This is a genomic window from Pedobacter aquatilis, assembly GCF_032678405.1.
GTDB lineage: Bacteria > Bacteroidota > Bacteroidia > Sphingobacteriales > Sphingobacteriaceae > Pedobacter > Pedobacter aquatilis_A.
On the sequence record NZ_JAVTSJ010000004.1, the window covers coordinates 57,672 to 519,044 of the forward strand.

At 41.0% G+C, this 461,373-nt stretch carries 378 protein-coding genes, 4 tRNA genes and 2 pseudogenes (2 of these 384 running past the window's edge); 227 read left to right on the plus strand and 157 right to left on the minus strand.

Annotated elements, in window-relative coordinates; all coding sequences use genetic code 11:
• The 4 genes in view from R2R71_RS11840 to R2R71_RS11855 are tightly spaced (at most 12 nt apart) and all read left to right on the plus strand, a layout consistent with a single transcriptional unit that may run on beyond the window.
• Window positions 1-768, plus strand: the 3' portion of a protein-coding gene (locus R2R71_RS11840) for a c-type cytochrome (RefSeq protein WP_316831480.1). The gene continues 273 nt to the left of window position 1, outside the view; only the last 768 of its 1,041 coding nucleotides appear in the window; its start codon lies off the left edge, out of view; the stop codon is at window positions 766-768.
• A 6-nt stretch (window positions 769-774) separates the two neighbouring features.
• Window positions 775-1,242 (plus strand): DsrE family protein, encoded by a 468-nt coding sequence (locus tag R2R71_RS11845; RefSeq protein WP_316831481.1) that lies wholly within the window; start codon window positions 775-777, stop codon window positions 1,240-1,242.
• Window positions 1,243-1,251: 9 nt separating this feature from the next.
• Window positions 1,252-2,163 carry a substrate-binding domain-containing protein gene (locus tag R2R71_RS11850; protein ID WP_316831482.1) on the plus strand — a complete coding sequence of 304 codons (912 nt, stop codon included), beginning with the start codon at window positions 1,252-1,254 and terminating at the stop codon, window positions 2,161-2,163.
• Window positions 2,164-2,175: 12 nt separating this feature from the next.
• Window positions 2,176-3,066, plus strand: a complete 891-nt coding sequence (locus R2R71_RS11855; protein ID WP_316831483.1) for a LysR family transcriptional regulator — start codon at window positions 2,176-2,178, stop codon at window positions 3,064-3,066.
• Window positions 3,067-3,234: 168 nt separating this feature from the next.
• On the opposite strand, the gene R2R71_RS11860 is transcribed toward R2R71_RS11855, so the two are convergent.
• From R2R71_RS11860 to R2R71_RS11870, 3 genes are all read right to left on the minus strand, one after another.
• Window positions 3,235-3,729, minus strand: coding sequence for a hypothetical protein (locus tag R2R71_RS11860; RefSeq protein WP_316831484.1), 495 nt, complete (start codon window positions 3,727-3,729; stop codon window positions 3,235-3,237).
• Window positions 3,730-3,749: 20 nt separating this feature from the next.
• A complete protein-coding gene (locus R2R71_RS11865; protein WP_316831485.1) occupies window positions 3,750-4,166 on the minus strand; it encodes an OsmC family peroxiredoxin in 417 nt (138 codons plus the stop codon).
• 83 nt (window positions 4,167-4,249) lie between these two features.
• Window positions 4,250-5,104, minus strand: a complete 855-nt coding sequence (locus R2R71_RS11870) for an AraC family transcriptional regulator (RefSeq protein ID WP_316831486.1) — start codon at window positions 5,102-5,104, stop codon at window positions 4,250-4,252.
• 201 nt (window positions 5,105-5,305) lie between these two features.
• Here R2R71_RS11870 and R2R71_RS11875 point away from each other — a divergent pair, with 201 nt between their 5' ends.
• On the plus strand, window positions 5,306-6,277 hold the full coding sequence (locus R2R71_RS11875; protein ID WP_316831487.1) for an aldo/keto reductase: 972 nt from the start codon (window positions 5,306-5,308) through the stop codon (window positions 6,275-6,277).
• Between the two features lie 74 nt (window positions 6,278-6,351).
• The gene (locus R2R71_RS11880; RefSeq protein WP_316831488.1) at window positions 6,352-7,161 is read left to right on the plus strand and encodes an AraC family transcriptional regulator; all 810 of its coding nucleotides are present in this window, start codon (window positions 6,352-6,354) and stop codon (window positions 7,159-7,161) included.
• Here the strand turns inward: R2R71_RS11880 and R2R71_RS11885 are convergent.
• Window positions 7,158-7,523, minus strand: a complete 366-nt coding sequence (locus R2R71_RS11885; protein ID WP_316831489.1) for a helix-turn-helix domain-containing protein — start codon at window positions 7,521-7,523, stop codon at window positions 7,158-7,160. The two genes, R2R71_RS11880 and R2R71_RS11885, sit on opposite strands and share 4 nt — an antisense overlap.
• Window positions 7,524-7,613: 90 nt before the next feature.
• Between R2R71_RS11885 and R2R71_RS11890 the strand changes: the two genes are divergently transcribed.
• The 4 genes from R2R71_RS11890 to R2R71_RS11905 all read left to right on the plus strand — a co-directional run bounded on the left by R2R71_RS11890 (window position 7,614) and on the right by R2R71_RS11905 (window position 9,972).
• On the plus strand, window positions 7,614-8,093 hold the full coding sequence (locus R2R71_RS11890) for a cupin domain-containing protein (RefSeq protein WP_316831490.1): 480 nt from the start codon (window positions 7,614-7,616) through the stop codon (window positions 8,091-8,093).
• 110 nt (window positions 8,094-8,203) lie between these two features.
• Complete coding sequence (locus R2R71_RS11895; RefSeq protein WP_316831491.1) at window positions 8,204-8,497, plus strand: hypothetical protein; 294 nt, start codon at window positions 8,204-8,206, stop codon at window positions 8,495-8,497.
• Between the two features lie 91 nt (window positions 8,498-8,588).
• Window positions 8,589-9,452, plus strand: coding sequence for a hypothetical protein (locus R2R71_RS11900; RefSeq protein ID WP_316831492.1), 864 nt, complete (start codon window positions 8,589-8,591; stop codon window positions 9,450-9,452).
• A gap of 208 nt (window positions 9,453-9,660) precedes the next feature.
• Complete coding sequence (locus tag R2R71_RS11905) at window positions 9,661-9,972, plus strand: hypothetical protein (RefSeq protein WP_316831493.1); 312 nt, start codon at window positions 9,661-9,663, stop codon at window positions 9,970-9,972.
• A gap of 60 nt (window positions 9,973-10,032) precedes the next feature.
• On the opposite strand, the gene R2R71_RS11910 is transcribed toward R2R71_RS11905, so the two are convergent.
• Window positions 10,033-11,172, minus strand: a complete 1,140-nt coding sequence (locus R2R71_RS11910; protein WP_316831494.1) for a hypothetical protein — start codon at window positions 11,170-11,172, stop codon at window positions 10,033-10,035.
• Window positions 11,173-11,617: 445 nt separating this feature from the next.
• Here R2R71_RS11910 and R2R71_RS11915 point away from each other — a divergent pair, with 445 nt between their 5' ends.
• From R2R71_RS11915 to R2R71_RS11930, 4 genes are all read left to right on the plus strand, one after another.
• On the plus strand, window positions 11,618-14,926 hold the full coding sequence (locus R2R71_RS11915; RefSeq protein ID WP_316831495.1) for a TonB-dependent receptor: 3,309 nt from the start codon (window positions 11,618-11,620) through the stop codon (window positions 14,924-14,926).
• Between the two features lie 24 nt (window positions 14,927-14,950).
• The gene (locus tag R2R71_RS11920) at window positions 14,951-16,726 is read left to right on the plus strand and encodes a RagB/SusD family nutrient uptake outer membrane protein (RefSeq protein ID WP_316831496.1); all 1,776 of its coding nucleotides are present in this window, start codon (window positions 14,951-14,953) and stop codon (window positions 16,724-16,726) included.
• A gap of 27 nt (window positions 16,727-16,753) precedes the next feature.
• Window positions 16,754-17,593 carry an endonuclease/exonuclease/phosphatase family protein gene (locus R2R71_RS11925; protein ID WP_316831497.1) on the plus strand — a complete coding sequence of 280 codons (840 nt, stop codon included), beginning with the start codon at window positions 16,754-16,756 and terminating at the stop codon, window positions 17,591-17,593.
• Window positions 17,594-17,735: 142 nt separating this feature from the next.
• Window positions 17,736-17,966: a hypothetical protein gene (locus tag R2R71_RS11930; protein ID WP_316831498.1), complete on the plus strand. Its 231-nt coding sequence runs from the start codon at window positions 17,736-17,738 to the stop codon at window positions 17,964-17,966.
• A gap of 125 nt (window positions 17,967-18,091) precedes the next feature.
• On the opposite strand, the gene R2R71_RS11935 is transcribed toward R2R71_RS11930, so the two are convergent.
• Window positions 18,092-19,459, minus strand: a complete 1,368-nt coding sequence (locus R2R71_RS11935; RefSeq protein WP_316831499.1) for a S41 family peptidase — start codon at window positions 19,457-19,459, stop codon at window positions 18,092-18,094.
• Between the two features lie 138 nt (window positions 19,460-19,597).
• Entirely contained in the window at window positions 19,598-20,638 is a 1,041-nt protein-coding gene (locus R2R71_RS11940) for a basic secretory protein-like protein (RefSeq protein ID WP_316831500.1), read from the minus strand.
• A 144-nt stretch (window positions 20,639-20,782) separates the two neighbouring features.
• On the opposite strand from R2R71_RS11940, the gene R2R71_RS11945 reads away from it, so the two are divergent.
• On the plus strand, window positions 20,783-21,142 hold the full coding sequence (locus R2R71_RS11945) for a nuclear transport factor 2 family protein (RefSeq protein ID WP_316831501.1): 360 nt from the start codon (window positions 20,783-20,785) through the stop codon (window positions 21,140-21,142).
• An 83-nt stretch (window positions 21,143-21,225) separates the two neighbouring features.
• On the opposite strand, the gene R2R71_RS11950 is transcribed toward R2R71_RS11945, so the two are convergent.
• Complete coding sequence (locus R2R71_RS11950; protein WP_316831502.1) at window positions 21,226-22,668, minus strand: fimbrillin family protein; 1,443 nt, start codon at window positions 22,666-22,668, stop codon at window positions 21,226-21,228.
• A 27-nt stretch (window positions 22,669-22,695) separates the two neighbouring features.
• On the minus strand, window positions 22,696-24,345 hold the full coding sequence (locus tag R2R71_RS11955) for a fimbrillin family protein (RefSeq protein WP_316831503.1): 1,650 nt from the start codon (window positions 24,343-24,345) through the stop codon (window positions 22,696-22,698).
• 484 nt (window positions 24,346-24,829) lie between these two features.
• Here R2R71_RS11955 and R2R71_RS11960 point away from each other — a divergent pair, with 484 nt between their 5' ends.
• Complete coding sequence (locus tag R2R71_RS11960; RefSeq protein ID WP_316831504.1) at window positions 24,830-25,972, plus strand: clostripain-related cysteine peptidase; 1,143 nt, start codon at window positions 24,830-24,832, stop codon at window positions 25,970-25,972.
• A 17-nt stretch (window positions 25,973-25,989) separates the two neighbouring features.
• Here R2R71_RS11960 and R2R71_RS11965 read toward each other — a convergent pair whose 3' ends face one another.
• Together R2R71_RS11965 and R2R71_RS11970 are read right to left on the minus strand one after the other, a co-directional pair.
• Window positions 25,990-26,718: an esterase family protein gene (locus R2R71_RS11965; RefSeq protein ID WP_316831505.1), complete on the minus strand. Its 729-nt coding sequence runs from the start codon at window positions 26,716-26,718 to the stop codon at window positions 25,990-25,992.
• Between the two features lie 60 nt (window positions 26,719-26,778).
• Window positions 26,779-27,366: a GDSL-type esterase/lipase family protein gene (locus R2R71_RS11970; protein ID WP_316831506.1), complete on the minus strand. Its 588-nt coding sequence runs from the start codon at window positions 27,364-27,366 to the stop codon at window positions 26,779-26,781.
• A gap of 257 nt (window positions 27,367-27,623) precedes the next feature.
• Here R2R71_RS11970 and R2R71_RS11975 point away from each other — a divergent pair, with 257 nt between their 5' ends.
• Window positions 27,624-29,465 (plus strand): alkaline phosphatase, encoded by a 1,842-nt coding sequence (locus R2R71_RS11975; protein WP_316831507.1) that lies wholly within the window; start codon window positions 27,624-27,626, stop codon window positions 29,463-29,465.
• Between the two features lie 15 nt (window positions 29,466-29,480).
• Complete coding sequence (locus tag R2R71_RS11980) at window positions 29,481-30,383, plus strand: metallophosphoesterase (RefSeq protein ID WP_316831508.1); 903 nt, start codon at window positions 29,481-29,483, stop codon at window positions 30,381-30,383.
• Window positions 30,384-30,453: 70 nt separating this feature from the next.
• On the opposite strand, the gene R2R71_RS11985 is transcribed toward R2R71_RS11980, so the two are convergent.
• On the minus strand, window positions 30,454-31,134 hold the full coding sequence (locus tag R2R71_RS11985; protein ID WP_316831509.1) for a phosphatase PAP2 family protein: 681 nt from the start codon (window positions 31,132-31,134) through the stop codon (window positions 30,454-30,456).
• Between the two features lie 338 nt (window positions 31,135-31,472).
• Here R2R71_RS11985 and R2R71_RS11990 point away from each other — a divergent pair, with 338 nt between their 5' ends.
• The 5 genes from R2R71_RS11990 to R2R71_RS12010 all read left to right on the plus strand — a co-directional run bounded on the left by R2R71_RS11990 (window position 31,473) and on the right by R2R71_RS12010 (window position 38,727).
• Entirely contained in the window at window positions 31,473-31,988 is a 516-nt protein-coding gene (locus tag R2R71_RS11990) for a hypothetical protein (protein ID WP_316831510.1), read from the plus strand.
• An 84-nt stretch (window positions 31,989-32,072) separates the two neighbouring features.
• Window positions 32,073-32,795: a Type 1 glutamine amidotransferase-like domain-containing protein gene (locus R2R71_RS11995; protein ID WP_316831511.1), complete on the plus strand. Its 723-nt coding sequence runs from the start codon at window positions 32,073-32,075 to the stop codon at window positions 32,793-32,795.
• A 272-nt stretch (window positions 32,796-33,067) separates the two neighbouring features.
• The gene (locus tag R2R71_RS12000) at window positions 33,068-34,399 is read left to right on the plus strand and encodes a histidine-type phosphatase (RefSeq protein WP_316831512.1); all 1,332 of its coding nucleotides are present in this window, start codon (window positions 33,068-33,070) and stop codon (window positions 34,397-34,399) included.
• Between the two features lie 118 nt (window positions 34,400-34,517).
• Entirely contained in the window at window positions 34,518-37,334 is a 2,817-nt protein-coding gene (locus R2R71_RS12005) for a TonB-dependent receptor (protein ID WP_316831513.1), read from the plus strand.
• Between the two features lie 4 nt (window positions 37,335-37,338).
• A complete protein-coding gene (locus R2R71_RS12010; RefSeq protein ID WP_316831514.1) occupies window positions 37,339-38,727 on the plus strand; it encodes a hypothetical protein in 1,389 nt (462 codons plus the stop codon).
• 112 nt (window positions 38,728-38,839) lie between these two features.
• Here R2R71_RS12010 and R2R71_RS12015 read toward each other — a convergent pair whose 3' ends face one another.
• On the minus strand, window positions 38,840-39,253 hold the full coding sequence (locus tag R2R71_RS12015; protein WP_316831515.1) for an EamA family transporter: 414 nt from the start codon (window positions 39,251-39,253) through the stop codon (window positions 38,840-38,842).
• A gap of 241 nt (window positions 39,254-39,494) precedes the next feature.
• On the opposite strand from R2R71_RS12015, the gene R2R71_RS12020 reads away from it, so the two are divergent.
• The 9 genes from R2R71_RS12020 to R2R71_RS12060 all read left to right on the plus strand — a co-directional run bounded on the left by R2R71_RS12020 (window position 39,495) and on the right by R2R71_RS12060 (window position 51,250).
• Window positions 39,495-40,172, plus strand: a complete 678-nt coding sequence (locus tag R2R71_RS12020; protein ID WP_316831516.1) for a response regulator transcription factor — start codon at window positions 39,495-39,497, stop codon at window positions 40,170-40,172.
• Window positions 40,169-41,425 (plus strand): HAMP domain-containing sensor histidine kinase, encoded by a 1,257-nt coding sequence (locus R2R71_RS12025; protein WP_316831517.1) that lies wholly within the window; start codon window positions 40,169-40,171, stop codon window positions 41,423-41,425. Before R2R71_RS12020 ends, R2R71_RS12025 begins: the two co-directional genes overlap by 4 nt.
• 55 nt (window positions 41,426-41,480) lie before the next feature.
• Complete coding sequence (locus tag R2R71_RS12030; RefSeq protein ID WP_316831518.1) at window positions 41,481-41,888, plus strand: hypothetical protein; 408 nt, start codon at window positions 41,481-41,483, stop codon at window positions 41,886-41,888.
• Window positions 41,889-41,891: 3 nt separating this feature from the next.
• The gene (locus R2R71_RS12035; RefSeq protein ID WP_316831519.1) at window positions 41,892-42,683 is read left to right on the plus strand and encodes a phosphatase PAP2 family protein; all 792 of its coding nucleotides are present in this window, start codon (window positions 41,892-41,894) and stop codon (window positions 42,681-42,683) included.
• A gap of 17 nt (window positions 42,684-42,700) precedes the next feature.
• Entirely contained in the window at window positions 42,701-43,942 is a 1,242-nt protein-coding gene (locus R2R71_RS12040) for a TolC family protein (protein ID WP_316831520.1), read from the plus strand.
• A complete protein-coding gene (locus R2R71_RS12045; RefSeq protein ID WP_316831521.1) occupies window positions 43,942-44,871 on the plus strand; it encodes an HlyD family efflux transporter periplasmic adaptor subunit in 930 nt (309 codons plus the stop codon). The genes R2R71_RS12040 and R2R71_RS12045 overlap by 1 nt, the downstream gene beginning before the upstream one ends.
• 2 nt (window positions 44,872-44,873) lie before the next feature.
• The gene (locus R2R71_RS12050; RefSeq protein ID WP_316831522.1) at window positions 44,874-47,894 is read left to right on the plus strand and encodes an efflux RND transporter permease subunit; all 3,021 of its coding nucleotides are present in this window, start codon (window positions 44,874-44,876) and stop codon (window positions 47,892-47,894) included.
• 98 nt (window positions 47,895-47,992) lie between these two features.
• Window positions 47,993-49,627 carry an ABC-F family ATP-binding cassette domain-containing protein gene (locus R2R71_RS12055; RefSeq protein ID WP_316831523.1) on the plus strand — a complete coding sequence of 545 codons (1,635 nt, stop codon included), beginning with the start codon at window positions 47,993-47,995 and terminating at the stop codon, window positions 49,625-49,627.
• A gap of 135 nt (window positions 49,628-49,762) precedes the next feature.
• Window positions 49,763-51,250 (plus strand): ATP-binding protein, encoded by a 1,488-nt coding sequence (locus R2R71_RS12060; protein ID WP_316831524.1) that lies wholly within the window; start codon window positions 49,763-49,765, stop codon window positions 51,248-51,250.
• Window position 51,251: 1 nt separating this feature from the next.
• On the opposite strand, the gene R2R71_RS12065 is transcribed toward R2R71_RS12060, so the two are convergent.
• From R2R71_RS12065 to R2R71_RS12080, 4 genes are all read right to left on the minus strand, one after another.
• Window positions 51,252-52,550 (minus strand): MFS transporter, encoded by a 1,299-nt coding sequence (locus tag R2R71_RS12065; RefSeq protein ID WP_316831525.1) that lies wholly within the window; start codon window positions 52,548-52,550, stop codon window positions 51,252-51,254.
• A 209-nt stretch (window positions 52,551-52,759) separates the two neighbouring features.
• Window positions 52,760-52,945 (minus strand): hypothetical protein, encoded by a 186-nt coding sequence (locus tag R2R71_RS12070; RefSeq protein WP_316831526.1) that lies wholly within the window; start codon window positions 52,943-52,945, stop codon window positions 52,760-52,762.
• A gap of 74 nt (window positions 52,946-53,019) precedes the next feature.
• Window positions 53,020-53,090, minus strand: a tRNA-Cys gene (locus tag R2R71_RS12075).
• Between the two features lie 102 nt (window positions 53,091-53,192).
• The gene (locus tag R2R71_RS12080; RefSeq protein WP_316831527.1) at window positions 53,193-54,191 is read right to left on the minus strand and encodes a LacI family DNA-binding transcriptional regulator; all 999 of its coding nucleotides are present in this window, start codon (window positions 54,189-54,191) and stop codon (window positions 53,193-53,195) included.
• A 240-nt stretch (window positions 54,192-54,431) separates the two neighbouring features.
• Between R2R71_RS12080 and R2R71_RS12085 the strand changes: the two genes are divergently transcribed.
• The 7 genes from R2R71_RS12085 to R2R71_RS12115 all read left to right on the plus strand — a co-directional run bounded on the left by R2R71_RS12085 (window position 54,432) and on the right by R2R71_RS12115 (window position 66,447).
• Window positions 54,432-56,189, plus strand: coding sequence for an alpha-glucosidase (locus R2R71_RS12085; RefSeq protein ID WP_316831528.1), 1,758 nt, complete (start codon window positions 54,432-54,434; stop codon window positions 56,187-56,189).
• 6 nt (window positions 56,190-56,195) lie between these two features.
• Window positions 56,196-57,545, plus strand: coding sequence for an MFS transporter (locus R2R71_RS12090; RefSeq protein ID WP_316831529.1), 1,350 nt, complete (start codon window positions 56,196-56,198; stop codon window positions 57,543-57,545).
• Window positions 57,545-58,726: a glycoside hydrolase 100 family protein gene (locus tag R2R71_RS12095; RefSeq protein ID WP_316831530.1), complete on the plus strand. Its 1,182-nt coding sequence runs from the start codon at window positions 57,545-57,547 to the stop codon at window positions 58,724-58,726. The genes R2R71_RS12090 and R2R71_RS12095 overlap by 1 nt, the downstream gene beginning before the upstream one ends.
• A 5-nt stretch (window positions 58,727-58,731) precedes the next feature.
• The gene (locus R2R71_RS12100; protein WP_316831531.1) at window positions 58,732-59,637 is read left to right on the plus strand and encodes a carbohydrate kinase family protein; all 906 of its coding nucleotides are present in this window, start codon (window positions 58,732-58,734) and stop codon (window positions 59,635-59,637) included.
• Between the two features lie 114 nt (window positions 59,638-59,751).
• Window positions 59,752-62,775: a SusC/RagA family TonB-linked outer membrane protein gene (locus R2R71_RS12105; RefSeq protein ID WP_316831532.1), complete on the plus strand. Its 3,024-nt coding sequence runs from the start codon at window positions 59,752-59,754 to the stop codon at window positions 62,773-62,775.
• Between the two features lie 17 nt (window positions 62,776-62,792).
• Window positions 62,793-64,301: a RagB/SusD family nutrient uptake outer membrane protein gene (locus R2R71_RS12110; protein WP_316831533.1), complete on the plus strand. Its 1,509-nt coding sequence runs from the start codon at window positions 62,793-62,795 to the stop codon at window positions 64,299-64,301.
• Between the two features lie 109 nt (window positions 64,302-64,410).
• Window positions 64,411-66,447 carry a glycoside hydrolase family 65 protein gene (locus R2R71_RS12115; RefSeq protein ID WP_316831534.1) on the plus strand — a complete coding sequence of 679 codons (2,037 nt, stop codon included), beginning with the start codon at window positions 64,411-64,413 and terminating at the stop codon, window positions 66,445-66,447.
• A gap of 81 nt (window positions 66,448-66,528) precedes the next feature.
• Here R2R71_RS12115 and treF read toward each other — a convergent pair whose 3' ends face one another.
• A complete protein-coding gene (gene treF, locus R2R71_RS12120; protein WP_316831535.1) occupies window positions 66,529-68,136 on the minus strand; it encodes an alpha,alpha-trehalase TreF in 1,608 nt (535 codons plus the stop codon).
• A gap of 207 nt (window positions 68,137-68,343) precedes the next feature.
• Between treF and R2R71_RS12125 the strand changes: the two genes are divergently transcribed.
• The 33 genes from R2R71_RS12125 (at window position 68,344) to R2R71_RS12285 (ending at window position 117,566) form a co-directional block, all read left to right on the plus strand.
• Window positions 68,344-69,759 (plus strand): alpha-L-fucosidase, encoded by a 1,416-nt coding sequence (locus R2R71_RS12125; RefSeq protein WP_316831536.1) that lies wholly within the window; start codon window positions 68,344-68,346, stop codon window positions 69,757-69,759.
• A 166-nt stretch (window positions 69,760-69,925) separates the two neighbouring features.
• Window positions 69,926-70,114: a cold-shock protein gene (locus R2R71_RS12130; protein ID WP_316831537.1), complete on the plus strand. Its 189-nt coding sequence runs from the start codon at window positions 69,926-69,928 to the stop codon at window positions 70,112-70,114.
• A 226-nt stretch (window positions 70,115-70,340) separates the two neighbouring features.
• The gene (locus tag R2R71_RS12135) at window positions 70,341-71,216 is read left to right on the plus strand and encodes a GAF domain-containing protein (protein ID WP_316831538.1); all 876 of its coding nucleotides are present in this window, start codon (window positions 70,341-70,343) and stop codon (window positions 71,214-71,216) included.
• Window positions 71,217-71,564 carry an ATP-binding protein gene (locus R2R71_RS12140; protein WP_316831855.1) on the plus strand — a complete coding sequence of 116 codons (348 nt, stop codon included), beginning with the start codon at window positions 71,217-71,219 and terminating at the stop codon, window positions 71,562-71,564.
• A gap of 324 nt (window positions 71,565-71,888) precedes the next feature.
• On the plus strand, window positions 71,889-74,717 hold the full coding sequence (locus R2R71_RS12145; protein WP_316831539.1) for a SusC/RagA family TonB-linked outer membrane protein: 2,829 nt from the start codon (window positions 71,889-71,891) through the stop codon (window positions 74,715-74,717).
• 11 nt (window positions 74,718-74,728) lie between these two features.
• Window positions 74,729-76,417 carry a RagB/SusD family nutrient uptake outer membrane protein gene (locus R2R71_RS12150; RefSeq protein ID WP_316831540.1) on the plus strand — a complete coding sequence of 563 codons (1,689 nt, stop codon included), beginning with the start codon at window positions 74,729-74,731 and terminating at the stop codon, window positions 76,415-76,417.
• 62 nt (window positions 76,418-76,479) lie between these two features.
• Window positions 76,480-79,587, plus strand: coding sequence for a TonB-dependent receptor (locus tag R2R71_RS12155; RefSeq protein WP_316831541.1), 3,108 nt, complete (start codon window positions 76,480-76,482; stop codon window positions 79,585-79,587).
• A 9-nt stretch (window positions 79,588-79,596) separates the two neighbouring features.
• Window positions 79,597-81,336 (plus strand): RagB/SusD family nutrient uptake outer membrane protein, encoded by a 1,740-nt coding sequence (locus R2R71_RS12160; RefSeq protein ID WP_316831542.1) that lies wholly within the window; start codon window positions 79,597-79,599, stop codon window positions 81,334-81,336.
• 69 nt (window positions 81,337-81,405) lie between these two features.
• Complete coding sequence (locus R2R71_RS12165) at window positions 81,406-82,338, plus strand: DUF4886 domain-containing protein (protein WP_316831543.1); 933 nt, start codon at window positions 81,406-81,408, stop codon at window positions 82,336-82,338.
• A 126-nt stretch (window positions 82,339-82,464) separates the two neighbouring features.
• Window positions 82,465-83,499 carry a LacI family DNA-binding transcriptional regulator gene (locus R2R71_RS12170; RefSeq protein WP_316831544.1) on the plus strand — a complete coding sequence of 345 codons (1,035 nt, stop codon included), beginning with the start codon at window positions 82,465-82,467 and terminating at the stop codon, window positions 83,497-83,499.
• Window positions 83,500-83,651: 152 nt separating this feature from the next.
• Window positions 83,652-85,943, plus strand: a complete 2,292-nt coding sequence (locus tag R2R71_RS12175; RefSeq protein WP_316831545.1) for an FAD-dependent oxidoreductase — start codon at window positions 83,652-83,654, stop codon at window positions 85,941-85,943.
• Window positions 85,944-85,949: 6 nt separating this feature from the next.
• A complete protein-coding gene (locus tag R2R71_RS12180) occupies window positions 85,950-87,632 on the plus strand; it encodes a sodium:solute symporter family protein (protein WP_316831546.1) in 1,683 nt (560 codons plus the stop codon).
• Window positions 87,632-89,059: a sialate O-acetylesterase gene (locus R2R71_RS12185; RefSeq protein ID WP_316831547.1), complete on the plus strand. Its 1,428-nt coding sequence runs from the start codon at window positions 87,632-87,634 to the stop codon at window positions 89,057-89,059. Before R2R71_RS12180 ends, R2R71_RS12185 begins: the two co-directional genes overlap by 1 nt.
• A gap of 238 nt (window positions 89,060-89,297) precedes the next feature.
• Window positions 89,298-90,407 carry an alginate lyase family protein gene (locus R2R71_RS12190; protein WP_316831548.1) on the plus strand — a complete coding sequence of 370 codons (1,110 nt, stop codon included), beginning with the start codon at window positions 89,298-89,300 and terminating at the stop codon, window positions 90,405-90,407.
• A gap of 10 nt (window positions 90,408-90,417) precedes the next feature.
• The gene (locus R2R71_RS12195) at window positions 90,418-91,287 is read left to right on the plus strand and encodes a glycoside hydrolase family 16 protein (RefSeq protein ID WP_316831549.1); all 870 of its coding nucleotides are present in this window, start codon (window positions 90,418-90,420) and stop codon (window positions 91,285-91,287) included.
• A 19-nt stretch (window positions 91,288-91,306) separates the two neighbouring features.
• Entirely contained in the window at window positions 91,307-93,490 is a 2,184-nt protein-coding gene (locus tag R2R71_RS12200) for an alpha-galactosidase (protein ID WP_316831550.1), read from the plus strand.
• A gap of 128 nt (window positions 93,491-93,618) precedes the next feature.
• A complete protein-coding gene (locus tag R2R71_RS12205) occupies window positions 93,619-94,644 on the plus strand; it encodes a glycoside hydrolase family 88 protein (protein WP_316831551.1) in 1,026 nt (341 codons plus the stop codon).
• Between the two features lie 180 nt (window positions 94,645-94,824).
• Entirely contained in the window at window positions 94,825-95,070 is a 246-nt protein-coding gene (locus R2R71_RS12210; RefSeq protein WP_316831552.1) for a hypothetical protein, read from the plus strand.
• 113 nt (window positions 95,071-95,183) lie between these two features.
• Window positions 95,184-96,056, plus strand: coding sequence for a sugar phosphate isomerase/epimerase family protein (locus R2R71_RS12215; RefSeq protein ID WP_316831553.1), 873 nt, complete (start codon window positions 95,184-95,186; stop codon window positions 96,054-96,056).
• Between the two features lie 108 nt (window positions 96,057-96,164).
• A complete protein-coding gene (locus R2R71_RS12220) occupies window positions 96,165-98,837 on the plus strand; it encodes an alpha-L-rhamnosidase (protein ID WP_316831554.1) in 2,673 nt (890 codons plus the stop codon).
• A 128-nt stretch (window positions 98,838-98,965) separates the two neighbouring features.
• Window positions 98,966-99,589, plus strand: a complete 624-nt coding sequence (locus R2R71_RS12225) for an RNA polymerase sigma factor (RefSeq protein WP_316831555.1) — start codon at window positions 98,966-98,968, stop codon at window positions 99,587-99,589.
• 69 nt (window positions 99,590-99,658) lie between these two features.
• Complete coding sequence (locus R2R71_RS12230; protein ID WP_316831556.1) at window positions 99,659-100,678, plus strand: FecR family protein; 1,020 nt, start codon at window positions 99,659-99,661, stop codon at window positions 100,676-100,678.
• Window positions 100,679-100,755: 77 nt separating this feature from the next.
• Window positions 100,756-104,172 (plus strand): SusC/RagA family TonB-linked outer membrane protein, encoded by a 3,417-nt coding sequence (locus tag R2R71_RS12235; RefSeq protein WP_316831557.1) that lies wholly within the window; start codon window positions 100,756-100,758, stop codon window positions 104,170-104,172.
• Window positions 104,173-104,188: 16 nt separating this feature from the next.
• A complete protein-coding gene (locus R2R71_RS12240; protein ID WP_316831558.1) occupies window positions 104,189-105,712 on the plus strand; it encodes a SusD/RagB family nutrient-binding outer membrane lipoprotein in 1,524 nt (507 codons plus the stop codon).
• A 63-nt stretch (window positions 105,713-105,775) separates the two neighbouring features.
• On the plus strand, window positions 105,776-107,410 hold the full coding sequence (locus R2R71_RS12245; protein WP_316831559.1) for an alpha-L-fucosidase: 1,635 nt from the start codon (window positions 105,776-105,778) through the stop codon (window positions 107,408-107,410).
• 18 nt (window positions 107,411-107,428) lie between these two features.
• On the plus strand, window positions 107,429-109,720 hold the full coding sequence (locus R2R71_RS12250; protein WP_316831560.1) for a family 20 glycosylhydrolase: 2,292 nt from the start codon (window positions 107,429-107,431) through the stop codon (window positions 109,718-109,720).
• The gene (locus R2R71_RS12255; protein ID WP_316831561.1) at window positions 109,721-111,037 is read left to right on the plus strand and encodes a gluconate:H+ symporter; all 1,317 of its coding nucleotides are present in this window, start codon (window positions 109,721-109,723) and stop codon (window positions 111,035-111,037) included.
• Window positions 111,038-111,054: 17 nt separating this feature from the next.
• The gene (locus R2R71_RS12260) at window positions 111,055-111,525 is read left to right on the plus strand and encodes a RidA family protein (protein ID WP_316831562.1); all 471 of its coding nucleotides are present in this window, start codon (window positions 111,055-111,057) and stop codon (window positions 111,523-111,525) included.
• Between the two features lie 5 nt (window positions 111,526-111,530).
• On the plus strand, window positions 111,531-112,643 hold the full coding sequence (locus R2R71_RS12265) for a D-TA family PLP-dependent enzyme (protein ID WP_316831563.1): 1,113 nt from the start codon (window positions 111,531-111,533) through the stop codon (window positions 112,641-112,643).
• A 9-nt stretch (window positions 112,644-112,652) separates the two neighbouring features.
• A complete protein-coding gene (locus R2R71_RS12270; RefSeq protein ID WP_316831564.1) occupies window positions 112,653-113,723 on the plus strand; it encodes a dipeptidase in 1,071 nt (356 codons plus the stop codon).
• A 9-nt stretch (window positions 113,724-113,732) separates the two neighbouring features.
• Window positions 113,733-116,105 carry a glycoside hydrolase family 3 N-terminal domain-containing protein gene (locus R2R71_RS12275; protein WP_316831565.1) on the plus strand — a complete coding sequence of 791 codons (2,373 nt, stop codon included), beginning with the start codon at window positions 113,733-113,735 and terminating at the stop codon, window positions 116,103-116,105.
• Between the two features lie 316 nt (window positions 116,106-116,421).
• Entirely contained in the window at window positions 116,422-117,192 is a 771-nt protein-coding gene (gene xth / locus R2R71_RS12280; protein WP_316831856.1) for an exodeoxyribonuclease III, read from the plus strand.
• Between the two features lie 92 nt (window positions 117,193-117,284).
• A complete protein-coding gene (locus R2R71_RS12285; protein WP_316831566.1) occupies window positions 117,285-117,566 on the plus strand; it encodes a hypothetical protein in 282 nt (93 codons plus the stop codon).
• A 200-nt stretch (window positions 117,567-117,766) separates the two neighbouring features.
• Here R2R71_RS12285 and R2R71_RS12290 read toward each other — a convergent pair whose 3' ends face one another.
• Both R2R71_RS12290 and R2R71_RS12295 read right to left on the minus strand, forming a co-directional pair.
• A complete protein-coding gene (locus R2R71_RS12290) occupies window positions 117,767-118,069 on the minus strand; it encodes an RNA-binding protein (RefSeq protein WP_316831567.1) in 303 nt (100 codons plus the stop codon).
• A 179-nt stretch (window positions 118,070-118,248) separates the two neighbouring features.
• Window positions 118,249-118,665, minus strand: a complete 417-nt coding sequence (locus tag R2R71_RS12295; protein ID WP_316831568.1) for a c-type cytochrome — start codon at window positions 118,663-118,665, stop codon at window positions 118,249-118,251.
• Window positions 118,666-118,862: 197 nt separating this feature from the next.
• Between R2R71_RS12295 and R2R71_RS12300 the strand changes: the two genes are divergently transcribed.
• From R2R71_RS12300 to R2R71_RS12325, 6 genes are all read left to right on the plus strand, one after another.
• Entirely contained in the window at window positions 118,863-119,735 is an 873-nt protein-coding gene (locus tag R2R71_RS12300; protein ID WP_316831569.1) for an OmpA family protein, read from the plus strand.
• Window positions 119,736-119,843: 108 nt separating this feature from the next.
• Window positions 119,844-120,626 carry a DUF4350 domain-containing protein gene (locus R2R71_RS12305; protein ID WP_316831570.1) on the plus strand — a complete coding sequence of 261 codons (783 nt, stop codon included), beginning with the start codon at window positions 119,844-119,846 and terminating at the stop codon, window positions 120,624-120,626.
• A gap of 424 nt (window positions 120,627-121,050) precedes the next feature.
• On the plus strand, window positions 121,051-121,617 hold the full coding sequence (locus R2R71_RS12310) for a UbiX family flavin prenyltransferase (RefSeq protein WP_316831571.1): 567 nt from the start codon (window positions 121,051-121,053) through the stop codon (window positions 121,615-121,617).
• Window positions 121,618-121,730: 113 nt separating this feature from the next.
• Window positions 121,731-123,059: a tRNA (N(6)-L-threonylcarbamoyladenosine(37)-C(2))-methylthiotransferase MtaB gene (mtaB, locus tag R2R71_RS12315; protein ID WP_316831572.1), complete on the plus strand. Its 1,329-nt coding sequence runs from the start codon at window positions 121,731-121,733 to the stop codon at window positions 123,057-123,059.
• Between the two features lie 74 nt (window positions 123,060-123,133).
• Complete coding sequence (locus R2R71_RS12320) at window positions 123,134-124,282, plus strand: prolipoprotein diacylglyceryl transferase (RefSeq protein WP_316831573.1); 1,149 nt, start codon at window positions 123,134-123,136, stop codon at window positions 124,280-124,282.
• A 57-nt stretch (window positions 124,283-124,339) separates the two neighbouring features.
• Entirely contained in the window at window positions 124,340-125,131 is a 792-nt protein-coding gene (locus tag R2R71_RS12325) for an inositol monophosphatase family protein (protein WP_316831574.1), read from the plus strand.
• Window positions 125,132-125,211: 80 nt separating this feature from the next.
• Here R2R71_RS12325 and R2R71_RS12330 read toward each other — a convergent pair whose 3' ends face one another.
• The 5 genes from R2R71_RS12330 to R2R71_RS12350 form a co-directional block, all read right to left on the minus strand.
• A complete protein-coding gene (locus R2R71_RS12330) occupies window positions 125,212-125,763 on the minus strand; it encodes a NifU family protein (RefSeq protein ID WP_316831575.1) in 552 nt (183 codons plus the stop codon).
• 87 nt (window positions 125,764-125,850) lie between these two features.
• The gene (gene purB, locus R2R71_RS12335) at window positions 125,851-127,197 is read right to left on the minus strand and encodes an adenylosuccinate lyase (RefSeq protein ID WP_316831576.1); all 1,347 of its coding nucleotides are present in this window, start codon (window positions 127,195-127,197) and stop codon (window positions 125,851-125,853) included.
• Between the two features lie 136 nt (window positions 127,198-127,333).
• Window positions 127,334-127,528, minus strand: a complete 195-nt coding sequence (locus tag R2R71_RS12340) for a hypothetical protein (RefSeq protein WP_316831577.1) — start codon at window positions 127,526-127,528, stop codon at window positions 127,334-127,336.
• A 138-nt stretch (window positions 127,529-127,666) separates the two neighbouring features.
• Entirely contained in the window at window positions 127,667-127,885 is a 219-nt protein-coding gene (locus R2R71_RS12345; RefSeq protein ID WP_316831578.1) for a hypothetical protein, read from the minus strand.
• A gap of 133 nt (window positions 127,886-128,018) precedes the next feature.
• Complete coding sequence (locus tag R2R71_RS12350) at window positions 128,019-128,237, minus strand: hypothetical protein (RefSeq protein ID WP_316831579.1); 219 nt, start codon at window positions 128,235-128,237, stop codon at window positions 128,019-128,021.
• Window positions 128,238-128,444: 207 nt separating this feature from the next.
• Here R2R71_RS12350 and R2R71_RS12355 point away from each other — a divergent pair, with 207 nt between their 5' ends.
• The 4 genes from R2R71_RS12355 to R2R71_RS12370 all read left to right on the plus strand — a co-directional run bounded on the left by R2R71_RS12355 (window position 128,445) and on the right by R2R71_RS12370 (window position 131,313).
• Complete coding sequence (locus tag R2R71_RS12355) at window positions 128,445-129,011, plus strand: sigma-70 family RNA polymerase sigma factor (RefSeq protein WP_316831580.1); 567 nt, start codon at window positions 128,445-128,447, stop codon at window positions 129,009-129,011.
• Between the two features lie 8 nt (window positions 129,012-129,019).
• Window positions 129,020-130,114 (plus strand): serine protease, encoded by a 1,095-nt coding sequence (locus R2R71_RS12360; protein WP_316831581.1) that lies wholly within the window; start codon window positions 129,020-129,022, stop codon window positions 130,112-130,114.
• 163 nt (window positions 130,115-130,277) lie between these two features.
• A complete protein-coding gene (locus tag R2R71_RS12365) occupies window positions 130,278-130,913 on the plus strand; it encodes a peroxiredoxin (RefSeq protein WP_316831582.1) in 636 nt (211 codons plus the stop codon).
• Between the two features lie 202 nt (window positions 130,914-131,115).
• Window positions 131,116-131,313, plus strand: a complete 198-nt coding sequence (locus tag R2R71_RS12370; RefSeq protein WP_316831583.1) for a cold-shock protein — start codon at window positions 131,116-131,118, stop codon at window positions 131,311-131,313.
• 63 nt (window positions 131,314-131,376) lie between these two features.
• Here R2R71_RS12370 and R2R71_RS12375 read toward each other — a convergent pair whose 3' ends face one another.
• Genes R2R71_RS12375 through R2R71_RS12390 form a run of 4 tightly spaced genes read right to left on the minus strand, consistent with a single transcriptional unit; the run spans window position 131,377 to window position 135,049 of the window.
• Window positions 131,377-132,561: a THUMP-like domain-containing protein gene (locus tag R2R71_RS12375; RefSeq protein ID WP_316831584.1), complete on the minus strand. Its 1,185-nt coding sequence runs from the start codon at window positions 132,559-132,561 to the stop codon at window positions 131,377-131,379.
• A 41-nt stretch (window positions 132,562-132,602) separates the two neighbouring features.
• Window positions 132,603-133,868, minus strand: a complete 1,266-nt coding sequence (locus tag R2R71_RS12380; RefSeq protein ID WP_316831585.1) for an aspartate kinase — start codon at window positions 133,866-133,868, stop codon at window positions 132,603-132,605.
• Between the two features lie 3 nt (window positions 133,869-133,871).
• Window positions 133,872-134,339, minus strand: a complete 468-nt coding sequence (locus R2R71_RS12385) for a GNAT family N-acetyltransferase (RefSeq protein WP_316831586.1) — start codon at window positions 134,337-134,339, stop codon at window positions 133,872-133,874.
• 8 nt (window positions 134,340-134,347) lie between these two features.
• Entirely contained in the window at window positions 134,348-135,049 is a 702-nt protein-coding gene (locus tag R2R71_RS12390; RefSeq protein ID WP_316831587.1) for a YggS family pyridoxal phosphate-dependent enzyme, read from the minus strand.
• Between the two features lie 72 nt (window positions 135,050-135,121).
• Here R2R71_RS12390 and R2R71_RS12395 point away from each other — a divergent pair, with 72 nt between their 5' ends.
• The 5 genes from R2R71_RS12395 (at window position 135,122) to R2R71_RS12415 (ending at window position 140,772) form a co-directional block, all read left to right on the plus strand.
• Window positions 135,122-135,502 carry a DUF4296 domain-containing protein gene (locus R2R71_RS12395; protein WP_316831588.1) on the plus strand — a complete coding sequence of 127 codons (381 nt, stop codon included), beginning with the start codon at window positions 135,122-135,124 and terminating at the stop codon, window positions 135,500-135,502.
• A gap of 3 nt (window positions 135,503-135,505) precedes the next feature.
• Window positions 135,506-137,884, plus strand: a complete 2,379-nt coding sequence (locus R2R71_RS12400) for an endonuclease MutS2 (RefSeq protein WP_316831589.1) — start codon at window positions 135,506-135,508, stop codon at window positions 137,882-137,884.
• A 67-nt stretch (window positions 137,885-137,951) separates the two neighbouring features.
• Entirely contained in the window at window positions 137,952-139,037 is a 1,086-nt protein-coding gene (locus R2R71_RS12405; RefSeq protein WP_316831590.1) for a PQQ-dependent sugar dehydrogenase, read from the plus strand.
• Window positions 139,038-139,346: 309 nt separating this feature from the next.
• Window positions 139,347-140,060, plus strand: a complete 714-nt coding sequence (locus R2R71_RS12410; protein ID WP_316831591.1) for a CoA transferase subunit A — start codon at window positions 139,347-139,349, stop codon at window positions 140,058-140,060.
• A 49-nt stretch (window positions 140,061-140,109) separates the two neighbouring features.
• The gene (locus R2R71_RS12415) at window positions 140,110-140,772 is read left to right on the plus strand and encodes a CoA transferase subunit B (protein WP_316831592.1); all 663 of its coding nucleotides are present in this window, start codon (window positions 140,110-140,112) and stop codon (window positions 140,770-140,772) included.
• A gap of 32 nt (window positions 140,773-140,804) precedes the next feature.
• Here the strand turns inward: R2R71_RS12415 and R2R71_RS12420 are convergent, their stop codons facing one another.
• Window positions 140,805-141,446 carry a uridine kinase gene (locus R2R71_RS12420; protein WP_316831857.1) on the minus strand — a complete coding sequence of 214 codons (642 nt, stop codon included), beginning with the start codon at window positions 141,444-141,446 and terminating at the stop codon, window positions 140,805-140,807.
• Window positions 141,439-142,956 (minus strand): LysM peptidoglycan-binding domain-containing protein, encoded by a 1,518-nt coding sequence (locus R2R71_RS12425; RefSeq protein ID WP_316831593.1) that lies wholly within the window; start codon window positions 142,954-142,956, stop codon window positions 141,439-141,441. The genes R2R71_RS12420 and R2R71_RS12425 overlap by 8 nt, the downstream gene beginning before the upstream one ends.
• Window positions 142,957-143,237: 281 nt before the next feature.
• On the opposite strand from R2R71_RS12425, the gene R2R71_RS12430 reads away from it, so the two are divergent.
• The 3 genes from R2R71_RS12430 (at window position 143,238) to R2R71_RS12440 (ending at window position 148,114) form a co-directional block, all read left to right on the plus strand.
• The gene (locus R2R71_RS12430) at window positions 143,238-143,717 is read left to right on the plus strand and encodes a DNA starvation/stationary phase protection protein (protein WP_316831594.1); all 480 of its coding nucleotides are present in this window, start codon (window positions 143,238-143,240) and stop codon (window positions 143,715-143,717) included.
• Window positions 143,718-143,814: 97 nt separating this feature from the next.
• The gene (locus R2R71_RS12435; RefSeq protein WP_316831595.1) at window positions 143,815-145,650 is read left to right on the plus strand and encodes a UbiD family decarboxylase; all 1,836 of its coding nucleotides are present in this window, start codon (window positions 143,815-143,817) and stop codon (window positions 145,648-145,650) included.
• Window positions 145,651-145,702: 52 nt separating this feature from the next.
• Window positions 145,703-148,114 (plus strand): hypothetical protein, encoded by a 2,412-nt coding sequence (locus tag R2R71_RS12440; protein WP_316831596.1) that lies wholly within the window; start codon window positions 145,703-145,705, stop codon window positions 148,112-148,114.
• A 50-nt stretch (window positions 148,115-148,164) separates the two neighbouring features.
• Here the strand turns inward: R2R71_RS12440 and R2R71_RS12445 are convergent, their stop codons facing one another.
• Window positions 148,165-149,682, minus strand: a complete 1,518-nt coding sequence (locus tag R2R71_RS12445) for a hypothetical protein (RefSeq protein WP_316831597.1) — start codon at window positions 149,680-149,682, stop codon at window positions 148,165-148,167.
• 25 nt (window positions 149,683-149,707) lie between these two features.
• Window positions 149,708-150,709, minus strand: coding sequence for a hypothetical protein (locus R2R71_RS12450; RefSeq protein WP_316831598.1), 1,002 nt, complete (start codon window positions 150,707-150,709; stop codon window positions 149,708-149,710).
• A gap of 183 nt (window positions 150,710-150,892) precedes the next feature.
• Between R2R71_RS12450 and proS the strand changes: the two genes are divergently transcribed.
• The 5 genes from proS (at window position 150,893) to R2R71_RS12475 (ending at window position 156,211) form a co-directional block, all read left to right on the plus strand.
• Entirely contained in the window at window positions 150,893-152,365 is a 1,473-nt protein-coding gene (gene proS / locus R2R71_RS12455; RefSeq protein ID WP_316831599.1) for a proline--tRNA ligase, read from the plus strand.
• Between the two features lie 107 nt (window positions 152,366-152,472).
• Entirely contained in the window at window positions 152,473-153,612 is a 1,140-nt protein-coding gene (locus tag R2R71_RS12460; protein WP_316831600.1) for a cystathionine gamma-synthase, read from the plus strand.
• 76 nt (window positions 153,613-153,688) lie between these two features.
• Window positions 153,689-154,540 carry a TIGR02757 family protein gene (locus R2R71_RS12465; RefSeq protein WP_316831601.1) on the plus strand — a complete coding sequence of 284 codons (852 nt, stop codon included), beginning with the start codon at window positions 153,689-153,691 and terminating at the stop codon, window positions 154,538-154,540.
• A gap of 114 nt (window positions 154,541-154,654) precedes the next feature.
• Window positions 154,655-155,269 (plus strand): Crp/Fnr family transcriptional regulator, encoded by a 615-nt coding sequence (locus R2R71_RS12470; protein WP_316831602.1) that lies wholly within the window; start codon window positions 154,655-154,657, stop codon window positions 155,267-155,269.
• Between the two features lie 294 nt (window positions 155,270-155,563).
• A complete protein-coding gene (locus R2R71_RS12475) occupies window positions 155,564-156,211 on the plus strand; it encodes a response regulator transcription factor (RefSeq protein WP_316831603.1) in 648 nt (215 codons plus the stop codon).
• Window positions 156,212-156,260: 49 nt separating this feature from the next.
• On the opposite strand, the gene R2R71_RS12480 is transcribed toward R2R71_RS12475, so the two are convergent.
• Window positions 156,261-156,434, minus strand: coding sequence for a hypothetical protein (locus R2R71_RS12480; RefSeq protein ID WP_316831604.1), 174 nt, complete (start codon window positions 156,432-156,434; stop codon window positions 156,261-156,263).
• A 170-nt stretch (window positions 156,435-156,604) separates the two neighbouring features.
• Here R2R71_RS12480 and dinB point away from each other — a divergent pair, with 170 nt between their 5' ends.
• The 3 genes from dinB (at window position 156,605) to R2R71_RS12495 (ending at window position 161,745) form a co-directional block, all read left to right on the plus strand.
• A complete protein-coding gene (dinB, locus tag R2R71_RS12485; protein WP_316831605.1) occupies window positions 156,605-157,891 on the plus strand; it encodes a DNA polymerase IV in 1,287 nt (428 codons plus the stop codon).
• A 1-nt stretch (window position 157,892) separates the two neighbouring features.
• Window positions 157,893-160,904: a DNA polymerase III subunit alpha gene (gene dnaE, locus R2R71_RS12490; RefSeq protein ID WP_316831606.1), complete on the plus strand. Its 3,012-nt coding sequence runs from the start codon at window positions 157,893-157,895 to the stop codon at window positions 160,902-160,904.
• 331 nt (window positions 160,905-161,235) lie between these two features.
• On the plus strand, window positions 161,236-161,745 hold the full coding sequence (locus R2R71_RS12495; protein ID WP_316831607.1) for a YdeI/OmpD-associated family protein: 510 nt from the start codon (window positions 161,236-161,238) through the stop codon (window positions 161,743-161,745).
• Here R2R71_RS12495 and R2R71_RS12500 read toward each other — a convergent pair whose 3' ends face one another.
• The 8 genes from R2R71_RS12500 to R2R71_RS12535 all read right to left on the minus strand — a co-directional run bounded on the left by R2R71_RS12500 (window position 161,746) and on the right by R2R71_RS12535 (window position 169,816).
• Window positions 161,746-162,474 carry a polyprenol monophosphomannose synthase gene (locus R2R71_RS12500; RefSeq protein WP_316831608.1) on the minus strand — a complete coding sequence of 243 codons (729 nt, stop codon included), beginning with the start codon at window positions 162,472-162,474 and terminating at the stop codon, window positions 161,746-161,748.
• A 117-nt stretch (window positions 162,475-162,591) separates the two neighbouring features.
• On the minus strand, window positions 162,592-164,073 hold the full coding sequence (locus R2R71_RS12505; protein WP_316831609.1) for a peptide MFS transporter: 1,482 nt from the start codon (window positions 164,071-164,073) through the stop codon (window positions 162,592-162,594).
• 65 nt (window positions 164,074-164,138) lie between these two features.
• On the minus strand, window positions 164,139-165,734 hold the full coding sequence (locus R2R71_RS12510; protein WP_316831610.1) for a peptide MFS transporter: 1,596 nt from the start codon (window positions 165,732-165,734) through the stop codon (window positions 164,139-164,141).
• 146 nt (window positions 165,735-165,880) lie between these two features.
• Window positions 165,881-166,777: a hypothetical protein gene (locus R2R71_RS12515; protein WP_316831611.1), complete on the minus strand. Its 897-nt coding sequence runs from the start codon at window positions 166,775-166,777 to the stop codon at window positions 165,881-165,883.
• 9 nt (window positions 166,778-166,786) lie between these two features.
• The gene (locus tag R2R71_RS12520; protein ID WP_316831612.1) at window positions 166,787-167,962 is read right to left on the minus strand and encodes an acetyl-CoA C-acyltransferase; all 1,176 of its coding nucleotides are present in this window, start codon (window positions 167,960-167,962) and stop codon (window positions 166,787-166,789) included.
• Window positions 167,963-168,262: 300 nt separating this feature from the next.
• Complete coding sequence (locus tag R2R71_RS12525; protein ID WP_316831613.1) at window positions 168,263-168,430, minus strand: Arc family DNA binding domain-containing protein; 168 nt, start codon at window positions 168,428-168,430, stop codon at window positions 168,263-168,265.
• A gap of 3 nt (window positions 168,431-168,433) precedes the next feature.
• Window positions 168,434-168,955: a hypothetical protein gene (locus tag R2R71_RS12530; RefSeq protein WP_316831614.1), complete on the minus strand. Its 522-nt coding sequence runs from the start codon at window positions 168,953-168,955 to the stop codon at window positions 168,434-168,436.
• Window positions 168,956-168,958: 3 nt separating this feature from the next.
• The gene (locus R2R71_RS12535; protein WP_316831615.1) at window positions 168,959-169,816 is read right to left on the minus strand and encodes an SPFH domain-containing protein; all 858 of its coding nucleotides are present in this window, start codon (window positions 169,814-169,816) and stop codon (window positions 168,959-168,961) included.
• A gap of 189 nt (window positions 169,817-170,005) precedes the next feature.
• Between R2R71_RS12535 and R2R71_RS12540 the strand changes: the two genes are divergently transcribed.
• The 8 genes from R2R71_RS12540 (at window position 170,006) to R2R71_RS12575 (ending at window position 175,928) form a co-directional block, all read left to right on the plus strand.
• Window positions 170,006-172,012, plus strand: coding sequence for an HDIG domain-containing metalloprotein (locus R2R71_RS12540; protein WP_316831858.1), 2,007 nt, complete (start codon window positions 170,006-170,008; stop codon window positions 172,010-172,012).
• A gap of 79 nt (window positions 172,013-172,091) precedes the next feature.
• A tRNA-Ser gene (locus R2R71_RS12545) sits at window positions 172,092-172,178 on the plus strand.
• Between the two features lie 87 nt (window positions 172,179-172,265).
• Window positions 172,266-172,339: transfer RNA gene (locus tag R2R71_RS12550), tRNA-Pro, on the plus strand.
• 50 nt (window positions 172,340-172,389) lie between these two features.
• Window positions 172,390-172,463 (plus strand) — tRNA-Pro (locus tag R2R71_RS12555).
• A gap of 266 nt (window positions 172,464-172,729) precedes the next feature.
• A complete protein-coding gene (locus R2R71_RS12560) occupies window positions 172,730-173,977 on the plus strand; it encodes a site-specific integrase (protein WP_316831616.1) in 1,248 nt (415 codons plus the stop codon).
• 424 nt (window positions 173,978-174,401) lie between these two features.
• Window positions 174,402-174,617 (plus strand): helix-turn-helix transcriptional regulator, encoded by a 216-nt coding sequence (locus tag R2R71_RS12565; RefSeq protein ID WP_316831617.1) that lies wholly within the window; start codon window positions 174,402-174,404, stop codon window positions 174,615-174,617.
• The gene (locus R2R71_RS12570; protein ID WP_316831618.1) at window positions 174,614-174,946 is read left to right on the plus strand and encodes a HipA N-terminal domain-containing protein; all 333 of its coding nucleotides are present in this window, start codon (window positions 174,614-174,616) and stop codon (window positions 174,944-174,946) included. The genes R2R71_RS12565 and R2R71_RS12570 overlap by 4 nt, the downstream gene beginning before the upstream one ends.
• Complete coding sequence (locus R2R71_RS12575) at window positions 174,936-175,928, plus strand: HipA domain-containing protein (protein WP_316831619.1); 993 nt, start codon at window positions 174,936-174,938, stop codon at window positions 175,926-175,928. The genes R2R71_RS12570 and R2R71_RS12575 overlap by 11 nt, the downstream gene beginning before the upstream one ends.
• 246 nt (window positions 175,929-176,174) lie before the next feature.
• Here the strand turns inward: R2R71_RS12575 and R2R71_RS12580 are convergent, their stop codons facing one another.
• On the minus strand, window positions 176,175-176,438 hold the full coding sequence (locus R2R71_RS12580) for a hypothetical protein (RefSeq protein WP_316831620.1): 264 nt from the start codon (window positions 176,436-176,438) through the stop codon (window positions 176,175-176,177).
• Between the two features lie 492 nt (window positions 176,439-176,930).
• Here R2R71_RS12580 and R2R71_RS12585 point away from each other — a divergent pair, with 492 nt between their 5' ends.
• Complete coding sequence (locus tag R2R71_RS12585; protein WP_316831621.1) at window positions 176,931-177,254, plus strand: hypothetical protein; 324 nt, start codon at window positions 176,931-176,933, stop codon at window positions 177,252-177,254.
• A gap of 39 nt (window positions 177,255-177,293) precedes the next feature.
• Here the strand turns inward: R2R71_RS12585 and R2R71_RS12590 are convergent, their stop codons facing one another.
• Window positions 177,294-177,998, minus strand: a complete 705-nt coding sequence (locus R2R71_RS12590; protein ID WP_316831622.1) for a FadR/GntR family transcriptional regulator — start codon at window positions 177,996-177,998, stop codon at window positions 177,294-177,296.
• Window positions 177,999-178,178: 180 nt separating this feature from the next.
• Here R2R71_RS12590 and R2R71_RS12595 point away from each other — a divergent pair, with 180 nt between their 5' ends.
• The 9 genes from R2R71_RS12595 to R2R71_RS12635 all read left to right on the plus strand — a co-directional run bounded on the left by R2R71_RS12595 (window position 178,179) and on the right by R2R71_RS12635 (window position 193,249).
• Complete coding sequence (locus R2R71_RS12595) at window positions 178,179-181,454, plus strand: TonB-dependent receptor (protein WP_316831623.1); 3,276 nt, start codon at window positions 178,179-178,181, stop codon at window positions 181,452-181,454.
• A 17-nt stretch (window positions 181,455-181,471) separates the two neighbouring features.
• Window positions 181,472-183,013: a SusD family outer membrane lipoprotein NanU gene (nanU, locus tag R2R71_RS12600; protein WP_316831624.1), complete on the plus strand. Its 1,542-nt coding sequence runs from the start codon at window positions 181,472-181,474 to the stop codon at window positions 183,011-183,013.
• 65 nt (window positions 183,014-183,078) lie between these two features.
• Complete coding sequence (locus R2R71_RS12605) at window positions 183,079-184,005, plus strand: dihydrodipicolinate synthase family protein (RefSeq protein WP_316831625.1); 927 nt, start codon at window positions 183,079-183,081, stop codon at window positions 184,003-184,005.
• Between the two features lie 52 nt (window positions 184,006-184,057).
• Window positions 184,058-185,218, plus strand: coding sequence for a kelch repeat-containing protein (locus R2R71_RS12610; protein WP_316831626.1), 1,161 nt, complete (start codon window positions 184,058-184,060; stop codon window positions 185,216-185,218).
• Window positions 185,205-186,446, plus strand: a complete 1,242-nt coding sequence (locus R2R71_RS12615) for an MFS transporter (protein WP_316831627.1) — start codon at window positions 185,205-185,207, stop codon at window positions 186,444-186,446. Before R2R71_RS12610 ends, R2R71_RS12615 begins: the two co-directional genes overlap by 14 nt.
• Window positions 186,427-188,001 (plus strand): exo-alpha-sialidase, encoded by a 1,575-nt coding sequence (locus tag R2R71_RS12620; RefSeq protein WP_316831628.1) that lies wholly within the window; start codon window positions 186,427-186,429, stop codon window positions 187,999-188,001. Before R2R71_RS12615 ends, R2R71_RS12620 begins: the two co-directional genes overlap by 20 nt.
• Window positions 188,002-188,008: 7 nt before the next feature.
• Window positions 188,009-190,084: a GDSL-type esterase/lipase family protein gene (locus tag R2R71_RS12625; RefSeq protein ID WP_316831629.1), complete on the plus strand. Its 2,076-nt coding sequence runs from the start codon at window positions 188,009-188,011 to the stop codon at window positions 190,082-190,084.
• Between the two features lies 1 nt (window position 190,085).
• Window positions 190,086-191,267, plus strand: a complete 1,182-nt coding sequence (locus R2R71_RS12630; RefSeq protein WP_316831630.1) for an AGE family epimerase/isomerase — start codon at window positions 190,086-190,088, stop codon at window positions 191,265-191,267.
• Window positions 191,268-191,272: 5 nt separating this feature from the next.
• Complete coding sequence (locus R2R71_RS12635) at window positions 191,273-193,249, plus strand: beta-N-acetylhexosaminidase (protein WP_316831631.1); 1,977 nt, start codon at window positions 191,273-191,275, stop codon at window positions 193,247-193,249.
• Between the two features lie 1,196 nt (window positions 193,250-194,445).
• Here the strand turns inward: R2R71_RS12635 and R2R71_RS12640 are convergent.
• Complete coding sequence (locus R2R71_RS12640; protein WP_316831632.1) at window positions 194,446-195,246, minus strand: CHASE3 domain-containing protein; 801 nt, start codon at window positions 195,244-195,246, stop codon at window positions 194,446-194,448.
• 244 nt (window positions 195,247-195,490) lie between these two features.
• Between R2R71_RS12640 and R2R71_RS12645 the strand changes: the two genes are divergently transcribed.
• The 3 genes from R2R71_RS12645 to R2R71_RS12655 all read left to right on the plus strand — a co-directional run bounded on the left by R2R71_RS12645 (window position 195,491) and on the right by R2R71_RS12655 (window position 198,625).
• Complete coding sequence (locus R2R71_RS12645) at window positions 195,491-196,063, plus strand: class I SAM-dependent methyltransferase (protein ID WP_316831633.1); 573 nt, start codon at window positions 195,491-195,493, stop codon at window positions 196,061-196,063.
• Window positions 196,064-196,138: 75 nt separating this feature from the next.
• A complete protein-coding gene (locus R2R71_RS12650) occupies window positions 196,139-196,840 on the plus strand; it encodes a Crp/Fnr family transcriptional regulator (protein ID WP_316831634.1) in 702 nt (233 codons plus the stop codon).
• Window positions 196,841-198,094: 1,254 nt separating this feature from the next.
• Entirely contained in the window at window positions 198,095-198,625 is a 531-nt protein-coding gene (locus tag R2R71_RS12655; RefSeq protein ID WP_316831635.1) for a hypothetical protein, read from the plus strand.
• A gap of 984 nt (window positions 198,626-199,609) precedes the next feature.
• Here the strand turns inward: R2R71_RS12655 and R2R71_RS12660 are convergent.
• The 4 genes from R2R71_RS12660 to R2R71_RS12675 form a co-directional block, all read right to left on the minus strand.
• The gene (locus tag R2R71_RS12660; protein ID WP_316831636.1) at window positions 199,610-199,804 is read right to left on the minus strand and encodes a hypothetical protein; all 195 of its coding nucleotides are present in this window, start codon (window positions 199,802-199,804) and stop codon (window positions 199,610-199,612) included.
• A gap of 281 nt (window positions 199,805-200,085) precedes the next feature.
• Window positions 200,086-200,286: a YtxH domain-containing protein gene (locus tag R2R71_RS12665; protein ID WP_316831637.1), complete on the minus strand. Its 201-nt coding sequence runs from the start codon at window positions 200,284-200,286 to the stop codon at window positions 200,086-200,088.
• 508 nt (window positions 200,287-200,794) lie between these two features.
• Entirely contained in the window at window positions 200,795-202,573 is a 1,779-nt protein-coding gene (locus tag R2R71_RS12670) for an ATP-binding protein (RefSeq protein WP_316831638.1), read from the minus strand.
• Between the two features lie 352 nt (window positions 202,574-202,925).
• Window positions 202,926-203,270, minus strand: coding sequence for a hypothetical protein (locus R2R71_RS12675; RefSeq protein ID WP_316831639.1), 345 nt, complete (start codon window positions 203,268-203,270; stop codon window positions 202,926-202,928).
• 425 nt (window positions 203,271-203,695) lie between these two features.
• Here R2R71_RS12675 and R2R71_RS12680 point away from each other — a divergent pair, with 425 nt between their 5' ends.
• From R2R71_RS12680 to R2R71_RS12725, 12 genes and pseudogenes are all read left to right on the plus strand, one after another.
• Complete coding sequence (locus tag R2R71_RS12680; RefSeq protein ID WP_316831640.1) at window positions 203,696-204,520, plus strand: PAS domain S-box protein; 825 nt, start codon at window positions 203,696-203,698, stop codon at window positions 204,518-204,520.
• A 24-nt stretch (window positions 204,521-204,544) separates the two neighbouring features.
• On the plus strand, window positions 204,545-204,910 hold the full coding sequence (locus R2R71_RS12685) for a response regulator (RefSeq protein WP_316831641.1): 366 nt from the start codon (window positions 204,545-204,547) through the stop codon (window positions 204,908-204,910).
• 13 nt (window positions 204,911-204,923) lie between these two features.
• Window positions 204,924-205,451: a DUF892 family protein gene (locus tag R2R71_RS12690; RefSeq protein ID WP_316831642.1), complete on the plus strand. Its 528-nt coding sequence runs from the start codon at window positions 204,924-204,926 to the stop codon at window positions 205,449-205,451.
• Between the two features lie 268 nt (window positions 205,452-205,719).
• Window positions 205,720-205,875, plus strand: a complete 156-nt coding sequence (locus R2R71_RS12695) for a lmo0937 family membrane protein (protein ID WP_316831643.1) — start codon at window positions 205,720-205,722, stop codon at window positions 205,873-205,875.
• 912 nt (window positions 205,876-206,787) lie between these two features.
• On the plus strand, window positions 206,788-207,207 hold the full coding sequence (locus R2R71_RS12700; protein ID WP_316831644.1) for a PleD family two-component system response regulator: 420 nt from the start codon (window positions 206,788-206,790) through the stop codon (window positions 207,205-207,207).
• A gap of 64 nt (window positions 207,208-207,271) precedes the next feature.
• On the plus strand, window positions 207,272-207,622 hold the full coding sequence (locus tag R2R71_RS12705; protein WP_316831645.1) for a response regulator transcription factor: 351 nt from the start codon (window positions 207,272-207,274) through the stop codon (window positions 207,620-207,622).
• 1,163 nt (window positions 207,623-208,785) lie between these two features.
• A pseudogene (locus R2R71_RS21175) lies at window positions 208,786-208,920 on the plus strand (low affinity iron permease family protein); the annotation flags it as partial.
• 655 nt (window positions 208,921-209,575) lie between these two features.
• Window positions 209,576-210,718, plus strand: a complete 1,143-nt coding sequence (locus R2R71_RS12710; RefSeq protein ID WP_316831646.1) for an aspartyl protease family protein — start codon at window positions 209,576-209,578, stop codon at window positions 210,716-210,718.
• A gap of 866 nt (window positions 210,719-211,584) precedes the next feature.
• Window positions 211,585-211,728, plus strand: a complete 144-nt coding sequence (locus R2R71_RS21180; RefSeq protein WP_410478230.1) for a hypothetical protein — start codon at window positions 211,585-211,587, stop codon at window positions 211,726-211,728.
• Between the two features lie 1,373 nt (window positions 211,729-213,101).
• Window positions 213,102-214,838, plus strand: coding sequence for a thiamine pyrophosphate-dependent enzyme (locus tag R2R71_RS12715; RefSeq protein WP_316831647.1), 1,737 nt, complete (start codon window positions 213,102-213,104; stop codon window positions 214,836-214,838).
• A 767-nt stretch (window positions 214,839-215,605) separates the two neighbouring features.
• Entirely contained in the window at window positions 215,606-216,895 is a 1,290-nt protein-coding gene (locus R2R71_RS12720; protein WP_316829402.1) for an OmpA family protein, read from the plus strand.
• 440 nt (window positions 216,896-217,335) lie between these two features.
• On the plus strand, window positions 217,336-217,728 hold the full coding sequence (locus R2R71_RS12725) for a PleD family two-component system response regulator (protein WP_316831648.1): 393 nt from the start codon (window positions 217,336-217,338) through the stop codon (window positions 217,726-217,728).
• A gap of 239 nt (window positions 217,729-217,967) precedes the next feature.
• Here R2R71_RS12725 and R2R71_RS12730 read toward each other — a convergent pair whose 3' ends face one another.
• Window positions 217,968-219,908: an ATP-binding protein gene (locus R2R71_RS12730; RefSeq protein ID WP_316831649.1), complete on the minus strand. Its 1,941-nt coding sequence runs from the start codon at window positions 219,906-219,908 to the stop codon at window positions 217,968-217,970.
• Between the two features lie 674 nt (window positions 219,909-220,582).
• Here R2R71_RS12730 and R2R71_RS12735 point away from each other — a divergent pair.
• The 3 genes from R2R71_RS12735 (at window position 220,583) to R2R71_RS12745 (ending at window position 225,086) form a co-directional block, all read left to right on the plus strand.
• A complete protein-coding gene (locus R2R71_RS12735) occupies window positions 220,583-220,822 on the plus strand; it encodes a hypothetical protein (RefSeq protein ID WP_316831650.1) in 240 nt (79 codons plus the stop codon).
• Window positions 220,823-222,011: 1,189 nt separating this feature from the next.
• Window positions 222,012-223,547, plus strand: coding sequence for a DEAD/DEAH box helicase (locus R2R71_RS12740; RefSeq protein WP_316831651.1), 1,536 nt, complete (start codon window positions 222,012-222,014; stop codon window positions 223,545-223,547).
• Between the two features lie 717 nt (window positions 223,548-224,264).
• Window positions 224,265-225,086, plus strand: coding sequence for a glycosyltransferase family 2 protein (locus R2R71_RS12745; protein WP_316831652.1), 822 nt, complete (start codon window positions 224,265-224,267; stop codon window positions 225,084-225,086).
• Here the strand turns inward: R2R71_RS12745 and R2R71_RS12750 are convergent.
• Window positions 225,072-226,082, minus strand: coding sequence for a glycosyltransferase (locus R2R71_RS12750; RefSeq protein ID WP_316831653.1), 1,011 nt, complete (start codon window positions 226,080-226,082; stop codon window positions 225,072-225,074). The genes R2R71_RS12745 and R2R71_RS12750 overlap by 15 nt on opposite strands.
• 46 nt (window positions 226,083-226,128) lie before the next feature.
• Window positions 226,129-227,208 carry a glycosyltransferase gene (locus tag R2R71_RS12755; RefSeq protein ID WP_316831654.1) on the minus strand — a complete coding sequence of 360 codons (1,080 nt, stop codon included), beginning with the start codon at window positions 227,206-227,208 and terminating at the stop codon, window positions 226,129-226,131.
• Window positions 227,209-228,122: 914 nt separating this feature from the next.
• On the opposite strand from R2R71_RS12755, the gene R2R71_RS12760 reads away from it, so the two are divergent.
• Window positions 228,123-228,953 carry a transporter gene (locus R2R71_RS12760; protein WP_316831655.1) on the plus strand — a complete coding sequence of 277 codons (831 nt, stop codon included), beginning with the start codon at window positions 228,123-228,125 and terminating at the stop codon, window positions 228,951-228,953.
• A 787-nt stretch (window positions 228,954-229,740) separates the two neighbouring features.
• On the opposite strand, the gene R2R71_RS12765 is transcribed toward R2R71_RS12760, so the two are convergent.
• Window positions 229,741-230,154 (minus strand): LytR/AlgR family response regulator transcription factor, encoded by a 414-nt coding sequence (locus R2R71_RS12765; protein WP_316831656.1) that lies wholly within the window; start codon window positions 230,152-230,154, stop codon window positions 229,741-229,743.
• 1,188 nt (window positions 230,155-231,342) lie between these two features.
• On the opposite strand from R2R71_RS12765, the gene R2R71_RS12770 reads away from it, so the two are divergent.
• Together R2R71_RS12770 and R2R71_RS12775 are read left to right on the plus strand one after the other, a co-directional pair.
• Window positions 231,343-232,443, plus strand: a complete 1,101-nt coding sequence (locus R2R71_RS12770; RefSeq protein WP_316831657.1) for a S41 family peptidase — start codon at window positions 231,343-231,345, stop codon at window positions 232,441-232,443.
• Between the two features lie 318 nt (window positions 232,444-232,761).
• A complete protein-coding gene (locus R2R71_RS12775) occupies window positions 232,762-233,952 on the plus strand; it encodes a DUF2252 family protein (protein ID WP_316831658.1) in 1,191 nt (396 codons plus the stop codon).
• A gap of 1,043 nt (window positions 233,953-234,995) precedes the next feature.
• On the opposite strand, the gene R2R71_RS12780 is transcribed toward R2R71_RS12775, so the two are convergent.
• On the minus strand, window positions 234,996-235,172 hold the full coding sequence (locus tag R2R71_RS12780) for a DUF6496 domain-containing protein (protein WP_316831659.1): 177 nt from the start codon (window positions 235,170-235,172) through the stop codon (window positions 234,996-234,998).
• 483 nt (window positions 235,173-235,655) lie between these two features.
• Here R2R71_RS12780 and R2R71_RS12785 point away from each other — a divergent pair, with 483 nt between their 5' ends.
• The 7 genes from R2R71_RS12785 to R2R71_RS12815 all read left to right on the plus strand — a co-directional run bounded on the left by R2R71_RS12785 (window position 235,656) and on the right by R2R71_RS12815 (window position 258,187).
• A complete protein-coding gene (locus R2R71_RS12785; protein ID WP_316831660.1) occupies window positions 235,656-236,093 on the plus strand; it encodes a DUF1810 domain-containing protein in 438 nt (145 codons plus the stop codon).
• 970 nt (window positions 236,094-237,063) lie between these two features.
• Window positions 237,064-238,269, plus strand: a complete 1,206-nt coding sequence (locus R2R71_RS12790; RefSeq protein ID WP_316831661.1) for a helix-turn-helix domain-containing protein — start codon at window positions 237,064-237,066, stop codon at window positions 238,267-238,269.
• Between the two features lie 181 nt (window positions 238,270-238,450).
• Window positions 238,451-253,141: a gliding motility-associated C-terminal domain-containing protein gene (locus tag R2R71_RS12795; protein ID WP_316831662.1), complete on the plus strand. Its 14,691-nt coding sequence runs from the start codon at window positions 238,451-238,453 to the stop codon at window positions 253,139-253,141.
• Between the two features lie 47 nt (window positions 253,142-253,188).
• Window positions 253,189-254,160, plus strand: a complete 972-nt coding sequence (locus R2R71_RS12800; protein ID WP_316831663.1) for a type IX secretion system membrane protein PorP/SprF — start codon at window positions 253,189-253,191, stop codon at window positions 254,158-254,160.
• A gap of 23 nt (window positions 254,161-254,183) precedes the next feature.
• On the plus strand, window positions 254,184-255,989 hold the full coding sequence (locus R2R71_RS12805; protein ID WP_316831664.1) for an OmpA family protein: 1,806 nt from the start codon (window positions 254,184-254,186) through the stop codon (window positions 255,987-255,989).
• Between the two features lie 12 nt (window positions 255,990-256,001).
• On the plus strand, window positions 256,002-257,234 hold the full coding sequence (locus R2R71_RS12810; protein ID WP_316831665.1) for an NUMOD1 domain-containing DNA-binding protein: 1,233 nt from the start codon (window positions 256,002-256,004) through the stop codon (window positions 257,232-257,234).
• Between the two features lie 584 nt (window positions 257,235-257,818).
• The gene (locus tag R2R71_RS12815) at window positions 257,819-258,187 is read left to right on the plus strand and encodes a response regulator transcription factor (RefSeq protein WP_316831666.1); all 369 of its coding nucleotides are present in this window, start codon (window positions 257,819-257,821) and stop codon (window positions 258,185-258,187) included.
• A gap of 456 nt (window positions 258,188-258,643) precedes the next feature.
• Here R2R71_RS12815 and R2R71_RS12820 read toward each other — a convergent pair whose 3' ends face one another.
• Window positions 258,644-258,835 carry a hypothetical protein gene (locus R2R71_RS12820; protein ID WP_316831667.1) on the minus strand — a complete coding sequence of 64 codons (192 nt, stop codon included), beginning with the start codon at window positions 258,833-258,835 and terminating at the stop codon, window positions 258,644-258,646.
• A gap of 477 nt (window positions 258,836-259,312) precedes the next feature.
• Between R2R71_RS12820 and R2R71_RS12825 the strand changes: the two genes are divergently transcribed.
• Window positions 259,313-259,780: a PA2169 family four-helix-bundle protein gene (locus R2R71_RS12825; protein ID WP_316831668.1), complete on the plus strand. Its 468-nt coding sequence runs from the start codon at window positions 259,313-259,315 to the stop codon at window positions 259,778-259,780.
• 239 nt (window positions 259,781-260,019) lie between these two features.
• Here R2R71_RS12825 and R2R71_RS12830 read toward each other — a convergent pair whose 3' ends face one another.
• The 3 genes from R2R71_RS12830 to R2R71_RS12840 all read right to left on the minus strand — a co-directional run bounded on the left by R2R71_RS12830 (window position 260,020) and on the right by R2R71_RS12840 (window position 261,905).
• Complete coding sequence (locus tag R2R71_RS12830) at window positions 260,020-260,457, minus strand: two-component system response regulator (protein WP_316831669.1); 438 nt, start codon at window positions 260,455-260,457, stop codon at window positions 260,020-260,022.
• A 48-nt stretch (window positions 260,458-260,505) separates the two neighbouring features.
• Window positions 260,506-261,132: a PAS domain-containing protein gene (locus tag R2R71_RS12835; RefSeq protein ID WP_316831670.1), complete on the minus strand. Its 627-nt coding sequence runs from the start codon at window positions 261,130-261,132 to the stop codon at window positions 260,506-260,508.
• Between the two features lie 71 nt (window positions 261,133-261,203).
• Window positions 261,204-261,905 carry a YetF domain-containing protein gene (locus tag R2R71_RS12840; protein WP_316831671.1) on the minus strand — a complete coding sequence of 234 codons (702 nt, stop codon included), beginning with the start codon at window positions 261,903-261,905 and terminating at the stop codon, window positions 261,204-261,206.
• A 246-nt stretch (window positions 261,906-262,151) separates the two neighbouring features.
• Here R2R71_RS12840 and R2R71_RS12845 point away from each other — a divergent pair, with 246 nt between their 5' ends.
• Window positions 262,152-263,636, plus strand: coding sequence for an alpha-amylase (locus tag R2R71_RS12845; RefSeq protein WP_316831672.1), 1,485 nt, complete (start codon window positions 262,152-262,154; stop codon window positions 263,634-263,636).
• A gap of 386 nt (window positions 263,637-264,022) precedes the next feature.
• Here the strand turns inward: R2R71_RS12845 and R2R71_RS12850 are convergent, their stop codons facing one another.
• From R2R71_RS12850 to R2R71_RS12870, 5 genes are all read right to left on the minus strand, one after another.
• A complete protein-coding gene (locus R2R71_RS12850) occupies window positions 264,023-264,508 on the minus strand; it encodes a hypothetical protein (protein WP_316831673.1) in 486 nt (161 codons plus the stop codon).
• A 183-nt stretch (window positions 264,509-264,691) separates the two neighbouring features.
• Entirely contained in the window at window positions 264,692-264,847 is a 156-nt protein-coding gene (locus R2R71_RS12855) for a hypothetical protein (RefSeq protein ID WP_316831674.1), read from the minus strand.
• Window positions 264,848-265,199: 352 nt separating this feature from the next.
• Window positions 265,200-265,454 (minus strand): hypothetical protein, encoded by a 255-nt coding sequence (locus R2R71_RS12860; RefSeq protein WP_316831675.1) that lies wholly within the window; start codon window positions 265,452-265,454, stop codon window positions 265,200-265,202.
• Between the two features lie 781 nt (window positions 265,455-266,235).
• The gene (locus tag R2R71_RS12865; RefSeq protein WP_316831676.1) at window positions 266,236-266,484 is read right to left on the minus strand and encodes a hypothetical protein; all 249 of its coding nucleotides are present in this window, start codon (window positions 266,482-266,484) and stop codon (window positions 266,236-266,238) included.
• A 177-nt stretch (window positions 266,485-266,661) separates the two neighbouring features.
• The gene (locus tag R2R71_RS12870) at window positions 266,662-267,006 is read right to left on the minus strand and encodes a hypothetical protein (protein WP_316831677.1); all 345 of its coding nucleotides are present in this window, start codon (window positions 267,004-267,006) and stop codon (window positions 266,662-266,664) included.
• A gap of 413 nt (window positions 267,007-267,419) precedes the next feature.
• Here R2R71_RS12870 and R2R71_RS12875 point away from each other — a divergent pair, with 413 nt between their 5' ends.
• On the plus strand, window positions 267,420-268,973 hold the full coding sequence (locus R2R71_RS12875; protein ID WP_316831678.1) for an ATP-binding protein: 1,554 nt from the start codon (window positions 267,420-267,422) through the stop codon (window positions 268,971-268,973).
• On the plus strand, window positions 268,960-269,328 hold the full coding sequence (locus R2R71_RS12880; protein WP_316831679.1) for a response regulator: 369 nt from the start codon (window positions 268,960-268,962) through the stop codon (window positions 269,326-269,328). Before R2R71_RS12875 ends, R2R71_RS12880 begins: the two co-directional genes overlap by 14 nt.
• 332 nt (window positions 269,329-269,660) lie before the next feature.
• Here the strand turns inward: R2R71_RS12880 and R2R71_RS12885 are convergent, their stop codons facing one another.
• Window positions 269,661-270,353: a DUF421 domain-containing protein gene (locus R2R71_RS12885; protein ID WP_316831680.1), complete on the minus strand. Its 693-nt coding sequence runs from the start codon at window positions 270,351-270,353 to the stop codon at window positions 269,661-269,663.
• 696 nt (window positions 270,354-271,049) lie between these two features.
• Here R2R71_RS12885 and R2R71_RS12890 point away from each other — a divergent pair.
• Together R2R71_RS12890 and R2R71_RS12895 are read left to right on the plus strand one after the other, a co-directional pair.
• Entirely contained in the window at window positions 271,050-271,430 is a 381-nt protein-coding gene (locus R2R71_RS12890) for a response regulator (RefSeq protein ID WP_316831681.1), read from the plus strand.
• Between the two features lie 1,011 nt (window positions 271,431-272,441).
• Complete coding sequence (locus R2R71_RS12895) at window positions 272,442-273,533, plus strand: PAS domain-containing sensor histidine kinase (protein ID WP_316831682.1); 1,092 nt, start codon at window positions 272,442-272,444, stop codon at window positions 273,531-273,533.
• Between the two features lie 31 nt (window positions 273,534-273,564).
• On the opposite strand, the gene R2R71_RS12900 is transcribed toward R2R71_RS12895, so the two are convergent.
• Window positions 273,565-274,659 (minus strand): AI-2E family transporter, encoded by a 1,095-nt coding sequence (locus tag R2R71_RS12900; protein ID WP_316831683.1) that lies wholly within the window; start codon window positions 274,657-274,659, stop codon window positions 273,565-273,567.
• 732 nt (window positions 274,660-275,391) lie between these two features.
• A complete protein-coding gene (locus R2R71_RS12905) occupies window positions 275,392-275,793 on the minus strand; it encodes a PleD family two-component system response regulator (RefSeq protein WP_316831684.1) in 402 nt (133 codons plus the stop codon).
• Between the two features lie 1,999 nt (window positions 275,794-277,792).
• Between R2R71_RS12905 and R2R71_RS12910 the strand changes: the two genes are divergently transcribed.
• Both R2R71_RS12910 and R2R71_RS12915 read left to right on the plus strand, forming a co-directional pair.
• Window positions 277,793-278,161, plus strand: a complete 369-nt coding sequence (locus R2R71_RS12910) for a hypothetical protein (RefSeq protein ID WP_316831685.1) — start codon at window positions 277,793-277,795, stop codon at window positions 278,159-278,161.
• Window positions 278,145-279,341 carry a YihY/virulence factor BrkB family protein gene (locus tag R2R71_RS12915; protein WP_316831686.1) on the plus strand — a complete coding sequence of 399 codons (1,197 nt, stop codon included), beginning with the start codon at window positions 278,145-278,147 and terminating at the stop codon, window positions 279,339-279,341. Before R2R71_RS12910 ends, R2R71_RS12915 begins: the two co-directional genes overlap by 17 nt.
• 64 nt (window positions 279,342-279,405) lie before the next feature.
• Here R2R71_RS12915 and R2R71_RS12920 read toward each other — a convergent pair whose 3' ends face one another.
• Window positions 279,406-279,543, minus strand: coding sequence for a hypothetical protein (locus R2R71_RS12920; RefSeq protein WP_316831687.1), 138 nt, complete (start codon window positions 279,541-279,543; stop codon window positions 279,406-279,408).
• A gap of 252 nt (window positions 279,544-279,795) precedes the next feature.
• Between R2R71_RS12920 and R2R71_RS12925 the strand changes: the two genes are divergently transcribed.
• Window positions 279,796-279,921, plus strand: a complete 126-nt coding sequence (locus R2R71_RS12925) for a hypothetical protein (protein WP_316831688.1) — start codon at window positions 279,796-279,798, stop codon at window positions 279,919-279,921.
• A gap of 1,009 nt (window positions 279,922-280,930) precedes the next feature.
• On the opposite strand, the gene R2R71_RS12930 is transcribed toward R2R71_RS12925, so the two are convergent.
• Together R2R71_RS12930 and R2R71_RS12935 are read right to left on the minus strand one after the other, a co-directional pair.
• Entirely contained in the window at window positions 280,931-282,013 is a 1,083-nt protein-coding gene (locus R2R71_RS12930; protein ID WP_316831689.1) for an AI-2E family transporter, read from the minus strand.
• Between the two features lie 700 nt (window positions 282,014-282,713).
• On the minus strand, window positions 282,714-283,244 hold the full coding sequence (locus tag R2R71_RS12935; protein ID WP_316831690.1) for an RNA polymerase sigma factor: 531 nt from the start codon (window positions 283,242-283,244) through the stop codon (window positions 282,714-282,716).
• Window positions 283,245-283,935: 691 nt separating this feature from the next.
• Between R2R71_RS12935 and R2R71_RS12940 the strand changes: the two genes are divergently transcribed.
• The 5 genes from R2R71_RS12940 (at window position 283,936) to R2R71_RS12960 (ending at window position 287,512) form a co-directional block, all read left to right on the plus strand.
• A complete protein-coding gene (locus tag R2R71_RS12940; protein WP_316831691.1) occupies window positions 283,936-284,835 on the plus strand; it encodes an SDR family oxidoreductase in 900 nt (299 codons plus the stop codon).
• A 666-nt stretch (window positions 284,836-285,501) separates the two neighbouring features.
• The gene (locus R2R71_RS12945; protein WP_316831692.1) at window positions 285,502-285,732 is read left to right on the plus strand and encodes a hypothetical protein; all 231 of its coding nucleotides are present in this window, start codon (window positions 285,502-285,504) and stop codon (window positions 285,730-285,732) included.
• Between the two features lie 288 nt (window positions 285,733-286,020).
• Window positions 286,021-286,263, plus strand: coding sequence for a hypothetical protein (locus R2R71_RS12950; protein ID WP_316831693.1), 243 nt, complete (start codon window positions 286,021-286,023; stop codon window positions 286,261-286,263).
• Between the two features lie 540 nt (window positions 286,264-286,803).
• Window positions 286,804-287,028 (plus strand): hypothetical protein, encoded by a 225-nt coding sequence (locus R2R71_RS12955; RefSeq protein ID WP_316831694.1) that lies wholly within the window; start codon window positions 286,804-286,806, stop codon window positions 287,026-287,028.
• On the plus strand, window positions 287,003-287,512 hold the full coding sequence (locus R2R71_RS12960) for a hypothetical protein (protein WP_316831695.1): 510 nt from the start codon (window positions 287,003-287,005) through the stop codon (window positions 287,510-287,512). The genes R2R71_RS12955 and R2R71_RS12960 overlap by 26 nt, the downstream gene beginning before the upstream one ends.
• A 265-nt stretch (window positions 287,513-287,777) precedes the next feature.
• Here the strand turns inward: R2R71_RS12960 and R2R71_RS12965 are convergent, their stop codons facing one another.
• Window positions 287,778-288,341, minus strand: coding sequence for a GDSL-type esterase/lipase family protein (locus R2R71_RS12965; RefSeq protein ID WP_316831696.1), 564 nt, complete (start codon window positions 288,339-288,341; stop codon window positions 287,778-287,780).
• Between the two features lie 98 nt (window positions 288,342-288,439).
• Here R2R71_RS12965 and R2R71_RS12970 point away from each other — a divergent pair, with 98 nt between their 5' ends.
• Both R2R71_RS12970 and R2R71_RS12975 read left to right on the plus strand, forming a co-directional pair.
• Window positions 288,440-288,637: a hypothetical protein gene (locus R2R71_RS12970; protein ID WP_316831697.1), complete on the plus strand. Its 198-nt coding sequence runs from the start codon at window positions 288,440-288,442 to the stop codon at window positions 288,635-288,637.
• A gap of 36 nt (window positions 288,638-288,673) precedes the next feature.
• The gene (locus R2R71_RS12975; protein ID WP_316831698.1) at window positions 288,674-289,444 is read left to right on the plus strand and encodes a glucose 1-dehydrogenase; all 771 of its coding nucleotides are present in this window, start codon (window positions 288,674-288,676) and stop codon (window positions 289,442-289,444) included.
• Between the two features lie 60 nt (window positions 289,445-289,504).
• Here the strand turns inward: R2R71_RS12975 and R2R71_RS12980 are convergent, their stop codons facing one another.
• Window positions 289,505-291,334: a glycoside hydrolase family 15 protein gene (locus R2R71_RS12980; protein ID WP_316831699.1), complete on the minus strand. Its 1,830-nt coding sequence runs from the start codon at window positions 291,332-291,334 to the stop codon at window positions 289,505-289,507.
• Window positions 291,335-291,624: 290 nt separating this feature from the next.
• On the opposite strand from R2R71_RS12980, the gene R2R71_RS12985 reads away from it, so the two are divergent.
• The 3 genes from R2R71_RS12985 (at window position 291,625) to R2R71_RS12995 (ending at window position 293,882) form a co-directional block, all read left to right on the plus strand.
• The gene (locus tag R2R71_RS12985; protein ID WP_316831700.1) at window positions 291,625-292,563 is read left to right on the plus strand and encodes an ATP-binding protein; all 939 of its coding nucleotides are present in this window, start codon (window positions 291,625-291,627) and stop codon (window positions 292,561-292,563) included.
• A 74-nt stretch (window positions 292,564-292,637) separates the two neighbouring features.
• Window positions 292,638-292,883 carry a DUF3253 domain-containing protein gene (locus R2R71_RS12990; RefSeq protein WP_316831701.1) on the plus strand — a complete coding sequence of 82 codons (246 nt, stop codon included), beginning with the start codon at window positions 292,638-292,640 and terminating at the stop codon, window positions 292,881-292,883.
• A 411-nt stretch (window positions 292,884-293,294) separates the two neighbouring features.
• Window positions 293,295-293,882: a DUF4142 domain-containing protein gene (locus R2R71_RS12995; protein ID WP_316831702.1), complete on the plus strand. Its 588-nt coding sequence runs from the start codon at window positions 293,295-293,297 to the stop codon at window positions 293,880-293,882.
• Between the two features lie 44 nt (window positions 293,883-293,926).
• Here R2R71_RS12995 and R2R71_RS13000 read toward each other — a convergent pair whose 3' ends face one another.
• The gene (locus tag R2R71_RS13000) at window positions 293,927-294,856 is read right to left on the minus strand and encodes an NADP-dependent oxidoreductase (protein WP_316831703.1); all 930 of its coding nucleotides are present in this window, start codon (window positions 294,854-294,856) and stop codon (window positions 293,927-293,929) included.
• A 257-nt stretch (window positions 294,857-295,113) separates the two neighbouring features.
• Between R2R71_RS13000 and R2R71_RS13005 the strand changes: the two genes are divergently transcribed.
• Window positions 295,114-295,572: a PA2169 family four-helix-bundle protein gene (locus R2R71_RS13005; RefSeq protein ID WP_316831704.1), complete on the plus strand. Its 459-nt coding sequence runs from the start codon at window positions 295,114-295,116 to the stop codon at window positions 295,570-295,572.
• 85 nt (window positions 295,573-295,657) lie between these two features.
• On the plus strand, window positions 295,658-295,918 hold the full coding sequence (locus R2R71_RS13010) for a DUF3606 domain-containing protein (RefSeq protein WP_316831705.1): 261 nt from the start codon (window positions 295,658-295,660) through the stop codon (window positions 295,916-295,918).
• 50 nt (window positions 295,919-295,968) lie between these two features.
• Here the strand turns inward: R2R71_RS13010 and R2R71_RS13015 are convergent, their stop codons facing one another.
• Complete coding sequence (locus R2R71_RS13015; RefSeq protein ID WP_316831706.1) at window positions 295,969-296,160, minus strand: hypothetical protein; 192 nt, start codon at window positions 296,158-296,160, stop codon at window positions 295,969-295,971.
• A 220-nt stretch (window positions 296,161-296,380) separates the two neighbouring features.
• Between R2R71_RS13015 and R2R71_RS13020 the strand changes: the two genes are divergently transcribed.
• The 4 genes from R2R71_RS13020 (at window position 296,381) to R2R71_RS13035 (ending at window position 299,857) form a co-directional block, all read left to right on the plus strand.
• Window positions 296,381-296,809, plus strand: coding sequence for a LexA family protein (locus R2R71_RS13020; RefSeq protein ID WP_316831707.1), 429 nt, complete (start codon window positions 296,381-296,383; stop codon window positions 296,807-296,809).
• Window positions 296,793-298,037 (plus strand): Y-family DNA polymerase, encoded by a 1,245-nt coding sequence (locus tag R2R71_RS13025; protein WP_316831708.1) that lies wholly within the window; start codon window positions 296,793-296,795, stop codon window positions 298,035-298,037. The genes R2R71_RS13020 and R2R71_RS13025 overlap by 17 nt, the downstream gene beginning before the upstream one ends.
• 114 nt (window positions 298,038-298,151) lie before the next feature.
• On the plus strand, window positions 298,152-298,826 hold the full coding sequence (locus R2R71_RS13030; protein ID WP_316831709.1) for an SOS response-associated peptidase: 675 nt from the start codon (window positions 298,152-298,154) through the stop codon (window positions 298,824-298,826).
• A gap of 437 nt (window positions 298,827-299,263) precedes the next feature.
• Window positions 299,264-299,857 (plus strand): RNA polymerase sigma factor, encoded by a 594-nt coding sequence (locus R2R71_RS13035; RefSeq protein WP_316831710.1) that lies wholly within the window; start codon window positions 299,264-299,266, stop codon window positions 299,855-299,857.
• Between the two features lie 89 nt (window positions 299,858-299,946).
• Here R2R71_RS13035 and R2R71_RS13040 read toward each other — a convergent pair whose 3' ends face one another.
• The 4 genes from R2R71_RS13040 to R2R71_RS13055 form a co-directional block, all read right to left on the minus strand.
• The gene (locus tag R2R71_RS13040; RefSeq protein WP_316831711.1) at window positions 299,947-300,228 is read right to left on the minus strand and encodes a hypothetical protein; all 282 of its coding nucleotides are present in this window, start codon (window positions 300,226-300,228) and stop codon (window positions 299,947-299,949) included.
• On the minus strand, window positions 300,225-300,728 hold the full coding sequence (locus R2R71_RS13045) for a hypothetical protein (RefSeq protein WP_316831712.1): 504 nt from the start codon (window positions 300,726-300,728) through the stop codon (window positions 300,225-300,227). The genes R2R71_RS13040 and R2R71_RS13045 overlap by 4 nt, the downstream gene beginning before the upstream one ends.
• Window positions 300,729-300,937: 209 nt before the next feature.
• On the minus strand, window positions 300,938-301,126 hold the full coding sequence (locus R2R71_RS13050; protein WP_316831713.1) for a hypothetical protein: 189 nt from the start codon (window positions 301,124-301,126) through the stop codon (window positions 300,938-300,940).
• Window positions 301,127-302,082: 956 nt separating this feature from the next.
• Window positions 302,083-302,358: a hypothetical protein gene (locus R2R71_RS13055; RefSeq protein ID WP_316831714.1), complete on the minus strand. Its 276-nt coding sequence runs from the start codon at window positions 302,356-302,358 to the stop codon at window positions 302,083-302,085.
• A gap of 168 nt (window positions 302,359-302,526) precedes the next feature.
• Here R2R71_RS13055 and R2R71_RS13060 point away from each other — a divergent pair, with 168 nt between their 5' ends.
• On the plus strand, window positions 302,527-302,874 hold the full coding sequence (locus R2R71_RS13060; RefSeq protein ID WP_316831715.1) for a hypothetical protein: 348 nt from the start codon (window positions 302,527-302,529) through the stop codon (window positions 302,872-302,874).
• Window position 302,875: 1 nt separating this feature from the next.
• Here R2R71_RS13060 and R2R71_RS13065 read toward each other — a convergent pair whose 3' ends face one another.
• The 9 genes from R2R71_RS13065 to R2R71_RS13105 all read right to left on the minus strand — a co-directional run bounded on the left by R2R71_RS13065 (window position 302,876) and on the right by R2R71_RS13105 (window position 306,908).
• On the minus strand, window positions 302,876-303,073 hold the full coding sequence (locus R2R71_RS13065) for a hypothetical protein (RefSeq protein WP_316831716.1): 198 nt from the start codon (window positions 303,071-303,073) through the stop codon (window positions 302,876-302,878).
• Between the two features lie 261 nt (window positions 303,074-303,334).
• Window positions 303,335-303,604 (minus strand): hypothetical protein, encoded by a 270-nt coding sequence (locus R2R71_RS13070; RefSeq protein ID WP_316831717.1) that lies wholly within the window; start codon window positions 303,602-303,604, stop codon window positions 303,335-303,337.
• A 129-nt stretch (window positions 303,605-303,733) separates the two neighbouring features.
• Window positions 303,734-304,240 (minus strand): sigma-70 family RNA polymerase sigma factor, encoded by a 507-nt coding sequence (locus tag R2R71_RS13075; RefSeq protein WP_316831718.1) that lies wholly within the window; start codon window positions 304,238-304,240, stop codon window positions 303,734-303,736.
• Between the two features lie 148 nt (window positions 304,241-304,388).
• The gene (locus R2R71_RS13080; RefSeq protein ID WP_316831719.1) at window positions 304,389-304,613 is read right to left on the minus strand and encodes a hypothetical protein; all 225 of its coding nucleotides are present in this window, start codon (window positions 304,611-304,613) and stop codon (window positions 304,389-304,391) included.
• Between the two features lie 60 nt (window positions 304,614-304,673).
• The gene (locus tag R2R71_RS13085) at window positions 304,674-305,267 is read right to left on the minus strand and encodes a ferritin-like domain-containing protein (RefSeq protein ID WP_316831720.1); all 594 of its coding nucleotides are present in this window, start codon (window positions 305,265-305,267) and stop codon (window positions 304,674-304,676) included.
• 148 nt (window positions 305,268-305,415) lie between these two features.
• A complete protein-coding gene (locus R2R71_RS13090) occupies window positions 305,416-305,691 on the minus strand; it encodes a hypothetical protein (RefSeq protein WP_316831721.1) in 276 nt (91 codons plus the stop codon).
• Between the two features lie 62 nt (window positions 305,692-305,753).
• Entirely contained in the window at window positions 305,754-306,194 is a 441-nt protein-coding gene (locus R2R71_RS13095) for a hypothetical protein (RefSeq protein WP_316831722.1), read from the minus strand.
• 13 nt (window positions 306,195-306,207) lie between these two features.
• Window positions 306,208-306,354, minus strand: a complete 147-nt coding sequence (locus tag R2R71_RS13100; RefSeq protein WP_316831723.1) for a hypothetical protein — start codon at window positions 306,352-306,354, stop codon at window positions 306,208-306,210.
• A gap of 194 nt (window positions 306,355-306,548) precedes the next feature.
• Window positions 306,549-306,908 (minus strand): response regulator transcription factor, encoded by a 360-nt coding sequence (locus R2R71_RS13105; RefSeq protein ID WP_316831724.1) that lies wholly within the window; start codon window positions 306,906-306,908, stop codon window positions 306,549-306,551.
• Window positions 306,909-307,046: 138 nt separating this feature from the next.
• On the opposite strand from R2R71_RS13105, the gene R2R71_RS13110 reads away from it, so the two are divergent.
• Both R2R71_RS13110 and R2R71_RS13115 read left to right on the plus strand, forming a co-directional pair.
• Window positions 307,047-307,649 carry a hypothetical protein gene (locus R2R71_RS13110; RefSeq protein WP_316831725.1) on the plus strand — a complete coding sequence of 201 codons (603 nt, stop codon included), beginning with the start codon at window positions 307,047-307,049 and terminating at the stop codon, window positions 307,647-307,649.
• A 96-nt stretch (window positions 307,650-307,745) separates the two neighbouring features.
• Window positions 307,746-308,510 carry an alpha/beta hydrolase gene (locus tag R2R71_RS13115; RefSeq protein ID WP_316831726.1) on the plus strand — a complete coding sequence of 255 codons (765 nt, stop codon included), beginning with the start codon at window positions 307,746-307,748 and terminating at the stop codon, window positions 308,508-308,510.
• A gap of 33 nt (window positions 308,511-308,543) precedes the next feature.
• On the opposite strand, the gene treY is transcribed toward R2R71_RS13115, so the two are convergent.
• From treY to R2R71_RS13130, 3 genes are read right to left on the minus strand one after another with little or no spacing between them, the layout of a single operon-like run.
• Window positions 308,544-312,593, minus strand: a complete 4,050-nt coding sequence (gene treY, locus R2R71_RS13120; RefSeq protein ID WP_316831727.1) for a malto-oligosyltrehalose synthase — start codon at window positions 312,591-312,593, stop codon at window positions 308,544-308,546.
• Between the two features lie 3 nt (window positions 312,594-312,596).
• Window positions 312,597-314,450 (minus strand): malto-oligosyltrehalose trehalohydrolase, encoded by a 1,854-nt coding sequence (gene treZ / locus R2R71_RS13125; protein ID WP_316831728.1) that lies wholly within the window; start codon window positions 314,448-314,450, stop codon window positions 312,597-312,599.
• Window positions 314,451-314,498: 48 nt separating this feature from the next.
• Window positions 314,499-315,350 carry an SDR family oxidoreductase gene (locus R2R71_RS13130; RefSeq protein WP_316831729.1) on the minus strand — a complete coding sequence of 284 codons (852 nt, stop codon included), beginning with the start codon at window positions 315,348-315,350 and terminating at the stop codon, window positions 314,499-314,501.
• A 239-nt stretch (window positions 315,351-315,589) separates the two neighbouring features.
• Between R2R71_RS13130 and R2R71_RS13135 the strand changes: the two genes are divergently transcribed.
• Window positions 315,590-316,315 (plus strand): DUF421 domain-containing protein, encoded by a 726-nt coding sequence (locus tag R2R71_RS13135; protein WP_316831730.1) that lies wholly within the window; start codon window positions 315,590-315,592, stop codon window positions 316,313-316,315.
• 4 nt (window positions 316,316-316,319) lie between these two features.
• Here the strand turns inward: R2R71_RS13135 and R2R71_RS13140 are convergent, their stop codons facing one another.
• Complete coding sequence (locus R2R71_RS13140) at window positions 316,320-316,592, minus strand: hypothetical protein (RefSeq protein ID WP_316831731.1); 273 nt, start codon at window positions 316,590-316,592, stop codon at window positions 316,320-316,322.
• Window positions 316,593-316,781: 189 nt separating this feature from the next.
• On the opposite strand from R2R71_RS13140, the gene R2R71_RS13145 reads away from it, so the two are divergent.
• The gene (locus R2R71_RS13145) at window positions 316,782-317,648 is read left to right on the plus strand and encodes a PAS domain-containing protein (RefSeq protein WP_316831732.1); all 867 of its coding nucleotides are present in this window, start codon (window positions 316,782-316,784) and stop codon (window positions 317,646-317,648) included.
• Between the two features lie 34 nt (window positions 317,649-317,682).
• A complete protein-coding gene (locus tag R2R71_RS13150) occupies window positions 317,683-318,411 on the plus strand; it encodes a DUF72 domain-containing protein (protein WP_316831859.1) in 729 nt (242 codons plus the stop codon).
• Window positions 318,412-318,437: 26 nt separating this feature from the next.
• Here the strand turns inward: R2R71_RS13150 and R2R71_RS13155 are convergent, their stop codons facing one another.
• Window positions 318,438-319,106: a hypothetical protein gene (locus tag R2R71_RS13155; RefSeq protein WP_316831733.1), complete on the minus strand. Its 669-nt coding sequence runs from the start codon at window positions 319,104-319,106 to the stop codon at window positions 318,438-318,440.
• Window positions 319,107-319,317: 211 nt separating this feature from the next.
• On the opposite strand from R2R71_RS13155, the gene R2R71_RS13160 reads away from it, so the two are divergent.
• On the plus strand, window positions 319,318-322,290 hold the full coding sequence (locus R2R71_RS13160) for an ATP-binding protein (RefSeq protein ID WP_316831734.1): 2,973 nt from the start codon (window positions 319,318-319,320) through the stop codon (window positions 322,288-322,290).
• 17 nt (window positions 322,291-322,307) lie between these two features.
• Here R2R71_RS13160 and R2R71_RS13165 read toward each other — a convergent pair whose 3' ends face one another.
• The 5 genes from R2R71_RS13165 to R2R71_RS13185 all read right to left on the minus strand — a co-directional run bounded on the left by R2R71_RS13165 (window position 322,308) and on the right by R2R71_RS13185 (window position 325,251).
• Entirely contained in the window at window positions 322,308-322,805 is a 498-nt protein-coding gene (locus tag R2R71_RS13165) for a DUF6908 domain-containing protein (RefSeq protein WP_316831735.1), read from the minus strand.
• A 159-nt stretch (window positions 322,806-322,964) separates the two neighbouring features.
• Window positions 322,965-323,336: a hypothetical protein gene (locus R2R71_RS13170; RefSeq protein WP_316831736.1), complete on the minus strand. Its 372-nt coding sequence runs from the start codon at window positions 323,334-323,336 to the stop codon at window positions 322,965-322,967.
• Complete coding sequence (locus R2R71_RS13175; protein ID WP_316831737.1) at window positions 323,333-323,767, minus strand: DUF6908 domain-containing protein; 435 nt, start codon at window positions 323,765-323,767, stop codon at window positions 323,333-323,335. Before R2R71_RS13175 ends, R2R71_RS13170 begins: the two co-directional genes overlap by 4 nt.
• Window positions 323,768-323,808: 41 nt before the next feature.
• On the minus strand, window positions 323,809-324,294 hold the full coding sequence (locus R2R71_RS13180; RefSeq protein ID WP_316831738.1) for a J domain-containing protein: 486 nt from the start codon (window positions 324,292-324,294) through the stop codon (window positions 323,809-323,811).
• A gap of 369 nt (window positions 324,295-324,663) precedes the next feature.
• Window positions 324,664-325,251 (minus strand): UPF0758 domain-containing protein, encoded by a 588-nt coding sequence (locus R2R71_RS13185; RefSeq protein ID WP_316831739.1) that lies wholly within the window; start codon window positions 325,249-325,251, stop codon window positions 324,664-324,666.
• Window positions 325,252-325,406: 155 nt separating this feature from the next.
• Between R2R71_RS13185 and R2R71_RS13190 the strand changes: the two genes are divergently transcribed.
• Both R2R71_RS13190 and R2R71_RS13195 read left to right on the plus strand, forming a co-directional pair.
• The gene (locus R2R71_RS13190; RefSeq protein ID WP_316831740.1) at window positions 325,407-325,811 is read left to right on the plus strand and encodes a hypothetical protein; all 405 of its coding nucleotides are present in this window, start codon (window positions 325,407-325,409) and stop codon (window positions 325,809-325,811) included.
• Window positions 325,812-325,952: 141 nt separating this feature from the next.
• Window positions 325,953-327,343: pseudogene (locus R2R71_RS13195) on the plus strand (DASH family cryptochrome).
• 834 nt (window positions 327,344-328,177) lie between these two features.
• On the opposite strand, the gene R2R71_RS13200 reads toward R2R71_RS13195, so the two are convergent.
• Window positions 328,178-332,065: a TIM-barrel domain-containing protein gene (locus R2R71_RS13200; protein ID WP_316831741.1), complete on the minus strand. Its 3,888-nt coding sequence runs from the start codon at window positions 332,063-332,065 to the stop codon at window positions 328,178-328,180.
• A gap of 462 nt (window positions 332,066-332,527) precedes the next feature.
• On the opposite strand from R2R71_RS13200, the gene R2R71_RS13205 reads away from it, so the two are divergent.
• Window positions 332,528-335,002: a glycoside hydrolase family 2 TIM barrel-domain containing protein gene (locus R2R71_RS13205; protein ID WP_316831742.1), complete on the plus strand. Its 2,475-nt coding sequence runs from the start codon at window positions 332,528-332,530 to the stop codon at window positions 335,000-335,002.
• Window positions 335,003-335,022: 20 nt separating this feature from the next.
• Here R2R71_RS13205 and R2R71_RS13210 read toward each other — a convergent pair whose 3' ends face one another.
• The 12 genes from R2R71_RS13210 to fucP form a co-directional block, all read right to left on the minus strand.
• Window positions 335,023-336,498 carry a gluconokinase gene (locus tag R2R71_RS13210; protein ID WP_316831743.1) on the minus strand — a complete coding sequence of 492 codons (1,476 nt, stop codon included), beginning with the start codon at window positions 336,496-336,498 and terminating at the stop codon, window positions 335,023-335,025.
• Complete coding sequence (locus tag R2R71_RS13215; protein ID WP_316831744.1) at window positions 336,483-337,505, minus strand: NAD(P)-dependent oxidoreductase; 1,023 nt, start codon at window positions 337,503-337,505, stop codon at window positions 336,483-336,485. The genes R2R71_RS13210 and R2R71_RS13215 overlap by 16 nt, the downstream gene beginning before the upstream one ends.
• A 979-nt stretch (window positions 337,506-338,484) precedes the next feature.
• Entirely contained in the window at window positions 338,485-340,746 is a 2,262-nt protein-coding gene (locus tag R2R71_RS13220; protein WP_316831745.1) for a glycosyl hydrolase family 95 catalytic domain-containing protein, read from the minus strand.
• A 26-nt stretch (window positions 340,747-340,772) separates the two neighbouring features.
• The gene (locus R2R71_RS13225; protein WP_316831746.1) at window positions 340,773-342,560 is read right to left on the minus strand and encodes an alpha-L-fucosidase; all 1,788 of its coding nucleotides are present in this window, start codon (window positions 342,558-342,560) and stop codon (window positions 340,773-340,775) included.
• 158 nt (window positions 342,561-342,718) lie between these two features.
• Window positions 342,719-344,179: an alpha-L-fucosidase gene (locus R2R71_RS13230; protein ID WP_316831747.1), complete on the minus strand. Its 1,461-nt coding sequence runs from the start codon at window positions 344,177-344,179 to the stop codon at window positions 342,719-342,721.
• Between the two features lie 82 nt (window positions 344,180-344,261).
• Window positions 344,262-345,800 carry a RagB/SusD family nutrient uptake outer membrane protein gene (locus tag R2R71_RS13235; RefSeq protein WP_316831748.1) on the minus strand — a complete coding sequence of 513 codons (1,539 nt, stop codon included), beginning with the start codon at window positions 345,798-345,800 and terminating at the stop codon, window positions 344,262-344,264.
• A 12-nt stretch (window positions 345,801-345,812) separates the two neighbouring features.
• Window positions 345,813-348,941 (minus strand): TonB-dependent receptor, encoded by a 3,129-nt coding sequence (locus R2R71_RS13240; RefSeq protein ID WP_316831749.1) that lies wholly within the window; start codon window positions 348,939-348,941, stop codon window positions 345,813-345,815.
• Window positions 348,942-349,110: 169 nt separating this feature from the next.
• Window positions 349,111-349,983 (minus strand): AraC family transcriptional regulator, encoded by an 873-nt coding sequence (locus R2R71_RS13245; protein ID WP_316831750.1) that lies wholly within the window; start codon window positions 349,981-349,983, stop codon window positions 349,111-349,113.
• 308 nt (window positions 349,984-350,291) lie between these two features.
• Window positions 350,292-354,446, minus strand: a complete 4,155-nt coding sequence (locus tag R2R71_RS13250) for a two-component regulator propeller domain-containing protein (RefSeq protein WP_316831751.1) — start codon at window positions 354,444-354,446, stop codon at window positions 350,292-350,294.
• A 133-nt stretch (window positions 354,447-354,579) separates the two neighbouring features.
• Window positions 354,580-355,359, minus strand: a complete 780-nt coding sequence (locus tag R2R71_RS13255; protein WP_316831752.1) for an SDR family oxidoreductase — start codon at window positions 355,357-355,359, stop codon at window positions 354,580-354,582.
• Window positions 355,360-355,392: 33 nt separating this feature from the next.
• On the minus strand, window positions 355,393-357,033 hold the full coding sequence (locus R2R71_RS13260; protein ID WP_316831753.1) for an altronate dehydratase family protein: 1,641 nt from the start codon (window positions 357,031-357,033) through the stop codon (window positions 355,393-355,395).
• A complete protein-coding gene (fucP, locus tag R2R71_RS13265) occupies window positions 357,030-358,319 on the minus strand; it encodes an L-fucose:H+ symporter permease (protein ID WP_316831754.1) in 1,290 nt (429 codons plus the stop codon). Before fucP ends, R2R71_RS13260 begins: the two co-directional genes overlap by 4 nt.
• 1,141 nt (window positions 358,320-359,460) lie before the next feature.
• On the opposite strand from fucP, the gene R2R71_RS13270 reads away from it, so the two are divergent.
• On the plus strand, window positions 359,461-360,606 hold the full coding sequence (locus R2R71_RS13270; protein WP_316831755.1) for an alpha-hydroxy acid oxidase: 1,146 nt from the start codon (window positions 359,461-359,463) through the stop codon (window positions 360,604-360,606).
• A gap of 323 nt (window positions 360,607-360,929) precedes the next feature.
• On the opposite strand, the gene R2R71_RS13275 is transcribed toward R2R71_RS13270, so the two are convergent.
• Complete coding sequence (locus R2R71_RS13275; RefSeq protein WP_316831756.1) at window positions 360,930-364,973, minus strand: two-component regulator propeller domain-containing protein; 4,044 nt, start codon at window positions 364,971-364,973, stop codon at window positions 360,930-360,932.
• Window positions 364,974-365,304: 331 nt separating this feature from the next.
• Here R2R71_RS13275 and R2R71_RS13280 point away from each other — a divergent pair, with 331 nt between their 5' ends.
• From R2R71_RS13280 to R2R71_RS13330, 11 genes are all read left to right on the plus strand, one after another.
• A complete protein-coding gene (locus R2R71_RS13280; RefSeq protein WP_316831757.1) occupies window positions 365,305-365,784 on the plus strand; it encodes a CHRD domain-containing protein in 480 nt (159 codons plus the stop codon).
• Between the two features lie 15 nt (window positions 365,785-365,799).
• A complete protein-coding gene (locus R2R71_RS13285) occupies window positions 365,800-368,640 on the plus strand; it encodes a SusC/RagA family TonB-linked outer membrane protein (protein ID WP_316831758.1) in 2,841 nt (946 codons plus the stop codon).
• Between the two features lie 10 nt (window positions 368,641-368,650).
• Window positions 368,651-370,402 carry a RagB/SusD family nutrient uptake outer membrane protein gene (locus R2R71_RS13290; protein ID WP_316831759.1) on the plus strand — a complete coding sequence of 584 codons (1,752 nt, stop codon included), beginning with the start codon at window positions 368,651-368,653 and terminating at the stop codon, window positions 370,400-370,402.
• A gap of 17 nt (window positions 370,403-370,419) precedes the next feature.
• Window positions 370,420-373,545, plus strand: a complete 3,126-nt coding sequence (locus R2R71_RS13295) for a TonB-dependent receptor (RefSeq protein ID WP_316831760.1) — start codon at window positions 370,420-370,422, stop codon at window positions 373,543-373,545.
• A gap of 17 nt (window positions 373,546-373,562) precedes the next feature.
• Window positions 373,563-375,359 (plus strand): RagB/SusD family nutrient uptake outer membrane protein, encoded by a 1,797-nt coding sequence (locus R2R71_RS13300; RefSeq protein WP_316831761.1) that lies wholly within the window; start codon window positions 373,563-373,565, stop codon window positions 375,357-375,359.
• A gap of 166 nt (window positions 375,360-375,525) precedes the next feature.
• Entirely contained in the window at window positions 375,526-377,019 is a 1,494-nt protein-coding gene (locus R2R71_RS13305; protein ID WP_316831762.1) for an alpha-L-fucosidase, read from the plus strand.
• Window positions 377,020-377,263: 244 nt separating this feature from the next.
• A complete protein-coding gene (locus tag R2R71_RS13310; RefSeq protein WP_316831763.1) occupies window positions 377,264-378,445 on the plus strand; it encodes a glycoside hydrolase family 88 protein in 1,182 nt (393 codons plus the stop codon).
• 2 nt (window positions 378,446-378,447) lie between these two features.
• Window positions 378,448-379,713, plus strand: a complete 1,266-nt coding sequence (locus R2R71_RS13315) for a DUF2264 domain-containing protein (RefSeq protein ID WP_316831764.1) — start codon at window positions 378,448-378,450, stop codon at window positions 379,711-379,713.
• A 187-nt stretch (window positions 379,714-379,900) separates the two neighbouring features.
• On the plus strand, window positions 379,901-381,289 hold the full coding sequence (locus R2R71_RS13320) for an alpha-L-fucosidase (protein WP_316831765.1): 1,389 nt from the start codon (window positions 379,901-379,903) through the stop codon (window positions 381,287-381,289).
• Entirely contained in the window at window positions 381,289-382,893 is a 1,605-nt protein-coding gene (locus R2R71_RS13325; RefSeq protein WP_316831766.1) for a beta-N-acetylhexosaminidase, read from the plus strand. The genes R2R71_RS13320 and R2R71_RS13325 overlap by 1 nt, the downstream gene beginning before the upstream one ends.
• 198 nt (window positions 382,894-383,091) lie before the next feature.
• Window positions 383,092-383,382, plus strand: a complete 291-nt coding sequence (locus R2R71_RS13330) for a hypothetical protein (RefSeq protein WP_316831767.1) — start codon at window positions 383,092-383,094, stop codon at window positions 383,380-383,382.
• 319 nt (window positions 383,383-383,701) lie between these two features.
• Here R2R71_RS13330 and R2R71_RS13335 read toward each other — a convergent pair whose 3' ends face one another.
• Window positions 383,702-385,132: an SDR family oxidoreductase gene (locus R2R71_RS13335; protein ID WP_316831768.1), complete on the minus strand. Its 1,431-nt coding sequence runs from the start codon at window positions 385,130-385,132 to the stop codon at window positions 383,702-383,704.
• Between the two features lie 44 nt (window positions 385,133-385,176).
• Here R2R71_RS13335 and R2R71_RS13340 point away from each other — a divergent pair, with 44 nt between their 5' ends.
• Complete coding sequence (locus tag R2R71_RS13340) at window positions 385,177-385,341, plus strand: DUF2256 domain-containing protein (protein WP_316831769.1); 165 nt, start codon at window positions 385,177-385,179, stop codon at window positions 385,339-385,341.
• Here the strand turns inward: R2R71_RS13340 and R2R71_RS13345 are convergent.
• Genes R2R71_RS13345 through R2R71_RS13355 form a run of 3 tightly spaced genes read right to left on the minus strand, consistent with a single transcriptional unit; the run spans window position 385,334 to window position 390,809 of the window.
• Window positions 385,334-388,564, minus strand: a complete 3,231-nt coding sequence (locus tag R2R71_RS13345) for an error-prone DNA polymerase (protein ID WP_316831770.1) — start codon at window positions 388,562-388,564, stop codon at window positions 385,334-385,336. The two genes, R2R71_RS13340 and R2R71_RS13345, sit on opposite strands and share 8 nt — an antisense overlap.
• 5 nt (window positions 388,565-388,569) lie before the next feature.
• Window positions 388,570-390,072: a DNA polymerase Y family protein gene (locus R2R71_RS13350; RefSeq protein ID WP_316831771.1), complete on the minus strand. Its 1,503-nt coding sequence runs from the start codon at window positions 390,070-390,072 to the stop codon at window positions 388,570-388,572.
• Window positions 390,072-390,809 (minus strand): Error-prone repair protein ImuA, encoded by a 738-nt coding sequence (locus R2R71_RS13355; protein ID WP_316831772.1) that lies wholly within the window; start codon window positions 390,807-390,809, stop codon window positions 390,072-390,074. The genes R2R71_RS13350 and R2R71_RS13355 overlap by 1 nt, the downstream gene beginning before the upstream one ends.
• Before the next feature lie 185 nt (window positions 390,810-390,994).
• On the opposite strand from R2R71_RS13355, the gene R2R71_RS13360 reads away from it, so the two are divergent.
• A complete protein-coding gene (locus R2R71_RS13360) occupies window positions 390,995-391,291 on the plus strand; it encodes a hypothetical protein (RefSeq protein WP_316831773.1) in 297 nt (98 codons plus the stop codon).
• A gap of 225 nt (window positions 391,292-391,516) precedes the next feature.
• Here the strand turns inward: R2R71_RS13360 and R2R71_RS13365 are convergent, their stop codons facing one another.
• From R2R71_RS13365 to R2R71_RS13380, 4 genes are all read right to left on the minus strand, one after another.
• Window positions 391,517-392,224 (minus strand): RibD family protein, encoded by a 708-nt coding sequence (locus R2R71_RS13365; protein WP_316831774.1) that lies wholly within the window; start codon window positions 392,222-392,224, stop codon window positions 391,517-391,519.
• 79 nt (window positions 392,225-392,303) lie between these two features.
• A complete protein-coding gene (locus R2R71_RS13370; protein WP_316831775.1) occupies window positions 392,304-394,073 on the minus strand; it encodes a mechanosensitive ion channel domain-containing protein in 1,770 nt (589 codons plus the stop codon).
• Window positions 394,074-394,088: 15 nt separating this feature from the next.
• Window positions 394,089-394,364, minus strand: coding sequence for a hypothetical protein (locus R2R71_RS13375; protein WP_316831776.1), 276 nt, complete (start codon window positions 394,362-394,364; stop codon window positions 394,089-394,091).
• A 126-nt stretch (window positions 394,365-394,490) separates the two neighbouring features.
• On the minus strand, window positions 394,491-394,961 hold the full coding sequence (locus R2R71_RS13380) for a response regulator transcription factor (protein ID WP_316831777.1): 471 nt from the start codon (window positions 394,959-394,961) through the stop codon (window positions 394,491-394,493).
• 48 nt (window positions 394,962-395,009) lie between these two features.
• Between R2R71_RS13380 and R2R71_RS13385 the strand changes: the two genes are divergently transcribed.
• Both R2R71_RS13385 and ligD read left to right on the plus strand, forming a co-directional pair.
• Window positions 395,010-395,168, plus strand: a complete 159-nt coding sequence (locus R2R71_RS13385; RefSeq protein ID WP_316831778.1) for a DUF3606 domain-containing protein — start codon at window positions 395,010-395,012, stop codon at window positions 395,166-395,168.
• A 33-nt stretch (window positions 395,169-395,201) separates the two neighbouring features.
• The gene (ligD, locus tag R2R71_RS13390; RefSeq protein WP_316831779.1) at window positions 395,202-398,090 is read left to right on the plus strand and encodes a DNA ligase D; all 2,889 of its coding nucleotides are present in this window, start codon (window positions 395,202-395,204) and stop codon (window positions 398,088-398,090) included.
• Window positions 398,091-398,181: 91 nt separating this feature from the next.
• Here the strand turns inward: ligD and infC are convergent, their stop codons facing one another.
• Window positions 398,182-398,751 (minus strand): translation initiation factor IF-3, encoded by a 570-nt coding sequence (infC, locus tag R2R71_RS13395; protein WP_316831780.1) that lies wholly within the window; start codon window positions 398,749-398,751, stop codon window positions 398,182-398,184.
• Window positions 398,752-398,923: 172 nt separating this feature from the next.
• A complete protein-coding gene (locus R2R71_RS13400) occupies window positions 398,924-399,334 on the minus strand; it encodes a response regulator transcription factor (protein ID WP_316831781.1) in 411 nt (136 codons plus the stop codon).
• Window positions 399,335-399,532: 198 nt separating this feature from the next.
• Between R2R71_RS13400 and R2R71_RS13405 the strand changes: the two genes are divergently transcribed.
• The 5 genes from R2R71_RS13405 to R2R71_RS13425 are packed head-to-tail and all read left to right on the plus strand — an operon-like array spanning window position 399,533 to window position 401,704.
• Window positions 399,533-400,135 carry a hypothetical protein gene (locus tag R2R71_RS13405; protein WP_316831782.1) on the plus strand — a complete coding sequence of 201 codons (603 nt, stop codon included), beginning with the start codon at window positions 399,533-399,535 and terminating at the stop codon, window positions 400,133-400,135.
• Window positions 400,136-400,145: 10 nt separating this feature from the next.
• Complete coding sequence (locus R2R71_RS13410; protein WP_316831783.1) at window positions 400,146-400,406, plus strand: DUF3606 domain-containing protein; 261 nt, start codon at window positions 400,146-400,148, stop codon at window positions 400,404-400,406.
• Window positions 400,407-400,408: 2 nt separating this feature from the next.
• On the plus strand, window positions 400,409-401,185 hold the full coding sequence (locus R2R71_RS13415; protein WP_316831784.1) for a DNA-formamidopyrimidine glycosylase family protein: 777 nt from the start codon (window positions 400,409-400,411) through the stop codon (window positions 401,183-401,185).
• A 12-nt stretch (window positions 401,186-401,197) separates the two neighbouring features.
• Window positions 401,198-401,422: a hypothetical protein gene (locus R2R71_RS13420; protein ID WP_316831785.1), complete on the plus strand. Its 225-nt coding sequence runs from the start codon at window positions 401,198-401,200 to the stop codon at window positions 401,420-401,422.
• A gap of 12 nt (window positions 401,423-401,434) precedes the next feature.
• Window positions 401,435-401,704, plus strand: coding sequence for a SemiSWEET transporter (locus tag R2R71_RS13425; protein WP_316831786.1), 270 nt, complete (start codon window positions 401,435-401,437; stop codon window positions 401,702-401,704).
• Window positions 401,705-401,785: 81 nt separating this feature from the next.
• Here R2R71_RS13425 and R2R71_RS13430 read toward each other — a convergent pair whose 3' ends face one another.
• The gene (locus tag R2R71_RS13430) at window positions 401,786-402,457 is read right to left on the minus strand and encodes a type 1 glutamine amidotransferase domain-containing protein (protein ID WP_316831787.1); all 672 of its coding nucleotides are present in this window, start codon (window positions 402,455-402,457) and stop codon (window positions 401,786-401,788) included.
• A gap of 11 nt (window positions 402,458-402,468) precedes the next feature.
• The gene (locus R2R71_RS13435; RefSeq protein WP_316831788.1) at window positions 402,469-402,651 is read right to left on the minus strand and encodes a hypothetical protein; all 183 of its coding nucleotides are present in this window, start codon (window positions 402,649-402,651) and stop codon (window positions 402,469-402,471) included.
• A gap of 136 nt (window positions 402,652-402,787) precedes the next feature.
• Here R2R71_RS13435 and R2R71_RS13440 point away from each other — a divergent pair, with 136 nt between their 5' ends.
• The 4 genes from R2R71_RS13440 to R2R71_RS13455 all read left to right on the plus strand — a co-directional run bounded on the left by R2R71_RS13440 (window position 402,788) and on the right by R2R71_RS13455 (window position 406,735).
• Window positions 402,788-403,417: an alpha-ketoglutarate-dependent dioxygenase AlkB gene (locus R2R71_RS13440; RefSeq protein WP_316831789.1), complete on the plus strand. Its 630-nt coding sequence runs from the start codon at window positions 402,788-402,790 to the stop codon at window positions 403,415-403,417.
• A 61-nt stretch (window positions 403,418-403,478) separates the two neighbouring features.
• A complete protein-coding gene (locus R2R71_RS13445; RefSeq protein ID WP_316831790.1) occupies window positions 403,479-403,715 on the plus strand; it encodes a hypothetical protein in 237 nt (78 codons plus the stop codon).
• A gap of 261 nt (window positions 403,716-403,976) precedes the next feature.
• Window positions 403,977-404,531, plus strand: coding sequence for a ferritin-like domain-containing protein (locus tag R2R71_RS13450; protein ID WP_316831791.1), 555 nt, complete (start codon window positions 403,977-403,979; stop codon window positions 404,529-404,531).
• A gap of 11 nt (window positions 404,532-404,542) precedes the next feature.
• Window positions 404,543-406,735, plus strand: coding sequence for a catalase (locus tag R2R71_RS13455; protein ID WP_316831792.1), 2,193 nt, complete (start codon window positions 404,543-404,545; stop codon window positions 406,733-406,735).
• A gap of 81 nt (window positions 406,736-406,816) precedes the next feature.
• Here R2R71_RS13455 and R2R71_RS13460 read toward each other — a convergent pair whose 3' ends face one another.
• Both R2R71_RS13460 and R2R71_RS13465 read right to left on the minus strand, forming a co-directional pair.
• Window positions 406,817-407,293 carry an ankyrin repeat domain-containing protein gene (locus tag R2R71_RS13460; protein ID WP_316831793.1) on the minus strand — a complete coding sequence of 159 codons (477 nt, stop codon included), beginning with the start codon at window positions 407,291-407,293 and terminating at the stop codon, window positions 406,817-406,819.
• A gap of 224 nt (window positions 407,294-407,517) precedes the next feature.
• The gene (locus tag R2R71_RS13465) at window positions 407,518-407,649 is read right to left on the minus strand and encodes a hypothetical protein (RefSeq protein ID WP_316831794.1); all 132 of its coding nucleotides are present in this window, start codon (window positions 407,647-407,649) and stop codon (window positions 407,518-407,520) included.
• Window positions 407,650-408,041: 392 nt separating this feature from the next.
• Between R2R71_RS13465 and R2R71_RS13470 the strand changes: the two genes are divergently transcribed.
• Window positions 408,042-408,227: a hypothetical protein gene (locus tag R2R71_RS13470; RefSeq protein ID WP_316831795.1), complete on the plus strand. Its 186-nt coding sequence runs from the start codon at window positions 408,042-408,044 to the stop codon at window positions 408,225-408,227.
• A 73-nt stretch (window positions 408,228-408,300) separates the two neighbouring features.
• Window positions 408,301-409,458, plus strand: coding sequence for a zinc-dependent alcohol dehydrogenase (locus R2R71_RS13475; protein WP_316831796.1), 1,158 nt, complete (start codon window positions 408,301-408,303; stop codon window positions 409,456-409,458).
• 57 nt (window positions 409,459-409,515) lie between these two features.
• On the opposite strand, the gene R2R71_RS13480 is transcribed toward R2R71_RS13475, so the two are convergent.
• The 7 genes from R2R71_RS13480 to R2R71_RS13510 form a co-directional block, all read right to left on the minus strand.
• On the minus strand, window positions 409,516-409,791 hold the full coding sequence (locus tag R2R71_RS13480) for a hypothetical protein (RefSeq protein WP_316831797.1): 276 nt from the start codon (window positions 409,789-409,791) through the stop codon (window positions 409,516-409,518).
• Window positions 409,792-410,027: 236 nt separating this feature from the next.
• Window positions 410,028-410,249, minus strand: coding sequence for a hypothetical protein (locus R2R71_RS13485; RefSeq protein ID WP_316831798.1), 222 nt, complete (start codon window positions 410,247-410,249; stop codon window positions 410,028-410,030).
• Between the two features lie 287 nt (window positions 410,250-410,536).
• Window positions 410,537-411,337, minus strand: a complete 801-nt coding sequence (locus R2R71_RS13490; protein ID WP_316831799.1) for an SDR family oxidoreductase — start codon at window positions 411,335-411,337, stop codon at window positions 410,537-410,539.
• Between the two features lie 64 nt (window positions 411,338-411,401).
• Window positions 411,402-412,376: a gluconolaconase gene (locus tag R2R71_RS13495; RefSeq protein ID WP_316831800.1), complete on the minus strand. Its 975-nt coding sequence runs from the start codon at window positions 412,374-412,376 to the stop codon at window positions 411,402-411,404.
• Between the two features lie 2 nt (window positions 412,377-412,378).
• Window positions 412,379-413,575 carry a PQQ-dependent sugar dehydrogenase gene (locus R2R71_RS13500; RefSeq protein ID WP_316831801.1) on the minus strand — a complete coding sequence of 399 codons (1,197 nt, stop codon included), beginning with the start codon at window positions 413,573-413,575 and terminating at the stop codon, window positions 412,379-412,381.
• A 252-nt stretch (window positions 413,576-413,827) separates the two neighbouring features.
• The gene (locus R2R71_RS13505) at window positions 413,828-414,337 is read right to left on the minus strand and encodes a sigma-70 family RNA polymerase sigma factor (protein ID WP_316831802.1); all 510 of its coding nucleotides are present in this window, start codon (window positions 414,335-414,337) and stop codon (window positions 413,828-413,830) included.
• 109 nt (window positions 414,338-414,446) lie between these two features.
• A complete protein-coding gene (locus tag R2R71_RS13510) occupies window positions 414,447-414,971 on the minus strand; it encodes a hypothetical protein (protein WP_316831803.1) in 525 nt (174 codons plus the stop codon).
• A 382-nt stretch (window positions 414,972-415,353) separates the two neighbouring features.
• On the opposite strand from R2R71_RS13510, the gene R2R71_RS13515 reads away from it, so the two are divergent.
• The gene (locus R2R71_RS13515; RefSeq protein ID WP_316831804.1) at window positions 415,354-415,764 is read left to right on the plus strand and encodes a LytR/AlgR family response regulator transcription factor; all 411 of its coding nucleotides are present in this window, start codon (window positions 415,354-415,356) and stop codon (window positions 415,762-415,764) included.
• Between the two features lie 13 nt (window positions 415,765-415,777).
• On the plus strand, window positions 415,778-417,583 hold the full coding sequence (locus R2R71_RS13520) for an ABC transporter ATP-binding protein (RefSeq protein ID WP_316831805.1): 1,806 nt from the start codon (window positions 415,778-415,780) through the stop codon (window positions 417,581-417,583).
• 44 nt (window positions 417,584-417,627) lie between these two features.
• Here R2R71_RS13520 and R2R71_RS13525 read toward each other — a convergent pair whose 3' ends face one another.
• Window positions 417,628-418,026 (minus strand): hypothetical protein, encoded by a 399-nt coding sequence (locus R2R71_RS13525; RefSeq protein ID WP_316831806.1) that lies wholly within the window; start codon window positions 418,024-418,026, stop codon window positions 417,628-417,630.
• A 281-nt stretch (window positions 418,027-418,307) separates the two neighbouring features.
• On the opposite strand from R2R71_RS13525, the gene R2R71_RS13530 reads away from it, so the two are divergent.
• The gene (locus R2R71_RS13530) at window positions 418,308-418,661 is read left to right on the plus strand and encodes a virulence RhuM family protein (protein ID WP_316831807.1); all 354 of its coding nucleotides are present in this window, start codon (window positions 418,308-418,310) and stop codon (window positions 418,659-418,661) included.
• The gene (locus R2R71_RS13535) at window positions 418,643-418,987 is read left to right on the plus strand and encodes a hypothetical protein (RefSeq protein WP_316831808.1); all 345 of its coding nucleotides are present in this window, start codon (window positions 418,643-418,645) and stop codon (window positions 418,985-418,987) included. The genes R2R71_RS13530 and R2R71_RS13535 overlap by 19 nt, the downstream gene beginning before the upstream one ends.
• A 279-nt stretch (window positions 418,988-419,266) precedes the next feature.
• On the opposite strand, the gene R2R71_RS13540 is transcribed toward R2R71_RS13535, so the two are convergent.
• Together R2R71_RS13540 and R2R71_RS13545 are read right to left on the minus strand one after the other, a co-directional pair.
• A complete protein-coding gene (locus tag R2R71_RS13540; RefSeq protein WP_316831809.1) occupies window positions 419,267-420,751 on the minus strand; it encodes an alpha/beta hydrolase-fold protein in 1,485 nt (494 codons plus the stop codon).
• A gap of 68 nt (window positions 420,752-420,819) precedes the next feature.
• Window positions 420,820-421,671: a helix-turn-helix domain-containing protein gene (locus R2R71_RS13545; protein ID WP_316831810.1), complete on the minus strand. Its 852-nt coding sequence runs from the start codon at window positions 421,669-421,671 to the stop codon at window positions 420,820-420,822.
• 379 nt (window positions 421,672-422,050) lie between these two features.
• Here R2R71_RS13545 and R2R71_RS13550 point away from each other — a divergent pair, with 379 nt between their 5' ends.
• The 4 genes from R2R71_RS13550 to R2R71_RS13565 all read left to right on the plus strand — a co-directional run bounded on the left by R2R71_RS13550 (window position 422,051) and on the right by R2R71_RS13565 (window position 424,795).
• Window positions 422,051-422,404: a hypothetical protein gene (locus R2R71_RS13550; RefSeq protein ID WP_316831811.1), complete on the plus strand. Its 354-nt coding sequence runs from the start codon at window positions 422,051-422,053 to the stop codon at window positions 422,402-422,404.
• A gap of 403 nt (window positions 422,405-422,807) precedes the next feature.
• The gene (locus R2R71_RS13555; protein WP_316831812.1) at window positions 422,808-423,275 is read left to right on the plus strand and encodes an Lrp/AsnC family transcriptional regulator; all 468 of its coding nucleotides are present in this window, start codon (window positions 422,808-422,810) and stop codon (window positions 423,273-423,275) included.
• A 196-nt stretch (window positions 423,276-423,471) separates the two neighbouring features.
• Entirely contained in the window at window positions 423,472-424,017 is a 546-nt protein-coding gene (locus tag R2R71_RS13560) for a hypothetical protein (protein ID WP_316831813.1), read from the plus strand.
• A gap of 184 nt (window positions 424,018-424,201) precedes the next feature.
• On the plus strand, window positions 424,202-424,795 hold the full coding sequence (locus tag R2R71_RS13565; RefSeq protein WP_316831814.1) for a GNAT family N-acetyltransferase: 594 nt from the start codon (window positions 424,202-424,204) through the stop codon (window positions 424,793-424,795).
• 115 nt (window positions 424,796-424,910) lie between these two features.
• On the opposite strand, the gene R2R71_RS13570 is transcribed toward R2R71_RS13565, so the two are convergent.
• Window positions 424,911-425,351, minus strand: coding sequence for a hypothetical protein (locus R2R71_RS13570; protein ID WP_316831815.1), 441 nt, complete (start codon window positions 425,349-425,351; stop codon window positions 424,911-424,913).
• 57 nt (window positions 425,352-425,408) lie between these two features.
• Entirely contained in the window at window positions 425,409-425,678 is a 270-nt protein-coding gene (locus R2R71_RS13575) for a hypothetical protein (protein WP_316831816.1), read from the minus strand.
• A 605-nt stretch (window positions 425,679-426,283) separates the two neighbouring features.
• Between R2R71_RS13575 and R2R71_RS13580 the strand changes: the two genes are divergently transcribed.
• From R2R71_RS13580 to R2R71_RS13590, 3 genes are all read left to right on the plus strand, one after another.
• A complete protein-coding gene (locus tag R2R71_RS13580; protein ID WP_316831817.1) occupies window positions 426,284-426,898 on the plus strand; it encodes an AbiEi antitoxin N-terminal domain-containing protein in 615 nt (204 codons plus the stop codon).
• On the plus strand, window positions 426,882-427,901 hold the full coding sequence (locus R2R71_RS13585) for a nucleotidyl transferase AbiEii/AbiGii toxin family protein (protein WP_316831818.1): 1,020 nt from the start codon (window positions 426,882-426,884) through the stop codon (window positions 427,899-427,901). The genes R2R71_RS13580 and R2R71_RS13585 overlap by 17 nt, the downstream gene beginning before the upstream one ends.
• Before the next feature lie 119 nt (window positions 427,902-428,020).
• Window positions 428,021-428,650, plus strand: a complete 630-nt coding sequence (locus tag R2R71_RS13590; RefSeq protein WP_316831819.1) for an SLATT domain-containing protein — start codon at window positions 428,021-428,023, stop codon at window positions 428,648-428,650.
• An 80-nt stretch (window positions 428,651-428,730) separates the two neighbouring features.
• Here the strand turns inward: R2R71_RS13590 and R2R71_RS13595 are convergent, their stop codons facing one another.
• The 4 genes from R2R71_RS13595 to R2R71_RS13610 all read right to left on the minus strand — a co-directional run bounded on the left by R2R71_RS13595 (window position 428,731) and on the right by R2R71_RS13610 (window position 433,154).
• On the minus strand, window positions 428,731-428,943 hold the full coding sequence (locus R2R71_RS13595; protein WP_316831820.1) for a hypothetical protein: 213 nt from the start codon (window positions 428,941-428,943) through the stop codon (window positions 428,731-428,733).
• A 240-nt stretch (window positions 428,944-429,183) separates the two neighbouring features.
• The gene (locus R2R71_RS13600; RefSeq protein WP_316831821.1) at window positions 429,184-430,104 is read right to left on the minus strand and encodes a hypothetical protein; all 921 of its coding nucleotides are present in this window, start codon (window positions 430,102-430,104) and stop codon (window positions 429,184-429,186) included.
• 241 nt (window positions 430,105-430,345) lie between these two features.
• Window positions 430,346-432,766 (minus strand): UvrD-helicase domain-containing protein, encoded by a 2,421-nt coding sequence (locus tag R2R71_RS13605; RefSeq protein WP_316831822.1) that lies wholly within the window; start codon window positions 432,764-432,766, stop codon window positions 430,346-430,348.
• A 208-nt stretch (window positions 432,767-432,974) separates the two neighbouring features.
• On the minus strand, window positions 432,975-433,154 hold the full coding sequence (locus R2R71_RS13610; protein ID WP_316831823.1) for a histone H1: 180 nt from the start codon (window positions 433,152-433,154) through the stop codon (window positions 432,975-432,977).
• 662 nt (window positions 433,155-433,816) lie between these two features.
• On the opposite strand from R2R71_RS13610, the gene R2R71_RS13615 reads away from it, so the two are divergent.
• A complete protein-coding gene (locus tag R2R71_RS13615) occupies window positions 433,817-434,656 on the plus strand; it encodes a PRC-barrel domain-containing protein (RefSeq protein WP_316831824.1) in 840 nt (279 codons plus the stop codon).
• Between the two features lie 28 nt (window positions 434,657-434,684).
• Window positions 434,685-436,400: an FAD/NAD(P)-binding protein gene (locus R2R71_RS13620; protein ID WP_316831825.1), complete on the plus strand. Its 1,716-nt coding sequence runs from the start codon at window positions 434,685-434,687 to the stop codon at window positions 436,398-436,400.
• A 658-nt stretch (window positions 436,401-437,058) separates the two neighbouring features.
• Here R2R71_RS13620 and R2R71_RS13625 read toward each other — a convergent pair.
• The 16 genes from R2R71_RS13625 to R2R71_RS13700 form a co-directional block, all read right to left on the minus strand.
• Window positions 437,059-437,289, minus strand: a complete 231-nt coding sequence (locus R2R71_RS13625) for a hypothetical protein (protein WP_316831826.1) — start codon at window positions 437,287-437,289, stop codon at window positions 437,059-437,061.
• A gap of 90 nt (window positions 437,290-437,379) precedes the next feature.
• Complete coding sequence (locus R2R71_RS13630) at window positions 437,380-437,592, minus strand: hypothetical protein (RefSeq protein ID WP_316831827.1); 213 nt, start codon at window positions 437,590-437,592, stop codon at window positions 437,380-437,382.
• An 836-nt stretch (window positions 437,593-438,428) separates the two neighbouring features.
• Window positions 438,429-440,063, minus strand: a complete 1,635-nt coding sequence (locus R2R71_RS13635) for a hypothetical protein (RefSeq protein WP_316831828.1) — start codon at window positions 440,061-440,063, stop codon at window positions 438,429-438,431.
• 8 nt (window positions 440,064-440,071) lie between these two features.
• Window positions 440,072-441,178, minus strand: coding sequence for a conjugative transposon protein TraM (gene traM, locus R2R71_RS13640; protein WP_316831829.1), 1,107 nt, complete (start codon window positions 441,176-441,178; stop codon window positions 440,072-440,074).
• 29 nt (window positions 441,179-441,207) lie between these two features.
• Complete coding sequence (locus R2R71_RS13645; protein WP_316831830.1) at window positions 441,208-441,402, minus strand: hypothetical protein; 195 nt, start codon at window positions 441,400-441,402, stop codon at window positions 441,208-441,210.
• A gap of 20 nt (window positions 441,403-441,422) precedes the next feature.
• A complete protein-coding gene (gene traK, locus R2R71_RS13650; RefSeq protein ID WP_316831831.1) occupies window positions 441,423-442,046 on the minus strand; it encodes a conjugative transposon protein TraK in 624 nt (207 codons plus the stop codon).
• 9 nt (window positions 442,047-442,055) lie between these two features.
• Window positions 442,056-442,478: a DNA N-6-adenine-methyltransferase gene (locus tag R2R71_RS13655; protein ID WP_316831832.1), complete on the minus strand. Its 423-nt coding sequence runs from the start codon at window positions 442,476-442,478 to the stop codon at window positions 442,056-442,058.
• Between the two features lie 3 nt (window positions 442,479-442,481).
• Window positions 442,482-443,663: a conjugative transposon protein TraJ gene (gene traJ / locus R2R71_RS13660; protein WP_316831833.1), complete on the minus strand. Its 1,182-nt coding sequence runs from the start codon at window positions 443,661-443,663 to the stop codon at window positions 442,482-442,484.
• Window positions 443,664-443,672: 9 nt separating this feature from the next.
• Window positions 443,673-444,329, minus strand: coding sequence for a TerB family tellurite resistance protein (locus tag R2R71_RS13665; protein WP_316831834.1), 657 nt, complete (start codon window positions 444,327-444,329; stop codon window positions 443,673-443,675).
• Entirely contained in the window at window positions 444,316-444,972 is a 657-nt protein-coding gene (locus R2R71_RS13670; RefSeq protein WP_316831835.1) for a hypothetical protein, read from the minus strand. The genes R2R71_RS13665 and R2R71_RS13670 overlap by 14 nt, the downstream gene beginning before the upstream one ends.
• Entirely contained in the window at window positions 444,959-445,651 is a 693-nt protein-coding gene (locus R2R71_RS13675; RefSeq protein WP_316831836.1) for a conjugal transfer protein TraI, read from the minus strand. The genes R2R71_RS13670 and R2R71_RS13675 overlap by 14 nt, the downstream gene beginning before the upstream one ends.
• A gap of 17 nt (window positions 445,652-445,668) precedes the next feature.
• Window positions 445,669-446,088, minus strand: a complete 420-nt coding sequence (locus tag R2R71_RS13680) for a hypothetical protein (RefSeq protein ID WP_316831837.1) — start codon at window positions 446,086-446,088, stop codon at window positions 445,669-445,671.
• A 35-nt stretch (window positions 446,089-446,123) separates the two neighbouring features.
• Window positions 446,124-448,601, minus strand: a complete 2,478-nt coding sequence (locus R2R71_RS13685) for a TraG family conjugative transposon ATPase (RefSeq protein ID WP_316831838.1) — start codon at window positions 448,599-448,601, stop codon at window positions 446,124-446,126.
• Window positions 448,598-449,065, minus strand: a complete 468-nt coding sequence (locus tag R2R71_RS13690; protein WP_316831839.1) for a DUF4133 domain-containing protein — start codon at window positions 449,063-449,065, stop codon at window positions 448,598-448,600. Before R2R71_RS13690 ends, R2R71_RS13685 begins: the two co-directional genes overlap by 4 nt.
• Entirely contained in the window at window positions 448,962-449,294 is a 333-nt protein-coding gene (locus R2R71_RS13695; RefSeq protein ID WP_316831840.1) for a DUF4134 domain-containing protein, read from the minus strand. Before R2R71_RS13695 ends, R2R71_RS13690 begins: the two co-directional genes overlap by 104 nt.
• A gap of 64 nt (window positions 449,295-449,358) precedes the next feature.
• Window positions 449,359-449,826, minus strand: coding sequence for a hypothetical protein (locus R2R71_RS13700; RefSeq protein WP_316831841.1), 468 nt, complete (start codon window positions 449,824-449,826; stop codon window positions 449,359-449,361).
• A gap of 472 nt (window positions 449,827-450,298) precedes the next feature.
• Here R2R71_RS13700 and R2R71_RS13705 point away from each other — a divergent pair, with 472 nt between their 5' ends.
• From R2R71_RS13705 to R2R71_RS13740, 8 genes are all read left to right on the plus strand, one after another.
• A complete protein-coding gene (locus R2R71_RS13705) occupies window positions 450,299-450,862 on the plus strand; it encodes a toll/interleukin-1 receptor domain-containing protein (protein ID WP_316831842.1) in 564 nt (187 codons plus the stop codon).
• 3 nt (window positions 450,863-450,865) lie between these two features.
• Entirely contained in the window at window positions 450,866-451,450 is a 585-nt protein-coding gene (locus R2R71_RS13710; protein WP_316831843.1) for a TIR domain-containing protein, read from the plus strand.
• Between the two features lies 1 nt (window position 451,451).
• Window positions 451,452-452,690 carry a tetratricopeptide repeat-containing protein gene (locus R2R71_RS13715; protein ID WP_316831844.1) on the plus strand — a complete coding sequence of 413 codons (1,239 nt, stop codon included), beginning with the start codon at window positions 451,452-451,454 and terminating at the stop codon, window positions 452,688-452,690.
• 116 nt (window positions 452,691-452,806) lie between these two features.
• Window positions 452,807-453,712, plus strand: a complete 906-nt coding sequence (locus R2R71_RS13720) for a hypothetical protein (protein WP_316831845.1) — start codon at window positions 452,807-452,809, stop codon at window positions 453,710-453,712.
• A gap of 154 nt (window positions 453,713-453,866) precedes the next feature.
• On the plus strand, window positions 453,867-457,565 hold the full coding sequence (locus tag R2R71_RS13725) for a leucine-rich repeat domain-containing protein (RefSeq protein ID WP_316831846.1): 3,699 nt from the start codon (window positions 453,867-453,869) through the stop codon (window positions 457,563-457,565).
• Between the two features lie 167 nt (window positions 457,566-457,732).
• Entirely contained in the window at window positions 457,733-459,847 is a 2,115-nt protein-coding gene (locus R2R71_RS13730; RefSeq protein ID WP_316831847.1) for a toll/interleukin-1 receptor domain-containing protein, read from the plus strand.
• Between the two features lie 149 nt (window positions 459,848-459,996).
• Window positions 459,997-460,395 (plus strand): TIR domain-containing protein, encoded by a 399-nt coding sequence (locus R2R71_RS13735; protein ID WP_316831848.1) that lies wholly within the window; start codon window positions 459,997-459,999, stop codon window positions 460,393-460,395.
• Between the two features lie 14 nt (window positions 460,396-460,409).
• The gene (locus tag R2R71_RS13740) at window positions 460,410-460,901 is read left to right on the plus strand and encodes a TIR domain-containing protein (RefSeq protein ID WP_316831849.1); all 492 of its coding nucleotides are present in this window, start codon (window positions 460,410-460,412) and stop codon (window positions 460,899-460,901) included.
• A gap of 12 nt (window positions 460,902-460,913) precedes the next feature.
• Here the strand turns inward: R2R71_RS13740 and R2R71_RS13745 are convergent, their stop codons facing one another.
• Window positions 460,914-461,373 carry the 3' portion of a hypothetical protein gene (locus R2R71_RS13745; protein WP_316831850.1) on the minus strand. Its footprint extends 50 nt past the window's final position, so only the last 460 of its 510 coding nucleotides appear in the window; the start codon falls outside the window, past its right edge; the stop codon is at window positions 460,914-460,916.

Consider the following 461,373-nt stretch of genomic DNA (forward strand, 5'->3'; position numbering starts at 1 on the left):
ACATCCAAATACTTAGGCCCTGAAGGTATAGTTGGCCGACTCACAAATGGAATGAATTGCCAGAATTGCCATCTTGAAGCCGGAACCAAAGTTTTTGGAAATAATTATTCAGCGGTTTATAGTACTTATCCCAAGTTCAGAGCCAGGTCAGGTACCAAAGAAACCATCGTTAAGCGTATTTCTGACTGCTTTGAACGTAGTTTAAATGGCTCGGCACCCGATAGTAACAGCAAGGAAATGAAAGCTATGATTGCTTACATGAAATTCCTGGGTACAGGTACAGGAAAAGGTACTACCCCAAAAGGAGCTGGTATTGAAAAATTAACTTATCTGGATAGGGCAGCAAATCCAAAAAATGGAGCACTTCTTTATCAGGGTAAATGTAGTTCATGCCATGGCAATACAGGAGCCGGGATCATGGATGCCAGTAATCAAAGTTTTGTTTATCCGCCACTTTGGGGCGAAAAGAGTTACAATGATGCTGCAGGTTTATACCGGATTTCGAATTTCGCAGGTTATGTAAAAAGTAATATGCCTTTTGGCGCATCGTCTGAAAAACCCTTGCTAACGGATGAAGAAGCCTGGGATATCGCAGCCTTCGTAAATTCACAACCCCGACCGCATAAAGACCAACATGCCGACTGGACAGACATTTCAAAGAAACCCATCGATTTTCCTTTTGGACCTTACAGCGATCAGTTTAGTGAAGTTCAGCATAAGTATGGACCTTTTAATCCGATTAAAGAAATGCATAAAAACACAAAATAAATAACAATGAAAATGATTAACCTTAAAACAACAGTAGCAATCATTGCCATGCTTTTTAGCCTCAATTTAGCTGCTCAGGAAAAAACAACAGCACCTAGTGTTTTCCATGGTGCCCAAACAAAAAACAAATCTTACAAAGCCGTATATCAGCTAAATACTGATGAAGATAAAAAGATTGTGGCTACCTTAAAAAACATCAGCAATGCATTGGAAGACCCACGATTAAAGGGAAAACTTCAGGTAGAACTTGTTGTGCACGGAGGAGGTGTTGTGGCTTTTAAAAAAGATTCACCTTACACCACCCAATTACTGGAACTTCAAAAGAAAGGCGTCATTCTCGCACAATGTGAAAATACACTTCGTGAGCGCAATATACCAAAGACTGACTTACTCGATTTTATTTCTTTCGTACCCAGTGGCAACGGTGAACTGATTATTCGCCAGGATGAAGGCTGGGCAATTATTCATCCTTAAAAGTTTATCATGAAAAAGAGATATTATTTGGTACTACCACTTTTAGCAGCAATGTTTAATGTGCAGGCACAAGAACAGCGCTTCGATCCGCCCTGGAACAAACCCTTTAACGATGGTCTCAATTTTACCATAAAAGGAATCGACAATGTTCCTGATCTATATGGAGATATTACGGATCCTCAGCTCGTTATATTTTTTGCGGGTAATCAGTTTATGGTGATAGATGACTTGCTGGCTGAATTTAAACTGGCTTATCCACAATATACCAGGGTATTTGCCGAAACTTTGCCTCCGGGAATCCTTGCCCGTCAGATTAAAAGTGGTTCTATAACCATTGGCAATATGAGGATTTCGAATGCACCGGATATTTATACCGCCGGTAAATCGAAAATTGTTGAAAATGCGGCCTGGTTTTCCAGAACAGAAGCTTATGCAAAAAATAAGTTAGCCATTATGGTGCAGAAAGGTAATCCACAGAAAATTACAGGCCTGAAAGATTTAGGCAGGAATGAAATTATCGTTTCCATGCCAAATCCGGAATGGGAGGGGATTGGTAAACGGATTGAAGAAGCATATGTGAAGGCCGGAGGTGAATCGTTGAAAATGAAAATTATGGAAGATAAAGTTAAAGACAAGTCAACTTATCTTACACAAATACACCACAGGCAAACCCCGATGAGGATTTTATATGAACAGGCGCAGGCTGGACCAGTCTGGTATTCTGAAGCATTTTATCAGCAGATGATTGGAAATCCGATTGAAATGGTGGAAATTCCTGATGGCGAAAATATCGAAGCTACCTATGTGGCTGGCCAGATGAAAAATGCGCCACATCAGAAAGCGGCAAAAGATTTTATGGACTTCATGCAAAGCGAAAAGGCCAAAAAGATTTATCGTAAATTTGGATTTACTACCGACTAAGCCTTACTTCAGATGTTTGATTTTAGATTGAAAGTTTTTTATGTCGTTGCCCGGCGGCTGAATTTTACCAAAGCTGCTGAAGAACTTTTTATCAGCCAACCGGCAGTGAGTAAGCACATCAGGGAAATTGAAGCGCATTACCATACACGTCTTTTCGAAAGAAACGGAACTAAAATTAAGTTAAGTATTGCTGGTACGGTACTGCTTGAATCGGTTGCAAAGTTAATGGACGTACATGGCAAGATGGATGCTGATATGGCTTCGCTGACCAACAAACTAGTTGGGAGTTTAAGAATTGGTGCAAGTAATACCATTTCCAGTTATGTGTTACCAAAATACCTTGCAGCTTTTAAGCAAAACTTTCCTGAGGTAGAGATAAACCTGATTTCAGGAAACACCGAAACCATAGAGAACCTGCTGCTCGAAAATAAAATTGATGTGGGTTTGGTTGAGGGTCAGTCGAAAAGGCAACACATTGTATATCAGCCATGGTGTAAAGATGAACTTGTTTTATGTACTGCAAATGGTAAACTAAGAAACAGGGAGCTGGCTTTATCCGTTGCTGAACTCAAAACTATTCCCATGGTACTACGAGAGCCTGGCTCGGGTTCGCTGGAGGTGATCGATGCTGCTTTAAAGCATGTTAATATTAATCCCGGCGATTTGCAGCGTGAAATCACCCTCGAAAGTACAGAAGCCATTAAGTCTTATTTGCTCGAATCAGAAAGCCATGCTTTTTTATCCGTTCATGCTATTCTTAAAGAACTTAAATGTGGAGATCTGAAAATTGTTGATGTAGATGGGCTGGACATCAGGCGATTTTTTTATTTCATTACCCATAAAACAGAAACAAATAATTTGATTAAAGCTTTTCTAAAATCTATTTTGGCAAAAACATCTTAACTGCATTCGTTATTTATTTTAGATTTTAATAATTGGAAGATCTATTTTACTTTTTCCAGTATCAGCTAAACCCTTAAAGTAATCCATTAATTTTGTTCAGGAATTTCTTTAATAAAAAAATCCTTACCACATCGGAGTAAGGATTTTTTTTTACTTATTGCCTTAAGTTTACTTGTTTATAAAGCCGTTTATCTTCTTTTGTTTTAAAAACTGAAGAACAGTACCAGCAATAAATAAAATCAGCAGTAGCAATAAGGTTTTAGCAATAATCGGGTCATTTGGCCCTGTAGCCAAGGGCTTTGCGAGTGGTACACGCGTAAAGGTTTCATTTATCGTTGGTACCCACGAAAGGAAAAAACTAAAAGATAAAAAGAAATTCTCGATATAACGGTTACGGTTATTTCCTTGCTTTTTACGGTGAAGAAAGTTAGCTACAACCACTAATATTAAAATAAATACCGAGAATACATGCCCTGGATTAAATCCGCCGTGTTTTGAAATGCCCAATGCTGTTAGTGCAGTAACAATAGTGCTGTAAAGGTATATTTTGCCTGATAATTCGGCCAGATTAATTTTGCTATACCTGATATACGATACAATAGCTGCAACAATGGCAATAACCCCAATAAAGGTATGAAAGATACCCAGCGTTGATAGTCCCATAAATTAAGGTTGTTTAAAGGTTAAGAAATTAAATGTGCTTCTGAGCTAATTTTGATGTTTAATACCTTTGATATTAAACAATTCTTTTCTGCATTTTTCGTAACGGCTTCAAATTCGTCGGTATTGATACCATCTACAGAACCGGTAATTTGAAGATGAACTGCAGTAATTGATAATCCTTCCATTTGAACGGTCGCTTCAGTAGTTAATGCAATGGGGTTTAATCCTTTTTCAGTTAATGCGGCACTAACGGCCATGGTAAAGCATCCTGCATGGGCCGCTGCTAACAATTCTTCAGGATTTGTACCTGTTTCTTCACCGGTAAAACGGGTTTTAAAACTATAATTGGCATGGTTTAAAATTCCACTTGGGGTATTTAATTCGCCTTTACCCTCTTTAAGGTTTCCAGTCCAGTGTGCTTTCGCTGTGCGTTTCATATTTTCTTTTTTTAATGTACTGTCGTTATTGACGATACAAAGATTGTAGAGAAAATAGAAAGGCTTTTTGCGAATCAGTTCAATTATTTGGCAATTTGGTTCAGTCTGAATTGGCTTGGACTTATTCCGTATTTATCGTGGAAACTTCGGGTAAAATTAGCCAAATCATTAAAACCGCATTCAAATGCAATATCGCTTATTCTTTTATTTGAAACAGTTAGCAGGTCGGTAGCCTTTTCAAGTCGCTGCGTTTTGATGTAATTGGCTGGGGTATCATCATAGTGTTTTGCAAATTCACGTTTAAAAGAGGATAAACTGAGGTTACAATAATCTGCAAGTTCATTTAAGGTCAAGACAGAAAAAAGATTGGCTTCTATAATTTGCCTGAAAGAATAGATAGCAGGTGAAAATAATTGAGATAATATCATTTGAAGGGCTTCTGCATTTTTGGTTTGGGAAAGTAAAATGATGATTTCCTTTAATTTCAAAATGAGAATATCCTCGTTAACCAGCATTGGATTTTCAAAATAGAATAAAAGCCCTTCAATGTATTTCTGTATTAAGAAGTCGTTACTGATGCGTTCACTGGTTTTATTGGAAACTGCATTTTTAGGTTTTTGCAATAGTGTGGGCATTTCCCGATCATAGATTTTCTTTAAAATATCAGGGTGGAAATGAACAATTACCAGTTTATTTTCTTGGGCAGAGTGAATGCTACGCATATTATTACCCACATTTCTACAATTGAGCAAAACCGATTCTTTGTTTGCAATATTCAGAGGCTTATCATCTATTTTATACTGCATTTCATTCTCCAGCATGTAATGGAAACAAGCATTGTCGGCAGCTGGCATCTCAAAAGTGAAAGGTGGTTTTAAAACAAGTACTTCCAGTAGTGTCTTACCAAACAGTGTATAGCTTTCGTGATCGCTTATCATGATTTTCAGGGTTGTTCAAATATAACTCATTTGGTATTTTATTATGAAAGTCTTTTAAATCATTACATTTCTTAGGTCATTATGAATTTGCCTTAGCCTGATAAACAATGAGCCGTACAGGCAAATAATTTGAGCTTTCTGGAACATCTTTAACCGCACAAAACATTGAGATTTGTGTTATTAGATTTAAACAGAATTACAATGGAAAATATCACAAAAATAAATTTAGGTAAAAATGGCCCCTTGGTTTCAAAACTGGGCTTAGGTTGCATGCGCATGTCTTCGGTATGGGGAAGTGCGGCCCGCGATGAAGCAGAAAGTATAGCAACAATTAACGCTGCATTGGATAATGGCATTAACTTTTTAAATACTGGTGATTTCTACGGCGCTGGCCATAACGAATTGCTGGTTGGAAAAGCTGTAAAGGGAAGAAGAGACGATGCTTTTATTAGTGTAAAATTTGGTGCTATCTTCCACAATGGGCAGTGGCTTGGTCTGGATTTACGGCCAATGGCTATCAAAAACTTTATTAACTACTCACTGGTGCGTTTGGGAATCGAAACAATAGACCTTTACCAGCCTTGCCGTATGGATAACAGTGTTCCGGTTGAAGATATTATTGGTACTGTGGCCGACCTGATCAAAGAGGGCAAAGTACGTCATCTGGGTGTTTCAGAAATCACAGCCGACCAGCTCCGTAAAGCAAATAGCGTTTATCCTGTATCAGCATTAGAAATAGGCTATTCATTAGCTGATCGTCAGATTGAGAATGACTTGTTGCCTACAGCTGAAGCGCTTGGAATTAGTGTGGTAGCTTTTGCCAATACTGCCGAAGGTTTACTAACAGGTAATTTAAAAGCACCACTTGCACCTGATAATCACCTGAATCATTTCTCTCGTTTTCAGGGTGATAACCTGATAAAAAACCTTGAAACGGTAGAAGTGTTAAAAAAAGTAGCTAGTGAAAGAGGGGTTACGCCTACTCAAATTGCCATTGCATGGGTAAATACACAAGGTAAACACATCATGCCATTAGTCAGTATGAGCAGTCGTTCACGTTTACCTGAAAATATTGCGGCAATGAATATTGAGCTAAGTGCAGCAGAATTAGAAACTTTAAATACTGCTTTTGCACCAGGTGCAATTTTAGGGGGTACCTATCTTCAGCGTTAAAAGTGCCGGGGCTTTACAAGCCCCAAATCTTGCTATTGTAGGCAAGCAATCGTGCTTTTTTATATATTTAAACTATGATCAATCCCACAGAAATTCTTCCTGAATTTATCTTCTATTCCTACTATGCAAAGCAACGAAAGGATAAGGTAGCTTTCCTTGAACACAATACGCTTGTGTTACAGGTTTCGGGGCGTTTTACCATTGAAACCGCAAGTGAAAAGGTGTCGATGGAAAAGAATGAAATGCTATTGATCAGGAAGAATCAGCTGGCCACCTTAACAAAAGCGCCTCTGGAGGAAGGTACTTATCAAACCATTATCATCTGTTTGCAGAATGATTTGCTTAGGCAAATTGCTTTGGAAGAAAAAATAGTTATCGACCAGAAATACAGTGGTACTAACAATATTCATATTCCAGCGAATGATTTCCTGCAGGGATTTTTTCAATCGATAAAACCGTATGTGAGTCATCCCGACGAAAAAATTACTAAAGCAGTAGGTTTATTGAAGGTTAAGGAAGCAGTACAATTGCTGTTATATATGAAACCCGAGCTTCGCGAATTCTTATTTGATTTTTCTGAACCCCATAAAATGGACCTGGAGAAATTCATGATCAGTAATTTTCATTATAACATCCCTGTTGAGAAATTTGCCCGCTTAACGGGTAGGAGCCTTGCCAGCTTTAAACGCGATTTTCAGAAGACTTTTAATATGGCTCCAAGACAATGGCTGCAGGATAAACGCCTGAATGAAGCAAGACACCTGATCGAACATAGAAACAGTAAGCCATCAGCTATTTACCTCGACCTTGGTTTCGAAAGCCTTTCTCATTTCTCTAATGCCTTCAGGAAAAAGTTTGGTAAAACACCTACAGCTTTAAGCTAAGCTAAAGTTTTGATTACTTCGCGATGTGTTTTGCCCCAGTTTACAAGTGTTTTAATTACCGGGATGGTGCTTTCACCATGTTGCGAAATGCTATATCCTTTTTTTAAAGGATAATCAGGTGATGGAATTTTGCAAATCAGGTGGTTATGTACTAAGTCAGTTAGCTCTTTTGCCAGCATTTTATCCGATATTCCAGGAATGCCATCAGCGATTTTTCTGAAATGATTAAACTCATCTTTCCGGTTAAAAAGATATTGCATAATAGGTAGTTTCCATTTGCCACTTAGCGTATCAAAACTATCCCTAAGGCTTAATAATTCTTTGATGCATTGCGGATAATTTATATTCTGATTTTCTGCCATAAATAATTTTAAAGGGCTAACCTTTGAGTTAGTAATTTCAAATATATGTAAATGCTTCCCGTAATTTGTTTTCGATTAAAAATATAGTTTATGTTTAAAAAAATACCAAGAGTAGTAATTACTGGCGAACAAAATGGACAATCGAAAATAATTTCTGACGGACAGGCAAAGAATGTTGTTGAACACATACCAGGGTTGGTTATTTCAGATGTATGGGCAACGACTGAAATGCCGGCAAGCTTAACACAAATGCCTGAAATTGAAAATACGGCATTTCCAAACACTCCTGAAAACGGAACCTATTTTAGATATGTTTCCATTCCTCCCGACAATACACTCCAAGTTGAAGGCAATAGAACCGGGAAACGCCATCCCTTATTTCACCAAACCGATACACTGGATTATATAATTATCGCTTCCGGAGAAATATACCTGGTTCTTGACGATTCGGAAACATTGCTTAAGGCTGGCGATATAGTGATTCAACGAGGTACGGGGCATGCCTGGAGCAATCGGTCTGATGTTCCATGTATTCAGCTTGCTGTGTTAATAGATGCCTCAAAAATATAATTAAATTTCACATCATTAATAACAGTTTGATAATGTTAATTTAACTGGCAGGAAAAAAACAAGTTGCAATATTACAGCGTTTAAGTTGATGAACAATAAAGCCTAGTAGTATGGATGATATTAATGTTCAGTCCCGGGAACAAATAAACTTCGAATTTAGCCGCTTTCGGCTGCCACAGTACGTAAATGAATTTCGTCCTGCTGTTTACCTAATCAATAAGGTGTATTATGCAGTACTCGGAACAGATCTGCAAACGGGTATCTGCGGAACAGGAGAAACGCCGGAAGATGCGTTGATAAGCTGGAATGATAACTTGCTGGCAGGATTAAGAAACCCTGATTTAAGCAACCCATCCATGCATTTTGTACTTGATACCATGAAAGCTTTACGTCAGGAGATTTAACAAGCAGCAGAATTAATAGGGTAGTTTGTATATTTTTTTACCATTGGTATGGAATGCATAAGTGTTGTGCATCATTACTTAAAATGCAAAGGTGAAAGACATACAATTGATTTTAACTAACCCTTGTTTAGAACAGTGGGAGAATATGGCAGCAACAGGTGCCGGACGTTACTGCGATCGCTGCGAAAAAAATATTGTTGATCTTACCGACAAATCAGATGCAGAACTAATCCAATTCTTTAAAAGAAAGAAAGATAATGTTTGCGGACGTTTACTTTCAAGCCAGCTTAATCGAAAATTAATAGTGCCACCTGCAAAAAAGAACTGGCATTGGTTAATGCCGCTTGCCATTGGCGCTATTGCGATTACGCCAGTACAGGCACAGCAGTTAAAACCGGTGGTTGTAAATAATTCTTCACCAGATAAATTAGCCCCACAAGATGAATTTAAATTGCCTGAATTAAATCAGAAAATTACTGTTCATGTTGTCGACAGTTTGACTGGTAAGCCTTTAAGCGGTGTTCGCTTAAGACAGAAAAATTTTCAGAACGTACTGGCTGTTTCGGATAGTAGCGGGAAAATGGAGATTATCCTGCAGGATGTAAATAATGCCGTTCCTTTTGTCTTAGATCTAAACGGACAATCAGTAGCAGAACTTTTTTTAAAGGATAACATGGTAATTAAGGTTAAGCAGCCGGTGGTTATCAGGCTTGGAGGCGTAGTTGCTGGGACAAGGATCAATGTACCGTTGTATGTTGTTTCTTCGGGGAAAAAAAGCTGTGAAATAGCGCCTTCGCGAATGGATGACTTTAATCCGGCGTGGATAGAAAAACTGGAAGTTTTAACCAATGCAAAGGCAACTGCTTTATATGGTGCAAAAGGAGCTAATGGCGTTATCCTCATCCAGATTAAAAAAGAGTATGCCAGGAAGTTTAATTTCTCTGGAAAGAAATAGTTTGTTAACCGTGCAATAAATTGTTTTACATAAAATTATATCGGCCTAAGTCTTTAGTAAACTCAAAAAATCACCTTTTTACAGGATTGACCAGCCTCATCAGCTCTACTATTTTTATCATAAGAAATAATGTAAAAAATCCTGGTTCTAAGTACAACTACTAAACTGAAAAACCAGGATGCTGTAAGTTTCATTAAAAACAAATCTTATGAAAAAAGTATTATTTATCCTTTTCCTAACCATTGGAACAGCAGGGATGACAAAAGCACAGGTTTTGAGCAAACTCAATGAAAAAGCAAAAACAGCCTTAGGAAACTCAGTCGACCGCTCGACTGATAAAGTAGTAGACAAAACTGTAAGTAAAACGGCCGATAATGTTACAGATAAAGTTTTAAATAAAGCAGGTGAGAAATTGAATAATCTGTTCAAAAGGAAAAATAAGAAACATGCTGATACTATTCCGGTAAACGTACCAGATTCGAATAAAACAGCAACTATTTCTACCCGAAATAACGAATAATAAAGAAAAGAGGACATAAGCCCTAAAGCATATTTGTCCTCTTTTTTATCTGATTTATTTTTAATTTACCAATATAAACGGTTCAGTTGCCTCGCCGGTCCATCGATATTGATGAATTGTTGTACTTTGAACGCCAGCTTTTGTTTTTTTATCGTGCGAAATATAAAAACGGCCATTACCAATAGGGCAAAGCCCTGTTGCACCCCATTTAAAGTGCCAGCCGTTTATACCTGATGAAGTATCGCGAAGGCCTGCATTGAGCAATGCCAGTGTTTGTACTTTGATACTTTCGTTACCAAAGGAAATCGAAGACGTGCCAGGTTTTTTCTTCATGTCGATAACAAACAAATCATAGTTTGGATATTGTGGTTTTGCTCCTTTATAAACAGCGGCAAATAAATTTCCGCTTGTTTCATCATAAGCCAGGTTTTGTATGCCGTAGCGTGTATTCCCCGTTTTAACAAAGTATTTGCCTGCGGGTTTTTTAGGGCCTGATTGATGCAGATTACCTTGAGTTAAAACTCTCGCGTATTTTTGCCAGTTGCCTGTGTCATATTTCAAAATAACCTGATTGTCATTATCATTACGATTAACATCTCCATAAATACCATAAGCAATGTAAAGAAACTTTTTGCTGTTAACCGGGGCTCCAGCAGCCGGGGCGAATGCAATGCCATCTATACCTGAACAGGCAAAGCGGTGTAGTATTTCGGTATTTTCAGTTTTTAAAATTGCATTATAATCGTTAACAGCTTCTTTAATAAATACAGTAGTTAACAGATCTGATTCATCGGCCTGCATATCAGGTTTTGTTATTTTTGATGCATCGAAAATGGCTATATAGAAACCGTCCTCACCAGGATTCTGAATTCCAAGCTCTTTCTTTATTCCTTTGCCAATTGCATCATTTTTATATTCAAGCGAGGCATAAATATCCCCTTTTTCATTAATGTCTATATCACCCAGGTGGCCGATAAAACCTGTAACACTGCCAAGTAATTTGCCTGATAAATCTGTTTTTACCAGCTTATTGGTAAAAGAAAAATAAGTGAAACCTTTTGTTCGGTCAATTGCGATACCCTGAACATGAAAATTACCTTGTTCGCCCGAATAAATTGAATCAGGAAGCTTAAGTTCCTGGCAGAAACTATTGCCAATCACTGCGAATAACAGAAACACAACTGAAATCAATTTTCTCATCTTTTTAAGCGGTAAAATGTCTCAGGCAAAGATGAACCTGTTTCGGGTTAAATACAAATTTTACCCATTAAGTTTTAGTGATGAAATTAAAGAAATCTATTGTTTTTAAGCTTGTTGTAATTTCTTAAAAAATATTTAACGGGAACTTAACAGCTTTGCGAAACCAGTAATCCTTTGTCTTGAAAAAATCTCTTTAATTATTAGCATTGTACATGCCATCAGCTTAAGTTAAAATGCAAATTATTACTTCTTAAGTTCGATAAATGTCTTGAAAAGCAGGATAAAATTAAGGTGATATGCTTAAAATAGTTCTTTTTCCATACAACTTCAAAGGTTAAAATAAGTTAATGATAGGTTTATATCCGGACGATAGTTTTGCGCCAATTCTAGGGAACCTACAGAATAGACTAAAACGGTTTAATACCCATAACTAATTATTTAACTGATGAAAAAAACTTTACTGCTCATGCGGAAGTATACACTTTTTAGTGTGGTGACCATGCTTCCGATGGCTTTGCTCAGCAGCCCTGCAATGGCAGGCGTTGAACCGATGGACTTGTCCATTACATCCCACAAACAAGAACAGGGTACTATTACCGGAAAGGTGGTTGATGAAAAAGGAGAAACACTTCCAGGCGCAAGCATTGTGGTGCGTGAATTGAATAAAGTAACGCAAACCAATCCAGATGGTACATTTAAAATAAGTGTGCCGGCCGGAACATATACCATTCAGGTAAGTTTCATTTCTTACACTACAGTTACTTTGGGGAAAGTTGTAGTAAAATCTGCAGACAATACACCATTGAATATCACATTAAAAGGCGAAACAGGAAGCTTAAATGAAGTACTTGTAGTTGGTTATGGAACACAGAAAAGAGAAAATGCTACCGGGGCTGTAGACCAGATAAGTGCGAAAAACCTGGAAAACAGGCCGGTTACTAATCTTACGCAAGGTTTACAAGGTTTAATACCAAACTTAAATCTGAAAATGATGGATGGTAAACCAACACAATCTCCAAGTTATAATGTTCGGGGTACAACTTCAATCGGGCAGGGAGGAAGTGCACTAATTTTAATCGATGGTTTTGAGGGAGACCCAAGTCTTTTAAACCCAAACGATGTTGAAAGCGTTACCGTACTGAAAGATGCCGCTTCGGCTGCTATTTATGGTGCCAGAGGGGTTTTTGGTGTGGTTTTAATCACAACTAAAAAAGCTGAAAAAGGCCGTACGAGTATCAATTTTTCAACTAATTATGCGATTAAAAGTCCACTGCAGGTTCCTGATTTCGTAACGGATGGATATACCTGGGCAAAAATGTTTGCTGAAGCTTTTGTAAATGGTGATGGAGCTTTTCCTCAGAATGCCAATAAAACACAGAAATTTTCGCAAGCTTATCTCGATGAGTTCAAAAGAAGAGCAGAATCCGGACAACCCTACAACCAGATTGAGGTAAATCCGACAACTGGTGAGTACACTTATTACGGAAGTACAGACTACTACGCCGAATTGTATAAGAAAAATACAGCAGCAACTGAAAACAACCTTTCTGTTAGTGGTGGCGGCGAAAAAGCTTCATTCCTGGTATCGGGTCGCTTTTTGAACCAGGATGGTTTATTTAAGTATAACAGCGACGATTACGACATGAAAAATATTCGTGCAAGAGGTTCGGTGCAGGTATATCCATGGTTAACCATCGAGAACAACGCCGATTACTCTGTTATGAATTACCACAACCCGATTAATGTTGGCGAGGGCGGTGGAATCTGGCGTAACATTGCTGATGAAGGTAAACCAACTATGCCAATATTCAACCCTGATGGCTCGCTTACTTTTGCTGCAGCATATACTGTTGGTGATTTTATTTATGGGAAAAACGGCATCGATACCCGCCGTCAGGTTTTTAGAAATATCACTGGGCTTAGAACCAATTTCTTCAATAATAAATTCAGGGTAAATGCCGATTTCACTTTCCGTAATACTAATAATAATATTGAGCAGAAAAGAGTGCAAGTGCCCTACAGTAACAGCCGGGGCGTTACCGCGTTTGTGGGTACAACTACGAACGATCTTTTGTTCGACCAACGTGAAACGCAATACCTGGCAACCAATATTTACGCCGAGTACGAAAACAGGTTTGGTACTGACCATTACCTTAAAGCCATGGCTGGTTATAACTATGAACAATCTACATATAACCGTATAGCTGTACAGCGAAACGGGATTATTTTTGAGGATGCTACAGATTTAAACCTTGCCTTGGGACAGTCAATTGCTACTGGTGGAGGTTATGAGCAGTGGGCTATACTTGGTGGTTTCTCCAGGTTAAACTATACTTTTAAAGGCCGTTACCTCCTTGAAGTAAATGCCAGATATGATGGTTCATCAAAATTTCCTGCCAGTCAGCGTTATGGTTTTTTCCCTTCAGTTTCTGCCGGATGGAGAATTAATAAGGAAGCATTCTGGAGTGTTTCTGATAAGCTTATCTCTGATTTAAAACTACGTGCTTCTTATGGTTCGCTTGGAAATGGTAACATCGCATCATATGCCTTTCAGGAAATTTTTAATATCAGCCAGTCGGGAGTGATCTTAAACGGTGTAAGACCGCAAACTACACGTATTCCGGCAGTTTTACCTGATGGACTTACCTGGGAAACCTCAACTACAAGCAACCTTGGTCTTGATTTAACAATGTTTTCGGGTCGATTAACATTTGCCGGCGATGCTTATATCCGTAAAACAACTGACATGTTTACCTTTGGATTAACACCTCCTGCTGTATTCGGTGCCGATGTGCCAAAAGGTAACTATGCAGATTTAACAACCAGGGGATGGGAAGTTTCAGTAGCCTGGAATGATAAAATTGGCGCTTCTGATAAACCTTTTCGCTACAATGTAAGATTAACACTTGCCGACAATAAAACTAAAATAGATAAGTATAACAATCCGGATAAATTGTTGAGCGACTACTATGAAGGACAGACCTTGGGCGAAATCTGGGGTTATGAAACTGAAGGTTTTTTTATAGATGATGCTGATATCGCTTCACATGCTAAGCAAGATCCGCAGATGCGTGCTTCACCTACGGGAAAGTGGTTTCCAGGAGATATCAAGTTAAGAGACCTTAATGGTGATGGCTTTATCAACGTGGGTGAAAATAAAGTGGGTAAATCCGGCGACAGAAGAATTATTGGTAATTCTGCACCAAGATACCTTTACGGCATAAACCTTGGCGCCGATTGGCATAATTTCTCTTTCTCTGTTTTCTTTCAGGGAGTGGGTAAACAACAATGGTATCCGAGTACTGAAACAGAGATGTTCTGGGGCCAGTATAATCGCCCTTACAACAATATCCCAACCTTTCATTTAGGTAATATGTGGACACCAGACAACACCGATGCTTATTTCCCAAGAACAATGTCGAGGGCAGCATCAAGCAATACCAACCGTACGTTAGGCGTGGCACAAACACGTTATCTGCAAAATGTAGCTTATATCAGGATGAAAAACCTTCAGATTGGTTACACTTTGCCTGGAAAATGGATAAACAAGGTAGGTCTTCGCAGTGCGAAAGTATTCTTCTCAGGAGAAAACCTGTTTACCTATTCACCGATGTATAAAATCGTTAAACATACCATCGATGTTGAAAATGCAGTGCCTTCCGATCAGGATTTAAATGCAGGAAGTACAAATGGAGATGGTTACAACTATCCTTTAATGAAAAGTTATTCTTTAGGCTTAAACATTGGTTTTTAGAATACCAGGAAAAAAAACATGAAGATGAAAAAACAATATTTATACTTTTTACTTGCCTGCCTGGCTTTGGCAGCCTGTAAAAAACTGGATCAGAAACCACAATCTACAGCAACAAAAGAAGCCGTTTTTGGTACTGAGAACGGATTAAAGCTGTACACCAACTCATTTTATGGTATGGATTTTCTTCCGAAAAACTCTACCAGTCAGGATGCCATGTCTGATTATCTTGCTGTGAAGTCAGTACCTGATTTTGTTCGTGAGGGTGGTTTCGCTGCTAACAATAGCTCGGGATGGACCTGGAGAGACTTAAGAAACATTAACTATTTTATAGAAAACTGTAAAGATCCCGCAGTGCCTGCATCAGTGCGTAACAACTATCTTGGTATAGCCCGTTATTTCCGGGCTTATTTCTACATGGAAAAAGTGAAACGTTTTGGCGATGTGCCATGGATAGGAAAACCACTTGATATTGATGACCCCGCATTAAATGCAGGGAGAGATAAAAGAGAGCTGGTAATGGATTCAGTGTTGGCTGATATTAATTTTGCCTGTGCAAATATTGCAAGTACCAACGATGCAAGCCGTACAACCGTTACAAAATGGGTAGCTTATGCCTATAAATCGAGGATATGTCTTTTCGAAGGAACATTTCGTAAATACCATACCGAATTGAAGCTGGCATCAACGGCAAACAAATGGCTGGAAGATGCAGCTGCGGCGGCCGACGAAATAATTAAAAAAGGTGGATATACACTAAATACTGCTGGTGGTGCCGGTGTTTCTTATCGTCAGGTATTTACAAGCAATACACCAGTAGCGAGCGAAGTATTGCAATCAGCTGTGGCAGATTTAAATCTTGGTGTATTGAATGAAGCTAACTGGTGGTGGACGAGCGGTACTTACGGAGCAAAGGCCAGCTTTACCCGCACTTTTATTAACACTTATCTCAAACTTGATGGTACACCTTATACAAACGATCCGGCATACCGTACCATGTTGTTTAAAGATGAGGTTAAAAACAGAGATTTAAGGCTAAAACAAACTATTCGTCTGGGCGATTACAAGCGTATCACCAGTGGTCAGCAGGTTCCGGCTCCTCCTGTTTTCTCGTATACTTTTACAGGTTATCAGCCTATTAAATGGACGTTAGACGACACTTACTATGATGCTGGTGCTTTAAATACGAATGCAGTTTCTTTATTCAGATATGCCGAAGTATTACTTAATTATGCCGAAGCAAAAGCTGAACTGGGGACGTTAACAGATGCAGATTGGACCTTAACGGTTGGCGCATTACGCTCAAGAGCAGGTATTACAGGTGGATTAACAACTAAGCCTGTTACGGCTGACCCTTACCTGGTTGCCAACTACTTTCCTGGTATCAGCGATGCAACCTTGCTCGAAATCAGAAGAGAACGTGGTATCGAGTTAAGTCTTGAAGGCTTACGTTTTGCCGATCTACTTCGCTGGAAACGCGGTACATTGATGGAACAGGAATGGAATGGTTTTTACGTACCAACCTTAAATACCCCAATGGATCTGAATGAGGATGGAATTCTGGATGTTGCTTTCTATCAGGGTACACGCCCATCGCCTGCGGTTGCCGGAGTTACCTACGTTGATGTTTCTGCTACTGTTGGTGCTGCGGTTAACTCACAGCTACTTAGAAACGGAAGTTCAGGTGAACTTACCTGGATGAAGGAAATTCCTCGTAAATGGAACGAGAGAAATTATTACTATCCGATTCCTTTGGCCGATCTTCAACGAAATCCTAATCTAAAACAAAACAATGGCTGGTAAGCTATAATACCCTTTTAAATAAGAAGTATGAAAGTAAAGATATTTTTAATTACAGCTGCGTTTGCTTTAAGTATAACAGCACTAAAAGCACAGGAGATTACCATCGGTACCTTTAATATTAGGTACGATAATCCTGCCGATAGCGGGAACCTTTGGGTTAACCGTGCACCGATTGTTGCAAACTTAGTCCGTTTTCATGGTTTCGATATTCTCGGTGTTCAGGAAGGTTTAAAGAATCAACTAGATGATATCAATGGCGCTTTACCCGAATATGCAAGGTACGGTAAAGGCCGCGATGACGGAAAAGATGCCGGAGAACATTCTGCAATTTTTTACAGAAAAGACAGGTTTAAGCTATTGAAGAGCGGCGATTTCTGGTTGTCAGAAACACCTGATGTTCCTGGTAAAGGATGGGATGTTACCTGTTGTAACCGCATATGCTCATGGGTTTATCTGGAAGATTTAAAAACGAAAAAGCAGTTCTTCGCTTTTAATGTTCATTATGATCATCAGGGAATGATTGCCCGCAGGGAAAGCAGCAAGCTTATTTTGAAAAAGATAAATGAAATTGCCGGAACCAAACCTGTTTTGCTAACGGGAGACTTTAACGGTGGCAGAGATAGTGAATGGTACAAAAGCATAGCAAACTCAAATGTATTGGCTGATGTTAACACAAAAGTTAAGTTCCCATATGCCAATAATGGTTCTTCAAATGGATTCAGGACACCACGTGGACAAGGTGTTATCGACCATATATTCATGAGCAGCCAGTTTACTGCAAGTAAATGGGGGATTTTAACCGATACTTACTTTGGTAAATTTCCTTCCGATCATTTCCCAGTGCTGGCAGAAGTTTCTTTAAAGTAATTTTTAACCTACCTACGAATATTAAAACCTTCCCATGTAAAAAGGGGAAGGTTTTTTGTTATCCACAATTCTTGAAAACTTAACCTGTAGGTGCTTTTTAGTTAAGATTACCCCTGCATTTTTGCAGCATAAAACTTACTATATGCAACAAAACAATACTGAGGTTAACAAAGACCTGCAAGCCTTTATTTTAAAGTTTGAGCCGGCCAAATTCAAGCTACTGCCAAAGGGAATCGAAATCAGGGGAATTAATGATTTACACAGTAGTATCCTTGAGGCTAAGGCCATTATAGAAAAAATGGGTTTACGCCTTACCATTAACCATAATGCGGAAATGCTTTCTTATCGCGGTTTTGAAGTAAATAAATGCTGAACAAAGCCTTAACAGGAACTTTATACCAGCTTTATATAGTATCCTTATTTTTGAACCGGTAGAAATTCAATTCATTAATTTAGTGTTCAGTAAGAAAGGCCATTGCGAAGCGATGGCCTTTTTATTTAGTTGATGTTTTTTAATAAATACTCCATAACAGGATCTGTTTTTTCTATTTTAGCCTTTAACGTTGTTTTTATCAATATATCCGGCTTAACGGTTTGGCTTTTTTGATCATTACAATCTACCCCCAGATCAAATGTTGTTGTAGTTTGAATACTAAGTTTACTGTTTGGTAATGCTATACGCAGAACTTCTCCAAAATCGTTGGTGTTTTCACCGGTAGGTTCACCAATTATGATTGCCATTTTATATTGCTTTACACCATCAGCAAGCATATTTGCACTTGAAAAAGTTAATGGCCCGGTAATGAGATAGACTTTCCCCGAAAAAAGTAAGCTGTTATTAATAAATAACGGTGTATGAGCCCCACAATTACGTCTGTCGATAACTGTTCCGTTGGCTTCTTTAAGATAGGTATTACTGGTGTCGCCTTGAGCCGTTAAATAGTCTTTGTAACGTTGGCTAACCCGCCAATACCTGCCAGCTGAAAGTGAATATGGATTGGTATTGAAATAACTGATTAACAAATCGGCGATTTGCGAGTTGCCACCCAGGTTCTTTCTGAGGTCGATTGCTACAGCTTTAAGTTTTTTTGTTTTCACGAGGTTAAAACATGAATCAAAAAAAGTGGTGTACCTATTTAAATCAGATTCCATGGTGTTAAGTATGAGGTGACCAACTTTTCCATCCTTGATCTCGAAACTATATTTATTGTTTGCAACCTGTGGTAATGCCTTTGAAAGTGATTCTTTAAGGGTAATCCCATAGGGGATTGTTTTATTTTCCGTTTGGCCCCTGTACTCATATTTAATATCAAAAGGTGGTTTCACATTTGCCAGATAGAGGTAATTTCCCAGCAAACCACAAGTCATTTCCAATCTGAAAGATTGGTTTTTATCCACTCGTCCCAGCAAATCAAGAAAGAAATTTTTCAAACGAACACCATTTACGGAAATGATTTTGGCACCAGCAGGAATTTCAGATGTAGTTGGTTGAATGGGTAGGTAGATGTCGAGCTTTTCATCAGTTGTGAGCTCAAAAGGGAAATAAATTTTCTTCTGAAAATCCTCTTTAAAAGCCTGCTGAACAATTGATGGCGAAGTGTGTCCATCTTTTATTTCAGCTGTTAAGCGGTTCATCAATAGAACGAAAGATTTCAGTGATACTGAATCTGGTAATGAAGATTTAAGCTTATCGGTAAAATCCAGATAAGCATCTTTACTGATATAAAGGTAAGGGTTGTAATGTACCTCAGATAGTACCTGGTTATAATAGTCGATATCTGCAATGGCTTGTGCTTTGCTGATTTGCTGCGCCCTGGTTTCTAAAAATGTTAGGGAGATGACTACAATGAAAGATAATTTCTTCATAACTTATTTTGTTATAAAGATGCCGGTTTGGAGGTAAAGGTTGCATCCCGTAAAAATTAATAAACCTTTTAACCGGAATTTGCTTACCTGTTAATGAGAAACAGGTAAGCAAATAATTTTTGAAGAAAAGAAGATAAGTTAAATCCTTTCTTTTCCGCTGTATTTTAAAGCTAATTCAGGGTTTTTGGCATATTCATCCCAAAGCGCATCAAGCGTTTTGCCTGATAATTTTACCCATGTATCCTGATTATAAGTGTGGTTTCTCAACTCTTTATCAATATCGATAATCATTCCTGGTTTCACCTTTTGGTCAATCCACTCAAAGAAACGGGCAGTTACGCGATAGCTGTTTTCATATTTCTTTTCGTTAGTTTTTTCTGTAAAGGCCGGAAGCATCCATTTCGAGCCGATGTTATCGACACCATAACGATAGCGGATAAAATCTGCAATACCTTCAGTAAGCCAAACGGGGCCCGAACCATAACCATATCCCTGTACCAGGTGCATACCTTCGTGCGTAACAATATCAATGTCCGTTGGATGTGCATCCATATACTTGGTGCTGAACAAAATGCGGTTTCCGCTGGCTTCTGCAACACCTTTATAAGCTGTGTCGGTAACAAATACAACTTCGTGAGTGGTTTTATCATTAAAAGTACTTACCAATACCGGGAAAACCTTGAAGTAAGTTTCAATAAGTTCTTTCTTGATGGTTGGATTAAAGGCGGAGTTTTTGTTAATAAATACCAGCTGATAACCATTGTTTTTTATGGTATCAACTGATGACCAGTTTTGATGCAATGCCTGTTCAAGGTTCCATTGAAATTTTTCCTGGTTCTTTTTCTTTTTAATCCAGTTGCTGTTCACAACAATTTCTCCGGGAATGGCTTTAATATTAAATTTCGATATGGTATCAATTACCCGCATGGTTACTTCTCTTTTGGTGCGATAACCATCGGCCGAAGCAAAACCAGGATAGGTAGCCCTAAATGCGGCATTTATCTGTGCAGTATCTAAGGTTACTTTCGTGTTATTTGTAATGGTAATGCTATAGGGGCGGGGTTCATTACGTCTGCGCTGAGGCTGCTGACCTGAAAGTGTGGTTGCAGGTGTAGTTTGTGCAAATGCTGAAACCGCAAGCAGCATAAAAAAACCGAGGTTAGAAATTTTTTTAAGCATAGGATAATTATTTTGGCTAAAAATAACTTAACTAAAACGATTTTCCTGTAAAATATAAGCTACACATTAGCTAACAAGTTGCAACACGCTTTTGCAAACTATTTTGATACTGGCATGTTATACATCCGGTCAAAATGAAAACAAATGTCAGATAAAAATAAAACCATCCTGAAAAAGGGAAATGCAGCCATACTTGCAGGCAATTACGATGGATTTCTGGAATTCTGTACGGAGGATACCTTATGGGAATTCGTTGGTGAACAAACACTTCAGGGTAAACAGGCCGTAAGCGAATACATGAAAGAAGTTTACCTGGAAGCCCCTAAGTTTACCGTAGATAACATGGTTGAGGAAGGAGATTATTTAACTGTAATTGGTGAAATTGCCTTAAAACAAATGGATGGTAAATGGTTGGCGTATGATTATTGTGATGTGTGGCGTTTTGAAGGTGATAAAATAGCATCGCTTCGCGGTTTTGTTATTGCGAAAATGCCAGCTAAATAGGCATTGTATACATTATGAGTATAAATGCAAAAAGCATGTTCCATAAAGAACATGCTTTTCTGTTAACAAGAGAGAAAGATAAACTATTTTATACCAGTGATGATAACGTTATCTAAACGTACACCATAATTATTGGTCGCGGTTTGTCCGTAGAACTCAATTGTGTTATCAGCAAGCGGTGTTAAGTCGCCGATTTCTAATGTGAAGAATTTGTTCTGGTCTGCACCTGTAATTACTTTGCTGCTTACGTTAACATCAACACCATTAACTTTAACTTTAATTACGTTTAAATCAGTTGTATTTGCTGCACCCGTAATGTTCGAAGCTAAATCGTATTTGATTTTAAATTTAGTATAACCTGATAATTTAATGCCACCAATTTTGATTGAAGATTCTTTTGTTGCAGGCAACCAAACGTGTGCGTTTGTTCCATCACCATAGCTTGAAATTGTTCTTAGATCTGCATTTCCAGAAGCATCGCTGAAAGTTAAGGTCTTGTTATCGTAGTTGGTGTAGGTAGCAATTTTTGGTTTAGTAGAAGGAATGGTTCCTGTACCAAAAGTTTCTGTTAACACAACTTCCTCAACACCAGTTGGCGGCGTTACCACATCTTTATCCTGATCTACTGTATAAGAACCAGAAGGAACGGTATTCCAGTTGGTAATTACAGCGGTTAAAGCTACAGCTACAGGCTCGTTAGCTGGTGTGTTTTTTAACTCAACTTCGTAAGTGTATTTTTTACCTTGTTCAAATTTAGAATTTGCAGGTAATGTTAATTTAAATTTTCCGGCTGCAAGTGTAAAAGTAACTACTTTTCCGGTTGCATCAGCAGTAGGAACTACAATTGCCTCAGCTAATACTGAACCTGTTTTGGCAGTCGTTTTAGCAGGAATATCAACTACCTGGTTAGCACCTGATAAAGTACCTGTAGCTAAATCGAAATTCGCTTTTGTATTTAATCCGGCCAAGGCTACGGTTAAACCGTTAAGGTCAGCTACACCTGTACCATTTTTAACAGTAAATTCTACTTTTGAAAGCTGGTGCGAGAAAACAAGGTTTGCATTAGGGCTGGTTTTGCTTAAACCAGTAGCATTGTTTGCATACAATAAATCGATTGCGCTCTGACTGTTCTGGTTCGTTACATCTACAGTATAAATATTACCTGCATTAGCTTGTTTGTAAGGATAGTAGGCTACAAAATCTACTGCACTGCCATCAGCAGGATAATAGATAGTCTGATCAGTAGTAGCTGGTTTAAATTCACCATCACCACTTGTATTGTAGTTTTTGTTTGAAGCTAATGCATTGGTTAAACCAGTTCCGGTTTTCATGAATACACCAATAGCATCATTTGTTTCCCAGGTATCGTTAAATGCCTTAGTTTTAATTTGTCCGTTAATGCTCGAAGAAAATTTCACAGCATTAACCTCAGGATTAGAAGTTCCCGGATTTTGTTCTTTCTTGCAAGAACTGCTTAATACGAACAGTGAGATAGCTGTTGCGAATAAAATGTTTTGATTTTTCATTTCGTTAAATCGTTTTTCGGTTTATAATTATTTCCAGATGGTACTGTCGATGGTTTGTTTTACTGCATTGTTAAGTTTAGGGAAGAAAGTGTACCCTGTTTCTTTTTCAAGGTCACTCACAGTTACCCTGTAAGTATTGTAGTTATTTCCAGATGGAATGATTTGGTTATCGATTCTGAAGCCGATGGTGTAGTAAGTGTCACCTTTTTTCATGGCTAATGCCTTATAGTAATATTTAGGAATAGCCGAGCCTTTTGAGTAAGTAATGTTCTGATCGGTAGCGGTTTTAATTGCTGCACCCGTAATTACATATAATGTATCACTTTGTGCAGTCCATGTTCTTACCTGCTGCTCTAAATTGTTCCAGATTCCCTGGTTCATTGAAGAAACCTGAGCGGTCATGTTCGAGTAGTAAAAAGTAGTGGCATTTAATTCTCTTGTTGCTGTTCTGTCGCCACTTGGGATCTGGTGACCACGGTCGTAACCACCACCGAAAGAACTGCTTAAGTCAACCTGCGACGACTGAGCGATTTTTGGATCAAATGCCCAAGCATCTGTACGACCAGAACTGCCAATATAAGATGCATGCAATGGATAAGCTACCCAATAAGCCATTTTATACTTTTTATCGTAAAGCATTGAGTAGTTTCTAACATTTGTTCTTCCAGGGAAATCATGAGAAACAAATACCGTATTTTCGTCAGTTGTAATTAAAGGCATTTCCATGTAACCAGATAATGTTGGCGGTGTAGTAGTAACTGTTTCCTGTTCAAGGCTGTAAGAACCTGAAGGAACATCATTCCAGTTGGTAATGGTTGCTTTAATTGCGGTTGCAATTCCAGGTGTAGTAGTACCTTCGCCTTTTAACTCAACTTCGTAAGTATATTTTTTACCTGATTCGAATTTGCTTCCTGCAGGCAATGTCCAGGTATATGTTTTAGTTCCGATAGAGAAGATAACTTTAGTCCCGGTTTCATCTGTTGTTGGGATTAAGATGGCTTCAGCAACGGTTAAACTATTTTTAATACTTGTTTTTGCAACAACGTTTGCAACTTGTGTCTGGCCGCTTAAAGTACCTGTAGCCAAATCGAAACTGGCTAAAGATTTTACACCAGAAACATTAACACCAAGACCATTTAAATCGGTAACGCCAGTACCGGCTTTAACGGTTATTTCTACTTTAGATAACTGGTGTGTAAAGATTAAATTAGCGTTTGTATTGGTTTTGCTCAAACCGTTTGCATTATTCGCATACAATAAATCGATAGCACTTTGAGTGGTCTGGTTGTTTACATCAACTGCATAAGTATTGTTTACTAAGCTTTGTTTAAATGGGTAATATGCAATGAAATCTACTGATGAACCGTTTTCAGGATAGTAAATAGTTTGCTCGGTAGCTGATGCTTTAAATTGTCCATCGCCTGTAGTAGTGTAAGATTTATTTGAAGCAGATGTATTGGCTAAGCCAGTTCCGGTTTTCATGAAAACACCGATTGCATCGTTAGCATCCCAGCTGTTATCGGCTGCTTTGGTTTTAATTTGCCCATTAATTGCCGATGAAAACTGTACGGCTGTACGGATTTCGTTCGGGGTTTCCGGTGCCTTGTCTTTCCGGCAAGCTGTGCCCAAAAATGCAAGCATAGTGAGGCTAATGATTTGTAGATTTTTAATTTTCATACTGATATATTATTTGATTTTTTGCGGGATGTTAAAACATAAAAAGTGTGCAATTCGGCGCTTTAAATGCCTAATTTGTTCTACATAATTTTGTTTAACGGAGCGTTAGAAAATGAATTAGTTAAATATTTCTACAAAGAAAGGCCTAAAAAATGCGCTCTGAATTAATAGAATGAGAAGCTTATGTTAACATTTGGCCTTAAAAAAAATAAAAAATAAAATGTGCTTAACAACAGTTTTCGTATCATTACGCACGAGCTAAAAACCAGTATTCTTTAAATGGACACTTGGAAGATTTTTACTGAATGATAATCAGGTTTTTAAAAAATGAGTTTGTACGGCGAGGTTGATGTACAACTCCTTTAATAAATTAAATCAGTGTTAATTTATTCTTTAATGTTAACTGATTTTCGATTTTGGTACCTGATAGGCCTTTTTATACAGGGTAGTAATTTATCTATTTTTGTCGTCTAAAATTTAAGCGATGAATCCAGCTAAAAGCTATCTCTTCAAAACTATACTGTTGTTATTTGTGATGTCATTTGGTTTATCCTGCAAAAAGGAAAATGATATTGTTCCTGTAAAAACACCAGTGAAGAAAGTGGTACTTGTACTCATGGAAGCCAATAACGATCTGAGATACGATGCGGTGAACAGTATTAATATGATGGAAAAAGGTGCAAAAGACATAGATGGTACATTACTGGTTTACATTAAAACCAGCAGCGTACGTTCATACTTGCTTAAAATTAAATATGATGCCGACGAAAATAAAATTGTAAGTGATACGGTTAAGACTTTTGAAAACAGTCCTTCATCTGACGCTGAATTTCTTAAAGATGTAATTCATTATGCACAAACTGAATATCCTGCAGAAAGTTACGGACTTATTCTCTGGTCGCACGCTACATCCTGGGCACCGGCGAGTACGGGTATAAAAACAAAATCGTTTGGCCGTGATACGGGAAAGGAAATTGATGTTATCGATTTAAAGAATGCACTACCCGATAACCTGGAATTTCTAATTTTCGATGCCTGCTCAATGGGTGGGGTCGAGGTTTTATATGAATTTAGAAACAAAGCAAAGTATATCATTGCTTCTCCCGCCGAAACATTGTCTGAAAGTTTTCCTTACCAAAATATTACACCATTACTATTTCAGGGTTCGGAAGCATTGCAGGCTATTGCCCTCGGATACTACACTTATTATAATTCTTATACTGATGACAGGCAATCGGCTACGGTAGTATTGGTAAAAACAAGTGAACTCCAGGCCTTGGCTACAGAAATGAAATCACTAATGGCTAAATACAAAAAGTATGGCGATAAACTGATTAGTGATGGTGTACATCGCCTTGATTTTACAGCAGGTTTTCCGGTAGCCAATTATGACTTCGGTGATTTCCTGGACCACAACTTTAATAAGCCCGATTTAATGGCTGTTAATTTTCAGCTCAGTAAAACAATTATTTACAAAGCCGCTACCGATAAATTTCTAGGCCAGCCCATAACTAAATTCTCAGGGCTAACCTGTTATATTCCATATGCCAATGATAGCAACTTAACTTACTACAGTAAACTACAGTGGTATGTAGCGAGTGGTTTTAATGTGCCATTTACAAAATAAGCAAACCTATTGGCTAATCAGATATAGAGTGGTGCCATTTTACGCCAGTATCGTGGCCTGTGGGCATCATTGTCCCAGGTGTAAAAATGATTTGCTACCCCTTTTTCCCAAAGTAAGTGGCTTAATGTTTTGTTGCTGTTAAGGAAAGGATCAGTTTCGCCAACGGCCAGGATAATTTCCATTTTTTTTATCTCCGAAATCAGATCATCATCATTCAGGTTAGAAAGATATTGTTCAGGCATGTTGAAATAAACCTGTTCATCGCGAAAGCCGTTAAGTAAATCCGTAAAGGGTTCTGATGCATTTGTTAAATCGTACCTGCCACTTATGCCTACGGTTTTTTTAAAAAGATTAGGATGTTTCAGCGCAAGGTTAACAGCATGGTAAGCGCCCATGCTAAAACCTGCGGTTTCCATCCAATCTGTTTTACTTTTTCCCCGCATAAGCGGAAGGACTTCCTGAAGCAGGTATTGCTCGTATTGTAGGTGGCGTTGAATTCGTACCGATGGAAAAACATCCTGGTTATAAAAACTTTCGTTATCTAAACTATCAACACAAAAAAGTTGTAATTCTCCTTTGTTTATTGGTTCAGCTAGCGAAGCAATGATTCCCCAGTTTTCATAATCAAAGAACCTGGCCATTCTTGTCGGAAACAATAGCACCGCTCGTCCACCATGGCCAAATATTAACAGCTCCATGTCGCGGTTAAGGTGCTTGCTGAACCATTTATGGTATTCCCTTTTCATGCTTTTACTTTGCGGAAATTAGTTTTAGCATGTTATTGAAATATTAATAAATCGTAATGATTACCGTATTTTTTCGAGGATTACATTTCTCCATAAATCATATCCGGTATTGCTGAGGTGAAGGCCGTCGTGGTCGTAATATTCACGGTTCGGATTGCCCGATTTATCGAGCATTTCCTTAAAAATGTTTATGAATTTCCAGTTCGAATTACGTTTTATAATTTCATTTTCAATCAGGTTGTTGGTGTATTTAAACTGATCAGCGAGGTGCCATCGGGAGAGACTCGGCTTCAACGATACAAAGTAGCAAGGTATGATCCCGAATCTTTGCCTTACATTAGCCATTAACTGTAAAAAGAAGATAAATATTTCTTCCGGATTCCGTCCATCGCCTAAGTCATTATCACCTGCGTAAAAAATAAAAGCCGTTGGGTTATAATCAACCATAATTCTGTCGAAAAACCAAACACATGCGGCAAGTGTTGCACCTCCAAAGCCAAGGTTAATAACCTTTTGGTCAGGAAAATCTTCCTCGAGTGTTTTCCACAAACGGATGGAAGAGCTTCCATAAAAGAGCGTAGTATGCCCTTGTCTTTTCCATTGTTCTATCTTTTCGAGTTGTTTTACTTCCTGTTCGTACCAGTACATTTTTAGTAGATATATTTATCAATAATAATAAAAACACAACAATATTAAAGTTAATGAATGCCTAATGGTTTAAGTTTAACAAACACTTAACACAGGCTTTGCTTTTTCTTTTTGTACAAAATTTCCGATATTAATTCTTGTGTGCTAAGTATCACCTGTTTTATCAGGAAATACTTTTTTAGTAGTGTTTTTGCCGATTGTTAATATTAAGACAACATTGCTTGTTTAGTTTTGAAAAAATCTATAAAAAACGACAAATGAAATTTTTTCTTTCAGCCATTTTAGCCAGTACATTAATGCTTTCTGTTGCTGAAGCGCAGGTAGCCACAGTAAATCGTGGGCACAGCCATAACGACTATCATCAGGATATTTCATTACTCAAGGCTTATTATGCAGGAATGGGCTCTATAGAGGCTGATGTTTTTCTAAAAGATGGCGAGTTATATGTAGCCCACGAAACTTCGGAAATTAAGACTGGAAGAACACTATCAAAGTTGTATTTATCGCCTTTGGCAGCATTATATAAAGAAAACGGAAACAAGGCTTTTAAAAATAATAATCAAAAGCTGCAGCTTGTGGTTGACATTAAAGAAGACCATGTAAACGTGCTGAATAAGCTCCTTTCCGAACTAAAGGTTTATGGCAATATATTCGATGAAAGCACTAACCCTGATGCAATTAAAATTGTAATCAGCGGAAACATGCCTTCGCCTGATAATTTTAAAAACTGGCCGTCCTTTATCTATTTTGATGGCCGCCCGGGAGTTAACTACACGCCGGAAGCCTTGAGTCATGTAGCGATGATTAGTCAGGATATTAAGAAATATACAGTTTGGAATGGAAAAGGTGTTCCAACGCCAACTGATTATGAAAAGCTAAAAAAGGTGATTACTGATGCCCATGCGCAAGGGAAACCTTTTCGCTTTTGGGGTACTGTTGATAACCAGAATACCTGGATTGTATTAAGCAGGTTAGGAGCCGATTGGTTAAATACCGATCATCCGGAGCAGCTCGCCGATTTTTACGCCCATCAGCAAAAGTTAACTTATACCAATCCAAATGCATATCCTGTTTATACACCTGATTATCGTGTAGACGGCCAGCATAAAAAAGTTAAACGTGTAATTTTACTCATTGGCGATGGTATGGGACTTGCTCAGATACATGCCGGATTGATTGCCAATCACGGTGATTTAAATATTAGCAGGATAAAGAACATTGGTTTTTCGCAAACTGCGGCTGCCAATTCTGATAACACCGATTCTGCTGCTGGCGCTACAGCCATGGCTACTGGTAAGAAGACGAATAATCGTTACATTGGTATGGATGCTAACCAGAAAAAGTTAACCAATCTTATTGACACACTTGATGGTTTCGGAATTAAAAGTGGGATTATCAGTGTTGGCGATATTACTGATGCTACACCTGCTGCCTTTTATGCGCATCAGCCCGAACGAAGCATGAACAATGAAATTGCAGCCGATTTGTTAACCGCTAAAGCAACAGTTTTAGTTGGGTCTAATCAAAATGCTTTTTTAAATAATAAGGACACAGCTTTGCCCGAGAAGTTAACTAAATACGGTTTTAACATCAGTAAAAGTTTTTCTGATTTTTCAAAGCAAAGTTCAGGAAAGCAGCTTGTACTTTTGCCTAATGAAGATACAAAGCCTGTAATTAAAGGTAGAGGGGATATTTTAAAACAATCGCTTTTGAAAACCATTGATTTATTAAGTAAGAATGGCAAGGGCTTTTTCATTATGGCCGAAGGTGCACAAATTGATCATGGCGGCCACGCTAATGATTTACCGGTTGTAGTAACAGAAATGCTTGATTTTGATAAAACTATAGAAGCAGCGTTGCGCTTTGCCGATCAGGATGGCCAAACACTTGTAATTATTACTGCTGACCATGAAACCGGTGGATTAACCTTATTAGATGCTGATACGAAAAACGGAAAAATTACAGGCCATTTCAGTACCGACGATCATACAAACATTATGGTTCCTGTTTTTGCATATGGACCACAATCAGAAATGTTCAGGGGTACATACCCTAACAACGAAATTTTCAATAAAATACTCAAGGTACTGGCCAATTAAGATTTAAAATATCAAATGGAAAGAAGGACATTAATTAAAAGTTTAGGCGGCTTAATGCTATTGCCTGCGGTGAATTTAGGGTTCAGCAATAACGATAAAAAACCTGTTTTACGTTTTGCTCATATTACGGATGTGCACCTGAAAAATGATTTAGGGGCACCTGCCAAATTTGTAAAATGCCTTCATCATGTTCAGGAGCAATCTCCTAAGGTAGATTTAATCCTAAATGGAGGTGATGTGGTTTTCGATATGAATAAGGAAAATATAAGTACTATCGATGCACAATGGAAACTTCAGCAGGATACCATGAAAAATGAGTGTAGTTTGCCAACTTTTTATGCTTTGGGAAATCACGATATCTGGTGGAACGAAAACAGTAAAGGCGATACATTTTACGGTAAAAAGTATGCGATGGGTAAGCTGAAGCTTGCCAAGCCTTATTACAGTTTTACTAAAAACGGATGGAAATTTATCGTGCTTGATAGTACCCATCTCGATATTGATAATACCTGGTACATTGGCAAGCTTGGCGATGAGCAATTTAACTGGCTTGAAACTGAACTTAAAACAACTGACCCCAAAATGCCTGTGCTTGTAATGACGCATATCCCGATTTTAACAGCACTTTTAATGATTGAGGATAATATTGTAAACAAGTGGACCATGTTGGGAGGTGATATGCACACCGACACTGCTAAAATTATTAACCTCTTTTATCAATATCCAAATGTAAAACTGGCTTTAAGCGGCCATCTTCACATGCGTGATAAAGTAGTTTACAATAATGTTACTTATTTATGCAATGGTGCTGTTTCAGGTGCCTGGTGGAACGGCAATCGCCGCGAAACAGCGCCAGGTTACGGTTTGATTGATTTGTATGCTGATGGTACTTTTGAAGAGAGGTATGTAAACTATTAGTAACTGTGCTCCTGGTAACGTTAAACAAATAGAATGCTTGTCTTCCCAGAAGACAAGTAATAAAAAAAGGTTATGCTAATTTACTTACGGTTTCAGCTTGCTTCAATTTTCTGAAACGTTTCGTGGCTTTGAGCGACCTGAAAAGTTTCAGACTATATACCTGATAGTAGCTAAGTGCTGCACAAGCAACACCCAAAACAGCACCAGCCAGTACATCAATTGGGAAATGTTGTGCCAGGTAAATTCTGGAATAACCAACCAATATAGCCAGCAAAAGACATGGAACTGAAATTTTATTCTTTTTAAAAACCAATACCAATACAGTTGACAGTGCAAATGCAGAAGTTGTATGGCCCGAAGGAAAGGAATGGAAATCATGGAGCTTAACCCCTGGTACATAACTTGAATAAGCTATATTAAGTTGTTCAAGCAATAATCTGGGCCTCGGCATATTAAAAAAACTTTTTGCAACTTGTGCAATAATACCAGATGAGGTATAAGCTAATAACAGGGTAATGGCTTTTTTCTTTTTCTTAAAGATAAAAAGCACTATAGCAAAAAATATGCAGAGAAGCCCGTCACCAAGATTAGTGATCAAGCTGAAGAAAATATCAAGAAACGATGAATGATAATGGTTTAATATCAGAAAACCTTCAGGCTTAGTGTATATTAATAAAAATGCTAAAGCTAAAATTATAAATGTAGCCAAAGCACTAAAATAAAACGGTAAACGCCTGATTCTTTTAATCATCTGTTTTTTATTCAAAGCTAAGTTTACGAGTTAATCATAAAGTTAATTTATCGTCATTAAATTGTCATGCAGGTGGTGTTGTCCAGAATAACATGTTGCCTAAAATAATGGCGTATTTAACCAATAATTAACTTTTAGTTTATATAACCGAATTAGCTTTGCGCCATAAATATTTGGTTAGTATTTATAAGGTTTAGTTAGTTGATAAGACGGGGTTATAGCGGATGCTATAACCCCGTTATTTTTTATAGATAAAGTGAATTTTCTTAACTAAAACTTAATATAACAGCTGTAGCGAAGTTCCATTACTTCATCGTTTTGACTATAAAACTGAAATCATGAATAAAACAATTAACCTAATTTTATCATTTTTATTGCTGTTTTGCTTTTCCGCGTGTAAGAAATCCGAAGCTGAGGCCGATTTGGTAGATGGAACTAACCTTACTGAGTGCCCTATAAGTGGAAGCTGTAATTTTTTATTTGCTAATAATTCTGGAATGAGTGAAAATAATTTATTGCTAAGCAAAGGCCAATACCGCGTGTTCTGGGCACAAACCAGTTTAAACGGAACCTCTACAGCACTTTATATGATGGCACCAATGAATGGTGACCGTTTTACGATGGATAAAACCGATATTCTTGAAGGTAGGGTTAAATATTTTTCGAGCTGTGTATCCTGTTTTGCTATCAATATGGTTTTGGTTGATGGAACAATTAAAGGGCAAAAAGTAAAACAGCAGGCTGGTCTTCCTGAAAAATGGCTGGTAGAATCAGATGTTGTACTGGCGGCTTCTGAGAATCTTTCTTACCGCGTGCCCTTGCATTTTAAACAATACTATTTACCTGCAAATTAATATTTATGAATGTGGCGCAAATAGCCATCAAATTTGACTTATTAGCACACTTCAGGTTAACCGCTTATTGTTGAGCTTTGCTTAATGAAACTTTTACTAACCTCCAACGGCATAACTAATCCAAGTCTTTATCAGGCGCTTGTAGCATTACTGGGTAAACCCATTGAAGAATCAACAGCGCTCTTTATTCCAACAGCAATTTATCCTTTTGCAGGAGGGGGTATTTACGCTATGCAGGCAATAAATGGACGACCAAATGCCCCTTTAACGCAATTGGGCTGGAAATCACTAGGGATTTTAGAACTTAGTGTGTTGTCAAGTATCAGGCAGGATATTTGGGTAAAAGCCCTCAAGGAAACCGATGTATTATTGGTTTGGGGAGGTGATCCTCTATTCCTTGCCTACTGGTTTAAAATGTCAGGTGTGGCAGATTTAATGCCTTCATTAGCAGATAAGATGGTATACGTTGGGGTAAGCGCAGGGAGTATTGCCGCAAGTAGTATTTTTGGAGAAACCTATTCAGAACCCAGTGCAGGTGTTAATTATGCAACAACATCCAAAACATTGGTTTTCGGAACAGCGCAAAGGATTTTTTGTACAGCCGAAGGTTTAGGACTTGCCGAATTTGCAATCATTCCGCACTATGAAAACCCGGAGCATCAGGATGCCTCAAAATCGAATGCCGCTATATGGGCAGCGCAGCTATCGTTGCCTGTTTACGCTATTGATGATGAAACAGGGATTAAGGTTTCGAATGGTGAAATTGAAGTCGTTTCTGAAGGGCAATGGAAACTATTCAATGCCTGAAACCAATTAGGAAATTATATATAATCTAAAAACCCGTTTCCTGTAAGAATTACAGTTCTCCATGTACTGACGGTTTTTAAAGATTATAAAGTTTTAACAATGTATTATTTCTGTAAATGCCTTTGGAAGCTTAAAAAAGGGGAATCCAACCGATGAAGTTTGGTAAATCTAAAACCATTAAATGTTAAGTTTTACAGGTTCTTCAAAAAGCCTTGCAGCTATTAACATTAAATTAATATCAATTCCTTTATTTTGGGCTTTTTAAACTCTTTATGAAAAAAATTATTCTTTGCCTGCTTGTAACGGCAAGTGCATTTACAGGTTTTGCACAAGATATTTCCCTAGGAACGAAAACGCTTTATACCCCCCTGCAAAAAAGTTTTACGGCTGTTCCAGCAGGTTATACACCTGTTTACATCAATTATGTTGGCCGACATGGTGCCAGGCACCTTACCAAAGATGTAAATGTTTCCTCTGCCTATCAATTGGTAAAAAAAGCGGATAGTTTAAATCAGCTTTCTGCCAAGGGAAAAGATTTAAAAATAAAATTAGCCAACCTGCAAAAAGAAGAAAACGGGCATGTGGCTTCGATTTCAAAATCGGGTGAGGCCGAATTAAAAGGAATAGCGACGAGAATGTATAATGCGCAGAAAATAGTTTTTGCCGGGGAAAAGCCGTCTGTTTTGGTAGCCACCACAAAAAAAGGTCGCACAAAAGAAAGCGCCGAAGCTTTTATTGATGGAATGAAAGCAGTAAAGGCTGATTTTGCTGATGTAAAATACAACTATGCAGACGATGACCATTTGCGTTTTTACGATTTTTCAGGCACCTACGATAAATTTAAAGAAGAAGGTAACTGGACATCCGCCTACGAAATTTTAGCAAAGGATTATGATTTAAAGAAAATGGCAGGTGAGTTTACTTCAATTTTCTTTAATCCGTCTTTAGTTTCAGGCCTAACAGTGCAACAGAAAGTAGATTTTTTAGAGGATATTTATGGCTTTTACACTATTCTGGACGCTGTTAAAGCCGAGCAAAAGGCAGTTGGCTTAACAGCAGCTGATCTTGATTTTAAGCAATACTTTAATCAAAGTCAGTTGAAAGCTTTGAGTGTTTTAGGCGATGCCGAAGACTTTCTGAAAAAGGGGCCAGGTTTAGATAATAATGGTATTCAGGTTCGAATTGCTGCGCCGCTTTTAGCTGATTTTATCAGTACAACCGATGAATATATTGCCAATAAAAAACTGGCCGCAAATCTTCGTTTCTCTCATGCAGAAACAATTGCGCCATTTGCCGCTTTGATGGATATTAAAGGTGCTTCTGAAGCTGTTAAGGATATCCGATCTTTTCAGCAATCTTGGAAAGCGGATAAAGTAATTCCGTTTAGTGCCAATATCCAATGGATTTTGTATAAAAATAAATCGGGTAATTACCTGGTGAAATTCCTTTTAAACGAAAAAGAAGTGGCGGTTAAAGGACTTTCAAATAAAATGTTTCCATACTACAGCTGGAAATCAGTCCGAGAATTGTATTTGAGAAAGCTTAAATCACTTGGTTTAAACCTGGATTCAGACATGAACGAATATTTAATAAAGGTTAAATAATTAGTTTAAAATCCTGTTTTGGTTAACTGAATAAAAATAAAAAGTTAACACAAGCTTAATACGATTGGGTGTTTAGCTTAAAATTCGGATGGTTCTTTTGCGGTAAATTAATCCGTAAATGAATAAACTTTTACTCACACTCTTCAGTGTATTTTTTTCGCTAATAGCTTTCGGTCAATCTGGAACCGTAAAGGGAGTTATTGTTGATAAAAGCAGCAAAGAAACGCTTATTGGCGCTACAGTAATCCTAAAAAATGAAAAGAAAACTTTCAAGGTATCGGTAAGTACCGGTCTTGATGGTAGTTATATTTTCAGAAATGTTCCCTCAGGAAAATATGAGGTTGAAGCAAAATTTGTTGCCTATAAAGATGAGGATAAAGATTTCGAACTTAAATCAGGCGAAACCAAAATCATTAACCTGCAGATAGAAAGTAAATCGAATGATTTGGCTGAAGTTAAAATTTCAGGAAAATCTGACGAGGGCAGCGATTACAAATCAAGATCAATAGAAAGAAAATCTGATCAGGTTTTAAATGCAGTTTCAGCAAGAGCAATTGAAATTTCTCCTGATTTAACCATTGCTAACGTAACGCAACGTGTGTCGGGTGTTTCTATCGAGAGGAGTAATAATGGGGAAGGGCAATATGCCATTATCCGTGGTATGGATAAGCGTTACAACTATACTTTAGTTAACGGTGTAAAAATTCCAAGTCCGGATAACAAAAACCGTTATGTACCATTAGATATTTTTCCGGCTGATATTGTAGACCGGATGGAGGTTTATAAATCCTTAACACCAGCCCTGGAAGGTGATGCGATTGGTGGAGGAATTAACCTGGTACTAAAAGACGCACCAGATCGCTTAACTGTTAGGGCTAATGCTGCTGTAGGTATGGCTGGTACTTTTTTCGATCAGGATTATACGAAATTCGATCACTCGGCAAGTAGTAAAAGCTCACCAAGAATCGCTAATGGAAATAACTACAGTGCAACAATAGCCGATTTTCCAAATAATGCTTTTAATTATACTACAAAGAAAGCTCCTGTTTCTACTATTTTTGGTTTAAGCATTGGTGGCCGATCGGCTGATAAAAAATTCGGTGCTTTGGCAGCAATTAGCTACCAAAATACGTACAAAGGAACAAATACGATTTTCTACGATACCGATGTTGACAGATCAACAAATGAGCCTGCTTTAAAAAGCGTTCAGAACAGGACTTATAGCATACAACAAGAGCGTACCGGTATTCATACCAAATTCGATTATAAGTTTAACAAACACAATAAGATAGACTTATTCGCTTCGTATATGAATCTTGCTCAAAACCAGTATCGTTTTCAAAGTGATACAACTTTAAACTTAGGACGTGTTGGTGCAGGAACAGGTCGTGTAAGTAATACCTATAGAAGTAGCCGTGTGGTACAGAAAATTTTTAGTACAAATTTGCATGGCGAACACGAACTTGGCGATCATTTTGAAATGAACTGGTCGTTACTGTACGCAAAAGCTACTGCAAACGAGCCAGACAGAGCTTCCTTAAATATTGTTACCGGTAGAACCGCAGTATTAGATGCCAATGGTAATAAGATTGGCTCTACACAAAATCCGGCATTGTTTAATTCTACAGGTGCTGCACAATCGCATGTATGGGCTAAAAATGCCGATGAAGATAAAACTGCTTACCTGAACTTCATTTATAAACCAAAAATATTCGATACAAAAGTAGAATTCAGCGTAGGTGGTATGTATCGTGATAAGACGCGTAGCAGCAATTACGACGACTATTCTTTAAAACTATCAGGAAGTACCACACAGGTTTATGATGGCAACATCAACAACAATACATTTATGGTGCAAACTGTAGGTGGTTCGCCTAACGATCCTTTAAATTACGATTTTAAAGAGAAAATCGCCGCAGGTTATGCTCAGTTTAAATTTACCATCGGGAAATTACAAACTTTAGGAGGTGTGCGTTATGAAAATACCGATCAAAGCTGGGTAACTGCCGCTAATATTAACCAAACAGTTGGTGCAGTTGGTTCTAAAACCTATGCCGATTTATTGCCTAGTTTAAACTTTAAATATGCGCTTGGCGATAAACAAAACTTACGTTTGTCGTATTATTCAGCTATTAGCAGACCAGGTTTCTATGAACTTATTCCGCACACCGGTGGCGATCCGGATGCAGACTACCAGGAACTCGGTAACCCTAATCTAAAGCGGATCACATCTGATAACTACGATTTAAGGTATGAATTCTTCCCTAAACAATTAGATCAGTTATTGGTAGGTGTTTTCTACAAAAACATTAAAAACCCAATCGAGTATGCTTTGGTAAACCAGGCTACAAGTGTTTTTTACACTGCGGCGAACTTTGGTAATGCAACCAATTATGGTTTCGAAATGGATTTTACCAAATACATCAGCAAATTTGGTTTCAGAGCCAACTATACTTTTACCGATTCTAAAATCACGACAACGAAAACGGTGCTTTACCGCGACGCAGCAACCACTTCACTTACGCAACGTAATGAAGAACAAACGCGTCCGCTACAAGGACAATCGAAACACATTGGAAACTTATCTTTATTGTTTAAAGATCAATCATCAGGTATCGATGCACAGTTAGCTGCCGTTTATACCGGGCCAAGAATTTATACGGTTTCTCCATACTTAGATAACGATATCTGGCAAAAAGGAACGATCACGTTAGACCTTTCTGCAGAAAAAAGAATTAATAAGCGTTTCTCAGTTTATATAAAGATTAACAACTTATTAAATACGCCTTCTGAACTTGAAATCAGAAGACCTTATCAGGTTACTACTGCAACAGCAAATCAGGACGTTGCCGATCAAACCGTAGGTCAGAATGTCTTTATCCGTAAAGATGAATACAAACAGTTTTACTTATTAGGATTACGCTATAAATTATAGAATCATGAAAAATCTACTAAAAGCAGTATCATTCCTTGGTGTTTTGATTACCTTGTCATCATGCCACAAAGAAGAAGTTCTTACTCTATCGGTACCTGTAATTCAGTCAGGTTCACTGATCACCTCTGAAAACCTTCCGGGTGGAAGTATCAAAGGCACAATGCAAAGTGGAAAAACATACTACTTTGATAAAGATATCACCGTAAATGATGGCGATACACTTTTGATGCAGAGTGGTGTTACATTAATTGCCGTAGGCGATGGAACAAAAGACAAAGCGCCACAAATTAGTGTTCATGGAACTTTTATCAGTTTAGGAACAAAAGAAAAACCTAATTACATCACAGTTCAAAATGCGGCAACGTATCGTACAGAAGCTGCAGCTGCTAAATATGATAATGTTTTTAAAGGTTTCTGGGGCGGTATTGTTGCAACACCGGCTCCTGTTACGGCGGCTAAACCGAATCCAAAAGGTGGTGACTTAATTATTAAATGGACACACATCGAATTTCCGGGCGCTGCCTCTTATGGTAATGATGCAGCAATTTATAAGGATGGTGATGCCCGTTATGGAATCTATTTTGCAAACATCGAGAAAGATTTTATCCTTGAAGATAGCTGGATTTTCGGCACAACAGATGATGGTATTAGAACTGTAGGCGGTAAAATTTCTATTATGCGCAACACTTTCGAACTTTGTGGTAAAGCTGGTGGTGAGTGTTTTAATATGAAAAGCGGTACCGTTGGCGATTTAGCTTATAATATGTTAATTGGTTCGGCTACAAATGCACTCAAAGCCTCAAATTCAGGAGGTACAACTGTACAGTGCAACGTCAATATGTATAACAATACCATGGTTAACTGTGGTTTCCGTCAGACTAAAACTGGTCGTGGAGGCTCAATTAATTATGAGCAAGGTGCAAGAGGTCTGATTTATAATAACCTGATTGCAAACTGCCGTTTTGGTTTAAGGATGACAACTGATGCCGACTTAACAAATATTACTTACAACAATCAGTATTATTACGGAAGTACAGCTACCATTCTGGGGCAGTTTTTAGCGAGCGATGGTGTTGCGAAGGCACAAACTGCTGATGTAAAAAGTGCAACTGCGAAAGATAAAAACCCTCAGTTTTTCAGCTACAATTTAGAGCAATATGATTATGCTGCTAATCCGGGGCCGATTACGGCAGCCTTAATGCCTGCTTACATTACAACGGTAGGTACTTCAAACTTTGGTATTCAGGCTACTTCACCTGCACATAACAAAGCGAAAACAGATTTTACTCCATTGGCTGTTGTAAAAACTACCGGTAATTTCGGTGCTACTATTAGTGCTCCTGGAAGCGATATTGGTGCTTATCAGACTGATGGCAGTGGAAACCAACATTAATTGAATAAGAAAAAATAAGAAAGGCCTGATTGTAAAATCAGGCCTTTTTCTTTATTACTGTATCTTAAAGGCATTAATTAGTTTTCTTATCGCAAGAAACTGTTCAATTTAACTACAACAAAATCACGATACTTCCGCCAACTATCATTAATCCTCCAATAAGCGTTTTAGCATCTAAAGGTTCTTTTAAAATTAAAAAAGCGAGACCCATGGCAATGGCCACACTTAGTTTATCAATAGGAGCAACTTTCGAAACATTACCGGTTTCCAGTGCTTTGAAGTAGAATATCCATGATAAACCTGTTGCCACACCCGATAAGGCCAGAAAGATAAGGTTATTCTTTGTCAGGGTTTTCATCTGTGTAATTTCGCCAGTGGCGAGCACAATACCCCATGCAATAAACAGGATCACGATCGTTCTTATCGCTGTGGCTAGGTTTCCGCTTACACCTTTAATGCCAATTTTAGCCAGAATGGCTGTTGCTGCAGCAAAAAATGCCGAAAGAATTGCATAAAATTTCCACATGGTGATACCGTTTTTGTAACAGGATAAAGTTAAACGCTAATTCTGTGGGAATGTTAAAGAAGTAAGCGCTTGTTGTTTAAACAGAACTAAAGCAATTCAGTTTTCAACGAACAAAGGTTTAACTTCAATTTTGCCACAGATTTGAGTAGTAATTTTGCAAAAACTAGTAATAAGTCAATCAAAATATACTCACTCTTTTTTAGTGCATATTAAAATTTGATTTTTCTATCTTTATTAACCCATGAAAATACTTATAATTGAAGATGAGTTAGCCTTACTCGAAAGTATGCTCGAATACTTTAAAGGGGAGGGGAATATTTGCGAATCTGCCTCAGATTATCATACTGCCAGTGAAAAAATCAGCCTTTATGAGTATGATTGTATTTTGCTCGATTTAGGTTTACCTGGCGGCGATGGATTGAGCCTGCTAAGCCAGTTAAAAGCATTGAAAAAAAGTGAGGGGGTTTTAATTATCTCTGCAAGACATTCGTTAGATGATAAACTGGCCGGATTAGATCTCGGTGCCGACGATTACCTTGTAAAACCTTTTCATCTTTCTGAACTTAAAGCCCGTGTAACCGCTATTGTGCGCAGAAAGAAGTTTAACGGAGAAAACATTATTACCTTTAACGAATTGATGATCGATGTTGCAGCCATGCAGGTAAATGTAAATGGTAATAAGCTCGTTTTAACTAAAAAAGAGTTCGATTTACTGGTGTATTTTCTGGCCAATAAAAACAAAGTAGTTTCAAAAAATGCGATGGCAGAACATCTTTGGGGCGATGAAATGGATATGTCTGATGATTTTGATTTCATTTATACACATGTAAAAAACCTTCGTAAAAAACTGGTAGAAGCAGGTATGAACGATTATTTGCGCTCTGTTTACGGAATAGGTTATAAGTTTGGTACTGTATGAGGCTTTCTGCTAATTATAACCGGGTAAACATTTTAACCTCACTGGTTATGCTGCTGATTACCGGAGTAATCTATTACCTTTTTATACATTCTATTTTAACCGATAAGCTTGATAAAGATTTAGAAGTTGAAGAAGATGAAATTCGCCAGTATACCGCCACTTACCATCGTTTACCTTTACCGGCAAGTTTTATTGATCAGCAGATTTCCTACAAGGAGATTACGCCAGCTACAAGCAGGAGAGAATTCGAATACACTACTTATTTTAACCCAAAAGAGAAAGAAGAAGAGCCAGGAAGAAGTTTGTTTACCTGGGTTAAACTTGGCAATAAAACATTTGAAGTTACCATTACAAAATCGAGGGTCGAATCCGAAGATTTAGTCAGGGTAATTTTAATTATTACAACAGCCATTACTATTCTCTTGTTATTGATACTTGTTATTATAAACAGGTTTTTGTTAAACAGGTTATGGCGGCCTTTTTATACCACACTTAATGGGATGAAGGCTTTTGAAGTTACATCAACCGAGAAAATTAAAGAAGAACCAACGGAAATAGATGAGTTTATCGAATTAAGTGCTTCGGTTAACACCATGGCCGATAAGGTTAGAAAGGATTATCGTGAACTTAAAAGTTTTACAGATAATGCTTCGCATGAAATGATGACACCTTTAGCCGTAATTAATTCTAAACTCGATTCGTTAATCCAGACCGAAGATTTTACTGACGAGCAAGGTTTGCTTTTGCAGGATATTTATCAGGCTACCGGAAGATTATCAAGGCTGCATCAGTCATTGCTTTTACTGGCTAAAATTGAAAATAAACTCATACCTGATGTTCAGACCATTAATCTGCAGGAGTTACTTAGTGCAAAACTCAGGCAGTTTCATGAGTTATTTGAGAAGGACAGTTTAAAAGTCGATTCGTCACTCCATCCTGTCAACATTATGATGAGTAAATTCCTGGCAGATATTTTATTGAACAACCTGATTAGTAATGCCATCAGACATAATGAAAAAGGTGGATGCATACAAATTATGTTAACGGATCAAACATTAACTGTTGCGAACACAGGTGAAAAAATACCCCTGCAGATTAATTTATTTGAACGCTTCTCTAAATCAGCACAATCAGAAGGGATGGGGTTAGGCTTAGCGATAACTAAACAAATCTGTAGTTTATATCAATTCGAACTGGCATATACTTACACGGGAGATATGCATTTTTTTTCCATAAATTTTAATACCCCTTAGTAACTACAGAATTACTTCAAACTTGCCTCATAGTTTTGATTAAAAATAATTTACTATGAAAAGGTTTTTTGGAATTTTAATCGCTATTACCTCGCTTGCCGTTACGGCTCAGGCACAAAAACTTAAAGCAGCTAACATACCTGCTCCAGTTAAAGCTGCATTTATGAAACTGCATCCAAATGTTAAAGTAAGCTGGGAGAAAGAAAAGCAAAATTATGAAGCAGGTTTTTCTATAAACGGTAAAGAAACATCTGAAGTTTATACCGCTGCGGGTACACTTGTAGAAACTGAAGTAGAAATTAAAACCAGCGAACTTCCAGCGGCTGTTTTGACAAAGTTGAAAAACATGAAAATAGCTGAAGCTGCAAAAATTACCAGGGCTAACGGTACAATAATTTATGAAGCGGAGGTAAAGGGCAAAGACCTTTTATTTGAAGCGAATGGTGAGGCTTTAAAACCCTAATCAATGAACAGATTCTTCCTGACGGCCATCTTTATCACTTTTTTTAAAATGGCGGTTTTTTCGCAGGTAATTGATTCGGTAAGTACGATTTCTGCAGATACTTCAAAACATTGGTATGGGGGAAACACAATAGCAAAGCCAAAATTTAAAATAGCGCCATTCATTGCACCCGCTGTATTAATTGGCTATGGCTTTGCCGCGGTTAACAATCAGGGTGCTTTAAAACAACTTGATGAGAGTACAAGGGCAGAACTTCAGGAAGACCATCCGTTGTTTGCTGCCCATGTAGACGATTATATGCAATTTGCACCGGCTGCGGCTGTTTATGCCTTAAATTTATCAGGTATAAAAGGTAAACACAACCTCTTCGATGCATCGATGTATTACCTTACGTCTGCAGCAATTATGGGCGTGTCAACACATTTTGTAAAACAGGGTGTAGGTCGTATGCGTCCAAACAACAGTGCCGATAATTCTTTTCCTTCAGGGCATACCGCATCGGCTTTTATGGCCGCTGAATTTCTTCATCAAGAGTATAAAGATGTAAACCCATGGATTGGTTATGCCGGTTATTTTGTTGCTACGGCTACGGGTACGTTACGGATGTACAATAATAAGCACTGGTTTAGTGATGTAGTAGCCGGAGCAGGATTTGGTATTGCATCAACCAAAATTGCTTATCTTGTATATCCGTATATCAAGAGTCTTTTTAATCATGATAAACAGCATCAATTTACCTTGATGCCAGCGTATGGGCAGGGTTATAAAGGCTTGATGTTATCCGGTAAGTTTTAAGAATTAACGCAATGAAAATGTTCAAAAAATATTTGTTGATGCTTTATTGTTGTGTGATTGGCATAGCAGTTAAAGGGCAGGAGCAAAGGCGTAATTTGAGTTACTTTTTAAATCAGGCCCAAAACTCCAGCCCTGTTTTAAAAGATTTGAAAGGACAGAAAAATGCTGCAGGAATCGATAGCCTGATTATAAAAGCTACCGCTGGAGTGCAGCTTACTGCCAATGCAGCTGGATTATATGCGCCAATTATAAAAGGTTATGGCTATGATGAAGTATTAAGTAACGGCCAGTCGCTGGAAGGATATTTAAATCTGGGTTATGATTTAATGAACAAAAAACGCATTCAGAACCAGCTGGAAAGCGTTAAACTTCAACGCGATTCCCTTAATTACGCTACCAGTAGCTCTTTATTCGATTTAAACCGGTCGGTTACCGATCAGTACCTGATGGCTTATGCAAGTCAGGAACAGCTTAATTTTAATAAAGATGTTGTTGTGTTGCTCGAAAAAGAAAATGTTTTACTGAAAACACTTACACGGAGTAACGTTTATAAACAATCAGAATATCTTACTTTTCTGGTTACCTTACAGCAGCAACAATTGGCAACAAAACAGGCCGAAATCCAGTTTCAGAACGATTATGCTAAACTAGCTTACCTTTCGGGAATTAGAGATACCACTAAAACTACCCTGGTTGAGCCCAAATTGCAAGACAGTTTATTGCTTTCGGATAATAGCTTTTTCCTTAAAAAATTTGAAGTCGACAGCATGAAAAATCTAAATCAGAAAAAAGCAGTCGATTTAAATTATAAACCGAAGTTAGGTGTATTTGCCAATGGAGGTTACAGTTCATCACTTGTATTACAACCTTATAAAAATTTTGGTACCAGCGTAGGTTTTACTTTTTCTGTGCCGATTTATGATGGTCATCAACGAAAAATGCAATACAGTAAGTTGAATATTGCCAATGAAACCATCGGTAATTACCGTGATTTTTTCAAAACGCAACAAGCCCAGCAGCTTCAGCTCATCCGACAACAAATAGCGCAAACGAACACTTTGTTTAGTAAAATAAACGAACAGATTAAATTTAGCAAGAGCCTGGTTGATGTAGACATTAAACTGATGCATACGGGCGATTTAAGGGTTGCCGATTTTATAATTGCAATAAATAATTACCTGTCGGCACAAACACTGTTAAGGCAAACAACCATCAACCGTTTAAAACTGATTAATCAATACAATTACTGGAACAGATAATGAATAAATCTTTAAACACGATTTTTACTGGCCTGGCTGCCTTGATTATGCTTTCTTCATGCGGCAACAATGCCGATCCTACGGCGGTAGAAGATACGCCATCTCCGGTTACACCTGTCCAGGTAACTCATGTTGGAGACAGTTCGCTGCATGAAACTATCGAGCTTTCAGCCGTTTCAGCGTATCTGAAAAAAAGTTTTGTAAAGGCGAACATGAACGGCTATATCGAAAAGGCCAGCGTACAGGTTGGTCAAAAAGTTGGCAATGGACAAAATCTTTTTTCGCTGATTACAAAAGAAGCCAGATCGATTGGCAATACGGTGAATAAACTTGATCCGGGATTTAAATTTTCAGGTGTATCATCGATAAAAGCTGAACAGGGAGGTGTTATTGTACAGGTTAATCATCAGAAAGGCGATTACGTGCAGGATGGGGAAGCCCTGGCTACCATCAGCGATCGAAATAGCCTGGTTTTTCTGCTAGATGTACCTTATGAATTTCATCAGCTTACTACTTCGAATGCAAAAGTGAATGTAGAATTACCCGATGGTTCAACACTTGATGGATTTATTTCAGGAACTATGCCTGCCGTCGATTCTTTAGCACAAACAGAACGTGTAATTATTAAAGTAGCTGCCGGAAAAGACATTCCTGAAGGCTTGATTGCCAAAGTTAAACTTAATAAGCTTAACCATACCAATGCGCAGGTGTTGCCTAAATCGGCTGTGCTTTCCAATGAAACAGAAGACGAATTCTGGGTAATGAAACTGGTAAACGATTCTACGGCGGTGAAAGTTAAGGTAAAGAAAGGCATTGAAACGGGTAATCTTACAGAAGTTTTAATCCCTAAATTTTCTAAAACTGATCGCATTATCACTTCGGGGAATTACGGGATAGCAGACACGGCCAGGGTTAAAATTCAGAAATAAATATGAAGAACTTTTTTATTTCCCATAAGAATCCGATTCTGGCTGTTCTGGTTATTATCATTGTTGGTGGCATATACTCGTTTGAGCAGCTGAAAACAGGTTTATTTCCAGAAATTACCTTTCCAAAAATTAAAATTATTGCCGATGCAGAACTGCAACCGGTTGATAAAATGGTGCTTACCGTTACCCGGCCACTGGAAAATGCTGTAAAACAAGTTCCCAATCTTCAATTGGTGAGAAGTACAACCAGTAGGGGCAGTTGTGAGATTTCTGCATTTATGAATTCAGGTACTGATATTAATCTCAGTCAGCAACAGATTGAATCGCAGATTGCCAAAATAAGTAATACGTTACCTGCAGGTGTGAATATCTCTGTAGAAAAAATGAATCCTTCTATTCTGCCTGTTAGTGGATATAGTTTGGAGAGCCATAATTATTCTGCAGTAGAATTAAAAAAGATAGCAACGTTTACAGTAAAACCTTTTCTCTCGCAGGTTTCCGGTGTTTCAGAAATCCGTGTTATTGGAGGTAAAACGAAAGAATACTGGCTGGAACTTGATATACAGAAAATGCAGACGCTTGGCATTTCTCCCGATCAGATTAATAATGTACTGGCGCAAACCAATTTTATAAAATCAAATGGTTATCTGGCCGATCACAATTATTTATACCTTTCCGTAACCGATGCCGCTGTTAAAACAAAAACAGATCTTGAAAATCTGGTTCTCACCAGGGTGGGAAACCGAATTGTTAAGGTTAGCGATATTGCAAAAGTAAGTATTCAGCCAAGTGTTGAGTATACCCGGATTAATGCCAATGGTAAGGATGGTATTTTAATAGCTGTGATAAAACAGCCCAATGCAAACCTGGTCGATTTATCGAGTCAGATGGCCACAAAGGTTAAGCAGCTGCAAAATATTCTTCCGGCTGGCGTAACGATTAAACCTTATTATGTACAGGCCGATTTTGTAAATGAATCTGTAAAAAGTGTTCGCGATAGTTTATGGGTTGGCTTAGCCCTGGCAATTATTGTTGCTATTATATTCCTTCGCTCCATTAAAGCAAGTGCAACCATACTCATTACAATTCCGGTAACACTTTGCCTAACCGTAATTGTTCTTTATTTTATTGGGTATTCGTTAAACATAATGACTTTAGGTGCCATTGCAGCTGCAATTGGATTAATTATAGATGATGCCATTGTTGTGGTAGAACAAATACACCGCACACATGAAGAACATCCTGAAGAACCTACTAAAAGTTTGTTGAGTAAAGCCGTAGCCTATCTTTTCCCGGCGATGCTTGGTTCCTCAATTAGTACCATTGTAATCTTTGTTCCCTTTGTACTAATGACGGGAGTTGCAGGCTCATATTTTCAGGTAATGACCAATACCATGATTATTACATTGGTATGCTCATTTTTTGTTACCTGGATTGGATTGCCTGTAATTTATCTTTTGTTAACCAAAGACAATCATGTTTCTTCAGCAAAACAAATCGAGGTTCATGAAGTTAAACCCCAGAAATGGGTACCTTATTTCATTAACCGTCCGTATATGAGTTTTATTTTTATCCTGGTGCTCATAACATCAATTGTGTTTGTTTTTCCACGTTTGCAGACAGGTTTTTTGCCAGAAATGGATGAAGGGAGTATTGTACTTGATTATGCTTCTCCTCCGGGAACATCTTTAGAAGAAACCGACAGGATGCTGAGAGAAGTGGAAAAAGAAATTGTTAAAATTCCTGAAGTGCAGGCCTATTCTCGAAGAACCGGCACACAAATGGGTTTTTTTATCACTGAACCGAATACCGGTGATTACCTTATCCAGCTTAAAGCAAACCGGGCAAGAAGTACCGATGAAGTCATCTCTGATATCAGAAACCACATTGAAAGTACACAGCCTGCACTTGTTGTAGATTTTGGGCAGGTAATTGGCGATATGCTGGGCGATTTAATGAGTGCTACCCAACCTGTTGAGGTTAAAATTTTTGGCAACGATCAACAAAAGCTTCAGGCATTATCCAAGCAAGTGGCAGAACTAATTGCCAAAGTAAACGGAACTGCAGATGTATTTGACGGAATTGTTCTTTCAGGACCAACGGTAAACGTTCAACCCGATTTTGCAAAACTCGCACAGTACGGAATTAGCCCTGCTTCGTTTCAGTTACAATTGCAAACGGCCATGCAGGGAAATGTAATCGGCGATTTATATGATAAACAACAGCTTTCCCCAATTAGGATGGTTTATCCGAATAGTAGGAAATTCAGCATAGCTGATATTTCAGCAATGAAAATTTTCCTGGCTAATGGTTCAGCTATTCCGATACAAAATCTTGCCAGGGTAGAGCTTAAAGCCGGTAATGCAGAAGTAGAAAGAGAAAACTTACAAGCAATAGGTGCCATTACTGCGAGATTAGATAACCGGGATTTGGGAAGTGTAATGAAAGATATTCAAACTGTGGTGAAATCAAAAGTAAACTTACCTTCTGGTTACCATATCGAGTATGGAGGAGCTTATAAAGAACAACAACAATCTTTTTCTGAGTTATTAACCATCCTCATTGCATCAAGTCTGCTTGTTTTTAGCGTAATATTGTTTCTTTTTAAAGATTTTAAAATTGCGTTTTTAATTTTGTTGATTGCAGTTTTGGGTATTTCTGGCAGTTACCTGGCCTTATTTTTAACAAATACACCTTTAAATGTGGGAAGTTATACCGGTTTAATTATGATTGTCGGCATAATTGGTGAAAATGCCATCTTCACATTTCTGCAGTTTAAAGAATCGTTACAAGATAAAAATATCGACGAGGCGATAACTTTTGCAATTTCAACACGGCTAAGACCAAAGTTGATGACGGCACTCGGGGCAATTATCGCGTTAATGCCCTTGGCTTTGGGTATAGGCGCAGGTGCGCAATTACACCAGCCGCTGGCAATTGCCGTAATCGGTGGTTTTTTAATTGCCTTACCGCTTTTGCTGATCGTTTTACCAACATTAATCAGAAAGTTCCATAAAGTATAATTTTAGTAAAGCGTTTACAAAAATCAAACCTTTTATTTCATCAGCAATAATCCGATGTCTTTAGCTTATCTTTGCAAAAATTTCAATATTTCTGTACAGTGATTAATGTAAACAACATCTCGGTTTCGTTTGGAGGAACCACCCTATTTAGCGACGTAACCTTTTCAATAAACGAGAGCGATAAAATTGCCTTAATGGGTAAAAATGGTGCAGGTAAATCCACCATTCTGAAAATTATTGCCGATGTTTCGAAACCAACAACAGGAAATGTAACAGGACCGAAAGAGGCGGTAATTGCCTACTTACCTCAGCATTTGCTTACGCAAGATAAAGTTACTGTTTTCGAGGAAACGATGAAAGCCTTTGAAGAGGTGAACCAGATGCAAAAAGAGCTTGATGAGCTTAATGAGCAGCTTACCATCCGTACGGATTACGACAGCGACGATTATATGAAACTAATTGAACGCGTATCGGAGTTAAGTGAAAAATTTTATTCTATTGAGGAGGTTAATTACGATGCTGAGGTAGAAAAAGTATTGAAAGGTTTAGGTTTCGAACGTAAAGATTTTACACGTCAGACTTCAGAATTTTCTGGCGGATGGCGTATGCGTATCGAGCTGGCAAAAATCCTTTTAAAAAAACCAGATTTGATTTTACTCGATGAGCCTACCAACCACATGGACATCGAGAGTATACAATGGCTCGAAGATTTTTTGGTTAACTCTGCAAAGGCGGTGATGGTTATTTCTCACGACCGTGCTTTTGTTGATAATATTACCAACCGTACCATTGAAGTTACCATGGGAAGGATTTATGATTACAAAGCCAAATACAGCCATTACCTCCAATTACGTACCGACCGCCGCGTACACCAGTTAAAAGCTTATGAGGAACAGCAACGCTTTATTACTGATAACCAGGAGTTTATCGATAGGTTCAGGGGGACGTATTCAAAAACACTTCAGGTGCAATCTCGTGTAAAAATGCTCGAGAAACTGGAGATTATCGAAATTGATGAAGTAGATACTTCGGCATTAAGATTGAAATTTCCGCCTTCTCCACGTTCAGGACAATACCCTGTAATGGTAGAAGAACTTACCAAAACTTATGGCGACCATACTGTTTTTGAAAAAGCTTCGATGGTAATAGAACGGGGAGAAAAGGTAGCTTTTGTAGGTAAAAACGGTGAAGGTAAATCAACAATGATTAAAGCCATCATGGGCGAGATAGAATTCGAGGGTGGCTTGAAAGTCGGTCATAATGCGAAAATCGGCTACTTTGCACAAAATCAGGCTGCATTACTTGATGAGAGTTTAACAGTATTCGAAACCATAGACCAGATTCCATTAAGCGACAATACCATTAAAATTAAAGATTTACTTGGTGCGTTTATGTTCAGTGGTGATGACACAACTAAAAAAGTTAAGGTGCTTTCAGGCGGCGAGAAAACCCGTTTGGCCATGATTAAACTTTTGCTTGAACCGGTAAATGTATTAATCCTCGATGAGCCTACCAATCACCTTGATATGAAAACCAAGGATATCATTAAAGATGCGCTTAAAGATTTTGATGGAACACTTATTTTGGTGTCGCACGACAGGGATTTCCTTGACGGGCTTGTTCAAAAAGTATTCGAATTTGGAAATAAACGCGTTCGCGAACATTTCGAAGATATCAAAGGGTTTTTAGCTTACAAGAAGATGGATAGCTTAAAAGAAATCGAGCAGAACTAGGTAGTTCTGATGAGTTAAGAATACCTTTTCTAAGAGAAATTATCAGTGGGTAATCACGCCGCTGATAATTTTTTATAATCCCGCTACGAACAATTACAGGCTATTATTGTATTATTATTCAAATAGTATTTGATAATGAACAATAGTGCTAATCCGGCGCAGCCCGAAAAAAATCTTGTTGCTACTGAGCAAAAGCTCAATGCACTTCTCGAGGCTACTGCTGATGTAATCTATCGCATGAGTGCCGATTGGTCCCACATGTATGATTTGGAAGGGAAAGGCATTTTATCTGATACGCAGAATACCATAACAGATTGGCGCACAAAGTACGTTCACCCCAGCGATTACGATAAAGTTGAGAAGGTGATGAAAGAGGCAATAGCTGAAAAGAAAAATTTTCAGCTCGAGCACCGGGTTTTGAAAACAGATGGAACAATCGGCTGGACCTTTTCCAGAGCAATTCCAATTATGGATGAAAAGGGTGAAATTTTGGAATGGTTTGGTTTAGCTACTGACACAACTGATTCCAGAAAAATTCTGGAAAACCTCGAATCTTATAAACAGGAAATTGAAAGGCAGAAAAGGCTTATCGATGCGATAGCGAATTCAACGCCCGATTTAATGTATGTTTTTGATCTGAATTACAAGTTCATATATGCCAATCAGGCGCTTTTAACCATGTGGGGTAAAACCTGGGAAACTGCCATAGGTAAAGGGTTATTGGATAATGGTTACGAACCCTGGCACGCAGAAATGCATCACAGGGAAATAGACCAGGTAAGGGCAACTAAGCAACCCATAAGAGGGGAAGTATCTTTTCCACATGCCGTATTGGGCAAAAGGATTTACGATTATATTTTTACCCCGGTTATTGATGAACAGGGAAATGTTGAAGCCATAGCAGGAACCACACGCGATATTACCGAAATTAAAAGAAGTGAACAGCGTAAAAATGATTTTATGGGTATGGTTAGTCACGAGCTTAAAACGCCATTAACTGCATTATCAGGTTACCTTGATCTGCTAAATTTAACGGCTGGAAATAACGCTGATGCTTTAGCAGGTAAGGCCGTGCAGCAGTCCATTAAGCAAACCAAAAAAATGAGCAGCATGATTAATGGCTTTTTACATCTTTCCAGTCTGGAAACAGGAAAGTCTTATACTGTGAAAAAACATTTTAATGTTGATGAGTTCATTGCCGAAATTGAAGAAGAAAGCAAACTGCTCTATTCAACACATTCACTAGTATTTGAACATGTTCCTGATATTGATGTTTTTGCCGATAAGGAAAAAATTGGTCAGGTAATTGCTAATTTTATCAGTAATGGCGTAAAATATTCGCCATTGGGCACTACAATCACGATTTCTTCCCGGATAGAGAAAGATATGTTTTATTTGAGTGTGAAAGACGAGGGGATGGGCATAGCACAGGAAGACATTCCTAAACTTTTCGAACGTTTTTACCGTGTACAAGCTGATAACCTTATTGCCGGACTAGGGATAGGTCTTTACATCAGCAAAGAAATCATATCCGATCATCGCGGTGAAATCGGTGTGTTAAGTGAGCTTGGCGCAGGAAGCACATTCTGGTTTTCACTACCGCTTACTTTTGCTGCACCATAGATTAAACTTGTTCAGCTAGAGCAACCTCAGCAAATTTAATATCCGCTTGGTTCTTCTTTCTCAATGCACTACGTACTAACCATAAGAATGCAGAAACCAATACAATAAAAATAATGTAACTAATAGAAAGCGTTTTCTGATCAACGATATTGATGCTGCTTGTTACAATAAAACTAGCCGCGGAAAACACCAGGTAAGAGCCGCCACTGGCCACACCGCTAGCTGTTGCAGCGTATTGCGGAAATCGGGTTACACAATAGGTAAAATAACCATTATAGGTAAAGCCCTGAAAAAGGTGTATGGCAACAACAAAGAGCATCATCGATAGCAGGGTGAAATATAAACCACCTACTATATACATGGCTATAGCTAACACCAGCTGAATTGTATTTGCTGTAACAAGTTTCGTGTACAGGGGTTTATTAATCAATCGTTTTCCGATTAAACCACCTGCAAAAATTGCTGCACCCGAGAATAAAGCACAATTACCGCTAACTATTGGCGAAGCATTGAAAGTATGTTCAACAATAAAGGGAATACTCATGCCAAAAGCCATCACCATGCTGTAACTGAAACCCAAAACAACTAATCCTAAGCTAAAATCATTTGCCGTTAACATGGTTTTGTATGCCTGCCAGATACTTTGATAATGGAAGCGCATTCGTTCTTTAATGGTTTCGCCACCATATATCAATTCTAAAATCAGCATAATGAAACCGTATGCCGCAAGAAAATAAAAGTTAGATCGCCAACCGAAGCTTGCCTGTAAAAAACCGCCGGCAAATGGCGCAACAATAGGCGCAGTAGACCACACCACAGTGAGTAAACTCGTATAATGCTTTCTTTTTTCTCCACTGTAAACATCAATAATAAAGGCTCGTCGCGATAACATAACCAACGAAATACTAATTCCCTGAATAAACCGAAGTAATAAAATCAAGGGAATATTCGATGTTAAACCAACTGCAATACAGCTTAATGAAAAAGTGGCAAGTGAAATAAGGTTAATTCTGTAACGCCCATAACTATCAATCAGGCTTCCCATTAACAATTGTGAAAGGCCATAACTAATCAGGTAAATTGTCATGGTTAATTTAACATTTGCCGGGCTGGTATGTAAATCGTTTACCATTTCCGGAAATGATGGTATGTAAACATCAATAGCAAATCCCGAAATAGGAATCAGCGCAAATGCTAAAATCGTACAAATCCATTCGTTTTCTTTCTTTAAATACCTTGTGCTTTCCATATTATCGACGATGTGCTTAGCTAATTTCCATTGATCTGTGGACTTACTCATTTTTGAAAATAAAAGCCCTTGAATTGCGTGCAAACTTCAATAATTTAAAAGGATTATAAGTCCGGGAAGTGTAAAATAGATAGATAAATGGGGATGGCTATAATAAGAAAAGCTACCTATCCGGATAGCTTTTCAAACAACAAAACAAATAGTGATAAAGATTTATAACGCAGTAGCCTTTAACGGGTGATGAGCCTATATAGATTACCTCAGGTACCGATATTAGCTGAATTTGAATTTTTCAATTGATCTTCGTTATCAGTTTTTATTTCTTCAGAAGTAAAATTATCAGGTTTTATTTCAGGGTTTTCATAGTCGCTCAGCTTTTCAGCGCCGCAATTTCCATGTATCCTGAAAAAATCGGTTATAGAAGGATAATCAAAGTGAGCAGACATCTTTCAAATAAATTAGGTAATCAATTCTCCTTCAAATCAATTAGTATTTCCGTTAAATACCAATCAATTATCTGACGTCACGGGCGGACTCGAACCGCCGTAATAGGTTTTGCAGACCTTCACCTAACCACTCGGCCACATGACATTATGTATCCTGGCTATTGGATAGGCGAATATATAAAAATATTATATATAATCTATAGGTATAGTGGATTAAATTTTAATTTTATTATAATTATTTACGATTTCATATCGAGCCACCCTGTACGAGTTTAGACTGATCGGTAATTGTTTGTACAAATGAACTGCCCGATATGCAACGCATCATCCGGTTAAAGGCTAATTTGCCAAGGTTGTATCCACTTGTTTCCGCATAGGTTATTTCGGGGTAGAAGAGTAGAGGAATCATGCCGTCACTGATACTGATTACGCCCAAATCATTCGGTAACTGTAAACCTCTTCTTTGTATAGCTTTCATTGTTCCGGCTAAAATTTCATCGCTCATACAGAAAACAGCAAACTTTTTTCCTTCAAATTCCGGCATTAATTTGAGGGTTAATTCTTCTGCTTCCTGTGAACTTGCGGCATGAACGGTTTTTAATTTTATCGCTTTATCACTTTCAAATAGGACTTCATTGAATTTTTTATGCCTTGCCTGTGTAATCGACATATTTTTATCACCAAAAATTCCGATGATATTTTTAAAGCCTTTTTTTAAAAGTTCGTTTGCCGCTAATGTAGCAGCATGTTCATCGCCAACACAAATCTTGTTGCACGATTCATATTCTGGGACTTTATCAAAAAAGATAACCGGAATGCCATGTGTATCTAATTTTAAAAAGGGTGCTATATCAGTTGTTTCTGATGTTATTGCTATAAATATTCCTGAAACCCGTTTATGGCGACAACTTTTTAATATGCCTTGTTCAATTTTGGGGTCGTTTGACGATCTGTAAATAATTACCGAGTAGCCATAATCCCTGGCATCTTCCTCAATGGCACTTATAAAAGAATGATAAAAAAAATTGGAGAGGCTTGGCACGACTACAGCAAACTCCTTACTGCTATGTGTCCTCAAATTTACAGCATAAGGATTAGGATCATATTCCAGTAGTTCGGAAAGCTCATTTATTTTCTTCTTGGTTTCCTCCGAAATATCAGGATGATTTTTCAGTGCCCTCGAAACTGTTGATATACTCACATTTAATTTTTCGGCAATCTTTTTTAAAGTGGGGCTTTGTCTCACGGTTTTGATATTTGGTTACTCAAATATAAGTTTTCCACAGCAAACATTTTCGCAAATGTTACCGCAAACGTTTGCGGTGTAAAAATAGGTAAATGCATAGTTTTTAGTCGATTATAAACTTATCTTCATATTGTAATTAAAAGCTGATTATAATTTGATAAAGCATTTCAGCATTAATTAAAACTAACCAAATATCAAAAATTGCCCCCAAGGCAATTAAACACTGCATTTAAAAATGATATGAGCACCCTAACTCGAATTATAATTTTATGTTTAGTGGTGGCTTCCTTTGGAAGTTATGCGCAACAGCCGGAACAAAAGAATGCTCTAAAACACCCTTTGTCCAAGCAACAGTGGTGGAAAGAAGCAGTTGTTTATCAACTTTATCCGCGAAGCTTTAAAGATAGCGATGGTGATGGTGTTGGCGATTTGAAAGGCATCATTTCTAAATTGGACTACCTTAAAAGCTTAGGCATTGATGCCGTTTGGCTTAATCCGATTTTTTCGTCTCCTAATGATGATAATGGCTATGATATAAGCGATTACCGGAACATTATGAAAGAATTTGGCACCATGCAGGATTTCGACGAATTACTCGCGGGATTACACAAAAGGAAAATCAAGCTTGTTTTAGATATGGTGCTTAATCACAGCAGTGATGAACACGAGTGGTTTAAGCAGGCAAAATCTTCGCGTACTAACCCTTATCATAATTATTATCATTGGTGGCCCGAGGAGCAGGGAAAGCCAACGCCGAGGTACAGTTTTTTTGATGTAAATAATGATGCCTGGAAATATGAGCCAACCACGAAATCTTATTACCTCCACTATTTTTCGCAAAAACAACCGGATTTAAACTGGGAAAATGAAAAACTGCGGAATGAAATTTATGATATGATGAAATTCTGGCTGGATAAAGGAATTGACGGTTTAAGAATGGATGCATTTCAATATGTTTCGAAAGATACTACCTGGAAAAAATATCCTGAAGGCTACGAGAAAAACATTATCAAATATTACGGCATGGGACCAAATCTCCATAATTATTTGAAGGAGATGAATAAAACCGTGATCAGCAAGTATAACATCATGACGGTAGCTGAAGGGGCCGGGAGCACTTTAGAAGACGCACATGCCCTGGTTGACGAAGATAGATATGAGTTGAATATGGCTTATCATTTTGAGATAATGGATGTCGGGAACGATCCCGCAGGCTACAAGTTAACCGATTTAAAAAAGGCCTTTACAAAGTGGGACAATTCATTTGCCAGTAAAGGATGGCTTGCAATTTTTCTAGGGAATCATGATGTACCACGAATGGTAAGTAAATATGGGAACGATAGCCCAAAACTTAGAAGTTACTCTTCCAAATTGCTCACAACGCTAATTATGACCATGCGAGGGACACCTTTCTATTTTAATGGCGATGAACTGGGTATGTCGAATATTAAGTTTAATAACATTGAAGATTACCGTGACATTGCAACAATTAATGCATATAAAAATGCGATTGCTAAAGGGGAGGATATGCAAGCTTTCATGAATAAGCAGAAATTTATTTCCAGGGATAACACTAGGACACCTTTTCAGTGGAATACTTCATTAAATGCTGGATTTACTACCGGAACTCCATGGATAAAGGTGAACCCGAATTATAAGGAGGTAAATGTTGCTACAGAAGAGAAAAATCCTGATAGTGAACTTTCTTATTTTAAGAAGATTGTTGCATTAAGAAAAAAATCTCCTGTTTTGATTTATGGTGCTTATAAGGTTTTCGATATTGAAAATCCGGATGTGTACTGTTATACCCGAAGTTATGGAAATGAGAAAGTACTGGTGTTGCTAAATTTTTCAGGTAAAGTAATAAAATATAATGTTAATAAAGCGGTAAGCATGAATTCAGCTAAGGTGCTGATTAATAATTATGCACAAGCCCAGATTAATGGTAATAGTGTTCAACTGCTTCCTTGCCAGGCAATAGTTTACAAACTTAATTAAGCTGATATGATCGTTGCACAGGCAGAAAAAAACAATAATATTTCATCAGCAGTAAAATTAAACTTCGGGTCGATAATTGCCATGAACCTGGGTTTTTTTGGTATCCAGTACAGCTTTGGGTTACAGCAAACCAATATGACACCCATTTATTCTTACCTGGGTGCAAATGCAGATCAGATTCCATTGCTTAATCTGGCAGGGCCGATGACAGGTTTAATTATTCAGCCAATAATTGGTGCAATGAGCGATAAAACCACAAGTAGGTTTGGAAGAAGAAGACCATATTTTTTAATCGGTGCAATTATTTGCAGCATTTGCTTATTCGCCATGCCTTACAGCAGTTCCATATGGATGGCTGCAGGTATTTTGTGGATTTTAGATGCCGGGAATAACATCACTATGGAACCTTACAGAGCGTTTGTAAGTGATAAACTTCCGTCAGACCAACACGCCCTCGGGTTTTTAACACAAAGTTTTTTTACCGGCTTGGGGATAACGCTTGCAAATTTAACACCAGGCATATTAATTGCTGCTGGTTTACTCGGCATTCATTCCAGAAGCGCAAACAACATACCCTATACAACATACGCTGCTTTTTTTATTGGTGGTTTAGTATCAATTGGTTCGATAATGTACAGTTGTTTAACCACCAAAGAAACACCTTTAACTGAAATTGAAATACAAAAGATTAAAGCTATGCCAGGAGGTGTAGGCAGTATTTTAAAAGATATTGTTGAAGCGTTTAAAGTAATGCCGGTAACGATGAAGAAATTAGGATTTGTTTATCTGTTTAACTGGTATGGAATGTTCATCTACTGGCAATTTATAACACTTTGTCTGGCGAAAACAATTTACAATACCAGTAACGCCGCATCAGATGGTTTTGCTTCTGCTCAACTGCTTACCGGAACTATAAATGGTGGTTACAATGTAGTTACTTTTCTGGCAGCATTCCCCCTTGCTTTTTTTGCCCGTAAAATAACCGCCAGAAAAGTTCACTTAGTTAGCCTTTTAATAGGTGGTTTAGGTTTGGTCTGCCTGCCGTTAATTCATAATCAGGTATTGCTGTTTATTCCGGTAATTGGTTTGGGGATCGCTTGGGCGAGCATGATGGGTACACCTTATGCAATGCTTGCAGGGAGTATCCCAAAAGCCAAAACAGGAATTTTCATGGGAATATTAAACATGTTTATCGTACTGCCTATGCTGCTTGAAACCATTACATTCAAATACGTTTACAAATATTTATTAGCTCACAAACCTGAAAACGCTATCGCATTTGCCGGAGTATTAATTACCGTTGCTGGTCTTATGGTGTTGTTAATCAGGAAAAAAGATAGCGTTTTAGAAATCTGATGATGATAGATTCGAAATCATATAGCAATGCGTTAAACCTGTTACACCAGGCATCAACACCTTTTGGATTTGTTGCGGCTGTGCAGGAACATGATAACTACAAGCGTGTATGGACGAGGGATGGCGTAATTACATCGATAGCCGCAATGCTAAGCGGTGATGAGCTATTGATTAAAACTGCAAAGAGAACTTTAGATACCTTATTCAACAACCAGCATACCAGTGGCTTTATGCCTTCAAATGTTTCGCCTGAAGATGGTAAAGTGAGTTATGGTGGTACAACTGGAAGAGCCGATAATCCGTCGTGGGCAGTTATAGGCATTTCGGTATATACACTTTTAACAGATGATTATACACTTTGGGATAAATTTACCTCGGAAATTGTTAAATGCTTATCCATACTTGATGCCTGGGAATTTAACGGCAAACATTTAATATACGTCCCGCAAAGCGGGGATTGGGCTGATGAGTATATTCAGCATGGTTATATATTATTCGACCAGTTGCTTCGTATCTGGGCATTAAAACTTGCTTCAACTTTATCAGGGAATAAAACCTGGGAGGAAAAGGCTTCAGCAATTACAGGAGTTGTCAGAAATAATTATTGGAAATCTGAAAAAAATGATCAGCTATATGCATCAAACTTGTCACATCAGTTAAAGAGTGCTTCCGATAAATATTGGCTAATGGGTTTTAATCCCTCGAGAATTTATAACTATTTTGATTTGCAGGCTAACACTTTTAGTCTTTTGCTTCGAATCGGGAATGAAGAACAGGATGCCACCATCTTAAATACCATTAAAGAACTTTACGATTCAAAAAACAGTCTTATACCTTCATTTTATCCAACAATTGGAAATGAAGATTTAGATATGAACGAGTTGTTGAACAATTATGCATATACTTTCAGAAATCAGCCAGGATACTTTCATAATGGCGGTTTATGGCCTGTATGGAATGGCTGGCTGGTTAGTGCATTAAAAAAACATAATAAAATTGAATTAGCAGCACAATTAACGCAAACCATTCATCAATCAAATACAAATTTATTTAATGAATGCCTTAATGGTGACAGTAATGTTCCTTGTGGCGTACCAAATTGCACATGGAGTGCTGCCGGGGCGGTAATTGCCGAACAATCGCTTTTAAACAGTTCATTCGATAAACTTTTTAAATTTTAATAAAGATGGAAACAAGCCTGATAGATAAAAAAGTTTTAATAATTGGAGAGCTATTGGCTGATGTAATATCGGAAACAGATATAACATCACTTGGTTCTCCTTCAACATTCAGGATTAGCCAGGGTGGAAGCTCAGCAAATCTTTGTGCAAATCTAAAATGGCTTGGAGCAAATACTGAGCTTGTTGCAACCGTAGGTAGCGATAACCTGGGCGAGTTTTTATTAAAAGAATTAAGAAATGTCGGACTGTCGGATGCAAATATTGGCCGGTCTGCTTGCAGGCAAACCAGTATCATTTTAGTTGGTAAAAATGCTGAAACACCTGATTTTATTCCTTACCGTAGTGCTGATATGGCCATTAAGAGAATAGATGATACATTAATTGCTTCCTGTGAAGTTATCCATACAACTGCTTTCGCCTTAAGTAAAGAACCGGCCCGAAGTAATATTCTGAATGCTTTAGTGACTGCACATCAAATGGGTAAAACAGTATCTGTCGACTGGAATTTTGCACCATCTATCTGGCAGGAAGACGATGGAAAAGATATCTTCAGAAAACTTTGCAGGCTCAATCCCCTGCTTAAGATTAGTGTCGACGATGTGGAGCGTTTCGCAGAAGATACCGTAAATATTGAGCAGGCTATTGAGTGGTTAGATAGGTTGAATATCAGGAGAATATGCTTAACTTGTGGTAAAGAAGGGGTTTGGTTTAAAGCACAAAATGGCGCATGGAAACATAAACCTGCGCTTGAAGTTGAGACCGTTGCTGGTGTAACAGGTGCAGGAGATGCTTTCTGGTCGGGTTTTCTATTTCACTTTATAAACAATTATACTTTGGAAGCCTGCGTAGATAAGGCTCTTGGAGTTGCTAAACTTAAAATTGAAAAGCCTTATCCGCTTTATAAATCCTAATCATCTATTATTAATAACATAAACCAACAAAACTATGAACCACACACCACCTTAAGTAAACTTACTTTAAATCAAAAAAACTAAATTTTTCTAACCAATTAAATCAAAATTATTATGAACATTACTCTACCAGGCAATTTGTCTGTTTTACCCCTAAAACAGAAATTGTATTCTCTGGAGAAACTTATTGTTTTGAGTTTCTTCATGGTCTTTTTAAGCACGGCGGCCTTCGCCCAGACAGTAGTAAAAGGTACAATTTTAGATAGTGATAAAATACCATTGGCCGGAGCCACATTACAGGTTGCCGGAACCAGTACAAAAACACAAAGTGATGCAGATGGAAAGTACCAGATTACTGTTCCATCACCAACATCAAAACTGATTGTAAGCTTCGTAGGTTTCGAAACTCAAACGGTTAGTGTAAATAATCAATCTTTACTAAACATTACCCTAACCTCATTAAATAATCTTGATGCAGTTGTTGTGGTTGGTTATGCTTCAGTTAAGAAAAATGATTTAACCGGTGCTGCTACAACGGTTTCAGCAAAAGATTTCAACAAAGGCCCTTTAAATGCGCCAGACCAGTTAATCCAAGGTAAGGTAGCTGGTGTGCAAATGATTAACAACAGTGGTCAGCCTGGAGGTGCCTCAACAGTTAGAATCAGGGGTAACTCGGCTATTACCGGTACAGGACAACCCCTGTATGTTGTTGACGGAGTTGCACTTGACGGTCGTTCGGCAAGACCTTCTACCAGTGCAGGTATTGGAACTGCACCAGACGGAAACCCGTTAAACTTTATTAATCCAGCGGATATCGAATCGATGGAGATTCTGAAAGATGCATCGGCTACTGCCATTTATGGTTCTCGTGCTGCTTATGGTGTGGTTTTAATCACAACAAAAAGAGGTAAATCAGGTGAAACTAAAATTGATTTAAGCGCATCTGCAGGTGTAAGCAATATTGCAAGAAGAGTAGATGTGCTTTCAGGTGATGAGTACCGTGCAGCTTTACAAAAATATGGCCTTACCAGTGGTAATTTTGGTACAAGTGTAGATGCACTAGATGCGATTACCAGAACCGCTTACAACCAGAATTATTCGGTAGGTATAAGTGGTGGTGCAAATGGTAATACTTTCCGTGCTTCACTTGGTTACCAAGATCAACAAGGTATTATTAAAACAACTGATTTTAAAAAATACAGTGCAGGCTTTAATGGGAATTTCAAATTCCTTGAAAGTAAAAAACTAGGCCTTGATATTAACATGATCAGCAACCAGTACCTGGAAAAAATTGCTCCTATTACTACTGATGCTGGTTTTACAGGTAGTTTAATCAGTCAGGCGCTATCGTGGAATCCAACACAATCTTTTTATAAATCTGATGGAAGCTTGTTTATTGATTATGGTTCAACAACGATTAATCCAATGGCTGCCCTTGCTGCTAATAACGATAAAGCAAAAGTTTCGACAATTTTAGGAAGTGTTTCACCTTACTATAAAATTACGCCATGGTTAGAATACCGTATGCTGGCAAGTGTGAACTACAGTACAGGTATCAGAAGAGCATCTACAAGAAGTTTCTTGAATCTTCAAGGTATTCAACCCTCAGGAAGCTTTTTAGGCGGTTACGCGAGTTATTCTAACAATGAGTTAATTACACAACAATTCACCAATACCTTAAATTTTAATAAAGAAATTGTAAGCAAATTAAACTTAAATGCTGTAATAGGTTACGAGTATTCAAATTTTATAAGCAAAGGAACCACAAATACAGCAACAGGTTTTGGTGATATAGATGCTGATTATACAGATGCATTTCAGGTAACAGCTCCGGCAAACCGTACGTTTTCGGCATTTAATAATCCAACAACTGAATTACAATCCTATTTTGCGAGAGCAATTTTCAACTATGACAACAGATACATTTTAACGGCAACATTCAGGGCTGATGGTTCTACAAAATTTGGTAAGTCTAACCGTTACGGTTATTTCCCATCTTTTGCAGCTGCGTGGGATATCAAACGAGAAAGTTTTATGTCTAACACCGAATGGATTGATCAGTTGAAACTTAGGGTAGGTTATGGTAAAACAGGTAACCAGGATTTTCCTTCTGGTTCTGCACAGCAACGCTATGATTTCGGAAATTCTAACGGTTCTCCAACTCTAGTTGCAATTAATAATGCCAATCCAAACCTTAAATGGCAATCTGATGTACAAACAAACGTTGGTGTGGATTTTGGCTTCATGAAGAACAGACTTACGGGATCAATCGATTACTTCCATAAAGAAACCAACGATTTATTGTTTCCACAAATTTCATTTGTACCTGCAGTTGGAGGAAATGTTCCAACTTGGGTAAACTTACCTGGCCAAATTATTAATAAAGGTTTGGAATTAACCTTAAACGGCAACATTGTTGAAACAGATAATATTTCATGGTCATTAGGAGGTAATGCAACTTTTATCAAAAACAAAGTTCAAAACATTACCGGAGTTATTAAAACAGGTTCTTTAAATGGCCAGGGTTTGAGTGGCGTAACTACCGAAGTTATTCAAAATGGCTTACCGCTTTTTGCCATGGTTACCCGTCAGTATAATGGTTTGGATGCCAATGGTTTCTCTATTTACACCGATGATGGTTTTACCAATTATTATGTTGGTAATCCGAACCCGAAAGTGATAATGGGTATAAGTACCAATTTCAGGTATAAAAAGTTATCGTTTACTGCCAATTTTAATGGTGCATTTGGCCAAAGCATTTACAACAATACGGCAAACTCAGTGTTGGCTATTTCTAACTTAGGTACAAGAAATATTTCTTCAGCATTAGTGAATTTACCTGTTGCAGAATCTTTGGCAAATCCAATTGCGGCATCATCAAGATACATTGAAAAAGGAGATTACCTTAAACTGGCAAATGCCACATTGAACTACAATTTTGGTAATGTTGGTAAATCAATTAAATCACTTAACATTTACGTAAACGGACAGAATCTTTTCGTGATTACAAAATACACAGGTTTCGATCCTGAGGTTAATGTAAATAAAAGTGTAAGTGGTGTTCCATCTGCAGGGATAGATTATACAGCTTATCCAACTGCCAGGACATTCAATTTCGGTGTTAATTTTTCTCTATAATTTTTAATAATACAGATATGAAAAATAAATATATTATCGGTTTTGCTGTGGTAGCCTTAAGTTTTTCGGGTTGTACCAAGCTTGATGAAAACCTGAACGGACAGGTGAGCAGTGCTGGCGTAAGTGGTGGCAATGTTGGAAGTTTACTAAGTGCATCTTATGCAGCAATGATAGGTCCTTACCAGGCACCATGGAATTGGGCAGCTCTGCAGGAAGTAACTTCAGATGAAATTATTGTTCCAACCCGTGCCGGTGACTGGGATGATAATGGCGCCTGGCGTGCGTTACACTTACATAAATGGGCACCCGATCATTCAAGAATTTCTGATGTTTTCAGGGACTTAAATAGTATTTCCTATGTATCAACAAGTGTTTTAGGCGCAAGCCCTAGTGCGAGTCAGGCAGCACAGGCACGTTTCTTACGTGCTTTTGCCCAGTTTTCTATTCTTGATGGATGGGGACAGGTTCCTTACAGAGATCCTGGTGAAGATGTAACTAAACCATCACGTGTGAGAAATGCTACTGATGAAGTTGCTTATCTGATAAGTGAATTAAACGCGATCATTCCTGATTTACCATCAGGACCTGCTTATACTGCAAACAAGAATGCAGCTAAAACACTCTTAATGAAAGTTTATCTGAATAAAGGAGCATTCATAAATCGAAATGCGCCTACATTCGATGCTGCGGATATGGCTAAAGTGATATCTTTAGCTGATGAAATCGCTACTGGCGGCTATGTTTTGCAAGCAAATTACTTTGATAATTTTGCACCAACAAATGATGTTTTGTCAAAAGAGAACATTTTCACTGCTCAAAATATTGGTGGCTCATCAGGTAGCGATTTAGATGGCCAGTGGAAGTGCACAACACATTATAATCAAAATCCAAACGGCTATAATGGCTTCTCTTCATTGTCTAATTTTTATGCCAAATTTGAAGCTTCAGATACTAGAAGAGGTGGCAGCTATGCTGGTCAGACTAATGTTTCAGGTATAAGGGTGGGCTTTTTGGTTGGTCAGCAGGTTGACCAGAATGGTGTAGCTTTAAAAGACAGAAAAGGAAATCCATTAGCTTTTACACCAGAGGTATCCATAATTGAGCGTGATCCAAACCACCTTGAAGTTGCTGGCATCAGGGTTATTAAATATCCGATTGATTATGCCAATTCTGGTTCAAGAAAACCTGAAAATGACTGGGTTTACTTCCGTTATTCTGATGTATTGTTAATGAAAGCAGAAGCACAGCTAAGAACATCACTTACTGCACAGGCACTCACCTTAGTTAATTCGATAAGAACGGTTAGAGGGGCATCTGCCTTAACCAGTTTAACATTAGATGTGCTGTTGGATGAACGTGGTCGTGAATTATATTGGGAAAGCTTCAGGAGGCAGGATTTAATTCGTTTTGGTAAATTTCTTGCTGCATGGCAGGAAAAACCAGCCAGCGAAGCTAAATATTTACTTTTCCCAATTCCAGATAACCAATTAGGTAATCCAAACCTTATTCAAAATCCGGGATACTAATCTTCATAAATAAAATAAGAGGCTGTAATTGTTATCATTTGTTTAGATCGATAACGATTCGGCCTCTTGTTTATTAAATGGCTTCTTTCTTTCTACAAAGCTAATTTCTATGAAAAATAATATACTCTTTATCCTGTTATCTATATTTTCATTTGGTGCAAAAGCGCAAGACCCATGGAAAATAAATGCACCCAAAATCGATCCGAATAAATATTTTGGTATCACTGCAGCAAATGGGATTATTGGAATTGTCTCTTCTCCACAACCGTTTAAAGTTAAAAATGTTGTACTTGCAGGTACGTACGATACTTACGGACGCGGGCGGGTAAGTAATTTTTTAAACGGCTTCAATTTGCTCAATATGTACATCGAAATTGATGGTAGAAGACTCGACGAGCAGAATACCGGCAATTTGGAACAACAGCTCGATATGAAACATGCGGCGTTTACCACTCAATTGCAATATGGTAAAAAGGCCGATATTAAATATACCTATTATGCACTTCGCCATTTGCCGTTCACGGTATTAATGGATGTTACTATTATGGCAAAGGAGGACCTCAAATTAACAGCTGCAAGTGTTATGGAAACACCAGATGCACTTCGCGACGTTGAAAACTATTATAATGAAATAGATCGGCCACATGTAACCTTAAGCTTGCTTACCTCAACGGCGAAAAGCCCAACAGGGAAACTGCAGCTCTGCGCCTCAAATAGTTTTTTATTTCCAGAACAACATGGTAGCGAGCCGAAAATTATCCACGAAATGTGGGATAACAATAGCCACCTGATGAAGTTTAGCAAAACATTAAAAGCAGGAGAAAGCTATACCTATTCGGTTATCGGTAGTACAATAAGTTCGGCGCAACATGCCGACCCTTTGAATGAGGCTGAAAGAATGACAATTTTTGCCAAACTCGAAGGACATGACAGATTGGTTAAGTACCATGATGCAGCCTGGGATGAACTTTGGAAATCGGATATAATAATTGATGGTGACCCACAGGCACAACAGGATGTACGGAGCATGTTGTATCACCTGACATCATTTTCCCGTGCCGGAACTTCTTATTCGTTGTCGCCAATGGGTTTATCAGGTTTAGGTTATAACGGACACGTTTTCTGGGATACCGATATCTGGATGTTCCCTGCTTTACTGGTATTGCATCCTGATATTGCTAAATCACTTATCGAGTATCGGTTTCAGCGTTTAGATGCTGCAAGGCGTAACGCATTTTCGCATGGTTTTAAAGGCGCTATGTATCCTTGGGAGAGTGCCGATACAGGTGTGGAAGAAACGCCGGTTTGGGCTTTGAGCGGACCCTTCGAACACCATATAACTGCAGATGTTGCGCTTGCTGCATGGAATTACTATTGCGTAACGCAGGATAAAACCTGGCTTAAGGAAAAAGGATGGCCAATTTTATCGCAAACTGCCGATTTTTGGGCGAGCAGGGTAGAGCGGAATGGTCCAAATCAGTTTGATATAAAAAATGTTGTAGCTGCAGATGAGTGGGCGGAAAATGTAGATAATAATGCCTTTACCAATGCAGCAGCAAAATTAAACCTGAAAAATGCAAACCTTGCAGCAGCAGTTTTAGGCTTGCCGCAAAACAAAGACTGGGATTTAGTTGAAAAAAATATTCCTGTGCTGGTATTTTCCGATGGTGTAACCAAAGAACATGAAAGTTATAAAGGTGAAGGTATTAAGCAGGCCGATGTAAATCTGCTGGCTTATCCTTTAAAAAGCATCACAGATAAAAATCAGATTGTAAAAGACCTTGCTTATTATGAAACCAGAATTCCGGATGAAGGAACACCAGCAATGACACATGCGATTTTTGCACTGCTCTATGCAAGAACGGGTAATGCAGATAAAGCTTACCAATATTTTAACGAGGCTTACCAACCAAATTTAAACCCTCCTTTCAGGGTTATAGCCGAAACCAAAGGTGGTACTAATCCCTATTTTGCTACAGGTGCCGGTGGTGTTTTACAAAGTGTATTAATGGGTTTTGGTGGTTTGGATATCACAAGTAAGGGAATCGTACAGGTTCCAACTGTTTTACCATCTAAATGGAAATCGGTAAAAATTACCGATGTAGGTGTTGAAAAGAAAACTTTTTTGGTTCTAAATAAAAACTAACTGCAAATTATATAATTGAGTTTGCCGAAAATTCATTTTAAGAAATGCCGGTAAACTCAATTTGTTAAAACTACATCTGGTTTATTTATCTTTCATAAGTTTTAAAAGTACGCCATTTGTCCAGCCAAAACCATCCTGAAGTGGGTATTCACCACCACCACCACCTTTGCTGTTCGTTTCAACAACATTATATTTTTCCATTAATTTCCCGGTTTCTTTGAATACGGCAATATTCTGATTTACCCACCTTTGTGTAATTTGCTTTGCCAGCAGATTAAATCCGTAATTGCGTAAACCTTGAATACTGACGTATTGAAGAGGTGCCCAGGCATTGGGCGCACCCCATTGTTCTTTTGTGGTAGTTAAGGTGGTGATTAATCCACCCGTTTTTAAGAAATCTTTTTCAATTTTCGCTGAAACAGCTTTCGCCTGCATTTGATTTGCCAGTTTAAAATAAAGTGGAAAAGCTGCGGCCAAAGTTAACTGGTTAGAAAATGCGTTGTTTCTCCAATTGTAATCTGTAAAGAAATTTTGTTTAGGGTTCCAGAAATATTTCAAAATAGCCGCTTTGCGTTTGTTAGCTTTAGCGAGAAATAAGGCAGATTTTGCTGAGTTCCCCACCTGTTTATTTGCATCGGCAATGGCAGTTTCAAGATTGTACATCAATGTGTTTAAATCAACTGGCAATAAGTCTGTCGTAATTATCTCACTAAAATTTTTTCCATCAGCAAACCAGCGGCTGCTAAAATCCCAGCCCGATTCTGCCGCTGAACGTACATTACGAAGGAAAACGGAAGGCTCTTGTTTGGTTGATTTAGCTGCTTCAAAATCTTCACGATACGATTCCTCGCGAGGCTGATTACCCGCATCGTAATAACGGTTTAAAACTGTTCCGTCTTTTAATTTTACAACATGATTTTTTGCTGTACCATTTTTTAACTGGGCTGCACCATTCATCCAGAAATTATATTCCTTTTCCAGTACATCCTTATATTCGCTAAGCTTTACCTTCGGGTTATCCTTAACAAGCAGTTGAACCATTGCAGCAAAAAAAGGAGGCTGAGAACGCGTTAAATAATAACTTCTGTTTCCGTTCGGGATAAAGCCATACTTGTTAATGAGGTACGAAAAATTATCAATCATATCTTTCATAATTTTTGTTTTACCTGCTGTTTTTAATCCAAGCATTGTAAAGTAAGAATCCCAGTAATAAATTTCCCTGAAGCGTCCTCCAGGCACAATATAGGGTTTCGGAAGCGGAAGTAATGATGTTTGAAATGCAGATGTGGTATCAGGATTTCTTTTTAAAACCGTCCATAAGGTGTCCAGATGCTTTTCTATACCCAAACTGATATCAGAATGATAAACTGCGTTATGATTTTGAGGTAGACTGAAATGTTCCTCAACGAAAGTTTTTAAGTTAAAATCCTTTAAATCTTTTTTTTGCAGGTAAGCCGTCATAATGTCGGCAGGTTTGCTTTTTGGTATAGCATCAACAAACGATTTGCCATCAGGATAAACCTTTTCCAGTTGTACCTTCTCAAACAGTCCCGGATAAATTTGCCTTGGGCTTAATTCTTTTTGGGCAAAAAGCTGGTTCGAAATCAGTAAAAAATAAATGGTAATTATTTTTAGTGATTTCCATGGAGCATTATTTAAAGAAATTTTGGTTAGGGAGTGCTTGTTCATAATTATTATAACCTGTTACTTAAAGCTACTTAATTTTAATCTTTTCTGATAATTTCTCCACTTAGAAATAGAGAATCATCCAATAAAATATGAGATGGTTTCAGTAATTGTCATACGTATATTACGCTGTGTTTTCTGGCTATATCAACCTAGAAATTTAATTTTACAGAAACATCTATTTATTAAACCAAACAAAAAAAATCCAGAATGAAACTACGGTCTATTTGTAAAAACGTTTTAGTTGCTATGCTTATGCTTTTAGTGGTGATCATTGCAAAAGCTCAAGACAGGGCAGATGAGGCAAAAAAATTAAATGTGCTTCAGCAGCAATTTGTCGATTTGCGTTTCGGTATGTTCATCCATTATAATATTCCTACTTATGCAAATGCCGATTGGCCCGACCCTGAAGCATCGCCAGATTTGTTCAATCCAAAAAAGCTCGATGCTAACCAATGGGCCAAGGCAGCAAAAGCTGCAAACATGAGCTACGGTTGTTTAACCACAAAACACCATAGCGGTTTTTGTATCTGGGATACGAAGAGTACCGATTATAATGTTATGAACAGCCCTTATGGCAAAGATGTGGTTAAGCAATTTACTGATGCCTTTCGGGCCAATGGCTTAAAAGTAATGCTCTATTATTCTATTCTGGATACTCACCATAAGTTGAGGCCGAATCAAATCACTCCAAAACATATTGAAATGATTAAACAGCAGTTAACAGAGTTGTTAACCAGATATGGTAAAATTGAAGCATTGATTATTGATGGCTGGGATGCACCATGGTCAAGGATTTCTTATGATGATGTTCCTTTCGAAGATATATACATGCTTATTAAAACCCTTCAGCCTGATTGTTTGGTTATGGATTTAAACGGTGCGAAATATCCTGCAGAAGGACTTTACTACACGGATATAAAAACTTACGAAATGGGCGCAGGTCAGCGTATGCAGAAAGAAAGTAAAGTCATGCCATCATTAGCTTGTTTGCCAATTAATACCTCCTGGTTCTGGAAAACTGATTTTCCTAAGGTTCCGGTTAGGAAGCCTCAGGAAATTGTCGATAATCTGATTAAACCATTAAATGCTGCCAGTTGTAATTTTATTCTGAATGTTGCTCCAAACCGTGATGGTTTAATAGATGATAATGCAATTGAATCGTTGAAAGAAGTTGGTAAGTTATGGAAAAATGAAGGGCCAACTACAAAATTGCCGGTACTTGGCTTACCGATTATTTCCAGTAACCTGGCTTTAAAACAAGCTACAAATTCGAGCTGGAGCGATGACATGGATATTATGGATTTTGCCAATGATGATAGTTATAAAACCTCATGGAGATCGAATAGTTCGGTAACTAAACCCTGGTACGAGGTTGATTTCAAAAATGAAAAGGGTATAAACACCATCGTTATTGCAGAAACAAAATCAAATATTGACGATTATACCCTTGAATATTGGAACGGAGCGGTCTGGAAGAAAATCACAGATGGTAAGGAAAGCAGTAAAATTAAAATCCATCGTTTTAAACGAATATGGACAAGTAAGGTGAGGATAAGAATTCAGCATGCAAAAGAAATACCATCTATTGCAGAATTTCAGATTTTTGATGAGCGGAGAGATTAGTGAAAAATCATGCTTGTTTTGCATAGATTGCCACTTTTATCTAACTTATTCTTTAAGCTTTTAACCGATGTTAATAACACTTTGTAATAATGGATGTTAAAATAATTTGTGTTTTTAATTATTAAGCATATTTTTAGCGCTGTAAATTATAAACATCTAATTAATTATGAAAAACGGTACAGTAAAATTTTTTAACACAGAAAAAGGATTTGGTTTCATCAAAGAAGAAAATGGCGGTGAGATATTTGTTCATGCTTCAGGCCTGATTGATGAAATTCGTGAGAACGATAAAGTAGAATACGATGTTCAGGAAGGTAAAAAAGGCTTGAACGCAGTTAAAGTAAAAGTAATCTAGTCTCAATGATATTTTTATAAAAAAGCAGGCTATTAAGCCTGCTTTTTTATTTTATAATGCTTTTGGCTGAAGCTTGTTAGGCGATACCTCATATTTCGATGAGATGTGCATGGTTTTTGAGTCGCTTTTTTAGGGGCAAAACTTAAAGAATCGTTTGTGTAAACAACTTTCTTTTATATTTGTTAGCTACTTTAACTATAAGTCCCGGTTATTTCAATCTTAATTCATGAGTAAGTTTAGCGAACCTTCAAAGGATAATTTAACATTCGAAGAAAGACGGCTGAAAAAGTTAAGGCGTTACGATATTCTTCAAACTCCTCCTGAGCTCGTTTTTGATTTGATTGCAGAAATTGCGAAGAGCACTTTTGCTTCGGCAGGCTCTTTTGTTTCTTTTATCGATGTTGATACCGTTTTTCTGAAAGCAAACACCAGTGAAATTGTAATTAATACTTTAAATAAGGATGAAAGCCTATGCACAGTAGCTGGTCGTACCCATGAAATAACCCTGATTGAAGATACTAATCAGCGCAATGAAGTTAAAAACAGTCCGTTTGTGCAGATGGATAATGGCATTAAGTTCTACGCAGCAGCACCAATTATTTCGGCTGAAGGTTTTATACTCGGCACTGTAAGTGTTATGGATATAAAAGCAAGATTCGACATTAAAGAAGAACAATTAGACGTGCTGAGATGGCTTGCGAACTTAACAATGGAAAAACCCGAATCGAGACTTGTAAGCAGGGTTGCCGTTAAAGCCTACGATGACCGTTTGCACCGCCTTGCCCACGATATGAAAAATCCTGCTACCACACTGATTGGTTTTGGGCAGTTGATGTCAAGGGCGGCTATTTCTGCTGAAAAAATAAAAGAAATGGGAGAAAAAATTGAACGTATTGGACGGAATATTTCCCAAACGATGAACAATCTCTTAAGTGAAGCACAAAATGAAAACGCAACAATAGATTTAAAATTTGAAACTATAAAGGTTAGTGAACTGATAGAATCTGTAACCAGGACTTTCGAATTTTCGCTTAAGAATAAAAATCAGACACTCGAAATTCATTGTTATACTGAAGGCTACATTCAAATAGACCGGGAATAAATCCATGATGTATTTACGAATATGTTGAGTAATGCTATTAAATATTCATATCCGGGATCAACGATAAAAATTATTTGTTCTTCAGAAGAAGATAATGTGATATTTGAATTCAGGGATAAGGGCGTGGGTTTAACCACCGATGATTTACCCAAACTTTTTACAAAATTTGCCAGGCTTTCATCCATTCCAACAGCAAAAGAACGTTCAAACGGTATTGGGTTATATATCGTTAAAACTCTTGTTCAGCTGCATGGAGGAAAAGTATGGGCAGCAAATGAGGGAAAAGAAAAGGGTAGCAGCTTCTTTATCTCGCTCCCAAAATTCGAAAGTCAATCTGTTAGTGAGTAAGTAAATGGCATTGAGATTGCTTATTTACGCTTCATAAAACAAATAAAATCATAATTATGTGGTTTCATGGAAACGTTCCCAATTTTTGGGAACGTTTCCATGAAAAATACCTTTGTTACCTCGCATGTAAAAAAGTAAAGCTGAATATATTTGGTTCTAATCAAACCAAATTTTTTATTCAACCAAATAATTATGAGATATCTTTATTCAAAAAAAGGACTGTCGTAGATTTTTTAAGTCATCGTTTAAAAGCAAATCCAGCCGAATTTAACTTCCGGTAAGCGATTGTAATAAATATTTCCTTTTAACTTAAACAAATTACGCATGTCAGTTTACACAAAACCTATAGCGGTCTTTGTTGGCTGTATGGCATTACTGGTTTTTAACGTCGGGAATTCGCAGGCACAACAGAAACCAGATACTGTCAATCTCAAACAAGACACTCTATATTCAGATTCCTTTAGGAAGCTGAAGCGATTGATATACTTTAACATTCCAGGTAAACTTTCCACTTCATCATCTGCAGCTGTAACCGGAGATGAATTCGCAACTACGCCTGTGGTTTCATATCCTTTAGCGCTTAGTGGCCGTTTACCCGGATTGGTAATAAACCAAACCAACGGGCAACCTTTAAATGAAGGGCTTTCCTTTAAACTTCGCGGTCTAACACCATTAATTTTTATCGATGGTATTCCACGTTCAGTTACCGAAATCGGTATCGAAGAAATTGAATCCGTAACAGTGCTTAAAGATGCTGTTTCCTTAGCAATGCTTGGAATAAGAGGGGCAGGAGGAGCAATTTCGATAGTAACCAAAAAGGGAAATAAAGGACAGCATATAAGTTTTACAGGTACATGGGGTATTCAAAAACCAATACAAAACCTAATATCAAATCCGCTTGATGCATTTAATTATGCAACACTTTATAATGAAGCCTTAGTTAATGATGGACTTTCTGTGGCAACCAACGGATTTAGCCAGACTGCATTGAATACCTTTCAAAGTGGTTCAGATCCTTTGCGTTATCCCAATGTAAACTGGACAGATCAGATTTTGAAAAACTCATCAGCAGTAGCACGCTATAGCCTTAATACAAGCGGCGGCAACAATTTTGTGCAATATTTTATAAATCTCGAACACTTTAGTCAGGATGGTTTGCTCAATACAAGCGATGCCAATAAGTATAATACCAATGCAAATCTGAGGGGCTATTTTATCCGTTCAAATGTTGATGTTAAATTAACAGATAACATTAGCGCAGGTATATATATACAGGGTAGAATTCTGAACACAACAAGTCCGGGAAATGCAGGAGCTGATAATCTTTTCAGTTCAATTTTGGCAACTCCTAATAGCGCCTATCCAATTTATAACGCCAATGGCACTTACAGCGGTAGTGCGCAATTTCAAAATAACATTCTTGCGCAGAATATTAGTTCGGGTTATTCATTAACCAATACACGTACTGTATTATCTGATTTTTATTTAAAATATGCCCTCGATGATGTTGCAAAAGGCCTATGGGTTAAAGCAAGAGCATCATTCTTTAGTAACCTTAACGAGAATATTGTTAGGAATAAATCCTTTGCTGTTTTTGAACCAGTATTTTCGACTTCAGGAGCTGAAACAACCTACCGGCAGTATGGAACAAATGGTGCGCAGGCTAACAGTAATTCAATAAGCTTTCAAAACAGGTCAGATTTTCAGGAACTCTCAATGGGATATAATCACGTTTTTGAAGGTGGCCATGGTTTTGATGCAACTATTCTTGCTAATCGCGATAACCTGGTTAATGGTTCAAATCTTCCTTATACCATACAAGGTATATCAGGTCATTTTGCCTATAATTATAAGGAAAAATACCTTGCTGAAATTTCTGCTTCGCAAAGTGGTGCCAACCGTTATCCTGATCATGGTGGATTTAAATATGGTTTCTTTCCGGCAGTTGGATTAGGATGGAATATTGCCAAAGAAGATTTCCTGAAAGGGAATAACTGGTTGGATAACCTGAAACTTTACGGTTCTTACGGTAAAGTTGGGCGTGATAACGGCGCATATTTTACCTATCAGCAGGTTTACAATGCTTCACCAACTTCAATTTTTGGGAGCAGTGCAGCTGCCGGAACAACCATCGGCGAATCGTACCTCGCAAATCCGAATATAACCTGGGAGAAATCAAATATGCTGAACGTTGGTTTGGATGCATCTTTTCTTCAAAACAGACTGACCTTTAACGTAGAATATTATCGGAATAAGCTTACTGATTTAAGCATTGTCAGAGGCGTTAGTAATTCAATTTTAGGGATTTCATATCCTAGTGAAAACATCGGGCGACAAGCTTACTTTGGCTGGGAAACACAATTAGGTTGGGCTGAGAAAAAGAACAACTGGGGCTACTTTATTAATTTAAATGCCAGTTTACAAAACTCCAAACTGCTTTACAGTGCCGAGGCCAATCAAAAGTACAGCTGGATGTACAGAACGGGGCACCCTGTAGGGCAAACCTATGGATATATTGCCGAGGGATTATTCAGGAGCCAACAGGAAATTACCGGCTATCCTACAATCGAAGGATATACCCCACAGCCCGGTGATATTAAATATAAAGACTTAAACGGAGATGGTGTAATTAACCAGTACGATCAGACAACAATAGGTTCTGAAAAACCAACATTGTTTCTCGGTGCCCGATTAGGGTTTAATATTGCCGGATTTGATTTCAGTACGTTGCTGCAAGGTGCAGTCAATCAGCAGGTTTATCTCTCGGGAAATAGCTTTTGGGAATTTCAGGGTGGTACAGCTCAGGCTTACAAAACGCAGCTCGACAGATGGACTCCATCAAATGTATCTGCAAATTATCCTCGCTTAACAACCAGTTCAGGGCCAAGGAACGGAGCCGTTAATAATTTTGTCAGTTCTTCCTTCTGGCTCAGAAACGGCGATTATATACGGGTTAAAAATATTGAATTTGGCTTTAGATTCCCCTCAAAACTGACCGATAAAATTGGTTTAAAAGCTACACGTGTATTTGTAAACGGCTTAAACCTTTACACTTTCGGATCGAAAACGTTTAATGGTGCCGACCCTGAAAATTACAATGGCAGTTATCCAATTGAAAAGGTGTTTTCTCTTGGTTTAAATATTCAACTATAGCATTTACAGATATGAAAAAATCACTTTATTTTTTACTCATTCTATCAATGCTGGCGTCCTCATCTTGCAAGAAATTTGAAAACCAGCCTGAAGAGCGGACATTGGAAACCGATGTTTTCGATAAAACCGATAAAACTGGTACGCAATCTACAGCATATCTATTAGGAATTTATTCTTTTTTACCTGCCGGATTTAACCGCATTGACGGAGATTTTCTGGATGCAGCTACTGACGATGCTATCCCTTCTTCCGATAGGTCGAACATTATGCTTTTTACTAACGGGCAATTAACGGCAGTAAATTATCCTGATAATAATTGGGCAAACAGCTATACCATTATAAGAAGAAGCAATGTGTTTTTAAATAATATCGGAATTGTTCCAATAGCCGATGATATAAGGAAGAGGCAAGTTGCTGAAGCTCGGTTCCTTCGTGCTTTTGCTTATTTCGAGCTTTTAAAACGATATGGCGGTGTTCCTTTGGTTGGCAACAAAGTCTTCTCCCTTGATGATGACTTAAGCATTCCCAGAAATACTTTCAGTGAGTGTGTAGATTATATTGCTTCAGAATGTGATGCCGTTACACCTGATCTGCCAAATGGAACAAGCCTGGCAGCAACAGAATTTGGACGAGTGCCTTCTGAAGCTGCGATGGCACTGAAGTGCAGGCTTTATTTGTATGCGGCAAGTCCGCTTTTTAATGGCGGAGGTTTTGAAACCAATGCGCAAATCAAAGCCTTAACAGGGTATACAACTGCTGATGCTACTCGCTGGCAGAGGGTAATTACTGCAGCAGAAGCACTTATTGCCAAAGGTTACTATAAATTGCCGGCCGGAACAGGAACTACGGTTTATTCAGCGGTATTTACAACCAAGATAAATACGGATATTATTTTCTCAAAGCAATCAGCTAATTCAACTACAATTGAGAATAGTAATGCTCCCGTTGGATATGTCGCCCCTACAACCAGCAACGGTCGTACAAGCCCAACACAAAACCTTTTAAATGCTTTTCCAAATCTTGATGGAACGGTCTATACAGGAACCAACTTGAGTCCTTCGCAATATGAAAACCGCGATCCAAGATTAAAAGCCATTATTTTTTATAACGGAACACAGTGGTTAAGCAGAGCTGTTCAAACCTTCGAAGGCGGTTTAGATAAACCGAATCAGGCTTTTAAAACACAAACTAAAACGGCTTACTACCTGAAAAAATTTATGGCCGATTTTTCGACCTCCACAACATATTCAAATCAAAGCCACAACTTTCCTTATTTCCGCTTTGCAGAGGTATTGTTAAGTTATGCTGAAGCACTTAACGAATCAGGGCGTGTGGAGGATGCAGTAAAGCAATTAAACCTGGTACGTGCAAGGGCAGGAATAACCGCCGGTACAAATAGTCGATATGGTGTTAAAGTAGCTATAACGCAAACAGAGTTGAGGGAACTTATCAAGAACGAACGACGTATAGAGCTTTGTTTTGAAGAACAACGTTTCTGGGATTTACGCAGGTGGAAAATGAGTAATACTTTGTCATCAGTTTTACAAGGACTGAGTATCAGCCAATCGGGTACTACACTGAATTTCTCACTTCAGAATGTGAATACAATGGTTTTTGCGGATAAATATTATCACATGCCGATTCCATATTCAGAAATGATAAAAAACCCAAAACTCGTACAAAACGAAGGTTATTACTAACAATGAAATAATTGTTTTTCAGCTTTTCAGAAGTTGAAATGAACCCGGTAAAAAATTAGAAGATGAAAAAAATTATATACTTATACTGTATTTGTCTGCTACTGCTTGGCTTTAATGCCAGTGCACAGAAAAGGCAGGTAACAGGCCTCGTAAGCGATGGCCAGGGCGCTGTGCCTGGCGTAACGGTTATTGAAAAAGATAACCCGAAAAACGGTACCATGACCGATGCAAATGGTAAGTTTATCATTAACATTAGCAGCGATGTGATTATTTTTAAAAACGTAGGTTATCTTACACAAGAGATTTCTGCTCAGGGAAGAAATACGATTAATGTTAAGCTCGAAGAGGATAAAAAGAATCTGGACGACGTTGTAATTGTTGGTTATGGCGAAAAGAAGAAAATTACACTTACGGGTTCGGTAAGTGCAATTTCTGGAAAAGACATCAGACAAAGTCCCTCGCCAAGTTTACAGAATGCGCTCGCCGGTAGGGTAACGGGGTTTTCATCGCAACAAAGAAGCGGACAACCCGGTGCGGATGGTGCAACTTTTAATGTGCGTGGTGTAAGCTCATACACAGGAAACAACAACCCTCTTATTTTGGTTGATGACATTGAGTTTACTTACGACCAGTTTTCACAACTTAATTCAAATGAAGTAGAATCGATAAGTATTCTTAAAGATGCTTCGACCACAGCAATTTATGGTATTAAAGGTGCAAATGGTGTTATCCTCGTAACTACTGTAAGGGGAAAAGTAGGAAAACCTCAAATTGGTGTGCAGTTTGAATACGGTTTAAATCAGTTAACAAGACGGCCTGAATACCTTAATGCCTATCAGGCTGCGTCTTTAATTAACGAGGCTCAGGTAAATACCAATAATTTAAATCCAAATCCAAGTTTTGTAAGGACGTTTTCTGATGCCGACCTGGAACTTTATCGCAATGGAAGTGACCCTTATGGCCATCCTGATAATAACTGGACTGATATATTAATGAAACAGTTTGCTCCACAGGTACGAGGTAATTTTAACGTCACCGGTGGAACGGAAAAGGCTAAATACTTTGTATCTCTTGGTTATTTAAACCAGGGTGGACAGTTAAAAGATTACAGCGAAGATTTAAATAGTAAATTCTACTATAAAAGATACAATTATCGGTCGAACGTAGATTTAAAAGTGACAAAAACACTCGATGTTCGTTTTGATTTATTTGGTAGTGTTGATGAAATGAACTCGAACAATGCCAGCGCCAATAATAATATTTTTAGCGATTTAGGTCGTTCGGCAGAAACAGCGCCATACAATTACCCTGTTTATAACCCCGATGGTAGTTTGGGCTACAGTTTATGGCAACGCAACGCATCAGGCAGGAACAATAATAATTTAATCGGAAGATTAATGTATAATGGTTATTACCGTACTTTTTCAAATAATATTAACCTTGCTACATCAGCTACACAAAAGCTTGATTTCATAACTAAAGGTTTATCAATTAAAGGTACACTGGCCTATCGTAATTTATACGCTTACAGCCGTTCTTTACAAAGGCCAACAAGTGGAACAGGTTTTATATCATACATCTACGATCCGGTAACTGGAACATACTCTTTCGGCCAGCGTGATAATATTTACCGTTTAACCACGCCATCATTAACCTATACACCTGGTTTTACAAACAGTGCCTTAACAATGCAAGCCATTTTGAATTATAACCGCAATTTTGGAAATCATCATGTTTCAGGTTTGTTTTTATACAACCAGAACAGTAAGAAAACACAAAATACCACCAATACCGATTATAATTTTATTCCTGAAAACTTCAGGGGATATACTGCACGTTTAGGTTACGATTATAAACAAAAGTACCTGGTAGAATTTAGTGGTGCTTATAATGGTACTGACCGTTTTTCTGCCGATAAAAGATTTGGCTTCTTCCCGGCTGTTTCTGTAGGCTGGAACATGGCTGAAGAGTCTTTTATGAAAGATAATATCAAATTCATCAACCTGTTTAAATTCAGGGGTTCTTATGGACTTGTTGGTGTAGACAATACAAATGGTGTTTATTCCTATTTACAAACCTATGCTTCTGGCAGCGGAACAGGGCTTTTTGGCCTTGCAACCAATAATAGCTATGGGGTAGTTACTGAAGGCACACTCGGTAATAATGAGGTAACCTGGGAGAAGGAGAAGAAATTAGATATTGGTCTTGATATGGCTGCGTTTAAGAATAAGTTAACCGCCACTTTTGGGTATTTTAACAACCACAGATATGATATTTTAACAACAAGAGGTACAGTGTCGGCCGTATTTGGTCAGAACTTGCCCAATGTAAACCTCGGAAAAACAAATAACAAAGGGTTTGAAGCAGAAGTAGGATTTAATGACCAGGTGGGGACAAACTGGAATTATATGGTAAAAGGGACATACTCACTGGCTAAAAACCGTATTGATTTTATGGATGAAGCCGAACCTTTATATGCCTACCAGCGACAAACAGGTCAGGCAATAGGTTCTGTTTTAAAATACAGCTGGACAGGTGAGTTTTACACGGCAGAAGATATTGCAAATCCTGCAGTGCCGAAACCAACAATTGGGGGTAGGCCAGGCGATTTGAAATATAAAGATTTAAATGGTGATGGGGTAATTGATGCAAGTGACCGTTCTTACTTTGGTTATACAAATCTGCCAAACACAACTTACGGATTGACTTTAGGAGCTGGTTATAAAAACTTTAGTATCACAGTACTTTTTCAAGGATCGGCAAATTTTGTTGCCAGTGCACAGGGTGCTGTAATACATCATAACGCCAGTAATGCATTACCAATACACCTCGAGCACTGGACACCAGCACTTGGTAATGCAGCAAAATACCCTCAGGTGTATACTACCGCACTTAGTCAAAGCCCTCGCGATTATTATTCTGATTTCTGGGCAATTCCTGCTGATTATATCCGGTTGAAAACAGCTGAAATAAGCTATACCGCCGGACCGAAATTGTTATCGAAGCTCAAGGTTAAATCCCTTCGTATTTATGCAAACGGATATAACCTGCTTACCAGAACAAAACTGGATAAATTGTATAATCTCGATCCCGAAATACTGGAGTCGGTTGCCGATTTACCTTATCCACCAACAAGAATTATTAATATGGGTTTAAACGTTACATTTTAAAGCTAGAGTATGAAAAAGATATTAACTATTGTGTTGCTTTCATGCGTAATTTTTTCCTGCAAAAAATCCAATTTCCTCGATGATAAAACAAATGGTTTAACAGAGGATGTAGTTTTTGCAGATAGCATTCAAACCATGGGTTTCTTAAATAAAATTTATGTAGATGCGGGTTATACATTTGGGCCTTCGCGTTTTTCTTCAGCTGGAGGTACAGGAAACACGGAGCTTGCTACCGATAATGCTGAAGGCAACAATAACCTTTCAGTTTGGTCTGATTCTTATGTTCAGGGGGTTATAGGACCAAGTAATGTTCTCACGAATTTCGCAACCGATAAGGATTTCTGGAATACACCGTATAAGAACATCCGCAGGGTTAATTTGTTGCTATCGAAAATTTCTGGAGCACCTTTTGCCGAATCTACAAGAAAACGGATGCGTGCCGAAGCCAGGTTTTTAAGGGCCTTTTATTACCATAATATGGTGGCTGCATTCGGTGGAGTTCCACTTGTTGGCGACCAGGTTTTTGGTATTAACGATATAATCAATATTCCGAGGAATAGCTATGCTGAATGTGTAAGTTATATGGTATCAGAACTCGATGCTGCCGCTGCCGATTTAGCAGGTGTGGTTTACAAAGATATTGATTACGGCAGGATTACCAGAGGTGCTTGCCTGGCGCTCAAATCGAGGGTTTTATTATATGCTGCCAGCCCGCTTTTTAATGGTGGAGGTATCACCCAAAGTCCTTTGGTTGGTTATCCGGCAGCAGATATTAATCGCTGGACAGCTGCGGCTAATGCTGCAGAAGCGGTTATCAACCTTAATGCCTATAGCTTGAATGTTGATAATGCCACCAGGGCAGGAAATGGCTTTTATCAGCTTTTTTTGAAACGTGTTAACAGTGAGTATATTTTTGCTTACAACAGACCTGCGCAAAAAGAATTTGAAACCTTTTACTTACCTCCAACACGTTCAGGAAGTTCGGTAATGAAACCAACGCAGAGTTTAATAGAATCTTTCGGAATGATCGACGGTAAGCCAATTACAGAAAGTGCACTTTATAATGCAAATGACCCATATTTAAACAGAGATCCTCGCTTCGACTATTCGGTAATTTATAACGGGCTTTCTTACATGAGCAATACTGGCGTGAAAACTACTGTTCTCACTTATACCAGTACCGGTTCAACTATTGCCAACAGTACATCCGATGCATATACGTCAACAAATAAATTTACGGGCTATTTTTCGAGAAAAATGCTCGATGAAAACTTAACCAATGCGAGTACGGGTACTACCGAGCGGGCATGGCCATTAATCCGTTATGCAGAAATTCTGCTTAATTATGCAGAAGCCATTAACGAAGCCGGTCAGCCTGAAAAAGCTATAGAAAAGTTAATTCTTTTACGTGCACGAGCAGGAATTTTGCCGGGTACTGATGGCAGGTATGGAATAAAATCAAACATTACGGTAACAGAATTGCGAAATGTTATTCAAAATGAACGTAGGATTGAGCTTGCTTTCGAAGACCACAGGTTTAATGATATACGTCGTTGGAAAATAGCCGCTACGGTACTTAAAGGATATAATACCGTTGATATTATTACCAGAATTGGCACATCTACTTATAAACATACAATAGGTACAGCACCGAGGCCTTTAAACTTCCGTGATGCAATGTATCTTCTGCCCATTCCATTAAGTGAAATCCAGAAAATGCCACTGATGGAGCAGAACCCAGGTTATTAGTTTTCTGGTAATTGTTTAATTTCGGCAAGGGCATAAGCTCTTGCCTTTTAATTTCTAAAAAGAATCGTAATGCAAATGTTTAAATCAAAACTTCGTTTTATCCCGCAGGAAAAAATTTCGCTCTATTTAACGGTTTTTATGGTTCTGCTGGCATTTATAGCTAATGGACAGACTGTAAAACCGCTTCGCTTATTCTTTATCGGGAATAGCTTTTCGCAAAATGCCAGCAGGTTTCTGCCGCAGATAAGTGAATCAGGCGGGCATAAACTAATAATTGGCCGGGCAGAGATAGGCGGTTGTCCATTACAAAAACATTGGGAAGCTGTTGAAGCAAATGATGCCGATTCAAAAGATCCTAAAGGCATGCCCTACAATGGTAAATCCTTGCGGGCACTTTTATCTGATGGTGTTTGGGATGTTGTTAGTATTCAGCAATATTCATTACTTTCAGGAGATTCTGCCACCTACGAGCCTTACGCTGCTAAGTTATATCAGTTCATTAAACAGTTGCAACCAGATGCAAAAGTAGTGTTTCATCAAACCTGGGCGTATAGAATCGACGCTAAAGAATTTGGTAAAATACATGGAGAAAAAAGAGCCGAAAGCCAGGAGCAGATGTGGGAATATTCAAGGTCAGCTTACCATAAAGTTGCAGGCGATTTAGGAATTAAAATAGTACCTACTGGCGACGCTTTTCAAAAAATAAACAGTAATATAAAGTTAGGTTTCAAAAAAGATTTGAAGTTTAATTACGAAAATCCGGGATTTCCTCTACTTCCTGATCAATTACATTCCCTTAATGTTGGTTATTCATATTCGAAAGAGCATAAACTGAACTTCGATCCAAACCATGCCAATGATGCAGGTTGTTACCTGGCAGGCCTGGTATGGTACACTTTTTTATTTAAAGATGAACCTGCGAAAGTTAGTTTTAAACCAGAAACCGTAGATGAAGCTTTTGCTAAAGAATTGAAAAAGGCTGCAAAAGCTGTGGTGAAATAAGAGGTAGTTAATCATTACTTTTACAACTTCAGCTAGCTGACCGAATGCTTGATTAATTTGCAAAATACCCTCAAATTGCTTTATTTGTAAGATAAATCTTTCTTTAGCTTTTAACCAAATTCAATTATGAAAAGCAATCAGGTAACCATTGTCGATATTGCCAACGAGCTCAGTATGTCTAAATCAACTGTTTCGCGGGCACTTACCGGACATCCCAATGTTAAGCCTGAAACCCGAGCTAAAGTTATGGAGCTCGCTGAAAAGCTCGATTATCAGCGAAACATGCTTTCCATAAGTTTGATAACCAATAAAACGAAAACTATTGGTATTGTACTCCCCGAATTTATTACATCGTTTTTTCCTCAGGTTGTAGTGGGCGCACAGGAAGAAGCTGCCAGGCAGGGGTATAGCGTTTTAGTGTCACAGTGTAATGAAAGTTACGAAACCGAAGTAGCCAATTCAAAAGTAATGCTAGCCAACAGGGTTGATGGCGTTATGGTTTCATTAACTAAAGAAACATTGAACTACGATCACTGGAAAGCTTTCATCAGAAAGAAAATTCCTGTTGTTTTTTTTAATCGGGTTTGTGAAGAAATGATGGTTCCAAAGGTTGTGGTAAACGATTATGATGCTGCTTTTAAGGCAGTGGAACACCTGATTAAAATTGGGAAAAAGAGAATTGCCCATCTGGCAGGACCAGGTCAGTTGGTTATAAGCCGTAAAAGAATGAACGGTTATCGCGATGCTTTAAAAAAATATAATATTCCGGTTGATGAGGAGCTGATTATTGAATACGACTTAAACCTTAGCAAGGTAAAAATGTATGTAAAACATCTTCTGGGCATGGAAAACCCACCCGATGCACTCTTTGCCGTTAACGATCCTACGGCAATTGAAGCCATACAGATTATTAAACAATTGGGAAAACGCATCCCTGATGATATTGCCATAGTTGGCTTTAGCGATAATTATGGCTCGAGTTTTATCGAGCCGAGCCTTACAACGATAGCGCAACCAGTAAGGGAAATTGGCAAAACTGCCATGGAATTGCTTTTGGGTTTAATGGATAAAGATATTTCTGAATGGAAGCCATTAATCCGCACATTAGATGCTGATTTGGTTGTGCGGAACTCAACAGTAAATACTAGCAGTCAATCTTAAAGAAACAGCTTAATTATTTTCTAATCATTTTCAAGGGAACGTTCCCAATTTTCGGGAGCGTTCCCATTTTATTTTCCCTTTTCCCAAGCCCCTTTCTCGGATAGATTATAAATATCTTCGAAATCATATATAATAATTGTCTTCGGATACTTATGAGAAAAGAGCAAGCTTCGGCAAAAAGAAATTTAAACCAAATAGCATTAACAACAGATTTAGTAATCGCCGGTGGCGGTTTATCTGGTGTTTGTACCGCAATTACTGCTGCTAGGCAGGGATTGGACGTCGTTTTAGTACAAGACAGGCCTGTTTTAGGCGGCAACTCATCCAGTGAAGTCAGACTGTGGGTGTTAGGCGCAACTTCTCACATGGGCAATAACAATCGTTGGTCTAGAGAAGGTGGAGTTATTGATGAAATCCTTGTCGAAAATACGTATCGAAATCCTGAAGGAAACCCAGTTATATTCGATATGATTCTGCTTGATAAGGTTACGCAGGAATCAAAGATTAAATTGATTTTAAATACTTCCGTATTCGAAGTTGAAAAGCATGACGAGCATACAATAAAATCTATAAAAGGATTCTGCAGTCAGAATTCAACTGAATATATGCTGCAAGCACCCTTGTTTTGCGATGCCACTGGCGATGGTATTATCGGTTTCTTATCGGGTGCAGCATTTCGAATGGGTGCCGAAAGCAAGGATGAATTTGATGAAGGGATGGCCCCGACTGCGGAGTACGGAGAATTGCTCGGACATTCGTTGTATTTCTATAGTAAGGATATTGGTAAACCTGTGAAATTTGTTCCGCCGGCATTTGCGCTTAAAGACATAACAGCGATTCCAAGATTCAGACAGTTTAATGCCAACGAATTTGGATGCAAGCTGTGGTGGGTAGAATATGGAGGGCGATTAGATACGGTTCACGATACCGAAAAAATAAAATGGGAACTTTGGAAAGTTGTTTATGGAATCTGGAACCACATTAAAAATTCGGGTAATTTCCCGGAAGCAGAAAACCTTACACTCGAGTGGGTAGGAAGCATACCTGGAAAAAGGGAAAGCAGGAGGTTTGAAGGCGATTATATACTTTCGCAAAAAGACCTAATCAATCAAAATCAACACGAAGACGCAGTTGCTTACGGCGGTTGGTCGATTGATTTACATCCTGCCGATGGTATTTACAGTGAAAGACCGGGTTGTAACCAGTGGCATGGAAAGGGGGTTTTTCAAATCCCTTACCGAACGCTTTATAGTAAAAATATTAATAACCTTTTTCTCGCAGGTCGTATTATAAGCGTGAGCCACGTTGCTTTTGGTGCAACAAGAGTAATGGCCACCTGTGCATTTATTGGTCAGGCTGTTGGCATGGCTGCGGTTATCTGCAAACAAAATAAAATCGTTCCTAAAGCTATATTTAAGGAAGGTTTTATTGGAATGTTACAGCAAAAATTACTTGCAGAAGGGCATTATATTCCATTTGTGGCCAAAGCCCCAGAAAATGATTTGGTTTCATCTGCAAAAATTTCAGCATCATCAAGTTTAGCTTTTAAAGGCTTTACAAATGAAGATAAATGGAGAACATTGACCCTTCCAACAGCACAATTGTTCCCGCTGGAGGCTGGAAAAATCCCTGTTTTTTATTTGCCGGTTAATGCCCTTAAAAACGCGTCGCTAAAAACAGAAATAAGGGTTAGCGAAAGGAAGGGGGGCTTTACACCTGATAAAGTGCTGGCTAAAAAGGTATTCGAGCTTAAAGAAGGTATACAACAGATTGAAATAGATTATGGAATTGAATTGCCGGAAAAAGGTTATGTGTTTTTAATGTTTGAGGCTAATGATGATTTACAGCTGGGGTACACAGAAAAACGGGTTTCTGGTGTACTATCGGTATTTAACTCCGTAAACAAGGCGGTATCAAATAATGGCAAACAGGTTCCTCCTGCAGAAGCGGGAGTGGATGAATTTGAATTTTGGTGTCCGCAAAGACGACCTCAGGGGCAGAATATTGCCATAACAGCCAGTAAGGTTCAGCAGCTTTTTGATGCAAACTTAATCAGAAATGGTATAGACAGGCCATTTATTGAGCCTAATGCCTGGGTAAGTAATCAGGACGATAAAGAGCCAGCATTAAGCCTGGAATGGGAAGAATTAAAGAAAATAAAACAGATTGATTTATGGTTTGATACAGATTTTGACCATCCGATGGAATCTGTTTTAATGACACATCCTGAAAATGTTATGCCTTTCTGTATTAGGAATTATCAGATATTGGATGAAAATGGTAACATGATTTTTAACAAAAAAGATAATTATCAAACCCATAATCGTGTTATTTTTGAAAACGACGTGGAGGTTAAAAAACTGATTTTTAAGTTTGAACACCCATCTAATTTAGTGCCAGCGGCAGTTTTTGCTATAAGGTGTTATCCCGAAATCAATAATTAGTAAGCGATGGTAAAACTCGACTTTATAGTGATGGGTGTTTTTGCCCTTTTAATATTCGCCATTGGCCTTACATTTACCAGGGTAGGGAGTAAAAACGGTCAGGCATTTTTTGAAGCTGGTGGTGCCACACCTTGGTGGATTAACGGACTTTCGTTGTTTATCAGTTATTTTTCTGCCGGAACGTTTGTGGTTTGGGGTTCAATTGCTTATAAATACGGATTGGTTTCCAATGCAATACAACTTACAATGGCCATTAGTGGGTTAATTGTGACTTTTTTTGTTGCGGCACGTTGGAAAAAAACCGGAGTTGCCACTGCTGCAGAATATATTGGAAAACGTTTCGGAACCAAAGAAAAGCAGTTTTATACTTATATGACTCTACTGCTTAGCTTATTTACTACAGCAGCGGTACTGTATCCTGTTGGTAAAATGGTACATGTAGCTGCCGGTTTACCGGTAAATACATGCATACTCATTATTGGTTTAATCATTGTACTTTATACTGCAGCAGGCGGTTTGTGGGCTGTACTGGTAACCGATGTTGTACAATTCGTAATTCTTTCAGCTGCGGTATTAATTGTAATCCCTGTCTCTTTTTCTCAGATTGGCGGTTTTCAAAATTTGCTCAATAAAGCGCCTGAGCATTTTTTTCAGCCCTTTAACGAAGATTACACTTTGGGCTTTATGCTGGCTTTTATCGTATATCAAACATTTTATATTGGTGGCAACTGGTCTTATGTTCAGCGATATACCAGTGTTGCAACAAAAAAAGAATCAAAAAAAGTGGCTGGTATTTTTACAGTCCTTTATTTTATAAGCCCGGTAATATGGATGCTTCCACCTATGATTTACCGCATTATCAATCCTAATCTTCAGGGACTTGAAACAGAAGATGCTTACATGATGCTTATCCAAAAAGTTATGCCAGGCGGATTAATCGGTCTTGTACTTGCAGGCATGGTTTCAGCAACATCCAGCAAAGCAAATACAACAATAAATATGGCAGCAACAGTTTTTGCCCAGGATATTTATAAAAATCTTTTAAATCCCTTAGCATCTGAAAAAAATGTAATATGGATGGCAAGATTATTTACCCTTATTTTCGGGGCTTTAACTATTTTAATCGCCATGTGGATTCCGAGTGCCGGAGGAATTGTGGAGGTGGTTTTAAGCACAGCCTCAATAGCCGGGGGAGCACTTTTTGCGCCAATTATCTGGACACTTTTTTCGAAGCGACAAACGGGATTTTCGGTGGTTACGGTTACGATAGCATCATTGGCTATAAATTTGTTTTTTAAAGTTATTGCACCTTCATTACTGCAACTGAAACTAAGCCGCACGATTGAAACTGTATTAGGTATGGGTATCCCGATAGTTTTATTAGCAGCGTTTGAATGCTATTACCGTAGTAAAGGCTTAGTTGCTGAAAAAGCCGACCTTATGGATTTGCAGGTAAACCATAACGAAAAATTAACCGATACAACTATTGATAATGCTGCCAGAGAACAAAATATTTTTGGTATTAGGGTGATTGCCATTTCAATGGCCGTTGTTGGGGCGGGTATTGTATATCTGGGCTTAATAGCAGCTAATTTTTCAAATGTTATTGCTGGTGTGGGCATTATCATTCTGATGGTTTCATTGCTCATCGGCATACTTACCCTTAACAAAAAAACGACCCTGGAATAATGAGATTTACTTGTAATAAATATTTGCTGTTTATTGCATTTTCTGTTGCCGTGATTCACGCTACAGCTGCAGTAAAATTGCCTGCTTTTTTCTCCGATCATATGGTGTTACAGCAAAAAAGCAGTGTTAAAATATGGGGAGAAGTAACCGGAAACAAAGCGATTACTGTTAAAACATCATGGGATAAAAAGACTTATCGGGTTAAAACGGATGGAGGTGCAAAATGGCATTTATACATTAAAACACCTGTGGCAGGAGGACCCTATCAAATTGAGGTAAATCAGGAGAATAAGATTATACTCAACGATGTTTTGATTGGAGAAGTCTGGATTTGCTCAGGCCAGTCGAACATGGATATGCCCGTTCAGGGATATGCAACTTTACCCATTGCCAACTCGGCAGATTTGCTTTTAGAATCGCCGGATGCTTTACTTCGCGTTTTTCATGTGGAGAAAAGTTATGCTGATAAACCATTAACAAATGTAAAAGGGAATTGGGCACAAGCCGAAGCATCATCAATAAATTCTTTTAGCGCCGTGGGTTATCAGTTCGCCAAGTACCTTCGCAAAAATTTAGGTGTTCCCGTTGGAATTATTCAATCGACCTGGGGTGGTTCTCCAATTGAAGCATGGATGGATAAAGGGTTGGTTACTGATGTTTTAAAAGATCACCTGAAAAATAACCCCGCGATAAAAAATGCAGTACATCAAACTCCCGCTAATCTTTACAATGCCATGATAGCACCACTTATCGGTTATAATATTGCCGGTGTGGTCTGGTATCAGGGAGAACAGAACAGAAATAACTATTTCGATTACCTCGCATTGCAATATGCAATGGTTAGTGATTGGAGGCAAAAATGGGGAATAGGAATCTGGCCATTTTACCTTGTTCAGCTGGCACCCATGTATTATCCCAAAAAAGAGCAGTGGAAAGTCCCCTTATTAAGAGAAGCGCAATTAAAACTTGCTGATACATTAAGCAATACCGGTGTTGCAATAATAATCGATGCTGGTGAAGAGCGTAACATTCATCCGGCAGATAAAACGATTGTAGCAAAGCGTCTTGCTTATATGGCATTGGCGAATGCATACCACAAAAAAGGAATACCTCCAAATGGTCCAAAATATAAAAATCTATCTGTTAAAGCGGATACTGCATATGTTAGTTTCAGTAATATTCCATTGGGAATGACAACTTATGGAAAGAAAATAACACAGTTTGAAATTGCCGGTGCTGATCATATTTTCCACCCTGCAGCTGCAAATCTGAAAAATAACCTGATAGCAGTTTTTAGTGCTGAAGTTAAATCACCTTTGGCTGTAAGATATGCTTTTAAAGATTGGTGTATTGGAGAAATCTACAGTGTTGAAGGCCTGCCGGCTTCTCCATTCAGAACTGATAACTGGACAGTAGAAGAAAAATAAACTACTTAAATGTAATGAAAGCCCTGCTATAATTGCAGGGCTTTTTTGTTATAAAAAATATAATGATTTTGGTTTTAATCATGGAAACGTTCCCAAAAAATGGGAACGTTTCCATGAGAATATTAAATTCCCATCACCTTAATATTGTCTATTATCTGTTATCTTCGGTATGCAGTAAAACATTAATGAATTTTGATGTTCCGTCTACATATTTTAGCCAAATTATAACACAATAGCTATGAGCAAATCCTTTTTTCCTGTTCGATTATTTTTGATTTTCTTTTGCCTCACCTGTTTTCTCGAGAAGATAAATGCAGTTGAACATCCTTATGGTATGCACCCTCAAAAGCAGATAGATTTTGTGAAAAGGCAGATAAAACTTAAAAAAGAACCTTTTCTGTCGGCTTACAAACAACTTATAATAAAAGCTGATTCTGCTTTGGCAATCGAAAACCATGCTGTTGAAGATTTCAGCATACCTGGATTCTATTCTGATAAAGAAGGTCATCGTAGAACCTCTTTAGCACTTCAGGTAGATGGTTTTTCGGCTTACAGCTGTGCGTTGGCTTACCAACTTAGTGGTAAAAAACAGTACGCTGATAAGGCAATATATTTTCTGAATGCCTGGGCGAAAATCAACAAGAAATATTCTCAGTTGGATGGCTCTTTGGTAATGTCTTATTCAGGTACAACATTTATGATTGCGGCCGATTTACTGAAAAATTACAAGGGCTGGAGTAATGATGAACAAACGCAATTTAAATGGTGGACAATTAACGTATTTCGCCATGCGGCAAACAGTATCAGGTTCAGAAATAATAATTCTGGCGATTGGTCGAGATTTGCTTCAGTACTTGCAGATTGTTACCTTGATGATAAAACCGATCTTACTGAAAACATCAGATTGATAAAAAGTGATTTATTCAAAAAAATAGCTCCCGATGGTCATATGGTTGAAGAAGTAAAACGTGAAGCAAATGGCATCTGGTATACTTACTTTTCGTTAGCACCCTTAACGGCATCTAGCTGGGCAATTTACAATGCCACCGGAGAAAACCTGTTTTTTGCAGAACAGGGTGGTGCATCTTTTCAAAAAGCACTGGATTATTTACTTTATTACAATACCCATCCGCAGGACTGGCAATGGTTTAAAAACCCGAATGTTGGAAGAGTTGATACACCAACTGGTTTCTGGCCTGCCAACTTGCTCGAAGCAATGAAAGATATTTATAAGCAGAAAGATTACGATGCATTCGTTGCGCCTTACCGGCCTATATTATATCCGCGACATGATTACGCATGGACATTCCCAACACTTATGCCGTTAAGTTTAAACGGTTACAAATAGTTAGCATTTTATGAGAAGAAAAACATATTTTATTTATGCGCTAACAGGCCTGTCTGTTGCTTTATCCTCTGGCTGTTCTTCACAGAAGTTAGCTAAGAATACTGCTGATGCATTTAGTAAAGAAGGCTATTCGCTCGTTTGGGCTGATGAATTTAATGTAAATGGAAAACCAGACAGCAATAACTGGAGCTATGAGGCAGGATTGGAAAGAAATGAAGAATTTCAATGGTATCAACCTGAAAATGCATGGTGCGAAAACGGGTACTTGATTCTTGAGACCAGGAGAGAAAAAAAGCTAAATCCAAATTACCAAGAGGGAAGTGCAGATTGGAAAAAGAATAGAAAAGAGATTTTTTATACTTCTTCATCAATAAAAACCCGTGGCAAGCAAAGCTGGCAATATGGTCGTTTTATAATGCGTGGAAGAATTGATATTAGTGATGGCATCTGGCCAGCATGGTGGACCTTGGGCAATAAAGGCAAATGGCCAGCTAATGGTGAAATAGATATTATGGAATATTATCGCAAAAAACTGTTGGCAAATATTGCTTTTATGGGCGAAGGAAATAAAGACGCCTGGTTTAGCACAACTAAAAATATCGATTCGTTGGGTGGTAAGAAATGGGCTTCTGAATTTCATATATGGCGAATGGATTGGGATGAAAACCAGATTGCATTATATGTTGATGATTTACTCCTCAATAAAGTAACGATGGATAAGCTTGTAAATCAGGATGGGACGGGTATAAATGCTTTTAAGCAACCACATTACATGCTACTCGATTTAGCTATAGGTGGTAAACAAGGTGGAAATCCCGAGAACACCAGTTTTCCAAAGCGCTTCGAAATTGACTATGTAAGGGTTTACCAGAAAAAATAAAATAATAACTAAGCAGCATATGAAAAGACTGTTCATCGGTTTACAAATCCTATTAGCAGGGTTAAGCTTCAGCGTTTATAGCCAGGTTACCTATTTACCAATTGAAAGTGAGCATAACATTATGATTTTACAGTTGGAAAAAAATGTTACGCCTAAAATCAATTACTTTGGTGCAAAATTTTCTTCAAACGGAGATTATAGTCAAATTGCCCGTCAATATCGTCAGGGTAGCGATTACTCAGGTATTCTTAACGCTGCATACACTTCTTCAGGAAGCAGGAACCTGGTTGAACCGGCTATTGAGGTAATACATGCAGATGGGAATACATCACTAGACCTTCATTATTTAAGCCATAAAACTATTTCGGAAAGTGATAATGTAACATTGACAAAAATTGAACTTGCTGATCCTGTTTACGCTTTCCAGGTAACCTTGAATTACAAAGTTTATAAAAATGAGGATGTGGTTGAACAGTGGGCCGAAATCAGGCATCAGGAGAAAGGTGATGTTATTCTTAACAAATTTGCGTCTGCAAACCTTTACCTTAAGTCCGCTGCGTTTTATTTAAGGCAATACCATGGCGACTGGGCTAAAGAGATGCAGCCTGAGGAAAGCAGAATTACCCATGGTATAAAAGTGCTTGATAGTAAGCTGGGAGCGAGAGCCGATTTGTATCAGCCGCCAACTTTTATGGTTTCATTAGGGCAACCGGCAGGCGAAGATAGCGGCGAAGTACTCTATGGCAGCGTGGAGTGGTCGGGCAATTTTCGTGTTGATTTAGAGCTCGATCCCTTAAATAATCTGCGACTTATCGCTGGTGCCAATAATCATGCATCTGCATATCACCTGAAAAAGAATGAAACTTTTACGACTCCGGTTTTCTTATACACCTTTTCAAATAAAGGAAAAGGAGCGGCCAGCAGAAACCTGCAGAGCTGGGCGAGAAACTATAAGATTTTAGATGGAAATGGTTCAAGGTTAACATTGTTGAATAATTGGGAAGCTACATTTTTTGATTTTAATGAACAAAAACTTGCCCGACTGTTAAAAGATACCAAAGAATTAGGAGTAGATCTCTTCTTACTCGATGATGGCTGGTTTGCTAATAAGTATCCGCGTAATGCTGATAATGCCGGATTGGGCGATTGGCAGGAAAATAAAAAGAAATTGCCCAACGGAATTGCTGCATTAGTTGAAGAAGCCGATGCTAATGGCGTGAAGTTCGGTATCTGGCTCGAACCCGAAATGGTAAACCCTAAGAGCGAGTTGTATGAAAAACATCCTGACTGGGTAATTAAACAACCTCAGCGAACAGAATATTTATACCGAAACCAGCTGGTTCTTGATTTGAGTAATCCACAGGTGCAGGATTTTGTATTTAGAACCGTCGATGATTTATTTCAGAAAAACCCTGGCTTGGCCTACATTAAGTGGGATTGTAATGCTGTAATCTATAATGCCTATTCTGCACATTTAAAACAACAAACACATCTTTATTTAGATTATGTAAAGGGTCTATACAAGGTTTTGGAACGTGTAAGGGCAAAATATCCAAAAATACCTATGATGCTTTGCTCAGGAGGCGGAGGACGGGTTGATTATGCCGCTCTTAAATACTTCACCGAATTTTGGCCAAGCGATAATACCGATCCATTGGAAAGGGTTTTTCTGCAGTGGGAATATTCTTATTTCTATCCTTCCATCGCATTGGCAAGCCATGTTACCGATTGGGGAAAACAACCTCTAAAATTTAAAACTGATGTGGCCATGATGGGTAAACTCGGTTTTGATATTGATATCAGTAAGCTGAGTGAAAAAGATTTAACCTTTGCTAAACAAGCCGTTGGCGTTTACAACCAGATTAAACAACAGGTTTGGCACGCTAACGAGTACAGGCTTTTAAGTCCTTGGGAAAATGATTATGCAGCGCTGATGTACAGTGAAAAAGGGGGTGATGCAGTATTGTTCTGCTATATGGTTAATAATCGATACGATGCCGGAAGCAAAACTCCCGTTAAGCTTAAAGGACTCGAACCAACAGCAAAATATAAAATAACCGAACTGAATTTATATCCGGGTACGAAATCGCCTTTTAAAGAAAACGAAATTTACACAGGTGATTTCTTAATGCAAATAGGTTTTAATCCACAGGTTAGTGGTGGCAGGACAAGTGCAATTTTTAACGTTGAATTATTAAAATAAGAATGATGAAGATTTTGAGTATAAAGACAGTAATATTTAGTGTAATATTTTGCTTAACCACATTGATAAACAATGGAGCAAAAGCTGATAGCGATTCCCTATTTACGTCAAAAGGTATCGTAAAAAGTATGAAAAAAGTAGCCGACTGGCAGGTTAAAACATGGAAAGATAAAGGTTTTAATCACAGAAAAGCTGATTGGACAAATGCTACCTGTTATACTGGTTTATATGCTTTAGGCACAATAAAAGGAAACGAAAAATATTTAAAAACATTAGAAAACATAGGCAATGATTTGGGTTGGAATACCGGGCATATTCGTTTTTATGCCGATGATTATTGTGTAGCGCAAATGTACGGTCAGCTTTACTTAAAATACAAGGAAAAGAAAATGATAGCACCATTTATACTTTTGGCCGATAGTATTTTAGCCAGACCACATGATGAACCCCTTAACTGGAAAAACAATATACAGAACAGGGAATGGGCCTGGTGCGATGCTTTATTTATGGGACCACCGGCGCTTGCTTATTTAAGTTCAGCAACCGGCAACTTAAAATACCTTGATATGGCGAGTAGGTTATGGTGGAAAACCACCGACTTTTTATACGACCCAACCGAGCAACTTTATTTTAGGGATGAAACTTACCTCAATAAAAAAGAGAAAAATGGTGCGAAGGTGTTCTGGTCAAGAGGAAATGGATGGGTACTGGGAGGTTTGGTGAGAATGATGGAAAATATGCCTGCAAATTACCCGGAAAAGGAAAGATTCCAAAAGCTATATAAAGATATGATGCTTAAAATTGCTTCATTACAGCAAGCCGATGGCAGCTGGCATGCTTCCTTACTAGATCCGGAAAGTTTCCCAATACGGGAAATGAGCGGAACAGGATTTTATTGTTATGCAGCCATATGGGGGTTAAATCACGGATTGCTCGATAAGAAAACTTTTTTACCTGTCGTAAAGAAATCATGGGAAGTGCTAAATACTTCGGTTCTCCCTGATGGCAAATTAGGTTACGTACAACCAATAGGAGCAAGCCCGGATAAAGTTGAAGCGACAAGTACAGAAGTGTATGGCGTTGGTGCTTACTTGTTAGCTGGCGCAGAGTTGAATAAATACGTTAAGAAGAATTCAAAAGACTTTAGAAATTAATAAGCTTTCAGATGAATAGTGTTACTACACCTAAATAATTAAATTTAGCGTTAAGTGAATGTTTTGTGTTAATTAACAGGAGTTTAACTTTGTTTGATTTGTTGATAAATTAGAAATTGTTAACAAAATAGTGCTGTTGCTTGTATGATTAATGAGTAATAATTCTAATTTTGTGCTGCAATGGAAAAACGCAAAACGGATCTCAAATCATTTCTAACAAGGGTGAAGCACTTGAGAGGGTTTGGCGACATGGATGCTTATAAAGTTGCTTCTGATTTTAAAAAACTTTCTGAGAATGAAGCAGATGAAAGTATCTCTAACATAATCAAAGATTTTTCTAGTTTATCCACATACGACAAAGCAAAGCAAGCTTTGATTGATAAGGTCGAATCCGAGCTTAGAAATTCTAAAAACAGTAACCAATAACACTTCGTTCCCAAAATCCTGTATTTGGTTTAATCTTTTCAATGTATTTGCAAATCAATTGCTTATATTCGATTAAGTAACCACTACTAATCACCCTTTCTATCTAACCAATAATGATGAGGACTAAAGCCTTTTTTTATTCTGCTGTTATTACGATTTTATTTGTTTCCGGATTTACAGCCGACAGGCAACTTCCACCGCGTTTGGGGATAGGTGCCGGTTTAAGTCAGGATAGTCTTGCACATGCTGCTGGTTTTACGATGATAGGGGAATCAGTAAGAAAAATGCTTGCTCCCGATTTAACTGAAGCTGCATTTCAGCAAAATTTAAAAAAAATTAAAGGAGCCAAGTGTAAGTTGATGATGTGTAACCTTTTTTTTCCAGGTTCTTTGAAAATTGCCGGCCCGGATGTTATTGAACCAAAGGTTTTGGGTTACGCCGATTCTGTTTTGCTCAGGGCTGAACAAGCTGGTGTAAAATTTATTGTGCTTGGAAGTGGCGGTTCCAGAAATATACCGGAGGGTTACCCGCTTGATAAAACGGAAGCAGCATTTGTTCCGTTAGGCAGAAAGCTGGGTGAACTGGCGAAAAAACACAATGTTGTGATAGCACTGGAGAATCTTGAAACCACAGAAACCAATTTTATAACATCTTTAAAGTCGGCAGCCGCGGTTGTAAGAAAAGTAAATCATCCTAATTTCAGGCTTAATGCAGATATATTTCACATGATGAGAGAAGGAGAAGCGCCATCGGAAATTATAGCCGCAGGAGATTTACTTGCTTTTTGCGAATTGGCCGAAAAAGAGAAAAGGTCGTTGCCGGGCGTTATGAATGATGATTTTAAACCTTATTTCAGGGCGCTCCGAAAAGTAAATTACAAAGGTTTTATTTTCATTGAGGGAACTATTACCAATGCTGCTGTAGAAATTCCAAATGCTTTTAAATACCTCACTAATCAGCTGGCAGAAGTCTATGCCGAAAAGTAACAAATGTATTTCATAAGCGTTTAGCGGCATTCAGGGGATTTTTTTAACCGAAACTTTTTATAAATATCTACTATCTTAGGCAATCTTTACTTTTTGCTAAACCTCGTTATGAAGATAACTAAATCGATTTATTTATCCGGCAGTTTATTGCTATCGCTTTTTTTAAGTTTTAACCAGCCGGCTTTTGCTGCACAACCAGGTGAGTTAAAGTGCGAATACTTAGTCAGGCCAATTGGTGTCGACAATCCCGTACCACGGCTTTCATGGCTGATTCTCGATGATAGAAAAGGAGCAATTCAACAAGCCTACAGGATTCTGGTGGGAACCGATTCAGTGCAACTTATCAATAAAACAGGCATAGTATGGGATTCCGGTAAAATATTATCTTCAGCTAATCTGGTAAGTTACAAGGGCGCTTCGTTACGTCCTTTTATCAAATATTACTGGAAACTCGAATTATGGGATAAAGACGGCAAAGCAACACAAGCCCGTATTTCGAGCTTTGAAATGGGCATGATGGGCATGGAAAACTGGAAAGGAACATGGATAAGCGACAGAAATGACATAAATACCTTACCAGCACCTTATTTCAGAAAAGTATTCGCGCCAGCAAAGCTGATAAAATCGGCCAGGGCCTATATTGCAGCCGCTGGTTTGTACGAGTTATACCTAAATGGGAAAAAAGTTGGCGATCATAGATTAGACCCAATGTATACCCGTTTCGATAGACGAAACTTATATGTAACCTATGATGTTACTGCTGCTATAAAACAGGGAAATAACGCTATTGGTGTTTTACTTGGGAATGGTTGGTATAATCACCAGTCGCTTGCTGTATGGAATTTCGATAAAGCAGCCTGGAGGGCCAGACCAACATTTTGCCTGGACTTAAGAATCACCTACGTGGATGGAAGTATGGAAGTAATTAAATCTGGCGGTGATTGGAAAACAAGCTTAAGCCCGATTATAAGCAATAGTATTTACACCGGTGAACATTATGATGCCCGTCTGGAACAAAAAGGATGGAATACCGCAGATTTTGACGATTCAAAATGGAGAGGAATAACTTTGAGGGCAGCACCTTCTAAAAATATTGTTGCCCAGGTAATGCATCCTATCAGAAATGTTGAAGAAATTCCGGTAAAAAAACTTCGTAAATTCGATGATACTACTTACGTTTTCGACCTGGGTAGAAATATTGCAGGTGTAAGCAAAATTAAAGTTAAAGGAGAAAAGGGAACAGTAATCCGTTTACGTCATGCGGAGCGATTATATGCCAACGGACATACAGATTTATCGAATATAGATGTTTATCATAGGCCAAAAGATAAATCAGATCCATTTCAAACCGATATTTTTATCCTTAACGGTGAGGGAGAAGAAGAATTTATGCCTTTGTTTAACTACAAGGGTTTTCAATATGTTGAAGTAATCAGTTCCAAACCGATAGCCTTGAATGATAAAAGTCTGGTTGGTTATTTTATGCATAGCGATGTTCCTGCCGTTGGTAAAATTTCATCATCAAATCCCCTGGTTGATAAATTGTGGTGGGCAACCAATAATTCTTATTTATCTAACCTTTACGGCTTTCCTACAGATTGCCCTCAACGTGAAAAAAATGGCTGGACAGGCGATGGCCATTTTGCCGTAGAAACCGGGCTTTATAATTTTGATGGCCTCACCGTTTATGAAAAATGGATGGGCGACCATCGCGATGAACAACAACCCAATGGGGTACTTCCCGATATTATTCCAACGGGTGGCTGGGGTTACGGTACGGCAAATGGCACCGATTGGACCAGTACGGTCGCCATTATTCCATGGAATATTTATATGTTTTATGGTGATAGCAAACTGCTAAAAGATAATTATCAAAGCATAAAGAACTATGTTAATTACGTGGAAGGCACAAGTAGGGGCTATTTAACTACTTTCGGACGTGGAGATTGGGTGCCTGTTAAATCTTCATCAGATTTGGAGTATACCTCTTCTATTTATTTTTATGTAGATGCCGATATTCTGGCCAAGGCAGCCAAGCTTTTCGGTAATAAAAACGATTATCTCCAATATAGTGCATTAGCGGAGAAAATTAAAAATGCAATAAACCAGAAGTTTTTCGACCCAAAGACTGGGATTTATGGAAAAGGTGTTCAAACAGAGTTATCGATGGCATTACAATGGAATATTGTTCCTGAAATATCAAGACAACTTGTTGCAGATAACCTTGCAGAAAGGGTTAAGGCTGATGGAATGCACATTGATGTTGGTGTATTAGGCGCTAAAGCCGTTTTAAATGCACTAAGTGATAACGGACACAGCGATGTTGCCTACAAGCTCGCAACGCAGGATACCTATCCGGGCTGGGGCTGGTGGATTGTAAATGGTGCAACAACCTTACATGAAAACTGGGATATGCAGGCTACCAGAGATATTTCAGATAACCACATGATGTTTGGAGAAATAGGTGGCTGGTTTTTTAAGGGAATTGGTGGAATTAAAGTTGATGAAAACCATGCTGGATTTAAAAATATTCTATTAAAACCACACTTTGTTGAAGGTCTTGAACATTTCGAGGCATCACATGAAGGACCTTTTGGAACCATCTTATCTTCCTGGAAGCGAACAACAAATGGTGTGAATTACACTGTTGTTATTCCTGCAAATTCATCCGCCAGTATCGAAATTTCCACTCTTGCAGGTAAAAGGATTTACCTTTACGGAAAAGAAGTTGCCAGTAAACTTAAGGTTAGTGCCGGGAAATACATTTTTGAAATCAGGTAAAACCGATATATTGCTTAAATGGCTTAAAAAACATTTTTGTGCTAAATTCTTTTATTAGTGATATTTTTTTCCATATTTAGGATAAAGATTATATCATCCTCTAAATTTTTTAGTGTAATTAAGCTTCTATGCCCTTTAACCAAATTCATGATAAAGAAGCCAGTATGAATTGGAATGCCATAAAAAATGGCAACTGGGATGCGTATAGTCAGCTTTATAATGCCCATTTTAAAATACTAAATAATTATGGGTATAAATTCACCCACGATTCAAGCCTGATTGAAGATGCCGTGCACGATTTATTTGTAAATCTTTGGGATAAACGTACGCAGCTGGGCAACCCGGTTTCAGTTAAAAATTACCTCTATAAATCGTTGAGAAACCTGCTGTTCAGAAAGATGGATAAGCAACAGCGCTTCGTAAATATCGATAGTGATGAAAGTTATCCGTTTAATTTTGAAGTGTCATTTGATAACGTTTTAATTAAAGACGAGTCGGAACGTGCTGTGCAGGCCAAAATAAAAGAAGCAATACAAAGTTTACCAGCCCGGCAGCAGGAAATTGTTTACCTCAGGTTTTATGAAGGTTTAAGCTATGAAGAAATTGCCGATATTATGAGTTTAAATATCAGTTCTACTTACAAACTTCTCTATAAAGCAGTTGGAAAGCTCCAGGAAAGAATTAAGCTTGCCGATTTGTTAATTATTTTGTCGCTCGTTTTGTCCGAAAAGGCAATTTCTGAAATAAATTAATTTTTTTTAAAAACGGAGGGATAATTTCAGGGGGGCTGTGTATATAGGAAGTATAACATCTTTCTTAATATGGATTTTTCTAAATATATCAGTTACAGTTTCGAAGATTTTCTCAATGATGATGCTTTTCTGCAATTCGTTATAGAGCAAAAGCCCGATGATTTAAATACCTGGAACAAATTTAAATTAGACTATCCACAGAGAAGAAAAATTGCAGAAGCAGCTTTCACTACAATTACTACCTATCGAAATCAGGATTCTTTTTATAACGAAACTGCACAATCACGCGTATTTGCCCGTATAGAAAGTTCAGTTTCAAATCAGCAGCCTACGGCAAAACTATTTAGACTTCCCGTTTACCTTAAAATTGCCGCTGCGGTAGCTGTAATATTTTTTACTGTATTTATTTATAACAACTTTTATAAAAAAGAAACTGAACAAACAGATTTTGGCAAAATAAGAACCATAATATTGCCTGATGGTTCAGAAGTTATCCTAAATGGTAACTCTCAAATAAGTTATGCTAAGAATTTTGGAAAAGGAACACGGGAAGTTTGGATTACCGGTGAGGCACTTTTTAAAGTTAAACACATTAACATCGATACAAACAATATTAAGTCGGAAGAGAAATTCATTGTTCATAGCAGCGATTTAAATATTGAAGTTTTAGGAACCACCTTTAATGTCAGAAATCGCCATGAAAAAACCAGTGTAGGTTTACTTAGTGGTAAAATAAGGATTGACTATAAGGATGTTAGCAAATCGAAAAAGCAATTCATAATGGCTCCTGGCGATTTTGTTAAACATGCTGAAGGTACAAACCTCATACATCAAAAATTGCAAGATCCAGAGCGCTTAACGGCCTGGGTTAGCCATCAGCTGGTTTTTAAAAATGCAACGCTTGCTGAAATGAGCCAGGTTCTGGAAGATGATCTGGGTTACAAGGTAGCGATTGATGATGAATTGGCTAAATTAAAAATAGAAGGAGAGATTAATGTTAATGACGTTAATGACCTGCTACGAATTCTTAAAACAACATTACACTTAAACATACAAACACAAAACAAAAACATAACCATTAAAGAATAACACTTGCCAAAGGGTTTAAGCGCTTGAATCCTGCGGCAGCAAATCAACTAGATCAAACCAACTAAACTAAACAGATTATGAGATTACTCTACCTTAGCAGGGCAGTAAAATACTGTTGCCTTACTATGTTGTTAAGCGCATGCGCCTTGTTTTGCTCGGCTCAACTAATGGCCAGGAATGTGGTTCACGCTAAACGGGTTAATAAAGCACCCCAGGTATCGGCAGAAGTTAAAATTTCGCTCAAAAATGCAGTAGAACTTATTAAAACAAAGTTCGATATAAAAATCGCCTATAAAGAAGGTATCCTCGAAAACAAACTTACTAATATCAGCCAGGCACAGCTAATGTCTGTAGCTGATGCAAATACCGCATTAACATTAAGTTTAAGCGGCCTTTTGCTCGAGTTTAACAAAATCAGCAATTCCCAGTATGTTATTATCGATGCGAGCAATAACCGGGCAGATGTGATAAAAGGCACAATCCTTTCTGCTACTGATAATATGCCGCTAATTGGGGCCACAGTTTACATTAAGGGCACTAAAACCGGTGCATCAACCGATGCACAAGGACAATTCAGCATTACAATTCCAGCTAACCTGAAGGGGCAGGCTATTACCTTAACCATAGCCTCGGTAGGTTATGAAAGCATCGATTTGCCGGTAACTGATTTGAATGCTGTTATTTCTGTAAAACTTCAGGAAAGCAACAGTAATTTAAATGATGTTGTGGTTACGGCCTTAGGTATAAAACGTGATAGCAAGGCACTTGGCTATGCGGTAACTGAAGTAAAGGGTTCGGAATTTACGCAGGCGAGGGAGAATAATATTGCCAATGCTTTAACAGGTAAGGTTGCCGGTGTAAATGCTACAGGACTTTCCACTGGTCCTGGTGGTTCAAGCCGTGTAATTATCCGTGGTAATGGTTCATTTAATGGAAACAACCAGCCGCTTTATGTAGTAAACGGAATGCCTATTGATAATACTGTTCCCGGTGGTGCAGCAACAACCAATACACTTGCTACAAACGTTGATAGGGGTGATGGTATAGGAAGCATTAACCCTGATGATATTGAAACTATCACGGTATTAAAGGGTGGAACCGCTGCTGCACTTTATGGATCGCGTGCAAGTAACGGTGTGATATTAATTACCACAAAAAAAGGTATTAAGCAAAAAGGTATTGGTGTTGAATATAACTCAACTTATACTATAGAAAATGCTATTAATGATAATGATTATCAGTATGAATATGGCCAGGGTTTAAATGGTGTGAAACCTTTAACTAAGAACGATGCGATTGCAACCGGTCGTCTTTCTTTCGGAGCAAAAATTGATGGTTCTGATTATGTTGCCGCTGATGGTTTAACTCATCCTTACAGTGCAGTGAAAGATAATATCAAAAATTTCTATTCAACCGGAACTAACTTTACCAATACAGTTGCTTTTTCTGGTGGAACTGATGGAATTGTTTATCGCTTATCGATGGCTGATTTGGATAGTAAAGGGATAATTTCAACCACTAAATTCAAACGCCAGACAGCTAATTTAAATATCAATGCAAGAATCAGCGATAAAATTAAGGTAGAAGGTTTAGCACAATATAACCTGGAAAGAGGTTACAACAGAACACTGGCCGGTGATGCTTTGGGAAATCCAAACTGGACACCTTACGAGGTAGCCAATACGGTAGATGTTCGTTGGCTGGCTCCTGGCTATGACTCAGCAGGAAACCAGACCCCATGGAACGACGCGGGTATTGCGACCAATGGTTATTTTGTAATGAATAAATACCAGGAGAATGACACGAAAAACCGTTTCATTGGTCAAGGGTCGATTACCTACGATATTGTAAAAAACTTCTCTTTAAAAGGTGTAATCAGTCGCGATTTTTACAATTATAACTACGTAAATATTTTGCCTACCGGCGATACTTATATCCCTAACGGGCAATATTCTGCCATAAAATCGGATGTTTCTGAAACCAATGCTTTAATTACTGGAAACTATAAAACCCGCATCGCGGATAAAATTAACCTCTCAATTTTAGGTGGTGCTAACAGCAGAAGGTTTGAAAACAAACAACTAAATATGGATGGTTCTACTTTTACGATTCCATTTTTCTACAGTTATAAAAATCTTGCAACTGCCAGCACTGTACCTTCTTATCAGCGGATCCGAACAAATTCTGTATTCGGTTCTGCCGATTTCGATTACAAAAGTATCTTGTTCTTAACCTATACTGCCAGAAATGATTGGTTTTCTACTTTAAGCCCTGATAATAATAGTATCTTATATCAAAGTGTTGGTGGAAGTTTGGTGTTATCAGATGCTTTAAAATTACCATCTTCTATAGATATTTTAAGATTAAGAGCTTCATGGGCCGAAGTAGGAGGTGGTGCCGCTGATCCTTATAAAATTAATTTAACTTACAGTAATGTGCCAAGTTCGGGTTTGCCATTGCAAAACGTAACGACAAATGATATCACCAATCAAAACCTGAAACCATATACTTCAACAACGTACGAAGGTGGATTTGAATTGAAAATGTTTAAAGGTAGGTTAGGCTTAGATTTTACTGCTTACAGCCGTAAAACAACTAACGACATTTTAAACGCTGCCATATCTTCAACATCTGGCTATAATAATGCAGTGCTGAATGTGGGTGAGTTAAGCAATAAAGGTATCGAGTTTTTATTAACTGGTTCTCCGGTTTCGGGTGAGAAATTTGGTTGGAATATCAGCTATAATGTATCATATAACAAAAGTAAAGTTATCAAACTTGTAGATGGAACAAACAGCTTCCAGGTTGCAAATTCGGTTGGTAACTGGGGTTACATTAACCAAACCGTTGGTAGTTCTTACGGAACAATTGTAGGTACACGGATTTTAAGAAATGATGCCGGCCAAATTGTTTACAATGCCACAACTGCTCGTCCGGTAGCAACGGGGCTGCAAGAGTTGGGCGATGGTGTTCCGCCGTTAACAATGGGCTTAAATCAGGATTTCAGGTTTGGGAACTTCACTCTAAGCTTCCTTGTTGATGGTAAATTCGGGAATAAAGTGTTTTCGGTTAAAGAAGTTTACGCAACCCGTTTAGGTTTAATGAAAAGTACTTTACCAGGACGTGAAAATGGTTTGACTTTAAATGGTGTAGATCAATCGGGTAATCCTTATACAGCGGTTGTGCCACTTAGTGGTTTACGTGCTTATTATAACGATTTACGGAATTACTCAGAGCTTTTCGTTCACGATGGAAGCTTTATTAAACTTCGTCAGGCTATCTTATCGTATAACATCCCGGTTAAAAATTTAAAAGTGGTTAAAATCCAATCGGCAAGTTTGTCATTCGTTGCCCGTAATATTTTAACGCTTTACAAGAAAACGGATACATTCGATCCTGAATCGAGTTATACTAATGGTAACGCACAAGGTTTCGAATCTATCGGTTTACCACGTACACGTACTTTCGGTATGAACTTAATGGTTAAATTTTAAAGCTTTAAAAATGAAAATGTACTCAAAAATATATAAAGCAGCTATTTGCATTTTATTGCTAAGTGCAACCTTTGCTTCGTGCACAAAAGATTTTCAGGAGATAAACACAGATCCTGAGGCATCATCAACCATTCAACCGCCTTTTGTTTTTACAAAAGCCTTATACGATGGTGCGAAAAATAACCTGAACTTGTTATTAGGAACAATGCAATACACCACAAGCTTTAACGATGTTGCAGGTTTTGGTTCTAAATATGTATCAAGCCAGAGCCAGCAATCAGCTGCGGTATTCAGTGCGGCTTACAATCAGGAAATTAACGAACTCGTTTTGGTAATTAATGCGGTAAAAGCAAATCCTGACCAGGTAAACCTACTTGCTACCGCACGTATATGGAAGGCTTACTGCTTTAGCCGTATTACTGATTTATATGGCGATGTTCCTTACACTGAAGCTGCGCAAGGTTATACTAATTCGAATTATAAGCCTGCATACGATGCTCAAAGAGCTATTTACCTTGATTTGTTAAAAGAACTTGATGAAGCAGCATTGAGTTTAAATGCGGCAAAAACGACTTTTGGCGCTGCAGATTTGATTTACGCAGGGAATACTGTAAAGTGGAAAAAATTTGCGTATTCACTAATGCTCCGTTTGGGCATGAGAATGACCAAAGTGGATGCAACACTTGCAGAAACCTGGGTTAAAAGAGCAATTGCCGGTGGTGTAATTACCGATGATGCTGATATTGCAAAAATGAGTTATCTGGCTTCAGGACAGGATATTAATAAAAATCCGATTGCTTTAAATCTGTATAACAGCGATTATATCAGGGCCGATGGTACCAGTAACCAGGAAGGTGGTAAATATCAGGATACGTTTATTACTTACATGAAAAATAATAAAGATCCACGTTTAGGTATTTTATCGGTTGTTTATGTTAATGGTGTTGCCGATACGTCTGCTGCTGTGCAAAAGGGCATGCCTGCAACCTTAAATGCAAAACCGGCAAACTTTGTAACCTATTCAGAACCCAATCAGAAAACTGTGCTTGCCTTAGGTGGTGCAAAACTTATTTTTACCACAGCCGAAACGAATTTCCTTCTATCGGAAGCTGTTTTACGTGGTTGGTATACAGGAAATGCATCAACACTCTATGAAGCAGGTATCAAAGCGGCAATGAAGCAATGGGCAATAATTGCGCCAGGCGATGGTGTTATAAGCGATTTGCAAATTAATACATACATTAAATATCATCCATTAACCACAACCGGTACGCTGGATGCTAAATTAGGCCAGATTTATACTGAATTCTGGTTAGCCGCTTTTCCTGACGCACAGGAAGCTTTCGCCAGCTATCGCAGAACGGGGTATCCGGCACTTGTTCCGGTTGTTTATGTTGGTAATGCAACTGGCGGGAAAATTTTCAGAAGGATGCTTTATCCAACTTCTGAGCAAAACCTAAATCGTGCTTCGCTTGATGCGGCAATTGCCCGTCAGGGACCAGATGATTTCTTAACCCGTATCTGGTGGGATAAACTTTAATCAATCTCTTTAAAAATCCTGCGATGCATTAAGTTGCATCGCAGGATTAACTTTCTTTTCTTAATGATATACCGATTAATTATTTTTTGCCTTCTTTTCGGCACAACGGCTTGGGCCCAGAAAAATGATGTAGTTGAAGATGAAACCTCCAGCAATTACAATTTAAACAAGCCTGAAAGAGAAGAGTGGCTTCGGAATACCGGAGCGGGTTTATTTATTCATTTTAATGTCGATGCGCAGTTGGGAATCGTAATCAGCCACTCTTTGGTTGGTGCTTCCGACGATTATACAGAGCGCTACTTCAGGGATTTACCCAAAACTTTCAACCCTGCTTCATTTAACCCAAAGGAAATTGCCGAATTGGCAAAACTTGCCGGAATGAAGTATATCGTTTTTACGACTAAACACCACGCAGGTTTCTGTTTTTGGGATACTAAAACAACTGATTTCAAGATTACAAATACACCTTACAAAAAAGATTTACTAAAGGAATTTGTAAACGCTACACGCGAAGCGGGGCTCGACGTAGGTTTTTATTTCTCTCCGGAAGACTTTAATTTTCTTTACAAACACAAAATTCCGATTAGCAGAAATATAACCAATCTCGATGCTAAAATAGCTAACGAGTATGCAGAATATAACCGCAAGCAAACCGAAGAGCTAATGCAAAATTACGGTAAGATTGATGTTTTATTTATCGATGGCGATCCAAAAGAAACGGTTAAGGAAACGGCCTGGGAAATGCAACCTGATATTCTGATTACCCGGGGTGCAATTTTAACGCCTGAACAAACTTTGCCAGGAGCTAAGATTACGCAACCCTGGCTGTCGCCGGTTACCATTGGCACTGCATGGCAGTACCAACCTACCAACGAACGCTATAAATCGGGTTCTCAACTAATCGAATTGTTAATCGAAGCCCGCTCAAAAGGTGGCTCACTTTTATTAAATGTCGGTCCTAAAGCAAACGGAGCTTTGGCTGAAGAACAAGAAAACCGTTTGCGTGAAATGGCTGGATGGTATTATATTAACCATGAGGCTATGGATGATGTAAGAAGTTGGGTGGTGAGTAAAGAAAACAATATTTATTTTACCCGGAAAGGCCCGAATACAGTCTTTGCAATCATAATGGATTCAAAAGATTGGAAAGAAGGTGAACGGAGAATATTTAACTTAAAATCAGTAAAATCAACTGAACAAACTAAAATAAGTGTTTTAGGTCAGAATAGTCAAATAATTGAATACAAGCCAGATATGGATGTGTCTTCTAGAGTTAAGCAAATAGCTGATGCACTTGAGGTTTCTGTGGTCAAAGCTCAGCGGATTTATGATGATCACAAATGGCCAAATCCGGTTGTAATTAAACTGGAGAACGTAGCACCAGTGTTTGCTGAATCGGCAATGGTACAAACAGGCCTTTTCAAAAAAGCTGGTAGCATAAGTACATTAAATGCTAAAATATTAAATTATAAAGAGGTACAACCTAAACGCGGCAGGTTCTATTATCGTCCATACCGCGGTCAGGTAGAAACCTTATATGCAGATGCCTGGAAAATGACTGACTGGGTAGCGATTAAAAGTGATGGTACTTTTGCCGGGACAGTTAAATTGCCAAAAGGAGCTTTCGAGTACAAGGCAGTAGCTGAACAACAAAATGTTATTATTGAAGGAGAAAACAAAGTTTTAAGCTTACCTTAGGCTATTGTAGTTGGCGTTATGATAAGAAAAATCCCTGTTATTACTTCTGCTAAATCCTTTATCGCGAGACTCATACTTTTGCTGGTATTACAGCTGATTATGGTTAAAGGTTACACTCAGCAGTATTTAGGTTCAGGAATTATTCCAAAACCGGTTGAAGAAATTAAAAAACAAGGTTTCTTTACAATATCTGCTAATACAAAAATATTTTTTTCTGATAATCAGGTTATTAATTTATCGTTTTTAAATCAATACTTAAGCGATTTAGCACAGATAACCTTATTTCAAATAAGTAAAACTGAATCAAACGGCATTAATTTTATTATCGATGCTGGTTCTAACCTAGAGCCGGAAGGCTATGTTCTCGAAGTTTTCGATAAAAAGATTAATATAAAAGCTAAAGATGGAAGAGGCTTGTTTTACGGCCTGCAATCCTTAATTCAGTTGATCCGGAAAAAAGGTAACCAGGTTGTCGTTCCGGCTTATCTCATTAAAGATGCGCCGCGTTTTGCATATCGAGGCATGCACCTGGATGTTGCCAGAAACATGTTTAGTGTAGAGACTATTAAAAAATGGCTCGATTTACTGGCATTCTATAAAATAAATACCTTTCACTGGCATTTAACTGATGATCAGGGATGGAGAATAGAGATTAAAAAGTACCCTTTATTACAAACTAAATCTGCTTACCGCAATGAAACCCTGATTGGACATAAACGGGCTAACCCGCATGTTTTTGATGGTAAAAGATATGGAGGTTATTACACGCAGAATGAAATTAAGGCTATTGTGAAGTATGCAGAACAACGCCATATTACCACGATTCCTGAAATTGAAATGCCCGGCCATGCCAGTGCAGTACTAGCCGCATACCCAAATCTTGGTTGTACAGGCGGTCCTTATGAAACTGCAACTTACTGGGGTGTATTTGATGATGTTTTCTGTGCAGGTAATGAGGATACTTTTAAATTCCTGGAGTGTGTTCTGGATGAGGTTGTTACGTTATTTCCATCTAAATATATCCATATAGGGGGTGATGAGTGCCCAAAAACAAGGTGGCATGATTGTTCGAAATGCCAGAAAAGAATTAAGGATGAAAAACTTAAGGATGAGCATGAGCTTCAGTCATACTTCATTGCGAGGATGGAAAAGTATCTTAATTCGAAAGGCAAGAAAATAATTGGTTGGGACGAAATATTGGAGGGCGGTTTAGCACCTGATGCTACTGTAATGAGTTGGAGAGGTTTAGATGGTGGCATCGCCGCTGCAAAACTTAATCACGATGTGGTTATGACTCCTGAAAAATTCGTTTACCTGGATTATTATCAATCGCTTAATAAAAGTGAACAGGTTGCAGCTGGTGGGTATTTGCCATTACGTAAAGTGTATGAATATGAGCCAATGCCGGAAGCGCTGAATGCTGAAGAACAGAAGTATATCAAAGGCGTTCAGGCTAATGTTTGGACAGAATACATGACAGATGCTAGCAAAGAAGAATATATGATTTTTCCGAGAATTATAGCATTAGCAGAAATGGGCTGGTCGAAAAAGGAACATAAAAACTATCCTGATTTTCTGTCTCGATTAAATGAAAACTTAAGATTTTTAAAAGGCATTGCTTACAGTAAATCATTTTATGAGGTTACCGGAGAATCAACTCCCGATGGTTTTATTCTTAACACGGATATGCCTGATGCTGAAATCCGTTATTCGACTAATGGAACAGACCCTGTTAAGAGCAGTAAGTTATACAGTTCTCCAATTAAGTTAAGTGAAACAACAACGTTAAAAGCGAGGCTTTTTAAAGGAGTAAGTAGTGTTGGTAAAGTGTATGAACAGCAAATAATTAAAAATCTGGCTTTTGGAAAAGCTATATCATTAAAAAATCAAGGTACTGGTAATTATAATGTTGATAAAGATGTTTTAATAAACGGAATTCAAGGTTCTCCGCTTTATAATAATGGAGAATGGTTGGGTTTAGGCGGAGCAGATTTTGAAGCTGTTGTTGATTTAGGCAAGGAAATTCAAATAACTGAAGTCGGTATCAATGTACTTAATTATCAATGGCAAAAGATGCATCCACCTAAAGCACTTATTTTTGAGGTTTCAACAGATAATGTGAATTTTAAAGAAATATTCAGCCAGACAAAATTTACACTTGAAGGCATAAATAAAGCTGTCCAAAAAATAAAACCTGTTTTAACCCGATATATTCGGGTTAAGGCCTCAAATATCGGTACAATACCTGACGGATTTTATGGCGCAGCTACAAAGGCATGGTTAATGGTTGATGAAATTATTGTAAATTAAATGACTATACTTATCGTATTTATTTGCATCGCATTATTGATCGTACTGATTTCAGTATTTAAAATTAATGCATTTCTTTCTTTTCTGGTAGTATCTTTCCTGGCTGGATTAGCCCTTGGATTACCGCCTGCAAAAATCCCATCAAGCATTGAGAAGGGTATGGGCGATGTGCTTGGCTCTTTAACAATTATTATAACTGCAGGAGCCATGCTTGGAAAGCTGGTTGCTGAGAGCGGCGCAGCTCAAAAAATTGCCCAGGTAAGCATGAGGGTTTTTGGAGAGAAATACATTCAATGGGCGATGGTTTTGACAGGCTTTTTAATCGGTATTCCCTTATATTATGGCATTGGCTTTGTTTTAATGGTGCCTTTAATATTTTCAGTAGTTTACCGCTATAAACTCCCTGCACTTTATATCGGCTTGCCAATGTTGGCCGCTTTGTCGGTAACACATGGTTTTCTGCCTCCACATCCATCGCCAGCGGCCTTGGTTGTTCAATTTAAAGCAGATATGGGTCTGACGTTATTTTATGGTTTAGCTGTTGCTATTCCGGCAATTGTTATCGGCGGACCACTATTCTCACGTTCTTTAAAAACCGTTCCGGCAGCGCCAATAGCTTCATTTAGTGCAAAAGAATTAGCAGACGACTTATTGCCAAGTGGATTTAAAAGTTTTTTTACAGCATTACTTCCAGTAATTTTATTGGCATTAGCATCATTTTTACCAATGGTTTTGGCTGCCGATGCTAAAGTGTTACCTTATATTTTATTTGCAGGAAGTCCATCTGTGGTAATGTTGATTGTTTTAATTGCTGCCACCTGGTTGTTAGGCTTATCACAAGGTAAAAAGATAACCGAAATAATGTCTGTTTATGCTGATGCTGTTAAGGATATTGCTTTAATTTTATTAATCATTGCTGGTTCAGGCGCATTAAAACAGGTATTAACCGAAAGCGGCGTGAGTGATCAAATTGCCGGATACCTGCAACATATCAAGGCTGAACCTTTGTTTTTAGCCTGGTTAATCGCTGCAATAATCAGATTTTGTGTTGGCTCTGCAACAGTGGCAGGCCTAACCACTGCAGGTATCATTGTGCCGCTAATGGAACAAACGCACACCAATCCGAATCTTATGGTGTTAGCCGTTGGTGCCGGAAGTCTGATGTTTTCGCATGTTAATGATGCCGGTTTCTGGATGTTTAAAGAATATTTCGGCTTAACTTTGAAAGATACATTTAAGTCATGGGCATTAATGGAATCAATTGTTGGTATTGTAGGCCTTGCTGGTGTACTTTTACTTAATATTATAATCGCTTAAAATAACAATTACATAAAATGGAAAATTTAACTCCCGACGAACGTTTCGAACAATTAAAACTTAATCTGCCACCAGCTCCGGCACCTCTTGGTGTTTATAAACCTTGCCTCGTTGATGGTAAATATCTTTATTTGAGCGGACACGGTCCGGTACAGGATGATAAATCGCTAATTATAGGTAGAATTGGTGCTGATTTAACACAGGAAGAAGGAAAGCTTGCTGCTTTGCAGGTAGGGCTAACCATGTTATCAACCATTAAAACAAATATTGGGAGTTTAAATAAGGTTAAAAGGGTTATTAAGGTTTTAGGAATGGTAAATTGTACCCCTGAATTTGAAAAACACCCATTTATCATAAACGGATGCAGTGAACTTTTTGCAAAGGTTTGGGGCGAAGAAAACGGAATAGGTGTAAGAAGCGCTGTAGGTTTCGGCTCCTTACCTGATAATATTCCGGTTGAGATAGAAGCTTTGTTTGAACTTGTATAAATATTATGCAGCAACAAGACTGGTATTTACTGCCTGATGAGGGTAATTTAGCAACACCCTCGCTTGTTTTTTACGAGACGTATATTCTTGAAAACATCAGGCTGCTTAAAGCGATGATTAACGATACAGGACGTTTACGGCCTCATGTGAAAACACACAAGAATATGGAAATTACTAAACTGTTAATCAGTGAAGGAATAAACAAATTCAAATGTGCTACAATAGCCGAAGCCGAAATGCTTGCACTTGCTGCTGCTAGTGATGTTTTACTTGCTTATCAACCAGTTGGGGCAAACATAAGTCGTTTCCTCCTACTTAAAGAGCAATATCCGGATACTAATTTTAGCTGTCTTGTTGATGATGTCGAAATCGCCAGGGAATTGGGACAAAAAGCTATGGAGCGTAATTTGGCCGTTGATGTTTATATTGATTTGAATGTTGGGATGAACCGCACTGGGATTTTACCAGAATTGGCTCCTGAACTATTCAATACAATAACTTCAATTCCCGTACTCAGTATTAAAGGTTTGCATGCTTACGATGGGCATATTCATGATGCTTCGATGGAAATCCGTGTCCAAAAAATGGAACCAATTATCTCCCAACTTCTGGAGTTAAAAAAGCAATTTGAAAATATTGTTGGAGATACATTAACTATCATTGCTGGTGGCACACCAACATTTCCGGTTTATGCCGCCGAAACTAATTTCGAATGTAGCCCTGGAACATTTATTCTCTGGGATAAAGGTTATCAGGATGCTTATCCTGAGCAGAATTTCAATATTGCTGCGCTTGTGGTAAGCCGTATTGTATCAAAACCTGCCAGTGGTTTAATTTGCACAGATTTAGGCCATAAGGCAGTTGCGGCAGAAAAAGAATTGAAAAGTAGGGTTTATTTACTTAATGCACCGAATCTTGAAGTTCAAGGTCAGAGTGAAGAACATTTGGTTTTAAAAGTTAGGGAATCTGATGATTATAAAATCGGCGACATCCTTTATGGCTTACCCTATCATATTTGTCCTACGGTAGCTTTACATGAATTTGCAATGTGTATTAAAGCAGATAAAACGATTCAGAACTGGGATATCATTTCCCGAAAAAGAAAAATTACCATTTAATATTTTACCATGTTTACCATTGATGCCCATTTAGATTTAAGTATGAATGCCTTGGAGTGGAATCGGGATTTAACGCAACGTTTAGCCGATATTAATGAAAGGGAAGCCAGATTAACGGATAAACCTGACCGTGGCTTGGCTACAGTTTCACTTCAGGAACTTCGCAAAGGTAATATAGGTTTAGTTGTAGCTACACAAATAGCCCGATATGTTGCTCCTGATAATCATTTACCAGGATGGCATTCTCCTGAACAGGCCTGGGCACAAACGCAAGGTCAGTTGGCCTGGTACAAGGCTATGGAAGATGCCGGCGAAATGTTCCAGGTAAATAACCTCGACACTTTGAATCAAAGCTTAGCATTATGGAACGATGGAACAGCAAATGACAAAAAACCTGTAGGGTATATTTTGAGTTTGGAAGGTGCCGATTCATTCGTAACTGTTGGCCATCTGGAAAGAGCATGGCTAAATGGTTTAAGGGCCGTAGGGCCTGCACATTATGGCCCTGGGCGCTATGCGCAAGGAACTGATGCTACAGGTAAAATGACTACCCCCGGGCATGAATTATTAAAGGAAATGGAACGCCTTAATATTATTCTCGATGCAACACATCTTTGTGATGATAGTTTTTGGGATGCCTTAAGCCGGTTCAATGGGCATATCTGGGCTTCGCATAATAATTGTCGCAGTTTGGTGAATCACAATCGTCAGTATAGCGACGAACAAATTAGAGAATTGATTAATCGGGGTGCAGTAATTGGAGGTGCGCTAGATGCCTGGATGATGGTTCCAAACTGGCAGAGAGGTATATCTCAACCTAAAGCAATGAACTGTAATCTCGATGTGATGATCGACCATATCGATCACATTTGTCAGCTAGCCGGAAACGCAGAACATGTTGGAATCGGATCTGATTTAGATGGTGCTTTCGGTAAAGAACAATGTCCCTATGATTTGGAAACAATTGCTGATTTACAAAAAATCCCTAGTCTATTTAGGAAAAGAGGCTACACTGAGAAAGATATTGAAAATCTGATGCACGGCAACTGGTTGCGTTTCCTTAAAAAAGCCTGGGCCTAAAGAATATTTATGATGAAAAAAACAGGTTTAATTTTATGTATTGCTTCAATGCTTTTAGGATTGAATGAAAATTCTTTAGCGCAAAATAAATCAACAACTTCTTTATATAAGAATCCAAAGGCGGCGGTAGAAAGCAGGATTAAAGATTTGCTTTCGAGAATGACTGTTGAGGAAAAGGTTGGACAGATTTCAATGCCATTAGGTTGGCCAATGTATGCTAAAACTGAAAATGGTGTTGAGGTAAGCGATGTTTTTAAAAAATTGCTTAAAGAAGAATATACAGGTATGTTATGGGCAACCCTCAGGGCTGATCCCTGGACAAAGAAAACGCTGGCAAATGGTTTAAATCCCGAGCTGGCAGCCAAAGCTACCAATGCAATTCAAAAATATGCCATCGAAAATTCCCGCTTGGGGATACCAGTATTGCTATCAGAAGAATGTCCGCACGGACACATGGCAATTGGAACTACTGTTTTCCCAACTTCTATTGGTCAGGGAAGCACATTTAATCCGGAGTTAATCAAGAAAATGGCTAGTGTTATCGCTCAGGAAACAAGGCTTCAGGGTGGTCATGTTGGTTATGGTCCTGTACTCGATTTAGCCAGAGAACCGAGATGGTCGAGAGTTGAAGAAACTTATGGCGAAGACCATGTGCTGAACAGCAGGATGGGAGAGGCTATGGTTAAGGGATTCCAAGGGGCAAATATAAAAAGTGGTGAAAATATTGTGGCAACGTTAAAGCATTTTGCTGCCTACGGAGCGCCCGAAGGTGGGCACAACGGTGGAAGTATCAATGTTGGTATGAGAAGTTTGCAGCAATTTTACCTGCCACCTTTTAAAGCAGCTGTTAAAGCTGGGGCATTATCGGTTATGACGGCCTATAATTCCATTGATGGCATCCCTTGTTCTTCAAATGGATATCTACTAACCGATTTACTGCGAAAAGAATGGGGTTTTGATGGATTTGTTGTGTCTGATTTGAACAGTATTTCAGGTTTGATGGCGAATCATCATATTGCCTCCAGTGCTGCCGATGCGGCTAAATTAGCGATAAATGCGGGCTTAGATGCCGATTTAAGCGGTATCGGTTATGGTAAAGCATTACGTGATGCAATAAAAGCCGGTACAGTTTCTATGAATACTTTAGATACTGCAGTAAGCAGGGTGCTACGGATTAAATTTAATATGGGATTATTTGAAAATCCTTACGTAAATCCCGAAGTGGCGAAAACTAAAGTGAGGGATACTGATAAAATCACCTTGGCCAGAGAAGTTGCAAGGGAATCAATTATTCTTTTAAAAAACCAGGATAAAGTACTTCCTTTTAGTAAATCGTTAAAAAGCATTGCCGTAATTGGCCCCAATGCCGATAATATTTATAACCAGCTTGGCGATTATACAGCGCCGCAAACGGAAGAAAATATCGTTACGGTTTTGGATGGGATAAGAAATAAATTGTCAGCAGACACTAAAATAAATTATATAAAAGGATGTGCTATAAGAGATACGACTACAACAAACATTTCTGATGCAGTTGCCGCGGCTAAAAAATCAGATGCAGTTGTGATTGTTTTGGGAGGCTCGAGTGCCCGTGATTTTAAAACTGAATATATAGAAACGGGAGCTGCCAAAATCAATACAGCTAACCAGTTAAGCGATATGGAAAGTGGAGAAGGGTTCGACAGGGCAACACTCGACTTGCTCGGCGACCAGTTGAAACTTTTAAAGGCAGTTGTTAAAACAGGTAAACCGGTGGTTTTGGTTTTAATAAAAGGCAGGCCGTTAAACCTGAACTGGGCTGCTGAAAATGCCCCCGCAATTATTGATGCCTGGTATCCGGGACAGGAGGGTGGAAATGCTATTGCTGATGTAATTTTTGGTGATTACAACCCCGCAGGTCGATTACCAGTTTCAGTACCAAAATCTGTGGGTCAACTACCGGTTTACTACAATTGGAGATTTCCTGAAAAACACAACTATATTGAGCTTGATGCTAAGCCGCTTTACAGTTTCGGTTATGGTTTAAGTTACACTACATTTGATTACCAGCAGTTAAAAATCAGTAATGATACTGATAAACAATCGGTAACAGTAACTTTTAATTTGAAAAATACAGGTACTACTGCTGGAGATGAGGTTGTTCAGGTATATTTAGGAAGTAAAACATCATCGGTTGTTTTACCAGCTAAGCAACTTAAACAGTTTAAACGTATAAGGTTAAATCCAGGTGAGCAAGGAACTATAAGTTTTACATTGGCTAAGGCCGATCTTGAAGTTTACAACGATAAGATGAAATGGGTAGTAGAGCCGGGGATTTACAATTTGATGGTTGGTGCTTCATCTGATGATATTCGCTTACAGGAGAAATTCACGATTAAATAAAAGGATACTTAGTTCTTCAGGAAGAGTTATCTTATGCTAATTCTTTCGGTAACTGGTTTTTGTGATCATTAAATGATTCTTTAGGTATTAGATCATCTCGTCATAAATATATGAAATATAGTCATTATCATCAAAAAACCAGTTATCGCCTCCAGGATAAATAAAGTTTTGTTCTTCATCATAATTAGCTTATTTACTTTCTAATACGAAAAAGAATAGCAGAACGCTACACCTTTTGCTTAATATTTGCCTTATTAAATTTTTGCTCTTTGCTTAAGTTTTTATAATATTATCTATTGAAAACTTAATGAAGAATATGAAAATCGCTACCTATAATGTAAATGGCGTTAACGGAAGGCTTCCTGTGTTATTGCGCTGGCTTGAAGAAACCAGGCCTGATGTAGTATGCCTGCAGGAACTTAAGGCACCAGATGAGAAATTCCCTTTAGAGGCAATTAATAATGCTGGCTATAATGCAATATGGCATGGCCAAAAAAGCTGGAATGGGGTGGCCATTTTAGCAAGAGGAAAAGAAATTAAGGAACTACAGAGAGGTTTGCATGGCGATGATGAAGATATGCAAAGCCGGTATATTGAGGCTATTGTAGATGATGTTGTTATAGGCTGTCTTTATTTACCTAATGGAAATCCTGCACCAGGGCCAAAACTTGATTATAAATTAGCTTGGTTTGAACGATTTGCCAGTCATGCGGCTAGACTTTTATCGAATAATTTACCAGTTGTACTTTGTGGAGATTATAATGTAATACCTGCTGAATTGGATGTTTATAAGCCTGAGCGATGGGTTGATGATGCTTTATTTCGTTCTGAAGTAAGAGCGGCATTTCATAAGCTGGTTGCTCAAGGTTGGACTGATGCGATTAGAAAACTTTTTCCTGATGAGGTGATTTACACTTTCTGGGATTATTTCAGAAATGCTTATGGTAGAAATGCCGGACTAAGGATTGATCATTTTTTGCTAAGTCCCTTGCTTACTGATAGACTAATTAGTGCAGGTGTTGATAAACATGTTAGGGGCTGGGAAAAATCCAGCGATCACGGACCTGTTTGGATAGAAATTAAATAAAAAGTTAAATCTGCTTTTTTATGTATTCTCTCTGTTACAGGTTATTCAGAAGGAAAATAAATTACTACTTTAAGGAATCAAACCCTAGGCTTATGGATACCTTAAATGACAAAAAGAAAATTACAACTTTCCTTAACAAAATCAAATCTAGATGGCCCGCAAAAGTTGAAAGATTTGAATTCAAAACCGCAACAGTAATTTATATTCACTTAAAGGAAGGCATTTCCAGTATAGATTTTTTAGGTAGCCTGTCGCGACAGGTGGAGAAGTTAGTCGATTTTACTATGCCGATAATACTTTATCATATCGAAAGTGATGGAATGAATCTACGTTCACATCCTATAAACTGGTATTCTTCTTTAAACAGATCGTAAAATTCTGGATGATTAAATAAAAAATGCAGGGCAATTAATACCCTGCATTAACAAACAATTAATCATGCCCTTAGACAACAATTAATGAGGTGTAATTTTACGTATTATTTTTAATACTTCAAAAGTATTTTTAATTCCACATAAGAGTACGGGGTGAAAGTAAATTTTAAGAGATATTTAATCAATAAGAAATCTGATTATTATCGAGGAATCTTTCTTGAGATAAATTTATTTGGTCTTTGCGATGGTTTCTTTACAGGGATATCTTCAGAAATTTTAATTGTAAGGGTATTTCCTTTGAAAGATTCTCCATTAAGCATTGATATAATGTTATTGGCATCAGTTAGTTTAGGGATTTCAAGGAAAGCATAACCTTTGCATCTTCCTGTAGCCCGATCCCTTACAACTTTTATCGTATCGATCTCGCCGTGAAGACTTACCAAGATTGCCAAATCCATTTCCTGAATATTGTCGGCCAAACCACCGATAAAAAGTTTAGTCATAAAAATTAAGGTTATTATTCAGGTCTTATCTACTGATATTTTTTATTTGATGCAAAATAAGATAATTGGAAGCTTAAACCAAAAGGAAATCAGAAATTGATAATAAATTTTAACTTATTTTAAACAAAAAAGACCTAATCCATCTGGATTAAGTCTTTTGTAAGGCATTTTGTATTTGTCTATTTCTCAGCAATAGCTGTTTTTAAAACAGGTTCTGATTTTCCATTATGACAGGTGGTACAAGATATTTCGATTAAGCCTTTTCCATCTTTCATTTGTTGTTGGAAATACTTCTTGTTTATTTTAGCTGTCATCTTCATCATATCTCTTGCAATTTCTTTTTTAGGATTTTCATCACTGGCAAAATCCATTCTTCTCGGATTGTCTTTCATTGCAGAATGGCAGTAGTTACATCTGACACCTAAAGAAGCCTTAAAACCATCCATTACCTTGTCCAAATCTTCTTTGCTGATGTTTTTAGGTAATACTTTCAGATTCTTCGCTTTGAAAGCTTCCTGTTGCTTGGGCATAAATGCACTCAGGAATACAACCATGCATGCAAGCATGGCCATAGTTATTGTTTTTTTATTAATCATGTCAGTTTTGTTAGTAATCGAATATAGAAAAGAATTTCAAAACTTGTACGAGTAAGTTATGTAAAAATATTACTGGAATTAATGTTTCATAAAGCGCTGAGTAAAAGTTAATAAAACTTAAATTTCAGGTTAAAACATTAAATAGGAACGGTTGTTGTATCTCATTATCTAAAATTTATAATTTAAAATAAAAAGTTATGAAACTTTACAAATCAATCCCTCTAGTATTTTTATCTATCCTGCTGGTTTCAGGATGTGTAAGTAATAAAAAGTACGCAGAACTCCAGTCAACTTTTGATAAATTGCGTGAACGTAATCAGGAGTTAAGTAATAAATACCAGGATAGCCAGCGAGAGCTAACCGGAGCAAATAGCAGGGTAAAAAGTTTAGAGGAACAAATTGCATCAGAGAAAGCAAATATTGCTTCTTTACAAGATGCGCTAACCAAATGTTTAAATTCAAGCAACCAGGGAAATGTTAATATTTCAAAATTGGTTGATGAAATAAACAGCTCCAACAAATACATTAAACAGCTTATCAATGCCAAAAACAAAAGTGATTCACTTAATATGGTGTTAACCAATAATTTAACGCGTTCATTAAGCAGGGAAGAACTTGGCGATGTTGATGTTCAGGTTTTAAAAGGTGTTGTTTATATTTCATTGTCTGATAATATGCTTTACAAATCAGGTAGTTACGAGATTTCTGATAAGGCCGGAGAAACATTAAATAAGATTGCTAAAATCATTAAAGATTACGATACTTATGATGTTTTAATTGAAGGTAATACTGATAATGTTCCAATTGCTCAAACTAACATCAGAAACAACTGGGATCTAAGTGCTTTGAGGGCTTCATCAGTTGTTCAGGTATTGCAAACTAAATATGCTGTAGATCCAAAAAGATTAACTGCAGGTGGTAGAGGTGAATTTAATCCGATTGCGGATAACAGTACACCTGCCGGAAAATCAAAAAACCGTCGTACACAGATTATTATCACACCTAAATTAGATCAGTTTATGGATTTAATAGGTAAAGCACCGGAAACTTCAGCTGCACCAAAACAATAAGTTTTGGTTAACAATTTAAAGCCTCAGCGTTTAGTTGGGGCTTTTTTGTGTTTAAATAATTTTGAAATATATTTGAAACAATGAAAATCTAATCTAAGATAATATAAGATGAAGCACTTTTTTTTAATCGCATTATTTACTTTACCACTTTTTGTTGCAGCACAAACAATAACTGTTGATGGCTATTTTAACCAGGAATCGAAAAAAGATAAATCTGGCAATTTAACCAGATATCATTACACCTGGGATGACACAGAAAACACGGGTTTCTCTAAATTTGGTGAAGCGTTTAAAGCTAACGGTGCGAAAGAGCTTAAACGTCTTGATGAGGCTCCAACTAAAGCAAATCTAAAAGGGACAGATGTATATATTATAGTAGACCCGGATAATTTAAGAGATAACCCAAATCCAAATTATGTATCAGAAAAAGATGCAGATGAAATTGCAAACTGGGTTAAAGAAGGTGGCGTTTTATTTATTATGGCCAATGATAGCGCTAATGCAGATTTACAACACTTAAATATTCTGGCTAATAAATTCGGCTTAAATTTTAACCGTGATATTATTTTACATGTTACAGATGATGAACATTTTGCTGATGGTGGTTTAAATACTTTTTCTGCTAAATCTTTATTCAAAACATCGGCAAGGGTTTTCCTAAAAGATGTATGCTCGATAACCATTAAAAAACCAGCACAATCAATTCTGAAAGATTCGAACGGAGCTAATGTCATCGTTTCAGCGAAGTATGGAAAAGGTACGGTATTAGCTGTTGGAGATCCTTGGTTATACAATGAGTATGTGAATGGAAGATTACCACAAGAGTATGAAAATGATAAAGCCATGCACGATGTTTCACAATGGCTGCTTAATAAAGCCAGGGCAAAATAACATACTGGTTTTGATAAATTGTACCTAAAATTAAGTATAAAAAGATTGCTCATTGCTTCAAAAGAAAACAATAGTTGTGTGTTTTCTGATGATTTCTTATTGTTTTGTCTTTTTAATTAGGTTTTGTTTATTTATTTTGTATTACGGGTTATGTATACTTAGTGTGGTTTAAACACTTTTTATGAGAAAAAGTTTTGTTTTCTTTTTATTTTAATGGTCTGTTTTTCAGTTAATTGTTGTTTTTTAGTAAAAAATAATGTGTGTTTTTAACGATTTAACATTCTAGGATTATCTTTTTTTAAAAAAATATATATATTTGTTCTTACCCTTTCGAGGGTATGTTTTTCATAGGTAGATGTAGGGTCGAATACTTGTATTCGGCCCTTTTTTATGCGCTATATTTAAATAATTCTATTTTTGCATAATGGGTAAGAAAAAAGTAATCATTGCCGTTACAGGCGCCAGCGGTTCAGTTTATGCGAAAGTATTGTTCGATAAATTGTTGGGTCTCACCAATCAGATAGAAGCGGTTGGTGTAGTGATGAGTGATAATGCAAAAGAAGTCTGGCAGTTTGAGCTCGGTAATCAGGATTACCATAAATATAATTTCAATTTTTACAATAAAAATGATTTCAATGCGCCTTTTGCCTCAGGTTCGGCTAAATATGATACCATGATTATTGTCCCATGTTCTATGGGCACATTGGGGCGGATAGCGCATGGGATTTCCAACGATTTAATTACCCGGGCTGCAGATGTTGTATTAAAGGAACGCAGAGGGCTTATTGCAGTTGTTCGCGATACACCCTTTAGTTTAATCCATATTAATAATATGAAAGCTGTAACTGAAGCTGGCGGTATCATTTGCCCGGCTAATCCTTCCTTTTACAGTTTACCTAAAACAATTGAACAAGTCGCTGAAACGGTTATTAGCAGGGTTATAGATTTAGCTGGTTTTGAGCAGGAAAGCTACAGATGGAACGAGGAGTAATTTTCGACTGCTAATTTCAGTTTTGCATGAAATGTTATTTCACTGTAATTTACCTTCAATAGGTAAGCTCAAATCTTAATACTCAAATCTAATTTCCTATCTTTGCAGGCTAAATGAAAAAAGTCGCATTTTATACATTAGGTTGCAAGTTAAACTTCTCCGAAACATCAACAATTGGTCGTTTATTTACCGATGCCGGTTATGCCGTGGTTGAGTTTCAGGATGCTGCTGATGTGTATGTGATTAACACTTGTTCAGTAACTGACCACGCCGATAAAAAATGCCGTAAAGTAGTTAAGGAAGCATTAAAATATTCTCCAAATGCTTATGTTACTATTGTTGGTTGTTATGCCCAGTTAAAGCCACAGGAAATTGCTGAAATAGAAGGTGTTGACATGGTTTTAGGTGCAGCTGAAAAATTCAGAATAGTTGAGTATATTTCTGATTTAACTAAAAACCCGAAAGCCGTTGTTCATCAGCAAAATATCGAGAAAGTAAATCATAATTTCATAGCTTCCTATTCTATTGGCGATAGAACACGTACTTTCTTAAAAGTTCAGGATGGTTGCGACTATCCTTGTACCTACTGTACAATTCCATTAGCACGTGGGGCGAGTAGAAGCGATACGATTGAGAATGTAGTCAATCGTGCCAAGATGATTGCTGAAAGTGGTGTAAAGGAAATTGTTTTAACAGGCGTAAATCTTGGCGATTTTGGTATCCGCAATGGACAGCGTGAAGATAAATTTTTAGATTTAGTTAAAGCTTTAGACGAGGTTGAAGGTATTGAAAGAATCAGGATTTCTTCAATTGAACCAAATCTTTTAAGTAATGAGATTATCGAATTTGTTTCAACATCGAAACGTTTTGTACCTCATTTTCATATTCCTTTGCAATCAGGTTCTGATAAAATTCTGGGATTAATGCGCCGACGCTACCGCACAGATCTTTATGTAGAGCGTGTGGCAAAAATAAAAGAAGTAATGCCCCATTGTTGTATTGGTGTTGATGTTATTGTTGGATTTCCGGGTGAAACAAAAGAAGATTTTTTAGATACTTATCAGTTTTTAAATCAGCTTGATATCTCGTACTTGCATGTATTTACTTATTCTGAACGAGAATTGACCGTTGCTGCAGAAATGAAAGGTGTTGTAGCGGGAAGTGAGCGTAATGAGCGAAGTAAAATGCTACATATTTTATCAGATAAAAAAAGGCGGGCATTTTATCAATCTCAAATAGGTAAACAAGCTGAGGTTTTGTTTGAGGCAGACCAGAAAATGGGATATATGCATGGTTTCACTAAAAACTATGTTAAAGTTCGTGCTAAATACGATCCACTGATGGTAAATGAACTAAAGGCTGTTAAGCTTTTAGAATTAACCGCTGAAGGAGAAGTAGAAGTTGCTGAATTGGAAACTGTTTACGCTCATCACAGTAATTAATATTAGCTGATAAGCTTGGGTTTTCAGCTTTAGTCTTTCAGCTTTCTTTATTATCTTAGCCTCAAATTATTTGTATGTTTCCTACCGTTTCACATTTTTTAGAATATCTTTTTGGCATTAATTTGCCACTTCCTTTTAAAACATTCGGGCTATTTGTGGCACTTGCTTTCGTAGCTGGTTACTGGGCTTTTTCTCAGGAATTAAAAAGAAAAGAAGCCTTAGGTGTGCTTCATTCATTTAAGAAGAAAGTAATGGTAGGTTTGCCGGCAACAACAGGCGAGCTGATTTTAAATGGTCTTTTTGGTTTTATAATAGGCTACAAGCTCATTTATTTAGTAACGAATTACCAAATCGCTGCAGATAATATCGAATTAATCTTACTATCCGCTAGAGGAAACGTACTAGGAGGTTTATTTTTTGCCGGTTTATTTGCCTATTGGGATCATAAAGAAAAAAATAAAGTGAAATTGCCAAAACCAAAAGAGGTTAAGGTAACAGTGCATCCATACCAAATTATGAGTAACCTGGTCGTTTGGGCCGCTGTTTGTGGTTTCTTAGGCGCTAAGGTTTTCGATGGCCTTGAATATTGGGATGATTTTGTTCAGCATCCAATTGAAAGAATATTTTCTGCGGGCGGATTTACTTTTTATGGAGGGCTTATTTGTGGTGGTGCTGCAGTGCTTTATATTGCCAGGAAAAACGGCATAAAACCACTCCATATGCTTGATGTTGGCGGACCTGGGATGATGCTAGCCTATGCAGTCGGTCGAATCGGTTGTCATCTTTCAGGCGATGGCGACTGGGGAATTGTAAACCCTAATCCTAAACCGTTTTCATGGCTTCCAGATTGGTTATGGTCGTATAAATACCCTAATAATGTGGTAGGTGAAGGTATTCCTATTCCTGGGTGTACAGGTAAATTCTGTAATGAACTGGCACAGGGTGTTTACCCAACACCATTGTACGAAGTTATAGTTTGTTTTATTTTATTTGCATTTCTCTGGAGTATCAGAGACAAGATAAAGGCACCTGGATTAATGTTTGGTATTTATATGATTTTAAACGGAGTGGAACGTTTCTTTGTTGAATTGATCCGTGTAAACTCAAAATATCATGTATTGGGTTTGCCGTTTACCCAGGCTGAAATGATTTCAACGTTTCTGGTTATCGGCGGAATAATATTAAGCATTTATTCCCTTCGCAATAAAAATACACTCGCTTAAATCATTCTATAATTTCATTTAATTTCAACAACAAATTCGGTTTGTTGTTAACCTATTATGAATTACGAATTACTATGCAATAAAGTCATCTCAATTGTTAAACTTACCGGCAATTTTATCCGGAAAGAAGCCATGCAATTCGATGCAAATAAAATTGAATACAAAGGCTTAAACGATATGGTTTCTTACGTGGATAAGACCGCAGAGCTTAAACTTGTTCAAAACCTGGAAAAGCTGATTCCGGATGCTGGCTTTATTACTGAGGAGAAAACCATTAGCAGAGAAGGCAAGATTTATACATGGATTATTGATCCGCTAGATGGAACAACTAACTTTATTCACGGAATACCAGCCTATGGGATTAGTGTGGCACTTTATGAAGATGGTTCGCCTGTTTTAGGTGTTGTTTACGAACTTAACAGGGGAGAAATGTTTTATTCTTATAAAGGTGGAAGTGCTTTTATGAATAAGAAAGAAATTAAGGTTTCTTCAAATCCAGATCTAAAATCGTGTTTATTAGCTACGGGTTTTCCTTATTATCAATTTGATAAACAACCGCAATATTTAAAATTGCTGGAGGAAATGATGCAGAAAAGCCATGGCGTTCGCCGCATTGGTGCAGCAGCAATAGATTTGGTTTATACTGCTTGCGGTCGTTTTGATGCTTTTTTTGAATTTAATCTGCAACAATGGGATTTTGCAGCAGGCTGCTTTATTGTACAGCAGGCAGGAGGAGAGGTTTTAGATTTTGCTGGTGGAAATGATTACTTTAATAAAAGAGAAATATTGGCAACAAATGCTAAGGTAACAGGTGAAATATTAGCTTCGATTAAAAAACATTTTAATTAAGCTGCGCTTTCTTTACCAGAAAACCCAATAAAAAAGCCCCGACTAAATCGGGGCTTTTTCTATAAGTTAAGCTTTTGTTTTTACAATGCTTCTGAAACTACTTCCGTAACTTCCGGCACCATTCTTTGTAATAAATTCTGGATGCCTGATTTTAAAGTTATAGTAGAAGAAGGACAACCACTGCAAGAACCACGAAGCTCTACAGTTACAACACCTTCATCAAATGATTTATAAGTTATAGCACCACCATCTTGCTCTACAGCAGGACGAACATAATCATGCAGAATTTGCTGTATTTTAATTTCGGTTTCTGAACCTTCAAAATTCGGTGCTTCTTCAGCAGTAGCTTCTTTAATTTTTAATTCAGATTCAACCGCACCCTTTACAAACTCTTTTAAAATTGCCTCAATATCTGCCCAGTCTGCATCATCAGTTTTTGTAATGGTTACGAAATTACTCGCGAAAAATACACCTGCTACAAAATTGAACTTAAATAACTCTTTAGCGAAAGGGGAATGTTCTGCACTTTCCTTCGTGGCAAAATCTTCACTTCCGTTAATCAACAGCTTGTTAACCATGAATTTCATGGTTGCCGGGTTAGGAGTTTGTTCTGTATATACGTTAATAGTCATGTCTCAATCAATTTGAATAAACAAAATTAACAAATAGTGGTTAATAAAACTTTTGTGAGCTGTCTGTTTAGCGTCAATTTAATTTTACTAAAAAATACCAGTATAATTAAATGGCGTAATTGTTCTTAACTGAACTTTAACTGCTTCAGAAACATTAAGCCCTTCAATAAATTCAGCAATGCTTGTAGCATTTATTTTAGTGTTTGTACGGGTTAATTCTTTTAATGCTTCGTAAGGATTTGGATAATTTTCTCTTCTCAATACGGTTTGTATTGCTTCGGCAACTACTGCCCAGTTATCTTCCAGATCAGCATTTAAAGCAGCTTCATTCAGTAAAATTTTATTTAATCCGCGGAGGGTAGCATTAATTGCTATTAACGTATGTCCAAATGGAACACCTATGTTTCTTAATACAGTAGAATCTGTTAAATCTCTTTGCAAGCGTGATATTGGAAGTTTTGCCGCAAAGAATTCGAATAATGCATTTGCAATTCCGGCATTTCCTTCAGCATTTTCAAAATCAATTGGATTAACCTTATGTGGCATTGCCGAAGAGCCAATTTCGCCAGCTTTAATCTTTTGCTTGAAATAGTTTTTTGAAATATATGTCCAGATATCCCTGTCTAAATCAATGATGATGTTATTAATACGTTTTAAGGCATCACATTGTGCCGCAAATTGATCATAGTGTTCGATTTGTGTTGTATGCTGTGCCCTGTTTAAACCTAATATGTTATTTACCAGGTGATTTGAAAAGTCAACCCAATTAACCTGCGGATAAGCAATATGATGTGCATTAAAGTTACCTGTAGCGCCGCCAAATTTAGCACTGTTCGGAATCGCTTTTAAATTGTCGAGCTGTATGCTCAATCTTTCTGCAAATACCAGAAATTCTTTACCTAATTTGGTAGGAGAGGCAGGTTGTCCATGTGTATGTGCCAGCATTGGAATGTCTTTCCATTCTTTAGCCAGTATGTTAATCTTTTCGATTAATGCCGATATCGCCGGATAATAGCTTTCGTTTAACGCAAGTTTAATGGAGTATGGAATCGCGGTATTGTTTATATCCTGAGAAGTTAATCCAAAGTGGATAAATTCTTTGTAGTCATTTAAAGCTAGTGCATCGAATTTACTTTTGATAAAATACTCTACAGCTTTAACATCGTGATTAGTTACTTTTTCAGTTTCCTTTATCTCAAGTGCATCCGTTTCTGAAAAATTTTCATGAATTTTTCTCAATTCAGCATAAAGGTTTCTGTCAAATTGTTCCAATCCTGGCAAGTTAGTTTCGCAAAGTGCGATGAAGTACTCTATTTCTACAAAAACACGATATTTAATTAATGCCTCTTCTGAAAAATAAGCGGCTAAACTTTCGGTTGTTTTTCTGTATCGACCATCAACAGGTGAAATAGCTTGTAGTGATGTTAAATTCATTATGCGGAATATAATTTTGCCGCAAATTTACTACAATTGATGGATTTTAAGGCTTAAGTGCATGAAAGATTTGTGGTTAAAACAAAAAAAAGGCCCTGAATTTAATCAAAGCCTTTTTAATAAAGTAGTGTTAAAACTATTTTTTAGTTGTATCAGCTACTGTAGTGTCTTTTACTGTAGTATCTTTTACAGTTGTGTCTTTTACAGTTGTATCAACTACGCTTGAATCAACTGCTGTAGAATCAGCACCTTCGGCTTTTTTTTCTGAACAAGCAACTACTGATAAAGATAAAGCTAAAGCTAAAAAGCCTAATTTGAATGCATTTTTCATTTTTTCTTCTTTTTTTGTTTGGTTTTCGATTAATTAATTACTTAATAATACAATTATATGAAAAAGGTAACTCGTTTTGTCAAAAAAAAGACTTTATTTTTAAAATAAAGTCTTTTTTGTATTGTTTAAAGCTAAAAATTAGTGTTTAACTTCAGTTTTTTCTGTTGTAGCTTTAACTGTAGTGTCTTTAACTGTAGAATCTTTTACAGTAGTGTCAACAGCAGTTGTATCAGTAACGATTGTAGAAGAATCAGTTACAGTAGTATCAGCACCACCTTCTTTTTTCTCTGAGTTACAAGCAGCTACTGATAAAGATAAAGCTAATGCTAAAAAGCCTAATTTGAATGCATTTTTCATATTGATATTTTTTTTGTTTTAAGTTATTAATTACCCTTAATACCTGAATTTTTAAAAGGTAACCCTGAAAAATAAAAAAAAATAAAAAAGGCCTTGAGATAACTCAAGGCCTTTTCTTATGAGTAAAGGTAAACTAGTGTTTAACTTCAGTTTTCTCAGTAGTAGTTTTAACTGTAGTATCTTTTACAGTTGAATCAGTTACTGTAGTATCTTTTGCAGTAGTATCAGTAACTACAGTAGTTGAATCAGTTGCTGTAGTGTCAGCACCTTCAGCTTTTTTTTCTGAGTTACAAGCTGCTACTGATAAAGATAAAGCTAAAGCTAAAAAGCCTAATTTGAATGCATTTTTCATTTTTGAATTTTTTTAAGTATTAATTAATTTATCATTAATGCCGCAAAGGTAAAAAGGTAACCCGATAATTTTAAAAAAAGTGAAAATATTTTTTTAGGTAGTTTGGGTTACCCTTTTTATGTGGATAGTATTAACCCTTCGTTAGTAGCTATAAATATTTTTTTTATCTAATATTGGGTTACTATTTACAGAAAAAAGTATTAATTGGTGAATAACGGTTTAAAGAGTTCAGTTACAACAGATAGAGAGTTTATTTTAGGTATCCTAAATAACTCGGCAGATACACTTAATAAGTTATATAAGACGCATTTTGCGATGGTTTTGCAATTTATCCTGAATAATAATGGTGATGAAGATGATGCGAAAGACGTTTATCAGGAAGCAATTATCATTTTATATAACAAAGTTAAGACTGGCGATTTTGAACTCAGCAGCAAGTTAAAAACTTATATTTATTCGGTTTGTCGCCGTATCTGGCTAAAGAAATTGGCCCAGAATAGCAAAAAAACAGGCAGCATTACCGATTATGAAGATGTTTTTGAAGTTGAGGAGGATGTAGAGCACCATGAAGAAAAAGATGCCGCTTTTGTTAAAATGCAAGCTGCTCTCGAACATCTGGGCGAACCTTGTAAAACCATTATCCAGGATTTTTATATACATAATTTATCCATGCAGGATATTTGCGAAAAGTTTGGTTATACCAATACCGATAATGCAAAAACACAAAAATATAAGTGCCTGCAAAGGTTAAAGAAAATATTTTTTCAACACTAATAATTGAGATGAGAAACGATTTAGAGTTAGATGCAATTATTGAAGATTATCTGTTAGGTAAACTTAATGCACAGGAAACTGAAGCTTTTGAGCAGTTGCGCCGTAATGATGCTGCAATAGACCACAAAGTAGTTTCGCATAAAGTATTTTTACACACAATGGAAGAGTATGCTCAGCAGTTGCTTTTAAAAGAGCAAATGGATAAAATACATGCTGAAATTGATGTAGATACCCTTGTAATACAACTGGCGCCTCATCCTTCGCGTGTTGTTCAGTTATGGCGCAAGCACAAATCTGCAATCGCCGTTGCTGCCTCTTTTATCGTTTTATCTTTTGTTTCAATTTATTCTATACAGCATAATAGTCAGCAGGCTGATAAATATGTGCAGTTAAGTAAGCAGGTTACAAATTCCCTAAAAACACAAAATAATTTAATCAGAAAAATTAACTCTGATAACTCATCTGCGAATAAGCAAACCAACCCTGGTAATTTTGGCGGAACTGGCTTTGCTGTTTCTACTAACGGCTACATCGCTACCAATCTTCATGTAATTAAAGATGCAGATTCTGTTTATATCCAAAATGGGGAAGGTGAGTCGTTTAAGGTTAAGATTGTACACAGAGATCCAGAATATGATATAGCAATTTTGAAAATTGATGATAAGCATTTCAAAAATTTAGCTGCATTACCATACACTATTAAAAAGAACAGTACTGGAGTTGGCGAAAATGTTTATACCTGGGGTTATCCTAAAGATGATGCGGTATTGGGTGAAGGTTATGTGAGTTCGAAAAGCGGTTTTATTGGTGATACAACACAATACCAGGTTGCTATTCCGCTAAATCCAGGAAATAGTGGTGGTCCGTTATTGGATAACAACGGAAATCTTGTCGGTATTATCAGTGGTAAAGAAACATCTGCCGAAGGCGCTTCATTTGCTATAAAATCTAAATATATATTAGAAGCTATGAGAGCAATTCCTCAGGATTCATTGGGTAAAAAACTAACGGTAAGTAAAAGAAGTGTTTTATCTGGTATGAAACGTGCAAAACAAATTGAGAAATTGCAGGATTACGTGTTCATGGTAAAAGTTTATAATTAATTACACCCAAACAAATTAATATACTTAAAACCCTGTTGGTTAAACCCCTCAGGGTTTTTTTATGCTTTTATAATTTAGATGTCTAAAAAACATATAATATCTATATATTTAATATACTATTTGTTAGATTTGTTTTAATCAACTTAAATTAAAATTAATTATTATGAGTATAAGATTAGGCGATACAGCGCCAAATTTCCAGGCAAATACATCAATCGGTGAAATTGATTTCTATAACTATTTAGGTGATAGCTGGGGCGTTTTGTTTTCTCATCCTGCTGATTACACCCCGGTTTGTACTACAGAACTCGGTCGTACGGCGGCTTTAAAAGGAGAGTTTGAAAAACGTAACGTTAAGGTTCTGGCGATAAGTGTAGATTCGGCCGAATCGCATAAAGGATGGATTAATGATATCAACGAAACCCAAAATACATCTGTAGAGTTTCCGATTATAGCCGATCCTGATAAAACGGTTGCGAATCTTTACGATATGATTCATCCAAATGCCTCTGAAACATTAACCGTTAGGTCATTATTTGTGATCAGTCCTGATAAAAAGGTTAAGCTTATTATTACTTACCCCGCCTCAACCGGGAGAAACTTTAATGAAGTGTTAAGAGTTATTGATTCACTTCAGTTAACAGCTAACTATAGCGTAGCAACTCCAGCCGATTGGAAAGATGGAGAAGACGTAATTGTAGTAAACAGTATTAAAACTGAGGATATACCTGCTAAGTTTCCTAAAGGGCATAAAGTTATTAAACCTTATTTGCGTACTACACCACAGCCAAATAAATAAACTTTAACAGGTTAATGCAAAAATATTATTAGTTAAACTAATTTCGATTGCTTTATACCTGTAAATTATTATATTTGATAGTTTTGTTTCAATATTAACGCTTATTCTGATTGTTTGATCAGTTAAATTTCAATTAGTTGTAGAAAATTAGAAGCAAAGCGATAAGGGTTTTATTTTTTTAATACAATTTTTTTATTTTTTTATGGCTAACGGAAAAGTTAAATGGTTTAACACTCAAAAAGGCTTTGGTTTTATTGTTCAGGAAGACAATAAAGATTTATTTGTACATTTTAAAGATGTTTTAGGTGGAATTGAAAGCCTAAAAGAAAATGATTTGGTAGAATTTGAAGTAGCAGAAGGCAGAAAAGGTTTACAGGCTGTAAATGTAAAGAAAGTCTAAGCGATATTTATAAAATCGTACATCCCTAAAGCAAAAAGCTTTCCGAATCATCGGGAAGCTTTTTTAGTAATATTGAATTATCTGTGCCTCTATAATGATGTTTTCTCCATTATTAGCTTTAGTGAAAATTAAAAAAACATCTTTATCTGCTTTGATTTTATACTTTTTAACCAGTTCTTCAGGTTTAGCAGGATAATTTCTGACAATAACGTTTCCGCTAGGTGATTTCTGTTTTTTCAAATCTCCGCTTGATAGTAAAGCTTTTATTTCAAATATTCTTCCCGGAAATTTATTTTCGATAATCGTTGACATGTATAACTGCGTCTGCGGATGTAGCTTCACAAGTTTATAGTATTGCCCGATATAATTGAAATTACCTGTTTTTAGCAATGCAGCATCGGGTTCATATAGGTACAGCCCTTTTTTAATGGTATTGGCAAAAACCAGGTTGTTAACCTTGTTGGTTTTTTGAAAAGTAAATATCTTTTCTTCAAGGTTTAATGTTACTGCTATAATTTTAGGTTCTCCTTCAAAATCTTTGTCAATAACCCATAATAATTCTTTACATTCATTTTTTATACTGATTATATGAATCTCACTTACGTGTTTCAACTCCTGTAGGCCTGCCGAAATATCCAAAAGGGGGGCCGTTTTAATGATTATCCTTTGCGATTTAGCAATTAGCAGATCTAAATTTTCTATAACATCTGGCGTACAATCCTTGAGCATAAATACTTTGCCTTTGGCTGCTCTTCTGGCAGGATCTATATAAATGGTGTCGAATGTTTCAGTTGTTTTTTTTAAGAAATCTATACCATCAACTGCTTTGAAAACAATATTATCAGTACCAAAAATCTTTGCATTATATGCGGCAATTTCCGATAATTCAGGATTTATTTCGCAATGAACAACTTTACTTAGTTGTTTAGCAAAATAGAAAGCATCAATACCAAATCCACCAGTCAAATCAATCAGCGAGTTTCCTATGGCCAATTTGGCTTTGTAGCTGGCGGTTATTTCTGATGATGTTTGCTCTATTGAAAGCGCTGGCGGGTAGTAAATATCAGCTGTTTTAAACCAGGTAGGTAATTTTTTTTCAGCTTTCTTTTTCGCTGTAATCTGACCTGCTAAAGCGGCGCTACTTACATACTCCACAGGGCTTTTAGCCAAAGCGATTTGATTTACATCCGTATTCAAATTTGAATTAATGTAATCCTGAGCGGCTTTGGCTAAAATATTCTCATCCATCTTGTCGATTTTTCTGGGTGTAATTATGCCAATTTTAAAATCTATACTTTATTTTTCATTACCATCTGGCAGGTATGTCTGCTTTTCACTTCCAGTAAAATATCTTTTGCAACTGTTACACGATCGATAGTTTGCTGGTTGTAATATCTAATCGTAACCAGTTCCAATCCTTTGTTGTATTTTACGGTAAATTGTGCAGCTAGTGCATTAATTAACTTTGCAATTTTTTCTTCATTATCATCCACACTAACCGAGAAGCTTATTGCAGAATTAAGCATAGTATTGATTTTGATTTTATGCTGATGAAAAAGCTCAAATATATTACTCAGATTTTCCTCTATGATGAAAGAGTAATCTTTCGGGAAAATAGAAATGAGTGCCTGGTTAATTTTGAAAATAAACGACGGAACAGGTAATGGGTTGTTGTCTTTCGTAATTGCAGTGCCATTACCGTCGGGTTGTATAAAGGAACGAACAAACAACGGAATGCCTTTATTTTGGAGCGGTTTAATGGTTTTAGGGTGAATTACTGTTGCGCCATAGTAAGTTAATTCAATAGCATCGTGATAAGATAACTGAGGAATCATTTCTGTTTCATCAAACCATTTAGGATCGGCATTTAGTACACCGGGAACATCTTTCCAAATTGTTAAAGCTGCAGCATTTAAGCACGAAGCGAAAATAGCGGCAGAGTAATCTGAGCCTTCACGGCCAAGTGTTGTGGTATAATTTTCACTTGTGCCACCAATAAAGCCCTGTGTTACAATAATGTTTTGTTGCATTAGTGGCAGCAAATCTTTTTGAATAATCTGGTTTGTTTTATCCCAGTCTACTTTTCCTTCGCGATAAGTATTATCAGTTTGAATGTAGTTTCTTGCATCAACCCAAAGAGCCTTATTGCCTGTTTCATTTAACCATGCTGCAACAATTTTAGTTGAAACAACTTCGCCAATTGATACAATCTGATCGTATATGTAATCCGGATTATTATCCGGTTCATCTTCTACTAACCAATCAATTTCTACGAATGTATTGGCAACATCATCGTAAACAGGATTTGCACTACCTTCAAATAAATCGGCAATTATATTGAAATGGAAGTGTTTTATTTCATCAAAAATTTCGTGAACATTATCACTTTGAGCCAGATAAGCAAATGTTAGTTCCTCGAGTTTATTGGTAATTTTTCCCATCGCTGAGATTACAATAAGCAGTTCGCCTTTTTTATAATCCCTTACTATATTTGCCAGATTTCTTACGCCATCTGCATCTTTTACTGAGGCACCCCCGAATTTAAAAATATCCATAATCTAAAAAGCTTTAATCTGTTCGGGAGAGAAGGAGGCATTCAGCCAGCCTTCTTCCAGTTGCGCCTGATATTTATTGTAGAAATTTATGGCAGGCTCGTTCCAATCTAATACCTGCCAAACCATACCATTGTAGTTTCCTTTTTTAGCTTCTTCAATTACCAGCTCAAAAAGTACTTTTCCTATGCCTTTTCCTCTGTATTCTTCTGTTACTATAAAATCTTCAAGATACAGGCGACAACCTTTCCATGTAGAATAACGTGTATAATATAAGGCAAAACCGACAATTTTACCATCTACTTCGGCAACAAAGGCTTTCCATACAGGATTTGGACCAAAACCTGCATCAGCAAAGTGTGCCAAAGTAACGGTTACCTCTTCTGGCGCTTTTTCGTAAACTGCTAATTCATTAATAAGCTCTAATATTCTTGGGCAGTCTTCTACCACTGCCATTCTGATATCTGGTGTCATTTTTTTAATTAATTTGCCGAAATATTCGTTTTGAAATGTTTGATAACCCTTTTTCCGAAAATGGCGCTTCCAATTCTAACCATCGTGCTGCCTTCTTCAATAGCTATTTTATAATCGGCACTCATTCCTGTTGAAATTTCTTTAAAAGCCTCATCATCACGGAAGAAACTTTCTTTTAAACCATCAAATAATACTTTAAGTTCATTGAATTCGATGGTTAACTGTTTTTCGTTTTTGGTATTTGTAGCTATTGCCATTAAACCTATAATTCTTATGTTTTTCAGTTCGGCATATTCTTCTGAGCGCAAAAGTTCAATGATCTCATCATAAGCTAAACCAAATTTGGTGTCTTCATCGGCAATATAAACCTGAAGCAGACAATCGATCACTCTCTTATTTTTAGCGGCTTGCTTGTTAATTTCCTGGAGTAGTTTAATGCTGTCGACGCCATGAATCAGACTGACAAAAGGGGCAATATATTTTACCTTATTGCTTTGCAAATGACCAATCATGTGCCACTCTATATCCTTTGGGAGCTGTGCTTCTTTATCAACCATTTCCTGTACATGGTTTTCTCCAAAAATTCGCTGACCGGCATTATAAGCCTCAAGAATCGCTTCATTGCTTTGAGTTTTGGATACGGCAATTAATTTTACACCATCAGGTTCAACCTCACTTTTATATTTTTTAAGATTATCAGCTATGCTCATTTATAACTATTTTTGTGTAAAATTAATAACCTTGCCGCAATTTGGGCAATAAAATAGTATTTTAAATTAAGAATGAGAAGATTGATAACTGTTCTGGTTATTGCAAGCATAATAGTTGGTTGTAAAGAAAAAATGCCCCCAAATATTATTGCTCCCGATAAAATGCAGAACATTTTATTTGATATACATGTAGTTGACGGGTATATTTCAACAATTGCTTTGCCTGATTCATCTAAGAAAGTGGCTGCAGCATATTATAAAGGCATTTATAAAAAATTCGGAATAGACTCTGCCAAATATGCTCAGAGCATGAGCTATTATTACCAACACCCTAAGGACCTGGATAAAATTTATAAGAATATTACCCAGCGTTTATCGAAGCAACAGAAGAAGATGGAAAAGGCTGATTCAATAGCAAAATCAAAGTTGAAAGTTATTACAGAGGTTAAGTAGCGTATGTTATATCCCGAAAATTGTTTAGAGCGTTTAGGCTTTGTAGAAATCAGGCAGTTGATTAGTAAACATTGTTTGAGTCCGATGGGACAAACTATGGTGCAAAAGATGCAGGTAATGAACCGTTTTGACCAGATTGGTAAGTTTCTGCGCCAAACCAGTGAATTTAAAAGCATAATACAAAACCAGGAACCTTTACAGATCAATACTTTTTTTGATATTAAATCGCTTGTAGAGAAGATACGGGTAGAAGGTACTTATCTCCAGGAAGAAGAATGGTTTCAGATTTATACCTCTTTACACACTGTTTTTTCAGTGCTACGTTTTTTCGAAGAAAGGGCTGAGGTTTATCCTACACTTGAGGCCTTATTTGAACATTTACCGATTGAAAGAAATATCCTTCGCAAAATTGAAAATGTAATTGATGCCAAAGGAAAAATAAAGCCTAATGCTTCAAAAGAACTACAGGAAATAACTGCGGCCATCTCAAAAGCAGAGCAGGATGTGCGTAAACGTATGGATTTCATTTATAAGCAAGCCATTGCAAATAATTGGGTTGCCGATGGCAGTTTAACCATCAGGGATGGAAGAATGTGTATTCCTGTTTTAGCTGAAAATAAAAGAAAACTAAAAGGTTTTGTACATGATGAATCGGCCACAGGCCAAACTGTTTACATTGAACCTGAAGAGGTTTTTACCCTTAATAATAAATTACGCGATTTAGAATTTGATAAACGCCGTGAGATTATTAAGATTCTGATAGCTTTAACCGATGAATTGCGGCCATATTCTCCTTTGTTGTTATCTTATCATGGTTTTTTAACAAAGCTTGATTTTGTAAGGGCAAAAGCAATGTTCGCTATTGATATTGAAGCAGAAATGCCTGGCCTATTAAAGGAGCCCAAAAGTAAATTAATAAATGCCCGCCATCCTTTATTAATGCTTTCACTTGCTGCCGAACAAAAAACGGTAACCCCATTAAATATTCATATTGATACGGAAACGCGTATTGTTCTGGTTTCAGGCCCAAATGCGGGCGGTAAATCTGTTTGTATGAAAACCGTAGGCTTACTTCAGATAATGCTACAAACCGGGTTACTAATTCCTGTTGATGCGAATAGTGAGGTTGGGATTTTTGAAAATATTTTCGCAGATATTGGTGATGACCAGTCGATAGAGAGCGATTTAAGTACTTACAGCGCCCATTTGAAAAAGATGCGCTATTTTGTTGAGCACGCATCGCCTAAAACCATGGTTCTGATTGATGAGTTTGGAACTGGAACTGACCCGCAATTTGGTGGGCCAATGGCCGAAGCTGTGCTGGAAGTGTTAAATAACAAAAAGGTTAGGGGTGTAATCACAACACACTATTCTAATCTTAAACTTTTCGCCGGTAACACGCCTGGTTTAGAAAATGCTTCAATGCTTTTCGATAATTCCAAAATGAAGCCCCTGTACATTTTAGAAATGGGGAAACCTGGTAGTTCTTATGCCTTCGAAATTGCGCAGAATATAGGCTTGCCGAAAGAAGTTATTCAACTTGCTAGGGAGAAAACAGGCGCAAATCAAAATAGGGTAGATACCATGCTAGTTGATTTGGAGCGGGAAAAAAAGGTGATATACGATGCCAAAGTTAGTTTGGCTAATCAGCAAAATAAAGCAAAAAATCTGGTTGCTGAGAATGAAAAACTCAGGGCTTTTCTTGATGAAAACCGTCGCGTATTAATTAAAGAAGCTAAGCAGGAAGCACAGAATATTATCAAAAATGCTAATAAGCTTGTAGAAAATACCATTGCTGAGATTAAAGAAAAGCAAGCTGACAAAGTTGCAACAAAAGAGTTAAGGCAGAATTTGCAAAAGGAACTAGTGAAAAATACCATTCCGAAAGAAAAGCCAAAACCTCAGCCGGTTGTAGTTGGAGGGGAAATAGCTGTTGGCGATTGGGTAAAATTTACGGATAGCGAAACAACTGCAACTGTTTTGGAAATTAACCGTAATGAATTGGTTTTAGCAATTGGCGATTTACGTTCTACCGTAAAGAAAAACCGTGTTCAGAAAATCAGTAACCGTGAGGCTAAAAAAGTGGCCCAAAGTAGTGGAGGTTCTTTTGCCGGAAGAATGAATGAAGCAGTATCTGATTTTAGGGCAGAGATGGATTTACGCGGAAAGCGAACAGAAGATGCTTTGTTTGAGGTTGAAAGATATCTTGATAGGGCCATTATGCTGGGTTTCCCTTCAATAAAATTAATTCATGGTAAAGGCGATGGTATTTTGAGAAAGATGATTCGCGAATACCTTAAAAAATATAGCCAGGTAAGCCGTATGGAAGATGAGCATCCTGATCGGGGCGGGGATGGCATTACTTATGTTTATTTAAATTAATCTTCTCATCAGTAATTTTTCTGAAACTATATTTTTGTAACGTTGTTATAATTAAAACGTTACGATTATGAAAGCAACTTTTACCTGTCTTGTTGTACTCCTGCTGTTTACAACCTGCAAAAAAAATAGTGATAGTAATGATACCGGGAACTTGCCTGATGTAGAACTAAAAAACAAAGTAGTCGTTTCAGGATTAAGGTTTCCCTGGGGGATGGTGTATGGCCCTGATAATTTTATATGGTATACAGAAAGAGGTGGGAAAATTAGCCGGTTAAATCCTTCAACTGGTCAGATTTCAGCCTTACTTACCATTTCCGAAGTTCGCGAAAATGGAGAAGGTGGTTTATTGGGCATTGCTTTAAATCCTGATTTTACAACTAATCCATGGGTTTTTGTTGCTTATAATTACGGCAGTAGTTACAAAGAGAAAATAGTAAGGTATACGTATACCGGCGGTGCACTAACAAGTCCAATAACAATTATAGATAATATTGGAGCTTCTTCAATCCATAATGGTTCAAGGTTACTGATCTCCGGAGGAAAGCTTTTTATTTCCACTGGCGATGCTTCTGACCAAAGTACGCCGCAAAATGTTAATTCCACATCGGGGAAAATTTTACGTGTGAATTTAGACGGAACAATTCCTTCCGATAATCCTTATGCAAATAATCCGGTTTGGTCTTATGGACATCGCAATCCACAAGGTTTGGTACAGGTAGGAAATAAAATATTTTCATCTGAACATGGTCCGGATTCTGATGATGAAATTAATATTATCGAAAAAGGAAGGAATTATGGATGGCCTAATATTAAAGGTTTCTGTGATGAGTCTGGTGAACAATCATTTTGCAGTTCTAATAATATTGCAACACCATTAATTGCCTGGACACCAACCATAGCCCCAAGTGGCGTTGCCTATTATAATTCAGATTATATTCCTCAATTTAAAAACTCTTTATTACTTGCGGTATTAAAAAATACCAAACTCATGCAGCTCAAACTAGATGATGCACAAACAAAAATTGCAGGAACAAAAGATTTTTTTGTAAATACCTATGGTAGGATGAGAGATGTTTGTATATCGCCCGAAGGGAAAATTTATGTTTGTACCAGTAATGGCAGCGACGATAAAATTATAGAAATTTCTAAATAACTTACTTTTTTAAGTTACCGGGACACTTTTTACAGCGCTTGCCTTTTTTATATTTTTTACAGCATTTTTTGTGCTCAGCGGTACAGCTGAAAATAAAACCCATGCCCTTTTGAAATTCAGGGTCTGTAGGTATTATGAAATCCACGTTATCTCTTTCGTTAAACATCTGAGTACAAAGTTACTGTTATTTAGATTAATTCCAACTAATTGTTTTAGCAGTATGATATTATTTTAACATTCCTTTTGTATTTATGTTTTAAAAAGCTGTCTGCTTTCATTAATTTAGAGGCCTAACCAAAAATTCATAAAATGATAAATAAAGTTGTATCAGGAGCTGAAGAAGCTATCCACGATATACCTGATGGGGCTACCATTATGCTTGGCGGGTTTGGCTTGTGCGGTATTCCGGAAAACTGTATTAATGCCCTTGTGCATAAGAAAACAAAAAATCTTACTTGTATTTCCAATAATGCCGGAGTTGATGATTTTGGTATCGGACTGATGTTAAAACAGCGGCAGGTTAAAAAAATGATATCTTCTTATGTTGGAGAGAATGCGGAGTTTGAGCGTCAGCTTTTGAGTGGCGAATTGGAAGTAGATCTGATTCCGCAAGGAACACTTGCAACCAGGTGTTTAGCAGCCGGTTATGGGATGCCCGCAATTTTTACACCAGCTGGTGTCGGAACTGAAGTAGCCGAAGGCAAAGAGATCAGAAATTTTGATGGAAAAGATTACCTGATGGAGTATGCATTTGATGCGGATTATGCCATTGTTAAAGCCTGGAAAGGAGATACTGCCGGAAACCTTATTTTTCGCTCAACAAGCCGTAATTTTAATCCGATAATGGCTATGGCAGGTAAAATAACCATTGCTGAAGTTGAAGAACTGGTAGAAGCAGGAAATCTTGATCCGGATTATATCCATACTCCAGGAATTTATGTTCATAGAATTTTTCAGGGTAAAAATTATGAGAAGCGAATTGAACAAAGAACGGTAAGAAAAAACATTAGTACGGCGATTTAATAGCTGATAGCTAAAATTCAAACATTTTCTAATTCCTAATTCAATAATAATGGCATTTTCAAAAGAAGAAATCGCACAACGTATAGCTAAAGAAATAAAAGATGGGTATTATGTAAACCTTGGTATTGGAATTCCAACCCTGGTAGCAAACTACATACCCGATAATATAAATATTGTATTGCAATCAGAAAACGGTTTGCTGGGTATGGGGCCATTTCCTTTTGAGGGAGCCGAAGACGCTGATTTAATCAATGCAGGAAAACAGACGATAACAACATTGCCAGGTTCATCGATATTTGATTCTGCGATGAGTTTTGGAATGATCAGGGCACAAAAAGTTGATTTGACAATACTTGGTGCAATGGAAGTTTCTGAAAACGGTGATATAGCCAACTGGAAAATTCCCGGAAAAATGGTTAAAGGAATGGGAGGGGCGATGGATTTGGTGGCATCAGCAAAAAATATAATTGTTGCCATGCAGCACATTAACAAAGCTGGAGAAAGCAAGCTCCTGCCAAAATGTACGCTGCCGTTAACTGGAGTAAGGTGTATTAAAAAAATAGTAACTGAACTGGCAGTTTTGGATGTTTTACCAGAAGGCGGATTTAAACTTTTAGAACGTGCACCTGGTGTTAGCGTCGATTTTATTAAGCAATCAACTTTAGGCCGATTAATTGTTGAGGGTGAAATACCCGAGATGAATCTGAATTAATAAAAAAGGGGAAGCTTTAAACTTCCCCTTTTTTATGTGTCTGCCAGTACCCGATGCCTTAAATTGTCAGATATTGTTTCTGTAACTGCAATAATCTCATCTGGTTCATTAGTGTTATTAATTACGATTTCATGGCATTTGTCTTTATAAGGCAAAAGATATTCCTTGTACGCAGGTAAAACATGGTTATGCCATTTATAAAGAACATCTTCCTCAGGATAACCGCGTTCCAAACCATCACGTTTTATACGTCGGTCTAAAGCAACCTGCTCATCAGCATCAACAAAAATCATATGGTCAAGCAATGCTGCAATCTCTTTAAAATGAAGAATAAATAAACCTTCAACGATAATGATTGGCGCCGATTTAATTTCAAGGATTTTAACAACGGCCAAAGGGTTATTAAAATTGTATTCTTTTTTATAAACAACTTCTCCTGCTATCAACTGTTTAATGTCTTTCAAAAACTGCTGACTGTCAATTGTTGATGGCAAGTCGAAATTATAAAGCTTGTTCTCTTCCTGGGTCATTTCTCCCGCAGGAATGTAATAATCATCCTGCGACACCAAAGTAACTTCATCTTGTTTAAAGTGATGAAGAAAGCAGTTTAAAAAGAAGGTTTTACCCGAACCGCTTCCCCCGGCAATTCCAATTATAAATGGTTTTTTATTCAAGCTCATGCACACCGTACGTTAAATTGCAAAAAAATCTTTTGTCTAAGGCACCTAAAGAATCGGCAACTGCCTTAGTCATTACAATTATAACATCTTTTGTAGATTCGTTTTCAGTAAATTTACCAACAACCTTTGCCAATGCAGTACGGTTGGTCATCGGATTTGTTAATTTTATAATGGTTCCTATAGGTGCCGTGCGATGTAAAACAAGCATTTTTGTTGCATCTAAATCAGCATCTGCTATCGAAACAGCAGTACCTTTTTCTTCAACCTGGTTTAAGCCATACCTGCTTGGTGCGCCACGAAGTTTAGGATCTTTAAATGAAGTACTATCCGGATTGTTTTCCTGCTCCTGTTTTGATAAATCATTAACCGATTTAGGTTCAGGTGGTTTAGGGATAATCAATTTCTGCCCTGCAGTTATAGTATTGTCGTTCAATTTATTTGCCGTTCTTATTTGGTAGGCTGTTAAATTAAACTTCTTGGCAATATTAAAAATCGACTCTCCACTTCCTGCCGTGTAAATAAAACTCTCCTCTTTTGCTGGTTCTTTAACAGCAACTTGCTCGGTTTTTTCGGTTTGTTTAGGGATTTCTACAGCAATATCAGATGGCATTTTTAAAACCTGTCCGGTTGATAAATTATTATCTGAAAGATTATTGAGCTTCCTGATCTGATAAGCTGTTATACCGTATTGTTTGGCAATGGTGAAAATGCTTTCGCCTTTTTTTACCGTATATGTGCCTGGCGCATCTTTAACCTCACTCGTAGCTGCAATGGTTGTTTCAGCTGTAGTTACCACCTTATCTTCTTCAATATTTTTTGTTGCCGGGATTTTTAACTTCTGCCCAATCCTGAGGTTATTTCCTGATAAATTATTAGCTTTTTTTATTTCCTCAACGGTAGTGCCATATTTTTCAGCAATCTTCCCTAAAAATTCTTTTGGTTGAACAGCATGCTCAATCATTGTTGCGTTTGCAGCCTCTGCTGTTTGCTCAACTGCTTTTGGTTGTTCTTTTGTTGCTGGTGTAGTAGTTACAGCTGGTGCAGTTTCACCATTTTTTACAGGTATTTTTAAAACCTGACCGATGCTTAGGTTGCTGCTTGTTAAATTATTTATAGCCTTAAGCTCATTAATGGTGGTGCCATATTTTTCGGCAAGCATGTTTAAATTATCCTTAGGCTTTACAATATGTTCGCTAACATTTGCAGGTGCGCTTGCTGTTTGCTGTGTTGCAGTTCCTGTAGCGGCAAAGGGGATATTGGTCGGAACTTTGATTATTACACCAATCTGTAGGTATTTATTATCGTTAAAGGCCATAATTTCTTTCGGCGGAACATTGTATCTTCTTCCGATAGAATAATAGGTGTCTTTTGCAGCTGTTTGATGAACGATTAATTTTTTGCCGTTATTGTTTTCCACTCCAATGGAGTCGATTACTGCGTTTGCTTTTGCACTTGCAGCATTTAATGCAAGTAAAACCATCGCAGTTAAGCCTATTTTATACATTTATTTTTATCTAAATTTTTATGAGGGGTAGCAATTATACGAATAATATTATAAAACCAACAGACTTCCGAACGGCAATTTTTAAGGTTTTTATAACGATTTTGGTATAGTTGAATCCGTATTTTATTAATTAACAAATACTTGCATCAGAAGCTCTTTATGCAAGTACCTTTATTAAACGATAAGATAAATAAGGTATTGTTTAAATTAAATTTTGCCTGAAACTTTTACCCGCTATAGTTGTTATGATGGCGTATATTTACTATTAAAATTTTAATAAAATGGACGCTAAAGAAATAAGCTTAAACGAAAAAGAAGTTAAACCAGTTGTCGATCTTTTAAATGATTATCTGGCAAATTACCATATTCATTATCAGAAACTAAGGGGCTGCCATTGGAATATTAAGGGGCAAAACTTTTTTACTTTACACATCAAGTTTGAAGAATTATACACCAATGCGCAATTAACGATTGATGAGATTGCCGAACGTGTTTTAACACTGGGTAAACCACCGCATAGCCGTTTTGCCGATTACATTAAAGAATCGCAAATTAAGGAAATTGATACCATAGGTTTAAAAGATTTAGATATGGTTGATGCAATTTTAGACGATATGGCAGTACTGATAGAACTGGAAAGGGAAATTTTAGATGCAACTGCTAATGCAGGCGATGACGGATCGAATGATATGGTTAATCGCTTTATGCAGTTTAAAGAAAAGAATACCTGGATGCTGCGCTCTTTTGCAGGGAAAAAATAAAATCTTAAGATTGTAAAAAGCCGTAGATACACAGAATTAAAAAGCTGTATCTGCGGCTTTTTTGTTTTACAGAATTACTAAATATATATCTTTGGGGATGGCATATAAAAGTTTGGCAGCGTGTGTTAATGATTTAGAAAAACACGGTCATTTAATCAGAATTAAAGAAGAGGTAGATCCGTATTTAGAAATGGCAGCCATTCATTTACGCGTTTATGAAAATAGTGGGCCTGCTATCTTATTTGAAAAAGTGAAGGGAAGCCCGTTTCCTGCGGTTTCAAATCTGTTTGGCACATTAGAACGTTCGAAATTTATTTTCAGAGATACCTTACCAAAAGTTCAGCAATTGGTTTCTTTGCGCAACGACCCAATGAAGGCACTGAAAAATCCCTTTAAATATGCCGGCTCTGCGCTATCTGCTTTATCTGCCTTACCTTTAAAAACGCCATCAGCAAAATATAAATTCTTAAAAACTTCTATTAGTAAATTGCCCCAAATTGTAAACTGGCCAATGGATGGCGGTCCCTTTGTAACTATGCCTCAGGTTTACACAGAAGATATTGAAAAACCTGGTGTGTTAAATGCAAACCTTGGTATGTACCGGATTCAGCTCGGTGGAAATGAATACATACAAGATAAAGAAATCGGCCTTCATTACCAGATTCACCGTGGGATTGGCGTACATCAATCGAAAGCGAATGCATTAGGCCAACCGCTAAAGGTGAGTATTTTTGTTGGTGGTCCTCCATCGCATCCTTTAGCTGCAGTTATGCCTTTACCCGAAGGCTTATCTGAAATGACCTTTGCAGGCGCATTGGGCGACAGAAGATTCAGGTATTTTTATGATGATGAAGGTTTTTGTATTTCAGCTGATGCAGATTTTATCATCACAGGAACAGTTTATCCTAATGAAAACAAACCAGAAGGCCCATTTGGCGATCACTTAGGGTATTATAGCTTAACACACCCTTTTCCATTGATGAAAGTGCATAATGTTTATCATAAAAAGGATGCAATCTGGTCTTTTACAGTTGTAGGCCGACCTCCGCAAGAGGATACCAGTTTTGGTGCTTTAATACATGAAATCACCGGTTCGGCAATTCCTCAGGAAATTCATGGCTTAAAAGAGGTTCATGCAGTAGATGCTGCTGGTGTTCATCCATTATTGTTTGCCATCGGGAGTGAACGTTATACGCCTTATCTTAAGGAAAGAAAACCACAGGAAATTTTAACTATCGCCAACCACATTTTAGGAAAGAATCAGTTAAGTCTGGCCAAATACCTGTTCATCGCAGCCAAAGAAGATGATGAAAATTTAAATACCCATAATATCGCTGGGTTTTTACAGCATATATTAGAACGTATAGATTTTAAAACCGATTTACATTTTTATACCAATACAACTATTGATACATTAGACTATAGTGGTGATGGTTTAAACAGTGGTTCTAAAGTTGTATTTGCAGCGGCCGGTGATAAAAAAAGGATACTTTGGGATAAACTTCCTGATGGATTAAACTTTCCTAACGCATTTAAAAATGCTAAAATAGCTTTACCGGGAGTTTTTGCATTGCAGGCAGAAAACTATATAAGTGAAGAAAAAACTGCCGCCGAAATAGCGTTATTAAATCTTGCTTTAATAGATGTTGATTTAGCAGGTTTACCATTAATTGTACTTTGCGACGATGCTAATTTTACAGCTGAAAACATTAATAACCTTGTTTGGATTGCGTTCACTCGCAGTAATCCGGCTGCTGATATTTATGGTATTAACGATTTTACAATTAACAAACATTGGGGATGTAAAGGTTCATTAATAATTGATGCACGTAAAAAGCCTCACCATGCACCTGAACTGATAAAAGATGCAATTATAGAAGCCAGAATAGATGAAATGGGGGAAACTGGAGGTTCACTTTTTGGTGTAATTTAGTTTGAAATTTTAAATAATATCCTGACTTTTAAGTATTAACCAAGTCTTATTAATGCTTAAAAAAAATGTCTTTATTCTTATTTTAACTATCGCTATTTGCTGCAAACTCAAAGCCCAGGTTAATAAAACGGATAGTATTGCTTTAGTACTTGAACACTATTCGCAATTAAATAAGTCTTCAACGTTGTTTATTCATTTTGATAAGAATGTTTATACAAATAACGATCAGGTTTGGTTTACGGGATATATGCTTAAAAGCATTGTAGATATAGATCAATATAATACTTTATACCTTTCCCTGGTAAGCACAGCTGATAGTTCGGTTGCATTGCAGCGCAAGTTTTTAATGGATAAGGGTTTTGCCTTTGGTAATTTTACCTTGCCTGATTCATTGCCGGGTGGCAATTATAGATTTGTAGCGAACGCTAATATTAAATTGAACGGCAAGATAAGTCCTGAATTTATTCAGCCGGTCACCATAAAATCAACTACCATAAATCCCTTATTAACAAATCTGTCGCTTTTTAAAGCCAATGATCAACAAACGGGAAATGGAACAGTATTATTAAAGGTACTTACTAGTGATAACCACTTTGTTAGCGATGCGGAGGTAAATTATACAGTTGGAAAGAGTAATCAGATTTTAAAGACCGGTAAAGCGAAAACCAGTGTTATTGGAGAAGTTATGATAGATTACCCGGCCGGTAAAATTTCAAAAGATAATAATCTGATAACGGTTGCTGTTAAAAAAGATAAATATATACGGTACGGAAAATTTGAAATTCCTGTCGAAAGTGAGCCGCAATATCAAGTTAATTTTTATCCTGAAGGTGGCTACATGATTTCAGGCCTTGAGAATAAAATAGGGTGGGAGGTTAAGGATCTTGAAAATACATCAATTCGTGCTCAGGCTATAATTTTTTCTGGAAACAAGGCATTGGATACGATTTATACCAATTCTTCGGGCATAGGAAGTTTTATGTTTAAACCCATTGCCAATCAAAAATATGTAGTCAGGCTATCAAAGGAAAAGGAACTTATTGGTAATTACGAACTACCAAATAGTTTAAACAGTGGCGTAAACATCAAATTTAATTCAGCGCTAGGCGATAATGGACTTAGGTTGGTTGTTGAAAGTAATGGAAATAATAAAACACATTTAATTGTTCATAATTATGAGCAGATATTTCTATCAACCGAATTGCAACTGGCAAAGGAAAAACCTCTAAGGGTTTTGCTAAAGCTTGATTCTGTTCCAACCGGGATAAATATAATCACACTTCTTGATAGTTTATATCGGCCAGTTGCCGAGCGTATATTTTTTGCACATTACAATAATCTAAATCAATTACTGATTAAAATGGATAAAGAAGAATATGCTGTGAGAGATACTGTGAAGCTTGATTTGAAAATATTAAATAAACAAGATGAACAATTAAAAGGGCTCGTTTCAATCGCTGTAGTACAGGGAAACAGAATCAATCTTACTAACAAAAAGAATATTGTAGATTATAATTACCTCGAAAATATTCTAGGCCTTTTACCTCCTAATTCATCGGGTACAAAATATAATGATTTGGCCTATTTGGATGATCTTCTGCTGATAAAGGGATGGAGAAAATATAAATGGCCTGAACAAAGTGACATCAATTTACCCCTTGAAAATAAGGTTACAGAATTAGAATACTCCGGTACGGTAACCAAAGGTAAAAGGCCTTTAAAAGTGCCTTTAGCCATTAATACAATAGCAGGAAGCAATGTTAATTCTATTAATACTGATAGCTTAGGTCGATTTATTTTGCCTTACCAGACAATAATAAGTGAAGAGAAAACCAAAGTCTGGCTTAATCTGAATGATAAGGATTTTCAGGATTTTAACATTAAAATTAATGATCCTTTTGATGATGTTAAATTGGCTTTAAAAAATCTTTCATATCAAAATGAATCGAAGAAAATGGGTGTTTTAGCTTCTGACAACATTAATATAACATCCTTAGCGGGAATAAGACTTAATGAAGTGACGATAAAAAAAACAAAAGATAATAATATCAATTTTACATCTTTTGGTCGTAATGCTTGTGGTGATTATGTATGTCAGTATGGTATTCTTAATTGCCAGAACCATTCTTCAGGGACATTGCCTGTGAAAGGTAAAACATACATTGTTAACGGGCAAAGAGTATCTTATCAAGGTTGTTTAGAAAATATTGCTAAACCAAATTTTCTTGTATTGAATGGTATCAATTACCCGAAAGAATTCTATGTTTCGGATATAAAAAATACCAATGAGCCCATAAATTTTGCAACTATCTATTGGGATTATCAAACAGTAATTAATGAAACCGGAGAAACACCATTAAAATTTACAACTGGTGATTTAACCGGTGAATTTAAAATTATAATACAAGGAGTAACAGATAAAGGGCCGGTTTACGGAGAGAAAAACATTAGTATTAGAAAATAAAAAAGTCCCGGCAAATTTGCCGGGACTTTTAGTTTGATATCAATGCTTTATTAGAATCTTACTCCAAAAGTTAAAAAAACATTATCTACAGAGTTTTTAAGGTTCGCTGTAGGGCCTGCACCTGTAAAGCTATAATCAGGATAATCAGATGAAATTGTGTAAGGTGAATTAGTAGAATCCCATTTGGTATGTCTGTAAGTTACATCTAAATAATAATTGTCAAAACGATAACCTAAACCTCCGCTGTAAGCCTGAGTTGTAAAATCAAGGTTTTTATACGGAGAACCTGAATAAGAATAGCCACCGCGTACCATGAAATTATTTACAACTTTTAATTCTACCCCAGCTCTGTAATTAAAGTTTCCTTTATAAAGTGCAGCAATGTCGCGGTTGGTATTAGTTTCTTCACTCGCATATGCAGAAGAAAAATGGATACTGCTGTAATCAACATACTCAACATCAGCAGTAATTAACCCGCTGTTACCAAAAATATATGCAGCTCCACCATTAACCCTGTAAGGAGACCTTAAATTATATTCTGAATTATAGGTTGACAGAGGGTTTGTATATTCCGGAATGGTCGTGCCATTTGCTCTTTTATAAGCTGTATTTAAGTTTTCAGAATAATTATCTGTTAAGCTATACCAGGTAGGTGTAATGAAACTTAAACCTAACCTAAACTCGTTAACAGGTTTGTAAATCAAACCGATTTTAGCATTTATACCATTTCCTTTGGTTTGCTGGATCGAATTATAATTTAACCTGTATGTGCCATTAACAAAGTCTGTTGGTTGACCAGCATATGTTAAATTACTTCCTGTTTCAGTGTATGCTAAATCTGAGGTATAATTAATATTTGTTAAACCTAACGACAATCCTAAATATAATTTGTTACCATAATTTCCAGCCATCCCAATATTTACTTCAGATTGTGAACCAGACCTGATAATTGAATTTTGTTGATTGTTATTTAACGCTGTTGTCGGAAAATATCCAGCCGGATCATACTCAATTAAATAATTATCATAAGCCATTTTCTCCAATGAACCAGAAGCGAGGCTGCCAGTAGGCGTAGTACCCGCTAAATTAGCAAAGTAATCAGCCATCGAGCTTTTAGTGTTTCTTCCGGCATAAGTAATTGTAGAATTAAAATTGTTGGTTTTATTATAGCCGATACCAAAGTTTAAACTTACCCAACCATTATCTAAATCAGAACCTTTGGGTTTATTTATTGGAGAATAAAAAACAACACCTACCTGATTTATACCTGCTTTACTTTTTTTGTCAGATAAATTGTTACCCAGATATTCTGAGCCAACTTTAGCGTTATTGAATTCTGGTGTAAAAGTGAATTCAGATTTAGTGAAAAATCCTAAGCCGGCAGGATTCCCCGATAGCGAGCTGATATCACCACCTAAAGCAGTTTGAGCTCCACCTAAACCTCTAAATCTCGCTGTTGCACCTAATTCTGGTTGAGAAAAACGTAGCACATCGCTTGTGTATTGGGCATATAAAGAATTGCTGGCAAGAACTATTCCTGCCACAATAAATATTGATCTTAGTTTCATGTTATAGAATGTGTGTATGTGCTAATTATCTTCCTCCACCTCTTGTTGGTCTGCCGCCGCCGCCACCACCGCCGCCGCCTCCAGAACTAGAACCGCCACCGCTGCTTCCTGATGACTGTGGAGGAGGGCTATAGCTGCTACGCTCAGGTCTGCTGAAAGTTTGCGGTTGTGTTTGTTGCGTCTGTGGCCTGAAACTATCATCACGCGATGGTCTTGAGCTTACGTTGGTCGGACGATTAACCGTTGAACCATTGTTGCCGTTTGAATACCTTTCTGGTCTGCCCGAATTATTAGTTGAAATTACTGGTCTTCCATAATTTCCACTTATAGGCGCTGTTCTTGAACCGTTTGCACCATAGGCACCACGGTTATCTCCATCACGGTTAGGTCTTGATCTGTTATTGCTGTTAGTGTAAACGCCGCCACCATAGTAGCCACCTCCGTAACCATAACCACCGCCATAAAATCCACCTCCCCATCCGAAGCGATCATAATAAGAGTATGGTCCCCAAAGTCCGAAACCACCTGAATACCAGTACGGATTATATCCGAAATAACCATAGTTGTATGGGTTATTCCACATACTGCCATAACCATAATAACCACCCCAGCCGCCTAAACCAAAACCATTACTCCAGTTTAAACCATATCCTAAATAATTGTTAAAACCATAACTATTATAACCAAATCCACTACCATAACTGTTGCCATAGTAATAATTGTCATAATAAGGGTCATAATATCCTCTAAAACTACTTCCATTATAGAAGCGGTTAATACGTGAAGAGTAGTCCATATCGTAATATGGGTTACTTGTTCCGTAATATTCGTCGTATTCCTGATCGCCCTGAGCATATTGTTGTTGTTGCTGAGGCGCAGGTGCAACGTATTCAACCGCCCTGGCCTTTGCCACGGTATTGTACACGTCATCACCAGAATTGTTCTGAGCCAATTTTGATGTAGAGCATGATGCAACCAACCCGGCGGCCGCAATCATTACAATGGGTAAAAATTTAATTGGTTTCATTGTGTTTATATTTAGTTGTGTGTGTCAAAAAAATAAATAGGATATTTTGAATCCCGAAAATGAAAGTTTAGCGTTTATAAAATTAATGCTTTCAGTTGATAATCGTTTTGTAGGCATAAATTTATAAATTTGTGGCTAAATTTCACATTATTTAACATACAATTTACGTTCCAAATACATAACATGAGCAAAGAAATTACAAGCCGAGAAGCAGATTACTCCCAATGGTACAACGATATCGTAATTAAAGCCGATTTAGCAGAACACTCTGCAGTACGTGGATGTATGGTTATTAAGCCTAATGGCTATGCAATATGGGAAAAAATGCAGGCCGTATTGGATAAAATGTTTAAAGATACCGGGCACCAGAATGCTTATTTCCCTTTGTTCATCCCTAAGTCATTTTTTTCTAAGGAAGCTTCTCACGTTGAAGGCTTTGCAACAGAGTGTGCCGTTGTGACACACTATCGTCTAAAAAACGATGGTAACGGAAATATTGTGGTAGATGAAGCTGCAAAACTTGAAGAAGAACTGATTGTTCGCCCAACTTCCGAAACAATTATCTGGAATACCTACAAGGGATGGATTCAGTCTTATCGCGATTTGCCGATTTTAATTAATCAATGGGCAAATGTGGTTCGATGGGAAATGCGTACCAGGTTGTTTCTGCGCACCGCAGAATTTTTATGGCAAGAGGGTCACACCGCTCATGCCACATCTGAAGAGGCTATAGAAGAAACTGAACGTATGCTTCATATTTATGCTGATTTTGTTGAAAACTGGTTGGCAGTACCTGTTGTAAGGGGACGTAAATCACCTAATGAAAGATTTGCGGGCGCTTTGGATACCTACTGTATTGAAGCCCTAATGCAGGATGGAAAAGCATTGCAGGCAGGTACCTCACACTTTTTAGGACAAAACTTTGCAAAGGCCTTCGATGTTAAGTTTACAGGTAAAGATGGTAAGTTAGATCATGTTTGGGCTACTTCATGGGGCGTTTCAACACGTTTAATGGGCGCACTAATCATGGCACATAGTGATGATTCAGGATTGGTGCTTCCGCCAAAACTGGCACCAGTTCAGGTTGTAATTGTTCCTATCTATAAAAATGACGAGGATTTGGCTAAAATAACTGCCTATGTAAACGAACTTAGTATGCGTTTAAAAGGTTTCGGTATATCAGTTAAGTATGATGACAGGGATACGCAACGCCCTGGTTTTAAATTTGCTGATTACGAAATGAAGGGCGTTCCTGTTCGTATCGCAATCGGAGGACGTGATATTGAAAATAAAACAGTAGAAATTGCCCGCAGGGATACCAAAACCAAGCAAACTGTTCCGCAAGAAGGTTTGGATATTTACATCGCCAAGTTATTGGAAGAAATCCAGCAGGCAATGTTTGATAAAGCCCTGGCTTATCGTGATGAGCATATTACCGAAGCGAACAGTTACGAAGAATTTAAAACACTTCTTGATGGTAAAGCTGGCTTTATCTCGGCACATTGGGATGGAACTCCTGAAACTGAACAAAAAATTAAAGAGGAAACAAAAGCTACAATCCGTTGTATTCCCTTAGACAATAAGCTTGAAGATGGTGTTTGTATTTACTCAGGCAAGCCTTCAACGCAACGTGTGTTATTTGCAAGGGCATATTAATTAGATGGAAAATAGAAAAGGTAAAATGGAGGATGTAACAGATATTCAAAATCTTATCTTAATACTAACATCTTGATGCTAATATCTTGATACTTGATACTAAAAAAATGAAATTCGCAACAAAAGCTATACATGCAGGTCAGGAACCTGATCCAACAACTGGTGCCGTAATGACACCCATTTATCAAACATCAACTTACTGGCAAAAATCGCCGGGAGATAATAAGGGTTATGAATATTCAAGAGGAACAAACCCTACGCGTAAGGCGCTGGAAGATTGCCTTGCTGCCTTGGAAAACGCTAAATATGGTTTAGCTTTTTCAAGTGGAATGGGGGCAACCGATGCCGTTTTGAAATTATTACAGCCAGGCGATGAGGTGATTACCGGAAACGATTTGTACGGTGGTTCATACCGGATTTTTACTAAAATTTTCACAAAATATGGTATCAAGTTTCATTTTTTAGATTTATCGAAGCCTGAAAACATGCTTCCTTATATCAATGATAAAACAAAACTGGTATGGATAGAAACACCAACCAATCCAACCATGCAGATTATTGATATAGCTGGCGTAGCGAAGATTACAAAAGAAAAGAATCTTATTTTAACTGTTGATAATACTTTTGCATCGCCATATTTGCAAAATCCGATCGATTTAGGTGCTGATATTGTAATGCATTCGGTAACCAAATATATTGGAGGTCATTCTGATGTGGTTATGGGAGCACTTGTTACTAACAATGAAGCCCTGTATAAAGAACTTTGGTTTGTATATAATGCCTGTGGCGCAACGCCGGGTCCTCAGGATGCTTTCCTGGTTTTAAGAGGGATAAAAACCCTGCACTTACGCATGAAAGCGCATTGTGAGAACGGTGAAAAAATTGCTCATTACCTGAAGAATCATCCTAAGGTTGATAAAATTTACTGGCCTGGTTTCGAAGATCATCCAAATCACGATATAGCGAAAAAACAGATGCGTGGTTTTGGCGGTATGATTTCAATTACTTTGAAGGGAGCCGATTTGCAGGAAACTTTTAGGATCTCATCTAATTTTAAGGTGTTTACACTTGCTGAATCCTTAGGTGGTGTAGAGTCTTTAATTAACCATCCTGCAACAATGACACATGGTTCAATCCCTAAAGAAGAACGCGAAAAGGTTGGTGTTACCGATAATTTACTACGCCTAAGTGTTGGTGTGGAAGATGTAGATGATTTACTTGAAGACCTGGAAAACGCTTTAAAATAAAATAATTAACATAAAAAAATCCGGTAGTTTAAATAGTTTAACTATTTGCACTGCCGGATTATTTTTTATTATACCAATGGATTTTTTAGAACTTAAAAATTTTCTTGATGCAAAGGTTGAGCAGTATAATCAACCTGATTTCATCCCGAACGACCCCATTTGTATTCCTCATTTATTTACGCAAAAACAAGACATAGAAATTGCCGGTTTTTTTGCTGCAGTTTTGGCCTGGGGACAACGAAAAACTATTATAAACAAATGTAAAGAATTGCTGGGCCGGATGGATGACGCACCCTATGATTTTATTCTTGGGCATAGCGATAATGAATTAAAGCAACTATTAAACTTTAAGCACCGAACATTTAACGATACCGATTTACTGTATTTTATCGAATTCTTCAGGTCTCACTATACGAAGTACGATAGTCTTGAATATGCATTTGTTCCTAATCAGGATGTGTTTTTATCCGATTATTTAACATCTGCTCCTGGCTTTACTGATACGCAGTTTTCTGATGGAACCTGCTTTTCGCCTCAGCTGAATTTTACTATAGAACAGTCATTAAACCACTTTAGAAGCTACTTTTTTTCGCTAGAAGATTTTCCCCATCGTACCAAAAAACATATCTCATCGCCAAAACAAAAATCTACCTGTAAAAGATTAAATATGTTTTTACGCTGGATGGTTCGTAATGACAATAAAGGCGTAGATTTTGGTGTCTGGAATATTATTAAACCGTCTGATTTAATCTGTCCTTGCGATGTGCATGTAGATCGTGTAGGGCGACTATTAGGTTTAATTCAACGTAAGCAAACAGATTGGTTTACCGCTACCGAACTTACACAGAATTTAAAAGCATTTGATTTTGCTGATCCTGTTAAGTATGATTTTGCTCTTTTTGGTTTGGGGGTAGAAAAATTAATGTAATGGTTAGTTGAATAAAAGTATTAATACGCTTCTTTTTTACAATCTATCTTGGTATACTTACATCATAATTTTTCTCATAAAAAATCAGTTTATACCACTCCCTAATCTAGTTATATGATTGCAGTTAACTCATCTGATGATGATAGGTGGAGGAAATATAATAATGCCTCTCCCTTAATTTCGGTATTTAGAAATTTTCATCCGCTAAATGAAGAGATAGAGGAACGCATCAATCAACATACTTTTCCGATAGGTTTCAAAAAAAATAAATTTATTATTTCACCGGTTGATAAAAATAAATTTCTTTTTTTAATTGTTAAAGGGGTTGTTAGAGGATATATAAAAGATGGTAAGAATGAAATTACAACATGGATTGCTAAAGAAGGGGAGATAGTTGGTACAATCCGGAACTTGTGGTTGCAAAACGATTCTGAAGAGTATTTGCAGGCTTTGGAAGATGTTGAGTTAATTGCCATTCCACATGCTTTAACAGAATACCTGTACGAAAACTTTCCTGAAGCAAATATCGTTGGCAGAAAAATGATGGAACTCTATTACCGTTCAGCTGAAGAAAGGGCTTACTTATGCCGCATTTCTTCCGCTGAAAAAAGATATAAGAGATTTTTACTCTCATTTCCTGATTTAATAAACAGGGTTTCTTTAAAATACATCGCTTCTTTTCTGGCCATTCGGCTGGAAACTTTAAGTAGGATTCGGGCTAAGATCTGATTAAAACTATATTTCCTGTATGATAACACCGTTTTTCTGATCACAATTCTTTTATTGTTTCAGTTCATTCGCCATTTTTTACAAATGCCAAACTGCTCATTAGTGTTTTGATGACATTTGTCAAATACTTTTTTAGGATTAATACTGAATTATGATTATTGATCTAAACATAATTGATAAATTATGTACATTTACAAATACAAACTGAAGAAACTAAGAAGCCATTTGTAAAAGTCTAAACCTACTCTATTGTTATAACTAATCAACACATAATTCATCCTATATATCCAAACAATGAAAACAAAAACTACGGTAAGCACTTTTTCAGTCCTTATTGCAGATGATCACGAAATCATCCGAAGGGGATTAAAGAGCTTAATATCAGATTATTGGGCTGGCGTTCAGCTTTTAAATGCTTCTACTATGGAAGAAGCATTAGTCGAAACTGAGAAATCTCCAAGCTTAATTATCATAGATGTAAATCTACCTGGAGGTAATAACTTAAAAGTAATTGATCAGTTAAAACTTGTACAGCCAAATGCAAAAATCCTGGTGTTTTCATCGTTAAATGAAAATATTTATGCAGTTCCTTATTTAAAATCAGGCGCTTCTGGTTATTTAACTAAAAATGCTGAAGAATCTGAAATTGTTACGGCCATTACCACAATTTTAGCCGGAAGCAGGTACTCAAGCCGAAACGTAAAAGAAAATATGTTTAACAGCATTTTAGGAAATGATGCTGATAATCCTTTTACCAAACTATCAGGAAGAGAACTCGAGGTAGCCGAGTTGTTAACCAAAGGTATTGGTGTACTGGAAATTTCAAATCAGCTAAACCTGCAAATGGGAACAGTTAGCACTTATAAATTAAGACTTTTTCAAAAGCTTAAAATTAAAAGTATTATAGAACTGGCCGAAAAAATGAGTATTTACGAGAAGTAATATTTTATAAGCCAAAATATATGAGGAGTTGCCCAAAGCAGCTCCTTTTTTATTTCCTATGTTTATTGGTCGTTCCGATACCTTCTTCTCCCGATTCATTCGGTGTAGTGCCGGCTTGTCCGTATTTTTCTGAAGCGCCTTTACCATTCTGATCAAAACTTGCTTTTTCTTTAGATGTACCTGATGATTTTTGCTGGCTATCTGGTTTCTTGTCGTTTTTCATGAGCAAAAGTTTAAAATTAATAATGTCATATTTTGCTTAAACATCAGTAAATACTAAAGGTTTTAGAATTTTAAAACTAAAAATGTTAGTATTTTGTTAGTAATAATCTTTCTTTTAAAATATAATTACTAATTTTATTAGTATAAATTTGCTTACTCATAAGAATGGCTATGCAAGAGAAAAGTATTATTCATATGGATCAGGATGCTTTTTTTGTATCCGTAGAACTGAAGAAAAACCCTAAGCTTATTGGAAAGCCTGTTATCGTTGGGGGAAGTTCTGATCGGGGAGTGGTAACTTCCTGTAGTTATGAAGCCCGGAAATTTGGAGTACACGCTGCGATGCCGGGCAGGATGGCGAAATTGCTTTGCCCTGAAGCTGTTTTTGTTAAAGGAAACCTGGAAGAATACTCAAAAGCATCTCATGATATTACCGAAATTATAGCACAGCGGGTTCCTTTGTTCGAAAAGGCAAGTATTGATGAGCACTATATTGATATGACGGGAATGGATAAGTTTTTCGGCTGTATGAAGTTTGCTTCTGAATTACGGCAAACGATTATGAGGGAAACAGGTCTGCCGATTTCTTTTGGTTTATCTGTTAACAAAACAGTAGCTAAAGTAGTTACAAACGAATGTAAACCAAACGGCGAATTAGAAATCCCTTTTCCTCAGGTCAGACCGTTTTTAAATCCTTTATCTGTTCATAAAATTCCAGGCATCGGTAATGCAACTTATAAAAAACTTAGTGAAATGGGCGTAAGGAAGATTGAAACACTAGCCCAGATTCCTCAGGAGTTGATGTACAAGATATTAGGCGACCATGGTATTAATTTGTGGCAAAAGGCAAATGGAATTGATTTATCGCCCGTAGTGCCTTATCGCGAAAGGAAATCAATAGGCACGCAAACTACCTTCGAAAACGATAGCATGGATATCAATAAAATGAAAGCGATATTAACCGGAATGGTTACGAACCTCACTTTCGATCTTCGCAGCCAGCAGAAATTAACCGCTTGTATAACGGTAACCATCCGTTATGCTAATTTCGAAACCGTAACACAGCAGGCCCGTATTCCTTATACCGCTTTAGATTCCTTTTTAATAACTAAAGCACATGATTTATTCAAAAAAGTTTACAGCAAACGCATGATGCTTCGGTTGATCGGCGTAAAATTATCTCATTTGGTTAGCGGCTTTGAGCAGATAGGTCTCTATCATACTTCCGAAGAGGAATATGATTTATACCAGGCAATGGATAAAGTTCGAAAAAACTACGGTGTAGAATCGGTTGTAAAAGCCTGTATCGTAAAACAACCTGAAAAAGACGAAAACGGTAAGATTATCAAATATAATCCACGACGAATAAAAGCTAAAGACGAAGAAAGAAAAAAATCCAGAATCAGGACTTTTATTAATTCTGATGTTTCGCAGGCAAACAAATTAACCGATAGCTAACATGTTTCTGAATGTTCACTCTTCATATAGCTTAAAATACGGTGTAATGGATATTAATAGCATCATAGCCCAGGCACGTAGCTTAAATATCCATCAGCTTGTATTAACCGATATCAATAACTCAACCGGTGCTGTTGAGTTTATCAGGACCTGCATAAACCAAAGTTTTTACAAAGCAGCAGATGAGGTACAGAAAGGAAATACGCCTTATCTGCTGAAGCCTCTTGCAGGGATAGAATTCAGAAAAGATAACCTTCTGCTTTATTTTGGAATTGCGAAAAATAAGGAAGGAATGAGGGAGCTTAACGAGTTTTTGAGCCTTCACAACATTCATAATATTCCACTGCCAGATCAGGCTCCGAAATTCAAAAATGTATTTATAATCTATCCATTTATAAGAGAATCTACCTATGTTCTGGCCGAAAATGAATTTGTTGGGATTCGACATACTCAATTAACCCAACTCTATAAACACCAGTTGCTCAGGCAAAAACATAAACTGGTCGTTTGGCATCCGGTAACTGTTGCAGATAAGGTGTCATACCGGTTACACGAATATATGCGGGCAATCGATCTAAACACACTTTTAACTAAAGTTCCCGATGAATTTAAATGCTCAAATAACGAAACATTAATTCCCGAAGAGAAGTTAAAGGCTTATTTCGAGAATTATCCTTTCATAATACAAAATACCCTGGAATTATTGGAAGCCTGCGACTTATCTGAATATTTTGAACTAAAACCGCAATCCAAAAATAAGTTTCACTATACCAGAGGTGGAGAAGAAACAGATATGTTGCTGTTGAGGAGATTGGCACTGAAAGGGCTCGAGTACCGTTACGGAAAAGACCATACAATTGCCCTGGAAAGGCTAGAGAAAGAATTGAGGATCATCACTTTTAAAAAGTATTCGGCTTACTTTTTAATCACTTTCGATATAGTAAGGTATGCGATGGGAAAATGCAAGTTTTACCACGTAGGGCGGGGCTCAGGTGCCAATAGTATTGTTGCGTATTGCTTAAGGATTACGGATGTTGATCCAATTGATCTCGACTTATATTTTGAACGGTTTTTACACGAAAAGAGAACCAGTCCGCCTGATTTTGATATAGATTTTTCCTGGGATGAACGGGAAACCATTCAGCAGTATATCTTCAATAAATACCCCAAAGGACACGTTGCTTTCTTAGGTACCATGAGTACTTTTAAAGACAGGGCAATCATCCTCGAAATAGGGAAAGTTTTAGGTCTGGCGAAAGATGAAATAGATAGCTTTAGCGACCCGACCAAAGAATGGATAAATTTGAAAAATCCTGTTTTTCAGAAGATAAAAAAGGTACATCGGGAGATGGCTTCAATGCCTAATCAACGTTCTATTCATGCCGGTGGTATTTTAATATCTGAAGAACCGATTACCTATTATACTGCTTTAGATATGCCTCCGAAGGGTTATCCAACGGTACAATGGGATATGTATGAGGCAGAACTTATTGGTTATGAAAAATTTGATATTTTGAGCCAGCGGGGTATAGGTCATATCAGGGAAGCCGTTCGGTTGATTGAAGAAAATAAAGGAAAGCAGGTTGATATCCACGATTTTAAAACATTTAAAGAGGATGATCAACTCAACCGTATTTTAAAAGAAGGACAGCCGATTGGTTGTTTTTACATAGAATCGCCGGCAATGCGCCAATTACTTAAAAAACTTAAATGCGAAGACTACCTGACACTGGTCGCGGCGAGTTCCATCATACGTCCGGGAGTTGCCAGCTCAGGAATGATGAAAGCGTTTATTGAGCGTTACCATGCGCCCGATAAAGTTGAATACCTATGCGAGGAGATGAAGGAACAGCTAAAAGAAACCTATGGTGTAATGGTTTACCAGGAAGACGTAATTAAAGTATGCCACTATTTTGCAGGACTGGATTTGGCCGATTCAGATATCTTACGCAAAGCCATGAGCGGTAAATATCGTTCTAAACTTGCTTTTGATGAACTGGTAAATAAATTTTTTCTATCCGCAAAAGCACAGGGGCATTCGGAAGAGCTAGTCAAAGAAGTTTGGCGACAGATTTCATCCTTTGCTGGCTATAGCTTTTCCAAGGCACATTCTGCTTCGTTTGCGGTAGAAAGTTATCAAAGTTTATTCCTTAAAACCTATTATCCCAAAGAGTTTATGGTAGCGGTGTTAAACAATTATGGCGGCTTTTATACCCGCTGGGTTTATGTACACGAACTTCAGAAAACAGGGGCAAAGGTGCATCTGCCTTGTGTAAACCATAGTGACGCTGTTGTAAATATTAAAGATAACGACGCTTACTTAGGATTTATCGGCGTGCAGGGATTAGAAAATAAGTTTATCGAACTTATTCCTGATGAAAGAAAAAGGAACGGTAATTACCTCAATTTAGAACAATTTGTAAAAAGAACACAGATTACACTGGAACAGGCAATTTTATTAATCCGCTTAGGCGCATTGCGCTTTACCGGCAAGGATAAGAAAACCTTATTATGGGACATTTATACTTATCTCGGGCACAAGCAGAAAAAAATAAACCATGCTGAATTATTTAATATAGAACAGAAAACTTACCATTTGCCGGTGCTGGAAAGCTCTAAAATTGAAGATGCTTATACCGAACTCGAGCTACTTGGTTTTCCCTTAAACTTCAATATGTTCGATTTCCTGAAAACAAATTACCGTGGCGATATAATGGCAGCCGATTTACATAAACATGTAGGCCAAACGATAAAAATGGTTGGCAACTATGTATGCGAAAAAACCGTACATACCATTAAAAATACTAAAATGTGGTTCGGTACTTTTTTAGATAATAACGGAGATTTTTTTGATACCACACACTTCCCCAATACAACCCCCATATATCCTTTTAAAGGCAAAGGCTGTTATTTAATTTTAGGTAAAGTTGTTGAAGATTTTGGTTTTCAGAGTATTGAAGTATTAAAGTTTGCCAAACTGGATATCCACATGAACCCGGTGGCGGTTAATTAAAATGCACAAGGTTGGGTATTAAACATTGGTTCACTCGTCATTTGATTCCACAAGTCGTCATTGCGAGAAGGGACGACGCGGCAATCTCTTTATTGGCAACTGCTTATTGTTCATTCGTTCATTGGTTTCCACAAGTCGTCATTGCGAGGTACGAAGCAATCTCCTCATTGACTATTGGTCATTAGTTCATTCGTCATTTGTTCAATAGTAACTGCAAACTAGCTACTGCAAACTATTATTGGTCATTGGTAATTGCAAACTGGCTACTGTAAACTGATTAATTGGTCATTACTAATTGCATATTGTTCCCCGTATATTTTATCTTTAACCTATGATTCACTTTAAAGTTGAAATAGAACGGTTTGAAAAAATGGGCGATAAAACAGGTTGGAGTTATATTTTTATTCCAAATGCAATTGCCGATAAAATAAAACCAGGGTGTAAGGTTTCTTTCAGGGTAAAGGGAAAAATAGATGAAGTGGTGATCAGCGGAATGGCAACCACACCCATGGGAGATGGTGATTTCATTATTGCACTTAGAAGTGAATTAAGAAAGAAGCTAAGAAAGGAAGCCGGAGCAAATGTAGCTGTTTACCTGGAAGAAGATAAAGACTTTAAAATCGAAATGCCCGAAGATCTGGAAATCTGTTTGTCAGAAGAAGAGCATTTGATAAATCACTTTTTAAAACAATCTAAATCACATCAGAATTACTTCATCAAATGGATCAATGAGGCTAAAACAGAAGCCACCCGAACCAAACGTTTAGTAATGACGGTAAGGGCTATGGATAAACAGCAGGATTACGGAACAATGATTAGAGAAAGCAGGAAAGATAAATAATTATCGTTTATAACTTCTAAACCAACTCCAAACTTTCATTTGTATTACTCCAATAAAGGCTTCCCTGAAAATTCTGGTACTCATTTTAGAAGTTCCTTCGGTTCTATCTGTAAAAATAATCGGTACTTCAACAACGTTAAAACCAAATTTAATTGCTGTAAATTTCATTTCAATTTGAAAGGCGTAACCAACAAACTTAATTTTATTTAATGGAATGGTTTCAAGCACAATTCTTCGGTAACATTTAAAACCGGCAGTGGCATCCTGAATATTAATCCGGGTGATAATCCTCACATACATCGAAGCAAAATACGACATTAAAACCCTGCCCATTGGCCAGTTTACCACATTTACACCTTTCACATACCTGGAACCCACAGCAACATCTGCTCCGTTTACACAAGCTTCCCTTAAACGGATTAAATCATCAGGATTATGGGAGAAATCGGCATCCATTTCGAAAATGTAATCATATTTCTTTTCGATAGCCCATTTAAAGCCAAAAATATATGCAGTACCTAAACCTTGCTTGCCGGCACGTTCCTGGATAAATAAATGACCTGCATATTCATCCTGTAATGATTTTACAATATCCGCAGTGCCATCAGGAGAACCATCATCAATAATTAAAACATGAAAAGGCTGGGTTAAAGAAAATACCTTTCGGATAATTTTTTCAATATTTTCCTTTTCATTGTAAGTTGGTATGATAACTAAACTATCTGACACGCTTTGTTTGATTTAATTTTTAATGCTCTCGCCAAGAAGGCACGAAAGTAAATATTTAATATGAAAAAACCCGTATCAATCAGTTCTGATACGGGTTAAAATGAGTTAAAAATGTTTTTACTTAACTTCCTGCATTAATTTTTTAATCAGCTGTGAAAATACAATCAGAAATATCCCGGCAATAAGCGAGTATAAAGCAAGTGATTTATAACCTTCGGTATAGGAGTTAAGTTTGGTCATCAATGAAGCATTTTCCATGCTCGACATTTCAGCTCCTAATTTTCCGGCAGCAAGCTGGCCAAAGGCACTAAACAGAAACCACATGCCCATCATCATGCCAAACATTCTTTTAGGCGATAGTTTTGTAATGATCGACATGCCGATCGGGCCAATACAAAGCTCGCCAAGGGTAAGTAATAAATAGGCCAGCGTGAATATATTTAATGAGCTTATGCCTTGCTCATTGGCGAAAAATCTTGTAGCATAAAAAACATAGAAACTTATCGCCAATAAAACAAAACCTAAACCAAACTTTATTACCGTATTGGGTTCAATTTTCTTTCGGTGCATCCCAATCCATAACAAGCCAACCAGGGGGCTAAAAACAATCACAAAGAATGAGTTAACGCTGTTATTTATCACGTTCGGATCTATCGAAAAGAATAAGAGATTGTGATTCAGGTTATCTTTAGCGAATAATGAAAGTGAGCCGCCACTTTGTTCTGAAATGGCCATAAATACAAAATAACATGATATAAATATGAAAGCAGCAAGCAGCTTATACCTGTTCTTTATTTCTTTAATGGTAAACATTTCGTAAAAGAAATAGATCAATGCCGCAACGCCAATGGTATACATGAAATAATCTGTATAAGAAGTATTTCTTACCATGATGAAAATTAATGGTATGCATAGCAAAGAACCAATATAAGTGGCTATTTCGTAAGTTTTTTGTTTAGATTTTCCTAAATGTAACAATGGAGAACTACCGATTGGTCCCAGGAATTTTTTCGTAAAAATAAATGTGCCTAAACCAAACATCATAACCATTGCCGCAGAAAGAAAACACAGGTGCCACGACACATATTTACCCAGGTAAATACACATTGCCCCACCTAACAGGCCACCAACGTTTATGCCTGCGTAAAATAAACCGTAACCGGCGTCTCTTCGGTTATCTTTCTCATGGTAAAGTTCGCCAACCATTGATGAGATATTGGGTTTGAAAAAACCTGTGCCGATAATTGACAAAGTAATCCCTACATAAAATAAATCCTGAGGAGAGAAAGCCAGGATCAGGTTGCCAATAATCATTAAAGAGCCACCCCAGAAAAGTGATTTTCTGAACCCTAAAATCTTATCGGCAAAAATACCACCGATAAAGGTAAATGCATAAACAAAAGCCTGTATAGCCCCATATTGCAGGTTTGACTTCTGATCAGAAAGGTGTAACTGATCCACCATAAAAAAAGCCAGTACCCCACGCATTCCGTAAAAACAGAAGCGTTCCCACATTTCAACTAATGATAGGTGCCAAAGTTGCTTTGGATATTTACCCTCAAAATTTTGAATCTCGTCTAAAGTTTGTATTTCACTCATGAATAATAATTAAAAGCCAAAAGCCCGAAAATATCGGGCTTTTAAAAATCTGAATTTATAAAGTATTAATGAACACCATGCATCCATTTTTTAAGCACAGGATTTAAAGCAAGCATAATTAAGCCTGCAATTATTGGAATTCCGGTAAAGATTAAGAAAAATATAGATATTGAATACTGCGAACTGATTTTATCGATTAATGAACCTGTAGCACCAGCGAGGTAATTTCCTATAGCCGTACAGGTAAACCAGAACCCGAACATTAAACCTACAAGGTTTGCCGGAGCTAGCTTACTTACGTATGAAAGTCCTACCGGTGAAACACATAATTCGCCAACGGTATGGAAAAAATACGCAAAAATTAACCAAAACATGCTTACCTGAGCTGCTGATGCACCTTGAGGGATGTTTGAACCACCATAAGCTAAGCCCGCAAAGCCTACGCCAACAAGAATAAGGCCGATACCAAATTTTACCGGTCCACCAGGGTTTAATTTGGTCTCCCAGATTTTAGAAAAAATAGGGGCAAGCGATACGATAAAGAAAGAGTTTAATACACTGAACCATGAAGCCGGAACTTCGGTAGTTAAAGCACTGAACTCTCTTGTTACCTTCCAGATGGCTAATCCCCAGATAATTATGAAGCTTAATGCTGTAAATAAAATGGTAACAGGGTATTTTTTAAAAATCTTTGTTGCAAGGTTAAATAATACAAAAGTAACCGCCACCAAAGGAAATATCGTTAATATACTATCAATCCATTTAAACGTTGTAGCTGCACCGCCAGTTAAGTTTCTTAAAGTATAGTCTTTGGCAAAAATAGTCATAGAGCCACCTGCCTGTTCAAAAACCATCCAGAAGAAAATGGTGAAAATAGAGAAAATACCCACTACCCATAATCTTTGTTTTCTAACTATTGGCGACACAACCTCGGCCGTTGGATCAGCTTTTTCAATCTTTTCAGCTTTATTAACCGCCGCACCAATTACACCGAATATTTTTTGCCCGAAATAAAATTGTAACATTCCGAACAACATAAATATACCTGCCAAACCGAATCCGTAGTGCCATCCAACTTTTTCACCAATGTAACCACACATTAGCATTCCGATAAATGCACCCGAATTAATACCCATATAAAAAATAGCATAGGCACTGTCTTTTTTATCGCTGATAGGTGGATATAGTTTACCTACAATTGATGAAATATTTGGTTTAAAAAGGCCGTTTCCTAAAATTAACAGCAGTAAGCCAAGATAGAAAAAGTTAGTGCTGATCGCTTCAAGTGCCATGGCGCCATGACCAAGCGTCATTACCAGTGCGCCAATAATTACTGCCTTCCGGTAACCTGTCCATCTGTCGGCAATTAAACCACCAATAATCGGTGTGAAATAAGCTAAGCCTGTATATAGTGCATAAAGCTGAAGTGCTTCTGGTCTTGGCCATCCCCAGCCATTTTTGCTTAAGTCGCTAACCAGAAATAAAACCAGGATTGCCCGCATTCCATAATAGCTGAATCTTTCCCACATTTCAGTAAAAAAGAGTACAAATAAGCCAACGGGGTGACTAAATAATTTTTCAGGAGAAACTCCCTGGCTTTCAAGATGAAGATCTAATTCTTTATCATGGTTTATAGATAGTGCTTCAGCTGCTGTTTGCATAGAATATTCGTTGGTTTTAGTTTACGATTTCAAAATTTGTGTGTTGTTTTTGTGTTGATTTCAAGGCGCAATATAGCGAGCCATGCGCACTCTAACAAATTTTTAACTCATCTGTAAAGTAATGAAGAGGTTACGATATGGGGATTTTAGAATTTTCTTACTGGTTTAACGTTCTTTGCCGGATCGGCATATAGTGCATCGCTGGCACTCGCATCATTTTTTAAGATAACATTTTCCTGTAACCTTAAGCGGCCACCCACAATTTTAAAAGCATCGGTATTTCCATCCGAGCCGTAAAACTGGAATTTTCCAACCATTTCCGGATCAAAAGGAGCGAGGTGGTCAAAAACAATCAGGCCCGCATTTTTATCGGTTTTTAAAACCATGGCATTTTGTTTTTGATATTCGAAGATTACACGGTTTTTGCCTTTTAACTCTTTACCGTCAAATACCGGCATTCCGAAAATAGCATTGTCTTTATCGAAGGATAATATTTCGACGATCTTTTTAGTTGTTTCAGTTGTATTTCCTTTCCATCCTAAAAGCACATAATAGGGGAGTTTTCCTGAAGAGGTTACGGGTATAATTTCATAATATTTAGCACCCAGCCATTTTTGATTATTGGTAATGCTATTCAGGTCATTGATGTTATCCGTTTGATCAATCAGCGGGAAAAGTTTTAAATTTCCCTTATTGTTCATCTGTATAGCGCCATAATACCTGTAGGTGCCATTCTCCAGCTGAACATACCACGAAAGGATTCTGAAAGCCTGATCTGAAGATTTAACTATTGATACGGTTTTTAGGGAATCAAAAGTATAATTGAAAGAATTAGGCTCTTTTAAGGCTTCAACCAGTGTTTTAACAAACTTGCCATTTTCAGCGAACTTTTTTTCATCGCTTTGCTGTTCATTGTAAACATTTGCTGCAATTTTAATTAAAGTGTCCTGAAAAGCATTGAGCTTAGCACTGGTTTGCTGTGCATGAAGTTTTACGCTGAATAGCCCCGTAAGCACGAGAATATAAAATCTGATTTCCCTCATTAACTGTTTTTATAATTTCTCGATAACTAAGGCACTGGCACCACCACCACCATTACAAATGCCGGCTACACCTATTTTACCATTGTTTTGTTCCAGTACAGATAAAAGGGTAACGACAATTCTGGCACCCGATGCACCCAGCGGATGCCCTAATGAAACTGCTCCGCCGTTTACATTTACCTTGTTATCTGCTAAATTTAATAATTGATTATTGGCCAGGGATACCACTGAAAAAGCTTCATTGATTTCGAAGAAATCTACCTTATCTATACCTATACCAGCTTTATGCAATGCCAGTGGAATTGCTTTTGATGGTGCCGTTGTAAACCATTCAGGCGCTTGCTGTGCATCTGCAAAACCGGCTATTTTAGCCAGGGGTTTAATTCCCAGGGCAGTTGCACGTTCTGCACTCATTAATACCAAAACAGCAGCACCATCATTTAAGGTGGAGGCATTCGCAGCGGTAATCGTTCCATCCTTCTTAAATACAGGTTTTAACGATGGGATTTTATCAAATTTAACAGCCGTCGGCTCATCATCGGTATCAACTAAAGTAATTTCCCCTTTACGGTCTTTAACTTCAATTGCAACGATTTCTGTTTTAAATTTTCCGGCAGTTTGTGCTGCCTGCGAGCGTTTGTAAGATTCGATGGCGAAATTATCCTGCGCTTCACGACTGATATTGCAGTCTGCTGCGCAAAGTTCAGCAGCCGATCCCATGTGGTAATCATTATAAACATCCCACAAACCATCTTTAACCAGCCCATCTGTAACTTGTCCATGGCCCAGGCGGTAACCATTCCTGGCTTTATCTAAATAGTATGGAACGTTGCTCATACTTTCCATTCCACCAGCTACAATAATATCATTATCACCATTGGCAATGCTTTGAGCAGCCAGCATAATTGCTTTTGTACCCGATGCGCAAACTTTATTTATGGTAGTTGCAGGTAAATCTGGCAATCCGGCAAATTTTGCAGCCTGTGTAGCAGGTGCCTGACCTAAATTGGCCGATAACACATTGCCCATATAAACTTCCTGAACCTGGTCTGGATTGATGCCGGCTTTTTCAACAGCTGCCTTTATAGCAAAGCCACCTAACTGCGTAGCCGAAAACTGCGCCAATGAACCGCCAAAACTTCCAATAGCCGTTCTAACAGCCGAAACAATTACAACTTCTCTCATGTATACTAAATTTTATGAATATTGGTTAGGCTGCTAAGTTATGTATTTTTACTATTAGATAAACGATAAATAAAGGGTTTTAGCCTGATGGTGAAATAATGAATGACGTTAAATAACCAATTAACCAAATAATCACTTAGTAGTATCTAGTTAGTAGTTAGCATTGAATAAATGACTAATGATCATTGAACGAATGAACCAATTAACCAGTTAACCGAATAATCAGTTTACAGTATCCGGTTTGCAGCTACCAATAAACTAATGAACCAATGACAAATGAACCAATGACTAATGCACCAATTATTCTTCCTTAACCTTTCCTTTCTTGCGTGATTTTACGGCCTGATTTAACAAATACTCTATCTGTCCGTTAGTGCTTCTGAATTCGTCAGCCGCCCAGGTTTCAATCTCCTTTAATAGTGCCGGACTTATTCTTAATACAAAAGCTTTTTTATCTTTCTCCGCCATTCTTTATTGTATTGCTTGTATATTATACTTTGTTTTCAGGTTGATAAGGAACAACTCCAGTTCCGCTAATTTGTTTGTGCTGAAAAGGAGTTTCTTGTTTGCTCCAAATTCCAGCTGTAAGCCTTTATTCTTATCATTCATGATGTAAGCCTTGTCATTAAACTTAAACCAGAGCCTGTAACGGACACCCCAACCGCCATAATCGCCCAAAGCATCGAAATTATTCAGGTAAACCTTTTCAATGTTTTTCCATTCAATTAATTTAGGCTTTAACTGAAAGGGAAAGTAACGGTAAGAAATTCCATTTAAGTTTATGGTAGTGGTTAAGGTGTTTTTCTGGATGAAATAGATAATTAAAAAAGGAAGAAAAACAGCCCATAAAGGTGCAAAATATGCTTTCTCTATGTCTGATAAACTCATGCCGCCCTTATCAAAAAGGACAATACTTAATACGATAACTGTGTCAACAATGAGCAGGATGTAGAGCCACCAAAGCTTCAAGTTTTGTTTTTCTTCGAATTCCATTGCTTAGTTGTATAAAGTACCGGTATTTACAACAGGCTGAACATGTTTATCGCCGCACAAAACAACTAATAAATTACTAACCATTGCCGCTTTACGTTCCTCATCTAACTCAACGATTCCCTTTTGCGATAATTTTTCCAGGGCCATTTCAACCATCCCTACGGCACCTTCAACAATTAATTTACGGGCAGCAATTACGGCCGTTGCCTGCTGTCTTTGCAACATTGCACTGGCAATTTCCGGAGCATAGGCAAGGTGAGAAATCCGGGCTTCAAGCACCTCAATTCCTGCTCTTGATAATCGTTCGTTTAATTCGTTTTCCAGAAGCTCACTAACCTTTTCGGCGCCGTCTTTTAACGTAATACTGGTTTCTTCACCTTCTGCATGGTCATAAGGGAAAATGTTTGCAAGATGCCTCACAGCAGCCTCACTTTGTATATTTACGTATTGTGTGTAGTTTTCGACAGAGAAAATAGCCTTAGCCGTTTCATTAACTTTCCATACCACCACAGCAGCAATTTCTATGGGATTACCGAGTTTGTCGTTAACCTTTAATTGCTGGCCGTTTAAATTGTTTGCCCTTAACGATACTTTTCTTTTGCTGGTTAAGGGATTTACCCAAAAGAAGCCATCCGTCTTTACGGTACCAACGTATTTGCCGAAAAGGGTAAGTACTTTCGATTCATTAGGGTTGTTAATAATAAGCCCGGGCAGCACCAGAAAGAAGTTAAAGGTTAGGATGCAGCCGCCCCATATAAAATGCGTGGTTACAAAACAAAAAACTGCAGCACCTAAAAGCGCCAGAAATAATGCGAATGTTAAATAGCCTGATGGCGGATTAATTGTTTTTTCCTGATACATAGTGATATTAATTTGATATCATAAAGTAAAATATAAAAATTGGTAATTGCAAACAAAATCAGTAAAATGTATATTAGATAAAAATGCTATTTTTGACTGCACCATAAATGTATTGTTTTGGCCAAAATCAAGAAAAATTCCCATAAAATACTTTACCGTAAATACTCATCTAACCTTAAGTATGTAATGATGATTTTTACAGTCTTCATCATTACCCTCTTTTTACCAAAGCAACCGCGCTTCAGGTACGAGTTCGAGAAAAACAAAGTCTGGATGAACAAAGACCTGGTTTCTCCTTTTCCATTCGCTATCCTGAAAACAAATCCACAGGTTAGTACCGATAAAAAAGATGCACTTCGCGATGTGCTGCCGGTTTACAGGTTAGATAGGGATGGTACAACTGACGCACTTGAGCAGTTTCTGAATGAATTTGATATTAAATGGCGTTCGGCACAGCTCGATGAAAAAGACAAGCCGCTGTACAAAAAGATATCATACAATATCTTACAGGAATTATACCTGAAAGGAATTATTGGTTTGAATGTTAAACATCAGTTAACCGGGAAGAATTATGATTTTTCGTTGCTGGATAATAATGTTTCAAAGGAAAAGAATACACAAGATATTTATACAGCAGAAACAGCGCTGAAATATTTCAAGGCAAATTTTAAAGCACCCAATCAGGTGATGCAGGATTTGATTGATAATTTAGCCGAAGCGCATATTTCGCCCAATATTATTTTTGATGAAAGATTAACCGATGTAATCAGGGAAAATACATTAAACAGTGTATCAACCACAAAAGGGATGGTACAGAAAGGAGAGTTGATTGTGGCCAAAAATGATGTCATCGACGATGAAATCTATCAAAAACTCGAATCTTATAAGGCCGCATACGATGCACAGACAAAAACAATTGGTAACAGGACACTGGTATATTTAGGCCAGGTAATTCTTGTAGGCTTTATTTTAAGTATATTAATTTCTTTTCTTTTTCTTTTCAGGAGGGATATCTTTTCTGATAACCGTCAGCTTTCACTAATACTCATTGTAACTACGGGAATGCTCTTAGCCTTAACATGGGCTTTAAAAATGAATATTTCGAGTTTGTACTACATACCTTTTTGTGTTGTTCCCATCATAATCAGGATTTTATTTGATACCCGCCTGGCGCTGTACCTGCACATGCTGGTGATTTTGATTGCCGGTTTCTTCGTAGCGAACAGTTTCGAGTTTGTTTTTTATCAGGTTACTGCAGGTATGGTGGCTATCTTTAGTATCAAGAACTTTGTAAAACGGGAACGCTTTCTGGTTTCAGCACTTTTCATTTTGTCGGCTTATTTTGTTGCCTTCGTTGGTATTGCATTACTCCGCGAAGGCTCGTTCAGGGATATCCAATGGGTTAATTTTGTGCCATTTATTTTTAGTGTTTTACTCTCATTACTAGCGTACCCACTAATCTATATATTCGAACGCGTTTTTGGTATTACGTCTGATGTTGCCCTGATCGAGCTTACCAATACAAACAATAAGCTGTTACGCGAGCTGGCTTTTAAAGCGCCAGGCACCTTTCAGCACTCTTTACAGGTTGCCAATCTGGCTGAGGCCGCAATCTTTAAAATCGGCGGTAATTCAGTTCTGGTGAGGGCAGGGGCTTTATATCATGATATTGGTAAGGTAGATAATCCGCAATATTTCATCGAGAATCAAAATACGGCAGTGAGCCCGCATGATAAGTTGCCTTATGAACAAAGTGCGCAGATCATTATTCAGCATGTCCATAAAGGCATTGAGATTTTAAGGAGAAATCAAATGCCCGAAGCCATTATCGATTTCATCAGAACACATCATGGAAATACCAGGGTCGATTATTTTTACCAGTCTTTTTTAAAAAACTCACCTGAGAAATTTGTTGATGAAAACATTTTCCGCTACCCGGGACCAATACCTTTTAGCAAGGAAACTGGTGTTTTAATGTTGGCCGATTCGGTAGAAGCAGCGTCAAGATCGCTGAAAAATCCCGATGCGCAGAACATAAATGACCTGGTTGAACGGATAATTAACTACAAATTGGAACAAAATCAGTTAGATAATTGCGATTTAACATTAAAAGATATAGAAACTATCAAATTGATTTTCAAGACGATGCTGATGAGTATCTATCATGTGCGCATAGATTATCAACAAGTTTTATAATTTTTTTTTGTGGAATAACTTGTTTTACTATATTTGCAGACCTCAAAACAAGGTCGGTAGGACAAAAAATTGAGGGAACGGAGAGGTGCCTGAGAGGCCGAAAGGAACAGTTTGCTAAACTGTCGTACTGGTAACGGTACCGCGGGTTCGAATCCCGCCCTCTCCGCAAAATAATTTGGCAATTTTAACTGGGAAATATCATTTTAAATCCGTTACTTTGCCACCCCTTGTAAAAGGGAACAGATACCAAGTTCGGGGTGTAGCGTAGCCCGGTATCGCGCCTGCTTTGGGAGCAGGAGGTCGTAGGTTCGAATCCTGCCACCCCGACAAAAAATTGCAGCAGTAATTGCAATATTAAAAAAGATCGATACCACTTTCGGGGTGTAGCGTAGCCCGGTATCGCGCCTGCTTTGGGAGCAGGAGGTCGTAGGTTCGAATCCTGCCACCCCGACTTGTACTCGGACGCAAAATCCGTCAAAGAACCCTCTAATCGTCTGATTATGAGGGTTTTTTGTTGTTTTTTTGGTAGCAATCGAAAACAAAGGAAATCAAGCTATTTTGCACCTATTCTAGCACCTAAAATTTATCTTTATCCTTGTAAAGGCCTCAGATGGAAAAATTTTTCCATTTACTTAAAAAATAGGTTTTGACCTTTTATGCACCAGTTTTTGCTGTTTTTAGGTGCTAGAATAGGTGCAAAACGCAGGAGGAAATTTTATGCAATCCCAACACACTTTCGCCGTCAGTTTCTATTTAAAGCAAGAAAATGGCCGAAAAACCAAAGCTCCGATTTATGTGCGCATTACAGTCGACGGTCAGTACGTCAGACTGGCAGTAAAACGCTCGGTTGAACCTAAATTCTGGAACCAAAGAGACCAGAAGCTGATCGGTAACTCACCAGAAATCATTTCTTTGAGGGACAAGCTCAGGCAGGTGCAGAATGAGATCAATGCAGCTTATGATGAATTGAGGTACCTTAAGAAGCCCATCACTGCGCAAACGATCAAATCACGCATTGATGGCTCGGACGTGGACAAGACACTGACCTACCTCATCGATTACCATTTTGAAGGTCCTGGGCAGTTGCTCTCACCAGGAACATTAAAAAACTATTATTCGACCAAACGATTTCTTTATGAGTTTATGCGCAAGCGCAAACAGAAAGACGTAATGTTAATGCATATCGATTATAAATTCATCTACGAATTCGGCTTATACCTCAGAAAGAAGAAAACAGACAGGGGGCAAAAGCCCTGTACCAACAATGGGGTTATGAAGCATATGGAGCGGTTCAAGAAACTCACCACGCTGGCGATAAAGCTTGGCTGGATGTCTGCCGACCCATTTGTAAACTACAAACGGAGTTTTGTGAAAAAAGACAGGGAGTGCCTGGATAACCAAGAGATCGCAGTCCTTTGGTCATTGGAACTTATAGTCCCCGTAGAGCGTATCGTAAGGGATATGTTCCTTTTTAGCTGTTACACTGGTCTCTCGTTCATTGAAATTTCCAGGTTCAGCCTTAAAGATGTACAGGTTGATTTAAATGGAGACCACTGGCTGGAAATGGTCAGGCAAAAGACGATGAACATCACTGAGCTTAAATTCAATGTGCTTTTGCTTCCGGAGGCACTACAGTTGATTGAGGATTATAAAGAAGATATGCTTCATGATGACCGGACTACCGTCTTTCCATGTCCGACCAACCAGCATACCAACCGTTCGTTAAAAAGGATTGCCGAACTTGCAGGCATTGAAAAGCACCTTACCTTCCATGTCGCCCGCCATACTTTCGCCACAACGATTACCTTGGAAAACGGGGTTTCGATTGAAAGCGTAGCACATATGCTAGGTCATACCAGCACCAGGACAACACAGATATATGCCAAGGTCAAAAAGAAAAAGGTTGCAAACGAAATGGGTGATTTGCGAAGGAAACTGCAGATGAAAGTGCACAAAGCGATTTAGCCAACCAAAAAATACAGATTAATTTGAAAGAGCGCTGCCTTAGCGCTTTTTCTTTATATTTCTTGACTAGCCTAACAACTGTTTCCTATCGTATTTTCCTAACTTTAATTGTCACTTAGTTCGAAACTGAAAAATGTTTAAGGGATGCTTTGTGGAGAATCACAGGATTAATCTCCGCATGCTTTGATGAGATTGCTTTACTTAACTGGTGTTGTAAGATTGGATTTTTCTTATTTTAAGATTAGTTCTCCTGATTTATACCATAAAGAGATCACAACCTATTAATTCAATTTTCACATTATAATGTGATATCTATTGTAAACTGGGCTATTTGTAACGATTTTTTACTGATATTCACATTATAGTGTGTTTTTTAGTTAATTGTCAGTTTTTATGTTTATTTTTGATTGAAATTCACACTATAATGGGAAAATCGATTGGTAATTTATTAAACGAAAGGCGGAGACAGTTGCGCATGACGCAGTTTGATCTGGCCGAACTTGCGGGTATCAGCGTGAATACCCTATATAAAATTGAACGTGGCCAAGGGAATCCGACACTCGCAGTTATCGAGAAAATTACGCTCATACTAGGGCTGGAGCTATCCCTATCCATCGCACAAGCTAATCCAAATCCATGAGACAGGCAGCCGTATTTTTTAATGACATCCTTGCGGGTTACCTCAGCGAAAATGATAACCGCCAGTATAGCTTTATTTATGAAAGTACCTATTTTCTCGATCCCAAGCTGCCTTCAATCAGCCTGACGATGCCAAAAGAGCAAAAAGAATATGTGAGTGAAACGCTATTTCCTTTTTTTTACAACATGCTATCCGAAGGGGTAAATAAAAAGATGCAATCCAGGCAGTATCAACTTGATGAAAATGATGCTTTTGGTCTGTTACTAAAAACAGCGGGATCAGATACCATCGGGGCAATAACCGTTAAAGAAATTCAGAATGGAAATTAAAACTGATCCTGGAACGCTTGCTGAAGGCTTCGATACTTATAGCCCTTTAACCCTGCGCCGCCTGTTTGGTGGAAAGGTGGTCAGTCATATCCTGCCTTACGCTTCTGCGGATAAAAATGAAAAGGACGCTGAAATATTCCTGGAAAACCGCAAACGTATTTCCATCTCTGGAGTACAGGAAAAGCTATCCATGATCCTGTCCGGAAAAACCTTACGCCTGACCAAAGAATGGGAGCAGGGAACCTACTTGCTTAAACCCATCCCGCGTGACGTCCGTCATGCTGCCCAGGTGCCGGCAAATGAACACCTGACCATGCAGATCGCAAAACAGGTCTATGGCATACATACGGCAGAAAATGCACTGATCTTTTTTGAAAGCGGGGAGCCTGCTTATATCACTTTGCGTTTTGATGTGAAGTCTGAAGGGAAAAAGTGGCGTATGGAAGACTTTGCCAGCCTTGCCGGAAAAGTAGGTTTAGGAAGTCCCGACTATAAATATGATTACAATTATGAGTCTAGTGCGGCCCTAATCAGGCAGTTTGTACCTGCATGGCGCATAGAAATAGAGAAGTTCTTCACCCTGGTGGTATTCAACTATCTTTTTTCGAACGGCGATGCCCACCTGAAAAATTTTTCCCTGATTGAAACCAAACAAGCCGATTTTATTTTAGCACCTGCTTATGATCTGCTCAATACCAAAATACATGTAAACGATTCAGATTTTGGATTGAATGGCGGCCTATTCACAGATAATTACCAATCTGCCTACCGCAAAACCCATGGTCATGTAGCGGGCAGCGATTTCCGGGAGTTTGCGAGACGGGTCGGGATCCAGGAAAAAAGAGTGGACAAACTTCTACTTCCCTTTGTTCAAAAGCAAAATCTAGTTGAAACATTAATCGAAAATTCTTACTTAGGCCCTGCCCAGAAAAAAACCTATCTGCTGAACTATAACCGTAAGCGAAAATTCTTAAGCTATTGATACCAACGATTTACTGCGATGGAAGGCCGTTTGTTTCGACGCTGTGTCTGGTGAGCGCCTTTGGATAATTGGATGTAAATTGCTTTTTTTATTCGGTCATGTGAAGTAAAATCGGTGATTTAAGGTCATATGATTGGGATCGCATAATAAACTTAAACATATTGTGAAATAATCAGCATTATAGCTTGGGTGCAGAAATTTTAAATACTGATCATCTACACCCAGTGCCATATTTTCCAGATCCTATCAGCCCGAATCCCTGATAATCCGTAAAAATGCTGCATATTGAGCAAAAAAGGCATCTGGATTGATCTCCCTGAACTCTTGGGAATAACCTGGTTCAAAAAGAAAATCCAAGAAAAACATAAACGCATCCATCTTATCGTCCAAATGTGCTGTTTCACTTTGAGCTGCTACCGGATTTTTCCCTGCATTTGCTGCTTTGAGTGCCATAGATTTTCTGATGGCTGTACGGATTTTTGCATGCGCTGATCTTTTGTGTTTTTTCATGTTTCGCATAACATTAAATTTTATCACCTACCAGAACCATTCTGAAGGGGACCATTTCTGGTTTGTTAAGCGAGTTGATCTGGGAAGCAGGGGCGGAAGACAAGACTTTGCTGAAAAAAAAACCTCGCGGAGGCGAAGCCGACAGCAGGGAAGATTTTTTTCGGGCAAACCCTTCAGGGTTTAGTCTTTTCACCGACCCTGCGATCAGAAATTTTTGCGTTCAAAACCAGGAATTTCACTTCATGATTGTTGAGCTCACAAATAAAACAGATAGGTAAGATCATGCATGAGCTTAGAGCTTATGTTATGCTAAATTTAGCAGTCGAAAGAAATATATGCTAAGGCTGATAAATCACCATCGTTGAACCTTAGCCTCTCTTACCTTGAACTGGATCCTTTAGAAACTGTAAGGTTTAAAATTATTTCAACTGTAAATCGATACCTTAATCGTTTTGGCCTTGCGGGTATCGGGGACTAATATATATTTGTGGCATGACCGTGACCGTATTGCCAATTTTCGAGACTGATTTTAAGCCGCAAAAATCGTTGGCCAAGCTAATGAATGATCGTTTGGAGAAGGCCGCAGTAGAACTTCAGCAGGTTCATCTAAAATCTTTGTATGGGAGAGGCTTTTCAACAGAAGATCTGGTTATCTATTTAAGTTATAATTCAAAGTATAAAATAAGGTACTGTATCGTGAATGATGTACCTGCAGATATCCAGTATTTTGTTGCAGCACTTTGTGGGAGATTAGGATATCTTCTTTGGCGAAGAGCGCTGGTTGATGCCAAACCAGAAAATATCTATTTGAGTTAATTTCTTAACTAAGCAATTTACTTTTACAGTTCCCAAAGCCTAATCGATAGAAAAAAGCCGGTTAAAATGATTCTCCAGGTGATTGCGCATCGCATTTCGGAAGAGTTCCGGTGATCCGTTTTCCAGGATATCCACAAGCCCCTTATGAGACACGAACTTATGCAGCTGGCCCTGTTTTTTAAGCAAGCCGCTGTTGTGTACATAATCAAATACCGGAAGGAGCATATTCTGGAATTTCTTCAAGGTTTCATTACCGGTGATGTCGTATAATTTTCCGTGAAAAGCAATTTCATGTTCAATATTGAAAAGATGGTCCTGGGATGCATCAGGCTCTTTATTGACAATTTCCCGAAGTTCCCCTAAATTTTCAGTCGTAATCCGCTGGAATAGAAAATCGGCCATACCGATTTCAAGCACGAGCCTAATTTCAAATATCTCCTTGAGCGTCCCCTGGTCCAGAATATGAGGGTTCATGCTTTTGGATAGTATCCCGAATAAATCAGGGCTGGTAATCACCGCACCCTTTTTCTTCTTGGATTCAATCAGCCCCATCATCCTTAAGCGGAGCATGGCCTCCCTGACCACGGTGCGGCTAACGCCCAGCGCAGCACAAAGCTCCAGCTCCGTAGGAATGCTATCGCCAACTTTTAGTTTACGCTCCTGCAGGAGTTCCACGAGTTTATCCTCCACACGGTCAACCAATGAACTGGTATCCAATAATTTGAAATTGCTGATGTCTTCCATTATTATGTATAATTTATTTTTTAAACGATAAAAGGCCTTGCAGGTAGTTTAAAGCGCAAATATAGCCTTAATCAATCAATTTTTAAGTTAAATTTTTTGCAAAGCATTTGCAAATAAATAAAATAAATCGGTACTTAGTATTATTATGTATAACATAATACAAAATCAAATAACCAAATAATGAAAAAACTTTACTTCAAAACACTCAGGCTAACCATGCTTTTGCTGCTACTGATTGTAGCAGGGAATGCTTTCGGCCAGCAGGCAATTACCGGAAAGGTAAGCGATGCAAAAGGAGAGGGCATCCCAAGTGCCACTGTATTAATTAAAGGAACCAGAAATGGGGTATCCACTAATGTTGATGGTAGCTATAGCATTAAAGCTTCCAAAGGCGATGTGCTGGTATTTAGTTATACCGGCTACCTCAGTCAGGAAGTTACGCTACAAACGCAATCCAGCATCAGCGTGAAGCTCCTGGAGGACAGCAAAAACCTAGATGAGATCGTCGTTACAGGTTATACTACCCAGAGCAGAAGGAATGTAACCAGTTCTATTGCCAAACTCGATAAGGACGTATTGGCCAATACCCCAAGATCAAATGCGGCTTCCGCTTTACAGGGAACCGTTCCAGGCCTTCAGGTAGTAACGGCTTCAGGGCAACCAGGCGCTGCGCCCTCGATATTACTTCGTGGCGGGGCTTCCATTAATAACCCCGGTGCACCACTGGTGATTGTTGACGGGGTCATCCGGTCGCTAAACGATATCTCTTCAGAGAATATTGAGTCCATTGAAACGCTTAAAGATGCTTCAGCAACCGCAATTTATGGGGCAAGGGCCAATAACGGGGTAATCCTGGTGACTACCAAAACCGGAAAAGCAGGTACTTCCCAGATTGGTTATAAATTTACCGGGGGCTATAACCAGCAGCGCCAGGGTTATGAGTACATGGGTGCCGGAGACTATATCTATTATACGCGTTTAGGTTACCTGAATGCTGGCAGGACCCTGGCACAAGCCAATGCTTCAAGAGGATTGGGCCTCTCAACCAATGCGGCTGATTTGGCCAGTTTTGACATTAGGACATATATACAAGGTACTACCGTTCTTCCGGCAGGATGGCAGGTGATGAACGACCCTTATGGCGGGCAGATCATGTACAAAGATCATGGAGGCGAAATTGAAGACCTGGTTTTTCAGAATACCTATACCAAAGACCATTACATCAATGCCAGTGGCGGAAATGATAAAGGAAAATACTTTGCTGCTTTCGATGCCTATAATGAAGACGGGGTAATCGTGGGTTCAAAATACAAAAGGTATACCGGCGATATCAACGGTTCTTATAAGATCAGGCCAAATGTAGAGATCAGTTCTGGCGTTACCCTGTCTACCGCATCCCAGTTGGGCACCATTGGCGGAGAGGTGAATACTTTATACAGGAGCCTTGCAATCTGGCCTACATTCAACCCATGGGTAGATGAGGCTAAAACCATTCCAAACCCTGGTAATAGTGCCAGTGATGGAAATCCCCTTTACTGGCTAGGCAGGCTTGACCGCTCGAATGAAGTCAACCGTATTGTTGCCAATGCAGCGGTAAAATGGGACATCATTCCAGGACTATTTTTTAAAGCAACTGGAAATGCCTATCTATTTGAAAACCTGGATCAATCCTTCCAGAAATCCACTCAGACTTATGCACAGCTATTTGCCAATTCTGGCAGCAGTACGACTAGGTCATCTACCAGTACTTTCGCACGTGATTTCCAGACCCAATATAATGGTATCCTGAATTACAGCAAGTCCTTTGGTAAACATAATTTCAATTTACTTGCCGGCGGAGAATATTTTGACGTAAAATCTTACGGTTCGCAGGTTTTAGGGCAAAATGCACCTACGGATGATATTCCTACAGCCAATGCATCGACCACTTTTGCTGCGGGCAGCAACTATACTACCAGGACGGAATTCAAGATGTTGTCTGCCCTGAGCAGCTTTTCTTATAACTATGATCAGCGCTATTTACTGAATGCATCTTTCCGTTTGGATGGTGCCTCAAGTTTAGCCCAGGAGAACCGTAATGGCATTTTTCCGGGTGTCTCAGTAGGATGGAATGTACATAGAGAGGCATTTTTTCAGGATTCCAAAATCAGCAAAATCATTTCCAGTTTAAAGCCCAGGATCAGCTATGGACAGAATGGGAATATTGCAGGTCTTGGACGCTATGAAACCCAAGGAGTATATAGCCTGCAAACCAATTATAACGGTAGTGCAGGTTTTCTAAACACGGGTATCATTAATAGTGGCCTTAGATGGGAGAAAAGTAAAACAACAGATTTTGGTTTAGATATGGGCTTACTGAATGATAAAATCACTTTGATTTTTGATTATTATGACCGTAAAACCAGTGATTTGTTGACTAATCTGGATTTACCAAGTTATACCGGTTTTTCTAGCCTTAGAACAAATTTAGGAACACTTCAGAATAAAGGCGTAGAGTTGGGCCTAGATGCCAAAATCCTAAGTGGTGCTTTTAAATTAAATGCTGGCGCTAATGCTTCTTTTGTTCGCAACAAAATCTTAAAACTGCCATTCAATGGAAACGATAACAACAGGCAAGGTGGTCTTCAAATCTATGATCCGGTATCAGGTCAAGTGGTTTGGGTAGGCGGTCTTCAGGAAGGCCAGCCTTTAGGTAATATCTACGGATATAAGCAGGTGTCTATTTTTAAAGATGCTGCCGAGGTGGCTGCAATCGCTGGAAATAGAACGGATGCAGTGGCTGGGATAACCGGACCAAACCTTTCTCCAGGGGTAAACGGCAGGATCACCGCAGGGGACGTAAACTGGCAGGATGTGAATGGCGATAATATCATCGATTCCAGAGACCAGGTCTATTTAGGTAATATCTATCCAAAATGGACGGGTGGATTCAACTTTAATGCCAGCTATAAAGGTTTTGGTTTATATAACCGCTGGGATTTTGCATTAGGACATACCATTTACAATGATTTGCTTGCCCGTACATTGGGTAATTACCAGGGAACTTTTAACTACGTTACCCTGCAGACGCAAGCCTGGTCGCCTTCCAATACCGTTACAGATATTCCAAAAGTATATTATGCTGACCAGGTGGCGGGTTCGAAACAAAATTATACCAGGGCAAATAATGGAAATGCTGTGCTGAACAGCAATAACTCCAGGTTCTATGAAAAAGGGGACTACCTGTGCTTAAGGGAAATTACGCTTTCTTATGATATGCCAAAGGCTTTGCTTTCCAAAACGAAGTTCTTCTCTACAGCCCGTATCTACCTAACGGGTAGCAACTTGCTATACATCACTAAATTTTCAGGCCCTTCACCTGAGCCGCCGGTATCTAGTGGAGTAATCACGGGTATTTATTCAGGTACTTATCCAACACCAAGGACATTTATCATGGGCGTTCAGGTCGGTTTTTAATGCTAAAAATTATTCAAATGAAAAAGATATTTAAAAATATACTGGCCATTTCAGCAGTGCTAAGTATGCTGTTTACCGGCTGTAAAAACGAGTTGGACTTAAGTCCCGTAAGTAGTTTATCCGATGCAAGCTACTGGCAGACTGCTGACCAGTTTGATGCCTTTGTTAATGGCGTTTACACGAGATTCAGAAGTCATAATGCTAATTTTATGTATTTGGGGGAATTGCGTTCTGATATTTTCGGTACCGATCCTGGCTCTACCTCTACTTTTACCGGAGAAGCCACCCAAGGACTCGAGCGCATGTGGCTACAGACCCTAGATGCGGATAACTCCGGGGTAAGTGGTTTTGGTGGCTTTTACACCAACATCAATCAGATTAACCTTTTGATCAATAAGCTAGGTACAACTAGTGTACTGAGTGATGCTAAAAAGAAAAACTACTTAGGTATGGCTTATGGCCTGCGTGCTTTCTATTATTTCCAGCTTTACCGCTCCTGGGGCAAAACAATTATCCAGCTGGAACCTACCACAACGGTTGATGTTTCAAATCTGGCAAAAGCAGCTTCCAGTGAAGCTGAGGTAATGGCTCTGATCAAATCGGATATCGAGCAGTCAAATACCAATTTTGGAAGCGATTATACTTTTAACGCTAAAAACAAGAAAGGTTTCTGGTCAAAGTCAGCAACTTTAATGTTGAAAGCAGAAGTGTACCTATGGACCGCACACCGTAGCGGCGGTACAGCTGATGCGACTACCGCTAAAACAGCATTAACCGATATCCAGACTAACGCAGGACTGAATTTAATTAACAATTATGCAGATGTATTTGCTGTTGCTAATAAAGACAATAATGAGATGATCTTCGCTTCTAAAAATAAACTCGATGAGGCTACTCTTGGCTTTATCGGAAATTTTGTACCGCAGACGGGCCTTATCGTTAATTTCTATGATTCATTGGCCAACCGGAAATTTGATGTAACTACAGATAATTATGGTGGTCTGCTAAGGGCACCTACCAAAATTGCAAGCTACCGTAAATTCAGTAACCTTGACCTTAGAAAAAACCTGTCCATTCAGGCAGCCTATTCCAGAAATACAGCCGGAGCCTATACCATAGCCGGCGCTTTCCTGAAAAAATACCTCGGTGAGCAGAATGGTGGGAATAGGGTCTACACCAATGATTTCCCGGTTTACCGCTATGCCGATTTACTGCTGCTTTTAGCAGAAGCTAAAGTAATGCTCGGCGAAAGTCCCGCAACGGAGCTCAACCTGGTTCGGGCAAGGGCTTATGGTGCTAATTATAATGCAGCCACTTTAGGCTATCCCAATCAATTGGTTGACAGCGATGCAAACGAGGCGATTTTAAAAGAACGTTTCCTAGAATTCGTTGGTGAGGGGAAACGTTGGTATGATTTGCGAAGGATGGGTGATAATTATGTCTATGAATTTACAACCTTAACGACTGCATCAGCCTACAAATTATTATGGCCAATTGATAGAAGCACTTTAACCAATAATAGGGCACTAACCCAGAACCCGGGTTATCCAGCTTTTTAAACCTTATCCCGGCATTCAGCTGGTGGGTGCCGGGAATTATTAATCAGAAACAGAAAACATAAGATATGTTAACTACTAAACTTAAAGGGCTCATCGCTGCCCCATTTACACCAATGGAAAGCAATGGTAAACTCAATACTGCCCTCATCGAAAAATATTATAAATTTTTAAAGCACAATGGCGTTAGCGGCGCTTTCATCTGCGGTTCTACCGGAGAGGGAGTTTCGCTCAGCCTGGAAGAAAAAAAAGCCCTTGCCCAAAGCTGGGCCGAAGCAACAGCAGGTGATAAAGATTTCAAGGTGATGAGCCTTCTTGGAGGTACTTGCCTGGAAGACTGTATCAGCCTTGCCAGACATGCCAAGGAGATCGGCTTATATGCCGTTTCTTTTACCGCACCTTCCTATTTTAAGCCAGCAAACGTTAAAGTGTTAGCTGAAATGTGCGCCAGTATTGCTTCAGCCGTTCCGGACATGCCTTTTTATTATTACCATATTCCGGTGCTTACCGGTGGAGCCTTTAGCATGTTTGATTTACTCAATGAAATAGATGGAAAGATCAGTAACTTTGCTGGAATCAAATATACCCATGAAGATTTCATGGATTTTCTTTCTTGCATGAGCTTTAAGGACGGAAAATACGATATGCTTTGGGGAAGAGATGAAAACATGCTTTCCGCGCTGGTACTGGGTACGAAGGGCGCTGTGGGCAGTACCTTCAATTATCTCACGCCGCTCTATCATGAGCTCATCGCAGCTTTTGACAAGGGCGAGCTGGAGCGTGCTAAGCAACTGCAGCAAAAATCCATCGACTTCATCCGCCTACTTGGGAAATATGGGGGCATTGCCACCGGAAAAGCTTACATGAAACTCATAGGACTGGATTGCGGCAGCTTCCGACTTCCGGTAAGTAACATGAACGGAGAACAGTTCAAAGCCTTTGAAAACGATGTGATAGCATTGGGCTTTCAAGAGTTTTGCTCAAAGTTCCAATGAGAAAAAGAATAATCGCTTGGCTTTGGTTATCTTGTACCTGGTCAGTTTAGCTATGAAAAACTTAATTATATCCCTTACTTACTTGATTAGCACTGTAATACTTTCTCAAACAAAAGTGCAGGCCCAGGGCTGGAAAAACATCAGCTGGAGCATTGGCGCTAAAATACCGGCTGCTGCTGGACAAGGCGCCTCACTTGGACTTGCTGGAGCAATGGCCGGCCAGCACAACGGCGTTTTTATCCTGGCCGGAGGAACTAATTTTCCGGATAAAATGCCCTGGATGGGTGGCCAGAAAAAATACTATGACCAGGTTTATGTTTTTGATGAACGGCTAAAGCCTGTTAAACTCAGCTTTAAATTACCTTTCAATTTAGCCTATTCGGCCAGCGTGAGTACGGCGTCTGGATTCATCATCGCGGGCGGCGAAAATGAAAAGGGCCTGTCAGCTAAAGTGATGCAGCTAAAATGGAATACCGATAGTGGTCTACTAAGCATCAGTTTTCTGCCAGATTTACCCTTACCCACGACAGGCGCCACAATGGTAGCGGTAGGAGATATGCTTTATCTCGCGGGAGGGGAATTCATTGAAAGTAGCTCAGACCGGTTTTATAGTCTAAACTTAAAAGATATCTCATCGGGATGGAAAACCTTGCCAAAACTCCCTCAACCGGCTTCGCACAGTGTGCTGCTCAGTAGCGAAAAAGGAAATAGCACTAAACTTTATCTCCTAGGTGGGAGAAGGAAAAATCCTGACGGAATCAGTACTATCTATGATCAGGTTTATTGTTTTGATACAGTAACAAAGACATGGAGTGAAAGGGCGCCGCTTCCTCATCCACTGGCAGCAGCATCAGGGCTACAGCTAGGCGATGCTTGTTATGTATTCAGTGGTGATGAAGGCAAAACTTTCAATCAGACGGAAAACTTAATCTCGGCAATAAAAAAGGAAACTGATCCGGGAAAAAAGCTAAGCCTTGAAAAGGCTAAAGCCACCCTGCAGTCTGCGCATCCAGGCTTTAGTAAAGGCGTATTAAAATATGATATGGTTCTGGACCACTGGACAGAGTTGAAAGCTGCTATGCCTTATGGCCCAGTGACGACGAATGCAGTTTTATTCAATAATAAAATCATCATCGCAGCTGGCGAAATCAGGGCAGGGGTGCGCACGGCGGATATCGTGGTTGGTAAAGAAATAAAAGATGAAAGAAAATAAAAAATATGCCTGGGTAGTGGTTGGCTTGTTATGGTTTGTAGCATTGCTCAATTATATGGATCGCCAGATGCTCTCCACGATGAAGCCGGCAATGGAAATAGACATTCAGGAGCTAAAGTCAGCGACCAATTTCGGTTACCTGATGGCGGTATTCCTTTGGATCTATGGTCTGATGAGCCCAGTCTCAGGGATTATTGCAGATAAGCTTAACCGGAAATGGCTCATCGTGGGTAGTCTTTTGGTCTGGTCGCTGGTGACCTTTTTAATGGGTTATGCTGCCAGTTTTAATCAGATTTATTGGTTAAGGGCATTGATGGGCTTAAGTGAAGCGTTATATATTCCTGCGGGTTTATCGCTAATCGCCGACTACCATGATAGTAAAACCAGATCGCTCGCCATAGGCATTCACATGACCGGCCTTTATATGGGGCAGGCACTGGGCGGCTTTGGCGCTACGGTTGCCGCTAAATTTTCCTGGCAGGCTACTTTTCACAGTTTCGGCTTTGTGGGGATAGTCTATGCAGTGATTTTGCTGTTCTTCTTAAAAGAGAAAAAAAATCAGCCAGCAGCAGTCCATTCTTCAACCACCAGTGAACAAAAAAAAACGTCCCTATGGAAAGGGCTTGCCTTTTTGCTTGGCAATCTTTCTTTCTGGGTCATCCTGATTTATTTTGCGGTTCCAAGCCTTCCTGGATGGGCCACTAAAAACTGGCTACCTACCTTATTTGCCGGTAACCTGCATATTGATATGGCCCAGGCGGGTCCGATATCAACCATTACAATCGCCGTATCCTCCTTCTTTGGTGTGCTATTCGGTGGGATACTCTCGGACCGATGGGTACAGAAAAACATTAAAGGCAGGGTATATACGAGCGCTATAGGCCTGGCCTTAACCGTTCCTTCCCTGCTTCTGATCGGCTTTGGCAGTTCGATATACAGTGTTGTTGGCGCAGCATTCTGCTTTGGTTTTGGTTATGGCATGTTCGATGCGAACAATATGCCCATCCTTTGCCAGTTTGTACCTGCCCGTTACCGGGCAACTGCCTATGGTTTAATGAACATGACCGGCGTATTTGCCGGGGCTTTTATTACTAACCTGCTGGGTAAATCTTCTGATGAGGGAATCCTGGGCAAAGATTTCGCCATGCTTTCGCTTATCGTATTGATTGCCCTAGTTATCCAATTGTATTACCTGCGTCCAAAGTTTAATGACTTCGAGGGCGCCTGAGCTAAAATTTATGAAAACAAAATTAAAAGCCTTTCTAACGCTCTGGCTAATGGCAATGACTTTTGTTGCTGGCGCGCAAGATTCAAAACGTTTTACGGCATATTCTCCTGTTGTACCCTTGCTAAAAGGAGTGGATACAAATCCGCTAACCCGCATATCGGTTTATATTCCAGCTGGAGAAAAGCCAACCACCTTTAAATTCTTGCAGGCATCGCTAAATGCCGAGGGTATTCCACTCCTAGCAGCTATTGATGTTTATTTTACGGATACAGAACCGCTTTTTGCGGCGGTCAACAAGCTTAAGAGCTTGTCCCCTTATAAGGAAAAATTTGAAATCCCATTAGACATTGAACTCAGCCCCGGCATGCATTATTTCTGGATCAGTGCTAGATTAAAAGCCGATGCGGACATCGATAAAAAAGTCGAATTCCGCATAAATAAAATTGTAGATGCGGATTCAAAAACCTTTCCGCTCAATCAAGAAGGAGAAGGGCAAAAGAAACGACTAGGCCAGGTAGTTAAGAAAGCAGGCGATGGAGGCGTAAACACTTTTCGTATACCGGGACTCGCTACAACGACTGTCGGAACATTAATCGCTGTCTATGATATCCGTTACGATAATGCTACGGATTTACCTGGCAACATTGACGTGGGGATGAGTAGGAGCCTAGATGGAGGCAAAACCTGGGCACCGATGAAAATCATCATGGATATGGGTGAGCCTAATGCCAATAATGGTGTTGGAGATCCAGCCGTGCTGGTTGATCCCATCACTAAAAAAATATGGGTAGCAGCACTTTGGAGTAAAGGTAACCGCTCCATTGCCGGTTCAAGGCCGGGTCTATCTGAGGATGTTACCGGTCAGCTGGTACTGGTGAGCAGTGAGGATGACGGGATAAGCTGGTCAAAACCCAAAAGTATTACCTCATCGGTTAAAGACCCGAAATGGAACTTGTTTTTTAATGGACCAGGTAGCGGCATTGCCATGCAAGATGGTAAACTTGTTTTTGCCGCGCAGTACTGGGATGAAAATGCCATGCCGCATTCAACCTTGCTTTATAGCAGTGACCATGGAGCGAGCTGGAAAACAGAAAAAGGCCCAAAAGCCAATACCACAGAAAGCCAACTGATTGAAACCAGTCCCGGCCTACTGATGCTGAATATGCGGGATAACCGCGGTAGCTATAGGAGCGTTGCGACAACCAGCGATATGGGGAAAACCTGGACCGAACACCATAGTTCTTATAATGCACTGCAAGATCCGGTATGTATGGCCAGCTTTATCAAATCAGAAATGCTCCTTAAAGGTAAAAAGCAGCAGGTGGTTTTATTTGGAAATGACAACACGCAGAGCGGCCGCTATAACCTGACCATCAAGGCCAGCCTTGATTTAGGGGAAAGCTGGGCTGACAAGAATGCGCTGCTAGTTGATGAGCGTAAATTCTACGGCTACTCTTCGCTCAGCAAAATCGATGATAAGACCATAGGCTTTCTATATGAAGGGGTGAAGGACTTATACTTTGTCCGGGTACCCATTGGCGAAATCGTAAAATAGGCGAACCATGAATCAGTTTTTTAAGGTCTTTACACTACTGCTTTTATCAGCAGTCAGCAGCGCCTATGCCCAGAAAACCAGAATTGCCTGTATCGGCAATTCGGTCACGGCAGGATATCTGCTGGCTGAACCCGAAAGCCAAAGCTACCCGGCAAGGCTTCAGCAGCTGCTGGGTAATGGTTTCGAGGTAGCTAATTTTGGGTTCAGTGGTGCAACGCTGCTTAAAAAAGGCCATAGGCCTTATTATAAAACCACAGCCTTCAAAAACGCAATCAGCTATAAAGCGGATGTCGCATTCATCGACCTGGGCTTAAATGACACCGATCCCAGAAACTGGCCAAACTTCAAGCAGGACTTTAAAAAAGATTATGGCTGGTTAATTGATACGCTAAGACAAACCAGCCCTAAGATAAAAATCTACATCTGCGCGATGAGCCCGGTTTTCTCCGATCATCCCAGGTTTAAATCAGGAACCAGGATCTGGTATAAGCAAATTCAGCAGGCTATTGCAGCACTTGCCGATGCTTACCATTTACCGCTAATCGATTTACAGGAGGCGCTCCAGATGCACCCTGATCTTTTTACTGACAGTCTTCACCCTGATGCTGAAGGCGCTAGCCTTATCGCAAAAACTATTTATGAGCATTATACAGGAAACTTCGGCGGCCTTAAACTCTCCGGCATATTTGGTGATGATATGGTCTTGCAACGGGATAAGCCGCTACCCGTTTACGGAACCGCCAATGCGGGCGAAGTGGTTAGCGTTCGTTTTAAAGGATTTACCCGGAGCACCAAAACTGGTTCAAACGGCCATTGGAAAATTTATCTGCCAGCAACAAAAGCCGGTGGCCCTTATCAGTTAAGCATCAGTTCTACTGGCAAGACGATCCAGCTAAAGAATGTGCTATTTGGAGATGTATGGTTATGTGCCGGACAATCCAATATGGCTTTTGCGCTGAAAGATGCTTCAACCGGTCCAGCGGATTTAGTCCGCTTAAAAAAAGAACAGCACTTAAGGTTGCTGAATTACCAGCCGCTCGTAGAAACGGCTAACAATGCCTGGGACTCTTTATCCCTAAAAAGCGTTAACCGTCTGAATTATTTTTCAGGGAAATGGACAAGGCCGGATGCTGCTTCAGCGGGCAACTTTTCTGCCATCGGCTATTATTTCGGAGAAAGACTGCTTAAAAGTGAAAAGGTTCCCATTGGCCTGATCCAACTGGCCGTAGGCGGATCAGGGATAGAATCCTGGCTGGACAGGGAAACGATGGAGGCTGACCCTTTGCTCGTGGATATGCTCAGCAATTGGCGGGCTTCCGATTTTTTACAGGACTGGGTAAGGGAAAGGGCAGGGCTAAACTTAAAAAATGCCAAAGCAAAAAAACAGCGGCATCCTTACGAGCCTTGCTATAATGATGAAGCAGGTATCGCTAAAATTGCTGAATTTCCGATAAAAGGGGTAATATGGTACCAGGGGGAAAGCAATACGCATAACCCTGAGCTATATGCCCATGAATTTCCGCTACTGGTCAATAGCTGGCGGAAGAAATGGGGAAAGACCTTGCCTTTTTATTTTGTACAGCTTTCTTCCATCGACAGGTCATCCTGGCCTTATTTTCGGGATATGCAGCGGAAATTAGCTGCAGAAATCCCAGGGGTAGCCATGGCAGTAAGCCTTGATTTGGGTGATTCACTGAATGTCCACCCAAAAGCAAAAAAACAAATCGGCGAACGCCTGGTGCTACTGGCCCTGGCGAATAGCTACGATAAAAAGCTGGAATCCACTGGCCCGCTGATCTCGCAGGCAAAGATGAGCCCAGGAAAAATCACCCTTCATTTTTCACATGCCCGGCAGCTTGCCACTAGAAATGGTGAAAGGCTTATTGGTTTTGAACTTGAAGATAACAAGGGCACTCGTTACCCAGCTAGCGGAAAAATTATCGGCAGCACCATTGTCCTCACCATTCCAAAGCAGTTAAAAATTACAAAAGTACTATACGCCTTCGCGCCTTTTAGCCGGGCAAACTTAATTAACCAGGCCGGACTTCCAGCCTCGACATTTTCTATTTCTTTAAACCCTTGATATGCATTACAGTAAAGAAAACTTGAAATCCCTTGCGGATTTTTATAAAAACCAGCTTTTAAATGATACCATCCCTTTCTGGTTTCCACGTTCTATAGATGAGGAGTATGGCGGCTATCTTTTCATGCGTGATGCAGATGGAAGTTTAATCGATGACGATAAAGCGGTCTGGATCCAGGGCCGGGGAGCCTGGATGCTTTCCACGCTTTGCAATACCTATGGCAAGCAGCAAAGCTGGCTCGATGGCGCCAAATCAGGCATAGATTTTTTACATAAGCATTGCTTTGATAGCGACGGACAGATGTTTTTCCATGTGACTAGGGACGGCAGTCCCATCCGTAAAAGGCGCTATTATTTTTCAGAAACCTTTGCCGCGATTGCCAATGGCGCCTATGCAAAAGCTTCAGGGGAGGAATCAGCAGCGCAAAAGGCCCGCGAACTCTTCGGTAAATGCATTGAATATGCTACCACGCCTGGGCTATTGCCGCCAAAGTTTACCACTACCAGGCCTGCTAAAGGTATTGGTGTCCCGATGATTATGATCAATACCGCCCAGCAAATCCGTGAAACGATTGGAGATGATCGCTGCGATGAATGGATTATGCGCTGGATAGCAGAAATCAAACGGGATTTTGTTAAAGATGATATTGCCTGCGTGATGGAACAGGTTTCCCCTGGTGGCGAGATCATTGACCACATCGACGGGCGTACCCTGAACCCCGGACATGCCATCGAAGGCGCCTGGTTTATCCTGCATGAAGCCAAATACCGAAATAATGATCCGGAGCTGATCAAGCTAGGCTGTAAAATGCTTGATTATATGTGGGAAAGGGGCTGGGACAAGGAGTATGGTGGTATGCTGTACTTTAAGGATGTTTATGATAAACCCGTACAGGAATACTGGCAGGACATGAAATTCTGGTGGCCGCAGAATGAAGCGATCATTGCGACTTTGCTAGCTTATACGCTGACGGGAGAAGAAAAATATGCCCGCTGGCATAGACAAATACATGAATATGCCTACAGCCATTTTCATGATAAAAAGCACGGCGAGTGGTTTGGCTACCTGCACCGCGATGGACGTATCGCACAAAGCGCTAAAGGTAATCTTTTCAAAGGCCCTTTCCATCTACCGCGTCAGGAATGGTATTGCGCGAATTTACTTTCCAGTTTAGGTTACTGATCGCTATGCATAAGTTCATTTTATCCTTTTTTATACTTTTTAGCCTTTTCAGTATAGTTAGCTTTGCGCAATCGCTGCCGCTGAACCTGATCCCAATGCCTGCCCAGGTACATCGATTGAAAGGGGACTTGGAGCTTAGCCAGCTGAAAGCCATTTATTATAATAGCGACTCACTGAAAAAGGAGGCAGTGCTATTGCAATCGATATTAGCCGCTAATGGTATTCACCTAAAGCTAAGGGCTGGTCCTGATGCTACAGGAAAGTCCTTGATAAGTCTGCTACAGCAACCGGAGGTTTCGGGGAAGATAGAGAAAGCAGGAGCTTATCACTTACAAATAAATCCCAGTGGCGTAAAAGTTCAGTCTGCCTCAACTGCAGGCGTATTTTATGCGGTCCAGACCCTAAGGCAACTCATTAATGGAAAGCATATCCCTTATGTGCTAATAGAAGATTTGCCTGCCTTCAGCTGGCGGGGATATATGGTCGATGTTGGTCGTAATTACCAGTCGCCGGAACTCCTGAAGCAACAGATTGAGCTTATGGCGGCCTATAAATTAAATGTCTTTCATTTGCACCTGACTGAAGACATCGCCTGGCGGCTAGCCAGTAAATCTTATCCTCAGCTCAATGCCCCGGAGTATATGGAACGAAACAAGGGCATGTACTATACGGAAAAAGAAATCAGGGAACTGATTGATTTTTGCAAGGCACGTCATATACTCTTTATCCCTGAAATTGATATGCCGGGTCATAGTCTTGCTTTCAAAAAGGCGATGAAAACAGATATGCAAAGCGATTCAGGTCTGGTGGTAGTCAAACAAATTTTAAAAGAATTCAGCGAAACCTACGCACTTCCTTATATCCATATTGGCGCCGATGAAGTTAAAATAACCAATAAAAAATTCTTGCCTGAGGTGATCGCTTACCTGAAATCTTTGGATAAACAGATCATCGGCTGGGAGCCAGGCGGAAATTTTGATGATTCGGTGATCAGGCAACTCTGGATGGATGATGCGGGGCTTACCTCAGGTAATGATAAGATCCGTTTTATTGATTCCAGGCATTTGTATTTAAACCATATGGATCCTTTTGAAAGTGTGGTGACGCTCTTTCACCGGCAGCTTGCTGATACTGACGAAGGCAACCAGATCGCACTTGGCGCTACGCTGTGTCTTTGGCCTGATCGTGCGGTCGCGAAACAGGAAGATGCGATTACGATGAATGCGGTATATCCGGCCATGATGACTTTTGCCGAGCGAAGCTGGAGAGGAGGAGGTTATAAGGGATGGGTAGCTAGCTTAAACCTAAACGGAGCTCAAGCTTCAAAGGATTTTGCGGATTTCGAATCACGTTTGATGAATCATAAAGACCGTTATTTCAAAAATAAAAACTTCCCTTACTACAAACAATCAAACCTTGAATGGTCGCTATACGGTCCCTTTGAAAATAGTGGAGATTTAAGTAAAGTTTTTGAGCCCGAAGACCCTGATTTTGATTTTACAAAACACGCCGCTAATCAAACAGCATCTGGTGCAACCATCATTTTAAGGCATTGGTGGGCACCTAAAATAAACGCGGTGCTGGAACACCCAAAGGAAAATACCACCTGGTATGCGGTTCAAAAAATATGGTCGGCTGTTGATACGGTAAAACAATACTGGATTGGATTTAATAACTTTTCCCGTTCACAGGCAACTGACAGTCCGGAAGCAGGGAGTTGGGATAGGCACCATTCTGCCATCTGGTTAAATAACACCCTTATTTCGCCTCCTGAATGGATACGCGGGGGACAAAAAGGAAACCTGGAAATACCTTTGCTGGATGAAGGCTATGAATTCCGGGAACCAATTAGTTTGCATTTAAAAAAGGGCTGGAACCTGGTAAAAGTAAAATTGCCGATTGGAAGTTTTAAAGCGGCTAACTGGAATAATCCTGAAAAGTGGATGTTTACCTTTGTTGAAGTTCAAAAGGCCGCTTTTTAAAACTAAAAAACAGGGTGTTTTTGCTATCTTCATCATCCAGAGCTGCAAATTTGTATCACCATCAAGACCAAGTTTTACCTAGCCTACACTTGCCTCACTTTTGTAAATTTCATTTAGACATGGACTCAAGCGTTAGGAATCTTCATGTAAATGCCTATATGCGTATTTATACTATATTTATCAGGACAACTACCTAAAATTTACACTGACCTTAAGCTTATTTTCTAAATAGTGTAGGTTTGACGATTATTAATAGTTTTTGATTGAAAAGCATGATATTAGCAAAATGGAAAGGTAGCTTACTTTATATATTGATGGCTATTCGGAGCCAGCTTCAAAATCCCATAAATCTCTTAATAAAAGTTATTATGATTTCTGCCGCCTATCTAATTCTCCTAATATTGTGGAAGACTGGGATATTAACATCCTCTTTCGAGGAATTGTTTTTCGGCGATAGACCAACTTAGCCTTATAGTATAAATATATATACTCCTTTTAGTAGTATTTTTAGCGCAGTCAACACTGTCGTTTACTGCTATCGGGCAATTATCATGAATCAAGAACCTCATTAGGTCAAGGTGATAGCATCCAAGATCGGTGTATGCTTTCTTAAAAATTGCCAGAGGAGCATTAAAGAATCTGGCAACTCTTCCAATTTCTCAACCGCTAGCTTACTTTGGGGACTGCTTGCAAGGAAGGTTCGATGTGTGCTTGCTTTAGTTTATAATGTATCTTACGATATAAGGTAGCAACTTAATTTGGTTTCCACAGGTAGGCTATAATAATTACCCCGCCCATCTAAAATAACTCAAAGGATTTACAAAGTTTTGGCTTAGCTAAATGGACATTACTATATCGACCCAGATTGACTCAATGCAAAACAAAACTTTTTTGGATTGACGCTGCCAAATCAAGCTTATTGTATCCAATACTAAGGCCCTGATTTATTATAGCTTCGTGTATGGTACCAATGAATTTGAATAAGCAAAGCGCGATAAGATACCTGTCTGTTGGCAAACAGAGAGCTGATGGCTGGATTTAAGTAAAGACAGACAAAAACTCCCGAAGATATTATGTCAATAGATCCAAAGATTCAAAACAAATCTAATGCTTTTGTTTGTGAGTTCATATTGTCCATCGAAGCTTGAGAGGATGGTGAGGGGATTGACATATAAGGGATTTTCGATAAAACAACATTATCGGCGCAAGCCGTCATGATCAAGATTTATCTCTAATCCATACTCACCCTTTTCAATACGAGAGGCGAAATCTTTTAATTTTGATACATTGCTGACAAGATAATGCGCTTCCTCTCTGAGCTCATCCGCTAACGCCAGGCGTTTAGCAAAGCTCTTCACTGTCCTATTGTAATAATAAACCGTAATTACCAGAGAAACTAGAAATGCAAAAAAAATAGTTAGACAGGTTAATGTCCCGTACAAGTGAAGCGTCGAGATTCTGGTCGCCAGCAGTACTTCTTCCCGGTTTTCCATCCGGTTGATGATCAGGCGTGTCCGGTCAAGATAAGACTTAGCCATCAGCAGCACATCTAGACTAGTTTGGCCGCCGCTACCTTTTTGTGCTATTGTTGCGCGCAACAAATCAAATTCGGCATTAACTGCTGTTTTCAAGCCTTTGAATTCCCCTTGTTGTGAAGGGTTATCAAGTGTAAGCGTTTGTATTGTATCCATGGTGGAGCGAACCAAGTGCTCTGCTTGAAGGTAGGGGGCGAGAAAAAGCTCGTTACCGGTGAGCAGGTATCCACGCTGGCCGGTTTCTGCATCTTTCATAAAAGAAATGACTTTCTCAAGCTTACTCCGCACCTGGTCAGTATGGTTAACCCATTTTTCACTATCTGAAAATTTACGCACACTTAAATAAGAAAGGCCTGATGTGATAATAGTGAACACTATGGTAAGGGTAAACCCGGTAGAAGGACGATTAAGGAAAGATTTGACCATTGCTTTTTTTACAAAGCTATTGTTTTTGACAATCAAAAATTCAATTATAAAAAATATTACCAAATGGAATTTCAGAATTCTCGAAATGCTACAAGCGCAATCCTTAAGGCTGAAGTTTGATTCTTAATTCAGATAGATGATAATTATCAACTGGCTCGATGATATAATGTACCCATCGACTGCCATTTTAAGGTTATTTTTGAAAATAAAATTAACATGCAAAAGTTTCAATACTTCACAGCGCCCAGTAAATGAAACCAGCGAAAGGAAAACCTGATAAATGTTGAATAGCGATCAAGCATTTAATGCATGCTGCACACCGGAAATGCAAGCCGTTTCCAATATACACTGGAGTCCTGTCCATATCGCCCGGATAGCTGCCGGTCTGCTTGCACGGCCTGGTGCTAAAGTGCTTGATGTAGGATGCGGAATAGGAAAATTTTGCCTTGTAGGCGCTTCGATCCATCCGCATACGATCTTTCATGGGATTGATGTTCGCGAAAAACTTATTTCTGAGGCTGAAGATTTGAAACAACTATCGGGTTTACAAAATGTCAGTTTCACCCATGGTGATATGAATGATTGTTCTTTTTCAGATTTTAGTGCAATTTACTTTTTTAATGCTTTCTATGAAAATCTCGTGCCGAAAGCGAGGATAGATAGCAGCCCAGGGTTTGGCCTCAAACGTTATGCGCATGATTTTCAAGTCTTGCGAAACAAGTTAGCACTTGTCCATCCCGGAACCAGACTGGTGACCTATTGCAGTGTTGCTGCGCAAGTGCCCAAATCATTCAGGCTTATTACTCGGCATAAGCTCCCTACTGAGCTCAATTTTTATGTTAAAGTGGATTGAGGGTTTAAGTTACCCGCTGTTGCTGAAGCTAAATCTTTTGATCAGTTTTGGGGTTATATATAAAACGAATAGTTTATGCAAAGAAAAGCATTTCAACAGGAGAAATGGGTTTTTGGTACGCGGACTTTTTTAGCGGTACTTTCGCCCGAAGAACGCCAGCTGCTTCTCGGCAGTCAGCCAGTAGAGTCCTATGCTAAAGGCGAAAATATCTTCCGCGAGGGATCAGTGCCATCCGGTATTTTCTTCATTCACAAAGGAATGGTAAAAAAATATAAAACTATTCACGCAGGGAAGCAACATATTCTATACATCGCAGCAGCGAATGAGTTAATAGGCTATCACGCTTTATTTACTGGTGAACGTTATCCCGACTCCGCCATGGCTATGGAAGATTGCGTGATTAGCTTTATTCCGAAGGAAACTTTTCTGTCCATACTAAATTCTTCGGCAACTCTGCTGACCCAGTTTCTTAAAATTATGGGGCATGAGTTCACAGTCCTGACAACAAAGCTTGCTGTTTTTTCCCAGTGTTCTGCATCTGAGAGATTAGCGATTGCACTTTTGGTCTTAAAAGAAAAATACGATCCTGAAAGTCGACATGGAATACCTATTTCCATTTCCCGTAAAGATTTAGCTGCAACAACCGGCCTTGCGAAGGAAAATGTTACCAGGCTCCTTAGTGAACTCAAAGCGGACGATGTTATAATGATTACTGGCGGAGCGATTTCAATTAAGAACTACGATAAATTATTATTTAAAACCAATTACTTTCGTTAACGATCGTGCTAGACAAATATCATTTCGATCGTTTGAAATATTTCTCTGCGTTCCGATAGCATACGCTACAATAAGGTAATTATCATTGAGGTTCAACGCTAATAACTTAATGAAGCAAACTCGATTATTGTTTTGGTACACTGTATTTTTGCCTTTTACCACTTTTTCTGAACAACGCTTGTATGTGAAGTTATAATTCATGGTTGATGTTTAATGTAATGAACTGGAAAGCTTGTTCACAGTGATACCTCAAAGCGGCGAAGTTAAGCTGACACGTTTGTATAAGGAAAAATCACCTTTAAATCTGAGGATTTTAAAGATACTTTACGAACAGACTAGCATTTCGAATTCGTTTCGATAGCACTCCCTAACATTTTAATCATCCTATCATTAAGTTTTTCGCCCGATGACTGCTGCCATCTCTTTTCTGGTTTCCATATCGTGGCCAAGAGGTTTTCATTTTCATAAATGAAATAATGCGGTTTGTCTTCAAAAAGTACAATAGTATATATATGACGGACTAATACTTTGTCAATATAATGATAGCTGAAACTAAAAACCATAATTATAGAACGAACTATATTCGATTTTATAATGTCATTTGTATGTTACTTGCCTTGCAAGCGGAGAAAAAGTCAATGCCGGGTGATTAGATTGACTTTGGCGGTAACGATAAACGCGTCATTTTAATGTTTTTACCTTTGGGTGAAATATTAAACCATAACTACCTGACAACCGTCAATCTGCCCGGTTTAAACGCAAAAACAGTCACAGATACCTGTGACTGCCTCTCTAAAATTAATTAACTGTTTTTTAAAACAAATAAATAACATACAAATAGCCAGATTGTTTTAGCCAAGACTTTTTTTGATTTTTCTCCTATTTGAGCTTTTGCCATTACCTGTTATTACAATTCTAGGCATGAAACCGATAATCGATTAAGACATTTGTTGGATTTCGACAATTAGGAATGATAGAAATCAGGTATCCTGGGATACCTGACGTTTGAAAAACATACCGAACAAAATTTGATCAGTATACAAGATTATAAATCAGATAGGAATTTAGCAAATATTCGCTTGGATTTTTCCCAAGTTGAAAACTTATCGAAATATTAAGTTTTAGAGATTAAGGTTGTAACTAATGAGTTATTGTATTAAATTTGTCGAGAGGGAGGTGATCGAACCTTCAGCGCAGTTCGTAAATTTTTCGATGCAGTGTATTTTTTGCTTTTCATTTTTTCACCTGCCAGCTATGAAAATTTTTATAAACTCAAGAAATTTTTCTCTTTCTGGCTTGTCCAAGCTTCTCAGTGAGACATGTCCGGAGCATCAATTTATACAGTCAGGTCTACAACTGTCTATCAGTGGAGCTGACTTACCTGGGCCCCTAAAAATTACCCTATCTGATAACTATATAAAACTGGGCGCAAATGACCAATTCCCCATAGCCGGCCCTGTCCTCGATGTGTTAAACGAGTTATGTACGCCAACACGGGATGCTACAGGTGAACTGCTTTTATGCGCCGAGAAATTTAGAACTATTAGTGATATCAACATTGAGCTTGTTAATGACTTCAATGCGACAATTATTTCCAATGCAGAGATTGCCCTTCGCCTACGCTTATGGATAAATAAAAAGGGGAATTCTATAGAGATTCAGCCGTTTGAAAACGAAGGCGGTTGGGCATTAAGGAAATTTATCGAAAATGGGGATATTTTAACTGGACAAGTTGAAAAATTTAAAAGTGGCAACCTTGTAAAGTACATTATTAAGCCTAATTAGTCAAATGCAATCAATTCGGTATTTTATATAGGCAATAAATATTGGTGCCAAAAAAATCTTCAAAAAGCTGCTTAGTAGCGTTCGAGTGATCGCTCTAGCTCCACCAGAGGATATTTTGTATGCCACCTACCTTAATTAATCTTTATCCTAACCACTTGAAGATACTGCACAATATCTATAGCAGCGGCCCAAGCCTTTATACAAGGTTTGCTGCCCTAATCGCCCTCTGTTTGCTAGCGCATTCGAAAAATGAGCAGATAGCAATAGCATTGCATCCGTAAATACATCAGCATTTGCTGAATCCTGAAATAAGATTGTACCAAACCAAAAGCATATTGCATAATAAAATGGCAGCAATTGGGACTAGCTGTCCCCAGCAAAAATTTGCTATTTCTCTTAATAGGAAATCATTGCCATTACCAATGGTTCAATCATCCGGTTGATTACTATAGCACTGCGACCTGTTAGCAGTAAATCGGAGTATATACTCCTATACAAATCCACAGCGTCTTTCCTCTACAAGGTTAAAGTGTTAGGCTTAAATCAGCAGTCTGTTTTTTTGTTGCTCAGGAGGTGTGTAGGTATATCAAACTGCTCAAATACGCTGATCACCATTTCGATTAAATTGTTTCCAATGCCTAATACCATTTCTTTTAGATATTAATTTTCATGATCATTAATAACAGGCTTCTTCATGATGACAAAAACGAGCCCGAATATAATGCCTTGCTGGAATGGAGAAACTTACTTGAAAACCTTTAACATTATTGCTTGGATTTTAATCTGAGTATCACAGTAAGCAATGGTGAATTTTAAAACATGCAGAAATAAAGTATCTGAATGCGAATTTTTTGGGAATTATTCCCTGGAAAATTGGATGCTAACTGTTTGTCTCGACTATGGTATTAAATCATCTTAGTGCTGAGTATTTTGCTGTTTTAATGCTTCAAATGTATGGCAAACAGAAGGCTACCTTTAGCGCAGCTACGGAAGTGGCTCAACCTCGGTAGCGATCAATCCATAGGGGGTTTCAGTAATGATGAAAATCACCGTCATGCCTGCGCAAAGATGTGAAATGCTTCCATCGATACAGAAATCGATATCCTGTGCGTTGGTGTCAGTAATTGTTCCTCTGCCCATTGCATGATCTATCATGATAATCATTCCCTGCCTTTTCATAATCAACAAGTTACGAATTAATTTTCGAAAGCAGGCTTAGCGCTTGATTACGGAGCATATAGTCAGGCCATGCAGCTCATCATAAGTTATCATTCGGAAGCTTAACCGTTACTAAACCCAATCCCTACGAATGGACACCGAAAGTTATAAGCGGAGATTAAAAAATAGGCTGATCGCAACACTATTTTTTAAGACAAATGTTTACGTCTATTTTGACTTGGGTTTAAGAAATGGTAAGATGAACTTGTCAGGGAGAATGGACAAGCCATCATTGGTTCTGGCTAACTGACCAAATCTTGTTTTGCGCGATTGACGCGCACTTTTACTTCAGAAAAAACTTCCTTGGTCTCGCTAACCAAGCCAGGTGCCCGGTCGAGAAATGCGTCAAGTATTGATCTGCCAGTTGCCAAATCTTTTTTGGTAATATGTTTTATTCCGGCATAAACTGCCGCTCCAATTAATGCTGCTCGTAAAAATCCCATAATCTTTATTTTTTGTATATTAAACACTTGCAAAAGCGAATAGTTTTATTTTAATACAGTTGTGGGTAAGTGTCATCATTGGGCAATATTGGATAATGAGGCAAATTGTTGGCCTTAGCAATGAAGCGTGGGTTTACAAACGATCCGTAAGATAGATGGCCCCGAAGACAAGCGCCCGATACGTTAATCGCTTATATCGGCCATTGCGCTAGCCCTTCATAACTGCATCACCCGTTTGAATTGCGCTCATGCTATCCGCTGTAATGGAATTGAATCGCACTATAAACTATTCTTCTTTGCAGTTCGTCACATATACCTTAAGATTGGAGGTTCCGCTGAAACCAATTATCCACATGAAAACTCAGAGGTACTCCTCATGTATGTATTATCCTGTAACATTGAATTTTAAAGCGCTCTGTGAGATAACTAAACCGGTCCATCGTTCATCATAAAAGAGTATCATGTCGAATTGTGAAAATTTGCCGTTAATTCACAGTGAGGTTAGAAATCACGACTTATCCAAAACATCTTTTTCAGGGCTTAAAGGCAGAACAAACCAAAATGTAGTTCCTTCGCCTGGGCTGCTATCAGCTCCAATTTGGCCGCCATGTTTTCTAATAATTTCCGCGCAAATATAGAGCCCTAAACCCAATCCTTGGCCATGACTCTTGCCGGAGGGTGATTGCCAATATCTATTGAAAAGCATTGGAATCTCCGCTGCAGGAATTCCTTTGCCAAGGTCAGAAACAGCTACCCTGACACTGTTGCCAAGTTGTCTGGCCTGAATGGTTATTTTTTCACTCTCCGGGGCATACTTAAATGCATTGTTAACAAAATTCACAAGTACCTGCTCAATGCGATGAATATCCGCGTAAATAAACAAGGGTAGGGTATCTGTGATGACTTTCGCTGATTCCCCTACATCCAGGTGCTCATAACATCCCCGGATAATTTCTTCAATATTAAAGGTAACCTTGTTGAGGGAGATGTCCCCCTTTGAATAACGGCCCATATCCAGCAAGTCATCAACGATGGAGCCGACTTTGGCCATAGCCCCCAGCGCAGAATCAATATACCGTATAGCCGTAGGCGGTTGGATATCACTACGTAGCCTGGCTAGTAATTGCAGATTAGCCTTTAAAACCGTTATCGGCGTCTTGAGTTCATGGCTGGCAACTGTCAGAAATTCATCTTTACGTATCTCATAATTTTTCCTGTCGGTGATCAACTGCGTTACGCCAATAAGTTTAGCAGCTATTCCAGTATGGTCATACTGCACCCTGCCTGTCGACTGAATCCAGTGTATTGACCCATCTGGCCTCAGAATTTGATATTCTACCTGATAGGGAACATTATTATTGATCGCTTGATTAAGTTGCGTTCGAATATTTTCATGATGCTCGGGAAGTATGCTCTCAAAAAGAATATCTTTGCTAAAATCTTGCCCCAGTTCCCTACCATAATTTACCTCATACTGCTCGCTGCATTTCATCAGCCCAGATCGAATGTCCAATTCAAAGCTACCCAAGTTTGCAGCTTTAAGCGCCGTACTGAGGTTTTTTTCGCTTGAAGCTAAGCGATCATTGGCAATTCTAAGCTGCTCATTTTTCGAATTTGCTTCCCAATTTAATTTCGCAACTTCTTCTAACGAAGCCTGCAATTCCTCATTAGTAGCTTGATACTCTTCATTGAGCGAAGCGAGATCTTCGTTGGTTGCCTGGAATTCTTCATTCATGGCCTGAAGTTCCTGAACAGAATTGGCAAGAAATTCATTTGCGCGTGATAAGTCCAGACGGTGCTGTAGTTCCTGATCTTCTTTTTGTTTGACCATTGCCCATGCTGCCATTCTGTCGCTAACATCTGTAGCGGTATGAAGGATACATTGGACTTTACCATGTTCATCGTGAATAGCCCGGTACTCGAAATCAAAGTAAGAAGTTTTAGGGATTCCATGGACATTCAAGGTTGCCGGACTGCTGCGAGCGGTATAGGTATCACCTGTAAGCCAAACCTGCTTAAGTAACTCAGCGAAGGGATGGCCTTTCAACTCAGGGAGGGCTTGCTCGAAAGTTTGTCCATGGACACTAAGGTCCTTTCCCCAGATACGTAACATTGCATCATTGACAAGTTGTATCCGAAGATCCTCGCCGGTGTATATTGCGGTGGCATCTTTCGACTGCATCAGAATTTCAAGAAGGGCTTCGCTACCCATCGCACTCACAAAACGTAACATCAAAAAACTGATAAAATTCCTAGAAAATGCAAATTTATCGAATTTTACAATCATTTCAAACCTTTCGCTAAACGATATTTATTTTACACCAAATGAAGCCTAAAGCTGGAAAAACTAGAAATTTATTCATCAGCAGATTCGCTCTAGAATTTTAGCCAATAGCTGGAACGGCTCGGGGAACAATGTATCAATTTTCATCATTAGATCGCTACCAACACCCTCCGTTGGATATTGCGAAAGGCTAGCTAATATCATCATGGGAATAATCGTTCCCATTTTCAGAATGGCCTTAAAGGATGCACACACATTTTTCAGACCGAAGGTATAAGCCGGGAGGTTATTGTAATTATTTCTTGCTTTGAGAAGCAAAAGTACGGTTGAGGGCAACCGTACTTTAAGATAGTTGTTATTTTTGTTTTTCTACTTTAGATTTAATTTCAGATGGCTTGAGCCAGATTTTCGCACCTTTTGAATTTACGTAATATTTCTCATTTTTTGAGTTGATGTAAACATCAGAGCCATCAGGAGCCATTTTCCCTTTCCAGGTTTTATCTGCGACCTTTGAACTACCTTTTACAGCGACTTCAGCTGTTTTGTTGCCCACAGATTTTGCGCCTTTTCCAATTGCTTTTCCGGTATGGTCAAGAGCCTTACCTACTTCTGTTTTCTTTTTTTCTTGTGCCTGAACACTGAGGGAAAGCCCTCCTAGCAGTGCTAAGGTGACAAACCCTAATACGAATTTTTTCTTCATGACAAATGTATTTTATATTAATTCAACAAAAGGATGGTTTTTTTGTTTCGAACAATTATCCTATGATTAATGATAGCAACTCAGCATTATGAAACGTTTTACTGGAAAGGTGTTTTGGAGCGAATTTTGCCCAGTTTTTGTTAGGTAAATGGGTGCACTGCATTGATTGTCTTAAACAATGTGTCCAAGTCAACATTTTGGATTTTATTTTATGATTATGCAAATATACGGTAAGGATGCTTAGCTTTTATTACTTCTAGGGACGATGATTATCCAAAAAAGACGAACAAAACCTGCCATATATATTAAAAATCTGACAAAATTCCAAATATATTTCTAATGTCAAACAATACCCATAACTATGTGTTGCGAATTTAATCATCGCGGGCTCAGGCAGCTCGCGATATATGTGAACAATATTAACCATGACCGAGAAAATTACCAAAGAAACCTTTGATCTGGAATATTTTTTTGAGCTTTATCCTGACCTGGTTTGCATTGCGGGAGAGGATGGTTTCTTAAAGAAAATTAATCCTGCCGTTCCTAAGCTTTTAGGCTATTCTAATGAGGAACTTTCCAGTTCCCCAATAGACACCTTCATACACCCTGAAGACCAACCTCAGAATCTCCCACATAATTCTGCCGATGGTGTTATGGAATACGAAAACAGATACCTTACCAAAGAGGGTCAAGTGGTATGGCTTTCCTGGACCTCAATATTTATTTCCCGGGACAAAATTATCTTTTCGATAGCAAAGGATATCACCTTAAAAAAACAGGCTGAGGAAAAAAGGCATATTAATGAAATTTTAAATAGACTTAGTGAGGAACAGCAGCAACGTTTCTCAGCAGAACTCGCTTTGTTGGACAATGGGAATGCAGCTCTGGGAGGCGATTTGAAATGGATGGGAATAAATTCAGTAATTTCTCCGGCTGATCGGATATGGTTGCAAAAGTTCGAATCACTCGTACGCATCAATGTTTCCAGTGCCTCGCTTAATATTGGGTTTCTGAGTAGTGAAATGGCCATGAGTGAACGACAACTATACCGCCAAGTAAACCGCCTGGTAAACATGACGCCTAAAAAACTCATTACACTCATTAGGCTGCATATGGTTTGGGAGGCCATCGTATCAACCAGGCAGATGACGATTGCGGAGCTCTCTGCCCTTGCAGGATATGCTTCACCTGCCCGTTTTAAGCAAATATTTCAATCGATCTTTGGTATCGATGTAAGTGAGTTGCTTTAGTGTGATGTCGATAAAGTGCTACTGATGAAAAAACCCAAAATATTAATTATTGATGATGATATTGATATCCTCGAGCTCATTGGCATCATAGTATTGGATGCCGGTTTCGAGCCAATATTAAGAAAGTCAGTCATGCCTGCGGAGGAATTGCTTAGGATAAAACCTGAGCTAATCCTGCTCGATGTTAGAATAGCAGGGTCACCTTTAAACGGAGACGAATTTTGTAGGCAACTGAAACGAGGGACAACAGCCTTTACCATTCCCGTTGTACTGGTTTCGGCGGAACGAAACTTGGAACAGATTGCCAAGAAATGCGCTGCGGATGGATTTATTTCAAAACCGTTTGACATTGATAAAATAGTCAAAGTTGTAAGGAAATTTGTACCTTAGCAACTGGATATTTATGACAACTGAAACCAACACACCTAATTCTTGGGATCGCATAAACTTAGGTTCTGATCAATTAACAAGTTTTTTTATCAGGCACCTCGACAGGATTTATGCTGCAAAGCTTCACTTGGTAGAAAAACTGCCAGCACTCGGCGAAGAAGCCCAGTTTGGCGAACTAAAAAATGCTATTGCCGAGACCGTTTCAGACGTAGAGAGGCAGTTAACCCGAATCCAGCTAATATACACGCTGCTCGATAGGAGTGTCGAGCGGGCTAGTATTTTTGGTGTTAGCGGTCTTATTGAAGATGCTTATGATGGAATTGCGCGTCAGCGCGGGGACCAGAAACTACAGGACCTTTCGATAATCTTTTACCTCCAGAATATAGAGAGCATGGAAATGGCATCATTTCAGATGCTGCTAATGGCAGCAGCGCAAATTGGTCATCCGCATGTTAATAAGTTGCTTAAAGAAAACTATGACGAAGCTAAATCAGACCGGACGCTATTGCTTTTACTTACATCCAAATATATTGTTAACTGAGCGGTTTAATTTTAGAATTTGCTATTCTCACCCTAATTACGGATAATAACGCTATTCATGCTGTCATAAGATGAATTTCAATTGGCAGCATTATTCCATGCCATTACATTACTAACGTTATGTGATCAATTTGCCGATGCTTTTAGCGATGAGGATTACAATTCCCGGGGTGGATCAGGGCTCAATTGATTCGATTAAGGTATAAACATTTTTTGCTACTTGTCAAACAAATGGATTGTAGAGGGTGTTCTATGCAAAAAAAAATTATATGGGAAATTTACTTTATTTAATTGCCGTTGTTCTGGTCATCATTTGGCTTGTTAGCTTCGTTGGAGGATACTATACAGGAGGAATCATCCATGCATTGTTGGTTATCGCCGTTATCGCAGTGTTATGGAGGCTTCTCGCAGGCAGGCGGGTTTGATGTACCTTGCTGCGAGTCGGCAGTCATCTGCAAAGAGTCAAAAGGGCGCATGTTGCGCCCTTTTTTTGGGTAAGCATCGAGCCGTGCTTGAATTCTCAATGCTAAGCACTTGGCATCCCAAAGTCAGCAAAATATGGCGGAAGCTTACATGCTCAGGCTATGTATCATTCTCCGTAGTTAGCCAAACTGGTATTTTCTAAGCTCTCACTAATATACATGGTTTGCATCAAGCTTACCTTAAAGGTTAGACAAGTAAATGGAATGGGTTGAATGTTGGACTACACGCTCAAGATAAATCAGTTAGAAGACATCGCGCCCGGAAGTTTTAAAAAATTAATAGATAAAACAAAGCTATACGCTTAATAGACTTCACTCGTATCCAAGCCTGCACCGCTCGAAACTCATTTACAAAAAATGTCGTTATGGATATGGACATTTCCCCTATCAGATTTTATTTACAATGGAACTTTGGAAATTTGCTGAAGGGATTCCGGTAAGCAAGCTGGGAGCAAATGCCTAAATAGCTCCGAACTTTAGAAATATATCATGGATAGAAATCTGGTTTTATTGCTCAGTCATTGAAGACAAAAATTTTTGCCCCTGGCATGGGAAACCTCTTAAAGAGGCATTCGTTCATGTTCATCACGATGTTCCAGCATAGCCAATGACCTCGGGCCACGTAGATTTCTAGAGAAATAGCAATTACATATCCATGTAACTGCTATTTAGTAACGCTCCCAATGATAACACTGAGTGGGCCTCTCAAAGCCGCTCAACAAAACTACATATAAAAGCGAAATTATGTAAGCAAATTTGAATCTTTCAAACGTATGCCTAACGATGGATTTGATCATAGTCTGATTAAAGTAATTTAGTTATTACAATACCACCCCCGGAGCTTGCTAGAGGCTTTTGGGTACAATAACGGTAAAATTTGTTCATTTTATTAGCTATGTTTACACCCTAAAACTAAATGAGATCAAGAAGAAAATACTTTTTATAGACGATGAACCAGCGTTGCTGGAACTTGCGCCATTGCTATTTCGTGACTACCATGTTCTCGCCTCCAGCGATGCTGAAAACGTCTGTGCCCTGATTTCAACCTTCAAACCAGATATAATTTTAGTTGATGTAATTATGGGTTTAAGGGATGGAGTTACCGTTTGCCGGGAGATAAAGGAAAATTCGGAGCATGCTCAAATACCGGTGGTATTAATGACTGCTGGCTATCTAAGGGAACGAGATAAGTTTAGCCTGGCTGACGGTTTTATAGAAAAGCCTTTCGATTTGGAATACACCATAGGCCTGATCGAATCAATCACGTCAAAGTAATGGTTTTAAATTTTTGAAAACTAATTGGTTGCAATAATGTAATCTATATATAAGGATTACGTACATGCAGACAATTATATTATTAGAAGACGACGATGATATTCGTGAGTTGGTGGAAATTATTTTAGAAGGTGAGCATTTTAGAGTTGTCTCTTTTCGCAATGTTGCAGAATTTTCAGCGAGGGATCCTGATCTAAATGCAGATTTATTTCTTCTAGACGTTAGGCTTCCCGATGGCTCTGGGATTGACGTTTGTGAAGAATTGATGTCGGTCAACGATACACCGGTGATAATCATGAGTGCACACGCAACTTTAGAGCTAATCAACAAGAGCTGTGATCCAAGCGATTTTATTGAAAAACCTTTCGATATCGATTCTTTGGTGAGTAGGATAAAAGCACAAATTCATAGGTGATTATACGATGAAATTCATCGTATGTAAAGTGTTTATTATGGTTTCTAAACGACTTATTGATTGCAAATTTCATCAATTTTGTTGGATTAGTCCTATAAAAAGGGTCGGCAATGAATCGGTTCTTATCTTTTTCTGGGACCTTACTTAACTTTTTATTTTGTCGTTCGTAGATGTTACGATACTAGACTATTTTCAAGAAAAAACTTAGGAAATAAAAGAAGTTCTAGTATTTTTTGCTTACTAGCCTTGCACTGTCCTTGATGAAAAATTATTTCAGCTACTTTAAATACATTCGAATACAATAAATCCAAACGCCAGCGCGGAAACCGATGACCTTTGCGACCCATTAAATCATGCCACAAAGAGATTCAATAAGCAGGTTCTAGGGCAGAATATCATCAGCAGCAAGTGTCGGGTACCGAACGGCAATCCAGAAAACTTTCCGGAAAAAAATTGATTCTGAATTTCTTTTATTGACAGCATTTTAGCGTTTGGTTGTTTAAAGCTTCTTTAGGGGAACAAAACAGCTCGATGAGGCTAAACTTTTGCATCCATGCTATAGGCTTTTACCCCCAACGAAGCTTACAGCCACATTTAGGATAATAACGAATTTTGAAGCATCAATAACATCCTGCTAATGTCCTGGCATGTCGACCATACTTACGCCTTGAAAAATGAATGTACATCGCCTTCTGATAGCTTTTTTGCGATTTTGAAATATCGGATAGAAACTTTTTCATCCTCCATGGTCATCGTTGCTGTTGAAGTTAGCGTTCTATATTCTAACTTAAACGCTGATTTTCTGCAACCATTAGTCACAACTTTTTAAGGGAATGAAAAATCCGTTAGTGCGATTACAACTATAGAACGATCAAAAAATGATGCAAAAAGATTAGCAATTCCCAAATGCAAGTGTAAATTTATATTGCTTGCGTTGAAAATTAATACCATGACAGAAAATAAAATTTTTTGGCAATTTTTTAGTCAGGCTCCTTCCGTTACCCGAAGCTGTTCCGCTTTAGCCGTCGCCGTCGGTGCGATCGTAATTTTAGCGACTATCGGCCCTCTCGCTAAATACTCGGAACTGGAAACTTATTAATAACAGCCTTAGCACAATCATTACCCTTTCGATAGTATCTCTTATTTAGGCAAAAAATAAGGATTTCGAGGCGATTTATTTAAAGTTAAATGAGCTTTCTGTCGCTAATCACAGGACATATAACAGCATGGTTAATATCGAAGACATGAGCAAAGATGAATGGATAGACTTCAATGGTTTTTATAAATTGCTCTACTAAGCTGCACAGAAAGAAGATGACAATAACCTTAGGCAATGAATAGGAACGGCAAAAGATGCCAGCAGCATAAAAGTGGACTGCCTCACCGAGCCTTTAACGAAAAATCTTAACATAACCTAGGTAGATTAAATGCTTTAGCAGTGGCCGCTCAATGCGCTACTGCTATTGTATTATTTTTATGTCCCCGAGGGCCGCTTGTTTGGTCATCTTTCAGAATTTGTCCTCCCACTGAACCGAACTCGCAGACCAATTTATCGAGCTAGCGGGATACAACAAAATATAATAAACTCAACTTGTGCGCACACACAGATTTGATATCATCTAAGCTATTTCATCATTGAGTTTCCGTTGATGAAAGATCTTTATTGGGAAATCTTAATAATGGGTGCCGATAAGTCGCATGGCCATAACCTGTAATGTTCAAATCGCTCTTTTAATAAGTAGAAAAAGTGCAATGGTAGTCGAAAGTTAGCAATAGTATAATCCAGGCCGAAGATAATCGGATTGCTGCAAATTATTAAGCTGCAGACAGTTCAGCTGCCTGCTGATTTGTTTACCAAAAAATTAATTAGGAGTATTGATTCTGAAAATTTTTTTTTTATGCTCTTGCAACCTAAGAGAATTATTTATCATCTAGACTTTAATAATCATCAGCATGAAAAAAATAGTAATATTAATTGCCAGCGCATTCCTGCTCTCAACAACAAGTTTAGCGCAAAACATCCAGATAGATAGTCTCAGGTTTAGTACCGAAAAGGGTTTATTGATTTTTGAAGGATATCTAAATGGCATCAAGACTGATTTTGCCTTTGATACGGGCGCCGGTTCAGGGGTGCTGACCAGTAAAAGTCTGAGAAGTCCCGGTATCAGTATGCAAGGACACAGAAAAATAAATGACAGTCAACAAAACGTGGCCAAGCTGGGCCTGGCTAAAATTAATAGCTTAAAAATTGGTGCTTTTGATTTTTTGAACATTACTAGTGTCCTTTCAGATATGCCATTTTTATATTGTAATGATGTTTATTTGCTTGGTGGTGACGTTATCAACCAGCTCAATTGGAAATTTGATTTTGAAAAAAATATCGTTTATTTTTCCAAACAGCCCTTTGCTATGCATGCTGGTATGCAGGAAATGCCTTTTAGAATAGTTGGCAACCGGCACTTTTCTACGCTGTTGGCTCAAGGTCAATACATCGAAAACGTGCTAATAGATTTCGGTTTTGCCGGATTTTGCACACTAGAAAGTACATCCAGTAAAACCAGGCAAATCATGCGCACACTATCACCTGAAGGTATCTACCCTAGTAAGAGTTCCTCGATGGGCCTAAACTCGATGTCTGTAGGTAAAATGACAAATTCGTTCTTTCTTGATTCTGTCAGGCTTGGGGGATTACCGATAAACGATCTCAAAGTAAATGCTATGCCGGACACCCATGATAAGATAGGACTATTACTTTTAAAAAGGAATTTCAAGCAGATAATCATCAACAGTTTGGAACTTAAATATTGGTTGCTCCCAAACTCTGTTCTACCGGCAAGGCAAACCAGCTTTGATGCAAGTTTCCATTTGAATGATAAGCGGCAACTTGAAGTTGTATCGATGAACGGATCGCTAAAAAATACCGCAGAGTCACTGAAAATAGGTCAAAGGCTAATAGAGCTAAATGGCCGCAGGGGTGAGAGTTTTGCTAATAAATGTGAATTTTTGAGCTGGTATGCTGAACAGGCTAAAAATGATCAATTTACTATTTTAACCACAAAAGGAGAAACATTGATAATCGGTAGATCTATTTTTTAATTTATTTTCCGTTATTATCAACAGAAGAGGTGTGGCAGTATTTAGCATAGCTATTGGTCCTTGTCTATGCTTTAATCATTAATCCTGATCTCTTAGCTGTCAAGTTACCAGATTTCCTTTTATACGCTTATGCAATAAGCTGCCAGTAGTGGAGCAGCACTACTGAATTAAAGTCATATCTTGATTTAGCCCCCGATATGAGTATGTTTTTCCGATCGGTAATAACATTTGCAGCCAATGCGCTGTTTTTAGCTAGCGGTTGTTGAGAACTTATGGCTTAGACCAGTGGGATATACGTATGAACACCGCCGAAATTTCCAAAACCATATTGTCAGTGGAAATTGAAGTGTGTATTGAGATAATTGCCTTCCCGCGGTAGCTAATATTGCTGGTTTCAAAATTTTTTACCATCGACCCAGATCGCAAAAGAATTCCGGGTAGGGCATGCGGAAAGAACTCGCTTCACCAACCCTGAACAGATCGATATAAGTATTTTATTATCAAGATTAATAGTTGGATTGCTGAAAGATATCCTCGGAGTTTTCAATTTCTAAAAATACTATTGTTTGCCTATTCAATGCTATTAAGGCATCCCGAAGGTAAAATCCGATATTTCCCTTAACCAATATAGACCATTTTAGTCCAAGGCACAACTCGATAAATTTTAAGTGAATATAAGCCTTTGGATTGCTAATTTATTTTGCGCCAGTGAATGGGCATACTGACTTAATATTGAAGTAAATGTCTCTGGTTTATCCTTTAGCCAAGGATAAAAGACCGGGATGAAAGCAAAGTTGATTAAGTTTAACAAATAACAGGACGCCAGCTGTTTTTACCCTGGTCAATGCTTCAGGTGCCCCTTTCAGATAAGAGGCAATCATCTTCAAAGAAAATACCTGCATGGTTTTTCAGTTTCTTACCAGGAATATGGTGATGTATCGCAACAGGCATTAGATGTTGGTCAAAATAAGATCGCCAAGATGTCCTGTTCGGGAATAAGATTCAGCTGAAGAAAATCCGAGGAGTGATCGATAAGGTGATGTATGGCATACAAGCTCAATTTTTGTACATCGAAGAATTAAAATTCCACACCATTTGTAAAACATTTAGTCATTGCAATATGCCTCACCCACCTGATATCCGTTGCGCGAACTTGCGCGAATTTGCTCACCCGTTTCCAGATAGAAGGTATATACTGGCTGCCCGTTTGCTGGCGATACATCAGTACTGATCATTGCTATTTTACCACATATCCTCTTTTTACAACCAATAAACATAAGCACCGGACACACCAGTAGCAGTAATAAATATCTCATCAGTTATGTAAGCCAACGAGTATCGAATTTGTTTTAACAATATTCAAAAATATTTAATAATGTCTTATAAGACAGACAAATTAAGTTTAGTGAGGGTTATAATCAGGCTCGGTTGAAAAGACCCTCTTCATGCATGAAAATACAGGAATTGTTTCGAAGCTGAAATGTCAGCCACCTTAAAGTTCAGTTATCGCTCCACCCGGAACCATTTCCACGGGTACAATAATTCTTTTAATAGCCTTAAGTTGTTTAAAAGATATAAATTGTCTAAGTAGGTCCTAATAAAGTTATTGCAAAAGAAAAAGCAGTTACCATCCGGCAACTGCTTAGCTTAATTTTGATAATATGTATGTCTATATTTTCTAAACCACTTTTTTAAACAAATGTTTTCAAAAAAGTATGTATTCAATTCGCCAGCTTAAGCTAGCTATAACTTTTGAAATTTCCTTTCAGCATAACAATTGACACTAAATAGGGGTTCACTGGAAATTATACATTCGCCTATGCAGTTGATGAAATTATCAGCCGAGAATATGATTTCAACGGTCCAAATGCAAGTATCATATCTGCCGGTTTAAAAAAACAGTTGCACCCTTTTTTTATAAATGATGGGGTTGGGCGCTGATTGGTTTCGCTCATTTATTGACCGGCTCCTTAAGCGGCCTCGATTTCCCCGAATTTGGGAATAGCAAATATTGTAGCACCAATTTTTTAGAAGTCGCTTTGTCCAAAATCGAATCCCGAGAAATCTGGATCGTAATCATCAGCAAAGACTACCGCAAGCACACCAGTGTTGAATGAAATTAAATGACAGGATTAAACGTGATTATGAAATTATGTTTGGGTATACAGCGATAAAATGTGGCAGGCACGTCCCCACGTGCCTGCTACTAACCAAATATAAGTATGTTAAGAAAAATTTACTTCAGTAACAGTGGATTTTGCAAATTGTTTTCAGTGTGTATTTGTTTATCTCAAAATATCCGTTTTTTATTTTCAAAACAATCTGGTCATTTCAGGTATTTATAAGTTGTCTTGGATAATAAAAATTACAAACAAGTACTTGAATGGGTAAAAATGTTGCAGAACAACTAGTTGAGATGCTAGTTGAGGTAGGCGTAAAAAGAATTTACGCGGTGACTGGAGATAGCTTGAATTATTTCAACGATGCTGTCAGGCGCAATGGGAACATCAAATGGATTCACGTCCGCAATGAAGAAGTGGGCGCTTTTGCCGCCGCCGCCGAGGCGGAGTTGGACGGAATTGCGTGTTGTGCAGGGAGCTGTGGTCCCGGCCATGTGCACCTGATAAATGGGCTATATGATGCACACCGTTCACACGTGCCAGTCATTGCCATTGCATCTACGATTCCCACAGCTGAATTCGGAACCGAATTTTTTCAGGAGACCAACACTATAAAATTATTCGAAGATTGTAGCCACTACAATCAGTTAGCCACTACTGCAGCGCAGGTACCCAAGATGTTCCAGACCGCAGTCCAGCATGCTGTGCATCGGAAAGGTGTTGCCGTTTTGGGCTTGCCCGGGGATGTCGCCCAGCAAGATGCAGTGGAGAGTGTCACCTCAATGCAGCTATTCCGTAGTACACCGGTTTTACGCCCTGCCGATTTCGAGCTACGTGAGCTAGCATCATTAATAGAGGACGCCAAGAAGATTACTCTGTATTGCGGTATTGGTGCTAACGAGGCTCATGATGAAGTGATAGCCCTGGCCAATAAACTCAAAGCACCCATAGCCTTTTCCTTCCGGGCGAAAATGGGCATACAGCATCACAACCCATTTGAGATCGGGATGACGGGCCTTCTAGGACAGCCCTCAGGTTACCATGCAATGCACGAGGCTGACCTGGTTCTCCTGCTGGGTACGGATTTCCCTTACGTAAACTTTATGCCGGATAAAAATAAAATCGTGCAGATTGACGAAAGGCCGGAACGGTTAGGCAGAAGAGCAAAACTGGAAATGGGATTGTGCGGTCGTATAGGTGATACGATACAATCATTGCTTCCCCTGATTCAACAAAGATCTGACGAAAGTTTCTTAAAAACGCAACTGGAATTTTATCAGAAAGTGAAAGACAATCAACAGGTTTACATTAACCTTAAAGGAGAAGAGAACAAAATACAACCCGAGTTCGTTGCCGCAACGCTTGACCGAATGGCAAACTTCGATGCGATAGTTACTGTTGACACAGGAATGTGTTGTGTATGGGGCGCGAGGTTCATAAACGCAACAGGACAACGCAAGATGCTGGGCTCTTTCAATCATGGCTCTATGGCCAATGCGATGCCAATGGCGATAGGGGCAGCATTGGCCCGCCCACAGCAGCAGGTGATCGCACTTTGTGGGGACGGTGGTTTGTCCATGTTGCTGGGAGATCTGGCAACCATTAAGCAATATGAGCTGCCAATTAAACTCATCGTATTTAACAATCGGGCTTTAGGAATGGTGAAACTGGAGATGGAAGTCGATGGGTTACCAGATAACGAAACTGATATGATAAATCCGGATTTTGCTTTGGTCGCGCAGGCAATGGGTTTTAAGGGACTTACCGTTTCAAAACCTGAAGAGTTAGAAAATGCGCTAAGTCACGCTTTCAATGAACAGGGCCCCGTATTGTTAAATGTTATGACCAATCCCAATGCACTTGCTATGCCACCGAAGGTTGAATGGAAACAGGTTAAGGGGATGACTGAATCCATGGCCAAACTTATGCTTGGCGGAAAAATGGGCGAAGTTTTAGACACTATAAAATCAAACTACAAGCACTTGGGCGAGATTCTGTAAGAAGTTTAAAAGCATATTTTATCATCTATGGCCTGGAAAGAAGCATATCATCCACTCTAATTAGCACTAGCGTCCTGAGGTTTTACATCGGCTTTAGTCGAATACCAAATTGATAGTTTCCGGTTGTTTTGCAAAACAAATTTGCTAATACCCAAGTTTTCATAGTTAGACCGTTTTGTCCGACGCTAGGTTAAGCAGGCATGTGCAGACATGCCTGCTTTTAATTTTTATGTCTGCCTAGCCAGCTTTAATCTTACCAATTCCTGGAAAGAGTAATTGCAAATAGCTGGAATCAAGCTAATAGCGACAGCATTTTGGTCAAAAATTTACAAAAATCATTCTTAATACCTCTTAAATCAATTCAACTCACCCAATAGACACTGTCGCAGAATAAAATATGCTCATCTATTTCGAAGGTGCATCAGGCGATGTCGCATAAGATGCTAACGAGATAGCTGAAAAATGGGGATGGCATCTTATACCCGCTGAACATTAACTTGTAGCGCTGTAGAAATTATCATTTCGAAAACCTTTTCGCTTTAGACTTGCCTAGAGCGCCAATCCAATAGTGTAGTAAAAAGTATACATTATTTTGTATGGCAAGTACATCCCGAGTCAGTTGATTAAAGATGAATACAACAATATATCCCAGCTGCAAGGCCTATTTCAATACTCAAGGGCATATTTTGGCAAGATTTTTTCTTAAATGCCGCAAACAGTATAGGAGAAAAGCTGTTTAGAGATATAATTATAAATTAAAGAAAAACATGAATTCGAGAATTACTAAATCAACAATGTTGGTTGCATTATTAGGCTTATCATCCCAATTATTTGCACAAGATACAACTCCCGCTTCTTCAGGTACTTCGGGTACCAGATTTGGCGAAAAATCTTTCCGTACATGGACTGTCGGTGTTCATGGAGGTATTTTATCTCCCAACACTATTTTTGGTTCTGGAAGCGTAAGAGCTAAAGAGTTTAAAAGTATTGGTTACGGTGCAAACATCAGAAAACAGATCTTACCATCTTTAGGTTTGCAAGCTGATTTCTTAAGAGGCGACATTAAATCTACAACCGGAACAACAGATTTTACGCAAAGTGTACAATGGTCTGGTGCATTAACCGCTGTTTTTAATGTGGCAAACATTAACATCAATAATGAAAACGGTGTTTTAATCCCGTACATTAAAGGTGGTGCTGGTTACATGTCATCTGACTACAGCGCTGCTACAGGAACTACTGTAACGGAGAGTAATGGGAGAGAAGGCTGGTTTATTCCGGTTGGTGCTGGTGTAAAATTAGGTGTAGCTAAAGGAATTAATATCGATTTAGGTTATGACGTTAACTTCATCAAATCTCCTGAATCACTTCCAAAAAGCAGGTTTGCCTATGCTCACGCAGGTTTAGAGTTTGCCTTGGGAAGCAAAGAAAAACCACAGTTGCAAAACTACAGTTCTTTAGCTAACCTTCGTAAAGAAAGTGCTGAAGAAAGTGCTGAATTAAGAAGAGCTTTATCTACTGCTGAAGAAAATGCCGCGAGAGACAGAGCGCAGTATGCTAAAGATTTAGGCGACGACGATAATGACGGTGTAGCCAATAAATTCGATAAATGTCCTGGAACTGCTTCTGGTACTGTTGTAGATGGTTCTGGTTGCCCAATCAAAGTTCAGCGTGAAGTTGTTAAAGAAACTAAAGTTGTTGTAACAGAAGCTGATCGTAAAGTTGTTAGAGATGCCATTTCTAACCTTGAATTCGATTTAGGTAAATCAACTATCCGTTCTAAATCTTACGCCACTTTAAATAAAGTTGCTAACTTATTGGTAGAGAAAAACTTTAGCTTAAAATTAGCAGGACATACTGATAATACTGGCGGAAGAGAATTAAACTTACGTCTATCGAAAGACAGAGCTGAATCTGTTAAAGCTTATTTAGTATCTCAAGGCGCTAATGCATCTAGAATTGAAGCTACAGGTTACGGACCTGACCAACCAATTGCTACAAATAAAACAGCAGCTGGTCGCCAGGAAAACCGTCGTGTAGAATTTACATTATACTAGAAACAATATAACGTAAAACAAAAAGCCTCCGATAATTCGGGGGCTTTTTGTTTTAAAATCACCACCATAGCCCTCTCCTTAGTAATTGTTGCACTTTTGCCTCCATCGATGTTGATTAGGCTTCGGAAATGAAAAGGTATTCCTTATTAGAGTAAGGTTTGTTTGGGCTTCCGGGCTAATCGGCTTTCGAAGAATGTGCTATCATAAATATGCTTAAAAAGCAGTTGAGGGGGTATTTTATGAATTATCAAGGAATCCCACTAAGTAATTTTTAAGCATTTGATGGGCGAGGGCTTGGCAAGGTCATATTTTAACTTCCCGAATTTTTGTATGTTTGGGGTTTTAGTAATTCTAAATACCGCCTTTTTAGCATCCCGAGTTTTTATATGCTGTATGGGTAATGGTATTTGATGACTTGCATACCTAACGCTCCCAAATAAATGCACCCTCAGATTTCACCTAAGCTTAGGATTTTCATTTTAGATGATGATCCTGATATTCTCACCGCCTTAACCAGCCTGTTTGAATCCGAAAATTTCCATGTCCAGTCCGCAACTGATGCTTATGGCCTCTATCAGCGTTTACTAAGCTTTAAGCCAGACATCATCTTGATCGATGTTATACTTAAAGAGGATAACGGGGGGAGAATTTCCCAAATGCTTAAAGCTGATACAAATTTGAGGCATATACCCATCATATTGATGTCCCGCGTCTACAATTTTCACCAGCAAACTTCCAGCAGCCCATTATTCGCAGATGACTATATAGATAAGCCCTTCACCAGCCGGCATATTCTTGAGAAGGTGATGATATTGCTTAACAACGAAGCTTAACTAAACCATTTAACACTTGGCTATTTTCAGTAATACACTGCCACAGTAAAAAAGAACAGGGGATAAGAGGGGGCCATTCGTGAATACCCAGTGCGATAGGGGCCTGCTACTGGATGCGCTCCTCTAGATAACACCAAAGGGCCTTTGATGATGCTATTTATGCAATACCTAGGTTAGTTTTTTGGGATAGCGGCATGATAATGCTGGCCTAATGGTGTTTCGATGTCTTTAGTCCTGGTTCAAGTTCCGGGTAAATTAAACGAAAATGTTGTGCCATAATCCTCAATACTAGTTACTGAAAGTTTTCCGCCATTAGCCTTCACATACTCTATAGATAATGCAAGCCCTATACCAGTGCCTTTTTCCCCCTTGGTACCAAAGCTACTCTCAAGATTTCCATCGGTAAAGCTTTTAAGCTGTTTTTCGCTCATTCCGATTCCGTGATCTTTTACGCTGATTGTCACTCCAGATAATCCTGCTTGATTGGCTAAGGATATTATAATTTTTCCCCCCTCGTGGCTAAATTTGATTGCGTTGCTAAGCAGGTTGCGTATAATAAAATCAAAATGATGCCTGTCCGCTTGTAGGTTATGGACGTAGCTGAGTTCCTGTAATATCGCAACGTCTTTTTCCGCAGCTTGGCCATTCAGCAGATCAACGTTTCTTTGTATAATCGGCCGAGGGTCAAAGTTCGTCTTTGTCACTTTGGCGCCTTGCAACTGTACCTGGCCCCATGTCAAAAGTGATGAGAGGATGTCGAGCGCGATTTCACTCTGCCGCTTCATAGCGGAAACCTTTTTTAAGGTCTTTTCATCGAGCTTATAATGCTCCATTAAAGCCAGCATTGTCGTGATACCCCCAATGGGGTTTCGCAGGTCATGGCCAATGATAGAAAACAATTTATCTTTGATGCGATTGGAAATGTGTAAACGGCGGCTCAGTTTTCGGTTAAGCCAAAAATGGTAGGTAATAAAAATAAGTAAAGCTAAGATGAGAATGATGATGACAATTCCTGTATTGCGTTCGAATGTGCGTTGCCGGTTACTAAGTTCCAGGCGTTGGATATCCATCTTGAAGTTTTGCAGTTCAAAATTACTTCTGACGATGTCACTCTCATGGATTTTGTTGATCAAAATCAGACTATCCAACAAGACATGATGAGCCTCTAGGTTAATTAACGCTTCGCTAAAACGCCTCTGCTGACGGTAAATGTCGCTAAGGGAATGGTAGATCTCTGCAGCAAGTTTTTGATTGTTTATTCCCCTGGCAATGGAAAGTGCTCTGTTAAGATGGTTGATACTTTGGTCAGCATTTTTTTCTTTAAGCACTCTCGAAAGTTCCATCAACGAACGAGCCTGCTCTTCAGGGTTTTTTATTTGCTGGGCTTTTTCCAGCGCTCGTTTATGATAGGCCAATGACTGTTGTTCTTCACCAAGTTTATGGTGTAGGTTACCTGTTTTTCGTAAAAAGACAATATGATGTCTGGCATAATGTTCACTGCTTCCGCTTAACCGGATTCCTTCCTGATAGGATTCTAGCGCTTTGGAATCACTATCCATCTTGGTGTAGATGTTGCCCAGCTGTTCAAGCAGCGCCAGATAATTGGAATTATTTGTTGATGGCTTGGCCAGTTTATGTGCCTTCAGGTAAAATGCCAGTGCCTTATCCTGGTTTCCATCCTGTTCAGCAAAATTTCCTAGCAGTAAATATACACTGAGCTTTCCGGCCTCATCCTTTCGAAGTGTAAATAACTTCAGGGCCTTTTGCACAAACTCTTGCGATTTTTGATTTTGATTGTCTTTATGCGTATAGCGAGCCATAGCCAAGTAGGCTTCGCCCAATTCCCGCCGATGGTCCGGGAGCTGCTTTAATAGAACTATAACCTCCTGCTCAAAGGAAATTGCCTGGATCAGTTGGTGATTGCTATCATTAAGTTGGGCAATCTGTTCCAGATACATAGCCTCACCGTATACATCACGTGTTCTTTTTGCCTGTTGAAATCCCTTCATGGCATATTGGTATGCTATGGTTGGCGCGCTCACCGCATACTTTTTACTTTGTTGATAAAGAGACGTACTTCGCGCCGTAGCTGGCAGTCGGCCGGTGGAGACGGGCTGATTCCCCTCAATGGCGAGGAAGAATTCGAGCAAAACTAACGTAGTTGATAAAATCAAATCCATAAGATATTAAAGATAATGTTTTACCTGCATGTTTTTGCGGTTCTTTTTATTCATTGCGATGTGTATTGCTAGCTAAATTATGGCTCACCTTTCGTAATCAATATCAGCCAAAGGCTTATCAAATTTACCCAGAGCAGGCCAGAGTACTTATCGATACTAATTGATTTTTAGAACTGGGGAGTCCAAAAAATGTATTGACGATTATATAGGTTATTTCGTGTAGTTGTCATTTGGTGTTTGTTAATAGCTTTTTACGCAATCCATGGTTTGATCATTATAGCCTTTTGATATGCATTCCCAACTTGAAGGCAATCAATATTTTATAGCACCCGGCTGTGAGTTAATATGAGTTCAAAAAATAAACGTTTATGTCCTGGCCCGATAAAAACGGCATATCCGCGCTATGGCTCCTGCAGGGATGACCGACTAAACGGCAAAACAGCAAATTATATATTAATCGATAATTCGATCTGAAGCCTATCTGGCGAATGTATAAATCTTTGTCCATATAAAATGCTGTTTGATCTGGTTGAAGGGATAATAGCACGCTGCTAGAAACAAGCCTTAGCCTATGTATTTGATGTTTTAGCTTAACAAACTACAACTTTGAGGAGAACTGTTTTTTTGTTGGGCCCGTTAAAATTTCGTAATTTAAAGCTAAATAACGCTTTACTATGATTCCTGCTCACGAAATTGAAAAGCTTAAGGAGATGATTCTCATCCGGGCTGGCTTAACTGCAATTGATGACCGCGCCTGCGGGGAAATCTCCATACTAATTTTCAAACATAATGGAAATTATATCAGTAAAGTCACGCTGTTGCGCCTGTATGGATTAATGGCCGAAGGAGAATCTACTTTATCACCAGTGGTGGCAACCATGCTGTGGGATTTCGCTCATGGCAAACGTTACTGACGTTATCGATTACCAGCCCGTAGCTGCTCCTGGTTCAGGGGCAATTCGAAAGGCAGTATATTTGTAGCCATCAGCCTGTTATCGATTTTGGATTTCAAAAAAGATGGTCTGACCTGGTTTGAGGCTATTTAACGGTTTGCCCATCATGAATTTTATGCGATGCTGGTTATCATCCGCAATCATCCCAATGCCCACATCGCGGTTCGTTGATAATATTATTCCTTTTTTAATTTGCAGGCGATGCAGCTTTTGGCTATGCTGATTTCGGCTGCAAGAGCGTAACGAGAAACTATTATTGTGTTGTGATTTTGCCTTAATCACCAACGATGACAAGCAACAATTCATAGACTGCATTAAGCTCAATTAAAGTCATAGCTATAATGATGAACCCAATACCAGTTAATGCGCAAAATCTGATAATACCAGATTTAATGATCGGTTTCATAATATCGTATTTTTTAACTACTTATATAGAGCTAATCTTCAGCTGGTTAGCTCTATGCTAAAATAACAACTTTTAAGATGCTATTGCTGTTCATTTTATTCATCTGGCATTGTACCTTAGTTCAAGGGTCAGCAGAAACTCAGTCCAAATCATCCTCGCTGGATACGCTTCAGTATTGACCACACAACTTTTGAGCAATTTCAATTGCCCCCAGACCTTTCATATAATCGAACTATGCACCTTCTAGTAAGGTAACTTGAAAAGTGTTATCTGAAGATTCGATGTGCGATTGACAGAATTGTTCGATACTGAGCTATAGCGAATCAAGAATTTTGTCCAGCCGAAGCGTGGGGTCAGAGTGTTGTTTTTCGTAATCAGAAGCTATGCGGCGCAGGCAGGTAATTTCGTGGATTTCCTCACAACTCACACCCTGACTTCCCTTGTCCAGCAAAATTTGAATTCTGATTAAAGCGTTTTTGTAGTCTTGTTGGCTTGAAATGGGTTGCATAAGAGAGTTTGATTGAATCAAAAATAGCAAAACAATTAATATATAAAAAAAATCCTTGCTTCATGTACTGATAGTTGGGTAGTCAAAAACGCGAAACTATCAGCAAGACGAGCGAACACATATTGGCGATCTTATCAAAGCAATCGCTCTAAAGAACATCGTTGTAAATAGTGATTTAATTTTCTTAAAATCAAATATCAATAAAACCTTTTACAAGCAAGTTGAGTTATCAAATTATGGATATCCACTCACATTCCCAGCTCGTACCAGCGAATAAAAAAAAACTTCACGAATATCAGAAACATGATCTTCAGATTCTGTTTCAAAAACTCGCCGAGCATTCTTCCGGAAAGGCGAGAATATTATATCAACTGCCAACAGGAGGAGGCAAAACGGTCATATTTTCTGAAATTGCCAAGAGATTCTTAACCGACTTCGGTACCAAGGTTATTGTACTCACGCACAGAATCGAGCTGTGCAAGCAAACAACGACCACATTGAAAAATAGTGGGGTTATCAACAAGGTCGTGGATTCAAAAGTTAAAGCAATCTCAAATCGTGATAAATTTGAATGTTATGTGGCTATGGTGGAAACCCTGAAACGCAGGATTAAAGATGGGCTAATTAATACCAAAGATGTTGGATTGGTTATCGTCGACGAGGCACATCATAACTCCTTCCATAAGTTGCTAGGTAAATTTGAGAACGCAGCCATAATAGGCGTAACCGCTACACCTTTGTCTTCAGATATAAATCTGCCAATGAACAGGTTTTATGATGAACTGATCCTGGGGGAACAAATATCATCGCTTATCGAACAGGGCTTTCTGGCAAAACCCAAGATACACCGTTATGATGTGGAACTCAATTCATTATTAACCGGATTAACCGGAGATTTTACAGTTAATTCCTCCGACACCCTATACGGCTCAGCGGTAATGCTAGATTTGCTGCTCCATGCCTATCAATCACATTCAGTTAAGAAAAAAACTGTGATTTTCAATAATGGGGTATTTGCTTCAAAAAGAGTTGAGGACAAATTTAAAGACGCCGGTTTACCAGTGCGCCACCTTGACAATACGACCTCGTCGTCCGAAAGGGAAGAAATCCTTAAATGGTTTAAGAAAACAACCGGGGCTATTCTTACTTCGGTATCCATCCTGACAACCGGATTTGACGAGCCATCCATTCGGTGCGTAATCCTCAACAGGGCCACGACATCCTTGACGCTCTATCACCAAATGATCGGTCGTGGCTCGAGGATATCGAGAGGCAAAAAAACATTTACCATAATCGATTTGGGAAACAACATCGATAGATTTGGTGACTGGGACAGTAAGGTAGACTGGAACCATCTATTCGCGCATCCTGAAATTTACTATGAAAACCTTCAAAGCAGTATCCAGCAAATTCACTTTATCCCTGCTGAAATGCGCAATGACTTTTCAAATACCCGTGAAATCTCGTTTGATGTGGTTACCGCCTACCAGCTTGCCATCGACACCCATCAAAAACCTAGGACAGTAATCAGGGATTCCATTCGCCAGCATGCATTGATGTGCATCAATAATTGTGATGGAGAATTGTCACGAGCGTTGGCGTTGAGGAAAACGCTGGATAAAGAAATTGATTATCGTATTAAACAATATGGGAAGTGTTTATTAAGTGTAACTACGGATTACCTCAAATGGCTCGGAGAGGATTATCGGATTAAGGTAGATAAGCTGATTCAGAAACTCATTGCAAGACAAATGTTGCGAAACACAGCATAAGTTTTTGCGAGCGATTTAGCTATCATTGACGTGATGAAATTGTGCCTTGGAACCTTATTGAAAAGCATCATTTGTAAAGCAAAGATTCGGCCTAGGATAGGATGAAATAAAACTGTTATAGCTTTAATTTTAAACACTCGTGGTAGACTGAAGTGAGGCATACAAATTTTGGCATTAAAACTTTAGAACGATAGGTATTCTTTGCAGAGCGGACTTTGAGTCTTAAATCTTTTACCATAAAACGCTTTAACCGGATAAGCACCCATGTCTTGAAAATTCCAGGTGTACTAAGCTTGGAAATTACCGTGAAGGCTAAAGATAAACTGCCCCCGAAGGGCTTTTCAGAAAGGGAGGCTATGCTGGAAGCAAGGTTAAAGATAGACGCGCCTATCATCGCTAAATTACAGGGAATGGACTGTGATTAACTAAGGTCAGAAACTTTCGAAATAACAGGCGATGTATTGAACAAACTAAAGTTGCTTAATAGGCAATATTCAGCCATACACAGCTTAAAAACAAAAGAGGCGTAGTCTTCTTGTGCGTTGATAGGGTTAGAAAAGATTTGCAGAATGTGAACATGGTTAGCGATGAAGTTAAGATCTTTTAGAAACGGATTGCCTGTGAAAACCACTTGGGTAAGTATATACTAAAAGGAAGGAGGCAGATTAATTTTAAAGGTATCAAAGAACTTTTAAGTGCGCTTAGGGTTGTTATCCTATGAAGATATCTTTGCTGACGATTGTTTATAACCGTAAATCTGCTATACTTAACATGCTATCCGGACTCTGTCGGGGCACGGTGTTACCCGATGAATTTATCATTGTTCATATGAATGAGCCAAGTTATGATCTAGGTGAATATCCTTTTTTTGTGCGGGAATTATGTATACATACCAAACAGCCCTTACCCTTGGCTCAAGCCAGGAACTTTGCTGCACGGGAAGCCATTCATGAGCAACTTATCTTCTTGGATGCTGACTGTATTCCTTCCAAATCATTTGTTGAAAAATTCTCGAGGGCTTTGGGTAGTCATGATGCACTCCTTTCAGGAAGGGTCGCTTACCTCCCAAAGTCAGCCATGACACGCACAGATTTATTCAGTCGACTCCACCAGCTCAGCATTCCTGACCCTGTACGTAAGGATTTCTTACATTATCCATATCATCTGTTTTGGTCTCTTAATTTCGGTTGTAGTCGTGACATTTACGATAAAATAGGGGGCTTTGACGAAGATTTTGAAGGTTATGGGGCGGAGGATACTGATTTTGGCTTTTCAGCACGAAGGCTAGGCGTAGAGATGATTACTATCAATGCCTTTGCTTATCATCAATACCATCCCAGTTACGATCCCCCCATAAATCATCTACAGCCAATTGTTAAAAACGCCAAGCACTTTAAAACCAAATGGGGCGAATGGCCCATGGAAGGCTGGCTGAAAAAATTTTCTGCAATGGGTTACCTACGTTTCACCAAAGATGAACTCGAAATGCTCAGGATGCCTGTTGTTGAAGAATTTGCGGCCTTGCTAAAAGATACCTAAGCTACAGAAGTGCTTTCTGTAGCGCTCAAGTATATATGCTGCTGCGTTGGCAGGTGCTTCTTTATCCACTACGCCTGACCAATCTGGTTTCAGATCAAATGCCAATGAAAAACAGGCCGCCCAATCGGCAGCTAACAATTCTTCTGGATAAAGGATTAAAGCCAACCCCTGTTGTTCTAACATGCGCGCCTTTACCAACTGCTCCTGAAATGGACGAATCTCGGGTACAACGATGAAAGGTTTGTTTAGCGCGGCGATTTCCATGACAGTATTATTCCCCGCATTACCTACAACGAGGCCACATCTATTTATTATAGCTGCAGGGTTGTCGAGTTGTCCATGATAAGTAATGTTGGAAAAATTCTCTTCACCCAGAACGCTGCCGATAACATGAAAATGCATTCCGGGACAAGCGCTGGCCATACTTGTGACTACAGCTGCCGAGAGACTCGAGCCACCATTTCCAATAAGCACAGCAATTTGATTTTGGTCAACTGTAGATGCTGGTGCTGCTGCGCCAAACCGGGAAATCCCACCGGCAAAAAAGGTTTTAGCAATTACCCATTTCGGATCAGCATCTTTCATTTTCTCAGGGTAGGGTGCAATCAACCCCACGGCATTACAGTAGGCGTTAAGATGCGCTTGATCAGTACGGATTCCATGTTGCTTAATAACAATGTGGGGTATGCCGCATAGGGTAGCAAGCATGGCCACCTCCACCGATACATCCACCACCAGCAAAATAGGATGACTTTCCGAAAAAAAATTTGTCATCATGTTCACGCGGCGCCGCTGACCACTTATATTCATCGGCGCATAGTGCAGCCCACGAGGAGTAACTGGTTGGTAATAAGCATCTCGCTTCGAAGGGACATCCAAGGGTAAATGAACTTGACCATAATCTTGGGGTATCAGTCCACTATAGGAAGATAGTCCGCTGCCCAATAAGGTAACCTCGCATTCCTGCAAATGGCGCGCAATTACCAGTGTGCGCATGATGTGTCCTGCGCCATGATGATGCACGTAAAAGCATATATGTGGTTTAGGCCGCATTTCCGCCGAGTGCTATTGTTTCGAGTAATATCCGTTCGTATGATGTTGCCATCCGCTCGATGTCAAGCACTTCTTCTGCATGTAAGCGGCATGCAAAACGGCTAAGCCTGACAGCGCTCAGGATACAATTGGCAAGTTGCGCCGGATCTGAGCTACTGGTTAAACATCCGGTCCGAGCGTCTAACAGGTAAGGCAGCGCTCCCTTGGAAATGCCCGCTACCGGTGTTCCACAAGCAAGGCTTTCTGCTACGACAAGGCCAAATGGTTCTTCCCAGCAGGGGGTTATGATTGAACACAACGCATTGCCAATCCATTCATTCAGTTCTTCGTGGCTGCAATTGCCCAAGAGTTCAACCTGTTCATCGACCAGTGGCGCTACGTAAGTTTGATAATAGTGCTGATCAGCGATGCTACCTGCAACTTTTATGCTAAAGCCAGCCAGCTTAGCAGCCTGTATGGCGATGTGGGTTCCTTTATCAGGATGGATCCTCCCAAACCATATGAGGTAATCCCCGCCCGGTTCAGCGTAAAATTTCCAACTTTGCATATCCACGCCATTTGTAACTACTTCGCAGGAATTTAGGTAAGGCTGCCAGGCGATTGCATTAGAATTAGATACGCTAACATATTTTATTTTACCGCTCTTGCGTTCATGAGCCATCGCCCGCTTCATTTCAAAGATTGGTGGTGTGTGAAGCACCGTAACCATTGGGGTTTTAACTAATGTTGCCATTGTCACCGGTACATAGTTTAGGCTATTATTAAAAATGACATCATGTGATGCTCCATCAATGTCCTGCATCAGTTCAAGGTAGGCGTGGTGCGTAGAAATAAAGTCTTCGCTGAGTTCATGGGAGCGGAACCTGCTAAAAGTTTCGCGGTCATAATCCAGATCAGACAAAATAACATGAACATTTAATTCAGGATCGGAATACTCGCTAGCATACAAGGTAACAGTATGTCCCTTGCTGATTAACCGTCGTGTGATTTCATAAGTAAATGCCTCCAAACCGCCCATGAAAGGCTTTCGAATGGGATGTTTAAGGTGTGCAATAATGCCAACGTTCATAAGGATTGATTTACAAAACAACCCTTTCCAGGCCAAGAAGTTTTCGTTTTTTGCAAGATTATGATGTATTTATCATTTTGTTTCCGGTTTACAAAGCTTAAAATACTTTGGTGCTTTACAGGACCTTGTAGTATTATACATTACCGGATATAAACATGTTATTTTCATTTACGTATCATATTATAACATTTTTCAATATAAAAAACTGCTGCTCACAACTAATTCAGCCTTGCGAGGGGTTAAATCTGCATAGCACGAAAAGATCCATTTCTGACTAAGTTTCTACCGTTTGGAACGCACCTGCCGATGCCTTGTGGATTCCTCATTTTCTAGCCTAACAAGCAAAATCTTTTTTTCATTGCTACTGATTTAAAGCCGGCCGGATATGGTTGCGATGGTAAAACAGACTTCCCTTCCCGCCTTGGTCCTCTGGCTTTCAATGCACCAAACGTGCCGCAGATTCAGCTTGAAAAATCTCATTCTCTCCCTTCACTACAATTATCCAACAGTACAAATCATGCTCAAGGGAGTTTAGAATAGTGCGTGCTTAAGATTATATGCCATGTCCAATCAATAAAAATAATAATACATTAAGTACAGAGATAATCAAGTGCTTCATTGCCAGGTTTCACTCAGCCAGATCTGATAGGAGTTTGAAAAAAAAGCGTACATATTCGTATTTTTTCTCAAGAAGATTATTCTCATCATACAGCAGCTCTATCCATTGCTCGCGCTCATCTTGCAGGCTCTAAGTCCACCTCAAGGGAAGTTTTGAGTTGAGCTGAGGTAGCGTCTGGCCTTTTTATAAAGCGGCCGGATACCGGTAGCGCATGGCCAATTTGCCAAACATTAGCGGGATTGTACGGTTATGTTTAACAGCCTGGCTTGCTGTTCTTAAAATAATTTCATTGACTATGAAAAAACTTTACTTTATCCTACTTTTCACTGCACCGATATTCGCTCTGGCGCAGAACATAAAACAAAAACATTACAGCCTATTCCGACCCGTTCCCCGCGCACTCATGCGAGAGCTGGAAACCGATCGTCCGGACGTAACCGAATCTCCGATTACGGTCGATGCAGGTCATGTGCAATTTGAATCCGATCTTTTCAGAGAGGACCGAGCATTTGGCGATTATTCAACCAAAAACAGCTACCTGATCAATCAGATGAACCTAAAAATAGGGCTTAGTGGCCATTTAGCAATGCAACTGTCTATCGGTACTTTCGCATTTGCCAAAACTACGGATCTAGGATCCGGCACGATCGCATATAGGCATGGCTTTGGCGACCTGGTATTGCGAATAAAACAGAATATTGTTGGCAATGATCAGGGCAATTTTGCAGTAGCTATCCTTCCTTACCTCATCCTTCCTACCTCTGGTCTTGAAGATGAACACCGTTACCAGGCCGGCTTGATTCTTCCGATGTCCTTAAAACTTCCCGGAGATTGGAAACTTGGAATGCAGTTAGAAGGGGATCGGCTCAAGGATACCGAAGGCCGGGAACTGCATACCTCGCTTTTACAGACCCTCAGCGCTTCCCATGAACTTATTAAACATCTCGATGGTATTGCAGAAAGTTATTACACCTACGATTTAAAAGCCCACCAACTAATGGCTTTCCTGAATGCATCATTGCAATTTGAAATCAACAAGAACTGTAAAGTCGATGCGGGGATAAATTACGGGATTGATCATGCCGCCGACAAGCGTGGATTTGTAGGACTTTCTTTCCGGCTCTAAGCGCCCCAATCTATGCAGCAGCAAAGCGTATGTGAGAGTACCAAGTGTTCTATAAAACTATTCCAAAGCAAAAGCCAACCGGTGATCAAAGGGGTGATTTTGAAGCGTTTTTTAAAAGGTTGCTTCCCAAATAAGCTTGAATCTGATCAATCTGGCCTTCAGAAAGCTGTAAAATTATCTTACTTTCGATTGGGCTAACAAATGTTCCAATCAGCGCGTATCAGTTGCTTTGAGATTTCCAGCGTTATTAAGTTCAGGACCTTGTACCAAAAACATTCTAGAATTAAAACTGGAAGCAATTATGTTCTCGACGTATAACCTTAGGATAGGGCGTGTAAAAAAGCAGTTACAAAGAATTGTAACTGCTTATCTAAATTAACGCGCTCAATATGCTAACACATTGATGTAGGGCTCTCACCTCCTACATTGCAAATGTAATCAATGCTTAGAACTTGTTTATACAAATAAGCAAATTAAGTATTTATACCCTACAATACAATAACCCCTAACACAGCTTTAAGCAAGGGTAGTATGCCTGCTCGAATATCTCCCTAAAACAAGGTAGTCACGTGGTCGGTAGAGGATATCCTTAAAAGCTGCCTGTAGCAAAGCAGGTCAAAACATGATTATTCATCGGTGCCAATCTTCTTTTCATTCCCTCATTCACACACTATCAAATACAGCTCACTTGTCTAAACCCTGGAAATCTTTACCCCGGATTAACCTTTCATTAGCATATTATTGGGTTTGCCAGGATACCTGCAAATACAAGTTTTTCGAATACTTTTTAGCCACTTTCAGTAGTAAAATCGGTTATATTGGATTGCTTACGATTTTTTTTAATGAGTTCATTGACTGTAGAGAGGAACTTTTCAAAACTAACGGGCTTAACCAGGTATTGATCGCATCCCACTTTGAAAGCATCCAGCGCATATTCTTTATAAGCTGTGATAAATATCAGATAGCGCACATGTCCTCTGAGTTTTTTTGCAATGTCAATCCCGGAAACCTTCATTTTGATGTCCAGAAAAAGAAATTCAATTTGTTTGAGCTTTTTAATGTGATCAATAGCCTTCAGGGGATCGGTAAAGCTGGATTCCAATCTAAGCTTTGGGATGTGAGCGATGTAATTTTCGAAAACGACGATAGTGGTTGGATCGTCATCGACTATGATACAACTTTGCGGGTGAGAATTATTCATACTGATTCGTTGAAATATAAAGCTCAATTAAGGATGGTCTGATGTATCAGCCCCTTATATGATCGGTTAAAAGGTTAGTTACTATGAATTTTATCTTTCCAAAAATTCAGCTACGCTGTAAACATTATCAGACGAAAAAAGTTTTAATTGCTTATTTATTACCCCTGCGTTCCCAAAAAAAGAAAAACAGTTACACGCTAGGTTAACCTGGCGGGGAGCAATCCTCAATTACCGGATGAACTAATTTCAGGGCTGCAAGAAAGTTAAAATGCATGTTTTCGGGCAAAGTTGAAGGAAACAAACGCAGCCACATAAGGGCCAAACATTTGCCTTCCGGCTAAAGCATGCAAAACAGACTCTTATTGACATTTACTTAGCTAAGGAAAAATGCAAAATCGCGACGCTTGTTAAATAAGACTAATCAGGAATGGAAAGGTGCTTGTCTGATCCATTTAGTTAGCTAGCCAATGCAGCAAAGTTTAGGTATGGATAGATCAAAAGGGACATTGTATATTTACCCGCTTAATGGTGCATTGGGTGAATGCTTATTTAGATAAATCTTTTTAAATCATCCCGGAATACACTTCATGTTGCGCCGCTCCTGTGATCGATCTCTTAGCTAAGGATTTCTTGCGATTTGCCTTTGAAAGTGCGGTTTCAGCTTTAAAGAAAACAATTTAGTGTTTCTTTGCTGGATTATAGTGAAGATCGACCAGATATTTATTTGCAAATGCACTGGATATCTCATGATGGGGAGTAATTTCTCGATTAATCATTTTTCGAAGTAAATTGACTATGCAGGTACGGCGGATATATATGGCGATCTTTTTTCCATTTGAAAGTGTAGGAACTTTTAAACCCTTCGCTTTTAAAAATGGTTCTATTATATTTTTAAAAGTGTCGTGATTGAATAACAGGCAGTAATTGTTGGTCATTTTACAGGTTTTAAAGCAACTACGAAATTATCGGTGGTCAGGTTTCCTTTGATTTAGGTTTATTGACAATTGTCATGCTGATTCTACATCATAAGGCTGTAATCCACCTTGGATTCAGGATTAAAAAGAACACCGACTTGCTGAAAAAAGTTACCCCAGGCATAATATATTGAACGCTTTTATCTATATTGTATGGTTTTGAGAATCGACATTTTTAATTTTTAATAATGCATCACTCCAAGCAAAAACCGAAATGAAATTTCTCAAATTCTTATTTCTTCTGGCCTTTCCCATTATATCCTCTGCCCAGGAATGTAATTGTTTGACGAACTTTAACTATGTTGTTCAACGTGTCACAAAAAATTACTCTGGTTTTGCCGATAAAGTGAATTCTACGAACAAAGGGAAGTTCCTTCAGTTCACAAGATCTTTACGTAGCAAGTCAAAATCAACTGCAAGCTTGGATTCCTGTTATGTGCACCTGCGAACTTGGACCGAATATTTTCGGGACCACCATCTCCGCATTCAACTGGATTGGAGATATAGAAAGAATCACCCTGATGTTGCGAAACGATTGAACAGCCTGTTTGCCACACCAGCCATTCCCCTCGATCGCTCTGAAAACCTTGAAACGATAACCTCAATTCATATTCTAGATAGTAATACGGTTTCGTTCAGGCTGCCTTCTTTTGAGTGGAGTGAAAAACAAACGATTGATAGCCTTCTCAGGAAATATAAGAAAGATATACTTATGCGCAAAAATTTAATCTTAGATATCAGGGGAAACAGTGGGGGAACGGATTACGCGTTTGCCGAATTAATGCCTCTCATTTATTCCACTCCAATAAAAATTAAACCCGATGAGTACCTTTCCACAAAGGAGAATATACGCATACTGGAAGCAAACCTAAATGAAGAGGGGATATCCACGGAAGCTAAGAATTTTCTAAACCATTTGATATTACTCATGAAGGAAAATCCGAACACTTTTGTCAATCCATCAGGTAAAGATTTTTTTGAAACTAAGCTTGACAGTGTTTATCCAAACCCTTCAAAAGTGGCAATACTGGTTGACAGAAATTCTGCGAGCTCAGCGGAATCTTTTTTACTAATGGCAATGCAAAGTAAAAAAGTAAAAGTTTATGGTGAAAATTCTGCCGGGACTTTAGATTATAATAATACCCAATTCTTTGATATCCCCTGTAAGGATCTTAATTTAGTGATACCAATTGGCCGTTCAAAAAGACTTCCAGCTCATCCAATTGACAATATCGGTATAACCCCTGATTTTACAATTGACCCGAAGATAACAGACAAAATAAGGATTATCAGAGCTTCACTAAGCAAAAATTAGCCACATAATATACTGGTGATAGCCGTTTCCGAAGTTCCGTTTTGAGATTGGTTTCGAGAAAATTGAGTAGAACCTTACCTTTCCAAGTGGAATGATTGAAGCAATGCTCCTGCATTTCAAAAAGGCCTTAATATTAATATTGCCCAACTCGCAGGCTGAATATCAAAATTTTACACGTTGCCTGATATTGCCCCATTTTTTAACCCAAACCCTACCAGCGATCCTCAACAGCAGGAACGTAAATCAAAAAATAACATCAGCATTGCTGTGGATAAACATTAACCTTTTTTTTTTGTTGAGTGAAGAATATCCGAAAGAATGAAAGAGGTTACCAAGAAAATTTTTGAATACAATTCGGCCCGTAAAAAGGCTGTCGTACACTTGAAATACAAGGCAATGTGCGAAAATGCCTATCGGTTTTTCCGGGGGAGCTGCCATCTTTTTTACCAGCAGGTTTCTGCGAAATCGAACATTTTTTCCTCGCCCGTCGGCTGGATCTGCGGTGACTTGCACCTAGAAAATTTCGGCAGTTTCCGCGGTAACAATCAAATGACCTATTTCGATCTCAATGACTTTGATGAAGCGGTAAAAGCCCCCATTTTGTGGGAGGTAGCCAGGCTAGTCACCTCCATATTAATTGCCTTTCAAGTTATGGAGATTGATGCCGATCAAGGCATGAATTTAGCCATACTATTCATCCGCCAGTATCGGTCCACCTTAAGGTCTGGAAAACCACAAGCGATTGATCCTAGAACTTCAAAAGGAATAGTCAAAGATTTTCTAAAGAAAGCAAGTCGTAGTTCGGCGAAATCTTTATTAAAAAAGCGTACCATTTTGCACAAAAAACAGCTTTATCTGGATCTGCGTGATGAGCGGCACTTCAAAATCGGCCCCAAATTATACGCTGACCTTCAACAGCATATTCGAGCATTTTTGAAGCATTCAGACCACACTCCTTATAATTATCAGGTTCGCGATGTAGTATATAGGTTGGCTGGTACTGGTAGTTTAGGGCAGCGCCGCTACCTCTTTCTACTCGCTCACAAACACCGCAAGGATGATCACCTGCTGCTTGATATGAAGGAAGCTTTACCGTCATCGCTCGTACCCTTTTTAACCCACAAACAATGGGAGTGGGGGAATGAGGCAATGCGTATTACATCCATTCAGAATAGGATGCAGCAAGTACCCTCGGCGATGCTGGATGTCACCTGGTTTAGAGCGCGCGCCTACGTTATTCAAGAGTTACAACCAGTAAAGGACACCATAAAATTTAAACTTATCAAGGATAATTACCGTGATCTGATCCAGGTGATCAATGATATGGCAGTGCTAACCGCTTCAGCCCACCTACGTTCTGGCGGGACTTACGGGTCAGCAACAATCGATGAGCTCATGCATTTCGCTAAAAAATGCGATTGGGAACCGGGCTTACTCGATTTTGCCCAACAGGCCTGCCTGGCAAACTTCAAGGATTATTATGACTTTAAATCCGATATTATCGGTTAAGATGAGCACATAAAATTCCATAACCTAGTGCGGAGCCTTTCATGGCGGTACTTTTGAAGAAACCGTCAACAGTGAATATTGTGGTCAATGTTGGTGCAGCCCCAGCTTAAAGTGTTTACGGCAGTGATAATGGATAAAAGTGGTATACATGATTGTAAACAGCCCAAGCCTTTTCCTTTAGCTGGCCCATCAGACCATGGCGGCAGAGGCAAGCCTCGGGCAAGCTTTCCTTAAAAAGCCAATGCATTGGAGGGGGACCTCCCTTCCATCTTATCAGTCTTTATCGCAAATTATTCGTCTAACGAACTCGTTGAGCGCATTACATTTACCCATAATTCTTTGCGCTGGACGCCGGTACCCGAGGGCTGCGAAAATCCACTGCCAGTTATGTGACGGATAAATTTGAAAACCTGTTACCCAAGGACAGTTCTAAAGCTTGTTTCAGCGATTTAGGTTTTTAGTCTTATGCCTGAAGTTGCTCCTATAATTGAAGGCGTCCAAACCTCATTGTTCATTGCTAACTCAGCCCGCTCTGCAAAAAAAAAAGCATACTAGTATTATTCTAGTCATGCTTCCGGGGTATCTAGAGCGCTTAAATAGCGTTTTCTGAATAACAAAAGTGTTTACCGATATGGCATTAGTATCGGTTAACTGATTTAACTGCAAATTCATTAGGCAAATTTCTTTGCGATTTACTGTGGCAGTAAAAGGGTAGGTGAATAGCTGCGTAAAAAGGGTTAAGTTAAGGCAAGCACTTTTACGCTTTTTTATCGATCAGGCTGCTGAGCTGGTATACTATTATCACCCTACCGTTGCCTGCTATGGTGAATGTTCATTAAACAATAGTGCTTCAATGAAGCACCCAGAATTTTGAATTAATTCTCTAGCGCAAGTCAATCTAGACAAGCAACACCTAAAAGGTGCGCCGAATGATCAGGCCACGCAACGGGCTGGTACTCGAAACGCCTGTAAACATGTCCTGGTGGATATTCAGCATGGTAAATCATCAGAGCGGATCTTGAAACCAGATTAGCACAACTGTTTCAATCTTTTTTCTTTGGCACCTTGGCGCCTTCCTTGCGTGCCTCTGATAGCCCAATGGCTACTGCCTGTTTCTTAGATGTTACTTTTTTACCCGATCCAGACTTCAATTTGCCTTGCTTCTCTTCGTGAAGCGCTTTTTCGACTTTTTCTCCGGCTTTTTTTGAATATTTGGCCATAATAATTGAAATTATTTGTGATCCTTAATTTTTTTGGAAAACGTTAAAGAACGTTTAATAAACACGCTAGTAATGGAATGGTTTGAATTTTAATTAATGTCTTTAAGATATGGGAACTGCTGCTGCCGGATTGCAAAGGAATCATCAGATATATGTGCTCGCAAGGTTTCACGATCGAGAAATTACCCAAATTAACCATGAGAGCCGCGTTAAGCTGTCCTTGATGCTATTCCCATTTGGAAAATCACCAGCATTTTTAAGTAGCGGATCGCTCCATGTCGCTTCTGACCCTTCAGCTTAGTGGATGAAGAAGGTGATAAAGCACAGCGCCACCATGCTTATCTGAGATAGTGGCATAATTTAACTGGTAAGGAAAGAGACTGAATTTAAGAAACCTCCCTTAGATGAAAGCTAAGCGGTGCATTAGTATGCTTAAGTAAAAATCTTTAAATTCGCCTCAATAATAAACAATGATAAGCCTCCATGGAACTTGAAAAATTAGAGCGTTTTTTGACAGCACAGAATGAAAGCTACCTCAGGGCGATTGCCGAGGTTAGTGCTGGGTATAAGCGTACGCATTGGATGTGGTACATTTTTCCGCAATTGCAAGGTCTTGGTAAGAGCGAAACTGCCCAGTATTTTGGACTGAGCGGGTTAGATGAAGCCGCGGGTTACCTTAGACATCCCATTTTAGGTGCTAATCTCAGGGAAATTACCAGTGCGCTGTTGTCTATTCAAGACAGATCAGCACAGGAAATTTTCGGCTCACCTGATGAGATGAAACTGCATTCCTGCATGACCCTTTTTGCGCGGATACCGGGAGCGGATGAAATCTTTCGAGATGTACTCATTAAATACTATGGTGGTCAGGAAGATGAGCTCACACTCACAATTTTGAATGAAGGCACATCCGGGAGGTAGTTTAACAGTTAGCAGGTCAAACTATTTGCTAATGTGTATTTCAAAGGGATATCCCGCGAAAAGCTTTTCTTCAAAAAAGCACCATATTGCGTTATGACAGTTCGCCGACTTGTTGGAGAAGAATGCTGCCTGCCTCTGACATGGCGACCTATCATCCAATAAAGTTTGCTTTAATAAGTTGCCATCAGGCATATTGACGAATTTGAACTAATAGCTCGTCAACCTGCATAGCTGCTTTAGTTAACGCAACAAGGTGTAAACAAGCACGAATGGCGCACCGAAGCCTATAATAAGCTCATCGTTCACATATCTGGCAATCTCAGTGTTACCTTTTTGAAGTTGGTTTTGATGGCCTGCTGTTATCTTCATTGGTTAATCATTTTTCATACCTATACGGAATTCGATGCACAGCCTTCTCTCAATATTTTTGTGTGCTGGCCATTAATCCCCTATTAAGGTTCGCTTATCACCAGCCCCCTAGCTTAGTTCACTAAAATCGAATAAGAGGGATCTGGTTTATCCCTACACATTTAAGCTTAATGATAATTATTGCCGGGATAATCAACATCATAATATTGGTTTTATGAATTTAAGTGAACTTGCCATCACAGGTCTTTGGGGAATATTTATCATTGCAGGTTAAAAGCGAAGCCATACGTCACTCGCCGCTTGCGGGCTACAATCTGCTGCTCGAAGCGGATACTTTTTGCTTTAAGTAGCTTAATAGATGGATTAAAAATAACCAGCAAAATATTCGATCCGTCTACTGTCTACCATTTGCTATCAAAGTACACGGAATTTTACATTCCCGTTTGCTAACTTTATTGAGATACAGGTGTAAACATGAGGGTTTTAAAAACTGTAGTGATTGTATTTGGAAAAAGACATTGATAATTGTCAAATAAACTTGTGAAATCGAGAAAAGGATTTTGAAAAGGGTAATTTTGTAGGAGAATAAACCGGACTAAAATTGCATCTCATCTACATCTTAATTATTGGCTCGATTGCTATATTGGGCTTAGTAACGCTTAAGCTACTCCTGTCCTCAGGACAGCACCGCTATCCGAACCTGATGCTTGCCATGGCAATTTTTAGTGTCATTTGGTATTGTCTGATATTTGCGTTGACAAATTCAGGTCTTATTGCAGAACATCCGATCCTGTATAATAAAGGATTGCCGCTTTACTATCTAATCGGTCCTTGCTTTTATCTTTATGTCCGCGCGCTACTTCAGCCAGAATTTGCAAAATCTAGGCTTCGTGATTTGAGGCACTTTCTGCTTATCATTCCTGCAGTATTATCTGTTTTGCCTTATAACCTTGCCAGCGCAGCTGTTCAGCAACAAGTGGTGGACCAGGTAAGGGCGGATGTAGGTTTTGCTTTTGGCCATTCAAAATACATTGTTGAACGCTGGCATTGGATTACTTTTCCGGCGAGTGCATTTATCTACAGTGTTTTTCAATTCCGTTTGACACTTAAAGCTTCGAAAGCTAAACAGTTTGACCGCAAATCCATTCGCTGGATCATGTTATTTACCCTTACCGCAGCCTTATTGTTTGTTGGTATGTTGGCAGTGAGCTTCAATGTACTTTCCGATATGTCTGCGGTGGCTGACTTTTTGAAATCAGGAAGACTTGTGCTGCTAATGGGAACAGGATTATTGGTGCTAAGTAGCTCCTTCTTTCTCAATCCTGGCTACGAATTTGGTATTACCACGATCAAACTGATCGCGGAAGCCCAAATGCCAGAACCTGCAGTGGCAAGTTTAGATAGTTTAAAAACAGCTACTAAAGATCAATTTGAGCAGATCAATGTGAAAATGTATGATGAGGCGTTTACCCGCAGGATAGAGAACTACATACGTCAGACTGAAGTGTTCAAAAATGCCGGACTTACAGTAAGTGAACTCGCCGCGTTGCTTCAGATTCCAAACCACAAGTTATCAGATTTTCTTAATAATTACCATAAGGTTAATTTCAATACCTACATCAATAACATCCGCATCAACTATGTGATGGAAAAACTTCAGGAAGGGGACTGGAAACAGTTTACGCTGGAGGCTATCGCGCGTGATGCCGGCTTTTCTTCAAGGAATACTTTTCACGTTTATTTTAAGCGTCTAATGGGGACAACCCCGTCAGGCTATTTAACAGAACTAAAGGCGCAGACAGCCTAGTTTTTATGTCCTGATTTTCAAAATCAGGACACCATTAGTGTCCTAAGAGGCCAGAATTAAAGGATAATCAGTGATTTTTGCGCGGTATCGGGAAATGGTCCCGAGTGCAGCTTTGCTCTAATCAAAGCAGCAATTGCCAAACAATTTCATCCCAATTCTTGAGTCTAACTTACGATCATTAATGAACAAACGTCTACTGATTTTCTTTATTGCGCAACTATTTATTTTCAATAAATTATTTGCCCAGTTTACCTTAAACGAAAATTTCAAAGGAAGCACTGCAAGCGGTATAGTACTTGGTGGTTCCCCTAGTGCATCGCTCACCTCTGGTGGTGTCGATGCCGTTAATCAGGGTTACCTCCGTCTTACCAAAGATGTTGGCGATCAGCGTGGTTATGCCTATATCGATAAGGCTTTCCCCTCAACACTTGGGGTATTGCTTGATTTTGAATACAAGACCTGGCATGCTAATGTGACAGATGGTGCCGATGGGATTGTTGTATTCCTTTTCGATGGAGCGGTTACTCAGACAGATTTTCGCTTGGGCGGATCTGGTGCAGGTCTTGGCTATGCACCACGTGGCGACCAGAGCCTTCAAGGTCTGAAGGGTGCGTATCTTGGTATCGGAATAGATGAATACGGAAACTTTTCTTCCAATTATGGGACAGTTGGAGGGGTGTCCGACCGTGCTGCTACGACAGTGAGTGGAGGACTTGCCCGCAGAATTAACAGTATTACCCTGCGGGGACGGGAGTCAGATGCTTACCGTTTACTCGCTACAACAAATCCGACTTCTTCGAGCCAGATTCAGTATACCACGCAGGTAGCTAGCAGACCAAATGACGCTACTTTCTATCGCCGTGTACAGGTGGAGATTAAGCCAAACGTAAGTGGGAAGTATGATATCATTGTGCGCTGGGCGACTGAACCTGGTGGAGTCCTGACACAGCAGTTTAGCTATTCGCTCGTAGACCAGTCCGGTATTAGCTATACCCCGCCGGCAACCTTAAAATTAGGATTTACTTCAGCCACTGGTGGTTCTTATAATAACCATGAAATCCGCAACCTTTCGGTAACCACACCAGGAAACATCCGGGTAGGGAAACGAGCAGATAAAGACGTGCTCCGAACGATTCCTGCAGGAAGCAACGCCAATCAGGTAACCTATACGATTGAAGTTGTAAATGATAACAGTGTTGCTTTAAACAATATTGACTTTAAAGATAAACTGACTGATGCCAATGGCAATATCATACCACTCAATGCTTTCAATATTAGTAGTGTGGCCAGTTCAGGTTTTCTCTCGGGTACCACTGTTGCAAAATCATCGACGAGCAATGAGATCTTGGGCAGTTTGAATATGGCAGCCGGCGCCACTGGAAAAGTAATCGTTACCGGAACACTCAGTGCAGTTCCCGCGGGTAATACCCTACGCAATACGGTCACTATCGATCCCACTGATATCACTGATTTAGACCCCGATAATAATACCGCGGTGGTCAATACACCAGTACTGGCAGAGGATGTGGATTTAACACTTACGAAAACCGTAAGCAATCCTTGTCTTTCTACAGCTGGAAATGATTTCACCTTAGTGGTATCCAATGTAGGCGCCGTGGCAACCACGGGCGCAAATAAAATTACCGTTACCAAAACTTATCCAACCAGTTATACCTTTACCGCACTCTCCAATCCAAACTGGACTTTAGGCAGCAGGGTAACTTCAGGTAGTAACTATGTTTATACTTATACCTATACAGGAGGAGTCCTTGCCTCTGGAGCCAGCACTTCTGCCATCAGCTACCGGATTACGGTACCCTCGGCAGTAAGTTCATATGTGGATGCTGCACAGGTGAATTACCTGAATGCATCGAACGCTAATATTGAAATTGCTGCCAACCAGAGCAATAATATCGCCAATAATACGATTGCCACTGTAGCTGCAAAGCCTACGGTTACGCCTCAGCTTACTTACTGTCTGGGCAGCACCGCATCGGCACTTAGCGCTAATCCAACGAGTGGAAATAGCCTTTTATGGTACAGGACAAAAGGCGGTGTATCCTCGGTGAATGCTCCAGTGCCAGTAACGACGACGGCTGGGAATACCACCTATTATGTGACCCAGACGAACGGGAGTTGCGAGAGCGATTATGCAGAAATTCTGGTTACCGTTCAAGCAGCAGTCAATGCTGGAAGCATTGCTAGCAGCCAGACGATATGCAACGGGTCCACACCAGCAGCACTCACTTCTCAGACTGCAGGTAGCGGTGGAACAAGTGGCGCGGTTAATGCTTACCGCTGGGAACAATCTGTTGATGGTGGCAGCACCTGGAACACGATTACAGGGGCTACAGCTACCACCTATGCGCCGGCAGCATTAAGTGCAACCACGCAATTTCGCAGAGTATACATCTCGACACTGAATGGGGTATCCTGCGAGGCCGCGACAGCAGCGGTAACCATAACCGTACAAGTAGTTACTGCTCCGGGAACAATTGGAGCAAACCAGACAATTTGCACAGGAACTGTCCCAGCTGCATTTAGTTCAGTTACTAATGGTACTGGCAGCACAGGCGCTACGATGAGCTACCGCTGGGAGAGTTCTACCAATGGAACTGCCTGGACAACGGTAAGCGGCGCTACAGCAGCTACTTATGCGCCTACGGCCGCTTTGAGTGTTACTACCCAATACCGCAGGATAGCGATTTCAACATTAAATAGTGTCGCCTGTAGTTCGGTAGCTTCAAATAGCATTACCGTTACGGTAAACCAGAACCCAAGCGTAGCAAACGCAGGGGCAGACATCGAACAGTTTAATTCTGGTACCTTCATTCTTCAGGCCAATGCCCCAGCTATTGGAACTGGCGCCTGGACAGTGAGCAGTGGCAGCGCAAGCATCGCTGATCCCACAGACCGAAATACTTCGGTTAGCATCGCTGAGAATACAAATGCTGTTTTACGCTGGACGATCACCAATGGTCCTTGTGCGGCCTCTTTCGATGAAGTGCAACTAACTTATACAAAAAGGGCTAACCTTGAGGTAAGCAAAACAGCAGATAAATTAAACCCGGTTGTTGGTGACAACATAAGCTTCACTTTAGCTGTTAAAAACAACGGACCTAGCAATGCCTCTGTGGTAAAACTGACAGATGTTTTGCCTGTTGGCTATACTTTTGTGAGCAGCTCATCGGCAAATTACAATCAGACAACCGGTGAATGGACAATCGGCCAGCTTAGTAATGGATCGGCACAGAGCCTGACCCTTGTTGCCCGCGTTAACGCCAATGCTACGGCAGCGCAGTATGTGAATACCGCAAGCGTATCAGGGGCAGAGAATGATCCGGATTTAACTAACAATACGGCCACCTTAAATACGATCGTACCGCTGCCTTCAGCAGATATCGAAATTGACAAGACAGCAACGCCAAAACCTGCCATTGCAGGTCAGGCTTTAAATTATACCATTACCTTAAAGAATAACGGTCCAAGTACATTAAAAACCACAGATGTATTTACTTTAACAGAAAACCTTCCTTCGGGATACTCCGCCAGTAGTTTTACGCCTTCTGCGGGTAGCTTTAATGCCGTAAATGGAAACTGGAGCGGCTTGACACTAGCAACAGGTCAACAAGCAACCCTTAGTATTGCCGGGACTGTTGCCGCCGCGGCAAGCGGAACGTTAAGCAATACGGTTTCAGTTGCGGTGCCAGTTAGTATTTCCGATCCGAATACGAGCAATAACAGTAAAACCGATAACACCCTGATCAGCCGCGTGCTTGACCTAGGAATCAGTAAAACTTCAACGCCAAAACCGGTTATTGCAGGAAATAGCTTAACCTACACGCTAACCTTAGCTAATAATGGTCCTTCGGCGCTGTTGGCCTCAGATATTATAAAAATCAATGAAAACCTGCCTGCAGGTTTCACAGCACTTACCTTTACGCCATCTACAGGTAGTTTCGATAAAACATCAGGAAATTGGACAGGCTTAACCCTTAGCCAGGGTCAGTCGGCAACACTTACCATTGCAGGTAATGTTGCTGCAAATACGACCGGTAGCCTGATCAATACAGTAAGCTTAACGCTACCGTCTGGCATAACAGATAATAATACAGCAAATAATACGGCGACAGAAACTACCGCTGTAAACAGACAGATTGATTTTGAAATTTCCAAGACCGCTACACCAAAGCCGGCCATTGCTGGGGAAAACCTAAGTTATGTCATTACGGTCGCCAATAAGGGCATCTCGTCAATGAATTTAACAGATGCGCTCAAAGTGAATGACGTGCTTCCTGCGGGCTTCATCGCTTCAAGTTATAATGCTGCTGCAGGTACATATGATGCAACAAGCGGGAACTGGAGCGGGCTGACTTTAAGCAGTGGACAACAGGTCAATTTAACCATCAGCGGAAAAGTAGCCCCGTCGGCTACAGGAATGCTAGTCAATACCGCAAGTCTTACTATTCCTGCAGGAATTAGCGACCCGATAAGCAGCAATAATCAGGCTACTGATAATACCTCGATTGTCGCTAAACCGGTACTTGTCATTACTAAATCTGGTGCATCAGGTTTAACAGCTGGCGCAGTAGTAAATTATAGTCTGAAAATTGTTAACACGGGAAGTAGCGATGCCATTAATGCAGCAATTAGCGATGCAGTACCATCATCAGTTGAGCAGGTAAGCTGGACAGCGAGTGCAGCAGGTAATGCAAGCATTACAAGTGGCGCTTCCGGAAGTGGCAATGCCGTACTTGTCCGGGCGAATATTCCTGCCGGAAACGCTAATAACTACATCAATGTAAATATCAGCGGAACGCTAAACCCAGGTGCAGCCGGAAGTGTCAATAATACCGCCGCGGTAAGCCCGACCGAGCCTCAGGGCTCCGGAAGTAATTCTTCGGTCAATTCAAATGTAACCAGTTCCTCAGGCATCTTTATTTCAAAAGCAGGGCCTTCATCGGCTGCTGCGGGAGATGCGGTAAGCTATAGGATCGAAATTGGTAACAATGGACCTAGTAACGCTACAGGGGTGCAGATTAGTGACCTGGTTCCCGCTGGACTAAGTAATGTGAGCTGGACATCCCAGTTGCAGGGAAATGCGGCCATCACTAGCGGCGCCTCCGGAAATACCAATAATGTAAGTACAGTTGCCAATATTCCTGCTGGGGTACAACATAAGGTTGTTCTGATCGTTTCAGGAACCATCATGCCAGATTATACAGGCGTGCTGACCAATACAGCAGTAGCAACGCCTCAGGAAGCAGGTAGTACGGCAGTTAGTGCACAGGCAGTAACAAATGTAAATAGTAAACCCAATTTTACGATTGTAAAAAGCGGACCGGCAACAGTAATTGCAGGTAATAGTATTAGTTATACCCTTAGCGTTAGAAACACCGGACCATCGAATAGTCTGAACACTTTGATCGAAGATAACGTTCCGGCCGGTATTAGTAATGTAAGCTGGACGAGCAGTATTATAGATGGCACGGCAAACATTATTTCCGGTGGAAGTGGCTCAGGAAATAATCTGGCTTTACGCGCAAATTTCAATGCCAACAGCACCATTCAAATCACCATAAGCGGAAAAGTAAATTCCTCAACGCTAGGTAATATCATCAATTCAGCGACCGTAACACCATCGGAAGCAGGCCTTATACCCATTAGCTCAAATGAGGTGAACACGACGGTTAACACCAAATCAGGTTTAACCATTGCAAAGAACGGTCCTTCTACAGTGGTTTCAGGCACAAATATGACCTATACCATAGAAGTAGCCAACACTGGACCTAGTGATGCCATAAATGCGCTCATCGCAGATTTAATTCCCGCACAGATTTTAAATCCAAGCTGGACGGGCGTTGCTACTGGTGGGGCCACGATAATCAGCGGGGCTAGTGGAAGTGGGAATAATTTGCAGGCTAGCGCTAATGTGCCAGCTGGCGCAAACAGTAAAGTGACGCTAAGCGTTACCGGTCAGGCAGATCCATCATATAATGGCAATGTAACCAATACAGCCAGCATAACAGCCAGTGAGCTAAACAGCGCTTCGCCACAATCTTCGGTAACTACAGCAATCAATAGGACGCCTGTGGTATCGATCACTAAAAATGGCCCATCTTCGCTCATCGCCGGAGCTGCTATTACCTATAGCATTGATGTTGTGAATGCGAGCACTGCTGATGCACAGAACCTGGAAATCAGCGACATCCTCCCAGCAGAAATTAGTGGAGTAAGCTGGACTGCGACCGCTTCAGGTGCAGCAGCTGTAACCGCTGGTGCTTCTGGAAGTGGAAACAACATTTCAATCACCGCCAATTTGCCAGCAGGTGCAGCAAATAAGATAACGCTTGCTATCAGCGGTAAGGTAAGTGCGGGATATAACGGAACATTAATCAATACCGCTACGGCCAGACCAGCTGAAAGCGGGACGGCTGCTAAAACTTCTTCAGTGAGTACAGCAGTAGCAAAGATTCCGGTGCTCCTTATCGAGAAAACTGGCCCTGCAACGATTAGTGCAGGACAAGCCATCAGCTACACCATCAAAGTTAAAAATACCTCGACGGCAAATGCTGACTTAGCCAGCATAAGTGATAATGTTCCCTCCTCAATACAAAATGTATCCTGGAGTGCTTCCGCTACAGGTTCAGCGAGCATAAATGGGGCAGCAAGTGGCAGCACCAATGCAATTAGTCTGACAGGAAATATCCCCGCAGGCTTAGGAAACGAAATTTCCCTTACTGTGAATGGAACAGTAGATCCTTCAGCAAACGCCAATATCATCAACTCAGCCACGGTTACCCCTTCAGAAACAGGAGCAGCCGCTAAAACTTCAAATACGATTACCACGCAGGTAAGTAAAGTGCCTACAGTTAGCTTAATTAAAACAGGCCCAACTACCGCTAAGGCAGGCGAGACCATTAGCTACGTAATCGAAGCGGTGAATGCCGGCCCATCTAATGCCGATAATCTCGTTATTTCTGATATTTTACCTGCCGCATTGACCAATGTAAGCTGGACGGCAACGCCTTCAGGTAGTTCCAGCGTCCTTAGCACATCGGGAACAGGAAATGTAAACTTAACCGGGAACTTAAATGTCGGCAATAACAATAAAATCCAACTAGTTATCACTGGAACTATCCCTGCTTCGCAGGGCAATACCACGATTTCAAATCTAGCCTCGGCTACCCCATCAGAAACAGGTGTAGCAGTAAGCTCGAATGAGATCAAAACTAGCATTACCAATAAGAGTAATATCTCGATTATCAAATCAGCACCGGTAACAGTTAATGCGGGAGAAACAGTAAACTATACCTTACTCGTTAAAAACGCAGGCCCTAGTAATGCACTTAATGCAACGATTTTGGACCAGGTTCCTGCAGCTATCCAGAACGTAAGCTGGACAGCCAGCACAAAGGGCGCAGCTGCCATAAGCTTTGGCGCTGGGGGAACAGGCAACACCATAAATATAAAAGCTGATCTACCTGCGGGAGATGCGAATAGTATCCTGGTAGAAATTTCTGGGACCCTGAGCCCTGCATTCACTGGCAGTACTTTAAGCAATACCGCATCGGTAATTCCATCAGAAAGTGGAAATCCTACGCTCAGCTCAAATATCGCCAATACTTCAGTGAGCAAACAGGCAGATTTGAGGATAGCTAAAACCGGCCCGTCTAACCTTTTTGCAGGAGAGCAGGCCAGCTACACCATCACGGTAGAAAATTTCGGGCCGGGTGATGTATCGGGAGCAGTGATCACAGATTTATTACCTACATCAATTCTAAATGCCAGCTGGACGGTTGCAACCCAAGGTACAGCGAGTACGAATGTAAGCAGTGGAACAGGTAACCTCAACCTCCTTGCTTCACTAAAAGCAGGCGGTAGCGATAAAGTGATTGTGAGCTTAACTGGAACAGTGGACCCTGCTTATTCAGCAGCGAGTATAACCAATACCGCAACTGCAACGCCACCTGTTGGCGTTAGCGATCCGACTGCCGCCAGCGCTTCGGTAAATACAGCGATAGCCCGTAAAGCTAACGTGAGGATCGTAAAATCAGGTCCTGCCAATGCGAAAGCCGGTGAGGAAATTGAATATACATTAAGGGTGAGCAATCAGGGATCTAGTACCGCCACTGGAACCAGTATCGTGGATAACCTGCCATCAGGTATTGTTTCAGGATCTGTCAGCTGGACAGCTACTGCATCTAATGGATCAGCGGTGAGCAGCGGCTCGGGAACAGGAAATGTAAACCTTACTGCAGATATCGCCCCATCAGGTGTCATCGAAGTTAAGCTAAAGGCACTGGTAAATGCAGCTTTGCTGGACGGAACTCCAATTGCTAATACAGCAACAGCGAGCGTTCAGGCAGGGATTACTGATCCTGAAGCTGCAAATAACACTTCTACTTTTAATACTGTAGTTGATAATGACCCGAATTTCACGATTGCGAAATCCGGTCCGGCGAATGCCAATGTCGGTGATGCGATTACCTACACGATATTAATCAAAAACACAGGTGCCGGTAATATTACCGATGCATTCATCGTGGATAATGTACCAAACGATGTGGAGGTAAGCAGCTGGACGGCCAGCGTTAATGGTGTTGCAGTGATCAAATCTGGTTCAGCCTCATCAGGAACAAGCAATAATATTTCGACTATTGGTGATATACCGGCCGGCAACAATAGTATACTCATCACCGTAAATGGTATTATCAAACAGACTGCAGGTTCATCATTTACCAATAAAGCCGAGGCAACTTCGGGAACGGTAAAAGAAAGTTCGGTTACAACAAGTGTCAACCGCTCCACCGATATCGCAGTGATCAAAGCAGGGCCTCAAACCCTTGCGGCGGGAGAGAACATCACTTATACGGTCCATGTTTATAATAATGGATCTGTAGATGTCGATGGCCTTGATATTGCAGATAATATCAATCCTTTGCTTACTGATGTAAGCTGGTCAGCTGCTGCTACAGGCAGTGCCAGCATCATCGGAAGTAGCAGCGGGCTGGGTAATACCATTCAGATTAGTGGTAATATTTCAGGAGGTTCAGCGAATTATATTACCCTTACCATAAATGGAAAGGTACCTGCTAATGCTTCACTTGGTACACTTTCCAATACGGCAACAGTGAGCCTGCCATCGGGCGTGAGTGATTATAATAGCGCCAATAACACCTCTACAGTTAGTACCCAGATTATCAGTAGCCCAACATTGGTGCTACAGAAAACGGGTCCTGCAACTGCAGCAGCGGGAACGCAACTGAGTTATAAAATCAAGGTGGCTAATACCGGTCCAAGTGATGCAAGCGGGGTGAATATTTCCGATGCGTTAAATGCAGCTTTAACAGGCGCTCAATGGACCGCTTCAAATGACGGCACGCTAGCCAGTATTATGGGTGTTAGCAGTGGTTCGGGTAATGTGGCCCTGAGTGCAAACATACCTGCGGGAGCTTATATCATAGCTGATGTGCTAGCAACGGTCAACCCTGATTTTGCAGGTACGATCACCAATACCGCTACAGCTAAAATTGGGACTGCACCTGTAGTATCTTCCCCTGAGGTAAGTACCCTGGTAAGCAAACAGACCAATTTAACAATAAGTAAATCTACTGCATCAACTTTGAGTGCAGGACAACCCATCGTCTATACGATTCAGATCGGAAATACTGGTCCTAGTAATGCAACAGGTGCGGTATTGACCGATAATATTCCAGCGGCTATACTTAATCCGGTATGGACCTCGGCAGTGAGTGGCGGGGCAGTAGTGACTGCAAATGCCACTGGAACTGGAAATACACTTTCACTTATAGGAGACATTCCTGTGGGTGGAAAAATTAATGTCACCATTAATGGTACGCTCGCTGCTAATGCAAGTGGAAATGTATCCAATTCAGCAACCATTACCCCGGCTGAACCTGGAAATCCGCCGATCGTGTCTTCACCGGCCCAAACTGCCGTAAAACAAACACCAAACCTGCTATTAACTAAATCAGCACCGAGTGTTTCTTCAGCAGGCAGTGCCATTACCTATGTCCTGGCCCTTCGTAATTCGGGTCCTTCAGATGCATTAGGTACCTTGCTAACAGACCTCGTACCTGCTAATGTTCAGCAGGTAAGCTGGACGAGTGTAGCCGCTAATGGCGCAAGTATCATCACTGGTGACAATGGAACGGGTAATAATTTATCTCTTAGTGCAAATATTCCATCAGGAGGTTTGGTAACGGTGAGTGTTAATGGAACTATAAATCCAGTCTTTGCAGGCACATTAACCAATACCGCCACCGCAACCGCCGCAGAACCAGGCATTGCACCGGTAAGCAGCGCGGTCTCGACAGCGGTAACGCCAGCTGTTGACATGGTAATTTCAAAAAGTGGTCCTTCAAATGTGGCCGCGGGTGCCACTATCAACTACCAGGTAGTGGTGAGCAATAATGGTCCAAGTACAGCTTTAAATGCGCTGATTACTGACCTTGTTCCTCCGCAAATCACCAATGTACAGTGGAATGCAACCGCTGAAGGTACAGCAAGTCTGCTTTCCGCTCAACAAGGGAGTGGTAATACGATCAGTGTGAACGCGAATATTCCAGCTACAGGAGCCAGCCGCATCATAATCAATATTAGTGGAACAGTTTCTGCTGCTTTCGATGGAAATATCAGTAATACGGCAAGCGTAACACCTGCAGAAACAGCAGTAGCATTACAATCTACCGCCGTTATCACCGCAGTAAGCAGGCAGCCAGTAATCAAGATAACAAAAGGCGGCCCAGCGATATTAAGGTCAGGTAATAAAATTAGCTACCTGATTAATGTGATAAATGAGGGTACAGGCGACGCAGTTAACCTTAATATTAACGATCCGGCACCTGTGGCACTTAACAATGTCAGCTGGAGCGTCGAAAACATCGGGGCTGCTACGAGCTCATCGGCAAATGGCATAGGCAATGTTTCCTTGACTGCCAGTATCCCTGCAGGCGCAGCTAATGGCATCAATATCTATGTGACCGGGGAGATACCGGCAGCATTTGATGGCAATATCATTAATACGGTAAGTGCATTACCTGCTGAGAGTGGCGCGCTAAGCGCAAGCTCGTCGGTTAGCACAAATGTTTACCGTTCATCATTAACGCTGGTTAAAACGGCCATGAGTACCGTTAGCAAAGCAGGGGATGTTATTGATTATCAGTTGGTGATAACCAATACAGGTAGCTCAGCGTTAACAAACCTTAGCATTGAGGACCCTGGCGCAGATATAGGAAGTATAATGCCTGCCCAGATTACATCCCTGGCGAGTGGGGCGAGCATTACCGCTACCGCTAAACATACCCTTAGCCAGGCAGATGTAGATAAAGGTAGCTTCAGCAATAGTGCTAAAGCGATAGCCAAAGCACCGGATGCATCTGAAGTAAGTGATATTTCCGGACTTAGCCAAGCCGACGACTTGCCAACAGTTGTTCAGATTACCCCTGCGCCTGGCGTACGCTTAGTCAAGACAGTTGCAGGAGCGGTTCCAAACCAGGCAGGCCAGACCATCAACTACAACCTGACCGTTAAAAATACAGGGAACATTACACTCAATAACCTGGTGATTACCGATGCGAATGCTGTCGTTTCAGGCAGTCCCGTAGACCAATTGGCACCAGGGGCAAGCGCCACCATTACCGCATCCCATATACTAAGCCAGTCAGATGTGGATGCCGGAAGTTATAGCAATACGGCCAGCGTTACCGCAAGTCCTGCAATTGGCCCTAACATCAGCGATAAATCAGGTACTGATGAGACCAATGATGAACCTACAGTGAGCGTTATCACTCCTGGTGGAGCGATGAGTTTGACTAAGGTAGCTAACAATGGCGCAAGTCAAGCTGGTGAGGTAATCAATTATACTATTGTAGTAAAAAATATAGGAAACCTTACCTTATCGAATATTACCGTAAATGATCCAGGGGCAGATCCAGGAAGTATCCTCCCTGCAAGCCTCGCTGTTTTGGCACCAAATGCCTCAGCTAGCTTCAGCGCTAAGCATACCCTTAGTCAGGCTGAAATAGATAAGGGAAGTTATAGTAATCAGGCGGCAGTGACTGCCCTTGATACCAAAGGTAATACAGTCGGAAACCCAAAATCTGATGATCCTAATACGCCGGTTGCTGATGATGCGACAGTAGTCGAAATTACGCCAAATGGTTCAATGAGTTTAACCAAGGTAGCAGCTAATACGGGCACTAAAGCTGGTGATATCATTAACTATGTGCTGGAGGTGAAAAATACAGGTAATGTGACTTTAAGCAATGTTATTGTAGCAGATCCTGGCGCAAACCCAGGATCAATCCTGCCGGCCATAATTAATACCTTAGCGCCAGGGGCGATTGCTTCAGTGAGTGCTAAACATACTTTGACGCAAGGCGAAGTGGATAGTGGAAGTTATAGTAATCAAGCTTCGGTTACTGCCAGCGATCCGAAAGTGGCAACGGTCACCAAATCTAAATCAGACAATCCTAATACAACGGCAGTGGATGATGCGACAGTAATTACAATTGCGGCAAACGGAAGCTTTAAGCTAACTAAAGTTGCCGATAACCAGGTAAGTCGAGCTGGAGAAATTATCCGCTATACCATTACCGTAGAAAATACGGGTAATGTGACTTTAACAAACATAAATATAACGGATGCTGGCGCTGATGCCGGATCTATTCTACCTGCAAGCGTAACGAGTCTCGCTCCTGGTGCTTCGGCCGTGGTGAAGGCTAGTCATACCTTAACTCAAACAGCGGTTGATAATGGTAGCTATAGCAATCAGGCTGCAGTTTCAGGTACTGATCCAAATGGGCTAAGCATTAGTAAAACAAAATCAGATGACCCGACTACGCCAGCTATCGACGATGCTACCGTAGTTGATATTCGTCCAGCTGGCGCTTTGAGCTTAAGTAAATCTGCAACGAATGCGGGTAATAAAGCAGGGGATGTGATCAACTATAGCCTGGTCGTTAAAAACACAGGAAACGTTAGCTTAAATAGTATCGTTGTTAGCGATGCGGGAGCCGACAGCGGCAGTATATCACCAGCAACTATTGCAGCCCTGGCCCCGGGAGCTAGTGCAACTGTTACAGCTAAGCATACGCTAAGCCAAGCGGAGGTTGATAATGGAAGCTATAGTAACCAGGCAGCTGTTCGTGCAAAAGATGCTAAAGCGAATATTGTCGCTAACCCTAAATCAGATGACCCTGGCACCGCCGCTATCGATGATCCAACGGTCAGTGTTATCGCTGCTAAGGGCTCGATGAGCCTGAGCAAAACGGCAAACAATACCGGGGTGAAAGCTGGAGATGTAATAAATTATACGATCCTAGTTACCAATACGGGCAATGTCACTTTAAGTAATGTTACTGTCCTGGATGCGGGAGCGGATACTGGAACGATACTTCCAGCAAGCTTGGCTTCGCTCTCACCTGGAGTTAATGCAACTGTTACAGCTAAACATACGCTAACACAAGCGGAGGTTGATAATGGAAGTTACAGTAATCAGGCTGCTGTCAATGCAAAAGATCCGCAGGGAACAGTTATCAGTAAATTAAAATCTGACGACCCCAATACGATTGCACCGGATGATGCTACAATTAGTCTGATCAACCCACAAGGCTCGGTAAGCCTTGTTAAAACAGGAACATTGAGCGCGGATGGAAACAGTATTAATTACAGCTTCACGGTAAAAAATACCGGAAATGTAACGCTTTCAGCTATAGTTATCACAGATGCTAAAATCGGATTAGCCAGAACACTTAACTTAACACTTCCTCCGGGTGCGACCGCAGTGGAAACTGTAGTCTATACCTTAAGCCAGGCTGAAAAAAATGCGGGTACGGTAAGCAATAGTGCTAGCGTGAGTGCAAGGATACCAAACCAGCAAAGCGTGAGCGATGTTTCGGGAACATTGGAGAGTAATGATACCCCAACGGTTACACTGATTCCGGAAAAAGGGGCTATATCACTCGTTAAGACTGCCTCATTTAGTGGAAATGTAATCACTTATACCTTCACAATTAAAAATGAAGGAAATGTAAGTCTTGGAGCGATAAACCTGACGGATACTAAACTGGGTATTAGCGCAAAGGCAATTTCGATAGCAGCAGGATTATTACCAGGCAGCTCAATCACACATACTGAAAGCTATACACTAACCCAGGCTGATAAAGATTTGGGTAGTGTAAGCAATACAGCCAGCATTCAGGCCAAAACGCCTTCTGGAGCAGCTGTTAGTGATGTATCGGGAACTGCTGGAAATAATAATTCGGCCACCGTCATAACTGTTCCAAAATCGCCTGTTGCCTTTGATGATCATGTCGATACCAGGGCTAATCAGCCGGTAATCATAGATGTACTGGCGAATGATGATCCAGGTAATTCAAGCCTTGATAAACTGACTGTTGAAATTGTTACCCAGCCGAAACACGGAACGGTCAGGGTTAATGCAGATGGTACCATTACTTATACACCGAATCCAGGGTATACTGGTAGCGATAGTTTCGCTTACCGTGTAAAAGATGCTTTTGGGTATTCTACTAATACTGCGCAAGCAAATATCAATTCGAATTTCTTTACGATTAAAGTCCCTAACCTGTTTACACCAAATGGTGACGGTATTAACGATACATGGGAAATCAGGGGCTTAAATCAATATCAGGAGAACGAGCTAACTATTGTTAACCGTTGGGGCAATGAGGTGTTCAGACAGCGTAATTACCAGAATACCTGGACAGGAGAAGGATTGAGTGAAGGTACTTACTACTACGCACTCCGCGTGAGAAGGGCCGGAAGCAACGAATTCGAAGTATTAAAAGGTTATATCACTTTAATCAGGGCATTTAAAAAATAGGAGTAATGAACCGGTGGCAAAGCCCACCGGTTTGAATCGAAAATAATATGAAGAAATTAATTATATTAATATCCGTATGCCTGTGCATGTTGAACGATAGACTTGCTGCTCAACAAGATGCGCAGTTCAGCCAATACATGTTCAATGGGATTTATATCAATCCAGCATATGCAGGTTACAAAGAACAGCTCAACCTGCATGGTTTCTACCGAAGCCAGTGGACAGGGATCAATGGCGCGCCACAGACCACTTCGCTTGCGGTAGATGCGATTGCCAATGAAGGCAACGTAGGCCTGGCTTTCCAGGTATCCAGTGATAAGCTTGGGGCACAGCGGAATCTTTCAGCTTATGCCAGTTATGCCTATAGGATCAGAATGAATGCTGATGGCAGTGCCCGACTAGCTTTCGGTATCAGTGCTGGCGCCGTACAGCTCGGTATTGATGGCGCCCTGCTAAATCCAAATGACCCGGAACCTTTTCAGCCAGTTGGCATGCAGAGTACTGTGGTTCCAGATGCCAGGGCAGGGGTTTATTATTCAGATAACCGTTTTTATGCGGGTTTCAGTGTAGATAACCTGGTTTCTCAATATATCGACGTGGATAGATATGCTTTTATCCCACAACCCAAGCCGCATTACTACTTAACTGCGGGAATGCTTTTACCATTAAACACCGATATCCTGCTTAAACCATCATTTTTGCTTAAAGACGACCGCGGTGGTCCTACGAGCCTGGATATCAGCGCGTTCTTTATTTTCGCAGACAAGCTCTGGCTTGGCGGAGCCTATCGGAGTGGTGTAAATCTTTACAGCAAATCCTATCTGCAAAAAGACCTGACAAAGGTTAATTCAGCTGTAGCTGCTATCCAGGTCTTTCCCAAAAAGGAAATCAGGATTGGTTATGCTTATGACTTTTCAATAGGTCCCCTGCAAGGATATAGTAGCGGCACCCACGAGATTTCGATAGGCTATTTTTTCAATAGAAGAAATGCCCGCATGCTAAGCCCACGTTATTTCTAGTTTATTTATCTATCTCAAAAGCAATGAAGAAGTATTTACCATCGATATACATCACTTTGGCCTTAAGCATGAAACTTTTGCCTGTACAGGCGCAATATGTTCTTAAAGAAGCTGACGGGCAATTCGCGCTTTTCAATTATAGCCGTGCAATCGAGCTTTATCAAAAGGCTTACCTTCAAAAGCAAAGCCTTCATGCAGCCGAACGCTTAGCAGAGAGCTACCGGCTAAACAGCAATTTTGAAAAAGCTGCACATTGGTACAGCATTGTGGTAAAGATGCCGGAAAGCAAGCAAGAGGATATCTTTAATTATGCACAGGTTTTGCAGCAAAATGCCCGCTACGGTGAGGCCAAAGCCGTCTATTTAGCTTATTTTGAAAAAAGTGGCAAATCGGATGATGTCCGCAAAACCTTAGCCCTTGCTTCCTGTGACTCGGCGATTTCCTGGATGGCTAAGCCAAAAAATATAAAGCTTCGCAACCTGGAGCATTTCAATTCCGCACAATCAGACTGGGGAGCACGCCGCTACGAAAGTAGCCTGGTATTCTCCTCTGATAGAGAAAATCCTCAACTTGCGCAAAACCTACAGCCGCGCTTTCTTAAGTTTGATGGTGCTAAGTTGCCTGACCGGAAGGTTTATGGATGGACAGGAAATGGCTATCTGAAACTTTACCAGGGCCAGGATGATGCAGCAATAGCGCAATTTCCTATTCCTACTGGCCCTGCTTATCATGTGGGTCCGGCAAGTTTTAGTACAGATGGAAAAACAGCCTTCTTTACCCTTACCCATATTCCGGAAAAGCTTGATAAAGGGAAAACAGTGACAACTATCCATACTGAGGTTTATTACAGTAGCAAAGATAGTTCTGGCCGCTGGGGAAAACCTGAAGGCCTTGAATATAATAATGCTTTGGTCTATTCATTGGCTGATCCATACCTCAGTGCCGATGGAAACAGACTTTATTTTAGCTCCGATATGCCGGGGGGCATGGGTGGAAGTGATATCTACTATATTGATCGCTCCACTTCAGGCGAATGGGGCAAGCCCCAAAACCTGGCAGCAATTAATTCCCAAGGCAATGAACGAACGCCATTTATCGATGGGAAGGGACATTTGTTTTTCGCGAGTGATGGACGCATAGGGATGGGTGGGCTGGACATCTTTGTTCATGATCCCATCACAGGGAACATTGATAACCTTGGGTATCCCGCAAATTCCCCTCAGGATGATTTTGCCTACTTCAGCAGTGACAAACTCGATGAAGCGTACCTCAGTTCCAACCGGGAAGGTGGTAAAGGCAGTGATGACCTTTATAGCCTTGATCCTTTTCATCAGCGGTCGCCCGCAGTCAATCCGCTCAGTGGCCCCCTGCAAAATACCTCGGCTGGTAACACTGATCGATCGGTGGAAGACCGCAAGCCGCTGCCCGTACCCCAACAGCAGAATGAACCTTTACAGGCGCTGAACGCCGATATCAGGCTGGAAAATATCTATTATGATTTTGATCGATACGCAATAAGAAGCGATGCCGCTGCCCAATTGGACAAGGTTGTTAAAATAATGCTGGAAAATGCCGATATTTATATCCAACTCAGTTCACACACAGACAGTCGGGGTGATGATGCATATAACCTGAAACTTTCCCAAAGAAGAGCAGAAGCCGCGGCAGCTTACCTGATTGCCAAAGGTATCTCGGCTATTCGTGTCGCCTTCCAAGGCTATGGGGAAACCAGATTGCTCAACCGATGTACAAATGGTGTACACTGCAGCGCCGCTGAGCACCAGCTTAACCGAAGGACAGCTTTAACGGTAAAAAGAATAATGCCATAAATAAATAAGCCTATGCCACTGCGCAAATTTCTCGATCCAAACTTTAGTCCGCCAGAAGGCGAGCGGTGGACGGACCTGTCGGGATATGAAGCATTTTACCGCATTTCGGATCACGGAAGGCTTATCAAAAAGGCTTATTATTGCAAAAAAGCAAAGACTGCAGATCGCCTGGTACCCGCACGCCTAGTGAAGCCGGTATTGAGGAAATCAAAAAACATTTATGTGGGCGACTCTCTGGGCTATTTATATAAAACTGTTTCGATCGAGGGAAAAAGCGTAACTTTTGGGCTGGGCAGAATGGTATACTACCATTTTGTTGCCCCCTTTGACCTTGCTGATCGCAACCTTTTCATTTTCTATAAAGACAAGGATCATAACAACCTCTACTATGCAAACCTGATCCTAGGTGATCAGCAGTTAAAGCAGCAGCGCATGCTTAGCGCCGCCCGCCGGGGAGACCCCCTGGGTGAGATCAGCGCAGAAACGCGGGAAGCAGCCACCGCCAAAATGAAGGCTACCATGCATGGTAAATCAGTCTACCAGATCAGCCGCTATAATTTGAGCGGGATCCTATTGGAGAGCTACCCCAATGCTGCTGTAGCGGCAGCAAAACTTGATGGTGATTTAAAAACGATCCAGAAAGCCTGCAAGGGAAGGCCCTTAACTTACAAGGGTTATCTGTGGCGCCGTGGCATTGCCGATCAGCTCAGTATGGTCACGCTTGAGGAGCCTTCAGGTGAGGGAGATTTAACTAAGCGCCGTTTCCCCCGGTGCATCAGCCAATATGATCTCGAGGGAAGGCGCATCCAAAGCTTTCCCACCATAAGAAAAGCGGCTCAGGTGTCTGGATATAGTATAAGCCATCTCTCGGATACTCTAAGGGGAAAGTATTTAACATGTGGTCCTTACTTCTGGCGGCGGGGCAATATTCCATCTATCGAGGTACAAGCGCTGAAAAACTCCCCTTCCTTCCGGCATACTGCCCTGGGCAGGGCCGAGGCTAAAATCAGTAAATACGATTTAAATGGCTTATGGAAAGCCAGCTATATCAGTATCAGCGCTGCGGCTAAGGAGAATAAGATTGATCCCAAGTGTGTTGCCAACGTGCTTAAGGAAAAGGCAATCACGGCCGGTGGCTTTCTGTGGCATTTCGGTCAGGCGCCAAGCATTGATCTGAACGAAATCCGAAAAAAAAAGCATTATAAAAATTCCCGTCTGGAGAAATTCTGGAAGCGCAGGCATTAGCGCTTGCGGCCAAACAGGCCAAGGGCGAGGTTCATGGAAGAAGTTGAAAAAAGCACTCATCCCCTGTGTCCGCAAACGCTGCTCGTAAGGAAACATATTGTCGGGCACATACGTTAGGTAAAGGCTTTTGGAGGAACAAGATTCAAAACACGGTCGGAAATTAACAGCTATGGCGATGATTTTAACCAATTGGACTATAGCAAGGACTTTCCAGATTAAGAAATGTATCTTTAGATTAAGCGCCCGTCATCGGAAAAAGGCTGGCAGTGTTGTTTCTGTCCGGCCGGGATGGGAAAAATGCCACAGCACCGCGATAAATACGCAACGTGCTGTACCTTGGCGGGCGCTTGTTTGGTAATCATCGGCCGTAGCCATACTTACCACGGCCTGCCTGCCGTGATTTCCTGTAATGTCATGCCAGCGGAACCACCTTTTTCAAACCATCATCCAACATCCGTGATAAATACTCATTTTTTGCGAAAAGGTAAAAAAATTAAAGGTTTTTTGAGAGCAATTTTTAGCTTTGGCAAGCTATGAGGACTTTCCGCAAAAGACGGGATTTAAGCCTCCGAGAAAAATTGTGAATGAGTAAAAAAATTGTTATCCTCGAAGACGATGCGGGGATCATGGAAGTACTGGAATTTTTGTTGCAAGAAGAAAACTATCAGGTTGACGGCTACGCAAGCGTTGACGCTTTCCAACAGGCAGATCTAATCCCACCCGACCTCTATTTACTGGATGTACGGCTTCCTGACGGAAACGGCATTGAAGTGTGCAGCAGGATTAAAAACAGCGAACGTACAAAAAATGTACCCGTGCTGATGATGAGTGCCCATGATACCCCTGATAATATCAGCGCCAGTTGCCAGGCCGAAGGTTTTATTTCCAAGCCCTTTGATATTGATGACTTCTTACAAAGGGTGGCAATGGCAATCGCGGGGGCAAAACAATGAAATCATCCATGGTCGCAATGTAAGTAGTTATGGATAATTTCCCCGCCTCCAAACCAAGTTAAACCGAAAGCTTTAAGCTTTGCCAGACTTACTATCTGCGAGGAGCTCCACGCCATATTTGCCGACGATTTTCGCACTTGGAAATCAGATCAGCCCCAGGGGTTGCCTTGGTTCCGGCCGCAATCTGCCTGCCAGTATTGTTCAACAAACGTGCTAGTTTCGGTTTGCCAAATACCTTGTCCTGATTGCTAGCCGAAAACCTGGCCCTCAGGCACCGGATTTATTGATGCCGGCGAAACCATTACCCGTGATTTGCGCTCCTTGAAAACATGAGAACTGGTATCACTTATTTGCACCGTTTGAGCAATATTCCAAAATCATGAGCACACCTTTAGCATACACTGCTAGCTAACCCCGGCCAAGACATCGCTTTGATAAGCTAACAAATAGTGTCAGCTAGCAACAGCCCAACTTATAGTCGAAGCGTTTACGGATAAATTCTTCAATCGCTTTACGGTTGCGGGTTCCGGATTTTTCCACACAGGTGCGGTACTGATATATGCTCAGGCCAATCTCATCTGCGGCAAACTTAACTGCTTCCAGGTTCTCCATGTCAACTTCTTCACTTGTTTTATACTCGTCTTTCATATAAGGCAATTTTCTGCACAGACCCTATGTCCGTCCGATAAATCAACAGGGATAAGCCCTGATAGTTTTGCCAATTTTCATTTTCAAAGCAGGCTTGGCAAGTTTGGGTCAAGCAAGTCATGAAGACAATGTTTTTGGCAAGATCCTCATTTCGATTTGCTAAAACAGATAATCTTCTATCTCCATATAACAAAGCGATAATCTTTCTTCATGCCGAACTGTAGGGACTTTGCACGGGCACAGCATGTTGCAAGTTTTTGCCTTCGAGCAAAGCCACCAGAATAGGATTCAATGTTAACAAGAAATTTGGGGACGCTTTTATGTCAGGCTTTTCCTTTAGTCCGGAAAACACACGCCTAGCGATTCGGGCGATTATCTACTGTGGTAGCAGCCTATCGGCATGTTAATAATTTTCAGCCCAGGTAGCCAAACATTCCAGGCTTTAACCGGGTTTAATAAAGACAAAATTTAAAAACTATGGAAAACAGCGAAAAAACAGTAAGCGTATTAAACGACCTGATTCAAATCAATAACGACCGTGCAGATGGTTTTGACAAAGCTGCAAAAGACCTGAAGGAAGAAAACATCGACCTTAAGGCTACATTTGAAAAGCTCTCTGCAGACAGTAGGACCAACGTCACTGAACTTGCAGGACTGGTAGGGAAAAAAGGGGACAATCCGGATACGGGAAATACGATTTTGGGCAGCTTACACCGTGCATGGATAGATATTAAAGCTAGCTTTGGTGGCGATGACCGCCATAGTATCCTTGCCGAATGCGAGCGTGGAGAGGATGCGATCAAGAAAGCTTACAGGGATGCCCTTAGCGATCAGGACCTTGGCACCGAGGTACGTGATGTTTTATTGAGCCAGCAATCTGGCATTAATGCCAGTCACGACCTGATCAAAGGTCTGCGCGATGCCCAAGCTAAAATAAACGATTAGTAAAAGCGGGGCGTCAGGCCGAGCGCTTTGCGCCCTGTTTCTTTTCCTGGGGAAACGATAAAATTATTGCAGCTGTGGAATGCTTCAGGGGCCAAAGCTATTATACCAACCAAATGCAATTTGGTGGCCCAGCAAGAGCATCTCAGCCCTTTTGCTTTGGTAAAGTACCACTGCAGTTAAAAGTACGACCGCGCCTGTCTAAACAGAAATCTTTTTCCATCAAACCTTGAGATAAAAACCTAATCTGGAACTTTTAGTTCATTCCCATGCTGGAGGAAATTATCCAGGCTATGCCTGGTCCCGAGGGCTGCAATCTGGTCCTGAGAAAACGGCTTCTCCAGAAAGTCCAGTACAATATCAAAGGATCCGGCCCGCTGGCGGTCAGCTGCTTCTATGGAGGAAGTTAGCATTACCACCTGTGTTGAGGCACGTAAGTTGCTTTTATTGAGCGCATCCAGAAACGTCCAGCCATCCATTCCCGGCATATTGATATCCAGAAAAATCAAGAACGCCTTTTCACAGCTATCACCTGCGGCAAGAAGCGCCAAGGCCTGTTCCGCCTGATCAAAACAATGCGGGGAGGCGCCTGGAACACAGTCCCTGATAATCATATCATGCAAAAACAGTGCGATAGGATCGTCATCAACAAAAATAATTTGTGCCTGGGCGTTGCTCATGAAACTTAATTTATCTCAATAACAATGGCAGCACCGAAAAGTTTGAACTCATCGATCCTGATTTTTTTCATCAATACTTGATACTATAGTCCTAATCTCCTCATCGAGCTTGCCCGCACTATCGAGTATCATTTGCACGATCCGGCTGAGTTGATCAGCACCAATGGGCTTTTGAAGCATCGTGGCCAACGAGAGAATATTCGTCAGCGGTGCACGCAATAGATGGGACTGTCGGAATGCGATATTGCTAAGGAGTGAATGTTGCGCCGCAACTTCCGATATTGCACCCTCAAGCTTGCGCTGTCCGGCGACAAAGTCTGTGATGTTGTAGCCCATGCAAAATATTCCCTGGGGCTCACCCCCGGGACCGAATAAGGCGCGGTATTCCCACTGGGTATAAATATAATCGCCCTGACCATCATGCTTTCGAATGATAGCAGGAAACAACTTTCCAGGATTGGCAAAGCATTTTTCCGCCACTTCCCGACAGGTTTCCCTGTCATCAGGGTGCATGGTGATGTGATAGGGTTGGCCTACAAAGTCATTGCGGATATACCGAAACTTCTCCGCATAATGCGCATTTACATATGCATAGTTTCCATCCATACCTGAGATAATAATATAGAAGATGTTTGAGTGGTTGAAAATCTCTTTTGTTTCCGCTGTCTGTTCCATCAGTTAATAGTTGTGTAATTATTCATATTTTTTCCTAGCTTCTCAAGGCTAAGCACAAGCAGGCCGAATCCTCAACCCAGACGCCGGGTGTCGAGCGCCGCCACCCACTCGGTTTTTTGGCACCTCGGGCATTCCCCCGGCGTTGAGCGCTCCATCACCCGTCCGCAATGGGTACATGCATAACTGCCCCTGGCAATAATCCGTGTGGAGCGTTTTGAAAAAGGCTTTGGGTAAACAGGTAAACCTGCACAGGTATCTTCCGGAGCGTAGAAAAGAAAGCTCACCTGACCGTTGGATTCGAGTAAGGCTGCCCTTACCTGGCCAAGGTGTTCTATATGTTGGATACGCATTTCCGCAAAAAATTCATCTTTCGCAAAGTTAGCATCACCATCTCTTTTAAGCGTGAAAAGCCCCTCTTCAATAATGTAGAGTGGTTCGCCCTCCAGGATACTTTCCACGCGCTGGTTCTTCGCAGCGAGATAAGTGATCAGTCGATAGAGGCCTAAGATGACCATAAATACCAACAGGGAAGGCAGAATGGCGGATTCGCCGCTGAGCATAGGATCTCCCGCTGCCGATCCGAGCGCGATAATAATCGCCACCTCGAATATACTCAGCTGCCTGACACCTTTTTTGCCTGAGGCGCGCAAAAAAATGAGCACCATCGAAAACATGATCACCGTCCTCAAGGTAATCTCAAGCATCAGCTCGACGTTGAGGCCGTTAAGGAATACAGCACTGAAATCAATTTCCGCTAATACCATTTTTCTCATCCTTTCCCAAAAATACTGTTTTGGCACATAGCCATACTACTTTTTTATTCATTGCTATTGGTTTTTTGTTTAAGGCCCATTAAGTCCAAGGGTAAACCCTGGTAAGACAGGAAAAGTTTTGCTCAATGCTGTCGAATTTGTAAATAACATCATTGGAAATGATTAAAGTCAATTAAACTACCTTTTGCAAAACAATAAGGCAACAGACAGGGTTGATAGGCATTGATTAAAACAAAATAATATACTATGGAAAATAAGACTATGCTGCAGTACTTCGAGTGGTACTATCCCAAAGATGGAAGCCTGTGGCGCAAAGTCAGCCAGGAGGCCGGCCGGCTAAAACAAATGGGGATCGACGCCATCTGGCTTCCTCCTGCACATAAAGGAATGGAAGGGGCAGCTTCTACAGGTTATGATTCCTACGACCTCTACGATCTGGGAGAATTCGATCAAAAGGGTGGGATTCCCACCAAATATGGAACCAAGCAGGAATTCGTCCAAGCCGTGCGCGATGCCCGCGAACAGGGGATACAGGTGTATGCCGATATTGTCCTGAATCATTTGGGCGGTGCCGATGAAAAACAGGCTGTCACGGTACGGAAAGTTGATCCCGAAAACCGTAATCAATTTATATCCGAACCCTATGAAATACAGGCCTATACTGTGTTTACCTACCCGGGAAGAAATGGAAAATATTCATCCTTTAAATGGGATTTCCAGTGTTTTACCGGTGTAGACTTCGATGCAGGAAATCAAGAATCTGGAGTTTACAGCATCCAGAATCAGTATGGCGAAGGATGGGAAGAAGTGCTGGACAGCGAACACGGAAATTATGACTACCTGATGCTTACCGATATTGATTTCCGTAATCCCCACGTACGCGAGGAACTCAAAAGATGGGGCGAATGGTTCTTTCAGACAGCAGAAACTGACGGCTATCGTCTCGATGCGATCAAACATATGCCGGCAGGGTTTTATAACGAATGGCTCGACCATATGCGCAGCAAAACCGGCAAGGAATTATTCACCGTCGGTGAATACTGGTCGCCATATGACCTGCAGTCCCTGCTTGATTATATCCAGCAGACCGATGGCAGGATGTCCCTATTTGATGCCTGTCTACAGGCAAACTTCTCCCGTGCGTCCAAAGAAGGGGAATATTTTGACTTAAGTACCATCCTTGACGGAAGTTTGGTATCGGTAAGGCCAGAACTTGCAGTCACCTTAGTCGAAAACCATGACACTCAGCCACTGCAGTCGCTGGAGCAGACCGTGGAGCCTTGGTTTAGGGCTCATGCTTATGCCATTATCCTACTCCGTGAAGCGGGATACCCTTGTGTTTTCTATTCGGATGTATATGGGTCAAACTATACTGATAAGGGCACAGATGGAGAAGACCACGAAGTTACATTACTAGCACTCCCTCAGCTTATAGCCCTGCTCGCTCTGCGCAGGGACTATGCCTATGGGCAGCAGCGAGATTACTTTGATCACCCCAGCTGCATAGGATGGACAAGGGAAGGGGAGCAAGGCCGTGAAAGTGCCGGCCTGGCGGTGATTATGTCCAATGGAGAAGAGGGAAGAAAAAGAATGGAAGTGGGTACCGCTTTTGCTGGCAAATCCTTCCGTGACCACCTGGGGCACAGTCCTGGCGAAATTCTCATCGGAGCGGATGGCTGGGCGGAATTTTATGCGCAAGCCGGTTCAGTATCGGTATGGGCCATCGCCTGATTAGACTATGCGCGGGGAACGCCCCCGCACATAGATTTTTTTGGTCAGCCGAAGATCCCATCAAAAAAAATAGCTAATGCAAGCGCTCAGCATGAAAAAGCGGCTAACTGCCTGCCGAAAGGCTTATATAGTCCGGTCAGCATTGCAGCAATTTTTCCCACAGGCAACATTGGCAATTAGTCTAACCGCTGAAAACCACAATGGCATATGGCACATGGGTATGGTAGACGCTTCTTGACTTTTCCGCTTATCTTAATATCAATCATACCTGCTAAGGCAACTCGTAGGTTAATAATTCCTGGATCGGAAGAAAGCTGTTTCGAACATTTGCAAAGGATTGATGAGCCTCAAGGATAGACCCTATGATCAATTATACCGCCAGGAACCTACAGAAGGGGGCAATAAACTTTGTTGAAATCCCGTGCATTTCTTGCTTTATGAAGCGTCTCAGCGATTCTCAGAATTTCATCAAAACTCTCATCAAGCCTTATGATCTCCCCATTGAGTGTTTGCCGGACAGGCTTACCCTCCTGCGCGTAAAAGCGTTTTACCTGCCGAAGCTCAACCGAGGGCTGGACAGGGTTGAACTCCTGGATGGCATAAATAAGCTGACCTGCACTAAAATAATATTCACACCTCACCGTCTCCCTATCATTGATGAGTTTATCGCTAACCTTTACCAACTCATTGCCCTGCCAACTATAATTGATTTCACCCTTGTCAAAACAATACCCAGCCACGAACTGCAAGCGTTCCAGGCGCAGCTTCATCCGGTCAATTTTTTGGCAGCGCCGCACGATGCCGTCGATTTGAATATCTTCCCTCCATTGACTGCGAGGAGCCCCTTCGCCCCAATTCACAGGCGTTGCCATCACTACACAAATACTGAAGACCAAAACCGTTAAAGTAAAAACAGTGCACCGTTGTATTCCCCTATAAAGCATATTCAAAAATTTAAACCCTGTGGACCCAAAACAAAAGCGCAACCTGCGGGCACGATAGCTTGAGAGCTGCGGCACAGCTGCTCGAAATAAATCTCCAGTAGCCCCTTTGCGCTAAGCGGGGTCATCTTTGGGGTTTTCGAAATCTGCTTTTCCTGATTTGGAACTTCCTTGCTGTTTTCCCCGAATAGCTTTATTTTGCTGAGCATCCTGTTTAGGGGCATCGGTTTTTTTTGTTCCAGACTTCTTTTCTTCTTGTTTCTTAGCCATTTTTGGTATCTTAAGGCGGATATTTTAAGGTTTGGTACGCTCAGGCGTGACAGCAATCACACATTATGACTTATCAGTCTCTTTTTAGCCTGCAGGGTAATCACAACCGATACTATGAACTACAGCAGTTACTCGAAAAGGTTTGCATTAATTTTATTTTAGCCCCTGTGGCTACACCGGACGATTATAGCTAAACACTAAATGCCTAACTGAACAGGCCCAGACTGCCTGCATTAGCAAAGTTACGGACTGGTGCTATTCGCGGGTGTAGCACAAATCTTAGTAGGGTTTTGATTGAACGGACCTGAATTTCGAAGAGGATAAATTCGATATCCCAAAGGATAGCCGCGCTTCAGCTTATTGATTTGATACGGTAAGGATGTTCCACCTCACGCCTTTGCTGAAATGCAGTTATAATTTCTCCATTACCATCGATATCACCCTTCATCATTAACATCAATAAATCCAGCACGGGTTTTCTACGGATGTACACCGCAACTTTATCCCCCATGAAGAGCACCGGCAGCATTAAACGCTTCCGCCTTAAAAATGGCTCGAGCACATACAGAAATGTCGCCGAACGCAATACGATACAGTAATTAATCATGGAGCTATCCTTATATCAATTTAACCTGAAACTTTAACGAAAGTTTTAATTATATTCACAATTCGCGTGAAGCTAGTCATATACTGCAATCGGTAGACAACAATTATTCTTTTGCTTCCTTAGAGCTGGTCGGTAAACAAAGGCATCTTTCGGAATTGATAGCTTCGGCGGGATATTGATCCAGCGGTACCATCAAATCCTTGCTGGGGCTGCAAAAAAAGCTTGGATCGTAACAATCAGACAAAGCTTGCGAGCAATTAAGTTAAAAACAGTGAAATAGAGGCTCGGCAATTTGCTTGATTGATCTCAGGCCCCCGAAACAGTATTGGGAAAATATAGCATTCAAATTTTCTATGCTAGGACACCGTTTTAAATTTCTTCATAGCCAATTCCGTGCGAAAGATGATAAGCATACGCTGGAGCACTGGTCAAAAAAAACTGCAGAAAATGTTGTCTTCTGCAGCCTAATTATCTAAATTAATCATATCCTCCATCCAAAGGATGTATTTACCTTAACATTTAAGTACATCAAAAAGTTTTGAGTTTGCTTATTTATCGCCCCCGCTTTTCCCGATATCGGCCGATATTGTGCAGTCCGTTTGCACCAGTTATTCTCAAGGGCCAGGTGGAGCGAGATGTGATTGCTTACTAAAATATTCGCTGTCTGCATACCAGGGATGATCCAGGGGCATGGGAATAAGTTTAAAAGGGGGCATGCTGAAACGTAATCGCTCCTTTTCTGACTTCACAGTATCTTTCACATCTGATTCCGAAGGATTGATTATTGCAACATATTCAAGAGTACCTGTATGCGTTCCAAAGGGCAGTTTATGCTCGGTAAGGTTTTGATCATCCGGTTCAGCCAGGCTTTGAGCTGAGCCTCTCCTCCGCCCAGAGGTTTTGGCAGGTGCAGGTAAAGATTACCGCTACCATACATCGCCTTTACCGATGGATAACTGGCGTTGATATCGTGGGCCAGTCTAGCCCCATAGGGGTTGACCCCGCATCGTAATTGTTCTTTTAAATCCATAATGTACTGTTTTTAAGCAAACTTGCCTGATAATCGAGCGGATTAGGTGTTATTCGGAAATGCTCTACTTCAAAAAAAGGCCAGCAGACATGCTGCTGGCCATTACCACTAAAACTGTAAACGACGTATATTCATATTCAATAACTCTAAAGTTGCGAAATAGTTTGATAAAGTTGCTCATATCTTCGCGGACCCTTGCACGTTAGGCTGCTTATAGCCTCGAAGCCGCTCCACGCTCCAAGGATTTCCCCCGGATGCTTGGGCAGTAACCTGTCCAGTTGCAAACGCCTTTTTAACATAGCTCACCACCGGGTCAGAAGCGGAGGCATTACGCAAATGCGCTTTCAACTTGATTTCCCAGTTGTCCACCGCCTCTGCTGCGGTGCGGCCCCTAGCGGCGATCGACTGATTGACATCGGCAGGGAGCACGCATTGGTAACCTTGCTGATCGGCATAGACCTCGGCACCTAACTTTTCAGCGATGCCCCCCAGGCTAAGGACTTGTTTTTCTTTTTCAGGCATGTGATCCTCCTTTTTTATTTGATGGCCTTCCCAATAGCGCGTACTCAATGCGCGCCCGCTATCCTCTAATGCCACAACAATTCACACAACAAATGGTTTTGAATCGACTTGTTTTAAAAAATGGCCTCGACCTATGGACTTTTGGACCTGGTAAGGATTACATTTGTTGGAAGAATAAATTGTGAAGTTCTTTTGCGCTATTATCATCCCCTTAAGATTTGCTGGGAGTTCAAGTGCATTCAACAATCCGCTTTCATCACCTTAGCTTAAATACGAGTTATGCTAAGTAGGTCCATGTTTTCAATCGTACGCATAGCAGTTGTAAAATCCACCTGACGAGGTTTTGGTCACTGGAAATGTTTATCTTGAAAACTTTTTACCCCCGGTAAAGGTTATCTCCTCAAAGAAAAAATTTGGATACTAGAAATAAAGACCAAGGCGCTGGACCCAAAAGTTCCACCCTTAATGATTCAGCGCTGCTAGGCCTCGCCCTCGATGCATCGATATCAGGCATTATCGTCACAGACAATGCGCAACCCGATAACCCGATCATCTATTGCAATGCAGCCTTCGAAAAAATTACGGGCTATGACCAGCCTGAGATCATCGGACACAATTGCCGCTTTCTGCAGGCTGACGACCGCAGTCAGCCTGCGCGGGAGGAACTTGCCAAAGCGATACGCGAAGGCCTGAGTTGCCGCGTGGAAATTCGTAACTACCGTAAAAATGGAGACCTTTTCTGGAATGAGCTGTACATGTCTCCGGTATTTGGCAGCTCAGGCATGATTACCCATTTTATCGGCGTACAAAACGATGTTACTGACCGAAAACGCGCAGAACATGACCTGCGTCAGCAAAAAAGCAACATGGAAAAAAGGATAGAAGAGCGCACCCGCGAACTTCGTGACAGTGAAGCCTTCTTGACCAGTATTATCCAGACGGTAAGAGAAGGATTGCTGGTACTCGACCCAGAGTTTAATGTGCTTAGCGCCAATTTCCATTTTCTTAAAACATTCAAGGTAACCCTAGAAGAAACTATAGGCAAACAGTTATATGAACTAGGCAATCAACAATGGGATATCCCCAAACTCAGGGAGTTGCTTATTAAAATCCTGCCCACCAATAACCCTGTTGTGGATTTCGAGGTAGAGCATGATTTTCCGCATATTGGCAGAAAACTAATGTTGCTTAATGCCTATCGTGTAGAACTTGAAGGTCAGTTCAAAGACCAGATCCTGCTTGCCATTGAAGACATCACCGACAGGAAAGAAATCGAGCGGCGCAAAGACGACTTTCTATCCATTGCCAGTCATGAACTGAAGACCCCCTTAACAACCATCAAGGGGTTCATACAGGTACTTGAAAAAAATATTCCGCCCAGCGCTTCTGAAAAATTTTCACTCACCCTGGGCAAAGTCTCCACCTATGTCGAGCGCCTGAACCAGCTCATCTCGGAACTGCTCGACGTTTCCAAAATCCAGACCGGCAACATCGAGCTGCACAAAGCTTTCTTCGACCTTGATGAGACGGTGCGTGAGGCTGTTAACGCTATCCAGTCTACCGTATCAGGTATAGATATCAAGCTTAGCGGACAAAGCAATAGCAAGGTCCTTGGGGACGAAACCCACATCATCCAGGTGATCAACAACCTTTTGTCAAATGCGATCAAATATGCGCCGGGGAGTAAGTCAGTGGGCGTTCACATCGCCAATCTGGGCGAATTTATCAAAGTTTCCGTACAAGACTATGGGCTTGGAATGAATGCAGAAGATAAAAAACGCGTATTCGAACGTTTTTTCAGAAGTGGCGACATCCAGACGCGTTTCCCTGGAATGGGCATAGGGCTTTATATTTGTGAACAGATTATCAAAAACCATGGCGGCTCGATCTGGGTAGAAACCGAGTTGGGCAAGGGCTCAACCTTTAGTTTCACCTTGCCTAAAGAAGGAGGCAATGATGGGAAATAGAAAAAAAATCCTTATCTGCGATGATGACGAAGGGATTATCGACTTATTGGAGATGATACTTGAGGATACCGGACACGAGATCATACCCGAACAAAATAGCCTCAATGTCAAAGGCCTGATTGATTCGGGTAAACCCGATCTGGTTATACTGGATTTGTGGATGCCAGTGCTCTCCGGAGACCAGGTGCTAGGCATGATCAGAAAAAATCCACTCACCAAAGATCTTCCAGTCATTGTGATTTCAGCAAGTCGCAATGGGGAAGAAATAGCAACAGCGGCTGGAGCAAATGCATTTGTTGCCAAACCATTTGATGTGGACCATCTGCTCCGCATTGTTGAACAATCAATACACTAAGCATCTGGAAAAAACGGGCACCGGGTTTAAACAAATTCAAGTACAGCTTGTTTATAAAACTGTTTGGTGCGGTTTTTTATCCGGATGGATATAAAGCGCATATTCCCCGGCCTGCCCGGTCGGGGATTTCTCGCTATCAACATCGTGGTAAAATGCTATCGATATTTATCCCAGTCGAGCAGGCTTGCCCTTCATGCAAGTCCTTACATGAGCGCCGCTTGGCAGGCAGCGCGATGATGGCCCATCTACAGCCGCGAGGGATTCCAGTTCTTTAGAGGAGTGTTTTTTTGGTAATTGTATCCTGGTGAGATTACCATTCAGTGAAGCGGCTTTTATTCAACCCTTTTTTCGCATAAAGCAGGCACCCAATGGTTATGTCCGCATTTTTTGCAGGCTATTTTCTCGCCAGCGTGGAGAATTTCGACATTCCCACAGAAAGTACACGCATGGCAGCCATCCGCCTGGGCGGATGGCGAAGAGCGCTCAAATAATTTGGGCAGGATGGGCAACCCGTATTTTATCTCTTCATCCGGGAAAAAATAGACGCTCAGGTTTCCCGATGTTTCCAGGATGGCGGTGGATACCTGGCCTAGATGTGATACGCGCTGCTGTCGGAGCTCAGCAAAAAACTCATCCTGAGCCAAGCCTTCCTTTCTAAATTGATCGATCGAGAACTCCCCATTCTCTATCAGATAAGTGGCGCGACCTTCCACCAGGTCATCAAAACGCTTGCTTTTGGCCATCAACCAAGTCGTCAGTCGGTAAGCCCCAACAATGAGTGCAAAAATAATCACAGGAACCAGCAGGCCGATTTCTGCATAGAACATCGGGTCCCCTGCAGCCGAGCCCAGGCTAATAATTACCACCATTTCAAATACCGATAATTGTCGTACCCCACGTTTTCCAAGTAAACGTAAGCCCGCTAATATGATTAAATACATCAATATCGTACGTAGGCAAATTTCCACCAGGAACCCCCAATCCTCATCACCCACAAGCAATTTAGTAAAATCCAATTTTTTCATTAAGTGTTTCTATTAGGCCAATATCATTAACCATAAACAAAATTCATTTCACAATGTTTATCCGCTGCGAAACAGCACCGCTACATCATGTGAGCTGCCACAAACGCAGCCCTGCATAACTCCGCTAGCTATCGGCCAAGGCCTGTCTGAAAGACCTATTCGAACTTGGACCAAGTAATGCAGGTCACCATTCAATACCAAACGACTTCCTATAATATCCGTCCTTTCAGTGCTTTTGTACATTTACTTGATGTAAAAGTATAAATAACTGAATTCCCACCCCTCATCCGCGGCCCATGTTTTTGATCCACATAGCCTGGTAACCGTAGTCTGAAAGGCTAAAGCCAACCCCGCATCACCCGGTGCTAATAGAACCTCGAAAAACACAATCTCATCACAACAGCACCTCTACAGGCCGCTCGCGCAAAAGCCATGCAATGGAAAATAGGCTGAGCGGCAAAAAATACAACCTAAGTGATGGTTCATTCGATCGAAATCAGCCCATAGACGCTCAAAGGCATATCAAGGCAGCTAATAGCCCTTGGCTACCAAAAAAAATGAGCCCATTATGTTTTGTTTTGCCAGCCCAATGGACTGATCAGGAGGATTAATATATAAAAAAATAAAAAATCAGATGGATATTGCTTAGCATATTTTTATTTTTGTATCGCATACGGCTATCCTGAAGGAAAAAAAATGAAAAGAATCCTCGTTGTAGATGATGATCCTAGTATCCTGGCCTCAACCAAGACTGCTTTGGAGCATGAAGGCTTTGACGTACTTGCTATGGCGGATGGGGAAAACATTCTCACTCAGGTAGCAGCCTATCGGCCGGATTTGGTACTGTTGGATTTTAATATAGGCAATTACGGAAATGGCCGGAAAATAGGTGATCAGATTAAAAAACATTTTAACACTTCCCAAATCAGGTTATTGCTTTTTTCTGCAGGCATTTCCGATGAAAGTGAATTGAACCGCAGGCACTTCAGGCACTTCGACGGCTTCATCGCCAAACCATATGACCTTGACGCTATGGTTAACAAAATCCATCAACTAACAGACCAGCAGAAGGTATAGTTTGGATGATACTTTCTGCTGGACACCTGAAAATGCATGGTGATGGGATATGCACCGCTTGCCAATTCTTTGCCGGCAATTTGACGTATGGCCAAAGGAAAAATAAATACGCCTTGCTGCCTACCGATTAACCATAATTTATAGTTTTGTTTGCTGAGCACTGCTCATTTTTGGTGAAATATCTCAATACAGCTGCGGCACAGTGAGCCAATGGCAACCCACAAAATGCCTTGTGCTAAAATCTCCACATCAGTTCCTATCCTGGGCGATGGTTCTGACAATTTAGTCATAACGTTATTAGCGTTTTTTTTTTTTTTTTGATGCTTGCAAACCGCCTGATAATCAGTACCACAAAATTTTTTCTAAAACAAAACTGCATCTTCTCGGCAGAATAGGCATCGGCCTTGCCAAGGCGCTAAAAGTAAATGCAGCAATTAAAACTTAAAACAATTTGCAATAAATTACTATTAAGGAGCGGTTCAGCGCTGCTGAATATCCGCTCCGAAATAAAATTCGCCCCCGGAACCTCGCGTCCCAGTCATCAGGTTTAAAAACCAATGATGGCCAATCATCGATCTATAAAAATGTAAAAAACTGGCGTCCGCTTAAAACGCCAGCGCTTTACAAAACAAAACAACTCCGCTGTACGGGTAGCAGACCGTTCCAGCAGTTTGAGCGGTGATGTGGTTCAGCTACCTGGCGGTTAAATTACAAATCCGCTTCCAATATTGAAAAGTTTATTTATGTATCGTGGCCACGTTTTCTCATTCTTCAAAGATTGCAAACCATATCAAACCAGCGGCAAATAGATAAATTGCTAAAAATATTAGTATATAATAGTTTTTTTAAAGATTTCTATGTAAATTACGTCTTTTATTAAAGTAACGGAAAATCCAGGCTAAAGTAAATTGGTAGTGGCCTTAGACGATGTAGGATATATTAGCGTCTTACAAAGATTAAACTGTAAAATTGTTTCCTGGATATGCCCTTCGCCAACTGAATTTTATTACAATGAGTATAAACAATCTACCAGAGAGCTTACCCCAGTCCGACCAGACCTTTAGCATTACTCAGGAGCATCTCGACATGGCGCTTGCCCATGTTTCACTTGGGTTCTGGGAGGTAAATCTTGCCAATAATTATTATATGACCTGCACCAACCAATGCAAGCGGAATTACGGCTGGGATACTGCCCAACCTTTTAGCTATGAAAACATGTTGAGTCGTATAGTTGAAGAAGATTTGCCTGGTATGCAGGCCTTGGTGGCTAAAGCGGTTGAATCAGCAAGACCTTATTTAGCACAATACCGCGTTCGCTTTCCAGATGGTTCCGTTAGGTGGATTGAGGCGCAGGGTAAAGTTTTCTATCAGGAGGGTGTTCCCGTGAGAATCTCTGGTACTAGCCTGGATATCAGTAGGAGTAAAGAGTTAGAAATTCTTAAGGATGAGCTACTTAACATTGCTATGCATGAGCTAAAAACACCTATTACCGCGGTTAAGGGGACATTCCAGCTTATAGAAAGGCATCTGAATAGTAATAAGGAGCAGAAGCTCGGAGACATGGTCAGCAGGGCGCTGAACTCGGTCAACAGGATCAGCATGCTTCTCCAGGATATGATGGAGCCCATTCTTTCCGGTGAAGAGCGAATTATTCTTAGAAAATCTACCTTCGATATGCTCGAGCTTGTCAAAGAGGTGCGTAGCAATGCAGAAATGCTAAATCCCGCTTCTCGGATCAGTGTTAGCTGCAGTGAGAGAAATGTAGCTATAAATGCGGACCGCTACAAGATCACCCAAGTACTTACTAACCTGCTGAATAATGCTATCAAATTTTCACAGGAAGGAACTCCTATCTTCATTGAAGTCTCCGGTGCTGACCAAAATGTACGCGTAACGGTCAGCGACAAGGGGATTGGAATACCGAAGGAAGACCGTATGAAAATCTTCGAAAAATTTTACCGCGCTGCCCATAGTGAAAAAGTGGATGGACTGGGCATAGGACTTTTTCTCTGTTCTGAAATTGTGCTCCGCCATAATGGTAGGATAGCGGTTGAAGATCAGCGGGAGCAGGGAACGCGAATTGGCTTTACCCTGCCTCGCTGAATCGAACTTTGTAACCAATGGTTTAAAGCAGCTAACTCCCTGTACCTTTGGCTCTACGCCTGCGAAATCTCTTCAGCTGCCCCATGTGTTCTGTAGGAATGCTGTCACCGAGTATTTTGCCCCAGGGTTTAAGCTCCTCAATGCGGTCGAAAACAATCTTGAGTACCGCAATAAATGGTATGGATAGGAACATGCCAGGAATACCCCAAAGTGCGGCGCCCATTAGTACGATGACAATCGAGATCAGTGCATTTATCTGGACCTTTGAAGATACAATCCTTGGGACTAGTATATTATTATCGATAAACTGAATCAGGGCATAGGCTGCGATAATCAACAGCTGCGTAGTAAAGCCATCGCTGGTGAGCGTCGCCATCAGTACAGGTAGGGCAATGGCAATAATTCCTCCAATATATGGCAATAGGTTAAGTATCGCCCCAATTGTACCGATCAAGATTGCATTGGGCACGCCCAGCAGTAAAAGTGCAATAGAATTCATAACCGCCACAATACCAGTTTCTATAAGAAGCCCAACGATATAACTCTGTATCGCAGTTTTGGTTTCACTCAACACCTCGGCGACCTTTCGCTGGTTCTCTTCAGCAAACACCTCATAAAAGAAATTGAGTATAAGCGTTTTATAAAGCATCATTAAAAAAGTGTACACAGGGATCAAGAATATTACACTTAGTACCCCCAAGGCTCCGTTTAGCGTTTGTCCGATGACAGCTTTGCTGCTATTTGCTGCCTCATTGACCATCTGCACCTGCTTTTTAGCCCCAATGCCGAAACTTTGTTCAAGCCACCTTTGTATCAAGATGAGCAGCTCTGAAAGTTTCTGCTTCATCGCATCTACGTTATCAAAGAAATGCGCAATCTGTGCACTTAGAAAATAAGCAAGTGCGGTAATGCCAATAAGAGCAATTAGCATGGAAAGTGTTATCGCCAGGATCTTAGGCACTTTGCGCTCCAGACGGCTACTGATCGGATTGAGCAGGATAGCGATTAATGCGGCAAAAGCTAATGGCACCAGTATATCCCGCAAAACGCTTAGCATGTATATACAGATTACCAGCCCGAGCAGTACCATCGGCGCTTTGATATAAAAAGGGTATTCTTTTTTCATTTTAGAAAATTTATGAGGATAAACAGCTAGGCCGGGCAAATGGTTCTGCTATTGAACGATTTATTTCAGTAAAATCTATTATTGAATAGCAAAAAGAAAAAATAAGCCTGCCGGGTAAGAAAATTTATGCTATTTTCACACCGTCCAAATAGGATACTTTTTATGTAAATTGCCCGTTCCAGGATTGGAAGGGCTTTTTTTGTTCAATAGGACCTATAGCACTTTTAAACCGCAAACAGCGCGGGCAACCTTCGTTGAGCCTGAGCTAATGCTCGGTTATAAATTTAAAACATACACCATGAGGATTTCCAAATAAAACCGCGTTTCTACTGGTCCAGCCTAGGATAAAAACAGGTAATTGTTGAGGTGAGGGGGAATTATCCCTGCGCTATTTATTTGCAGCACAATTCAAATTTCAACGGTAAACCGCTTTACTGAAGATCAGCGTAGCCAGCAGAACCCTACACAAGAGAGATATGAAAGGCTTTCTTAGGTCTTGAATGCCTTGGCGGAACAGCGTCCGGAATGGCCGGGGGGCCAATATTTTCCGGGGTTTTGCTCTCCACCTGACTGGCGTGATGGCGGAGATTTCTACTGTATACTTGCTGATTAATGGATTTAGACACCATACTCCCTACTCATAAATTGCCTTTAAATCCAGATTTAACACTGGGATACAAAAAAATATCACTGGATGTGCCAAATTGTTCCACCTTGAAAGGCTAAAAACAGCTAACCTGCAGTCAGGAGCTCAATGAGGGATAGGGTGGAAACGATGTCAAAAGGCTTTTCAATATAGCCATCCGCACCGCTCAGTTTGTCTTTTTGCTGGAGGAAGCCGGCTGTCATCAATACCACAGGAAGCGTGCTAAAGCGGGGATGGGTTTTGATCTGCCTGCAGAGTGTATTGCCATCGATAATGCCCATAATGATATCTATCATCACCACATCAGGCTCGAATGAGGCGATCAGTTCAAGGACAGCTGCAGCATCACTGGTGGTAAGCACCTGATAATCCTCAAACAACAGTGGGGCAATCTCGAGCAAGGTGGGCTCGTCATCGATGAAAAGTATTTTCTTTTTAATACTGCTTGTCTTAGATTGGCTAAGGTAGATATAAAAATAAATTCGCATAGGGGTATTAATACGCAAATTTACATGCAATATTAACGCGCGGTAACTGGGTGTTTTGCAGTTTATTGGCGCGGATGTACCCTGACTATTTAGCTTTTCGATGGATGCAGTTTACGGGATTGCGATAAAGCCAATAAGCCATTATAAATTAAGGGATGAGGCCGGTAAGCATAGAAGCAAACGCCGTTTCGGTGCGCCTACTCTAGGGTGCCCTGCCGATAATCTGAAAGTTTCGCGGTGGAATCCTTATTGAGCGAATCCCTGAGTTTATCTTGTGCCCTGGCTAAAGAATCCAGTTGTTCATCGTCACGTGTTCGTAGTTTTGAATCATTTACACACGCCCCAGCAGTGATCACTAAGATGCTGATCAGGATATATATTAAATCTCGCTTATCCACTTTGCTTTTGTTTAACTACTTAACAGGCAGTTTGCTAATTAGTTTTAAAAGAATTGTTAAATTTAGCGATGCAAATCTTGAGCGTCGAACTGTTCTGCAGCGTCGGTTCATGTTTGTCAGATAGGAGAAAAAGAAAAGTTCAACGTACCGATCTACACTGAATTTACACCTGCAATTGATACCCATGCGGGCATTTATACGCATTTTTCAACGCCCCGGATATTTTCTATAAATGTTCGATAGATTAATGTATCTTCGTCCCGGCCATCTGGAACTAACTGAGGGTCAGCTTAGAGTCACGGATGGCGAAAGTCTGATTTAGATGGTCTTCCTTCCGGAGAAAGTAAATATTTACAGAACAGGCGGGGTAGAAGTCGCCTGTTTTTTTTTAGCGCTGACTGACCATCCTCAATCTTTGACTCAGTAGAAGTTTTTTTTAAAATAAGCAAAACTATTTCGGTTAATTAAAGTTATAAAGTGGAATAATATTTTTTATCATTCTATGTGTCAGTTAAGCCAACGATTTCCATCGCTGGCTTTTTTATGCCATCAGTAGGGGATGCTAATATCCTGCTTCCGGATTTAGCGGGAGGATATCAAGGATAGTTGATAACATTTATCGAATTGCACGCCTAAAGCTTATGCGCCTATAGCAATCGGGTAAGAGAAAACCATCAGTACTCCTTGCCACGGTCCGTAAATGCTGCGTACCGATTTTGCCGATGAGCTAATTATCATACACAGCAATAGTAGTTTACCTGTGAATGTCTACAGGTATCTCCGTAGGACAAATAAATCAATTTTTTTAGCTTAGCGGTCCGTAGCAGGCCCAGTTAAGTTTATCTAAGATAAGCGTGCGACCGGTATTCCAAAAATTTCAGGCTGCGTAAGTTGATCAAACACTCTTAAAAAACTAAGTCAGCATCACTTTTGAAAGTTCCCAAAAGCCCTCCCGCATACAAGCTGCCGAAAACACTACCATCATTGCAGCCAAAATCAGGCAAACGGCACCCGTTCAAGCCTGTATTTTTTATATTAAAAACTTTTTAATACTCCTTTTTGTTGTATATAAGTGCAGGCTCAGCGCTAGAGCTTAAATAATTTATCCCAACCATGAACCAGGGCAGAAACCAAGTGGAAGTCGAAGTTACCAACAGATTGATGGTGAGCTTCTTGATTGCAATTATATTGTTCACCACTTTAACATTTACCATCAGGCAACTAGCGCCTCACTTTCCCTGGATGATCAAGTTGGAAAAATCTTTCCTCAAAGCGACCAGAGCGTCTAACAGCGTGGACAACAAAAATTAGCAAGGCAACTTAGGCCATGCGTATAATAACCAATTCAACAATCCTTTAAAGATAATTTGGGAAACACTAATTGCTTTTGATTTTGAATGGCTTATATATTTCTATAATATTTTTAAAAACAATCATCGCTAAAGCGGGTTGAAATAAGACATGACTTGCCTCCACATCCCCATATTTGAGGATAACGCTTATCCCGTTTCCGGGCGAGCAGTAGCGGTGGACTGGCAGCATGTGAATAACACCACACCTGCAGGGGTTTCCAATACTTATTATAATGCGATAAACTATAGATGATGATAAAATTCTACAAAGAACTAAAAGAAAGCTTTTTACTCCTGCACCGGCAGTTTGAACTTCGCAGTGAGCTCCTCAAGGATAATATCCTGCTTCAAGTGGCAAAAAGCTTTGCCGATCTAATTTCAAATATGCTAATGAGTATCTGCATATTACTTGCCTTTTTATTCTCCACGATGACGCTGGGTTTTCTACTTTGCGAAGTACTTAAAAATTATGTGCTCGGATTTGGATTGCTTACCCTGTTTTATTTAGTGTTGGCCCTGATTGTATTTAAGAAAGGTTCATTTGTGGAAAAACTTCTCATCAATCTCTCCATTGGTAAATTGCTTTCTAAATTTTTTTATCATGACCCGCAGAAATAACATATCCTCGCTCAGCGATTTACTCATCCATATGCAGCAGATTAAAATGCAGCTTGTTGAAAACCACCTTCAGCTCAAAGAAAAGCTAAGTAGAATTTGGCCTGTAAAAGAGACTTTACCCCATTTAAAAACCCGATCGATGGATGCAACATTAGACCCGAAACTACCTCACAGTAGTGCTTCAACAACCAGCAGCGCCCACAAGAAAATTACCATCAAAGGCTTATGGCATGTGTTACTTGACGCTTTTAAAGGCTTCGGTGACCATAAGGTAACCAAGATGAGCGGTTCACTGGCCTACTACACCGTCTTTTCTATGGGGCCTTTACTCATCGTTGTCATCTCGCTTTGCGGGATATTTATGAAAAAAGAAGCCGCGCAGGGAAAAGTCTTCGATGAGTTAAAAGGTTTTTTGGGAAGCGAAACGGCGATGCAGTTGCAGGATATTATCAAACATGCAGGACTGGGAGATAAGGGTACGATTGCGTTTATTATCGGATCTGTTACGCTACTACTGGGTGCAACAAGTGTATTTGGTGACATCCAAGATTCAATTAATACCATATGGGGTATCAAACCCAAGCCTAAAAGAGGTTGGTTAAAGCTTCTGCAGAACCGCTTTTTGTCTTTCTCGGTGATCATCTCATTAGGTTTTTTGCTGCTCGTTTCCCTTAGCGTTACAGCAGTGCTTGATGGTTTCAGCAATAGACTGCAGGCACGTTTTGCAGATATATCAGTTATTATTTTCTACATTTTTAATACACTGCTCACCCTGGCGGTGATTTCCACGATTTTCGGCGTGATTTTCAAGGTCCTGCCTGATGCAGCCATACGCTGGAAGGATGTAATTGCCGGTGCGATGGTGACTGCGCTGCTTTTCATGGCCGGAAAGTTTGGGATCTCGGTGTATATCGCGCAAAGTAATGTAGGGGGTACCTATGGTGCTGCTGGCTCTCTGGTTGTACTGCTGCTATGGACTTACTATTCTTCAATCATACTCTATTTTGGTGCAGAATTTACCAAAGCCTATGCCGTGGCATATGGATCGGAAATCCGGCCGAATCACTACGCAGTTACCATTCAGGAAGTGGAAATTGAGCAAGGTGGCAAATCTGTACAGGCAGCCCAGCGAGAAAGTCTGGCTTCCGATAGTCCAAAGTCGCCAATCTCCACGCCTTAATCCAAGATTATAATGCACTTTTTATCGAACGCAGGAGTTAAGCTGGTCTCAACTTACTCAACGATTAATCAGGACTCACCACCCCTAGGAATAACTGTCCAGGCGATCCCTGAAGCTGATGCAAGGCCAGGCAAGAATCAGCTGTAACCATGCCACCTGCCTTTAAAAAGGCATCACCAGCACTGGCGAAGGCTTTTACCACTGAATTTTGATTACCAATAAAAGCGAAGCTACTAAGGGGTAGGATTTAAGCTAACAAGGTCAAAATGCTCGGGCGGCTAGAATGATTAGCTAAAAACCCATGGTTAGGATGCTAAAAACTGAAAGTGCAGCCATAATTCCCAACTTCACAGCACTACGGGCAATAATTTTCACTTATTCCCACACCGCCTGGGAATTCTGCCAAACTATTATATCCTTGGGATGGTTTTAGTAAATATATAATAATAAAACTATGGAAAAAAAAGAAACCAAATCACAGGCGTCCAAGGAGATGCGTGATCCGAAAACTTCGAAACAGGAAAAATCCCAAGCTGCCAAGACGCTGAGTGGTTCTGCCAAGAAAACATCAAAAAAATAACTACTTTAGGCGCATATTGTTATGCGCCTTTCTTTTAACGCACGGCTTCTGATGTGCGTTGTCTAAGGCGATATTTATAGTCTTCAAGTATAATAATGGGCAGAGTGTAACGTAATCAAGACCCACATCCTAAAGTTAGACCTCTACATCGAGTGTATCTTTCTCCTGTTGTCAATACAGTCCTGCCCAGGCGGCTTACTTCTATTTGCGCACGCGATGAGCGGCCGATAACCGGAATTTTTATTGATGCGCCTCAAGGCAAGCAAGAGTAACCCGTTGAGCAAGGGTTTGCCGGCTATTGACTTGGGATAAAGCAATTTTGGTAGCCGTATATTCTGCCAGATTTTTTTATTTAAGCTTGCGTACCGCTTACCCAGAGGGTGAACACCTCGGAGCTTTCCCTTTGCCGCTGTGTTCATCCCTGGTCGCCAAGCCGTCAGGTTTAGCCAGGATCTTTATTGCGCACTCGGAATTACCCGGTAAGTTGCATCAGTGAGCGATGCTAACCCAAAATAAATTTTCAAATATAGTCGCCTTTTTTCATGCGAAATGCTGAGCAGATCACTAAGAAAGATTTCGATTTCCCGAGGCATGCCCATAGCGCTTCCTTTTGGAAAACTGGCTACAATTTTGACTCGCCAATCAGGCAGTCAGGTTACTGGCTCACATCGTATTAGTTGACTTTTCAGGATTCTGCCCTGCGCATCGTATCCCAGTCCAACACTTTAATTATCAATGTTCTGGCCGACTAGGGCAAGAAGTCACAGTTATAATCAGAGCGAATTTAGTGCCCCGCCCGGTAACCAGCATACACAAGGGAGGTTGGGCAAAGCAATGCTAACGTGTTTCGCTCATGCGTGTCCTAGGGTCATAAATTTGTTCCTTAAACTTTTCTGGTTACATTCAATACCGCTGACAGGAAAAGACCATGGAACCTTAATGGAAAGATAACACTGCAGTTTTTCTGATGCGACTAAAAGCCCTCACCTTCCCGGTGATACTGTCAGCCTCATCGGGAAACAACGCTATTGGTTCGGTGCTCAAGTTCGGGATCATCTGGGAATCGCGAGAGGTAAAATTCCTGATAGTATGCTTTGATAATCGCAGCAAGCGGGGTAGCCAGTAATGCTCCGGTAAGACCAAAAGCAGTTCCCATTGCCAACAGTAAAAACAGGGAGGACATGGGATGGATGTTCATCGTAGATGAGCGGAGTTTAGGCATCAAAAAGTCCGCAATAAGTTCATTAAGTAACAAAAAGAAACCTAAACACCATAAGGCTGTTCCCGGGCTTACAGACAGCGCGACCAGCGTAGGGGGAATTGCCATGATGTAAAAGCCAATCTTTGGAATAAGTTCGGAGAAAAATGCAAGCGCAGCCCATACCAGCGCACCAGGAACCGACATCAAGGTGAGGAAACCATAAACAAGTACCGCCTCAATTGCCCCTCCTATGAGATTGGATTTCATCCAGCCTACAAGCATTATGGAAGTGTGCTTCATAGCGGCGGCTGCTTTCCCCCGTTGGTGCAGGGGAAATACAGTAAGGTACATCCCGATTACCGGGCCAGGGTTGCCAACAAAGAAGACCACCATGCAGATGAATACGATAAAGACGAATATCCCGCCAAGAACAGAAAACGAAAAATTCCCAATCCCCATCACCGTGTTACCAACAGATGGCATTGCAGCGGAAATAGAAGTACCGCTTTCGCCGATCTCTTTACGGAGCTCCGGGAATTTTTTCAGGAGACTATCCAGGTAACTTGATACGCTCGCATAATATTTTGGAATGTTACCTATAAGTACATCCAGCTGATCACTCAGGTGAGGAACGACCATCCAGCCCAGAAGCGCGGTAATTCCAAAAATGATCAGAAAGATAATTAAAGATGCCTGCCATCGCTGAAAGCCCCTTTTTTGCAAGTGACTCACCGGCGCATTGATAATTAGTCCTATAACCAGGGCAAAGATACCAAGCAAGACCACGCTGAGGATTTTGGAAAGGAACCAGAGCAGCACCAGAAGTCCTGCAGTATAGAGAATCGCAGAGGTCAGGGTCCTAAAAAGACCCTCGTTCGTTTTAATATTCATGTCCTATCTGAACCTTGGTCGGTAAGAAAATGTTTGCAAAAATAACAAAGCTTTTTGAGCAAAGGGACCAGAACTGGTGTAAGGAATAGATAACGAGCTTCGCGCGATAGACCATAAGCATGGACAATTTCGAAGATCAGCCGTTACTGCGATAACTGTTAAGGCTGCAATATGGCCTGGAATATGCCTAATTAGCCAAAAGCGGTAAAGACATTATTACCCAGCACAAGTTATGGCTTGCTCCATTGAGTTACCTTGATAAGGTCAGCTTTAAACTGTTCTTTGGATTTACTAACGGCCAGAGCCTCCGGGATTTAAATCGTTTTTGTGATAGGTTGTAATAAAAGTATTGATCAGATCTGAAAACAATTTTTTTGACCTGGATTTATCTGACGAAGATTTTTTGTACCTGGTGATCTTTTCCTTGATAATTTCCCACTTTCTTTGTTCATTCATATCGCTCCACTCTATTTGTTACACAATCTCTTGCTGAAATATCAGGCTTATCAACGGAAAAGTCAAACTCAAAAAGTAATCTTTATGTTACAATTTGGCCCGAATCACACTGAGGTACTTCAAACGATCAGCGCCGCAGACTGTAGCGTTGATCACAACTATCACTTTCAGCAAATTTATTCGCTTTACATTTCCTTTCAACTCCCATACAAAAGTTCCTCTTTTATTAATAAACTGGTTATCGTTACGCCTGTCCAGCTTTGTAAGCATACCTGCTGTGACTCATTAACTGCTCTTTCAATAATTTTCTTGCGCAATGAATCCTCGTCTTCACCGTTCCAACAGGTATTCCGAGTTCCTCGGCAATCTCATGGTATTTCCATCCTTCAAAATGCTTTACAAAAGCAAATGCGTAACACTCCGGTAACTTTTTGAGTGCCTTGTGTACATCTTTAAGGATTAGGTTGCTTTCCCCAGCATTCTGGCTGGCACTTCGAAATAAATCATGGCTGGAAATTTCCTCGCTTTGTTGTATAATCGAAATGGTTTTAGCCCGGCGGCGGTAATCGTTTATAAACGTGTTGCGCATAATTGTGTATAACCAAGCCTTTAGATTACTGCCCTGTTCAAACTGCTGATAATAACGCAAGGCCTTCACCAGGGTATCCTGTAGTAAATCCTGTGCATCGTCAGTATTATTTGTAAAACTTTTAGCAAAACAGAGCAGCGCAGGTGCATGTTTCATTGCCTGAACACTGAATGAGGATTGGGTCATAATTTGATGATTACGTTCAGTATACTTAAGCAAAACTAGTACCAAAAATTGCATTTTTCGATGTTTGCCCTATGTAAGACTAACTGAGGTAATGCGTGATTAAGCACGCTGCAGCTTGACAGTTTTGGGTGATGATTCAGAATGTGTCCAAAGCAATGCAAAATTGCTCAGGAATTTTTTGTGCTAATTTGCTGGATGTTAGCAGGCCAGGTCTGCGCGCTGTCTATAGCCAGCCATAATTTTTTAGCCGATTAATCACCGACGTCACTTTCGAGTATTCCTGTGAAAATCTTTGGCCACTTACAGGTCAGATCAGATATCCTGGATTCTAGCAACTGTTTGTTAATGCTTCTAGCCCTCACAACGCCAAAGTCCAGTACCTTCACAGACATTTTACAATAAAAGGGATAGCCTATATTGGTTTGTCATGTATTGCTGAGGATCTCCATTCACAATACACCTAATAACCCCTAAGGATCTTGTTTTATTAAATAAAAATAGCTTTACCAGCATTTTAATAAAAAAATATTGTGATTACCGGTTTTTGCATTCATCACTACTAAACTTAAAACGCTTAATTACAATTTTTAAAATAAGGTGAACAAAATCGGATTGTTCATGTTCAAAAGTAATGATGGCTATTGGCCGTGCAAGAATTAATGTAGAATATTAGCAGCTTAAAACTATTATCATGTCGACAGAGAAAAAACAAAAACTTGACAACCCAGTTACCAGATATCCGGCACCACCTTTCCCAAGGCAGCCGCAGCGTGTTCCCGGTCTTGCTTCTAAAATGGACCCTGTTCCAGACCATGGGGAGGAATCCTACCAGGGTCATGAGCGGCTATCGGGCAGAAAGGCATTGATCACGGGCGGCGATTCAGGTATTGGGAGAGCAGCAGCGATTGCTTATGCTAGGGAAGGAGCGGATGTCGTAATTAATTACCTGCCTTCAGAACAATCCGATGCAGATGAGGTACTCAGACTTATAGAAGCCTGCGGCAGGAAAGCATATGGAATACCTGGAGATATTACTGAAGAATCATTCTGCATAAGCCTCGTTCACCAGGCTGCTGAAAAACTGGGCGGCATCGATATCTTGGTTAATAATGCAGGACATCAGCAAGCAATAAGTTCTTTAGCTGATATGAGCACCAAAGACTTCGATGTTACAATGAAAACTAATGTTTATGCCCCATTCTGGATCACTAAAGCAGCACTGGAACATTTAAAGGAAGGTTCGGTGATCATTTCTACTAGTTCAGTCCAAGCCTACGATCCTTCAGAAAATCTTTTCGATTATGCTCAAACCAAAGCGGCTAATGTAGCTTTTGTTAAGTCGCTGGCTAAGCAACTCGGACCCAAAGGCATCCGTGTCAATGGTGTAGCGCCAGGGCCAGTCTGGACACCATTACAGACAAGTGGCGGGCAGCCACAGGATGCAATTGAGCAATTCGGCAAGATGACACCTCTGGGACGTCCTGGACAACCTGCTGAATTAGCGTCGATTTACGTACAGCTGGCCGATCATAATGCCAGTTATGCCACAGGACAGATCTATGGTGCCGCTGGAGGATCTGGACATCCTTAGCAGCGACCGTGGGTCTAGGAAAGCCTTGCAGTACTTGCGGGGCTTTTTTATCCTGTAGCAGTCACAAACAGTAAAACTGCCAAGTCAGTCGGTTCGGTAGGGTTTCAGCTAGTGTCTATCCCCGAGGGAAATGTCGATTTCGGCAAGGATTTCCTTGTAATAATTGCCTTCGAAATAATGCTGAGGGCCACGCTATCATTCGAGTTTACCGCATTGATTACGTTTTGGATGTCAAAAAGGGCTAAGCCTGATACAACACCGTTTATAGTGGAACGATGTTGCAGATTACTTATAATCATTTAAGTTAGTTACAGGTTTAAACCGATCACAATAGCGTATGCCTTCCATTAGCGTCTCCTGCAAAATGTCTTTGGCATCATAACCATCCCTTGCTAAAAATTATCGCATGACTTTACAGACTGCCTTCCATTTTTGCTGCCGCCGCAAATTCATCTTTATTCATAAATATCGGTTTTCACCGTATAAGCAAATGCTGAGGAGCTTGTCAAGTTGAAGTTTTAATAACATTGGAACCTGGTATTCAACAACTTTCATGATAAGCTTAAAAAATGTGATTTGGGGCCTATTTGGAATAATGTTAACTTTCCTTTAGTTTGAAAACTTCGCTTTAAGCGCACTGCGTTTGCAGAAAAAAAATTAGAACGAATGATGGCAAAGTCATCAGGCTTTTTTGGAGATGATAATGGAATAAGAAAAGTGATTGCGTTATTGCTGAACGAGAAAGACTTTCAGCTAATCAGGTGCGCAAGTATTGATACATTCAAAAAAATGGAAGGCAGGGCTACTAACTTATTACTATTAGGGTGTAACCTTGCATGGTTGAACTGGTACTATGGATTGACTAATCGTGAAAACTGCACAGCATACCAAACATAACCCCTTATGATGATTAACGCTCAGGTAAGAGCAGCGCATATCAAAAGCACGTGCCTGGCCGCTATTAGCGGCTGGATCCGTTAATAATGACCAGCGATCGAAAAAGATCAATGCAGCCACCCATTTAGCCGCATAACTTTTTGATGAAAAAACAATTCTTATTAGTTGTGTATAATATACACTAAGTCGCTGTAGGCCCATTTATTCTTTAAAGCGCTAATATGGTGTGTTTTAATGAGGAACAATTTGAACAGTATGGTGTTAAAAAATTAAGAAAAGATATATATCATGCATGTTTTTGCCAATACTGATACCAGAATTCTAGATGTAGACGGAACCATAATTATTATCACACTTTTCAAAGCTGAAACTTGTAGATACCGCATACTTATTGACGGAATTATGAAGGGATTTCTCATCGAGAATGGCGAAGATTTTCGACCGGAAAAGGGCACTGATATCCCAGCATATTACCTTACAAAAATTAATGAACTCGCCCGCAGGCACCATAGAATTAATGTGGCCAGTTAGTCCGTAATATCATTAAGACCCTTTACCTTGAATTTCTGACTAAATAAAGGCATGGCTAATGGATCATTCACGGGCTCTTGATGATTTATGGGCAAATAAAATTATACCGCGTCTGTTCAAATGGCGCTACCCTTACAATTGCCACCTTGAGACCAGATCATAAAACACCCTGGCCGATGCCTGGGATTCGTAGGCATCTCTCGCCGGCTTTACCTTTGGAAGACACCAAGCATATTTGCTGCAATCATCCTGTTATATACATGTATCCATCCTTATCATCCTGCACCATGTTGCCAAAGTGAGTACCCGCCCATAACATTTGCTTTGCTCGAAAACCTTATGAATTTAGGTAAGCATGCCTAGCGAGAACATCTGATTTTTCAGAAGCGGGTTCTATCGATGTCATCCTGACTCCATTGCTGAGCGATTCGAGCTATAGCATAAGATGAGACCTAAGCTATTAATAATAAAAAAAAACGCAATTTGTAACTTCGAGCAAAAACAATCCTATAGTGATGATGTTTTATGACGAAGTAGTCAATGGAAAAACTCATCAATATATTAAAAACTGTACTTAGCAGTCACCGCATCACTGATATTATTCAAGTGGGCGAGCGGGAACTTAATATCATCGTTTCAACAAAAGAGGATGCGAAGGATATCCAAAGAATGGCCGATCTCATTCATGATGATAGCGAGGTGAAAATTAAAGGGGTCAAAATAAACTTCGTCGACCAGTATGGGACAAAATTCGAACGTGTCTAAGCATAATGTACCCCATCATGACATGGTTTCCAGCAGTAAAATGCTGGTGCTCGATTACCTCTTTGGGAGCGGGGATGAATTGGAGGCCTATCAGTTGGTCCGCTTTGCAACTGACGAACCATGGCTTGTCCTACAGGATGGTATTCTACTGGCTACTATGGCTAAACATGAGGGCAAGTGGATCGAAATTGGTGTAAGAAGTCTCGAAGAAGCTAAGGCAACTGCTATCACAAAATTTATCGATCAGCAGCACTTTAACTTCCTGCCTGGAAAAATCAAAACCCACTGGCCCGATCAAATCCAGGAGGTGATTATGCAGACGGATAGCCTTTACCTGGTTATCACTAAAGAAGGTATTGATTTTTTGCACTTCAAGCGGTTATTCAGCCAATTCATTGGTCAATTAGTAGAAGATGAATGGGCAGTGGAATTCAAGGTTTATCGTGCAGACTTTAACGAAGAGTTCCTGGTCAGGATCTTTTAGCCAAAAAAAATAGCCAATTTAAAAACATCTCTGGCCTCCAGAGGGTTAATATAACAAGATTGATCTTTTAGTCTAAGGGATTAATTTTTTAGGAAGCGGTAGCTGACGCAATCGGTTACCGTGTTATTAATGAATTCCAATATCTCCAAAGACTAACATTTCAAAAAAGGATAATCGGTATCGATTATCCTTTTGTATTTAGATTGCCCTCTAATTCCTGGGCATTTGATCAGATCTCATTAAATTTATATGATAATAAAACCGATCAGGATTTATCCAGTATTGTTTTGGTAACCGGCCAGATATACTCGGCAATAAGCTCATAACCACTTGCCAGTGGATGCAAGCCATCAGGCAGATGAAATTGTTTTTTACCTTTAATCGGCGCCATAAAATCCGAAATATAGGCAAGCGAAAATGCGGCTGCCAAATCTGGATATATATGCGCATAACGCTGCTGGTAAGTAGCAGGTACCCAAATGGGGATCTCGATCCCTAGCAGCAAAATAACTGCCCTAGGGGCTATCTTTTTCACCTGGAGAACCATGCGGCAAAGAAATTCATACATCATTTCAGGATCATGCCCCCGCAGGAAATCATTAGCACCAAGCTCAAGGATAAAAAGCGCAATATTATCATGCAGCAGCGGAGCAAGCCTGGGAAAGGCAGCTACCGTTGTATCCCCGCTAAGCCCTGCATTACACACCCTGAAAGAAAGCCCGGCAGATTTTATCGCCTGAGAAATCCTTGCCGGAAAAGTGGTCTGTTCTGGATCTGTAAGTCCATATCCCGCCGTCAGGCTATCTCCAAAAAACAGAATTTCTTTCATTAAATGTAAATAAGTAGCAATATAAATAAACAAAGCCCCAGCTTCAAAACCTTTTGGCAGCGAATCTTGTTTGTCAAAAACACAAAGCATACAAAGCTATGAATCTACAGCTATCCAATCCATTTCAAAACTGCCTTTTTGATGAAGAATGCGGTGAGGTAACTTATGGGCATTTTACTACTTCATCTTATCCGCAAAGGGGTAATGAACCCATCGAGAATGCCCAGGATACAGCTGCAAAGGGAAATAAAATTTTAGATGAAACAGATCCAAAGGCCTACACCATCATTTTATAATAGCGTGTTTCAAGCCTAAGTAAATCATAATCTTTTATGAAAAAATTCAAAGATAAAGTGGCGCTGATTACCGGAAGCAGTCAGGGGATAGGCGCAGCATGCGCCATCAGGCTGGCCAGAGAAGGCTGTGATGTGGTATTGAACGGACATCAGTTTGATGAACGAGGTGAAAAGCTTATCAAAGAAATTGAGCAAATGGGACAGCAGGCCGCTTTCATTGAAGCAGATTTAAGTAAAGCCAAACAAGCCACTCAGCTGGTAGAGAAAGCGGTCAAAAAGTTTGGACACCTGGATATACTCATCAATAATGCCGGCATTGAAAAACGGGCTGATTTCTGGACAGTCAGCGAAGAAGACTATGACCAGGTGATGGATACCAATTTAAAAGGTGTTTTCTTCTGTACGCAAAGTTTCGTGAAACATTGTATGGAAAGTAAAATTGAAGGCGCGATAATCAATATGAGCTCTGTTCACGAAGAGATTGTTTTTCCTCATTTTGCAGCCTATTGTGCCAGTAAAGGCGCCTTAAAAATGTTGACCCGTAATTTAGCCACCGAGCTTGCACCCTTTGGTATCCGCATTAATAACGTAGCTCCGGGCGCGGTTTCTACGCCCATCAATCAGGACTTACTCAAAAATAAGAAACAGCTTGAACAGGTCTTGAACAATATTCCCTTGAGAAGGCTAGGAAGTGTGGAAGATGTTGCAGGCGTGGTTGCCTTCCTGGCTTCCGCTGATGCTGCCTATGTTACCGGTTCTACTTATTTTGTAGATGGCGGTTTGACTTATCATTACCAGGAACAATAGCGCGAAACCTAACACTCCAAAATTGTTAATTTTTCGATACCTAAAATACCCACATTCATTTTAACTGCTTTTCCTACTGAGCTGTTTGTTCAGTTCTACCGCAGCGCTGATCAGCGCCAGGTGCGTAAATGCCTGGGGAAAATTCCCCAGGTGTTCGCCTTTTCGTCCCAGTTCCTCACTAAATAAAAATAAGTGGTTAGAATAGCCGATCATCTTTTCGAAGTGTTCCACTGCCCGCTCTAGTTCACCGCTCTTGGCCAGTGCCTCAATGAACCAGAATGAGCACATATTAAACGTACCCTCTTCACCATCGAGCCCATCAATTTTTTGCAGGCCGTTTTTATAGCGGTAAACCAGTACATCCAGGATAAGCTCCTCATCAATCACTTTCATGGTAGCCAGCCAGCGTGGCTCCTGCGGACTGATGAAATGCGTCAGCGGCATCAGCAGCACACTGGCATCCACATGATCAGCCCCTTTGTATTGTACCCAGGCACCCAATTTTTCATTCCAGAAATTATGGTAAATATCCTCGTAGATTTCACTGCGCAAAGCATGCCACTCCGCCTCAGGATAAGGAAAGGAGCGGTGCTCCGCTATCTTTATCGCCCTGTCCATCGCCACCCAGCACATCAAGCGGGTATGCAGGAACTGCTTTTTTGCACTTCTGATCTCCCATATGCCATGATCGGGTTTCTTCCATTCTTTGATTACGCAGCCTACCTGTTTTTCAATCAGTTGCCAGAATTCATAGGTAATGGGTTTATGCGTTTTATTATAGATGTATATCGTATCAATCAGTTCCCCATAAATATCAATCTGCAGCTGTGATGCCGCCTGGTTACCAATCCGCACTGGCCTAGCGCCCCTGTAGCCCTCAAACTGCGATGCTTCAAATTCTTTGATATCCGGATTGCCGTCGATATGATAAACCAGCTGCAAATCATGCTTCTGGCAAAGATTGAAAATCCAGTCCATGAATGCAGTGGCCTCCTGCATGAACCCCAGCCTCAAAAAAGCATACATCGTAAAGGCCGCATCCCGGATCCAGGTAAAGCGGTAATCCCAGTTGCGATTCCCGCCAATGGTTTCAGGTAAGCCAAAAGTTGCTGCGGCAACGACAGAACCATATTCAGCAGAGGTGAGTAGCTTTAGCGTAATGGCTGAGCGGCGGATAAGTTCATCATATTTTCCCCGGTAGCTTGTCTGGTTAATCCATCGTCGCCAGTAGCTAACCGTAGCGGGATAGGCCTTGTCAAGGTAGTGGTCCAGATCAATCCCTTCATGGCCATCTTCAATAATCTCCAGTACGATTTTCGCCTCCTGGGATTCTTTCAGCGTAAACTCAGCATAGCCTGCTCCTTGTTTGATATGTAAGGATATATCACTCTTGAGGAGCAGCGTGAGCTTTTCTTTTTTACAGCTGAAACGGATAGTATCCCCTGAACGGCTGCTAATATGAGCTGATTTCATGTAGCCAAATGATGGTGCACAGGTCATCTTAAAGGTGATTGTCCCACGAACAGCTTTCACGTGCCTTACAATTGCACTCTGAAATTTTTCTTCCTCAGATACCGGCATGTAATCTGCGAGCTCTGCAATCCCCTCATCGGCAAAAAACCTGGTCAGTAGGACAGCGGTATCGGGCAGGTAAAGCTGTTTAGTGCTGCAGTGTTGCAACTGTGGTTCTATTGCGAAATAGCCGCCACCATTGGAATCCAGCATAGTGGCAAATACCGACGGGGAATCAAACCGGGGTGCACACATAAAATCGATAGATCCCTGGAGCGATACCAGTGCGACGGTTTTAAGGTTACCGATAATCCCATAACTCTCGATGGGCTGGAAAGCCCGCTTATCATGATTTGCCATATAACAGAGGAATAGCATTAATAAGCGTTTAAGCGCCGGTTTTGTTTGCTTAGCAATCGAAATCTTTAGCGAAGCAAACAATTACGTTTTAGTTCACTGCATTCATTTTAGTGCCTGAAAAACATTTTTTCAGACATCATTGTTATACAGAAAATTAAAGCGATACCGATCACCATGCAAAGCAATCGTGAAAAAATCAATGATTTAACCATTCTCAATGAAGAGTTAGAAAATTATTTCTCCAATACGATTATCCCCCAGCTCTTTGTTGATGCCAATTTAATTTTACGGAATTTACGCCGCCTGCGATGAAGCAATTTGTGCTTAAGCCCGAATTCATAGGTCGCTCTATGGAGGATATCGAAGAAAACTTTAGGTTTCCGACCATCATAGAAAATATTAAGGTCGTTATCGCCACCGGAAACATCCTTGAAAAAGAAATCCAGACGATCGATATGCGCTGGTTTCAAATGAATATCTTGCCTTATATCGACCGCATTGACAATAAAACCAATGGCGTAATTATCACCTTTGTCGATATTACCGCTCGGGTAAAGGACCTCCGTGATCAGGAGAAACTGGTAGCTGAACATGAACTATTATTGGATACCATTGCCCATGATATTAAAAACCCAATCCTGGGCATTGCGCTGAGCCTAGAGGCAATGAAGCTCAACCCGGAAAAAACTGCAGCGGCACTCCCTAAGCTGATTGGCGCAATGGAACGGAGTTTAACCAATATCAAACAGGTCTTAGAAGATCTTGTCCAGTCGCATTGGGACCGTCAGCGCTATCAATCGGCAGAAGAGTTGATAGATATTCAGCATATCATAGAGGATGTCCGCCTTTCTATAGCTGCATTAATACATGAAACCGGGACAGAAATAAGTTTCGAGCTAAAGGTTAGCGAGATCAATTTCGTTAGAAGAAAACTTAGAAGTATACTCTATAACCTGATCAGCAATGCGATCAAGTACACCCCTAAAGACCGTATCCCTAAGGTTAAAATCCTTACGGAAAATGAAGATGGAAATTTTATTATTCGCGTTATTGATAATGGCATGGGTTTAAGTACAGAAACCAAGCATATTATATTCGAAAAATTCAAACGTGCAAAGACCGGCGTTGAAGGCTCCGGCGTTGGGCTTTACCTGGTGAATACTATTGTAAGCAATGCGGGGGGAAAGATTACCATTGCAAGTAATCCAGGCGAAGGTTCCGAGTTTAAGGTTTTTCTGCCATTGTAAGGTTTGCATTTATGATCAATAGGAGAACGTTGATTAACCAAGCTGGGGCTATAAGAACACTAGTAAATTAATTTATGCCAGAAGGACTAGATATCGCAGATTATATACTTGCCCATGCAAAGCTTCGCGGCCCCGAAAAAAGTACCTGCCCTTCAGAGATCGCCCGTAAATTATTTCCCGAAAATTGGCGAAAACACATGCAGGAAGTAGTCCATGCAGCCATTGAGCTTAAAAGTCAGGGTAAAGTATCCATCACCCAGAAAGGCAAGCCTATCACTACCACGGAAATAAAAGGCCCGATCCGTATAAAAATAGTATGATCAGCTAGTGGCTACAAACAAAAATAGCAAGCGTCCAAAAGGAAGCCTGCCGCTCTAAAAAAATTATAATTGTCTATCCAGACCCTTGAAGGACTTAATTGAACTACTCCAAATTCAATAAGGCCTTCAGGCGATCAATCTTTCCATTGCCACCAGGTGACTAAGATAGCTTTATTAGTAACCAGAAATTAACACGAGAGTATCAGTCAGACCAATACTTCTTTTTGGTGTGCAGTTACGTATCTGGGCAAGTGTAGGGGGTAGATCCATTCAGTTTGTATGCTTACCTTAATGATGCTATCAATTGCTTCTAAGTATCAAAAAAGGTATTCCTGCAAACTATTCTCACATTGATGCTCAAACTTTATCTGCCAAATAAGGTTATAGAAACAACAACAAAATAAAAAAAATATGAAAAACTTATTTTATGCAATGGCCTTAACGGCCGCAGTGATTGGCTTCCAGGCTTGTAGCGGAGGAAACAAAGATGCAAAAGAAAATGCAGACAGCCTGAACATGGCTAAAGACACCACCAGCAACGTGGCCGCAACAGGAGGCATAGCTGTTCCTGAAGAGGATGCTAAATTTGCGACCACGGCAGCAGTAGGTGGTATGGCAGAAGTAGAATTAGGTAAAATGGCCCTTGAGAAAAGCAGTAATGCCCAGGTAAAAGAATTTGCGACCATGATGGTGAATGATCATGGGAAAGCAAATAGTGAGCTTAAAATGATTGCCGAGGCTAAAAATATCACGCTACCCACTACAGTGGATGATGAGCACATGAAAAAAATGGACGAGCTGTCGAAGAAACAAGGAAAGGATTTTGATAAAGCCTATGTTGATGCTATGGTCGATGGTCACAAATCTACCCTTGATCTGATGCAGAAGGAAGCTAAGGACGGTATGGATGCCGAGCTGAAAACGTTTGCCGGTAAAACCACGCCGGTTGTTCAGGCGCACCTTGAAATGATTAATAAAATCAAAAAGGACATGAAATAAATAGGATGAAAGGCCCGGGTAATCCGGGCCTTTTTCATTGCCTGTTATATCACCTGTAGAATAATTTTCCCGCGGGTATGCCCTTGTTCACTTAGCTCATGCGCCTTTCGGGCATCTTCCAGTGAGAGTACCTGATCAATAACTGCTTTTACTTTCCCGCTATCAATCAAAGCTGAAATCTCATCCAGCTGGGCCGAGTTTCCCTGGGCGGTAAAAGCCAACAGGTGAAATCCTTTCTGCTTCGCTTCGGTGGGATGTTCAGCGCCTAAAGTACTCACCACACGGCCACCCGGTTTTAGCACCAATAGCGATTTCGCCTGCGTTTCCCCACCCAGCGTATCCAGTACCAGATCAATATCGCTTAAGACCGCCTCAAAGTTTTCCATATGGTAATCAATCACCTCATCGGCACCGAGTTGTTTTAAAAAATCAATATTCGCTGCCGAAGCGGTACCAATCACGTAAGCACCTTTAGCTTTGGCAAACTGTACCGCAAGGCTACCTACGCCACCTGCCGCTGCATGAATTAAAACCCGTTGGTTTGCTTTTAACAGGCCATAATCAAATAATCCCTGCCAGGCAGTGAGACCGGCTAGCGGGATAGCCGCCGCTTCTGTATGTCCAATGTTTAGTGGCTTGGTAGCTACCAATTTCGCATTCACGGCCACATAAGCTGCATAGGCGCCGTTTTTAGTTGGCTCCAGTTTAGCATATACCTCATCACCCTTTGCAAAACCACTTACTTTTTCACCTATGGTTTCCACCGTACCTGAAACATCCCAGCCCAGGGTGAGGGGCAGTTTTGAAGGAAATTTCTCAGCCCTTAAACCTTCCCTGATTTTCCAGTCAACCGGATTTACGCTGGTGGCATGTACTTTAATTAACAGTTCATTTGGTCCTGCCTGAGGGATGTCAATTTCATCTAATTGAAGCTTATCTGCTCCGCCGTGCTGATGTATTCTTATTGCTTTCATTTAAAATTTATTTAATTGTTGGAGCCAGTCTTCCTAAGAACCCACGATTAGGCTAAAGAGAATGGCCTTATGTTTTATTCAACAAGCGCAACTTTGAAATTGTGTTGATTAATTGAAAAACATGGCAACTTTAAGGTCAATCATTAAATCTTTTTGAACGATGTGCCTTAATGCCTGCGCATCCTGGTGTGAAAACAAATCAAAGCGTAAAACTTTTTGTTGAAAGGAAGGGTTCTATATATTCAAAGCTATAAAAAATGGAAAACAATCAAAAAATAGTATCCGACCTGAAAGGAATTATTGCCATTGTTAATGATGGAAAAGAAGGTTACTCGTCCGCTGCTGAGTCGACAGACAATATTGAACTCAAAGCCGTCTTCGCGAAATACGTTGCCGAACGGGCCCTGTATGAAACTGAACTCAAAGCACATTTGGCAAAACATGGTGCAGCGTCTGATAATCAGGAGGGTGGTATTCTAGGAACCATTCACCGCACCTGGATCGACATCAAACAGGCCCTGACCGATAAAAGTGAGACTGCGTTACTCAGTGCGGTAATTACAGGTGAAAAAGCAGCCCTTGAAAAATACGACGGGGCAATCAAGGATAATCAGCTCCATGCCGATCACCTTAACCTGTTAACCAGTCAGCGTAACGGTATCGCCGAGGCGCTGAAAGAAATAGAGGTGCTGGAACAGAAATATAAAGATCTTTAGGCCTTTATTAATCCACACCGATGTGAAGAGCGGATTGGGCAAATGCCCAGTTCGTTTTTTTATCTCTTTTTAAAAAAGTCAGCTGATGATAAATGAAAATCAAAACCCGCCACAAAACCCCGGTGTTCCAGACCCTGAAGAAATCCGCTCACAGCACCCAATTGAAGATGACCATGATTCCTTGGAGGCTATGGAAGCAACGGCAAGTGCCGAAATTAATCCGGAAGACCCCCAGGATATTGCCTATTGGGCGATGCAATTCCAGATCAGTGAAGATGAGCTCCGTGCAGCTATCCTCTTACGAGGTACAGCTGTTGAGGGGATACGTAAATACTTAAGTGTTTAATGAAAAATGCGCCAGTGGCGCATCATCGTTATAAATAATGGATGTGAAGGCTACTGGTTCACTGAAATTTCTGATATTCTGCTATAATCATAACGGATTACTTCATAATCCCTGGCTTTTGCCCGTAATAAGGTAATCTCATGAATCTCTGCTGAAATGATACGCTGGCTGCCCTTTGAAAGCAGTAATTCAATCCTGCGTAAAGCCAGTTTATAATCTGCGTCGTTTAAAATATTTTCCATCCTGAAAGCCTTTAACCAAAAATAAAAGACTAAGCTCAGCCCACAAAGAAAATTTATTAACACCTGTGGAATTCGCCGCTGGCAATCCATCATCTCTGTGCAAGCAACATTTTCTAACGCTATTCTTTGCAGTTGTGCTTTCTTCGTAAAAATGCATCTTCGTTATTTGATTTACTAAAAATATTAGTATAATTTTGTCTTGTATTAAGGCAAGGCATTTATGATCAGATCGTTTGAGAACAGAGCAGCGCAAAGGATAACGGGTTTTCAATCCCCAGCGGCAGATTACCTGGAAGGCAGGTTGGATTTGAGTAAGAAGCTTATCGTAGATCCCCACTGCACCTTTTATTTTCAGATGAAAGGAGAGGAGATGGCTTCTTTAAGTATTCACCATGATGACCTTTTGATTATTGACCGTTCCTTGCAGCCCGCTCATGGCGCTATTGTGATTGCCTTTTATAACGGTGTATTTACCTGCAGGATGTACCAGCATGATAAAACAAAGCCTAATTTGAAAAACGATAGTGATACTATTGAACAAAGCAGCATGGAAAACCTGCAAATTTGGGGTGTCGTTACTGCAGTTTGCCGCAATCTGTTACCACAAACATTGAAGAGAGGGAGGTACAAAGATGTTTGCACTTTGTGATTGTAATAATTTTTATGCTTCCGCAGAGCGGCTCTTCCGGCCGGAACTTAATGGTAAACCCATCGTGGTGCTGAGCAATAATGATGGCTGCGTGATTGCCCGTAGCGAAGAAGCCAAGGCTTGCGGGATTAAGATGGGAGATCCTGAGTTTTTAGTCAGAGACCTGATCAGAAAATATGGTATTCAGGTTTTCTCCAGTAATTATGTGCTCTACGGCGATATCAGCGAGCGTGTGATGAACAACCTTTCCCGATGGTTCCCAAGACTGGACGTTTATAGCATTGATGAAGCATTTGGCTGGCTTGGTGGGGTAAAAGACCTGGATCGTTACGCGCCGAAAGTCAGGAAAACTGTGCTTGCCAATACGGGTATTCCCGTATCTATCGGCGTTGCGCCAACTAAAACCCTGGCTAAACTGGCCAATAAATTGGCTAAAAAGCATGGTGGGGTAATGGTACTTGATTCCAAAATTAAAATCAGCAGAGCGGTAGAAGAATTTCCTGTTCATGAACTTTGGGGAGTTGGCCGCGAGTACTACAAAAAGTTTGAGGCGCTGAATATCAAAACCGTAGCACAGCTTCGCGCAATGCCGGAGATGTGGTTCAAGCAAAACATGACCATAGTGGGGCAGCGTATGTGGAATGAGCTTTGGGGGAGGCCTGCTATACCTTTAGATGAAATCCGGGAAAGTACCAAGGGCATCACCGTCAGCAGGTCTTTCCGCAATTACATTGAGCAGCCGGAAATCCTGGCCGAAGCGCTGACGCTTTATGCGAGCAGACTGGCTGAAAAGTTGCGCGAGCAGGGCTTGCGATGTATGTATCTGCAGGTTTTTCTGTATACCAATAAAAACAGAGAAGATCATCCGCAACACTTTCCATCGCATACCCACAAACTGCTCATCGCCAGCAACAGCACTACTGACCTGGTGAGTATCGCTGTCAGGGTGGCTCAAAAACTATTTCGTTATGGCGTGAAATACCGTAAGGCAGGGGTCATCGCTACTGGCCTGATACCAGAAAGTGAACTTCAGCTCAACCTGTTTTCTAATCACGACGGCGGCAAGAAAGATACTGTGTCCAAAGTCCTTGATAAGCTCAATCTCGCCTATGGCAGGGGGACGCTTCGTATGGCTACCGAAGGGTATGAGAAGAAGTGGAAGCTCAAGCATGAATACCTCTCCAGAGGATATACAACCCGCTGGACTGATATCATCAAGGTGGTGTGAGTATTGTAAATCATAGATGATAGTCGAAGGCTAAGCAACACTTAGAGATTAAAATTTAAAATGTGCTCAACAAGGAAATAAAAAGAAATAATAATAATAAAAAGCAGAAAGCGTATGTGCGGAAGAACACTGATCGGTGAGAGCCAGGCTATGGCAGCCAAAGCAGGCCTAATCCTGGGAGGAGAAGCAAGGGAGAAAGATACTAACCGCCCACCGGGTACGGATATGCCAGTTATTCTGGATGCCCGGCCGGGTAAGTTGCATTACATTAAATGGGGCTTAATTCCGGCTTATGCTACAGAAATTCCTAAATTTTCAACCACCTATTGCCGCATAGAAACGATGCATAGCCTTCCGAGTTACAAAAATCTTATCGGGCGCAGGCATTGTGTTTTTGTCGTGGAAGGGTTCTATGAGTGGGACAGGGCAAGCAATAATAAACAGCCTTACTTTTTCGAGCGAAAAGATAAAAGCATTATGCTCCTCGCCGGCTTCTGGGATAGCTGGAAAGATCCCAAAACCGGTATCGTTATCCCATCTTGTACAATGATTATGCAACCCGCTAATGATTTTATATCCAAAATACATGACCGGATGCCCTGTATCCTCTCTCAAAGCGAGAGTGCCAGCTGGCTTGACAGGGAACTGCCAGCTAAGGAGCGGTTGAAAATTTTGCATAAAGTGGATAATGATTTACTTAGGGGCTGGCAGGTTGATGCTAAAATCAACAATGCGAGAAATAAAGATGAAGATAATAATAAGCCTTCAGGACCAGACTTGTTTAGCTAACATGCGCAGGCCAATGATTATAAAATGCAGCAGGCCATTTACCCCCGTGCTGTGAATTTATGCTGCCCAGTTAATCACATATCTCACTGAATCGAATCAACTATGCTGGAGTGGCTTTATTTTTAAAACTAAACCAAGCTCTTGCATGTTCTCTGACTATGGAACCGTTGGAAGGATTTGAAAAATTGGTAGGAATATTATTGGGCATATTCTTGCTTTTTTTGCTGGTGATTACCATCATCTGCCTCGCACTATTCTAATGCGCTAATTTAACGGTATTTAACAGGGCATTTCTTTGCTTTCGCTAATCTTCAAGTTTCTTAGCGCATTTGGGTGTTATATGCTATCTTTTTTGCCTGCAATTAAGCCTTAGCTGCTTTAGTTCAGTAGGTTGTGAGAAATCTAAAACTTTCGGTTGCTGCTGATGTTGACAGCATATGATTAAAGCTTTACATAACAAGCCCTTTACAGGTGAGGGCAATTCCGCAAGCCACATGCTGGAAATGCCTGAAGATAAACTTGTAAAGGCTTTGAAAGCCCAGGACCAGGTTGCATTTAACTATTTATATCGATATTACAGTGCAGCCCTCCACGGAATACTCCTAAGGATGGTCAATCAACAGGAAACTGCCGAAGACCTGCTACAAGAAGTTTTCCTTAAAATCAATAAAGGGATCTTGGGATACGACACCCAAAGGGGCAGGCTCTTTACCTGGATGTTAAACCTTGCGAAAAATACGGCCATTGATCATATCCGCCTGACCACTTCCAAATGTCGGCTGCGAAGTGAGGAGATCGAGAATTGCGTAAATATCATTGACGCCGCAGGATGTGCACAAACCAATACAGATAGCATAGGCTTACGGACCATTATTGGCGGGTTGACCCTTCAGGAGCAAAAACTGCTTAACCTGGTTTATTACGGGGGGTATACCCACATTGAAGCCGCAGCAGCGCTTGCCATGCCCCTGGGTACAGTTAAGACCCGAATACGCGCAGCTATACTAAAACTTCGCAAGTATTATAACTAGCTCACGCTGCACTTTCTCCAACATAGCTCTTTAAGGTAAAACAGTATTGAGGCCACCGTTTACTTAGTTTCACCATTCGCGGAGTTGACTCAATGGTATTCAAAAAGGAGTTTTCCGTTCTCAACATATAAATAAGTTGTCTGGTTAGCCAGGTAATTATGGATAGGGTATTTAGCACCCATATCCTCTAATGCCGCTACAATATCTCCGCTTACGCGGATGAATCTTTTCTTATAATATGAACGTTTTTCCTGCAAGTCTGTAATTTCTACCTCATTGATTAGCCCATCGATATCCTGGTCAATGTTATGCATCTGGTTGAGCAGTTTCAGGTATTCATTAAACTGCTCCTGTATCGTTAGCGTGCTCATTCGGCCTTTTCTTCTATTATTATTGTTCCACCCTCACAATGAATCAAAACCGCACTGTCATCCCGTTTATCTTTAACAAGTACTTTAGTGTTGATCCTGCATAACTTTTCCACCAAAATATCCTGCAGTACAGTCCATTCAGCGCTAAGGTTTTCCAGCTCTGCCTCCCGGTGTTCCCGCTCCAGGCAGGCAATTAAATGTTCATCCGCCTGCTCAGCAGAAATAAAGTCCTTGTCAGATAAGTCCGTCAAAACCGCAGCATCCACTGCGTTTTTAGCATCCTCAACAGCCAGCGAAATGCGTTCAAAATCATCAAATATTTCCTGTATCGTTCTTTCCATGCTATCAAAACCTGAAAAATTAAAATTAGTTTGCAATATTTTTTTTAAAGCAATAAGAACTTCAATGCATCGTGAGCCGAACCTAACAATATAACCAGCATCATCCAGGATCAAATTACATTGCAAAGAAAATAGAGATTTCAAATCATTAACATTCATAAAGGTTTGATGACCAACAGCGCGTTAAATGTTAGTGCGTAAAGCATGTGGAGCGGAATTTGCGCCTGCTTTTTTTTGTTTTTAGCGAAAACCTTTTCCCTGTAAATGCGTTGTATAAGTTAAGGATTAATTGGTTTGGGGCGGGAGGCGATGCTTTCCGCTTTTTATTAGCTGTCCACCAAGCAGCAGATCTTTTGACGCATTAAACCTTAATCGAATGGGATGAAATGGTAATATTTCCAGGACCCACTCGGATAATACCAAAGATCCACGCCCAAAACTGTTACTTCGAAAGGCTGGAAAGTTGTTGCTAGTTTTTCTAGCAGCATTTTAGCAGTCAGCACATCAACTTTGTTCTGAATGGTAATATGCCTACGAAAACCCTGGCGGTCCTGCATTTTCAAATCCTGCCAAAAAATATCGCTTAGATTTTTTCCTTAAGCAGAACGTACTTCACTTTCAATGCTATAAGCCAGGCCGGCACCTGAGAATCTGAGCCAATCTACTCGCATGGCGATCGGGGCAGGCCAACAGGCTAAAGTACATCCAAGGTGTTAGGCTTATCAGCTAAGTAATGAAATAAGGTCAAATGCGCAGCCAGGAAGTTTCGTCCTGCGGAAAAGTAGACCTGGCGCCTTTTATCGAAAAAGGCCTGACTTTTCTTATCCATGTGCATGGTTAAGATTAATGGATAATCATCGTCGACTCCTAAATAATTTCCCAAAGGCCCCAATTGACCAGAGCACCCAAAGAATCAGTACAGGCTGAAAGAATATGCATAATATGTTTTTAGCATCAGTATCTAGTCCAAATGCATAACGATCCCCGAGATATTGGGCCAGGTCCCCGGAAAAATCCAAAAAAAAATACGGCAGGGAAGATACCCATTTCGATGCGCTGAGTTTTCCAGCATAATAAAATTGACCAAGGAATTGCTCTACTATTCCTGAAAGGATGACGATTAATTCCTTGTTTAATGCAAGCCAGTCTGGTAGCTGTGCCTGAAAAGCTTAGCGTATAAAGCTCTAAGTGGCCAACGCGGGCCACTACCATCAAAAGGCCTATGATTAACCTAAAAAGATTTTGTGCAGAAGATGTTTGATAAGCTTATCTGATGGTATGCAATCCATTCAGCTAAAGTGTAATTTGTGTTATTAGCAAAATATCACCTTAGTTGTTTATAGATAATGCCGATGAAGAAAAATGAAACGTTTAAAAAAAGCCACCGCAAAACGATGGCTTAACCAAATATATAATCAAAGGTTTTACCAGGACCTATTCGCATTAAGCTCAGCTGTTTTTTGTTTTCAAAAACCAGAAATCAGCCTTTGTAACCAAATCCAGCAGCTAAATACTAAGAAGCCTGCTGTGCAGCGGCAAGTGCACCCACATAAATAAAACTGGCAAAGGCATTGCCATTAACCGTTTTTACAATTCCGGTGAAGCTATCTGGGTAATCACCAACCGATTCCCAAGTGTGCTTTGCTGCCTTTGCATAAAGTAATAAATCTGTGTCATCCTGAACCAGGAAAACCATGGTATTATCGCCATGTACGGGACTACGAAAACTATCAATGAACTGGCTACGGTAATAGTTAGGGGGTATCTGTGTTGAATCTAAATTGTACATGTTTATGGTATTAATTTGATAAGAGTAACATCCATGGCATGGGAAATGTTTAGGTTTTAACAACAACCTGTAGCGCTGGTTTTGTAATCGAGAAAATTGGCTTAAAATAAAACCATTCAGCATTCTGAAAGGTTATTTTCAAAGAAATTAATCAGATCACTAAAGCTTATGGAAAACATTTTACTCTCCGTCCAATATTACCAGCTCAAAGAAAAAGCACTATTGCAACGCCACTACATTGACTACACCAGGGCCGAACACGAAAAAGTATTAAAGGAGGATGAAAGCCCAACCGGTAAAGCGCATCTTGAGGCCTACAAAAAAGAGACAGTTAATGCTGAAGAGGATTTCAAAGAAACCTTATCATTGCTGCAACCAGTATTCGAAAAACTGTATACGCACCTGGAAAAACTCAATGCTTCGAGAGAAAATCCTTATCAGGTGCTTACCAAAGACTTAAGCCTGCAATTTTATATCGATAGCAATAAAAATATTCATTATTTGAAAATGAAATGAACTAGGCATGCTGGTAGCGTTTGAGGTTGATCGCTACCTGCTGCTTATTGCGGTACTCAGTCTCAAAGGTAACAGTTTCCCCTTTGGCAGGAATTTTCGTCGAATCTGCCGCATAGAAGCGGATATGTTCATTGTGATTATCTATAAGAATGCCTACACCTGCAGCCTTATTGAATGAAAGAATTATCCCGATTTTCATTTTTAGTTAAATATGTATTTATAGTAAGACAGGTATTCGGGATTTTTGTTTTGTATGAATTCACAACCTGAAGCGATGAGCGGTTGCATACGATCGCCCCGCTGGGATAAGCGCTGAAAAATCAAATCGCTAACAGCTCGCCTAATTCCTTATTAGGGAGCTAAGGTGTAATTGGAGGTATCTACTTGTGAATAAAACCACATAGTCCCCGCTTCTGTCAGCGCAAACCTATGTGGTCTAGAAATTTTCAGGTGGAAAGAATTAGATATCGTTGACCTCAGGCTGTAAATCCCGGGCTTCATCGCTGTCATCATTCGAAGGATTGCTATCATCATTGCCTGGTATTTCCTCATTTAACCGGGTGCCCTCTCCATCGGCAAACTCAGTTTCCTCCTTGGTATATCCGCGTTCCTCTTCGCTAGGTTCCTGAGCTTCAGATTGTGTATGCCCTTGCTGATGTGATCTACCTATCTGAAATTGCTCAGGATTGCTGATTTCTTGATTCTGATTATTTTCTTGTTTATTTTCCATAGTATTATTTTTTATAGGTATAGATAAAACACGTGATTTCAGTCAAAGGTTTGCTAGAATAACCTCAATTTGCGTTGAGGATTGATCACTGGATACAATTTCAAGCAACAAATCACTTGCTGATAATTGCTATTTCCGGTAAACCTTAAGGTATTTTTTCAGTTGCCTGCGCGCTTCAAAAATATGGGTTTTCACTGTACCCAGGGGGATATTGAGTTCTGCTGCAATTTCTTCGTACTTGTAGCCTTCCACATACCTGGTGAAAGGAACGCGGTAAAGCTCGGAGAGGGTGGAAAGCGCTTTATTAATATCGCTTAAGGCGAAGTTACTCGCAGCCTTGTTTGCTGTAGCGCTCAAAACCAGTTGTTCACTTGAAATTTCATCTTCTACCGTCATTAGGTCTTGCTTTCTTTTTGCCTTATGGTAGTTGTTGACGAAGGTGTTACGCATAATCACGAACAGCCAGCTTTTAAGATTGGTCTCACTATCGAAGCGATGACTAAACCTCAGGGCTTTTACAAGTGTATCCTGCAAAAGATCTTTGGCATCATCTTCATCCCTTGTAAATTTAAGTGCGTGGATATAAAGCTTATCTGCTGCTTTATTGGCCACAATTGCAAATTCATGCGCTTCCATAGTCAATAGCTTTTTTATAAGTCTGTGGTTAAATACAATCAGGGCATTCAAAATGTGTTGAGCTAACTGACTGTTTTTAAAAATGCCGTATTTTCAAATTAATCTGGGTATTTATACCCTTCCTAAATAAGGTGGCTTATCTAAATGATTACAGCAAGCCAGTCAGCCCATTTTTTGGAACTAGGAATACCAGCGGCTCGATCCATCCTGGAATATTGCGCCAATTGTGCCTGCCCGGCAAGGCAAGTATTTTAGCTCCAATGCTGGAATGATTACGGTATGTAGACCTTCTGTTTTTAAACACCTGTTTGTCTGCACCAAGCACCCGTAAACTAAGCGGTGCTGGTGTCTCGCTGCATTTCAATAACGCCATCGTTTTATTGTTAATTTATCGGGTAATGAGAAAAGGCTCCCATTTTTGGAAGCCTTTCTTTTATTCACTTGCAGCTTCGGCATTGATGGTGCCTTCCGCGATTTCAGTAAGCGCAACATCGGTCGCTTTCTCATTTTCTAAGGTTTGAGCTAACAGATCTGCAATGTCAGCTCTATCCATGTTCTGGGCAAATACCCTTAAAGTTCCGTAGGTAGCAATCTCGTAGTGTTCTACTTTTTGCGCTGCCAGTATTAACCCTGCATCGCGGATCATCGTGCCTTTTTCAGTATCAGCAACAATGCTGTCTGCCTCTTCAAGCAACCCTGCCATTGCATCGCACTTCTTGGCAGCAGCTTTCTCATCAAGTAAATCGAAAATCTGCTCCAGGGTGCTAATGTGCTGCTGAGTCTCTGCGGTGTGTTTATCGAAAGCGGCAGCAAGCTCCGGACTGGTTGCAGCTTTTTTTAATTTCGGTAATGCTTTAACCAAGTGCTTTTCTGCCCAATAGATATCTTTAAGCTCATCTAAGAAAAACTCGTGAAATTCATTATTTTCCAGTTTTGCTTTTTTTGAAGCACTTGAGGATTTAGCTTCTTTCGTACTTTTAGCGGTTGTTGTTTTAGCTGCTTTCGCAGCAGTCTTAGTTGTAGCCATATGTATGTTCTTTTAAGGTGTATTAAAACAACCCTGACTTGGCTGCAAAGGTTTTGGTAATAAATACCTTTTTTTTGGAATAAATACTAAGCCGGGTGAATAAACCTTCAGGGACAGAATACTGTTTTTCCTAAAGCCCCTTATCAACCTATTCCACTTCACCCTGAGCCAACCCATCCAATGGCCAGCCTGAATGATATTCAAAGTTTGCTTCCCGCGTTCCGTCTTCACTTTTGACAAGCCCGGTAAAATCATGGGCGATGAGCTTTTCTGCTTCTAGGAGTTCTTTAGCAAGCAGGGCATATTCTGCTACATTAAGGCCATTGCGTATGATATAACTCCGTTCGCCACGCTCGCTAAGCTGCTCCTGGATCAAGGCCTGATCGAAAAGCGCCCTTTTTTGCGTTATCGTTTTTGTTTCCATTTCTTGAGGTAGGTAATTATTATTTTTAAAAAGCATTCAAGTAAGCCTGCAGGGTTATGGAATTATTTTTTGCGCATGGCTGCGAGTGCTAAACCCGTAACCAGCGCCCCGCTAAGGTAATAGGCAATGGTCAGGCCACTGGTTTTCAAGTTTTTGTTGACCGGCTTCTGATCAAGTCCCAATGGCTCAGGCAGCCTGACTGCACCTATCCCGGCACTCAGACCTAATGCAATTGCCCTCGGCCATAAATATTTTTTGCCTCCCAGTCCAATCATGCTATAGTAAAGGGCGTTTGAGATGAGATCAGCTGCCAGTGTCGCCCGGTATTGGTTAGCTTCGCTCTCAATTTGAAAACCAAGTTTACCGGTGAGCTTATTTAAAGCTTCCTTGCCAACAAGGTCCACCCGAGGCATATCAGTTTGAAGATGCTTAAGGCTTTCATGAAGAACATTTAAACTCAGCGCACCAGCCAGACCAGAAAGTATATTGATTACGTGTTTCATCTTTAGCGGTAAATTAATTTTTTACGTCCGCAGGTGCATTACTTATAGAATCCACAGTGGTGTCACTGGGAACCTTATCGTTTACTTTGGTAGAATCCGCATAAGTATTTGTACTGTCCGCATTCGCCTGGTCCGCTTTCTTACCTGTGCACGCACTCATGAGTCCCAGCATTAGTACTAAGTAAAGGATTGACTTTTTCATAAGATTTTTATTTAAAATAGAAATGATGTTTATCTGCTCATCAGAAATGCGTCGCTATCTAGCGGTATTCAAGCTGCTTTGCATCCCTGTTTTTTTAAGAACATTTCCCATAGAAAATGGTTTGCTAAAATTCAGCTCAATAATAAGTTAAGCTACGGAAGTAGTCGCTTAATTCGTTTTAATAAATCTTCAAGCGCATAAGGCTTGGCAATAAAATCATCAGCCCTGCTTCTGAGTTTCATCTTCTGGATCTCGCTGTTCGCAGTAAGTAGTACAACCGGTATGGATCTGGTATCGCGGTTGAGCTTCAGATTTTCGCAAATGCTCACACCATTTCCATCGGGCAACATGACATCGATCAAAAAAAGATCTGGTTTGTTTAAGCTTATCGCCTGCTGGAAGGCTAAGCTGCTTAAAAATCCTTGCACCTGAAAGCCAGAAAGGGCTAAAAGATCAGTTAAACTCTCGAGTATATCTGCGGAGTCTTCAAGGATATAAATTGTGTTTTTCATATGTATTTAAGCTATGTCGGGCTATACAACAACACTACTGTAAAATTGTTCATTCCCTAACTGTTTACTGTTCTTTCCTAAATTGTTTAAAAAAGCAAACTTTTATTGCGCAAAAAGATTGTATGAGAAAAAAGTATTATGGATAGGCATGCGATTATTCCTTCACAGCAGGTTGGACAGCAAACTGATGCAGAAGAAAAAAAGGTATTTCCCGACTCAGAAGCAGCAAAAAAATATTACGGGCAAGCTAGGCTAAGGTTTGTTAATATAAATGAATGGCATAAAATTTCGCTGGTGGAAGCCAGCAGGTTCACGTTATTTGATTCAACCGGAAAGGCAAAAAAGGGGGCGGTTGCGCTGGGAGATTATATGCGCATTGATATACCCGGTCCAGGGAGCGATGATGGACATGGTTTTGATTGGGTGCATATCGAACATCTCGAAGAAGAAGAGGATGAATCCTCAGATGAAGAAATCCTTTTTTTCGCTGCCCGTCCCTCAGCACCAGCTGGCGAAATGGGAATAGTGGCCCACTTTTTTACCAGTCAGGCGAGTTCCACCTTTATTCTGCATCGCAAGGCAAATATTGTATTTGCCGCCGTCCATGGGCGAAACGAAGTGCCAAACCTGGTTGCCGGAAGTTTGCTGGACAAAACCAGAAACCTCCTAATTAACGCCGGCAGTCTGGCAGGGGCATCCTTCACCCAGTGGCACATTCTGCTAAAGGGAATTCTCGATTGAGTTTTAAAATTAACTAAAGTATCACTGAGCGGAATGTATTGGTTATTATCAAAACTTAAGTCTTGAAGGAGATGTTGTGTTTAAAAACGTTATACCATGAAAGACATCATTTTTATACACGGAATGTTCCAGAACCCCAAGAGTTGGGGGAAATGGGCCGATTTCTTTTCTGCCAAAGGATTTAACTGCATTATTCCGGCATGGCCAATGCACGAGGGAGAACCTTCGGCACTTAGACAAAATCCACCAGCAGGGCTGGGTGACCTTCACCTGGATGATATCATTACTGAGATAGAAACCCTTGTACTCAAACACGATAAACCCATTGTTATCGGTCATTCCGTTGGGGGACTGATCGTACAGCTGCTGATCAACCGAGATGTAGCCAGCGCGGGTATCGCCATCGATTCAGTAGCCCCTAACGCCATGCTCGATTTTGATTGGGGTTTTTTTAAAAATTCTGCCCTGATAGCTAACCCCTTCAAAGGCAATGAACCCTTTTACATGGATGAAAAAGCTTTCCATGGCTCCTTTGCCAATACCTTAAGCGAAGAAGCCTCCAATGAAGCATACAGGGAGTTCGCCACCCATGACAGCCGGAATGTCCTGCGGGATTGTATGGGAGCGGCCGGTGAGCTGGATGTAGAAATCACGCATCCTCCACTACTGCTTATTGCCGGTGAAAAAGATGAAATCATCCCCAATACGCTGACTAAGAAAAACTTTGAAGCTTACACTGATGCTTCCAGCATCACCGCCTTTAAAGAATTCTCTAATCGAAGCCATTACATCTGTGGCGAGCCAGGCTGGGAAGAAGTAGCTGAATATAGCTATCAATGGCTGCAAAGCCTTCCACAATAAACTAAAGGCTGCGGGTGAAAAGCCCGCAGCTCATTAAACTCTTCGGAAAATTTCGGTAAGGCTTGCCAATTGATCCGCCAACTCATCAGCTAAGGCAAGGCCAGACATCCGCCATCTCCAATTCCCTTGAGCGCTGCCCGGTATGTTCATCCTCGAATTTTCATCCAGCGACAACAAATCCTGCATTGGTATTATCGCCAGTTTTGCGACAGAACAATAAGCTAAGCGAACCATCAGCTCATTGATATTTGACTCGGTAACCCGGAGGCCAAAATACAAGTCCAGCCGTTTTCGTATTTCCTCAGTTGTTTCTTGCCTAAACCATCCTTTCAGGGTATTGTTATCATGGGTACCTGAATAAACTATGCAATTCGCATCCTCAAAATTATGGATTGCATGTGGCGAAGAGGAGAGCTGCTCGCTAAAACCAAATTGCAGCACTCGCATCCCTGGTAAGCCGAATTGTGCCATCAGTCTTTCCACAGCATCAGCTCTTTCTCCAAGATCTTCTGCAATAAAAGGCATAGTGGGAAAATGCTGGTTTACCAGATCAAAAAAAGGCGAACCGGGACCTTCTACCCATTCACCCTCGCTGGCATCCTCCGCGCCCGCAGTTATCTGCCAGTAAGCGGCAAAAGCCCGGAAATGATCCAAGCGGAGCAGGTCATATTGCATCAGATTCTGCTTAAGCCGACTCATCCACCATTTAAATCCCTCTGCCTTAATATTTGCCCAGTTGAATATCGGCATTCCCCAAAGCTGACCCGAAGCATTGAAATAATCCGGAGGAACCCCTGCGACAAACAGTTTATCGTGTTTGTCATCCAGTAAAAAATTATCCGGATTCGACCAGACTTCCACCGAATCCTCATCAATGTAAAAAGGCAGGTCACCTATAAGCTGTACCCTCTTATCGTTAGCGTATGCTTTGAGCCTATTATATTGTCGAAAGAAAATAAACTGCAGCCATTTAATTTCGCTGATTTCGGTTTTGTTTCTCTTCTCAAAACCCAACAGGGCTTTTGCTTTGCGAAATTTATATTCTTCTGGCCATTGGTACCACTCCCGGCCATTATGATGCTTTTTAATAGCAGCATATAAAGCATAGTCATCCAGCCAGAAGGCCTGCTTGTCGCAGAAGGCCTCGAAGGCAGCTTCCAGGTATTCGGGCTTGGAGACAAAAGATTTGAAAGCACGGTGTAGAAAGTGGCATTTCATTTCCTCACAAGCCTCAAAATCTACCATTTCAGAGGCGGGCAACTTTGCCTTGATGAGGTCGCTCTGGTCGATAAAGCCATCCTCAGCCAAATCATCCAGGCTAATCAGCAGCGTATTACCAGCCATAGCTGAACTTGATGAGTAGGGGGAATGCCCGTTGGCAGATTTGGTTGGGTTTAAGGGTAAAAGTTGCCAGTACCTTTGCCTAGCCTGTTGCAGGAAGTTCACAAAAGCCCTCGCGGAAGGTCCAAGATCACCAATGCCATAATCAGCAGGCAGCGAGCTGATGTGAAGCAGGATACCCGCTGAGCGTTCTGTTTTTTGCTTTTGAAGCTCAACAAGTGCAAAAGGAAGTTCGCTAAATAGCTCTTTAAGCATAATACCTTTATTGAGTATATCCTTGTGCCCATCTTTTTTATTCAACAAATCCAAATAAGCCAGCGGAGCCTCAGCAGGCAATAAAATCTGGGTGTCCTCCCAGTCAAAGTTTTCCATGGCTTCAGCATTTCCGCCAATCAGTTTAGCCATGCCTAGGGGCGCAGCGATAAGCAGCCACTGCTCTTTTAACCTTCTGGCGAAGGCGATTACGTGCGCTGCATATTTCCCGCTGACCTTCAGGGGAATGTATGCTCCTTCAGCGAAGAGCGCACGCTGATCGTTCCTTAATGCAAGTAAGCACTTGCTAAGCGCAAGTTTGACAAGACCTGAATCGCGCTCTTTCCAAAGCTTTTGTAAAGGTTGTGCCGAGTCAATAAGCATTAACATTTCTTTCCTGCGTGCATAATCCACTGCACGGCGGTTATCCGGGTCCACCAGTGAGAGCTCCCATAGCTCGGTTCCCTGGTAGCAGTCGGGCACACCAGGGCAGCTAAATTTCAAAAGCAGCTGCACTAAGCTGTTGATTACCGCAAAGTCTTTAAGATCAGCAAAAAGCTGCCAGAGGCTTTTGCCAAGGGGATGCCGCTCTTTTAAGATCGCAGCACTAAAAGAAATCAGTAAAGCTTCATAGGCTTCGTCCGGCGCTGCCCAATCAGAGCGTTTTTTAGCTTCCCTTAGCGCCTTGCGTATAAATTCCTCCAAACGCAATCCGAAATCTTCAGCGCCTGGGCCAGCGAAAGGCATCGCCCCGAAAATGGTCTGCAGGAGTAAATAAATATCATTTAGATGCAAGGCTTTGAATCTGGGTGCCTTTTTCACCATTACCTCCAGTTCAGCAGTAATTTGTTCCATCAAAGACGACCAGCGTTCCGGTAGGTCAGAAAGCACATTGAGCCTGGCGCGAAAGTCTTCCCCTCGTTTGGTATCATGAGTGGCGCTCGCATTCATTGCATGCGGCCAATAATGTTGACGGGCTATCATTTGCTCATGAAAGTCCCGTGTAGTGCTGCCAAAAGCATCTGGCGCATCACCCACTTCATTGTGCGCGGTAAAGCGGTTAAAGGTAAACATCATCGTATCCTCAATACCCTTTGCCATCAGCGGACCGGAAAACTGCATCAGCCGTTGGTAGAATTGGCTCAGGTTTTTGAGGTACGTGCGATCCGCCTTAAGGGGGATTTCAAGGAATAGTTGCTTTAAAAATAATGCCCTTTGCGCTTTACTTTTTTTGCTTCTAACTGCTGTGATGACACCTTCCACATCATCAAGCGCTTTTCCTGTGAGCGGGAAAGTATATGCATAAAAGCGATAAACCGGCATATGGACCAAAAAGTCTTCAATGCTATCCTTGATCAGTTGCCCATCAAAACCATTAGGCACTTCGAGTGAAAGCCGGCTGAACAATTTACTTAGGTTTTCCAGTTCGCCCTGCATGTGCCCAGACAACATTGCAGCCTTTTTTTCAAGCATCGTTTCAGGGACGTCCTGCTTTTTGCCGGTAAAACGCTGATAAATTTTTTCAAAATCCTGCTCTGCTTTCCTGTTGGTCAAAAGGTTATTTACCTGCGAGAGAAAGTCATAGCCCGTCGTCCCTTGAATAGGCCAGTTTTCCGGTAGCGCTTCGCCACTCTCAAGGATTTTCTCAACGACGATGTAGGTTTCTTTACCTACTGCTTTTCTGAGCTGCGTTAGGTAAGCTTCCACATCGTATAAGCCATCTACATGATCTATTCTAAGGCCATCAAAAATCCCCTTTGATAATAAGTCCAGCAGATAGCTATGGTAATGGGTAAAAACTTTTTTGTATTGGATATTCAGACAAATCAGGCTGTTGACCGTGAAGAACCTTCGGTAATTGATCCTCGAATCTGTCTCCCGCCAGTGGCACAGCCGGTAAAATTGCTCGTCCAGCAGCGCAAGTAACCTGTCGGTTGAACTATTGATATCTTTCAGCTTTTGACCCTTTAGTTTTCCAATACTTTGCGAATTTACCGGCCAGTTTTCGCCAGCGGCACTGATCAGGTATTCACCCTTGCTTTTTTTCAGCCGCACCGCACCACCCCTAACGGCCTGATCCAGCTCCTCACCAAGAAAGGGCACCATCAGCCGCCCATCCCAATTTTCAAAATCAATATCAAAGTATTCAGCAAACTTGCTTTTTCTGCCCTTAGTGAGTACATCCATTAACCATTTATTACTGGGGTGAAAGGCCATATGGTTTGGAACGATATCCTGTATCCAGCGAATGCCCGCCTTTTTTAACCTGGCAGAAATTTTCAGCAACTGTTTTTCTGTCCCGATTTCAGGATTAATTTTCAATGGATCGGTTACATCATATCCATGCGTGCTCCCGGGAGCTGCATTAAAGATAGGGGAAGCATAAAGCGTATCCACACCGAGTGCGCAGAGGTAGGGGATAATTTTTTCCAGGTGCGTAAAGTTAAAGTCCTTGTGGAATTGTATACGATAAGTAGCAGCAGGTATCATAAATTATTTTAAAAAGATTAGCAAAGATTCAGGGCTGAGTTTCAGCGGCCTGCTTGATTCAAAAGGCGAATAAAGAGAGCCACCATATTCCGCGGATGAAGAATTTAAGGCCATTTCCCATCCGCTTAAGGATACGCCAGGATCAATGGATTGCACATGCTTTGAGAAATTGAATAGACAAAGCGCTTCCTGCGTTTCCACCTTCCGCCTTAAAATTAGCACCTGTTGCGCAGTTAAAGTCTTCGCATAGGAATCTTTTCTTACTGTTCCAAGTGCAGCCTGCTGCTTTTTCAAAGCTATAAGTTTCTGATAATAGCAGAAAATTTGCTTCCCTTTCGCTGATTGTATTTTAGACCAGTCAAGTTTGCAGCGCAAAAAAGTCTCGACAGCTGCAGGATCAGGCACTTCGCCCGCCTCCTGAAATTCGGCAAACTCTGCGCGGCGTCCTTTCCTGACCGCTTCAATCAATCCTTCGTCCTGGTGGTTAATGAAGAACTGAAAAGGGTTTTCCGCTGCCCATTCTTCGCCCATAAATAGCATCGGTAAAAAAGGCGCACAGAAAACGGCCCCTGCCATGACCTTAAGCATCTCAAAGCTCACCAGCATACTACTGCGTTCCCCCAGCATGCGGTTGCCCACCTGATCGTGATTTTGCGAGAAAACAACGAAGGACTTTCCTTCATTCATTGCTGGAATTCCAAATCTTTTCTTGCGATGGGGGGAATACTGCCCAGTAAAGACATAAGCATCATTAAAAGACTTCGCCAGGTCCTCAATACCCTTGAAATCTGCATAATAACCGTGCTTTTGCTGTCCGCAGGTCACACGCAAGGCATGATGGAATTCATCCACCCACTGCCCATCCATTCCATAACCACTTTCCTTCAGCGGATTAATATATTTATTGTCATTCAGGTCCAGCTCGGCCAACAGATAATAATTCCGTCCGGTGAGGTTTTCAAGCTGGCTGACTTTGGTTTTTAGTTCTGATAAAATATGCCGGGCACTAAAGTCTTTAATGGCATGCACCGCATCCAGGCGCAATGCATCGACATGAAAATCACGTAGCCACATGAGCGCATTTTCCAGGAAGTATTCCCTCACGCCGTCACTCCAGGCATCATCAAAATTGATTGCTTTTCCCCATGGCGTTTGGTATTTGTCAGTGAAATAGGGACCGAAATCACCAATATCGTTTCCTTCAGGTCCGAAGTGATTATATACAACATCTAGGATGACAGCTAACCCTTTCCGATGACAGGCATCTACCAGTTTCATCAGCGCCAAAGGCCCACCATAGTTATTTTGCACCGCAAAAGGGAATACCCCATCATAACCCCAGTTTCGCTCTCCGGGAAATTGTCCGACCGGCATCAGCTCAATCGCAGTAACACCAAGTGCTACCAGGTGGTCCAGGTTTTGGATAATACCCTCAAAATCACCAGCAGGGCTAAAAGTCCCGGTGTGGAGTTCATAGATGATAAAATCACTCAACTTTATTCCTTTCCAACCTTCGTCATTCCATTGGTAGCTGCTTAGGTCAAAGGCAGTTGTTGGGCCATTAATGCCTTGCCGCTGAAAAAGTGATGCAGGGTCTGCATAATTTTTCTGACCGCCTGATGGGTTATCCTCACCATGCTGTGGTGATAAGACTATAGCGTATTCATCACCTGGAACAATAGTAGTGCCCGTCCAGAACCAGTAGCCAAAATCCTGCCCGCTGAGGTTAAGGCGCAAATTATTTTTTTTTAAGATTACACTTACCCCTGAAGCCATCGGTGCCCAGATCCATAATACCGCCTCTCCTGAATTATTGAAATTGAGCCCAATCTTTCGTTTATCTATCGTTAACTGCATGTATATTTTTTCTGCTGGGAGAACAAGAAATGAGCGCCCAAAGTTTTATTAACCGTTCACCACCTCACCACCATTGACGTGGATTACCTGTCCGGTAATGAAAGATGCATCCTCACTGGCCAGGAATACGTAGGCAGGTGCAACTTCGGAGGGTTCTCCCGCACGTTCCATTGCCGTCTCCGAACCAAAGGACTTAATCTTTTGCTCATCAAATGTTGACACAATTAGCGGCGTCCACACAGGTCCCGGTGCCACTGCATTTACACGAATGCCCGTCTTGGCAAGATTAGTCGCCAGGGAGCGGGTAAAAGAAGTAATAGCGCCTTTGGTAGAGGAATAATCGATCAGGTTAGGAGAGGAACGATACGCAGTTACAGAGGTGGTGTTGATAATGCAGTCACCGGACTGTAAATGGGGCAATGCTTCATTTACGAAGTAGAAGTAAGCGAAGATATTGGTCCTGAAAGTTTCCTCCATTTGCATATTGTCGATTTGCTTAGGATCTTTTTGAGGGATCTGCATGCCGGCGTTGTTTACCAAGATATTAAGCTTTCCGAATTTTGCCAGTGTTTTCTCGATAGCTTTTTTACAGAAAGCAGTTTTTTTAACATCCCCCTTGATGAGCAGACAGAAACGATCTTCGGCTTCGACAAGCCTTCTGGTTTCCTGGGCATCCACATCTTCGTTTAGGTAAACAATGGCTACATGTGCACCCTCACGTGCATAATGTACGGCCACCGCGCGGCCAATTCCGCTATCCCCACCAGTAATGAGTGCTACCTTTCCAGCGAGTTTTCCTGATCCTTGATAAGATTTTCTCATCACCTGAGGTGAAGGATTCATATTAGCTTCTATCCCTGGGCTTTGGTTTTGTTTCGCTGGTGTGTTTGTTTTCGCCATGGTTAAGTTTTGTTTTATGCATTTAAGGAATGCCTGCTGACTAAAGTGGCACTCTTTTCTATCTCAACTCCCTTATCCAGGAAATAGTTTTGATTTTTTACCCCTAAGCCAAACTCATTCATCCCAGCAGGCATCGCTGATGCACTAAGTCCTTAACAGATAATAAATTTTAAAAACTTTGCCAGCTAAATAATGTTCCCAGAACAACAGCAATATTTATTCAATACTCAGGATCAACAATGGACGCTTTTAAAACCTTCGACTTCCAGCGCATATTTTTTGGTGATCTGCCATACCTTTTTCTTTTAGAAATAATTTTTCGCACCGCAGTGATGTATACCTATACTATTCTATTGTTACGTTTGCTGGGTAAAAGAAGTATGGGGCAGCTATCTACCTTAGAACTGGCCATCATCATTTGCTTTGGTTCGGCAGTGGGAGATCCGATGATGGGGAAAGATATTCCGATTATCCATGGCATGGTCGTTATCACCACTGTGGCTTTGCTACAACTGGGAGCCGAATGGATAATCAACCGCCATAAAAAACTCGAGCATTTTATGGAGGGGCGGCCAGACTGCCTGGTTGCCGATGGAGAGATTATCAACAAATCACTCAACAAAAACAGCCTCAGCCAGGAAGACCTTTTTCGGTTCCTGCGCAATAAAGATGTTGAACACCTCGGACAGGTAAAACGCGCTTTCTTTGAGACCTCTGGATTAGTCTCAGTTTGGTGCTTCCCTAAAGCAGAGGTCCTGCCCGGCCTGGGAATACAGCCTGTAGAATATATTCAAAACAAGTACATTTTTAAGCTTGGTGATAAGACCAAATTTCCGCATCATTTCAGCTGCAGGAACTGTGGAAACACCATTTTTTTAGACAGTGGACAGGAATTTAGGTGCTGCACGCGCTGCGGGAAGCAAGATTGGGTCAAATCCACGGCGGGCACCCACAATACCTTATAGCTGTTCAATTGCCTTTATCCTGTGCATTTAGAAAATCTTTCCAGTCAACATAGCCTAAAAACTGGCTGAGGGTGTTGAGCATGAATATCGAATTAAAGAGTGGGTGTTTTCCCTCAAAACGGAAGAAACGTGCCAGCGTAGTTTTGGAGAGGTAATTTCTGGTTTGCTCAAAAATCAACTTGGACAATATAAGCGCATGGTTTTCTTCATAGACCACCCACCCGCACTTGTTAAGTACACATATTTTTAACTGTCCGAGCGCAGTAAATTCATCCATTTTGAGAGCAGCTAATCTTTAAGACGTTAGGATTTATTATGTTCAAAACATTTATGCCCAAAAAAAAGTTTCATTATTAGCGCTTAATCGTATTCATAAAAAGAGTATTAGCCCCAAATCATGCAGCGGCGTAAAATCGATGCTTAAAATATATTTAGATTTAAGCCCCGCTTAAGGATTTATAAGATCATGGAAAAAAAAGCAAAGGGTCTCAGTACCATTACAACTTTAGAAAAGCTGACGAGTAACCTCGTGGAATCAACAGTGACATTGATCAGGGAAATATTGGGCACGGGCGAAATCTCGCTATCCCTTGGCAGAAGTTCCATCAGGCCCAAAGGGGAAACAGCATTGGTGAAAACCTTCGCTCTTGGTAGCGGAAAGGAGCAAAACTTTATTTGTCTTAATGGCCTAAATCATGCCCGCCTAAGCAAAAAAGAGCAGCGGCAACTTTATGCTATTATCGCAAGCTTCGAAAAGCAATATATTGCTATACAGTCCTTAGGTCAGACAGGTCGCCAACTTAGTGAAAACCGTCAAGAAATTACCGCGCTTGAAACCGAGTTGGAACTTGCTTATTCGGATTTAAACCTGGCACATGAGGAACTTAGTGAGGCCTATACTTTAGGACACCTCCTCAACAGAAACCTGTCCAGGACCCGGCTCGAAATCAAGACCTTTTTAGAGCAGGCCCCGATTGCCTTGGGAATCCTGCGACACAGAAGATTAAAAATAGAAATCGCTAATGCGCTTATTCTACGGTTCTGGGGAAAGGACAAATCCGTTGTTGGTAAACCATTGGCGGAGGCATTGCCCGAACTCAAAGGGCAGCCATACCTGGATATTCTCGATAAAGTTTATCTTAGCGGCGAACGCTATATTGGCCGGGAAGCGCCCGTAAGTCTGGATATGCAGGGTAAAACGCAAACGGTCTATTTCAATTTTATCTACGAACCGCTTAAAAACGAAAAAGGATTAACCAATGCAATCATGATAATCGCAACAGATGTCACAGAGCTCATACAAGGCCGATTGAAAAGTGCTGAGGATAAATAAGATGATGCCGAATAAACCCGAATTCTATGCTGGTATGAGTGGGCTTATACTCCCTGTACCTAACAAAGCGCATTACCCCGAGGTATTTCAGTCGTACTCCAGACTCCATTACTATGCATCGCTGAACAACTCCATTGAGATAAATACTTCTTTCTACAAAATTCCGCAGTCGCGAACTTTAATCAAGTGGGTGGACGAGGTTCCTGAGGATTTTAAGTTCAGCTTCAAACTGTTCAAAGAAATCACCCATCAAAAACAACTCGCTTTCGATGCCCAGCTGATCCAGGCCTTTATGAAGGTGATTAATCATGTAGGAGAGAGAAAGGGAGCCTTACTCGTACAATTTCCACCCAGCATTAAAATTTCACAAATCAGACAGCTCCGGCATTTAATGGCTACTCTGCGAGAAAACGATCCAGATCAAGCTTGGGATATCTCAGTGGAATTTAGACACCCTAGTCTGTACGAAGATGAGGTATACAGTATTTTAGCTGAATACAATATTGCTATGGTCATCCAAGATAAAAAGGAAGCCCGTAGCCCGCTTATCACCACGAATCCCCGCTTCGCTTACCTTCGTTTCCATGGTCCTAACGGAAATTATCGTGGCAGCTATGATAGCGATACACTGAGCGACTATGCCAGCATCATCAGGGATTGGCTGGAAGAAGAAAGACGTGTTTACCTTTATTTTAATAATACCATGGGTGAGGCAATTGCTAACCTAAAATTGCTCCGCGAGCTAATCACTGTTGATTATTGAAATTCTGAGTGGATATATAAATGTCATTACAAATTATTTCGTACACCGCGCAGCATTCTTTGATATTTAACACCGAAAGACGCTATCGCTTTGTCTGAAGACGAGCTGGCTTTAGCTAGTAATTTTTCCGCCAAAGGACGGTCACTGATCAGCAGGTTTTGATAGGCTTTATCAAATGAGGGACCTTTCAATTTCTGCAAACCACTGGCCATTGCATTGCTTGATGCATCGTTTATGCCTGTTGCTTCTGCTTTAGCGATACCACTGTTTCCAGCTTCCCCGCCACCATTTTTTATCCTTGAAGTATCCCGGAGGTTCTCAGGACTGGCATCCACACGGCCATCAGGACGCTGACCACCCTCTGGGAAAGCGCCTGCCAGTACTACCTTACCGGACTTCGCCAAAACGCGTAGCTCATCATTGAATTTGGTTAAGACCATCGTCAGTTTTTCGGCCTGGCTGCGTGTCTGGGTGCCACCGTTTCTTGCAGCCAACGCAGCTGCACGTAACTGTTTATTGCATAGGGCGTTCAATTCATTTAGCAGAGCAGCATCTTCAGACTGGCGTTGATGGAAAGTAAAATGAGGAGCTTCGTGGGCAATACTTTTAAGTGCGTTTACAGCGCTTAGTCCTAAGCTGGCAGACAGAGCAATAAAAATATATTTTTTCATAACAATTTCTTTATCAGAGAACATGAATTGTACCAGATAGTTTTGTTTTTATCAAAAGCCTGTTCCCAGCCTAGATTTTCAATCATCACACTCATTATTTTTAACCCCATCCGACAACTCTTTCTTAATCTTCAGTGCCTTGATTGCTGAATTATATAATAACACGCATGTTACGTTTATTTAAAATTAGCTCACGTTTTTGTTCTATCTTAGCGGCCTAACAATTTTCAAAACGATGGCTCAGGAGGATTTATCAAAAGAACAGTTCTTGTCCGGTGGCGGTGAAATGGGTGCCTTGATCCGTTCCATGGACTGGTCTAAAAATCCACTCGGCCCGGTCGAGAATTGGCCACAGAGTTTAAGGACTTCTGTGAGTCTTTGTCTATCCTCTACTTTTCCTATTCTCATTGCCTGGGGGAAAGAAACCATTCAAATCTATAATGACGCTTACCGTCCAATCTGCGGTGCGATGCACCCGGCCTCGATGGGTATGAACTTTAGGGTTTGCTGGGAATCTGCACTGGAAGTTGTTGGGGATAAATTTACCAGAGGACAGCAGGGTGAAGGTACTTACATAAAGGACCAGCAAATGTTTCTTTTCAGGTACGGTTATCTGGAAGAAGCTTATATGACTTTCTCTTTTGCGCCAATACGGGATGAATCCGGTGAAGTGGGCGGCATTTTTCACCCCATTACTGAAACTACCGATAAAATGCTCAGTGCACGTAGAACCCAGGTGCTCAGGGATGTTGCTGCTTTATTAGCCCAGGCGAAAAGCATCGAGGATATCTGTAGCCTCATCGAAGGGCGTCATCATGATTTCGTGGCAGATTTGCCTTTCCTGCAATTTTACCATATTAATGCTGATAGCGAATCTGCATCGCTATTGAGCAGTTCAGGAACCGCAGAAGCTCCACAGCTTGAAGTGGCTACTATTGTTTTAAACCAGGATCATCCAGGTAGCTGGCCACTCACTAGCAACGCTAGTCAGGCAATCATTGTTTCTGAACTGGAAAAACGGTTTGGCGAGTTTAACTGTCAGCCTTATCTTGAAACACCACATACCTCATTAATACTTCCGGTATTTATATCCGGAAAAGATAAACCCTTTGGCTACCTGATTGCCGGGGTAAGTAGTCGCCGGGCACTGGATGAGCAGTACAAGGGTTTCTACGATATGTTGGCCAATACCTTTTCGACTGCTGTCTCCAATGTTTATGCCTATGAGCAAGAACAGCAAAGGGCAGAGGCGCTGGCAGCAATTGACCGTTCGAAGACCGCATTTTTTAGCAACGTCAGCCACGAATTCCGCACACCGCTTACATTGATGCTGGGACCGCTTGAAGATTTGACCAATAATCCACTCATCACCGAACCGAAGATTAAAGAAACATTGATAGCTACCCATCGCAATGCGATGCGTTTACTTAAACTGGTAAACAATCTACTTGATTTCAGTAGGGTCGAAGCTGGCAGGGTTCAGGCCGCCTACCAACCCGTGGAAATTGCCTCGCTGACTAAAGACCTGGCCAGTAGCTTCCGTTCCATCATCGAGAAAGCCGGGATGGAGCTTATTGTTGAAACCGGGAACAAGGCAATAGAAGCCTATATCGATATCCAGATGTGGGAGAAAATTGTTTTAAACCTGATATCCAATGCTTTCAAATATACGCTCGAAGGAACGATAAAAGTTTCCCTGCAAGAAGCAAACCAGCAACTGGTTCTTGAAGTTAGCGATACAGGAGTGGGCATACCGGAAAAGGAATTGCCACATATGTTTGAACGCTTCCATAGGGTTGAAAATTCTGCAGGAAGAACGCATGAAGGTTCAGGTATTGGTCTTTCACTGGTCAATGAGCTGGTGAACCTGCATGGGGGCATGATCAAATTAGAAAGCAAGCTTTCTATAGGATCAGTCTTCAGGGTAAGTATCCCATTGGGACATGAGCACCTGCCTGGCAGCCAGGTACATGAAAAAGACTTTCGTTCCGGCTTGAGCAGTCTTAGGGAGTCCTTCCTTCAGGAAGCTTCAGGACTTCTTGGGGAAACCGTATCGTCAGAAAAATCAAATCCAGAAATTGCTGGTTTGTTTACCCAAAGTGATGCTCATGTGCTGATTGTTGATGACAATGCGGATATGCGTGCATATTTGGAGCGGTTATTGGAAAAGGAATTTATGGTACATACTGCCGTCAATGGTTTTGATGCCCTCGGTCAGTTGAAACACTTCAGCCCGGACCTGATCCTCAGCGATATCATGATGCCTGTAATGGATGGGAAAGAATTGTTGGCAAATTTGCGTGCCCGCGAAGAAAAGCATTGGATCCCATTGATATTCCTTTCAGCCAGGGCAGGTGAGGAAGCCCGAATTGATGGCTTGGAGGCAGGGGCAGACGATTACCTGGTCAAACCTTTTTCTGCTCAGGAGCTATTGAGCAAAGTACGGGCGCAGGTCAAAATTAACCGCATTAGACTGCAGAATGAGCAGCGTATGCGTGATTTCGTGGCCGTAGCGACCCATGAGTTAAAAACGCCATTGACCGCCCTTTCGGGGTATGCGCAGCTTATAAAGTTAAAGGCTTCTAAACTCGAAGACACCACCATACAGCATGCTGCTGAACGCGCTACCTACCAGGTGCGTAAAATGGCCCGGCTGGTTGATGACCTGCTGGATGTGAGTAAACTTGATGAGGGGATGCTCCACCTGAATCCTGAAAACTTCGATATGTGCGCACTCATTAAAGAAACCATATTCGATGTGCAGTCAACAATTTCAACTCATGAATTGATATTTACCTGCGAGCATAGCTATACTGTTAATGGTGATAGGGAAAAAATCAGTCAGGTACTCACCAACCTGCTGACCAATGCCGCAAAATATTCACCCGGTGCTTCAAGGATTGATATCTCTGTGGAGCAAGTGGACTCCGGTGTGAAAACGATCGTCCGTGACCGCGGGATCGGTATAAAAAAAGAAGAACAGCCTTACGTATTCCGAAGATTTTACCGCACCCCTTCAGCCAATAAAGGGTTTCGTGGTTTTGGCGTAGGTCTGTATCTCTGCTCAGAGATCATCAGCAGGCATGGCGGTCATATTGGCCTGGAAAGCCAACCGGGCGAAGGGTCTGTATTTTATTTCATCATACCCAATGACAGCAATGAAGAAAGCCTCACTAATGCCAGGCTGAGCAGGCCAGAACAGCGCTGATAAAGTTATAATCCATATCAACAGCAATCCAAAAATCCCTGTTTTTCAATTTTTTCCAGCCAGTTTTCTGCAAAAACCACATGTTTGCGGTGCAGGTCTGATTTAATCATCCTGCAACCCTTATCGTCATTCAAGAACGAGAGACTCTCTTCACTGACCTGTGCACCATCGTTTTCAAAGCGGCAGGGCGAAACAAACACAGCCCCATAATCATCGGATTGCTTTCTGCTGTCCATCATTATAAAACCCATCTCAGGTAATTTAATCAATAGTCTATTCTGCTCTATGTAATTGCAGAGCGTATAAAGACTGCACGCACCGAAGGGCTCGAGGTAAAAGGTGGCAAGCCGATTTATTCTCAGTGGGATATAAGGGTCATTAATAATATCCAGGTAAATTTCCCCATTCATCAGCCCGATAAGTTTACAAAAGATTATCGTACTCTTTAAATTGATACATTCAATATTCATCTTTTCTCTTGGACGATTAGCGCCTCCACTGTTAGCTTCAACCATTGATTCCCTAGGTAGTGCTGATTTAGCTTAGAGCCTGCCGTGTTTTTTGCTTTGTGTTTCATCATTCAAATTTTTAGGTGAAAGCGACCTGATCTTTCATCAGCTATCAGCAGAGGGCAATAGCAAGAGCGTCAGGAGCGTCATTTAGATATTCAGGCTTTAGGTAAAAAGCAGTTGGACAATTATTTTAAATTTTTCATTCGTGGACTGCCGTTCGGCGTACTTCACAATACAATCAGTCGCAAAGAGCGCAGTATAAGTGAAAAACAATTGATCCGAGAAAACTTTGCTGCTACGCAGCATCGAAAACTCATGCTTTTTGATCAGACTGTTCGTCTCCGCTGCCAGGGCCATCCAGAAATCAAAAGACACCAGACCGCTATCCCAGTCCTTTCGATAATTTTCCCCAACTGAGCAAAGGTGTTCGCAGTATTCGGTAAGGTAATCCAGTAAATCTTTGATTTCCCCAGGGAAGAGTTCATGCATAAGCCTTGCTTTCGCAGAATTGCTCAATAATTCCAGCGCCTTCATTTCAAGAACCCCTGTTGTTTGATATTGGATAGCCAGGTTGCCGCGAACTGGAGATGCTGGCCATGTAACCTGGATAGATATATGCCTATCCGCCCACTCATAAAAGAGATGCTTTCCTCGTAAACACCAAGTGATGCGTTCTGATAAGTGCAGGGCACAACATGGAGCTGCGTCAAATCATCGCCCTCTTTTCGGTTATCAACCACCAAAAAACACATCTCCGGATCCTGCATAAGGTCCCCATTCTGCTGATAATAATGACATAAGCTGTAAAATTCACCTGCGCCCCAGGTGCTTAAAAAATCTCCGCCCAGTCGTTCAATCGTCAGCGGCATATAAGGTTCCTTAATAATTTTTTTATATGGCCTGCCTTCCATTTTGGAAAGTAGTGCACTAAATATTCGAGTAGCGTTGTTATCTAATGTTTCCATAATCATTCTTGCGCCCTTTGTCCGGTTGCGCCTCCGGTTAATTATACGTTTAAAAATGGTTTTGCTTTTCTACCAGGGTGGTTTACGGGCTCGCTGCCATACTTGGCTTTGATCTCTTCCAGGCTTTTGCCGCTGCTTTTACGCACGCTAAATACTTCACTCCTGAAATACCAGGCTAGCTTTTTTGCCGAAAACCTATATCCTGCGCTTTTCAGCATTTCGCGGTGCAACCTGGTATTGCCCGTCACCCAGATCCAGTTACCCACCAGCTCAACTAGCAATCCATCAAGATTTACGACCGCTTCAATCGCCTGGCGGTAAACCTCGCTATAGCGGATTTCCTGCTCCATTTCCTCCTCGGCAAATCCAACACTGCGGATCACCCCGGCTGATGCAAAGGCATATTCACTGTTGATCTCCTGCATCGTTGCGGTATCTCCACCAAAATCAGGATGGTGTTCCTTTGCCAGTTTTTTGTACAGCGCCTTAACCTGGTCAAGACTGCTACAGCTTGAGAACCATTTCATGACCCAGTGCTAATTTTCGCCATTCTACTTGCCAGATTTGCTGATCCGCTAAACAATTTGCATTCATCGTGCTTCTTTTCTTGCTTTTTCATATCAATAAATTTTGCTTAAAATCCCACCTAAACCATTTAGGTGGCAGCCATTTCTGGCTTTTTGTCAAGCAAACCCAATACTGATTTTAGCCAGGGACGGCAGACAAGACTTTGCCGAAAAAAAAACCTCGGCGGGCGAATGCACGTGCCAGGGAAGATTTTTTTCGTGCAAACCCTTTAGGGCCTGGTCTTTTGGGCTGGAACTGCGAATCAGAAATTGCTGAAACAAAACAGCTGGTAAATGTTGCTGAGCTAAAGAAAACATGCTCTTTGAACCTTAGTCATCAAAAAGCTTGGTCTGCCTAGTATTGATGCGTTTGGATAGCTCGACTGCCGCAAGCACCGAACATGCTTTAGCCATGCCCATGCCTTTATGGCGGCACAGTGAAGGAAAGCTGCTTTTAGAAAGGCCATGAAGATCTGAATGACCATCCAGGATCTTTGATGCCAGTTCAATGGCGGTTTCCCCAGGCGTGCCTGCGCCGAGCAGGATGGCCAGCAGTTCACAATCACTCAAACACGAGGGACCATGGTTAAACATTCGCTCCCTGGGACGCTCGGATTCAGGCATTGCTTTTATCCCCTGTGATGCCCTGCATTCGCGCGCAATATCTTTGAGCGTCTGGTATGGTTGTCCTTGAAAGGCTGCGGACTGGAAGGCTGAGCTGAAGGCCGTTATAAACTCAAAAAAATTATCTTCAAAAACCACTAGCACGGTACGCAGGTGACTACCGTCTTGCTGCAGGTCACTGCGCACGATGCGCAGGAAATACCTGCCATTTTCTGCCAATACAATGTCAATAAAATAACACCTGGTTGGGCTGGCTTTGAAAAATTCACTGGCTAAAATCTGTTGTTTTTTCATCACATATAAAAATTAGTGTCCAGCAAAATTCATTTCTCCAGCGCGATAAATTCGGTGCAAAATCAAATTACCCGAAGCAGCGTAGTGTTATCCGATCCCGGAAGAATTTACCCGGTAAAATCGTTTATTTACCAGATTTATAGTAACTTAGTTTTATGTCGGAAGAGTCCCTTAAACAGAAAAATTGCAGCTACTGCGGAAAAGTCCTGCACGGCCGGAGCGATCAGCGTTTCTGTAATGATGGCTGCCGGAATAACTTCAACCGCGATAAAAGAAAAGCAGATCGCATCACAGAACATGAAAATACCCCGGAGATATTAAGGATCATTCGCCACAACTATCAACTGCTCAAAAGCCACTGTCCGAAGCCCTTGGAAGAGAATACCTTCATCAGGTTGAATCGTGCAGCCCTGATTGAAAAAGGTTTTAACCCGAAATTTTTTACCAGCATTTTCAAGGATGATACTGGTAGCGAATGGAACTGCGTACTAGAAATTGGCTACCTATTGGGAGCGGAAGAAGTTTACATAAGGGATTTTCCTCAGCAAATGCAGCTTTGATGAATACCTTTTGCTCATACACTTTACCTTGTTATGGAAGAACTTTTTCCAGCCGGGAATGTTTAAATTTCTGGATGTCCGATAAATGATTAAATACATTTGCTTTGATAGAAAGACTTTCATTACCGAAATAAGTATTACATGGCAAAAAGGGGACTCGTTTGGTTTAAAAATGACCTGAGGCTGCACGATAATGAAACACTGATCACAGCACACCAGGAATGCAAAGATCTTATCTTTTGCTATTGCATGGAAAGCGCCAATTTCAAAGCGCTGGATTACGGTTTTGTTAAAATGGATGCGATTAGGCTTAAGTTTCTTGAACAATCCTTGCTAGATCTGCAAAACCAGCTCAAAAAATTGGGCGGGCACCTCATTATCGGCGAAAATTCTGCATTGGAAATCCTGCCCCGACTAATTGCCACTCACGAAATCACCGATATCTATGCCGAAGTAGAATATGCCAGCGAAGAACTGTCGCTGATCAAAAAGCTTAAACAGCGGCTACCTAAAATCAATTTTCATTTTACCTGGGGCAAAACGCTGTACCACAAAGATGACCTGCCGTTCAAAATCCCCAAAATCCCGCTGACCAGCAAAGCATTCAGGATACCCCTGGGGCAAAAGGCCAAAGCCCGCGAAGTTTTTGATGCCCCAAAAAAGTTAAAAGGCCTGAAAGGCGTTAAAAGCACTAAATTCCCCGACTGCAGTATCTATGGCTTTGATAAAAAGGAATACAAAAAATTAGCTCCACTGGTACCGGGTGGGGAAATCCAGGCATTGAAGAGACTTGAATATTATACCCGTCAATCCGAACTGCTTACCTCTTACCGCTGGAGCCGCAACCAGTCTCGCGGCCTGGATTACAGCTCCAAATTCTCACCCTACCTGGCTCTGGGCTGTATCTCGCCAAGGATGATATATCAAAGGGTCAAATCATACGAGCAGGAGATCAAAAAAAACCAAAGCACCTGGTGGATTATCTTCGAGCTGGTCTGGCGGGATTATTTCACCTTTAAAGCTATGCGCTTTGGCAATAAAATTTTCGCAGGTAAAGGATTTAAAAATAGACCTGTCCACTGGGAAAATGATACCATACTTTTTGACCGCTGGAAGGCTGGCACCACAGGTATCCCTTTTATTGATGCCCATATGCGCCAGCTGAACCAGACGGGCTACATGAGCAATAGGGGAAGGGTAAACTGCGCGAGTTACCTGACCCAAGACCTAAAAATAGACTGGCGCTGGGGCGCGGCCTATTTGAATCCCGGCTTATTGATTATGACGTCACTTCCAACTGGATGAACTGGCACATGCAGGCTTTTGAAATTTACTACACCAACCCCGTCCACCAGTCCAATAAATACAGAGCGCAGGATTTCATAAGGGAATGGATCCCGGAGCTCAGGAAGGCTAGTAACGTTGAAGTGCTGATTCCCTGGGAATTCAAGATCAAAGCTTATCCAAAGCCAATCCAGGTCTATCAGAAATGGGGCAGGGCAATCAACCTGATACAAAAAATCAAAGCCTGAGCACAACAGATCTTCAGCAGATGCCGCTTAATTTTTATAATATTGAATCCTCGAACAAAAGCAGGCGATAGATAATTTAACCCTACAAAAAAAATGAATCAATAGTTGATAACCGCAATAGATTATACTGACCCCGAAGCGAAAAGCAGAAGAGCCAAAGTGCGGCCCTTTCACCTGGAAAGCATGCAGCAATATCACAAGGGGGGAAATATAGTTAGTGCAGGTGCCATACTTGGGAAGCTGTTAACCAGAGGGTTGCTGGTTCGATCCCTGTATAATGAGCTGGTCTTAAGTCAGTTATCCCCATTCCGTCCGTGTGAGGCTTTTTATTTGCACGGATTTGCACACGAAATTAAAGTTATTCTCATACGAAATCAGGGTGCTTTTAAACCTAATTTTAGCGCATTTTTTCTTTTTAGATTGGAGATTTCAACTTACTATTTAAGTAAGCTAATATGTACCATAGGTATTTGCTATTTGCACAAAATTTGCACACAAAAAGAACTAAAAATTAGTTGAAGTGCAGGTGTTACAGACAAGTAGCAAAGGAGAGCGTTGCAATTCAAATTATCATAGTATTAACAATTACTAAGACTTGAGCTAAACGGAAAATATTGATACGAGCCCAGCAGAAGGAGCTATCTTTCATTCGGAAGCTTCACTCCATCCGAGCCAAGCTTTTTGTTCGCATAAAATTTGTATGCGAAATTAAAGTTATTCGTATACGTCGAGAGGGACTCTGGTTTACATCGTAATTTTGCCATTTACATAAATTTGTAAACATAGATTCAATAAAATAAGGGAAAATAGTAATTATGCTGTTAGGCTGTCTGACTAAAACTGAATACTATTAAGGTTTTTATCAACTAGAAGACCTTTTTGAGCTTTAAGGTTAAACTGTAATTTCCTTTTAGCCCTGAATTTTAAGATAAAAAGATCCTCGGTTCCGTTCAACGTTTCTTTTTGGCCTAGATTTACAAAGGTTGGGTATAATACTTTATCCCCGCTAGTGTGCAAGCGGTCATTTGTGAGGTTCTCCATACGGTTTAAGTTTAGTGGTTGAAGGCCGAGGTAATCATATGCAGATACATCGTAAGGTATGGCGAAACTTAAGGCATTTACGGCCTTTAATCCCAGACCTTTTACTTTAACTTCGATAATTTCATCTTTGTTGTATGTCTGTTTAATAGTGCTGATCTGTATATTGCCGGCCAGAGTCTCAATTTTTTCGTCATTCACAGCTCCTTCTAATTGTGTCGATACTACGGAAATGTCGTAGGCATCTATAAGGTTATTCTTATTAATGTCCCCAGCGACGATATACCCTTCAAAATCTGCATCACCCTTCCTGAGTCCGGTGTAATTGATATAGGAAGTCAAATCATTCTGATCGATTATATGGTCATTATTGATATCTCCAGAGAGAAAACTTTCTGTACCTGGGACTTTAAATACATATAGTTCCCTACCCGATCCAAAGCTATTAACACCTTCCAGTGCGGTAATTTTTAGATAACTGGCAGTAGGGTGCATCGGAAAATTAAATATTTTGGTCTCATCGTTATTTTCCCATTCAAAAGTACCTGCCGATGTCCAGGTTACTTTATTCTCGCTATAGAATACTTGCCCTTTTAGCAGCGTTCCATTTCCTTTTCCCTTGCGAGGCAGGTAATGGAATTTGTCGAGCTGATTTTGAGATTTAAGATCAATCACCACATCAAAAGGAATTGCTTTTAAGCCCCATTTTGTATGCCACAGGTTTCCTTCATCAAAATCGAATAGTTTTTCCAAGCCAAAACCTCCTTGGTTCTCAACGGAACTTTTTGCCATAATTCCCTGTATAGCGAAAGCCAAGGGGTTAGCTTTGGTAGTGGCATTAAGCGTCGTCCAGCCTGAATAACCGTCTTTGTTGACTGCCCGAAGTTTAAAGCTATAGGTAGTTTCTGCTAAAAGTCCCTCAAATAACAATGCCGTGTCCTTAATGGAAGTATAACGCATACCACCAAAATCAATTTCGTAAAAATCAGCATTTGGGGTTTTATTCCAGGTCGGTTTAAGCGTATAAGCACCTTTATTTTCTTTGCTAATCAAAGCATTCGCAGGAGTAGTTAGTTTACCTCCCAATACATGCTGCTTGTCTTTAGGTTCAAATTTATATCCTTCAATTACAACCCTTACCTGGTTTTTGCTGATATCAGTAGATTGGAGGTTGATGAACAGCTGTGCATTTTTGATAAAAGGAATCTTTTCGAATGCTGTTCCTTTTGTCGAGAAACGGTTTAGGTTGGGCGCGGCATCATAGAAATACACATTTCTTTGTGCCAAAAAATCAGCCCTTGTGCTTACTTCCCTTAGCTTTAGTTTTGTAGTTCCAATCTGTGCGCCAAGGGATTTAGGCTTTTGAGTGAGGTTAACCACTAATTGTGTTGTTTTCTCCTTGATGAAACCATTAAAATCACCTTTGGTAGGGTTGATCATCAGATGGACCTGGTGCTTTTCGTTAAGCTCGCTTGCTATTGATGTTGATGTCCCATGCCCCAGTTTGTAAGCTTCACTCGTACCATCGTCATCATATTCGGTGAAAGAAGTTTTTCCAGATGGATAAAACTGATAAATCCTGTTACCCCTGTTAATTTGCGAAACATTATTATTTTCATTAGCCATTGGTATAATGGCACCAGCCTTTACAAAAACAGGCAATTTCCATAAAGGGGCATCGAAACTGTTCAGAATGCAATTGCCCGAATATTTTTCCCCGGTGAAGTAATCAATCCAGGTGCCTTCTGGTAGATAGATGCCATTGCGGATATCATTACCTTTATCATCAGGTCGGGTTATTTGATAAATAGGTGCGACCAGAAAAGATGGCCCATATAAAAATTGGTACTGTGTTGAAATCCCCTTGGTATATGCATTTGGATAAGCCAACAACATCGCCCTCACCATCGGTAAACCGCGGACGGCCTCTTTGGCAATACTGTAGGTATAAGGGATAAGCTCAGATTTGAGTTTTAGATATGTTCGGTTAATCGAGGTATAAGGCTCACCCATGGCATGGGGGTATTTTTCATTTGCTCCCCAACCATCCATGTTTAATTGCATGGGGGTGAATGTTTTCCACTGAAAATCCCGGGTATTGATGACGGGGTTTAGACCTCCGAAAATACCGTCCATATCAGAAGTGATGTTTGGTTGGCCTGACAGTCCACTCCCTAGATAAGTCGGGATATGAAAACGGATATATTCCCAGTTACCGCCAGTCTGGTCACCTGACCAAAGGCCTGCAAAACGCTGCGTTCCCGCCCAGCCGTCCAGAGAAATGATAAAAGGCCTGCTATTATTTCCATACTTAGGCATTATTTGTGCGACATCAGTAACACCATTCAATCCAAAAGAGTAGCCAGCGCCTACCCAGGCTACATCTGTCTTCAGTACCCTTACACCAGCATCCTTGACTTCTTTGATAATATCTCGTTGCAATAATGGGCTGATGCCGGCTTTGGGATGAAGATCCGATTGTGTCCATAAACCAATTTCCACTCCATTTTTTCGTGCGTAATCACCAAAAAGCTTTAGGTTTTCAATATTCCCATCCAAACTTTCCCTCTGGCCATAACCTGCGCCATATCCATCATTGGGCAATACCCATCCTAAAGGCATGTCATTTTTCCGGTAACGGTCAATTACCGCCCGTGCAGAAAATTGATAATTTTCTTTCTCACCATTCAGAGATTCCTTTATTCCGCCATTATCTTTCTGGCTTTCTTTATAGTGTTTTCCATCCTCAAATAATACGCCTTTGTCACCTTCTTTCCAAAAGTCCCGGTTATAAGCGTTTAAATGACCTTCATAGAAACCAAATTTAGGTAAAAGCACAGGATTTCCTGTAAGCTGGTAAAAGTCGTTCAATAATGCTTCTGGTTTATCATCTATCATGAAAAACATATCCAGGTAATCGCTTTCGTGGCTCAGTTTAACTAATCCTTTTTTCCCGGCACCAAAATTATAGTTTCCTTTTTTAAAAGTGTTAAACAGTATTCCATAACCATTTGTCGACCAATAGAATGGCGTTGGCGAGGCGACACCGCCATCTGTCCAGCTATTCTGATTTTCGATTGCGATAGCTTTTCCCTTATGTGAAAAACGTCCATTTTGTACGCCGCCACCATAAAAATATTCCCATGGATTTTCCTTAAAACTAAGCGTTATTTTATCCTTTTCGAATTGAACAGGTGCTAACGCTTCTAGCGCTAAAGCTTGTGTAGAGCGGTTGATAACTTTAATAAGCGAGGTCTTTTTATCAATAAGAATAGTAATCTTCTCCGTTGATAGAAACAGTTGGTTATTTTCCTCACTTAAATTTAAAGTAGAAATAGGCATTCGGGGATTTTCAACCAGAATACTCGCGGAGGGTTTAGCTTCAGGATTATGCATCATACCTCCCTTGGGATCCAGGAAAAGACGAAAAATATTATCCCCATAAAAATCGATGAACATGCGCCCTTTGTTGGAAATCGATAATGCTACGGTTGTATGATTAACCTTCTTCGCATTGAGCACCTCAATGGAATCGATTGGATTTTCTTTTACAGCTTTTTCCTGCTTGATAATAGATTGAGCCGAAATAAAAGCGGGCGTAAAAATTAAGCCCAATACCAAATTAACAGTCGTGTTTTTTATGGTACTAAAAATAGGTGTAGATATAAATGAACAGAATGTCATTGGCTTCGATTAGAATTTAATTTTATACTTTGAGCTTGAAATTAACAGTAAATACTGAACCTCTTTGGGATAAATCTAATAAAACTGGCGCGCTAATAATGTGTATCCGGGGTCCTAAATACCGCGCAACCGTTTGCTTAACCTAATTATTACCTAGCAAAATGTCAATTCCGATTTCTATTTTTTCTTTTCATAAGTATAAGCAAGCTTTAAGATCTGCAGATTGATTTAATAAAAAATATCTTTCTACAAATTGCAAAGTACAAGCCAAGCTTTCTCAGGCTGCCATTAACCTGAATCGTGGACTAAACGACCCTTCCTGTTGATTCTAATTAACCAAATGCACTTTGATACACCAATGTGCTACCCATATCTATTTGATAAAATTGATTAATGATTGGCAAGCATTGTTTAATTCAGCTTTTACAGTCCTCGTTATATTCGTTATTTTAATACCTTAAGATGAAACCAAAAGCTATTTCAATAACACTATTTTTACTGTTCTCCTTTCTTCATCAGTATATACTGGCACAGCAAAGTATTAGGTTAAATGATAACTGGGAATTTTTAAAACAGGATTTAGGTGGTATCTGGGAAGCAGTTCGTCCGGTAGGTTTGGGCAATCCTGAAGCAGTTCCCCTGTGGCAGCAGGTTAAACTTCCTCATTGTGTAAATGCTGAAGATGCTGTAGATCCTGATGTAAATTACTACCAGGGACCAGCATGGTACCGCACACAGTTGGCCATTTCAAACCCTTACCAGAAAGGCCGGACATTGCTGCATTTTGAAGGAGCCGGACAAAAAACCGAAGTATATGTTTATACAACCAAGGTTGGAAGCCATACCGGTGGTTACGACGAATGGACGGTTGATATCACTGACGCTGTAGCAGCCTTTAAAAAGACGGAAGCCTTCAGTAAGCAGTTTAAAGGAAAAGTTCCCGTATCAATACGGACAGATAACAGCAGAGACCTGGAGATGATTCCTTCTGATTTATCTGATTTCAATGTTTACGGCGGTATCTACCGTTACCTGAATTTAGTTTATGCACCGGCACTGTCAGTAGATAAAATATTTGCTAAAGCAGAGGTTGATTCGCTCGGCAAATTCGGTAAACTGAATGTGAAAGCCCGCTTATATAACCCTAATCATTATGGTGGAGGTAGTTTTCGGCTAAAACTTCTTGATCCCAAAGGAAAAATGGTGAGTGAAACGTTTAAAAAATTTGAATCGGCTGAAGATTTGCAACTGTGGGATATAGAGATTAAAAAACCAATACTTTGGTCAACAGATAAACCTGCTCAATATACATTGCAATATGAAATCACTTCCGCTGAAAGTAGCGACAAGGGAGAAGAAAAAATAGGTTTTCGCCATATCGATTTTGTTGAAAAAGGACCTTTTAAACTGAATGGTAAACGTTTACTGCTTCGCGGTACGCACCGCCATGAAGACCATGCAGGCCTTGCCGCGGCAATGACAGAAGACCTCATTCGCCAGGAAATGGTCATGATGAAGGATATGGGGGTAAACTTTATCCGTCTTGGCCATTACCAGCAGTCGCGTATTGTACTTAATCTTTGCGATAGCCTTGGTATCCTGGTCTGGGAGGAAATTCCCTGGTGTCGGGGTGGCTTAGGTGGCGAGCTTTACAAAAACCAGGCACGTACCATGCTTAAAAACATGATCGAGCAGCATTACAACCATCCTTCCATTATGATATGGGGATTAGGGAATGAAAACGACTGGCCGGGAGACTTCCCTGAATTCGATAAAGAGAAAATCAGGACTTTCATGAAAGAACTGAACGATGAATCACACAGGCTCGATGCCTCGAGGTATACCGCCATCAGGCGCTGCGATTTTTGCAGTGATCTTGTAGATGTTTACTCTCCCTCTATTTGGGCGGGCTGGTACCGCGGTGCCTATACCGATTATAAGCAGGCCTCTGCGGATGAATTTAAAAAGGTGAAACGCTTCCTTCACGTAGAATGGGGTGGCGACAGTCATGCGTTGCGACATTCAGAAAATCCGGATAAGGCCTTAAGCAAAATTAAAACCGGTGGCGCAACAGATGAAAGGGCAGGCGATGCATCCCTTTATGGTGGTGCGGCAAGGATTTCTAAAGATGGCGACTGGAGTGAGTCTTATATCACGAACCTCATCGACTGGCATTTAAAGGAACAGGAAACCATGCCCTGGTTAAGCGGCACTGCCTACTGGCCTTTTAAAGATTTCTCAACGCCTGTTCGGCCTGACAACCCCATACCGTACATGAACCAGAAAGGTGTGGTAGAAAGGGATTTGACAAAGAAAGAGGCTTACTATGTATTTCAATCTTACTGGACAGACAAGCCGATGGTTCATATATATGGCCATACCTGGCCGGTGCGCTGGGGCGATGAAGGTGAAGAGAAAATGGTAAAGGTCTATTCAAACTGTACGGAGGCCGAAATCTTCCTCAATGGTAAATCATATGGTACAAAAAAGCGGAACAGCCAGGATTATCCTGCTGCAGGTTTACGCTGGAACTTACCCTTTCTAAAAGGAGAAAATACGGTTAAAGTGATCGCAAGGAAGGGAAAACAAACAGTTACGGATGAGCTTAAATTTAATTACCAGACCGAAAAATGGACAAAGCCTGTAAAAATGGAACTGAAGAAAATCGCTCAGCAAGGCGATGTGGCAACAGTAGAAGTTAAGCTGTTTGATAAGGATGGCGTACAATGCCTCGATGCTGTTAACTGGATTGATTTTGGTTTAACCGGCGATGGAAAACTGATAGACAACAGGGGGACTTCTTCCGGCTCACGCAAGGTTCAGGCATACAATGGCCGGGCAATCATCAGCTTAAATTTAAACAAGGGTAAGAGTGTTGTTTCGGTTAAGTCAGCAGGTTTACCTACAGTATTTGCGACAATTAAGAAGGAAGATTAAAATATAGCACATGGCGCTATCTAGAGTTCCATGTGCTTTTGATATAATGGAGCGAGCGTCTCGCGCAAACTTTTAAAAAAACTATAAGTTCTTTTATGGTAACTGCTTTTAGACAGGTCAGGAATGAACATATGGGTATTTTCCCCAGCGCCTAACCCAACAGCAGATTCTACAGCAATGCCTTCTGCTTTAAAACAAATCAGGGCATTGCCTATCAATGCCATTTGTTCTTCCTTAGAGATAATGATTGGCAGCCCTAAGATATTGGCGAAGATCTGTGGCCAAGCTTTGATTTGAGCACCGCCGCCGCCCATATATAACCTATCGATATTGATAGATTTATCCCAAAGGGCATCTAAAAGATATTTCATTGAATAAGCAACGCCCTCTAGGACCGCGCGGTAAAGGTCGATACGTGAGTGATGATTTTTGAGACCAAAAAAAACACCGGAAGCATAAGGCCCTGTTTTAACATCCCGCTCCCCACTGAGATATGGAAGGCAGATAAGGGCTGGATTTGGATTTGCTCCTGATAGATCGGGATAGGATAGCGCGCTATCAAAGATATTATCCTTTAACCAGTTAAGCGTCAGGGCTGCATTGTTTAAAGCACCCCCGTTAAAAAAAAGTTTTTCCCCTATAGCATAAGGTTGGATCCTTTCATCTTCGGTAATATCGAAGATAGGGCGTTTTCCCACAATTCGTAACATCGCAGAAGTACCGAGATTGATAACCGCACTGTTAGGGCTAAAACCGTTGAGACCATAACCAAGTGCAGCACCATCATAGAGGCCAAGAAACACCTTCACATTGCTATTCAGTCCAAATGCTGTGCAATGTGCTTCAAGTAATGGGAGGTTATAATGCATCCCGTTCTCGATCGCAGGAAACTGTTCTTTTTGTAAACCCAGGCGGCAAAGAAGCTCATCATCCCAACCCAATGTTTCAAGCTTAAGACATTGGCTAGCCGCTGCGGTACTGATGTCGGTAACAAATGCCCCGGTCAGCCATTCGAAAAGAAAAGATTTACTATCGCAAATATATTTAGCTTTCCTGAAAACCCGGGCTTCTTTGGCGCGAAAATAAAATAGCCTGGGCAATGCATAAGGGGTAATCAGGGGGCAACCTGTCCTTTCATAAAGAGATAAATCAGAAAATTTAGCTTTAAAGGCTTCAAAAGTACGCTGGGCACGGGTATCGCTAAGCAGGGTTAGTCCAGTTAGGGCATTGCGATCTTTATCTAAAAGCATCAGCCCAAATTGGTAGCTAGAGGATATGATATGGGTAATTTCACCAGCTGCAGGTAATGCCAGGAGCCTCTTGATAAGCCCCGTTATCAGCGACTTTAATTCCTCCGGGGAATGTTGAGCGGTCCCGTCTTGTTTTGTATTTACCGGACAGGGGGCAGAAAGCCATTGAACTGGCTTTCCATCAGATCCAATTAACCCAATTTTAAGGTTAGTTGTACCAAGATCTATGCTTAATACCATTGCCATATTCTATATCCGTTTTCAACGATACTTGGATTAGCGAGCTCGCCTGGGAGCGCATTGTTGAAAAATACTGCTATCATATCCTCAACACAGGTTAGGCCCATACCCTTTAGCGATTCCCAGCTATATCCCCCAAGGTGAGGGGTGATGAGCACGTTATCCAATTTTGTTAACCTGTGATCTGTGCCAATAGGTTCACCTTCAATTACATCCGTTGCATAAGCGCAGATCTTTTGCGCTTTCAATGCATTATATAGCGCATCTTCATCCAATAGCTCCCCACGGCAGGTGTTTACTAGGATAAGGTCAGCGCGCATCTGATCAAATTCTGCCACTTTAAACATCCGCCTGGTTTCGGCAGTAAGCGGACAATGAAACAAAATCACATCTGATAGACTTATTAATTCTTGCAGCGAAACTTCCCTGGCATTAAATTCGGCAAATTTTGATTTTTCAATATAAGGATCACAGGCTATGACCTGAGCGCCGAAGCCTTTCGAAAAGATTTCGGCACTCCGAGATCCGATATTGCCCATACCAATGATACCTATTGTTTTACCCTTTAATTCTAAACCGATCATAGTCGCCCTGGCAGACCAATTATTGCTTTTAACGGCATGAGCACCTTGAAAAACCTTTCTTCCCGCTGCAAGTGTCAAGGCAACAGCGTATTCCGCAACGGCCTCTTTTTCAACAAAACCTTTTACCCGCGATACTAGAATGCCAAATTCTTTTGCAGCCTCAAGGTCCACGTTATCGCAGCCAATGCCATGCCTGGTCAAAAGAACAAGATTTTTGCAGTAGGCCAGCGTAGCTCTGCTGAATTTAGGCGTCACACTGGCGATAATGCCATTAGCATCTGCAAGTTTCTCTCCTAATTCATCTTCATTTATATCAGCAGGAACATTAAGGTGCCTCAGGGTAGAAAAGGATTCTAGTTTAGTTAAGTGCTCATCGAAATGTTTGCCGAAAGTACTTGAGTTTACGATGTAGATTATAGGCTTTTTCATAGCTTTAAATACTTGGTTTTATTAAAGCAATAATACTCGCTTATACCACTCGAAAACTGCATGAAAACTGCATATTAGTAAGCTTTTTAGGCTTTTGAGTCTCCCTCTAAAGATCAAGTGCTACTATCTATAAAATATGTATCAGGTACACCGCGACCTATCGTGATCAGCTATGCTAGTCAAACGTTTGCGCTGTGATGCGCTAGATGCTTTAATTTTTATTAGATTTATAAGTCATTAAATTTGATTGTTAATATTTCGTAAAAGAAAGTGAATGAAGTACACGGAGAATAAAAAAAATGAAGTTTGAATGCATCAACTCACCTTGTTTTGAACCAGTTTATACCAGAAGGATTACTTCATTACCTATCAGAAAGCCACAGTTTAATCCCATTTCGTAATAATACCAGGCCAGGTCTTAAATAAGACTATACAGTTAGATGGCCAATATTTCGGTTCCCTGGATAGTTCAGCATGTTTATTCCAAGTTTTGCTTTTATCAAAATTAATCGCGTATGACATATTTACGTATTAAAAGATATAGCAGGTTAGTTAATAAACCCCGTTTTTAGGGTTAGCTCGGTCTCTAACATTAAACCATACAATATGAAATTTACTAACCTGGAAAAAGATAGTTTTTTGAATTTAGCTTGGATTTTAGTCTTAGATTGAAACTGATAAAGGATGCTAGTTTCAAAATAGCCTGTTTTTAAGTTGGCTTTTTCGGAGATTGAACAGGATCCCCAGAGTTCTAACTGGAATTAAGATCTGTCCTATTAACGACTATTGTGTTGTCTTATATTGATTTTTGATAACTTGGCCACCATTGTAGAAGAACAGTTGAGGGGCATTGATTGTGTATAAAATTTCTAGAAACGCCTATGGATATCCGCTGAGATAATAGCAAAAATAAGTAAATGATAAGGGGGCATCCACCCCCTTACCCAACATACAGCCCATCCCTAAAACTGCATGCGTATTATCGGCCCTGGTTTAAACCCCAGTGCCAAGCTGTATTGAATTGGTAGGGCACTGGATTAATTTCCCCAGTGGTTTGTTTTTTAGCCTTTAAGGTTATAATTTCACCCGCCTTAGTGTCAAAAGAAATAAGCTGTTGATCTTCAAAAACGCCAATAGTAACCCCAGTTTTTTCCGTTGAATCGCTCATCACTTCCTCAGGTTTCATTGTGGTTTGAATCCTGCAGATACCACCTTTTAAACTTTTGACCTGAATGTAAGTGGTATGCCTGTTTTCATACCGGGCGGAAACCTCGAAAGCTCCCTCAGCACCTAATTTATCAAAGCTTGCATTTTTCCAGTTCGAAGGAACTGCAGGAAAGACCCTTACCTTAGCCCCCCAGGATTGAATCAGTAATTCGCAGACAGAGTTGAGCGCAGCCAATGGCGTCTCAATCACAGGACCAGATTCCCTGTAGAGCGTATTGGGCTTGATATATTTAGTGAACAGTTGATCTAACATCCTCGCCGATGAATCCCCTTTTCCCATACTGGCATAAATCGAAGCAGCACCGGTATAAGTATAGCCTTGGAGAGCGCCTTTCAATGAGATCCAGTGATTCAAAGATTGGCTAATAACAGGCCGGTCTGCGGGATTTTCCCAATTGATCAAATGGTAAGGGTAGATCATCAATAGGTGAGAGTAATGACGGTGGGAGGTACTTAAGGGTAAACCCCTTGCAATCATAAAGCCGGTAGCATCTTTTGGGTACTCACTCAGATTAGCAGCGAGATCCTTCCATTTATCGGTATCGCTGTCATTTAGCTTCAACTGAGTATTCACATCCGATAATGTTTTCAAAGCCCAGCGCAGTGTTGATAATACATAGTTCGCATCAGCTCCGTTTTGGCTGTATTCTGGAGAAATAGAGACTGGAAAATGATATTTCCCGGATTCATCTTTTTTCAACAGGTGGATCATGAAATTTGTTGAACGTTTTAATAAAGGATAAATTTCCTTGCGCAGCCGCTGTTCATCCTTGGTATGGAGATAATATTCATAGCAGTAAAACATCGTCCAGCAAAGGTTAGCCGCCTCAAAATTCCCTGAAGCTATTTCATCCATCGATATTTTACTTTCCAGCGTATAAGAAGAACTCCTACCAATAAGAGAAGCATCCCCCTGCCATTGCTCAGGCACATTTTTTCTAAGCTGCTGCTCATTTTTCGCCAAAGTATTCAGCAAAGGCTCGCTCAACTCCGTATGATTGATAACAGCCATGGGCGAATAACTTAGCTGAACGTTCAGGTTCCACCAGATAGCTGGCCATGGGGTATCACTTGTCCATGGGCCCATTAAGTCAATCATCGGTTTATTTGGCCGTGTAAGGCAAGCTAGTTTGTAGAGCTGCGCCCAGTAGAAGCTTTCCATTCTTTTATCAGGCAGGGATACGAAACTCTTTTGATAATAATTATGCCACCAGTTGGCGTGTTTTAACAGATTAGTCGAAGCACTGTTTTTTTCAAAAGCCTTGACGTAGTTTTTTGCCTGAGCAATTTCATCTAAATTATTAAATTCATCATAACCGATGCTGATGTTGACTTTTTCAAAACCTTTTGACCGGTTACTCGTATAAACGCTTGCATAACCGCCCCGGTTAAGCAGTTGCTGATGGTAAATCCTGAAAGAGCCTTGAGTGCTTGCCAAGATAGGCGGATTAGCTGGATAACTTTCAGGCTTATCTGGACGGTTAAAACCAAGTCTGGCACTTTTACTCTCCTCAGGTACAAATTTTAGACCACTAGCTTCCTCCGCCCCTGTTTTATGCAGCTCAATTACCATCACTTCCCCAACAGCAGAGACATAAGCAGTGAAATCAATTTCCCCTTTTTCAGTTTTAATTTTACCCTTAGCGATGGCATTATAGATATCCAAAACGATTTCGGAGGAGGTAATTGCACTTTTAGTGCCCAGTTCGAAATGACCTATAGGAAGGCGTGCCTGGGTGTAGAGCTTATTCACCTGCGGCGCTACTGCGGTACGGTTATCTACTACATCAGATCGGCCGATGTCAAATCGAATAATGTTTTGTGCTTGCTCGTAGATATTGATGCCAAGCAAGCCATTACCAAGGATCACACCTTCATAGTAGTTTTTACCCAGCCTGTCCCATTTCAGGTTCTGCGCTTGCATAAAAGCAGGCCAGTTAATCTGCTGGGCACTTGACAGGATTGTTAAAATGGTACAGCAAAAAGCTATTATAAAAGAAGTTAATGTTTTCATAAATTTTGAATTCGGAAAAAATACATTTATTGTACAGGATAGGGAATAAGCTGAATTTCTAGTACTTTTATCAGCTCCTGCTTTGTTATCGTTACTGGAGTAATTTCCAGATTATGCAAGCCAGGGCTTAAGTCGATATCCCCAATGGTCTCCAGCTGAATTTGTTCATTAGTCGTTGATATTACGGTCTTTATTTTTTTAAACTTGTCGATGCTGATAGTATAAGTGCCAGCGCTTGCAGCATCAGAGAGATATTTAATCTTCAGCGTAAATTTTACGGGGCTAAGTGCTTTGAAATCCCAGCGCATCTGCTGGCTTTTGTTTTTCCAGCCAGTAACATAATACCGGCCTGCCTTTCCATCACCGTAGCCAAAGCCTCCGCCAGATAATCTGGCATCATAGCTTAGCAAAACATTATCCTGGTTTGAAGCCAATGAAGGAATAGGATCTGTTTGGATGGGGTCAGATGTTTCAAGCACGATCACCGTGTTGAGCGTATCCAAAGGCGCTTTAGGAAGATCTAGCTGGACCCCAGCCGAATCAATCCGCTTTGTTTTTATGGTTTTAGATGGAGCTGTTAAGAAGTAAGCCTTTGAAAATTTACTTTTAAGCCCTGAGAGAATAAGCTTATTATCTTTTGGCCAGTTGAATACATGCAGATATAATAGTTTATCCTTTTGGGTGATAACACCCCAGTTCTGGATGGGAAGCGGTGTTCTGCTGGTGCCATAGATGCTGGCAGAATTTTTAGCCATCCAGTTTCCTAAACCTTCCAGAATATGCTTATCTGCTTCAGCAAATTCACCGCTGCCCATAGCACCGATATTCAATAATAGATTACCTCCCTTAGAGGCCGCTTTAGCCAGTAGGCGGATAAAATGCCCAACTGGCTTATGGCTTTTGTCAAATTTAGCGTAACCATAAGATTCGTTAGTGGTTGGAATGGCCTCCCAATCTCCGCTTACCGGATAAAACTCTGCCGGACGATCAGCAGTATTCTTATAATCACCCATGTTCAGCATTTCCGTGTTCAGTAAACGTCCGTTAATGACAACGTTATCATCGGTTTCCCTGATGACCTTCAAAATTCTAAGATTCTCCGATAAGGGTAGCTTATGAGGCGTGTCAAACCACAAGATGTCCGGCTTGTAGATAGTTAATAGTTCTTTGATCTGAGGGATGGCTTTCTCATCAACATATTTGGCAGCTTTGGCAATAAGCTCGGGATGTACGTCATACCAGTTTCTGCCCCCGAATAATCCTAAGTCTCCTCCTGGATTTTGGTAGCTCCAGTCATTGCCTGGCGCATCGGGGTTCTCCCAGTCAAAGGCATGCGAATAATAAAAGCCAAATTTGAGACCATAGCGCTTGCAGGCTTTGGAAAGTGCTATCATCGGATCTTTCTTCCAGGCGGTTTCGTTAATCACGTTAAACTTTGAGACCTTGGAGTCATACATAGCAAAGCCATCATGGTGTTTGGCTGTGATGATCAGATAACGGGCACCTGCTGCCTTAGCGCTTTTCACCCAATCATCAGCATTAAAGCGGCCCGGATTAAATTCATGAGCGATCTTAAGATAGTCCTCGCGGGATATTTTTTCCTTTCGCATCAGGTGCTCACTGTATCCCGTGACTTTTTTGCCCTGCCATTCCCCTCCAGGAAGGGAGTATATACCCCAGTGTATAAACAGGCCCAGTTTAGCCTCACGCCACCAGGCGATCCTCGAAGCGAGGTTATCCATACTTTGGTCCCACCAGTTTTTTCTGGCCGAATCAATAAGTTTCTGCTCACGTAAGCGGTTTTCATTCGCCATAGTTTTATCTTCATCCCCCGTCTGTTGGGCGCTAGCGCTAAGGACAAATAAATGGCCGCATAAGATGAGCCCCAGTAGGGAAAGCTTATAGCTTGATTTTAATTTTACGACGATATTCATATGTAGGAAATGACTTATTAAATGCTGTCACATCTGCTTTATTGATCGACTATTTTCGATGTTTTAGTATTCTTTTGTACTGACCGAACGGGCGAGAGGCTTTGTGCCAGGGTTAATTTAACCACAGGTATTAATTCTTTAGCCATTTTTCCACTCGGCAAGCTAATGCTTATTAAACCATTTTCGCCGGAAGTGAATTTAAGCTTCTCGCTAGAGGCAATGAGCTTAGCTTCTTTTATTTTAATCTTTGCAGGCAAGTTGAGCAGCCCATTTTCTGGCATATCAAACACATAAAGAAACATTTCCCTGTTTTGCGGCCGGTTCTTAATCGCTATCTTACCCCACCTTACAGCCGCCAATGGCGCTTTAGTAGTTCCATATATAGACTCACCGTTTGTTTTCATCCATGCACCGACAGCGTTTAATACTTTTATTGACCCCGCTGGGATTAAACCATCGGGCTGGGGACCTATGTTGAGCAGGAAATTTCCCCCTTCCGAGCTGGCAGAAATGAGCGTCTTGATAACTTTTTCTGGACTTTTCCAGTTCGTATCCGGACGCTTATAACCCCAGGAACTGTTTAGGGTCATACAGGTCTCTACATCATGCACACCCTCCAGCTCTTCACCTGGTAATTTCTGCTCGGATGTTCGGAAATCACCTAGAAAATTAGGCCTTTTGAGCCTGTCATTAACAATAATGTTAGGGTATTTTTTTAGTTCATTGGCTATTTCTGTAGCCTGGGCATCAGTAATTTCGGCCGGAGTATCAAACCAAATTGAGGCAATATCGCCATAATTTGATAATATCTCTTTAATTTGAGGCAATGCGATCTGATGAATATAATCATCGAAACCCTTTCTCATCTGCAGGTAATCCCAGTGTCCATTGTTTTTAAGCGTATAATTATCGATACTGGTTGAATCCGGATTTGCCCAGCCTTCCCATACAGCCCTGCGCAGGGCAGCACCTCCGGGATTTACCCAATCCTGGGATTGACTATAATATAGCCCCAACTTCATCCCATGCTTGCTGCAAGCGGCTGCAATTTCCCCAACGATATCCCTTTTAAAAGGCGTGTAATCCATGATGTTAAAGGTTGAGGCTTCGCTTTTAAACATTGCAAAACCATCGTGGTGCTTCGCAGTGAAGACAATATATTTCATCCCGGAGCGCTTAGCAAGGAGAACAAGCGAATCGGCATTAAATTTTATTGGATTAAAACCGCTGGCAACCAGTTTATATTCCGAAACACCAATTTTACAGCGGTTCATGATCCATTCCGCACCGCTTCTGCGTTGCAGTTCCCCGTGGTACTCGCCACCCCAGATTGAGTATACCCCCCAATGTACAAACATACCAAACCTGGCTTCCCGCCACCAGCCCATCTTCTTGTCCTGATCTGTCCCTGTTTGTGACCAAGATAGGGTAGCGCTAAAATTTAGAAAAAGAGAAAAAAATAGGATCGAAAGCTGAAAACGGGATTTGTTAATATTCATAAAAAAGGAATTTAAAAGATGATTTAAATTGAAAAGAAAAATTCCCTGCCAACATATGCTGCTCGGCAGGGATGAGTAGGTGCTAGTAACCAGTATTTTGAAAATTGCTAACACCAAGGCTGGCCATAATATCCTGCTCAGATCTCGGAATCGGCCAAAGCACATTCCTTGACTGCCAGACCCTGGTCACACCATTGGGATTGGTTATAGTCGGAATTACATCTTTCTCTGTATTCCACCTTTTTAGTTCAAAGAAACGCTGACCTTCCATGCCGAATTCTACCCGCCTTTCGTGACGGATACGTACGCGCATATCAGCCTGTGATAAGCCTGGTGCTAATGCAGGCATGCCAATTCCAGGACGTTGCCTTACCAGATTTACGGCCGTATAAACACTTGCATCAGGTCCGGACGATTCATTTTGCGCCTCGGCGTACATCAAAAGTACATCCGCGTAGCGCATAAGTATAAAATCCTGATCACTTTGGGTAGAATAGCTTGTTGGATAACGACTTGGGTCGACGCCTTTGCGTGTTAAGAATAAGGTTGTTGAATTAGGTACAAATGGGTTTGAACTCGGTGCTCTAAAATCTCCCGGGGTGATAACTGTAAGTTTTAACCTTGGGTCGCGGTTCAGGTAAGGGTTGGCACTGTTGTAGAGTGGTGAAGTGCTGATGGGCAAACCATCTGTACATTCAAAATCATTTACCAGATAGCGCATCGGCTGAAGCGCCAGCGCACCATCGTAAGACATCAGCCAGTCTTGCTGACTGTATAGATTTGGCGGTAAGAAACGTGCCGAGAACATAATCTCATTATTACCGCTCTGGCCTGCTTTTAAGAACATCGCCCCATAGTTGCTATAAAGTGAAAATGTTTTGCCATCAATTATAGCCTTAGCCACTGTAGCGGCCTCAGCAAAACGCCCGTTAGTTAGCAGCACTTTTGCTTTATAAGCCTGCGCAGTCCCCCGTACCGCATGGCCAGTATAGCTGCTACTAGGTAAATTACTAATCGCATAGTCCAGATCAGCTAAAATGGTATCCACAACAATAGATTTGGCTGTACGTTCTTTTTTAATGCTGGTCTGGTCAAAGCTCAATGGCTGGGTAGTTAAAACTACGTCCCCGTAAAGTTGTGTAAGTAGGAAATAATGATAAGCCCTTAAAAACCTGGCCTCCGCGATATATGTCTTCTTGGTAGCATCGGCTAGCTGTACGTTCGCACTCTTAGCAATAAAGAGGTTACTCGCAGCAATGGCATCGTAGCTATAGTCATACATGTCACGAAGTATCCCGCCACTTGTTGATTCGTACTGGCCTAGGGTTACAGTGCCTAGCGCGCCACTGGATGAATTAGTATAAGCGTTATCAGTTAAGGTTTCCCAAAGCATATAGGCGCCGCCCACACCAGCAGCGGAAGCACCCACGCTGGTTGCATTCGCGCCGCGTACTAGAAAATTATAACAGCCATTCAAGGCAAGATCTAAATCACCCTGAGTTTTATAAAAAGTATTTTCAGATAATTGCGCTAATGGATCCTTTTGTAGGTAATCTTTTTTGCAGGATATAGCGCCAATTACCATGCACAGCGTCCCAAATAATATTGATATCTTTTTCATGCTTTTTGTTGATTAAAAGGTTACTCTTGCCCCAAAATTGTAAACCTTATTTTGTGGATGTGTTAAAAAACGGGTGTTGTTCGGAACACGTTCGGGATCCAGACCAGGGTAGTCAGTGAAGATGAACAGATTCTCACCAGAAAAATAAACCCTCAGGTTGCTAATTCCAACAGGCTTCAGCCATTGAGCAGGAAGGGTATATCCGAGTTGGATGTTCTTAATTTTCAGGAAAGAAGCATCACGGAGATAATAAGTCGAAACCGTAGAAACGTTTGAGTTCACAGCGCCACTACCGGTTAAGTATATTTTAGGCATAGTGGTGCTTTGGTTTTCTGGTGTCCAGGCATTGAGCCAATCCGTGGTCGGTACGGAACCTTGGTTAAAAGGTTGGAAGCCCCAACCGTTTACATATTGTTTTTGTCCTTGGGAGCCATACAGAAATATGGAGAAATCAAAGTTCTTGTATTCAAAATTCGTCGTTAACGAATAGTCATAATTCGGGAATATACCAGATACAACAGTTCTATCGCTCTCGTTGATTACACCATTGCCATCCAGATCCTTAAATTTGAAGGTACCTGGCGTAGGACTAAAAGGTTGGGCAGGCGCGGCAGCAATTTCAGCGGCAGATTGGAATATCTTGTCAAATTCATAGACATAGAAACTGCCATAAGGTAACCCCTCTTTAGTGATGGTTGTGGCTCCGATAACCTGAGGTCCAAATTTGACAAGTTTATTTCGGTTCGCTTGAAAGTTGCCAACGATGGAATAGTTAAGCGCACCGATTTTGCCCTTATAGCTCGCATTGATCTCCACACCGCGGTTGCGTAGCGTTCCGTTGTTCACCGTTGGTGCATCGTAACCTACGAATAACGGGATATTCGCATCCGTTAAAATATTAGTCGTTAATTTATAATAATATTCTGCGGTAATGTTCAGCTTGTTTTTCAGAAAAGAGATATCCAACCCAATATTTTTTTGATTGGTAGATTCCCAGGTAATGTTATTGTCCACTAGACGGGTTTGCCTTACCCCATCCGAAAGTGCTGTCGCAGTTGGATACGAATATCCAGTCGTGTAGACATCCTGGTAAGGGTAATTACCGATGTTCTGATTTCCCAGTTTACCGATTGAAGCCCTGATCTTTAAATCCGAAACCACCTCCAGTAGGGGTTTAAAGAACTCTTCCTGAGAAATCCGGTAACCTAAGGCTAGAGATGGAAAGAACCCCCATTTTTTTCCTTCACGAAACCTGGAAGATCCATCATACCTCGCACTTCCCTCCAATAAATATTTTCCGGCATAATCATATGAAACGCGGCCATAGTAAGAGTTAAGTGCCCATTCAAAAGCCTGACCTGTGTTCGATTGTGCACCGGTACCACCCACGTTAAGTTCCTGGGCATTGTTATTGGGATAGACCACCCTGGCGCCTGATAGTGACTGTGTTTTTAGGTAATCGCTTTGGGTACCGGCTAAAATGGAGAAGGAGTGGTTATTTATTTTTTTACTATAGGTTAGTTGCGTATAGCCCGCAGGATTGATCGTATTCTCATCATATACGGTTAGCCCCTGTCCTCCGACGTCTAACGTGCGGGTTGGGGCAGTCGTAGGGGCGGCAAGCCATTGATATTGGTTGATGACAGGCTTATAGGCATATAACTTATTGAAAGCAAAATTGGTACCCACACTGGTCTTCCATTGAAGCCCCTCAATAATCTTTACATCAAGGAAAACGTTTCCCTGAAGCGTGTATTCGTTGTTGCTTCCCGGTGCATTTTCTATTACAGCGAGAGGGTTTTTATTTGGGGTCGTACCATTCGATTGGGAATATATCGAGGTGTAACGGCCGGTTCCATCCGGTAGAATAGGGCCGTATAATGGCGCCTGGGATAATGTAGAAAGAAAGATATCCTGACTGATAGAACCGTTAAGGGTATTGGCAAGGGTAGATGAACCGATGGCAGGAAATTTTCTTGCACCATAATTTAAGGTTAAACTGCTGCCAAAATTAATTCGGTCGTTCACCTTTGCATTTAAATTAAACTGCATGTTATATTTCTTAAAGCTAAAACCGCGCATGATATCAGGCTGGTCAATAAAGCCCAGACCGACATTATAGGTAGTTTTCTCACTACCCCCCGATACGTTAAGGTTATGCGTTTGTACATTCACGGTCCGAAGCATAAGATCAAGCCAGTTATAATCGGGAAACCTTGTTTTATCAGTTGCGCTGGCATAGTCATTGATCTGACTGGCAGTGTAAGCCGTAGCAGGAACTCCCGAATTTGTTGCAGCCTGGTTATAAAGCTGCATGTATTGAACAGAGTTATACACGAAATCTGGTAACCTGGTAGCGGAGGTAACTCCATCGTTATAGCTATATGAAACCTGGGTTTTACCCGCCTTTCCCTGTTTAGTGGTAACGAGTATGACGCCGTTAGCCGCGCGGGATCCATATATTGATGCCGAAGCAGCATCTTTAAGTAAGGTCACGCTTTCAATGCTTTCTGGATTCAAAGCCGTAAGGCTTCCGGGAATACCATCAATAATTACTAAAGGGTTGCTTCCTGCACCATAAGAGCCTAATCCTCGGACACGCAGAACATTCCCCTCAGCACCAGCTTCACCCGAGGCCTGGGTTACCTGCAATCCCGGCAATTGTCCCTGCAATAGCTGGGTAGGGTTCGCAGCCACACGCTTGTTCATCTCCGCGCCGCTTACAGCAGCGACAGCACCGGTTAAACTGGCCTTCTTCTGCGTTCCATATCCCACCACAACCACAGTTTCCAGGTCAGTTTGACTGCTCTCGAGACTTAAGTTAATCGTCGTCCTGTTCCCAACGTTCAGTTCCTGCTGTTTATAACCGATGAGGCTGAAAACGAGCGTAGAGTTTGCAGGGACTTTAATCATATATTTTCCGTTTCCGTCACTGGCAGACGCAGTCTGAAGACCCTTGACGCTCACGGTTACCCCAGGTAAAGGCCCTCCGCCGCTTTCCTTGATTGTTCCCGATACGTTCAATGTTTCCTGAGCATTCGATGAAGCGTGAAGTGCAGCACATAGAAAAAGCATGATCAGTGCTTGCTTGAATGGCCAGTGGAAGACATTAAAGAAAATGGTAAAGTTCGTTTTTCTCATAATCTTGTTGTTTAGTTCGGCCCCTCAGGAATATATACCGAGGGAACCCTTTAATATTTGGTTAATTTCAATATGCAATTACCGGCTTTTACTTAATCGAAAAATTAATGAAATATGCAATGCATTAAGGGAAAATGTCCATTTGATCTTTAAAGGCTAGTTAGTGTTTTTAAGACTTCGAATGCCGTTTTTTATAAAAGAATTCCTTTTGATATACCGCAGGGGTTTTTTTGGTGACATTTTTGAAATGCCTGTGAAAGCTGACGAAATTATTAAAACCACTTTCATAACAAATCTGCTGGAGGGTATATTTGTCTTCAATCAAAAGTTTACAGGCGACACCAATTCTATATTCGGTTAGAAACTGGGAATAAGTTTTACCGGTTTGATTCTTGAAGTATTTGCAAAATGAAGTAGGGCTGATATTCGCAATAACGGCAACGTCTTCGATGGCAATTTTCTTTTTGAAATTCGAAAATGAAAACTGATAAATATCATTTATCCTTTTGCTTTCAGATTGCTGCAAGCCAGGGTTGAATGAGGTTGAAGACAGTAACCTATGTTCATCACTGGAGGCAATATGTTCAAGAATCTGCAGTAGTAAGGTAAGCCGGAAAACAGTCTTTGCCTCCTCAAGTTTTAAAATCAGTTCGACCACTGGCTTTTTAATCTGATCGGTTAGCTGCAGTCCAAAACGGGCCTGGTTGATCAGTTCCTGAATCAGCTTGGTTTCAGGTAGATTTAAAAAACCATCACCCCAGAAATCAGCGTTAAAATGGATGACATGTATATCCCTTTGCCCTGTATCAGATTCATCGAAACGCCAGAAGTGGGGTAGATTTGAACCTATCATCACGATATCACCCGATCGGAATTTTCGAATGCTGTCACCGATAAACTGTGTTCCCGACCCAGATTGAAAATAGATGATTTCTATTTCCTGGTGAAAATGCCAGATATTTTCAAAAACTGGTGCATAATCCCTCCTAACACTAAAAGACTGTGAGGGATTAGCACATACTTTTAATAGCTGTGCTCTCATAGTGATGGTGATAAGTAGAGATTTAAATAAGGGAATTTAAGGGGCAGTGCTAGTATGAGAAATACTCGTTTCTGCTTTACCGATCTGGTTCCACACAATAGAGATTGAGAAATGAAGAATCCTTTGTACATATGATATTTGGTTAGTTGATGCTCATCAGACTAAATTAGCTTATGTAGGATAATGGAATTCATGCTGTTTTCTTTATAACCTCAGGTCAAAATCGTTCTATTTTTAAGCAAAAATAGCTTTATTAATTTTTAACTTGTTTGTAATGAGTTGATTGCGTTGTGATGAGTCCGATTATGCTAGATGCGTCCGGTGTGCTGACTTGGGGGATAGCCATATAACTGTTTGAAACATTTTCCGAAATAGTTTATATCCTCGAAACCAGATTTAAAAGCAACTTCACTTACGGTGTACGCTCCTGTGGAAAGCAAATTTGCAGCATGTTTCAATCGAATGAGCCTGATGAACTCCACGCCGGTGAGGTTAGTTAGTGCTTTGATTTTTTTCGTAAAGCCACTTCGGCTCATTGCTACCTGTTGATTAAGCTGTTCAACGTTAAGCTGGGGATTATCTATATTTTCTGTTATGTATTTAATAAGTCCTGAGATAAAGTTTTCCTCTTTTTCAGCTATTTTTAAATCTATTGGCTCGAAGATAATTTCTTTCTGAAATCTCGAGCGCATTTTTTGACGGTTTTCCAACAAGTTCCATACCCTTGTTTCAAGCAAATTTATACTGAAAGGCTTTGATAGGTAATCATCGGCCCCAGCGTTTAATCCCTCGATCTTGAAAAGTGCTTCACTTCGTGCGGTTAATAGAATGATGGGAATATGACTGGTTAGGGTATCAGACTTCAGGATTTTACTTAGTTGCAAACCGTTCATTTCAGGGATCATGACATCACTTATGATTAGGTCAGGAAGTTTTGCCTTTGCGAGTTCTAAGCCTTCTTGTCCATTTTCTGCAGTAAATACCTCAAAGTCATGCTCAAAAATTAGCTGAATGAAATTATTCATTTCAGTATTGTCTTCTATAATTAATATACTTAAAGGATGGTCTTCTCTCTCAATAACCGCCGATTTTCGTTCACCGAATTGTTCAGGGCTTTCTGTTGGAAGGAGCGGCTGCATCAAAAAATCATCCTCAGTATTGATCGAGCTGATCTCATGCTGCTCCAGGTGCTGATTACCCATGGGGAGATGGATAATAAAACGAGTATAGCCTTGTGATATACTTGTTTCTGCCTCACTGATGAGATCAATTGTCCCGTGATGTAGCTCAATAAGTTTTTTCGAATATGATAAGCCCAAATGAGAGCTGGCCATCGAATCGTAATAACTCTCACGGCCAGAAAAGGGGCTAAATAAGGTTTTAATTTTATCTTTTGATATGCCAATACCATTATCAGTTATGGCTATTTCAACATGCCCGGAATATCCCTTAGATTGGATGATATTTATAGAGATGTTAATGACACCAAATTCATGCGTAAATTTTATCGCATTTGATATAAGGTTGAACATTACTTTCTCAAGCTTTTCATTATCAAACCAAGCTAAAAGTTCATTGTATTTGCTATCAAGGGATAGCAGGATACTCTTTTTATCCGCAAGCTCAGAAAAGGCATCCTTTACTTCCCTCAGGAAAGCAACCAGGTCCTGTTCTGAGGCCGCCAAATGTAGCGCTCCGGCTTCAAATTTTTGGCGATCCAGCAATTGATTGACTAGTCTTGAGAGCCTTGTCCCATTATCCTGCATGAGTTTGAGTTGTCCATAGATGCGCTTGTCGGCTGCAGATAATCTCAGTAGTCGCTCAATAGGAGAGAGTATCAGCGTCAGGGGCGTTTTGATTTCGTGAGAAATATTCGTAAAAAAATCAAGCTTATCCTTTGCAAGGGCTAGATCCTTTTCCCTGCTGCTTTTCTCAAATGACAATTGGCTTTTTAGCCGCATGGTACGTTTTGTATAGTATATATAAGCATAAATTCCAGCCATCGCGAGTCCAATATAAAGCAGATAAGCATACCACCGTTGATACCATGGGGGAAGTATAACTATTTTCAGAGACCTTATCTCTCTACTCCATATGCCATCATTATTAGCTGCCTTAATATGAAAAGTATAATGGCCGGGCTTAAGGTTAGTATAAGTCGCTACGGGATCATTAGAATATTGCCAGCGGTTTCCGGCAAAGCCTTCCATGGAGAAAGCAAATCTATTCTTTGTGGGATTTATAAAACTTAAAGCCGCGTATTTGATACTAAAATAGGCGCTGTCGTAGGGTAGTGTAATTTCCCTGGTCTCATCTATTGCTGTTTTGAATGGAGCGTTTGCCTGACCTGCAGAGACAGATTTATCAAAAATCAAAAAGTCAGTGAATACAACCCGTGGCTGATATTGGTTCACTTTAATTTTAGCAGGATTAAATACGCTAAGCCCATTAATACCCCCAAAAATTAACAGGCCATCCGGTGTTGCCAGGGAGCTATTTGTAAACTGGTTGCTCTGTAGCCCGTCACTTACATCGTAATCGCGTATAATATAATCGCGACTGGAGAATGGAAACTGAAAATTTTTGAATACAAGCAGGGATAAACCCTTGTTGCTGCTAAGCCAGAGCTGATTCTTTCCCTGCGCTAAGATTTGCTGTATACTGGCATCATAAAGCCCTGCAGCTTTATCAAGCCCATAAAATTTACCGCTCTCCTCCGATAGATAATTTAGTCCACCACCATCGGTACCAATCCAGAGTCTTTTTTGCAAATCCCTCCTGATACTCAGGATAGAGTTCGAGGAGATATGAAATGGCTGGCTTGAGCTAGCCGAATAGGATTTAACAACCCTTGTCTTTTTATCCAGCCTGTATAAACCCATCATTCTGGTGCCTATCCATAGGTATTTTTCATCCTGATACAAGGCAGTTATCTGTCCAAACAGCTTATCATTACTATTGTCCGGGGAAAGATAATGCGCAGTTAGTTTTTCATTGCTAAGGTAATAAAGTCCGTCGAAATTAGTACCCACCCAGAGTCCATCACCATCTTTGAGTAACACGTAATTCCTGATCATCCCAGGCCGCAGTTTTACTGCCTTTAGCTCAATTTTTTTGAAAACATGTGTCCGCTTATCAAAAATCGCTAGTCCTGAGGCAGTTCCTAACCATAGTTTATCTGGCGAAGAATGCGGGGCAATTGATTTGATACTGGCTGGATTTCCCTGCATGATATCAGACTTGTTCAAAAAAAACTGATTAGCAGAAAAATCTTTCGATACATGATTAAGCCCGCCTTCATCGGTAGCCACCCAGAAAGATTGATCCGGATCTTGATAAATGTTGTTTACAATGCCGTAGGATAGGCCGTTTTTGTCGCCACCCCTAATGCCAAAATGAAAGAAATTCCCCGAGGTCGCTGTGATAAGGCTAATGCCTCCATTATAAGAGCCCAGCCAAATATTGCCTTCCCGGTCTTTGATGATACAACGTACTGAGTTTTGGCCGATAGTCGTTAAATTATTGCCATCAGACTGATAAGCTTCAATGGAGTTTAAAGGCCTGGATATAATATTTAATCCTTCTTTGGTGCCAACGTATATGGTATGGACATCAGTTTCTATAACATCCCTTACCGTATTGCTTAATAGTCCGTTATTTTTAGAGAAATGAGTCGTTTTTTTTTGATTTACCTCCAGTAGATAAAGTCCGGAGGTTTCACTGGCAATCCAATAATTGCCCAAATGATCCTGCGTTACCTTTTGAATAACGCTATGCAAGAGTTCAGGATATTTTTCCAATCCAATGTCCGGGAGTGAAAATCGCCTGCTACGAAGGTTGTAAACTTTTAAACTATCATTATTTCCCAGCCATAAATTTTGCAATCGATCGATGTAAAGTGACTGCACGGCAGAGCTGCATATCCCTGAAGGCTGAAAAGTATTTTGTTTACTTGTAGCCTTCAAAACGTATAGTCCGCTGGTACTGGCGGCCCAGATATTGCCCCGATCATCCTCTTTAATGTCCATTACCTGATACACATTTGGAGCACCCTCAAACTTATACCTCAGAAAATTATTGCTATCAGCATTGTAGCGGTTGAGCCCATTTTGGGTACCTACCCAAATAAAACCCTTGCTATCTTCAAAAAAGCGTAGCACCTGATTATTTCCAGGTGTCCTTGTATCCATCGGATTGTATGGATAGCTATGAAAACCCAAACCATCATAACGTGTTATCCCGGCATAGGTGCCAACCCAGATGTAACCTTTTTTATCCTGCAGCAAACTCATCACCACATTATGCGGCAAGCCATTATCAACAGTAATTCTTTTGAAGCTGATTTTTTGTTGGCTACGGCTTTGCCCATGATGCATGAGCATGAACACCAGAATCAGAAATCCGTACTTGACCAGCAGTCTGGTAAACGCTGCTATAGACCCGCTGGTAGAAAAGTTTAACATGCTGATATTAAAAAAACAATTATCACTCCTAAATCGCTATACAAATAGTAAGCCGTTTATAAGATAATACCCGGCTAGCTAAAATTAAATTATTTTCTTAACAAGCAAGAATGCATGACTGAAACAAAAACGGCTAAAGACCTCTATCCAGATGCACGTAACCGCCATCAACATGAATAAGTTGACCGGTAGTGTGACTGGAACGCTCTGATAGTAAAAAAGTAACCATATCCGCTATTTCTTCCACACGCGTCATCCTGTTTTCTAAGGGGATGTTTTTTACAATATTTTTCAACTTTTCCTCAGGATTTTCAAAAGATTCGAGCCACTTATGGTATAGCGGCGTTAAAGCTTCAGCTACAATAACCGCGTTAACCCTGATGTTATAAGGCAAGAGTTCCACAGCCCACTCCCTGGTCAGGGCATTCCTACCACCATTTGCAGCAGCATAGCCTGAGGTTCCACCCTGACCGGTTTCAGCAGTCTTACTACCGATGTTTACGATCGACCCACCACTTATCTTTAAATATGGAAGTGTAGCTTGGGCAAGCAGATAGTAATGGATCAAGTTTTTATGCAAAGAATCCAAAAAGCTTAAATAACTTCCTTTTTCCAAGCCCACACCATCATTTACCCCGGCGTTATTGACCAGTCCATCGATACGGCCATATCTTTTTGCGATCCTGCCGGCGATATCATTGATTTGACTGGGACTACTTAATTCCGCCTGAATTGAGTCCGCCCGCAGGCCAAGCAATCTAATGGAATCTACCAATGCTTCGTTATCCAGTTCATTTCTTCCAATGATAATGGGAATGGCATGCTCAGCCGCCAGCCCTTTAGCAATGGCAGCGCCAATACCCTTAGCGCCACCGCTAACTAAAATCACTTTATCTGCTAAATTTAAGTTCATATTTATTTTTTTTATTTTTATTCAGGCCAAAGCTTATAAGCTAACACCTCTTTTCCAGGGAATAAAATCATCCTGATTAAGGGCTACAGCCTTCGGAATCTCAGTCCCGCTGGCAATTTTAATACAATATTCTAACAATGCTTCACCCAAAGACTCAATGCTCTGCGTCCCGCTAATAACGCCCCCGGTATCAATGTCAATGATATCATTCATCCGTAAGGCCAATGCAGAGTTAGTCGCTATTTTAACTACCGGACAAATCGGGTTTCCTGTGGGAGTACCCAGCCCGGTCGTAAAGAGAATAATCGTAGCCCCGGCCGCTGTTTTCCCGGTTGTTGCCTCAACATCGTTTCCCGGCGTGCAGACAAGGCTTAAACCTGATTTGGTGGCAGGCTCTGTATAATCCAGTACATCAACAATAGGCGAGCTACCAGCTTTTTTAGCCGCTCCCGCAGATTTGATCGCATCAGTGATAAGACCGTCGTTGATATTTCCCGGAGAGGGGTTCATGTAAAAACCGGAACCGAGTTTGTGGGCCAGCGCATCGTACTCGCTCATAAGCTTAATGAATTTATCGGCAGTTGCTTTATCTACGGCTCTGTCAATTAAGTGCTGCTCAACGCCGCAGAATTCCGGAAATTCTGCGGCAAGCACCTTACCACCCAAAGCCACCACCAGATCAGCGCAATGCCCAACCACAGGGTTAGCGGATATACCACTAAAGCCATCGCTGCCGCCACATTTCACCCCTATGCATAGCTTATCCAATCCTGCAGCACTTCGCCCGGTTTTATTCACGGCTATTAATCCCCTCAGCGTATCACGTATAGCTAGGCGAATGAGCTCCGCTTCGCTATGGCTTTGCTGCTGTTCGTGTATAACCAGTGGCTTGTCAAAGACCGGATTCGCCAGCTTCAAATCGTGCAGAAAATCCTTTACTTGAAGATGCTGACAACCAAGACTTAGTAGGGTGACCCCGGCGACATTTGGATGATTGGCATAGGCTGCAAGAAGTTTACTCAAGCTAGCAGCATCGGCCCTGCTTCCGCCACATCCGCCACTATGGTTCAGGAACTTAATGCCATCAATGTTCTTGAAAAACCTTGATTTCTTTGACGATCGGTCTGAGTGGAAGTCTACATCATTTAAATCAGTTCCTAGATCAATGGCCTGAATAAGTTGCTGGGTGTAGTCTTTATATTTGTCTCCCACAGCATAGCCAAGCTCGTTATGAAGCGTTTCCTTAATGATATCGAGATTACGGTTTTCACAGAATACGGTTGGAATGAATAACCAGTGATTTGCAGTTCCCACTTCGCCGTTGCTGCGATGGTAGCCATAAAATTTGGTATCCTTAAATTTGCTTACATCAGGAGCTTTCCAGAATGGCTTTACACCTCTAAATGAGTAAGCCCCGGCGGCATGTTTAGTATTCTCAACGCTCATTCTGCGACCCTTCTGTACCGGACACTGCAGTTTTCCGACAAGCATACCATACATAATAATTTCATGCCCAGCCTCCATATCTTTGCTGAAAAACTTGTGTTTGGCAGGTATATTTTCCAGAATCTGGTAAGGAACACCCTGATGGATTACCATCTGCCCGGCATTTAAATCCTCAAGGGCCACGATTACGTTATCGTTCTCGTTAATTTTTAAAGTTTGTGTTTTCATGAAAAGCGACTTTTTCTATTTTTTTTCTGACTTATACCAAAAAGCACGACAACAGCAAAGCAAATAAGGGGGATGAAATAAGCGGTATGAATATTACCTGTTAAATCGGATATGTAGCCTAGACCTAGTGGCAGAAGAGCGCCACCAACAATAGACATAACGATAAGCGATGAACCAAGTTGTGTATCAGTTTTAAGGTCAGAGATCCCAATAGAGAAAATAGTTGGAAACATGATGGACATGAAAAAGGCAATGGCGATTAGGGCATAAACCGTTAAAATGCCATGAAATAGGATGACGAGTAAACATAAGCAAACACAGCTCAAACCATAAATAATAAGAAGCTTAGCTGGCTGGATAAATTTCATTAAAAACGTTCCCGCAAAGCGTCCCAGCATGAAAGCAAGACCTGCACATCCCGCATACCAGCTCGCCTGGGCAGTGCTTAAATTGGTAGCACTGGTGGCAAAGCGAATAAAGAAGCTTAATATGCAAACCTGTGCACCTACATAAAAAAACTGGGCGATTATTGCCTGCCTTAACCTTTGGCTGTTGAGAACCCTGCGAAATCCATTGGCCTTAGCGAAATGATTTGGCTCTTTTACTTCGGGTAGCCTGGTAAATAGAAACAAAATGATAATTAAAATTAATGTTATGCCAATAACCAGATAGGGTCCTTTAACTTTTGCAGCCTCAGCTAAGAGGTGTTGGTGGAGCTGAGCCATTGATGGATTTTCCTGTATAGGCGCCTTATTTTGTTCACTGAGTATAAATTTCCCCCCTAGTATAGGCGCCAGAAAGGCCGCCAACCCATTGAATGATTGTGCCAGGTTTAAGCGCCAGGTAGCGTTTTTGGGATCACCTAATATGGTGATATAGGGATTTGCGGCAGTTTCCAGGAAAGTTAATCCAGAGGCAATAACGAATAAAGCAGCGAGGAAATAAAAGTACTTTGCGGTATCTGCCGCAGGTAAAAATAGAAATGCACCAATAGCAAATAAGCCCAGCCCTAGAAGAATACCGTTCTTATAACCAAATTTACTCACAAATAGGCCTGCAGGTACAGCCATCAAAAAGTAAGCGATGAATACTGCGAAATCTACCAGAGCGGTTTCAAGATCAGTAAGCCTAAAGGCTTGTTTTAAATGCGGGATTAAAACCGGATCGAGGTTGTGTATGAAACCCCAGCCAAAGAATAGGCTGATGATAAGTATGAGCGCAAAAGGAGATGCTTTTTCTTTAAGGTTTATTTTTCCGGAAGCTGCTGCCGATTCAGTCTTTATCATATTTAGTTCATTATTCGTATATTTTTATGCCCAGTTTATCCGCATTACCTTTTCAGATGTTTCTCAAGGTTATTTTAGATTAATAACTTGGTGCATAGCCTTAATAGTATTTGTTTAGCTGAAATGCACTCTTAATTCCTAGGCCATAGCCTTGCAAATAAGTTAATTTTTGCAGGCGAAAATTAAATGATATTGTCCATTCAATAAATCAAAAGGCTCTCCTGCTTAAACGCGGCAGCTGGAAAAAGGAGTATAGAAATTGAACATATCATTGAGGGTATTCTCCACACACTAAATAGAATTCCATCTTAAACACTTAAAATGGCTTTTTTCGCTCAATCATTTGCCTGTTGGATTTACTTTTCCTTTAGTGAGAAGCGTTTATTTTGTCGATGATAGATATAACGGGATTGATAGCGAAGCCCCGTTCATAATTGGTTAGCAATGGGTTGCATCGGAGGATGCAGCCCATTACCTTTTATAAGCCATCTCACATTGCGCTCAGCGATAGAGAAGCCTTTTTTTCTTTACTATCTGGACATTTGCGTTAAGTTTTGAGATGCTTTATCCTCGTAATTTGCAATTGGGATGACTAAACAGTGTTGATAAGGCGGGTAAATAACCTCTCGTTGCCTGCTTTTACCTGCAAGCTCAATCCATAAGCCTTTTATATGATTATGATATCAAAATACAACATCTTATGTATCCTTCTTTTTTTTGCATTTTCTTCGGTGAGCTTTGCACAGAGTTATTCTGGTTGCGTAATCACCGGGGTTGATTATGCGATTCGGACAGATTTTCCAGTCTATGAAACGCCGGCGGGTACTAGCGAGACTTATTCCGCTTCAGGCTGTTCGCCGAGTGGAGCCAGTAATACGGTGTATATCTATAACAATAGTTCAACTTCGGGGAATATAGGGTCAAGGTGTTATAACATCAGTCCTTCACCTTCGAATATTAAAAATTGCAAAGTTACCGTCAGTGGTATTGGACGATGCGGCTATATAGCCCGTTTGGATATTGTTCAGTGCTCACTGGATAACTATGCCTGGATTATGCTAGGTCTATTGGGTGCAGCTGGATTTTATCTTATACGGATGAAATCATGAATTATCCAACTTGCTTTTAGATAAAAATAGGTATGATAAAATACAACACAAAATACCCTTCAATTGATGACTTGAGAAAGAAATCGCGGGCTCGCTTACCAAAATTTGCATTTGAATACCTTGATGGTGGTTGCAATGAAGATGTTAATTTAGTTCGCAATACTGAAGACATCAGGGCAATCGAATTATTACCTTTCTACCTCAGGAACTTCAAGGAGTCTTCGTTGAAAACAGCGCTATTTGGCCATGAATATGATGCCCCGTTTGGAATCGCACCAGTCGGACTGCAAGGACTTATATGGCCCAACGCACCTGAAATTCTAGCTAAAGCAGCGCTCAAACAAAACATTCCCTTTGTGCTAAGCACGGTAAGCACCGCCTCAATTGAGCGGATTATGGAGCTAACTGAAGGAAAAGCATGGTATCAGTTATATCATCCGGCAGAAGAGGTGATAAAAGACGATTTATTGAGAAGGGCGGAAGCATCGGGATGTAAGGTCCTGGTTTTACTTTGTGACGTTCCCAGCTTTGGTTACCGTCCCCGAGATATTAGAAATGGACTGGCGATGCCACCTAAAATGTCCCTGAAAAATATGCTACAGATAGCAACTCGGCCAAATTGGGCGCTCCAAACCTTACTCCATGGGCAGCCCTCGTTCAAGACTTTAAAGCCATATATGCCAGCTGGCTTAAGTATGAGACAGCTGGGTTTATTTATGAATAAGACCTTTTCAGGAAGATTAAATGAACAGAGAATTGCTGCAATACGAGATAGATGGAAAGGCAAAATCGTACTTAAAGGTGTTGCAAGCGAGCAGGATGCCCAGATGGCTTTAAATCTAGGTTTGGATGGTATTATCGTATCCAATCATGGCGGTAGACAACTTGATGCAGGACAATCCTCCATAAAACCCTTAAGTGAGATTGTACCAAAATTCAAGAATAAGCTGACAGTGATGATGGATAGTGGCATTAGATCTGGGCCAGATATCGCGAGAAGTATTGCTGCTGGAGCAGAATTTACTTTCTTAGGAAGAACCTTTATGTATGGGGTTGGCGCTTTAGGTACTAAAGGCGGAAACCACACCATAGAAATATTAAAAGTCCAGCTCAAACAGGTAATGGATCAGCTTGGTTGCAGGAGGGTTCAAGACCTACCAGGACATCTCGCAACTTGAGCGTTCAAGAAATACTGTGTCGCAAATGAATGCGATGTAATCGACTTAATTACAAAGATATTTTACGGTAGATCTTGTGCCTTTTTGTAAAAATTTCCTAAATGTTGTTGGCAATTTAACCTACAGGAAGAATTGTGGTTTGCAAATTATCGGCAGTAGAAGAATCATATTGCTGATAATTTGCCTTTTATCCATTTACTTCTCCTTAAAATAAAGATTATCCATCTTTATTTATAGTAAGTTAAACGAGTGGCTACCTTGGTCGATTATTTTTTCAATAACGGCAGTAATGACGATGTGAGGAAACCATCAAGAGAATCAAGCTATTTTTTATTCTTTTTAAAATCTTTTGGACTATAACCAAATTGCTTTTTAAACTCCCTGCTAAAATATTTTGGGTCATTAAAACCAACCAGATAGGCTATTTCCGATATAGCATAGGTTTCATTTTCCAGTAAGGTTAATGCCCTTTTTAATTTAACTGATTTGATAAAGTCGTTAACGGATAATTCTGTTATTGCACGGATTTTCTTATAAAATACCGGGGCGCTCATCCCTAATTCACTGGCAAGTTCCCGAACACCGAAATCCTGATCAGCCATACGTTTTTCAATACATGCTACAGTTTTTGCCATAAAAGTGTTATCAATTGGACTTACTGCTATGTTTAAAGATTGAAGGTTTGCCTCGCTGTTAAACTTTTTTCTCATATTTACCCTCGACTGTAGCAGGTTACGGATATTTAGTTTCAACAGAGCAGTACTGAAAGGTTTGCTGATATAACTATCTGCCCCTGATTCCAGGCCATCGATCTGGTGATCTTCAGCAGCGCGTGCTGTTAGCAGAATAATGGGGATATGGGAGGTTCTTTCATCCTGTTTTAGTTTTTGGGTTAGTTCAAGACCGTCCAAAACAGGCATCATGACATCACAGATAATTAGATCAGGAAGATGCTCTGTTGCAAGCGTCCATCCGATCAGTCCGTTTTCAGCTAATAGTATTTCATATTGATCGGCCAAAAGAGTAGATAGGAGTGCCTGAATTTGCTGATTATCGTCAATAATTAATATGGTCTCTTCACAAGTTTTTTCCTTAGATTGATTAGTTAGTGGGCGGGACGGAGTTAAATCATACGCTTTAAGGCTGGGATGATGACTAATGGATGGATGTTGATGCTTACTGGTCCAATTTTGGGAAGATTTAAGTTTTACTAGAAAAGAAGTATAACCATCCTTACCATTGCGGGCCGGTGTGCTTTCAACCAGGATTTCCCCTTCATGAGCTAAGACAATGCTTTTTGAATAAGCCAGGCCTATCCCTGATCCTATGTGGTTGGATTCAAAGTTGTGAATCTGAAAAAAGTCGCTAAATAATTTATCGCGGTTTTCCTGAGGAATACCAACGCCGTTATCGGTGATGGTTATGCAGCTGTATTGCTCATCGGTTTTTATCTTAAAACTGATCTGTCCACCATCTTTTGTGAATTTAAATGCGTTGGAGAGTAGGTTAAAAAAAACTTTTTCCATTTGGGATTTATCAAAGTATATTTCCTGGCTACTGCAATCGCTCGAAAAGCTATAATCTATATTTCTGCTTTCTGCTAAGCTTTTAAATGCGTTGAAAATTTCGATACTAAAAGCAATCAGTTCACCCTTGGATAGCTGAAGTTTAAAGTTGCCGGTCTCAATTTTACGGAAATCCATAAGTTCATTAACAAGCCGCATCAGCCGGTCGGCATTTTCCTTGATGGGTCTGATCTGAAGATTCAGCTCGGGCTTGTCCTTGGTCTCTTCGAGTAGCGACTCCAGGGGCGCTCCTATTAAGGTAAGCGGCGTCCTTATTTCGTGGGATACATTGGTGAAGAACTGCAGTTTAATCTGCTGGATTTCTTGCGTTTTCTTCAGCATTGCTTTAGTGAAAAAATAGCGGAGCGTTAGAAACAAAATACAAGCTGATACCAGGAAGTATAACAGGTAAGCCCACCAGCTTAGCCAGGGTGCTGGCAGGATCTTAATTTTTAAGCTTAAAGCTTGCTTGCCAGGGGTGCCATCATTGTTAAAAGCTTTAAGGTGAAAAATATAGCTGCCGCCTTGTAAATTGGTATAAGTTGCACTGGGGATATCGCTGGTTATCCATGACTTGTCATAATCTTGCAGTTTATAACTGTATTTGTTCTTATCTGATTTGATATAATTCAAGAGGGCAAATTCAATGGTAAAATGGTTCTGCTCATGGTTGAAGGTAAGTGTTTCTGTATTGTTGATGTCTTGTTTAAGTATTTTACTCTTATCATTGACCGACACGGATTGATTGAAAAGTTTCAGGCCACTCAAGACAAGAGGCGAGTGAAAGTTATTTTGCCCAATGTCTTTAGGGAAAAAAGAGGTCAGCCCATTGATGCCGCCAAAAAATAATTGTCCCTCGCTATCTTTGAATGAAGACCTGGCATTGAATTCATTACCCGCCAAGCCATCACTTTTAGTGTAGTTTCGAAATCTTCCGTTCAGCGGATTGAGCTCGGACAGACCATTGGCCGTGCTGATCCAGAGATTTCTGTTGTTATCTTCAAGCACGCCCAGAACATTGTTATTGATCAGGCCATTTTTGAGCTGAAAGTTTCTGGTTTTATTTTTATTGATATTGTAAATATGTAGTCCTGTAAAGTAGGTTCCTATAAGAATGTCTCCGGCGGCATTTTCGCTAATGTAGTTAATGTACTCGGATTGAAATTCAGGAAGATAACCAAGAGATTTTCCAAAGGAGCGTGGTTTTTGGGCTTTAAAATCATAACAGAATAATCCGGCGGGGGTGCCAATCCATAGATTTTCATTCCTGTCTTCAAACAGGCAAGTGATTGCTTTTGTCCGGAGATATTTTTCCAGCGGACTCTTACTGGTTTGTAAAGGATAATTTCCATTGAATCGTTTTTCTAGATAACTGAGGCCATCATATGACCCTATCCAGATTTTATCCTGCCTGTCTACTTCCAGGGCAACGATTTCAGCTGTTCCAATTGTACCGCTGCTGCTGCGGATGTTTTTTACACGTTTGAAGACGCCACTTTCAGGATCAAAGATGTGAAGGCCGCCGCGATGAGTGCCCACGATGAGTTTATCGTTCAGCGGGGATGCTTTATGGATAATTTTTATCAGGTTTGAAGAAATACTGGTGCTATCGTCAGGATTGTTTTTATAGGCTTTGAACCGGTTTGCCTGGCGGTCATAATAGTTTAATCCGCCACCTTCTGTTCCAATCCAGAGATTTTGATGATCGTCTTCAACAATGGAGCTTATAACATTTCCAGAAATGCTGGATACGATACGGCTATTTCTATAGACTTTAAATTGTGTGTTGATGGGGCTTACCACATTCACGCCGCCATAATAGGTACCAATCCAGGTATTTTGGTTACGGTCAACAAATAAGTTATGTATAGAGTTATGGCTGATGGTTGTATTAATTAGCGGGTCATGCTGGTAGTTCTCAAAGCTTTCCCGTCTGGGATCCATAATACTAAGTCCATCCTGGGTGCCTATCCAGATTTTTCCGTTACTGGCCATTTTTAGCTCACGAATGTCGTTATGGATCAGTGAGTGTTCCAGCTCGTTATTATGTCGGAAGGTTTTACAGCTTTTCAAAGCCTTGTCAATTTTGAACAAGCCGTTTATTGAACCCACCCAGATGTTATCTGCTGCGTCCTGGGTTATAGCTGTGATGCTTATCGGGGGCAATAGTCTTATTTTTGTATGTGCATATTTTCCAGCATCAGGGTTTATACATATTAAGCCATTCTCTGTCCCCAGCCAGATGTTGGATTGCCTATCCTGAAAAATAGCATTGATATAATTGACCGGGTCCTTGTGATTTGATGTGAAAAAGAAGGTTTTAATTTTTATTTTTCCATGCTGATAGGATAAAAGATTTAATCCGCTATGGGTCCCTATCCATATATTTTTATCACTGTCCTGGAAAATTATCTCTACGTTATTGCTACTTAAACCCTTGATAGGCTTAAAATTATCCAAACTACTGTCATATAGATTCAATCCTCCGCTGGTTCCAACCCAAAGCCTTCCTTTATGATCTGTCAACAGGCTAGTTACTTCTCCAGGGAAAATACTAGCCGGATCTTTTGGATCATTTTTATAAATCTTAAACCGATAGCCATCATATCGGTTTAAACCCTGCCGTGTTCCAAGCCACATAAATCCGGTACTATCCTGGGCGATGGACATGACAGAATTCTGGGAAAGCCCATTCTCTACAGTCAAGCTTGAAAAACTTATGCTTTGCTGTGCATCTACCCTTTTTGATAAGATAAATAATAATATAAGGAAGGTTAGTTTAATGTTTTTGAGACTGCCCATTATTACCAGACAAGTTAAAAAAATAATCACTTGAAAACTTATCCCAAATTAGCTCATTAATGAGTAATAGTAGCTTATTTTCTTATAATTAGATCGATCTATCGAATTTTCTACCCATTCATTTACAATATTCATCTTTTTTTTCTGTCGAAAAGTTCAGTTTTGGTTAGTGTCCGATAACCGGGTACTATGGCTCTTACAGAATGGCTATCCGTTTTACTGTGCGTAAGTATGGCAAATGAGAAACCTGATGGGTAAAGGCCGATAACTAACCAAATTTCTGCAGCTTATCCGATGAGCGCTGGAACTAACAACTATTAACCAATAACTAATGAAATGTAACTTATTGACTAGGTGGCTTATGCTTGTCTGCATAGGAATAACCACGTCGTTCTTTTCCTGTAAGAAGGAGGAACCCACATCAGACATTTACACGCTGAGACAATGGAAGTCAGTAGAACTGACGCCTGCAAGCATCGTACCGGCAATCAGTGGACGAACCGATCATGCAGTAGCTGTCTTCTATTTAATGACAGATAATAAACTCCATTATTACATCTATTTCGATAAACCTTTAAACAATTCCGATACACCAGGTCAGGCGGTAATTTATACAGGTGTGGCAGGGACTGCAGGTACTGTTCTGATTAATCTGAACAACAGCGCGTTTGATGCCAATAGGGAAGTCAAGGGAGCAGTTGATCTTTCTGCTTCAATTATTTCGGAACTGAATACAAAGACTGTGTATCTGCAGATATCGTCTGCACAACAAGCCAGTGGATTAGTCCGGGGACAATTAACATCATACTAACCATAGCTGTAAATTATGAAGAAAAAATATACATTTATCAGCCTTAAATCAATCTTAGGATTATTATGCATGTTTCCTGCTTTGGTTTATGGACAAAAAAAGGACTCAATAGCTATAGATAGCAGCATCATTAAAAAATTTGATTCTGGTACCTTTCTAAATGCTGAGGTCGGTAGCTGGCATGGCGTTATTAAAAAAGCAAACCTGGTAGGGGGAGCATCTGCGATATATGCTGAAGAGATAAATACGACGCCTGTTGCCAATATTTCAAATACACTTGCCGGAAGATTAACCGGATTATTTACACTGCAATCATCAGCCCGCACTGGATATGATGCAACCTCACTCACCCTTAGGGGACAGACACCCCTTATTGTAGTTGACGGGGTGGTCAGGGACTTCACGAGTTTCAATCCTGCCGATGTGGAATCTATTACAGTATTAAAGGATGCTTTATCTACTTCCATGTATGGAATGCGCTCAGCGGGAGGTATTGTTTATATTACAACCAAGAAGCGTTCGGCCTATTTACCCTTGTCGATAAATTTTTCTGCAGAATATGGTAAATTGCAAAACCTTTTTGTTCCTAATTTTATTACAGCTGGCGCTTATGCAAGGATTTACAATGAAGCACAAAAAAATACAAATCCTAATTCTGTTCCGCTCTACAGCGATGCACTGATCAGTGCCTATGATAATAATAGTAATAATCCTTTCTTACAGCCAAACAATAATTGGTATGATTTGGTGTATAAGAAGAATAGTGCACAAAAGCGATATAATTTAGGGATAGCCGGTAATTCTAAGGCTTTCAAATATTATGGTAGTCTAGAGCATTTCGCCTCGGATGGTAATTTTGTCACGGATAGTAAAAATACCTATAACACTAATAATTATTATAAGCGCTATGCTTTAAGGACAAATGCGGAAATAAATTTTAACGATGATATTTCGCTAAGCTTAAAAATTTTCGGTTCAATAGAAAACAACAATCAACCTGGAGGGGCGATCTCGGCGTCGAATTTGTCATTGACTGCTGCTACAGGCATTATGAATTCAATATATGCAACTTCTCCTTTAGCCTACGCAGTAAAAAATCCTGATGGCAGTTATGGGGGAACAGCTGCAATTACAAACAATATCCTGGCCAGTACAATTAATTCAGGGTACATTTTAACGACAGGTCGTACTTTGACCTCTGATGTTGGCCTGAAATATAAACTCGATGATATCGCTCAAGGCCTTTGGGCTCAGGCATCGCTCTCCATTAATAATTATTATAATGAGAGTATTCTAAAAACCAAAACCTATTCTATATCCTACCCAACGGTAAATGGCAATACGGTCACTTACACGAAATCTGGTGTTGATGGTAATGTCGGCCTTAATACGGGTTCATCCATAGTGGTAAACCAGGTAAAACAGACCTATTATAATTTTATGCTTGGTTATCAAAAGGATTTCAATGCGCATCATTTAGATCTACTCGCTACTTATAATGGTGATAACACTAATGTAGTCATTAGCCAGTTGAACAATATATTCAAAACTGCCGGCCTTTCACTCAGGTATAATTATGATGGTAAATACCTGGCAGAATTTTCAAATGCTTACAGCAGTTTTAATAAATATTCAAGCGATAATAGGTGGCTTTATCTGCCAGCAGCTGGCTTAGGATGGATTGTTTCAAAGGAAAACTGGTTTAGCCCTTCATTTATAAACTACTTTAAGATTAGATCAACCTTTGGCCTCACGGCGAGCGCCAATTCATCGGATTATTTCTCCTACATCCAAAGATATTCACTCTCAGGTACGGGTTATGTTTTTGGTACCGGGCCAACAGCTGTCAGCGGTGCGACAGAAGGAAGTCTGGCCGCAACCGGTGTCGGCGCGGCGAAGGCAAACAAATTTGAGCTTGGACTTGACGCGGCCTTTGTAAAGAACAAACTCAATTTTGGTTTGACTTATTACAACAATAAATACTATGACCTGTTAATTTTCAGGCCATATACGAGTAGTATTTTGGGGAATGCCTACCCTGCCCAAAACTTGGGAAGCAAAAGGTATTCAGGAATAGAAGGAACAGTAGATTTTACCGGGAAAACAGGCAATTTTGGTTATAAGCTTGGGCTGAACCTTAGCGCTCAAAAAACAAGGGTACTGGATGCTGCAGAGCAGAATTTGCCAAACAGTTACATGTATACTGCGGGACAGGCAGAAGGGGTTTTTGGATACGAGGCCATCGGGTTTTACAAAAATGGTGAAAATGAAACCAATACACCGACATTGCTTGGTTACAGTCCATTAGCAGGTGATATTAAATATCGGGATTTGAATGGGGATGGGGTAATTTCTGAACTGGATAGAAAAAGGATTACTACAGTTAAGCCCTTCATTTTTGGTGGCCTTAGCTTTGCCTTCAATTTTAAAGGCTTTGATTTGACAGGTTTGTTTCAAGGTGTGACCAATAGACAGGTATTGTTATCTACCAGCGCTATGCTAGCTTTAAATAATAATACGGGGTATGTATTGGATTATACCACTGAAAATAGATGGACACCAGTCAATCAGGAAAATGCCACTCTTCCTCGCCTTACTTTAGGAACCAATGTAAATAATAGTTTAAGCTCTACTTTTTGGTTAAGAAATGCAGATTATCTAAGGTTAAAGAACTTAGAATTAGGCTATACCTTTTCAAAACATATCAGCACTAAGCTTCGAGTTCAGAAACTGCGTTTTTTTGTGAACAGTTACAATTTATTTACTTGGTCTAAACTTGACTTTGATCCGGAGTCCTTTGTAAATGGCTTCTCCAACCAGCGGGTAATTAACGGTGGGGTATCATTAACACTTTAGCAAATTTTTTATGAAAAAATATATATTAATGAGTTTGGTCACAGCGATGCTGATGACAATATGGAGTTGCAAAAAGCTTAGTGAGGATTCGCCGCTTGAAATTGTTGGTAAGGACATCGTATTTGATAAAACTGATTCCTTGGGCGTGAATGCAGAAAGATTTTTAAATAACATCTATGCCGGCCTGCCTAATGGTTATAACAGGATTAATGGAAATATATTGGATGCGGGTACGGATGATGCTATACCCAGTGCAGTCGGAGATGCCGTACAGTATTTCAGTAATAATGGCATTAGCCCTTCAAATATTGTTGATACAGTTTGGACAAAGAATTACAGAAATATCAGAAAAGTGAATGTCTTTCTGGCAAACATAGACATTGTACCGCTGAATCTTTCAGGGTATAAAAACAGGTGGAAAGCTGAAGCACGTTGTTTACGGGCGATGTCTTACTTCGAGTTGATCAAGCGATGGGGTGGCGTGCCTATTATAGGTGATAAAGTGTATGGTGCAAGCGAAACAATTGATGTGCCTAGAAATACCTATCAGCAATGTGTGGATTATATCCTAAGTGAACTGGACATAGCAATGCCATATCTTTTAACGGCAAATGCCAGTGTAAACGGAACATTTACGGCTAACTTTTATGGCCGCTTCGGCCGTGGAGCGGCTTTAGCCTTGAAAAGCCGGTTATTGCTCTATGCAGCCAGTCCTTTGAACAATCCAAATAACGATTTAAGTAAGTGGGCAAGTGCAGCGGCTGCGGCAAAGGCTGTCATGGACAGTGTTTCTGCAGCAAAATTCACTTACGCCCTGAATAATACTGCTACTACTGCACATTATACTACTGCGAATTTGACGCCGCTTGTTCCATCAACCGCATTAAGTGCTTACACCACTAATGTAAATAAGTTCCTGAGCATATTCAGTACCATAAGCAATAACGAGATCATTTTGCCATACATGGCCTCGATTAATTCCGGTGTTGAATCGAGCAATGATCCGGTAGGTTACACAAGAGCTAGCGGGGCAGGAAAAACGAACCCAACCCAGGAACTTGTCAATGAATATGAAATGGCAAATGGCCGGTTAATTTCAGAATCCGGTTCTGGATATGATGCTTCAAAACCTTACTACAACAGGGATCCCCGTCTTGCTGGCACAGTGATGTTCAACGGGCTGTTTTGGCTGAACCGAAATGTCGAAACTTTTGACGGAGGGCTCGACAGGCCTTTTGGTTATGGCAGGGTAACCAGGGGGGAAACCAGGACGGGTTATTATATGCGCAAGTTTATGACCAGTAATGCCAGTTCAACATCTTATTCAAATTATCCACATATGTTCCCAATTTTAAGATATGCTGAAATCTTGTTGAACTATGCTGAAGCTCAAAACGAAGCAGTAGGGCCTGATGCAAGCGTGTATGCCGCGGTGAACGCGATCAGAACCCGTGTAGGGATGCCCAATCTTGCTACCGGTTTAAGCCAGGTGCAGATGAGGGAAAAAATAAGGCATGAAAGAAGGGTTGAATTTGCATTCGAAGAGCACCGCTTCTGGGATATCAGAAGATGGAAGATCGCTGGTGCAGTACTTAATGGAATCTTGCATGGTGTTCAGGCTATCAATACTGCAGGTGTTGTCAATTATACTGTCGTTGATGCGACGACGACAAAGTTTGATGAAAATAAAATGTATTTGTTCCCGATACCCCTGAACGAAATGATCGCTAATAAATCCATGGTTCAAAATCCAAACTGGTAAACCTCAAAATGAATCATATGAAAAAAATTATAAATGCAATAATATTGCTCACTTCGCTTATGATCTGTAATAAGGCGATTGCGCAGACAGGAAAAATAATTACCGGCCGGGTTTCTGATGGTAAGGGACCTATCCCTGCAGCCACAGTTTTTGAAAAGGAATTTACAACTAATGGCGTAGTAAGTGATGAAAATGGAAATTTTAAGCTGAAGCTAAGAGGTAACCAAAGCATCCTCATCATTAAATCCGTTGGTTTTCTATCCCAGGAGATCAACGTTTCAGGCAAAGAAAATATCAGCGTTGTTTTAAAAGAAGATGCGAAAGGTCTTGAGGAAGTTGTCGTGTTGGGGGTGGGCCAGACGGCAAAAAAAATAACGGTCACCGGAGCAGTGAGTACTATTTCAGGTGATAAAATCCGTCAGAGCCCTTCTGCCAGTTTACAGAACAGTTTAGCTGGCCGTTTACCTGGATTCTTTTCCCAACAGCGTAGCGGACAGCCAGGAAATGACGGTGCTGCATTTCAGATCCGTGGCATCAGTACTTATGCCGGGGGAACAAATCCGCTTATTATCGTAGATGATGTTGAGGTAAGCATAGACCAGATAAGTGCGATAGACCAGAATGAGGTTGAGAATGTAACCATTTTAAAGGATGCTTCCACGACTGCCGTTTATGGTATCAGAGGGGCCAACGGAGTAGTTATTATAACCACTCGCCGGGGACAAAGTGGTAAACCCATGCTGAATTTCAAAAATGAAAGCGGTATCCAAATGCCAACACAGCGGCCTGTTGTCAATTCAGGTTACGTAACTTTAAATTTATTGCGTGAGCGATTGGCCGGAACTTACACAAACCCGCTGAGTTCCTACAGTAACTTTTTCGCAGGAGATAACCTTAATCATTATTTGATCAATGATGATCCTTATAATTATCCTAATGTAAACTGGTGGGATGAGGTGATCAAAAAGGTAAGTTTACAGAACAGGATTAATTTCGATATATCAGGCGGTACGGAAAAGGTTAAATATTTCGTTAATCTGGGTTATTTATATCAGGGTGGTTTATTTAAGGATTTTTCGCAGGATCAGGGCTATAACTCAAATTACCTGTATAACAGATATAATTTTCGTTCCAATGTAGATATTACGCCTAATAAAACCCTGAGTATTAAAGTTGATTTATCCGGGCGTTTTGGTGTCACGAACGAACCTAATGATAAGCCATGGAATAATGGTGGTACAACCTTCCAGTATTTATGGAATGGAGAAATTTCCTCGTTTTTATATCCTATATACTGGCCAAATGGTCTTATTGCCAGTTCAGCATCCTCGCAGACCAAGCCAAATCCTGTAGCCAACCTGACCTACTCTGGGTATAACCGGACTTCGAGCAATAATATTGCGGTGGCGACCAGTGCAACCCAGCGTCTAGATGCTATTACACCAGGACTTTCAGCAAACCTTCTGGTATCTTATACTGGTGATTATAGCTTCACAAGAAGCCTTACAAGGGCATCGAATGAAATTCTAGCTTACACCTATGATCCGGCAACACAAAAGTATAACCCAACGACCGCTAATTTATACCGGATGGGGGTACTAAGCAGAGGGTCTTCTACTTCATTGACAAAAAGAAGTATGAACTTGCGGGGGGGCTTGAATTATAACCGTGATTTTGGCGATCATAATGTAAGCGCTGTTGCACTGTTAAATCAAACACGTACTAATATTCTGCCGGTTGGTTCCTCGACAGTTACCTTAATTGATCCTTATAATATTCAGGGCTTTACCGGGAAGGCAAGTTATGCCTATAAGCAAAAATATTTGCTCGACTTCACAGCTGCTTACAACGGATCTGACCGGTTTAGTAAAAATAACCGTTTTGCCTGGTTTCCTGCGGCAAGTGTGGGATGGATTTTAAGCGAAGAAAAATTAATAAAGGATAATCTAAAATTCATCAATTTCTTAAAAATTAGAGGTTCTTATGGTTTAACTGGTAATGATAATATCGGGCAGAGTAACCTGGTTTATCAGAAGAGTTATACGACAGGGGCTAGCGGTATTGTTTTTGGTGAGACCCCTCAGAGCTATTCGGGGATAATCGAACCTACACTGGCTAATGAGAATGTGAAATGGATGACGGTAAAGGATTTTGATATCGGTATGGATGCCAAGTTTTTTAATGCTAAATTAGCTTTGACATTCGATTATTTTAATAAACTGACCAGGGATATTTTCACAACCCCTGGACTGGTTCCGGCGACATTCGGCGCAGCTTTGCCGCCTTATAATTTAGGCAGGGTTCATAATACGGGCTATGAAATAGACTTAACATACAGGGATAAAATTGGTGCTAATTTCGAGTTCTTTGTGAATGGGAATATGACCTACGCTAAAAATATAGTACTCTATCGTGATGAACCGGCTTATTTGTATGATGGTTTAGCGCTGACCGGAAAACCGGTCGGTGCGGTCTTCCAATATACCGCAGATGGCTTTTATGAAAGTTTAGCCGACTTATATAGTTCGCCTCGTTTAGCAGCTTCAACACCGCTGTCGACGCTGCAATTGGGCTCTATAAAACTGAGGGACCTTACCGGTGATGGCATAATTGATGCAAATGATAAACAATATATCGGAAATAATAATCCGGCCTATACAGGAGGCCTGAGTTTCGGTTTTTCATATAAAGGGTTTGATATCTCCACACTCTTTCAGGGGAATTTCGATTACATCATCAACATGACCCGCGGTGCACTTTCTTATAACAGACCTGATAGGATTTCTGTGCCCTGGAATGCCAACCGATGGACACCAGTCACTGCCGGCTCGGCTACTTTTCCCGAATTATCCGGTAGTGCACAAAATGCCTTTAGTGATGCAAGTGCCTTTTCTTCCACTTTTTGGTTTGTTCAGGGAGATTTTGTCCGCTGGAAAAATTTTGAGTTAGGCTATAGGTTTCCTTCGTCATTTGCCAAGAAATTGCATGTGAATAATATTCGTGTTTATGCAAATGGGTATAATTTAGGTCTGGTTTATACCAAACTTCCAACCTTCATCGATCCGGAGTCTGCATTGACTTCGAGTGCCGGAGAATACCCTCAGCAGCGGGTGCTGAATTTTGGGATTCAATTTGGATTATAAATGTTAAATAGAAAAATATGAAAACAAAAATATTTAGCCTAATCACGATACTTGGTATTATGATGATGTGTGCGTGTAAAAAGGGAGGTTTTTTAGATCCCCAGGTTGAGCCACTTTCAGAAAATAATGTATTCTCAGATAGTACGATGACCTTTAATTTCTTGAATAACATCTACTGGAATACCGGACTGGATATCCACCATTATAGAAATACAATTGGTGGCGCAACAGGTGCTGGACCGGGTTCGAGCGATTGGAATGACAGCTTTGAAACCTTGAGTTCTAATGCAGCGAGTGGTTATAGCGGACAGAATGCCTTTCTTACCGGAACTTCCACCTCTTCAAGTCATCCCTTACTTGCAATGTGGAGCCTGATGTACCGCAAGATAAGGGCTGCGAATAAATTTATCGCAAATGCACCTAATTCACCTATATCCGCGCAACGAAAGAAAATCCTGATTGCCGAGGCTAGGTTCTTAAGGGCATTTTACTACCAGATGCTACTCCGGTATTATGGCGGCGTTCAATTAGTAGGGGATTTGGTTAGCGATGATTTTCCTGAATTTGAGTACAAGCGAAATAGCTATAAAGAATGTGTGGACTATGTTGCTGCTGAGTATGATAAGGCAGCAGTGGATCTGCCATCTGCAATAACGCTTGAAGCAATAAACTATGGTAGAGCGACTTCTGGTGCCTGTAAGGCGATGAAAGCGAGGCTGCTTATAACCGCAGCAAGTCCCCTTTTTAATGGTCAGCCAGCCAGTACAGATGGGGCAGTATTGCCATATATTGCGTATTCGGCCAGTTATGATGCTGCGCTCTGGCAGAAGGCTGCCGATGCTTGTAAAGCTGTACTTGACTTGCCTGAATATACATTGGTGATTGATAACAGTAACGCGAGTTATCCAGGTAATGGATTTTGGCGAATGTTTACCGATGGCCGTAAAAATTCTGAATTCATTTTTGCTTATAATTTAACCGGAGCAAAAGAACTCGAAACAGCATGGTTTCCCTGGTCTATTTCAGGAATTTCAAGTCTGACTTATATGAACCCCAGTGAAAATGTGGTAAATGCTTTCGGGATGGCTAACGGTAAGCTAATAAATGATAGCGGATCGGGTTATAATTCCTTAGACCCCTATAAAAATCGTGATCCAAGGTTTTACTATTCAATTGTTTATAATCAGGCGACCATGACCAGTAGAACAACTACTGCTTTAACTACGATAAACATTTATTCAGATGCCAATAATAATAAAGTTGGTGATGGGATTCAGCAATACTATACGAGGACAGGCTATTATACCAGGAAAATGTGTAATGATAGGGTACCTTTTGCCAGTTTAACGGTAAACCGTTCATTGCCGGTTATTCGTTTAGCAGAAGCTATATTGGGTTATGCGGAAGCTTTGAATGAGCTGGGGCAAACAGAGGCAGCGGTAAGCGAACTCAATAAAATCAGGAACCGGGCCGGAATTAGCCCCGGGTCTGATGGAAGATATGGTATTGCTGTGGGGGTTTCGCAAAGCCAGTTAAGAACTTTGATTAGAAATGAATACAGGGTCGAGTTTTACGGAGAAGGACATTGGTATTATGATACCCGGAGATGGAAAACTGCTGAACTCACTGAAAATGGGAGTTTACAGCTAACCAGGGGTAAACAGAATCCTGCAGGGAGTGCTTATCCGTTTAGCTATACGAGCGAAAATTACCTTAGCCTAACTTTTATTAAGCCGGCGATGTATTTTGTGCCAATTCCTTTGGCAGAAGTTTTAAAATCAAAGGGCTTATTGATTCAGAACCCTGGCTGGTAAAAATAAATTTAATTTAAAATGGGTTTAATTTGCTATTATCCCCCTTTATAAAAATTGAATGATGGAGGATTTTTAGTTGGTTTTTTTGATGCGCAATAGCCTGGTGCCTTAAAGGGTACCGGCTTAGCCTTTTTAATAGTTCAGGAACTAAAATTTAAATAATAATATGAAAGAATACCAAGAGAAATTTATGTGGTTGGGAATTAGGTTCGGGCTTATTGTCATGTTGATATATATACTGACAGCCGCTGCCTTGGCGCAGGTGAAAACAGATAGTATTCCGCTTAAATATGGCTCGCACCGGACCGGCAACAGGACAGATGCTGACATGGCGAGGTGGCGCAGTTACGGGCTGGGGCAGTTTATCCACTGGGGAGTTTATGCGCTGGCAGGAGGACATTGGGAGGGTAAAACTTATAATGGTGCAGCAGAGTGGATCCGTTCCTGGTCAGGAAACACTGCTCCGGAAAATTGGAAAGATACTTATGATAAGCTTTATAAACAGTTCAATCCAGTTGATTTTAATGCTGACTCCTGGGCATATCAGGCTAAGGAAATGGGGGCTAAATACGTAATTTTTACAACCAAGCATCACGATGGTTTTTGCCTATGGCCGAGTAAATACACGGATTACACTATTAAAAATACGCCCTATAAAAAGGATATCGTAAAGCAGGTAGTTGATGCTTATACCAAAGCAGGAATTGATGTGTACTTATATTTTTCGATCATTGATTGGAACCATAAAGGTTACAGATCGGCTGCTCCAAAAAATGCTGCCGACAGTGCCAGTTATAATGAATTTCTAAAATTTACCCGAAATCAACTGCTCGAGTTGCTAAAAAACTACCCACAGACAAAAGGGCTGTGGTTTGATGGCACATGGGATGCTGCCTGGGTGAAGCAAAGTAAGTTTGCCGATGATCTGGAAAAAGAATTACGCAGCCTTCATCCGGGCTTGATTATCGGCAGCCGCTTTCGTGCCGATGAGTTCGGAAAAAGACATTTCGATAGTAATGGTAAAATGATGGGTGATTACGAGCAAGGCTGGGAGCGGAAGTTACCGGACAGTGTTGGCGTGATGAAAGGAAGAGATTGGGATTGCGTGATGACGATTCCACCTAACCAATGGGGCTATAATTCGGATTGGAAATCATCTTATATTAAAAATGCTTACGATCTCACAGATATGTTGCTTCATGCGGTATCAATGAATGGAAATCTTGTGGTAAATTTTGGTCCCGATGGAAAAGGGAACATCCGAGAAGAGGAGTCGCAGACTGCAAAAGATCTTGGCAAATGGACCAGGTTAAACGGTGATGCGATTTATGGCGTCAGGTATTCAGGGCTGGCCAAACCGGACTTCGGTTATTACACCAGAAAGGGAGATAAACTATTCCTGACCGTGTTTAACAAACCAGTAGATAATTTGCTGCGTCTTCCTTTTCCGCGCAGCTTCAAGGATAAGCCTGCGATGGCCTTTCTAAATCATAACACGCTAACCATCAAGCAGGTAGATATGGGCATGAGCAACGATAAAAACGTTTATTACGATATCAGCTTGCCTAAGGATTTTGATGTAAAAGAGCCTTTCGTTATTGCTATTGACCTGAAAACAGAAAAAGGTAGTGCTAATGGCTTTGGAAATGCTAAAACATAAGCCTGCTATAGGCTAATTTGGTAATAAGCCTTTTACCAGCATGCCTTTTGAGCAAAGGCATGCTAATAACTTGAAGGATTAATGCCTTAGGATATAATCCTGAAAAATATAATTCACGGGTCGTAGAACTTGTGTGGGAAATGTTGCATTTAGTTTCATTTTTCTACCCATTTGCTTGCAATTTTCTACCTGTGAAGAATTCTCAAGATCGCATTTTTGAAATATAGATATCCCTTATTGAAATATGAACAAATTTATTACAGCACTAATATTCGTTTTTAGTGTTGCACAGGCAAAAGCCCAGAAACGCGAAATGGCATCTATTATTGACAGACAATTCCATCTTGCCCAAAAACAGTATAAAGTCCTTGCTGAGCACACGCCAGCAGATAGAATGCCTAAGACTTACTATGCGGCCAGCAATAAATGGGAAACAAGTAATACCCAGTGGTGGTGTAGTGGCTTTTTCCCGGGATCATTGCTTTATATTTATGAATATACCAAAGATACTTCAACTTTGGCAGAGGCAAAGAAGAGACTGAATGTTTTAGAGAAAGAAAAGCATTATACCGGTAATCATGACCTTGGTTTTATGATGTTTTGCAGTTTTGGCAATGCTTATCGTATTCTTAAAAATCCCGTTTATAAGCCAACAATTGATACCGCGGCCGCTTCTTTGGCTACAAGGTACCGTCCATATGCGAAAGTTATTCAATCATGGAATTCAAGCAAAACCTGGAAAGGTCCGGTAATTATCGATAATCTGATGAATCTTGAATTGCTGCTGTGGGTTACTGCGCATGGAGGCGATGAAAAATACAGGCAAATTGCCTTGAACCATGCTGATAATACAATGAAAAATCATTTCCGAGCTGATTTTAGTTCCTATCATGTAGTGGATTATGATATGTCGACTGGGGCGGTTTTGAAAAAAGCAACTGCACAGGGGGCCGCAGATAGTTCAGCCTGGAGCAGAGGGCAAGGCTGGGCACTATATGGTTATACCATGCTTTACCGGATGACGAAGGATAAGAAATACCTTGATCAGGCAAATCATATCGCAGCTTTCATTTTAAATAACTCCAATATGCCAGCAGATAAAATCCCTTATTGGGACTTTGATGCACCGGGCATTCCAAATACCTATAGAGATGCTTCTGCAGCTGCAGTCATAGCCTCTGCTTTATTGGAGCTTGGTCAGTATAACGACCCGTTGCTAAAGAAAAAATACGTTACGCTGGCAGAACAAATGATAAAATCGCTCTCATCTGATAAATATACTGCAAAGGCCGGAGAAAATGGTGGGTTTCTATTAATGCATAGCGCAGGTGCGGTCCCTTCAAAATCAGAAGTAGATGTTCCGCTCAGCTATGCAGATTATTATTACTTAGAAGCATTACAAAGATATAAACGCTGGTACTTATAGATATGAAAAGACGAAATTTTATAGAAGGAATTACATTAATGAGTTTGATTAGCACATTTAATCCCATTAAGACCTGGGCTGAGGGAAAGCAGGATCTGGACGCAACATCATTAAATGCCGGCAGTAGTGACCGCAAGTACTGGTATAAGCTATTGCATAAGATCTCTTCTCCTGTGATTTCGGCTCTTGCAGCCGGAACATTGAAGAAAAACATGCCCCTGGATACCTCGCCAAGTTTTGATAGCCGAAGTCCTAGTGTTTCTTATCTGGAGGCTGTGGGCAGGACTTATGCAGGTATAGCGCCATGGCTTGCCCTACCGGATGATGGCAGCGAAGAAGGTATTTTGAGAAAAGCATTTAGGGCTGAGGCGGTAAGGGGACTGGATAATTGTTTTGCTCCTGGTAGCGCTGATGCACTGAATTTTACGAAGGATTATCAGCCTATTGTGGATAGCGCGTACCTGGCTCATGCTTTCCTGCGTGCACCGAAGGCTTTGTGGGAGCCTTTGAAAACAGAGACAAAAAAAGCTATCACTGAGTCTTTTTGCTCATTAAGAAAACGTAAGCCTTTTGAGAATAATTGGTTGATATTTGGTTCGATTACGGAAGCATTTCTACTCTCAATTGGAGAAGATGTGGATTCAAAACGCCTTAGTGAAGGGGTAGATAAGTTAAACTCATGGTATAAAGGTGATGGTTGGTATGGTGATGGCCCTAAGCTCGCTTTTGATTATTACAATTCTTTTGTTATCCATCCAATGATGGTGGATACGCTAGCTGTGCTGCTTGAAAAAAAACAGATTGACAAAAACAAATACGAATTGGCCTTAAAGCGAATGCAGCGTTATGCCGTGGGACAGGAACGAATGATTTCGCCTGAAGGTACTTTTCCTCCAATCGGAAGATCAATTACTTATCGTACCGGTGCTTTTCAGGCATTGGCTCAAATCGCCTTAATGAAAAAACTTCCTGAGCAAATTAAACCAGCCCAGGTCCGGGCTGCCCTGACAAAGGTGAAACGGAATATGTACGAAAGCCGGGGATTGTTTGATGCAAATGGGTGGCTGCAGTTAGGTTTTTGTGGACACGATCCTGAAATTGCTGATTACTATACATCGACGGGAAGCCTCTATATGGCAACACTTTCATTTTTACCGCTAGGCTTACCTGAGCAAGATGAGTTTTGGTCAGCACCCGCCATGGACTGGACGGCTAAAAGTGCCTGGAGCGGGAATCATTTTGCCAAGGACTATCACGTGGAGTATTAGCAGTCAAAAAACTTTAAATCCATGCAAGATATTATTATGTTTAATGAATTGCCAACATTTGATAGTAAAGCATGAAATTAATCCATTAATATTATCTCCCCTTTAATATACGCAGTTGGGAATTCTATTGAGATGAGTTTTCATAAAATTTTATTTCGATTTAGATACTTTATTTAAACTATTGGTAATGAAAAAAATGTGCTTCACCTTTTTAGCTTTTGTAGCTACAGCTTCAGTTTTTGCACAAGAAAATGTAGCTGATGTCAAATGGTTTAAAGAAGCCAAGTTTGGATTATTTTTGCATTGGGGGCTATATTCCCAGACGGCAGGAGAGTGGAAGGGCAGGCCTGCAAAGGGTGGTGAACATTTTATGCTGCATGAGCGTATTCCTTTGAAGGAGTATGCTAAAATAGCTGATGACTTTAACCCAACTGAATTTAACGCAGATACATGGGTGAAGTTAGCAAAGTCGGCCGGAATGAAATACATCGTTTACACAGCAAAACATCATGATGGTTTTGCGATGTATGATTCGAAATCAAGTGATTATAATATCATTAGTAAAACCAAATTTAAAAGGGAACCACTAGCTGAACTGGCTGTAGCATGCAGAAAATATGGACTTAAACTGGGTATCTACTATTCGCTTGGAAGGGATTGGGAAGATCCGGACGTACCTACTAATTGGCCAACGAAAGGTGGAAGAAGCAATCTTTGGGATTATCCTAATGAAGATGCCAAAGACTTGAATAAATATTTTGAGCGTAAAGTAAAACCCCAGGTAAAGGAATTATTGACTAACTACGGGAAGGTAGCGATTATGTGGTTCGATACCTATGAACTTATCAATAAGAAACAAAGTGCTGAGCTCAGAAAAATGATCTATGATTTGCAGCCCGAATGTATTGTTAATAATAGAATTGGCGGGGGCTATGGTGATTTCAATATTACAGAGCAATCATTAACAAAATCATCTGATAAAGCTTGGGAGGCTTGTATTACGATAGGGAAAAATTGGATGTACAGTAAGTATGATACGGTATGGAAGAGTAATGAAATGCTGATAAGAAATTTGATCAACATAGTCGCTCATGATGGAAACCTGTTGCTGAATATCGGACCAATGGGCAATGGGAAGCTACCCGAATATGGCGTAAATAGTTTAAAAGGAATAGCGGGTTGGATGAGCGTTAATGGAGAGGCGATTACTGGTACGAAACCCTGGCAGGTTGCTTCTGAAAAACCTGATGATGATGCTTTAAATAAAGATATTGATAAGAACAAAAGTGAGCTTAAAGACGCAGAGTTTGATGGAACGCCAACGGAGTTAAGCCCGGATATTTATTTTACATCCAAGGGGAATGTACTGTATACCTTTCTTAGGAGCTGGAAGGCAGATACTTTTGTTATAAGTCCCCTGAAATCTTCCAATACGGTTATCAAAGATATTTCACTTTTGGGTTCGAAGGAAAAGGTGAAATTTGAATTAACGAGTGCAGGTTTGAAAGGACAATTGCCTAAAGACTACAGAAAAGTAAATGCAATACCGATTTATGTTTTAAAAATACAATTATAATGAAGTTCATATTGACTTGTCTTATCGTTTCAAATTGCTGTCTTGTTTGGTCACAAAAATCAGAAGTGATTATGCCAATGCCTAAACATCTGGTTTTAGGGACAAGTACATTTACGCTTAACGCACAAGCGACAATTTTTACACCTAATGAAAACCTGATAGATCAGGTTAATTACTTAAGGCAAGGCTTATTCGATTTGAAAAAAATAAACTTCATTCAGAGGGGTAGCCAAAAAGCTTCAATAATTTTGGCTCTGGACAAAAAAGCGGAAAGTAAAAATCCGGAAGCATACAAGCTTTCTATTAAACCGCAACAAATTTTAATTACAGCCCAGACACCAAATGGTGTATTCAATGGCATTCAATCTTTATTACAATTAGTAAAAGCGAATGCTAATAATGAAAACACAAAACTGCAAGTGCAGGAAATTAATGATGAACCGCTTTACCACTGGCGTGGTTTAATGCTCGATGAATCCAGACATTTTTTTGGTATAAATAAAATAAAGCAGCTCATAGACTGGATGGCGCTTTATAAGCTAAACCGTTTACACTGGCATTTAACTGATGAACCAGCCTGGCGTATTGAAATTAAAAAATATCCAAAGCTTACCTTAGTGGGTGGGATTGGTTCTTTTACAGATGCTTTTTTACCTGCCCAGTATTATAGGCAGGATCAGATCAAAGAAATTGTCAGCTATGCTAAAGCGCGGTTTATTGAGGTTATTCCTGAAATAGATATGCCAGGGCACGCTACAGCTGCAAATGCTGCATACCCCGAATATTCAGGCGGCGGGTCAAAGGAACATCCTGAATTTACCTTCAATCCTGGTAAGCCGCAGACTTATCAATACTTAACTGATATATTAAAGGAAACCCAGCTACTCTTTCCTGCTAATATACTTCACATAGGTGGCGATGAGGTAAGCTATGGTACCGACAAATGGCATACTGATACCGCTATTCTTTCACTTAAAAAACAGATGAAATTGAATACCGATCAGGGGGTTGAAAAATATTTTATGAGGCGTATGGCAGATTCGGTTTTTGCCCTCAATAGTAAGGTGTCGGCTTGGGATGAGGCACTAAGTGCTGATTTGCCGGTAGACAAGACTATCATTTTTTGGTGGCGGCATGATAAACCAGATCAGCTAAATCAATCATTGGATAAAGGTTATAAGACCGTGCTTTGCCCACGTTTACCATTTTATTTTGATTTTGTTCAGGATAGTACGCACAGGTACGGTCGTAAATGGGATAAAAAATACAATGATATATTATCCGTCTATCACTTTGACATAACTAAACTCGTAACCAATCCCAACAGCTTAAAGAATATCTTGGGTATTCAGGCAAATTTATGGACGGAAACCGCTCAGAGTGAGCAGCGCCTAGATTATCTGTTGTTTCCCAGGATTGCTGCCTTAGCTGAGCGAGCCTGGTCTAACCCGAGAAATAAAAACGATGAAGATTTTTTGGACAGACTAAAAATACATTTACCTTGGTACAAGAAGGCAGGATTAAATTTTTACAATCCATTTAATCCACCACAAACCAGTGAGCCGGTAGGTAAAAGTAAAATGATTCAGAATTTTAAGGATTAAAGAATTAAATGACGGTAAATCATCAGAAAACGCCCAATCCTTCTTTTTTATGGATCGACAAAACTCCACATTCATCTTTGGTGATCAAGAAAATCTTTGATTTCACGCTGATTAACCAATTGGGTTTCATTTTATAACTCAAATTAAACTGGTAACTTTGTTAAGGACATTGCGCCATATATGATCAACAAATATGGAATGAGCAGCAACGATGCATTTAATTTAGCGTGGGCAGGTATAGGGGCTACCTACAATGGTGCATCCAACGATACTACATTTGCAACCGCAGATGGACAAAGCTTAACCAAATCTGAAATATCTGCAAACATGGCGCCTTATGCATATGTTGGAAATGGATCAAAAGGATCGCCAAATTGTCCGAAATTAAATTATATTTATCCCCATGCCGGAGACAAAACCCGGCTGCACACTTTGGACCGGAATCCGGTGGCTACTATGCGGTTCTTCCCCAATTTTGGTGGTCAATAATTTTATTAATCAATACAATAGATGTATTTAACAGCCCTCAAATGCACATATGGAGGCTAATAATTATCCATTAAAATGATTTTGTTTTTCCAAGTCAAAAGGAAATCATTAACTTTTTTGAATGTGAAAATAACTGTGTATGCACCATAATAGCCATTCTGTCTGTTTAGTAAATGAGAATTTTCAGAATACAAAACCACCAAAATTGGGGAAGAACCACTATGCCTGAAATCCCCAATCAGTTTTAAAAATATTTTTTATCTTAGCTCCTGAGAGCGTTAATTAGATAAAGGGTATAGATGCAAATCTATGCCTTTTTTCATTTCTCCTTTTTGGCAACAATCTTGGATAGCATCCCTTTAAAAATAAAATAATGGAAGGGGAGCATCGCTATCCAATACAAACGGCCACTGATCCCAAGTGGACGGAATGTAGCGGTTTGGTGCACCACATTTTCTTCATCGATACAAAACTCCAGCCAGGCCTCACCAGGAAGCTTCATTTCTGCATAAAGCAACAACCTGCGCTGCTGCCGGGAAGATAAAATCACCCGCCAAAAGTCCAGCGCTTCGCCGGCGGATAATTGCGCTGCATTTTTGCGGCCCCGTCGCAAACCCACGCCACCAAATAACCTATCCAGAAATCCCCTAAAGCCCCAAAGCCAGTCTGCATAATACCAACCATTTTTCCCACCAATCGCAAAAATCCTGTCCAGCGCCAGCTCCACATCACTCGCCTCGATGGCTTGCTTATCCTGAAATACCCCAAATTTGGGCACTTCAATGTGCGCTGATAATCCTTTAGCAAAGATCCGGTTATCGCCCGCATCATCCCACCGGGAGAGCACCAGGTTCTGTTCAATCTTTTCAAAAGCCATCCCAATTGCCTTTTTGTAAGGAATCAGTGAAATGCCCAGCTCATCATGCAGAGCATTCTGCTCCGGCACCACATCCACCTTCATACTATCCACTAAATTTCTGGCCAGCGAGTAAGTAGTCGAAGTCACAAAATAAAGCCAATAGGAGGATAGCCTGGGCGTAAAAACCGGTACAATAATGATTTTGCGCTTAAGTCCCCTAACTAGCGCAAATTGCTCGAGCATTTGCTTATAGGTCAATAAATCCGGACCATAGATATCATAATGCTTCCCAAAAGTATCCTGCTTATCGAGCACCCCGGTCAAAAATTCCATTACGTTTCGGATGGCTATAGGCTGGCACCTTGTTTCTAACCATTTCGGGGCAACCATCACGGGCAGCTTTTCCACCAAGTCCCTGATAATCTCAAAAGAAGAACTTCCTGAGCCGATGATAATTCCTGCCCGCAATACCGTTAGGGGCACTGTTGAGGAATTCAATTGCTCTTCTACCGCCTTACGGCTTTCCAGGTGTTTGCTTAATTTGCTTTCGTTAATAATCCCCGAGAGGTAAATCAACTGCCTGCAGGAACTCCCGTCCAGAAAAGACACAAAATTCTTAGCAGATTCGAGTTCACTTTTACTAAAATCTCCCCCGGTACTCATCGAATGCACCAGATAATAAGCCGCGTCAATATCTAATGGCAAAGCAGCCAGCGAACTGGTCTTGAGTAGATCCGCTTCCACCACTTCCACCTTTCCCGGTTTAAAGGCCGAAATATCCAGCCGCGCTTTATCCCGGACTAAACACACCAGCGTATGGCCCATTTCAATCAAAACCGGCATCAGTCGCCTGCCGATATACCCGGTAGCTCCAGTCAATAGAATCTTCATACTTACCCAACAATTCTGTGCCCCTTTTGTTATTAACAAATCCAATGAAAGGCGTCAAAAAATCCAACCTGCCAGCCAAAATTTGCCCGATTTGCGACAAACCATTTTCCTGGCGGAAAAAATGGGAAAAAGACTGGGTAAATGTCATTTATTGCAGCGAGCGTTGCAGACGCAGTTCCAAAACCAACGATAGCAATAAAGCTATTTGAAATTCCTTGCTGGTGGTATCGCTCCATCTTCCACTACCGTCCTGACCTGGGTCCGTTTATTCTCCACGGGAAAAGGACTGCGCTCATCCGACCTCGACAGCGTCAGTAGGGGCAAATCCGGATTTTCGCTAGCGGTCAATCCCCGCATTAACTTCGTCAAATCAAAACATTTCTGTACGATCACATGCACCACTTCACCTTCTTTCTGGAGTTTTCCTTCTACCATGAGTAACCTAGCCCCTAAAATCTCTTTTCGGTACTTTTCAAACAGGTGCTGAAAAACCACCAGGTTCGCTACCCCGGATTCATCCTCAATGGTAATAAAACAGACCCCACCAGCGGTTCCCGGTCGCTGGCGAACCAATACCAGTCCAGCCACTTTCACTAGTCTACCATCCCAGGATTCAGCTGCTTCTTTAGTCGATAAGACCTTAAGCAAAGACAATTTCTCCCGCACAAAACTCACCGGATGCGCTTTTAACGATAGGGCAGTAGTGGCATAATCCTGCACCACGTGTTCAGATTCACGCATCAGCGGCAGCGATATCTGCGGTTCCAGTTTTGTTTCAGAGACCTGCTTTTCAAACAGCGCTACCGGCCGGTCTGACAGCGCTGATACTTCCCACAAAGCTTGCCTGCGGTCCAGTCCAAGCGACCGAAACGCATCCGCATCGGCCAGCCGCTCCAGCGTATTTTGCGAAACGCCCTCGTCCATCAGCTCAGGAATGGTTTTATAACCCTGGCCACGGCCAGCCACCAAACCATTCATTTCCGCTTCCGCAATCCCCTTGATCTGCCGGAAGCCCAGGCGCATCGCATGGTACTTTCCTGAAACCTCTTCCAATATATTATCCCAAAAAGAAAAATTCACATCAATCTCCCGCACTTCCACGCCATGGTTCCGTGCATCAATCACAATTTGCGCCGGTTGGTAAAAGCCCATGGGCATACTGTTTAAAAGTCCGCAGGCAAATACATCCGGATAATAACACTTCAGCCAGCAGGATACATAAACCAAAAGTGCGAAACTAGCCGCATGGCTTTCGGGAAAACCATAACTCCCGAATCCTTCCAGCTGCCGGAAGATCCGCTTGGCAAAATCCTCAGTATATCCCCGCTCCAGCATCCCATCAATGAGTTTCTTTTCAAACTGGTTTACCAGACCCTTAAACTTAAAGGTGGCCATGCTTCGCCGCAAAGCATCCGCTTCAGCCGGAGAAAAGCCAGCGGCCACAATGGCAATCTTCATCGCCTGCTCCTGGAATAGCGGCACGCCCAGCGTGCGTCCTAAAATCTCTTTTAACTCAGGCGAAGGATATTCCACTGGTTCCTCCTCATTACGTCTGCGCAAATAGGGATGCACCATGTCCCCCTGTATCGGCCCCGGACGCACAATAGCGACTTCAATCACCAGATCATAAAAACAGCTCGGGCGCAGGCGAGGCAGCATTGACTGCTGCGCCCGGCTTTCGATTTGGAACACCCCGATGGTATCGGCATGGGATATCATCTCATACACCTTGGGGTCATCCCGCTCGTTAATTTTAGCCAAGCTCAAATCCAGCCCATAATGCAAGCTCGCTAAATCGAACGATTTACGGATACAGGTAAGCATGCCCAGCGCCAGTACATCAATTTTTAAAAAACCCAGTGCATCGATATCATCCTTATTCCATTCAATATTCGTCCGGTCCACCATTCTGGCATTCAGGATCGGGCATAGATCAGTAAGCTTACCACGGGTAATTACAAAGCCGCCGGTATGCTGGCCCAGTTGCCTCGGAAAGCCCATCATTTGCCCGGTCAGTTTCAATACTTTCCGCAGGTGCGGATCATCCGGATTTAGGCCAGCCTCCCTGATCCGTGCCTCCTCGAACCATTCATCGGTAAACTCCCAAATTGCAGAAGAGAGTTTACCTACCGTATCTGCTGACAATCCCATCGCTTTGCCCACATCCCGCAAAGCCCCTTTCTGGTGCTGCTGGGTAACGGTGGCCACAATTGCTGCCCGGTCACGGCCATATTTGGAATAGATGTACTGGATCACTTCTTCCCGGCGTTCATGCTCAAAGTCCACGTCAATATCCGGCGGCTCATTTCTAGCTGAAGAAATAAAACGCTCAAAAAGCAAATCAAACTTAATCGGGTTAACAGAAGTAATCCCTAAACAGTAACAGACCGTTGAATTGGCCGCAGAACCTCGGCCCTGGCATAAGATGCCCTTAGACCTTGCGAAGCGCACAATATCATAGACCGTTAAAAAGTAGGAAGCATAATTCATCTCCTCCATGAATTTTAACTCATAGCTAATATTGGCCGAAATCTTTTCCGGAATGTCCTCCCCAAACATTTCCCTCGCGCCCTGCCAGCTCAGGTAAGTCAGTTCATCCTGGGGCGTACGACCTTCGGTCGTAATTTCTTTCGGGTACACATATTCCAGGCTATCGAGTGAAAAGCTGCATAAATCCGCCAGCCGGCTACTGTTTAAAATCGCTTCGGGATAGGCGCGGAACAATCGCTCCATTTCCACCGAGTCCTTTAAATGCCGCTCGGCATTTTCCAGCAGTAGCAGCCCGGCATTCTGGATCGTGCATTTTTCCCGGGTACAGGTCAGAATATCCTGAAGTTCACGCCTCGATGGATGATGGTAATGCACATCATTGCTCGCCACCATCGGAATGCCTAAAGAAACAGATAGCTGATTCAATCGAAAGAGCTTCTTATGATCATCCCCGCTATAGCTCCGTGTAGCCGCTAAATAAAGGTGCCCCTTTAAAACTGATGCATATTCGCCTAAAGCTGATTTAAAGCCTTCCTCAAAATCAAAGAGCTCGTTTAAAGCCTCCGGCGGAACCACCATAAACTCCATTCCCGAAGCATAGGAAAATACATCCGCCTTATATAAATGACAAGTCCCTTTTTCCGCCCGCATGTTCCCTAAAGAAAGTAAAGCGGAAAGTCGGCCGTAGGCCTGCTTATCCCTTGGGTAAGCGAGAAGGGAAGGCCCGTCCATCAAATCCAGCCGGCAGGCTGGAATAATGGACATACCCGCATGGTTCCTGGCTGCCACATGTGCCCGCACGATGCCGGCTAGGGTATTCCGGTCGGTGATCGCAATACGTGAATAACCCATTAAAGCTGCCTGGTCCACCAATTCTTCCGGATGCGAAGCGCCACGAAGAAAACTAAAATTGCTGGTGACCTGTAATTCTGTATAACCCATATCGATCACGCAAAAAATCCATGAATAAACCAACCACTTTTTCGCTCCGCGTCATAGTGACCCGAACGGAAAAGCCAATACCTTTTGCCATGCTCATCCTCCACACTATAATAATCCCGGTGTTCTCCTTCCTGTATCCACCATTCCCGCTCAATACGCTCCGGCCCATCCGCTTTTTTTACCTGATGGGTCACCCCCTGGTAACGAAAGACCATCGGTGGGTAATCCGGAATGGGCGCAGTGACTTGAATGGCTTCGGGAACCGAAAGCAAAGTCACCGGTCTTGCCCGGTCCCTGCGCCAGTCTATGACCGGTGACTCCTTAAAATCAGAAATTACCTTCACCGAGCGCTCCGGCCAGTGATGGGGCAGGGGCAGGTAACGATGCACGATCCCTGCGCCCAGCTTTCCGGTGATCCGGTCGAGCAGTTCAGACACAGCCACCTCTTCGCCGGCTTTCTCTGTTCGCCATAGCACTTCCTGCTGAGCAGCTAGTTCTTCCACCTGCAAAGCCTCCAGCACGAAAAGTTCAATGCCCAATCGCGGTTCAATGCTATCCACCTTTAACTCAAATAATTTAAACAAATGTGGCACATGAACGCTAGCCGTACTGGTACCAATCGAAACTGACAATTCCTTTCCATCCACTCGGAAGCATTGCAGCGCCGCCTGGCGCAACCCTAAGCCATCGGCTGCTAATTTCTTGCAGAGCGACACCAGCAGTGATTCAATTGCGAGCTCAATCCCGTTTTTCGTGCGTATAGGTTCCATACTCGCCAAACGTTCACTGTATTCCACAGGTTCTGATAACGGAACAAACAATTCCTCACTTTGTCCCAGTACCTGCTCGATGCGCAGGACAGCTGCTTCCCCAATCCGGCGGCGCAATACCGAACGCGGCATGGAGATAAAACTGCCAACTGTAGTTAAGCCCAGTTTGATGAGTTTTTGGCAAGCCATACCCTCAATCCGCAAAGCCATCGGAGGCAGGGGCAAAAGAAAATCCAGTTCCTTTCCCATGGGTACAATGGGCGACACCCTTCCATAGCGCGAAACCGCCCAGGCGGCACCCATGGTATCCGCGATAGCTCCTCTGGCATGATAACCCAATTCACGAAAGCGAAAAATCACGGCTTTAAAATAGGCCCTTTCCCCGCCCCATAAATGGCAGCAGCCTGAAAAATCAATTACAAGTCCATCATCCCCATCCATCATCACCAGCGGCGAATAGCGGATGGCCCATCTTCCGATATGCTTTAACACCTTAACTGCGCGATAGCCCTGGTTTTCCACCACCTCCAGTTCCGGCAGGATCGCCCTGGCATCCGCAAGCGGCATGCCTAAAGTGATACCCGAAGCGGATGCTTCTGTGCTGACAGAACTGATCACCATCTGGTTAGCCACCTTGTCGGCAAAGACCAATGGCAACTTGCACAATTCTGGCCGCTTCACCCTTTTCCAGTCCGTCAGGAGCTCCGGAAACCATACTGCTAGATACCTTTTACTCATCAGACCACCTTCCTTTCCTTTATTGCCACAACTTCTGGCTCCAGTTCAAGTAACCTGAACCCGCCCGCCACATATTCCATCTCCCAGTTGCCAGGCTTCCCGTTTTTAACTTTCAACAGTTCCACTTTCCACCTGGGAAATCCCAGTCCAGGCATACCGCCTATGGTTTCACTGCTCAGCGCGGAAATCTGCCACCTGGCTACAGTGGTCGTTGAAGATAATTTTTCCGCATTTCGCCGGATGATGAAACAGCTGACCTTGCTTTTTTCCACCACCAGCTGAAGCCTGCGGCTTTGCGCAAAACTGATCTGATCGATTTCCATAACCACCGCAGAAAGGCTTTCACACTTCAAAGCCTCTTCAGTTGCCCACAAAACATCTTTCTCTGCACCCAAATCGATAAAGACCATCCGGTCCGGCGAAAGGCCAAAGCGGGCCAGCGCAGGCGGAAAGAGTTTACGCTGGGCACTTACATAAATGCAAATCCCCTTATCTTTCATCAATACCGAAAGCAGTGCCGCAGTAAAGCCGCCCGTGGATGCGGCATCTTCCATCGAAGTGCCAATAAATTCATGGATCGCACCAGTGGGAAACTGCCCGTTAGGAAAAGCTTCAACCAGCCCGCCCAGACCAAAGTCCACAGCAGCCCCCTCGGGAGAAAACTTAAAACCCTCAAGTTTTAAGATCTCTTTCCGCATGCTGTCGATCAAATCCTTTTTATGCTCCGCTGTCCTCATGAAATCTGCCTTACAAAATTAATACTAAAAATATTAGTAATTCATAATTGTTAACAAATTTAAGTCTAAGGTTGTTTTTGTTTATTTAAAGAGGGATTGACCGCAATTTAAATGTTGATAAATACTAAAATAAATAGTAAATAATTGCATCTTTGGTGAAAGCAAAATCAAAAACAATATGATAAATGACCCAGCTTGATTACTTTTTTACTGATTGCAATGGAAAGACTGAAAGCTATCAGATCATCCGGTTTTCTTCCGGCGAACCCTGGCGCATCGCTCTGGAAGGGGAATTCCTGGGCAGTATCGAAAAAATAGGGAAGGAGTGGTGTCAGCTGAGCGGAAAAGACCTCCAAAGAACATTTTTCATCGGCATTAGCAGCTTTATTGATGACCAGCACTTCAATAGCCTGCCCAACAATATGCTTTCCCGCTGGCCAAAACTCATCCAGGAAGTTGTGGTAAGATCAGACGAAGAATAATACCTGGTCATCTGTAAAGCAGGCATCAATTTTGAAAGTTTTCTGGGCATCTTTGCCCCGCTTTATCCCCGGGCTGTTGAAAGATGAATGGCCGGTCAGTTTTAAGCTCTTCAATCATGCCTTGATTTCAGCATCATCATTAAACCTGAAAAAAAAATGCCAATACCAGTCTACCAGCAGTGGAAGCGCTAAATATTGGCATAGCTTAGGGCTAACTGAAAATGTTTATGTGCGGCGGGTATACTTTATCCAAATTACATCATGCTCGATCTTTTTAATTCCGCTGAGCTTAAATAACGTGGATTTTGCCTTTTTTGCTTTGGGCTCAATCTCAAAAACAGAAGAATTCCCGCTGCTACCGTCAGCTAGCGGCAATAGCAGCTGATGAAATTCATCAATCAAGCCTTCATTTAAAAAGCTACCGTTGAGGTGCCCACCACCTTCAAGCATGAGTTTCTTGATGCCAAAAAGGCTTCGGAGCTTTGCTAGGGCAAGCTTAAGGTTAACCTGTTTTTTTCCTGCAAATATATACGATACGCCTATTTTTTGCAGCTGCGCCAGATAACCATCCTTGACCTGTTCGGTGAGGATAGTGATGACATGGTCGCCCTGTATGTCCGGTCTTTTCCAACCGAGCTTGCCCTGGCTATCCAAGGCGATGGCAAAGGTTTTTGCGTCATGATGAGCCACGAAATCCTTCCTATTAATGTTTCCCGCGTTTTTTTTGATGATGGGTTTCGCATAATCGGTAAAGTCCTTTTCCATGGTTCTGCGTCCCACAATCCATGCGCCATTGCCGATGCGTTCATGTACTTTCTCAAAACTTGCTTTGAGCTGTTCAACGGCTTTACTTTTGCCCCATTTTTCGCCCAGTATTTTTCCATCCAGGGAAGTCATCATCAGGCAGATTACTTTTGGTATGCTATTTTTCATTTTTTTCTTGTTCTCTTAGGGTTTTTTATCGATAAGCGTTCCTTTTAGGCCGTTAATCAAATTATGTCATCCATGCGGCTTATCTGTCAGGTTCTTTTCTAATGACGTTATATTGTGGTGAAAGCAGTTCAATGCCTGCCGAGCCTAGCCCGTCCTGGATATTTTCAAGCAGCTGGCTATAGATCAGCGCCTGCATACCGGCTTGATTGGTATAGGCATTAATCTGATAAGAAACGTAATAATCGTTCAGGTTCGTCTGCAAGACAAAAGGCTCGGGGTCAGCCAGGATATTAGGGGTTTTCTTCGCGGCATCAATCAGCAGTTCATAAACTTTTTTCCAGGGCACATCATAACCTATAGTTACCTCATAGTGCAAAATCAGTCCCAAGGAAGCCGCCTGCGCTGAATAGTTCACCGTGCTGCTGGAGAGTACCATGGCATTGGGGACAGTGATGTCTTCATTCTTGATCGTGCGTACGCGGGTCACCAGCATTGTTTTTTCAATGATATCACCCGTCACTTCTCCTATCTTAACCCGGTCACCGATTCGGAAAGGGCGCATGTAAGTGATCACCAATCCCGCTACGATGTTGCCAATTGCGCTCGAAGAACCAATGGAAATCAGGATCCCTAAAAACACCGATACCCCCTGAAAGGCCGCAGAACCGGAACCCGGGAGGTAGGGAAAGATAATGATAAGCATAAAAGCGTATAGCACAAAACGCAGGATATTGAAAGTGGGCAGGGCCCAGTCCGCATGGAAGCCGCGAAGCTGCACATTCCCCCTTTTCACTTCGTCAAAGAAATAGCGAACAGCTTTTAAACCATATCTGAAGATTAAGTAGATGACTACAATCGTAAATAAATTTGGAAGGTAGCCCGCAATGCCCTTGAGCGCAATACGTAAGGGCCCCAAAATCCAGCTTAACAGCGTACTCGTCCAGCTTTCAGTCTCCGGAAAAACGCTGAATAACAGTGGCAGGGAGAGGTAAATGGTAAGCAGGGTCACCAAAAGCCTTAATCCCCCACTGACTTTGGTGGCCAACAACTCCAGATCCTTCGCCGGGATCATGCGGATACTGCCCAGCTTGAGTCCATTTGTCCGTTTGCGAATCCGGTTATTCACCAGGGCAAGCAATCTTGAAAACAACCATTTGATGGCCATCACCATAACAAAGAGCAAGACCAGGATTAAAACGGCAAGACCAATTCGCTTGACCCAGTTAAACAGGCTATGGGCATCGCGTTCCCTGCTGATTTCTTTCCTGATCACCTGCAGGTATTCCTCAGCTAGCTGTGCATTGCTCTTGGCAAACCAGGGGCCATCCAGATTGGAGACGGTAAGGATGATTTCACTATTTTTATAAACCAGGTCAAAGTTATCGCCCGTTGCCCTTAGTTGCAGGGAATCTGTCAAAAAAAACGCATCGTTATAAACTTGTCCAATCTTTTTGGATATCCCTTGCGCCCGCTCTTGTGCACTGAAGGATCCCGTCCGGGTAAAGACATAAAAAAGCGTATCCTGGTTGAGTACCACAGGATAGCCCTTGGCATTGATTTTCAGTTTGCTGATCTCTGCTGCCTGCTGGATCTGCCGAAGTGAATCACTCAGGGCAATCTTGCGTAGTTTTTCTTCCAGTTCACGCGTCTTACGCTGGTCACCTGCTGCGGCTTTCAACTGCTTTTCGAGCTGTATCCTCACCAGCGAATCAATCTGTTTTTGCTGCTGGTCTTTGAGCAGCAGCACCTCATCAATGCTTTGGCTGGCGCTCGAAAGCGTATCAGCCTGGAAAGCCTTAAGGGTAATTGTGCTGATTAGTAGAAAAATAAGGGTATAGCTTTTAATCATTTCAGGAAATTATCGTTAACTAATCGCTGGATGCTGGCCGATGGCCACAATGGTAACCGTGAGTAAACCGCCCAATAAAAGCAAGATACCAAAACGCTGGATCAAAAGTTCTGTCTTTTTGCTGAAAGGAGTTCTGTCGGTAACCGCGAAACGGCGCAGTCCCTGTATTCTGGACCTAAGCCTCCTTCGATGCACGCTCAGGATGATCAGGGCCAATCCGAAAAAAGCCAGTACCATGCCGGCAAGTTGAAGGTCAGAAAAATATGGATTTAATTCATTTGCAATTGTCATGCTATAGCGACAAGCAGACGGTCCATAATGTTTTTATAAATTTCAATATGGTCACAGGCGCTGCGAGGATCTACCTGAACTTAGATCATATGGTCGCCTGTCCGTGGTAGCGTTTTAAGTACTTTTTCAATTGAACCTATCAGCCATCTGCACAGCCCTTCTCACCAATTCATCAACGTCAAAAGGCTTGGTGATAAATGCACTAGCAGGGCAGGGAATATCCTCGAATGAAGATTCCAAAATGGCAGATATGATAATCACCGGGATATGCGCAGTCTCATCGCTAGCATAGATTTCATTGCAAAGATTCCTGCCATCCCCGTCCGGTAATTTAATGTCAAGGATAATCAGGTCTGGCTTGATTTCCAATACCGATTTAAGAAAACCAGTAGCAGAAGCCAGCAAAGCAACCTCAAAGCCAGCATCGACCATGGCCTCAGCAATCATTTCCGCATTGGAGGCATAATCTTCGACAATTAAAACTTTGTGAGTGGACATAATAGTTAAATATAATACAGAAGATGCTAATAAAAAATACCCGCCCATATTTTGCGTATAAATCCCATCCATACCTAAAAACAAATCCAGCCAAACCAAGGAGGGATAAGATATGTTATAGAGCTATACTTATAAAAAACCGAAATTATGGCAAGAGGAACAAAAGTAGAGCGCAAGTCGGTATCCAACCAGGATCATGAAATCAATTACGAAGCAAAGAAGCTGGAGGTAAGACCCGATAAAATCAAGGACGCTAAATCCGCATCAGGAAACCAGCGCAAAGACATCGAGAAAAAAGTAAAATAGAAATCAGCCCCGAAAGGGGCTTTTTAGCATTGTATGAAAATTGCAACCTACAACATCAACGGTATCAACGGCCGCATCGATACGCTACTGAAATGGCTAAAGTTATCCGAGCCCGATATCGTGTGCCTGCAGGAACTCAAATGCGAAGATAAATCCTTCCCCATACATAAAATAAATCAAGCCGGCTACCAGGCCATCTGGCATGGACAGAAAGCCTGGAATGGCGTCGCGGTATTATCCAAAAAGCCCATCAAAGAACTTCGAAGGGACCTGCCAGGCGAAGATCCCCAGTTCAGCCATAGCCGTTACCTGGAAGTATTTACCTATGATGTAGTTATTGGCTGCATTTACCTGCCTTTCGGGAATCCCCTGCCAGGGGAAAAATATGAATTTAAAAAACGCTGGTTTTCGAGGTTAATCCAGCATGCGCTCACCCTGATCGCTACCGGCCTTCCGGTCATGCTCATTGGCGATTATAACGTCATGCCTACGGAACTGGATGCCTATAAACCTGAAAAATATAAAAATGATGCCCTCTTCCGTCCCGAAATACGAGAAAACTTCCAGGCGCTGCTGGATCAGGGTTGGACCGATGCCATACGAACCCTTTATCCCGGTGAGCGAATTTATACCTACTGGGACTACCTTAGGAAAGCCTGGGAAAGGGACGCCGGCCTGCGGCTAGATCATTTCCTGTTGACACCTGACCTTGCTGAAAAACTTAAAAGCGCAAACGTGGATAAGCAGCTCCGCGGCTGGGAAGGGGCTAGCGACCATGCCCCGGTCTGGATTGAACTGGCCGGTAAACCCCTGAAAAAGAATCTTAAAAAATCAAATTCCAATTCAAAAGCAGCTACCAGCACCTTAAAACACTTATCTCCGGAAATCGCTGCGATACTTAAAGAAGCGCAAAAGAGCCCGATGCCGGAAAACCTCAAGCCCATGAAAGCCACCCTGGTGGACTCACCATTTGATGAGCCCGGCTGGATTTATGAGATCAAGTGGGACGGTTACCGCGCGCTAGCTTATACCCAAAGCGAAGGGACCAAACTTTATTCCAGAAACAACCTGGAATTTGTCCAGTTCAGCGAGATCACGCAGGCGCTAAATCAGCTGAAGCTAAACGCAGTACTCGACGGCGAAATTGTGGCACTCAAAGACGACCTTAGCGCAAACTTCGGCGCACTCCAAAACTGGAAAAACACCAAAAACGCCAAGCTGCATTATTATATCTTTGACATTCTGTGGCTGGAAGGCTATTCGCTGCTCAGCCTCAAGCTGAGCCAGCGCAGGCAAATCCTGGAGGCGTTGCTTTCAAAAGATGATGAGCAGCTCAAAATAAGCCAGGCTTTCCTCACCAGCGGGATCGAGTTTTTTGATGCAGCAAAGCGAATGAAACTCGAAGGCATTATTGCCAAACGGGCGGACAGTTATTATTCTTCCGACAGCCGCTCACGTGAATGGCTCAAGATCAAGGCCAAAAGACGCCAGGAGGTGGTTATTGGCGGCTATACCCGAAATGAAGGTACCCAGAAATATTTTAGCGCACTAGCTCTTGGGGTATATGATGAAAAAGGCAAACTCCAATACATCGGCAAAGTCGGTACGGGATTTAACCAGGCCAGCCAAAAAGCGCTCATGGCTGAATTTGAAAAACGCATCAGCAAAACCTGCCCCTTTGAAACTACCCCGGATGTGGATGAACCCTCACCATTCCGGCCGCAAAGGCTCGGCACTAAACCTACCTGGCTAAAACCCACCCTGATTTGCGAGGTAGAATTTGCAGAACTCACCAACGATGGAAAACTGCGTCAAGCTTCTTTTAAAGGCCTGCGGGAAGATAAAGATCCAAAAGAAATCATCCTTGAAAAAGAAGCGGACACCCAAACCCTTACTAAAGGAGCGGAAATACAGCATAATTTAGCTGAAAACAAAGCCCTCAAGCCCAGCACCAAGATCCCAAAAGCGACCAAAAACATAAAGAATACTAAGCCATTTCTCTCCGGCCCGGCCCAGGTGGAGGAAAAAAAGGTGGATGGCCATAACCTTAAATTCACAAACCTGAATAAATTATACTGGCCCGAAGATGGGGTGACTAAGCGGGATATGTTTAATTATTATGAGGCGGTCTCACCACTGATGCTCCCTTACCTCAAAGACCGGCCAATGTCGCTTAACCGCTATCCCGGTGGCATCCACTCCAAAAGTTTCTATCAAAAGAACGTTAAGGAAACTGCCCCCGGCTGGGCCCGTACCATGCCCCATACCAATGAAAAAGGAGAGGAGAAAGAGTATTTGTTGGGAGATGATAAAGCGACCCTGTTATGGATGGCCTCGCTCGGCTGCATTGAAATGAACCCCTGGTTTTCCAGGACTCAAAGTCCCGATCATCCCGATTACTGCGTGATTGACCTGGATCCGGATAAAAATACCTTCGAGCAGGTGATCCAGGCGGCTCAGGTTACCCATGAAATATTAAAGAGTATTAACATAGAAAGTTATCCCAAAACTTCCGGATCCACCGGTATACACATCTATATCCCCCTTGGCGCACAATACACCTATACCCAAAGCCAGCTTTTTGCAAATCTGATCGTCCGGCAGGTCAACCGGGAACTCCCAAAATTTACCACCCTCGAACGCTCGATCAGAAAACGTGGCGGCAAAATGTACCTCGATTTCCTGCAGAACCGGCCTGGCGCAACCATTGCCGGTGTTTATTCACTTCGCCCAAAACCAGGCGCTACCGTTTCCATGCCCTTAAGCTGGGATGAAGTTAAACCCGGACTAAAGATGAAGGACTTTACCATATTTAACGCCACCTCTCGACTGAAAGAAACCGGAGATTTATTTGCAGGTACTTTAGGTAAAGGAATCGACATGCAGCAAATCATCCGGCAGGCAAAAGCGACTTTCCTTTAAGCTTAAAAATGGCTGAACAAACCCTGAAACCTAAAGAAACGAAAACGACCGAGAATTGGATAAGCCTTAAGTTTGGATAATATAAAGCCGCTTAGCGCTGGCCAGCCCGTGGCGCTAACGTTAGAAACATACGCTTACCTTCCAATTTAGGCAATAATTCGACCTTACCAACAGCCTCCAAAGCCTGCGCAAACTTAAGCAGCAGGATCTCCCCACGTTCCTTATAAACAATCGATCGTCCCTTGAAATGCACATAAGCCCGTACTTTCTCGCCACTGTCCAGAAAGGAAAGGGCATGCTTGAGCTTAAACTGAAAATCATGCTCATCGGTATTCGGACCAAAGCGGATATCCTTGATAATGGTCTGCTTGGCCTTACTTTTGATTTCCTTCTGCTTTTTCTTCTGCTGGAAAAGAAATTTGCTGTAATCAATTATCTTGCAAACCGGAGGGGAGGCCTTGGGTGAAATCTCCACCAGGTCAAGCCCAAGTTCTTCCGCCAAGCCAAGCGCCTGGGCCAGTGGGTAAATATTCATCTCAACATTCTCGCCGGTAACACGGACTTCAGGTGAGGTAATGAATTGATTGATTTTATGTTCCGCTTCTTTTTTTCTGAAGGGTAAGCGTGTACCCTTATAAAATCCTGCTTTTTTTAATGCCAAATTTGATAAGTTTTAATGAAAAATAAATTACTCGAGGACAGTCAATAGCGATGGAATTGATAATGTAGCAAATTTCAAAGCCTCCGCCAAATAAATTCCCCATCATGACTTTAGTATTACCTGGCACATTTATTCTCGCCAGGTGATATACTAATAAAAGCCCAAGAATAATTTACTGAAGCGAAGCTGCAACTTCTGCTAAGAGCGAATCGATATGAAAAGGCTTTGCCATAAACCCTTGTGCGGTGCAGGACTGCTCGATAATGGTACTGCTGGGATCTACGCTCATCATCAATACCGGAATTTGCCGGGTCGATTCATTATTTTTCAGCAGGGAGCAGACGTCAATCCCGTGTCCATCGGGCATCACATCGAGAATAAAAAGATCGGCAAGGTGGTGGTTATCCCGGCGCATAAATTCTGATACGCTAGCAAATGCCTCCACCTGATAATTTTCATCCTCCAGTAAAATTGTCACCACATCGCGCATCGCCTGATCATCTTCAAGTAAATATATCTTTTTTGCCATAACCGAATTCAATTGACTTGAAAACCCTAATTCAAGGGCAATTGTTTTTTCCAAAGCCTATAAAACGCAAACAAAATGGATAACCTGCATCGCCCGCCATCCCTTCCTTGCCAATACAACCATCTGCTTTGCTCATCTGCGAAAAAGGTGGCTTTCAAAACAACCTAAGCTATCTCGCTAAGATTTACCCCAGGGCTTAACGGGTGGCAATAAATCAAAACTTATCTAAATTACTGATGTTAACAGGATAGCATGAAAAACATTATCGGAATCAAAATCAGTAAAGGATCGAGCGCCATCATCGCAGCTAGCATTACCGCCTTTGCGCTCGTATCGGCCTACCTATTGCATAAAGGCAAACAGTACCGAAAGGAAAAACAAATATTAAAATCCTTAAACCAGGAAAACCTCAACATGGAGCGATATGTATTTACCCTGCCCAGTGACCAGGGCGATATTGATGTAATCGTCGAACAAGGCGGCGAATGTTATGCAGTCCGTTTAAACGGAAAATACGCCGGCAGCATGTGGCAGGATGAAGAAAACGAATTGTTTTGGCATAGCCATGACAAGGCGCTCCAGCCTTATGTATTTGAAATAGCAGCCAAGCTCTCGGAAGCTTTTTCCAGACAAGGATTCCCCTCAATACTAAAAGGAACCTATCCCGAAATCACCGATACTGAATGGAAAAGCAGCGAAACGCTGGAAATCACCCTTAAGCCGGATATTGACTTTGAAGTATTCACCTCCTTTTTAAAAGATGAAGTGCTCAACCTGGTCAGCTTTGAGGAGCACCTGGACCTGATGGTAAAAAAAGAAAACCAAGATTATTTCATGCTTATCAGTGTTAATTAAACCAAAAACCATGGGAAATACCAAAATAAATAACCACAAAGAGGATATCCCTGATCCAGAAGATATCAGGGAGCGTTACCAAATCGAAGACGAGGCAGATACCCTGGAACTTTTTGAAGATGAAAACGAACACCGGGAAATAAACGCCGATGATCCAACCGAACTTCAATACTGGGCGGAAGAATTTCAGATCAGCAGCGAACAGTTAAAAGCCGCCATCATCATCAACGGCACTAAAGTCCGGGAGATCAAAAAATATTTAAGCGCATAATTATGGCAGAATTACCGGATTTAACCGTCTTTGCCAATATATTGAACAAAAAATTTAAGGGCAAGAAATTAAAAAAGCTGGAGGTGAAAGTCGCTAAAAAGCTCAAGGTTACCACCGAAGAACTTCAAGAAGCACTGGAGCATCAAACACTACAAAAAGTAGAACGCTCCGGCAAAACGCTGCAATTTCATTTTGGAAAAAACACCATCTTAGGTCTGCATCTTATGCTCCAGGGAGAACTTAAAGAAATCAGCAGCGCTGATCCGCTACCCAAACACTGCATCTTAGCTTTTCACTTTAAAAATAGTAAGGGTTTTGCAGTAACCGATATCCTTAAACAGGCTACCCCGGCCCTAAATCCAGCGGAAAACAAAGTTCCCGATGCGCTCGAAATTGCCGAAAAGGAATTCTTAACCTTGCTTTCCAAAAGAAAAAAGACCATCAAAGAACTCTTAATGGATCAAAAAGCCATTCGCGGTATAGGAAATTCTTACGGAGATGAAATCCTGTGGGCGGCTAAGATCTCCCCGCTATCGATAGCCAATAAAATTCCTGAATCGAATGCCAAATACCTCTATGAGTGCATTTCCAAGACCTTAAAGCAGGCCATCAGCGATATTGAAAAAGCAAACAGCGATGAGCTTACCGGCGAACTACGGGACTTTATGAAAGTGCATGGCGCAAAAATCAAAACATCCCCAACAGGTATCCCTGTCAAACAGACCACCATAGGTGGAAGGACCGCTTACTTTACCCAGGAACAGCACTTATACACCTAACAATAACTATCCATGAAAAAAGTTTCCCTTAGCATTGCAAAACAAAAATACCAGATCTCCCTGCAGCCAGACCGCACTTTTGAAGTTTCGCAGGATGAAAACCATCTGGCCACCATTTACCCCTCGCAGGGCCATTTAAAACTCATCTGGAAAAGTAAGGATAAAATTGAAGGGTCACTGCTGAGCAAACTTGGCGAAGCCATCGAAGCCTATCAGCGCTCCAGCCAAACGCTTTAAAACGATCATTCGATGCAAATCCAGAACCTCATCGGTATCGCTGCAGGCTGCCTGACCGCCGTCTCACTATTACCCCAGATCATCAAAGTCATCCGTGAAAAGAATGCTGAAACCATCTCCACACTCATGCCCTTTGTCCTGCTTATCGGAAACGGCCTTTGGGTATATTACGGTATTTTACTCAGCGCCTGGCCCATCACCATTACCAATGCCTTTTCCCTGCTTTGCGATCTGCTGCTTATTCTGCTGCGTTTTCGATATAAACCTAAAAGTAAAGACTAACCAAACTCAACTGCAGGCAAAAAAAAAGGCGGAAAAGCTCACTCTTCCGCCGATATGAATACGATCATAATACCTTAACGATTACCTTGCGTCCAGAAGTTCAACCAAAGCCTTCGCTGCAGGACCTGCTGACAGCGGATTTTGCCCGGTAATAAGTAACCCATCTATTTCCACATGCGATAAAAATGGCACCAATGCCGTTTTCACCTCTGCACCTAAGCTTTTAAGTTTTTCCTCCAGCAAATAAGGCACATTCCCACTTCTTCCAACTAAAGTTTCCTCGGTATCACTGAAAGCCGAAATTCGCTTTCCTCTTAAAAAGCCTGGCCGAAGGTTTTCTGCGCTGAGGAGCGCCGCGGGTCCGTGGCAAACCAGTCCCACTGGCTTGGATGTATCCAGAAACGCTAAAATCAAAAGACCGCTTTCATTATCCTTCGCCAAATCCCAAATCGGACCATGACCCCCAGGATAAAATACTGCATCATAGTCAGCTGCGTAAACCTGACCCAGGGTATGGGTATGCGAAAAGGCAAGCATTGCAAGCTCATCATCCAAAAACCTGCGGTTAGCGCCGCTAATGTGCTCGGTAAGTTCACTCATTGGATCCACAGGGGGCCTGCCGCCCTTAGGGCTACAGAGGGTCACCTCGATCCCTGCATCCAAAAAAGTATAATAGGGATCGGTAAATTCCCCGAGCCATACCCCTGTTTTACCCTCGGTGTGCTCCAGCTCACTGTGAGAGGAAAGCACCATCAATAATTTTTTCATCCTGGATTATTTATCATCAGCGGAAGTTCATTACCTTCTTCATCTACCCGCTGATGCTTGTCCCAATTGCCCAGCGCTCTATTACTATTCTGCTGCTTAGCCTGCTTTGAAAGAGCATTAGCATTTTTATTGGCTTTATTAGCTTCCTGCACGTTAGTGCCAGTCTTTGGATCGGTCATAATTGCTGAATTTTTCTATTATAACACCAGAAATGCGCAATGGTTCTGAAAAGTCAGACCGAATCCAACACTGGCCAACTATTCAATGATTACTAATAAATGCAAACCAGCAACCAATTTTCAATGTTGTAGCTACATGGAAACAGCCGTCCCCGGATTATTTATCTATCCCGATTTCATTAGCAGCGAAAAAGAAGCGGCGCTTCTCGCTGAAATTGACAGCCAGGTCTGGATGGTCGATTATGCGCGTAGGCTTCAGTATTACGGCTTCCGCAATGAACTCGAAGAACCTTACGAATTGATCGCCATCCCGCTGGAGATCCCGCCACAAATTTATCAGTTTTCCAAAGATATCCACCGCCAGAATCTGCTAAGCCTACAACCTGATCAGGTCATTATCAATGAGTATCAGCCAGGGGAAGGTATCCGTCCACACAAAGACCGCAATTACTATCAAAACCAAATCTGCGGGGTAAATTTGGCAAGTGGCTGCGTAATGCGTTTCATCAGGGGAAAAAACTTGGAAGTCATTGATATAGAAATCCCCAGACGCTCGCTATATATCATGCAGGATGATGCCCGCAAAAAATGGACCCATGGCATCCCGCCCAGAAAAAAGGATATTATTGAAGGAAATGTGAAACACCGCCAAAGAAGGGTTTCCATTACTTACCGGAAAGTCAAACCCGGTAAAGTGCATCCGATTAATCCCCAAGGCAGGGTAGCGGCTATGTTAGCGGAAAAATTTGATCTTAAGTCAAAATAACATTAGCAAAACCAAAAATTAAAATCTAACAAATAATCCCTTACTCAAAAAAAACAAAACCATGATAGAATTAGCTTACACCCATACCACAAAAGACAACACTAAACAGACCTATACCATCGTTGAATACGCTAGTCCAGACCAGTTTGACTTCATGAAAAACGGAGACCTTGTTCACCGGGCAGCCAAAAAGGATGGTAGATGGGTGCAAACCGATAATAGCAATATCGATGGCGAAACCATTGATGCCCTTGGAAAATTCATGGATGAGCACCATAAAAGCATTAAAGGCTATTAAGTTTTAATCCATCCCGTTTTCGCTGGTGTGGGTTATTTGGACTAGCGCTGACTGGACATGTCCAGTAGGTACACCATAGCTGACCCGCGGGCTAATATTTTTCAGCCTACCAACTGGCAGATTTGAAAATCAGATCATGAATAAAACTTTCATCCAGGCGATAATCCTCCTCCGATTGATTTTGATTACTGTATATGTTAAAAATCAAAACTTATCGATAAAATATTTGGTTGTATTATAACTTACCTAACAAAACACCAAATGGCTATAAAACAATCAGGGGGCGATCCAAAGTTCGCAACCAAAACCACTGCGCAGGAATTGCCTGCCTTAAAGGAATTATTTAAAGATGGTATTGCTGACCTATATTGGGCGGAAAACCATTTAACAAAGGCCTTGCCGAAAATGATTTCAGCGGCAAGCGCTGCGCCCTTGCAAAAAGCAATCAGTAAACATCTCGAGGAAACGCTAAACCACGTTTCCAGGTTGGAAAAGATATTTGAATTATTGGCAGCAAAACCATTAGCAAAAAAATGTGATGCCATGGAAGGCTTGACCAAAGAAGCCGAAGGCATCGTAGAACAAACACCCCCAGGTAGTGCAACCCGTGATGTAGGTATCATACTCGCTTCGCAAAAAGTAGAACATTATGAAATTGCCAGTTACCGTGGACTGCAACAATTAGCATACACAATGGGCCTTGAGGAAATAGCAGGCCTACTGGCGCAGACGCTCGAGGAAGAGAAAAATGCGGATAGCAAACTTACCGACATTGCACAAAAAGATATCAATTACCAGGCAGGAGAAGAAGCCTAAGAAAAACGATTATGGCAAAGAAAACCGTTCAAAAAGAAAAAATGCCAGCGCAGCAGGAAAACAAAAAAACAACTAAGCTTGAAGCCTTTGTAGCTGATTCCCGCGGGCAGTCCATGACTACCAATCATGGCGTAAAGATCAATGATGATCAAAATTCACTCAAGGCAGGGGAGCGTGGGGCTACTTTACTCGAAGATTTTATCCTTCGGGAAAAGATAACACATTTTGACCACGAACGTATTCCCGAGCGTATCGTACATGCACGCGGTTCTGCCGCACACGGAGTCTTTAAGGTGTACAAGGACCAATCAGCCCTGACCCGTGCTGCTTTTCTTTGCGACACGCAAATCGAGACGCCCGTATTCGTTCGTTTCAGCACGGTAGCCGGATCAAGGGGATCTACCGACCTGGCCCGTGATGTTAGGGGTTTTGCGGTCAAGTTCTACACCCAGGAAGGAAACTTTGATTTAGTGGGCAACAACGTTCCCGTATTTTTTATACAGGATGCGATGAAATTTCCTGATTTGATCCACGCGGTGAAACCTGAACCCGATAATGAAATTCCGCAGGCGGCATCTGCGCACGACACTTTTTGGGACTTTATATCGCAGCTCCCGGAGTCTGCACATATGATCATGTGGGCAATGAGCGACCGCGCGTTACCCAGAAGTTACCGGATGATGGAAGGATTTGGCGTACATACTTTCAGGCTGGTCAACGCCAAAGGCGTATCGCATTTTGTGAAGTTCCACTGGAAGCCATTACTCGGTGTACATTCGGTCGCCTGGGACGAGGCACAGAATATCTCCGGAAAAGACCCTGATTTTCACCGCCGTGACCTTTGGGATGCCATCCAGGCAGGTGCCTTTCCTGAGTGGGAGCTAGGCATACAGGTGATACCTGAGCAGGACGAATTCAAATACGAATTTGATATCCTGGATCCTACAAAACTCATCCCTGAGGAACTCGTTCCCGTGCAGCGAATCGGTAAGCTGACATTAAACCGCAATCCGGATAATTTTTTTGCCGAAACAGAACAGGTCGCTTTTCACGTCGGGCATGTGGTACCCGGTATTGATTTTACCAATGACCCCCTTTTACAGGGAAGGTTGTTCTCTTATACCGATACGCAACTGATCCGATTAGGAGGTCCTAACTTTCATGAAATTCCAATCAACCGTCCTATAGTGCCTATATACAACAACCAGCGGGACGGGCATATGCGCCAAACGATCAACAGGGGTAAAACCAGCTATGGACCGAATGGCCTCTCTGCAAATGATCCTCAACAGGTCAGCCAGGCAGATGGAGGTTTTGTAAGCCACAACGAGCGTATCGATGCACGCAAGATCCGGGCGCGCAGCAGCAGTTTCTTTGATCACTTTTCCCAGGCAAGATTATTTTTCAATTCGCAGAGCGACCCGGAAAAAAATCACATTATCGATGCGCTAAGTTTTGAACTGGGCAAGGTTAAAACCCTGGGCATACGTGAGCGCATGCTGGGTATACTTGCACAGATTGATAAAAGCCTGGCTGCCCAGGTCAGTTATGCACTGGGAATTCATATCCCCAAGATTGCGCTGGAAGATTTAAACAATAGTATCCCCGCAGATGGGAAAAGAGGAGATTATGCCTCAAAAAATCCTGAAGGAAGCCTGGCGAAATCCGAAGCATTAAGCATGGCCCGAACAGCAAAGAACAGCGTAGTTAGCCGTAAAGTTGCCATTCTCGCTGCAGATGGTGTAGATGGAGATGCGCTGTCAACTGTAAAGGATTCGCTGGTCGCAGCCGGCGCAGTTGTACATGTGATCGCGCCCAGGTTAGCTCAGCTTATTTCCAAACAAGATCAGATTATCATGCCTGAGGAAAGTTTCTTAACAGCCGCCTCGGTATTGTATGATGCAGTTTACATCCCCGGTGGGACAAATTCGGTCGCGACTTTACAGGCGGATGCAGATGCCGTTCATTTCCTGAATGAAGCTTTTAAGCATTGCAAGGCAATTGCAGCGGACCAGGGAGGCCTGCAGGTCCTGGAATCTACCTACTTTTACAAAAAGCTTCCTGCTGAGTTTTCAAAACAAACTGTGATGAGGGAAGGAGTTCTTGTTGCTGCCGATCCGGCGAAACTGGCGGCTACCTTTGAAGAAATGATTGCCCAACACCGCTTCTGGGAGCGGGAAAAACCACGAAAAATACCTGCATAGAAATATTAATCAATGGGGATTATCCCCATTGATTTTTATGCTTTTAATTCCTCATCCTTGAAGGCTCAGGAATCTAGATATTTAATGGGATGAGGGTGATTTGGCCTCTTCGAGGATATTGCAAGCTTCCACGTTACCCTGTAAAGCCGCGTAATCATGCGCAGTTTGCCCACGGTGGTCTTTGAGGGCAATATTTGCGCCCTTATCCAGGAGCAGAGAAAGGGTGCTATTTCTGCCAAACATAGCAGCAAACATTAATGCTGTACCACCGTTACCATGCTGCATATCCAGATCCGCACCGGCCGAAATCAAGATTTCAGCTACATCGTTATACCCTTTAAACGCTGCGCCCATCAATGCTGTGTTGCCTCCACTGTCTGAGGCATTTAGGTCAGCGCCGGCATCGATCAGCAAACGCACGGCCTCCAGCTGATGATTATAAGCGGCAATAATCAGTGGAGTGTAGCCTTTTTCATCACGAAAATTAAGGTCTGCCTCCCGCCTAATCAGCTCTTTTAACACCTCAATTTCTCCTTTTCTGGCCGCGGGGATGATCAATAAGTTTATATTTTCCATACTTCAGATAACCTCGATTAATGCCAAAAGTTTTGGATTGCCAATTGAAACCTGCTCCTTTTTTTCCAGCTTAATGGATATGAATTCAATTATTGTCCTTACCGTTTTAGGCGACTTTGCCCCTTAGGCCAAAATGTAGCGTTGATAAACTCGGTGTCCAGTTAGCATTTCCGCAGATGAAGACCATATTTGGCTGCTGCGATTTGCTAACCTTTCGCTAGTGTGTATAAAGCTTCGGTACATTTGGACCGGTCGCCCGTAAGCCCTTTTAATAAAGATGGCACCAGCTCAAACTTATTTTTCACGGCTGGCTGCCCGAAAGTTTTTTGCTTGGCCATAACCGTATGCGGCATTTAGCCATCCAGGCGATTCGGTTCCCAAAGCAACAGGTCGCCTGTTGGATCACTAGTGCTTACGGTTGTAATTACGTTCAGCAGCTTAGCTGCTCGCCTAAGTGGAATAGACTGCTGTTATACTGGAGCTGGGAGAAATGATCCTCTGGCCGGGCATTTTGCTTATCCAGGGGTCGTGTCTATAAGTATATCTTCCAGCTCACGTAAAAATACCTAAACCGGGGGTTCACACTTGAAAATACAAAACAAAAGTGCGCTATTAGGGATTGTTGTATATAAGGGGGTGTATAGTTAAAGGTAATTATTCCATAAGATGATCCATACAGCTATCCTCACTGATATTATGTTTAACAGCATACCAATTTTATAACACATCCATGGAAAACAAAGAAAAAGGGAAAGAAAAAAGTAAGACAGGCCTCATCCCCAATGAGCAGCTCAAAGGCAGTGACGCTGATAAGGCCTATGACGAAAACCAAAATGCACAAGCGCTGGAAAACTCAGAACCGGACAAAGCGAATAAACAGGTATCACCAGGGGCAGATGCAGATAAACAAGCATGAAGTAAACATCCCCATCGTAAAGTTTTAATAAAATAACATCAACCCGGGCGAAGGCCCAATAAAAACGATCAAAATGAAAGCAGCAGTATTCCATAAACCAGGAGACATCCGCGTCGAGAATGTCCCGGACCCTGAAATTTTAGATCCCAGGGACGTCATTCTCAAAGTGACCTCAACGGCCATCTGTGGGAGTGACCTGCATATCCTCAGCGGTGCAGTGCCACAAAAAGATCCTATGGTAATGGGCCATGAATTTATGGGTATTGTCGAAGAAGTCGGATCAGCGATCAGCAATTTGAAGGTGGGCGACCGTGTGGTGGTACCCTTTCCCATATCTTGTGGGAAATGCTTCTTCTGCACTCATGAGGCCTCACCGGCCTGCGAGGAATCCAATTATAAAAATTACGGACCTGCTGGAAACGTAGCTGATCAAAAAGGCGGCGCACTCTTTGGATATACTGATCTTTACGGGGGATATTCGGGCGGGCAGGCACAATATGTTCGGGTGCCCTATGCAGACATCAGCCCCCGGATCGTGCCGGAAAACCTGAGCGATGAGCAGGCACTTTTTCTGACTGACATCTTTCCCACAGGCTGGTCGGCTATTGACTGGGCGCAGTTGAAAGGTGGGGAGACGGTTGCGATCTTCGGCTCCGGTCCGGTAGGATTAATGGCGCAGAAAGCGGCATGGATCAACGGCGCCGGCCGGGTAATCGCGATCGATCCACTGGACTACCGACTGGATAAAGCCCGCACGGTCAATAACGTGGAAACCCTGAATCCCCACCGGGTAGATGTCGTGGAGGCCATCAGGGAAATGACTGGCGGAAGAGGAGCGGATGTATGCGTGGACGCAGTAGGTTTTGAACCAGAGCGAAGTTTGATGGATAAACTTAAGGCAACGCTCAACTTCGAAAAAGGTTCTATGAAAGTGCTCGAGATGTGCTTTGAGGCGGTGAGAAGAATGGGGACAGTCTCTATCATGGGCGTATATGGTTCCCCTTATGATAATTTTCCATTGTTCAGGATATTCGACAAGGGTATAACCATAAAACAAGGTCAGGCGCCGGTGCTCAATTACATTGACACGCTCATTGATCTGGTTAGTGAGGAAAGGGTGGTGCTGGATGATATTATTAGCCATTCACTTCCGCTAGAAGATGCTGCGCATGCCTATAACATATTCGATCAAAAGCAGGATGAATGTGTAAAAGTGGTCTTAAAGCCCTAAGTATCCTTGTTCAACAAACGCTAATGGTTTAAGCAGGTAACCTATGCGGTTGCCTGTTTATTTTAAATGGTTTTCGATTTCGCCAGCGATCTGATTAAGTGCTGCAGCACCCAGCACGATACGGTGCTCTTGCGGATAAACCCTATGTCCAATGGAATAAATTTCTTCTTCAAGCATTTGCTCAGGCGGCATCAATATCCAATCCATACCGATCTTTTTAATGCCGCCAATAACGCCCTGCTTAGCGGCAATTATAAAATAATCAGCTCTTGGGATAATCGTTAATTCAATCAGCTGTTCACCATGCGGCATATTAATATTAAATGGCTTCATGACTAATGAACTCCAAAATTCCACCTTTGTTTTCTCAGGCTATGTTTTATTTATGACCAAGCCCTGGCTGATGTATTTAACCGATGGCCATGAGTAGTAAAGCCCTGAGAAAGCTTTTTCCCCAGTGGATAGGGTAATAGGCGAGGAATCGAGCAGCGGCTTTTTGGCCTATGCGCCCATTATAAGCAGCGTATACCAAAAAACCCTCCCTGTTGAAATTTCATTGCTGATCGATGTCAACGAAAGCAGCTAAAACCCCCTATCCCGTTTTGATTTGCAGGCAGTTCGGCTCGAATCACGAGTTTTATCGTATAGGATGATAATTCAAGTAAATGCCCGCCACCTAGCAGCCCATCACTACCCGTAACACTAAGATTGCTGTTGGCAGCCGGGCTCCCGTTAAATATACCAATACTCCCGATAAACGAACTCACTTCGCCAGTAGCTAAATGCATCATTTTAAATGCTCTTTTCGCTCATCATCCCAGCCAGGCTTTCGCTGCGCCGGCATAGCCTATGGCAGGATAATGTGCACTTCTAGTTCCCTATTTATTGGCAAAGCCGCTCAGCCGGAAACTATTTCATCTCCTTGGGAAAAGATGAGCATATATGGCTTGCCCTCTAATGTGCAGCTAAGCACATTGTTTTCATTTTAAGGGCGCTTCCCGGCTGCGGGTACTTATTCCTGCCCCTGGAAGGGTCCTTGGATTAGCTTCCTTTTTTCATATTTGAAGATGCGCTCTCGCTAATGCTTTTCCGTGTCCACTGGCCGCTGGACTTTCGCCATCTGCTCAGCCTGAATACTATCTGGGGTAATATTGCCCAGCGCTACCTGCACCTTATTTTTAAAGCCTGAGACCACCATATCTTTTCCGGCAATCATCGCCTGGTAGCCATCGCCGGCTACTATAGCCGGATCTGCAAGTTCACCTTCCTGGACCACTTTGGATTCAAGCATGTCTGCCTTTCTGAAAAAATCGGTATCCGTTGCCCCTGGGAGAAGTGAGGTAACACTAACACCGGTATCCTTAAGTTCAACCCGTATCGCCTCGGTAAAGGAATGCACAAATGCTTTGGTGCCGTGATAGACCGCCTGATAAGGACCTGGTGCCTTACCGGCCACTGAAGCCAGGTTGAGGATCCTCCCAAAGCCATTTTTGACCATATCCTGCGCAAAATACTTGGTTAAGGTTACCAGCGAGGATATATTCAGTTGGATGATGTCCAATTCCCGGTCGAGTTGAGTTTCGACAAATTTGCCATACACGCCCTGACCGGCATCATTAACAAGCATATCCACCGGAAGGGAAAGACCTTTAATATGGGTATATAAGTCCTCGGCAGCGCCCGGTCGGAACAGATCCAGGCTAGCAATGACCACTTCGATACCTTCCTTCTCGAGTTCACTGGCAACAGCTTTTAACTTTTGCTCATCCCTGGCAACGATAATGAGGTTTTTTTTATCTTTCGCAAATAACCTGGCTAGCTCAAGCCCGATTCCGCTGGTTGCGCCCGTGATCAGGGCAAATGCTGTATTTTTTTTCATGTCTTTTATGGTAATTGATTTATGCCCAGTGCCACCGGCACTGAAATTAAATTACTCCAGCCTGCTAGTGTTTTACGGGCTTGAATACAGCCTTCTGTATTGCAAATGTTTTAACCGGTACCGCGTTACTGTCAAGCAACTGGCTAAACTGGGCGTTCATCACCCATATATCTTCACCGTTTAATGTTGCAGTAGAAGGGTAACTGAAACGGTCTGTTGTATGTGTAGCTGCAGAGACTGTTGCACTTTTCCAGTTATCGCTGCTTTGCAATTGGTATACCTTATCACTTCCCCCATTCACCACCATCGTGATCGTGCTGGGATCATTGAGTAAAAGTCCATCTGCTCCCATAAAAAACTGTCCGGTTTCTACGATAGATACTTTTGAAGGATCTTTGAGTTCAATTTTAAACAGCTGACCTTTGGAAGAATTGTCCACCAAAAGAAATCCGCTAGGATGGTAAACGATGCCGTTGAGGCCCACCCCTTCGGTTTTAAAAAGTTCGGATTTACAAAAAACGGAAGCTTTTCCCTGGGGACTTACCCGATATACTGCAGCTGCAAAACTGTCGGTCAGATAAGCATTTCCCTGAGCATCGAAAGTGAGGTCGTTAACGAAATGCTTCCCAGGCACCAGTTCAGCTAAATCGATATCCCAAAGCCGTTTACCTGTAGCAAGATCTATGGATATCAGCCTGGCCATTTTCATTCTGGTAGCAGGATTTGTGTATTTACTGTAATTCGCGTCCGATACACAGGCGAAAAGCCGCTTTCCATCCGGATGGAGCTTTAAACCGTAAGTCGATTTCAGACTGGTGTCTCCATGTAGAATGCTATACGATCCTTGAGGGGATACCTTCCCAATATTTCCCAAACGGGCAGATGATATATAATATACATTAGCGCTTTTATCATATGCTATCCCTTCAGGATAGCTTTCCAAAGCTTCAAAAGAAATCCTCGGGCCTGGTTCAGCCTTCATCGCTGCAATCGCCGCAAAGCCCAGCAGAGCTGTCGAGAGATAAAGTAGTTTTTTCATGATTAATTGATTTTTTGGACTGCGTAAATATTTCCCGAAGCGTCGTCAGAAACGTAAACCACGCCCGACTGGCTCACTGACAGTCCTGCAGGTCTGCCGAAACGTGACCCTCCCTGTAGAAAACCGCTTAGGAAATCTTCGGCTTTTACCGCTACACCATCTTGAAAATGAATTCTTTGCACTTTAAATCCCACAGGCTTATCTGCATTCCATGATCCATGCCAGGCCACCAGGGCGTCTGCTGACCATTCTGAAGGGATATTTGATGCGCCCCGGAAAAAGGTAAAGCCAATTGGCGCCATATGCGCGGTGAGTTCTAAGGTAGAAGGTTCGGTGCCCTCAACAACTGCCTCTTTAGTATTTCCTGCAGGATCTTCCCGGCTTTTATCTACCTCACGTTTTCCATAAGCATAGGGGAAACCATAATCCTTCCCTTGCATAATATTATTGACCTCTTCAGGGGGCCAATCACTTCCCTTGGCGTCCCCACCATTGTCAACGCCCCATAACGCTTTAGTAACAGGGTGCCAGTCAAAACCAATGGTATTGCGCAGTCCACTGGCAAATACCTTTCTACTCCAGTTTTTAGGGTCGACCTGCAAGATAACCGCCGTCTCCTTGTCACTTTCCTTACAATCATTACAAAGCGAGCCGACACTGATATAAAGCATACCGTCCGGACCGAAGTCCATCGTACGGTTTGGATGCTGCCCGCCGTTAGGTAAATCTGTAATCAGGGTTTGCTTTGCATAGCTATTTACTGTACCGTCTGCTTTCAGCGGGTAGCGCCGCACTTCTGTGCTGTTGCATAGATAAAGCCAGTTATCCTTAATGGTAATTCCGTGCACGCCTTTGAAGTCCGAAACTATTGCGCGGTTGCTATCAAATTTTCCATCCTGGTTCTTATCTTCCAAAAACAGCACATCACCACCGTCCCTGCGCGTAACATACAATCCTGCGTTATGGGTGTAGAGCATTCTGGGTTTTCCAAGTCCGGCGGCAGCAAGGCTCACCTTCCATCCCTCCGGCACTTTAAGCAATGACACCATTTCCGGGCTGAACTCCAGCACCTGCGCATAACGGGTAACCGATACCGACCGCGTAACATCCTTTGGGGGTATTCCCCTTTGCGCCATTAACAGAGGGGAATATCCCGCTATCAATGCGGTCAATAAAATTTTTAGTCTACTGTTTTTCATGCTCATATTTTTATACAGAACACCCCTCAAAGCGACTTAGTTTTAGAAATGCGCGCCTATTGTGAATAGCAGGTATAAATACGTGAGGATAGCCCAGCACCAAAAAACAAAGAAAAAGGATGTGGCTGCGGCATACAGCCTGAGCTCAAAGCAGCCCCGGGGGACTGGCAATCATCTTTGGAGGAAATGCGATGGACCAACCAGCCTAAAATGCCTCCCTTAAAGTCGACAAGAAAAACCTGGCCGCTGGTACTACAAGCCTCTATACATCTTCAGGTATTTTTTCAGCTGTTCACGCGCCTGATGTATACGGGTTTTGACCGTTCCAAGTGGAATGCCGAGCTCGGCTGCGATTTCTTCGTACTTGTAGCCTTCAAAATAACGCTGGAATGGTATCCGGTAAGTGTCCGAAAGGGAATCCATCGCTTTACCGATATCTCCCAATGCAAAACTTGATACCGCAATATTTGAGGAAGCACTCTTTGCCAGATGGCTATAGGTAATTTCATCTTCGGTGGTAATGAGCTCATTCTTTGCCTTGGTCTTGCGGTAATTATTGATAAATGTGTTGCGCATGATCACAAAAAGCCAGGCTTTTAAATTAGTAGCAGGATCAAATCGTTCACAAAAACGCACGCCTTTTAGCATTGTTTCCTGTACAAGATCCTTGGCGTCATCTTCATCACGGGTAAAAGTCATCGCGTGGGAAAAAAGTTGCCTTTCGACCTTTCCCGCTTCACGGGCAAATTCTTTAGCTTTCATCAGTAATGTTTTTCTAGGTAGGTATTTAACAAATGGCATGAAAGGATTGTTTGCCCTTCAGCATTAATTCACCTGGTGGTATTGCCATACCCGGGGTTGATAATCTGCATTATTTAGTTTTTTTAGCCTTTCGCTTCGCTGTAAGCTTGGCTCGAAGGGTTTTATTTTTTTTGATCCGTGCCTCAAGCAATGTCAGCCTGCCGATCCACAAGTCAAGGATTTCATTTCGGTATTTGGGCTTCCCCTTGGCATCAAGTAATCCCATAGCTTCTGCAAGCTTGGCGCTATCTTTGGCTTTGGCCTTATGGTGCTGCATCCAGACTTTCCTATCATCATCGATGTGCTGTTGATAGTGCTTAATAGCACTTTTTATGGTGCTGAGTTCCTTTGCGCTTTCCCCGAGCTTACGGTACACAATCATCAGCCGATTATTCGCATCAATGTGAATCGGATTGGTTCTGAGCACTTTTTCATAGAAACTGGCTGCTTTTGAAAGATTACCGGGCTGCTCACTTGCCTCCAGGTCCTTAGCTTGGTGGAAATATGTTCTTTCGCTTATCTCTTTGCGTGTTACCATAGCATTCTTAAAAGGCTTTTTCTGTAAAACGATTGCTGATGCAAATGGTTTTTCCATCCTTAAGATTTGTTTGATCTCACCTGGATTTTTTCCAACGAGTGATTTATCCCATAGTACTCAACCGCCCAATGGCTGGAGAACCCCCTGGGGCTATAGTAGTCTTTTATCCCACGGGACCGCATCGATATTCCCAGTCAGCGCCTGCGACTGTAAAAAATGCTGCTGACTGAAAAGCTAACTAAGCAAAACAAACCCGGGAAGATCCTTTTGGAAAAACACGATAAAAGTATCAAGCGAAAAAGTCTTGATCCGATTTAAGCTACAAACCAATATAAAGCAAAGATGATCATAATACGGGTAACCATTTTATTCATTTTGCTGTTCGGTAGTGAGTTAAGGTCATCGAATGTTAAGTTTGCTAAGAAAAAAAAAACACGCTTTGAGAAAAATTACCACCCCGAAATATTCCTGTATCATCCTCGATGATGATCGTTCTGCCGTCGAAATATTAAAACACTACCTGCGGCAGATCGATAAATTAACCCTCACCAGTACTTTCACAGACCCCATAGCTGCAGCGGCCGCCTTTAACACTTACCAAATGATCGACTTCCTGTTTCTGGATATCTCAATGGAAGTTTCAGGACTGGATTTGGCCAGGATGCTTCGGAAAAAAGTCCGCTACATCATATTTGTAACCGCCTACAAAGATTTCGCCCTCGAAGCCTTTGAAAATGGCGATGCTTATCTGGTGAAGCCTGTTGATTTTGCCACCCTGCTCAGGTCGATCAATTACCTGATTGCCAAATCCAAAAACCAGGCCCGCCTGGGGAAGGTGCCCTTAGACTAAATTGATGTGCCGATTGCGCATTTTTCACGAAAAAAATGAGTTGCAAACCATTCGGGATGAATGCGGTTTAGCATTTATGAAAATCCTGCTTCAATACCTTCGTCCCTTTCATAAACTCATCATCGTCTCCCTACTGCTCGCAGCCGCCTCACAGCTACTCAACCTCCTTGATCCAGTTATTTTCGGAAAAATCATTGATAATTATTCCACCAATAAAGCGGGACTAAATCCAAAGCAACTAATTACCGAAGTTATCTACTGGTTACTCCTCGCACTGGGCATCGGCCTGCTTGCACGCCTTTTTAAATCACTCCAGGAATACCTCACCAGAAAAGCAGTGGCCAGCTTTGGCATGAACATATTCAATGACGGTTTAAAACAGACCTTAAGGCTGACCTTTGAGGAATTCGAGGAAAACAGGAGTGGGACCACCCTTTCGATCCTTCAAAAAGTCAAAACCGATGCCGAGCGTTTCATTAACGGCTTTATCAACATCCTGTTTTCTTCTCTGGTTGGCGTCGCCTTTTTAATCTGGTACAGCATCGATAAAAACTGGTTGCTGGTCCCCGTCTTTTTTATTGGGGTACTCATCCTGGGCTCATTAACCGGACTGGTGTCCAAAAAAATCAAGTTCATACAGCGTTCGATTAACCGGCAAAGCGATAAACAAGCGGGGATTATCACCGAAAGCCTGCGCAATATCGAACTGGTAAAAAGCCTGGGACTGACATTCGCCGAAATCAGAAGGCTCAACACCCAGACCAAAAAAATCTTCGAGCTGGAAATGCTCAAGGCCAGGAAAGTCAGTACGCTGTCCTTCCTCCAGGGCGGCATGCTCAGCCTGCTGAAACAATCCGTCCTGTTTATCCTGCTTTGGTTAATTTTCCGCGGTATCCTTTCTACCGGCGAACTCATTGCCATGCAGTTTATTTCCACGGCTATTTTCACCCCACTGCAGGATTTGGGCAATATGATCATCCTTTACCGCGAGGCCGCTGCATCACTCAATACCTTTGGCCAGCTGATGCAAAAAAGTATCGAAATCCGGCCCCAAGATTCGATTGAAGTCCCTCCACTAAGCTCCTTAGCCTTCAAAAACGTAGTTTTCCGCCATAAAACGGCTTCTTATAATGCCATTGACGACCTTTCTTTTGAGATCAGCAGCGGCGAAACCATTGCTTTTGTCGGTCCCTCGGGATCCGGAAAATCCACCCTGGTTAAACTCCTTGTCGGCCTTTACCGGCCAAATGTAGGCGAAATTTATTTCAATGGTGTCCCTTCCCAGGCCGTCCGCTATAATCCCCTCCGCCGCCAGATTGGCTTTGTCACCCAAGAAACCCAGCTCTATGCCGGCACGATCAAAGACAATATGACTTTTGTTAATCCAGCTGCCACTACCCAGGACATCGATGATGCGCTGCAAAAAGCGTCCGCAACCACACTCATCAACAAGGCATCCGATGGCATCAACACCCTGCTGGGCGAAAACGGCATGAAACTCTCCGGAGGAGAAAAACAGCGTATCTCCATTGCAAGGGCGCTGCTTCGAAAACCAAGGCTGCTGATATTTGATGAGGCCACCTCAGCACTGGACTCCATTACCGAAGAAGAAATTTCCAGAACCATCCGCGAGATCTCCAGCCGCAGGGAGCAGATGAGCATCCTCATTGCCCACCGTTTATCCACTATCATGCATGCAGATACCATCTACGTGCTGGAAAAGGGAAAGATTTCAGAAACCGGAAGCCATGACACCCTACTTGAAAAAAAAGGGCTCTACTCTTCGATGTGGCGCCAGCAAATCGGCGAGCGCCGATAGTAAAGAATAAAAAATAAATAACAAAAGCGCTACCAGGCCCCTCATCAAAACCGTTCCAGGCGAAGCTCAACGGGATAAAAGGATTCAGGGGGATGGGTTTTCAGCCATTTATATTTCGAAGTGAAATCTGATGCCACTTCCTCATTAAATAGCCTGGATATAACCTTATGCGCTGCTTCCAATGGATAGCTGCCCAACACGTCCAGCCATACCATCCGCTGGTAGACGGTTGCGGTATGCAGGATACAGATAAAATGTCCCAGGACAGTTACACTCACCACATCATCGGCATACAGGGCCTTTTTAATTTCAATCTCCTGCAGGAATTCGTTATCAAAATGAGCGAAATTGGCCTTGAGCTTCCCCTCATCCTCCGTCCAGCTCAGTAAATCATCCTTCGCAAATCCATCTACATACAAAATAATCGGCGAATCCTGTTCCATATACCTTTTTTATTTAAAGTTAAGCTTCTTCATCGATAAATCAATTCCCTCATATCTTCTAAGGTGTAGGATAATCCATCCGCCGGGGGCCCAATACCTTCCAGCTCATCCATCCTCGCGCGGAGCAGTTTGGTCAACCTTTCCAAAAGGAAGTCCTGCTTTTTAGCTTGCGCTTCTATCCAAAGCGGTTTTCTTTTTTGTAATGTGATTGCGTATAGAAAACATATCAATAGCCAGTTAGCTCCTGCTAAAAACGCTATCTTTACTATTTAAGACTTATCATGGATACAACTGGTCAAATATTTATTTATCAAACAACAGAAGGTGATGCTGCTATTGATGTTAAAGTTGAAAGTGAAAGCATTTGGCTATCGCAGGCTCAAATTGTAGCGCTTTTCCCATCCAGTAAAGCCAATATAAGTGAACATTTAAGGCATATTATCAGTACAGGAGAATTAACTGAGGATTCAACTGTCCGGAAATTCCGAACAGTTCAAAGGGAAGGTAGCAGAGAAATTGCCAGAGAAAGGACACATTACAATCTGGATGCTATCATATCAGTAGGTTATCGCGTAAATTCCAAGCGGGGAACCCAGTTCAGATATGGGCGAAGAAGGTGCTTAAAGAGTACCTGATTAAAGGCTACGCGCTTAACGAGAAAAGGCTACAGGAACAGGAGCAGCAATTGATCGGTCTTAAGGATATCGTTAATTTGCTTAGAAATGTTGTTGATAAGCAGCAACTGAGTTCCCAGGAGGCTATAGGACTGTTAAAGGTAGTAACAGATTATACCTACGCACTGGATATACTGAATAAATATGGCCATCAGAAACTGGCAATTGAAGGAACCACAATTGATCATCAAACTTTCGTGGCAACTTATGATGAGGCGATGAATGCAATAAACGACCTCAAAGAGAAATTTGCAGGGAGCGGGTTATTTAGGAAGTTCCTACAATAATTTGATTATTTCCTGTGGCGGAGAGCGCTAATTAATGCCAAACCAGAAAATAGCTATTTAAACTAATCTCTTTAATGAATTGCCTTTCTTTCAAGGCTGAAACCTATTGTAGCGGTAGATGATTACCAAAGATAGATAATTCAGTTCATGTTGCCGCTTCAGAAAATTGCGGACATCTTCATCCTCCACCTGCCCATTGCTTTATTTTCGATCGAAACATTGTACCGTTGCGACTTTACCTGTCATGGTAAAGTTTAAGGTTTATGACATCTTATGACCTTAACGGGATCTGATCATTTTGTCCCAGGCCTTTGCCTGCTGATTGTCTGGATTTTCCCGCAAAGCGATCGCTATATATTTCCTTGCCTGCTTGGGTTGATTCAATTTTTGGTAGATGCCGGCCATATATACGGCAGCCATATCATTTTGCGCGAACTTACCCGCACGGTATTCGGATAGATATTTCAACCCTTCTTTCATCCGGTGCCCGGCTTGCGATGCATATTTCCCAAGCTCAATCAAGGCAACGCCGTTATCCGGAAGGTAGCGGTTACCGCTTTGTGCTAATTGTAATGCCTGTATTAGAAAATTCCAGGCGTGCTCAGGCTGATCGGCGTAAATATCGAACGCCATATGCCGGTAACATACCATTAGATTTGGTGGTCCGTTTGCTATGCCGAGTTCTTGGCTATTGATCTTGGCGATCGCTTGCGTAAAGTAACGGGCCGCAAGGTCTTTCAGCTTGAGCCTTAAGGAGAATTCCCCAAATTGCATAAGGTTCCAGCCTTTTAATTGAGGCCCTTCAAAATAGCTAAGGATAGCTTTGAGCGCGGTGGTATCCTTATTGTCAATCGCCTCGTTAGCAAAAGGGCTGTAAAAAGTGAAGTTCTTTTCCATCTCCAGACCATAAGCGTTTTTGATCGTAGTGGCTACCTGTTTGAGGTCTGCGAGCGCGTCGAGTTCATCTTTTCCGCTGTAAGGCGTAAAAAATTTATAGATGTGCTTCAGTGCAAATTCTATGGAGAGCGTCAGGATATTGGTATGGTCAGCCCTGGCGATGCTATCATACTGAAAATAGAAGTGACCGCTGTCTATCCGGCTGGTTTCGCGTCCCATTTCCATTGCGAAATCTTTCCGCCGTTGCAGATCATTATATCCCACAGCAGAATAGAAGAAAGTATGATGTTCATCGTAATAATTCTTGGCCTGCGCGGACAAATGGAAGGGCGGTTGTTCCGCTCCGATCTTTTCCGGTGCGAGCAGAATAAAGCCATTGAACATTCCAGGTTCGTTCAGAAAAAGGTAACTGCCGAAACTGGCGGCAAAAGAATGGCCGATGTAAGTCCGGAAATCTGAGGTGTGGTAATGATGGGCGATCTCAGGTATCAGCTCTTCCTTCATAAAGCTAACGAACCGTTTACCCTCGTCGCTTAAAGCACCGGTCTGGTATTGATAGCCCATCCGTTCCATACTGGCGTTGATCACCACGATCAGACTATTAGGCATCGCATAGCGTGCCTTGCGAAAATAAGCGACCTGCGCAGCCAAGTAGTCACCATTCAGCATCCCATAGTTGACCGCATAGATCACAGGGTGCAGTTCACGCTGGTCCCATCCTTCCCAATCTTGTGGAAAATAAACAGTATAAGTTATCGTATCCCGGAGTTTCGGCGCATATAGTTTGTCAGTATGCGAAACTACCTGCCCTGTTGCAGCAAAGAAGGCAATGAAGACAAAACAAGAAATCAAGAAGATCTTTTTCATTATTCAAATATGTTTGACAAAGTAAAGGCATCTTACGCTGAAAAAATTGTATCATCCGGACAGTTTGGTCAAGCCGTGATATTAAAGATTAAGTTGCCTTCAGCGAATGTCGCCACATCTTTGAAGAAACTGCCCGGCTTGGTACCGGTGGCTTTACGATACAGTTTATTGAAATATGCTTGGTCGTAATAATTAGCCTGGTAACAGGCCTGCGAAAGTGAAATAAATTGATCGCTGAACAGTTTTGCATTCATCGATTTGCGGAACCGGCAGATCTGGCGGAAGGCATCAGCCGAGGTGCCTAAGCTCCGCCTGACCATACGGCTGAAGGTTCGTTCATTTAAACCCAGATGCCTAGCAATGGCGCTTATGGCCGGCTGGGTATCAATATCAGCAATCAGGGCAAAAGCCTCTGCCATCGTTTCCTGGTTGCCCGTCGAATGATAAAGGCTCAAGAGAAAGGCTTCGAGTATTTCGATACGCTTTTCCGCGTTATCGCATTTATAAAACGCTTTTATAAAACCGGGATATTCAGGCTCATTAGCCCAGGCCGTAAAAACCTGCGAGGCCGAAGGGGCGATATCACCGTAATTTCCCGCCATAAAATGACCTATGCCAAGCGGCTTAAAACCGATGGTCACCTTATCCAGCATGCCGGCCAGTTCTACTTCCAGCGGAGTGGTATATCTGCCCTGTACGATGATCAAATGTTCGTTCATCGGATCATGACTAACTTTTATGCGGTTCTCGCTGATCTCGGCCTTCACCTCGCGGTGTATGTTAAAAGATGTGATCGTATTGGGAAAACTGAAATAATGTGCATGAAAACTTTCATCTGTTTCCAAAAAATAATAATAGGCGATATGCTCGCGCAATAGCGGTTCTTTGGGATAAAAAACTCTAACCTCGTCTCTGATCATAAACATTTTGAATTGATAGTCCAAATTAAGAAAAACTGAGTATAATATCAGCGCACCTTTCCCATACTGGTCCGGTTTAAAAAATATCTTAAATCAATACTAATAGTATTAAAATATATTGTAAAATAAACTAAAGTTAATTTGCTAGCTTGACCCTCCACAGCAAAATAAACCAAATATTATTTTTTAGAATATCCGGCAAACCCTCACTTTTTGCCAAATTAAAACTTTTATTTTTTCCTCCAGCCAGCATGCCCAAATTTAACCGACGGGAATAGGGGCAAAGCCAGTTTCGATGCACCCCATACAGAATTTTAGCCGTGCATGAAAAGCGGATGCCTTCATGCACGCTCCCGCTAACCCATTAACGCTAGCACTCATGAGAACAAAACACCAGAACATTGGCCAGTGGCGGGCAATCCGATACCCGGATGAAAAACACTCCTTACTGAAAATTACCGCCCTGCTGCCGACCAATCATCCCGCTGCTCACATCACGCTCAAAGCCCTCGAACAATTTAGCAGCGAAGATTACGGCCTGGTTTACCTACTGGAAAATGCTGAAGAACTCAATGTGCAGTCCACGGCGCAAACCTATATCTGCTCACGAGCCCAGCTCAGCCTAGAGGACCGCTACCGCAAAATCATCATCATCGGATTTTTGCCTGGCGAAAAACATTCCATACTTATCGCCATGCTGGACATCCAGACTTCTATGGAAGTACTCCCATAAAACAAAAAAATGGCCCGGAGAACCCGGGCCATCCCAACAAAACTAAATTTTTCCGAAAAGGCCTTCTACGTGCCTAAGGATTAAAAAATCGCAGCGCATCCACGCCGAAAAACGTTTCTGAACCCGCGGCCTCAAGGCTAGACATGTCAGCTTGCAGATTTCCTATCTATCACCTATCGGCCGGGAATGCAAAAATGAAGGAAAGCCAGCACGAAACAAAAAGGCTTTCCACTTTAGCAAAACCCTGCATAAAAGTTGCTCTAAACAAAATTAAATTCTAAAAAGCCAAAAAATCCACCTGTAGAAGCATCAAAAATTTGGAGATCAGCCACCGAAAAGCCTATATTTATCCCGTTCACATCACGCTAGGCGAATTGATTAACGTATACAAAAACCAAACGTCATGGAACACTATTGCCTCGATGAAATGGATTACGCCATTTTAAAAGTCCTACAAGCCGACTCCCGTATTACTTATAACGAGATGGGCAGAAAACTGCACAAAAGCATTTCCCCCTTACTAAAACGAATCAAAAGAATGGAACGCCTGGGCTATATCCAGTCTTACGTTACTTTACTCGACTACTCCAAAATACGCTCTGTGCTGATGAGCTACATCAGCGTGAATTTGACCGATCACACCATAGAAGCGCGCGAAACCTTTAGCGCAGAAGTCGCCGCAATGCCTGAAGTCATGGAATGCGTCCATCTTGCCGGTCATACCGATTTCCTGCTTAAAGTTGCCGCACGCAACATGGACGACTACAACGAATTTTTGTTTCGTAAACTCGGTAAACTCAGTACCGTCGCCAGCTTTAAGAGTTCCATCGTCCTTGGACAATCCAAAAACTGCCCGATTATTCCGTTTTAGTCCTAACCCAAACCCGCTAACCAAATTAGATTTTGTAAAAGGAATCCGAAGTTCAACTATTTGCTAAAGAAAAAGCAAAATTAAAAAATACAGCGCACATGAGCATCTTTGAAAAACCAAACAAGCTGTAAACACACAAATAAATTAAGTATGATGATCGGCCGGACGCCATCCGGCCTTTCCTCGAGAAAAACCAATGAGCCACATTCATCACATTTTCCGGGAAATCTTCCAGCAGGAACCCATTACTTTAAGCATACCCAACTGGAGTACCTTTAGCCCGGAGACCTTCATTAAGTCCCAGGGCCAGCAGGCCCCTAACCATTTACAGCTCGCCATCGCTGGACGCAAGGATGCCCAACTCCACTTTTACAATGATGCTTTCCAGAGCTATTACTCCAACCTGGTGACTTCAGCGCTCCAGGTTAATCTCTGGTATTCACCCATGGAAGCGATTACTAAAGCCTTCCTGAAAGCAGGCCATCCCATACAAGGGATTAACCTATACTTTTTGGGTACCGCAGAACGAAAAAAAGGGAAAACCTATGAGCTGCTTATGAAAACGGCCATGGCCAAAGCCATCGATGAGCTCTACGCACTCAACCTGGAACGTGACGCGCTCATCAGGCTCATCTGCAGCACCAATGAAAATTCAGTCCTGGATGCGCTATTCCTGGGCCAAATTTTTCCGCAGGTCACCATCGAAACAGAACAAACACTCCAAATGCTGGCCGGCGGCTAGCGCTACAAAAAGACACAAAAACCTTCCAAAGGTTTATTTGATGCGGCGGGGAAGAGAGGCCCTGCTGCTCAAATACCTCGGAATATAAGATAATCCTGTTTTTTCATAACAGAATTTTAGTTAATAGTTAATGATTAGTAGACATGCGCCGCGAGGGCGCATGTTTTTTTAACCGCCCTGACCAATGAAAATAGAAAAACTATTCTCCATACGCGCCTATGAAGATACACGGGAAGCCAAAACCGCCTTAGTCACCTTCCTGCAAACCATCCGGTCAGCCTCCGATCTCCAGACCAGACTCTGCTGGAATCAGGAAAAAATCACGAGCAAACTCTCCAGCGGCATTTGTTTATTCATCATGCTGGGGGAAGAAATCTGCGGACTGGTCGATTACCACGTCCAGCCCCTTCCTCGGAGCAGCATTTCACATCCCAAAAACCATAAAAAAGATACCGTCTTTATCAGCGACTTCATCATCCATCCCCGTTACCGCAGGATAGGACTTGGTAAAATGCTTTTCCAGGTGGTCGAAAACTTTTCCCATTACCTGGGTAAAAAGACCATTAAAATAGCATTGGCACTCCAGGAAAAATCTTCCTTGTTGTTCTTCGAAAGATTAGGCTTTGAGCCCAGTGGCGTATTTGCATCCCAGGATGTCCACATATACGAGCTGCGACTCAAGGCACCGTTCATACAGAAGTCAATCAAAAGAAACGCGGAAAACCCCAGATTGAAGCAAAGTCATGCCCGGTCTGATATCAAAATCCATGATTTTTAAGCGAATAATTAATTTTTGTAAAAAAGCATGTATTCATGCATCTAAATCCTTACAAAATTCAATCGTAAAGGACCAAGATAAATCCCCTTATAAAAAGCAGTTCATGCATCAGTATTTACCTTAGGGCATGTTCAGTTAAATCTTCTGGATAGTAAAGACGCCACCTTGGATGGTAACTTTTTTTATCAATCGCATAGTCCAGGTAGAAGTCGATTTGTTTATTCCCAAAATCAAATAATGCAATTTCATCATCCTTATAATTCCCAGCGAATTCCATGTACAGGCCTATGCACTGTTGATAGGGGTATATGTAATCAAGCGCCTTTAAGTATTCAAGTAGTCTTTCAGCAGAAACGATTTTCTTATATCTGGCCATATAGAATGCATACAGAATATTGTGTGCTCCCCCGGCATAACTCGGTCTCACTACGCAATCTATAAGGGTACGCTCCACATCGGTTAACAGCACTCTATCTTTTTTTGTCTTACCCCACTGTTTAACACCCAGCCTGTCTGTTGCTTTGCCTTTAATCAGTACGATTTCATCCTGACCCAACTCGGCGATTGAATTGCTTACCCGTTGTTCTTTTTCAAAGGCTTTGTCTACCGCGCTTTAGATCAGTATACTTTTTTTTGAAGTGGTTTTCTTTTCAGATTGTTCCTGGTTGATATAACTTCTACCATTATTTTCAGCTGAAAGATGCCAAAGCTCAAGAGCGGAGTGGTGGGAGAGGTAGGCTTTGGAAACACCATAGCATATTTGATGATAAAATGATATCCCTCCCAAGTAATAGAATTCAAAATTTTCTGTGCCAAAGTCAAGATAACATGAATCAATAACGCCCTCTTCGTCCAGTTTCTCTACAAATGCAACAGGTCCCAAACTTTTTGGCAGGTTCCATGTTTGCTTAAATTCGTGAAAAATAGCATAGAGATCTTTCGATCTGAAGACCAAGGGGAATTGTTGCTGAAGTTTTTTTCAATACGGGGTACCGCCATTGAGAGCCTTGATCGATTAGCCATAGCATCTATTGGGTTTCATTTATTTTTAGTGTGTAGGCAACAGTTTTCATAATTACCAAAACTGATAATTAGTTGGCAGTTAGTCTCCATATTTTACTGAAATATATCCTTGTTTTCTTTTAAAAAAGTGAGCCATTACTACCCCTTGTAACTTGGTATATATACCAAGTTACAAGGGGTATAGTTAAGATGCAAATTTATTTTATTTATAATGGTTTGAACCTTCAGAATTTACCCATACCATTTGAAAATTAAATGATTCAATTATTTCCATGATACCGTCTAAAAACAAAATTTTATAATATTTATAAATAGCTGTATATAAGTGTTTTATGTGATTAATTAAACAAGTAATTTGTCACCTTTTTTCTGATAAAAGTGACATTTTAATTTTCAATTTGTCACCTTTTTACTGTAAAAAGGTGACAAAAATATTTTTTGCATTATATTTGTATCAATAGAAAAATGAGCAGTATTCATTCAAATATCGAAAACGCAATCAAACGCTATAAAAGAGGCGATTTGATTTTTCCCGTGGACTTTAGATCTAAGGGGAATAGTGATACGATTAAGAAGGCCTTGTCCCGACTTGCAAAAGAAGGAACACTCAAAAGACTTGGACATGGAATTTATGTCCTCCCTAAGAAAGATCCGCTTTTTGGCGACATTTTGCCCTCTGCAGAAGAGGTAGCTATTGCTCTGGCAAAAAAAGATCAGGTGAGAATTAAGCCTGCAGGGGCCCATGCACTACACAAACTGGGATTGAGCACACAGGTGCCCATGAAACTCGTCTATCTTACCGATGGTTCATCCAGGGAAATCAAGATAGGGAAAAATGTGATCAAGTTTAAGGCCAGTACCCCCAAAAAACTGTCCTTAAAGGGGACATACAGCAGTCTGATTATACTGGCCCTGGAAGAACTTGACCTTAAAAATATTGATGAAGGGATGGAGAGTCGCTTAAGGGAATTGTTAAAACTGGAGAACCAGCAGACCCTTAATCAGGATTTAAAAAAAGCAACGATTCAGGTTGCACAGTATTTAACTAAACTTATCTCAACAAATGACCCAGTGGCTTAAACTTACTGATGAACAAAGGATAATCACCCTAAATCAGGCCTCCAATGAAAGTGGTATTATTGCCAAATCCATAGAGAAAGACTGGTGGGTTACCCTAGCCCTCAAAGCGCTGTTTCAGACGCCCTATGCTGATTTTTTGATTTTCAAGGGCGGTACATCGCTCTCCAAATGCTGGAAACTGATTGACCGTTTTTCTGAAGATATTGATTTGGCACTTGACCCTCAGGTATTTGCGATTGAGTACGCATCAAGCCCTTCCCGTGGCTATTTGCATAAACTGAAAAAAGGCGGGTGCGAGTTTACAGGCAATCAGCTACTGCAGGCGCTACGAGAAGAATTGCTGAATATGGGGCTAGCCGAAGGAGACTTTGTCTTAGAAGCAGCGGAGGTAAAGCCTGAAATGCCGGATAAAGATCCTCAGGTGATTTTTTTGAGATACAGGTCATTGTTTGATCCCAATCCCTACCTGCCCGACGAGGTGAAAATAGAAGTTAGCGTACGTTCCAAACTCGAGCCACATGCAGCGGTACAGATCCAAAGCCTGCTATATGAATATTTTCCAAACGAGGCATACCTGGAAGGTCCCTTTGAGGTCACTGCTGTCAAGCCGCACAAAACATTCCTGGAAAAGGCTTTTTTACTGCATGAAGAATTTGCAAAGTCTCAAAGGGATAAAATCCGAACCGAACGGATGTCTCGACATTTGTATGACCTGGAAAAAATGATGGATACCGCCTACGCGGTGGAAGCACTTTCCAACCACGACTTCTACTATCAACTTATCGAACACCGTAAACACTATAGCGGTCTCAAAGGAATTGATTATGCAGGACTTGCCCATCAGGAGATTGATTTTTATCCCCCTGAAACACATATTGAAGCCTATCAGCGTGACTACAACACTATGCGTGAATTAATGATTTATGGGACTTCGCTTGAACCAGATGAACTTTTTCTGAGGATAGAAACACTCCGTGAACGCTTTAAAACTGCTAAACTTTAACATCCAGGGATAACTTTCACAAGTGCATGATGAGAGATACATCCAAATTCCGAATGTAGAAATTGCGGTAAACCCATCTTTAAACAATCATCTGGATTACAGACGAAAATACAACGCTCATGAACAACCAGGATTACCTTGAAAAAACTTTTCTTAAAGAACTCAATTATAAAATTTGGTCAACAAAAGGTGCCCGCTTCCATGCCCATAGCCGCCTGAGTAGGTTGTCTAAAGTATCCGGGTTGTGCAATAGTCTAATTTCTGTATACCTGACCGCTGCCGGACTGCTTTCTGTTTATAACATTTACAGTTCACAGTGGATAAGCGAAAGCGTGACAGCCTATCTGGTGACCTGCCTGTCCATTCTCGCATTGGTTTTTGGGCAAATTGAAAGCGCTAAAGATTTTAATGTCAAAGCCAGGGAATTTCACGCCTGTGGACTTGAACTTTCCGAACTTTACAATGAACTCCGTATATTCAAGACACTCAAACCCCATGCAGGTGACCAGGAGAAAGAACAATTTGCCCGTGAAGCCTCATCCCGTTACCAACGTATACTGGAGAAATACGATAACCATTCTCCCATTGACAATAGTCGTTTTAAAGCGACCAAAGCAGGTTATCATAATATGACCAGGTTTGATGTGCTTCGGGCCTGGTTCAATTACCACATCACTACCTTTTTTGTCTATTATTTTCTGATGGTCGTCCCCCCATTGGTGATAATTATCTTCTTTATCCGGCGCTAGCGGATAGCAAAACGTGCCGCTTAACGAAGATAGTCAGTATCCAACGTTAGTTTCTTGAAGTTAGATGCGGTAACGAATGTTTACAGTAAGCAGTTCTTTAACATACTGAAATAGCTTTGTTTCTGATTTTTTAAATCTACAAAAACAGATATTGGGTTTTTGATCCTTAGAAGTTTTTGTTTGTCGAACCTGTTCTGTTCGTTTTTATAGAACCAGCCAGCTGCACCCACCAATACCGGTAAAATAGAGATATTATTGCTGAGCACGGTTGGTAAAACTACCCCACTTGTCATAAGCCAATTCTTTCTGTTCACCTCTGCTTCTTTTTTTATTGCAATCCATTCAGCTTCTGCCGTTTTGATCTCCTCTAAGAAACTCTCCCCAAGATCAGCTAATTTGGATTCAGTTATGTCTTCAGGTTTTGTGCTGTTGATATCAGCATAAATACGTTTTAGTTGTTTTTCTCACCCCTGAAAGCCTATCTTCCTTTCGTAATTCCAAAGCAAAAGATGTATCCACGTTACTTAGAAAATTTAAAGGGATTTAGAATAGATATGATTTGCTTTTACCCAAAAATCTTTAGAATCGATATGTTTTATTTGCTCCCAATTTGTTTCTGATGCCGTATAGATATGGCCTCCGGTCTTCTCTGATAACAGCGTTATAGATTCGAGCGGACCTCCACCTTTAGTCGTAGAAATCATTGATCCAGTCAATGGTATCTCCAATTTCTTATACAAAGGATTTTTCTTATCCATTTGACTTAAGATAAGCTGTGTAAGCTGTTCTGCATCCGCATGACTAAAAACGGGCGTTTGAAGCTTAAGAAGACTCTCATAAATGTATTCCGCTGATTTGTTCTCATAGCTATTGGCAAAAGCATCTGCTATATGAGATAAAGTCTCCGGCATACTGGCATTAAAAACAGCTTCCTGGTTCAGTCCAGCCACTCGCTTCCTTGCAGCTAGGTCTATTTCTGATCTGATATCCAGATCATAATCATATGGATTAATAATTAGCTTAACAATTCCGGCAGTCACCCATTTTTGAATAACAATATAAAAATACAGGGCTTCCATGAAATCTGGTAACCAATATTTGGGATTTCGACCCGGATTGATGGCTTGATTAGTGACCACGGGATTTTGAAGTGGATGAAACACGACTATGGTGTCAGAATAAAGTGAGAAGCGAGTGACCTCATCAATGATTTTGGACCCCTTAAGCGTACCATAATGGATACTTGAAAATGTCCCCCTCATCTTTTCAAGTTCACCGTAATAGTCAACCTTCTGAGGAAAGAGTTCAGCAAAAATGCGATAAGTGCGCTTGATTTTGAATAGCGTAATATTTTTCGCAATATCATCCCAGTTCCTCGATTTGTTGATGTCAAAAAGCTCATCAAGAGCTTTGAAGAACTCCAAGTTCTTTAAATCAAATAAATCTTTTGCCATAATCTTCGGTAATTTAGATTTCTCCAAGGTAGATATTTTATTTTTAAACTGCCTTTCATAGCTTAACTGGGATATTATAATTGATGGGCTGAACTTAGATCAGCACAAAAACCTCTGAATACAATTTAATCTACAATAGAAAAGCAAGATGTTTGTGCGATGCCTAAACCGCTGCGCTAATAATCTCTTATAGAAAATAGTTCAGTTTGATTGCTTCAGCATCAAATAAAACCTGTGTTGATCACGAGTTGCCAATAGCAAAGTCTCCAATCAACTCTTCGATAAACTTACTTCGATTATTGGGGTTAAAAAGCAGAAAAACCTGGTGCCTTGCCCTGGTCAGCGCCACATAAAACAATCGCCTTTCTTCCGCATTCTCGAACCTTTCACCCTCATATAATAAATTACCCAAAATCGGATCATCCGCCATCTGCGAAGGAAAACCATAAACCCCACCATCCAAATCCAGAAGTATCGCCACATCGCAGTTCAATCCCTTACAGGCATGCGCGGTATGATAGCTGATTTTGAATTTGAGATACAACTTCTGCAATTCCCGCAAATCCCCCGGCGCATTATGGTGATACCGTCCAATCAAAAACACAATCCCACCAGAATAATTAATTGCAATCCTTCCCATTACCTCCACCAATAAATCAAACTTTTGCAGTTCCCGCTGCGCCTTGCTTCCAGAAAACACTTGCGGCACCAGCTCAAATGCAGAAAACTTTGCCTTAAAAGGAGAGGAGAGCCGCTTTCTTAGCTGCGAAGGATTCGCCTGTATAAAGCCGCTACTTAAAGAAAGAATTTTATCGTTAAAGCGGTAAGTCTGCAAAACACTGTTTTGCGCAGTTACCCCAAAATGCTTAGAAAACTCGGTAATGATACTAATGTCGCTTCCTGTAAAACGGAATATCGACTGCCAGTCATCCCCAACTGCATACAATTTCGCATCGGGACTGGCCAATTTAAGCGCTTTAAGCAATCCATACCGGCCCAGCGACATGTCCTGAAACTCATCCACCAGAATATACTTGTATCTCCGGGTAAACTCTCCCCGCGAAATATGCCCCGAGGCCAGGTTCACCATATCATTATAATCAATACTGCCCGTTCGCACCAGCTCCGCCTGGTAAGCATCATACAAGGGACTAAACACATCCAGAAATACCCTAAAGCGCTTATCAGAAACCCCACGACGCAAAGCAGCAATTGAAGCATTATTGGATTTCATCAGGCTCAGGAACGTATAAACCAATCCCATGAAATCCTCATAATCATCCAGCTTTTTCAGTTTTCCTAAAATCTCGCCAGCCGGCCGTTTATTCATAATCACGCCATGGGCTTCAAGCTGCACCTTTAGCGCCCGAAGCAAAGTTCCGTTCCTGTTCTGAAAAGAATAGGTCTTCACCAGCTTGGTTCCATACTTTTCATGAATCGAATCCTTCCAGGCCATCCCGCTATGGTACTGCTCATTAGCCGAGCGGAAAGGGGGGCTAAAACCAAAACGCTCCGGCACATTGCCATTTTCATCCACCCCATAATGCTCATGGTAAATATCATATCCCGGCAAATAAAAATCCGACTGATAATCCCCGAACTCCGGGTTTCGGTCTATTGCTTCGAGTGGATAAAAGCGCTCATATTCAAACTCCACCTGGTGCAAATACAAAAAGTTCGCCACCATCACTTCTTCCTGGCTTTTGCAGGAAAGCCCGTTTAAAGTCAGATTACGGTAGCTCTGCTCATGCTTAATAAAATCGCTATTGCTTTTAAAGCTAAATTCATCTCTACTAGGCCGAGCAAAAAAGGCCAAAAAATTAATCGCCTTCTGCTGAAAATCATCCGAGGAACGAAAAAGCGAATCGAAACTTTGCTGCAAAAAAGCCTTCACCCGGTAATCCTGTCCATCAAAAGCTATACGCCTTGGATGAGGACTACAGTACCTGCAAACCATATTACCAAAACTATTGAAGGTCTTAAAAGTAATCTGACGAGCCAATACATCATCCCTTAAAAAATTACAGGTCCGATCATACATTTCCTCCACTGCAGCATTGGTAAAAGAAATCACCAGTAATTCCTCGGCCCTGGCCAAATTCTTTTCCAAGATATAAGCCACCTTAGCGCTAATCGTCGTCGTTTTCCCCGTACCCGCGCCAGCAATCACCAGGTTATTATCTTCATCACACACCACCGCCCGCATCTGTTCATCCGACAGGGGATAGCTATCCAGTCCAGCAAAAAAGTCCCCAAACTCCACCAGCTCATGCCTGATAAAACGCGCATTATAATCCGCCCGCACCTTATCCAAATCCCTAAAGCAAGAAACAAAATCATCAATGATGCTAATCTCTCCTTTATCCAGACCACAGGAAAGATAATTTTTAGCTACAGCGCGAAACAACCCAAGATATAAAGCCCGCCATTTCTCCCCATCCGAATTCGCAAAATAAAAAACCATATCCTGCTTTTTCGCCAGGACTTTCAATGCCAGCACAATCGCAGGAATCAATTCGCGAATACGCGCCCTTCCGTCGAGTTCCTGCTGCCGCTGTTTAAATAAATAAAGCAGCCCCAAACTCAACACAAAAAGCAACACCTGCAACCAAACAGGCAGGTCAGCAATTTTTCGGGAAGGCGTGGGGTTCTTTGGAGGCATCAAAAGAGCTTAATAAAGGCAAATATACTAAACGCCGCACTAAAGCTATTCAGCCACTACCCACCATATTTTATCAACCTATAGGTTGATAAAAAATAAAAAATACCAATATGTTGTTAAAGTAGTATTGATAAATCAATTGAAACCAAAAAAGCCCGGTGATCACTAGTGATCACCGGGCTTTCTCCCAAATCAGTAAACGATTGATCTATTTACCTTCATTCTTTGCCGACTGCACTTCCGTGCGTCCTTCAGCTGCCAGATTTTTAATATCCAAATAAGCTTTACGCAGACGCGTACCAGCAGCTTTATTTCCTTTCACATAAAAGTTCTCTGCATCCTTTTCGGTTGCAGCAATCAGTTCCTTAATTTTTTCTAATGCATTCATGATTTAAAATTTATGGCCAAATTATTAAAATTTATTCAGACTGAAAATGATTGTCCTCATAATTGAAGCAAACCTTCGCAGCTTCCCACCTAAGGGATAAATCCTGGTTAAAATAAATAAACGCCTTGTTCATGCGCTTTATTGTCGGAAAAGCCTGGACTACATAAAAAATCAAACCATTAACTTCCTTTGTCCAACGCCTTTGCTACTTCCGGTGGACCAAAAGGAATATGAAAATCATAGTGTGCAAGAACTGATCGCGCCGAAGATTAACTTTATCGCATCAAAATTTCAAATCTGAAAATTGCACAATATTTTATGCATGATGTGTTTTACGCTTATTTTATTAAGCATTTATTTTGATCGGGCATTAAGCTGAAAATGCCAATCAAAATTCAATTTAAAATGAGTAATCTGATACATGGACTGTCAAAACTTAGCAGGCGATGAATGCTTCGATTCGAATTGATTCCACAAAGCTGTACGCTCCTAAACGGTCATCTTACCTGCTGTAGGCTACCGCAAGCATTTTCCTTTATACAGGCAATCAGATTATGTTGCGCTGCTTTTGCCTTCCTGTAATAACTTCAACAATCACAAAACCATCTCAGCGAAAACAGTGTTAAATGATCGTAGCAATTTTGCACATAAAATTTATTATTATGAATACCGGAAATATTGAATACGTTAATCTTGAAGAGTTATCAAATAGTAATTATGTTATTAATGATGGGCAGGCCAATATTATCGGCTGGCACGCAAAAAGTGAAGATGGAACTGCGCTCGGTGTTGTCCGGGATCTTTTGATTGATCCTGCGGAAAACACGGTAAGGTATGTAGTCATTGATCTTGACGCGGCATTGTTAATCGATGATGAAAAAGCGGTACTGATTCCAATAGGCTACATTAATCTGGCAGATGATAGCAAAGAAATTATCGTACCCGTTTCGCATGAAAGCCAGTTGATGGCCCTTCCGCAATACATCATAGGGGAGCTAACACGCGATACCGAGCAGCAGATCCGTATAGCGCTCGGTAGTCCTGCCGCATCAAGGCTGGAAGAAACCGAAATAGATCAACAAGCGATATCCTTTTATCAGCACCATCATTTCGATCGCGGCAATATTATTGGCTCCTCGAATGACCAGGGAAATAAATTGACGACATCCCAGCCAAGCCAAGCGCGCGAGGAAGAGCAGGAAAAAATTCATGAACTGATCGCCCGCGCCCAGGTTGGACACGAGGGAAATCATCTTGGGGATCATCAAGTAGAAAATCCAAACGAATTTACCGTTCATACCACCAATGGTCCTTTGCGTATTGAAAGCCAGGAAAATGGAACCTACCGGGTTTTTAATCATGACGAAAAGGTCGGCCTCATCTATGCGCAGGCTGGGGATGAGGCAGCACGTTGGGGAACGATGGATGATTTGCCAGAATCGCTGGTGAATGAAATCGGGGAGGCGATTACGATCCACAATAGCAAGCAGTCAAAGGAATAGATGGTCTTAAGCAAACGATAGCGCGCAAATGCATAAAGAATCCAATTTGACTAAAGTGGCCATCATAGGCGGTGGTCCAACCGCATTGCTGATGTTCAAAAGACTCCTCTCAAGCCAGCAAAAGAACTTTTCGGTAGCTATATTTGAAAAAAAGCAACTGCTTGGTGCGGGCATGCCTTATAGCAGGGATGGTGCACGTGATGAACACATCACCAATGTTTCGGGAAATGAGATTCCAGATCTCAGCTCGAGCGTTGAAGCGTGGATTTCCACTGAACACAGGGACACCCTGGACAGGTTCCATCTTGATGCAAAGCACTTCAATGACTATAAGGTACTTCCCAGACTGCTTTTCGGACGCTACTTATCTGATCAGTTTCAACTCCTGTTAAAACAAGCATCCATGATGGGAATCGATGTGGATGTTCACTATGGAAGTAAGGTTATAGATATCATCGATGACCCTAAGCATCGTATGACCACCGTTGTTTGCAACAATGGTCAATTCCAATATGACCGGGTGATCATTTGCAGCGGTCATCACTGGCCACAAAATCGGGAGGGCAAAATTAAAAACTATTTTGACTCACCCTATCCACCCGAAAAGATTGCATTGCGCACCAACCATCCGGTTGCCATACGCGGCTCATCACTTACCGCAATTGATGCGGTAAGGACACTGGCCAGAAGCAACGGGACTTTTAGTAAAGATGAAAACGGAAAGATTGGCTATACGCTAAATCCCGGCAGCGAAAATTTTTCCATGACGATGCATTCCCGAAATGGCCTGCTACCAGCCGTCAGGTTTCACCTTGAAGATCCACACCTATCCAAGGGATCAGTGCTGGAGCAAAGCGAAGTGAGCCGGGTGCGTGATGAGCATGAAGGCTTTTTGCCTTTGGATTACGTATATAAACGCAATTTCCTCGAACCACTCCAGAAAACCGATCCTGACTTTTATGCTTCAATTGCGCAGCTATCCATGGAAGAATTTGTGGAAACGATGATGTTGCACAGGGAGTCAGTACCTGCCTTCGAGCTTTTAGCTCAAGAGCTCCAGGAAGCTGCCCAGTCAATAAAGCAGCGGACATCCGTAAACTGGAAAGAGATGCTCGCTGTGTTAAGTTTCGCCATGAATTACCCGGCAAAACACTTTTCCGCAGAGGATATGGAGCGATTGAAAAAAACCTTAATGCCGCTTATCTCAGTGGTGATTGCATTCGCCCCTCAAGGATCGGTCAACGAAATGATGGCGCTGCACGAGGCGGGCTTGCTGGATATTATTAGCGTAGGCGAAGAAAACACAATAGAAGTGCTGGGTGACCAGGGCATAATTTACCGATATAAGAATGACCAGGGAGCAGAAATTGCAAAGGAATTTCCGCTTTTCATCGATGCAATAGGACAGCCCCATCTTCAAAAGGATGATTTGCCTTTTCCCTCTTTACTTGCAAATGCAACCGTTTCCACTGCCCTATTGAAATTCAAGGACCAACAACTGGCAGCAAAGCGCTCTCAAGAAGGAGATGAATCCGTAGTAAAATCTATTGACGGCTTATTTTATAGTAAAGTTCCAGGTATTGCAATCAATGATAATTTCCAGGTGCTGGATGTTTATGGTGCTGCAAACCAACGCATCTATATGCTGGCTGTTCCATACATCGGGGGATACAATCCAGATTTTTCAGGTCTTGACTTTGGAGAAGCGGCATCAGAAAGAGTGCTGAATGCTATCTTTAACTAATCGTTGTGTGGTTTAGGAAATCATTTCCTAGCACGCGCTTTACGGCGGGCACAAATTATTCAAAGCGGCTTGCTTTAGACTGAGCATTGCGAAATCATCAAAGTTAAAGAGCAGGCTCAAAATAAGCATTATTATCTAACAGAAAAGCTAATCAGGCCTGTTGGTAAGTGCTTTGCTATCCGGCGCATGTCTTTGGCTTATCTTAAACAATTGCTTATTCATGCCCCAACTTCTCCGGATTTAGCCGTAATGGCCACAGCATTAATAAAGCATGTACCACACCCGCGAAGCCATCGGCTTAGCTATCTGAGAGCAAGGCGAATGCAACAAACAGTCAGCTTTAAGATAAGGTAAGCAAACATCAACACAAATCAATTTACAGGGGAGGAGAGGAGCTGCGTTTACAAATAGCTGATGCGCTATTAGGCTAAATCGAATCGGAATCCCTGAAGTGCGTACTGATTTCCTGTATATATTCCCCGAGTTGAGCATCCTGGGCAAAAAAGCCAAAGTCTACCTGATTAACCTAGACACACTAAGCTTTAAATCACCCTTAACAGTGCAGAAGTAAACTCATCAGCAAAAGTAATATCAGCCTCCAAAGCCTTTATACGCCTATGATTCATCCCGAATTTTAGCGTATACCTGTTCTAAAATGTTAGGGTTTCAAATTAGTTTGTATAATTTCAGCCAAAACCAGCAGATCATCCGAATTATAATCCTGATTGCCACTTGCTGCAAACGACCAGCAGTTATTCCGATAAGACAAAATGCCGGTCAAAGCATTATCTAAAAATAGATAATAGGTGTCCGTCCAATACACTGAAATTTTAGCATCGATGATAGCAGACCCAAACTGGGCTTTAAACTTAAATTCTTCCTGCAGCACAAGCTAAATTTATTCTGTAAACAATGGCGTCCTTTTTTGTGGGTAATACCCTGGGCCACTTTGGTGCGAAGGATGCCTGAGGTTCCATAATTAACCCATTATCTGACACAATCTTGCGAAAATCAAATTGTGTATATCATGCCCATCCAAACGATAATACTCACCCGCCCTTTTTTCAATATAGCCGGCAAATTTGCTGTTAATCAAAATACGGTGCAAACCTTCCGCGCCACCGATTTTATTCACCACTATTAAATCTCTACCGATATTGATAATTCGCTGCTCATTAACTTTTTTGTACATGGCTGCAAATTTTACTAATATTATTAGTAATTACAAATAATTTTAATCACAAAAAAAAGCAGCTATCCTCGCGACCGCTGCTTAAACTTAATTTGTAATAATATGTATGTCTATAATTGCTAAACCACAGGCAATAAAAAAAGTTTTAAAAAAAAGCAGGCATGTCCCACCATGCCTGCCATAAAGCTAAACCAATACAGATGTTAAAAAATCTAAACTGGTAACAATTGATCGGCCCACATTGTTTTCAAAAAAAAAGTAGCCCCCAATCGGAAGGCTACTTGTAGGTAATGTTTAAAAAGGTGAATTGATAACACCCGATTTTTGGTTTTGTTTTAAAAAAAAGCAAAGGCTAAAAAGGGTTAAATAAAACAATTAATCATTTAATACCACTCAGAAAAAAAAGGAGCAGGATATTGCCGTACAAGCCCCCTCCAGAATCAACCAGGGAAACATCGGGTTCCTGATTGATAAAAAATTGACTAAACTATGCAAACTATGCTGATCTCTTTATATAAAGCAGGCGCCTTTTAAGCGCCTGCCCTTCAAAAAACAAAACGATATCTATCGTTGGGATGATAACCCGCTTAAAGCAACTGAGTTACCCAATCCTCCCGAATGACTAAGATACAAAATATTTTCCAGGGAAATTCCATAATAACCCATTATTAATTTACCGCTTTCCATGTTCAAATTCCAGCTCAGCTGGAAACAAAACACCAGTAAAAGCGAAAAGAGCCTATCCAATTGGATAAGGCTCCTTTCACAGCTGCAACAGATAAGGCTACTATCAAACTTTCCTAAAAAGAAAACCCCCTTACTAAACAGCTTAAGTCCTAAAGACTCAGCTCATTCTCCTGCGCCTGACTTTTTCCTTTACCTTTTTCTTTTCCTTTCTCCTGACCCAGCCCATTATCCAGCGAAACCTCGACCTTCAATTCTTCCCGCTTTACCGGCTTTCCCGAAAGCTCATAAAAATTCAGGTTCATATACCTGGGCACCGCCTCGATGCGTAAATCCTTCTCCTGCCCATCAGCCCCCTTCACACGCACGATCGGATTATTCCCATTCTGCAATTCATCCACCAGTTTCGCTGCTTTATCCTTGGTACCCATCTCCACAATATCATAGCTAGCCAGCTCCTTTTTCAAATCAAAACCATAACCTTCACCAAATTGCTTCATCGTGTAATTACCATATTTATCCTTAGGCTGGTCAAACTGGTACTGGCTCCAGGCTGCATACTGTTCACCGGCCCTGCTTACCATATCTTCGCGGAATACCGCCCGGCCCTGCAACATATTCGCCGCCTGTTCCACCGTAAAACCTTTTCCTCTATCCACATAATGCGAATTACGGATAATAGGCGAATAATAGGCCATCCTGAATTCAGGCGCTACATAATCAACCTTGCCATCTTTCATCGTGGCCAGCACATCCCTAAAAGGCATATCCTTATCCGAAAACTTCCCGGCCGCCAGCTCATAATCGCTCGTCTGAGCCTTAAAGAAATCCATCGCCCGAACCGCACTGTCAAACTGCTTAGTCTTTACCTCCCCATGCTCGTCTGGCCCTGTCACCAGATACTTATGATCCGGCGCTAATTCCTTCGCCGTAGATTTGGCTACCTCAAAACTGTTCAGGTAATAATAATCCGACTGACCCGATTTTTTCATGTGTACCGTCAAATCCAGTTTCCCCTTATCAGAAAACAATTGACCCTCCACCTCAAACTTTTCCACCCCTTTAGCCATCTGGCTTTCAGCAGCAGTAATCATATGGAGCGGCAACTTCAATGCAGCCGCCTCCAGTTTAAAATTTTCTAAAGAATTCTTGTTCATATTTTTATTTTTAAATTCAACTAATCCCATTGCTTTCTCACTCATCGCTCGCAGCGACTCCACATCTCTAATCATACTACCCACCAGTTCCACTGACACTTCTTTAGGAAAATAAAGCAGCTCATGCACCATTGGGGTAATAGGCACCATGAGCGCAAAACCCGAGAGGCGAGTAGCACCCTTATAATCCACATTCACCAAAAAGCCCACTTTACCCTCCCCAAACTCCCTAAACACCGGCCGCTCCGGACCTTCCCCAAACCGCACCAGATCCCTGATCTGCTTTTCCAAAAACGGCTCATACAATCCAATACCCTTGAGCTCAGAAAACACCTGCAAGATTTCCTTTTCCATCCGTGCTTCCACCACAGCCACATCTATCACTTCCCCTAAATCCCGCCGAAAAGAAATCCGCATCAGCGATTCAAAGAAATCCGAAGCATCCAAAGAAACCCTACCAGCAAAATGCTCTTTACCCAAGAACTCAATCTCCACCTCCCGCACCAGCTCAAAATCAGCCGCCTTATACAATCCAGAATGCTCCGAAAAATAAACCTGAGACATCCCGACCCCAAGCCCGGAATTGAGCATCTCCACCGTTTCCAGTAAATCCGCCCGATTAAACTTCATCCCCAAAATCAGCGTTTAACCGTATTATCCCGAAGCAATAGCGGATAACCCGCCCTAAGCCGCTGCGAAATCCGGCTCACCTTTTTATTCAACAGTGACCGCGCGGCATCGAGTCCTGCTCCAGCGAGCTGCGTGCCTAAATCAAAACCCACCACACCTATTCCACCAGAAGCCGACGAAACGCCACCCGCTACCGCATCATGCACCAGCGCATCCGGCGCATTAATCCCCACCATACCATCACGTCTGTCAAAGACCGTTAACTTCACCGGAATAATAGAAGTTCCCAAACGGATGTTCTTAATCTCCAGATTCAGCCGCTGGTTAGAAAAATTAGCCAGTCCATACACCAGATGCCCCGCAGGGATCACCTGACCGGACACCACCATCGAATCCACCAAACGAAGTTCCACTACTGAACCCTGCCTTAACCTTTGATTTACCGAAACCACGGCCGGCACGGCCTTAAACTGACTGTCTACACGATTACCAGCAATCACTCCATCACCGTTTCCTACCCCTGTACTCTTATCCTTCAATAACTGCTCAGCTAAACCCGGATTCTGCAAGGCCAGCAGCTTATCCATCATCGTCCCCAGCTGCTCTATTTCCGGGTCAGCTTCTTTTGCCGAACTCATGCTTTTCATCAGTTTTTCCAACCGGTCCACATCTTTTCCGATAGGGACTGTACCTGCTCCAGCATTAAACTTCGGTGAAACACCAGAACCCGAAACCGCAGGCGCAGGGGACGAAATCGCCTCATTTATAGAAGCCAGTTTTTCATTAATCTTCCGCGTCTGTTCATCCTCCGTGCGGCTCAACCCAAATCCCCTCACTTCACTCGTCACCTCATTCTTTGCTAGCCTCGCAGAATCCCGTTTAGCCAATTCATAATAAGCCATCTTATCCACCGGGTCTTTTTTTTCCAGTTTAGCGCCCGGCAGCGCCATGTTAATGCCCGCTTTCGGCGCCGCCTTTTCATCAGCCGAGCGCTTCCAGTAATACCAACCATAACCTAAACCAATAAGCATCACCACCAACAAAATGCCGAGCAATACCTTCTGGCGCGCGGACAATTCTATCCGCAGTCGCCCTTTCTTTTTGTTTTCTACCATAAATATTTATTAATTGAATAATTGATTTATTAAACTGCTTCCCAAATCAGGTAAGCGCAGTAAAGCCCGAAGACCACACAAAAGCAAAACAGCCAAATTTTCCATCGTAAGGCAGACCAAGAAAAAGTGTAAGCATTAAGCTTGTCCGCCACGCGGCGCTGGAAGCGTAGCAGCGAAGCTGCAATACGCGCCGCCAGCTTTTCCTGCGCCGGATTCAGCTCCATATCCTTACGCCTAAACCGCCTCATTTGCGACCCAAACCACTAGGTAAATCTCCATTTTCCAGCGTCTCCCAGTCTTCAATCAGAAAGCCATGGGGATTATGGTCCGTCTGCGTTTGCAGTACGCGCACCTTGCCGCGCGTCACCAATCGCCTAAGCACTGTAGAAGAGGAGCGAACCAGGCGCTGGGTCGCATAACACACAAATGCATATGGCGCCTCACTTCCCAACTGAATTGAATCCACTTCGAGCGATAGCGAGATGTTTGCTGAAATCAGATTATTATAATAACCCGCCTCCTTTAAATTATCATAAGCACGCTTCGCAGAACCATCTGCCAGGTAAAATGCCTTAGTCACCCCAGCTGCAATCGACTTTTCATCCGGATCGAGCGTAAAAAAGTCCTCATGAAAGGTGCGGATATGGTCACGAAGCTCTACCGCCAAATTCTCTCGCCGCTGGGAAGCGAGCGCTTCCAGCACTTTCCCGTTATAAAGGATATACACCCGGCCTTCAGCCACTTTTACCCTGGTAAAACTCCAATACACCACGGTTGCGCTTACTAATACACAAACGATAAGAAACACAATACTAAAAACCTTAATGTGCTGAAAAGCACGGTCTATATTTTTTAACTGTGAAAACATCTGTTCTTTTTAAAATACCACCACCATTGAAGGAAAGGGTGCGCAACTTTTTGCCCCCACAAACCTTAGCCGCCCTCTGATAAAGCGGATTTCTTTAACCTTGTTATAAATATGCTCATGAAAATAAGTCGTGCTCGTTCTTACCGGTATCAATAACACCACCAGCGTATCCTTCTTTTTAGCTTCCATTGCGCATTTCGCCACCCAGTCCGCAATTGATTTCCCGTAAGGCGGGTTACAAAATACCCGCTCTCCTTGCCAGTCCTGTTTAAGTCCATCTTGGGCAGCCGTATAATACTTCGCGCATTTCGCCGTTGCCGGAGTGCAACAAGGATCCAGCGTAAACCTGAATTCTAGATTTAAGGCTTCAAAAAACGCTGGAGGCGTTTCCCAATCCGTTTTTGCTGAAGAAAATAATACAGGGGATACCATAGACTAACTTTTCCCTCCCGAAATCCTGTCTTTTAAATAATCATTTTCTTCCCCTCCAGCTTTATCGGTATTCATCATTCTGTACTGGTCGCCCAGTGCATCTGCCGCCATGCCGCCAGCCGCCATACCCATACTGCCCATGGCGGCCGCGCCGCCCACAGTCAATGCGGTTACTTTTTGTAGCATCGCATTTCCGCCACCTGCATTCACCACGTAATTCGCAATACCCGGAACGGTAAAATAACCCACAATTCCAATGCACATAAAAACAAGATAACCAGCATCGGTAGGCGAGAAGAAAGTATCGCCAGCATCCGAGATTTGTGAGATGTCTATTTTTAGCATATTCTCCTGTATTTTGCCTAGTATCGCTCCAAAGATGTTGGCTATCGGCAGCCATAAAAACACATTCACATATCGCGCGAGCCATACGGTGAGCGAATGTTGGAAACCATCAAAGACCGCAAAACCAAATACTAGTGGTCCAAGAATAGCCAGCACAATTAAATAAAAGGTCCTAATCGTATTAATGCAAAGTGCCGCTGCGGCAAACAATACCTGCAACACCTCACTCATCCATTGCTTAATGTTGTTTCTAAAGTTATAGCTCATCCTGTCCATTTGGAACTTAATATCATTCCCTAGTCCCTCAAACATCCCTTCCTCGGTCCGCTCTGGATCTTTAGGATGGGTATAACGGTACCAGGCCCGGTCATCACCCGTTCCCGATTCCCCTACATACATTTGCCATTGCTTGGAATTTTTTACCGCCACTTCCTTTTGCTTTAGTAGTGCCGCGACCGCTAAATCCGAATTTTTCACCATCGCGCCAGTGGCCGAAGAAATAGGGGACAGCACTCCATTCATTACCCCAATGACTGAGGGAAAAAGGATAATGGCCAGTCCCAGTGCAAAGGGGCGAAGCAAGGGATAAAAGTCAATCGGCTCGGCGTTCGCCAAATGCCGCCAAACTCGGGATGCGATATACCAAAGCGCCCCAAATCCAGCCAGCCCCCGGGCCACGCCAATCAGCTGCGAACACATGGGCAGCATCTCTGAATAGACCTGCTCCAATACCGGCTGCAAGCCAGTAATGCTTCCCGCCACCCCTTGCCCAAAGGAAACAAAAGGGCAAAACAGTCCCATAACGGCTAAAGACAGCCGCAACAAACGATTCATTTTCATAAAAAAAACTTATTGTTTAAAATAATCCCCCAGACTACGAATCTCCTGAACCTCGCGCAGCCTTTGCACCTGGAGCACCGAATTCTTACGATTAAAAGTCCGCAGGAACACCAATTTATCCTGCATCCCCGCATGTATCCGGTCAATGGAACTTAACCGCTCTTCATCACTCATGCGCAGGGATCCGGCAGTTATGGCCATCGCCAGTTCATCCAGATGATCCAGGCTCTCTGAAAGCAATTTCCCATACACCGAAGAAAAATAAGATAGCTCCGAAGGAGAAAATACCCCAGCAGTAGAAAACCTCGAAAACGCCGACCGATATTCCACCACCAAATCCTTTTCAGCGGCAATCACCTCTGAAATCTTATAGTACTTCCGCACCTCCGGACTCACGAGCCACAACCCATTCAAAAACACGTCATGCAAAGAGAAATTTCCTTGCGCGATATTTTTTACCGAATTATAGCCAGTGGAAATCACCTGATAACCTTTTTTCATGTCCGCGAGGATATTTTTCAGCTGCGAGAGTTTCTCCACATTCAGCAGCAATTGTTCGGCTTCCGCGCTTTGCGCGAGAGCAGAGCGTACGCTAAGCAAACACAACCCAGCACTTAAAATCCCCCACATCAAAACCCGCAATAAAACACACTTAATCCAACCCATAATACCTCCTTAAATTTTCCAAAGCATCACTTTCAATTTTTTTGCTTCGAAGAAGCGTGCCAACATCCGCCGAAAATTTCCCGATAAAAGACTTTTTATCGATACTCCTGTGGTATAGCCTTTCCAGCCGCAATAGCCGCTCATCATCCGACAAGTCCACATTCCCGGAAACCACAATCCCAAGCAATTCTTCCAAATCTGAATAACATTCCCCCAGCACCGAAGCACAAACCGAGCCCAAGTAAGCCGCCTGCACGGCATCCAGTCCAGCCGCGGACCGCAATCCCGCAATCATACGCACCACATCTGTCTGCATGAGCAAAATTTCTGCTACTCTGCTATCACCCTTAACCACCGGGCTCACGAGCTTTAATCCAGAAAAAAATGCATCATGCAAACCCAGTTCTCCTGACGTAATCCCGCGGACCGTTTCTAGCCCTGAACCCACTAACTTATAGCCCTGTCGCCCATAGTTCAAATACACCTCCAGCGCGGCAATCTGCTCTAATAAATACCGCTTCTGGGTTTTCTTTTGCGCAAACCATTCCGAAAACGTTTGCGCGCTGGCTGAACCCACAAAGCCCACAAAACCAACCAAACAAAAAACCAGCAAACGAAACAACAATACCCTAATCCATCCCATACAGCTCCTTTAATCTTTTAGTTTCCAAAACCGATTTACTGCGCTGAATGCTCATCACAATACAAGCATCATTAAAACCCTTCAAATCCGAAAAATTGGCCTCAATTTTTTCTGCTGCTACATTGATGAGCTCCAGTCTTTTGCTATCTGACATTGAAGTTGCAAAACTGCTCACCACGGTAAACACCTGATCCAGGTTAGCAAGACTCTCTTTCAAAATCCCCTCATACACTTCCTCCATATGCAGGAGTTCTGTTGCTGAAAAGTGCTTATCTTTTTTAAATAGCGCCAGTGCCCATTTATATTCCTGCAAAATTGCCCCTTGAGTGCCCACTAAGTCCCGCACGCGCTTATAACCTGAAATGATTCCCTTTACCTTAACCAGCTCCTGATAATAATCCGCATAAAGCTTTCGCTGGCGCTCGGTCCAGTCGGAAATCTCTTCCAGCTTTAATTTGCTTGAAGCGTTTTCCAGCACCTTCTGCGCATTCTGCAGCCATATCGTCTGGTTTTGCAGCCGCTGGACTTTTAAGTCCACGGCCTTGATCACCTTTTTTACCCCGGCTTTGATTACTTCGGCTATGGCCAGCTGCGCGCTTACCGGCGAAGGCAGCGCAGTCAGCAGTACCGTCGCCGATAGCGGCAACACCACCATATAGGTCCTTAATTGCTCTTTCATAAAACGCAAACCCCTTCTCATTTTCCTGCAACCCTTTCATACTTTCGCCTGCCCACCAGCAGCTCACTTTCCGAAGCATTAAAAGAAATCACTTTACCGTTTCGGCTTTCCAGCAGCGCTTCGCGCTGCGCGTCCCATAGCGCTGACCACTCTTCCTTTTCCCATTTCCATGGCCCAAACCCGCTAGCTTCCCGCAAACGGTAACCGGTCCTGCGGTGGATAAAAAACTGCGCTCCAGCAGCTTTTTCCACCACCAATGTATCCCACGCTTCACTCAATTCCCCAACCGTATGGTTCACATACATGCCGGCCATGGCCGGCTGGCTTTGCCCGCACCCAAAAAATGCGCAGGTCAACACCACTACAAAAACGGCAGCGAGCGATAGCCTCAAGCCATCCGGCCGCCCAAAAACATTCCAATTCAAATGCTGATTCATATCCAAAAAATTATTGATTAAAAAATAGACCCCTCCTAAACCGGCACCAGCACCCCGAAGCGGATATCCGCCACCAGCGCTTTTAACCCCAGTGCTACCGAACCAAACCTGGCCGCATAGTTCGCCACCAGCACCTTTTCCCGCTCTTCAGTGGTATAGGCATAATATTCCAGCATCGATACTTCGGTGCGGAACACCTTGGAATGCCCGCCGAGCGAGATAAAGACCTCTTTGTATTTCAGCTTAGCATCATTCGCCCTATTCATCGAAAGCGCCAGGCTCTTATCATGCTCAGTCAGTCCCAGTAACTCCTGCACCACTTCAAACTTGTTTTGGTACTTCGACTGATCAAGCAATATCTTACAGTCCGAGTTATTGATTATCGCCTGCTTGACAATAGGAGAGGAGACAATGTCTTCGATTTCCTGGGTCACCACAATCGGTTCCCCAAAGAACTTTCTAAACGTCTTATAGGCATACTGGATGTATTCCGCCATCCCGGATTTGGAAATGCTCTTCCAGACTTCTTCCAGCAGCAGTACCTTTCGCACCCCGGATAACTTCCGAAGTTTTGCGATAAACATTTCCATAATAATCAGCGTCACCACCGGAAAAAGAATTGGGTGGGACTTGATCGTATCAATTTCAAAGACAATAAAGCGCTTGGACACCAAATCCAGGTTTTGCCTCGCATTCAGCAGAAAATCAAATTCCCCACCCTTATAATAGGGGTTAAGCACATATAAGAAATTATCGATATCAAAATCCCTTGGGTTGACCTTCCCGTCCCGCAAAACCAAAAGGTAATCCGAGAGCAAAAACTCATAAAAAGAATTAAAGCCCGGGAAAACCCCAACATTCAACTCCAGATAACTGTAATATAGCGTCAGCGCATTGGAAACCGCCACGTACTCTGCCCTCGAATAACCCTCATGCTCATTTTTCCATAGCGCCAGCAGCAGTGTTTTGATGCTCTCCTTTTTCTCCGTATCCAATACCTCGCCATCCGCTAAAAAGAAAGGATTAAAACAAATAGGCGAATCAGCGGAATACGTAAAATAATATCCCTCCACCAGTCCGCATAACCCTTGATAAGAATGCCCGATATCCACCACCACAATATGCGCGCCCAGCTCATAATAGCTCCGAAGTAAATGATTGGTAAAAAAACTCTTCCCCGAACCCGAAGGCCCGATGATAAACTTATTGCGGTTAGTCGTCCAGCCACGCTTCATCGGCTCATCCGAAATATCCACATGCACCGGCACCCCAGATAACCTATCACTCAACCGCAAACCAAAAGGCGATAAAGAGGAGCGGTACGCAGTTTCCAGGTTCAAAAAGCAGCAAGCCTGCTCTGCAAAAGTGTCAAAACACTCATTCAACGGAAAATCCCCTTCATTGCCCGGCATGCAGGCAAACCATACCTGAGCCGCCCCATCAGTCTCCTGCTTGCACACTGCATCTAACTTCGCCATCGCAGAAGACACCTTATTCCTCATTTCCGAAAGTTCAGCAGACTCCTCACTCCAGCACAAAACATTAAAATGCGCCCGAACCGGAAACCGCTGCTGTACCACCGCCTCATTTAAATAATCATTCACGCTGTCTCGAGCCGCCGCATTCTCTCTAGAGTACGCCGACAGCGACTGCAATCGCAACTTCTTCGCTTCCAGTTCCTTAATTCGAAGACCAGCGTCCCCCGTAAAAATAAACTGGTTGTAAATGTGGTTGCAATCCAGACCCAGTCCCAAAGGACTGGCAAAACTCACCGAATACTTCGCCCTATCGGTAGAATACTTTTCCTCATCAATCCTACTACCACAAAAGGATGGAAGCTCCGAACTATCCGAGAGCGTATACAGCTGGCAATGTTTATCACCCACCCGAATCCCGTCACGCAGGTGCACATCTCGCAGCACATTCCCTTCACCCGGCGCTAACAAAAACAAATATTTTTCCAGTATCCCCGGTGAACTCGCTGTCCCCGAAAGCTCCTCATCCCGAAGCCTGACCAAAGAAAATAAGCCACTATCCAACAGTATCCGCTCAAACGCCCCAACGGCCGAAAAAAAGTTCTTCAAAGAAACTTCATCCGCTTTCCCCACCGGCGCAATACTCTTGCGCAAAATATTACTGTAAGCCGAGCTCGCGGGTTTCCTTCCTCTAGACAGTAGCGTTAAAAACACATAGCAGCTGTGAGCAAGAAACGGCCTTTCATTAAAATGCCCTTCCGAAGCAAAAGCCAGTGGCGACCCCAAATCAGCTGCCTTTTCAAAATCTCCCTTAACCAAACTCGAAAAAAAGTAATCCGCCTTATGAAACACCACCCCCGAAGGCAATACCCTTATTGCCCTGACAAAAGCCTGCTGCGCCGAATCAAAGCCCGAAGCCGATAACGTTCCGGTTTCCGGCAGCTCTAGCCTAAAAGCCACCGTCACTTCACCCGCCACCGATAACAGGCAGTCATTTTCCACCTTCCATATCGGCATGATTTTTTCGATATCCATCATCGCCTGACCTGCCTTTCTGAATTGCTCTCAACCACCCGCAAACCCGTAAACACCCGGCGAGACGAAAAACGCAAATACCGTGGCAAGCCGCGGCGCGCCATAAACTTCCCCAGTCCATGCACCCCAAACCTTTTCGAAAGCCTGCCGAGAGAAAACACCAGTGCTGTACCCGAACCCAAAACCACCGGTAAAAGCACATATAGCGAAACCCCTGAAATGTACCCCACCGTAAAACCCAGCAAGAGTAACACCAATCCGCCCGCCAGATAACCAATATAGCTTCCTTGCAAGCCCTTAAAACTAATGGGCTTTCCTATTCCTTTATTCACCTGATACACTAAACTCATCTCCACTCGAAACTTAAATCCCAAAAAACGACTGCAGCACCGTTGCCACCACCACCAAAAATATACAGCTCCCAAACCAGGCCGCCGCCACTTTCGAAGTATCCGGTTCCCCCGCATTCCACTTCTGAAATACTTTCACTGCGCCAATCACGCCCAAAACCGCCCCAATCGCATACATCAGATTACAACCTGCATCAAAATAACTCTTCACCTTATTGGTCGCCTCATTAATCCCAGCCACCCCATCCTGACCATAAACTATCGCACAAATCAGCACTTGAAAAACCACCGAACCCAGCGCTACCAAACCCCTTAAAAACCCAAACCTTAAAACTCTACTCTTCATAAATCAAACCCCATTAAAACCTTAAACCAATCCACCAAACACCTAAAAAACCAACCAACCACAACTAATCCCAAAGACTCTCCAGTTCCGCCACCGATAAGAAGAATGGCACCTGCTCGCGGATAAATTCATCAATGCTGCTGCGCATCGGCAATGCCGCAATCCCGGGATAGCCTTCTCTAATGAGCCCAAACATTGAAAAGAAATCCTCCTTTGTTCCGTCCTTATCTGCCAGTACCTGGCAAAGGACCCTAATCTCCGTCTTGGCTGCCGTAAGCATTTCCTCTTCATCCAACCCCGTCTCACCCGAAAATCCAAACTCATCCGCCGAAACCTCCGCAACGCCAAAATCAGGCTTCGCTTTACCCATCACCGAGTAACGGTCCAACACCTCTTCCTCTAAACTTCCAGTATCGCCAGCTTCAACAGATTTCTCCTGCGGCAGTCGCTGGAAGACAAGCAGCAAAGCCGCACACAGAACCACCAGTCCAAACAGCCCATATGGACCCCATAAAAAATCAAAATAAATCATAAAAAGAAATGCTTTAGCCTCGCCGCACCCTTACCGCAAGGCAACAGCACAAAGTTTCAAAGGATCAATTGGCTCAAATCTCTACTAGATATATTCAAATGAATAAAGGAGATTAAATGAAGGTCTATTAAGATATTCATGCTAGAATTTGCGGTGTTTTTTTCCGGAGAGTGATTCCATTCACCACCTCAGGCAAACGAATCCTAGCGTTGAGCGATTGTTAGTTGGTATTGTAATCATTTATACCGCACCATTTGAAAATACAGTGAAACGAATAATTGGAAAGGTTGTTTTCATTGCCAGCCCAAGGGTCAAACAGAATAAGCGAACGCTAAAACCTTTTGACTACGCAAATTGTGTGGCGGCTTAGTTAGATTGATAGCTGCAAAATAATTATTCAGACTGATAAAAAATACAAAGCAATTGAGATTTGCAAAAAAAAAGTTTAAATTTAAATAAGATTTAAGTTAAGATGCCCTCAAATAAATATTACGATAAATCTGCTTCCATATTAAATAAGGCGGCATACTTCCAAACCAATAGCAAATGTGTTTTCATTTCCTATCAAAGCGACGATAGGACGGCGGCAGCGGCGATTGCTAATTTTTTCTTATATATTGGTGTAGATGTTTATTTTGATCAATATGATGGAGACTTAAGACTTCAATCACAAAAAGGCGACCCAAAGGTGCTTGTCGACGCCCTTTGTAGGGGTATAAATAACAGCTCACATATGCTCGTTCTCATTTCACCCAATACCCTGCAGTCCAGGTGGGTCCCTTTCGAAATTGGTTTTGGTTACGATAAGACCAAAGTCATCGCACTTTGCCTGAAAGGGATTCCGAAAGGTGGCCTGCCAGAATATTTGCGAACGGTGTCCATCATTCGCGATCTCTATGATCTCAATTATGATATTGGCAAATTTACCGGTAGAAGTGCAGATATTATGAAAGCTGAAAATTTAGGCTTCAGTGCCTTCAATACGCAACATCAACTTAATCAATTTATGGACAATCTTATTGTTGATAAAGCTTAGAAAATGAATAGAAGATGCTTTATATCGTGTAAAACAGAAGATTTTGACTTCAAGAAATTTATACTGGAAGATCTAAATATCAATATGATTGATAGATCGCTCAATGAACCAATTGATTCTACTAATGAAGAATACATCATGCGTGTTATCCGGAATCAGTATTTATCGGACTCCACTGTGACGATCCATCTCATTGGCGCAAAAAGCGCGGAGAATCTTGGCTGGGAAGAACAAAAGTATATTAAAAGAGAGCTGCAGGCTTCCCTGTATCATGGACCTGGTAATACGCAGAACGGACTGTTGGGCATTGTTTTGCCGAGCATGTATCACCAAATTTATGCAGGGGATATCACTTGCAATGGTTGTCAGGCTGTTCATAACGTGATTCGTCTAAATGATACAACGACCATTCGAGAATTTTGGCGTAATTATTACCTTCCAAATAACAAATGTTCCCACGCCGATCATGAGCGTTACTGCATTTTAGTGAAATGGGATGATTTTATTGTTAACCCGGAACATTACATCGAACAAGCCTTTTTGAAACGAAGTCAACCTATTGCAAATTATACGATTGTCAGACCTTAATATGAGTACAGCTAAAAAAACGTGTTTTGTCATCATCGGATTTGGACCAAAGACCGATTACGCCACCGGCCGTGTGCTGGACATGGATAAAACATTTGAAAACATCATCAAACCTGCCTTTGAAGCAGAGGGCTTCATCTGCTACCGCGCTTGCGATTTAACACATAGTGGAATGATTGATATTCCCATGTACGATAATATCCTTAAAGCGGACTTCGTTGTGGCTGATATCTCCACTTTGAATCCAAACGTGCTTTACGAATTAGGCATCCGTCATGCGGTGCGTAAAAATGCAACCTTGGTCATTTCAGAAACCGAGCTTGTCAAACCCTTTGACATCAATCACATTGTTATTGATACCTATGAACACTGGGGCAAAGGTATTGAATATGACGAGGTACTCCGATTCAGGGAATTGCTTCAGAAAAAAATTATCGAGCTGCAACAAAATCCGAAAACAGATAGTCCACTCTACAGCCTATTTCCCGAATTGAATGTTCCCACTTTCTCAAAAGTGGAGGTACAGGCCATCGAGGATAATATTAAAGATGACGGTTCGCTTTCTGATATACTTGGTCATGCAGAGGCCGCTAAAGCCGCGAAAGACTATAGCAAAGCGATCTCCTTGCTTGAACAGGCGCTGGGCCTGAATCAAGATAATATTCTTATCACGCAGCGTTTAGCGCTGATGACCTATAAGTCGAAACTGCCTGACGAAAAATCCGCTTTGCTTAAAGCAGCGGAAATACTAAAACCCTTGAATCCTCACCTTACTACAGATGTGGAGACCCTTGGACTTTCCGGCGCTATTCATAAACGCCTTCACGAAATAGATGGTGATTCAGATAACTTAAATCAAAGCACCTTCTATTATGAAAAAGGATTTTACATCGCATCTGATTACTATAACGGCATTAACCTTGCCTTTCTTTTCGAGCTCAACGCAAGTTTAGTTCAAGAAAGTGAAACCAGTATCATGTACCGCCAAAATGCCAAGCGTATCCGCAGACAGGTTAAAGAAATTTGCAATCACCACCAATCCGATACCAACTGGTCTGAAAGGGATGATAAAGATTGGATTCTACTCACCCTAGCAGAAATTGCTTTTGCTGAAGAACAATTCGATGAGGAAAATGTATTTATCGAGCAGGCGAAGCAACTTACCGATGGTGAGTTTGCCATTAGCTCTTATCTCGAACAACGCGAAAAACTGGCTCAAATTCTTCGAAGGACAAACTAACCACATGCCGAATTAAGAACTCAAAATAGAAATCAAGAGGCTTACAGTATGCATTTATTATGAATATTTATCCAACACTACTTCCATTGGTTTAGAGAAATTAATTAGTTCATCTTATGATTAGCCTCCACATCCCAGAAATAAAACGAAATATTGAAATCGTTCAAAAGTCGCTTGAAAAAAACATTTCGCGCAGGGAAAGTCAAATTTCATGGGCTAAAACTTCGCTGATTTTGTTTGGGTTAATAGGGACAACCTATTTTTTGTATTGTATAATAACGGTAGTATTTTTGGACAAGGACCCTTGGTTACAAAAGTGGATTTTTTTTATCATTGGCTTTATTACTTTTGTTGCAAGTCTGACTGAAAAGAGAAACACCGAAACGCTCGAAGGTTGGTTATATCAAAAACGAAAGAAAACAATCAAGGCCAATGAAGATTTCGAAAATATTTTAAATATCCTCGGTGAGCACAAAGATTTCATTCTATACCTCCGTGATTTTGAATCTGGTCTACACGAAAAAGCTACTCCCATACCCGGTGGTGGTGCATCCGGTATCGCAATGCCTGCAATCTGGCCACGCAGCGACTTCGGTAAAAGCAGCACAGCGAAATGTTTTTCTTTTTTTTCGGCCGGATATCCGGTGATCATGCTCAACAACACATCTGAAAAGACAGTTTTACCAGATGAATCTCTTTTAATCTATCCTCCAGATGAACTTTGGTTTGAAACTTTCCAATACCTCGCAATCTGCGCCAAATATGTTGTGATTGATTTCTATACACCGAATTTAGCCGATTTCGAAACATCGAATATTTCCAAAGGCTTTTGCATGGAACTTGAGACACTTATCGCTTTAAATGAAAAGAAATTGATCTTCACTGGCAGCATGAAAAGTTATGAATCATTGATTCAATTTGCGCCTCCGCTTCACTCACTAATTTTTTTTCGCATTGAAGATTATGCCGCGCAGGAGTTTACAGCCTTTAAGCAGGCGGAAATTTTTTATCATGGCAAATAATGTCTCCAGACCAGGTATTCATTTTCCCTTTTAACAACAAACTTATTTGAAAAATTTGTCGATTAATAATCAATCTAGGTAATTCATCAGTACCAATCTTTCAAAACTTTGAAGAACCAGTACCATAGCTTATAAATTAAAATTAACCCTCAACATGGAAAAACCCTCTATTATATTTGAACTTGAAGCTGAGCTTGGTTTTGAGCTTAGTCATGGCGGCGCAGTTAACAAGCACCAATCCTGCTATTATACTTTAGATAAGTTAAGTCGCGTCTCTGGTTTAAGCTTCATCAACATCGAGCGAGACATTGATTGGCGTGTTCTCGACAGTTTCACAAGTTTAAAATCGCTAAAAATGAGTGATTGCAACTTGAAAAATATTAATTTTTTGAGCAGCTTGAATACGCTCGAAGAATTGTATCTGAGTTTTAATGAAATAGAAGATATATCGCCATTGCGGGGGTTGAGGTCGCTTAGAACCCTCGATCTCGATGCTAACAAAGTCAAAGAGATTTCGACCATTCCAAAAGGAATTTCAGTCCTGCTTCTTAACCAAAACCAGCTCCGAGATTACAGTTTCATAAGCCCTCTAATTGGTTTAGTCCGGTTAGAAATCTCCAATGGAAACCTTGAAAATGTTGATTTTCTGGCACCTTTGAGAAACCTGGCCAAACTCAATTTATCTGTTAATCGTATCGCCGATATTTCGGTTCTTGCAAAGTTGAGAAAGCTCAGTAGCATTGATCTCAGTCACAACAAGATTTGGGATATTTCCGCCCTCAGCACCACGACATCTTTGACCAATATTAATCTTGATGGCAATACAATCAAGGATTTGAGTCCGCTGCTTAAAACAATTCGACGACCTACCAACCCCTTACGAAACCTAAGCGTAAAAGGCACCCCATTAACAAGTCCACCATCGGAGATCGCCGATAGGGGTAAGGTCGAAATCAGAAAATGGTTTAACGAAAATAACCGCTACGCCAGAAAGCTAATCAATGAAAACTTAAAAACGAAAGCGCCGATTCTGGATCTGGGTCGTTGCGGATTAACCGATTTAACTGAGGTTCCAGAGCTCTTCAATTGTACACATTTAAAAACTTTAATCCTTTCTAACCAATGGAAAAATCCCCAAAACAAAGAACCGATATTTCTTTTGTCGGCTAATCGTCAAACGCCTAATAATATTTTTTTTATTCCTAAAGCCATAAAAAAGCTCAAAAACCTTGAGACACTTATCTGTGGAGGTGATTGGGAAGTCGAGATAACAGATCTTTATTATCCAGTACGCTGGCGTATCAGAGATATATCAGCTTTAGCCACACTGAAAAAGCTTCAGTACTTAAATTTGGCCAATAACCAACTCAGTGACGTCAAAGTTTTAACGGAATTGGAATCGCTAAAAGAGCTTCACTTAAATAATAACTTAATTCAGTCTGCTGATTTGCCTGACGGCCATGCTAATCTTGAGACTCTCTACCTCAGCAATAATCAAATCAGTTCGGTTGAAGCACTGAGCGCCTTTCCCAAATTAGTAACACTGGATCTTCATTCCAACCGCATTGAGAACTTATTACCGCTCAAAGCGCTAATTATGAAGTTAGACCTCGAAGATAGCGCTTGGAAAAGCAGTACCATTTGTGTGGCTAATAATCCTTTGATTAACCCTAAAGCGGAAGTGGTCAAGCAGGGGAAAATGCGCGTATTAGCATACTTTGAGCAGGCTGCGGCAGAGGAGCGGGTGAATATACCGTTATTTAAAAATAACGAAATCAAAATCGTGCTGGTCGGAAATAGTGCCTCTGGAAAAACCACTTTTGCTCATTGGCTTAAATACAGCAATTTTGAGCCTCGTATCACCAGTACCCATTGGCTGGAAAACTCAACATTTATCCAATCCATTAATGGCCGCGATTTTCGCGTTCGTCTTTTTGATTTCGGTGGACAGGAATACTACCATGATACGCACCACCTCTTTTTTACCGACAGAACCGCTTACTTGGTTCTATGGGATCGGAAGGAAACTGAATTGCAAGTTTCAATGGTAGCTGAGGCGCAACATTTACCTTTGACATTCTGGCTGGATTCAATTGACTATCACCTCAAAAAGAAAACGCTACCATCCATCGCCGATATGCTTGCAAACTACAAACAAGCAGATAATGGTAACATTGTGCTCATTGAGGAACCTGATATGCATCTCCATCCCCACTTTAGCAACAATTCAAATGCAAACCAACAACCTAATATCATTGTTGTTCAAAACAAAGTGGACCGCAAAGCTGATCAGCAATTTTTAAATCAAGAACAGTTAGTTAAAAGCCACCCAAGGATTTACGATTTTATTAATATATCCGTAAAAGAAGACCGGAACTTGACAAGGCTAAAATCGATGTTAGCGGATATGATTTCTGATTTGGACTTTTCCGGTCAGGATTATCTGGGCACTTGGGGACACATCAAAGAAAAGATTCTCGCACTAGAAAATCCCCAACAGCTTAGCATCGTCGAATTTCAAGCATTCTGTAATCGACATATACAGGAGATACCATTGCTAAATTCGATGACAGCGCCTGAGATAAGTACCGTGTTGTTTAATGAGGAAGACACCAAGAGTTTTGCGCAGTACCTCAACGATATTGGGGTTCTACTTTATTTTCCTGAAGATCAGCTGTTAAGTGGAAAAATTTTCCTCAATCAAACCGAAGTAATTCAAAATATCCTGATTGTGTTACAGGGACTTCATGAAAAACGTGGTGAATTTGATATCCGTCATGCTCAAGAAAAATTGAGTGCTTTAAATCCAGAGAAGGTGAGCGACATTCTGGGCCTCATGATTCACTTTAAAATCATATTTAATCATCCAGTAAAGCAAAATAATTATATTGCACCACTTTACCTGCCGAGGAAACCTCAGCAAGGCATCGATTTATTTCTAACCGCTTTTCGAAAACCTGTATATCGTTTTGAGTTTAAAGGCTACATTCATAAACATGTAATCTTGGAATTTTTTCAGCAATTCGGGGCTCAAACCCTTTTCGAGCCAGAACAAGAGTCACTATATTATTATTGGCAAGATGGCATTATCATCAAAGATGACTTGGCGGGCCAGTTGGTCATGGTACAGTTTCACTATATTCAAAAGGGGGTAGATTTCCCCTACATTGACATTTTTTGTCTGGGTGAGGGACATAGCGGGGAATTACTCAAAAAAGTCGTTGATTTTCTGGAAAAGCTTAATCGATATCGAGCGGTAACACTTTTGGTCACCCTCGATGGCCAGCATTTCGTTCCGCTGCCCCTGATCCACAAAAATGAGACTGAAAACCAATGGATTTTCACTTACCAGGAAAAATACTATCAATTACGAGATTTTAAGGCCTATTTGAAACACCCAATCAAGCGTAAAAATATATTCATTTCCTACTCCTCTGTAGACATCCAGCTCTTAAAAGAACTACTTAGTCACCTCAGCGTACTTGAAAAAACCGGTCAGATCAGCATCTGGCATTGTCAAATGCTTCAAGCGGGCGAAAAATGGGATGATAAAATCAAAAAACAACTCCGCGATGCCGATGTGGTTATCTTTTTGGTCAGCAGCAATTTTCTTCAATCGGATTATATCTGGGACATCGAAATCAAAAGCACCATTGAACGCGAAAGCAACGATAATTCCGTACGTATCATACCCATTATTGTACGCAGCTGCGACTGGGAATCCTCACCACTTAGCGCGTACAATACAGCACCCAAAAAGGCACAAGTCATTACCCTGGCTGCTGATCGTGATCAAGCTTGGACTGAAGTCGTTAAAAAAATTAAAGCACTTGGAAATGAAGAGTTAAGTTAAGCCAAATTTAAGTAACCTTTACTTAAAGACTACGGACCCACTTAGGCTGTCTAGGGCTATTAGTCGGAATAATCCCTCGCAAAGCTAAAATAGCACTAAGAAGTTGTTAACATTGTTAAATTAAGAGTTTTTCTTAGTAGATTGAAGTTGTGATTAATTGATTATCAATGGAAATAATAGACGCTTTCATCTCTTATACCCATCAAGATGCCAGTTTAGCGGCTAAGAGTATTCAGCATAGCTTGGAAAATTTGGGCAAACCCTGGTATAAAATTAGGCGAGCACGCACGATTTACCGAGATCAGACCAGTCTTCCTGGTGGTGGTAAAATCGCCGATAAACTTCAACACGCAATTCAGCAATCTAAATATTTTATACTTCTGGCAACGCCAGAAGTCCTTCATTCCAACTACATCAACTTAGAATTGGAAATTTGGTTTGCCTCACACCAAGCATCAGCAACCGACAACCTTATTATCCTGTTGCTTGACGGTGAAATCGATTGGGACCCTATTCAAAAAGACTTCAACTGGCATAAAACCAACTCTCTACCAGAGTTGCTTGCTGGGAAATTCGATAATGAGCCATTGTGGGTTGATATGACAAAGCATGTTTACCGTGAACAAAAGCAGCTACAATTACGTAGAAATAACAATAGTAATTATGAACTTGCTAAAGTAGTTGCTTCTATGACCGGTAGAGAACCACGGGCTATCGCCTCCGCAGAAATTCGCAGAAGCCGGCAAATCTCCCTAGGGTTAATCCTCGCATGTCTACTCGTGATAGCAAGTATTAGCGGCTTTTTGTTGATGTTAAAGCAAAGGCATACGAGCACTAAATATGCCAAGTCGAAAGCCTTAACTGCTGCAGCAAATGCAATCAAAGAAAAAAACATCAGCAAAGCATTAATCCTTTTTGCTTACGCCTACCAAGCAAATCAAAATGCAGTTAACTTCAAACAGCTTGATGACTACTACCAAACAAACCTTGTCCATGGCGATGTATTCGATTCACATTCGCCAAGCTTCTACAGGAGAGTGAAATTCAACCCTTTCTACCGGCAAATCAAGACTGCAGATACCCCACTTGACACCAATTATGATCCGGTAGGTTATTTCCAGTATTTTGGATTCCTTGAAAAAATGCATCAATATTATACCCTCATTAACGATAGTGTACAAGTCTATTCCCTCAACAAGAAGCTACAAAAAATCATCCCCTTACCTTTTAAAAGACCTTTCCGCGGTATCAATGGTATTCAACCCGAAATAGTTTACTACCTATTCCCAAAAAAGGATACGCTACTTGCAGCTTATGACATCGCAAGCAATCGATTAAAGCCAATATTGCTACGAAAAGACCTTGACACTTATCCGGGGCCAGAAAAGGATTCCCTTAAGACACTTTTTTTTCATACCATCAGATTGCAGGTGTCTCCATCTGAGAATGGTCGATACCTACTTTTTTATAAAGAGAAAAACATGGGGGAAGGTAAACAGTTGCTTGCCTTGATTGATGTCGTCAAAAGAAAACTCGATCACATTTGGCTCAATAATCCAGATGAAAGCAGGAACTCGTTCTTTAATGATAGCTTACTGATTAGCAATGACGCAAAGAAACTTATCAGGGTAGCTCATCCCGATAACCAAACAGAGCATAAACACTATTTCTATTCACTGGGTAAAACACAAAAAGTTCTGCCTTTAATAAATATCGATATCGAGGGCGATATGTTGCCAGAATTGCCCACTTATTACCGATGGTGCGCAGATTCGAATCATTTCATCTTTGGAACCGAAGGTGGTCGTGTAGCTTTTTGTTTCATTCCACAAGCTCCAGCTGCCAAGTCAGCGTCGAATCAAATTGCTAGACAAGACCAATTTATAAGCAAAATCTATTCTTCACCCAGTCAACAAATCAGCCAAATTACAGCACTAGATTATTCCAAAGACCTGATTTTTGCCGGCACCAATAGGGGCGTGCTTGATATCTTCTTGAACCAATCAAATCTTCCAAGGAGCGTGTCACTAAGCATAAATGGTTTTTCAAATTTACTAAGTATACAGCTACCCAGTGATTACCCGGTGAAAAAAATAAACTATGAAAGCAAAAATGGGCTTCTCTATGTGCTTTTAAGGAATGGGGAAATCTATCAGCTCAATACTCATCAGCCGCTGAAAAAGCTTAGCCCGAATCTTACACTTCTGTTTTCACAGCTTTTCAAGCAACTTTACCTAGCTGATTTAACGATATCGGAAAAAAAGCAGTTCAAGATTCCATAAACCCCAACAAAAAGAAGAAAAAGCAGTTATATGGACACTAATGTCAAAATAGGGGCGGCCACTCACATTTTTAAACAAGTTGATTTATTGATATTGCAGAATTCCTTTCCATAATGTAAATTTAAGCCAAATCTAATACCTTTCAAAAAATGGCAATTAAAGTATTTATTAGTTACGATCATAGCGAGGACAGGCTTTACAAAGATCTGCTTCGTGCCTGGGATGCAAATACCAGCTTTGAATTCGAATTCGATCAACGCTCGCCCAATATCCCCATAGACAGCATCGATGCAGCGGTAATCAAGGGCAGTTTAACGAAAAAATTACAACAGTCGCAATGTCTTTTGGTACTTATCGGTGCGAAATCCTACACCAGCAAGTGGATGGCTTGGGAGATTGAGAAGGCAAAAAGCTTGGGACTTAAGTTAGTCGCTATTAAACTTTCAAGCACCAATCAAACACCGGCAGGGCTGTTGAATGCAAGGACGGTTTTTGCAACAGCATTTACCCAGGAAAAAATTATCACAGCGCTGAAGACCTTAGCTTAGCAACATCTGAAACAGTGAGTAAGGGCAATGTATACGTCATTTTCGATGCAGATAAAGATATGTGGGCATATGCTTACATGAAAGGTTGGAAGCAACAAAGACATATAGATTTTGATTTCCAAGACGCCCATGCACTAAACATTTTGACCCGAAATGCGCAAAATGAAGCCTACATCAAAGCAAAACTTCTGGTGCGAATGAAAGCCAGTCGAAAGGTAATCGTGCTAATCGGTGAGTCTACCAAATACCTGTATAAATATGTTCGTTGGGAGTTGGCTACAGCCCTTTCACTTGGGTTGCCAATCATTGTGATTAACCTCAATGAAAAGCGGCAGCTTGATCATAATCTGTGCCCAGCTATCCTTCGCAATGCAGGTGCAGTACATATACCATTTCGACGAAACATCATTAAATACGCACTCGGTCAGTTTAACCTTAGAAGCGGTAATAACAGCAGATCTGCCTACCACTATCCTAAAAGTGTATATGACAAGTTAAATCCTTAAAAAAGAATCTGGTTAAGGCTGAACTTGAATAACCTCCACACCTTTGGCTCGACATAATTGAACCATCTCAGATGCACCGCCTTCGCCATCACCATCCTTCCCGTCCCATAAGACAACAAGTAGCACGCGAGAAGGGATACTTGAAATAGCCTCCTGTAACATCCATTCGTTTGTCCTGCTATAAGGGTTTGCTGTAGTCGAATCTTTGGTTGGTTGGACTACTTCGGAAGGTCTGCTCTTCAAGATATGCCTGAAGCGCTCTATCCAATTTCTGCCAGCGAAGGCTACCGAACCCTTTATAAATTCATCAGCTGGCATCGGTAAATAAACCTTTGAGGATATTCCTAAATGAATACAAATTTCCTGAAACAAAATATCACCACCAGCCGCACCAGAGGAAATTCCAGCGCAGTCTGGATTTGCCGACTTTATTTCACTAACAATACTTTCCAATTTAAAGTAAACCTCATCT

Bases quoted from the DNA above. Each gene is read 5' to 3' on its own strand.
- R2R71_RS11845 (WP_316831481.1), top strand. From the start codon at position 775: ATGAAAATGATTAACCTTAAAACAACAGTAGCAATCATTGCCATGCTT.
- R2R71_RS11850 (WP_316831482.1), top strand. From the start codon at position 1,252: ATGAAAAAGAGATATTATTTGGTACTACCACTTTTAGCAGCAATGTTT.
- R2R71_RS11855 (WP_316831483.1), top strand. From the start codon at position 2,176: ATGTTTGATTTTAGATTGAAAGTTTTTTATGTCGTTGCCCGGCGGCTG.
- R2R71_RS11860 (WP_316831484.1), bottom strand. From the start codon at position 3,729: ATGGGACTATCAACGCTGGGTATCTTTCATACCTTTATTGGGGTTATT.
- R2R71_RS11865 (WP_316831485.1), bottom strand. From the start codon at position 4,166: ATGAAACGCACAGCGAAAGCACACTGGACTGGAAACCTTAAAGAGGGT.
- R2R71_RS11870 (WP_316831486.1), bottom strand. From the start codon at position 5,104: ATGATAAGCGATCACGAAAGCTATACACTGTTTGGTAAGACACTACTG.
- R2R71_RS11875 (WP_316831487.1), top strand. From the start codon at position 5,306: ATGGAAAATATCACAAAAATAAATTTAGGTAAAAATGGCCCCTTGGTT.
- R2R71_RS11880 (WP_316831488.1), top strand. From the start codon at position 6,352: ATGATCAATCCCACAGAAATTCTTCCTGAATTTATCTTCTATTCCTAC.
- R2R71_RS11885 (WP_316831489.1), bottom strand. From the start codon at position 7,523: ATGGCAGAAAATCAGAATATAAATTATCCGCAATGCATCAAAGAATTA.
- R2R71_RS11890 (WP_316831490.1), top strand. From the start codon at position 7,614: ATGTTTAAAAAAATACCAAGAGTAGTAATTACTGGCGAACAAAATGGA.
- R2R71_RS11895 (WP_316831491.1), top strand. From the start codon at position 8,204: ATGGATGATATTAATGTTCAGTCCCGGGAACAAATAAACTTCGAATTT.
- R2R71_RS11905 (WP_316831493.1), top strand. From the start codon at position 9,661: ATGAAAAAAGTATTATTTATCCTTTTCCTAACCATTGGAACAGCAGGG.
- R2R71_RS11910 (WP_316831494.1), bottom strand. From the start codon at position 11,172: ATGAGAAAATTGATTTCAGTTGTGTTTCTGTTATTCGCAGTGATTGGC.
- R2R71_RS11915 (WP_316831495.1), top strand. From the start codon at position 11,618: ATGAAAAAAACTTTACTGCTCATGCGGAAGTATACACTTTTTAGTGTG.
- R2R71_RS11920 (WP_316831496.1), top strand. From the start codon at position 14,951: ATGAAAAAACAATATTTATACTTTTTACTTGCCTGCCTGGCTTTGGCA.
- R2R71_RS11925 (WP_316831497.1), top strand. From the start codon at position 16,754: ATGAAAGTAAAGATATTTTTAATTACAGCTGCGTTTGCTTTAAGTATA.
- R2R71_RS11930 (WP_316831498.1), top strand. From the start codon at position 17,736: ATGCAACAAAACAATACTGAGGTTAACAAAGACCTGCAAGCCTTTATT.
- R2R71_RS11935 (WP_316831499.1), bottom strand. From the start codon at position 19,459: ATGAAGAAATTATCTTTCATTGTAGTCATCTCCCTAACATTTTTAGAA.
- R2R71_RS11940 (WP_316831500.1), bottom strand. From the start codon at position 20,638: ATGCTTAAAAAAATTTCTAACCTCGGTTTTTTTATGCTGCTTGCGGTT.
- R2R71_RS11945 (WP_316831501.1), top strand. From the start codon at position 20,783: ATGTCAGATAAAAATAAAACCATCCTGAAAAAGGGAAATGCAGCCATA.
- R2R71_RS11950 (WP_316831502.1), bottom strand. From the start codon at position 22,668: ATGAAAAATCAAAACATTTTATTCGCAACAGCTATCTCACTGTTCGTA.
- R2R71_RS11955 (WP_316831503.1), bottom strand. From the start codon at position 24,345: ATGAAAATTAAAAATCTACAAATCATTAGCCTCACTATGCTTGCATTT.
- R2R71_RS11960 (WP_316831504.1), top strand. From the start codon at position 24,830: ATGAATCCAGCTAAAAGCTATCTCTTCAAAACTATACTGTTGTTATTT.
- R2R71_RS11965 (WP_316831505.1), bottom strand. From the start codon at position 26,718: ATGAAAAGGGAATACCATAAATGGTTCAGCAAGCACCTTAACCGCGAC.
- R2R71_RS11970 (WP_316831506.1), bottom strand. From the start codon at position 27,366: ATGTACTGGTACGAACAGGAAGTAAAACAACTCGAAAAGATAGAACAA.
- R2R71_RS11975 (WP_316831507.1), top strand. From the start codon at position 27,624: ATGAAATTTTTTCTTTCAGCCATTTTAGCCAGTACATTAATGCTTTCT.
- R2R71_RS11980 (WP_316831508.1), top strand. From the start codon at position 29,481: ATGGAAAGAAGGACATTAATTAAAAGTTTAGGCGGCTTAATGCTATTG.
- R2R71_RS11985 (WP_316831509.1), bottom strand. From the start codon at position 31,134: ATGATTAAAAGAATCAGGCGTTTACCGTTTTATTTTAGTGCTTTGGCT.
- R2R71_RS11990 (WP_316831510.1), top strand. From the start codon at position 31,473: ATGAATAAAACAATTAACCTAATTTTATCATTTTTATTGCTGTTTTGC.
- R2R71_RS11995 (WP_316831511.1), top strand. From the start codon at position 32,073: ATGAAACTTTTACTAACCTCCAACGGCATAACTAATCCAAGTCTTTAT.
- R2R71_RS12000 (WP_316831512.1), top strand. From the start codon at position 33,068: ATGAAAAAAATTATTCTTTGCCTGCTTGTAACGGCAAGTGCATTTACA.
- R2R71_RS12005 (WP_316831513.1), top strand. From the start codon at position 34,518: ATGAATAAACTTTTACTCACACTCTTCAGTGTATTTTTTTCGCTAATA.
- R2R71_RS12010 (WP_316831514.1), top strand. From the start codon at position 37,339: ATGAAAAATCTACTAAAAGCAGTATCATTCCTTGGTGTTTTGATTACC.
- R2R71_RS12015 (WP_316831515.1), bottom strand. From the start codon at position 39,253: ATGTGGAAATTTTATGCAATTCTTTCGGCATTTTTTGCTGCAGCAACA.
- R2R71_RS12020 (WP_316831516.1), top strand. From the start codon at position 39,495: ATGAAAATACTTATAATTGAAGATGAGTTAGCCTTACTCGAAAGTATG.
- R2R71_RS12025 (WP_316831517.1), top strand. From the start codon at position 40,169: ATGAGGCTTTCTGCTAATTATAACCGGGTAAACATTTTAACCTCACTG.
- R2R71_RS12030 (WP_316831518.1), top strand. From the start codon at position 41,481: ATGAAAAGGTTTTTTGGAATTTTAATCGCTATTACCTCGCTTGCCGTT.
- R2R71_RS12035 (WP_316831519.1), top strand. From the start codon at position 41,892: ATGAACAGATTCTTCCTGACGGCCATCTTTATCACTTTTTTTAAAATG.
- R2R71_RS12040 (WP_316831520.1), top strand. From the start codon at position 42,701: ATGTTCAAAAAATATTTGTTGATGCTTTATTGTTGTGTGATTGGCATA.
- R2R71_RS12045 (WP_316831521.1), top strand. From the start codon at position 43,942: ATGAATAAATCTTTAAACACGATTTTTACTGGCCTGGCTGCCTTGATT.
- R2R71_RS12050 (WP_316831522.1), top strand. From the start codon at position 44,874: ATGAAGAACTTTTTTATTTCCCATAAGAATCCGATTCTGGCTGTTCTG.
- R2R71_RS12060 (WP_316831524.1), top strand. From the start codon at position 49,763: ATGAACAATAGTGCTAATCCGGCGCAGCCCGAAAAAAATCTTGTTGCT.
- R2R71_RS12065 (WP_316831525.1), bottom strand. From the start codon at position 52,550: ATGAGTAAGTCCACAGATCAATGGAAATTAGCTAAGCACATCGTCGAT.
- R2R71_RS12070 (WP_316831526.1), bottom strand. From the start codon at position 52,945: ATGTCTGCTCACTTTGATTATCCTTCTATAACCGATTTTTTCAGGATA.
- R2R71_RS12085 (WP_316831528.1), top strand. From the start codon at position 54,432: ATGAGCACCCTAACTCGAATTATAATTTTATGTTTAGTGGTGGCTTCC.
- R2R71_RS12090 (WP_316831529.1), top strand. From the start codon at position 56,196: ATGATCGTTGCACAGGCAGAAAAAAACAATAATATTTCATCAGCAGTA.
- R2R71_RS12095 (WP_316831530.1), top strand. From the start codon at position 57,545: ATGATGATAGATTCGAAATCATATAGCAATGCGTTAAACCTGTTACAC.
- R2R71_RS12100 (WP_316831531.1), top strand. From the start codon at position 58,732: ATGGAAACAAGCCTGATAGATAAAAAAGTTTTAATAATTGGAGAGCTA.
- R2R71_RS12105 (WP_316831532.1), top strand. From the start codon at position 59,752: ATGAACATTACTCTACCAGGCAATTTGTCTGTTTTACCCCTAAAACAG.
- R2R71_RS12110 (WP_316831533.1), top strand. From the start codon at position 62,793: ATGAAAAATAAATATATTATCGGTTTTGCTGTGGTAGCCTTAAGTTTT.
- R2R71_RS12115 (WP_316831534.1), top strand. From the start codon at position 64,411: ATGAAAAATAATATACTCTTTATCCTGTTATCTATATTTTCATTTGGT.
- treF (WP_316831535.1), bottom strand. From the start codon at position 68,136: ATGAACAAGCACTCCCTAACCAAAATTTCTTTAAATAATGCTCCATGG.
- R2R71_RS12125 (WP_316831536.1), top strand. From the start codon at position 68,344: ATGAAACTACGGTCTATTTGTAAAAACGTTTTAGTTGCTATGCTTATG.
- R2R71_RS12130 (WP_316831537.1), top strand. From the start codon at position 69,926: ATGAAAAACGGTACAGTAAAATTTTTTAACACAGAAAAAGGATTTGGT.
- R2R71_RS12135 (WP_316831538.1), top strand. From the start codon at position 70,341: ATGAGTAAGTTTAGCGAACCTTCAAAGGATAATTTAACATTCGAAGAA.
- R2R71_RS12145 (WP_316831539.1), top strand. From the start codon at position 71,889: ATGTCAGTTTACACAAAACCTATAGCGGTCTTTGTTGGCTGTATGGCA.
- R2R71_RS12150 (WP_316831540.1), top strand. From the start codon at position 74,729: ATGAAAAAATCACTTTATTTTTTACTCATTCTATCAATGCTGGCGTCC.
- R2R71_RS12155 (WP_316831541.1), top strand. From the start codon at position 76,480: ATGAAAAAAATTATATACTTATACTGTATTTGTCTGCTACTGCTTGGC.
- R2R71_RS12160 (WP_316831542.1), top strand. From the start codon at position 79,597: ATGAAAAAGATATTAACTATTGTGTTGCTTTCATGCGTAATTTTTTCC.
- R2R71_RS12165 (WP_316831543.1), top strand. From the start codon at position 81,406: ATGCAAATGTTTAAATCAAAACTTCGTTTTATCCCGCAGGAAAAAATT.
- R2R71_RS12170 (WP_316831544.1), top strand. From the start codon at position 82,465: ATGAAAAGCAATCAGGTAACCATTGTCGATATTGCCAACGAGCTCAGT.
- R2R71_RS12175 (WP_316831545.1), top strand. From the start codon at position 83,652: ATGAGAAAAGAGCAAGCTTCGGCAAAAAGAAATTTAAACCAAATAGCA.
- R2R71_RS12180 (WP_316831546.1), top strand. From the start codon at position 85,950: ATGGTAAAACTCGACTTTATAGTGATGGGTGTTTTTGCCCTTTTAATA.
- R2R71_RS12185 (WP_316831547.1), top strand. From the start codon at position 87,632: ATGAGATTTACTTGTAATAAATATTTGCTGTTTATTGCATTTTCTGTT.
- R2R71_RS12190 (WP_316831548.1), top strand. From the start codon at position 89,298: ATGAGCAAATCCTTTTTTCCTGTTCGATTATTTTTGATTTTCTTTTGC.
- R2R71_RS12195 (WP_316831549.1), top strand. From the start codon at position 90,418: ATGAGAAGAAAAACATATTTTATTTATGCGCTAACAGGCCTGTCTGTT.
- R2R71_RS12200 (WP_316831550.1), top strand. From the start codon at position 91,307: ATGAAAAGACTGTTCATCGGTTTACAAATCCTATTAGCAGGGTTAAGC.
- R2R71_RS12205 (WP_316831551.1), top strand. From the start codon at position 93,619: ATGAAAAAAGTAGCCGACTGGCAGGTTAAAACATGGAAAGATAAAGGT.
- R2R71_RS12210 (WP_316831552.1), top strand. From the start codon at position 94,825: ATGGAAAAACGCAAAACGGATCTCAAATCATTTCTAACAAGGGTGAAG.
- R2R71_RS12215 (WP_316831553.1), top strand. From the start codon at position 95,184: ATGATGAGGACTAAAGCCTTTTTTTATTCTGCTGTTATTACGATTTTA.
- R2R71_RS12220 (WP_316831554.1), top strand. From the start codon at position 96,165: ATGAAGATAACTAAATCGATTTATTTATCCGGCAGTTTATTGCTATCG.
- R2R71_RS12225 (WP_316831555.1), top strand. From the start codon at position 98,966: ATGCCCTTTAACCAAATTCATGATAAAGAAGCCAGTATGAATTGGAAT.
- R2R71_RS12230 (WP_316831556.1), top strand. From the start codon at position 99,659: ATGGATTTTTCTAAATATATCAGTTACAGTTTCGAAGATTTTCTCAAT.
- R2R71_RS12235 (WP_316831557.1), top strand. From the start codon at position 100,756: ATGAGATTACTCTACCTTAGCAGGGCAGTAAAATACTGTTGCCTTACT.
- R2R71_RS12240 (WP_316831558.1), top strand. From the start codon at position 104,189: ATGTACTCAAAAATATATAAAGCAGCTATTTGCATTTTATTGCTAAGT.
- R2R71_RS12245 (WP_316831559.1), top strand. From the start codon at position 105,776: ATGATATACCGATTAATTATTTTTTGCCTTCTTTTCGGCACAACGGCT.
- R2R71_RS12250 (WP_316831560.1), top strand. From the start codon at position 107,429: ATGATAAGAAAAATCCCTGTTATTACTTCTGCTAAATCCTTTATCGCG.
- R2R71_RS12255 (WP_316831561.1), top strand. From the start codon at position 109,721: ATGACTATACTTATCGTATTTATTTGCATCGCATTATTGATCGTACTG.
- R2R71_RS12260 (WP_316831562.1), top strand. From the start codon at position 111,055: ATGGAAAATTTAACTCCCGACGAACGTTTCGAACAATTAAAACTTAAT.
- R2R71_RS12265 (WP_316831563.1), top strand. From the start codon at position 111,531: ATGCAGCAACAAGACTGGTATTTACTGCCTGATGAGGGTAATTTAGCA.
- R2R71_RS12270 (WP_316831564.1), top strand. From the start codon at position 112,653: ATGTTTACCATTGATGCCCATTTAGATTTAAGTATGAATGCCTTGGAG.
- R2R71_RS12275 (WP_316831565.1), top strand. From the start codon at position 113,733: ATGATGAAAAAAACAGGTTTAATTTTATGTATTGCTTCAATGCTTTTA.
- xth (WP_316831856.1), top strand. From the start codon at position 116,422: ATGAAAATCGCTACCTATAATGTAAATGGCGTTAACGGAAGGCTTCCT.
- R2R71_RS12285 (WP_316831566.1), top strand. From the start codon at position 117,285: ATGGATACCTTAAATGACAAAAAGAAAATTACAACTTTCCTTAACAAA.
- R2R71_RS12290 (WP_316831567.1), bottom strand. From the start codon at position 118,069: ATGACTAAACTTTTTATCGGTGGTTTGGCCGACAATATTCAGGAAATG.
- R2R71_RS12295 (WP_316831568.1), bottom strand. From the start codon at position 118,665: ATGATTAATAAAAAAACAATAACTATGGCCATGCTTGCATGCATGGTT.
- R2R71_RS12300 (WP_316831569.1), top strand. From the start codon at position 118,863: ATGAAACTTTACAAATCAATCCCTCTAGTATTTTTATCTATCCTGCTG.
- R2R71_RS12305 (WP_316831570.1), top strand. From the start codon at position 119,844: ATGAAGCACTTTTTTTTAATCGCATTATTTACTTTACCACTTTTTGTT.
- R2R71_RS12310 (WP_316831571.1), top strand. From the start codon at position 121,051: ATGGGTAAGAAAAAAGTAATCATTGCCGTTACAGGCGCCAGCGGTTCA.
- mtaB (WP_316831572.1), top strand. From the start codon at position 121,731: ATGAAAAAAGTCGCATTTTATACATTAGGTTGCAAGTTAAACTTCTCC.
- R2R71_RS12320 (WP_316831573.1), top strand. From the start codon at position 123,134: ATGTTTCCTACCGTTTCACATTTTTTAGAATATCTTTTTGGCATTAAT.
- R2R71_RS12325 (WP_316831574.1), top strand. From the start codon at position 124,340: ATGAATTACGAATTACTATGCAATAAAGTCATCTCAATTGTTAAACTT.
- R2R71_RS12330 (WP_316831575.1), bottom strand. From the start codon at position 125,763: ATGACTATTAACGTATATACAGAACAAACTCCTAACCCGGCAACCATG.
- purB (WP_316831576.1), bottom strand. From the start codon at position 127,197: ATGAATTTAACATCACTACAAGCTATTTCACCTGTTGATGGTCGATAC.
- R2R71_RS12340 (WP_316831577.1), bottom strand. From the start codon at position 127,528: ATGAAAAATGCATTCAAATTAGGCTTTTTAGCTTTAGCTTTATCTTTA.
- R2R71_RS12345 (WP_316831578.1), bottom strand. From the start codon at position 127,885: ATGAAAAATGCATTCAAATTAGGCTTTTTAGCATTAGCTTTATCTTTA.
- R2R71_RS12350 (WP_316831579.1), bottom strand. From the start codon at position 128,237: ATGAAAAATGCATTCAAATTAGGCTTTTTAGCTTTAGCTTTATCTTTA.
- R2R71_RS12360 (WP_316831581.1), top strand. From the start codon at position 129,020: ATGAGAAACGATTTAGAGTTAGATGCAATTATTGAAGATTATCTGTTA.
- R2R71_RS12365 (WP_316831582.1), top strand. From the start codon at position 130,278: ATGAGTATAAGATTAGGCGATACAGCGCCAAATTTCCAGGCAAATACA.
- R2R71_RS12370 (WP_316831583.1), top strand. From the start codon at position 131,116: ATGGCTAACGGAAAAGTTAAATGGTTTAACACTCAAAAAGGCTTTGGT.
- R2R71_RS12375 (WP_316831584.1), bottom strand. From the start codon at position 132,561: ATGGATGAGAATATTTTAGCCAAAGCCGCTCAGGATTACATTAATTCA.
- R2R71_RS12380 (WP_316831585.1), bottom strand. From the start codon at position 133,868: ATGGATATTTTTAAATTCGGGGGTGCCTCAGTAAAAGATGCAGATGGC.
- R2R71_RS12385 (WP_316831586.1), bottom strand. From the start codon at position 134,339: ATGACACCAGATATCAGAATGGCAGTGGTAGAAGACTGCCCAAGAATA.
- R2R71_RS12390 (WP_316831587.1), bottom strand. From the start codon at position 135,049: ATGAGCATAGCTGATAATCTTAAAAAATATAAAAGTGAGGTTGAACCT.
- R2R71_RS12395 (WP_316831588.1), top strand. From the start codon at position 135,122: ATGAGAAGATTGATAACTGTTCTGGTTATTGCAAGCATAATAGTTGGT.
- R2R71_RS12400 (WP_316831589.1), top strand. From the start codon at position 135,506: ATGTTATATCCCGAAAATTGTTTAGAGCGTTTAGGCTTTGTAGAAATC.
- R2R71_RS12405 (WP_316831590.1), top strand. From the start codon at position 137,952: ATGAAAGCAACTTTTACCTGTCTTGTTGTACTCCTGCTGTTTACAACC.
- R2R71_RS12410 (WP_316831591.1), top strand. From the start codon at position 139,347: ATGATAAATAAAGTTGTATCAGGAGCTGAAGAAGCTATCCACGATATA.
- R2R71_RS12415 (WP_316831592.1), top strand. From the start codon at position 140,110: ATGGCATTTTCAAAAGAAGAAATCGCACAACGTATAGCTAAAGAAATA.
- R2R71_RS12425 (WP_316831593.1), bottom strand. From the start codon at position 142,956: ATGTATAAAATAGGCTTAACTGCGATGGTTTTACTTGCATTAAATGCT.
- R2R71_RS12430 (WP_316831594.1), top strand. From the start codon at position 143,238: ATGGACGCTAAAGAAATAAGCTTAAACGAAAAAGAAGTTAAACCAGTT.
- R2R71_RS12435 (WP_316831595.1), top strand. From the start codon at position 143,815: ATGGCATATAAAAGTTTGGCAGCGTGTGTTAATGATTTAGAAAAACAC.
- R2R71_RS12440 (WP_316831596.1), top strand. From the start codon at position 145,703: ATGCTTAAAAAAAATGTCTTTATTCTTATTTTAACTATCGCTATTTGC.
- R2R71_RS12445 (WP_316831597.1), bottom strand. From the start codon at position 149,682: ATGAAACTAAGATCAATATTTATTGTGGCAGGAATAGTTCTTGCCAGC.
- R2R71_RS12450 (WP_316831598.1), bottom strand. From the start codon at position 150,709: ATGAAACCAATTAAATTTTTACCCATTGTAATGATTGCGGCCGCCGGG.
- proS (WP_316831599.1), top strand. From the start codon at position 150,893: ATGAGCAAAGAAATTACAAGCCGAGAAGCAGATTACTCCCAATGGTAC.
- R2R71_RS12460 (WP_316831600.1), top strand. From the start codon at position 152,473: ATGAAATTCGCAACAAAAGCTATACATGCAGGTCAGGAACCTGATCCA.
- R2R71_RS12465 (WP_316831601.1), top strand. From the start codon at position 153,689: ATGGATTTTTTAGAACTTAAAAATTTTCTTGATGCAAAGGTTGAGCAG.
- R2R71_RS12470 (WP_316831602.1), top strand. From the start codon at position 154,655: ATGATTGCAGTTAACTCATCTGATGATGATAGGTGGAGGAAATATAAT.
- R2R71_RS12475 (WP_316831603.1), top strand. From the start codon at position 155,564: ATGAAAACAAAAACTACGGTAAGCACTTTTTCAGTCCTTATTGCAGAT.
- R2R71_RS12480 (WP_316831604.1), bottom strand. From the start codon at position 156,434: ATGAAAAACGACAAGAAACCAGATAGCCAGCAAAAATCATCAGGTACA.
- dinB (WP_316831605.1), top strand. From the start codon at position 156,605: ATGCAAGAGAAAAGTATTATTCATATGGATCAGGATGCTTTTTTTGTA.
- dnaE (WP_316831606.1), top strand. From the start codon at position 157,893: ATGTTTCTGAATGTTCACTCTTCATATAGCTTAAAATACGGTGTAATG.
- R2R71_RS12495 (WP_316831607.1), top strand. From the start codon at position 161,236: ATGATTCACTTTAAAGTTGAAATAGAACGGTTTGAAAAAATGGGCGAT.
- R2R71_RS12505 (WP_316831609.1), bottom strand. From the start codon at position 164,073: ATGAGTGAAATACAAACTTTAGACGAGATTCAAAATTTTGAGGGTAAA.
- R2R71_RS12510 (WP_316831610.1), bottom strand. From the start codon at position 165,734: ATGCAAACAGCAGCTGAAGCACTATCTATAAACCATGATAAAGAATTA.
- R2R71_RS12515 (WP_316831611.1), bottom strand. From the start codon at position 166,777: ATGAGGGAAATCAGATTTTATATTCTCGTGCTTACGGGGCTATTCAGC.
- R2R71_RS12520 (WP_316831612.1), bottom strand. From the start codon at position 167,962: ATGAGAGAAGTTGTAATTGTTTCGGCTGTTAGAACGGCTATTGGAAGT.
- R2R71_RS12525 (WP_316831613.1), bottom strand. From the start codon at position 168,430: ATGGCGGAGAAAGATAAAAAAGCTTTTGTATTAAGAATAAGTCCGGCA.
- R2R71_RS12530 (WP_316831614.1), bottom strand. From the start codon at position 168,955: ATGGAATTCGAAGAAAAACAAAACTTGAAGCTTTGGTGGCTCTACATC.
- R2R71_RS12535 (WP_316831615.1), bottom strand. From the start codon at position 169,816: ATGTATCAGGAAAAAACAATTAATCCGCCATCAGGCTATTTAACATTC.
- R2R71_RS12540 (WP_316831858.1), top strand. From the start codon at position 170,006: ATGATTTTTACAGTCTTCATCATTACCCTCTTTTTACCAAAGCAACCG.
- R2R71_RS12560 (WP_316831616.1), top strand. From the start codon at position 172,730: ATGCAATCCCAACACACTTTCGCCGTCAGTTTCTATTTAAAGCAAGAA.
- R2R71_RS12565 (WP_316831617.1), top strand. From the start codon at position 174,402: ATGGGAAAATCGATTGGTAATTTATTAAACGAAAGGCGGAGACAGTTG.
- R2R71_RS12570 (WP_316831618.1), top strand. From the start codon at position 174,614: ATGAGACAGGCAGCCGTATTTTTTAATGACATCCTTGCGGGTTACCTC.
- R2R71_RS12575 (WP_316831619.1), top strand. From the start codon at position 174,936: ATGGAAATTAAAACTGATCCTGGAACGCTTGCTGAAGGCTTCGATACT.
- R2R71_RS12580 (WP_316831620.1), bottom strand. From the start codon at position 176,438: ATGAAAAAACACAAAAGATCAGCGCATGCAAAAATCCGTACAGCCATC.
- R2R71_RS12585 (WP_316831621.1), top strand. From the start codon at position 176,931: ATGACCGTGACCGTATTGCCAATTTTCGAGACTGATTTTAAGCCGCAA.
- R2R71_RS12590 (WP_316831622.1), bottom strand. From the start codon at position 177,998: ATGGAAGACATCAGCAATTTCAAATTATTGGATACCAGTTCATTGGTT.
- R2R71_RS12595 (WP_316831623.1), top strand. From the start codon at position 178,179: ATGAAAAAACTTTACTTCAAAACACTCAGGCTAACCATGCTTTTGCTG.
- nanU (WP_316831624.1), top strand. From the start codon at position 181,472: ATGAAAAAGATATTTAAAAATATACTGGCCATTTCAGCAGTGCTAAGT.
- R2R71_RS12605 (WP_316831625.1), top strand. From the start codon at position 183,079: ATGTTAACTACTAAACTTAAAGGGCTCATCGCTGCCCCATTTACACCA.
- R2R71_RS12610 (WP_316831626.1), top strand. From the start codon at position 184,058: ATGAAAAACTTAATTATATCCCTTACTTACTTGATTAGCACTGTAATA.
- R2R71_RS12615 (WP_316831627.1), top strand. From the start codon at position 185,205: ATGAAAGAAAATAAAAAATATGCCTGGGTAGTGGTTGGCTTGTTATGG.
- R2R71_RS12620 (WP_316831628.1), top strand. From the start codon at position 186,427: ATGACTTCGAGGGCGCCTGAGCTAAAATTTATGAAAACAAAATTAAAA.
- R2R71_RS12625 (WP_316831629.1), top strand. From the start codon at position 188,009: ATGAATCAGTTTTTTAAGGTCTTTACACTACTGCTTTTATCAGCAGTC.
- R2R71_RS12630 (WP_316831630.1), top strand. From the start codon at position 190,086: ATGCATTACAGTAAAGAAAACTTGAAATCCCTTGCGGATTTTTATAAA.
- R2R71_RS12635 (WP_316831631.1), top strand. From the start codon at position 191,273: ATGCATAAGTTCATTTTATCCTTTTTTATACTTTTTAGCCTTTTCAGT.
- R2R71_RS12645 (WP_316831633.1), top strand. From the start codon at position 195,491: ATGTTGAATAGCGATCAAGCATTTAATGCATGCTGCACACCGGAAATG.
- R2R71_RS12650 (WP_316831634.1), top strand. From the start codon at position 196,139: ATGCAAAGAAAAGCATTTCAACAGGAGAAATGGGTTTTTGGTACGCGG.
- R2R71_RS12655 (WP_316831635.1), top strand. From the start codon at position 198,095: ATGAAAATTTTTATAAACTCAAGAAATTTTTCTCTTTCTGGCTTGTCC.
- R2R71_RS12660 (WP_316831636.1), bottom strand. From the start codon at position 199,804: ATGAAAAGGCAGGGAATGATTATCATGATAGATCATGCAATGGGCAGA.
- R2R71_RS12665 (WP_316831637.1), bottom strand. From the start codon at position 200,286: ATGGGATTTTTACGAGCAGCATTAATTGGAGCGGCAGTTTATGCCGGA.
- R2R71_RS12670 (WP_316831638.1), bottom strand. From the start codon at position 202,573: ATGATTGTAAAATTCGATAAATTTGCATTTTCTAGGAATTTTATCAGT.
- R2R71_RS12675 (WP_316831639.1), bottom strand. From the start codon at position 203,270: ATGAAGAAAAAATTCGTATTAGGGTTTGTCACCTTAGCACTGCTAGGA.
- R2R71_RS12680 (WP_316831640.1), top strand. From the start codon at position 203,696: ATGACCGAGAAAATTACCAAAGAAACCTTTGATCTGGAATATTTTTTT.
- R2R71_RS12685 (WP_316831641.1), top strand. From the start codon at position 204,545: ATGAAAAAACCCAAAATATTAATTATTGATGATGATATTGATATCCTC.
- R2R71_RS12690 (WP_316831642.1), top strand. From the start codon at position 204,924: ATGACAACTGAAACCAACACACCTAATTCTTGGGATCGCATAAACTTA.
- R2R71_RS12695 (WP_316831643.1), top strand. From the start codon at position 205,720: ATGGGAAATTTACTTTATTTAATTGCCGTTGTTCTGGTCATCATTTGG.
- R2R71_RS12705 (WP_316831645.1), top strand. From the start codon at position 207,272: ATGCAGACAATTATATTATTAGAAGACGACGATGATATTCGTGAGTTG.
- R2R71_RS12710 (WP_316831646.1), top strand. From the start codon at position 209,576: ATGAAAAAAATAGTAATATTAATTGCCAGCGCATTCCTGCTCTCAACA.
- R2R71_RS12715 (WP_316831647.1), top strand. From the start codon at position 213,102: ATGGGTAAAAATGTTGCAGAACAACTAGTTGAGATGCTAGTTGAGGTA.
- R2R71_RS12720 (WP_316829402.1), top strand. From the start codon at position 215,606: ATGAATTCGAGAATTACTAAATCAACAATGTTGGTTGCATTATTAGGC.
- R2R71_RS12725 (WP_316831648.1), top strand. From the start codon at position 217,336: ATGCACCCTCAGATTTCACCTAAGCTTAGGATTTTCATTTTAGATGAT.
- R2R71_RS12730 (WP_316831649.1), bottom strand. From the start codon at position 219,908: ATGGATTTGATTTTATCAACTACGTTAGTTTTGCTCGAATTCTTCCTC.
- R2R71_RS12735 (WP_316831650.1), top strand. From the start codon at position 220,583: ATGATTCCTGCTCACGAAATTGAAAAGCTTAAGGAGATGATTCTCATC.
- R2R71_RS12740 (WP_316831651.1), top strand. From the start codon at position 222,012: ATGGATATCCACTCACATTCCCAGCTCGTACCAGCGAATAAAAAAAAA.
- R2R71_RS12745 (WP_316831652.1), top strand. From the start codon at position 224,265: ATGAAGATATCTTTGCTGACGATTGTTTATAACCGTAAATCTGCTATA.
- R2R71_RS12750 (WP_316831653.1), bottom strand. From the start codon at position 226,082: ATGCGCACACTGGTAATTGCGCGCCATTTGCAGGAATGCGAGGTTACC.
- R2R71_RS12755 (WP_316831654.1), bottom strand. From the start codon at position 227,208: ATGAACGTTGGCATTATTGCACACCTTAAACATCCCATTCGAAAGCCT.
- R2R71_RS12760 (WP_316831655.1), top strand. From the start codon at position 228,123: ATGAAAAAACTTTACTTTATCCTACTTTTCACTGCACCGATATTCGCT.
- R2R71_RS12765 (WP_316831656.1), bottom strand. From the start codon at position 230,154: ATGAATAATTCTCACCCGCAAAGTTGTATCATAGTCGATGACGATCCA.
- R2R71_RS12770 (WP_316831657.1), top strand. From the start codon at position 231,343: ATGAAATTTCTCAAATTCTTATTTCTTCTGGCCTTTCCCATTATATCC.
- R2R71_RS12775 (WP_316831658.1), top strand. From the start codon at position 232,762: ATGAAAGAGGTTACCAAGAAAATTTTTGAATACAATTCGGCCCGTAAA.
- R2R71_RS12780 (WP_316831659.1), bottom strand. From the start codon at position 235,172: ATGGCCAAATATTCAAAAAAAGCCGGAGAAAAAGTCGAAAAAGCGCTT.
- R2R71_RS12785 (WP_316831660.1), top strand. From the start codon at position 235,656: ATGGAACTTGAAAAATTAGAGCGTTTTTTGACAGCACAGAATGAAAGC.
- R2R71_RS12795 (WP_316831662.1), top strand. From the start codon at position 238,451: ATGAACAAACGTCTACTGATTTTCTTTATTGCGCAACTATTTATTTTC.
- R2R71_RS12800 (WP_316831663.1), top strand. From the start codon at position 253,189: ATGAAGAAATTAATTATATTAATATCCGTATGCCTGTGCATGTTGAAC.
- R2R71_RS12805 (WP_316831664.1), top strand. From the start codon at position 254,184: ATGAAGAAGTATTTACCATCGATATACATCACTTTGGCCTTAAGCATG.
- R2R71_RS12810 (WP_316831665.1), top strand. From the start codon at position 256,002: ATGCCACTGCGCAAATTTCTCGATCCAAACTTTAGTCCGCCAGAAGGC.
- R2R71_RS12815 (WP_316831666.1), top strand. From the start codon at position 257,819: ATGAGTAAAAAAATTGTTATCCTCGAAGACGATGCGGGGATCATGGAA.
- R2R71_RS12820 (WP_316831667.1), bottom strand. From the start codon at position 258,835: ATGAAAGACGAGTATAAAACAAGTGAAGAAGTTGACATGGAGAACCTG.
- R2R71_RS12825 (WP_316831668.1), top strand. From the start codon at position 259,313: ATGGAAAACAGCGAAAAAACAGTAAGCGTATTAAACGACCTGATTCAA.
- R2R71_RS12830 (WP_316831669.1), bottom strand. From the start codon at position 260,457: ATGAGCAACGCCCAGGCACAAATTATTTTTGTTGATGACGATCCTATC.
- R2R71_RS12835 (WP_316831670.1), bottom strand. From the start codon at position 261,132: ATGGAACAGACAGCGGAAACAAAAGAGATTTTCAACCACTCAAACATC.
- R2R71_RS12840 (WP_316831671.1), bottom strand. From the start codon at position 261,905: ATGAGAAAAATGGTATTAGCGGAAATTGATTTCAGTGCTGTATTCCTT.
- R2R71_RS12845 (WP_316831672.1), top strand. From the start codon at position 262,152: ATGGAAAATAAGACTATGCTGCAGTACTTCGAGTGGTACTATCCCAAA.
- R2R71_RS12850 (WP_316831673.1), bottom strand. From the start codon at position 264,508: ATGGCAACGCCTGTGAATTGGGGCGAAGGGGCTCCTCGCAGTCAATGG.
- R2R71_RS12855 (WP_316831674.1), bottom strand. From the start codon at position 264,847: ATGGCTAAGAAACAAGAAGAAAAGAAGTCTGGAACAAAAAAAACCGAT.
- R2R71_RS12860 (WP_316831675.1), bottom strand. From the start codon at position 265,454: ATGATTAATTACTGTATCGTATTGCGTTCGGCGACATTTCTGTATGTG.
- R2R71_RS12865 (WP_316831676.1), bottom strand. From the start codon at position 266,484: ATGGATTTAAAAGAACAATTACGATGCGGGGTCAACCCCTATGGGGCT.
- R2R71_RS12870 (WP_316831677.1), bottom strand. From the start codon at position 267,006: ATGCCTGAAAAAGAAAAACAAGTCCTTAGCCTGGGGGGCATCGCTGAA.
- R2R71_RS12880 (WP_316831679.1), top strand. From the start codon at position 268,960: ATGATGGGAAATAGAAAAAAAATCCTTATCTGCGATGATGACGAAGGG.
- R2R71_RS12885 (WP_316831680.1), bottom strand. From the start codon at position 270,353: ATGAAAAAATTGGATTTTACTAAATTGCTTGTGGGTGATGAGGATTGG.
- R2R71_RS12890 (WP_316831681.1), top strand. From the start codon at position 271,050: ATGAAAAGAATCCTCGTTGTAGATGATGATCCTAGTATCCTGGCCTCA.
- R2R71_RS12895 (WP_316831682.1), top strand. From the start codon at position 272,442: ATGAGTATAAACAATCTACCAGAGAGCTTACCCCAGTCCGACCAGACC.
- R2R71_RS12900 (WP_316831683.1), bottom strand. From the start codon at position 274,659: ATGAAAAAAGAATACCCTTTTTATATCAAAGCGCCGATGGTACTGCTC.
- R2R71_RS12905 (WP_316831684.1), bottom strand. From the start codon at position 275,793: ATGCGAATTTATTTTTATATCTACCTTAGCCAATCTAAGACAAGCAGT.
- R2R71_RS12910 (WP_316831685.1), top strand. From the start codon at position 277,793: ATGATGATAAAATTCTACAAAGAACTAAAAGAAAGCTTTTTACTCCTG.
- R2R71_RS12915 (WP_316831686.1), top strand. From the start codon at position 278,145: ATGACCCGCAGAAATAACATATCCTCGCTCAGCGATTTACTCATCCAT.
- R2R71_RS12925 (WP_316831688.1), top strand. From the start codon at position 279,796: ATGGAAAAAAAAGAAACCAAATCACAGGCGTCCAAGGAGATGCGTGAT.
- R2R71_RS12930 (WP_316831689.1), bottom strand. From the start codon at position 282,013: ATGAATATTAAAACGAACGAGGGTCTTTTTAGGACCCTGACCTCTGCG.
- R2R71_RS12935 (WP_316831690.1), bottom strand. From the start codon at position 283,244: ATGACCCAATCCTCATTCAGTGTTCAGGCAATGAAACATGCACCTGCG.
- R2R71_RS12940 (WP_316831691.1), top strand. From the start codon at position 283,936: ATGTCGACAGAGAAAAAACAAAAACTTGACAACCCAGTTACCAGATAT.
- R2R71_RS12945 (WP_316831692.1), top strand. From the start codon at position 285,502: ATGATGGCAAAGTCATCAGGCTTTTTTGGAGATGATAATGGAATAAGA.
- R2R71_RS12950 (WP_316831693.1), top strand. From the start codon at position 286,021: ATGCATGTTTTTGCCAATACTGATACCAGAATTCTAGATGTAGACGGA.
- R2R71_RS12955 (WP_316831694.1), top strand. From the start codon at position 286,804: ATGGAAAAACTCATCAATATATTAAAAACTGTACTTAGCAGTCACCGC.
- R2R71_RS12960 (WP_316831695.1), top strand. From the start codon at position 287,003: ATGGGACAAAATTCGAACGTGTCTAAGCATAATGTACCCCATCATGAC.
- R2R71_RS12965 (WP_316831696.1), bottom strand. From the start codon at position 288,341: ATGAAAGAAATTCTGTTTTTTGGAGATAGCCTGACGGCGGGATATGGA.
- R2R71_RS12970 (WP_316831697.1), top strand. From the start codon at position 288,440: ATGAATCTACAGCTATCCAATCCATTTCAAAACTGCCTTTTTGATGAA.
- R2R71_RS12975 (WP_316831698.1), top strand. From the start codon at position 288,674: ATGAAAAAATTCAAAGATAAAGTGGCGCTGATTACCGGAAGCAGTCAG.
- R2R71_RS12980 (WP_316831699.1), bottom strand. From the start codon at position 291,334: ATGCTATTCCTCTGTTATATGGCAAATCATGATAAGCGGGCTTTCCAG.
- R2R71_RS12985 (WP_316831700.1), top strand. From the start codon at position 291,625: ATGAAGCAATTTGTGCTTAAGCCCGAATTCATAGGTCGCTCTATGGAG.
- R2R71_RS12990 (WP_316831701.1), top strand. From the start codon at position 292,638: ATGCCAGAAGGACTAGATATCGCAGATTATATACTTGCCCATGCAAAG.
- R2R71_RS12995 (WP_316831702.1), top strand. From the start codon at position 293,295: ATGAAAAACTTATTTTATGCAATGGCCTTAACGGCCGCAGTGATTGGC.
- R2R71_RS13000 (WP_316831703.1), bottom strand. From the start codon at position 294,856: ATGAAAGCAATAAGAATACATCAGCACGGCGGAGCAGATAAGCTTCAA.
- R2R71_RS13005 (WP_316831704.1), top strand. From the start codon at position 295,114: ATGGAAAACAATCAAAAAATAGTATCCGACCTGAAAGGAATTATTGCC.
- R2R71_RS13010 (WP_316831705.1), top strand. From the start codon at position 295,658: ATGATAAATGAAAATCAAAACCCGCCACAAAACCCCGGTGTTCCAGAC.
- R2R71_RS13015 (WP_316831706.1), bottom strand. From the start codon at position 296,160: ATGGAAAATATTTTAAACGACGCAGATTATAAACTGGCTTTACGCAGG.
- R2R71_RS13020 (WP_316831707.1), top strand. From the start codon at position 296,381: ATGATCAGATCGTTTGAGAACAGAGCAGCGCAAAGGATAACGGGTTTT.
- R2R71_RS13025 (WP_316831708.1), top strand. From the start codon at position 296,793: ATGTTTGCACTTTGTGATTGTAATAATTTTTATGCTTCCGCAGAGCGG.
- R2R71_RS13030 (WP_316831709.1), top strand. From the start codon at position 298,152: ATGTGCGGAAGAACACTGATCGGTGAGAGCCAGGCTATGGCAGCCAAA.
- R2R71_RS13035 (WP_316831710.1), top strand. From the start codon at position 299,264: ATGATTAAAGCTTTACATAACAAGCCCTTTACAGGTGAGGGCAATTCC.
- R2R71_RS13040 (WP_316831711.1), bottom strand. From the start codon at position 300,228: ATGAGCACGCTAACGATACAGGAGCAGTTTAATGAATACCTGAAACTG.
- R2R71_RS13045 (WP_316831712.1), bottom strand. From the start codon at position 300,728: ATGAATGTTAATGATTTGAAATCTCTATTTTCTTTGCAATGTAATTTG.
- R2R71_RS13050 (WP_316831713.1), bottom strand. From the start codon at position 301,126: ATGCAGGACCGCCAGGGTTTTCGTAGGCATATTACCATTCAGAACAAA.
- R2R71_RS13055 (WP_316831714.1), bottom strand. From the start codon at position 302,358: ATGTACAATTTAGATTCAACACAGATACCCCCTAACTATTACCGTAGC.
- R2R71_RS13060 (WP_316831715.1), top strand. From the start codon at position 302,527: ATGGAAAACATTTTACTCTCCGTCCAATATTACCAGCTCAAAGAAAAA.
- R2R71_RS13065 (WP_316831716.1), bottom strand. From the start codon at position 303,073: ATGAAAATCGGGATAATTCTTTCATTCAATAAGGCTGCAGGTGTAGGC.
- R2R71_RS13070 (WP_316831717.1), bottom strand. From the start codon at position 303,604: ATGGAAAATAAACAAGAAAATAATCAGAATCAAGAAATCAGCAATCCT.
- R2R71_RS13075 (WP_316831718.1), bottom strand. From the start codon at position 304,240: ATGGAAGCGCATGAATTTGCAATTGTGGCCAATAAAGCAGCAGATAAG.
- R2R71_RS13080 (WP_316831719.1), bottom strand. From the start codon at position 304,613: ATGGCGTTATTGAAATGCAGCGAGACACCAGCACCGCTTAGTTTACGG.
- R2R71_RS13085 (WP_316831720.1), bottom strand. From the start codon at position 305,267: ATGGCTACAACTAAGACTGCTGCGAAAGCAGCTAAAACAACAACCGCT.
- R2R71_RS13090 (WP_316831721.1), bottom strand. From the start codon at position 305,691: ATGGAAACAAAAACGATAACGCAAAAAAGGGCGCTTTTCGATCAGGCC.
- R2R71_RS13095 (WP_316831722.1), bottom strand. From the start codon at position 306,194: ATGAAACACGTAATCAATATACTTTCTGGTCTGGCTGGTGCGCTGAGT.
- R2R71_RS13100 (WP_316831723.1), bottom strand. From the start codon at position 306,354: ATGAGTGCGTGCACAGGTAAGAAAGCGGACCAGGCGAATGCGGACAGT.
- R2R71_RS13105 (WP_316831724.1), bottom strand. From the start codon at position 306,908: ATGAAAAACACAATTTATATCCTTGAAGACTCCGCAGATATACTCGAG.
- R2R71_RS13110 (WP_316831725.1), top strand. From the start codon at position 307,047: ATGGATAGGCATGCGATTATTCCTTCACAGCAGGTTGGACAGCAAACT.
- R2R71_RS13115 (WP_316831726.1), top strand. From the start codon at position 307,746: ATGAAAGACATCATTTTTATACACGGAATGTTCCAGAACCCCAAGAGT.
- treY (WP_316831727.1), bottom strand. From the start codon at position 312,593: ATGATACCTGCTGCTACTTATCGTATACAATTCCACAAGGACTTTAAC.
- treZ (WP_316831728.1), bottom strand. From the start codon at position 314,450: ATGCAGTTAACGATAGATAAACGAAAGATTGGGCTCAATTTCAATAAT.
- R2R71_RS13130 (WP_316831729.1), bottom strand. From the start codon at position 315,350: ATGGCGAAAACAAACACACCAGCGAAACAAAACCAAAGCCCAGGGATA.
- R2R71_RS13135 (WP_316831730.1), top strand. From the start codon at position 315,590: ATGGACGCTTTTAAAACCTTCGACTTCCAGCGCATATTTTTTGGTGAT.
- R2R71_RS13140 (WP_316831731.1), bottom strand. From the start codon at position 316,592: ATGGATGAATTTACTGCGCTCGGACAGTTAAAAATATGTGTACTTAAC.
- R2R71_RS13145 (WP_316831732.1), top strand. From the start codon at position 316,782: ATGGAAAAAAAAGCAAAGGGTCTCAGTACCATTACAACTTTAGAAAAG.
- R2R71_RS13150 (WP_316831859.1), top strand. From the start codon at position 317,683: ATGAGTGGGCTTATACTCCCTGTACCTAACAAAGCGCATTACCCCGAG.
- R2R71_RS13155 (WP_316831733.1), bottom strand. From the start codon at position 319,106: ATGTTCTCTGATAAAGAAATTGTTATGAAAAAATATATTTTTATTGCT.
- R2R71_RS13160 (WP_316831734.1), top strand. From the start codon at position 319,318: ATGGCTCAGGAGGATTTATCAAAAGAACAGTTCTTGTCCGGTGGCGGT.
- R2R71_RS13165 (WP_316831735.1), bottom strand. From the start codon at position 322,805: ATGGTTGAAGCTAACAGTGGAGGCGCTAATCGTCCAAGAGAAAAGATG.
- R2R71_RS13170 (WP_316831736.1), bottom strand. From the start codon at position 323,336: ATGAAGGCGCTGGAATTATTGAGCAATTCTGCGAAAGCAAGGCTTATG.
- R2R71_RS13175 (WP_316831737.1), bottom strand. From the start codon at position 323,767: ATGGAAACATTAGATAACAACGCTACTCGAATATTTAGTGCACTACTT.
- R2R71_RS13180 (WP_316831738.1), bottom strand. From the start codon at position 324,294: ATGAAATGGTTCTCAAGCTGTAGCAGTCTTGACCAGGTTAAGGCGCTG.
- R2R71_RS13185 (WP_316831739.1), bottom strand. From the start codon at position 325,251: ATGAAAAAACAACAGATTTTAGCCAGTGAATTTTTCAAAGCCAGCCCA.
- R2R71_RS13190 (WP_316831740.1), top strand. From the start codon at position 325,407: ATGTCGGAAGAGTCCCTTAAACAGAAAAATTGCAGCTACTGCGGAAAA.
- R2R71_RS13200 (WP_316831741.1), bottom strand. From the start codon at position 332,065: ATGACATTCTGTTCATTTATATCTACACCTATTTTTAGTACCATAAAA.
- R2R71_RS13205 (WP_316831742.1), top strand. From the start codon at position 332,528: ATGAAACCAAAAGCTATTTCAATAACACTATTTTTACTGTTCTCCTTT.
- R2R71_RS13210 (WP_316831743.1), bottom strand. From the start codon at position 336,498: ATGGCAATGGTATTAAGCATAGATCTTGGTACAACTAACCTTAAAATT.
- R2R71_RS13215 (WP_316831744.1), bottom strand. From the start codon at position 337,505: ATGAAAAAGCCTATAATCTACATCGTAAACTCAAGTACTTTCGGCAAA.
- R2R71_RS13220 (WP_316831745.1), bottom strand. From the start codon at position 340,746: ATGAAAACATTAACTTCTTTTATAATAGCTTTTTGCTGTACCATTTTA.
- R2R71_RS13225 (WP_316831746.1), bottom strand. From the start codon at position 342,560: ATGGCGAATGAAAACCGCTTACGTGAGCAGAAACTTATTGATTCGGCC.
- R2R71_RS13230 (WP_316831747.1), bottom strand. From the start codon at position 344,179: ATGAATATTAACAAATCCCGTTTTCAGCTTTCGATCCTATTTTTTTCT.
- R2R71_RS13235 (WP_316831748.1), bottom strand. From the start codon at position 345,800: ATGAAAAAGATATCAATATTATTTGGGACGCTGTGCATGGTAATTGGC.
- R2R71_RS13240 (WP_316831749.1), bottom strand. From the start codon at position 348,941: ATGAGAAAAACGAACTTTACCATTTTCTTTAATGTCTTCCACTGGCCA.
- R2R71_RS13245 (WP_316831750.1), bottom strand. From the start codon at position 349,983: ATGAGAGCACAGCTATTAAAAGTATGTGCTAATCCCTCACAGTCTTTT.
- R2R71_RS13250 (WP_316831751.1), bottom strand. From the start codon at position 354,446: ATGTTAAACTTTTCTACCAGCGGGTCTATAGCAGCGTTTACCAGACTG.
- R2R71_RS13255 (WP_316831752.1), bottom strand. From the start codon at position 355,359: ATGAACTTAAATTTAGCAGATAAAGTGATTTTAGTTAGCGGTGGCGCT.
- R2R71_RS13260 (WP_316831753.1), bottom strand. From the start codon at position 357,033: ATGAAAACACAAACTTTAAAAATTAACGAGAACGATAACGTAATCGTG.
- fucP (WP_316831754.1), bottom strand. From the start codon at position 358,319: ATGATAAAGACTGAATCGGCAGCAGCTTCCGGAAAAATAAACCTTAAA.
- R2R71_RS13270 (WP_316831755.1), top strand. From the start codon at position 359,461: ATGATAAAATACAACACAAAATACCCTTCAATTGATGACTTGAGAAAG.
- R2R71_RS13275 (WP_316831756.1), bottom strand. From the start codon at position 364,973: ATGGGCAGTCTCAAAAACATTAAACTAACCTTCCTTATATTATTATTT.
- R2R71_RS13280 (WP_316831757.1), top strand. From the start codon at position 365,305: ATGAAATGTAACTTATTGACTAGGTGGCTTATGCTTGTCTGCATAGGA.
- R2R71_RS13285 (WP_316831758.1), top strand. From the start codon at position 365,800: ATGAAGAAAAAATATACATTTATCAGCCTTAAATCAATCTTAGGATTA.
- R2R71_RS13290 (WP_316831759.1), top strand. From the start codon at position 368,651: ATGAAAAAATATATATTAATGAGTTTGGTCACAGCGATGCTGATGACA.
- R2R71_RS13295 (WP_316831760.1), top strand. From the start codon at position 370,420: ATGAAAAAAATTATAAATGCAATAATATTGCTCACTTCGCTTATGATC.
- R2R71_RS13300 (WP_316831761.1), top strand. From the start codon at position 373,563: ATGAAAACAAAAATATTTAGCCTAATCACGATACTTGGTATTATGATG.
- R2R71_RS13305 (WP_316831762.1), top strand. From the start codon at position 375,526: ATGAAAGAATACCAAGAGAAATTTATGTGGTTGGGAATTAGGTTCGGG.
- R2R71_RS13310 (WP_316831763.1), top strand. From the start codon at position 377,264: ATGAACAAATTTATTACAGCACTAATATTCGTTTTTAGTGTTGCACAG.
- R2R71_RS13315 (WP_316831764.1), top strand. From the start codon at position 378,448: ATGAAAAGACGAAATTTTATAGAAGGAATTACATTAATGAGTTTGATT.
- R2R71_RS13320 (WP_316831765.1), top strand. From the start codon at position 379,901: ATGAAAAAAATGTGCTTCACCTTTTTAGCTTTTGTAGCTACAGCTTCA.
- R2R71_RS13325 (WP_316831766.1), top strand. From the start codon at position 381,289: ATGAAGTTCATATTGACTTGTCTTATCGTTTCAAATTGCTGTCTTGTT.
- R2R71_RS13330 (WP_316831767.1), top strand. From the start codon at position 383,092: ATGAGCAGCAACGATGCATTTAATTTAGCGTGGGCAGGTATAGGGGCT.
- R2R71_RS13335 (WP_316831768.1), bottom strand. From the start codon at position 385,132: ATGAAGATTCTATTGACTGGAGCTACCGGGTATATCGGCAGGCGACTG.
- R2R71_RS13340 (WP_316831769.1), top strand. From the start codon at position 385,177: ATGAAAGGCGTCAAAAAATCCAACCTGCCAGCCAAAATTTGCCCGATT.
- R2R71_RS13345 (WP_316831770.1), bottom strand. From the start codon at position 388,564: ATGGGTTATACAGAATTACAGGTCACCAGCAATTTTAGTTTTCTTCGT.
- R2R71_RS13350 (WP_316831771.1), bottom strand. From the start codon at position 390,072: ATGAGTAAAAGGTATCTAGCAGTATGGTTTCCGGAGCTCCTGACGGAC.
- R2R71_RS13355 (WP_316831772.1), bottom strand. From the start codon at position 390,809: ATGAGGACAGCGGAGCATAAAAAGGATTTGATCGACAGCATGCGGAAA.
- R2R71_RS13360 (WP_316831773.1), top strand. From the start codon at position 390,995: ATGACCCAGCTTGATTACTTTTTTACTGATTGCAATGGAAAGACTGAA.
- R2R71_RS13365 (WP_316831774.1), bottom strand. From the start codon at position 392,224: ATGAAAAATAGCATACCAAAAGTAATCTGCCTGATGATGACTTCCCTG.
- R2R71_RS13370 (WP_316831775.1), bottom strand. From the start codon at position 394,073: ATGATTAAAAGCTATACCCTTATTTTTCTACTAATCAGCACAATTACC.
- R2R71_RS13375 (WP_316831776.1), bottom strand. From the start codon at position 394,364: ATGACAATTGCAAATGAATTAAATCCATATTTTTCTGACCTTCAACTT.
- R2R71_RS13385 (WP_316831778.1), top strand. From the start codon at position 395,010: ATGGCAAGAGGAACAAAAGTAGAGCGCAAGTCGGTATCCAACCAGGAT.
- ligD (WP_316831779.1), top strand. From the start codon at position 395,202: ATGAAAATTGCAACCTACAACATCAACGGTATCAACGGCCGCATCGAT.
- R2R71_RS13405 (WP_316831782.1), top strand. From the start codon at position 399,533: ATGAAAAACATTATCGGAATCAAAATCAGTAAAGGATCGAGCGCCATC.
- R2R71_RS13410 (WP_316831783.1), top strand. From the start codon at position 400,146: ATGGGAAATACCAAAATAAATAACCACAAAGAGGATATCCCTGATCCA.
- R2R71_RS13415 (WP_316831784.1), top strand. From the start codon at position 400,409: ATGGCAGAATTACCGGATTTAACCGTCTTTGCCAATATATTGAACAAA.
- R2R71_RS13420 (WP_316831785.1), top strand. From the start codon at position 401,198: ATGAAAAAAGTTTCCCTTAGCATTGCAAAACAAAAATACCAGATCTCC.
- R2R71_RS13425 (WP_316831786.1), top strand. From the start codon at position 401,435: ATGCAAATCCAGAACCTCATCGGTATCGCTGCAGGCTGCCTGACCGCC.
- R2R71_RS13430 (WP_316831787.1), bottom strand. From the start codon at position 402,457: ATGGTGCTTTCCTCTCACAGTGAGCTGGAGCACACCGAGGGTAAAACA.
- R2R71_RS13435 (WP_316831788.1), bottom strand. From the start codon at position 402,651: ATGACCGATCCAAAGACTGGCACTAACGTGCAGGAAGCTAATAAAGCC.
- R2R71_RS13440 (WP_316831789.1), top strand. From the start codon at position 402,788: ATGGAAACAGCCGTCCCCGGATTATTTATCTATCCCGATTTCATTAGC.
- R2R71_RS13445 (WP_316831790.1), top strand. From the start codon at position 403,479: ATGATAGAATTAGCTTACACCCATACCACAAAAGACAACACTAAACAG.
- R2R71_RS13450 (WP_316831791.1), top strand. From the start codon at position 403,977: ATGGCTATAAAACAATCAGGGGGCGATCCAAAGTTCGCAACCAAAACC.
- R2R71_RS13455 (WP_316831792.1), top strand. From the start codon at position 404,543: ATGGCAAAGAAAACCGTTCAAAAAGAAAAAATGCCAGCGCAGCAGGAA.
- R2R71_RS13465 (WP_316831794.1), bottom strand. From the start codon at position 407,649: ATGGCCAAGCAAAAAACTTTCGGGCAGCCAGCCGTGAAAAATAAGTTT.
- R2R71_RS13470 (WP_316831795.1), top strand. From the start codon at position 408,042: ATGGAAAACAAAGAAAAAGGGAAAGAAAAAAGTAAGACAGGCCTCATC.
- R2R71_RS13475 (WP_316831796.1), top strand. From the start codon at position 408,301: ATGAAAGCAGCAGTATTCCATAAACCAGGAGACATCCGCGTCGAGAAT.
- R2R71_RS13480 (WP_316831797.1), bottom strand. From the start codon at position 409,791: ATGAAGCCATTTAATATTAATATGCCGCATGGTGAACAGCTGATTGAA.
- R2R71_RS13485 (WP_316831798.1), bottom strand. From the start codon at position 410,249: ATGATGCATTTAGCTACTGGCGAAGTGAGTTCGTTTATCGGGAGTATT.
- R2R71_RS13490 (WP_316831799.1), bottom strand. From the start codon at position 411,337: ATGAAAAAAAATACAGCATTTGCCCTGATCACGGGCGCAACCAGCGGA.
- R2R71_RS13495 (WP_316831800.1), bottom strand. From the start codon at position 412,376: ATGAAAAAACTACTTTATCTCTCGACAGCTCTGCTGGGCTTTGCGGCG.
- R2R71_RS13500 (WP_316831801.1), bottom strand. From the start codon at position 413,575: ATGAAAAACAGTAGACTAAAAATTTTATTGACCGCATTGATAGCGGGA.
- R2R71_RS13505 (WP_316831802.1), bottom strand. From the start codon at position 414,337: ATGAAAGCTAAAGAATTTGCCCGTGAAGCGGGAAAGGTCGAAAGGCAA.
- R2R71_RS13510 (WP_316831803.1), bottom strand. From the start codon at position 414,971: ATGGAAAAACCATTTGCATCAGCAATCGTTTTACAGAAAAAGCCTTTT.
- R2R71_RS13525 (WP_316831806.1), bottom strand. From the start codon at position 418,026: ATGGAACAGGATTCGCCGATTATTTTGTATGTAGATGGATTTGCGAAG.
- R2R71_RS13530 (WP_316831807.1), top strand. From the start codon at position 418,308: ATGGATACAACTGGTCAAATATTTATTTATCAAACAACAGAAGGTGAT.
- R2R71_RS13540 (WP_316831809.1), bottom strand. From the start codon at position 420,751: ATGAAAAAGATCTTCTTGATTTCTTGTTTTGTCTTCATTGCCTTCTTT.
- R2R71_RS13545 (WP_316831810.1), bottom strand. From the start codon at position 421,671: ATGATCAGAGACGAGGTTAGAGTTTTTTATCCCAAAGAACCGCTATTG.
- R2R71_RS13550 (WP_316831811.1), top strand. From the start codon at position 422,051: ATGAGAACAAAACACCAGAACATTGGCCAGTGGCGGGCAATCCGATAC.
- R2R71_RS13555 (WP_316831812.1), top strand. From the start codon at position 422,808: ATGGAACACTATTGCCTCGATGAAATGGATTACGCCATTTTAAAAGTC.
- R2R71_RS13560 (WP_316831813.1), top strand. From the start codon at position 423,472: ATGAGCCACATTCATCACATTTTCCGGGAAATCTTCCAGCAGGAACCC.
- R2R71_RS13565 (WP_316831814.1), top strand. From the start codon at position 424,202: ATGAAAATAGAAAAACTATTCTCCATACGCGCCTATGAAGATACACGG.
- R2R71_RS13580 (WP_316831817.1), top strand. From the start codon at position 426,284: ATGAGCAGTATTCATTCAAATATCGAAAACGCAATCAAACGCTATAAA.
- R2R71_RS13585 (WP_316831818.1), top strand. From the start codon at position 426,882: ATGACCCAGTGGCTTAAACTTACTGATGAACAAAGGATAATCACCCTA.
- R2R71_RS13590 (WP_316831819.1), top strand. From the start codon at position 428,021: ATGAACAACCAGGATTACCTTGAAAAAACTTTTCTTAAAGAACTCAAT.
- R2R71_RS13595 (WP_316831820.1), bottom strand. From the start codon at position 428,943: ATGACAAGTGGGGTAGTTTTACCAACCGTGCTCAGCAATAATATCTCT.
- R2R71_RS13600 (WP_316831821.1), bottom strand. From the start codon at position 430,104: ATGGCAAAAGATTTATTTGATTTAAAGAACTTGGAGTTCTTCAAAGCT.
- R2R71_RS13605 (WP_316831822.1), bottom strand. From the start codon at position 432,766: ATGCCTCCAAAGAACCCCACGCCTTCCCGAAAAATTGCTGACCTGCCT.
- R2R71_RS13610 (WP_316831823.1), bottom strand. From the start codon at position 433,154: ATGAATGCATTAGAAAAAATTAAGGAACTGATTGCTGCAACCGAAAAG.
- R2R71_RS13615 (WP_316831824.1), top strand. From the start codon at position 433,817: ATGAATACCGGAAATATTGAATACGTTAATCTTGAAGAGTTATCAAAT.
- R2R71_RS13620 (WP_316831825.1), top strand. From the start codon at position 434,685: ATGCATAAAGAATCCAATTTGACTAAAGTGGCCATCATAGGCGGTGGT.
- R2R71_RS13630 (WP_316831827.1), bottom strand. From the start codon at position 437,592: ATGTACAAAAAAGTTAATGAGCAGCGAATTATCAATATCGGTAGAGAT.
- R2R71_RS13635 (WP_316831828.1), bottom strand. From the start codon at position 440,063: ATGAAGTTTAATCGGGCGGATTTACTGGAAACGGTGGAGATGCTCAAT.
- traM (WP_316831829.1), bottom strand. From the start codon at position 441,178: ATGGTAGAAAACAAAAAGAAAGGGCGACTGCGGATAGAATTGTCCGCG.
- R2R71_RS13645 (WP_316831830.1), bottom strand. From the start codon at position 441,402: ATGGAGCTGAATCCGGCGCAGGAAAAGCTGGCGGCGCGTATTGCAGCT.
- traK (WP_316831831.1), bottom strand. From the start codon at position 442,046: ATGTTTTCACAGTTAAAAAATATAGACCGTGCTTTTCAGCACATTAAG.
- R2R71_RS13655 (WP_316831832.1), bottom strand. From the start codon at position 442,478: ATGGTATCCCCTGTATTATTTTCTTCAGCAAAAACGGATTGGGAAACG.
- traJ (WP_316831833.1), bottom strand. From the start codon at position 443,663: ATGAAAATGAATCGTTTGTTGCGGCTGTCTTTAGCCGTTATGGGACTG.
- R2R71_RS13665 (WP_316831834.1), bottom strand. From the start codon at position 444,329: ATGGGTTGGATTAAGTGTGTTTTATTGCGGGTTTTGATGTGGGGGATT.
- R2R71_RS13670 (WP_316831835.1), bottom strand. From the start codon at position 444,972: ATGGGATGGATTAGGGTATTGTTGTTTCGTTTGCTGGTTTTTTGTTTG.
- R2R71_RS13675 (WP_316831836.1), bottom strand. From the start codon at position 445,651: ATGAAAGAGCAATTAAGGACCTATATGGTGGTGTTGCCGCTATCGGCG.
- R2R71_RS13680 (WP_316831837.1), bottom strand. From the start codon at position 446,088: ATGAATCAGCATTTGAATTGGAATGTTTTTGGGCGGCCGGATGGCTTG.
- R2R71_RS13685 (WP_316831838.1), bottom strand. From the start codon at position 448,601: ATGATGGATATCGAAAAAATCATGCCGATATGGAAGGTGGAAAATGAC.
- R2R71_RS13690 (WP_316831839.1), bottom strand. From the start codon at position 449,065: ATGCGGGGGAACCGGATACTTCGAAAGTGGCGGCGGCCTGGTTTGGGA.
- R2R71_RS13695 (WP_316831840.1), bottom strand. From the start codon at position 449,294: ATGAAGAGTAGAGTTTTAAGGTTTGGGTTTTTAAGGGGTTTGGTAGCG.
- R2R71_RS13700 (WP_316831841.1), bottom strand. From the start codon at position 449,826: ATGATTTATTTTGATTTTTTATGGGGTCCATATGGGCTGTTTGGACTG.
- R2R71_RS13705 (WP_316831842.1), top strand. From the start codon at position 450,299: ATGCCCTCAAATAAATATTACGATAAATCTGCTTCCATATTAAATAAG.
- R2R71_RS13710 (WP_316831843.1), top strand. From the start codon at position 450,866: ATGAATAGAAGATGCTTTATATCGTGTAAAACAGAAGATTTTGACTTC.
- R2R71_RS13715 (WP_316831844.1), top strand. From the start codon at position 451,452: ATGAGTACAGCTAAAAAAACGTGTTTTGTCATCATCGGATTTGGACCA.
- R2R71_RS13720 (WP_316831845.1), top strand. From the start codon at position 452,807: ATGATTAGCCTCCACATCCCAGAAATAAAACGAAATATTGAAATCGTT.
- R2R71_RS13725 (WP_316831846.1), top strand. From the start codon at position 453,867: ATGGAAAAACCCTCTATTATATTTGAACTTGAAGCTGAGCTTGGTTTT.
- R2R71_RS13730 (WP_316831847.1), top strand. From the start codon at position 457,733: ATGGAAATAATAGACGCTTTCATCTCTTATACCCATCAAGATGCCAGT.
- R2R71_RS13735 (WP_316831848.1), top strand. From the start codon at position 459,997: ATGGCAATTAAAGTATTTATTAGTTACGATCATAGCGAGGACAGGCTT.